The sequence below is a fragment of the Paenibacillus senegalimassiliensis genome, from assembly GCF_001486585.1.
Lineage (GTDB): Bacteria > Bacillota > Bacilli > Paenibacillales > Paenibacillaceae > Fontibacillus > Fontibacillus senegalimassiliensis.
Window position 1 is genome coordinate 115,343 of record NZ_LN909045.1, and the last position, 461,373, is coordinate 576,715.

Genomic DNA, 461,373 nt, shown 5'->3' on the forward strand with positions numbered 1-461,373 from the left:
AGCATGTCTAGCATGATGGGATTGGTGACCAACGAATGGTTGAAAATGTTCAAGAAGCGCAGCTTCTTCGTGGCTTATGCGCTGATTGCGGCCGCGATTGCTCTAATGCTGTACGTTTTGCACGCTTTTTCTTCGCCAGGACAGGGCATGTTCCTGCCTAATATTATGACGATGGTGTTGTCCAAGAACGGCATCGGCCAAATGGTGGTCGTGCTTGCGATTGTGGGCATCGCCGGAAGCGTAGCTAAGGAACATAGCCTTGGAACTATCAAGCTGCTGCTGATTCGTTCACAGACTCGCAGTAGCATTCTGACATCAAAGTACATCACGGTGCTGTTGTATACGCTGACGCTCTGCCTGTTTGCTTTTGTATGCGGCTGGATTGGCGGTGGCATGGTGTTTGGTTTTGACATTCAAGGCCATACCTTTGGCGGATTTCTGGAATCGATGCTCTATCTGTGGATTTATGCGGTGGTGTACGCTACGCTCAGCTTCCTGGTTGGTATTCTTACCCGTTCGACCGGGGCAACCATCGGAATTGGCATGTTCCTGTTAATGATGGAATCACTGATAGTCACTTTGTTATCCAGATACGATATTGTTAAATATCTGATCTTCACCAATGCGGATCTATCGGTGTACGTGAATGGCAATCCGCCATTTGAAGGCATGAGCTTGGCCTTTTCGTCCACAGTGATTGCTGCTTATCTGATTTTGTTTCTTGCGGCCGGATTTATTGTATTCCAGAAAAGAGATGTTGCGTAATGACAAATGAAGCTGCTCTTAACTGCGGGCATATGCCCGCTCGCAGTTATGCGGCATACGGCGGAAAGGAGCACACGGAATCATGAGCATTGAATTTGATAATAACTTGCCAATATATTTGCAAATCATGAATTATTTAAAGCGCGAAATTGTAACGGGCAAACTGAAGGCTGGAGACAAGATTCCTTCGGTACGTGAGCTTGCAGCAGACCTGCAAATTAATCCGAATACCGTGCAACGGACTTTTCAGGAATTGGAGCGTGAAGCTGTTGTGGAAACAAAACGTGGACTGGGCCGATATGTGACGAATGAAGAAGGGAAAATTATGAGTATCAAAAAGGAAATGGCGGGAGAGTTGCTGGACCGTTTTATCGGTGGCATGCAGGAGCTTGGCTTCTCCAGTCAGGATATCGCTACGATTGTTAGTGAAGCAGTGAAGACGGAAGAACCGCAGTAGAGAGGAGAACCGAACAATGAACCCATTATTGGAAGTGCATGAAGTCTCAAAGACTTACGGGGGTAAAATAGCGCTGCATCAGGTTTCATTTAACCTGAGCCCAGGCAAGATTATCGGACTGCTTGGTACGAACGGCAGCGGGAAAAGCACATTAATGAAGGCGACTGCTGGGCTAATCCACCCCACACAGGGGCAAATCAAGGTGACCGGAATACCGGTGGGCGTGGAGACGAGATCGCTAGTATCCTTCATGCCGGACCGCCCGCTTACGGAGTCGTGGATGAAGGTACGTGATGCCATCAGCTTTTATCGGGATTTCTACTCCGACTTTGACCAGCAGAAGGCCCGGATGATGCTCGATTTCATGGGACTCCGCGAGAGTGATCGAATCAGTGCCTTGTCCAAAGGGATGAATGAACGGTTGCAATTGACCCTGACGTTATCGAGAAATGCCAGATTGTATCTGCTTGATGAGCCGATTGGCGGCGTAGACCCTGTAGCCAGGGGGAAAATACTGGATGCAATTGTAGAATTCTATAATGAGGATGCAAGTCTTGTTATTTCTACACATTTGGTGCGGGACATTGAGCGGATCTTTGACGAAGTCATCTTTATTCGTGACGGAGAGATCGTGATGCAGGAGGAAGTGGAGAGCCTGCGGATCAAATATGGCAAGAGCGTTGACGACATGTTCAAAGAGGTGTTTGCAGAATGATGAAGCTATTGAAATACGAATGGAAACGGAATGCCAATACCCTGCTGAGTGTATTCTTCGTACTCATTGTTGCCCAGATTGCAGTTGCTACCGTAGGTCATTATCGGAACTGGATGGACGCTGCGATCGTAACGTTGGCCATCATGATTTATGTTGCGGCAGCGATGATTATGATTGTTACGGTCTCCAAGACATTTGGCTACAATATCAGGGCCTATCATCGGCGTTTGCTGCCGGTTCATCCGGTATGGGCGATACTTTCGCCCCTTCTGTTAAGTTGGCTCGTTCTCATCGTGCTTCTAGGGATTATTGCTATTCATGGCGGACTGTATATTCAGTTCTTAGGATATCCGCTTGGATTGGATCAACCGATGAGTTCGCTGGCTATAGGGGATTGGTTGTTGGTTGTCGGGCAAATTGCATGGTTATATACGCTATTAATTGTGATGGTGTTTGTCTCGATGCTTATCGGGGCCAGTGTAAGCATTCGGGGGAAATTGGGAACCTGGGTATCCATTCTTGCATTCTTCATCGTTCAGTACGTGATATCCTGGGTGGAAAATCTGTTCTTCAAAGACATAGATACTTCAGCCTTCATGTTCGGTGTCTTTGAAGCAGAATCCGGGTCAGTAACCGTTGAGACCGGAGGCTTCAACTTCCTGGCCTGGGGGCCATTCCTCTTCGAGCTTAGTGTCGTCTGTTTGTTTGTCTGGCTGATGAGCTATTTACTGAAGAGACGAGTGGAAATTTAAATAGAGGCGTAAAGCCCCGCAGGAGATGCGCTAGTAGGCGCAAGGATTCCAGCGGGGCTTAACCATTTGTAATAAGGTTATACACGGTGCCGGAGGCGAATGAAGAAGAATTGTCCCACCAGACCGACAGCAAAGATGATAAGACTGTCCCATGGCGATACGGTAAACGATGGCGTGACCTTGTTGAGTAGTGCCCCGATGAAAATGACGGCAACCGCAATCCCGATGTAGAGGCCAAAGGAGCGGAGATTGAAGCTGCGGGCAGAGGGATAGCGGGGCGTACTGGCTGTAGCTGTAGTTCCCACAACATCGGAGCCCCTTGACTGCTCTGTCCTGCCGGGATTAGCCAGGAACCGCGTAACCAATTCAATAAGCACGATGGACAGGCCGGCCATAATGAGTAGCGAAGAGCTGCTAATGACGGTGTATTCCATACCGCCATCAAACCATTTGCTGAAGAAGCCGGTGATCATATAAATAAAGAAGACCCAGGTCAAAGCGATCCAAGGGATCATCGTATAATATCTAATCTTGGCTCCTAGCGTACGGGGCTTCCCCCTTTGCATATCATCAGTTAATTGTTCGCAGTAGGCGATCGGGTCGTCTCCAAACAGATCTGCTGCGGATACTCCCTTACCTTGGCTATGAACCACTTGCCGAGCAAGATCAAGCAGTAGCGCCTCGCCTTTTACTGCGCTCAAGGGATTGGTTTCAGAGTGAATAAATTCGATCATGTTATTAAAATAAGCCTGATTATCCGGATTCATTTGCCGGTAAAGCGGCTTCCATTCACCGGTTAACTTCTGCGCATTCATGAATAAGGCGTCTCCTTCCGGTCTGATTATCCCTCGTAGTATACTGCAAGTTTTGCCTTGTCTGCAAGGAGCCAATTGACACCTGGCGGGCGGCAGTGATAAGATAAATCCATAAATCATATTAAACTTATCGGAATTAAGAGTATAAAGTTCCTGCCAAGGAACGGGACAGGGGGAAGCGCCGGTATGGAAAGACAAATTATTATCAAGCACGGAAGTGAGGAAATTGCGGCCAGTATCCACTATCCTGCTCAGAGCAAGCAGGAGGGACGCTGCCACCGTGCACCACTTACCATTATCTGCCACGGATTTGTAGGCAACCGTATCGGTGTAGACCGGTTATTTCTCAAGACGGCCCGGGAATTGGCTGCGGATGGATACCTTGTGCTGCGCTTTGATTATCTGGGCTGCGGAGAGAGCAGCGGTAACTATGGAGAGCACGGCGTAGAGTCGCTGATTGCCCAGACCAGGGCTGTACTCGATTATGGGTTGGGGGCGTTTGATATCGATCCTACCCAGGTGTCCCTGATTGGGCATAGTCTGGGGGGAGCCATTGCCTTGCTGACGGCAATTCGCGATCGTCGGGTTAAGAATCTGGTTCTGTGGGCATCTGTAGGGTATCCTTACAGTGATATTGTGAAGATCACGGGTCGAGAGGTCTATGACCGGGCAGTGAAGCAAGGCAGCGCTGATTATTTAGGCTATGGGCTGACCAAAGCTTATTTCAATTCTCTGGGAGAATTCCAGCCGTTTCAGGAGGCTTCCAAATTTACAGGAGATGTGCTTGTCGTTCATGGCACCTCGGATGATGACATCCCGGCAGATTATGCTTTCTTGTATCAGAAGGTATTCTGGTTGCGCCCGGAAGGCCGCTGCGACAAGGAAATCATCTTCCAGGCAAATCATACCTTCTCCACCGGAGAGCACCAGCAGCAATTAATCCGCAAGACCAAAGATTGGTTGGGTGGTCTGGAGGCGGCCCAAGCCGAATGGCAGAACTGGATGATTTAGAAGAATCCCCTACCTACATCATATGAAAGTGGTAAAAAACTTTCTGAAAGGATACAATGGAGGTGTAACCATACTGGTGTAGGGAGGTTTGAGAGTGATGTCTCAGCCTGCATTGTTTATCGCACATGGATCACCTACTTTAGCTATTGAACAAAACGCTTATACAGAATTTCTTCGCCAATTGGGGCAGGAGGCATTGACCACGCCCAGAGCCATCGTGGTGTTCACAGCTCATTGGGACTCACCGGTCCAATGGCTAACGTCGGACGCACAGCATACGACGATGCATGATTATTACGGATTTCCGGATGAAATGTATACGATTGATTATCCCGCACCGGGCAGCCCGGAGCTGAGCGAAGAAGTGGGAGCCATATTCCAGGCCCACAACTTGCCTTACAAGCGCTCGGAGGGAAGAGGACTTGATCACGGAGCCTGGGTGGTCTTGCGGCTGATGTTTCCGGAAGCGGACATTCCAGTCATCGCCTTATCGGTGGATTCCAAGCGAACGCCGGAGGAGCAATATGCTATCGGCAAAATGTTATCTGAATTACGTCACCGTAACATTCTGGTAATTGCTAGCGGCGGGCTGGTGCACAATTTGCGCATGCTTGACAGCACGGCAGAGCAGCCAGTTGATTGGGCGGTGGAATTTGACGATTGGGTTGGAGAGCAACTGCAAAGCTGGAACCTGCATCAACTGTTCGACTATGACCGGAAAGCCCCGCATGTGCGGATGGCGGTTCCCTCCTATGGGAAGGAACATTTTGTACCCTTACTCTACGCCATGGGCGCAGCGGATGATGAACGCCGGGCAGTCAAGCTGTTCCAGGATTATCAATTTGGCAGCTTAAGTTTGAATTGCTGGCGGTTTGGCGGCGAATAATCGCTTCACCAAGCTTGCTGAATAAGCGCAGAACCTGCATTAGCGGGCTCTGCGCTTTTGTATTTTTATTCCCTGATTTAGGTGATTCAACGTATAATAGAGGTTGTACTAATTAATAGAAAATTCAGAAATAACGGAGGAATTGTATTTTGAAATTTTCGAAGCTTATTTCCATATTACTGATGTCCAGCTTGATCTTGTTGTCTGCCTGCGGAGACGCAGGTCAAACGGCTTCCCCCGCAGAGGGAATTACGCCCCCTCCGGTGATTGAACCGGATGAATCTGAACAAATTGTGGAGCCCCCGGCTCCTGCCTATATTGCCCCACTGACAGGCATGCCCTCGGAGGAACCGATCACCCAGCGACCGCTGGCCATCATGATCAACAATGCTCCGGCGGCCCGTCCACAATCAGGCTTAATCGATGCTGACGTAGTGTACGAGGTGCTGGCTGAGGGCGGGGTGACCCGTCTGGTGTCCTTGTACCAAAGCAAAACCGACAACGCCAAGATCGGCCCCATTCGCAGCATTCGTCCTTATATGATCGACTTGGGCGAGAGCTATCATGCGGTGACGGTGCATGCCGGTGCAAGCAATGATGCCTATGCTATCCTGCAGGCCAAACGCAAGGATGATTTGGACGAGATTACGAATGCAGGCTCTTACTTCTGGCGGGACAAGTCCCGGAAGGCTCCGCATAACCTGTACTCTAATGTGGAAACCTTGCTGGAAGGGGCATCAAAACGTGGCTACGAGACCGAAGCGGAACGCACGTTAGGTTATGTTTTTTATCCGGAAAATGAAGGTCCCAACACAGTAGAGAAAGCGAGCACGGTGGAAATCAAGTTCCAATTGGACAGTTACCGGGTCGGTTATGAATTCGACGCGGTTACCGGCGTGTATAAACGGTCGATTAACGAGAAGCCGCATAACGATCTGGAAAGCGGAGAGCAGCTCACTGCCGCAAATGTAGTTGTGATGGGGGCGGATCATCGGGTGCTTGACGATATCGGGCGGTTACAGGTGGGCCTGACCTTGGGAGGCGAGGCAATACTGTTCCAACAAGGACATGTGGTTCGTGCCCGGTGGATTCGGGAGGACAATGACATCATCCGGTTCGTTAAGGATAATCAGGAAGTGCCGATGGTTCCGGGAAAAACCTATATTCATATTGTGCCGAATGCGCCTGATTTCGACAGCCGTGTAAAGGCAGAGTAAACGAAAAAACAAGGTAATTGAGATTTTATGGATATAAAAGGATAACCATGGAATCTTGAAAGGGTTTTCCCACAAATTTCGGTGAAATGTTTGCGACATTATTAACCATGTGTTAAAAGGTTGTGATAAGATAATCAGGGCTATGTAAAATTTCTTTCAGAAAATAGCCTATACCGAGAAAAGGGGGGGATCCTGATGCGTGTAAGAAAGAAAGATATTTTCTTCCAAACGTTAGAGAACATGGCGGATGCCATCGTGCATTCGGCTGACTATTTTGCGCAGCAGGTAGCGGAATTCAAGGATGTTGAAGCCTTCGCCAAGCGAATGAAGGAATTTGAATCCCAGTGCGATGAGTATACCCATACGATCATCGTAGAATTGAACAAAACTTTCATCACACCGATTGAGCGCGATGACATCATGCATTTGATTACAGCGCTGGATGATGTGATTGACGGGCTTGAGGCCACGACGTCGCGGTTTTTCATGTATCATTTGACGGAACCGGATGAATATATTGCCCGTTTTGCTGAAATTTTGCGTACATCGGCTTATGAAATTCAGAAGGCCGTTCATTTGCTGTCTCAGAAGAAGCTGCTGGCGATCCGCGAGTATACGATTCGTTTGAACGACTTGGAGAATCAGGGCGATGAATTGCTGCGTATTTGCATCAAGGAATTGTTTATGAAGGTTACCGATCCGATTGAGCTGATCAAGAAGAAAGAAATCTATGAGCGGCTTGAAACGACGACGGACGCATGCGAGAAAGTGGCTAACATGCTGGAATCCATCATCATGCGTAATTCTTAAGAACTTTCATTACATTCGATTCCCGGGAGGTTGGAATTGCGCGGATTCACATAGAGAGATAGCCATCTGTGCAAAAAAGCTATGGATACGAGTTTACTGATTATTTTAATCGTTATCTTTTTGGCGCTGGCGTTTGACTTCATCAACGGCTTTCATGATACGGCAAATGCCATAGCGACCTCAGTGTCGACGCGTGCATTGAAGCCGCGAACCGCAATTATGATGGCGGCTGTCATGAACTTCTTGGGCGCGATTATGTTCACCGGCGTTGCCAAGACGATTGGTGGAAGCGTAGCTGACCCCGCGAAGCTGGATAACGGTCTGGAGATACTTGTCGCTACGTTGCTGTCGGCGATTATATGGAATCTGATTACCTGGTGGTTCGGGATTCCTTCCTCTTCGTCGCATGCTTTGATTGGCTCTCTGGCGGGTGCGGTGTATGTCGGTGCCGGATCTGAGAAGCTGAACTGGAGCGGATTCAAAACGATTATTGAAGGATTGATTTTCTCCCCACTGCTGGCCTTTGGACTTGGCTTCATCGTGATGATGATCCTGAAGTGGATCTTCGCCCGTCGTAGTCCACATACGGTCAATAAGGGCTTCCGTTCGATGCAAATCCTGACGGCTGCCTTGCAGAGCTTCACGCATGGTACGAATGATGCGCAGAAGGCGATGGGGATTATCACGTTTGCTTTGGTTACGGCCGGATTCCAGGATCATATGGAGGTTCCGCTGTGGGTTAAGCTTTCGGCAGCTACGGCGATGGCGCTAGGAACGTCGATCGGCGGCTGGAAAATTATCAAGACAATGGGTACCAAGATATTCAAGATTGAACCGATTAATGGTTTTGCTTCGGATATCTCAGCGGCATCCGTTATCTTTGGAGCTACGCTGTTTCACTTGCCGGTCAGCACTACGCATGCGATTACATCGGCAATTCTGGGCGTCGGCTCTGCCAAACGCTTCTCCGCTGTACGTTGGTCAATGGCGGGGCGAATTGTCATTGCTTGGGTCATTACGATTCCGATTGTGTTCCTGATGGCCGGAGGAATTTATAAATTGTTGTTCTAGGGTAATGCAGCGTAGAAAGCCAATCTTTGGAGATTGGCTTTTTTGAATTGTCGGCAGACTTGTCTAAGGCCAAGCAGCAACGCCGCCGAATTAACGGCGGCGCTTGCCTGTTTTACTGGACTTGCCTGAGCCTGAGCTTCCCTTCTTGCCGGATGTACTGCGCTTGCGGCTGCCAGAGCCCGTCGAACCGGAAGTGCTCTTCTTACGCTTGCCAGACTTGCGGCGCCGGGGTCTGTACTCTTCCAGGCTACCGGCCGAGCCGCTCTTGCCACCAGGCAGGAAAGCGGTGAACAGCTTCGCCATAGGAGCAAATTGCTGCACGGTTTGCATAACCTTCTGAACCTGACCTACCTTGTCTAGAATCCCGTCGATTCCCCCCAGGCGGTCCACCATCCCTTTCAAATCACTCATGCTTGGCAGGGATAAGCCGCCACCGGATGCCGCCGGCTTGGGCGTGACGGGACTTACGGGTGTAGGTCCCTGTGACGGGGAAGAGAAGGGCATAAGCGATGAAGATTGGGCCTTGATCTCATAAGGGCCTAGCCCCGGGTAGTAATCGCTGTATGGATAAGACGGGGGCAGTTGGCTTTGCCGTGGATCGTAATGTTGTGGCATAATATCACTTTCCTTTTTTATAATTGGGCGATTCTATCACTATACTGTATGTGCCGGGCGGACTTGGCGTATGGACGAATGTCCCGGTTGTGGTAGGCGTTTGCGGATTTTGGGCGTTCTTTCTGTGATGCGTGAAACCGTTAATGCTTGAAAAGGTGTATGCCCCTCAGGTACAATGAGGATGGGGTTACAGTAATTGTAGGGGATGATTATGGAGTGCAACTGAAAAAATTAAACGACAAGTCGATCGATCAATTATTTGAGGCCATCTTAACGTTGAAAGACATCGAGGAATGCTATATCTTTTTTGACGATCTCTGCACGGTGAACGAAATTCAGTCTCTGTCCCAGCGTCTGGAGGTAGCGCGGATGCTTGGCAAGGGCAATACTTACAATCAGATTGAAGCGGAGACGGGAGCAAGTACGGCCACGATTTCGCGGGTGAAACGTTGCCTCAATTATGGCAACGATGGATACAAAATGGCACTGGACCGTCTGGGCCGTTAAGCGCGGTGACAGATATGGTGCCTGACAAGCCACATCTCAGGCCGGGAGAGGGAGATGTCTCTTCCGGCCTGGGTGTTCTTCGTAAGCCGGGTGTATTGGTGATTAGTCACGGCTCAGCAGACAAGCATTGGGTGGCCCTTGTGGATGAAGCGGTAGAGGCTGCCATGGGTTATTTGCCTGCGGACCTTCCCGTCTACAGTTCCTATCTGGAATTGGTACCGGGGCGGCTTATTCAGAATGGAATTAACTGGCTGGAGACGCAAGGGGTGACGGACATGATCGTCATACCTTTCTTCGTGTCCTCAGGCAGTACACATATTGATGAGATCGCCTATGCCCTTGGGGTGAAGGCGGCGCCGGAGAAGGACACCGAAATGAAGCGACTTCGGGTTTCGGCTCGGGTGCTTTTTGGCGATCCTATAGATGATGATCCTCTGGTTGCAGAGATGGTATGGGATAAGATCAAGACATTATCGGTCAAGGCTGAACGGGAAGTGCTGCTCCTGGTGGGCCATGGCAGCCGTTATACCGAATTTTTGCGGCGCTGGGAGCTGGGAATGACCTCTCTGGCTGAACGAACCGGACAGCTTAGTGGTCTTGCGGCTACCGATGTAGCGTTTCTGTCTCCCGACACGCTTGGCGAGAAGGTCCGTTACTGGACGGAAGAGCGGGCCATGGAAGTGCTGGTGGCACCGCTGTTCCTGAGCACGGGTTATTTTACGAAGAGAACGATTCCCGGAAGGCTGGAAGGGCTGCGGCACCGTTATGCCGGGGAGTCCTTGCTGCCGCATCCATTGCTTGCTCGCTGGATGTCGCAGCAAATATTGAATATAATGAAGTTGTTCACATTATGATAATCAGGTGGCGTTGACCTTATGAAGAGAGCTAGGCTGATCTATAATCCAACCTCGGGAAGAGAGGAAATTCGGCGTTTGCTGCCGGATGTGCTGGAGCGGCTGGACCGTCACGGCATCGAGACTTCGTGCCATGCGACGACCGGAGAGGGCGATGCGACTCGGGAAGCGGCTTGGGCCGTGGAGCGCGGCTATGACATCATCATCGCCGCCGGCGGAGACGGCACACTGAATGAGGTCGTCAACGGCATGGCGGGGCTTAACACCTTGCCTCCATTGGGCGTATTTCCCATGGGGACGACCAACGATTTTGCCCGCGCGATGGGGATACCCCGGCGTTGGGAGGATTATTGCGACCTGGTCATCGAGAATAAAACGAGACCCATTGACATCGGTAGGGTTAATGGCCGCCATTTCATTAATATTGCGGGCGGCGGTACGCTGACCGAATTGACGTACGAGGTGCCAAGCAAGCTGAAGACGTTGATTGGGCAGTTGGCTTATTATGTGAAGGGCGTCGAGAAGATGGTGAGTCTGTCACCAACGCAATTAATCATCGATGCGGAAGGCTACGATACCGTTGAGGGTGAGTTCATGCTGTTCCTGATCGCTAACAGCAATTCGGTAGGCGGCTTCGAGAAGCTGGCGCCTGACGCGCGTATCGATGATGGGCTGCTCGATGTCATTGCCGTGAAGAAATGCAATCTGGCGGAGTTCATCCGCTTGGTGTCGCTCGCGCTGCGTGGCGATCATCTGGATGATCCGCATGTGGCCTACTTCAAGACACCGCGGATGTCCGTGACCTCCCCTGGGCAAGTACAGCTCAACCTGGACGGCGAGCTCGGCGGCGAGCTTCCCGGCGTGTTCGAGGTGCTGCCACAGCATTTGCATATATTTGCTTAGATGGTACGAGAAGTATCTGCGCGTTAAGAGCCTTCCCATTGCTATGCTTGCACGGGAAGGCTCTATATGCGTGAGTAACCACTTAATTTAGATAAGTTGAACTAAAGAAAAGGCATAACAAGCAAGCGAGAAAAATGATTCTGAAGAAGCGGAGCGTTCGCCTTTGTGAATGAATTTCTACCTTTATAAGAATGTACTAAATAAAAGAAATTTGTGAGCAACAGCGATCGTAAGAACATTTTCTCGTCTGCTTCTTTGCGTTAAACATAAGTTCAACTTATATAGATAATAATGATTAACTAGAAGTTAAACTCGTTCTCCCAATTAAAGCTGGCAGACTGTTCAAGGCTTGTTGGCCAATGACTACACCACTTCGGAACAGTAGGAGTATCGACTTTGTCCAGACTTGGTGTGTATGGTTTGATATCAAGAATTGGCGTTCCGTCGTTGGCATCCATATAAGGAATTTGAATAACTCCTTTTTCATAGTCAATATTTATAATTTGTACTGCAGTCAGAGCAATTGGATTGGGGCGAACGGGCGATCTTGTAGCAAATATGCCCATCACGGCAGGAGCCTGTTTATACGGTTGAGGCACTTCAAGAGTATTCCTCATCTCTTCCGTGTCAAAATCGCTAAACCACCAAATAACGTTCAAATGGCTAAATCCCTCTAATGCTTGCAAGGCTGGAATGTACTTCAAATCTAACTTAATAAGTACACTTTCTTCATTGACAATGATTCTCCCAATCGGGGTAACTTGAAAATTTTGCATTGGCGTATCCTCCATCGCGTTTGTATTTTAGCTTCAAATGAAGCATAGCCCCTCACATCATGTGAGAGTCAACAGGATAGAGGAATACAACTATCTATGACCTAGTGGTATTTGAATTTCAATTAAATACTTGTCAGGGTCTTCCTCATTCCATGGTCCCCGGTGAACAATTTGCCTACTCTGCCCCAACATCTGATATTGATGATGCTCCTCCAACCACTTAGCAAAGGAAACATAGGCACTTGCAATATTCTCAAAAGACCCATAGACCATAGTACAGGCCATTATCGGGATAGGCTCAGTATGTCGGTAGACAAAACCATATATATTTTCCCCGGTCTGGGCTACAGGTGCACATATCTCCATATCAACATCTGTTTCTCTATAGTCCATATCGTGATATATGGTAAAAGTTTTATTCAAAATAGGAACCCTCTGTTGCTCCGCAAAGGCGGTCAATTCTCCCCACAGTTCCCCTTCCGCATAATAATTGGGGACTGTTCGTCTCAAGGAGAGCACATGATAACTGGGAACGGATTTGAGGGACACATTGTAGTTGATCTTAATTCTATTTAGTTCAATATCCTTTTTGGCTAATTCAATGTTAGCCAGCTTTGCTTGTTCTACCCTAATTGCATTTTCAATTTCCAGCTGTTTTTTTTCTAGTTGTTCTGCAATGAAACTATCATTCCATCGGCTGAGAGCAAGGGTAATTTCAGATACATTAAAACCCAGATTGCGTAAAAAGATAATTTGATTCAAAACTGGAATTTGTTCCGTGGAATAGAGCCTATATTTGGTAAACGGGTCCGTCTCTGCTGGCTTTAGCAGACCTGTCTCATCATAATATCTCAACATGCGGATGGATACTTGCGTGAGTTTGGAGAACTCGCCTATTTTGAACATGCTCATCACCTCTATATTAGGAGTATATTGTGGGTAGGGTTAAACTACAACTCATACCGCGATATCCCCCTCCGAGGCATTACGACCTCCGTACTGGTCTGACATATTTTAAATAACGCTCCGGATCATGATATAGGTAAAGTATTCTTCCAGCGGAAGTATCGAAGCAGTAGCCGGTATCTGTAAAATCAAAGGTGGCCATCGCCTTCTCCATGATCTCTTCCACACTGCGATTTTCCTGCTCATAATCGAAGGGCCCGTGTTCAAACACAATGTATTCGGCTTCGGGGACATCCATCATCAGCAAATGCGGGGGTATTTCACCTTTATAGTCAACAGGAAGACGTGCACCATAACACTCTGTGCGTGGAACACCCCAGTCACAAAGTCTGCCGTCCGGGTCGTTAATATAGGCCATAATCTGCCCGCCGCCACTATTGGACTCACTCCCCCCATCATCATCCAATTTGCCCTGGATGCTATCGAGCAAGCCGCTGATGGTCTCGCAGTCCTGCCCCGGAATAAGGCTTTGCTTTTGCCAAAAATCCCAATAACCGTTACTTTCATAGTTTTTGATATGCAAAAATTTGTGTGCAGGGATCGTCACAAAATAGATTTTAACATCCTCTGTAGACTTCATCATACCTATCTCTCCTAATCCGAAAAAGTAGCGGTCGAAAGAACGTATTTTTGTACGGAGGGCAATGGGCACAGGCTCTCTTCGATATTCACTTGGAGTTACACCATAGGCCCCCTTAAAGGCTCTGGTAAACGCCTCATGAGATGAAAATCCATAATCAAAAGCGATATCTAGCATGCTTTTTCCGCTGTCCCGAACCTCTTTTAGTGCAAAGGCTAATTGTCTGTACCGCAAATAATCTCTAAATGGCATACCTGATATTTCCTTGAATTTTCTCGTGGTATGGAATTCAGAATAACCCAATTTGCGAGAAAGGGAGCGCAGCGTTAGGGCCTCGCCGTTACGATTTTTGATACACTCGTCAATTTCATCAACGATAATTTGGATCTGCTTATGCCACTCGTACATTCGTTTGTTCACCTCGTTTCAACCACTTTAAAGTCATTATAGGGGAGGGAGGGGGGGCAGGCTTGATTTGACTTGCGAAAAAGAAAGGATATCGGTGTATCATTTATATATTAGAGTAAATAGTGAGGATAGGCTATAATGGTTAATGCCTCGTGTAGCCCATGGTTATACGGCTGAGTAATTTAATTTTAAACCAATTGATACAGGTTGAATATAAAAGGAGCAAGTTATGAGGAAGCAGCAGAAAAGTGGACTCTCTGGTAGTAAGAGTGGAGTTGGTTCGATGAAGAACGGAAGAGCAAGAGAAGGTGGAAGAACCGGTCGAAGGGATCGTCGTGCGACAAATGATGAGGTGATTGCTGGCTTGCCTGTCTCTAAGAATGATGAAGTGGTCGTAGAGATGATCGGGATGAACCACGATGGAGAAGGCGTGGGCCGAGCCGAGGGGTACACCTTGTTCGTGCCGGGGGCTTTGCCGGGGGAAGCGGCCAAAGTGAAGGTCCTAAAGACCAAAAAGCAATATGGCTACGCCAAGCTGTTGGAACTGCTTGAGCCAAGCGCGGACCGAGTGGACGCGCCCTGTGCGATTTATGATAAATGCGGGGGCTGCCAGTTGCAGCATTTAAGCTATGAAGCGCAGCTGACCTGGAAGCGGCAGCATGTGATTGATGCGCTGGAGCGGATCGGCAAGCTGCATGTAGCAGGTGGTAGTGGAGCGGCTGCTAGCTCGCAGGAAACAACGCCTGTTACGGTTCTGCCCACACTGGGGATGGCCGAGCCTTGGCGTTATCGCAATAAGGCACAGGTTCCTGTTGGGGAAGTGAACGGTGAATTCATCGGCGGCTTCTACGCTCGCGGCAGCCACCGCATCGTGGATATGGAGCAGTGCCTCATCCAGCACGAAAGCAATGATGAGATGGTGCGAACGGTGAAGGACATTGCGCGCCGATTGGGAATCAGCACTTATGATGAAGAAACGGGCCGGGGCCTGCTTCGTCATGTGGTGGTCCGAGTGGGCTTCCGTACGGACGAGATGATGATTGTTCTGGTGACCAACAGCAAGGATATTCCGCAGGAATCAGAATGGATCGCGTCGATTCGCCGGGAGTTGCCGCAAGTGGTGAGCATCTGTCAGAACATTAACACACGGCAGACGAATGTGATTTTCGGTGAGATTACCCGTGTATTATGGGGCCGGGAGGTCATCTATGATTACATTGGTGATGTGAAGTTTGCTATTTCCGCGCGATCTTTTTTTCAAGTGAATCCGGTTCAGACCGAAGTATTGTATGGGAAAACGGTAGAATACGCCGGGCTCACCGGTCAAGAAACCGTCATTGACGCGTACTGCGGCATCGGGACAATCTCCCTTTTTCTAGCGCAGCATGCTAAACGAGTGTACGGCGTGGAAATCGTCAAAGAAGCCATCGAGGACGCCCGCGTCAACGCCGAGTTAAACGGGATGAGCCACGTGACCTTTGAAGTGGGAGCTTCAGAGGATGTCATCCCGGCCTGGAAGGAGCAAGGCATCACCGCCGATGTCATCGTCGTCGATCCCCCGCGCAAGGGCTGCGACCCACGCCTGCTGGACACCATCCTGGAGATGAAGCCTGAGCGCGTCGTGTACGTGAGCTGCAACCCGGCCACCTTGGCCCGGGACTTGCGCGTGCTGGAGGACGGCGGGTATACCACCGTCGAGGTGACTCCGGTGGATATGTTTCCGCATACGACGCATGTGGAGTGCGTGGTAAAGCTATATCAAAAAGAGAAATAAGACTCCATATCAATAGTTGCAGTGAGCTAAATTAGAACTTGCAAGGAGTAGCATTAAGCTGCTCCTGTTTGCGTTGAAAGACTGAACATAGGAAAGGTCACTGTTTTGTGCGGCCATAATCCAATATTCCCACTTAATAGAGCATAATGAAAAACCAGAATTATAAAAATGTTCATAAGGAGGCCCGAAATGAATTTATTATCCGTGGTTAACAGCCAATTTGAAAACTTATATAAAGAAAGTGAAATGCAACGTATTAAGGTGATGCCGGAAGACATACAAAAAGTTGCTGAATTAGCCGAATATAATTATGCATTTAAATACACCTAATGCAAAGTAAGTCTTTCAACTCCTTGATATGATCTTTTTAGGAGGTGAGGTATTGGATTGGCAGAAGCGTATGAACCAGGCCATGGAATATATTGAACATCATCTTGCTGGCAACGTGGACTATGAGGTTGTAGCGCAATTTATGAATTGTTCTGAGTGGGAGTTTCGGCGGATTTTTTCTTTGCTGGCCCAGATTCCATTATCGGAATATATTCGTTATAGACGATTGACGGTGGCAATTGTTGATATCCAAAATGGAGAAAAGATAATCGACGTTGCCCAGCGCTATGGATACGAGTCGCAAGCCGCCTTTTCCAGAGCGTTTAAACAATTACATGGTTTATCACCAACCTTGGCACGAGATAAGGAGGTAACGCTTCATCCCTTTCCCCGGCTCACTTTCAAATTAGTGTTAATGGAGGGAATTGCATTGGAGAAGGATGCTAGCCACAGAACCAATATTATTGGTGCGGGTGAGGTGGGAGTGGCCATTTCGGTTGAACTGGACAAGGAAAAGGTTCATGCAACAAACGAGTCTTTCTGGGATACCCAAGGAAATGCGGTTATAGGAACAACAGCCCTTCCTTTCTATGGAGCCTTTATTTCAGAAGAAAAGTGTCAACTCTTTGGCAACTTAGCAGGGGCAAAGGTGTTGGAGATCGGTTGCGGTACCGGTCATTCTTTGCAGTATTTGGGGGAACGCCAAGCCTCAGAATTATGGGGGATGGATATCTCAGCAGAACAAATCGGAAAGGCTGAGCAGCACTTGGCAGCACATGACCTTTCAGCAAAATTGATTTGCTCTCCGATGGAAGAGGAATGTGGGATACCAGCGAATTATTTCGATTATGTTTATTCAGTCTATGGCATAGGCTGGACTACCGATTTGGAGGGGACTTTTTCTCGGATTGCCTCTTACCTGAAAAGGGATGGTGTATTTATTTTTAGTTGGTCTCATCCCATACATAAATGTGTCTCAGCAGAAAATGATTTGCTTCTTTTCAAGAAATGTTATTTTGATGAGTCATGGTACTCGGTATCTATCGGTGGCGGCGTATTATCCCTCTCAGACCGCAAACTATCCACTTATGTGAATGCGCTAGCAAAAGCAGGATTTGTCATCGAGCAAATGGTTGAAGAGTCTGATCAGGAAATGGTGGAATCAAATGATAGCGAATTTGCGCAAAAGGCTAGTATGCTTCCCGTAACTTTTGTCATCAAGGCAAGAAAGCGATAAGATCACTAATTAAGAGCACTCACGCTCAGGGCCAGTCCCCGGGAACATGTGAGTGCTTTTTGTGATGCCGTTAAATGGTTTCCCGGAATCGGCGCACGTCCCGAATCGGCGGTTGACCGAACAGACGGGCGTACTCACGGTTGAACTGTGTGGCGCTCTCGTAGCCGACCTGATAAGCGACGCTGGTCGCATCGTTCATGGTTGCGAGGAGGAGCTTCCGAGCTTCTGTCAGCCGTAGCCGTTTTTGGTACTGAAGGGGAGTCATGGCCGTCACTTCCTTGAAGCAGGCAAAAAAAGAAGATGTGCTCATCGCGGCTGCTTCCGCTAGCTGCTCCACCCGCATAGTTTCCGTATAGTGGCGATTCATCCATTCAATCACGTGGGCGATTCGCTGGGCGCGGCTGCCTAACAGAGCGAACTGCCGTATGGCGTTACCCTGTTCGGTTTGCAGCATCCGGTAAAGGATTTCGCGTACCGCATAAGGAGCCAGAACCGGCAGGTCGTCCGGAGTATCCAGCAAACGAATTAGTCGCAGGATCGCTTCATGCAGCGGATCGCTCATTCGACTGATGACCAGAGCACGCTGAGATTCCTGGCGAGTGGTTCCGCTCAAATCGGGTTGTTGAATCACATCCAGGATTTGTTCCATCTCGAATTGGAGTTGCAGGGACAAGTAAGGGGTATCAGGCGAGGCTTCAATCACTTGTCCTGTAATCGGCAGATGCACGGAAGCAGCCAGGTAGCTGCCGGGTTGATAAGTATAGCTTTCTGATCCTAGCAGCACTTGCTTGGTGCCTTGGGCAATCACGCATAGGGAAGGTTTATATACGACAGGAATCGGCTCAGATACTTCGGAAGAACGAACAAAGGAAAGAGCAGGATAGGCGGTAATATAAGTCCCGTCTTGTACGGCAATACGTTCGATTTGTCTGGATAATTCGCTCAAGTCCTTTCCTCCAATCTAACCGTTTTACAATTTACTTTATTGTATTTTGGAGAATTAGGCAATCCTATTGCAGCTTTTGGCTACCGCATGATTTGTAATTGCCGCCATAATGAACATGTAACAAGCGGCATAATTCTAACAAATGATGAAGGAGCGATGTGCATGTCTGGATTAAAAGGCAAAGTAGTGCTTATTACCGGTGCCAGCAGCGGCATCGGCGAAGCAACCGCCAGATGGCTCGCTGAACGGGGAGCGCAAGTGGTGCTCGGAGCGAGACGGACGGACAGATTGGAGAAGTTGGCGGAGGAGATTAGAAATGCAGGAGGAACCGTGGCATACCATTCGCTTGATGTAACGGATCTGGAACAGATGCAAGCGATTGTACAGTTCACCGTGAATCAATTCGGACGCCTTGATGCCCTCGTCAACAATGCAGGCGTGATGCCGTTATCATCACTTGATGCATTGAAGGTCGAGGAGTGGAACCGCATGATTGATGTCAATATTCGCGGCGTGTTGCACGGGATAGGGGCTGCTATTCCTGTGATGAAGGAACAGAATTTTGGTCATATCATCAATGTTTCTTCGGTGGGAGGCTATATTGTCTTCCCGAAATCAGCAGTGTATTGCGCCACCAAGTTTGCGGTACGGGCAATCACAGAGGGATTACGCCAGGAGATGGGTGCCATAATTCGTACGACGGTTATTTCACCGGGAGTTACCGAATCTGAACTGGCAGATACCATTACGGATGAATCGGCCCGCGAGATGATGGAATCTTTCCGTGATAATCCTCTGCCTGCTTCAGGCATAGCCCGGGCCATTGCGTATGCTCTTGAACAGCCTGCGGAAGTGGACGTAAATGAATTGATTGTGCGAGCGATGGGACATCCGGCTTAAACTACTAATGCGAGAATAAAAAAAATAAAGCACAACCCATGACACATCATGTCATGGGTTGTGCTATGTAGTGAATACTACGCATTATTAACGCCATTCCGTCGTGCGAGCAACCGAGAGGCGGTTCGATGGATGGCCAGCTTTGTCGGCTTTACCAATTGAGATCAGCATCACGGGCACGTGACGTTCCGGATCAAGTCCAAACGCTTCAGCGATTTGTTCTTTGTTGTACCCGCCTATCGGGTTAGTGTCGTAACCATGCGCCCGAGCCACCAGCATAAACTGCATGGATATCAGACCCGCATCAATCAAGACGGAGTCGCGTCTCTTCTCGACAGGCAGACTGTTTAATAGCGGCAGGTATGAAGCGAGACGTTGATCCTTAACTTCTTGCGACATGTAGCCTAGCTTAACGGCATCGCTAAAGATCTCTTCGGCGTAGTCAGGAAAATTCAAATCCCCGAATACGGCCAGTACGGCGGAAGAAGTCTCAACCTGATTGGTATTAAATTTGGCTAGCGGAAGTAGCTTGGCTTTGGCTTCCGGACTTTCAATAACGACGAACCGCCACGGCTGCAAATTAACTGAAGAAGGAGCTAATGAAGCTTCTTCCAGCATTTGTGTCATTTCCTCCCGGCTGATTTTAACGGAGGAATCATAGTAACGGACAGATCGCCGACTTTTAAGCACTTCCTGGAAATCTTGAATTTTTTGTACACTGCTCATAGGAGACAGCTCCTTTTCTTAGAAATTTGGTAATTACAATATCGTGACAATGGGCGAACAACTAGCGTATTAAAGAGTCTCGGCGTTGTGTTGCATCCGTTCCAGCATATTCGCCAAAACTTTGCGTTCCTCGGCATCAAAGCCTTCCAGTAGTCCCTCAACCAGGCGAGAGTTTTCCTCTACGAAACTCTGGATATGTTCTCTCCCCCGCTCATTGAGCCGGACAAGTGTAACCCGATTATCCTCGGGGCTGTTGCGGCGGTTGACGAAGTCCAATGCCTCAAGTTGCTTCAAATGACGAGTGATGGCAGCACCGTCAATTCCGAGCGACTTCTGCAGCGCGGTCTGGCTGATTTCTTCTGAAGCAAACAGTTCTCGCAGCAACCGGAAGCGGGAGGCACTAAGACCGGTACACCCGGAATAAGCTGCCCCAATTCGATTATTTAAAAGTTGCAGTTTCTCCATAATGGACGTTTCGGGTGTAACGGGACACATTTGTAATCCCCCTTTCTAACTATTGGTTGATGGATCAATGATTGATATGTCAATCAATATAACTAATTCGTTAAAATAAAGCAAGTAACTAAATAAAAAATCTTCAATGAAACTAGTTCTTTATTCCTATTGGAATTATTTTCATGTTACTATATCATCTGAATTGTAATAATATGTTTATCCTGCTAGAATTATAAATTTAATTAAAAAATATGTAAAAAATTAAGGAATTTTGGCGCGGCTTCACGTTGGAAGCAGGCTGCCGTGTCAGCATGTGTCGAACCTTGGATACTTGTTATCGTGCTTATTCATATGCCTTGAAATAGTACGGTTTCAACCTGTGATAGGCCTAATAGACTTGTCACAGATTCATAAAAAACAAGGAGGTTTGAAAATGAAAAGTAAGAAGTTTTCTTTTAAAGGCATTTCTCTTTTGGTCATTTTAGCGGTATTTCTATCTACGTTTGGGGCCGTTCTACCATCGGCCAGCGCGGCAGCTAGAGGAGCCTGGGCTCCAAATACGGCCTATGCCGTAAATGATACAGTAACTTACAACGGCAGCACGTATACTTGCTTGCAGTCCCATACTTCCCTGGTAGGTTGGGAGCCATCCAATGTTCCTGCTCTATGGCAACAGGGCGGTAGCGGTGGCGGAGGAACTACACCCCCACCTCCAGCTACAAATGGAGCGATATTCTATGCAGATATTAACTATGGCGGGAAAGCTGTAACCCTTGGCGTAGGCAATTATACGCTGGCTCAGTTGAATGCAAATGGGATTCCAAATGATTGGATGTCGTCTCTTAAAGTTCCAAGCGGCTGGACGGTAGAAGTTTATGAGAATGACAATTTTGGAGGAACCAAGTGGACCTTTACGGCAAACTCCTCCTGGGTTGGAACTGCGATCAATGACAAAATGTCCTCGGTTAAGATTTATACAGGTTCACCGTCTAATGTAACAAAGCCTGGTGAAGTTCCAAGTCACATCTGGACCTATGTCATGAATGCCGATAATGCTTATAGTAAAGGCGGAGATTTTGCGCTATTGCTGAGTGCGGTAATCAAGAAGGAGAGCAGCTTTGGAGCAGGCTTGCCGGGCAGCCCATCTGCTGGCGACGGATTAATGCAGGTAGAACCGAATACACGTAATGCCTATATGTCTCAATTCAGCTCCAAATTTGGCCGTGCGTATAATCATGGTAGTGAACAGGATCAGGTATATCTGGGCGCTTTGATTCTGAATGAAAAGATTGTGAGATTTGGGAATATCTACAACGGGTTATTGCACTACAACGGTGGCGACAACTGGTATCCGGGAGCTACAGACTCCTATGGCCGTCCTATCTTGGCTGATCAGTATGCCAATTCTGTGTATGCCACATACAAGAGTTATGGTGGTAGAAACTAACATAACAAATTGGATAAATAAGATAAGAGCCGCTTTCACCGTCGAGTGAAAGCGGTTTTTGATTTGAGAGGGTATGCTATCCTAGTTTATAATGACATCATTCTTACTACCGAGGAAGTGATCCCTATGAATCTGCAATCGGTGATGCAAGAGCTTGAAGCACTTGGCAAGGAACGGACTAAGAAAAGATATGTGTCCAATGGCGCGCAAGAACCGCTATTTGGTGTAGCGACAGGCGAGATGAAGCCCATGTCCAGGATCATTAAGCATAATCAAGCCTTGGCTGATGAGCTTTACGCCACAGGCAACTATGATGCTATGTACTTTGCTGGCATTATTGCAGATCCACAGGCCATGACGGAAGCGGATTTTGAGCGATGGATAAAGGGAGCTTATTTCTATATGCTATCCGATTTTGTAGTGGCCGTAACCTTGTCGGAAGCGGCGATTGCTCAGAAGGTGGCCGATCAGTGGATCGCCAGCGGGGAAGAACTAAGAATGTCAGCAGGATGGAGCTGTTATTGCTGGCTGCTGGGTAATCGCCCGGACAGTGAATTTGCGGGCAGTAAAATAGCTCATATGCTTGAAGTGGCTCAAACAACGATTCATGACGCACCCGAACGGACAAAACATGCGATAAGCAATTTCATATCGACGGTGGCCATTTCTTTTCAACCTCTACATGAACAGGCGGTTGAAACAGCAAAGGAAGTCGGTCTTGTAGAAATTCAGAAGGATAAGGGGAATAGCAAATTTCTCAATCCCTCGGAAGTCATTCAAAAGGCATTGGCTCGGGGGCAGCTTGGGTTTAAACGAAGATATGTCAGATGCTAAAAATATACATCAATGCTGAAAGTAGCAGGGAGGGGCGAATACATGGATGTTAATTTTCGCAAGATTGATTTGAAAGACGCAGTTCATCTCATACCACCCGGCAGCTTGTATTTGCTGTCAGAAGATAGCGTTGGGGGAGCAGAGTACGAAGGAGAGGCTTTGCTATATGAAGGTGATCTCAGGCTTGAGGAGCTCTCCCTTGATTATTTGGCTGATGAAGCAGAGGACGTGCTGTTATATATCATTACGGGAAGCCTGATTGTGAATCATAGTGTACACAGTGAAAGCACAGACGGGGCGATTTCTTTAGTTGTCCTTGGGAATATGCAGGCCAGAAATATGATTGTGGGCGGACAGGAAATTTATATTGGAGGCGATCTGATCGTAGAGGAGCTGCTCTGGGGAGATTATGATCATGGTCTGTTTACTGTAAAAGGTGCAGCGGCAGCTAGAGTTTGTCTTCAAATGGAGGATTATGAAATTACAGTACACGGACAATCCAGATGGCAGCATCATCTGCTGGAATGGGAAGAGGCCCTTCTAGAGGAGGATGCTGATGGTCGCACGCTGGCAACCTGGTTTGATTCCGATTGTCTGTATGAGTATGAAGGCCAGCAATTATTGGATCGTACTCAATTAATTGAGCGTTTGCGTGCTGGGAAGCCATGCTTCCTGCCACCGGAGGATCGGGGCGTGTTGGAGTTTGAAGGACTGGAGCAATTTGTGTTCCCTAGTGTAGCCATAGCACCCGAAATTCTGGATATGGCAACGGCCCCCTCGCTGATGCCGGCAAAGCCGGAAGAACCGGAGGAGAACGAGAGTCAGACGATGATCTTTCACCGTGAATGGTGGGACATCACTACTGATTTTTTCTATCGTTTAACCGTTGGACTGGTTCCGGAAACCCGTGCATTAGCGTATCAGGGAGTATACATCCAGCAGGATGAACATTTGGCTGTCATTATTGAGCTTCCTGCTCAAAGAAAGGGAGGTCAGGAAGGGACGCTGGGAATGCAGTGGCGCAGGATGGACGTGAGTGATGCACCGTGGCAAAATTATGACGCCAACAGGGATGCTGAACTGGCAGAACTTCTTCCCACGTATTGGCAGTCTTTGCTGCGTGAGTTGTCTTTATTATGGAATACCGGGCAGTATGTTTCGGCTGAGCGCATTCAGCAGTTGCTTGCCTTGCCACTGGTTGAGCCTTATGACGATTATGAGGATGATGACCGCTGTGGTTTATGGCTTGGCAACTGGTATTTCGGATTCCAGCAGGAGAATGGCGAAAGTGAAGGCGAGCCGCTGGAGGCGTTGCTTGAGATTGGACGCGAGTACGTGGATACATCGGCAGAAGATGAGGACACCCGGACAGAACGATTCTTCTATACGGTTCGAACTCGGCTGGATGGCAGACCGTATGTGGAAATACAATATGAACAGCATGAAGAAGCTGAGTTGGAGGACATTAGCTATACGAATGTGGCACTGGTTCGTCGTGCGTTGCGCGTGCTGAATTTGGCCGAGCAGGAACTGCTCAACGCCAACCAGAGGTTGCTGGCTGGCGAACCCGTTGGTGATGATAAATTTGCCTTTCGGTACTGGCGAAAGAAAGGGTATTTGCGTTAAAGTAGAATGGTAAGTTTTCAAAATGATCAATTGATCTCCGGTGAGTACTTGTTTATCACGTCTGATGATCAGTATTTTATTAAAATGGCCTGAACGGAAGACGTTACAGTAACAGTGCATTATTAGATCAGCCAGGTGAGGCTGGTCTTTCTTTTGCTATAATTCATGAAAGATGGAAGTGGATAAGTAACAAGAAACACGTTACTGAGGAACTGAAAAAAAGGAGTCTTCACATGAACCAATCACGGAAACCGAAAACCAAATGGATTAAATTCATATTATGGGCATGTTTGCTGCTTGCGGTTGTCATAGGTGGCATGTTCATTTATTTAGATGCGAAGACATATGAGCCTTCGGATGCAGCCAAGTTAGCGATGGAAAGTGATGCGCAAGTCCAAGTAACGCAGGTCAAGGACGGCTATAAATTTGAACCGGTGAGGGCGGATGTGCTTGAGCCGAACGTAATTTTTTACCCGGGAGGTTTGGTGGAGCCGGAGAGCTATGCGCCGTTTGCCAGGCAGCTTGCCGGGGTCGGGCATCGTGTATACTTGGCGAAAATGCCATTAAATCTGGCTATCTTCGGTCAGAACCGGGCGGAGGCTTTCTTGGCCGAGCATCAAGGGGAATCTTATATTATTGGCGGGCATTCCTTAGGCGGGGTATTTGCAGCGAGGTATGCTGCTGAGCATGGCGACAAGTTGGCCGGGGTGTTCTTCCTGGCTTCCTATGCGGATACCGCGGGCTCGCTAGAGGATCTGAACCTCTCTGCCTTACAAATTACAGCCAGTCAGGATGGGGTTCTAAATCAGGAAGCCTGGGCAGAGTCCAAAGTCAACCTACCGGAAGATACGCTGTACATCAGTATCGAGGGAGGCAATCATGGTCAATTTGGCTCCTATGGCAGGCAAAAGGGAGATCAGGTTCCCACGCTTAATGAGGAAGAGCAGTTAGAGCAGGTAATTCTCGCTATGGAGGATTGGATGCAGGGACTCCATCCATAAATTAAATAAAGGAGTACCTGTAGGAGCATCATTTACGCTCTACAGGTACTCCATTTTAATGGTCAGTTCAGTTATGCGGTTTTCGTACCCCGCAGGAACTTGTTCAGCAAGATCGCGGCCAGAGCAGCAGCTAGGATCGGCTTGAACAGTAGAAGATGACGAACCATCCACTTACGGCCAGGAAGACCCGGCGAGTTATTTTTTAGAGAAGATGAGAACAGAATCTGGAGTGCTTCAAATGTTTAAAAATGTTGCGATAATCCTTTAAATACTTCATTTTTTTAGGTCTTCAAATAAGCAGGACTGTGTTAAACTGTTTGCAGGGAAGGTGGTGAACGCAATTGCGTGAAGTAAAAATAATGTCGGTTTTACCGATTTATGCTATAGGTGGTACTTGGGTGATTTACGCCTTAATTTTTCCAATGTATCGTGGACTGGACTTTTTAATTGCAGCTATATTATCCAGCGTTGTGTATCTTGTTTTGTGGAGAACCATACCGCCTAAGATTGTGCTTGTTGGGGAAGAACCGGAGCCTATTCGGACAGGGAACGCGGTGCACGATACCCAACTTCAGCAATGGCAGGCATACAGGCACGAATTAGATGATTTGCGTAAGCACATTGCTAATATCACAATCGTTGAAAAGCTTGACTCCATCCTGCAAACCTCTGATCAAATGTTTGATTTACTAAAGGCGGACGCTAGTAAGTTTGGCCTTATTCGAACTTTTTCCACCTATTATTTTCCAACGACAATCTCCTTGACTAAACGGTATGAAGACTATGAAGATAACCCGAGTAAGGGACCTAATGTGAAGAATGCGATACATAAAATTCAAACGGCAATAACCACCATAGAGACAGCATTCAAAGATGCCTTAGATCGACTTTATCAGGATGAAACACTTGATACTGATGTAGAAATAGAAGTAATGGAGCAGATGTTGCGTAAGGATGGCTTGGGCGATGTGATGGGTCCGATTATAAAAAAATGATTAAGGGAGCGATGTAACAATGACAAAAGAAAATGAAAATATATTGCAAGTCCCAGAACTGACGCTTGAGCTTGAAGGCTCAACTTCTAATTTGACGGATGAAATTATCTCAACAAAGCTGTCGGACGTGGATGCATTATTAAACTCTGATGGTAATGGGCTAACTGAACCGGAGAAGGTCAAAGTTCGCGAATTTGTACAAAAGATTGATATAACAAACGCCACTCATGTGTTGCAATATGGATATGGAGCACAGCAAAAAGTCGCAGACTTTTCCGAAAATGCACTTTCAAATGTACGCACGAAAGATATGGGTGAGGTAGGGTCCATGATTTCCGGTTTGGTAGTGGAGCTTAAGGGCTTTTCTACAGCGGAAGAAAATAAAGGTTTTTTTGGGTTGTTTCGTCGCGCTGGGCGTAGAATCGAGGAACTGAGAGCCAGGTTTGCGGCGGTAGAGCGAAATGTCGATTCAATCACTGATGTATTGGAACAGCATAATATTACTCTGCTTAAAGACGTCGCTTTGCTAGATAGAATGTATGATTTGAATTTGTCTTATTTCAAGGAACTGACGATGTACATTTTGGCTGGGCGTATGAAGCTGAAGGAGTTGACCACGACGGAATTACCGCGTCTTCAGGAAATGGCCAGACAAAGCGGTAAGCCGGAGGATGCGCAAGCAGCCAACTCATTTGCGGACATCTGTAACCGATTTGACAAGAAATTACACGATTTGAGCTTAACGCGCACGATCAGCCTACAGATGGGTCCACAAATTAAGTTAATTCAAAATACAAATAGCATCATGGTAGAAAAAATTCAATCATCGCTCGTCAATACAATTCCGCTCTGGAAGAATCAGATGGTACTTGCGTTGGGGATGGCCCATTCTCAAAAGGCAATTGAAGCACAACGTGCTGTAACAGATATTACGAATGATTTGTTACGAAAAAATGCAGACATGCTCAAATCAAATACCGTAGATGCTGCGCGTGAAGCAGAACGAAGCATTGTGGATGTTGAGACGCTTAAGCACACCAATCAACAGTTAATTAAAACGCTAGACGAAGTGTTGGCTATTCAAAATGAAGGGTTCACCAAGCGTCGTCAAGCAGAAGGAGAGCTTGTTAAAATTGAAAACGAGTTGAAGAATAAATTGCTTGAAGTGCGTAATGCAGTTCAACGATAGGAGCAAACCATGCAACTGTTGAAGCAAAGTAAAGTGGCCTGGACAATTACATTAGCTCTCATCATCGTCTCTTCGTCGCTGGGTGCTTCTCTATCGCTTAATCATTTGCGTGAGGATGCTGCTGCAACATTCATTCATGGTATCTCCAAGAGCGAGCCTGGTGTCCAGTACGACCTGGATTGGTTGGTAGAGTTGAGTACCAACTTAATCGTCGTTGCAAGTCGATATATAGATGATGAAGATATGGAGTTGGTCGCAGTCAGAGAGGCCAAATCGAAGCTCGAAGCTGCCACCTCGCCAAAGACCAAATATGACGCGGCAGACCGACTTGTCTCCCAAAGTACAGCGCTTATTTATAGACTTGGACAGATGGAGCTAGAAACTCGAGACGCGCATTACAACAAAACAATTAAAGCAGATATTGAATCCCGCTGGTTGATACTTGGTAGAAATAATTATAATCAGGTAGCATCTGAATTTAATGATGTTCTAAAGCAGTTTCCAGCCAGTATGTTCAGTAAGCTCATGTCGGTAAAGCCGCTTGAACTTTTTACCCAATGAAAGAGGTGAGTTAGTGAAAGATTGGATTCTCAAGACATCTTTAATGATGTTTGCGTGGGTATTGTTATTACCCTTAACGGTTCATGCAGCGCCAGCGTTGCCTGAGCCAACAGGCGCTTTTTATGTAAATGACTTCGCCAATGTCATTGATCCGGCTGATGAATTGTTGATGGTTGAGAACGGAAAAATGCTAGAGAAATTAAATGGTGCACAGGTTGTTATTGTAACGGTTGATTTTGTTGGAACGCGTTCGATAAGTGACTATGCGGCTGAATTATTTAATCAATGGGGCGTGGGCGACGCCAAGAAAAATAATGGTTTACTAATTCTGTTGTCGATAGGCGATGACAATTATTGGGCAGTACAGGGACGTGGGTTGGAATCAACGTTAACGAGTGGCACTATCTCCAATATGTTATTTGATTATTTGGAGGAAGACTTTGCCAATAAGCAATACAGTGCTGGCTCCACAAAGGTTTATTCAGCTTTTGTTAACCAACTTGGAGGAACGTGGGCAAATAGCATTTCCATGAATGAACCCGTGAACCATAACGGACCGTCGGTCGGTAGCGGGGGGGCGGTCAATGCTTCAGATAGTGAGGATACTAATCCTGCTATGGGGATTTATTTATTAATTCATTTCATCGGTGCCTTTATAGTGTTAATATACCTTGCTATTAATAGAAAACCACGAAGGTTCCCTGGTAAATTTGGCCCTTACACATCGATGCCAGGGGGTCAGCCAGAACTGTATTCATCGCCTACTTACAGATTAAGGGATAATGTGGGAAACGGCTTCGCGCAGCAGGCTGGTTATTACAGTAAGACCACCCGTATTAATGTAACAGTAGGAGAGCAAAAGCTATGGACCTCGTCTACGTATGATTATAATCGAGACGCTAGCTTGGGCCGACGTGCTGATCGTAATCCGTATATTGATAAGCCTAATCCACCAATAAGCTCAAATATCTTTGAAGGACAAGACAGCAGTGTGGGCGATAATAGATGGTTTAAACGTAAACGTAACAGGAATTCTAACATTAGCTGGAGTAGTAGTGATTCTGATTCTGACAGTAGCTGGAGTAGTGATGACTCCGATTCCAGTAGTAGCTGGAGTAGTATTGATTTTGACTCCAGCAGCTCTTCTGGTGGTGGAGGCTCTACACGTGGTGGTGGAGCGGGACGGCAATAATAAAATAACAATTAACGTTACACGGCGATATCTCCCATTGTTCAAGGTGAGGTATCGCTGTTTTGCTTAAGCATCGTAGCTAATCCTAAAAAACAAAAATTTACAGTAAATTTACTGTTATTTATGTAATTTATTAGCATTATATGATATATTATGGACAGGGACGGATTCTACTAAAATTTAACAGAACTGCCCCTCTACTTTTAAATCCAGGAGGTGAGTAGAAGCTTTGGGTCAGAAACCTTTACTCAGAAAGGAGTAGTCAACTGTTATGGGTAAAAGATTCAAGAAAAGAAGCGTGTTGGTTCTCAGTATTTTGTTAGCGCTTACATCTATGAATTTTGGGACAAGTTCTACCTTGGCTTCTACTGCATCCCCTTCATCAGCTTCCGATTACAATTATGCGGAGGCTCTGCAAAAGTCTATTTATTTCTATGAGGCGCAGCGTTCAGGAGCATTGCCAGAGGATAACCGGGTGGAATGGCGGGGGGATTCGGGGCTTCAGGACGGTGCGGACGTAGGTGTTGATCTCACGGGCGGTTGGTACGATGCCGGGGATCATGTTAAATTCGGCTTCCCAATGGCCGCCACCGCCACCATGCTCGCCTGGTCGGTGTACGAGTATCGTGAGGGCTATGAAAAAGCGGGTCAGCTAGATGAAATTCTCGATAATATCCGCTGGGCTACGGACTATTTCATCAAAGCGCATACGGCCCCGAACGAGCTGTGGGGACAGGTAGGCAATGGCACGGCGGACCATAACTGGTGGGGACCGGCGGAGGTCATGTCAATGGCACGGCCAGCCTACAAGATCGATGCCGCCAATCCCGGCTCCGATCTGGCCGGGGAGACGGCTGCTGCACTTGCGGCATCCTCGATCATTTTCAAGGACAGCGATCCAAGCTATTCAGCCTTGCTGCTTCAGCATGCGAAGGAACTGTATCAGTTCGCAGACCAGTACCGGGGCAAATACTCGGATAGCATCACGGATGCCAGAGCCTTCTATCAATCCTGGAGCGGTTATGCCGATGAATTAAGCTGGGCGGCTGTGTGGCTCTATCTGGCTACGGATGATCCGGATTATCTGGATCAAGCCATTGATGCCAGCGATGAGTGGGGAACCAATCAGCAGGGCGATTGGGACTACAAATGGACCCATGCCTGGGATGACAAGCACTATGGTGCCCAACTGCTATTGGCACGGATCACCAACGACCCGCGCTTCGTCCAATCAACCGAGAAGAGTATGCAGTTCTGGACTACCGGAGTGAGCGGGACAGGTGAACGCGTTAACTATACGCCTGGCGGGCTGGCTCACCTGGATCAATGGGGTGCGCTGAGATATGCTGCCAATCAGGCTTTCCTGGCCTTTGTTTACTCCGATTGGGTCAGTGATCCTGCGAGCAAACAGACGGCCCGTTCATTTGCAGAACAGCAAATTCTATATATGCTGGGCGATAATCCGAGACAAAGCAGCTATGTGATCGGCTATGGCAATAATAGCCCACAGCATCCGCATCACCGGACCTCTCATGGCTCCTGGAGCGACAGCCAGAACGAGCCGGCCAATCATCGTCATATTCTGTACGGAGCATTGGTGGGAGGACCATCCGTTACGGATGCCTATACAGACTCCATTAGCGATTATGTCTCCAATGAGGTAGCTACCGATTACAATGGTGGATTTACCGGAGCGTTGGCCAAAATGATGCTTCTGCATGGCGAAGGCGATCAGCCGCTGGCTTCATTCCCGGCACCTGAGGTACGTGAAGACGAGATGTTTGTCGAGGCTTCGGTCAACGCCAGCGGGAATAATTTCATTGAGATTCGGGCTTTGCTCAATAACCGGTCAGCTTGGCCGGCACGGGCTAGTAGCGAAATGTCCTTCCGTTATTATCTTGACCTAGAGGAAGTAATCGCAGCCGGGTACGGTCCGCAAGATGTAACCGTAGCTGCCGGTGGCTACAATCAGGGAGCTACCGTATCGCAGTTGCTGCCTTTCGACGAGGATAACCATATCTATTACACCGAGGTTGATTTTACGGGGACCTCGATTTATCCCGGTGGACAGTCGGCATTCCGCAAGGAAGTGCAGTTCCGGATTGCCGCTCCGCTGAATACCACCTTCTGGGACAACAGCAATGATTTCTCTTATCAAGGTCTATCCACAATCGGTTCGTCGCCAGTCAAGACGGCTTACATTCCGGTGTTTGATGGAGGAGTTCAAGTGTTTGGCGAGCTTCCATCTGGTGGTGGCACGCCAGGCATCCCTTCCGTACCTGCGGCTCCCCGGGGAGTGACGGCAACGGCAGGAGACGGGCTTGTCCAATTGACATGGAATGCCGTAAGCCGTGCGGATGAGTATGTGGTCAAACGTTCACAAACGAGCGGCGGCCCCTACACCGCAGTTGAAGTGACTTCCAGTACATCATTTACGGACAGCGGTTTAACTAACGATGTAACTTACTATTATGTGGTTGCAGCGAGCAATGAGGTTGGGGAAGGCCCTCCTTCAAGCCAGGTCAGTGCCAAGCCACGGGAGGTTCCAGCTCCGGTGGAGGGCGACCTGGGGCTGGAGTACCGCACCACCGATACCCAGGCCGGGGATAATCAAATTCGGGCACAATTCCGCATTCAAAATCTTGGGGAAGAGGCTATCCCCCTCAATCAAGTGAAGCTGCGTTACTATTACACGATTGATGGAGAACAGGCCCAGCAATTCCATTGCGATTATGCGGCGGTTGGCAGCGGCAATGTGACAGGCACCTTTGTCAGCTTGCCTGATCCGGTGACGGGTGCTGATCACTACATTGAAGTTGGCTTCAGTACGGCTGCCGGCACGCTGGCACCGGGCGCAAGCACGGGCGATATCCAAATTCGCATCAACAAGAGCGATTGGACCAATTTCAATGAACTGGACGATTACTCCTACGATGGCAGCAAGCAAAGCTATGCTGCCTGGGACAAGGTAACCCTCTACCAGAACGGCTCTCTAGTGTGGGGAATTGAACCTTAATCTATTTGAGAGGATGATTACATTGGTACTTTCCAAGGTTATCAGGAAGCCAGTCTCATTCCTGTTGTCGACGGCATTGGCATTCTCGCTATTTACAGGAGGGATGTTCGGAGCAGCTACGCAGGCTCAGGCTGCTTCGCCTGAGGAGACTCGCTTCTTACAGTTGTATACCCAGTTGAAGGACCCGAGCAACGGTTATTTCTCTCAGGAAGGCATACCTTATCATTCTATTGAGACCTTGATTAGTGAAGCGCCGGATTATGGACATATGACAACCTCCGAAGCCTACAGCTATTGGTTGTGGCTGGAGGTGCTGTATGGACATTACACAGGGGATTGGGAGCCGCTTGAGGCGGCTTGGGACAACATGGAGAAATACATCATTCCGGTCAATGAAGGCGACGGCAAGGAAGAGCAGCCGACCATGAGCTACTATAACCCGAACAGCCCAGCCACCTATGCTGCGGAATATAGTCAGCCCGACCAATATCCGAGTCAGCTCAGCGGACAATATGCGGCAGGGAGAGACCCGCTGGACGCTGAACTCAAGGCCACATACGGGAACAACCAGACGTATCTGATGCATTGGCTTCTTGACGTGGATGACTGGTACGAGTACGGCAACCTGCTTAATCCGACTCATACGGCCGCCTATGTGAACACCTTCCAAAGAGGGGAGCAGGAATCCGTATGGGAGGCCATTCCGCATCCTTCGCAGGATGATAAGAGCTTTGGTAAGGCGGGCGAGGGCTTCATGACCCTGTTCACCAAGGAGGCAAATGCCCCTGCGGCTCAATGGCGCTATACCAACGCCACCGATGCTGATGCACGTGCGATTCAGGCGATCTATTGGGCCAAATCGCTTGGTTATGATAATGAGGTTTATTTTGAAAAAGCGAAAAAAATGGGCGATTATCTGCGCTACGGTATGTACGACAAATATTTTCAGGAAATTGGTAGCGCTGCGGACGGAAGTCCCTCCGCAGGCAATGGCAAGAATGCCAGCCATTATTTGATGGCCTGGTACACCGCTTGGGGCGGGGGCCTGGGCAATACAGGCAATTGGGCATGGCGTATTGGGGCCAGCCACGCGCATCAGGGCTATCAGAACGTGGTTGCTGCATATGCCCTCTCTGATCCTGACAGTGGCTTGATTCCGAATTCGCCAACAGCCGGTCAGGACTGGGCGACTTCACTCTCACGCCAGTTGGAATTCTATACGTGGTTGCAGTCTAACGAAGGAGCGATTGCCGGCGGCGCGACCAACAGCTATGATGGGGCCTACAAGGCGTATCCAGCCGGGACAAGCACCTTCTATGGCATGGCCTATGACGATGCCCCGGTATATCATGACCCTCCATCTAACAACTGGTTTGGGATGCAAGCTTGGGGTGTAGAGCGTATCGCCGAGCTGTACTACATCCTGGCATCCAGTGGAGATACTACCTCGGAGAACTTCCAGATGGCCAAGCAAATTACGGAGAATTGGGTAGACTGGTCGATGGATTACGTCTTTGCTGGCAGCCGTCCCGTAACCGATAGCGATGGCTACTATTTGGATCAGCAAGGCAACCGTGTACTGGGGGGAGACGATCCGCAAATCGCTACCGTCTCGGCTCCGGGCGAGTTCTGGATTCCTAGCAATCTGGAATGGTCAGGCAAGCCGGATACCTGGAATGGATTTAGCAATTACAGCGGTAACGCTGATCTTCGTGTGGTCACGAAAAATCCAGGTCAAGATACCGGCGTGCTTGGCAGTTATATCAAGGCGCTTACCTTCTACGCAGCAGCTACCAAGGCCGAAGAGGGCAACTTCACAGCACTCGGCTCGCAGGCGGAAGGTCTGGCCAAATCCTTGCTGGATACAGCATGGAACTATAATGATGGCATCGGCATTGTTACGACCGAAGAGCGTGGCGATTACAACCGTTATTTTACGAAGGAGATTTATTTCCCTAATGGTTGGACGGGGACATTTGGTCAAGGGAATACGATTCCAGGCAATGACACCATCCCATCCGATCCATCCAAAGGCGGCAACGGCGTCTATGCCAGCTACACCGACGTTCGGCCGAACATTGTCAATGATTCACAGTGGGCATATCTGCTGGACAAATATACGAACTCATGGAATCCGCAAACGCAAACCTGGGACGACGGAGCTCCTGAATTCGTCTACCACCGCTTCTGGTCTCAAGTGGATATGGCAACGGCTTATGCTGAGTATGCTCGCTTGATTCAGGGTGGAGGCGGAGGTCCCGTGGAGCCGGTGGCTCCGAAAGCTCCAGCCAATTTGAAGGCTGCCTCCGGGGATGCCCAGGTTGAGCTAAGTTGGAGTAAGTCTTCCGGTGCGGAAGAATATACAGTCAAGCGTGCCGAGGTGAGCGGCGGAGCCTACAGCCCGATCGCTACAGTAAGCACCAACGCCTACACGGACCTTGACGTAGTGAATGATACCACCTATTACTACGTGGTTAGCGCCTCTAATGCAGTGGGGACTAGCCCGGATTCGGCCGAGGTTAGCGCTACGCCGAATTCCAAACCGATTCCGACGGGCGAACTGAAGGTTCAATACCGCACGGACGATACGGGAGTAAATGATAACCAGATTCGGGCACAATTCAAGGTCGTGAATAACGGAACCGAGACCGTATCGCTCAGTGATGTGAAGGTACGCTATTACTATACGATTGATGGAGATACCTCTCAGCAGTTTAATGTGGATTACGCAGTCTTGGGTAGCAGCAATGTGAGTGGCAGCTTCGTCAAGCTGGAGCCCGCGTTACCGGGAGCAGACTACTATTTTGAAATAGCCTTTGCTCCAAATGCCGGCACTCTGGCACCGGGACAGGATTCCGGGGAAATCCAGATTCGCATCAATAAGTCGGATTGGTCCAATTATGCGGAAGCGGATGACTATTCCCGCGATGCGTCGAAGACCTCTTATGCAGATTGGGACAAGGTGACCGCTTATCTTGGCGGCAGCCTGGTGTGGGGCATAGAGCCCTAAATGTAGCTAGCAACGCTTGTTGCTAGGTACGGCAAGACAAAAGGCGGGTCCTGGCAGCATATGCGCCGGGAACCGCCTTTTTTATGTTGTATATGGACTGCAAAGTTTAAGCTACCTCTTTTAAACTCTGAGCAAGCCACGGAAGCCTCTAGCCCCGTAGTAAGAATCTGCGCCATTGTGGTAGAGGAAGACCTTGCCGTAGCGGTAGTCGCCGAAGACGGCTCCGCCGAGCTTGCGAATGTCGTCAGGGGTTCTTAACCAGCTTGATGTTTTGGCATCAAACGGTCCCACCTGTTGCAGTTCCCGGTACTGTTCCTCATTTAACAGCTCAATACCGATTTCGGCAGCCATCTGCATGGCACTGTTTTCAGGTTTATTCTGCTTTCTGGCATTTAGCGCTTCATGGTCGTAGCATACGCTGCGGCGCCCCTTTGGACTTTCTGCCGAGCAATCGCAGTAGATATATTCCCCGGAGGTCTCATCGTAACCAATCACATCGGGTTCTCCGCCGGTACTTTCCATTTCATAAATGATTCGCAATTTATCAGAGTTAGCCTCAAGCTTGGCTTGCACCTTTGACCATTCCAGCCTTGTGTGCCGTTTCATATTACTTTCAAACCGGGATTTTAGCAGGCCCAGTAGTTCCTCGGTTTGCTCTATAGATAATGCTTCTTTCTTATTGGCCAATGTGAGTCCTCCTTTTGTGCTTCAGGCGATGGGTTCTTTAACTACGCTTGATAGAAGTTTACCCAAAAAACGCAACCTGTACAATCTGTGCTTCTCCGTGCTCGCCTATTGACAGCCTGTAATGAGATGATTATATTATAGACAGACAGTCGGTCGGTAGATGACGAATAGCGTAGATACAGAGAAAAGGAGGAGATCCGATGAGGGTTTCCAAAGAAGCAGAGGTCCGCAAAAATGAAATTTTGGATGCGGCAGATCAGTTGTTTGGGCAAAAGGGCTTTGATGGCACGAGCACCAATGATATTTTGCAACAGGTGGGCATTGCACGGGGGACACTGTACTATCATTTCAAATCCAAGGAAGATATTATGGACGCCCTGATTGAGCGATATAGTGATCGGCTCTTTACCGTAGCCAGGGAAGTAGCCGCCGATCAGAGGGTTGCCGTGTATGAGCGTATTACCCGCGTTATCCTGGCACTGAATTTGAGCGGGCCCAGCGATAAGCAGATTATGGAGCATATTCACAAGCCGCAAAATGCACGGATGCATCAGAAGATTCAGAAGGCCATTCTTCAGGGCCTAACCCCCATTCTGGCTGACCTCATCCGTGAGGGGATTCAGCAAGGGCTGTTCCGTACTCCCTATCCTTATGAATGCATGGAGATGGTGGTGGCCTATGCCAATACCGTCTTTGACGAGGATATGGTGGAACTGAATGAGGAAGAACGAGCTACGCGCATTCAGGCGCTGGTGTTCAATCTGGAACGGCTGCTCGGTGCCGACAGCGGCAGCCTGGCCAGCTTTGTGATGCGGATGTTCGAGAACGGAAGCGAAGACGGCAAGTAAACCTTGGGTCAGACGACCAAGAAGCGAAGGAGGTGGCTCATGCTTTACCGAATAATTCAGAGCGATGTCATGAGGAGCAAGTTCATCACGTTGACCACCACGATCTTCGTCGCTGTTGCCGCTATGCTGGTGTCGCTTGCGGCGATTTTGGCCGTTCATCTCTCCGGTGCCATTGATACGCTGATGATTCAGGCGAAGACGCCGCATTTCATGCAGATGCACTCAGGAGCGTTGGATGCCAAGCGGATGACAGCGTTTGCGGAGCAGAACAGCCAGGTGGATGAATTTCAGGTGCTGGAATTTCTGAACATGGAGGGTGCGCGGATCGTTATAGATGGTCAGTCGCTTGCTGGCAGCGTTCAGGATAACGGCTTTGTCACGCAGAGCAGCCAATTTGACTATCTGCTTGATCTGGAGGGGAGAATCATTCAGGCTGCGGACGGTGAGGTCTACGTTCCGATTGCCTATATGAAGGATGGAACGGCTGCACTAGGCGACCCGGTAGAGGTGTCAGGGAAGCTCTTTACCGTTGCTGGCTTCCTCCGGGATTCGCAAATGAATGCAATGCTGGCTTCCTCCAAGAGGTTCCTCATCAGTGCTAATGATTATGCCGCCATACAGAGCGACGGAAGCGTGGAATACTTGATTGAATTCAGATTAAAAGATTTGTCAGAGCTTGGGGCATTTGAAGCAGCCTATGCCTCAGCCGGGCTGGAAGCCAATGGGCCGATGATTACTTATCCGCTATTTAGAATGCTGAACGCCATGTCTGATGGCCTGATGATTGGGGTTATTCTTCTAGTCAGCGCTTTGGTGACGGCCATTGCATTAATGTGTATCCGATTCACGTTGCTGGCCAAGATGGAGGAGGACGTACGTGAGATTGGCGTAATGAAGGCGATCGGCTTGCGCTTATCGGATATTAAGAATATGTATTTGGCTAAGTACGCCGCTATGACAATCGCAGGGAGTCTGCTCGGATACCTTCTCTCTCTGATGCTCCAAGGGGTACTGCTTGAGAATATTCGGCTTTATATGGGGGACGGCGGCAATGCAATGTGGGCAGTTCTGGTCGGGATCATCGGTATTGTATGCCTGATGCTCACTATCATTGCCTTTGTGAACGGGGTGCTGCGACGCTTCCGGGGCATATCTCCCGCAGCGGCCTTGCGCTTTGGTGCAGCAGGGGGAGCTTCCTCCGGGGCGAAGGCATTTCGCTTGAGTCGGAACAGACTGCTTGGCACTAATGCATTCCTCGGGATTCAGGACGTATTTTCCAGAAAGCGGCTCTATGCTACCATGCTGTGTGTCCTTATTCTCGCTGCCTTCATTATCCTTGTGCCGCAAAATCTGCACCATACGATCTCTTCGGAGGGGTTTGCCACGTATATGGGTATCGGAAACAGTGACCTGCGAATCGATATCCAGCAGAATGAGGATATTGCCGGACGAGCGGCGCAGATAATCAACACGTTGGACGAGGATAGTTCCATCGCCAAATACGTGGTGCTAACGACGCAAAGCTTTCAGGCCAGACGGGATGATGGCTCCACCGAAGTATTAAAAATTGAGCTTGGCGATCACTCGGTATTTCCTGTTCAGTATGCGGAGGGGAGGGCGCCTGCTTCCACGGATGAAATTGCGTTATCTGTTATCAACGGGAACGAGCTTGGGAAGCGGGTTGGTGATGGGCTTACTCTATTGATCCATGGACAGGAACGGCAACTGATGGTCTCCGGAATCTATTCCGATGTCACCAACGGTGGCAAGACGGCCAAGGCGATGTTCACCGCTCCGTCCACCGACATCATGTGGAGTGTCATCGGCGTGGAGTTGCGGGACCCATCGCTCGCGAGTGCTAAGGTGGCGGAACTGAAGCAGAGATTCAACGATGTGAAGGTATCAGGCCTGGCTGAATATATGAATCAGACCTTCGGTCGGACGGTCAGTTCCATTGGCACGGCTGCACGAATTGCCATAGGGGTGGCGATAGTTATCATGGTGCATGTCACCTTGCTATTTATGCGCATGCTTATCCTGAAGGATCGCTATGCTATCGCCGTCCTCAAGGCCATCGGCTTTACGAACTCGGATGTCGCCCGGCAATATGTCTGGCGTTCAGTGTGTGTCCTGGTGCTTGGGCTGGTGGTGGGAACGCTTCTGGCTAACACCGTGGGTGAGGGCCTGGCTGGGGCGGTACTCTCGACGTTGGGCGTCTCAACGTTCACCTTCGAGATTGATCCGCTATCGGCGTATCTGCTTTGTCCGCTGATGATGGGCGGCACCGTCCTTGCAGCGACGCTGATCGGCACGTCAGGAGCCGGGAAAATTCAAATATCGGATCATATAAAGGAGTAGACATGGACATGATTACAGGTCATGATATGGTCAAAGCCTTTGGCGTAGGCGAGGAACGACGCCGTGTTCTGGATGGCGTATCCGTAGAGATTGGCGAAGGGGAGTTCGTAGCGGTGATGGGACCTTCCGGCTCCGGCAAGTCTACTCTACTGTTTGCGCTTAGCGGCATGGATCATCTGGACAGCGGGACGGTATCCTTTGCGGGCAGAGATTTATCTGCTCTGGATAGCGAAGAGCTTGCCAGCCTGCGCAGAACACAGATGGGATTTGTATTTCAACAGGCTACCTTGCTTAAGAATCTGAATTTACTAGATAATATTATTTTGCCTGCCGTTCGTGAGAATCGGAAGAATGCTCAGGGTATAATCGCCAGAGCGAAAATGCTGATGAGCAAGACGGGCATTGCGGAACTGGAGAAGCGGGATATAACCCAGGTATCCGGGGGTCAGCTTCAACGGGCGGGTATCTGCCGCGCTCTGATGGGGAGCCCCAAGGTCATCTTTGGTGACGAGCCTACTGGAGCGCTGAATTCCCGGTCGGCTGAAGAGATCATGGACATCTTCACCGATATTCATACGGAAGGAACGACCGTTATGCTAGTTACGTACGATGCCCAGGTAGCGGCTCGAACGCAGCGTATCTTGTTCATGCGGGACGGCAGCATCGTCAGCGAGATGCGCCTATCTAAGTATGAAGGTCATAGTATGGACAATAGAATAGGAGCGGTTACGGCGAAGATGCGTGAAATCGGAATATGATAGGAGAAGGAAAGAAGCCTCATGCGAATGATTATTTCACCTGCCAAGAAGATGAATACCGATACGGATATTCTGGATTATCGTAAATTGCCGGGATGGCTGGCCGAGACAGAGCAATTGCTGCAGCAACTTCAAGGGATGTCTTATGATGAACTCAAGTCCCTCTGGAAATGTAATGACGCTATTGCGCAGTTAAACGAAGAACGCATTCGGCACATGCAGCTAACAGAACGCCTGACCCCGGCGATCTATTCCTACGAAGGTATTCAATATCAATATATGGCACCGGGCGTGTTCAGTAAGCAGGAGCTGGATTATCTGGAGCAGCATCTGCGTATTTTATCGGGATTTTACGGACTACTACGACCCTTTGATGGCGTGGTACCCTATCGGCTGGAGATGCAGGCCAAGCTCGCCGGGCCCGGCTTCCGCTCTCTCTATGAATTTTGGGGTCGAAGGCTGGCTGATGCATTGTTCTCCGAGACCAATTGCATCGTTAATCTGGCCTCTAAGGAATATAGCAAGTGCATTACGCCTTACCTGGAGGAATCCACTCGCTTCGTAACCTGTGTGTTCGGCCAACTGATTGGCGACAAGGTCGTAGAGAAGGGAACGCTAGTCAAGATGGCCCGGGGCGAGATGGTTCGCTATATGACGGAACATCAGGTTGCATCTCTGGAAGAGATCAAGCACTTCGACCGGATGGAGTTTAAGTATAACAAGACGCTGTCCGATGAGCATACTTATGTCTTTATTCAATAATATTCCGAAGGAGGACCACCGGAATGACGGAGAGATTAATCAAATTCAATAGAGGTCCGTTAGATCACAAGCGAGTGCTCAAGGAACTAGACTCTCTGGGGTATTCGGACAGAATGAAGCGCATTGCCCTGCTCAGTCGTGAATACCAGGGGGACGAGCAATACTCAAAGCTGCTGTTATCCTTGCTGGACGCGGGGAGTGCCTATGAGGCGCATCTGGCTTTGACGGGAGCCGCTGCGGCTCATGATACTCAGACGATTCTGCTTGCGTTGAAGCATCCGAAGGCCGGGGTTAAATGTCGGGCCGCAGGGTTGCTGCCTGAGGTAGTTGAGGCTGAGAAATTCGCTATTGAACAGGAGATTGTTCAGATGTCAGCAGATTGCCGCCGGAAGCTGCTGCACACTATCGTAGTCGCCTACCGTAAGGATTGGGCCGAGCGTCTGCTGCCCATCGTGCTGACTCGCTGGGGAGGGCATGAGGCGGCAATTCTTCTCTCCGCATGTGGGGAGGAGACGGTCCGCACCCGGCTTCCTGAGCTGGGCTATGCATTACATAACTGGGGGATGTTGACCCGGCGTTATCCTGACCTTGTGGCGACCTATGTGCAAGCAACCTTAAGTGATGCACCCCTGCGCGAGAAGGGGGCTGTGTGGTGGAGATTGTCCACTGCCATGGAGACGTTAAGCGAACTGAGGCCAAGCCGCGTGCTGGAGTTTGCCTTGAAGCTGGGTCCATTAGATGTGATTCATCCTGTGTTGAGAGGACAATTGGGTCTCTTGATGCAAGCAAACCCGGAAGGGGTATTCAAGTTGCTGGCGCGCGAGGAGTCCCGAAGTGATTTCCTGAATCAGGGCGTGCCTCAGGGGATTTTGAAAAGGAGAAGCTTGTTCTCCATCGAACAATGGACGCAACTCGTCATTTTGCTGGCGGATAAGCCCCTACATGTGGCAAAGGTGTTAGATACCCTGGCACCTGCTTGTCGCGGAGCGATCTTTGCTGCGGTCTATGATGGAGAGACTCGGCGGATGAGTATTTTTCCCGAGCCGTTATTGGACGCTCTGCCGCATCAGGTACGGGACAGGGAAGCGGCCCGTATGCTGGGACTTCGTGATGTTCAAAATCAACGACGTCAGCTCATTCATACGACTGCCCGTCGTTCAATTACTCATGCTAGAGAGCTATTGGAGCAAGCCAGCCGTGCCTCCAGTCCGGAGGACCGCGCGCTTGCTTATGCCGGTCTCATCAAGAGTACAGCACTCTCTCGCCGTGGAATGGAAGAGAGCTTACGCTTCTTGACCCGCATCAAGAATGACCAGGATCTCGTTCGCGGTGCAGTGTTGGAGGAACTGGCTAGCTGCCCGGTAACGATCTTCGAGCAGCAGCATATTGAAGCCCTGAACGTATTGGTGGATAGCGTAATCGAAGCGCGAGATACTTCATACACCACAAGAACGGCTGTGGAGAAGCTGGCTTTTGCTTTGCTACGACACCATGCTCTATCACCAGAGAACGGACTGTTCCAATTTGCCTTAAGGACGTTTGGAAGATTGTCGAAGCGGGATGGACAATTGATGTTGCCCAAGGTGAAGTGGGAGAGCTTGCCGGATCAGGCGGCCGAAATTTTATTTGATGAAATTTATGCTCAGGGCGTGGAAGCCAACAAGCGGGAGAACTACAATTTCGTATTGCGCATGGCCGCATCGTTCGGGAAGCATGGGCATCGCTTGCCCAAGCTCCAGCTTCTGCTGGAGCAGTTAGTCAAAGCGAAGTCCGTATCGTCGCAAGCAGTATATCACTGGCTCGCACCTTATGCTACAAGAGATCAGAGAGTCAGAGAACTGCTGGACAGAGATCCTTCGTTTATTGCGTTCTATGAAGTCTTCGCCCATCTGCATCGCAAGCGTCAGGAATGGCTGGACCCGTTCATCTCCGGAGCGGCCATTAAGGGCAAGCACTTATCGGGGAAAACGATCTATCTTATACCCGCCACAGAGGGCTTCTATCGCTGGCTGCCCCGTCAGCAGAAGGCGCTGGGCCTACTGCTTGAGCGAGTTGCGTCCGATGGTAAGCGTAGCTTCTATGAACGGGCCAATGCGATTCGCAGCCTGGCTGCCCTGCCGGACTTCTATTCAGAGAAGCTGGCTATGCTGTTGGAGGATGAGGAGGTCCATATCGTAGAGGCGGCGCTTCATGCCCATTCCCTGCTGGAGGAGCCCGCGAAGGCGTTGCCGATTCTGATGGATCATCTCGATGGGGACCGGGCTCGCGTGGCGATGTATTCCATTCCCAGATGTGTGCGCAGGCTGGAGCCCGTCTTGTTGACTGCTGTGTTATCAGACCTCTTGAACCGGGAGCGGTTGAAGATAACGGTTAGAAAAGAAGCCATTCGCCTGCTGGGCGCCTTCCGCAGCGACGAGAGTCTTCCGCTCCTCATTCGCGAGTATGAGAAGCCACAGGTGCATAAGGATGTTCTTATTGCCATCGGTCATGCGGCCAGACAATGTCTGGACGACGAACGTAGCTGGACGATGCTCAGTTCTATGGCAGCTTCTCCGCAGCCTGATGTTGTGCGAAGTCTGCTGGGTCAGGGGCCAAATGAGCTTCCGGCAGCCGTTCGCTCACGATACTTGCAATTTATTGTGGAGGTGGCGAATCATCCCGAAGCATCGGTAGGCAGAGATGCCTTCTATGCCATGATTCCCTGGGCTAACGGGAACGAAGCTATCCTTGCCACAGCGGCCGGGCAAGCGATATTAGATTTGCAGAGCCAGGATAGCTTCAGATGGAAGGCGGCGGTGGAGGCCTTGCTTGTAGCTTGCCAGGAAGGCAAGATCAATGAACAGGTCCTCGCCGTATACAAGGCCTTGCTGAATGCCGAGATGAAGGAGTCATGGAATGCTACGGCGGAGCGTGACCTTCCTCATCGCCAGCGGCTGCTCAAATTAACGGATAAGCTCACCATTTTGCCTCAACTGGTGCGTAAGGTGTTAAGTCCGTTGTACCTGGCCCTAATTGATGAGCTGAAGCCAAATGCAACGATGGACAGAACGCGGATTAAGTTGTATTTGGCCGTGATTGATTGGAGCCGGACAGAAGAAGCGGAGACTTATCTGCAACACATTGCTCAAGTGGTGAACGGGCAACCCCATTTGTTAGACGATGCCTATAGTAAAGTCGCTCAAAGCTTGACGGCTACAAGCGGGGAGTGGAAGTCCGAGGAACTGCTGGAGCTGGTAGATCGGATGAGCACCCGGCAATCTTTTGAATCCAGCTATCTTGGCCTGGCTGTACTGAAGGTTGTGGGCAAAGTCTTAAGTTGGAATTCCCAGGCAGCAGGTCGCCTGAGAGTATACCGTAATCATGAAGAAGCGGCAATCCGCTCATGTGCGCTGGATATCTGGACAGCAGACGAGTAACAACAAGGACGAATACCACGGAAGCGTAGTTATGATGAACGGAGTACGGACCTATTTGCCAGCCGCTGCATTGCACTTTGTTTCCATGCCTGAGAAGGAGAAGCCCATGCGAATCTTTGATGCTCATTTTCATATTATTGATTTTGATTTTCCAATCCAAGAGAACCAAGGATACATGCCTCCCAGCTATGTGGTGGAGGATTATCAGCATGAGACTGAGGCTTTGAACGTATTAGGCGGAGCCATCGTGTCAGGTTCGTTCCAGGGATTTGACCAAGCTTATTTATTGAAGGCGCTCCAGCAGATGGGCCCTACATTTTGCGGGGTTACCCAGTTGCCTTATACGACTACCGATGAAGAAATTATCAGGCTGGATCAAGCTGGGGTCAGAGCGTTGCGTTTCAATATCAAAAGGGGTGGGTCGGAGGATTTAAGCCATCTCGACCATTTGGCCAGAAGGGTCTACGATCTGGTGGGGTGGCATAGCGAGCTTTATATGGATGCCAGAGAATTATCCGAAGTAGCAGCAATCCTTGAACGCTTACCTGCGGTATCCATGGATCATTTGGGCTTATCAGAAGCTGGATTGCCTCATCTATTGAAGTTAGTGGATAAAGGCATGAGGGTGAAAGCGACGGGCTTTGGACGTGTGGAGTTAAATATTGAGCAAGCGTTATGCTCAATCTACGATGTCAATCCTGACGCGCTTATGTTCGGAACAGACTTGCCATCTACCCGGGCCAGAAGGCCTTTTGAAGTGGCAGATATTGCGTTAATTCAGCATTTATTCGATGATCAGGCAGTCGATAAAATTTTGTTCACCAATGCTATGAATTGGTATTTTAAATAAGCTTGTGTCTGAGTAATCAAGAGGGTACCCTACAGCAACGACAGAAAATCGTGCTTGGGGTACCCTTTCTGCATGCGTTCATTTCGAGGTATGATATATAACATCAATCCAGGCACCTTGCTGAAACTTCGGACTGTCGATTACGGAGATAAAAGTTAGAGAGGAGAACTCACATGAATAAGACACTGAAAGCTCTAGAAGAAGCTTACTATATGGCAATAAGCCTTAAAATAAATCGCGAAGACAGAAGAGACTTCCAGCAAAATTTCCAGAAACAATTGGTCCGGGAACTGAATTTTCACTTCATTGGAGAGGTGGAGATTTATAGTCACCGGTTCGCCGCAGAGAAGCATGGCGACTTCCAGAAATGGGACTACCTTGTGCTGATCCCCGTTCATCAGGTGGACCAGGCTGATTCGATGTTTGCTCAGTTAAGCAAGAGCGAGCTTCTCTCGCGGTATGAAACGATCCGAACGGAAATGCTCGTCACCACCCCTAACAGCACGTATCCAGTCCCAGGGGAAAAAGCGCAGAAAAGAAAAATTTCTCCTTTTTATGCGGTTGAATATGTAGATGTGCACCCGCCTTACCTGAACGAATTCCGCGATATCATGATCACCAATAATGGTCCGGCCATGCGCTATATTATGGAAAATGTAGGTTGGTGCCATTATTTTCTGGCTCTGGAGACGACCAAAGTATATGCTCATCATTCCGACTATCCAACGTGGAATCAAATTCATGTCATCGGTTTATATCCCGATGCCTTAGTCCGTTATAAGAAGGATTTCTCCAAGGGCTTGGCATTGGCCAAACAGATTACGTTTGATGACAACTTTGAACGTTTAAAGAAGATTAGGACGATGTTGTACAAATCCTTAGGCGGAAAAGTGTCTGATCGCGATAAATAAGTGTCCCCCGAAAATTTTTGTTGACAAAGTTCTACAAAGTTTTTATATTCAAAACATACTAAACCACTTGGATAAAATGATTTAACGCAGCTCAGAGACAAAAATTTTCAACATGTGAAGGGGACAGAAGGATATGGCAAAGAAATGGTTCAGTCTCGTCTTGGTAATTACCGTGGTTTCATTGCTTGCCGCTTGCGGAAATGGTGCGGGCAAGAATGGTACGACAAATAATACCGGGGGAAATACAGCGGCTAATACAAGCGCAGCAGATAGCTACCCGGAGAAAAATATTGAATTCATCGTTCCGTTCAGTGCAGGCGGGGTCTCGGATATTCTCACACGTAGCTTTGTAGAAGCCGCTACGGGCATTATTGATACAACTATTACTGTCAAGAACGTTAACGGTGGTTCCGGTACTGTCGGCAACTACGAGTTGGTTCGGGCGAAGCCGGATGGATACACATGGTTATGGGCGGCGACAGGTCACCTGTCCTCAGCGCTTCATATTACACCGGCTGAATACACCATGGAGGATTACACGATCGTTAATAAAATCGGGGATATGGTTGGGATCATCGTCGTTCCTAAGAATTCTCCGTTCCAGACCCTGGAAGATCTCATTAACCACGCCAAGGCTAATTCGGGTGAACTGACGATTGGTAACCCCGGTGAAGCTACCGTGGTAGCGATGCTGGCATATTTGCTGGAGGATCGTACCGAAGCGACATTCCAACACGTTCCATTCCAGGGTAGTGGCGAATTGCTCCCGGCCGTTCTCGGCGGTCACGTAGATGCAGGGATCATGAACGTGCCAGAGGTAGCTTCCCAAGTGGCAGCGGGAGAGCTTCGCGCATTGGCTGTGTTGAGTGAGAATCGTGTCGATCAACTCCCTGACGTACCCACTATTTCTGAAGCTGGTGTAGATGGAGTCAGCGGGGGTGCAGGTCACTTTATCGTCATTCCGAACAACGTAGATCCAGCCATCGTAGCGAAAATCGACGAGTTGACCAAGAAGGTATATGAATCGGATAAATTCAAGGAGCTTATGGCGCAGGCAGGCTACCAATTAGGCTACAAGAACGCAGAGGACTCACGTGCCGAGGTTGAAGCTTGGTATCAAGCCACTGGCGAAATCTATGAGAAGTTAGGAAAAACTAAATAATGAGCCGTCCTGTTTTCCTCGCCCGTATCCTGACTGCCTTCTTGATGCTGGGAGCAGGAATTGTTACACGAATACAAACAGCCGGCTTGCCCTTTGGGACTCTCAAACGAATAGGGTCGGGATTTTTCCCGACGCTATTCGGCAATTTAATGATCATATTAAGCTTATGCATGCTAGTTTCGTTATTCATGGCCTATCGCCGCGGGCAAGTCAATCAAGTGGAGACAGAAGATATCATTACTAGCCTCAAGGGGTTTGGCGTGTTTCTGGCCATCCTTATTGGTTTTATCCTGATCAATCATTTTGCTGGCTTTGTTATCGCTTCTCTGGTGGCTGTATTCGCGGCAGGCTTTGCGCTTGGGTTAAAGGGTTGGCGCTTGTGGGTGCTAACGGCAGCAACGACCCTGGTGATCTGGCTGGTGTTCGATCTTTGGCTGATGTTATCATTGCCATCCGGAATATGGTTCTCTTAACCTCACAGCAACTGCGATTGGAAGGAGCAGCAACATGTCAGAACAAATTATAGAAGGTATATTAGCCGCCTTCACCTTTAAGCACCTGCTTATCTGCTTGCTGGGTGTCGCTTTGGGAACGTTGGTTGGCGTACTGCCGGGACTCGGGCCCGTGGGTGCCATTTCGATGCTTTTACCAATTACTTTCTCCATGGAGCCCTTGGCAGCTCTGATTCTTATTGCGGGTATTTACTTCGGCGGGATGTACGGCGGATCGACCACCTCGATCCTGGTGAATGTCCCGGGAGAAGCAGCCTCGGTGGTCACGACCCTGGACGGGTATAAGATGACGCAGAAGGGCCGAGCGGGTGCCGCCTTGTCCATTGCAGCGATCGGATCGTTCGTGGCGGGTACAATTGGAGTAATTCTCTTAACCTTTATGGCCCCACCCTTGGCGCGAATGGCCTTGAAGTTCGGGCCCCCGGAATACTTCTCCATCGTCCTTGTCGGCTTGCTGGTCTTGTCCCGGATGACCGATAAATCGCTGATCCGCAGTTACTTGCTGATTGCTTGCGGTATCGTCATCTCGGTAATCGGTATTGATCCGGTCAGTGGTGGCCTACGATTGACGTTTGGCTTGCCATCTCTGTTCGATGGGCTGGATTTTATCCCTGTTATTATGGGGCTGTACGGCTTAAGCGAGGTTCTGTCCGCTTGGGAGAACAACGATACGAAGCCGGTTAAGGCAGATTTGTCATTTAGAAAATTGCTGCCCACCAAAAACGAATTCAAACGTAGCACAGGACCGATGGTTCGCGGAGGGCTGCTGGGCTTCATTATGGGCCTGATTCCTGGCCCGGCCAGTATTCTTAGTACCTATGCCTCCTATGGTCTGGAGAAGAGACTCTCCAAGCATCCTGAGGAGTTTGGTGAAGGCGCGATTGAGGGCGTAGCCGGACCCGAATCGGCCAATAACGGCGCGAGTACAGGGGCATTGGTTCCCTTGCTGTCGTTGGGTGTTCCATTCTCTCCGCTGCCAGCAATTCTGCTGAGTGCCTTTATGATTCAAGGGATTACGCCGGGGCCGATGATGATTCAGGATCATCCCACCATCTTCTGGGCGCTTATTGCCAGCATGTATATCGGGAATGTGATGCTGCTGATTCTTAATCTGCCTATGGTTGGTCTCTTCGCCAAGATTGCTCACCTGCGCTCTGCGGTGTTAATGCCTATCGTGCTGATCTTTTGTATCGTGGGTGCCTTCTCGGTCAGAAGCAGCATGGCCGACGTAGTCATCATGGTAATCTTTGGTGCTTTGGGTTATCTGCTTCGCAAGGCGAAGATGGAACCATCTCCGTTGGTGCTGGGTGTGATGCTCGGTCCAACGCTGGAAAATTCGTTCAACCAATCCACCCTGATCTTCAAAGGGGATCTGACGATGTTCCTGACACGTCCGATTTCCGGAACGTTGTTGATTTTGGGAATTCTGGTCACGGTATGGCCGCTAATTATGAAGCTGGTTCGCATGCTCACTTCAAAAAACAAGCACACAGCAGCTAAAGAATAGAGGGCTCGCGATATGAAAAAGGTAGAGACCGTATATGATGTCATTGTAATAGGCAGCGGGGGCGCCGGGCTGAAAGCAGCGTTGGCCTCCGCCGAGAAGGGGGCCAAGGTGCTCGTCTTGACCAAAGGCGAGCCGCAGCGTTCGGGCGGAACCTTGTCCGCACATTACTCCTTCTGTGCGGTCCCTCCTGTCTCCTCTGCCGGAGATACCCCGGAACAATTTGCAGAAGATATCATTCGTTCAAGCGAGGGCATCAGTGACCCGTCGCTTGTTCGTGTATTAACGGAGCAAGCGTATGATGCGATCGCCTATGCGGAAGAATTGGGCGTCAAGTTCGACCGTACCGAGGAGGGTGGCGAGCATCACCTGGGCTGGTTGGCCGGGCATACGCATGCCAGAGCGTTTCATGCAGGCAATGTGGTCGGCCGTGACTTGACCAGAGTGCTGATGCGGCGGCTCACCAAGCAACAGGTCGATATCCAGGCCTTTACCCAGGTGCTTCAGTTGCACGTGGACCAAGGCCTGTATAAAGGCCTGTTTGCGTATCACCTGCCAACAGACGAACTGCGCTACTACACTTCCAAATCAGTAATTATTGCCACCGGCGGCGGCTCGCAATTGTACGAATTAAATACGAATCCGGTGGAGGCTACCGGTGACGGGTATAGCCTGGCGCTGCAAGCAGGACTGGAGCTTGTGGACATGGAGTTCGTGCAGTTCTATCCTACCGTGTTGGTAGCTCCGAAGGGAACGCGGGGGTTGATGTTCAACTCGGGCATCGTTATTCCCCGCGGCGCGACGATCAAGAATGCGGGTGGCGAAGACGTGTGGGAGCGGAATGAGGCAGGCGATCTCAAGCAAGCTACTCGGGACACGATGTCCCGGGTGATGGCCGCCGAGATTGCAGCGGGCTACGGAACGGAGCAGGGTGGCCTGATCGTCGATGCCTCTGCCGTGGACGATAGTGATCTGCCGCAGTTGCAGCAGCAGCTCTTAACAGACCTGGGGGTAGACGGTGCCTCCAAGCGGTATGAGGTGGCCCCCGGGGCCCACTACTTCATGGGCGGCATCCGCATCGATCCCCGGGCAGGGACCTCCGTCTCCGGCATCTTCGCCGCTGGAGAATGCACGGGTGGCCTGCATGGCGCCAACCGGCTGGCCGGAAATGCGCTGTCGGAGAATCAAGTCTTCGGCGCTATCGCCGGATATGAATCGGCCGAATATGCGCTAAGCCAGCAGGGGACCGGGCCGCTGGGCTCCAATGCTGAAATAGCGGGTCAAGGTGACGGAAGTGATGTTGATCAGAGTGCTACAGCAGATCAGAATGAAGAAATCACTGTAGGTCAGAGCGAGGGAAATGTTGAAGAGCAGAATGGTGGAAGTTTGGCAGTAGCACTTAGTCAATTCCAGGCCCGTTGGGGGTTTGTATTTGACCAACGTCAGGCGGCAATTGGCAGTGAGGCCAGCAGCGCTGACGGCGAAGGTAACGAGGGCCGAAGCGATGATGATAGAGGCAGAAGCGAAAATTTCCAAGGCAATGAAGGCGTAGCTAATGCTGGCGACAAGCATGGTCACAAAGAGGGCCATATTGTGGCCTGGACGAAGCAACTCAAGAGCCTGATGCAGCGCGACGTAGGCGTCAATCGTTCGGAGGAGCGGCTGCGCCTGGCCCTTGAGGAATGCGAGGCGATCGAGGCGGCCCTGTGCAGCCACTTCGCACCGACGCATCCAAGCTTGCCTTATAATCGCGAGCGAATGAAGGCTATCGAGCTCCGGCATATGCTGCTGGTGGCCAAGGCGGTCATCTATGGCGCGCTGGAGCGGCGCGAGAGCCGGGGTGCCCACAACCGGGCCGATGCTCCCGGCAAGCAGCCAGAATACCAAGCGAGCATCGCGGTGAGCTACAACAGCGATTCCCCTCGTCCGTGGTCACACACATTGATTGCGCGGGAGACAGAGTGACTTTACAGGGAACGCGTAAGTACGGAGCAGGATAAGAAGAAGCACAACACTTAATTAAGTAACAAGAAAAGGTACCACGTACAACTCAACTTATAATCTACTCTACTCATACTCTACTGGCGGCTGTTACCTTAAGGTTTGCGAGTAAAGTTGGGCTTTGTGAAGGAATTAGCAGGAAAAACTCCTGCTAATTCGCGGGATATTGGCAAAATAACGCATTTATATGGAATTTCTCCCGCTAATTATGGCGATTTTGCTGTCTGGTAGCTGAAATGGACAAATTAGATGGAGGATTTCCCGTTAATTAGTTGAAAAGGGCTAGAATCGGGGAATTAGCGGGAGGTTTTCCCGCTAATCTATCTTATGAGAGTGGCGGACACAAGTCGAACTACTCGAACAGGAACAGGGGGTGAAGGCATGCCGGAAGTAAGGCCAACAACCAAACGACTGTATGTCGAGAGAAGAGAACATGCTGAGGCAGAGCCCTATACGGCCTGCTATGACATTCCCTATGAGGAAGGCATGACCCATATGGATGCCTTGCGTTTCATCGCGGATGAGGTGGACCCGAGCTTAGCCTTCTATGAGCATAGCTGCAAGCGAGGGTTCTGCGGGGCGTGCCTGATTCAGGTGGATGGCAAGAAGTTGTTAAGCTGCCGGTCGCTTCTGCCTTCTGATCTGGAAGAGCAGGTCATCAAGCCCGCGCTGAAAGTAGACAAGGATTATTACCCGAAAGTGGATAAATAGATACAAATAGATACAGAGGTATATCAAAGAAAGGAAGGATTCAACATGAGCAGAAGCGAGTGGTTGAAGCAAGAGGCGGCCAAGCACAGTGAAGCCTGGTCAGCCATGCGGCGCGAGCTGCATCAATATCCAGAACTCTCGAATGAGGAGTTCGAAACGACGAAGAAAATTCGGAACTGGCTGGAGCAGGCGGGGGTAACCTTGCTGCCTTTTCCGCTGCCGACAGGTGTGCTTGCCGAGATTAAGGGTGACAAGCCGGGGCCGGTTATTATGCTTCGCGCGGATATCGATGCTCTGCCTATTTTTGAGGAAGCGGATGTCGATTACAAATCCAAGGTGGACGGCAAAATGCATGCGTGTGGGCATGATTTTCACACCACATCGATGATTGGCGCAGCTACCCTGCTACAAGCCAGACGTGAGGATATTGCGGGCACGATACGCATTCTATTCCAGCCGGCGGAGGAAATCGCCGTGGGTGCCAAGGCGGTAATTGAGGCCAAAGCGCTGGATGGCGTGCAGGCGATCTTTGGTATGCATAACAAGCCGGAGCTGCCGGTAGGAACGATTGGCTTGAAGCCTGGACCGCTGATGGCTTCCGTGGACCGTTTCGAGATTGAAGTGTACGGAAAAGGCGGCCATGCCGGGATTCCGAATGCAACGGTGGACCCGATTGTGGTCAGCTCCGCCATTGTCTCGGCTTTGCAGACGGTGATTAGCCGCAACGCCAGTCCTCGTCATTCCGCTGTGGTCAGCGTGACCCGACTGGAGTCCGGTACGACCTGGAATGTGATTCCGGATACGGCTCAGATGGAAGGGACGGTTCGTACCTTCGAACCGGAAGCGAGAGCGGCGATCCCTGAGCAGATGCGCCGGGTGGTGGAGCAGGTAGCTGCCGGATTCGGAGCAACTGCGAAGCTGATTTGGCACGGTATGCTATCTGCAGTGCAGAATGATGCGGCAATGGTAGAGATTGTGGCCGAGGCGGCGGCCTTGCAGCAGCTAACTGTGGTTGAAGCCGAGCCAACGATGGGTGGCGAGGACTTTGCTTTGTACCAGGAGCTTATTCCCGGTAACTTCCTCTGGATGGGAACCAGCGGTACGGAGCAGTGGCATCATCCCAAGTTCACGCTGAATGAGGGAGCGATTGAGGTGAGTGCGGCTTTGTTTGCGGAGACGGCTCTGCTGGCGCTGGAAAAGCTGGCGTAAAGGCTAGCTGATGGAAAGAAGCAAAGTAGTCAAGGAAGCAAGCTAGCAAGCTGGTTAAGGGCGCAAAGTAATCAAAGGAAGCAAAGTAGCTATGGACAAATCAATTTGCTGGAACATGTGTAGTTAGACTATGGCAGGTCGCAAGCGGCGCGAGACTCAGCAGAAGGAGGCGGGAGAATGGCTCATCAAGCGGATGCGGAAGGATGGACACGGCAAGTCGCTGAATTTGCCGCTAACACTCCTATTTTATGGACAAGCGGGCTTAAGGATAAAATCTACGACGGGATTACGGACTGGTTAGCTTCGACTTTGGCTGCCAGACAGGACCCTATGGCAGAGCAGCTTTTGCGGTCATTAGGTTATACGGTTTCGGATGCGTCCCTCCAGCCATTCCCCTGCACGGTTGTCGGCCGCAGCGAACGGGTTTCGGCATTGGATGCGGTCTTTATCAACGGGTACTTGGCCCATGCGCTTGATTATGATGATGCACATGAGGATGTGAGGGGTCATCCCAGCGCGGTCCTGCTATCCGCCTTGATGGCGGAAGCCGAGCAGTGGGTCAGCCCCGGCCTGGCCCTCATGGAGGGCTACCTCATCGGCATGGAGACGATGTGCCAGCTTGGACGCTTGTTGGGCGCTGCCCATTATGAGCAGGGCTGGCACACCACCTCCACCGCGGGAGGGATCAGCGCCGCGGTCGCCGTCGGGCGTATGCGCGGGCTGACCACAAGGCAGCTACAGCACGCGATCGGGCTAGCCGCGACGCAGGCCGGCGGCCTGCGTGTTCACTTCGGCACCCCGGTTAAGCCGCTGCATGCGGGATTGGCTGCACGAGCCGGGGTGCTCGCAGCCAGAATGGCAGCGGAAGGTGTGGAAGGTGCAGAGGAAGTGCTGCAGGGGAAGCAAGGCTTCCTGCATATGTACCGCCACGGCCGGGAAGGCGAAGCGCTTGACACCGCTGACTGGGGCAAGCCTTGGCGGCTTGAGGCCCCGGGCCTGTGGTTCAAGAAGTACCCCTGCTGCTCGGCTTCATATCATGCCATTGATGCAGCGAATACCCTCTGGGAGCAGCATCGTTATGCTCCAGGCGATATTCAAAGCGTCAAGCTGATTTATCCGCCGGGCGGGGATGCCGCTTTAGTCATCCGCGAGCCCCGGAACGGGATGGAAGGCCGCTTTAGCGCTGAGTACATTGCCGCTCTGAAGCTGACGCGCCCGGAGCTGTCTCTGCAAGATTTTGAAGAACAGCCTATAGATGAAGCCATATTACAGTTAATCGGACGATCTCATCGGGAGTATCGTTCTGATATCCAGGTATCCCCCGAGGCCATGCCGAAGGGGAGGTTCACCATTGTTGAGGTGACGAAGCGGGACGGGACAACGGCTTCGGCTCGCTGCGACGTACCGAATGGCTCTCCAGGCAAGCCACTGACACCAGAGGAGATGGCCTACAAGTTTAGACTTGCAGCAGAGGGGACTTTTCAAGACACGAATGAAGCATTCCAGCGAGTACGGCAGCTTGATGAGCTTGAGCAAGTAGCTGATTTATGGGTTGGCGCACAACGACTACAATAGGGGAGGAACTACAATTATGCCATCACATGTCATTGATATGATCATGATGCAGAACAATTTTGGAACAGCAGAAATGCGCGAGGTGTGGAACGACGAGAGCCGCTTGCAGAAGCATCTGGACGTCGAAGCGGCTTTGGCTCTGGCCGAAGCGGAGTTTGGCCTGATTCCTGCCGAAGCAGCTCGTGCTATTGCCGATGCCGCTAAGGTGGAGAACATGGATATTCAGGCTATTGCGAATGAAGTGCTGAAGGTGAAGCATTCCCTCATTCCAACCATCAAGCGCCTGCAAGAGCTGGCAGGTCCAGAGCATGGCGAGTGGGTCCACTATGGGGCCACAACTCAGGATATCGTCGATACTGGCTTCATGCTGCAATTGAAGGAAGCCCATCATATTTTGGTGCGGGATACGAAGGCGGTAGCGGTAGAGTTGGCCAAATTAGCCGAAACCTACAAGAGCACCCCAATTGCCGGACGCTCGCATGGGATGCAAGGATTGCCTACCACTTTTGGTTTTAAAATGGCAGTTGTGCTGGATGAAATCATCCGTCATCTGGACCGGTTGAAGGAAGCCGAAGCCAGAGTGTTTACAGGTGTGCTTGGTGGTGGCGTGGGTACGCATGCTTCCTTCGGTGAGCAAGGACCGGAGATCGAGCGGAGAACGATGGATAAGCTTGGCCTTAACACGGCGAACATTTGCTGGCATTCGTCCCGTGACCGCTCGGCGGAATATGCTGGAACCGTTGGCATGATCTCTGCCACATTAGGCAAGCTGGCTAATGAGTTCTACAATTTGATGCGCACGGAAATCGATGAATTGGAAGAGCCGTTCACTTCCGGGAAAATTGGCTCGACCACCATGCCACATAAGCGGAATCCTGCTGCACTCGAAGGCGTAGCTAGCCTGGTGAAGCCGGTTCGCTACAATGTAGCTTTGGCACAGGAGTGTATGATCGTGGAGCACGAACGCGATGCCATGTCCTGGCGTGGTGAATGGGTGGCTATTCCGGAGAACTGTATTTACGTGTCAGCACAACTCGCTTCTATGAAAAACATATTAGCAGGCTTGATTGTGAAGCCGGACCATATGCTGCGCAACCTGAATGCGCTTGGCGGCTTGCTGCTGTCCGAACGTGTGATGTTCGTGCTGGCTGGCCCACTTGGCAAACAAACGGCTCATGAAGTGGTATATGAATTATGTATGGAGAGTGTAGAGAAGGACATTCCGTTCCGCGATGTACTGATGAGCGATGAGCGGGTCACCGCCGTATTTACAAGAGAGCAACTGGAAGAGGTCATGGATCCGTCCACCTATCTTGGCAGCGCCCCACAAACCGTCGACCGCGTACTCGCAGCAGCAAGACAAACAGGCTATCTAACGGAGGATGCGCAATGAAGACAAATATACAATGGGATCATTTAATCGCGGAGCCCGGCCAATCGGTTAGTGGCTATGTCAAGGTAGGAGAATTGTCCAATTGGGCTACGGTGGAAATGCCGGTCATGATCGTAAATGGTGTGGAGGAAGGTCCGGTGCTTTGGCTCAACGGCGCCATCCATGGCGATGAGTTGAACGGTCCTATGGCCATTCGGGAGGTCTTCCCTCAGCTTGATCCAGCCAAGCTCAAAGGAGCCGTCATTGCTACGCCGGTCTCCAACCCTTACGCCTGGCAAGCCCGGCGGAAGAACACGCCGCAGGATGAGCTCGATATGGACATGCAATTTCCCGGCAACCCGAAGGGAACCTTGTCTCAGCGCTTGCCGTACTATCTTTTCGAGAAAATCAAAACTTACGCGACACACCTGATTGATTTTCATTCCCTGGGGACTCCTTATGATGCCTTGCCTTATACCGTCTATAAAAAAGTACCAAACGATCAAGTCGGGGCTAGCGAGCAAGGGGAGCGGATGGCGCGTGCCTTTGGTGGCTCCGTACATTGCTGTGTGGATCTGAATGGCAACTTGAATGAGTTGCCGGGCAACGTAGCTGGTTTTCTGGATGTTCAGTGCCTGATGCATGGCATTCCGGCCTTTATGACGGAGCTTGGATCAGGTGGCCAGATTCAGCAGGATATGGTGGACTATGGCCAGCGGGGGATTTGGGCGGTGTTGCATGAGCTTGGTATGTGGGCGGAAGCGCCTGAGCCGCCGGTGCATACGCAGACCAAAACGTTGACGAAGCGCAAATTCATTTACGCGGATCGAGGCGGGTTGGTGGTTCAGCAAGCGCCAAGCGGCAGTATTGTACGAAAAGGTGAGCGGATCTGCTCTATCATTGACATGTTCTCGGTGGTGCAAGAGGTACTGGCCGAAGAAGACACCTATATTATCGCCAGTCGCAAGAATCCGCCGGTAGACGCCGGGGACCGGGTTGCCTTTGTTGGCGTGGAATGGAGAGAGGACCAGTAATATGACGACATTTCGAATCGCAACAGTAGAGGATGCACCGGAAATTCAAACGTTGTCGCATAAAGCGTACGCCTCCGTTCGCGACCTGGGTATCAACTTTGCAGCGGCAACGGCCGATTTGGCTACCGTGGAGAAGAATATCCGCAACAATATTTGCCTGGTGATGGAGGAAGACGGCAAAATTATCTCAACGATCTCCGTTCGTCTGCCTTGGGGGCAGCAGCCTGGGCCATTTGGATTGCCGCATGTCTGGTGGTTCGCGACGGACCCCGATGTGGGCCGCAAAGGAATTGGTCGTGAGATGATTACCTGGGCGGAGGAAAGCTTCGTCCGTGATACGTTAAGAGCTCCTGCCGTGTCTCTGGGCACAGCCGAGGAGCACCCGTGGTTAATTGAGATGTATGAGCGCCGCGGCTATGAGATCATGCATAAGAAAGCGCTGGGACGGGGACATATCACTGTGTTTATGAAAAAAGTGCTGAATCCTGCGTTTTTAGAAGGGGAGGATCATTAAATGAGTGGAGATCGTTACGACATCGACGGCATCACACCTCACGAGGGACTGCGTAATCCAGTCATTGATCAATTGGTTCGCCACAAATCGGTCCGCAGCTTCGAGCCGGGTCGCCCCTTGGAAGAAGGGGTCATCGAGACGATGCTGACCGCAGCGCAAAGTGCCCCGAATTCCTCGAATTTTCAATCCTGGAGCGTCATTGTTATTGAGGACCCGGAGCGTAAGGCGCAGTTGATGCAGCTATGTGACAATCAGGCCTTTATTGGGGAGTCCTCGGTGTTCCTGGTCTTTTGCGCGGATGCTTCCCGGCATAAATATGTAACGGATCGTCAGGGATATCCGTTCAACTCGGATTATCTGGAGCTGCTGCTGGTATCCAGCTTCGATAGCATGCTCGCCGTGCAAAATGCTTCAACTGCCGCGGAATCGCTGGGCCTTGGCTGCTGTATGGTAGGAGCTATTCGGAACAAGGCCCGTGAAGTGGCCAAGCTGCTGAAGTTGCCTCCATTGTGCTATGCAACCGTCGGGCTCGCAGTAGGTTATCCTGCGCGTGACACCAAGGTGAAGCCACGTTTGCCGCAACAGGTGATCGTTCACCGTGAAGAATATTCGACGGCTGCGCTGGAAGAGGGAATTCAGGCCTATGATGCGAAGATGGCGAATACGGGTATTTATGAGGGACGGCGTATTAACATCCCCGGTGTCACACCGGAAGTGGAGCCGGAGCATTACGGCTGGCTCGAGCATACGGCCAGACGCATGGCGCGGGGGAATGATTTCCGCCGTGATTTGGCCCCATTTTTGACGGAGCATGGATTTACCTTGAAGTAAAGAACCAGTCTGGACAAGCCCAAGTTTTATTTTTTTGAACTACCTCTAAGGGAGGGCTCAAGCATGAGTAAGCAAACATCAGAAGCATCGGTAAGACTGGGACGCGATCTCTTATTCGATATGCTGACGGCATATGACATTCCTTATGTATTCGGAAATCCAGGGACCTCGGAGTTGCCTTTCATCGACGGCGCTGAGCAGTACGGACATATTGAGTATATCTCCGCCTTGCATGAGGCGAATGCGGTATCTATGGCGATGGGTTATGCCCGCCAATCCCACAAGCCAGGGGTGGCTATTGTGCATGTGGCCCCCGGACTGGCGAATGCCATGGGGAATATCTATAATGCCTACCGGGCAGGTATCCCGCTGGTGATTATTGCCGGGCAGCATCATAGTGATTGGCTGCTCGGGGAGCCAATTCTGGCGGGGGATCATGTGAAGCAGGTTGAGAGCATGACGAAGTGGGCCCATGAAATTCGCAATATGGCGGAATATCCTGTGGCTATGCAGCGTGCTTTTAAGGTAGCGATGACGGAGCCGAAGGGCCCCGTATTCTTATCTGTTCCGTACAACCTTTCATTGACACCGACCGAGGCACGGATTGGTAAGCCTGAGTTGTTCGAGCAGGCCATCTCTGTATCGAGATCATCGGTAAAGCTGTTTTTGGATAAATTATTGAGTCATGAGCGAATCCTGTTGATTAGCGGGGACCAGGTCGGAGATCAGCAGGCGGTGGGTCTTTTGCAGGAATGGGCAGAATTGCTAGGAGCACCGGTTATGGCGGAAGGGATGCCAACGCGGCAAAATATTGACTCCGCCCATCCCCAATATTTAGGCACATTCCCTATGAATGCGGGCGTCATCAGGCAGGTATATGCGGAATGTGATGCCCTGGTGATGGTCGGTACAACGGTCCAATTGCCGGCAGCGTTGTCTGATGGGTTGGGACTTCTGGTCGAGGATCAGAAGCCGGTGTTCTATATCCAGCAGGACGCCTGGGAGATTGCCAAGAATCCAGGTCTTGCCTACGGATTGCAGGGCTCCGTTCGTGGATTGCTGGAGCAGCTTGTCGAGGCAACTTCCGGTCTGTTGACCGAAGCCCTGCAGCAAGTAGTGCAGGAAAGAAGGAGCAAAACAGAGGAAGCCGCCGCGCACAGGCGGGAAAGCTTACAGAAGCAGTTAGAACAAGACCGGGCGGAGGAGCGTATTACGGCTTCGGTGTTGGCTGCTGAACTGAATCGTCAACTGGAGCCATTGCCTGAAGGCAAGTTCACGCTCGTGAATGAGGCGGTCTCCAATTCGGTGGCCTTCGTGCAGCATATGCATCTGTGGGAACCCCATCAGTATACCGCGGGTAAGGGGGGAGGCCTTGGACATGGCGTAGGTCAGGCCCTTGGCATCAAGCTAGCCGACCCAGAGCGAACGGTGGTCTGTGCCGTGGGTGACGGCACCTTCTTGTATTATCCGCAGATTTTGTATAGCGCGGTGACTTATGACATTCCGGTACTGTTCCTCATCGTACAAAATGAAGCTTATCGTGTCTTGAAGCAAGGTCTTCAGGCGATGGGAGAGCCGCTGGGTCATAAGGACATTCCTTCTCTGGAGCTTGAGGGGGCCGCCCATATGTTGAAGCTGGCCGAAGCCTTCGGTGTTGAAGGGGAGACGGTACGAGACAAGGAAGCATTGGCTCCTGCGTTGGAGCGGGCGCTTTCGAGAAGTCAGAAGCAGCCATACATGTTGGAGGTTTATGTAAAATAAAGCTGATGGTTGGTTCTGACCAGGCTCGGGAGATTTGAAAATGCGAGTTCAAAAAGTCGGGTTTACAGGACCAAGAAGGCTGGATTCAAGATTCGATGCCGAATCTACTCCTCGAACTGCTTCGTTCTGGGAAGACGACTTTTTGAACAACCTCTAGAAGGAGCGAGAGTCCATGCAAAATCAAGCAGGTAAGCTATTTATAGGCGGTCAATGGCTGGAGACGGAGCAGCATATCGACGTCTTCAATCCGGCTACGCTGGAGAAAATCGCCGATGCTCCGCTAGCTAGTAGGGCACAGGTAACGGCTGCGGTGGATGCCGCAGCCGCAGCGCTGCCAGCTTGGAAAGCACGTACCGCGCAGGAGCGGGCGGTGCTGATGCTCAAATGGTATGCGCTGATTGAAGAGCATAAGGAGCGGATCGCTCGCACGATGACGGAGGAGCAAGGCAAGCCGTATCCGGAAGCGCTGGGCGAGGTTACTTACGCGAACAGCTTTGTACAATGGTTTGCAGAAGAGGGCAAGCGGGTCTACGGGGATACGGTGCCGGCTTCGCATCCCGACAAGCGGATTATCACCATCAAGCAGCCGGTAGGCGTGGTGGCGGCCATCACCCCTTGGAATTTCCCCGCGGCGATGATTACGCGCAAGATCAGCCCGGCGATTGCTGCTGGCTGTACGGTGGTTATCAAGCCTAGCGAGCTAACGCCGCTGACGGCTTATTTGTTAGCTGAGCTGGCGGAGCAAGCGGGCATTCCGGCAGGAGTCCTGAACGTGATCACGGGTGATCCTGAGCAAATCGGCAAGCTGTGGATGGATGATAAGCGGGTACGCAAGGTTTCTTTTACCGGCTCAACCCGGGTCGGCAAGCTGCTGATGGCCAGTGCTGCAGCCACGGTCAAAAATATATCGCTGGAGCTTGGCGGCCACGCGCCCTTTATTGTGACGCGGTCCGCTGATCTGGATTTGGCGGTACAGCATTTTATCGGCGTCAAGTTCAGAAATGCGGGACAGACCTGCGTGTGTCCGAACCGCGTTTATGTGCATAGCACCGTGAAGGAAGCGTTCATTAGCAAGCTAACGGCCGCGGTGGAAGGCCTCAAGGTAGGTAACGGCCTGGAGGAGGGCGTGACGATCGGAGCGCTGATTAATGAGCAGGGCAAGGAAAAAGTGGAGCGCCATATCGCAGACGCGGAGGCTCAAGGTGCCACGGTTATTCGCACCAAGCAAGCCTTACCACAGGAGGGGTATTTCGTAGCTCCAACGCTGTTAATCGACGTTCATGAGAACATGTTATGCATGAACGAAGAGACGTTTGGACCCGTTGCGCCTATCTTGGCCTATGACACGTTGGAGGAAGTCATTCAGAAGGCGAACGATACGCCTTACGGCTTGGCTGCCTACGTATTCAGCCAGCAGTTGGCGGAGGCCTTTCGCCTGAGCGAAGCCCTGGATTATGGCATCATCGGTCTGAACGACGGCTTCCCGGCGACAGCCCAAGCCCCGTTCGGCGGGATGAAGGAAAGTGGACTAGGCCGCGAAGGTGGATATTGGGGCCTGGACGAGTTCCTGGAAACCAAATATATCTCGATGAATTTAGGATAAGTTCATACTCCGCTATACTATAGTGTAGTGAGGATTGAGAAGTAAGGAACAAGGTGCGAACCCCAAGGGAACCTGATTTTCCTCGGTGGAGTCGCACCTTTCGTTTTGGTGTGGGATCGCGATACATCGCTTATTTAACGGGAAATCCTCCGGTTAATTTTTATATTTTCTGGGTGCCTACACAATTAGCTGGAATTCCTCCCTATATTTCTGCCCCTAGGGGCAGAAATGGCTCGAAAATACGGATTTATAGGGAGGATTTCCAGCTAAACACCGAAAATCGGCCAATTTGCGCAAATTAACGGGAGGATTTCCCACTAGTGTGGAGATAGCGCGCCAAGTTGCAAACAAAGACGCACAGTAGATTGAACCGTGCGTCTTTTTCCTAACCCGGTAATGGGCAATCATACTTTTATAAAGTAATAAAATACCGAATTTCCTCCTGATCCGCCGTAAAGCCCAGGGACTGATAAAGAGTCAAGGCAGAGTGGTTCGTGGTCAGCGCCATCAGGCTGGCGTAAGGCAGGTCACGGGCTTGGAGGTAACTCAGCGCTTGAGCGAGCAGGTACTTGGCGATACCGCGTTGTCTCCAAGGCTTGCGGACGAATACATTCTCAATCACGCCATAGCCAGCTTCTTGCCAGACCATCAGGCTAGCCACGATTTGGTCTTCCTCACGTACAACCAGGGAGATCCAATATGGCTTACTCTTATATTTAGCAAGGCGATCGTGCCCTAAAGGGGTATCGGGCCAAACCTCGGCTTCAATATTCAGATAGATGCTTTCTTCCTCAGGAGTGCCCATGCTCCAAGGCGAGTAGCTAAGCCCGTTGGGAATTGCTGCTGTCGGAATGGCTTCCTTCAGGCTACGGCTCATGCTAAACAAGCTATTCAAATAGTTAAATCCTCGTTGAACAAAAAATTCCTCGTTGGCCGTTTCTTCTTTCAAATTGCCCACGCATAACCGGGTTTCGTATGCCGCAGGTAACGTTGCTTGGAGTTGCCGGACTCTTTGCAGAAGCGCTTGGTAGACTTGATCCAGCAGATCATAGTCTGTTTCCCTCTGGGGCAAAGCCTTCAGATTAATATAGATTGAGTGATAATTCTCTGTCGGACGGCCAGGAGGCACCGTGTTAATGATGCTTACTTGTCCTTTGGCAACCATTTTCCCATTCTCAAACGCACAATAAACATTCTCCCAATGTTCTTTCTCTCCAATCCACCAGAAGATTGCGTTCCCCTGAGTGGTTATGGCCTGATACAGTTCGCCCAGCAAGGGCATATCCTCCTGCCGGAATGGACGAATACTTCTACTGGATGTTTGTTTCAATATTGAAACCTTCTTCGTGGAAGGAACTTCGCAGTTTACAGGGCAATGATGCGAGCTTTCCCTTCTAAATGTCCCTTAAATAACCGCCCGTTGTCCATCACAAGCGCCTCCCTTTTGCTAATTTTTCAGAGTAATGATCACTGTGTACGTTAGCATAATTGGGGTGACGCCTCCAAGTTACTTTATGGTTATAATTGTTCTTTCCTGACTAGGCCATCAGGCTGCCAAGTCCGCGGGTCACATAGGGAAGCGCCAATTCTATATATTGTTCGGCAGGTAGATTGCTGTTCTGGCGCCAATCCATGGATGCTCCGATCATACCCCAGCTAAGCATCACCGCTGCAACTCTCAATGATTCATCACTGGCCCCACCATGCTGGTTTATTAGCATTTGGCCGAAGGCCTGCTCCAATTCCTTCTGAATGATGGCTTCAATGGTAGTCTTGAATGTCTCAAAGCCGCTACGACAGCGTGCGTAGAGACTGGTTTGAAACCGGGTGACACACAGGAAAATGTCTGTAACCGTCGCTGCGTCCAGCAGGGTGTACCCGGCAATCTGATTGCATACGGTATCTGTGAATTCTTTTCGCAAAACCTTCTCCAATAGGTCATATTTATCGACAAAATGATAATAAAAAGTCGCCCGGTTCACGGTGGCTTCATGAGTGATGTCCTGGATGGTAATGTCCTTAAACTCCTTGCTGGTCAGCAGGTGGGCAAAGGCGTCCATAATCAGTTTCTGTGTTCGAATGATGCGCGGATCAACTTTGGTTGTTGTGTTCACGAGGGTCCCTCTTTTCATAAACTTTTTGGACAAATGAATCCATATGTTGTATATCCGACGTTGCTCTGGAATTGTCGGTTGATTGGTAAGCTGAACTATTTTATGATAACTATACAACAAATGTTGTATAAACTAAAAGCGTTGTAATATATAAAAAAAGAATGCAGAAGGAGGAGTTAGGGATGAAGGTAGAAGTGTGGTCTGATTTTGTGTGCCCCTTCTGTTATATCGGTAAGCGCCGGCTGGAGCAGGCATTGGAGCAATTTGAACATGGCAGCGAGGTGGAGGTATCCTATCGCAGCTTCCAATTACAGCCGGATGCGAAGAAGAATACCGGATTGACCATGCATCAGGTGCTGGCAGCTAAGTTAGGTGTGCCTTATGAGCAGGCGAAAGCGATGAATGCTCAGGTTGCTGAGCAGGCCAAGCAGGTGGGACTCGATTATCATATGGATACGATGATTCCAACCAATACGTTTGATGCCCATCGTCTGGCTTACTATGCCCAGGATCAGGGGAAAATGAAAGAGTTCATGGAGCGTGTCCTGAAGGCTTACTTTACCGATTCGTTAGATATTGGTGATCATGCGACATTAGCGCGGCTTGCCGAGGAAGTCGGACTGGATGCCAACGCAGCGCTGGACGTATTATCGTCAGAACAATATAGTCCGGCGATTGCCCTTGACCGGGCGGAGGCTAACGCCATAGGTATTAGGGGTGTGCCGTTCTTCGTGGTCGATGACAAATACGCGATTTCCGGGGCGCAGCCAGGCCAAGTGTTCCTGGAAACGCTGAGCCAGGCCTGGGCAGAGGCCCATCCCAAGTTCATCGAAGTTACGTCTAGTGAAAGCGGTGGAGATGGCGGCTACTGTGCGGACGGCGTTTGCGAGGTTCCGCTGGCGGGCGAGCAGCAAGATCGATGAATGTAACTCCTTGCTGGGCGCTGGCTAATTTAACGGGAAATCCTCCAGTTAATTTTCAGCTTTTTCGGAATTCCAGACAATTAGCTGGAATTTCTCCATATAATGTTGCTCCTACGGGCCAAAATGGACTGAAAGCACGGATTTATAGGGAGTTTTTCCAGCTAAACACGGAAAATTGGCCTATTTGAGTAAATTAGCGGGAGAATTTCCCACTAGTGGGCAAGGCCGAGCTTCTTCGCCAAGGTTATGGTCGTGTGGCACCTATTGAGTTATGACCTTATGGCGTCTATTGAGTTATGGCCGTATGGCGGCTAGTGAGCAGGTCCGGGGTTTCTTCTCTAAGGTTGTGGCTGTGTGACAACCAGCGCTGCAGGTCCGGGCTTCTGCTCTTTTCCCAAGGTTACTCCTGTATAGCCCCAGCCCCACATACTCCAAACCCAATACTAGTTTTCCAATCATCCCCCTCAACGCTTGACCTGAGGGGGATTTTTCCTGTGTCCAGCGCATCACATAGTGCGAGTCCGCCACCTTCCATTTTCCCACCATTTTCCCTTCACCAAGCAACCATCTCGATCTTCTTTCCCAATGTGGTCGTGCGGTTGCGCGCATGCTATTCTGTAATCACTCAACAGCTTAAACCATTAGTCCCAAGGGAGGAAGGTCATGATGGATCAGGATAGCAGCATGAGTCTGTTGCGGGAGTTCAAGGGTAATCGGAAGCTGCTCAACGCCATTGGTGACGAAACCAGGCAAGCGATTATTATAACTCTCATGCAAGGGACGTGGTCGCCGGGGATGAGGGTCGGGGAGATTACAGAACATACCAACTTGTCCCGCCCCGCGGTGTCGCATCAACTGAAAATATTGAAAGAGGCCAAGGTCATCAATGTCCGCAAGCAAGGGACGATGAACTTTTATTATCTGGACGCTATCAGCGAGCTAAAGGAGCTTAAAGCTTTGATTGAGCATTTTATTAGAGATTGCAAGCAACAAGAAGGAGGGGATCATTAAATGTACCAAGGGAAAACAGCGCTAATCACCGGAGCGTCCTCCGGCATTGGAGAATCCTTCGCGCACGAATTGGCTGGCAAAGGCATGAACTTGATTGTAGTCGCTCGCTCGGAAGCGAAGCTGAAGCAACTTGCCCAGACACTCATGGCTAAGCATAACGTACAAGTCGATGTTGTCGTAGCCGATCTGACTCAGGATCATGCAGCCCATAGCGTCTATGATCAGATCACCCAGTTACAACGCAAGGTGGATTTGCTCATCAACAATGCGGGCGTGGCTTCCTATGGCGTCTTTGATAAAATGCCTTTGGAGAAGCAAGAGAATGAGATTAAATTGAACGTGTTGACGGTGGTTAGCCTGACGCACCTCATTTTGCAAGACATGCTGAAACGCCGTCAGGGGGCTATTATCAACGTAGCTTCAGGCTCCGGGTTTCAACCCACGCCCTTCATGGCCGTATATGGCGCAACCAAAGCCTTCATCATCTCTTGGAGCGAATCATTATGGGCAGAAACCAGAAGCCAAGGAATTAGCGTCGTTACTTTATGCCCTGGCCGAACCGCTACCAATATACAGGAGGTTATGGGAGGGGATACAGGGGCTCCAGGCAAGGATGTACCGCCTGCTCAGGTCGTGCAAACGGGACTACGCGCGCTGGAGAAAGATAAGATGACGGTGATTGATGGTTTAGGCAACTATTGGGTAGCGCAGCTTGCTCGTTTATTCCCTCGTAAATTCGTTGTCAATCTTTCCTATCGTATCTTTGGCAAGAACGTCACTCATGGCGTTTAGCGGATAATCTAATTCAGGAGACTCCTGATTACTCATATAAGAAGAGAACGTGAACTCGGCGTTCTCTTTTTTTCTTTACAATGTTTTCATGGTTTTAACATATATGCTGTCTTGCTCTAATACTTAGCACCTAACATGGAATAGGCATGGTTAGATGATGCTAAAAAATACCTTTGCGAAGGAGACTCGGGATGATGAGTATGAAGAATGTAAAGACCAAAATAGCAGGTTTACTATTAGGTGCAATGCTGATTGCTCCAGTATCTGCCGGGAATGCCTTTGCGCAGGAAGTTGCAGCTAACAAGTGGGTTCTGGCCACCTCAACCTCTACGGTAAACAAGCCAGCAGTAGCTCCTCACGTCAAGAATAATGCGCCTAATCGCATCGTAGCTACCTTTAATGGGGATACACGGACGCAAATGGGCTTTAACTGGTATACCTCGGATCAATTTCAAGATGCTTATGTATGGGTAAGTGAATCAAATACGATGGCTGAACCTGTCGCTTTCAAAGCTACGGCTAAAGTCGTGGAGGCTCATTACATAGAGCGGGACAAGAACGGATTTCTGATCTTTGCCAAGGTAAAAACGGATGAAAATAAGAAGCAATCGATTGTGGGCTATTTTACGGATGAAGGTACGGTCGGAGAAAGCTTCAACCCGAGCAAGGAGCTTGGTGAAGATTCAGACCTTTCCTCCAAGGTGCAAGTGCAGAAGGTGAAGGAAGCCTCTTACAAAGCACTGGCAACAGGGTTAAAGCCAAATACCCAATACTACTATCAGGTCGGGTCGGACAAGGGGCAAAAAAGCGCAGTAGGGCAGTTCAAGACATCTGGCTCATCCGGGGATTCCTTCAAGTTCATCCATTATACGGATACACAAAATGCGTACTGGAACGAGCATGCGAGAAATGAAGCAGCCTATGGGGCAAGTACACTCGAAAAGGCGCTGGAAACAGCAGGAGATGCCAACTTTGTCGTTCATACTGGCGATGTTGTAGAAATTGCTGAGGTGGAGGACGAATGGGTTGATTTGTTCAGCCAATCCCAAAGTTCTTTGTTAATGGGGCCGTTAGCTCCTGCCTCTGGCAATCATGATGAGGCGGCGCTGACTAGTGGTGAGAAATTTCTGGATTCCTTCAACAATCATTTCAATGTACCAGCAGCGCAGGGGAAAATTGATGGTGGCTCTTATTATTCCTATGATTACAACGGCGTTCATTTCGTTGTCGCTAACACCAATGATAATAAAAATGAAGAGAAGAAGGCGCTTGGCAAGGAACAAATGGACTGGATTAGACAGGACGTAGAGCAAGCGAGGAAGAATGGTGCAAAATGGGTTGTGCTGCAATACCACAAGCCTCTGTTCTCCAAGTCATATCATTCCCTATCCGATGAAGACGTCCAAAATGTCAGAGACGATTTTATGAAGCTGATCGATGATCTGGACATTGATGTGGCCATGCAAGGACATGATCATGTGATGTCGGTAACGAAATCCTTAAAATATGCTCCTAAATCGGAGAGCTTTGCCAATGCCCAAATCGATTATGCGAACATGATAACGGGAGCAGATCAGGTCGAATATTATGAGAATCCGCAGGGGACGGTCTTTATTTTACCGAACACAGGCGGGACAAAGGCTTATGATGATATCTATGGCAAGTCCTTGGAGCATATCAAGCAAGTCAGACCTAAGCTGAGCTGGTTAACTCAAGAGAATCTGGATCATTACAACTCGTTGTTTGCCTTTGGCAACCAGCCACAGAAGAGTGAGAAGTTCACCAAGTCTCATTCTAATAACAGAGATTCGTCCCAACAGAACTTCGCCGTTTACGAATTTAATGATAATGAACTCACCGTTAAGGTGTATCAGGTATATGGCGATTTGTCCAAGTACGAGTCAAGACAAGTCAAGCTGGTCCATGAGTTTGGCATTCAGAAGAATTAATTTCAGCAGCTAGCACCTTTCCGAGGGAATTTTGTTATTCGCCCACCAAAATAGCTATAATAAACTTAACTATTGATGGAAAGGGCTGGATACCATTAAACTACGGGATAAAGTGATTGTCGTTACGGGTGCGGGCGGCGGAATTGGAAGACAATTGGTGCTGAACCTGCTGGGCAGAGGGGCACGTGTGGCCGCTGTCGATATTAGCAAGGAAGCTCTGGAGGGAACTGTTCAAGCGGCGGGCAGCCACAGCAGTAAGCTGTCCATCCATACGTTGAATTTAACGGAGCGGGAAGCGGTTGAGGCCCTGCCCGAACAGGTGATCGAGCGCCACGGGCAAGTGGATGGCATCCTGAATAATGCTGGGATTATCCACCCGTTCATCCATGTGAATGATCTTGATTACGACAAGATTAAGCAGGTCATGGATATTAATTTTTACGGGACGCTCTATATGGTGAAGACCTTTCTTCCGCATTTGCTGGCAAGACCGGCTGCGCATATCTGTAACGTGTCAAGCATGGGGGGATTCCTTCCGGTTCCCGGTCAGACGATTTACGGAGCATCCAAGGCTGCGGTGAAGCTGCTGACTGAAGGGTTACAGGCAGAGCTTAAGGATACGAATGTGAAGGTCACGGTCGTTTTCCCTGGTGGGGTAAGCACCAATATTATGAAGAACTCCGGCATCGACAATATGGACAACACAGAAGCTAGCCAGGAGCAGTTGGCCCAATTGCTAACCCCCGAACAAGCCGCCGAAATTATCGTGAGCGGGATGGAAAACGATAAAGTACGTATTTACGCAGGCAAAGACTCCCGAATCATGGACAAAATATATCGGCTCAGCCCGGCGAAAGCCACCAACCTGATTGCTGATAAAATGAAGGACCTCGTCTAAGAGGGGAATGCAGATGGTTAGCGTCTAACGCTAAGATAAACCGAACATTACGTATTACGTATAAGATGAAATGAAGAAAGAGAACGCCTGCTGGGGCGCTCTCTTTTTTTTGCTTTTTGGCTTTAGCATGTTGAGTACGTGAACCAAGTGAAACAAAAAACACCGCTATGTGGTTGAGGGAGTGAGGCTTGACCACTAAGACGAAGATAATGAGATAAAATATAACATACATAGTTAATTATAATAACAAAAAGAATCATATATGCACTAAATTTTATCTTTAATCGGAAAATTCAATTGACGACCCCTAAGTTGATGTGTATAATTTGACTCAATAACATTCTATCTAATCAACTTGATGAAAAATAAACTATTTAATGTTACTTATTATTACATCTATAGTTAACTACCTTTATTTCTTTGCACACACTCACCCTGATTTACTCCAGATCAATTATGTGTATAGGAAATAAAGTTTTTTTACACCATTTCATCTAGTGCATTAGATGAAATGGTGTGCTGATAGCAATGATGAGCCAGATAACGGGAGGGGAGAAGGAGATGGATAAGGAGAACAGTACGTTAAGTTTACAAAACATTTCCAAAACTTTTGGAGGAACCCAGGCTTTGAAATCTGTAAGTCTGACCATTGGCATGGGAGAGATTCATGGATTGCTTGGTCAAAATGGCTGCGGCAAATCTACGCTTATTAAAATTCTGGCAGGCTATCATGAACCCGATTCCGGGGGAGAGATGTGGATTAATGGTGTTAAGGTCAAACTACCGCTACAGCCGGGTGAGTTCGCCCAGTATGGCATCAGCTTTGTGCATCAGGATTTGGGCCTGATTCCTGAATTTACAGTCCTTGAGAACTTGATGGCCAGTAAGCTGGCTATGTCACAAAGGCTGTATATTCCCTGGCAAAGGGAAAGGCTACATGCCAGGCAAATTCTCCGGCAATACAAGGTGAGTATAGATATAGATGCCGAGGTTGCTTCGCTTGGTCCTGTAGAGAAGGCGATGCTGGCCATTGTCAGAGCTGTTGAGGATATCAAAAATAATCCAAAGGCAAAGGAATTACATACAGGCTTGCTGGTTCTGGATGAGCCTACCGTGTTTTTGCCTAAGGAAGAAGTGAATCTGTTATTCCGGCTTGTCCGCGAGGTAGTAGCTGATGGGTATAGTGTGCTGTTTGTCTCTCACGATATTGACGAGGTGCTGGAGTTGACCGATGCCTTCACCGTGTTCAGGGACGGACGAAACGTGGGAACGGCGAGCACAAGCGAGCACAGCAAGTCGACCATTGTTGAAATGATTCTGGGAGAAAAGCTGAATGTCTATGAGATGAACCACAGGAGCAAAGTCTCTGAGCAAGCGGAGGAACGGATTTATTTTCATCGCGTAAAAGGGCAATTGGTTCAGACGGAAAGCTTTGACGTAGCGAAGGGGGAGGTTCTTGGGATTACAGGACTGGTCGGATCAGGATTTGAGGAGATTCCCTACCTCCTGTTCGGTGTGCTGGATCGCCAGTCTGGGGAGATGATCCTTGGGCAACAGACGATAGATTTGTCCAAATTCAGTCCATCTCAGGCGGTGGCTCAGCGGATGGCCTTAATTCCTGCGGATCGCCCCAATGCTGGCGGGATTGGCGAACTGCTCACCGAGGACAATCTAATGATGCTGGTCATGGATGCTTATAACCCTCATTTCTTGCAGAAGAAAAAAATGCAGCAAGTCGCAAGCAGTCTGGTGAACGATTATCAGGTTCATCCACGTAATCCTAAAATCCATTTCTCCCAGTTATCTGGCGGAAATCAGCAGAAAATCATTTTAGCCAAATGGCTGCAAAATAGCCCCGAACTGCTGATCTTGCACGAGCCAACCCAGGGCGTGGATATTGGAGCCAGACAGCAGCTCTATCATCAAATTGACCAGGCTGCCAAGGCAGGAATGGCCGTGATATGCTGCTCCTCGGATTATGAGCAACTGGAGCAAATTTGCAGCCGTGTGCTGGTCTTCTCCAACGGGCGTATTACTCGTGAATTAACCGGAGCGGACATGAATAAGGAGCATATTCTGAAAAGCTGCTACGGTGCCTTCGACAATAGTATTTCTGTATAAGTTGCATATACAAAACAAGCTTTATGGATAAAGGAGGAGAGTGTTCAATGAAAAAATGGGTGATGGCGTGCATGATGATGTTGTTGGTGTTGTCAGGATGTTCGACGAGCAGTAATCAGACCAGTACAGGAACAGGAGAAGCAGACAACTTGGCTGTCTCCACCAATGACGGTTCTGTCCCTGCCGGGGGCGATGAAATTGATCTCACAGCGATTAAAGACAGGATGGAAAAGTTGGCCGACAAGCCTGAATTTCAGTTTGAGGCAGAATCCTTTGATGCCAGAGGCTTGCTGCAAGGGAAAAAGGTGCTATCCATTCCGACGAATAGCGCCATTCCCTACTCTCAGATTCTGAGCTCCGCCCAAGGGGATGTCGCGAAGGAAATTGGGCTTGAGGTGTTCACTTGGGAAAATCAAGGTAATATCGTTGAGTACACTCAAGGAATAGAGCAGGCCATCAATGCCCGATATGACTTGATTGACTTGTCCGGGGTTGACCCCAAGAGTCTGACGGCGCAAATCGCTATGGCCAAGGAAGCCGGAATCCCTACAATCACTACACATGTAACCGGAAATGGTGAAGTGCTTGATTCGGTGGATTATTCTGCTCCACAGGATTTTGCTATGGCTGCCAATCTGCTGGTGGACTGGACAATTCTCAAGGGAGGGCAGGATGTGAATGTGCTGGTGATTAAAGAGAGCGATCTGGGCTGTTCCATTACGATGACGGATGCGATGCAACAGGAATTCGCTACCTATGCTCCCAATGCCAAGGTGAAGTATCTCGATGTTCCAATCAGCGATTGGGCTACCAAAATGCAGTCTGAAGTGCAAAATGCCCTGATTGCTGATCCTGATATTGATTACGTTATAGCCATATATGATAGCATGCTGCAATATATCGTACCTGCTATTGATATTACCGGAAAGTCAGACAGCGTGAAGGCCATTGGCTTCAATGGTACACCGTTTGTACTGGATTATGTACGTGAAGGTAAGGTGGAGATGGTCGTGGGAGAGAGCATTGAATGGCTGGCTTATGGCTACCTGGATTATGCGATGCGCGTCATGGCAGGGCTTGAAGTACCTGCTGACGAGAACTTCCAATTCTATATCTGGACGAAGGATAACGTTGAAGAAGCTGGAGTTCCGGCAGAAGCCACCAAGGGTTATGGAGATAGCTATATTAAGGGCTACCGGGCACTATGGCAGCTTGACTAGGGGGGAGGACGCCAGATGAATACCCGTTATGAGCCGTTATTTACGAGATTAACATTCAAATGTGGTTTAGAGCTGGACAATCGGCTCATTATGGCGCCTATGACGCACTTCTCTTCTCTTGAGGATGGAACGGCATCGGAGGCGGAGCTGGCCTACTATGCAAGACGTTCTTGCGGGTTAGGTATGATCATTACGGCCTGTGCTTATGTTGCTCCGAGCGGAAAGGGATTTTACGGCGAGCCATCGGCAGCCGACGATGACATGATAGCTTCGTTGAGCAGCATAGCCACAACGCTCAAAAGGCACGGCTCGAAGGCTATTTTGCAAATTATTCACAGCGGAAGAAGAGCGGATCCAGCCATGGTTCCAGGCGGTGAGGTGGTTGCGCCAAGTCCGGTAGCTTATGACCGGAGGGATCGGGTAGACTCCCCTGTACCGAGGGAACTGAGCGGTGATGAGGTTCAGCAGTTGATTCAGGATTATGGCGAGGCAGTTAGAAGAGCGATAAAGGCAGGCTTTGATGGCGTAGAGCTTCATGGGGCGAACGGCTACCTGCTGCAGCAATTTTTCTCCCCCCATTCCAATCGGCGTACCGATGCCTGGGGCGGAGGCGTGCAAGAGAGAATGAGCTTCCCGCTGGCAGTGGTGAGTGAAGTCGTGCGAGTTCGTCAGCAGTATGCAGATCGCCCCTTTGTACTCGGGTACCGGTTCTCCCCCGAAGAACCGGATACACCGGGAATTACTATGGATGATACGTTAAGCTTCATTGACAGGCTGGCGGCTACGGAGCTTGATTATATCCATGCCTCTCTGGGGGACTTCTGGTCCAATCCCCGAAGAGGGGCGAAGGGATATCTTGAACGCTCACGTCTGGAAGTCATCAAGCAGCGGGTGGGGGAACGTATTCCCGTCATTGGGGTCGGATCCATATTTACGGCGGACGATGCTATGGATGCTTTGGCTACGGGAATCGATCTTGTGGCGCTGGGTAGAGTCCTGATTATGGAGCCGGACTGGATAGATAAGGTGAAGACGGGGAAGGAAGCAGAGCTGATAACGGAGATCGATCCGGCGCTGCAGCAGGACCTGGTTATTCCTGATGGGCTATGGCATGAAATAATGAATACGCCCAACTGGTTCCCTGTCAAGAAGTAAGGCGTACTCGAAGCCGCGGTATGACTAGATGAAGGAAAGGAGCAAGCAAAGATGAAAGACAGTACAGCCTTGGAGCTTGGTGCGGCGAGAGAGCGGGTCGGCAAGTTCTCTTTCTCCAGCCTGTTTCATAAGAATGCCATCATTTTTGTCTGGATCGGCATCATCATTTTGTTCTCTGTTCTAATCCCCGACATCTTTCTGACATGGGGTAACTTTTCCATTATGTTTGGTTCCAAAGCGGTGCTCGTGGTGCTGGCTTTAGCGATCATGGTCCCACTTATTGCGGGCGATTACGATATGTCGGCGGCCTCTGTGCTTGTACTGTCCAGCATGATTGTAGCTATTGCAAATGTGAAGCTGGGCCTGCCTATAGGGGTATCTGTTATTTTAGGAATTCTTGCGGGGACATTGATTGGATTTATCAATGGTCTGATTATATCCAGGCTGGCTATCAATCCATTTATAGTGACGATGGGAATTGGCACTCTGTTAAACGGCGTTACACTATGGATTTCCGGCTCTATGACGATAACAGGCATAGATGCTTCCTTGCAAAAACTGGTCATTAGCGGCAGGCTATTCGGCATTTCATATGTATTCTACTACGCGCTCATACTCTGTGTGACCTTGTTCTACTTCCTTGAGTTCACAGCGCTTGGCCGTAAGGTATTGATGGTGGGACGCGGTAGCAACGTGGCAAGACTGAGCGGCATACGTGTTGAACGCATTCGCTTGGGCTGCTTTACGGCTTCCGGCTGCCTCTCTGCTGTAGGCGGTGTGCTGTATGCAGGAACCTTGGGCAGCGCGGATCCAACGTCGGGCCTCAGCTTCTTGATGCTGGCGTTTGCGGCGGTATTCCTTGGCTCGACCTGTATCAAGCCGGGGAGATTCAACCCGCTCGGCTGCCTCATCGCTGTCTATTTCCTTGTTACAGGAACTACGGGGCTATCACTCATGGGAATATCCACATTTATTCAGGATATCTTCTACGGTTTGGCTCTGGTTGTGTCCGTCATGTCCTCTGTATTTGTGAAGAAATTTCAGGAGAGGCAGAAGAGCCGCAAGCCGGCCTGAGCATTTGGAGAAATTATACAAACTTATAGGGAGTGGCGAACTGTATGAAGCGTATTGGAGTCGATGTTGGCGGTACCTTTACCGATTTGATCTATGTAGATGGTGATACCTTTGCTGTATATAAAACATCAACAACCCCGCATGACCCGTCCGAGGGGGTGATGGAGGGAATTAATCAGCTATGCTCTATTGTGGGCGCAGAGCGGGAGCAGATTGATGAGGTCTTTCACGGCACCACCATCGCTACCAATATGGTGCTGGAGCGCAAGGGAGCGCGTGTCGGCCTATTGACTACTGAAGGCTTCCGTGACCTCCTGCATATTGCAAGACATAAGCGACCGTATAATTTCAGCATTATGCAGGACATTCCCTGGCAAAGCAATCCGGTGGTGCTGCGGCGGGATCGTCATGTTGTGAAGGAAAGGGTCACAGCGCCTAATGGCGAGGTGTTAACGCCGCTGGATAAAGAGGCTGCACGTCAAGCGGTACGCAAGATGAGGGCTGACGGAGTTGAAGCTATCGCTGTTTGCTTCCTGTTCTCCTTCCTGAATCCGACGCATGAGGAAGAGGTGCTGGACATCATCAAGGAGGAATTTCCAGAGGCTTATGTGTCCCTTCGTTCCGTAGTAAGTCCGCAATTTCGCGAGTATGAGTCGTTTACAACCACCAGTCTGAATTCGTATGTGGGACCCAAGACGGCAAGCTATATTGAAAATCTGGAAAAAATGCTAAAGAACTCGGGCTACAGCAGCGCTACGCTTCATCTGATGCAGTCGGGTGGCGGGGTAGCCACAGGGAAGGCGGCAGCCGCCAAGCCAGTTCATCTGTTGATGTCGGGTCCGGCTGCCGGAGTGCAGGGAGCCATCTGGGCCTCGAAGCTGACGGATCATAGCCATATCATCTCACTGGATATCGGGGGCACCTCTGCAGATATTGCCGTTATTCCCAACCTGAAGCCGGGCATGCGCCATTTGCTGGATACCCAGGTGGGCGGCTACTCCGCTATGGTTCCAATGATTGATATTGCGACGATTGGAGCGGGTGGAGGCTCCGTAGCCTACATGGATGATGGTGGATTTTTCCGGGTAGGTCCGCGTAGTGCGGGGGCTGTTCCCGGTCCGGCTTGCTATAACCGCGGCGGAATGGAGCCGACAGTGACGGATGCTAATATTGTTCTGGGTCGCCTTGGAACGGAACTGCTCGGCGGAAGAATGACGATTCGTCCTGATTTGTCCCGCCAAGTGATCGAAGACAAGCTGGCAGTCCGACTGGGACAAAGTGTAGAGGAAAGCTCGCTTGGCATTATTGAAATTATGAATACGAATATGATTCAGGCTATTGAGAAAGAGAGTATTCGCCGGGGCCTGGATCCAAGGGACTTCGCCCTGTTTGCTTGCGGTGGGGCGGGAGCGCTGCATGCTTGCAGTGTGGCCAGGGAATTAGGGATACGTCAGGTGATTGTACCCGCCAGCCCCGGGGCCCTTTGTGCGGTAGGGCTGGTAGCAACGGATCTGCTCTATGACTTCTCCAAGACCGAAATGCAATTATCGACGAAACCGGATATTGCAAGGCTGGCCAAGGATTTTGCGCTGTTGGAGCAGGAGGCGAAGACAAGACTGCAGGAGGACAAGGTGAAGGAGGAGCAAATGAGCCTGCAGCGTATAGCGGAATGCCGTTACCTGGGTCAAGGCTATGAGCTGCGTGTTCCTGTAGAGCAAGGCGAAATTACCGAGCAGACCTTCCAGGCCATCACGACTGTATTTCATCGTACGCATCTTGAGTTCTTTGGCAAGGACTATCAGGACACCCCTGTAGAGATCGTTAATATTCGGGTGGAGGGCATTGGGGAGATGCCCAAGCTAGAGGCGGCAACGATTCCGGCAGGCTCTGAGGACCCGTCAGAAGCCTATAAGTACTCACGTGATATTATCTTCAAGCTGGATGGGAAAATTGACACTTACAGCTCGAAGGTGTATGACCGCTCCAAGTTGAAGGCGGGCCATCAGATTCAAGGGCCTGCGATTATTGATCAGATGGATACGACCTTGCTTGTGGAGCCAAATTGTGTGGCAACTGTGAATCCCTATGGCATTATTCTCATTACTATTCAGTAGGAAGGGGCATGACCAGAGATGAGTGAAGCGATTGGATATATTCAAGGAACAGATATCAAGCGTGTGTCCGTGGATCCGGTAACGCTGCAAGTATTGGGCGGGGCCTTTAAAATGATTGCTCAGGAGATGGGGATCGTATTGTATCGCATGTCCTACTCCAGCATAATCCGCGAATCTGAGGACTTGGGCGCAGGGATATGCGATGCGAAGGGCAGACAGATATGTGAAAGTGAAAATTCACCCATGCATGCAGGCTCGGTTGGTGGTTATATCCAAGGAATTTTGCAAAAGCTGGAGGGCAATATTCATGATGGTGATGTCATTATCCATAATCATCCTTACTATGGCGCATCACATACTCCGGATGTACAGATTAACATCCCGATTTTTTATGAGGGAGCGCTTATCGGATATTCGGCCATTAATGCTCATCTGGTTGACGTTGGGAACGCCGGGGCGGGTGTGGCCATAGATGCCCGTGATATTTATGCGGAGGCACGCATTTATAATGCGCTCAAGCTCTATGAGCGGGGCAAGCTGAATGAGCAGCTCTGGGATATGATTCTCGATAATGTACGAACTCCCTCAATGAATGCTAATGATATCAATGCCCTGATCGCGGCCGCGGAGCATGGCAAGAAGCGTTTTCTGGAGCTGATTGAGAAGTTTGGCCTGGAGACGGTCTTCTCTGCCTCGGAGGAGTGGATGGATTATTCCGAGAGAATGCTGCGCCGGGAAATTGCAAAGGTTCCCGACGGGGTCTATCATGCGGAGAGCTATCTCGATGATGATGGGGTTAATCTGGGCAAGCCGCTACGTGTATCGACGACCATTACCATTCATGGCGACTCGTTAACCGTAGATTTGACCGGCTCCTCTGACGAGGTGATGACGGCCTTTAATGTACCCTTTGAGGGCAGCACACGTCCATCCATCAACACAGCGATTCATGACTTGTTCCTGGACGATGCTCTGCATTCCGAATATATTCCGCAAAATGAAGGATTGGAGCGCCCTGTCCATATCATTGCCCCGAAAGGAAGCATATTTAACCCTAACTTTCCGCGGGCTTCCTCCGCTCGCTTCAATCAGGTCAACCGCATGGCGGACTGTATTGTGAGAGCCCTTGCTCCGGTGATGCCAGAACGCGTGAGTGCCGGCAGCTCCGCTAATATTCACTATATTGTCTATAGCGGCTTTAACGAGGAGGTCGGCGAATACTGGGTGTATGGCGAGGTTACCGAAGGCAGCTACGGCGGACGTTATGGCAAGGACGGCATAGATACGATCGATTGCCTGATTGCCAATACACGCAATGTGCCCATTGAAGAAACGGAATGGCATTTGCCCCTTCGTGTTGAGCGCTATGAGATTGCCCCTGTCGAGGCGGCAAAGGGTAAATGGCGCGGAGGAATTGGTGTTGTTCGGCAAACGCGCTTTCTGGAGAACGGGATTGTGGGCTGTGAAGGCGATCGTCATTTTAATTCCCCTCCAGGGCTGTTTGGAGGAGGAGATGGTCAGCCTGCGTCTCTGGTCAAGAACCCCGGGACCGATCAGGAGGAAGCTATGCCTTCCAAGGTATCGGCTGATTATTTCAAGGCTGGCGATGTGGTGCAGGTTATCTCTCCCTCCTCCGGGGGATATGGCAATCCGTTAGAACGCGATCCACAGCTTGTACTGCATGATGTGTTGGATGACTTCTGTTATCTGGAAAATGCGGAGGCTGACTACGGGGTCGTAATTGATCCTGTGACGAAGCTTGTGGATGTGGAGGCTACGGCTCGGGTCAGAGCGGCAAGAATACAGGAATTTGCCAGCTAAGAAACATAAGTTCATCTGATATGCATCAGGAGGGAGAAGAATGCAGCCAAATTTGGAGCAATTCAGTATTACCGAGTTGCATCGGCATTTCACCCGGCGGGTGGTATCTCCACGAGAATATGGCGAGCATATGCTGGGCTTGCTGCGGCTGGAGCAGCTAAATGCCATTACGGCTATTGATGAAGAGGCGGCCCGTCTGAATGCTGAAGCCTCTGAACAACGCTATATGCGGGGCGAGCCCTTGGGGATGCTGGATGGAATCATGATTGGAATCAAGGATGTCATTGAGACGAGAGGTATTCCTACGCGGTTCGGCTGTGAGGCATATGATGCATTTATTCCTGAGCAGGATGCCTTTGTCGTGGAGCGTCTCAAGCAGGGAGGGGCCAATATTAGCGTGAAGACCAATACCTCGCAGTTTGCCATGGGGCCTATGGGAGATGTCTCCTACCATGGACCTGTACGCAATCCGCATGATCCACTAAGAATATCAGGAGGATCTTCCTCGGGAAGTGGTTCCTCGGTGGCGGGTTATTTATGTACTGCAGCGTTAGGTACGGATTCGGGCGGTTCGATCAGGCTCCCGGCAGCCTTATGTGGTGTAGTAGGCCTTAAACCTACCTTTTCTCTGGTTAGCAACGAGGGGGTCATGCCTGTTAATGCTTCCATCGATACGGTTGGTCCGATGACGCGGTCTGTAGAGGATAATGCCTTGGTGCTAAACAGCATTGCCGGGTACAATTCGCGCGATTGGAGAAGTGCTCCCTTGCCGGAGAGGAACTACCTGGCTGCCATCCATGATTCTATTGCTGGCTGCCGAATTGCCTTTGCCGCCGATACATTCGATGGTCCGCTGGCTCCAGCGGTAAGAGATGCGATAGCAAGTGCCCTTCAGGCCTTTGGCCAGCTTGGGGCACGGGTGCGATCTGAACCGCTGCCCGACCTGCAGCCGTGGCGGACGGCTCATCAGTTGCTGCTGATGGCTGGTGCATATCAAGCTCATCAGCATGATCTTGAGCAGCATTCCGAGCAGATTTATGAGCAGGTACGTACTCGTTTGCTGCAAGGTCGTATTCATTCCTGTCAGTATGTTGAATATGAGCGAAGTCGCAGTGCTATGATCAGGATGTTACTGGAATGGATGGGGGATTGTGATATTGTTCTGCTGCCGACGACTCCGGCTACGGCTGCGCTGATTGGGGCCGAAGCGGTTGAGATGAATGGTGAACTGCATTCACCGCTGACGCTATATCCCACGTATACATGGATCGCCAGCTTTAGTGGACTCCCTTGTCTGTCCCTGCCGATCGGCAAGGATGAACAGGGCTTGCCCATAGGCCTTTCACTCATGGCCCGGCCTTTCCATGAAGCTCAGCTATACAGATTTGCCAGTCAGCTTGAACGGTGTTTACAGTAATGCTCCAACTCTTGGATTCCAGCAACGGTTGAAGCACTAGGAGATATGTTTATGAATTCAAAATACTGGAGTTACCTGTGGCTTGCTATGGCTGTATTCAGCTTTAGCTCCTACGAGGTGATCAGCAAGTTTGTAGAAGGGGCTGTAGATGCGACTCAATTAACCTTTATCCGCTTTTTGGTCGGGGGACTCTTCCTGCTTCCCTTCGCGCAGTTGCATTTGAAGAAGCACTCCATACGTCTTACACGCAAAGACTGGCTAACCTTGCTTGGGCTTGGTTTTCTTAATGTGACGATCAGCATGAATTTGATACAGATTGGTCTGCAGTATACGCCGGCCAATCTGGCTGCTATCATTATTAGCTCCAATCCGGTATTCGTTGCCCTGCTGTCTTCCCTCCTGCTGAAGGAGGCGCTGACTGGCAGGAAGCTGCTCGGCCTGTTCATCGGAGTGTGCGGAGTTATCGTCGCACTTGGCAATCTGGGCGGGGGTCATCCGGGCAGTGGCTTTTACATTGGAGTAGCTATTCAAGTGGTCGGCATGCTGGCCTTTAGCTTATTTACCGTTATCGGGAAGAAAACGTCCTTGAGACTGGGCAGCATTGTGCTGAATGCTTACAGCTCTACGATAGGCAGCTTGACGATATTACCGCTGGTTCTAATGAAAGGGATCTCTCCGTTTCAACTGGACATTAGCTTGATTTGGTGGGAAATGGCCTACATTTGTATCGGAAATACGGGAATCGCCTTTTTCTTGTATTTCAAAGCTCTGGAGAAGCTGGATACCAGCTTTGCTTCAACGACGTTCTTCTTAAAACCTATTTTGGCAGGAATATTGGCCGCTCTAATCCTGAAGGAGCCGCTCCCGCCCCAAATGCTATTAGGCATTGTATTGGTATTAGTTGGCGTTTACTTCGTGAATCAGCCTGCCTGGTTACACAAGAAAGAGAGCAAATCTATCAAAACTCTAAAGTAAGGATGGGGAAGGCCGATGGATAAGCAGAGCATCTATCAGTTAGCGGGACTTGGAGGACGAGCAGGCTTCGGGAAGCGTGCGGCGATTGTCGTGATTGATTTTCAAAATGCCTTTGCCAGTGGAGCCTCTGCTTCAGGGACGGATATGTCGGCGGCTTGCAGGGAGACACGCAGGCTGACCGATGCGGCAAGGCCTTGGGATATCCCTGTTATTTATACACGTGTGGGCTACAAACCCGGTGGTATTGACCTCGGAGTATGGGGGACAAAGTGTCCAAGTCTGATTCCGATCAGCCAGGGCACTTGGGAATATGAGTGGAATGAACATCTGGATGTGAGGGAGGGGGATGTTGAACTGGAGAAGCATGGTCCCTCCGCATTTTTTGGCACACATTTGGCCCCCATGCTTATCAACAGGCAGATTGATACGGTTATATTATGTGGCTGTACGGTTGGCGGTTGCGTGTATGCGACAGCCATCGATAGTTGTTCTTACGGGTTCCGAACGATTATTGTCAAGGAAGGTGTTGCAGATCGCAGTCAGGAGGTCTTTGATTTGTTCTTGTGGAATCTGGATCAGAAATATGCGGACGTTATGGTACTTGAGGAAGTTCTTGGTCTTCTGCCGCAGAAGCAACGCGAATAGCCTGGGCAAGCCTGCGGGAGCAGGGAAAAACAAGAGCATGAATAGCGATGGATCCTTCACCGATGCATCCGCTAGTCATGTTTTTTTGTTGTATTTAGCGGGTTGCCTGCCGAATGTCGGGTGATGAGCGCTTTTTAAATTCACGAATGGCCTCTTCATTGGTAATGAGGAAGGAGTGGACCAGACGCTGCACGATATCTCTTGTCGTTTCAAACAAATTAAAGGAGTCCGGGTGGGTCGCCCAATGCTGGCATAGTCCCCGCGTAGAGCTGAAAATGGTCTTGGCGATATATTCCGCTGAACAGGAGTGAGTAATTTCGCCCCGGCTTTGACCATCGACTATCAGTTGTACGGCGGGATGAATGCGATCCTGATCCAGCATAAGCAGAGCCTTCTCGGATACAAACACCTTTCTCAGAAAATCAGCGGAGTTCTGATTGAACAATTCCATACTAAAATAGCTGAAATAGCTGACAATTCGTTCGCAGCTACTGGCCTCCCTGGCCTGCTTGGCCTCGGCACTGGCAAAATAGTCCTCTACCTTGGGCATTAGCTCAAACAACAAATCATCCTTGGATTTGAAGTAGTAATAGAAGGTGCCCACCGTAATATTGGCCGCTTTGGAGATCGTATCTACGGTAATATTATCAAACCCTTTGGACAGGATAAGTCTTTTGCCGCAAGTAATAATTTTCTTCTTCGTTGCAATAGCTTGCTTGGCCCGATTGGTTAGCTCCATGGTCATAGTAACTCCTTTGTTTTCTGCAAACTGGTACCATCCACACACCCTCTGTCTGTATAAAACTAGTCGTATTGTTAATTATACAATAAACTTCAGGCGCAAAGCGACATATCTGGTCTGGCCTGATCGTCACAAATCAGGCCTGGAACCGCTGATGTCATCCTTGAAGTCTGTCATAAAATACGTGGGTTTAGAATACGATCATAGGTGCGAGTTCGAAAAAAATAGCCGTCCTGTCGCGCGTATCGGAAGCGTAGCAGGACGGCTATTTTCTATAATATAGTGGGGAGCATTTTATGCCTGTGGCTTGAAGATACCGAATGGTCGTCCAACCGGAAGGAAGTTTCTCCCAAAGTGGACATTAAGCACGGACGCCCCTGCTCCATAGAGTGATAGAAGCCCGATACAGAGCTCTGCCCATGCCGCCAGCGCATGTGAAAGTTCAGGAAGGATGCCAAAGGCATCCAGACTCAGCCCCAGAAACAGGACATCAATCAGAGCAAAAATGAAGAAGAGCACTTTATGTGTCTCCATCGCACCGATGGTCATAAATAACGTAAAAATGAGGTAGCCAAGGAAGGCAAAGCCTAATTGTTTGCCGTCCACGCCGGAAGCAAGCTCAGCCCCGAATACCCCCAGCTTGATTAGCCAGCTTGTCCCCATTGCGAACCAGAAAAAGGCATAGGCTCCAAATGCGGTCATGCCAAAGGTGTTATTATGCTTGCCGTCCTGAATGCTGGCAAATAACTGCGCGAAGGCTCCAAGAAAGATGGCCCATGGAATGGCGTAGCTAAGACCCTCCGTCCATCCCAGCTTCTGCGAGGATGCCACCAGAGTGACAATCGCCAGCCCGAATAAGCCGATTCCGCTGGGATCGGCCGTAATGATTTTTACTTGTGTTGATGTTGCGTTGTGCATAGTGTAGGTTGAGCCTCCATAGTTCATTTCGCTGCCATTCCTCCGATACCGCAGAATGGACACATGGATGTATTGTAACTGACCAAGGGGAGTACGTATAGTGGTCATTTTGTTACAATTAAAATTGCGTTGACACTGATAATCGTTATCAATAAACTTCTATTTATAAGCACAGGGGGGAGTGAGGGTTTATGGCGGATGAGGTGTGTTTAACGAAGCGCTTTACCCCGGACATGATTGAAGATGCCATCTGGCTGTGGGCACGCTCGTCCATTACGCTGCTGGATGTTCGCTATTCGCTGCTCGATCCGGCCAATGCGATTGAAGACTATATTATGCCAGCAAGCACGATGCTGTATGTCTATGGAGGCAGCGGGGATGTAAGACTGAACCAGACGATGTACCCCTTGGAGCGCTACAACCTGTTCCATGGCGGCAAAGGGACGGAGCTGACGATTCATCCCACAAGCCCAAGGCTGGAGCTGTACATGGTATTCTATAAAGCCAAGTCTCCCTCTCATAATAGGCGAGAATTGCCTCGATTGAAGGAGCAGGCCAAGCCCTTTGACCAAGTGTACGGCTTCTCTCCGGGCAATCCTCTTTTCTTTGCCAAAAAATTTCATGATATGCATATTAGCTGGGGCACAGGTTCAGCGCTTGGTCATTTGCAGGCCAAGTCTTCCTTCTATCAGCTTGTTCATGAGCTGTATAAGGAGCTGGAGCGGGGAGATATCTCTTATATTGATCCCGATTATGCGGAATGGGTGAGGCAATATTTGGACAAGCATTTTACGGAGCCCATCTCCATCCAGCAGCTAGCAGAGATGCTGCCCATTAGCCGTAGTCTGCTCAGCAAGCTATTTCGCAAGCGCGAGCAGAAGAGCCTGCAGGAGTATCTGAATGAGAAAAGACTAGAGGCAGCTATGAAGGGCTTGCAGGACACGCAAGCAACGATTCAGGAGATCGCAGTGGGGTCCGGCTTCATGGATGAACTGAATCTGATTCGGATGTTTAAAAAACAAACCCGGATGACACCAAGCGAGTTCAGAAGAAAAATGATAACTGAAAGTACCAATAATGATATTGATAATCATTATCACCGTCTATACAATGGGAAAGGACTGGCTGGGCTGGTCAAATCTAAAGAAGATGGGGAGTTATCAATGTTTGGATTATCTGGTAATAAGACAGTTATTCTTGCGGCAGCTATGAGTCTGATGCTGCTTCTGTCCGCATGCGGCACTGCAGCTCCTGCGAATAATACAGGCTCAGCGAATTCGAATTCCACACAGACAGAGAGCAATTCGGAAGCCACAGCCGCTGAGCAATCGCCTACAACGAGAACCGTTCAAACCGTGAAGGGGGAAATAGAGGTGCCGATCAATCCTCAGCGTGTTGTCGTGAATTGGTATGCAGGGGATGTATATGCGCTGGACCTGAATATTGTGGGTTATTCAGGCTGGGCTCAGGAGACGATGCCCTTCTATGATAAACTGATGGATTCCATCAAAATCGAGAACTGGGAGCCTGAAGATGTTATGGCATTGGACCCGGATCTGATTGTTACTTATGATGAAGCTGACTTTGATAAGTTTAAGAGCATTGCACCTGTGCTTGTTGTTCCCGAGACTGACATCACTTCACTTGAAAGAGTGAAGATTATTGGTGAAGCAACTGGCAGGGAGGAGCTAGCGAATGAGGCAGTAGCCACCTTTGAAGCCAAGCTTGCTGAAGCCAAGGAGAAGTTCAAAGGAAGCGCCTTTGAGGGCAAGACGTTTAGCATACTGGAGGATTGGGGGCCTTCCGGCGACTGGAGCGGCATTGCTTATGAGACTGAATCCCGCGGTGGTACCTTGGTCTATCATCATTTGGGTCTGCAAATTCCCCAGAAGGTTCAGGAGCTGATTGACAGCGGCCAAGGTCGGGGAACGCTTAGCTATGAGGTAGCCCATGAATATTTCGGCGACTACATTCTTTGGTTCCGTCAAGAGGGTACAGATTCTGAATATCAAAAGACAGAAATCTGGAAGAGTCTTCCGGCCGTCACTGAGAATCGTCTGGTTGAAATTCCAGGCAACTACCAAGGCTTATTCTATTACTCAGATGTGCTAAGTCTGACGGCGCAGCTTGATTATATGGTGGATGCAATCAATTCACTAGCCCAATAATCTGGAAAGGAAACATTTAAGATGAATGCGCCCCTCGTCAAGCTTCGGGGTAAGGCACGATTTGCTATGTACATGCTTGGAGGGAGCATTTTACTGGTGCTTGTATCAGCGGCTTCAATTGCCTTCGGTGCCGCTGATATGGACTTATCCACCGCATGGGCAGCCCTTGTTCATTTTGATCCGTCTGTAACGGAGCATAATATTATTCGCTCCTTCCGGCTTCCAAGAACAGTGGCTGATATCATGATTGGCTGCAGCCTGGCCATCTGTGGAGCTGTTATGCAAGGTACAACCCGGAACCCCTTAGCGGATTCCGGGTTAATGGGCATTAGCTCCGGGGCCACCTTCTCCATCGCGTTGTGCATGGCTTTTTTGCCGGACCGTACTTATGTCACGACCATGATCTTCGCCTGTCTCGGCGCCGCTGTCGCTACAGGAATTACTTATTTTGTTGCTTCGCTCGGGAAGCGAGGAATGACACCTCAGCGGCTGGTGTTAGCCGGGATTTCGATCTCTATGCTGTTCGGTGCATTCTCTCAATATCTCGCTATTCGCTATCGTTTGGGGCAAGCCTTGGCTTTTTGGACAGCAGGGGCAACGGCCGGGGCAAAATGGGAAGAGCTCATGCTGGTTGCACCTGTATTTCTATTCGGGGTCCTTGTCGCACTTGTTCTGTCGCCTTCAGTGACCGTAATGAGTCTGGGTGAGGAGGTGGCCTCAGGGCTTGGACTGAAGACCCGGGTCGTCCAAGGCTTCTCTACGCTCGTAGTGCTGCTGTTGACGGGGATATCAGTCATCGTGGTCGGTCCTGTCGGCTTTGTGGGACTGGTGACTCCGCATATCGCAAGAAGTCTCATTGGCGTGGATTACCGCTACATTATTCCCGCATCCGGTATCTTCGGCGCTTTGCTTACCGTATCTGCTGATCTGGTGGGACGATTGATTAGCAAGCCCTTTGAGACACCGCTAGGTGTTGTCTTTGCTGTTATTGGCGTGCCTTACTTCCTCTATCTGGTCCGCAAGCAGAGGAGGGAATTTGGATGAAGGAGCAATATATCGTACTAAGACGCGGAATCATGATCATCCTCATTATGTTCGCTCTGGCACTGGTCATAGCGGTGATTGGCATGAATTCGGGGAAAATGAATATTTCTCCGGGGGAAGTACTGAACGTTATTCTCGGAAAAGGAACGGATAAGCAGAATTTAATCGTATATGAATTCCGGCTTCCCCGGATTGTGCTTGCCCTGCTTGTAGGGATAGGCATGGGGGCTGCCGGTTGTATTATGCAGACCTTGCTTCGCAACGATATGGCAAGTCCCGGTACGCTGGGGATTAGCTCTGGCTCCGGGCTGTTTGTGCTTGTATTTGTAGTGCTTTTTGCCGGAAAAGGAATTTCGTCAGCGATGGCGCTTCCGCTACTCTCCTTTGTGGGCGGTATGACTGCGGCAGTGGTTATTTTCCTGCTCTCTGTTCGGCGGGGAAGAGATTTATCGCCTACAGGCTTGATATTGAACGGGGTGGCGCTGTCCAGCGGCTACAGTGCATTTACAATTATGCTTACGCTAAGGCTCGATGATAAGCAGATGGATTTTATGATGAGATGGAGTGCCGGCGATTTATGGGGAGATGACTGGAAATATCTATCCATTCTGCTGCCCTGGACACTGATTCTTTGCGGCTATATTTTTTACAGGTCCAAAACGCTAAATCTGATGCAACTGGGAACTCAGACAGCAACGGGGCTGGGGGTTGCAGTAAAGCCTGAATTTATCGGGATTTCTATCGCTGCAGTAGCCTTGTCATCCGGGAGTGTGGCCCTGGGGGGGAATTTCTTCTTTGTCGGCTTGATTGCACCTCATGTGGCGCGAAGGCTGGTTGGACCTAATCATAAGCTGCTGCTGCCGACATCCTGTCTGTCAGGCTCGATTATTGTCCTGCTGGCAGACACGATTACCCGTACAGTCAGCTTCGGAATGGATATGCCTACAGGCATTATCATCACAATTCTTAGCACACCGTACTTCTTATACCTGTTATCGAAGGCATAGATCAAGAGAGGAAGTGATCTCATCAAGACGCTGGTTCGTTTTTTTTCCTACTATAGGCCTTATAAGTGGCTGTTTATGCTTGATTTCGGTAGCGCGATTATGGCTGCTTTGCTTGAGTTGGCTTTCCCGCTGGCCATTAACATGATTATTGATGATTTCCTGCCTGCGGGCGATTGGACATGGATATTCTGGGCAGGGTTAGTTCTACTTGGTGTCTATGTGCTCAGTTCGGTGTTCCATTTTGTCATTACGTACCACGGACATAAATTGGGGATCAACATCGAGACGGATATGCGGCGCAAGCTGTTTGAACGGGTACAGCGCCTGTCCTTCCGGTTCTTTGATAATAATAAGACAGGTCATCTGGTGTCCCGCATGACTAACGATGTCATGGATATGGGAGAGGTGGCCCACCATGCGCCCGAGGATTTGTTCATTGCTGTTATGACGCTGCTTGGAGCCTTGGGGATTATGCTTGGCATCAACTGGCAGCTTGCGGTACTGACCTTCGTCATCGTGCCATTCATGATCTGGATATCGCTGTACTTCTCCAGGAAGATGAATCGGGCGTTTGGCAAGATGTTTGAAGACATCGCCGACTACAATGCAAGGGTTGAGAATAACGTAAGCGGTATGCGCGTGGTTCAGGCGTTTGCCAATGAGCCTTATGAGATCGAGAAATTCAGAAAGAGTAATGAGCAGTTCCGGTTGACGAAATTGATGACCTATAAGGTGATGGCGTGGCATTCATCGATTAGCTTCATTATGCTGAAATTTGTATCTCTGTTCGTCATCGTATGCGGCTCCTGGTTTGTAATTGAGGGCAGCATGACCTATGGTGATTTTATGGCATTCATTCTGTTGTCTAACGTCTTTCTTGGGCCAATACGGACCATTAATTCAATGATTGAGACCATTCCGAAAGGACTGGCAGGCTTTAGAAGATTTGAAGAACTGCTCGATACGGAATCAGATGTCAAGGAGCAGGCGGAAGCTCATCAAGCGACTACACTGGCTGGGGAAATCAGCTATCGGAATGTCAGCTTCGGCTACGAATCGGGCAAACGGATCGTCGAGAAGCTGAATCTGAGCATCCGGGCCGGAGAATCCGTGGCTCTGGTGGGTCCGTCTGGCGGAGGGAAGACCACCATCTGCAGTCTGCTGCCACGGTTCTATGATGTGGAGGAAGGGCAGATTCTGATTGATGGAATCGATATTCGCGAGCTGACGCTGAGCAGCCTGCGGGGGCGGATCGGGATTGTGCAGCAGGATGTGTTCCTGTTTGACGGATCGATTCGTGAAAATATCGAGTATGGCAGGTTGGGTGCGAGTGAAGAGGAAATCTGGGAGGCCGCAGAACGAGCGCAGTTGGCTGACATGATTGCATCCATGCCGGAAGGGCTGGATACGATGATTGGGGAACGCGGCGTGAAGCTGTCAGGCGGTCAGAAGCAGCGCTTGTCGATTGCGCGAATCTTCCTGAAGAATCCGCCGATCCTCATTCTGGATGAAGCGACATCTGCACTGGATACCGAGACAGAAGCCTCCATCCAACTGGCGTTGTCGGAGTTGTCCAAAGGGCGCACAACGTTTATAATTGCGCATCGGCTTACAACGGTACGAAATGCAGATCGCATTCTGGTCGTTGCGGACAAAGGCATTGCCGAGGATGGCACACACGAGCAATTGATTCAGCGTAACGGAATTTACAGCAGGCTGCACGGAGAAGTGCTGTCGATGTAAAGAAGAAAAGATAGTTCTGTCCAAAAATTCGCTGGAAACTGACTGATGGACAAAACCTTTGTATAAGTTGAAAAAGACACAACAAAAAATCGTCCTTTCTTGTAGAGCGGGGTTACCACATAACCTTTCTGAAGAAAGGGCGGTTTTTGTGTAATCTACAACAACAGGCAAGCTCAGATGATCTTAGATTTGGAAAGGTTCATCCTTCAAATTAATTGTGAGTTTATTATTATTATTTTTCTAACTCTCATGCTAGACTTCACCCTGAAAGATATTTTTTTGTAAGCTTTACTACATGAATTTTCGTGTTAGCAAACTTTCGAAAATTTGATATTTTGCGTGAACATGGGAGGGAACATGCTTAGAGCAAAGGATTATACGACATGGGATTTTGTAATTGTGCATTTAAGATTAGTGCCGCTGCAAACGCTCTTCTCCATTTTAATAACGATATTAAATTCTCTTATACCTGCCTATCAAACCATTGTCATAGCCAACTTTATTAATACGGCACTGGAGGTTTTCAATGGCAGCGTCGAATATTCGGCTATTTATTTGCCAATTGTTTTGATAATGAGCTACGTCGTATTTACAAATCTTATTCCTTCTATTACACAAATAATGGATACTTCGGCTCAGAACACACTCAACCTTACTTTAAGAAAAGAAATTGTAATGAAGCAGGCTCGCTTGGAATATATGCACCTTGAGAATAACGATACGCAGGAGCTAATAAATAGAGTTTGCTCAGATCCGGTGGGTAATTTCACAGCCGGTTTAAAAAATATATATAGGGGAGCAACCTTACTAATTAGCTCTTTCTCACTTCTGATTATTGTCATGTCTTCTACTCCTGTAAGCGGTATTATTATCATTGTTATAAGTGTGCCGCTTTTTTATATTGCAATGAAGACGGGAAAAAAGAATTATGAAATGGGGATAGAATCAAAAAAAATCCAGAGAAAGTATAGTTATATAGCGAGTATTCTAACGGATAGGGAATACATAGAAGAGCGCAATTTATTTGCCTATAGTGAACCTATTAGCGAAAAATTTGATCAGCTTTATGAGCAGGCAAGTAAAATTGAAACTAAAAGAGAGATCAAAAGCTACCTCAGCATGAAGAGCGGCTCTCTGGTTACATTGTTACTTGTCATTTTTATTGTAGGTCTACTTTTACCCCCGCTCCATCGACAAGAAATTTCTTTGGGTATATTTATAGCCCTTGTCAATGCTGTTTACGGCTTAGTTCAAAGTATGTCATGGCAGTTGTCCAGTACTATGCATGACTATGCAAGGCAGAAAGAGTACTTGAATGATTTATCATCTTTCACCAAATTGAGCGAGAAGAAAGATGCTTGTGTATTACCAACTGCTGTAGAAACCTTTCAGTTTTGCTCTTTGGAATTCAGGCATGTAAGCTTCAAATACCCGGGAACAGAGACTTATATATTAAAGGACTGCTCATTTAAATTAAATCATAATAAAAATTACTGCTTTGTTGGGATGAATGGAGCGGGAAAAACGACAATAACAAAGTTAATAACAGGGATGTATGATCAATTTGAAGGTGAGATTTTACTAAATGGAAAAGATATAAGAAGCTACAGCTTTTCGGAGATAAAAGGACTAGTGTCTGTTGTTTATCAGGACTACAGTAAATTCTCATTGACCATCAAACAAAACATTCTTCTTGGAAATGTTCTAAACACGAATGAGGAATACTTAAACAAGGTTATCTCAGACATGGGTTTGGAGGAGGTTATAGAAGATTTAGAATTTGGAATAGATACCCCTCTTGGAAAAATCGTAGAAAACAGCAAGGATTTGTCCGGGGGGCAATGGCAGAGACTGGCCATATCTAGATTGTTATATTCAAATTCAAAAATAAATATCTTGGATGAACCCACGGCCGCTCTGGATCCCATAGCAGAAAATACGGTATATGAGCTGTTTAGAAAAGTTAACGAGGATCGTTTTTCTATTTATATCACTCATAGATTGGGAGCAGCCAGAATAGCGGATGAAGTCTTGGTTATCCATGATGGAGGTATTGTCGAACAAGGGTCTCACGAGCAGTTGATGACGTTGAAAAATGGCAATTATAGGAAAATGTTTGAAAACCAAAAGTCATGGTATGAGTCCACTGACTCAATAATGATCTGAAGGATGGCCTAGAGTATATGGGAAAAAGAAAATCAGGGATGTTTTTGACAAGTAGTCTTAAAGGAATAAGGGTTATGTATGAAGCCAACCCTGCAATGTTTTTGTTACATGTCTTCTTCACTGCTATTCATGGCTTGTCATGGGTTCTCCAAGTCGTATCGATGCAGAAGTTCTTTGATGCCGCGCAAAGATATGTTGCGAATGAAATAGATCTCTTCACTACGATCATCTATCTAGTAAGCATGGGGCTGGCTTATGCCTTATGCCAGCTTATGAACGGTGTAGATAATTGTCACGCACGTATCCTGAATATTCATGTTGGCAAAAGAACTAATAGACTCATTCACAAAAGGATGGGTGAAGTCAAAGCGATTGAACTTGAAGATACAAACTATCTTGACTTTGTAAATAAAGCTATAAAGGGCAGCGAAAATGTGGTGTGGGTATGTCTGACCCTTTTAGACCTGCTGTTTTTCTACACAATCTATTTTGGATTTATGAGTTGGTATTTATTTGATTTGGAGCCTATCTTGGGCGTTAGTATCTTGGCCGTCTTTATCCCTTGCATTCTTTCTAAGCTTGTACAGGCAGTACACTTTAAAAAGCTTGAAGAGCAATCAGCCCCTGTCAGAAGAGAAACAGAGTTTTATGAAAGATGCATGACAGATAAGGAATATTTTAAAGAAACTAGACTATTGGGAGCATCGGAATTTTTTAAGGGTCTTTACATCTCTTCACTCACGAAGTTAAATAGATTAGTCTTTAAAGCTCAACTAAAAAAGAATATCCTTAACCTGATTTTAGATGCGGTTACCGTGATTGGCTACGGTATAATCATTTATATGCTTTTCGTATTTGTCATGAATGGGAAAATCTCGATCGGGACTTTCGCAGCTGTATTAGCTTCTATTTATAGACTATACAGTTTTATGAATGAGCTGATTTCAGAAAGAATCGGATGGGCATCTGAAAATATAGGAACAGTTCAAAATTTCCTGGACTTCATCAAGAGAAGTGAAGGAGAACCAATTCGACAACAGGGATTAAGACCTCCGGAATTTGATATTAAATTACATAATGTAAGTTTCAATTATCCAATGACGGATAAGAAGGTTCTAGACAATATCAGTTTGACCATACAACATGGGGAAACTATAGCAATAGTAGGCGAAAATGGAAGCGGAAAGACAACATTATGCAGACTTATTATGGGATTGTACGAGGCAAATGAGGGCAAGGTCACTTATGGAGGCATACCTGTGGAGCATTTGCGTTATGATTTTACCTCTGCAGTATTTCAAAGATATTGCAAATACAATATGACTTTGCAGGAGAATATAACAATCAGTCAAATGAGCAAATCCATAGATGATGCCATGCTACTGGATATTTGCGATAAGTCGGGCGTGACACTAGAAGGAAAAGATTATCAAGAAGGATTAAATACCATGCTGGGGCGTGATTTTGATGGGCAAGAGGTCTCTGGTGGTCAATGGCAGCGTATAGCTATTGCTCGTGGATTATGTAGAGATAACGACCTGATGATTTTAGATGAGCCAACTGCATCTATTGATCCTATTGAGGAAACACGACTCTATAGAGACTTTGCAGAAATATGCTCTGACAAGACAGCAATAATTGTTACTCACAGACTGGGATCCGCTAAAATTGCCGATAGAATTATTGTGCTTAAAAACGGAAAAATAGTACAGGATGGGAAGCATAATCAACTTGTGAATAGAGAAGGGGAATATAAAAGAATGTATGAATCCCAGAGAAAGTGGTATGTCACTCAATGAAAGAGAGAACAACCTGATGGTGAACGGGAAAATCTGGGCTTTTTAGATAGTCCCATATTTGTTTATCGTTTAATAGTAATCGTCTTAAAAATCCTAAGATAAGTAACGTTTGGAGGCCCTCTTCTTGATTGCTGCTCAGCCCTTGACCGCACCTGCTGTCAAACCGCTGACGGTATACTTCTGACCGAACAAGTAGAGGATAACGCTCCAGAAAGGTAACCTCGTCTAATGCCTTTGGAAAATCGAAGCTCTCTTTATTCTTATTTATAGAGTATGAAAATGGCTGCTTAACGTATCTAATCTCTCAAGCATCAGATGCTTCAAGCTGGCAGGCTGAATAGAGGACAACGCTTCCCCGTAAGCCAGGAAATAGCTGGCGATAAACCGCTCTTCTCCCTGGTTGTAGAACCCTCTTATGATGTGCTTGCCATGCTCATGGTACAGCGCCATGGACGGATAATGCTCCTTATGGAACAGGTCCACTCCTTTCCCAGACACTTCAACCTCGAACCAGGTGGCATCCGGCTCGCGATACATCTCTCTGGCATCCCCAAGAAAGTCGGCCAGCGGCTTGGCCGCATATTGATCAGATGGCTCCACGGCATGGATCTTATCACAGCGGAACACTTGCGGCTTCTGCGTTTGGAAATTGTAAGCTGTCGCATACCACTGTCCATAGGCCGAGGTAATATCAAAGAACTGGGCGTAGTAACGTTTGAGACTGTCGCCTTTGGCATAACGTATCTCGCACACTTTTTCTTCAACGGCCATGTGGAGAATCTGGTCCAGGTATTTGCACTCATTGCTGCTCTGATAGCTGCTCAAGCTAAAGATCAATTCCATCTTCCGTAGCTTCTGCTTCCGTTCCTCGGAAATACATCCCTCGAACTTCTGCTTCAAGGTGGCGACGCTCAAGTGAAAGGGTGTGGATTGATAAGCACTTAACGTCTGCATGGAAAAATATAAGGCTTGCACCTCATCTACAGTGAACACAATGGGCGACAATAGGCGGTTGGGCAGTATGCCATAGTGTCCGTTGCGTCCGGGCTTGGAATAAATAGGCATGCCAATTTCTTCTAAGGACCCTATATCGCGAAGGGCGGTGCTTTTTGAAATAGCGTATCGCTCCATGATGTGCTTGAGCTGGAAGGACTTCTTATCATTGAGGTAGATCATCATATCGTTCAGACGTTCTGACTTTCTCATGCGGATTCCTCTTTCTGATTAAAAGGTTTCATTTATTGACACCATTTAATAATATACTACAACTCAGAACGACAATAAAAGGAGTGTAGGATATATGAATACAGAACAAGAATTTATCCGTATGATGGACATCCAGACTGAGCTTGCCTTGGCGACTTCGGTCCAGGATCAGCCCAATGTGAGAATTGTGAATTTTTATTATGACAAGGATGCCAAGGTGATTATGTTCACCAGCTTCGTTCAAAATCAAAAGGTTAAAGAAATGGAAGTAAACGCTAGCGTGGCCTTTACCACCGTTCCCCATGAGGGAACCCAGCATGTCAAGGCGAAAGGGAAGGTGCAGAGAAGCCGACGAACGGTGGCCGAGGTAGCGGAGCTATTTAACCAGAAAATCCCTGGCTACCATGAAGTGGTAGAACAGGGCGGGGATGCGTTGGTGCTCTATGAGATTACCTTTGATTCAGCCGTCGTCACGTTGGATTTTGAGCATATTGGAAAGTACAGCCTGGCGGATTGATGCTTTTAGCAAAGGAGGAGGGGCGCTGCGGGTTCGCGGCGCCTTTTGCTTTGCTGCATCACACTTCATAGAATGTGCAAGTCTTCAAATTCGACTCTGATCGAATCCCCTTCGTAATAGAAACGCAGAAGCAATGTCCAGTCGTTCAAATCTCCGCTTACGGTAAGAGCATATTCGCAAGCCATACCCGAACCGTCAGTAAAAGGGTAGAATCGCAACTGCTTATACTCGTAGTTGGGACGGAAGGTGCAAGGCACACCGTAGACATCAATTCCCCCGGTTTCCTCCACAATATGCTCTCTCATTTGCTGTAGCCATTCAGGCTTATAACTGCCCATATCATCCACAAGGGTGGGGATGCGATCCAAATCTCCTTGAGCAAGCGCATTAACAATGGCTTGAACCGTAGGCATCACATCCTGTTCCTCGTAGTCCTTCGTTCTTGGAATCATAGCTTGGCCTCCGGGTGTTCGTAGTAGGTAAGTTTTATTTTATGGCTCTAAGAAAAAGCTGCAATAGCGCATATGCATCTTTACGTTGCGTATCTGTACATTGATCAAGAGCATCAATGATTAGCTTGGATTCATCGTTATTATGGGACTTGTCCAACTGGCCTAGAAGAAGCTGATCAGGAGACAATTTTAGTAAGGAACAGACGGCAAGCATGGTTTCAATCGACATCCCCACTTTTCCACGCTCAATATCAGCGCAAAACTTAGGTACACGTCCTATCCGCTCTGCGAATTCTTCTTGAGAAAGACCTAACGCTTTTCTACGGGAACGAATGCGTTCACCGACAGCTATTTTATCATAATCGGTCATGTTAAATCCTTCCTGAATCATAGTTTTCAAGTACTATTATGTAGGAGTTTTAAATTGACTTTAATGAGTTATAAAGGTAATATTTATAGTAGTTTTAAGATTCTATATTCTTTCCTCTAAAGATTGAAGAAATACGTTGTTTGAAAAAGGAGAGGTAGAATGCCAGTTCCTATATGGTTCCTTAATGCCATTCGTCAAAGGCTGGACTTGATTATGCTGGACATTGAACGGCAGTCAGAATGGCGTAAGCTTCGGGCCGAAGAGCGTAGCGCCTTTGGAGAAATGTTTCCTGGTGAGGACAAAATGAAGGGGGCAGATTATTTGGAATGGGAGGACAAGCATCTATTCAGACGAGCTGTTGAACATGAATTACTTTATACCCAAGGTGTGAAGGATGGTATTCAACTGATGATTGGCATAATGGAAGAAGTGAATAGTAAATAAGGAGCAAATACGCAGGGGCAAAATTCCAAGCAGCATTGCTGGAAGAACGAGTGGAAAAATGGTATTGCATTTGGGTTGCAATTTTTAAATAATACAACAATAATTAGGGTAGCTGTATTGTGAAAATCATTTTGGTGCGAACCCCAAGCGAACATGATTTTCCTGGGAGATTCGCACCAAAATAATTTACTTTCATTTCTTTATATGTAAAAATATAGAATAATTTGAGCTGTTTTTAATGGTATAAGGGCTCAAAAAGGCTAATTAAGCTGGATAATACCCTTATTATGTTAAAAATCGGAGTCGCACCTTACGCAGGTGCGTGGATTGAAATACCTAAAATTCCTCCTTTGTTTTTACCTCTTGAGTCGCACCTTACGCAGGTGCGTGGATTGAAATCGGGTTGACCGGGAGCTGAAGGCGCTCGGCGTTGTTGTCGCACCTTACGCAGGTGCGTGGATTGAAATAAGAAGTCGTTGATTTTATTCACAAAAAGTTTGTCGTCGCACCTTACGCAGGTGCGTGGATTGAAATATGATATTAGGCTTGTTGTCGTCTGCCACGTTCCGTCGCACCTTACGCAGGTGCGTGGATTGAAATACACCAATGGCGAGACGGTCAACTTGCAGGTGTTTCGGTCGCACCTTACGCAGGTGCGTGGATTGAAATTTCGTGCGGTTCGCGTCAGCCAGCTTGATCAGGGCGTCGCACCTTACGCAGGTGCGTGGATTGAAATAATTTGATCAAGATCGGCATGAGCGAACCAATTACCGTCGCACCTTACGCAGGTGCGTGGATTGAAATGGGTGGCCGAGGATACTTGGGCTCGGGAAATTGAGTCGCACCTTACGCAGGTGCGTGGATTGAAATTAATTATGGCAAATGCAATCAATTACGCAGAAATTGTCGCACCTTACGCAGGTGCGTGGATTGAAATAATTTGATCAAGATCGGCATGAGCGAACCAATTACCGTCGCACCTTACATAGGTGCGTGGATTGAAATAGGAGCATATTGGGGATACGGTGGCACATATCACCGGTCGCACCTTACATAGGTGCGTGGATTGAAATGAGACAATCGGTACAGGCATGGAGCAAAGTCAGGATGGTCGCACCTTACATAGGTGCGTGGATTGAAATCCGGCTCCGCTAATCATTACAGATGGACACATCGTCGCACCTTACATAGGTGCCGATGATGGGTTATAATAGTGGTGAATATCCTTGATATAGCGGGGTTTTTAAGAGGTAGCTACCGTCCCGAAATACGTCTTGGGGACATAATGGGGACGGTTTCTATATATGTTTTTGGGCACGCTCTCCGAATCGATCAAATTCGGTAGCTGCCTGGTCTTCCATGCTCTTGGTCACGTGGCTATACGTGGTCTGGAGCATTTTTTCATTCGCGTGTCCTAATCGTTCAGCAACGGCCTTAGCCGGAATACCTCGCTCCAGCAGATAAGTAGCGGAGGTGTGCCGCAATCCGTGAAGCTTTATATACCTGAATCCGTTCTTTGCAAGAAACTCTCTCCACCAGCTATATGGTGTGTTTGGATGATAAGGGATCCCGTCGCCCTTGTGGAAGAGAAATTGTCTGTCTTCTGGAGCTTTCCACTTACCTGCAGCTTTCGCTTCCCACATCTGTTTTTTCCAAGTCCTATTCACATAGTCCTGCAGCTCCTGCATATACCATTCCGGCATCACGACCCAGCGCTCAGAGCTTTTATTTTTTGGCCCCTTGATCAAATGACGACCTTTAATTTTTGCAGGGCTGTTTTCGTCAATCTGTAGCCGGTTGTCCCCAAAGTCGCAATCGTCAATCTCAAGCGTGATAACCTCTCCGCGCCTAAACGCCCCCAAAAAGGTAGCTAGGATTAAGAGCCGCCAAATCGTTGGTTGCTGCTCTAGCGCAATCAAAATGTCTCCTATCTCACTCCCGTCATAAACCTTCACTGCTTCTTTTGTTGACTTCGGCCACTTCACACCTTTACATGGGTTGGCGTCTATCACCTGCCATTCCTTTGCCCGCTCAAGAACGTTTTTTAGTACCCGAAGCGCGTATATCTGCGTATCGGCATCTAGTGACCCGGGTCTCCCGTCTTTACGCGCTTCGGGTGACTTTAGGTACTCCTTGAAGTCTGTGATGTGCATGGTCGTGATGTCTTGAAGCTTTAGATGACCGAAATTCGGAAAAATGTGATTGCGCAAATGTTGGTCATAAATAACCGCTGAGTATTCAGACAAGTTGTCTGGGTCGCTGGCATACTTGGGCCGCCAATGATTATCCGTAAACTCTTTAAATGTCATATCACTTGACTTAATGTACTCCCCTGAGAGCACACGACGTTTAAAGTCCGAGAGTTGGTCATCCAGATAATCCTTAAGCTTTCGCCCTGCATCCTTGTACCCTTTACATTTTTCGGACATCTTCATTAACGATGGGTCATCAATTTCAATCGTTTCGCCAGGTCGGTTTCGTCGGCCATCGGCGTAATAGCCAAGATCGACACGCAGCCGCCAGGTAAACACGCCGCGCTTCTCAATACTACCTTTCAATTTCCATCACTCCAAACATATGTTCTATTCCGGGCTATATTTAAACGGCCTTACGGCCGGGAAGCACGAAGGTTAAAAGTTATGTATTATGCTAAATTGTCTCAATAACTCCAAGAGGATCGAAAGTGATTGTGTACTGCTCGTCCACCTTTAAATATAATCCGTATTTGCTAGTGTAACGATCTATAGCTACTTGCAAGAACTCTTCGGTTACGCCTAAATACTCAGATAACTCGTACCTGCCGGATATGCGCGATTTGTGTGCTTGGATAATACGATCAAAAGGTATCATACATTGATAGGCATATTGCCTCGCCAATAGCTCCTGCTTGCGGTTACGAATGGGGAACTGATCAAGGATGTCGCCACTTCCTGTAACGTAATGTGCAATTTCTTCTGCCAGCGCACAGGTCTTCTCCACCTCAGTTAAATCCTTATTAACTCCCACCATATTTCCTTTAAGGAGGGCTTTGGCGTTTGACTTAAATCGCGCCTCGTAAACATACAAGTTCAGCTTTTCCGCTACGATTAATAGGCTCTCGTACCCCATCAGCACACGCTCCTACTTATTGCGTTTCTTTTTGTGAAGTTGCTCTAACATATCCAAGTCCTCTCGCATCAGCTTTTGTTGCTCTTCGGAGTAGTCGTCGTTGTGTGCTGCGATAACTGTTAAATGTGGCTTGGTGCAACGCTCATATTGCGCTTCCAGAGTGGTATCCACGGTGTACTTTCCGATGTCGTCTAGGGCGTTGTACTTGCGAAGGATGTCTTCCTCATGCTGTGTAAGCTCAATACTTTCAGGGATAGCTTCATCTTCCCACCCCATCAAGTAGGCGGGTGTGGTTTTTAGGGCTTTTGCCAGTGGCTCAAGTATAGACAAGGGCATATTATCTATCTCGTCACCTTCATATCTGTAAACTGTAGCTCTATTTTTCCCTAATGAGGCTGACAGTTGGTCAACTGATAATCGTAGTTCTTTTCTTCGCTTTTTAATTCGGTCACCTATAGTCATTTTCTGACCTCCTTACGAAACTATATTATTACTAAATTCGCATATTTGCAACAAAAATTTTATCATCATTCAATATTAGTTGCGATCCATGCGAAAAAAGTATTGACTTAGTTTACCCAGTATTATAATATTTAATTAATCGCACCACATGCGACAAAATAAAGGGAGGTGATACTAGTGAACACTAACAAACTTCGGGGCAAAATCGTCGAGTGTGGATTGTCGGTTTCAGAGTTAGCCCTTAGAGTAGGACTGGATAGAGCCACGCTATATAGAAAAATAAAGAAACAAGAGTTTAGTGTAAGCGAAGCCGTTTTGATCAGTCGGGAACTTAATCTTTCAAAAGATGAGGTAATGGCTATTTTTTTTACTTCTTTTGTCGCATGATATGCGACATAAAGCCTGTTCAATGTCCGTAAATTAATAGAAAAGCGAGGTGAGAAAAGATGGAGAAGTCTGAGATATTCGCAAACTTGAAAGCTGCCTTTGAAGATGCGGTAGCCTTCGCCATGCAAAACGAGGTCGATCTTACTAAAAGCGAGATGCGGCGTTCCAATTTAATCGACCTCGTCTTTCAAGAAGCCGCTAGAAGAGAGGAATTAGCCTGAATATTTCTGAACATATTCGTCTAGTACAGTCTTTAAAGCCGGCAGGCCTTTAATTGCCCCGGAGCGTTCAATGATCTGTGCGCCTATACCGTCACCGTTCTGGATATTCCAGACATAAACGTGAAAGGGCTTGGTCTTACGGTTACACCCTGATATCTCAATATCATATTTATCATTCAACCTTCGATAAGCACAATCTTCAAGATCAATAACTTTGACCGTATAGGGCTCCCCGAGATATTCAAGAACTGCCCGAAGATTTTTACTGGTCGCCAATTTAATCACTATCCCTTCTGCTAATTTGGTTAGTCTCGACAACTTCCATTTTATCAAAGAGGGGGCAGAAAGGATATGACGTCTCATGACCGCCCTTGAAAAAGCTATTGCCGATATCGTAACTCTGCACGTTTCAGAAGCAGAGAAACGCATCCTTGAACGGCTGTCAGCAGCATCCGATAAGACGCTGACTTTCTCCGAGGCTTGCGACTATCTGAAAATGTCTGATTACACGCTTCGCAATCTGTGCAAAGCAAAGCGGATCCCACACCGGACAGTTGGGGCAGAGGGGAGCAAGAGCCCACGGTATTTGTTCAGTACAGCCAGCCTTGATAAGTGGAAAAGGGAGGAAGAGGCGAAGAACTACCGCCGAGAGGAACAATCCTCATGACCATTCCACTTAACCCCATCCACCGTCGATTAGCCGAACTGACGGAGCGCGGCATAGCCAATCTTAACCCCATGGAACAAATGGACCTGCTGCATTGCCTGGACGCTAATCTACGCCAGGTGCGTCAACTCCACCAGCTTAACGGCCTGATCACAGCGGCGCAGGTGGCCGGTGACTACTACTGGGCATCAGAGCTTGTGCAGCGGGCAGATCGAGTATTGAGAGGAGGGTGAAGCGTGAAAATATCTACCTTAATCGCCAGATTGACAGATCAAATAGAAACACATGGTGACCTACCCGTCGTCTTTGCAAAGTATGAGAACTACGGCGGGTCGCTGGAAGAGTTTGAACTTGTGGACGGGTATCTGTCTCATGAGTACACTCCTGCAGGAGCCCACGTGGTAGTCCTTTGGGATAAATAGGAGAGGAGAATAGTGCTTTGGAAAAGGAAGTCATTGACTACTGCGCTAACGAGTATTGCGGTAAGGAGATTCACTTCGGCCAGCCTGTATTCCGAATCGGCCATGAGTTGGTCTGTAACGGCCAATGCCTAGTGGAGAAGTTGGGGGCTAAAGCCACTATAGCAGGGAGGGATAAGGATGAAACCTAGTATCGGACGTATCGTGCATTACAACAGCAATCTAGGCACGGCGGCAGCCATCGTAACTCATGTTCATACCAACGGTGAAACGGTGAACTTGCAGGTATTTCGGCCAGACGGTGAGATTAGGCACTTGACAGCCGTTGAGCCGGGTAAGCACTTAGGCGGGTGGAATTGGCCGCCAAGGGAGTAGGTGTAGTAAATGAACGTCTATGAAGCTATCTACGGGATGGGCGGTATAGCAACGGGTGGGTATTTTAAATCGCTTGTTTCGGCCTACAGTAAGGCAAATGTCGCGGGTCTGTTGTGTGAGGAACACGACGAGGAGGTCTTAATTTCAAGTGTGATTGAGACTGACCAAGTTCCTGCCGACGCTTATGAGCGGGTTTATACAACTGATAGGCTCTAGTGCGCAGTAGACCCAAAGAGCGAAGGAGGATTTTAAATGTCCGTAATAGATGTAAGGTATATTGGTGAGTCATCTGAGGGTTTTACCCATGGAAAAGTATACGAGAGCGCATTGAATGTTTCTGACGGTAGTTTGCTGGTAACTGATGATGTTGGCAAGTCAGTAAGATTTGAGCCGGGATGGTTTATGACATTTGACAACTTGGGAGTGCACGGAAGCACAAGGCGCAGGGAATCTGCTTGGCTGGATGGGGTAGCAAAAAAATTTTGTGGAGTTATTAAGCGCGAAGATGCGGTGAAGTACCTCAACGACAAAGAAAAATACGATTTTCACTGTCTTTGCAACAAGATTGAGATGGGCAGAAAAAGGGATGGGAAACATCCTGTGAATGCCTACTTGGTTATCAATGTCGATGAACCATATGCGAAAGAAGTTGCCGATATTTTGAAGCGTCATGGACATTGGGGATAATGCACATTCCGCGGCAACGCCGCAATGACCATTTAATGAAGGAGTGAATGAAGGTGAAGACAGAAATGCAGATTCAAAAAGAAAATGTTGCAAAGTTACTAAAATTGATAGCGGAAAATCCGGATTTGAGAGTATTGCCAATGGTAGACTCCGAAATTGTAGCCGATGATGGATATAATCGTTGGACGGCTGTATTCGGGTCGGCGCAGGTCGATGAAGTTGTGTCAATGGGAGAGCGCATTTATATCCGCTCAGATGATGAAGAACAATTGATTAATGAAGCTTACGACAAGTTGTATGACGACAAGTTGACGGACAAAGAAGCGGAAAAGAAAGCCGAAAGCATTGTCGGTAGTTACGAGTGGGAAAAGGTTATTTTAGTAAACATTAACGAGTCGTAAGTGATAATTGACACATTTAATGAAGGAAGTGTTTAAATGGCAAATCAGAAGAATAAAGAATTATTCTCATTGCTCGATGATCTACATGAAAATTATGTACAGATAGAGCATTACGCCGTTGGCCGAACAAAGGCCGGCAATCGTCCCTCTGGAAGGCTGCGACATATTGAAACTCATGCAAGCAATATTGAGCAGATTGCGGCGAAAATTCAGCAACAAGTTCAAGCCATGATGAAGTGAAAACGTCACAGTTCGAAAATGTAGCGCAATAGCCTTGAGAGGAGGTGAACACGAAAAATGAACGAGGCTCAGCTTCGCAAGTTCGATTTGATGCGGAGACGTTGGCAGCTTTTGAACGGCCGGGCTACCTGTGATCCAGAGTTACTGCCTGCAGCATTGAGTTGGCTCGATGGTGAGATAGCGGCCTTAAACGTAGAAAAGACCTCCAGCGAGGTAGGAGTCGCTTAGAGGCCACAAGTAAAGCAATCTAAGGTCAGTGTAACACTGGCGAGAGGAGAAAATCAATGAAAACAACTGGAATCGTACGTCGTATCGATGATCTTGGCCGTGTCGTTATCCCGAAGGAGCTGCGCCAGACGCTTGGCATGGAGACAGGGGACGGGTTTGAAATCTTTGTGGATGGTGACAAGATCATCTTGCGCAAGTATCAACCGGGTTGCTATCTGTGCGATAGCGTGGAGGGCGAGATGCACCCGCATTATGGGCATCGGATCTGTACTAAATGCATTAAGGACGTTAGCAAGTACGCTGATCAAATTAAGGGGGCTATGCAATGTTAATTACTCGCGATTATGTTAAGCAACTCGGGGCTTGTTCCGAGGGGTTCCGTTACTTTCTCGAAAACTTCCCTGAGGGAGCTACCTATCAAGATGTGCTGAACAAATGCTATGAAGACGGCCACGCCGATTGGGCTAACTGGCTGATGGATAGTGTCAGTGATGCTGAGATGTCCGCAGCCAATTCGACTCAAACCAAAGTCGGTGTAGTCTTCGGCATCCCTGGTTTTGTCAAGGCAACGATTGATTTCTTGTGGAATCGTACTTGGTTTGATCCTACTACCGTCGAGCCGTCGGAAGGCGATTCCCAGGGTAACCATGCCCAGCTCGCCAGCAGCGGCGACGGTGCCCGGCTCGCCAGCAGCGGCTACGGTGCCCAGCTCGCCAGCAGCGGGTGCCCAGCTCGCCAGCAGCGGCTACGGTGCCCAGCTCGCCAGCAGCGGTGACGGTGCCCAGCTCGCGTTGGAAGGAGATCACTCTGTAGGTGCAGCGATTGGTCGAGGCGAGAACCGTATCCGAGGTAAAGTAGGCTGCTGGATCACCTTGGCTGAGTGGGTTTGGGTCGAAGATATATTAACCCCGCTCTGTGTCAAAACGGTTCAAATCGATGGTGAAGCTATCAAGGCTGACACCTGGTACACCTTGCAGGATGGTCAGTTTGTAGAAGTGTCATGAGTAAAGTTTTAATCCTACTGCATCCACCTGAATGCGAGATTTGCGGAGAGGCGGTAGAGCCGAAGTTCCTGAGACCATGGAATGATAAAGAAGTTTGCACTTATTGCATCAATCAATTAGAGGAGGAATTTAACCATGCCAGTAACAATCACGATCAACGGAGAATCAGCAACACAAGCTATTGAGGAGTTTGCGACACTGTCCGCAGCCTTTACGGGGGAGAACTCCATTCCGCCATTAACTACGCCAAACCTGACGGGTGGTCAGTCCGTTGCCCCGGCTGTCTCTGTTACTCCCATTGCACCGCCAACCACACCTGTTGCCTTGTCTTCTCCGGCCCCAATAGCACCGCCGGCTCAGGTCCCTACAGCAGCGTCCCCAGCCTATGATCTTAATCAGCTTGGAGTTGCGGCACAGCCGCTGGTGGACGCCGGGAGAGGGCCGGAGCTTATCGGCTGGTTGCATCAACATAGCGCTCAGGCCCTTACTGATCTTAACCCGAGCCTCTATGGTGAGTTCGCTACTTACCTGCGTAGCTTGGGGGCTAGGATATGACGGAGATTGCACACGCAGAGCGGGCACACGCCTTGCTGTCGGCCAGCGGGGCACACCGCTGGCTGCACTGCACACCTTCTGCGCAGCTTGAGGCTACGCTGCCAGACACGGAGAGCGAGGCCGCCAAGCGCGGCACACTGGCCCATGAGATCGCAGAGCTTAAGCTGCAGAAAGTCTTCTCGGGGCTTCCGACTCGCAGCTTCAACGCCGCGCTGAAGAAGTTCAAAGCTCATGAGCTGTATGAGCCAATCATGGACGATCACACTAACGCTTATGTGGAATACATCCAGTCTATCGTTCATGCTTATCCTTCTACGCCGTTTGTGGCGATTGAACGTCGTGTGGATCTGACTGACTTTGTTCCAGAGAGTTTCGGAACCTCAGACTGTATCATCATCGGCGGCGGTAAGCTGCATGTGATTGACTACAAAAACGGTCAGGGTGTTCCGGTGCCGGCAGAGGATAATCCTCAAATGAAGCTCTACGCGCTGGGTGCGCTTAAAGCCTTCTCGCTTTTATTCCCAATTGAAGCGGTACACTTGGCAATTGTGCAGCCGAAGGTGTGGGACACGCCGTCAGAGTGGTCAATCTCAGCGACTGACCTGCTAGCCTGGGGCGAGTCAATTAAGCCGATTGCACAGGCCGCCTTTAATGGCGAGGGAGATTACGTAGTTGGTGAACATTGTGGATTCTGTCGGGCAAAGGCTACTTGCCGAGCTCGTACAGAGCACATGCTTGCGGCGGGAAGCAAGGCCCCGCTTAAACCGCCTTTGCTCTCTTGGGACGAAGTAGGTGAGGTACTCCGTCAGGCTGATGGAATTGTGAAGTGGTATGAAGCCTTAAAGAAAGGCGCTCTGGCCGAAGTGCTTAAGGGTGGTCAGGTTGAAGGGTGGAAGGCTGTCGAGGGCAGAGGGAGCCGGGATTATACCGACTTGGACAAAGCCTTTGCTCACTTGAAGGAAAAAGGTATCGATGAGGCAGTTCTTTATGACCGCAAGCCTTTGTCCCCGCCACAGCTTGAAGAAGCGCTAACGAAGAAGGTCTATAAGGATCTGCTTGAGGATGCAGGGCTTGTCGTAAAGCGTCCGGGTGCGCCAACGCTGGCGAAAGCCGGTGATAAGCGACCAACATTTAATGACCAGGTTAAACCGGAAGATGCATTCAGTGCCCCGCTTGAGGCCTGATATGGGTGATATTGCAGATTATTACGTTGATCAAATGACTTCAGGCCGCTGGTCAAGCGGCCCATATAATCTAGGAGGAAAACGACAAATGACAAATGAAGCGACGAACGTAACGACTGGACAGGTAAGACTGAGCTTTGTACATCTTTTTCAGCCACATGCGAATCAGCCAGGGCAGGAACCGAAGTATAGCACGACCATTCTGATTCCTAAATCAGATGTAGCCACTATGCAGCGCATCAACGCTGCCATTGAAGCCGCAGCTCAAAAAGGCGTTGCTGGAATCTGGAACGGAGCACGTCCACCACAACTTAAAACGCCGATTTGGGATGGCGACGGTGTCCGTCAAAACGGGGAGCCGTTTGGTCCTGAGTGCAAGGGGCATTGGGTCCTGACCGCAAGTAGCAAGCAACAACAAGCCGTTGTGGATGTCAACATGAATCCTATTATCAACCAAACCGAAGTGTTCAGCGGGATCTATGCGCGAGTGAATATTAATTTCTTCCCATTTAGCAACAGCGGTAATCGCGGAATCGGTGCAGGCCTTGGCCCCGTGCAAAAGGTGGCGGACGGTGAGCCGCTCGGAGGCCGAATCAGTGCAGAGCAAGCTTTCGGGGGTATTGGCGGCGGCGCGGGCTTTGCCCCTGCTCCGGCTCCTCAAGGTTGGGAGCAGACACCTCCGCAGCAATATGGTCAGCAGCCGCCAGCACAAGCTCCATATCCACCACAGCCGGGCTATGGTCCAGCACCACAGGGACATGGTCAGGGTCAGCCAGGGTATGTCGCGCCTCAACCACCTGCCCAGCCACCGCAGCAGCAAATTGACCCTATCACTGGGAAACCGCTGAACGGCGGGGTATGGGGCATCTAAGTTTAGTCACAGGGGTTCTTTTTAGAACCCCTTTCTTTTTCTAAGGAAGGAGGAAGTCATGGGCCATCTCTCCATTGATATAGAGACTTATAGCAGTGTTGATATTAAGAAAGCCGGTCTTTATAAGTACGTTCAGTCTCCAGATTTTGAAATTCTACTATTTGCTTATTCTTGGGATGGCAACCCGGTTCAGGTTCTTGATCTGAAACAAGGGGACCTCATTCCTCAAGCGGTTATAAACGCGATGTTTGATAGCTGGACCATCAAACATGCATATAACGCCGCTTTTGAGTGGTACTGCTTGAGCAAATATTTCGGATTGTTAGGTGACATCTCAAAAGCTCTCTCGTGGCTTAACCAATGGAGATGTACTCAAATACACGGCCTTTATCTTGGTTATCCTGCGGGGCTTGGGAAAGTAGGCGACGCCTTGGGCCTGCCCCAAGACAAAAAGAAAATGGGCGTTGGTAGTTCGCTGATTCGCACGTTTTGTGTACCTTGCAAGCCCTCAAAAGCCAACGGTCAGCGGACCAGGACGCTACCACACCACGAGCCTGCGAAATGGGAGCTTTTCAAGGATTACTGTAAAGGTGACGTCGTGGCCGAAATGGAGATTCTTCGTCGTTTGTCTGTATTCCCGGTTCCTACTCAAGAATGGAAGCTATGGCAACTGGATCAAAAAATCAATGTGCGCGGGATTGCTTGTGATCTGGAGCTGGTTCAGGGAGCGCTAACGGTTAATGAGCAAGTTACATCGGAATTGATGGCCGAAGCTGTGCAGCTCTCTGGTCTAGATAATCCCAAGTCAGTTCAACAGCTTAAGAAGTGGCTGACGGAAGAGATCGGGGAAGAAGTTGAGAATTTACGGAAGGATACTGTCGCTGGCCTGATCAAATCCGTTGACGACGGTAAGGCCAAACGTGTGCTTGAGATTCGCCGGGAGCTTAGCAAGACAAGCGTTAAGAAATACCTATCCATGCAGACTGTTGCCTGTGAGGATGGGCGAGTACGTGGGCTGCTCCAGTTCTACGGGGCGAATCGGACGGGCCGCTGGGCTGGCCGATTAGTTCAGGTCCACAATCTAACCAAGAACAAGATGCCTCTGGAGTTACTGAATTATGCTCGGCAACTTGTTCGAGAACGCAGAACCGATATGCTAAAGCTGGTCTTTGGAAACGTGCCGGATACGCTTTCCCAGTTAATTCGCACGGCGTTTATAGCCCCGGACGGTAGGCTGTTGCTCGTGGCCGACTTTAACGCCATAGAGGCCCGGGTAATTGCCTGGCTAGCCGGTGAGCAATGGCGGCTTGATGTATTCGCCTCGCACGGCAAGATATATGAAGCTTCGGCTTCTCAAATGTTTGGTGTACCTATTGAGTCTATTGGCAAGGATAGCGATCTGCGGCAAAGGGGGAAAGTATCAGAGCTGGCCCTAGGCTACCAGGGTGCTGCTGGCGCGTTAATCAGCATGGGTGCAATTGATATGGGCCTTAAGGAAGAAGAACTGCCGGAGATTGTCACGCGCTGGCGGAATGCAAATAGGAGAATCGTTGATCTATGGTATAGCTTTGAACGCGCAGCGATTGAAGTCATGGAGACGGGGCAGCCTGTCGGGGTAAGGGGTATCATTTTTGCCCGGGAGAGTCACTATGGTAGCGGGCTCGATTTCTTTACGATTCAACTACCTAGCGGCCGGAAGCTGTACTACGTCCAACCGACCCTCGCACAAAATGACTTTGGGAAGCAGGCACTTCATTATATGGGACCAGATCAGAAGACAGGCAAGTGGACGAAGATCGGTACCTATGGAGGGAAGCTCGTCGAAAATGTGGTTCAGGCTATTGCTCGTGACTGTCTGGCCGTCTCGTTGGTCAGAGCCGATCAGGCAGGCTATGACTCAGTGCTTCACGTGCACGATGAAATCGGGATAGAGTCCAACCAGCCTGAAGAGCTGGACGATGTGCTGGGATTTATGGCCCAGCCGATTGACTGGGCGCCGGGACTACCGCTTAAGGCCGCGGGGTTTACGACAAGCTTTTACATGAAGGACTGAATTCCAGGTATATATTCGATATTATTTAAATTTAGGATTTTTTCTATTATTATATATATTTCCAATTGAGGATCCTTAAATCCAGCGCCACGTAATTGCTTGCTTATCAATTCTACAAGTTCAGAGATATCTACTGGCTCAGACAATTCATTACGGGCCCTAAGTCCGGATAGGTGTAGAAGTAGTAAGTCAGTTGTTGCCTCTTCTAGCCTAGACGTTTTAGCCACAAATGTTCTTACCTTAGAAATTGGGCTCCCTACTGTCGAGCTAATAGCCCCTTTGACCGTAGTTAGTTCACTCTGAATATCTTTCAACGTTTCCACTATGAATTGTTCTGATGAAACTTCACTCTCCTTTATTGAAGCAACTTTAAATGTACCGAAACTCTTTAAAAACGGAGAATGGCTGGGGTCTTTCAACGAGTCTTCATAGGTGGCTTTTACTTTTGCAGCAAGTTGCTCCTTAAACTCAACAATGTCTTTATACCTGAGGTCTCTAGGATACTGGAGGTGTTCTATAACACCTGTATCAAAGGAGTAGTCAGTTTGGTCATCTTTAATGATTACTGTGGGCTTATCGAAAGCGAGTCGCATACCAAGCTCAAACATGACATTAGGGTTTTTGCAGCTAACATCGCAAACTATGATGTCTGATGTATAAAGTCCTTCCACAATTCTTTTATGTATTAGCCCGACACTATTACCTTCGCTAACGATTTTAGGATCACAAGTGTACTCAGGAAGGGCAGAGAGTGACTCATGAATAATGCGTTTCACGTCGATCCAATGTTCAGCACTGCATCCGTCTATAGGGGCTATAGGCATCACAAGGCCAACATTTAACTCTTTTTTCTTTTCAGTCATATTAACCTCCTAAATACTTACTAGGAACATTATACCAATTAACTAAGAGGTTAGTAGCAATAATGTACTATATTTTGTTTTTCATCTAATGAAAGGAAGGCAGCCGCCATGCAATACGATAGACAACTAACCATATCCTCCGCCGGCAGTAGGCATTCCACGCAATGGCAACCGCAGGTGATCTATTGGTCCGAGCTGGTAGAGCGCCTGCGGACCGCAGCCCGGGGCACGGAGACGCTGGCGCAGTATCTGGCGATGCCGAAAAGCCAGCAGGACGACCTGAAGGACGTTGGGGGCTTCGTTGCCGGCGCCCTCGCTGGTGGTCGCCGGAAAGCAGGCGCTGTAACCGGGCGTGACGTGATCACGCTTGACTTGGATAACATCCCTGCAGGTGGTACGGCGGACGTACTGCGCCGGTTAGATGGTTTGGGATGTGCCTATGCCGTGTACTCTACGCGCAAGCATGAGGAGGCAAAGCCACGGCTACGGGTGCTGACTCCGCTGGATCGGACGGTCACGGCTGACGAATACGAGCCGCTGGCCCGTAAGCTCGCTCAAATCATCGGCATAGAGTTCTGTGACCCGACGACCTTCCAGGCTACGCGCCTGATGTACTGGCCGAGTTGCAGCGCTGACAGCCAGTACGTCTTCACCTTCGGTGATAAGCCCTTCTTATCTGCTAATGGCCTGCTGGGGATGTACTCAGACTGGCGCAACTGGCAGGAGTGGCCGCAGGTTCCAGGTACGCAGCAGGCGCATGTCCGCCTTGCCGCAAAGCAAGGTGACCCGACCTCAAAGCCCGGCATCGTTGGTGCGTTCTGCCGAATCTATGATGTGCCGGCAGCCATTGAAGCGTTTCTGCCGGGTATCTACGAGACAACCGATGATGGGCGCTTGACCTATGTCGGCGGCTCCACTACGGGCGGCGCGATTGTATACGACGATGGGCAGTTCCTTTACAGTCATCACGCTACCGATCCGACGAGCGGACGTCTGGTCAACGCTTTTGACCTGGTTCGCCTACATCTATATGGCGACCAGGACGACGAGGCGAAGCTAGGAACCCCGACGAATAAGCTGCCGAGCTATACGGCTATGTCCGCTTTCGCCATGCAGCAGGAGCCTGTAGTGGGTCTGTTGATGCAAGAACGATATGACAAGGCCGTGGAGAGCTTCGGCGGTGAATCTGCATCAAACCTTAGCCCTGACCCGGCAGATATGGACTGGATGAAACGTCTTGAGATCAACAGCAACGGCATTTATATGAAGACCGTAGATAACGTGCTGATTGTGCTGGAGCATGATCCAGTGCTTAAAGGGAAAATTGCTTTCGACGAGTTTGCTAACCGTGGGCTTGTTCTGGGTGCGTTGCCGTGGGATCCGCGCTCTGATCGGCGGCCCTGGGCAACCTCAGATGACGCAGGCATCTATCATTACGTTGAAAAAGTCTACGGCATTGCTGTAGAAGCTAAGATCAATAACGCTTTAACGCTGATATCACATAAGTACCGCTTTAACGACGTACGGCAATACCTTGAGGGCCTGTCCTGGGACGGTGTTCCCCGCCTGGACACACTGCTAACAGACTACCTAGGCGCAGAGGATAGCGTTTATACACGGGCTGTGTCCCGTAAGTCCTTCACGGCTGCTGTAGCTCGGGCGATGGTTCCAGGAGTTAAGTGGGACTACATGCCGATCTTAGCTGGACCGCAGGGGTTAGGGAAATCTACCTTCCTGAGGCTTATGGGCAAGAACTGGTACAGTGACAGCTTGACGACCTTCGAGGGGAAAGAGGCCTGCGAGATGATTCAGGGCGTTTGGGTCAATGAGGTCGGAGAGCTGACTGGCATGAGCAAGTCCGAGAGCAACGCCGTCAAGCAGTTCCTGAGCCGGACGGAGGATATCTACCGAGAGGCCTACGGGAAGCGTACCATGCCGTACCCGCGGCGTTGTGTGTTCTTCGGGACTACGAATGATAGTGAGTTCCTGCGGGATCGGACGGGGAACCGGCGGTTCTGGCCGGTGGACGTTGGTCTAGTGCAGCCTGTGAAAAGTGTTTTTCGGGATTTAGAGCCTGAGGTCGATCAGATTTATGCGGAGGCCTTTGTCCGCTGGCAATTGGGAGAGCAACTGTACTTGACCGGAGAAGCTGAGGAGTTGAGCAAGTCGCAGCAGGAGGTGCATAGGGAGAGTAGCGCAAAGGAAGGTATCATAAGGGCTTTTATTGATCGGCCTGTGCCCGAGGACTGGCAGAAGCGCGATATCCCAACGAGGCAGTTGTACTGGGGTGGCGAGTTTGGGAAGCCCCATGAAGGGGCGGCGGGGCCCCGAGACCGGATATGCGCCGCAGAGATTTGGTGCGAGTGCTTCCGATCGGATATTAAATTCATCCGCCAGTCAGACACCCGAGAGATTAACGGTATTTTAGCGTCATTGCCCGGGTGGGAAGAGTATCGCGGAAGATTCGGGCCCTACGAAATACAAAGAGGATTCCGCCGTAAAAGCCGTTGACACTTAGGTTGTTGACAGTCAACGGAGTGTCAACAACGGAGCTGTGACAGATTTTTAAGTGTCAACAGGAGTGTCAACTAAAGTGTCAACAGTAAAAAGCCTTATAGAATCTATATTTACATTACTTAGTTGACACTGTTGACACTTAATCTAATTGATATAAAAAATAAAGAAATTATAGGGATTAGAGAATATACGTAACGCCTAATACACCTGATTAGTAAAAAGTTACGCGACGCGTAGCGCACACGCAAATACCACAAGGTAGGGAGGATTGTCAAGATGCGAGAGCGAGATATAGAAAAATATTTACGGGAGCGAGTTCAGACCGTAGGTGGCTGGGCCCCGAAGTGGACCAGTCCTGGGAGCAATGGCGTGCCAGACCGAATTGTATTTCTACCGGGTGGGCATATAGTATTTGTGGAACTGAAGGCGACCGGAGAAAAGCCGAGACCCTTGCAACTCGCCCAACATAAACGGATTAAGTCTTATTCCCAAGAGGTGCGAGTGATCGACAGCAAGGAGCAAGTGGATGCACTAATTCGGGATTGGCAGGAGTGGACTGATGTATGAGTGCGAAGAAGTTTATCCCACACGACTATCAAAGGTACTGTATCAATCGGCTTCTGTCGGACGAAGAGCTAGGACTATTTTTGGATATGGGACTTGGTAAGACCGTAATTACGCTTACGGCTGTCAATGACCTAAAGTATAACCGGTTCGCCATTCGCAGGACACTTGTGATTGCCCCGAAAAAGGTAGCTGAGGCGACGTGGACCAACGAGGCAGCCAAGTGGCAGCACCTGCAGCATTTGCGGATTATTCCGGTGCTGGGGAAACAACAGAAGCGGATCCGAGCCCTGAACACGCCCGGGGATATTTGGGTGATCAATCGGGATAATGTGAAATGGCTAGTGGATCATTACCGGAATGCCTGGCCGTTTGACATGGTGATCTTAGATGAGCTATCAAGCTTTAAAAATCACCAGGCGCAGAGATTCAAGGTCCTGACATGGGTACGCCCACACATCAAGCGAATTGTAGGGCTGACAGGAACACCGGCCCCAAATGGACTTTTGGACTTATGGGCCCAAGTCAATCTACTGGATCAAGGGGTCCGACTGGAGAAGCATATCACGCACTATCGGACGAAGTATTTCGAGAAGAATTACAACGGACATGGATATATGGCGAAGCCTGGGGCTGATGATGTTATTCAGCGTAAAATCGCTGATCTTTGCATCAGCATGAAGGCAGAGGACTATCTGGACCTGCCAGACTGCATCACCAATGTCATCCCGGTTGCCTTGGACGACAAGGCCGCCAAGCAATATAAGCAGATGGAGCGCGAGCTGCTGCTAGAGATTGACGAGGATACCGAGATCACAGCAACAAGCGCCGCCGTATTAACGGGCAAGCTACTGCAGCTTTGCAACGGGGCCTTATATGACGGGTCTCGGCAAGTTCACCAGATCCATGATTGCAAGATCGAGGCCTTTCTGGAATTGATAGAGCAGCTTAACGGCAAGCCGGCTCTAGTGTTCTACAGCTATCAGCATGACAGGGACCGGATCCTTCAGGCGTTGAGCAAGTCCGGGTTGAAGGTAAGAGAGCTGAAGACGCCGCAGGATCAGCTAGACTGGAACGCCGGGAAAGTCGATATCCTTCTGGCGCATCCGGCCAGCGCAGCCTATGGACTTAATCTCCAGGACGGCGGTAATCATGTTGTGTGGTTCGGTCTGACCTGGTCACTGGAACTATATGAGCAGGCGAATGGCCGGCTACACCGCCAAGGGCAAAAGCAGAAGGTCATTCTGCATCACCTGGTTGTACAGGGTGGAGCTGACGAGGACGTGATGGCGGCGCTGGAAGCCAAGGCGACGACACAAGATAAATTACTTGAGGCACTTAAGGTCCGTGCAGATCGGATCAAGAAGGGAGCGTAATAGCATGAGCTTAAGAAAAGGCGATAAAGTCAAATGGGCCAGTAATGGGCGATTAAAGCACGGAATCGTGCAGGCGGTTGTGCCGGCGAAGGATAACCCGCGCTTGCACCTGCGGAAGGATCTAAGTTTAAGACAAATCAAATTCAGCGGAAGCAACGCTAACTATACGCGGTATATCGTGGCCGTTCCGCGCGGCGGACAGTCGGAGCTGGCTGATTACTATTGCCCCAAGCCAGGAGCGCTAGAGGTGGATTCGGACGAAGAGAGCGTGATGACATGACTCAATACGCCTTAGAGCATCCGTATATAACGGCATTGTTGGTAATCTCAGTCTTAATCGTGATTGACAATACGATTAAATCTATTGAAGCGGTACGCATCGCTAGGCACAACAGCAGAGGAGGGGTAAAGGATGAACACCAAAATCTGTGATAAGCATAAGGAGCATCCAGCGAAAATATATAGCAAGTGCATTGGCTGTGAGATTGATATGCTGCAGCAGCGGATCAAGGAGCAGGAAGAGCTGTTGAAATGGCATCGGAGTAAAGGGAAACCAGATAAAGAGCGGGCGGACGCTTTATACAAAACGCTTGAGAGGGTTAGGGATTATCTGGACCGAGATATCTATAGCCTGGCATATCACGAGTTGGAGCAGGCGTTATACGGGGGAGGTACACAGGATGCAGCAAACAAAGATTAAACGGGGAACCTTTCAGCACGTGGAGTCTGAAATTTATGCTTACCACGAGACCCGCAAAGAGATATTACGGCTCAAAAACGAGATTCTTCACGGAGGGAAGTCCGGTGAGGATGAAAACGTAGGAGGTGGGCGGAGCAATCTTCCGGGCGATCCCACGGGACGGACAGCGGTACTTCTGACCAGTCACAAAAAGTTGGAGCAGTTGCAGACAATTGCAGATGCGGTTGAGGCGGTGTACAGAGAATTGACGCCAGAGAAGCAGCGGTTGATTAGGCTGAGATACTGGACACGGCCACAGACTCTTACATGGGACGGTATAGCTAAAGAGGTCCCGGCGCACCGTGCAACCGTAATTCGATGGAGGAATGAAATCGTTAAAGAAGTCGCCATAAAAATTGGTTGGAGATGACGTGCAACTCTAATGCGACTTTTGGGGTGCAAATCCGTGATATTATGATATCGTGGACGAAGCATAGGAAGGTCGCCAGCTAGGGCTATCATACCGTCAGGCGGCGACCTCCCTCCCCCTTTCGAGACAGGAGTTTTACCTGAACAGTGTTTCTCCTGTCTCTTACTAACCGGATGTAGTGTAGCCAGGTAGCACACTTGCCTTGGGAGCAAGTAGTCGCAGGTTCAAATCCTGCCGTTCGGATTATTTTCCTCCTTCTAGCCGCTGCCTTCGGGTGGCGGTGTTTGTTTGCAGGAAATATCTCCCTTTGTGTCGAATGTTGACACAGGAGGGAGGTGAAATTATTGCCTAGCGAAATGAGCTTTGGGTACTTGACATCTGTAGTTATGGACGGTGCCTACAGTGATATGAGAAAGCATAGACTCATCGTGAAGACAATGCTGGAATTTGTCGAAGCTGACCAAGTAAAAGGTTTCTATCCCAAAAATCTATTTTCAGACAATCAATCCTTGGAGTGTTTTGTATTTACTGATAACAAGCTTTTAATTTTCAAGGAATTTGAAAGGCATATCAGTATTAATGTTCTGAAGCTAAATCAAATCACGGCTGCGATTCTCGAACGAGAAAAGGATGATTTTCCTGATGAAACTGTAAAGCTTAGTTTTTCTACAGGGGAGGAGATCGCATTTGTTCCAAAATCTGATTCCAACTCGCATTGGTATGAAAGGTTTAAAGAAAACGCAAATGAAATATTTAAATTGATCTGCAAAGCACCCTAACCGGTGCTTTTTCTATTTCCTGAGAGGAGTTGATTGCTGTGAACAACGCTATTTGCAGGCTTTGTCCTAAATCCAAAGATTGCGATGCGCCTTGTGCGGCAATCGAAACCTTGTATCAGATCTATGACAAGCAGGACGAAAAGGACAAAACGGCCCGGATCCGAAACTTGAAAAAGCAACTTGGCATTCAGGACGCGGAGCCAAGTAGGGCTTTGAAGCGGCTGGCCGATAAGATAATCAAACAGTTCCCCGAGTTCGGCATTATCCGGGAGTTTAATATCAAGATTGGTTATGTCGTCAGCCAGGAGCGTAAGCGCGGCGAAAAGATTACATATGCGGATTGTCGAAAAGTGCAGGAGGTCTTCAGGGCCTACCTGCCTTTTGATTTTATCATCACGTTTTATGAGCGAAACACCAGTATGTTATCCGAGAATCAGCAAAAGATTCTTATGCTGCACGAGCTGCGGCACATCACGATAGGTGACAAGGGGCTGAAAATACGACCCCATGACATAGAAGATTTCACGGACATTCTGGAGACTTATGGGCTTGATTGGAATGAGCCTGGCAAGGAACTACCGGATATTTTAGGAGGTGAGTAGAGTGCGGCAAACTGCAACGGAATCGGTGGAAGAGCAAAATTTGACGAGATCAGAGCAGGCGCTACTCGAAGCCCTGCTAAATCCTGAAAATAGAATCAAGAGTGTAACAGACATTTGTAAGATTGCTAAAGTGGATCGGGCAACATATTACCGAGCGTTTGCGAAGCCCCATTTTGCAGAGTTGTACAACAGGCGTTCGGTTGATCTGGTCAAGCAGTCGGTTGCTTCTGTGCTTAATACGTTTGTCCGTGAGGCCCAGCGCGGCAGCTTCCAGCACGGTAAAGTTGTACTGGAGATGGCTGGAGTCTATACAGAAAAGTCTGACGTAAGGCATAGCGGGCATGTATCAACGGATGTTGAAATTGTTATTGGTGTTGATGAATATGAAACTTAAGATAGATCCTGCAGTGTTCAATGAAGTCTACCTTAAGCATCAGTTAAAGAATCAAAACCGATATCAGATATACTATGGCGGCTCATCTTCCGGTAAATCATATTCCTTGGCCCAGAGAACGGTTTTGGACGTGATGAAAGGACGAAACTATCTCATTGTTCGTAACACGCAAAATACGTTAAAGAGATCCGTTTTCAATGAGCTCACCAAAGCTATCAGCAGTTTCAAGTTGAGTGAATTCTTCACGGTCAACAAGACCGATTTCGTAATAACTTGTACCTTGAACGATAAACAGATATTGCTTGCTGGTTTAGATGATCCCGAAAAGATTAAGTCTATCACGCCGATTGACGGGGTTATAACTGACGTTTGGGTCGAGGAAGCTACGGAGTGTGATTACAAAGCGGTCAAGCAACTAGATAAACGGCTACGCGGTCGCTCCAAATTCAAGAAGCGTCTTACTCTAAGTTTTAACCCGATCTTACAGGATCACTGGCTGTATACGGAGTATTTTGGGATATGGGACGACGGGCTTCAGTTCGTGGCTAAAGATGATGTTTCCATACTGAAGACGACTTACAAGGATAACCGGTTCCTTACTCCAGACGATATTGCCGCTCTGGAGAATGAGACCGATCCGTATTACTACGAAGTCTACACCTTGGGTAATTGGGGCGTCCTTGGAGCTGTCATCTTTAAAAATTGGCGCGTTGAGGATTTACGAGAACAAAGAAAATCTTTTGATAAAATCAGACACGGCTTGGACTTCGGCTTTGGAAATGACCCGAATGCCCTGGTTGACCTTCACTATGATAAGTCGCGAAAGCGGATTTTTGTTTTTGGTGAAGAATATGCGTCTGATCTGACCAATGACGAAATCGCGGAGATTGTTAAACCCCATGTTGGGTCTCGTGTTGTTACTTGTGATAGTTCAGAGCCCAAGACCATCAAGGAGCTGAGGTTACGTAGAATCAATGCAATTGGGGCTAAGAAGGGTCCCGGAAGTGTTGAAGCGGGCATACGGTTTCTGCAAGGTTTGGAGATCATCATATGTACGAGCTGCCAGAACACCAAGACAGAGTTCAGTAAGTACAAGTGGAAAGAGGATAAGAACGGCAATGTGCTTCCTGTTCCAGTTGACAAGGATAATCACTTGATCGACGCTATTCGTTATGCCGTCGAGGATGAAATTGGGACAGCTAAGCTCAAAATCGGTAGCAAGTCCAGACTGGGGGTGAAGTGATGCAGGTATTTGTCTGCACCGATCATAAAGGGCATTACCCTGTTGGAACGGCTTCAGTAGTCATTGCTGAAAATGAACGGCAAGCTTATAGGCTATTGGAAGCGCGGTTACAGCAAGTTGGCCTTGCGGATGAAGCGTTCACTCTTAGGCAGTTAGACATCACAACTCCCAAAGCGATTGTGTTGTGTGATGGGAACTATTAAATACGGCAGCAGTGAAAGAAGGTGAAATAGATTGGCAATTATTCGAGATAGAGTATTCATGGCTGAGGATGGATCGGTGCCTGTCGAGTTACTTGCTTCCTGCATCAGAGAGCATCAGCAGGAGCTTTCAAGGTTGAACAAGCTGGATGAATACTACCGAGGTGAGCACTTGATCTTACAGCGGCCTGAGAGCGGGACGGGGCTGCCTAACAACAAGTTGGTAGCAAACCATGCGAAATACATTACGGATATAGCCGTTGGTTATGTCCTGGGCAACCCGGTCAAGTATGACAACGTGGATCAGATCGTCGAGCTTTACAAAACGCTGGATATTTCATCGCACGATAGCGAGATTGGGAAAGACTTGTCCATCTTCGGTATTGGTCGTGAACTTTACTATCTCAGCTCCGACGAGGTTCCAATCCCTAAGGTGACCTGCATCGATCCGCGCCAGCTATTTCTTGTCGTTGACGACACAGTAGAGTATAAGTCGATGTTTGGAGTTCACTACTATGAACGCCTGGACATTGACGGAGAGCCCGACGGGTATAAAGTATTCGTCTATACGGATTCAACAGTCACAGAATACTCCACAGACAGCCTTGAGTCCGGCTATGAACTTGTGGATAGTCAGGACCATTACTGGGATGCGGTGCCGGTGGTAGAGTTCTGGAACAACGAGGAGCAACTTGGAGACTTTGAAGGTGTTATGACGCTGATCGATGCCTATAATGCGTTGGCCAGTGACCGGCTTAATGATAAAGATCAATTCGTGGATGCGATTCTTAAGATATGGGGCGTGTCACTGGGAGATGACGAAGCAGAAGCTTCTCAAACCATACAACTGCTTAAGCGGCTGAAGGTGCTGGAGCTTCCTGGTGCAGATGCCGGCGCCGATTGGTTGACGAAGCAGCTCAACGAGGCTGAGGTCGAGGTTCTGCGCAATGCGTTAAAGTCTGATATCCATGAGTTTTCCATGGTGCCGGATCTCACCGACGAAAATTTTGCGGCCAATGCTTCTGGGATAGCGATGAAGTACAAGCTTTTTGGCTTGGAGCAGTTGGCCGTAACGAAGGAGCGTTACTATAAGCAGGGACTTAGGGAACGGCTGAATATGTTTAGCCAGATGCTACGAGTCAAGGGGCAGGCGGTTAATACCGACAAGGTGAAAATCACTATGACGCGGAACCTTCCTGTAAATGACTTGGAGATTGCGCAGCTCATATCCTTGTTAATCGATCACGTTAGCGATGAAACCCTGATTAGCCTATTATCGTTCGTAGATGATCCAGCGGCGGAGATAGCGAAAGTACGGGCTCAGCGCGAGGAGGCTGCCAAGCGACAACAGGCAGCATTCGGTATGCCGTTTGATCCGACAGATCGAGTGACTGAGGATGAGGACGATGACGACGAGGAGTAACGCCTATTGGGATCGTCGGGCGAATCAGCGTATGGCCGAGTATCATCGTGATGCAGAGGAGACAATCCATATTGTTAATCGTGCTTACGACAAGAGCCTCTTAGACATTGAGGGCGCTATCGACCGTATTCTTGGTAAGTACGTGAGAGAGAGTGGCCTGCCTCAATCCGAAGCTCTCTCGCTGCTCAATAGTCCCATTACTCGAGTCGAATGGGAAGCAATTAAAGCGCAGTACATGAAAGTCCATGATCCAACACTTCGGCGGCAATTGCTGAACAAACTGAATGCTCCTGCTTATGCTGCAAGAATTAGCGGCATGGAAGCCTTAAAGGCAGACATCTATATCCAGTCAAAAGTTATTGCTGATGTAGAGATTGCCCAATCTACAAACAGCTACATTAAGACGATTGACCAGGCTTATTATCGGTCTATCTTTGATATGCAGCAGGGCCTTGGTTTAGCTTTTGAGTTTGCGACGATTCCGACAAAAGTAGTCGAAGAGATCCTACGCAATCCTTGGTCAGGAGAACACTTTTCACAGCGAGTCTGGAAGAACACAGATCACTTGGCTGAACAGGTCATTGATGTGATCGCGGGCGGTTTTGAGTCAGGTATCAGCTATAAGCAGATGACTGATCAACTGGCCGAACGTATGGAAGTGGGGAAGTTTGCAGCTTCACGGCTTATCCGTACCGAGTCCACGTACATGGCGAATGCTGCCGAGATCGAAGCTTATAAAGAGGCCGAGATTGAGAAGTACATGTTCGTAGCCACCTTGGATTTACGCACATCTCACACTTGCCAAGAGTTGGACGGGAAGATATTCCTTGTATCCGAGGCTAAAGCGGGTGTTAACCTGCCGGCTATGCATCCATTCTGCCGATCAACAACCAGAGCTGTTCTTGATGCTGATATTGCGAATAGGCTGCAACGTCGAGCCCGAAATCCGATTACAGGCGAAGTTGAAACTTTGCCGCCGGGAATGACGTACAAGGAGTGGAGGGCCAGTCTTGCTAAACAGCACGGCGCGGACCGCGTCGCAGCAATGGAGAAGATGGCAAGAAACCGCTCTGCTGATAAAATGCAGTATAATAAATTCAAAGAGCTTATAGGTAAAGACGCAGGGTCGAGCTTTGCCGCATTCCAGGACACGAAGTATATTACGCCTGACAAATGGGCGGCCTTGAAACGTCAGGTCAGCACCTTCCGGAAAATTGAGGCGGGCAGTTCTTCTGACGCTTACAAGGATCGACTTCGAGATACCTACCGATATTTCAAACAGGAAGGTCACGAATTTACTATCCACGCTCTGAACCGTGTTGAAGGACCGAAGACAGGTAAAGGTAAAATGAGCTTTACTCGTGATGATGTAGGTAACTTGCTTAAGCAGCCGGCTAATTACAGGCAGCCAGACGGTAAGCAGGTTTATTACCGTGACGGATTGTCTGCGGTTCAGGCAACCGATACAGGGGAGATTGTCAGCATAGTAACAAGGGCCAAGGCCCGTACAGATTGGGAGGTGCTATAAGTGTCCGTTGTGGAAGAGGTATTGAATAAAATAAAGCTTTTTGTTGACGGCGTTACTGATGCGGAAGAGTTCTCTTTCGATTTCCCCGACGACTTGGCAGATGCCTATGAAGGTCTGGAACGTGAGAATAAACCGTTGGCCGTGCTACTTAATGACGAGATTCCTGATATATGCGCCGCCTTTCAGCCGGATGAGGCAGCAAGACGAGGAGAGCCCGAACTGCTCAATGAAGATCAGTTTAGGCAGAAGGTAACTAAGGTTTACGAAAAAGCGAATAAGTTAGTCTAATAGGCACTCTCAATTCATGGGGGTGCTTTTGTTATGTCCAGAACGTGCGGCAAGACGTAAAACTGCTGTCATGGATCAAGCCGAAGGGCGTTAAACTGGAGGTTTACTTATGAAAGAGTTTATTGCAAAGAAATACCGCCTTCCTCTCAATCTGCAGTTGTTCGGTGATGACGATGACGATGACGATGACAAGAAGGAAGAGGATGAGGATAAGGACGACGACCCAGAAGACAAGAAAAAAGATGGCGAGATTACCTTCACGCCAGAACAACAGGCCCGTATTGATGCTCTGATCGCGAAGACCATTGCTAAGGAACGATCTAAGGCCGAGGCTGATGTCGAGAAGGCAAAGACCGAAGCCGAGAAGCTGGCCAAAATGAACGCAGACCAGAAGGCCGAGTATGAGCGTCAGCAGCGTGAAGCCAAGCTCACAGAGCGTGAAGCTGAAATTACGAAGCGTGAGCTTCGGGCGTCAGCGCTTGAGACGTTGGCCGAAAAGGGACTTCCAAAGGGTCTGGCCGACATTCTGAATTACACCGATGCTGATAGCACGAAGGAAAGCCTTGATGCTGTAGAGACGGCCTTCCGCGCTGCAGTAGAAGCAGGAGTGAATGAACGCCTGAAAGGTAACCCGCCAGGCGGCGGCGGAGGCAGTAAAGGCGGCGGTCAAGTGAATCCTTGGAAGCAAGAGACCTTCAACTTGACCGAGCAAGGTCGCATCCTGCGGGAGAACCCGGAACTGGCGAAGCAGCTAATTGCTGCAGCTAAATAAGACAAGAGGAGCTGATTTGATTGACTACACGTATTCAAGATGTAATTCAACCCGAAGTATTTACCCAATACTCGATTCAACGCACAATGGCGTTGTCGGCCTTGATCCAATCCGGCATCGCGCAGAACACGCCGGAGTTTGATGCTCTCGCAAGCGGACCTAATACACTGATTAACATGCCGTACTGGGACGATCTGACGGGAGATCCTGAGGTTATGAAAGACAACGGGGACACCACACCAGGTAAGATCACGGCGAATAAGGATGTAGCCCGTAAAATGGCATGGGTAAAGTCCTACGGAGCTAACGCGCTATCGGCGCTGTTGTCTGGAGATGATCCAATGAAGGCTATTGCGGATCTGTTCTCTGCTTACTGGACGCGCCAATATCAAGAGATGTTGTTGTCCATCCTGGATGGCGTATTCGCTGCTTCCAACATGACAGATAAGGTTCATGACATCTCTACACTGACTGGCGGCAATGAATTTATCAACGGCCGTACCTTCATCGATGCCGCCCAAAAGATGGGAGATGCCAAGGATTTGCTGACTGGGGTCATGATGCACTCTGCCGTCGAGGCTGATTTGGCCAAAAATGACCTGATCGAGTACGTTCAAGATTCTAAAGGCTCTATCCGCATTCCTTACTTTATGAATAAGCGGGTTATTGTTGATGATGCCATGGCCTTTGACACGGCAACCGGAGCTGGTTTAGCTTACTTGTTCGGTGAGGGGGCTATTGCTTGGGGTAATGGATCGCATCCAGACATTCAACAAGCTGAGGTTGTGCGTAAAGGGTTATCGCTTGCTGGTGAGGATGTGCTTGTGAATCGCCGCTTGCCGCTGCTGCATCCACGGGGAGTTAAGTGGACAGAAACTACTGTAGACGACACGTTCCCTACGTTCACGGAGCTTGAGGACGGAGACAACTGGAGCCGGGTGTATGAACCTAAGGCGATCCGGATTGTGAAGTTCCAATTTAAAGTTAACGCATAAGAGGGGCCAATAGCCTCTCTTTTATACTATTTTGGAGGTGTATATATCCATGTCTAGCGGATTTGATAGAAGAGTTAGCCGGTTACGTGAATCAGTATTGGCAAGCACTCAAGAGGAGCTTAATGACCCGGGTCATCAAGGCGACAATGGCTCCGGGGGTTCGGATCAAGATTCAACTGAATTGAGCTTCAATGAGCTTCGGGCCAAGGCCAAGGAACTTGCTGTTGAGGGATACGGAAAGATGAACGCAGAACAGTTGCAAGAGGCGATTACAGCAGCACTGGAGGTCTGATACCCATGCTGGAAAAGCTCAAGCTTCAACTAGGCATTAAACTCGACGATGATGCGGAGGATTCTCTCCTCACTCTGATGCTGGAGGACGCCGAGCAGGATGTGCTCACCTGGACAAACCGGACAGAAGTTCCCACGTCACTTGAGTCTGTAGTCAGGCAGGTAGTTGTCATCAGGTATAACAAGCAGGGCGCGGAGGGGCAGACCAGTCATTCAGAGGGCGGTATTAGCCGGTCATTCGAGGATTTACCGAAGGGGCTGCAGCAGAGTATCCTGCAGAAGCGCCTGGTTAGGCTGGTGACCTATCAATGAGACTCCTACGAAGAGATATGAAGCCTGTTATCTTTAGGGAGCGGGTCTCTAAGAAGGAGCCAGACGGCACTCCTTATGAAGAATGGGCTCCTGATGGGATGAAGATTGAGGGAAATGTGCAGCCGGCTGGCGGTAAGGTGATGGCGGCGCAGTACGGAGAGCGCTTGGGCTATATCATGGTCATGTACTGTGAGTACACAGCAGAGTCCCGTGAGCTGCTTGAGAGCTTCAATAGTCAGCAGAAGAGTTACGGGGCTTGCGTATTTGTTCCAGAGGATGCCGAATCACCAGACTACAAAGTGGTTGCCGTTAGGCCTTGGCGGCACATCGTCATTGAGCTGGAGAAGGTGAACTAATGGCTAGTGGATTCAAGAATATGACCCGGCTCATGCGCAAGATCGACCGTCTTGGCGGTGACGCGAAGAAGGAGCTGCGGACAGGTGTAGGGCAGGCGACAAAGCTCGTACAGGGTGATGCGAAGGACAATGCTGCGGTTGGTGAAGGTCAGCTTCGTAATCAGATTTATGGAGAGGTAAAGGACCCGGATCCCGACACCATTCAAGGGCGAGTGTATACCAATACACAGCACGCGCCTTACGTAGAGTTTGGGACGGGTCCGGTAGGTCAGGAGAACAATGCCGATTTACCGCCAGAGCTACGCGCCAAGATATCCTATCGCCAAGATGGCTGGTGGATTCATGAGTCGCAAATTGATGCGGCTACGGCTGAGAAGTATCACTTCTTCAAGCTCGAAACTGACGAAGGTGATTTTTACTTTACACGAGGCATGAAGCCCCAGCCCTTTATGTATCCTGCTATCCAGGGTCGTAAAGAGGACGTTCCCAAGGTCATTGCCGCGCACCTGAACAAAGCAATACAGCGGCTAGGGGGTGGCAACTGATGTACGATGTGAAACCCGAAGTGCTCTCGTTGCTGGAGACCATCCCAGAGGTGAACGTCGTCGGTGAATACCCAAAGGAATTCGCCCAGCTCCCGCTCATTAGCTTTTATGAGCTAACAAATAAGGAGTCTGAGCCCAAGCTGCCCGGCGTGCTCACAGAGGTTTCCTTGCAAATTGATGTATGGAGCAAACGGAGTACAGGAAGCTTGGCCCAGCAGGTCAACACGTTGCTGAACAGCATTGGATTTCGTCGGCAGACGGCAAGAGACATATCTGACCCTTCAGGTGTAAACCGTAAAACGATGCGTTACCGAGGTATTATAGATGCTCGCACCAAGCGGGTAACCCAATAAAGGAGAGTGAAGCCAGATGGCACAAGGCTTGTTAACCAAAGATACCGAGCTACAGTACAACAACGGCACTGATTTTGTGCGAATCGACTTTCTGATGTCCGTCCCGGAGCTTGGCGGGGATCCGGAGCAAGTGGAAGTGACAACATTACAAGATGGTGTTCGTAAATACATTCCCGGAATTAAAGACCCTGGGGACTTGGAATTTCAATTCCTCTATGACAACGAGTCAACGACGAGTAATTTCCGAATTATGCGCGGGCTGCAAGAGACCGGAGCTGCAACCCCTTTTAAGGTGGTCTTCCCGGATGGGACAGAGTGGGCCTTCACCGCAATCGTAAACGTAAAGATTGACTCGGGAGAAGTGAACGCCGCGTTGACGTTTACGGCCAGTATGATGCTGCAAAGTGAATTTGAAGTAACGAATCCATAATCAGGCGCTCCTGGAGGGGCGCTTTTTAATTTAACTTGAAGGAGCGATTCTATTGAGACATGTAACTTGGCGGGTTGATGGACAGGAGTATAAGTTGCGCCTAGGCGTATCTGATGTGATGAACTTGGAGAAACGAATCGGGCGCAACCCAATGGATTTGCTCATGGGGATTCAGCAAGGGAAACTACCGACCCTGACCGCGTCCTTAGCTGTAATTCAAGCCGCTATGACGAAGTTCCATCACGGTGTAGCTGCGCAGGACGTGATCCGCATCTATGAGCGTTATGTAGACGCGGGTAATTCATATACCGATCTGTTGCCCGTAATCACAGAGATTTTTGAGGTGTCGGGTTTTTTCAAGAGCGATCCAGTGATCGAGGAGGACACTCAGACGCTGGATCTGACGGAGCTGGAAGACGGGGCGACGCCGTAAGCTTAACTGCCCACTTCGAGGAGCTTTTTCCGCTAGCCATAGAACTTGGGATTAGCCGAGAGGATTATTGGGACATGACGCCTTGGGAACTGGAGCGGATGATTGCGGCTAAACAGCGTCAGCATAAAGCACAGTTGCGAACTCAGGCCGTGATTGCCTACCAGCAGGCCGGGGTAACAGCGGCCCTTATGTCAAGAGTGTGGGGGAATAAGCAAAAGGCTCCTGACTTGAAGACAGCGTTCCCTGGGATATTTGAGGAGGAAGTTCCTGCACCGTCTGAACCGGGGAATAAGCCTTACAAGCAACAGGATTACCGAATTATGAAAGCCCGTCTAGAGCAGTATGCTGCTGCCCGAAAGAAATGGGGTGAGAAGAAACGTGGCAACCACCATCGAGGAGCTTCAGATTCTGATAACAGCCAAAACGGCAGGGTTACAGAAGGTCCTGGGTTCCGTTAAAGATAAGCTAACAGGAGCGGAGCAGGCGGCAAAGAGTGCGACTACAGCCGTGGATGCTCATGGTCAGCATGCAGCGGTTGTAGGTAAGAAAATGTCAGGTCTTACGGCATCTTTAGATAACACCACTCAGCAGATCGATCTTCAAAAACAGAAAATCGCTGAGCTTAAAGCCGTGCAAGATGGCCTGACTACCAAAGCACAGCAACAGATGCAAGCGTTGGAGGCTGAAAGCTTTGGTCTTGAAGAGCAGATTCGTAGTACAACAGATCGCTTGACTGCTATGAAATCCCAGCAGGGCACAGCTATGAGCCCGCTTCATGCGGATATGATTGCGGCAGAAATTAAAGAGGTTGAATCCACACTGAACGGGCTGATCGCTAAGGCTGATGAGGTCGGTAATAAGATGGCCGATCTGTATGATGCTGGGGACAGCACGAACATGAAGCAGAAGATTGCCCGGGCCGAAGGGACCCTCTTATCACTGCAGCAACGAGCGGACAGAACCAGAGAATCCATTGATAAGATGATGTCTGGTCCTGTTCCCGCAGCTAAGAAGACGGAGAAGGCCGTTGAATCCGTGAACAAGTCAGTTGAGAAAACGGGAAGTACCGCCAAGCGTTCTAGCAATTCGTTTGTTCAGGGATTCAAGCGAATTGCCAAACAGGTGCTTGTGTTTGCTGTTATCTACAAGGCGATTCGAGGACTGAGCAGCTATATAGGCGGCTCCCTTAAAACAAATGAGCAGTTCATGGCTAGTCTTAACGCCATAAGGACAAACCTAGCAGTAGCCTTCCAACCGATATATAGCGCCATTCTTCCAGCACTCAATGCCTTGATGAGCTTCTTAGCCAAAGTCACGGCATATATCGCGGCCTTCGTATCGGCTCTGTTTGGTAAGACCTATCAACAGTCCTACCAAGCCGCCAAGGGCATAGAGAGCGCGAAAAAGGCTATGGCCGGTTACGGCAAGTCCGCTAAAAAGTCCGGGAAAGAAGCTAAGCTTGCCATGGCGGGATTTGATGAGCTGAATACGTTGGACTTTGCCAAGGATACAGACGACGAGGCTGGGGGCGGGGCGGCCGACGGATTCACTATGCAGATGCCTGATATGGATATTGACGGCATTCAGTCTAAGATGGATAAGCTTGCTGCTGGTGTCAGATCAACATTTGACAAAGCCTGGTCAGGCATTCAATCTGGCTGGGCTTGGACAGTATCAACCTTTGGGCCTTCCTTTGCAACAGCTTGGGGTGAGGTATCCCCGGTGTTGCAAAACTGGAAACAACAATTCAGCAAAATGTTTAGTGATGTCCTGACGTTGGGTGAGCCGCTGAAAAACTGGTTTATGACTGGATTTGTCCCCGCCTGGCAGCGTGGAATTGAATTAGCTGGGCATGTCGTGGCGGGACTGCTTGATGTATATAGACAAGTGATATCAAGCCTGTGGGATGCTCTGTTCCCGATTATCTATAAGTTTGTAACGGATGGCCTGCCGGTGCTCTCCAATTTTGTAATAGGCGCACAAGACATCTTGCGGGGCCTATTTGATCTGGCTAGGCAGATATTCGGGGACTTGTGGTCCGGGGTCGTGGATCCGGCGATGCAATTAGTATCCAAAATAATTGTTGATGCGCTGGACATTACCTTTAAAGCCTGGGCTGACTGGGGAGATAAAATCCTATCGGGCCTGAGTAAGTCAATCGATGGAGTACAGGAGATCTGGAACAACCTTTGGACTTACTTGCAGCCTTTTATTACAAACATGCTCGGCATGATATCTGAGCTTTGGGATAAGCACCTAAAGGGGCTTATGCAAGAGATTGGTAACTTCGTAGGCATCGTAATAAAGGCGGCTATGGATATCTATAATGACTTTATCCTGCCCCTTATTAATTTTCTCGTAAAGTTGCTAGGACCGGCATTTACGGAAGCTTTTACTTTCATCGGTCAAACTCTAATGACAGCATTAGGCGCTATTTCGGATGTTGCCAAAGGGATTATTAAGGCCTTGGGCGGCATCATTGAGTTCTTAGCTGGCCTATTTACGAATGACTGGGCACGTGCCTGGGAAGGGATCAAGACCATATTCGGCGGTGTGTGGGATGGTATAGTTGGCCTGCTCAAAGGGGCGGTTAATATTATCATCGATACAATCAACTTCATGATCAAGCAGTTGAATAAGGTAAAGGTTGATATCCCTGATTGGGTGCCGGGGGACTTAGGAGGCAAGGAGTTTGGCCTTAAGATACCAACGATCCCTAAGCTGGATGTAGGGACCAACTATGTCGCCGGTGATGGGCTAGCTTATCTGCACGAAGGGGAAGCGGTTGTGCCTAAGAAGTATAACCCATCTGCAGATGGTGGGGCTCCTGACAATAAGGAGACAAACGCATTGCTCAGACAGCTCATTCAGGCTGTACGAGATGGCGGGACGGTAGTTATTGGACGTGACTCCATCGGTAAAGCTGCAGTCGGGTATATGAATGACTATCAAAAGCAGACCGGGCAGCCGGCAATAACGCTGTGAGGTGACGTGAATGGAGCTAAAGATAAATGGGGAAGAGATAGCAGCCTACCCGGCACCTGAGGGGCTTACCATTACTACTCTTGACTTAGACGATGGGGAAGCATCAGGGCGCACTACGGACGGTACTATGTCTCGTAGCCGAATTGCTGTTAAGCGACAAATCCAAATGCAATTTTCCGCGCTTCCCTGGGCTACGGCATCTGCCTTGCTTAGGCAAGTGGAGGATGAATTCGTGAATGCCACTTACCCCGATCCGGTCACCGGCAAGTATGAAACAAAGAGCTTTTACGTAGGAGACCGTCCCGCGCTCGTGGCGCTGGAAGACCTGGACGGTAGTCTATGGTGGTCAGGGATACAGTTCACGCTAACAGAGCAGTAAGGAGGTGAATGAGATGTGGACCATACCAGCCTCCTATGAAGGATTTATGCGCCGCAGGAATCTGACATGGGATATGAAGGTTAATGTCAACGGTGTGGATTATGGCCGTGATGTGGTTATGGATTTCAGCATAGACCGCCGGTTGGTTTCGAGCGATGAGTTTATGATCGGAACCGCGAATATGGGGAAGCTTGAAATCAAGCTAAGACTCCAGCACGAGCTGCCGGCTAATGCGAAGATCGTTCCCTTTTTAGGCCTTAGCGTCGGCAATCTAAGCTGGCAAGACGCGCATATTCCTTGGGCAGAAGCTCACTTCCCCTGGAGTGGCGGGAATCTCGGGTGGATCCCCATGGGAGAGTTCTATATCGATAGCCGGGAGCGCCTGAAGAACATCTGGGTATACACTTGCTTCGATAAGCTCTATCTGGCCGATGGGGCGTTTCTATCGAACTTAACGTATCCTGCCACAATGCAAGCCGTGTGGGACGAGATATGTAGCCGGCTCGGGTACATGTATGACAGCAGTGTGGTGATTAACCCGAATTACAAGATTCCTGCGGGGCCCGCGGGGTTTACGATGCGCCAAACGATGGGCTTTATCGCTTCCGCCAATGGGGCAAGCGTGTTCGTCGGACGCGACGGCACGATTAAATTTAAGAGGTTCGCCGCTTCCGCAGCGACGGATTTTGATATGAATGAGTCGGATTATCATAGGCTTGCCTTGACCAATCCTGAAAAGTCTTATAGCCGAATTGTCATAGGCTACGATGGCGAAGAGGGAGTAAGGTTTGAAGCCGGCACAGGTAGCGAGAATGAAACACTTTACATCGATAACCCTTATGCTACGCAGGCGATGGCTAACGCTCTGTTGGTGCAACTGAATGGGTTTAGCTACGTACCCATTGACATGAACGCCCGGGGCTATCCGCACCTGGAGCCGGGGGACGTAATAGAGTTTGAACGTAAGGAATCCATGTCCTGGCAGGACGCTAATCTATCTTGGCAGGATGCTCACTTCCCCTGGGACGGGGTGTATAGGCAGCAATCTATTATCCTGATCCAGTCCTTTACCTATCGGGGTGGACTTGTCATGTCTCTTGAGAGTCCGTCCAGCAGTGAGCAACAATCTGAATTCCCTACTCCAGGGCCAATCACGCAGGAGATCAACAGACTGAATCGGGATGCTGTTAAGCTTGGCCGTAAGTATTACGGGGTTGGATTTACCCGCGAAAATGGCTTCCAACTTAATCGGGAAGACGGACTTAGCGAGGTAATCTGGAACTCGGACGTAATGGATTGGAAGGTTGACGACGAGCGGGTTCTCTACTTGGATGTGCTGGAAAGAAAGCTCAAGTTCAATGGCCATCTTGAAGCTGCTACCGGAACTTTTAGCGGTGATCTTAACGCCGCAGGCGGGACGTTCCGGGGGGATTTATCCGCAGCCGGGGGAACCTTCACCGGGACACTTCAAGGCGTAGATGGCACCTTTAGTGGCAACTTGTCAGCCGCTGGCGGGACGTTTCGCGGAAACCTATCTGCTGCGGGCGGCACGTTTACGGGGACACTCGTCGGCGTAGATGGTACTTTCAGCGGGACACTTAATGCGGCGACCTTTAATGGAGGACGAATCATAGGGGCCGAGATTATGACATCCGCAAGCAGCTATCCGCGCGCCGAAATGAGCAGCTCTAATCGAATGTTCAGTGTTTGGGCAAGTTCTGGACGGGGGATAGAAATGGGAGCGTTCGGCGGTTCAGGAGGGTCTTATATGGATTTTCGCGACGGGGGATCTAGTGCCAGTATCTACTATGGTGGATCGTCAGGGCTATATATACAAAGTGGTCCCGGTAGAGACATTGACTTGAGAGCCGCCGATATAAACCTGTTTGCAAGTGGCTATGTATACGTAAATGACTGGAATGATTTTAGATCTAGAAATGGCGGGGATACCCTGCAATATGCCCTTAACGAGAAGGCAGATATATCCTTTGCAGGATACAATCTGGCGTTTGATAGCGCGACGCGTAATCTCAAGATGTTTAGCCGCGATGGTAATTTACTTGCCCAAGTAAACATTCCTTGAAACTTTTATCTCTGATAGACGATAATAGTAATAAGAAAATTTTACCTAAGGAGTGTTTTAACTTGAAAAAGTGGGGATATCTATTAAGCGGAATTTTAATTGGTGCTATCGTTGCTACGTCGGGTAGTGCGGCGGCTGCTCAGCTAAAAAGTCTAGTTGGACAAAAGGTGACCGGAGAACTGACAGTGGTAGTTAACGGTAAGGAGCTGCCAAGTAAGGGCGCTGTAATCAATGGTACAACAAATGCACCCGTTCGGGCGCTTGTTGATGCTGTAGGGGGTGATTTACAGTTGGAAGGCAAGACGATTAATATAACTACTATCACCCCGAGCAATGACGTGACTATTATTGATAAGGCTGATCAATTAGTATCCTTAAACATAGAACGCGAAAAAGTCTTAAAAAAGATAAGTAACCATGAAGAATCAGTGGAGCTATACGAATCAAAATGGATACCTTCAGCCGAACTGGCTATTAAGGCCGCGAATGGTGCACCTGAAAGTGTGAAGGGATACACCGAACGTCTTGAAGAAACCAAACAAGAGTATGAAGAGGTTAAATCCAATCTTGCAGAACTAAAAGCTCAACTTGAAGCAATTGATGATAAGCTCGCAGAATTGGGAAAATAAACCTTAACCTATACCGCGAGTCGTGGTACTATATTCCTTAATTAGTAGGAATATAGTGGGGTGTAATGGTATGGAAGAACAAAAGAGGAAAAAGGCATGGTATAAGAAGTGGTGGGTTTGGTTAATTATCGTTTTCATTGTCGGGGGAATAGGGTCTAATCTTGAAGTTAAAGAGCCATCTTCTGAAATTGATGCTCCATCATCCGCTCCTGTAACGGCAAATGAAAAACCGAATGAGCCGGAGAAAGTGAAAGAAGAAACGGCTAAGGAACAAGATGAGGATGCAGGCCGCGAAATAAAAGAAGTTGGAGAAAGTGTAACGACGAAAAATTTCAAAGTAACTGTTGAAAAACTCAATAAGCCCAAAGGCAATGATTTTAATAAGCCTGGGGATGGCAAAGAGTTTGTAAGTGCTACACTCCTAATAGAAAACATATCCGACAAAGACTATTCAGTCAGTTCAATTATGATGTTTGATGCCTACCAAGATGGCTTTTCGGTTAATGAATCTATTAGCGCTCAAATAGCTAATGAAGATGTAGATTCAATGGATGGAAGTTTAGCAGCCGGGAAGAAAATAAGAGGAGAATTGGCTTATGAGCTCCCGGTAGAATGGAAAGAACTTGAGATCGATATTGATCTAACTGCTCTAAGTTTTAGCAGTGATGGAGAGATTAAGGTTATTTTGCAAAACAAATAAAATATATCGCCAGCAATCAGGTCTCGCCATCGGCGGGGCCTTTTTGGTTGGCTGGAAGGGTGAAGGAATATGAAAAAGGTAGCTTTGGAGTTGTCAGAAGAAGCTCGGAAGGAAGGCGGGGTATATGATGCCAATGGAACATTTCGCGGAACACTTACCACGCCGGATAAAATGACTTGGGAAGAGGCAGAGGCGCGGGGTTTGACGTGGGGTGATGCTAAAAAACTGCCGCCAGTTGCAATCGAACAAATTCGCCAGATCGTAAGAGAGGAAATAGCCGCCGCTTATTCAGGAACGTCGGCGGCTATCCTGAATTCACTTAGGGGAACTACTGGGAGTTCTTCTGCAATTCATCAACCACGTTCTGCAGAAGAGAAACAATAAACACTTCCATGTTTGTTTTAAGAGCCACGGCAGTTTGAGCGATTGCATCTTGATCAGAAATATTTCCTAATGCTACCTGCTCAATGAGTTTGGTAACCTCGCTTTCGAGTAGTTTGTTGGTATTATTTTGAATAGATGCTGCTAAATCAGCGACGTCTATACGGCTATTCATTCTATAACCTCCCTTCTGTCGATAGTAATCCACCATTTCGACATTATGGGAGTTTTTTCCTTGCAAACATATATTCGGGAGGTGAACACCTTGGCACAGATCAATAATGTAATTCGAGTAGAACTTGATCCATCCGAACCCGTGCCGGAATCCTGCCAAGTCATTCGGGCGTTAATCGGCATGTACCCACCGCCTGAACGCCTGGTAATTTTGGAGGCGATCCAGGAAGAGCTTAGCGTAGCCGTAAATCAGTTGAAAGGAGTTGGACCGCGTGAGCAAGTACGGACAAATAACGGGCAGCAAAAACATAAGCGAGGATTGGGCCAACATAAACCTCGCCCTGGACAACGTTGAGTCTGATGTGGACGCTAAAGCAGCCGTAGTCAATAATCACCTAACCTCAAACGCCGCCCATACGTCGGAGCAAATCACACACGGATCGGGTAGTGTAAAGCAGGCCTTGGATAATGCCGACACTGGCATAGAGGATGTTAACGAGCGCATAGATAACCTCATCATAGAGAGCGGAGACAGCAGCCCGGAGGTGGCGGACGCGCGCGGTGGCTATCCGGTTCTGGGTGCAAGACTCAACGCCAGTGATGCGCAGTTGGCGGATGTGACGAACCGATTGACGGATAAAGCGGATCAAGCCACGGTGCAAGCCAGTTTGACTAATCTGCAAAATACCAAAGCGGACAAGACGAGTCTGGACAGTACAAACATCACTGTAGCAGCCAAAGCGGATAAGAGTTATGTGGATACAAAAGTAGCAACCATAGTCAGCGGATCGCCAAAAGGTACGTACTTGACTCTTGCGGCGCTCCAGGCGGCGTATCCAACGGGCACAACCGGGATTTATTGCGTTACCGCCGATGGCAACTGGTATTACTGGTCTGGATCAGCTTGGACGGCTGGCGGGGTGTACCAAAGCATGGGTTTACCCGCGATAAACATTAATGATGTATCCGGCGTATATACAACAGGCAAAAACTTGGTTGACACATCTATAGTAACTCTCGGACATCTTGAGGCAACCGGAGTAATTACTAATAATTCCAGCTACCGCACGACTGATTTTATCAAGGTCAGCGCTGGAAATTCATATATAATTTCTCCGCGATTTAGAAAGATGCTACCGTATACTAACAGCAAATCACCAATATCTGCAAGCTTTGTGGATGCGGACTCAATTAATTACATCTACACACCAACCGCTGATGGATACATCCGGTTTAGCTATCATGTGCAATATGAGGCTACGATAATGATGGAGGTAGGAGTCTCTGTTACGGCATACGAGCCCTATTACAAAGTGTTTTTAGACAGGATAAGGCTTAATGATTACCAAATGTCGTTTATTGATGATGGAGATAGTAGCCTGGTCGGTAAAAGTATTCTGAATTTAGGAGATAGTATTGCCTACGGAAACGGTAATAGTAGTGTCGGGTACGCCGATATCATTGCCAGCAAATACGGAATGACCAACTATGAGTATAGCGCTGGGGGTACAACTTTTTCGACCGCTACCGCATCCACATCCATACTTACTTTTATCGATAATGCGATTTCCGCGGTTACCACAGCCCCGGATTATATACTGCTAGAGGGCGGCACTAACGATATTATCCAAATTGCAAACAATACCATCAGTGCCGGCGTGGTAGGTAACACATACGTAGAGGCTGATTTTGACGACACGACCACAATCGGGGCGATGGAAAAGGCTATATGTAAACTTAAGGCAGCGTATCCAACGAGTAAAATCATTTTTGTTGCAGTACACAACATGGGATCACGAGATTACGCTGTGCAAAAAACACTTGCCGATTTGATTAAGACGGCATGTGAAAAGTGGTCAGTGCCCATTGCGGATATCTATCGCGTAGGAAATCTTAATACCAATATTGCAAGCATGGTAGACCTGTATACTCATGATAGTTACGGCACGGGGCACGGGGATAAGACTCATCCTAACGGCTTGGGGTACGAGACTTTTTACGTTCCCGTAATAGTTGATTTATTGCGGAGATTAGCTTCATAATTGGATCATTTAACGCAACAATCATACAACGCCTATTCGGCGTTTTTATTTTGCCCCCGGAACCAATCCAGGGGCTTATTAATGTAATCGGGGGTGTCAGATGGAGATATCCGTAGTCATTGCTATTATCACAGGTCTAAGCGGCCTAATCCTGGGATGGACCGGGAGGACGAGACAAGCACGCCAGGACTTAGCCCAAGAGTCGACGGTGGCGGCTCTGCAACGGGCCGATGTCGAATATATCAAGCGTGGCGTAGATGATATGAAGGTTGAACAGAAGTTACAAGGTCAGCGGTTTGAGGTGTTCTCTGAACGGCTCACGCGGGTGGAGGAATCCACGAAGCAAGCGCACAAGCGAATTGATCAATTGAAAGAATAATATAAAGGGAAAGGATTGATAGAATATGACAATCAAATGGTTGAAAGCAGCAGGTATCCGCGCAATTAAGACAGCAGCACAGACGGCTATCGGGGTAATTGGGGCGACTACGGTATTTGGATCGGTAGATTGGCCTATCGTGGGCGGCACGGTGCTGCTGGCGACAGTGACGAGCCTGTTGACGAGTCTGGCCGGGTTGCCAGAGGTAAATGAGTAATGATAACCAAAGGCAATTTTATCTTAATGGAGGTTGGTGAGTTTAGGTCGTGGCTCGCCAGCCAAAAGGTTACTCGCACAATTACAAAACTACAAGTGCATCATACTTGGAGGCCCAACTATTCCACGCGCGGGGGGCAAGATCATTTTGCTTGTCTGGAGGGTATGCGCCGCTCGCACCTTGCTAATGATTGGAGTGGCACGGGCCAAAATATTACGGTCTTTGAAGACGGCAGAATAGCAATTAGTTTGGACCGTAACATTAACAGTACCCCTGCCGGTATTAAAGGAGCCAACACAGGAGCGCTGTGCATGGAGATCATCGGCAACTTTGATAAAGGCGGGGATTCAATGACTGGCGCTCAGAAACAATCTGTAACACACGTATATGCCTGCCTAGCAGACAAACTTAATATACCAGTTGATACTAGCCACATTGTTTATCACGCTTGGTATACAGCGTCAGGGTTGTTTTTGGGCGATTATGTCCCGGGGAAGTCCAGCAAGACATGTCCCGGAACTAATTTTTGGGGTAATGGCAATACGCGAGCAGCAGCTAACAAGGGATTTATTCCGGCAATACAGCAGGAAATGAGTCGCTTAAACGGAGAGGGTGAGGACGAGGTAATGAAGGAACAACTGAACAAGCTCGCAAAGCGGGTAGCAGAACTGGAGGAAGCGAGTAAACGCGTCCCGGCTCCCAAGTGGTTTGTATCGGAGTTTGGCAGCTCGGATTTAGGAGGTAAGATAAGTGAACCGGAGTTTACCCAAGAGGGCTGGCGTGTGCTGGCGGTGGGGTTGCGGGTTTCCAAATAATAGGTTATAATTCACTTATCAAATCCTAAAGCATAGGTAATAGAGCCCTGTCGGCATTGCGCTGGTGGGGCTCTATTTTTGTTAATGCCCCAGCCTATCAAAATCATCGTTGCCAATCGGTACCGCTGGGTTAATATACTGCGATGTATCTAAGCCTAAATATTTATCCATCAATATACGAGACTCTGCCTTGATCAGAGGCCATAGCATCCCAAACTCATGATGATATCCTCTACATAGATACCTGGATTGTAAGCCATCCTCCGTGCGTCTCTCTTCATATATCTTTATCCCCAGCGCCCTAAGTTTGCGGCGCACCTCCCGGGCATCCATTTCGGCCGTGCGAATCGCCTTGTCAATCAACGCGAGGTAGGGGTCAGGCGTTTTAAACGCCTTGGCCGCTATCTGCTTGTCCCGCTCAAACACAGTTATGACCATTGGCAAAAGTATATAAAGCTTAACGTTTATTTGATCTTCATCTGTTAGTCTAGGTGGCATTTCGATCATCTCCAAATTTAGAACGTTTGTTCCCATTTTAAAGAGAGAAGTAACAAATATCAAGATCAGGCATATTGTCAGTTGCTGGGGACGGATTGGGGGCGAACGGTGCATATTTCCCCTATAATTCACTAAGATTCACAAGGATTGCGGAAAGAAAAACCCCGCTATATCAAGTCATTTAAGTATTCACTCGGATGTAATCACCCTACCCTATTACCTTACATAGGTGCGTGTATTGAAATATGTAAAAATGCTTACAATCCTCACATTTATCAACGTCGCACCTTACACAGGTGCGTGGTGTTGACAATCCAGAACGCGCCTTTAGGGCGTGTTTTTCTTTTTGACTCATTTGACCTCATGTAAGTTTGAATTGAGAGTAAATTATTTGTGTTCTCTTTTCAGCAGCCTTTTTACCTAAACAAGCAAGTTAGCTTTATTATGGGTTTACATATGTAAATTAAGGTAGTAACTATACGGGCTTCCTAAAACATAGGAGCTAGATAGTGTCTTAAAACATACATATGAGGTGAACGGTTTGCTTAAAAAGCGGATAACAATTTTTCTGAATTTAGTGGCGTTTATTTTGCTGGTTGCTATTGGAGCCACAGCATTTGCAGCAGAGGAACCAGGCAGTAGCCGGGAGACTGCTATTGTGTTTGACCCTGGCCAATCCATTCAGGGGGTTATGGGAAGCAGCGAAGAGATCTGGTATCAAGCTTATTTGAATGGCGGTCAGGTGTATAGCTTTGAGAAAGATACAAGGGGTTCCTTACTCATCTATGAAGAAGACAAGGCAACTTATACTAAGAGTTATTATGCCGGCCATGAGGGAATAGATTTTACAGCGGAAGCAAGCGGAACCTATTATTTTAAGGTCAATGGAGACGCTGGGAAAGCATGGTTCATGCAACCGGCCAAGCCAGGGATGACGAGAAATCTCGCTTTGCCTCTAGACGTAAGCCAGCCATTCACCGATACGACATCAGATGTGGAATACAACTGGTACAAGACGGAACTAAACGGTGGTCAAGTATACAGTTTTGAGAAAGATACAAGGGGCACGCTACTCATCTACCAAGGAGACAAGACTACCTCGTCTAAAAGCTATTCGTCCGGTCATGAGGGAATAGATTTTACAGCGGGGGCAAGTGGAACCTATTATTTTAAGGTCAATGGAGACGCTGGGAAAGCCTGGTTTATGCAACCGGCCAAGCCAGGAATGACGAGAAACCTCGCTTTGCCTCTAGACGTGAGCCAGCCATTCACCGATACGACATCAGATGTGGAATACAATTGGTACAAGACAGAATTAAACGGCGGTCAAGTATACAGTTTTGAGAAAGATACAAGGGGCACGCTACTCATCTACCAAGGAGACAAGACTACCTTGTCTAAAAGTTATTCGTCTGGCCATGAGGGAATAGATTTTACAGCGGAGGCAAGTGGAACCTATTATTTTAAGGTCAATGGAGACGTTGGGAAAGCCTGGTTTATGCAACCGGCCAAGCCAGGAATGACGAGAAACCTCGCTTTGCCTCTAGACGTGAGCCAGCCATTCACCGATACGACATCAGATGTGGAATACAATTGGTACAAGACAGAATTAAACGGCGGTCAAGTATACAGTTTTGAGAAAGATACAAGGGGCACGCTACTCATCTACCAAGGAGACAAGACTACCTCGTCTAAAAGCTATTCGTCTGGCCATGAGGGAATAGATTTTACAGCGGAGGCAAGTGAAACTTATTATTTTAAGGTCAATGGAGACGCTGGGAAAGCCTGGTTTATGCAACCGGCCAAGCCAGGAATGACGAGAAACCTCGCTTTGCCTCTAGACGTGAGCCAGCCATTCACCGATACGACATCAGATGTGGAATACAACTGGTACAAAACGGAACTAAACGGCGGTCAAGTATACAGTTTTGAGAAAGATACAAGGGGTACGCTATTTATATATCAAGGAGAACAGAATTCCTATAAAAGCTACTATGCTGGTCATGACGAAATAGATTTTATGGCACAAACAAGCGGAACTTATTATTTCAAAGTCAATGGGGATGCAGGCAAAGAATGGTGGATGCGCCTTGTGTCCTACAAGCAAGCGGTTGCTGAGCTTGATCCGGGACAGTTTGAGGACGGCTCGTTGGTATCCGACCCTATTCATGCGGGAACAGGTGCTCAGATTATAAATCAGCCCGTGCTTAAAGTAGAGGGCATAATCCCGATACAATTTACGCTTCATTATAACTCTATGCTGCTAGAGAAAGGGCTAATGGGAACGGGTTGGGAGCATTCTTTTGAAACATGGCTGGAGTCCGTTACTCAGGATAAGTTAGTGATTCACTGGTCTTCCAATCGTGCCACTTCATTTATCATGATAGACAGTGGCAGTTATATATCACAGGATCAGGACTACAAATATGACCAATTGGTTCGTGATGCGGTTGGCGGTTATGTTTTGCAGCGCAATGACCAGTCCAAGCTCTACTTCAATGAACAAGGTCAATTGATTCGTACCAACAATTCATATGGTCAATCGGTCGAATTAAAATACAACCATACCGGACTGCTGTCTCAGATTGTTGAGCCGATAACGGGTGTATCTATTGAACTTACTTATACGACAGAACAAGTCATTAAAGCCGTCACAGATTCAGCCAATCGAACAGCCACATTTGAATACGATCCTCAAGGCAGAATGATTCGCTTTACAGATGTTGGTGGCTACATCACGACGTATACGTACAATGCCAAAAATCAAATTGTAAAAGCGATTGATGGAGACGGGGCCATTCTGTTTAATAACCAATTCGACGTTCATGACCGGGTGATGGCTCAACAGGATGCTTTTGGCTATACAACCAGCTTTCAATATGGAAATAATCGAGTTACTACCATTACGAATCGGGAAGAACAGATACGTACCATTGCTCATAACAGCAAGCTCCAATTAATTAGTGAAACGACAGCAGCGGGCGATTCTGTTGAATATGAGTATGACGCACAAGGCCGTCGTATTCAAGAACAGCACGCGACAGGGCAAAGGTATACCTACACCTATGATCGTCGTGGCAACGTATTGACACAGACGGATATAGCCGGTCACCAAATCTCATATACGTATGACCAGCGTAATAATCGTTTGAGCATGACTGAAGGGGATTTGGGTACAACCAAATTTAGTTATGATGATCACAATCGATTAATCGAGATAAAGGACTCTCTGGGTGCAATCACAAGATATCGCTATAACGAAGTGGGGCAATTAATAGAGGAAGAAGCTCCAGAAGGCGGTATGACTAGGTATACCTATCAAGTCGGGCGTCTTATTGCCAAGCAGGATGCGGAAGGTCATGTTACTTCCTATACTCATGATGCTTTGGGAAGAGTGATCCAAGTGGAGGATCCGGAAGGCAATACATCCCGTTATGTCCACGATGCTGCTGGGCAGATTATCCAGGAGACGGACCCACTTGGAAATATGACAAGGTTTGCCTACAACGGGCATGGCGATCTGATAAGCAGGACAGATGCTGCCGGGCATGTGACAAGCTATCAATATAATGCCAATGGACAGTTGATTCAGGAGACTAATTCGCTGGGCCACCACACGGTATATACGTATAACAAAGAAGACCAGCTTATCCGAACGACGGACCCCATGGGGCGCGTAACGGACTTGTTACTAGATGGTGACGGGCGTCCTGTGAAGCGGACAAATCCATTGGGAAATGTCGTAAGCTACACTTATGATAGCAAAGGAAGACCTCTATCCGAAACTTCGGCAATGGGTAGGGTAAGCCTATATAGTTATGATATGTCGGGCAATCTTACCCGGTATATCGATCCTGCGGGACAGCAGACAACTTATATCTATTCCGCCAAGGATGAATTGATTGGCAGCACGGATGAATTAGGCCATTCTACTGCCGTTGCTTACGATGCGATGGGCAGAGTCGTATCCAGAACGGATAGCCTAGGAAATAGAACACATTACAGTTATGACAAGAACGGTAATTTGATTCAAGAGAGAAATGCAGAGGGACATATAACAGCGTACCAATATGACTTAAATAATCGGCTGATTGCCGTAACCGACCCTCTGCAACAGACAACCACCTATCTTTACGACAAAAATGGTCGTGTAGTTCGTACCACGGATCATAACGGAGTGATGGAAGAGCGAACTTACGACGCCAAAGGGCGAGTAGTCACGATTACCGATGGTGTAGGTAACACTATTACGTATACCTATGACCCGCTGGACCATATCACAAGTGAATCGGATGCTGAAGGCAACGTTACTCAATATGTTTATGATGCGGCAGGTCAGCTTGCCGAGCAGGTGAGTCCAAGAGGATACCGTATCCAGTACATGTATAATGCCAATGGGCAGTTAACAGGTACATTGGATTCTTATGGACGCGAGGTTCTGTATACTTACGATGCATCGGGTCAAATGATTACAAAAACAGATGCGAGACAGCAGACGGCTCACTATCGTTACGATGCAGATGGGATGCTGATTGCAGAGACAGATGCGTTGGGTAATGAAATTCATTACACGTATGATGCTAACCGCTTAGAGAGTAGGGAGGACCCGCTAGGGAACCTTACTCGTTATGAGTATGATGCGACGGGCCGCCTGACTAGTATTATTGATCCTCTGGGCCATCGGGAAGAGCTGAAATATGATGCGATGGGCCGACTCCTTTCTCGAACGGATCGTTTGGGGCAGGTCGTGGAGAGCCTGGTTTACAATGCTGTTCATGTTCCCGTTCTTGTGACCGATGCGCTAGGTCGAGATACAAGGTATAGTCCAGATGCCTTGGGAAGAACGGCGACTGTCATAGATCCGATGCAGCGTGTAACGAGTTATACGTATGACTCATTGGATCGGATTACGGAGGTGAATGTACCGATTGGAGGTACGGTGAACCAGCAGTTCGATACAGCAGGTCGCCTGACGGAACGAACTGACCTGAACGGACAGATGACAACCTACGCATATAATGGGAACGGACTGCCTGTTTGGGAGCAAAATGCTGCAGGAGATAAAACGCAATTCATTTATGATGTTGATGGACAAGTGAAAACTTACTTGAATGGCAGAAACCAGGTATTTGATTATAGGTACGATTTGGCAGGTCGTTTGACCTCGTGGCAGCAGGGTGAGGAGGATGTGCAATATCGTTATGATGATAACGATAATTTGACACGTATAGAAGATTCAAATGGGGCAATCGAGCGAGAATATGATGCACTCAATCGGGTTATTCATTATAAGGATACTGCGGGTAACAACCTCGGTTATCGTTATGATGCCGCAGGAAGACTCATCGAACTGACCTATCCAGACGGCAAAACGGTGGTATATACGTATGATGCTGCAGGTCGCATGCAGACGGTAACGGACTGGCGTAGCCGAATTACCTCCTATGAATATGATGCGAATGGCAGGTTAACGGCTACGGACAAACCGGATGGATCAAGGGAAACCCGAGACTATGACTTGGCGGGACAATTGTCCAAACTGGTGAATCGGGCAGCGTCAGGAACTATCATTTCTGAGGATGCCTATACCTACGATGCTGTCGGAAACGTATTGACGGAAGGAAACTGGATGTACACGTATGATGTGGCGGATCGCTTAACTGCTGCGAATGCGTATCGCTATGTTTATGATTTGGGCGGGAACTTAACGGAAGCAACGATAGCCAGATCAGGTCAGGCTCAGGAGGCTCCGTTCACTGCAACTCAGAGCACTTATGAATTGACTCAGGCACTGCCGAGTGCAACTCAAGTAACCTATAACTTTGATGATGCTGTATATCTCTACGATGGGCAAACGATGACCTACTCTGTGGATAATCGGCTAGCTACTGTAGATGGGCAACCTGTTGTTTACGATGCCGATGGTAACCTAATCGAGGGATCATTTCAGGGGGGAGCGAATCATTTTGTTTACGATGCGCGTAATCGACTGCGTGAGGCAGGAGAATTAACCTATAACTATGACGCAGAGAACTATCGAACAGGGGTCATCAATACCGTGACCGGAGCCACATATCAGTATGTCATTAATCCTGAGGCTCGGTACAGTCAGGTATTAATGGAAACCAGTGAAGATACCACCAGGTACTATATTTATGGACTGGGTCTCATAGCTCACGAAGAAGCCGATGGAGAAGCGTTCATCTACCATTATGATCGCCGGGGCAGCACGATTGCCTTAACGGATGAAACGGGGGAGATTCGTGGTCAGGTAGCTTATGATCCATATGGGGGCTTATTGAATCAAAGGGGTCAGACGGATACGCCTTTCCTGTATAACGGACAATATGGGGTAATGACTGACTCCAATGGCTTGTACCATATGCGGGCAAGGTATTACCATCCGGAAATTAAGCGTTTTATGAATCGGGATGTACTGGAAGGGAACATTGAAGCTCCACAGACCCTTAACCGGTACGCCTATGTAAACGGGAATCCGATATCTTATATCGATCCATTTGGACTAAGCCGAGAGCGAGTGGAGATCGTAGATCCGCTATTGGATGAATTGAGTGTAGGCTTGGACTTTTTCCCAGTTATCGGAAGCTTGAAATCAGGCCTTGAGGCTGTAATAGGGAAGGATATACTGACCGGAGACCAACTGACAGCGGGGAATCGTCTGATTACGACCGCAGGCATTTTGCTACCGGCGGTAAAGGCGGTCAAGCGAATCGACCAGGCGAATGATCTGCTTCAGGATGCCCGTAAGGTGCAAAAGGGAATCCGGAATGAAGTGAAGCTGGAGAAAAAGGCAGCAAGCAAACCAGCCGCAGGCTGCAACTGCTTCACGGCGGGGACTAAGGTATTGACCGATGCAGGGGAGAAGAACATTGAAGACATTGAGGTCGGGGATAGGATTCTCTCGAAGGATGAAACGACTGGCGAGGTAGCGTACAAAGAGGTTACGGCTACGTTTAACCATGAGACGGATGAGATTTACAAGATTCATGTGGGCGACCAAGTGATAGAATCGACCTTTAACCATCCATTTTATGTGGAAGGCAAGGGTTGGACGTTTGTCAAAGACCTCAAGGCTGGAGACTTGCTTGTTCAGAGTGACGGGAATACACTCAAGATAGACAGCATTGAACTGCTGAATAAGCACGTCACTGTTTACAACATGACGGTTGATGAGTTCCATACCTACTTTGTGAGTGGCCTTGGAATTTGGGTTCATAATACTGGACCATGTGATTTAAAACCAACTGTTACCAATACAAAGCTTAACAATCTAGTGGAAAGTTTGTATAAGGGACAAAAAATGCCTGAAATTGTTGGTAATGGTACAACAATGGATTCAATTCGACATGAATTAAGGACAGGAGAACCTGTCGGAGGTAAGTTTCACAGCCAAAAAGGGCAAGAGTTCAGTAATGCATTAAGAAAATTGCTGAACAGTGGAGACCTAAACGAACAAGATACAAAAACAGCGCAAATGTTATATGATGATTTACAAAATGCATTGGCAGGAAAATGAAAGAGGTGATTACAATTGGATTATGACAACTTAATTACGAGTTTATTAATTGATGTACCACTTATAAAACCGCTTTACGAAGAGGAAATAAAATGGCTGGAGGAGGATTTACCGCATGTTATTTTTAGTTTGGTGGTTACTCCTTTCATAATTAAGTCAATTAAAGAGCAAGAAGAATCAAGTAATATCTATGGATTTCTTGAAAAGATGGCATTAGGTGATGAAAAGGTTCAGGAAGTATTGGTCACATCTGTTCTTGAATCATTAATAATTGAAAGAGATATTATTGATTTCGCCAAATCTCATATGGGTGAGCTAACAAAAATACTATGTGAGACTACAGAAAAAGCATATGGATTTTAATGTTAAAGACCTTGAGGATGGTAGTTTACCCCATTTACAAATTCATGATGAGGTGGGGCAAATAATTAGGATTTTCTTTCAACCTTAAATCTGAAATGGGTGATTATGTATGAATCAACTGAGCTTTAAGCAAAAAAACACTTTGATGCAAGGTAGAGGATTGGCAACTGAAATTATGGCTAGCTCTGAAGATTATCGTGCTTTATTAAAGTAAAAGCTATCAATTCACCAGGCTTTATTAATTCTTCTGATGAAAATATTAAGTTTTGGTTTAGAAAATATGAGATAAAGAAAGAAGTTATTGAAAATGATTGGGATGTATCAGACGATGAATTAGTCAATTCTATTTATATAAATGACATTATTGGGATACGGCAATTAGAAAAAGAAATTTCTAGATATTTGCATGATTTTTCTTATTTAGATGTAGAATGGAAATGCGATAATCCATTATAATTTATTTTCGACCTTGAGATGGCCATCAAGGTCTTTTTTACCCCACTTTGGGTGCATAATACTGGGCCTTGTGATTTGAAGCCAACTGTTACTAATACCAAACTTAACAACCTGGTGGAAAGCTTATATAAAGGGCAAAAAATGCCTAAAGTCGTTGAATGGTACGACAATGGATTCAATTCGACATGAATTAAAGACGGGAGAACCTGTAGGGGGAAATTTCATAGCCAAAAGGGGCAAGAGTTTAGTAATGCATTATAATTGGAATATGACAACTTAATTGCGTGTTTGTTAATTGATGTGTCACTTATAAAATCGTTTTACGACGAGGAAATAAAATAGCTTGAAGATAATTTACCACATGTTATTTTTAGTTTGGTGGTTCCTCCTTTTGTAATTAGGTTCAGTGGAAAAAAGGAAGAACGCGATAGTATTTGTGTTTTTCTTGAAAAAAATGGCATTAAATGACGAAAAAGTCCAGGAAGTTTTAATTGTATCTGTTCTTGAATTACTAATAACTGAAAGGGATGTTATTGAACGGGCCAAGTTTCATGTGGGTGAACTAACAAAAAGATTGTGTGAAAATGTAGAAAAGGCATACGGATTTTAATGTTAGAGACCCTGAGGGTGATAATCCCCAAGATCTTTTTAATTAATGAGACAATGGGCACAAAAAGCGGCTATGGAAGGGAACTTGCAGTTTATAGGCATTGATGCGAGCATCCCCTTTTTAAATGTCCCATGAGTAAATTTTGCTGAAATGCACGGAGGTAGCCATTAAAGGGTGCACCAAGCATTGTATTTCCCAGATACAGGTATTTGATAATGTAATCAATGTGCTCGACTAAAGAGACTTGGGATAGACATAATTAGATAGACAGCAGCATTGCTGAAAGAACGAGTGGGAAAATGGTATTACACTTGGGTTGTAATTTTTAAATAATACAACAATAATTAGGGTAACTGTATTGTGAAAATCATTTTGGTGCGAACCTCAAGCGAACATGATTTTCCTGGGAGATTCGCACCAAAATAAGTTACTTTCATTTCTTTATATGTAAAAGTATGGAATAATTTGAGCTGTTTTTAATTAAAGTAAGGCTATGAATGGCTAAATAGGCAGCATAATACCCTTATTATGTTAAAAATCGGAGTCGCACCTTACGCAGGTGCGTGGATTGAAATCCGCCCGTTTCAAGCCAATTTTGAGCCAAACGAAGTCGCACCTTACGCAGGTGCGTGGATTGAAATTTTTACTACTATTATTATTGAAAAAGACAATCTAAGTCGCACCTTACGCAGGTGCGTGGATTGAAATTGGCGGGCTTTTTTATTGCATTAATATGCATAAGTCGCACCTTACGCAGGTGCGTGGATTGAAATCACGGTTATGGTGATATTCGTAATTTGTGGACTGTGTCGCACCTTACGCAGGTGCGTGGATTGAAATAAGCCCATCGGCTGATGTATCTGCCGAGTTGCAGTGTCGCACCTTACGCAGGTGCGTGGATTGAAATCGCTATCCGGTGTTTTGATATAGCAGGCAAGTTGCAGGTCGCACCTTACGCAGGTGCGTGGATTGAAATCACGTGGAACAGGTTTCATTTCCAACGTGGAACTGTCGCACCTTACGCAGGTGCGTGGATTGAAATACTTACGCTCACCCTTTCCGTAGTATTCGAGAATAGTCGCACCTTACGCAGGTGCGTGGATTGAAATAGGCAAAGGAATATTGTACATATTGGCTAATGTAAGTCGCACCTTACGCAGGTGCGTGGATTGAAATTCATTAGACTTATTGAGAGCCTCATCAGCTGCATCGTCGCACCTTACGCAGGTGTGTGGATTGAAATAAGGACTTCCGGGCTGTTTATTCCCTTATCTTGGGTCGCACTTTACACTGTTGTATGGAGCGAACGGCTTATGTACTTGCTGCCCCTATTAACTTACACTTCCAGTAATCTGTAGAATTGGAGAAAAGTATGCATCAACAAAACACTATTTTTTCTTTGGAGTACCTGCCATTGCTTATTAGATTAAACTGTCAGGAGGCTGCTAGATTGCCAGCTTTTCTTGGTTCGACCCTGCACGGGGTTGTCGGGTGGGCGTTGCAGAATGATCGGGAGGCCTATACTTACTTGTTTGAGAACCGTCGTTTGGGAGGAGCGAAGCAAGATATAGTTAATCCATACATGATTGAGCCGCCGAGACCTCGCAGTGTTTATCATTCAGGAGATGAGCTTTCCTTCAAGCTTGTGCTGTTTGGAAATGCTATAAGCTATGCTGAGAGAGTGGTGACTTCACTAGCAAAAGCCGATATCTTTAAGCTAGGGGCTGAACGGAAAAGCTTTAAATTATTGGACATTCTACATGCTGAACGATTTTCTCCCATATGGCAAAGAGGTCATGTTCATATGAATTCTATAACTCCTGTCAATATTAATTCTGTTGCAACAAGAGAGTTTGCTAACTGGTGTTCTATTCATCTGTTGACACCTGTTCGTATTCGACGTGGTGGGGAACTGGTGCATCATATTGATTTCTCAACTATTATACGAGGCGGGGTTCGAAGAATAGAGACGTTAACCGAGCGCTATGGTGGGTTGATTAATAGAGATATGGCTACAGATACTATTACTTTGGCAGGGGAGGCACAGCAAATTTCTTCCGGTTTATATTTGAATGAAATGCATAGGTATTCCAATCGCAAGAGTGAATCTGTAGATTGGAGTGGAATGCTGGGGGCTATGACTTTTGAAGGCGAATTGAGTATTTTTACCCCTTGGTTAAATGCGGTGCGTATCTTGCATATTGGACGGAACACAACTTTTGGCTGTGGGCAGCTAGATGTTGTTTATCGATAGAAGAAAGATTAAAAGTTGCCTAGGTGTGCATTCTGACTCTGTCAGTAGCATGCCTTTTTAGTATTTTAGGCCTATTCGTTTTCATTGAAATGTAGATATACTATCTATAATTTTGGGTTTTTTGTCGAAATTTTAGAGGGGATTTGGGAAAATGTGCTACAATAATGGTGAAAATGACCATTTTATCCTATTGAACCGAGGTGTCTCTGCATATGTCCAAAGAACTATCTGTTGAAGAGAAGAAGAATAAGCTTATAAACAACGTCAGAGAAAATTACCGCCAGGTTGAGAAGTCTATTGTGAGTCAATTGTTTATGAAGCATGATTTGCACGGAACAACGATAGGTTCGGAACGTGAAATGATTTGGGCGCAACTCTTTGAAATGATCATTCCGCGAAAATTTGTTATTGAGTCATTACTTTAATCGCCAATTATTATGTACAAGTTCACCTGTTTTGAGCAGATGGTAGTTTAATTGATTAAGAGAGGGGATCTTTCCTGGATGAATAGCAATCCATTAAAGCTAATCTACGATAACTATAACGAACTTAGTCAGATGATGGTAAAAGAAATAGAATTGGCCACGGCTCATCCGGGTTTAACGGGTAGTTACCGAGAGGAGATGTGGGTGAAATTTTTCCGTGACATCATTCCTCAGAAATTTTCTTTTGTCCATGGTGCAATGATCATTGATTCGAAAGGCGGAATCTCGAATGAAGTGGATATCGCTGTTATAGATGAACAGTATACACCTTACATCTTCCAGTACCATACCTTGAAATTAATTCCTATTGAGGCCGTTTCCATGGTTATTGAATGTAAAAGCACAGATCTGCCCTCGAAACAATTAAAAGCGTGGGCGGATAAGATTGATAACCTTGATGCCAAAAATACGGGAATCGCTAGGATGGCGACGGGATATGCTACCGGAGTAACCAACGCTACACAAACGAAAAGTCGACCGATTAAAGTACTGGTCAGCATCAAAAATTCAGTTCAAGACAGTACAATAACAAATATGACAAATGATTTAGGACAACATTTTGATTTTATAATTCAAGAACAAACGGATAAAGATTCAAGTGAATCAAGGTTTGAAGTGCAGGTTAAAAACGAGGATAAAACACTGGGTTGGTGGGGGAGACGTCTTAATCAGCATGTTACAGATGAACAAGAGAATCCTGATCTGGAAATCGTGTTAAATCCAGGTAAACAATTGCTTACAGATGATCAGTTGAAGAGTCTCGAAGATGGTGGCGTTAATTTAATGCTTCCACAACAATCTATCACAAACACATTAGAAAATTTAAAAATTCCACAAAATCCGTTACTCACCTTAAATTTGCAGCTCAATCAATTATTGATGCTAGTCAACAATCCGATGCTGTTCCCGCATTTTGCGTATGCTAAGGCGTTTAAAGACATGTTGAAGAAACAAGGGACTGAATTTTCTGCTTCTGAATCGAAATAGAGATTAGGTATGACAGGAGTACCAATAATCGCAAAACAAATCGTCTAGTTCTGTTGAGACTCGCCTTATGCTATTTAGCGGAGGGCGAGTTTGTGTATTTTGTAAAGTATTGTTGAATATTATCTAAATAGAAGGAAACATACTCCATCATAGAGAAATAATAACACTTAAATCGTGATTATAAGTCTTAGGACCTGATTCAATAGATCTATCTAATGAGACTTGCATCTGGTTCTATGAAATGAATGAAATCGCAGCATTAATTAGATGAGGGAGGCAAAGAGCGATTGTGAAGGCATATGTTTTTATCGACGTGTCACGAAAGCAAGAGTACATTTACCGAAATAGGAGTCTGCGAGACAATTTGATTAACTCATACGTGATCAAGGCTATTACAGAAATACCTGAAGATATGGATGCAGACTCTAAATTGGGTGCCAATTCTCAAGTTATGCTAGTAACTTTTCTAGAACGATATTTTTCTAAGGAGTATCTTGTAATTTACTCTGGTGGGGGCAACAGCATGCTTCAATTTCATGATGAGGAGCAGGCAAAGAAATTTAGCAGAAACTATTCGTTAGAAGTGCTTCGTTATTATCCAAATATTGAACTATATATTAGTAAAATTTCAGAGCAAGAAATTCCAGGAGAAGCAGAGCCAGATATGAAAGTAATCCGTCAACTGCTCAACCAGCGTTCCGATCTATTAAAGGATAAACGACGAGCCATGTTTCGACGTTGGAGCTACGGAGTTGAGAAGATCGGCGAGGATGGCAAACCGGTACTGAAGCTTAGTGAACTTGCTGAAGAGACTGAGACTGAATCTGGAGCAAACACTGAAATGGACGATGAGGTTCTGGATAAAGCTCGCCGTTTTTTGTTTGGTCGTTTGGAGAAACGATTAAAGGAAATGGATGATGGTCAAAATCTTGTACAGATTACAACGAAGCTACTGAACTATAAGGGGAAAAATGAACGGAAAAGCTTTATTGGCATCATCGCACTGGATGGTAATCGGATGGGCGAGATGTTTCACAGGTTGAACACTATTGATGAAATGAAGGAATTTAGCAGTGAAATTGAGCGAATCTACGCTGATGCAGTTGCTGGTGCGCTCTATCATTATGCTGTTCGTCATAATAAAAAACTACAGGTCACACCTGTACTAATGTCTGGTGATGATATCTGTCTGGTTACACAAGCGGAAGATGCGCTAGACATTGCCGCAGATATTCTCCAGCAGATTCAAACGTTGTCACTGAAGAAAACAGGCAGTGTGCTGAGAAAAGCATTGCAGGTTGATTCAGCTAAACAGTCTGTTCAACATCCTTACCTTACCGCATGTGCAGGCGTTGTCATAGTCAAAGTTACCTATCCTTTTTTTGATGCTATTAAACTGGCAGAAAAGCTTTGTCATCATGCAAAAGAAGCTCTATATCATTCTACAGAAAATGAGTCAGCCTCCGGGTCATTTATTGACTGGGATATTGTGCAGGGTCAAGTGAGTGTCCAGACTGCTTATGAGAAGCGGCTAGATAAAGCTAGAAAACATGATCATTATCGTATCAGGCCGCTACGGATAGATCAAGAGGTAGGCATAGACAATGGTGTGTATAGCTACAATGCATTCCGTAATTTGGTTGGTGAGCTACGCGGGATGCTTAATAGGCAAAATTCTAGTAAACAGGACATCAGCAGTTCTTTTATAGAAAAAATCAAAAATCAGGTATATAACGGCTGGGAGAGCTACAGCTTGTTATTCGAACTAGATCAGACTAGATCTGGCGCTACCCTGTCTCAATTGGTGGAAAAGCATTTTATGCAAGATTATTCTCCTATTGAAATAGATTCAAATAGAGGCTGGATCAGACCCCAATATGGGGCAATCATTGAGCGTAATGCCCTGGATAATCACAATGAATACAGGTATGTATTGAATGATGTGTTGGAGACGATATCATTTATTCACGGTGAGGAGGAGTTCGCTCATGGAAAGCAATGACAAATATGTTCTTGAACTTCGACTACTGAGCGAGACGATCTTTGCCAGTGGAGAAAAGGAACGTAATCTTGTTCAATCCCGGGCTTTGAGCGATGAGTATGGTTTTATCTATTTCCATGCCAAGTCTTTAAAGGGGCAACTTAAGCGTCAAGCACTTTGGTTGCTACGGCAATATATCTCAATGGGTTACCTGGACAATTACGCTCATGCATATGATTTCCTTCATTCCATGGATGTTTTGTTTGGGGTTAATACGTGGGAATTAGAAAATGCATGGGATTTACGGGAGTTCATGAGGAATTATTTGCAACATATGCAAGCAGAGAAGGGCTTTCGAGGTCAGGGGATAATGAGACTTACTCATCTAGAATTGCCTCAAGAGGTGAAAAATGCATTTCGTGATTTAATTGATTCCAAAGTGTTCTCGTCACATGATTTGATTTCTGCCCAGACTTATATCCGGACGGAAATACAACTCGACGATGGGGTTGTTAAAGACAAAATGTTGAACACCTATCAAGCAGTCAAGAAAGGGCTTGTTTTTCAGGCACATCTTTTCTTCAATGAAGATCCAACCCAGGTTCTGCCCGACTTGCTTCGAATCATTTGCTCGCTAGATCGAATTGGTGCTGGCGTCCATCGGGGGCGAGGGGAGATCGAAGCTAAGTTGTTAATTAACGGGAACGATGCTCGGCAGGAGCTATGTTTGGAAGGGAGAGGGTCAGCATGAAATGGTATCAGGTTATTGAAATCTGTAATTTGGAGCCATTAAAAATTGGAGCCGGTGGCAATAAAGCGCACTGGGATGAACCTTGCAAGGATTATATTCCAGGTTCAACTTTACGTGGTGGGGCAATCGCTCGTATGCAACGTCTAGGTTTGTTTGAGGACCCCAAGTCCATTTTACAACAAATGGAGTGCTCCAATGCTTATTTGTTTAGAGAAGGACAATTGTATCTACCCTCTCCTCAACACTTACGAATGGACAAGCACGAGTACAGAAGACAGAAAATTTGGACCAATCAAGGGTATTCTGATGGAATGGTATCGCTGACTAATCTGTATGCAACTACTGTTCCTGATAAAATGTATGGCCTTAGCCAAATGACACCCAAAAACCAGCTCCCCCAGCCTTACGTAGCGATAAAAGATGGATATCTAGAGGGGATTCAATCAAGTAAAAATTATCGTCTTCATCATAGTTCTCTGCTTAATAAGAATTTGCGGGAACGAGCTAATCTGTTTAGTTATCAGGCGCTGGAGCCTGGACATATTTTTCGTTCAATAATCACCTATACGGAGCAAATTAAGCCACAAATTGAGTCGATGTGGAACGGGCAGGATATTTGGTATTTTGGGGGTTCGAAAGGATCAGGTTACGGACGTTGTCAAGTAAGGCTTATAGGCCAACCACAAACGGATTATGCAGAGGTCCATCATGGGCTTGGAATCACCACCCCAAGAAGTGAAGCGAATGCTTCCGAGGAACTAAACGTGTTGACATTAACCTGTCTGTCTGATGTTATTGTGCGTGGTCGATATGGTGAACCCTTGCCTTATTTGCCAGAAGAAGTTCTTGAGGAATGCGGTAATATCCAAATTAAACGCTTGGCAGAGGGGCAATGTCATTTCGTGCAGACGGGTCTGACAGAGGGATACAATGCAACTTGGAAAGCACGATATCCAAAGGAAACAACAATTAGAGCGGGTTCTGTTATGCGCTATTACTTGGAAAACCCATTGGACGAACAATCAAGGGAAAGAGTAATTGCTGTACTTGAGCAACGTCGTTATGGTTTGCGAACACAGGAGGGGTATGGCTGGATTGCCGTCAATCTTCCGTATCCTTCGCAATTACGAGTACAACCCATTCCGGCAATTTCTCTAGAGAGACGTGGACAATCTATCAGTACGAAATTAGATTCCGCCTCTGCTCCTCATATTGTTGAATCAATTAGATTGATTAGCAAAGGACTAGGTGATAATCGTAAGCACTGGTTGCGGTTGCTAATCAAGAAAATGGAGGATGCCTCAACAACAGATCGTTTTGAATCACTGAAAATACACAATCTTAAGCCATATCATTGTAGGGTAATGATCGAATTGTTGAAACAGTGGCTTACTGATCAAAGTACATCTAAGAAGGGTGTCAGCCTAATAGCCAAGAAGAGCGACAAACAGGCCTATCGTCAAAATAATGAATTTTTTTCGCTAGCAGGCGTTCATTTTAATGGAGTGATAACGTTTCTGGAGAATGAGCATATTGAACCGAAATATGAAGGATTGTCCCAATTTGCCTCTGACAAAGTAAATAGCATCCACGGAAGAATTTATTATATGCCTACACAGCCTAATTCTGAAAAGGGAATAGAAGAGATCGTGGGGCAGAAGCGCTTTATTGCTGAGTTGCTTTGCGAAGCACTATATATATATCAAATGTCTGATGCAAGCCAGGGGGCGATTCGGAGTGAATTCTAGAGAACGATTTACCTTTACACTCAAGGCGGAAACACCTGTGCATTTTGGTGGTGATTCACCGGGAGCGTTGTTATTGGATGGTGATGACAAGCCATTTGTCAGCGGTAACAGCATTGGCGGAGCTCTGCGAAACTGGCTGAATACCAGAAGTACGGTGTCGCCCGTTACTGTCTTGCACTATCTAGGTGGCCCTGATGATAGAGAAGAGTTTATAGAGAGCCAGGTTTATATTAGTGACGGCTACTTATACATGCCACAGGGACCCTTCATAATGGAAGGAACAGCAGTTGATCCAAAGACTGGGTCAGCACGAAACAATCATAAGTACAAGCGCTATGATCTTCCCAAAGGAACGAAATTGGTCTTTACGGTTGAATGTGATACTGAGGTAACGTTAACAGCTGAAGCACCTGAACGGCTTTCTTTTGAGCAACTCATATATACTTGTGCAGCAGCGATTGATCGAGGGGAATTGCGGTTTGGTGGGCAAAAGAGTAACGGACACGGTTGTTTCGCATTGCAACATTTAACATGCCAAAAATTTTCTTTTGACAGTTTCGTAGCGCTGGATCAATTTGTTTTTAACCGTCATAGCCAAAAAAGTAACGAGGAGGACCGTACTGAGAGTGCAAAAAAGTACAAGCAATACATTTCAGATCATCCGGCAACTGTGCTCAGTTTGAAAGGGCATTTTCCATATGGAGTCTATCAGTCATATATAGATCGGAGTCGAGATGACAAACAGGCCTCCCAGGTCACGGGGCTTCAGCGCAGTACGGATGGCAAATACTATTTGCCTGGCTCCAGCATTAAAGGGCTACTGCGTCATGAAATGAGACGACTTTTATTTCGAATGCTTCAAGATCAGCAGGAACTAGCTGAACTTGAAGCACGGGTAGAAACAATTGTGCAGGAGTGGTTCGGAAGCCAGGAAAAGATGGGATCGGTTGTGGTAACCGATGTTGTAATAGATAAAGCGCGTGAGATGAAGAGCAAACGAATAGAAGATTCAGACTCCAATCCAGTATACAACCGAATCGACCGGATTACTGGTGGTGTCATCGACGGAGCGCTCAAATCACAGAATGAGGTTCGGGGAGATGCAGAAATTCGTTTAGAACTGAGGGCGGGTGCAGATGATGAAGGGAAATTGTTCCCCCTGATCTATTTGCTGCGACGTATCGGTTCCGGGTTGGTTCCGCTTGGAGGAAGAACGGTTATTGGCCTTGGAGAGTTTGAAGCCAAGGAAACGGAAGTTAGTTATAACGGAGAAATGATAAGAATTAGCAATTTAGATCCATTAGATGACAAAAGCCAATCCAAGCTACAAGGTTACTATGACCGCTTTATGACATTATTAGATTCAGAGGGAGGGGCTTGAAATGAAGGCTGCTGAATTTGACAACAAGCTATTGCCAGATCAACCGTATTCATTCATTGTGCATTTGTTTGACCGGTTGTTGTTGGGCACGACCCATGATGAGAGAGAGTATAGCGAGCTGCTACGGGCATTGGATGAGGATAGAGTGCTGGAGGGACATTTTTTTGATGGAACACAGGAAATATACATTGCACGGCAGGATGGTCAATTGATAGCTTATGAGCCGATTGTTGTTGACAAGACTGAAGATGCTGAGCACGCTGTTATTCAGCGCAGCTATGAATTGGAGCAAGCCCCTTACAATACAGTCGGAGCTGGCAAAGCCAGATATACCGGATTGACTGTCCGTGAACGAATCGCTTACGAGGATGATTTAGCTTATGTGGAGCGCACAATGCTGTGCTGCTTGGAGAAAGGGGAAGCACAATGAAAGGGCGGAGTAATAATCAAAAGTTAATAGAAGTTACTTTGCCTTACGATTTTATTTCCTTACCGGGAGAACGAGGTAAACCAAACTACTATTATCCATATCATAGCCAGAACGAGGCCAAAAGGCCACCCCGCCATGATCTGCACGAAGCCGATCATTTGTCCGGCTACATTTCTTATCGAATCAATCCGTGTTCACCATTGGTTCTCGAATTGCGGGAAACGTCTGAAACAGGAGCCCCTGCAGAGTATTGGTTAAGTGGTAGCCAGATTCGTGGCAAACTTCGCTCAAATGTGGAAGTATTAAGCGCCAGCTATCCAGATTTTGTAGATGACAGCGAAATGTTATATCGGAGGATTGCCGGAGGGGCCAAAGGGGAGCGATACAAACAGAAACTGGGAATCACTGATGGTAACGGATTGGAACAAGTGATAGAGGCAGGGTACTTATACCAGGACCATGATGGTAGTTACTATATAATCCCTGCTGTGATGATTGGAGATAAGCATTTTGTATCTGTAAAGGAATTAGATATTGTTAATATGAACAGTAATGTATTACCGGAAGCAAATAGATTGTTTAAGTGGAGCGAGCGTGTCAAAAGTAAAGGTACCAATGGCACTATGCTAGACGTTATGAATAATCTGAACAGCCAAGTAAAAAAATTTGATGATGAGATTCGCAATTTGAGGAAGAGTCTTGAGATAGATCCTGATCATCCAATATCCGAGAAGATAAAGAAGGTATTTACCAATGATTTTAATTTTACCAAAGTAGGAAGTCGAAATAAGCAAGAGAAAGTTAATATTGAAAAGTTAAAAAAGGAACTACTATCTGAGCTTAGAAATAAACTAAAACAATACAATATAGAACAACAACTGGAAGAACTATTCGCTAAGCTCATAGAAAGATGGGCGTTAAAGGCTGAGATGTATTGCATTTATGAACACCGGTCAGTTAAAAAAAATAGTACTCCTTACGAGAAAAGGGTTAAGTATGTCCCTGCGGGGAAGGGTGTTTCATGTATTGAGCACGCTTCTTCTACTATAGCAGGAGGAATAGATGGAGTACTTATTAATTCTACAAATGTTGGTTCAAAGCGTGCGCACTATTTAATTGGTAAAGAACGAGAGGACGCGGTCAGAATCGACATTTCAGATAGCTTGATCATTAGCTATAATAAGGCATTTAAAAGAATACATTTGAAGACGGGCGATAAGGATAAGCAATACTATAATCTTTTCATTAAAGAAGGAACTCCCAATACGGAACCTCAAGTAATTTTTTATCAGTTAAAGAAGGAAGATGACTCGCCAAATGTCCTGACTGCTGTTGGCCGAACTCCTTACTTCAAAATACCATATGATTATCAGCTAGACGAGTTGCTAGGGGAAGAGAATGAAGACGGCGTTGATTTTGCCAATGCGCTATTTGGTTACATCCCCCGAAATAACGGAAAGGCGGTTAATGAAGAGAAATCTGCCTATAAATCGCGGTTACGGTTTAGCCCCCTTCGTGTATACGGAGATATTCATGGTGAGGAAAAAGAGTTCCTATTAGCAAAGCCACAGGCTTCTGCTGGGGCGATGTACTTGAAATCTGATGGAAAGAAAATGCCAACTTATGAAAAGCCAGTAGACAGCGAGAATGGAAAATCAAATAACAACTTACGAGATCCATTGCGGGGAGTAAAATATTATCATGTGTTACCTAAGACCATTCAAACCATCCCGCAAGGCACAAAAGGATCGGAAATTAATAGTATACGTCAAGTGTATGACCCATTGCACAGCGCATTTCATTTGGAAGGGAAAATATATTTTAAAAACTTGACGGATGCTGAGTTAGGGTTGCTGTTGCTTGCTATGGATGTTAGTCTTTTATCCGATGTTGAAAAATACAATAGTAAAGGGAAACCACACTATGAGCTTATTGGTGGAGCTAAGGCCTACGGTTACGGCAAGGTGCAGTTTGAATTAATAGAGATCATGTTGGAACAGAGTGGAAATACTTTTGAGTCACTGGTCATTACACCGTTCAGAGCAGTGGAAGCGGAGCTGTCCGTCTTTGTAGATACCTTTATTAATATGATGAAATCTGAATTTGGATTGGAGCAAATCGATATTAAAGGCTACGTTCAGAGCAAACTGGAAAGAGAGTTTGATTCTGCTGAAAACTATGTAAACTGGAGTAACATGAGTGAAAAGAGAAAGAAACCGGGTTCAAATAATAAGGGGGGTGGATATCCAACAAATTGGATTTTAAAGTCGGAAGAGGATTAAAAGCAATGATAGGGAGAAAGAGTAAACGAAAAGGCAGAGCTTATTTTAAGGACAGGGCAGCTCTAATACTAGTTTAGCCGGTTTCATATGGTTTAGTCTTAAAGGCGAAGTATTGCTTCTCGTGATAGTGAATATGTGGAACTGTTAAAATCACCAAAGACTAAAGATAGATAAATAAAGGGAAATTCGCATCTCAAAATTAATAATATGGTTGAAAATATAGATAAGCTCATAGATGAAATGAAAAAAATTCGTTCATATTGCATTTAGGCGGATTTAAGGGTTTGGCTTTGTCCTACGTGGACCATGTTGAAGGCACCTACTTGCCACATGTTCTGGTCCGCATTATCATTGAAGATGCGTAACAAGGATTAAAAGAAACTGGTGCGAACCTCAAGCGAACATGATTTTCCCGGGAGATTCGCACCAAAATAAGTTACTTTCATTTACTTATATGTAAAAATATTAAATTATTTTAGCCATTTTTTAATTAATTAGGGCTATAAATGGCTAATTAAGCAGTGTAATACCCTTTTTATGTTAAAAATCGGAGTCGCACCTTACGCAGGTGCGTGGATTGAAATCATCTACATTATTCGCGGCAAACAGAAATTTGAACGTCGCACCTTACGCAGGTGCGTGGATTGAAATAAATCATGTGTTACCTGCCCTGGTCGCGTGGACCTGGTCGCACCTTACGCAGGTGCGTGGATTGAAATTGGCATGATGATCTGATCCAGCACATTAGATGCGTGTCGCACCTTACGCAGGTGCGTGGATTGAAATAGAGTGGTACATATACGAATTGCGCCCGGCACTTAGTCGCACCTTACGCAGGTGCGTGGATTGAAATTTTTGCCGCTCTCTTGACGATCCGTATGACCCCAGTCGCACCTTACGCAGGTGCGTGGATTGAAATTTGATGGGCATAGTTATTGTGTAATTTTGCCATTGTCGCACCTTACGCAGGTGCGTGGATTGAAATTGTAGGAGAATTTTTAGAGTTTGCGGTAAGGATCGTCGCACCTTACGCAGGTGCGTGGATTGAAATCCGTAAGCACTCAGGGTGGCAGCAGGGGTGTGTATAGTCGCACCTTACGCAGGTGCGTGGATTGAAATGCACCGGAATCCTGCATCATACAGTGCTTTGTTCAGTCGCACCTTACGCAGGTGCGTGGATTGAAATTGAGAGGTGCTTAACTCGCCCACAGACGTCACAACGGTCGCACCTTACGCAGGTGCGTGGATTGAAATTTGTATATAGATCAGCTCCCTTTACAGCACTAGGGCGTCGCACCTTACGCAGGTGCGTGGATTGAAATAAAAATAAATCAAAGTGAGGTTTTGCAAATAGTTAGTCGCACCTTACGCAGGTGCGTGGATTGAAATCCATCTTTGGCTTTGGCAGGCTTAATGTTTTGGATGTCGCACCTTACGCAGGTGCGTGGATTGAAATCATGGCTCGAATGATGGTCGAACATCGAAGTGGACCGTCGCACCTTACGCAGGTGCGTGGTCTAAAGTTGATAAGTTCACCACTGAGCTGACCCTTGTCTGCCACACCACCAGCCAAGCCCCTCTGTACATGCCCTGCATGTTTTCACTTGACATCTGGCCCGGGGTGCTATAAGATTTCAGTTAATATTTCAATACGTTGAAGAGGAATAGTAAGACCTTCTGAACGACCAGAGAGCTGCTGGGTGGTGCGAAGCAGCCGTGACGAGAGTCTGAACTCACCTTGGAGTGGCTTGCTGAACATACCAAGTAGGTGGAGCCGGTAACCTGACCGTTATATCGGGAGGGCATGAGAGCTGATTCATCAGACGCTCATGTCTATTGAGAGCATGCCAACTGGCATGAATGTGGAGTGGTACCGCGTAGGACGTCAAAGTCCTTCGTCTCTGTTGTTAGCAGAGATGAAGGGCTTTTTTTGCATGCTGTCGACATTTGTCAATTAGGATTGGAACCATGAAGGAGAGGAAGGATACTTATGCGAAATGCCGAAAAATACACTCGAGGTTATTTCATGCCACCGGAGACCAGCTTAAACTGGACGCGCAAGGAATATATCACAGAGCCGCCAATCTGGTGTAGCGTGGATCTTCGTGACGGGAATCAGGCACTGGTGGTGCCGATGAACCTGGAGGAGAAGCTGGAATATTTTCAAATGCTGGTGAAGCTCGGCTTCAAGGAGATTGAGGTTGGATTTCCCGCAGCTTCGGAGACGGAATTCGCGTTCTTGCGCACATTGATTGAGCGGGACCTGATTCCAGACGATGTGACCATTCAGGTACTCACCCAGTCGAGAGAGCATATTATCCGGAAAACCTTCGAATCGTTGAAGGGGGCCAAAAAAGCCGTAGTCCATCTCTACAACTCCACCTCGGTGGCGCAGCGGGAGCAGGTATTCCGCAAGTCGAAAGAAGAGATCATCAACATTGCCGTGACCGGAGCTAAATTGCTTAAGGAGTGCGCTGAAAGTACGGAGGGGAATTTCCAGTTCCAATATTCGCCGGAAAGCTTTACGGGTACGGAAATTGAGTTCGCCTTGGAGATTTGTAATCGCGTGCTGGAGGAATGGCAGCCGACGGCGGGTCATCCGGTCATTATCAACCTGCCAGCCACGGTATCGATGTCGATGCCTCATGTTTACGCCAGCCAAATTGAGTACATGAGTGAGCACCTGAGCTTCCGGGAGCACGTCATCTTATCGCTTCATCCCCATAATGACCGGGGAACGGGCGTAGCCGATGCGGAATTGGGCATGTTAGCCGGCGCTCAAAGGGTAGAAGGAACCTTGTTCGGGAACGGGGAAAGAACCGGGAACGTGGACATTGTCACGCTGGCTTTGAACATGTACTCCCATGGGGTTGATCCCAAGTTGTCTCTTGAGCATCTTCCTGAAATCATTGCCGTCTACGAGCGGTTGACGAAGATGAACGTAAGCGAGAGACACCCGTATGGCGGGGAGTTGGTATTTACCGCATTTTCCGGTTCGCATCAGGATGCGATTGCCAAGGGAATGCAATGGCGCGAGGACAAGAAGACGTCCCATTGGTCCGTGCCGTATCTGCCGATCGATCCCAAAGATATTGGCCGCCAATACGAGGGCGATATTATCCGCATTAACAGCCAGTCGGGCAAAGGCGGCATCGGTTATGTGCTGCAACAGAAATACGGGCTCGATCTTCCAGCGAAAATGCGTGAGCATTTCGGTTACTTCGTGAAGAACGTATCCGACCAACAGCAGAAGGAACTGCTGCCGGATGATATTTACGACCTGTTTATCAGCGAATACGTCAACATCAAGACGCCGATTGAATTCATCAAATACCGCTCCAAGGACGATGAGAATTTCGAGACCATTGTGACGATTGGGAGCCAAAAAGAGGGCGTCAGGGAGATTACGGGCAGTGGAAACGGTAGACTTGACTCGATCAGTAATGCTTTGCAAACGTATCTTGGCATAACCTATACCGACCTGATATACACCGAACATGCGTTGGAAACGGGCTCCAAATCCCAAGCTGTCTCCTATATCGGAGTGACTGCGGCGGATGGGCAAATCCATTGGGGCTGCGGTATCGACGTCGATATCATGACTTCCTCGGTAAAAGCACTTTTCAGTGCCATTAACCAAATGATTGCCAAGTAGCAGTAATAAACCGGTTGGATTAAGGCGATAGTTTGATGGCTATTGCGTAAAAAAAGCAGCGGTGCGAACCCCAAGCTCACATGAAATCCCTGGGAGATTCGCACCGCGCGCCCCACAAGGGCTCCCGGGTTTTTGGTCATTTTCCGCTCGAATTTTAGAGCCTCATTTTCGAGGTTCGCACTTTAGGTCCTCTGAACCCTTGCTACGCCTGGGCTCATTTGTGCCGCTGTCGCACCTTATGCAGGTGCGTGGATTGAAATATTTTCGCGCTGGGCGCTGGATTCTTACGCACCAGTCGCACCTTATGCAGGTGCGTGGATTGAAATTGCTGGAAGGCATCAGGATCGTCTTTGTCAGTCGTCGCACCTTATGCAGGTGCGTGGATTGAAATATTTTATTGCTGACGCTATCCAGCGATTTAGATGTCGCACCTTATGCAGGTGCGTGGATTGAAATATGGGTTAACTGATCCTCCGTGTTATAGGTAACGAGTCGCACCTTATGCAGGTGCGTGGATTGAAATAAGGCTTTCGCTATCGTAACGGCTGTACCCAGCCCGTCGCACCTTATGCAGGTGCGTGGATTGAAATCGACATATCCGTGTAGCTGCCATTGATTCCAAAGCGTCGCACCTTATGCAGGTGCGTGGATTGAAATCAGATATCTGATTGAGCTGGCCGGTCGCACCTCCCACAAGTGAAAAAAACTTAAAGACATACCCCCATATTAAGAATCTAGCCCCCATCTAACTCCGATGGGGGCTATTTGTCATTCACGCCCAATCCATAGCAAAACCATCAAATTTGCAATAATAATATGTTATTGTTATATTGATAATGTATTAACAAATAAACAAGAGGTGATTAACGATGGCTCAACAGGCTTTTCTTAATTTAGATAAGGAAAAACAGGATGAACTGATGAATAAGGCCATGCGTCTTTTTGTAGATCATAAGTACGAAGACATCACGATCAAGCAGCTTCTTGAAGCATTGTCGCTGTATCCGGCAACCTTTTACCGGTATTTCAAAGATAAGGATGATCTTTATCATCACTTGTTAGTGAGCTTGGCGGAGAAAAGAAAGGCGTTTTTAGAAAAAGATGGTCAAGAGTACGTATTTGAGCTTACGGGTTATGACAAAACGGCTGAGCCTTTAAGTGAATTGGAGCTTAAGTTTGCAAAGACCGTAATGCATTTGCCTATGGATGTCCTGCTGCACTTATACCTGGATCTGTTCAAGGACGAGTCCATTGCCGTATTCAAGAACAGTTTGCGCAATTTAAGGTACGACGGCAAGCTCCGGCCCGACATTGACGACGACTTGATCTCCTATATTTACGCCACGGTGCAGTTCAATCTGATCTTATTTTACAGGGAGGCTGGCATTGAGGACGAAGATCTGCAAGTCAAGATTCGCAAGTATTTTGATAAATTCTTCCTTCATGGGTTAATTAAAGATTCTGAATTTGAAGAAGAGTGAGCCAAGTCAACAAGATTGAATAACATCAATGGAGGGAAATTATGAATAAAACACTAACAGCGATTTTGGCAGCGATTCTCACACTGACGATGCTTTCCGCTTGCGGCCCAACTAGCAATCATTCGGCAAAGGAAGACCTGCCTAAGCCGGAAAACAATAGCGGCAATTCCACGATTACCGAGCCACCACCGACAGAAGATAGCAAGACTTCTACAACGGCATATAAGGAATTTCCTAAACCGATTGGCAATTATACCGTCGGGCGTACACAGATGGACTTCAAGTACACCGCATCTGATCATTCCGAAAGAGAACTGACGGCATTATTTTTCTATCCATCGGATAGTGATGAAGGCAAGCCCACGGCAGAGTATGCATTTCCAGAGTTTCATTCCCTGAGAAATGAGCTTCTGGCTAAATTAGGGGCACCGACGGGGGAGCCGCTTTTTGACTCCGACTTCAAGACATGGACCTATGAAGATCTCACTCTGTCCAAGAAGGAACAGCAATATCCGGTGTTATTCTTTGTCCACGGCGCGGGTGCTTATCCGCAGCAAGGTACTTTATTTGCTCAAGACCTGGCCAGCTCCGGCTATATTGTGGTGTCCATCGGACATGCGGAAAGTGGTGTGTACAAGCTTAAGGATGGACGAACTATGGCAATGACGGAACAATTCATGACCGAATTAACGAAATACGGCATGGAGGCAGCCACTCTGACTCCACCTGAGATTGTGACCAACAAGCTTGGGGAAGAAGCAGCCATGGAGATTTCCCGCAAATTAACTTCGGCCCCTGAAGCGACCAAGTTCTCCAAGTATGCCGTATTACAGAGCGAGGATGTCAGTTATGTAGCAGATCATTTGTATAAAATGAATGCCGGTGAACTAGACTCTGAGTTTGAGGGCAGATTGCAGCTTGACATCGGTATGGGGGTGTTTGGACATTCCTTTGGAGGAACTACAGCAGCCATTGTTAGCCGTGATGATGAACGATTCGTCGGTGCTGTGAATCTGGACGGCAATATGGTGGGTGCTCTGGATAGCGACCTTAAGAAACCGTACATGCAGCTTGGCACCGTGCTTGCTCATAATACGAATGCTTTCTTGCTGGAAACGAATAGCGACGATACTTACTTTGCCATTATTGATGATGTCATTCATGGGGATTTCTCCGACTCTATGTTCACTACTACCAATCAAGCCACGCGAGGAACCCGGGACGCTATGGAGCAGCGCGACATTATTACCTCATATACCAAGGCATTTTTTGATCGATACCTGTTGAAGCAGGAAGCGGACATTGAAAGTCTTACTTTTGACGGTGTAGAAATGATTAAGAAGCCTTAGTTGAGTAACAACTCATAACCGTGCTACTATGGGTCTTAACTCAAGGTTATGGGGGATTCAAATGTCAAAGACAATCTTGATTGTGGAAGACCAGCAGGTGTTAAGGGAAATCACCAAGGAATATTTAGTGGATGAAGGCTATCAGGTGCTGGAGGCCGGCGACGGCAAAGAGGCGTTAGCTTTGTTCCAGGAACATGAAGTCGCCTTGATTATCCTTGATATTATGCTGCCAGAATTGGATGGGTGGTCAGTATGCCGCCGGATTCGCAAGACGTCCAATGTTCCGATTCTGATGTTAACCTCCCGATCGGATGAAGATGATACCCTACTAGGTTTTGAATTGGGGGCCGATGATTATGTGGTCAAGCCCTGTAGTCCGCCGATTTTGTTGGCACGGGCGAAGCGTCTACTGGAGGGTCCACAACGCCATCATTCGCGGGAAACGTTGTATGGAGGCGCAATAGCGCTACATCTGCCTTCAAGAAGTGTCACGGTGAACGGTTCACCTTGTAATCTCACGCATACTGAGTTTGAAATTTTGGCTTGCTTGTTGGGCAGCAAGGGGACAATTTTCACCAGGGAACAGCTCATCACCAGGATTTGGGGTTATGACTACATTGGTGACGATCGGACGCTCAGCAGCCATATTCGTAATCTTCGTTCCAAGCTCGGAGCGCATGCCGATCAGATTGTGACGGTCATCCGTTCAGGTTATAAATTTGAGGAACACGCATGAGGAAAAGTATTGTTATTAAATTGTTTTTGCTCATCGTCAGTTTGTCCGTCTTTCTTCTTGCCAGTTTGTTTGTGGGTCAGGTTTTGTTCTTTGAACGATTTTATATTCATCAGAAAGTCTCCAGCGTTCAATCGGCACTAAACGCCGTATCTACTGAATCATGGGAAGCGACCGGGGATGATTATGCAGCCGAACAACAGTTTTATCAAAATCATAATACGTGGGTCGCTCGCTTGGACGCTTCGGGGTATCTTTCCGATACTCGTAACTTTGCAGCCGAGGTGAAGCTGGAGGATGTAGCGGAAGTGCCCACTCTTTCGGGGAAAACGCTGACGATTCCGCTGTACACTGTGATGGATGTCGAACAATTCAGGGAGGACCATCCCCTGCGGGAAGAGGTTTTTGTTCAGCCTGGGGAGGACATTGCTATAGAAGGACTCCTGATCAATAATCAGTTCGTTCCGCAGCGAATGGCGCGTAAGGCCTCTAGCCTGAGGGATGAGAATCATCTGGAGAATACTCCCTTCGTGCAGAAGGAATATGAAGTCGTTCCCCGCTTTGCAAATACCATGGAATATCGCGAGCGTTATCCGAGTATTCTTGTGTACGGAACAGTAACCAAGCTGCGAACACCTCAGGGAGTAGAGGAATCCCGCTACACCAATCATTTGTTTTTGGAGCAAATGAAGACATTTCAAGCCAATCTGCTCTATGGGGACAAGCCTGAGAAGGACCAAGCCGTCATCGATTATGTGGGGAACAACGTTCCTTATAAAATTTTTGTGAATCGACAGACCGACAGCACCGGAACTCCATACTACTTGTTTGCCATGACCTCCCTACAGCCTGTAGATGAGGCCGAGGGCGTCATGCGTCAGTATTTCCTTTATATTGCATTAGGTGCATTGTTGCTGGTAGCCTTGGTCTCCTTCTTCTATGCCAAGCGCATTGCCCGTCCATTGCTTCAAGTCAATGAAGTTACCCGGCAAATGGCGAGTCTCAATTTTGCTACTCAGATTCCGGTGACAACGGAGGATGAGATCGGTCAGCTATCACAGAATATCAATGAGCTATCGCGTATGCTGGACGATCACATTCACCGACTGGAGCAGGATATTGAACAGGAAAGGCAATTGGAGCAGACCAGAAAAGCATTCATTGCGGATGTTTCTCATGAGTTAAAAACACCACTCAGCATTATGGAGAGCTGCCTGTACATTATTCAAGACAAGCCGGATAGCGGGAAGCGGGAGCATTACTTCTCTGCCATGAAGGAAGAGGTTCACAAGATGAGCCTGCTGGTGAACGATATGCTGGAGCTGGCCAAATACGAATCGGGCGCCTATCGCATGGAGACAACCGTCTTTCGTCTGGATGATCTGCTGGAACGAGTTTGTGCCAAGCAGGCCTTCGACATCAACAGCAAGCAACTGAATTTGCATATGGATTTTGCTCCCATCGAGGTTGTTGCTAACGCTCAGCGTATTGAACAAGTGCTGGTCAACCTTCTCACCAATGCGGTGCGATACACGCCCGAGGGTGAAAGCATCTATATCAGGATGAAGGAGAATCCGCAAACAGTCCTTGTCACGGTCGAAAACCAGGGTACCCATATCCCTGAGGAGCAACTGGACAAAATCTGGGATCGCTTCTATCGAGTCGAGCAGTCTCGTCACCGCTCAACCGGCGGCACCGGACTGGGCCTGGCAATCTGTCAGCAAATCCTCAAGCTGCATGGTGCACCTTACGGAGTGACCAATACCGAGCAGGGCGTACAGTTTTATTTTGAGCTAGAGCGAGCGTAGAACTTATGGTTCTGCGCTTTTTTTATTTCATCTGCAACTGATCTGCACATGAACTGCATATCCCTCCTGTACTATTCCTCTTGTAGAGGTTGTTCAAAAAGTCGTCTTCCCAGGACGAAGCTGTTCGAGAAATAGATTCGACATCGAATCTTGAATTCACCCGGGCCTTCCGGTGCTCACGTACCCACTACGTACGCTCCGCTCCTCAGTCCCTAGCTTCATTCAACCTTCTCGGTCCTGAAAACCCGACTTTTTGAACACACATTAAAAAGATCAACGAAAGGGGATAGAAGAGATGAAGAGATTAGGAATACTGCTGATTGCCATGGCTTTAGTGATGGGGGCTTGTGGAAGACAGGACAACGGAGGACCAGCCAACACGGGGCAAGCAGAGCTTCCCTTGGACTACAAAGCACAGTATGGGACAAGCGTGTTCCTGGGCGATTCCATCACGGAAGGGCTGAGCTATCATGATGTATTGAACGAGGAAAATGTACTGGCCGGTGCGGGAAAAACAGCAGAATTCACCATGATGGAGGACGATGTTGACCAGTTGATTGCCCGCAAGCCCGAGCATGTCTATATTCATCTAGGCTCCACAGATATTCTCTGGCCTACCGATGATCCGATAGCCCATTCAATGACCCATTATGGGCGCTTGATTGATGCTATTCAAGACGGGCTGCCGGAAGCAAGCATTTCTCTACTATCGGTGCTGCCGGTCACGGTCGAAGCGGAGGAGCAAGAGCCGCGTTATGCCACGATCGGAGAGTATAATGAAGGGCTTCAGGCACTTGCCGAGAAGCAGCAGGTTCAATATGTCGATTTGACCCCGCTGGTTGCGGAACACACCGATTTGTATGACACGGATGGCATTCATTTTCAGGCTGCGTTTTATCCGCTTCTGCTTGACTATTTGAGCGCTCCTTCCCAATGAAGCCCAGATCATAGGAGGGGAGAACGATGGTTTTCAGCAGCTTGATTTTTCTGTTTCAATTTTTGCCGATGGTTCTGCTGGTCTACTACATTTCGCCCAAGCGGCTGAGAAATGCAGTGCTGCTGGCAGCCAGTCTTGTTTTCTATGCGTGGGGAGAGCCGCTTTATATCTTGCTCATGGTGTTCTCTACGGTGTTCGATTATGCCAACGGACTGCTGATTGAGCGGTTCAGACCTCGACGGCGGGTAGCCAAGACGGTCCTATTGATTTCCTTAGCCGGAAATTTGGGGATTCTCGGTTTTTATAAATACGCCGGATTTGTCATTGATAACCTGAACGGATTATTCCAGCTACATCTGCAAGCCGCCGATCTCCCGCTACCTATTGGCCTGTCGTTCTACACGTTCCAAACGATGTCCTATGTTATTGATGTCTACCGGGGCAAGGTGCAGCCACAGCGAAATTTGATCGCCTTCGGTACCTATGTAACAATGTTCCCTCAACTGGTAGCAGGTCCTATTGTCAAGTATGGCGATATTGCACGGCAACTGGTCTCGCGTAACCTCACGCTGAAGCGCTTTGGTAAAGGTGCGGAATTGTTTATTCGCGGCTTAGCCAAAAAGATGCTGCTAGCCAACAACCTGGGCCTGTTATGGACTAGCGTGAAGACGACGCCCGCGGAAGAGATGAGTATGCTGGGGGCCTGGTTGGGAATCGCTGCGTTCACTTTGCAAATTTATTTTGATTTCAGTGGCTACTCAGACATGGCGCGAGGCTTGGCTAAAATGCTGGGGTTTAATATGAAAATTAATTTTAATTACCCTTATATTTCTCGCAGTGTGACCGAATTTTGGCGACGTTGGCATATCTCGCTAGGCTCCTGGTTCCGCGAATACGTCTATATTCCCCTCGGCGGGAACAGGACCGGAATCGGCAAGCAGCTTCGGAACTTACTCATCGTCTGGTTCATGACGGGCTTATGGCATGGGGCCAGTTGGAATTTTATAGCGTGGGGGCTGTTTTTCGGAGGTCTGGTCACGCTGGAGAAGCTCTTTTTGCTAAAGTGGCTAAAATATGTCCCGCGTCTGGGACAACACATATATTTACTTTTGGCTGTTGCCATCGGTTGGGTGTTATTTGAATTCGAGCAGATGGATATGGCCTGGATATTTGTAAAAAGTATGTTTGGCGGGGCTGCGAACGGGTGGGCGAACTTTCAGGCGCTTTATGATTTATCAGCGTATGCCCTGATACTGGCGTTGTCTGCACTGTGTGCTACACCACTCCCACGTCTATGGCTACTGCGCTGGACCTTCAGACGACGTCTGGTCTCTGTGACGGTCCTGCCGCTGCTGTATCTGGTGGCGCTAATCCTGTCTACGGCTTATCTCGTCGCCCAAACCTACAACCCATTTTTATATTTCCGATTCTAAGGGGGAAGCTCGATGAGACGCAGGGTTAACTCAACCTACCTGATTGGCCTGTTGTTACTGCTTTATATTGGCGGGGTGGCCTTGGCGACGATGCTGACACCTGAAAAGACTTTTTCGGAGACCGAGAACCGAGTGCTGGAGGGACGGCCAAGCTTCTCGCTGCGCGTGCTGCTATCGGGGCAGTTTACGGCCGATTACGAGCGTTACATGTCGGACCAGGTGGCTTTTCGCAATCTCTGGGTGGGCATGAAGACCGACTTAGACCGTGCCTTGGGCAAGCAGGAGAGTCAGGGTGTTTTTCTTGGCAAGGATGGATACTTGCTAGAGCAGTACATCTCTCCCTCTGCTACACAACTGGCAGAGCGGGGGCAGGCGATGGTGGCTTTGGACCAAGCTACGCCGGATTTGCATAAAGTGCTAATGCTTGTGCCAACTGCCGCTGCGCTGTACCCCGACAAGCTTCCCGCACATGCTCCAGTGGGCGACCAACTTGCGGATGTGGAGCAGTTGAAGACGTTACTGCCTGATGGCATCCAGTTTGCCGATGCTTATTCGGCCTTGTATCCGAACCGAAGCCAGCCTATCTACTATAAGACGGACCATCATTGGACCACGAAGGGGGCCTATTACGCTTACCGCGAGCTGGCTGGACACCTGGGAATCGTTCCTCAGGAGGAGGATTCGTTCCGTATTCACTTGGCGACGAAGGAATTTTATGGCTCCCTTTATTCCAAAAGTGGGTATCGCCACCTCTCGCCAGACTCAATCGGGCTTTATCTTCCCCGGGAGCAAGAGTCCATCAAGGTATCGTATGAAGAGGAACGCCGGGTTACGGACTCGCTGTATGCAGAGAACAGGCTGGATGAAAAAGATAAATACGCTGTTTTTCTAGATGGCAATCATGTCTTGATTCGAATAGTGACAGGGGGGCCACCTGAGAAAAAGCTATTAGTCGTAAAGGACTCTTACGCCAATAGTTTGATTCCCTTCCTCACTGAGCATTATGGAGAAATCGACGTGGTGGACCTTCGTTACTTTACGGACTCGCTGCTAGATTTGATACGTGAGCGTGGGTTCCAGGACATGGTGATCCTTTACAATATCAAGACTTTCGTTGAAGACCCATCGATTCTGAACGTAGTGGAGGAAATATTGTGATGCCTGGTAAGATGATTCTCTACATGGAATGGAGGAAGTATTATGGTGTCCAAAAAGTGGGTACTGATTGGATTTATAATGATGATTGGACTCTTGAGTGCCTGTTCAAGTAATTCTGCCGGGCAAGCATTGACTGTTGCCGAGATTCAGAATCACATGGAGCAAAAGGTTGATTTCAGTGGAGTGCAGCTACGAGATGAGGGGGAGTTGCGAAAATGGTACGGGATCGAGCCGGAAATACTTGAGGGCTTCGTCCTGTACACAGCGACCTCCAACGTCAAGGCAGATGAACTAGCTATCCTGAAGGTCAAGGATATCCGTGACATTGCTGGGGTGATGGAACAAATCGAACAAAGAATTCAGGCGCAAACCGTGAAATTCAAGGACTACCGCCCTGAGGAATATTATCTTATAGAAAAACATGTGCTCAAATCGAAGGGCCAATTTGTTTTCTTCGCAGTTTCTAAAGAGGCAGATGGTATGGAAGCAGCTTACGATGCGGCATATTCCTATTAGCTGTTAAAAAAGTCACTATAAACTTCTCGAATTCACACATTTTCCTCAAAATAATGTCTTTTTGATGAACTGAGGTGCTTTGAATTTTTAGTGTGTCATCGAGCTGGGTATAATAAATAATTAAATTATAAAAAATAGAATGGATAGGGACATTGGGAGGAGAGATTATTCAAGATGATTGATACGCTACTGTGGAGCAGGTGGCTAACGGGTTTAACCTTAACCTTTCATGTCATATTTGCCACGGTTGGAGTTGGAATTCCCTTAATGATTGCAATCGCGGAATTTGTGGGAATAAGGAAAAAAGACGAACACTATATATTAATGGCCAAAAGGTGGACAAGAGGATTCATCATTTCTGTAGCTGTCGGAGTCGTTACAGGGACGGCGATTGCTTTGCAATTAGCCTTAGTCTGGCCTAATTTTATGAAGCTTGCCGGAAACGTAATTGCCCTTCCTTTATTTATGGAGGTGTTTGCGTTTTTCTTTGAAGCCATTTTTCTTGGCATCTATTTGTATACCTGGGATCGGTTCCGAAATCGCTACATTCATTGGCTGCTTACGCTGCCTATTGTTGCGGGGGCGAGCATGTCAGCGTTTTTCATTACAACCGTAAATGGTTTCATGAATCAACCGGAAGGGTTCGTGATGGAAGCGGGTCATTTTATTGCGGTTCAGCCGCTGGAGGCCATGTTTAATACAGCTACCGCTTCTAAGGTATTCCATGTGTTGACATCGGCTTACGCCACAGGAGCCGCTTTGCTCGCGGGGGTCGCTGCTTTTTCTATTCTGAAAAAGGGAGCCAGCCTATATGCCAAGAAGGCTTTGCGGCTTATGATGTCTGTCTTGCTGATTTTCAGTGTGCTCACTACCCTGGCTGGAGACATGTCAGCTAAATTTCTGGCAGCACATCAACCGGAGAAGCTGGCAGCCGCGGAGTGGCATTTTGAAACGGAGCGAGGGGCAGACCTCATATTGCTGGGCTGGCTGAATAGTGAACGGGAAATTATGGGGGCTTTGCATATTCCCAAGGCGCTCAGCTTTTTGGCCTTTGGGGATTTTAATGCCGAGGTGACCGGACTTAATGAGTTTCCAGCAGATGAGCAGCCGCCGCTAATTGTGCATTACTTGTTTGATTTAATGGTTGGAGCAGGCGCAGCGCTGGTTGCTATTCCGGCTGTGTATTTCCTATTCGTAATATGGAAGAAGCGCAATGAATTGAATCGATGGCTTCTCTGGGCAATTGTTGGCTGTATTCCTTTCGCTTTTCTGGGGGTTGAGCTGGGATGGTTCTATGCCGAGATCGGTCGCCAGCCCTGGATTATTCGCGGTTACATGAGAGTGGAAGAAGCGGCTACAACCTCGCCCAGCGTAAGAATTCTCTTCTTCTTGTTCTTGCTGCTCTATATCGTGCTTGGGACGATCTGCGTCTTTGTGCTGCGAAGATTATTTCGTAACAATCCGGCTGAGCTAGAGATGGAGAAGTCGGCGGGAGCTAACCACCTTAAGTCGAAGGAAGCGGGGGATGTCAGAAGATGAGCTATGAATTAGTCGGCATTTCCGTATTGTGGGTGTTTCTTTATGGTTATCTTATTGTAGCTTCTATTGACTATGGAGCCGGATTCTTTGCCTTTTATGCACGGCATACCAAGCAGGATCATCTCCTTAATCGTTTGATTTCGCGCTATTTGTCCCCGGTGTGGGAGATAACCAACGTTTTCTTTGTCTTTTTCTTCGTGGGGATTATAGGCTTCTTCCCGGATACGGCTTATTATTATGGCTCTGCGCTGATTGTGCCGGGGAGCATTGCGATTATACTTTTGGCGATACGTGGCTCCTTCTACGCCTTTGAGAACTATGGCTCCAAGGAGAGCAAGCTCTACTTATTTCTTTATGGAGCGACCGGACTGTTCATTCCGGCTGCCCTTTCAGTGGCGCTTACACTTTCCGAGGGCGGCTTTATCGTGGCAGCGGACAACTCGGTATCTCTGGATTATATGAAGCTTCTGACCAGTCCGCTGTCCTGGAGCATCGTTGGATTGGCAATAGTATCTGTTTTGTTCATCAGCAGCTCCTTTCTCACCTTCTATGCATCGCGAGCCGGGGATCTTCCGGCCTTGAAGCTGATGAGGAACTATACGCTGTTATGGGGGACGCCAACGATTATTGCTGCGCTTACCTCCTTTATTTCGCTAAGTCAGCATAATGAGAGGCATTTTCAGAACATGATAGATTTATGGTGGCTGCTCGGCCTGTCAATTATATGTTTTATGCTTGCGCAGTGGCTTTTCTACAAAGGAACTCATTACGGGCTGGCATTTATAAGTGTGATGCTGCAGTTTTTCTTTGCCTTCTTCGCCTATGGCATCGGGCAGTACCCATACATTCTTGATCCGTATATCACCATTCACAACGGCGCTACATCGCCTGCGATGGGTACTGCATTAGTGGCTGCTTTTATCGGAGGGCTGCTGCTGCTCATTCCTTCTCTGATTCTTGTATTAAGGCTGTTCCTGTTTGACGCAGATTATGTGAAGGGGAAGCGTTAAGGAGACGTTTGAAAATAGATAGGGGAGTAGGAGGGCTTGGAGTGAGAAGGAAGGCAAGTTTACTGTCCGCACTGATGGCTGCACAAAGAAAGCGGCTTGTCATTTTGGCAATTTTGTCCTTGGGGCTGGGCGCGGCCTTGATCACTCAAGCTGTGCTATTGGCCGAAGTGGTGCAGCGCGTCTTTGTGGAAGGAGATACGCTGGGGGGAGTTGCTGCCGCGCTTGGCTATCTGCTGCTGGTAATGGCAATTCGGGTGCTGCTGATCTATGCCAGTGGAAGAACGGGGCTCAGCATGGCGGCGACAGCCAAGCAGATCATGAGATCTCGTCTGCTTGCCAGGCTGACAGGCAGCTCGTTAGCTGGTGCACTGGCAGGACAGGCAGGGGGGAAGATCAGTGTCGCACTGGATGCTGTTGACGAGTCGGACAGCTATTTCAGTCAATATATGCCCAAGATGATAGAGGCTCTGTTTATCCCCGTGCTTCTACTGATTTCTTTATTTATTCTGCATCCAAATTCAGGTCTTATTGTACTTTTTACGGCGCCGTTCATTCCTCTATTTATGGTGTTGGTAGGCTTGAGCACCAAGCGGAAATCGGAGGAGAAGTACGAGCAGTTAGCTCAGTTTTCAGGCATATTTCTTGATTCCTTGCAAGGTCTGGTTTCGCTTAAATTGTTTGGATGGACTAAACGTCAGGAGGAGCGGATTGAGCGTAGCAGTCTTAACTATCGTGATGCAACTATGGGGATTTTGAGGATCGCTTTTACGAATACGTTTATGCTTGAGGCTATCGTGATGATGGGGATTGGAGTGGTGGCCCTGGAGCTGGCCCTGCAATTGGTCGTATTCAAGACACTCACCTTTCACACCGCCTTGCTGGTTTTGTTGCTAGCGCCAGAGTTCTATAATTTATTGAAAAATACAGGGACGGCTTTTCACAGCGGGCGGACAAGCATGGGAGCGATCCGAAAGGTCGAAGAGATGCTTGAGACGGTGGAGGATGATCCGCAGCATGAGACTTCTGACGCCATGGATGCTTTAGCACGGAAGCAACTGGAGCAGCAGCTCGCGGAAGGGCCTCCTCTTATTGAATTGCAGGATGTCTGCTTTGAATATGAGCATTTCAAGCTGGATACCGGAAGGTTAACCATTCATCCTGGCGAGCAGGTTGCCGTGGTTGGACGAAGCGGATCGGGAAAGACTACACTGCTGCACCTGTTGTCCGGCTTGCTTACTCCTGCATCCGGGGAGGTGGTTATTCAGCACCAGCCCCTTGCGCTGCTTGGGGAAGAGTTATGGTTTCGTCATATAGGCTATATTACACAGCACCCTTACATTTTCGCAGGCACCTTTGCTGACAATATCGCTCTGGGGGCAGGGCGGGCTGTATCTCGTGAGGAGATTGTTGCTGCAACTGATGCGGCGGGCTTGACGGAGCTGGTCTCCGAGCTTGAGCATGGCTACGATACGGAGATTGGTGATGGAGGAAGAGGGCTATCGGGAGGCGAGCGGCAGCGGCTGGCCTTGGCCCGGGCTTTTTTGAAGCAGCCCTCCGTGCTGCTGTTCGATGAACCGACCGTAGGGCTGGACGTGCAGACGGAGAAGATATTGCAGCGTTCTATCTCGGAGCTTGCCCGGAAAGCGACTGTCATTACTGTGGCGCATCGCTTGTATACGATTCGTCATGCCGACCGGATTCTTTATATGGAGAAGGGGCAGGTGGCAGATAGTGGAACGCATGAAGAGCTGCTTGCGCGTCTTCCGCAATATGCCGAGCTGGTCACTGCCCAGCGAGAGGGGGGATTATCATCAAGGAGCTAACGATATTCACCAAATTGATGCTTCAAGAGCGAAGAGACATTTTAATGTCCATTTTAGGAGGGTTTATAGCTGGTATTGCAGGTGTTGTTCTGTTTGCCACAAGCGGGTATCTTATTTCGCAAACGGTATTTGCTCCGCCTCTCTACACGCTGATTGTGCTAACATCGCTGGTGAAGGTGCTTGGTTTTGTCCGCGCGGCAAGCCGGTATGGAGAACGCTTGTATTCTCACCGGGCAACCTTCTCGCTGCTCAGCCGCTTGCGGGTAACTTATTTTTCCAAGCTGGTTCCCTTAGTGCCCGGCCTGTTAAATCGTACACGTAGCGGAGAACTGCTCGCGCGGATTGTAGGGGATATTGAAAGCCTTCAATTTTACTTTTTGCGCGTGGCCTATCCTCCGATCATGGTGGTGATGGTATTTCTGGCTACGGTTATTTTCACCTCTGCCTTTTCGATATGGATTGCACTGCTCCTGGTGCTTGGAATGCTATTAACGGCCTTTGTGGTTCCCGGTATTGTTCTGGCCGGACGAAGTAAAATTCATGAGCGAGTGCGTTCTCAAAGAGCAGCTTTTTCTGCCGAGGCGGCTGAGCTGCTTTATGGCTTCCGCGATTTGAAGCTGTATAATCAATTGACGAAACGGGGAGACAGGCTCCGCCAAATGTCTGAAGAGCTGACAGACAGTCAGAGACAGGAAGCAAGTGGCTTGCTTCGCGGGCAGTCGCTTCACGTGTTTGTCACCTTTTTAATTTATTGGGGTGTGTTGGTGCTGGGAAGCTATTTAATTATGCAGGGCTCCTTGGCTGGCGTATTTCTTGCCATGCTTGTGATGGCGACTAATACTGTCTTTGAGGAGGCAGCTCCAATGGCAATCTTGCCTGCATATAAGCAGGATAGTGAATATGCTGCCAGACGCCTTCAGCAGAGCATCCCCCCAGGTCAGAATTTGAGTTCGAGTGAAGAGGTCTTGGGGAAAATGACGCCAGATGCTCCCTCTATTAAACTTGCCGGGGTGAGCTATCAGTACAAGGACGAATGGAGACCTGTACTGTCTGATATTTCTCTGGAGCTACCAGCAGGCTCGAAGACAGCCATTGTAGGACCCAGCGGATCGGGAAAGACAACAATTCTGGAGCTATTGCTCAAGCTTCATATCCCAACGGCAGGCAGTATCAGCTTGAACAACATCTCTGTCAAGGCGGTGGATGAAGCGGATATTTGGCGCCATACGAATGTGGTGCTTCAGCAAGGTCACTTTTTTCGTGGAACAGTTCGTGCGAACATGTTGGCGGGGCAAGAGCACTGTGATGATTCAGCATTGTCAGTAGCTCTGCAGAGAGCGCAGCTCCAAGGGCTGGAGCTTGATGCTCCGGTGCTGGAGAAGGGCGAAAATCTGTCAGATGGAGAGAAGCAGCGACTTGCACTGGCAAGAGTGATGTTGCGATCCGGGAAGCTGTGGCTGCTGGATGAGCCTACCTCCTCATTGGATTACGTGACGGAGCGACTTGTGTTGAAGCAGATATTTGAACAGGCCGCCGCAGATACATTAATTATGATTAGCCATCGGCTCGCGGGCCTTGAAGTGATGGACAAGATTGTGGTCATGGATCGAGGCCGAGTGGTTGAGCAGGGAACTTACGATGAATTGATGAATGGTAAGGGATATTTTTATGAAATGAAGCAGATTGAATTACAGTTGCTTGCGGAGATAGAAGCATCCTAGTTCACGCCTTAGCCAAGGGGCTAGGGCACAGGTCAGCCCATGTAAACCGATCTCCCGCTCAAATTACCGATGAAGCCTTGGAGATTATGGAGGGGAAAGCGGACTCTTCGGTTCCCACCTCCATTCTATCCAGCAGATGAAGATTAACAGGAAATCCTCCCGCTAATCAGCGGATTATTGCCGGAAAACGCCTGTTATATGGAATTCCTCCCTATAAAGTCACCGATATACCCGTTTTGGCGGTAATATGGCTAAATTAACTGGAGGAATTCCATATAATTAGCTGCAATATGCGAAAAGTGAACAAATTAGCGGGAGAAATTCCATATAAGTGCGTGTTCAAAAAGTCGAGTTTACAGGACCAAGAAGGTTGGATGAAGCCAGGGACTGAGTAGCGGAGCGTACGTAGTGGGTACGTGAGCAACGGAAGGCCCGGGTGAATTCAAGATTCGATGTCGAGTTCACTCCTTGAACTACTTCGTTCTGGGAAGGTGACTTTTTGAACAACCTCTATAAGCTCGGGAGTGGCTTCTCCCAGCTAATTAACTAGTTGTATCTTCCTAACTCACTATACAGTACATTCACATTCACTAAACAGTACCTCACTATATCATACCTCACTTCATCCCATCCAGATTTCATCCAGACCCATTTACTGCATCCTTCACCTTTATCCGCTCTTACCCGTCACCACTATCGGTGCTGCCAGCACTACCTCCACCACTACCTCCAGCACTACCACTACCGCTGCCGACGGAACTCACGCCGCAGCAGGTAGAGGAAGTAAGGAGCGCCGATCAAAGCCGTGATCAGTCCGGCGGGGAACTCAATGGGCGGGGCTACGGAGCGGCCGAGGGTGTCGGCTAACAGCAGCATGATGGAGCCCACCAGAGCGGCGACCGGGATGTAGATGCGATGGCCTCCCCGGACCATGCGCCGGGCCATATGGGGGCTGCCCAGGCCAACGAAGCCGATCATGCCCACTACAGCGATGGAGCTGCTGGTTAGCAGCACGGCGAGAAAGAGATAGAAGAAGCGCACCAGTTCCACCCGCATGCCCAGCCCTTTGGACGAAATGTCACCCAAATGGAGAATGTCGAGATGAGTACCCAGCACCCAGGCCACCGGGATAAGCAGCAGCACGATGGGGCCAAGCTGCGATACCTGCGCCCACGTCTGGCCCCATAATGAACCATTCAGCCAGAGTAACACCGTGTTGGTGTTCATGGACGAATGGATCACCAGCAACTGTACCAAGGTGCTTCCACAAGCGCTGACCGCAACCCCTACCAGTCCAAGTCGCACGGGATTGAGCCCGTTACGATAGGCAAGGGCGTATACCAGCATCGCCCCGAGAGAGCCCCCGGCGAAGGCTGCGATGGAAGACAGGCCATAGCTTTGCCACTCCGGCTGCAAGCTGACCATCAGAAGCACGGCACCGATCGCCGCCCCGGAAGAGATGCCCAGCGTATCGGGAGCTGCCAGCGGATTCAGCAGAATTGTCTGGGCAATCAGCCCGGATACAGCCAAGGCGCTGCCCACCAGCAGGGCCAGCAGAATGCGCGGCATCCGGTAATGGATGATGATATGCGACAGGTCGGGGTCACCTTGACCCGTGAAGGCGTGCCATATATCGGCTATAGACATGGGCACGGCGCCAATGCCTATATTAACTACGGCTAACACGGCGGCAACCATCGCAAGCAGCAATATAACAGAGGTATTTCGCACCCGAATCGGAACCGCAACAGCTATTCTTTTCATGCGGACCTCCTGCTCCGGCGGCGTGCCAGATAAACGAAGTAGGGCGCCCCGACCAGCGCGGTCACAATGCCGACTGGCGTCTCGGCAGGGAAATTCACAAACCGTGAGCCGATATCGGCCGCGGTTAATAGAATGCCGCCCGCAATGGCAGAGAAGGGGATTAGCACCCGATAATTATTGCCCAGTAAATAACGGCTGATATGAGGGACGATCAGTCCCACGAACCCGATGGGACCTGCTACCGCTACAGAAATGCCCGCCAGCATAATGACGATGGCGCTGCCGCCGATCCGTAGAAGCCATACCTTTTGCCCCAGCCCCTTTGCGATTTCATCTCCCAGGTTCATCAAGGATAGCGAGCGGCTAATCAGCACCGCGCCTAGCAAGCCGCCCAGACTGAATAGGGCTAGCAGTGTGACCTGCTCCCACTTGATTCCAGCCGCCGATCCAGCCAGCCAGAACAGGATGCGGGAGGAAGATTCCTCATTGAAAATGAGCAGTCCTTGCGTAAAGGAAGACAATACGGCTTGAATCACGATGCCGACGAGCGCCATCCGCAGCTCCATCTGGCCACCGCGGGTGGCTGCGCTCATCGACAGAACGAGCAGCACAGCGAGAAGCCCTCCGGCAAAGCTGGCCCCGGCCAGCAGCAAGCCGCCCACACCGGGGAAGATGACCATACTGAGCACCACCGCAAAGGAAGCCCCGGCATTCAGCCCGAACAAGCTGGGGGAAGCCAGCGGATTACGAGTTAATGCCTGCATGATGCAGCCTGCTACCGCCAAGTTAGCCCCGATCAGTATAATGGCAACGGCACGTGGCAAGCGCAGCAGGTGGAGAATTAAATGATCTTTATTTGTCTCGGAGTAATCCAATACATATTCACGAAGAAGAGAAAGGCCGTACCCCGTAGGGCCGACCAGTAGTGACACAATAAAGAGCAGCAACAACACGATAAGACCAAGCAGGCTATACCCCAGGAACTTGGAGCGGCCTGATAAAGTGTTTTTGAACAAAGATACCATGTCTAGAAGTGATCAGGCGCTTCGGCAATGACCTTGTCGAGGGCAGGAATACTGCGTTGTCTGGACCAAGTCGCCAATTCTACCTCATGGGCCCGTCCGTTCTGGACAGAACTAAGCTGGTTCCATAGCGGGTTGTTCGCTTGTGCTGGCAAGATGGATTCATCGTCTTCGTTGATCAGAATCAGCAGAACATCCGGATCAATCGTGAGCAGTTGTTCAATGGTCATGAGTTCGTTGTGTTCCTTATCGTTGCTCAGTGCGTAGTTCAGACCCACGTTCTTGAGAAAAGAACCATGGAACGAGGAATCCGTCCGTACCTGAAAAGTGTTGCCGTCATCCTCTTGGGGAGCAACGATCAGCACACTTTGATCCAAATTGATCGCTTGTGCCAAGGCTTCGACTTTCTCCTTATGACTAGCAAGCAAAGCGGCAGCTTCTTCGGATTTGTCCAAGGCATCGCCGATGGCCTGAGTTGCGAGAATAGCCTGCTCATAGTTGCCACCGTCATTCTTGTAAGCGATGGTAGGCGCAATCTCGCTTAGTTGTCTGTAAACCTCTGTGTGACGGCCCGTATCAGCGATAATAAGGTCTGGCTTCAAGGTACGAATGACCTCAAGATTGGGCTCGGAGCGGGTACCTACCGAAGTATAACCCTCGATATAGGCCAGCGTGTCCTGCGGGAAACGCTCAGGCTTATTATCATCCGCTACCCCCACCGGCTTGACCTCCAGCGAAGCGAGAACCTGGGTGAACCCTTGCTCCAGCGTAACGATACGCTGCGGAATTCCTTCGATACGCGTCTCTCCCAAATCATGAGTAATCGTGCGAGCCTCGCTGGTTGCTTGTGTATCTTCCGGCCCAGCCGCTTCATTGGCAGCAGGCGAAGGTGCAGCATTGTTGACGCTATTCGTCGGTGCGGTGCAGGCGCTGAGCAGCAAAAAAGTGCTAACCAGCAGCATCATGACTTTATAGCGTGTGAGCATGTAGTGATTCATGTTGGACTTACCCCCTAATTGGTATTGATTATTATTATCAATATAATCATGGAGTTGTCCGGCAACAATGGAATATTCGGAACCGGAAGATGGCACTTTCGGACTTGTTGCATCAATATAGTGCTGATTACGGTAAGCCAAGGGGGAGAGTCCACTGTATTTTTTAAACATTCGGCTAAAGGAATAGCTGTCCAAATACCCCACTCCGACAGCAATATCCTGCAAATTCAGCTTCGTATTACGCAGCAATTTGGCAGCTTCATTCATCCGGACATGCATCAAATAATCAGAGGGGGTTAGTCCGATGCCACTTTGACGGAAAATCCGTGAAAGATGACGGGTTGAGCAATGCAGGTCAGCCGCCATCGACTCGATAGTGATCGGCTCGGCATAACGTTCATGAATGTAACGGAGAGCCTGAGAAGCCAGATCGGTGGCAGGCTCGCTCATACCCTGAACATGAAGTTGTCCCAGCAGCTCATGAACCAGGTGCAGGAACAGAGCTTGTACGCGAATTTTCTGTAAAGGACTGCCGTCTGCCCAGGCCCCCCGAATTTGCTCCAGCCATTGATGAATCAACACGGGATGCTCCGTAACTGCTATATAATGCTGTTGAAGCGGGTTGCGTCGTTCCAGCAGACGCTTGATGCCCTTGGGGTCAGCCAGGGTATAGACCGGCTTGTACAGCATGAATTGGTACTCCAACGTAGCTTCCAGCGGGGCAATGCTCACGCTCATTCCTTTGCAAGCATGAATGATGTGAAAGGGGCCTATTCTATGCTCCTGCTCGTCAATACGTACTCGTGCTTCCCCTTGAAGGATGGCGATGAAGGCATTGGCCGGCATGCGGTACACCTTGGGCTGCTCATGGCTGCCGCTCGTCACATGGCGGATATCCAGCATGCGAAATGCGGATTGCTGCCACATGCGAATATGCTCCTCAATATTCATGGTTTCCTCCCAAATCTCTCTATTCTATCGCCCTATCGCGAGTGCTTAATTTAAATTTAAGTATATACTAATGAAAATTATTCTCAATTACAAGGTGAATGATAGCTATACGTGGATAGAATGTCGAAGGAAATGCAGGAACCTTTGTCGAAATATGGATAGACATCATAATTTGGAAGGATGACGAAATCCATGGCAAGAACTTATAAGTCGGAAGGCAAACAACTGGCTTACGTGTTAAAAGGTTTGTTCCTGATTGCAGGGCTGGCGGCGTATTTCCTGTTTCCGCGCTTGAACTGGGGATATTCTATCGCCATCATCCTGGGGTCGTTTATAGTGGCGGATGTTATTGGGACCCTCTGGACAGCCAAGAGACGCCGCAAAAAGAAGAAACCTAGTAAAAATAATGCCCGTGCCGGGTCCAGACGCTCCAGTAATGAGGTGAGGTCTGATGAAACTATATTGAGCAGCCGTTTGGAGGATCTATCGGGAGCTGAGTTTGAACGCTTGCTAGCTCTCTATTTTCGCGATCAAGGTTACACGGTCAAGGAAGTAGGGGTAGGCGGCAGAGACGGTGGGGTTGATCTGGTCATTACAGACCGGAGGGGGGAGAAGACCGCTGTTCAGGCCAAATGTTATGCTGATCATAATATGGTTCAAGTCATGACTGTTCGTGAACTGGTGGGAGCAAAGCGCAATCATGATTGTATTTTGTCCTTGCTTATAACTACCTCTGACTTAACTGCTCCGGCCAAGAAGGAAGCCGAGCAGTTCAAGGTGGACTACTGGCATGGTGGATTATTGGAGCAGAAGCTTAACGCTTGGGGCAAGTGGAAGCCTGTGAAGAAGCGGCGCCCTACTGCCAGTAAAGAGACGGCTCTTTCCGAAATCACCAAGGCCAAGCGGGAGGTCGCAGCAACCAAACCTACAACAACGAAAGCAACAACAAACACAGCAACGACAACATGTAAATGTGGAGCCCCGATGGTGCTTCGGAAAAACAAGCAAGGCGGTGAATTCTGGGGTTGCAGCACTTATCCTAAATGTAGACATACTCAAAATGCGTAGTATTAAATAAATGCATAAATAACCCGCTGATTCGTGCAACCGAATCAGCGGGTTATTTGTATAATCTTCAACCCTACAGCCGAATCACCGGAACCGGGAAGAGGGGAGGTTCGGGGCTCTCGAACGGAGCCAGTGCTTCTATTCGACAGGTATGATTGAATACCTGAAGCTGTCCTCTGCCCGCCTGATAGGAGGGCCATTCGGGTAAAGCGGCTGCCGGAGCGCCGTGATGAATGAAGGAGGTCCAGGCCTGATGAAGCGTGCGGGCCAGTTCTTCTTCGCCAGCGGGAACATGCTGGTTGTTCCAGACGAAGTCGAACTCCTCCGCGTGGGATGCCTTGCCGAGTGGGCCTTGCCGATCGAAGCGGTAGAGCCACACGGGAGCGCCTGCCTGACTCCAGGCATCTGCTGTGCGCACCGCCCCGAGTCGATACATATGGTCCGTGAGCACGTCTTCCCAGCTTGCCGCATCCACAGGCTCCGCAAGGGAACGGCCTGAGCGCCGGATATATGCGGCCTCAACCGCGGGGGCGTTCAGCCCGAACATGCGGTGAAGCAGCTCCGGTGTAGGCTGGCGCATGTGCGCGTCGTTAGCGATGAAGCCAGCCGCCTCGTGCTGGTTGGTGCCGATGAGCAGAGGGGGCAGCGTTGCCCGCTGCTTCAGCCCGCCCAGCGGCGACTCCACGATGGTCCGGCCGTCGATGACCGGACCAAACAGGTGGATGCCGCTAGTATCGCGCACCCAGGCATGTTGCGCCTGGATCAGCGCTGCGGCGGGCAACTCGGCGAGGTGGCGGAGTTCCTGCTCCGGCAAGGCCAGGGTATCCAGGTAGGACTGGGCCAGCTTGGTGGCGGTCGCCTGGTCGCGAATCGCCTGCACCGATCCGCTGATAGCAATCGCCTGCTGGAACAGTCCTTCCGCCGCCGGGGCATAGAGCAGCCCGCCCACCGCTTTGGCTCCGGCCGATTGGCCCATAATGGTCACGCGGTGCGGGTCGCCTCCGAAGCAGGCGATGTTCGCCTGCACCCACCGCAAGGCCTGGATGAGATCGAGCAGGCCATTGTTGCCGGACGAGCGATAAGCTTCGCCCAGCCATGGGGATACATCCAGAAACCCGAACACGCCTAGACGGTAATTGGCGGTGACCACAACGATATCCCCGTCCCGGGCAAAGGAACTGCCCGCATAGATGTCATCGCCCCCTGTACCGCCCGTGAAGCCGCCCCCATGGATATAGAAAAGAACCGGGCGCAGCGGGTGTTCGAGACCGGGCGTCCAGATGTTTAGCGTCAGGCAGTCCTCCGATTCGGAAGACGACGCGGCAGGATCAGCCGACTGCACGGCCATAGGGCCATAGCGGTCGGCGAGGCGAATTCCGCTCCATGGCTCTGGCGGAGCGGGAGGGAGGAAGCGTTGCGGCAGCTTGGCATAGGGCAGTCCACGAAACGCTAACAATCCCTGCTCATGTTGACCTTGTACCCGTCCATCCGGGGTTTGCACAACCGGGGGATGTTCATTATTGTTCATTTCGCAATCTCTCCTTTAGGTTGGGTGAACGTAAGCGGGTTCCCTCTTACAACACAAGCACACAGGCTGCGACTACGGGCATGACAATCACACCTGTCTTCAGTAGCCGGGCCGGGGCATATTTGGTAAAGCGTGCGCCGATATAGGAGCCGACCATGGTTCCAGCCAGCACCTTCAGTAGTAGCAGGGCATCAAAGCCGCCCCCCTGGTAATAGCCCAGCCAGCCGGCAGCGGCAATGGGCAGTATCACGAGCATCGAGGTGCCTGCTGCCTTGCGCAGGTCCAGACCAAGCAACAGAATCAAGCCAAGCTGGATGAAGGGCGTGCACCCGATACCGAAGGCCCCGGTGAGGAAGCCTACCGCAAGGCCCAGGCCGACGGCCCGCAGAATGTATCCGGTGCTGCCGCGTTGCACCGACAGCGGCTTTGCCTGCTTCACCAGCGTCAGGCGAAGCCACATCAGCAGGGAAGACAGGACCAGCATGGATGCGGTGAACCATGTCATTTGCTCCGGGGCAATCAGGAAGGCCGCCTTGGAGCCGAAGATGGAGCCGACGGCCCCGGTGAGGCCAACCCATAGCCCGGCGGCAGTCTCCGTATTACGCTGCCGCTGTTGGCTGATCATGCCGGAGAGCGAAGTGAAGAGCATCGCCGCCAAAGCGACGCCCATCGCTGTATGTACCGGGTAGCCGAACCCCGTGGTCAGGATGGCGATAATAAAGCCGGACCCTCCTGCCCCAATAAAGCCGAGCAGCAGTCCGACCAGCAGCATGACGAATATGAGTGTTAGTGTGGTCATGTGAACCTTCCTCTGTCTACAATTTGAAAGCTCTTCCAATTGTAGCGAGCTTTTTGCGGATCGTCTAATGTATAATTCTAATTAATATAATGCACAAAAGGTATGAATAGGGGGACGTAAAATGGAATGGCAGCAGTTGGAGTATTTTCAGACGGTGGCTCGGCTGGAGCATTTCACGCAAGCTGCTGCCGAATTGAACATCTCGCAGCCTGCATTAAGCCGGGCGATGGCCGGGCTGGAAGCGGAACTCGGAGTAGCCTTGTTTGACCGACAAGGCCGAGGTGTTCGCTTGAACCGTTATGGCAAGCAGTTCTTTGAGCGGGTAGAGCGGGCGCTGCTGGAGATACATGAGGGCAAGGAAGAACTAAGGCACGGGCTTAACCCGGAATATGGCACAGTATCCTTCTGCTTTTTGAAATCACTGGGTCTGGCCGCAGTTCCCCGGCTGCTGGGTGAGTTCATTCCCAAGTATCCGCATATCGGCTTCAAGCTGAATCAATTATCCACCCAGGATATGCTGGATTTGCTGGTAGCGGGGGAGACGGACTTCGCCCTGTCGTCCATGACGGAGACCCGGCCGGGAGTGGAGTGGTGCGAGCTGTGGCAGGAGCAGTTGTATGCCTACGTTCCTTGCGGACACCGACTGGCTGGAGCGGGCCACGTCAGCTTGGCGGAACTGGCTACTGAGCCCTACATTGCCTTGAAGCCAGGTTATGGACTACGTACGATCAGCGAGGAGTTGTTCGGCTTAACCGGAACGCGGCCAGCCATTCTGCTGGAGGGTGAGGAGATTATGACGGTGATCGGGTTTGTATCCGCAGGACTTGGAGTCTCCCTGCTACCGGATATTCCCCACCTATCCCCTACAGCAGCGGTACGCCTTGAGGTCGACGATGAGCGCTGCCGCCGTACTATTGGTCTGGCCTGGCGGCAAGGTGGTGTCCTGTCTCCTGCGGCCGAACGCTTCCGTTCCTATCTGCTGTCCCGGTAGTCTGAAGTGGGGAGCAAGATATTTTGCAGCGTATGCAGCATACATTAAATCATGAATCGTAGGTGATTTCTCATGAAGCAACGGATAAAGAAATGGATGGTATTCATCCTTGTATTTTGGGGTTTGGTTCAAATTTTCCACGCTATTCTAAACTACTTAAGCATACCTGACCCGTATTCGCTCGTTGGGTTGTTATTAATGATCCTGTTATCTTTGGTCCTTACCTCACTTCTGGTTAACGAGCGAAACAACGATGATTGATGAGGTCCAAATGCCTCTAATCTTCCATCGCTCTCCCGGAGCCAGTCCTCAGTCTCTGTACAGTTAGTCAGTAGTCAGTTTGCGGCCGAATCGCTATAGCTTCTGCCGCTGCTTCTTCCACTTTCTGATCTTGGCCCGGAACGTCTTGAATGGCGCCGCCGAGTTGATGTGAATCCAGCGGGCGATGGGCCAGTTATCCTTGCTGCCCGTCCACTTGCGGTGGCCTTGGGTGAACAACTCTTCTTCACTGAACGTGTTAATCCACTGCTGCCAACGTTGCTCCAATTGCTGGAACTGGTCGCGCAGTTCGGGCAATGACGAGGTAGCGTATTGATCATAGAACGACTGATACATTCCACCAAGCTGATTCCACTTGTAACCGGGAGCGGGCATGCTGACCTCCTTGCCCTTCCGCTCATCCTCATCCCAGCCCATCACCAGATGCATCCAGCCTAGCTGGTAGGCGATAATCTCCGCCGGAGTTCGGTCCACCTCAGCAATTCGCACATCCTTATCCCCGGGATTTACATCATCAAATTCCCTATCCAATAGCAAGTACAAAGCATGAATCGTCTCCATGAGCTCCTGCTTCGATTGATATTCAAAGATTGCCATATCCGTTCACTCCTTCTTTTTGCTCCTAGTTATACCATAGGACTGTGACAACAGGATGTCCAGTTTAGCGAGCTGTTCAAAAGTGAAAACAATAAATGTTACTGTATAAATAAAAAACCTTACATTTATATTTACAATTAAATTCATTGCTTTAAAATGAGGAGTAACTAAATAGGAGGGATCACATGAGCGAGAACATGTTGAAGGGTCTGGAGGAAACGATTCAGACGGCCATGGCCGAGATGAACGTACCGGGGGCCCAGGTAGCGATTGTCCAGCATGGCGAGGTTATTTATTCGAAGGCGTTTGGCTATGCGAATTTGGAGAGAGAGATTCCGTTAACCCCAGGGCATATACTGCCCATCGGTTCCTCCAGCAAATCATTTACGGCAACGGCGATCGCCATGCTGGTCCATGACGGGAAGCTGGATTTGGATACCCCTATCCGCACCTACATGTCAGAATTTGAGCTAGCCGATCCTGTGGCGACACTGCAAGCGACGCCAAGAGATTTATTATGTCACCGCACGGGGCTTCCGCGCCACGACATGATGTGGTTCAACCGGAATGACCTGGATCGCAAGGACCTGGCGGAGCACCTGATTCGCCATCTACCAGCTAATGCTCCCTTTCGCAGCCGTTGGCAATACCAGAATCCCATGTACGCGGTGCTGGGACATCTGATCGAGAGGGTGAGTGGACTTCCTTGGGAGAGATTCATCGAAGAGCGAATTTTTGCTCCCCTGGGCATTCAGGAATACAGCTTTCGGATTCCCTATCCTGATGAGAGCGGCAAATACGCCAGCTTGTATACCCCGGATGGGGAGGGCGTTAACCAGGAGAATGTTCCTCTGATCATTGATGCCATGGGTCCTGCGGGCTCCATCAATCTGCCTGCTGACGAGCTGGCTAAATGGGTGGCCTTCAACCTGAACGGCGGACAAGCTGGCGGTAAGGCCTTGCTGGATGCGGCTTTGTTCAAGGAGCTTCACACGCCGAACATTCCGTATCAGCTTCTGCCCTTCGAGCTTCCCGAGCGGGTTAACGCGGGGTACGCCCTGGGCTGGATGGTTGATTATTTCCGCGGACATAAAGTCGTTGATCATGGAGGGAACGTGAACGGAGGCTCGGCTTTCGTCTCTTTGCTCCCGGATCAGGGGATTGGCTGCGCCATTTTGACTAATGCCAACAGCAATCTGTTTGGGACGGCGTTATCCATGGAGATCTATGACCGCTGTCTGGGCGTGGATAACGGGAAGAACTGGTTCCGTCTTTGTCAGGAAGGCATGGATTCCCTGTTGACGGCGATGAAGGGGATGCTGACGGCTATTTACGATACCAAGCTTGAGAACAAGCCATATAGCCATGCACTTGAAGAATATGTGGGCGAATACAGTCACCCGGCTTATGGCACAATTCAAATCACCCTGCAAGACGATCATCTGCATATGCAGTTCAACAACAACCGGATGGAAGTGAAGCATCTGCATTACGATATTTTCACCTTCGAGCTATTTGGGGGACCGCACCCGGCATCCTTCGCCACCGCAGTGGACGGACGCATCGCCTCGGTGAGCATTCCGTTTGAGCCGACCGTAGAGCCACTGGTATTTGTCAAAAAATAAATTAATCCGCATGAAGGGATGGTAGAGTATGGACGAGAGAGTGAAGAAGCTGGCTGCTAATTTGGTGAACTACTCCTGCGGAGTTAAGGAGAATGACAAGGTGCTGGTACACCATATGGGGGAGAGTACGGAAGAACTGGCCCGTGCCGTGATCAAGGAGGTGTACCGCGTCAAGGCGATCCCGATTAGCCATCACACCAGCCCCCGAATTCAGCGCGAGCTGTTGATGCACGCCACAGAGGAACAAATCCAGCTCATGGCCAAGATCGATTCCCTGGAAATGTCGAGTGTGGATTGCTACATTGCCATTCGCGGCTCCGAAAATTTCTATGAAATGGCTGATGTTCCTTTGGAGAAGCTTAGCATGTATGAGACCCATTATATTGCCCCGGTGCATTTGGGTATCCGCGTACCGAATACGCGTTGGGTGGCCTTACGATATCCAAATGGTTATATGGCTCAATTGGCAACCACCAGCACCGAGGCTTTCGAGGATTTCTTCTACGATGTATGTTGTCTGGACTACTCGAAGATGAGAGAAGCGATGAAGCCGCTGGTTGAACTGATGGAACGTACGGATCGTGTACGACTCACGGGACCAGGTACCGACTTAAGCTTTTCGATTAAGGATATTCCGGTCATCCCATGCTCGGGGGAGATGAATATTCCTGATGGAGAAGTGTTCACGGCTCCGGTCAGGGATTCAGTGAACGGGAAGATCACTTATAATACGCCTTCCTTGTATCAAGGCTTCACTTACGAGAATGTCTGCCTGGAATTTAAGGATGGCAAGATTATTTCCGCCACAGCCAATGATACAAAGAAGATCAATCAAGTGTTCAATACGGACGAAGGCGCCAGATATGTGGGTGAGTTTGCCATTGGCGTCAATCCATATATTTTGGAGCCGATGCGTGATACGCTGTTTGACGAGAAGATTGCAGGCTCGTTCCACTTTACACCGGGTAAATGCTATGACGGAGCTCCGAACGGCAACCAGTCGGCCATCCACTGGGACCTGGTTAATATCCAGCGCAAGGAATACGGCGGCGGGGAGATTTATTTCGATGACGTATTGATCCGCAAGGACGGAATATTTGTCGTGCCCGAGCTGGAAGGTCTGAACCCGGACAATCTTAAATAAACGGTAAAGGACAAGGATATGCTGGGAGATATTTTACGAGAAGCAAGGAAAACCAAGCGATTCACCCTGGCGGAGCTGGCGCAGCGCATTGGAGTGACCACGGGTTATCTGTCCAATCTGGAAAATAACCGGCAGGAGCCGTCGCTCCCGGTACTGCGGGAGCTGGCTGAGAAGCTGGAGCTTCCGGCGACCCTCCTGTTTGCGGAAGAACCTGACGAAGAAGTGACGGTGCTCCGCAAGTCTGAGCACGCTAAGCTTAAGTTCCAGAACCTGGCCGGGACCTGCGAAGTGCTGACCCCGCTGGCCTGGCGAAGCCCACATCCACCGGAGATTGAGGTGCTGCGGCTGGAGGTACCTCCGCAGGAACGAATATCCTCCGAGGATTTGTCCACGGATTCCGATGAAGGCATCTATGTCGTGGAAGGGCAACTTGAATATCGATTTGGCAACGATAGCGTGCTGATTCCCCAGGGAGGCAGTATTTTTATCCCGCGCAAGACCGGGCATTACTTGCTCAATCCCGGTGACCGTCCGGCAACAATTCTGTGGATTGTCAAATCCACGATAGGAGGTTGAGGGATATGGGACAAGAGAGCTCATTTAAGCTGAACGGGGAGAAGATCCGGGAGTTAAGACGGGAGCGGGCATGGTCCTCAACGGCTCTGGCCGAATACATCGACGTAACGCCCGCTTACATTTCGCAGATTGAACGCAACCTGGTGGAACCATCGTTGTCCGTCCTCCGCAAGCTGGCCAAGGCCCTGAACGTAGAACTGCTAGCCTTGATGGAGTATGGCGCTCCCGAAGGCGTATTTATTAGCACGGGGGAACAGGAGGAGCGAACCTTCCCTCAAGCGCATGCCAAATATCAGCTAAGAACACCCGCAGTGCTGAAGAGTGGGGAGAAGCCGGATATCTCGTTCATGGTCGTCAAGATTGAGTCGGGCCAGACGGACTACGATGAGATGGTATGTCATGATTTCGTGGAGTTCTGCTATGTGCTGGAAGGCTGCATCGAATACCGCACTCCTAAGCGGACCTACCGACTGGAAGAAGGGGATAGCATTTATATTCAGAAGAATGTCTCACATCTGCTGTATAATCCGGGCCCGGAGGTAGCCACGCTAGTTGGTGTATTGGGCAGTCTTCACCCTCACTGGCAGCAGGAGGACGGCGAAGGGACGGTAAGGCGAGATGATCATTAAAGACATTGCCGCCAAGAAGCTGAGCCTGGAACTGCGCGAGCCGGTACGGATTGCTATCGGCTCCCTGCATGTTTGCGAGACGGTTATCGTCAAGGTTGAGACCGATGAGGGAATTGTCGGATACGGTGAAGGCTCGGGGGCGACCTTTGTCACCGGAGAATCGGCGGATACGATTCTCCATGCTGTACAATTGCTCAAGGAGAAGCTTGTTGGCAGTGACCCGTTCGCCATTGATTCCATCCACAAAATGATGGACCAGACGCTGATTCATAACGGAGCGGCCAAGGCAGCTATCGATATTGCGCTATACGATATTATGAGCCAATATGCCAGGCTGCCGTTATACCGGTTCCTGGGCGGGGTCGTCAATCGGATGGAGACGGATAAGACTATTGGCATTGCAGATCCGTCTCAGATGGCCCGGGAGGCCGTGGCTTTGGCGGAGCAAGGCTTCCGCCAGATCAAAGTTAAGGCTGGACTGAATCCTGAAGATGATATGGCGGCCATCAAGCAAATCCGGGAAGCGGTAGGCGAGAACATTCGTTTGAAGGTGGATGCCAATCAGGGCTGGTCCGTAGGTGATGCCATTCGTGTGATTCGGTATTATGCCGAATATGGGGTGGAAGCGGTGGAGCAGCCTGTGCCCCATTGGGACATCGATGGTCTGGGTTATGTGCGTTCCAAATCCCCACTCAAGATTATGGCCGATGAGAGCTGCTTTACGCCGCAGGATGCGATGAATCTGATCAAGAAGGATGCGGTGGACTTTATCAACATTAAGTTGATGAAATGCGGTGGCTTGTACAGAGCGCTGCAGATCAATTCTATCGCCGAAGCTGCTGGCCTTTCTTGTATGCTTGGTTGCATGGTTGAGAGCAGGCTGGGGATTTCCGCAGGCGCGGCGCTGGTCATGTCCCGGCAGAACTTCAAGTACGGCGATCTGGACAGCTTCATGTACTTCGCCGAGCATGAAGCAATCCGGGGCGGAATCTCCTTCCAGGCCCGTTTATGACCTTGCCCGAGCAGCCGGGCTTGGGCGTTGATGTGAGCTTCTAATGCTAAATTTGAACCCCCGCGAGGTTAGGGAATCAGCCCCCTGTGCTCGCGGGGTTCTTTGTCGTCAGAATCATTTTTTCTTTGTATCTTAAAATAAATTCCGATATTATAGGCATATCTATTTTATTGAAAGCGTTTTTCTACTAACGGAGGAATAGCTATGGCGAGGAAGAAACGGCGGCTGTTCAACAAGCAGTTGATGAAATTCTCTACCAAACTCATTATTTGGTTATCGGTGGCCAATCTCTTAATCTCTTCAATTACGGCGTTAGTTACGTACCGCATTCATCTGTCCTTGTTCAATGAAGAGGTAAGCCGGCAATATTACATGACTACAGAGCAGGTGCTAGCCCGCCTGGACTCCCGAGTCAACGACATGTACCGCATTACGGATTACATTACCCTGAATCCCTCGGTGAAGCTGGCTATTTCCGAACAAGCTGAGCAGGCTGACTCGTACGAGCGCATGAAGATTGAGCAGGTACTCGATGATCAAATCTATCAGGTACGCCTGGATGCGCCTGAAATGGTCGGACTACGAATTTACGACCTGAAGGAGAATCAGATTAGCCTGGGCTCCTTCGCCGGTTCCTTTTACAGCTTGGACCCGCAATATCTGGATCAAATGGTACGAAGGCTGGATGGGACCGGAGGGGAATATGTATGGAGTCGGCCAGGGCGTGACGATTATCAGCAGGAGGGAAGTGCGAATTGGATTCTGGCCGGGCGACTGATGAGATCCATTGATTTGGATACTTACGGAATGATGCTCATTTTATTTAATACTTCCTTGTTCGAGGCACATCTAAAGAATCTCCGATCACAGCAACAAGAGAATGTATTCCTGTTTGACCATGACGGCAACTTCTTATACTCATTGAACGAATTGGCAGATGAAGTACATCCGGTTCTTGCCGATATGCCCAACATGGGCAGCACCGTTCGCGAGGAGCAAGGGGTGTCTTACATGTACACCAGACAGGTGTCGGAGAAGGTTGGCTTTACGCTGGTCAGCAAGGTGTCACTCTCACAAATCCAGAGTAAAAGCCAAATTATACTCAAGGTAGCAGTCTTGTCTGCCCTGGCCAGCCTCGTCTGCATGGGACTCATTATCGCCGGTATCAGCCGGATGCTGCTGCGCCCGCTGGGTAGTCTTGTTCGCGGGATGAAACGGATCAGAGAAGGAAAGTTCGACACTCGCGTACAGATCAGGACCAAGGATGAGCTCGGGTACATCGGGGACAGCTTCAACAACATGACGGCGTATATTGAGACACTAATCTATGAAGTGTACGAGCGGAAGATCAATGAGAAGGAAGCGGAGTTAAAAGCGATACAAGCCCAGTTGAATCCTCACTTTCTATACAACACGCTGGGCATGTTCTTCTGGAAGTTCTATATGCTTGGCGACGAGAAGTCGGCCCGGCTGGTGACGAACCTGTCGGAGATGCTGCAGTATACACTGGAGCCCGTGCAGGACATGACGACCCTAAGGGATGAAATCAAGCAAATTCGCAATTATCTGGAAATTCAGAAGGCCAGATATCCGGAAGCACTGACCATGGACATTGAGGTTCCGGAGGAACTGCTGGACTGCCAGGTCATTCGCCTGCTGATTCAGCCCCTTGTCGAGAATACGTTCATTCATGCTTTTCGCAATAAGAAGACGGATCGGTATTTGAAGATTCACGCCTTTACAGGTCCGGTTGAAGAGGGGGAGAGCCCCGACTTCCTGATCATCGAGATTGGGGATAATGGCGAGGGCATGTCGGAGGAGACGTTAAGCAGTGTCTTGCAAGCGTCGGGTGTATTGCATGAGAAGCGGAAATCCATCGGAACGGCCAGCGTGATACGACGGATTGAGCTGCTCTATGGGGCACCATATGGAGTGGAGATAGAATCGACCCTCGGCGAAGGGACGTTGGTACGACTCAAATTGCCTTACCGGCTGCAACTGGAGAGTGAGAACCCATGATTGGAAACTTGTTGGTTGTCGATGATGAGATTTGGTTTCGCGAAGGGCTGGTTCAGCTTATTAGCAGCAATCAGTTAGGGTGGGAGGTTGCAGGGGAAGCCTCTGACGGGGAGGAGGCGTTGCGGGCGGTGGAGCTGTACAAGCCGGATTTGATCATCACGGACATTAATATGCCGCTGATGGACGGCTTGGCCTTGGCCGAGCGATTATCCCGGGAGCATCCGGCTATCCAGGTCATTATCTTGACCGGCTATCGCGACTTTGAATATGCCCGCCGTGCGCTGCGTTATGGGGCGGTAGAGTTCCTGCTCAAGCCGTTCTCCCTGGACGAAGTGTATCGGGTATTGCGCAAGGCCTATGAACAGTTCCGCTTGAACAGCATGGCCGTCCGGGTCAGGGAGCGTCAATGGCAGACGGAGGTCTTCCGCGCAGCCGCATTTGCTCTTCCCTGCGACCATGCATTGCAAGAGCAATGGGAGCAGAGATGGTCTGGCTCATGGCTATGCTTGCTGCATATTCAAGACTATAACCAGGCCGGGAAGAACTATACGGCCAAGGATATCGGCCTACTGTATTACGCGGCGACGAATATTGTGGAGGAATTGCAGCAGCAGACACGAATGCTTTATTTTCCCTTGAGCCGGGAGCGCTTTGCCTTCTTGATCGAGCCGGGCGATCCGGGGAAGAGGTATCGGGACGAGGTGCAACAGGCCTTGAAGAACTTCATCGGCGTAGAGACAAGCTGGGTGACGGAGCGGACGATGGTTCGGTTCGATGATCTGGCAGGGTGGAGCATTCAAGGGCAGCAGGAGCTTCACGATGTTCAATTCACGGAGAGCGTAACTGCTGCGGATACACGTCAGCTTAAGGAAGAACTGATGGCTCTGCTGGTCACCAGCGAGTTCCCGGCCCTTCAAGAGCGGTTGGCAGCCTATTTGGAGGAAGCTTCTTCGCTCGAGCTGCAACCGTGCAAGACGAAGGTCTACAGATTGATGTCCGCTTTCTCGGGCATCTTGTTGTCTGACTTCAAGCACTTGCAGGCAGCCGCTGCCAACGAGGCCTTGAACCCCAAGCAGATCATTGAATTTCAAACGGTTCCCGAGCTATTATCATGGGCCAGAGGGACATGCCTGGAATTCGTTAACCTGTTCGTACGCTGGCTGGAGGAGCGGCAGGACAATGTTGTCCTCAAGGCTCGGCAGTATATCGATGGACATTATCAATATGGCTGCTCCTTGCAGACGGTTGCCGAGCATGTGCATGTCACACCCAATTATCTGAGCAACCTGTTCAAGAAGGAGACGGGCATCAGCTTCACCCATTATGTGAGCCAGCTTCGTATCGAGAAGGCCAAGCTGCTGCTAAGAAGCACGAGCTACAGAATGACGGAAATTGCCGGACAGGTGGGGTTCGACAACTCCAGTTACTTCACCGTTGTTTTCAAGCAAATGACCGGGCAATCCCCAAGAGAGTTCCGCAAGCAGCAGTCGGGGGAGCGAAGCGAATAGAAGATACAGGCCGGCTGGCTGCCGGTCTTTTTTGTGTAGAAATTCAAAAAATCATCGTTGAATATTAAATGTTCTTGGTCAGGTCAACCGCTAGAATGGGGTTACAGACGTTAGAGAGACACAGTTCAGAAAGGAGCAAGACGCATGGAAACTTCGGATGTAGCGGTAGCCAAGTCGCCCCGCGTGGGGGGACAGGAGCCGAAGGAGTGGAGAAGGCATCCGGCATGGCGGAGATTCAAGACGAACATTCCGCTGCTGCTTATGTTTTTGCCGGTGCTGCTATTTTACCTGATCTTCCGCTATGCTCCCATCGGGGGCTTGATCATTGCTTTTAAAGATTACAATTTCTACGATGGTGTGATGAACAGTCCCTGGGTAGGCACGTATTATTTCGAGATGCTGTTCCAGGACCCTCGCACTTTGCAAATTATCCGAAATACGTTGATGCTTAGTCTGCTAAATATTGTCCTAGGCTTCCCGATCCCGATTCTGCTGGCTATTATGCTGAACGAGGTTCGGATCATGTCCTTTAAGAAAACGGTCCAGACAATCGTGTATATGCCCCACTTCTTGTCCTGGGTCATCATCGGGATGCTGGTCACGACGATCTTCTCTATGGAGAACGGCATGGTGAACCGCCTGGTAACCTCCTTGACGGGAGAGGCGTATCCGTTCATGTACGAGAAGGCCTCCTGGGTAGCCATCTTCATAAGCTCCGGCATTTGGAAGGACATGGGCTTCAACGCCATCATCTACCTGGCGGCTTTAACCTCCATTAACCCGAGCCTGTATGAAGCAGCAGGTATGGACGGCGCCAGCAAGCTGCGGCAAATCTGGCATATTACACTGCCTGGTATTCGTTCAACCATCATCTTGCTGATGATCTTGTCCATGGGAAGGGTGATGGAGGTGGGGTTTGATCAGGTATTTATGCTCCAGAACTCGAATGTCAACGAAATTGCCGATGTAATCAGCACGTACATTTACCGGATTGGCTTGCAGGGGGCACAATTCAGCCTGACTACAGCCATGGGATTATTTGAATCATTGGTGGCATTCATTCTAGTGTTCACCGCGAACTATATTGCTCGCAAATTTAATGAAGGACTATGGTAAGGGGGAGAAAGAATGCGGGCTAGCCGAGGAGAGAAGTTATTTTACTTCTTCAACTACGTAGTGCTGACACTGATTGCCTTAAGCTGCATTCTGCCGCTTCTGAATGTGGTTGCCCTGTCGCTCAGCGGTGCCAGCGCAGTGGCTAGCGGAAGGGTGACGATTTGGCCGGTAGATTTCAGCTTCTACTCGTTCAAGAGCTTGTTCTCTGGAACGCCTATTGTACGGTCATTCTGGAATAGTGTGCAAATTACGCTGATTGGTACGGGACTGAGTATGGCTGTAACCATCATGGCCGCCTATCCCCTGTCTAGAAGACAATTTTACAGTCGGCGATTCTTCACGATGGCGATGGTGTTTACGATGATTTTCAATGGGGGGCTGATTCCTACTTATCTGGTGGTGCAAAATCTGGGACTGGTGAACAGCTATGCCGCCTTATGGTTACCGGGGCTGGTGAGCACGTACAACATGCTACTGATGCGCTCGTCCTTCGAGCAGTTGCCAGGTGAAGTGGATGAGGCAGCGAAAATTGATGGCTGTGGTGAGCTGGGTATTCTGCTAAAAATTGTCCTGCCACTCTCCAAGCCGATGCTGGCTACGCTGTCGCTATTCTACGGCGTAGGATACTGGAACGCATTTATGAGTGTCATGATTTATATCAATGATACAGCCAAATACAATATGACCGTGCTGGTCCAGAACATGATCAAATCGACCTCAGTGGTCCAGGATTTCACAGATCCCACGATGGTTGCGAATATGACGCCGGAGGGGATTCGGTCGGCAGCGGTGATCGTGATGATTATTCCGATTTTGGCAGTTTATCCTTTATTGCAAAAATATTTTGTAAAGGGTGTTATGCTTGGTTCTATTAAAGGCTGAGCTTGCTCCATATATATCTAATCAGAAAAGAAAGAGGGGTAGTTCATCGTGGCAAACATAATCAAGAAATGGGCAACAACCATGATGCTGATCAGCTTGGGAGGCAGTCTGCTGGCGGGTTGTTCGGGCAACTCGAATGCCGGACAGCAGGGAAATGGAGCCGCTGGTGGCAATGGCGAAGCACGCAGCAGCATTACGTCAACAATTTATGATCGGGGTTCAGTCCCTAACGGTATGGGAACCATCGAGGACAATATGTGGACGAAGTGGATTAATGATAACGGCCCGGCCAATGTGAAATTCGTAGCCATACCGCGCTGGGAATCACAGTCCAAGCTGAATGTGCTGTTTGCTTCGGGCAGTGCGCCCGACTTGATCTTTGAATTTGGGACTTCGATTCGCAACCAATTTTTTGATCAGAAGCAATTGCTCCCTCTGGATGATCTGATTGAGCAGCATAGTGTGGAGTACAAGGCCTTGATGGAGAAATACCCGCAGCTTAAGCAAGCTGGCACGAAAACCGATGGCAAATTGTATGAGGTAGGGCGTATTAACGAGGTGTATCCGCTCGTCAGCTTATTCATCCGTGAAGACTGGCTTGAGAAGCTAAATTTGGAAGCGCCTACAACGGAAGAGGAAATGATTGCAGTCGCCAAGGCCTTTACGGAGCAGGACCCTGATGGCAACGGCGTGGCTGATACCTATGGACTGAGCGGCCTCAAGTTTGGTGATTCCTCCGGACTTTATAAATTCATGTATAACGCCAACTGGGTGAATCTCGAGGAGAATGGCGAAATTGCCGTGGGACTCAACAACATGAAGGAAGCAACGGCATTCAAGCGCAACCTGTACGAGGCGGGCGTCGTGGATAAGGATTTTCTCACCGATAAGGATGGCTCCAAGGCCAAGCAGGATTTCCTGAATGGCAAGATTGGCATGTATGCCTTCATGACGGCTGATTATACCAGCTTCGCCTCCAGAGAGCTGGATACCCTGATGAAGAATGTACCGGAAGCCAAGCTGAAGGTCATTCCGCTACCGAAGACCTCTGTGGGCCAATTCAACCCGGTATGGAACAATCCGGTGCAAATGACGGCGGTGGTGAACGCGCGGGCCAAAGACCCTGAGGCGGTCATGAAGCACATCGATTTTCTGACAAAGGTGGAGACGGGGCGTACCTTCAAGAATGGGATTGAAGGCGTTCATTATCAGCTTGAAGCGGATGGGAAGCCGGTCATTACCGATCTTGATAAATTTAAAAATGAAGTCAGTTGGGCCTCTGATTACGATTTGATATACACGCGGCTGGAGGAAGGGAAATACGGTTACGCGGAGACGCAATTCGATGAGAGCATTCCTTATCAGAAGGAAGCACTGCGCTTGTTCCGCGAATCAATGGCAACGTATATGAACGATTTGCCCGTGGGGGAAGGCTTAACCCACTCCGAGCATATGCCTCAATTGCCTAAGGAGCTGCAGGTGAAATTCAGTAATGTGACCTCGGCCATCGACGATATCTTCACAAGAGCTATCATTAGCGGCAGCAATTATCCGCTGGAGCAAGCAAATGCAGAGGCCATCAAGCAATGGGAAACGGGCGGCGGACCGGAAATTGAAAGCTGGTACAAGGAATGGTGGGGCAAGGAAAAGGACAATGTCCTGGTCTGGAGCGATTTCTATGAAATTTATGAACAGCAGCAGGTAGCCTTTAAGTCAGAATAATCTTTCATTATATTGCGGAGCGGTCTCCCCATTTGGCGGAGGCCTGCTCTGCGCTTGAAGAGAAGCATGGTGAACAACTAGTCGGAGAGCCGGTATGGAGCTAGAACAAGGAGAGGATGGGTAGCAATGGGAGAAGCGCGGACTTGGAGAGATGAGGCTTGGAAGCAAGCTTTGAGCAAGACGTTAAGGAATACCACCCGCATTGGGGCGGGGTTCCCTCATGCCAGTCAGGGTGGTGTGTACGAGTTGGCATCCCCTGAGTGGTGGACGGCCGGCTTTTGGCCAGGGATGCTCTGGCAACTGTACGGGGATAGCCAGCGGCCTGAGCTGAAAGAGATTGCCGAGCAATGCGAAGCTGCACTGGATGCCGTGATGGACGCTTACCTTCGGCTGGATCACGATATCGGCTTCATGTGGACGTTGACCAGTGTAGCCAATTACAAGCTGACGGGCAATGAAACGTCGCGGATTCGCGCGCTCAAGGCGGCGAATTTCCTGGCCGCCCGCTTTAATATAAGAGGCCGTTACATTCGGGCGTGGAATCCTTGGAGGGAAGGAGAACGCAATGAAGGCATTGCCATCATCGACTGCTGCATGAATATGCCACTCTTGTTCTGGGCCTCCCGTACAAGTGGTGATCCTCGCTATGCTCATGTCGCGGAGGAGCATTTGAATACGGTGCTGGCACATTTTATCAGACCGGATGGCTCTGTGTACCATATGGTGGAGTTTGATCCCCATACGGGAGAACGGATCAAGCCATGGGCTGGCCAGGGACATGCGGCTGAGTCGGCCTGGTCTCGGGGCTCTGCCTGGGCAATTTACGGCCTGGCTTTGGGCTATCATCATACAGGCCGCGATGAATATCTGAGGGCGGCCCAGCAGACGGCGGCCTTCTTCCTGAGCAGACTGCCGGAGGATCAGGTGCCGGCCTGGGATTTCCGTGCTCCCGAGGAATTACAAGGCCTGCGGGATAGCTCGGCAGGAGCCTGTGCCGCCAGCGGCCTTTTGCTGCTGGCCCAGCAGACGGAAGGAGCAGACGCTATATTTTACCGGGAGCGGGGAGAGAAAATCTTGAAGTCCCTGTATGAGCGTTATGGTGCCTGGGATGATGCCGCTGAGGAAGGACTGCTTCTCCATGGGACCAGCAACTATCCGCAGGGAAGCAATATTGATGTTCCGCTGATTTATGGTGATTTCTATTTTGTAGAGGGGCTGGCCCGCTTGAAGGGCTGCGGTCCCTTTTACTGGGAATAAGAAGGGGTGAATGGTATGAGCAGCAGGGTGCCTCATCAAACAATCGGCTCCAATCCATTAGTCACGAAGAAGGATTTGCAGCACGCTTTATTGCAGTTAACCGATCCCCTACGGGATTTCTATAGTGAGGGTAGGGCACGCTTGCAGCTCAGCGGAGCAGGGGCAGGGCATTCGGATGAGGTTGCTGGCCTGGAAGGCTTCTCGCGAGTGCTCTGGGGCCTTGTCCCCATGCTGGCTGGGGGAGCGGATAATGAGGAGTTATGGTCCATTTGCATGGAGGGAATCATCCACGGAACAACCCCCACGCATCCCGAATATTGGGGTGATGTGGCGGATTACGATCAGCGCCTTGTGGAAATGGCCGCATTAGGATTGGCGTTATGTCTCATTCCAGAGCGAATCTGGGAGCCGCTGGGGGAGCAGGAGCAGCGCCATCTATACAAATGGCTAAATCAGATTAACGAGCACCCGTGTCATGATTGTAATTGGTTGTTCTTTCAGGTGATGGTCAATTTGGGCTTTCGCCAAATCGGTGAGCCGTATGATTCGATGCAAATGGAGCACAACCTGCTGCGTATTGAGGAGTTCTATCTGGATAACGGTTGGTATAGTGACGGGATTGGGGGACATAGCGATTACTATATTCCTTTTGCGATGCATTACTATGCCTTGATTTATGCCAAGCTGATGAATAAGGAGGACCCTGAGCGCTGTGACAGATTCAAAGGCCGGGCGCTCCAGTTCGCCGATCAATTCCTGCATTGGTTCGCCGCGGATGGTTCCGCATTGCCCTACGGGCGTAGCTTGACCTATCGATTCGCTCAGTCTGCTTTCTGGAGTGCGTTTGCTTTTGCCGGGTTGGGAACGGATCGCTGGACTCCCGGCGTCATTAAGGGGATGCTGTTAAGGAATTTGCGCTGGTGGTTCAAGCAGCCTATCCTGGATGCGACGGCCCTCCTGACGGTAGGGTATGCCTATCCTAATCTGATTATGGCGGAGAACTACAACGCCCCCGGATCACCATATTGGGCGTTGAAGGCTTTCCTCGTACTGGCGCTGCCGGATGATGATGCTTTTTGGAGGGAGCCCGAGCAGGAGATGCCGGAGATGGCCTCGATTTCTGTACAGGCGGACCCGCATCTGGTGTTGTGCCGCGATGAGTCCGGTCATGTTGCCGCCTTTAACAGCGGGCACCTTGCTACAAATGGACATACTCATACATCGGCCAAATACGAGAAGTTCGTGTACTCGACGCAGTTCGGATTCAGTGTGCCCCGGGCGGAATGGGGACTTGGCCAAAGTGCGGCCGACTCCATGCTCGCCTTAAGCGAGAAGGACGACTACTTATACCGTGTCAGACGCCGGAACGAGCAGGCCTGGATTAAGGATAATGTGCTGCATGCAGTCTGGAGACCTTGGCAGGATGTAGAAGTGCGTACCTGGATTGTAGCCGGTTTACCTTGGCATATTCGTATTCACCGAGTAGATACCCGGCGGTCGCTGGATGCTGCGGAGGGGGGATTTGCGCTGGGTCTGGGACCAGAGCATGTGGAGCGGAAATCGCCAGAGCAGGCTGTAGCTATGGGAACCCACGGCGCTAGCGCGGTGCGAAGCCTACAGGGGTATGAGCGTTGCGATATCATTCGTGCTGATGCCAATACGAATGTGCTCTTTCCACGAACGGTGCTGCCCATGCTGCACGTATCTCTTGAGCCGGGAACTCACTGGCTTGCGTCGGCTATTTACGGCGGCACTGGCAACCCGGGCATGGACCTAACGGATGTGCTGGAGAAGTGGTCACCTGAATCGTTGAAGGTTACTTTTGACCGGGAAACGACTAGAATTACAACTTGTGCTGGTGAGGAGATATGTATAGATATACGGGGGAGGTCGTGATACCGATGAATCTTTATCGTCAGGTGCACAAGCAAACTCTATTGCCGCTTCAATTGCCCTATTATGCCAGGGGCGCGGCGGGAGCAGCCTTCTGGAAGTCTTTAAGGCACCAGTGCCAGGCTTCGGGTGACCTTGGGGAGCTTCAAGCGGAGGGGGAGCGGCTAGTGGCTTCTCCACCCGTGGAGCTTACCTATTCGCTATTCGCGTTGTTTCGTACGCGTGGCTCCAGACTGGAGTATGAGCGCGTATACTTTGCCAAGCGGCGCAGGCTTAACACTTTTGCCTTGCTGTCCTTGCTTGATTCGGATTCAGAAGCAGCAGACGTATACTTTGCAGCCTTGCTGGATGTGTTGTGGTCCATTTGTAGTGAGTTCACCTGGTGTCTACCCGCTCATGTGGGAGAGGAACGGCCTGTCTCGGAGACAATCGATTTGTTCGCGGCAGAAACGGGCTTTGCACTCGCAGAAATTTCGCTGCTGCTAGGTGAGCGTTTGCCCCGGATGCTGCGAGAGCGCATGGCTGAACAGGTTGAGGCACGGCTGTTCAAGCCTTTTCTGGAGCAAGGACCCTACGAGTGGGAGGAAGCGAGGCATAATTGGGCAGCAGTTTGCGGTGGCTCGATAGGCGCAGCGGCCTTGCTGCTCCTCCAGGAGGCGAAGGACGCTCCTCGGCTGGCAAGTATTCTGGAGAGGACCGAGCGGGCCATGTCCTTTTATTTGCAGGGCTTTGGAGAAGACGGAGCTTGTCTGGAGGGGTTGGATTACTGGAATTACGGATTTGGCTATTTCGTCTATTATGCGGATCTGTTGTATCATCGCAGCGGCGGGGAAATGAATTGGTTTGCTCTGGATCAGGTGAAGCGAATTGCTACATTCCAGCAGAAGTGCTTCCTGGGCGGGTTTTCCGTTGCCAATTTCTCCGATGCGCTACCTGAGGCTCGTGTTCAGCTTGGTCTATCTCATTACTTGGCTGAGAAGTATAAGGGAGAGGTCGCGGTTCCACCTGAGAGACTGCGGGCGGAGTACAGCAGGGACCATTGCAGCCGTTGGGCCCCGGCCTTGCGTAATTTGATTTGGAGAGATTATGAAACAATTCATACGGAATGGGCGGCTGATGATTTCTATCTGGAGCAAGCAGAGTGGTTGATCTCACGGTATGAATGGGCAGGAGACATGTATGGTTTCGCCGCCAAGGGCGGACATAATGGAGAGCCGCACAATCATAATGATCTGGGTCATTTTCTGCTTGTGGGGCATGGGCAATCCTTCTTATCCGATTTAGGTTGTGGCGAATACACGCGGGATTATTTTGGTGCAGACCGGTATCATTATGATGCCAATGGATCGCAAGGGCATTCGGTGCCACAGATCGATGGTATTATGCAGAACCCAGGCGCAGAGCGGAAGGCGGTGGTGTTGGAACAAGCTACAAGCACCGAGGAATGCCGTCTCGTTCTGGAATTGTCGGCAGCCTACCCCTGTGAGGGTTTACAGAGCTTCCGAAGATCTTGGGTATGGCAGAAAACAGGTCTGCCCAGCTTGTTGCTACAGGATGATTTTCAATTTGCCAAAGTGCCGGGAAGCCTGATCGAACGCTTTGTAACTTTGATTAAGCCTGATCTTTCGCTGAAAGGAACATTCGTGTTGCGATGCGGAGAACTGGCGGTTGAGATACATTATGATGCTCATCAGTTGAACCTTGAGGTATATGAACAGAGCTTTCGCGATCACTTCGGGAATGATGTACGATGGTATGCGCTGGACTTCTCCCTGCTTAAGCAGGAGATGGCTTGCCGGATTGACTTCCGGTTTGCATTTGTACAGCTTGAAGGGGAGCGTAGGGGCAGGGAGTGAGATTACATATCACCGAGTGATAACGAAGCAAAAGCAGCAGATGCTTTAAGGGGTTGACCCTTACCTATAGCATCTGCTGCTTTTACATGAGGTAGAATATATACTTCCTGAACAAGATTACCCCTTCTCAATCAACTCAAGCTTCTCCAAAATTCTCACCGTTGTAATGGCAGACAAACGGACGGCCAGTTCCACGCTGGCCTTAGAAATGCCTTCGCTTTCCAGCGCATCGCGGTTGATCAGGTGCAACTCTTCCATAACCTCATCCACGAGCTTATGTACAATCGCTTTTTCCATAATTACACCCCCATTCTTCTTGTTGTAATGGCTCTTCTATAAATATCGACCAAGTTATGCATTTTTCTTTGGCCGTTCAACGAATCTACCCAAAATTTATACAGGTCCCGGCAGGAGAGAGGCAATTATGGGGGAGGGACGATGATATAGAAGGAAGTGGAAGGGGAGAAAACTAGTTTGAAGTGCCACGAGCGCAAGAGTTGGGTGGTGAGGTAGGTTCGCTAAGCGAGGGCAAGTGGTTGGAGTTGCAGACAGATATGATGATGTGTTAAGAGTGCCAGAGTGGGATGTAAGGCGGGTTCGTTAGTCTAGGGGCACGTGGTTGGAGTTATAGACAGATATAAAGTGTTAAAAGTGCGAGAGTGGAGTAGCGGTAGGCTCGTTAGTCTAGGGGCAAGTGGTTGGAGTTATAGATAGATATAAAGTGTTAATGGTGCTTTTGGGGCGCCTGCTCAAAACTTATAGGGAATTTCTCCCTCTAAATTAAACCAATGACCTGATATTTCATGATTATATGGAAATCCTCCATATAATTTAATTGATTAGTGGCTAGAATGCCGAATTCGTCGTTTTTATAGGGAGGAATTCCAGCTAATTGATCATTTTCTTCGAATTGAGGCCAATTAGCAGGAGGATTTCCATATAAGTGCGTGTTCAAAAAGTCGGGTTTTCAGGACCAAAGCTTATGCTTTCGATGTGCGTTTTTTCAAAACGCTTGAGTTGGATGAAGCTAGGGACTGAGTAGCGGAGCGTACGTAGTGGGTACGTGAGGAACTGAAATGTTTCTGAAGGAAACATACTACGGAAGCATATGCTAGGCCCGGGTGAATTCAAGATTCGATGTCGAACCTGCTTCTCGAACTGCTTCGCTCTGGAAAGATGACTTTTTGAACAACCTCTATAACCGAGTTTGTGAGGGGGAATCAAGCTTATGCTACCAGGGCTAGGGTGGGGGATCATAAACCACCCTGACAAATCCAGCTTGGAGAGGCATTCGAGTCTAAATCATCCCCCTTACACAAAAGAAAACCATCAATTTCACTTGTTCTAGTGAATTGATGGTTTCTAGTGTTCTACTCTAACTCCCCTTACACCACTTCCATCTTCTGCGCGGTGTACAAGCGATGGTACAGGCCACGCTTGGCGATCAGTTCGTCATGGGAGCCGGATTCGGCGATTCCCTTATCGGAGACGTACATGATGCGGTCACAGTTCTTGACCGTAGACAAGCGGTGGGCAATGATGAACGAGGTTCTGCCCTTGAGCAGTTCGTTCAAGCCTTGCTGGAGCAAGCGTTCCGTCTTGGCATCAATGGAGGACGTTGCTTCGTCCAGAATCAGGATGCGCGGATCGGCCAGCAAGGTGCGGGCGAACGAGATCAACTGGCGTTGCCCTTGCGACAGCTTGGAGCCGCGCTCGTTTACCTCAGTGAGATAACCTTGCTCAAATTCACGGATGAACTCGTCAGCACATACTGTTTTGGCGGCAGCAATCACTTCTTCTTCGGTAGCATCCAGACGTCCATACCGGATGTTATCCATAATGGTGCCGGAGAAGATGAAGCTGTCTTGCAGCATGATCCCCATCTGGCTACGCAGCGAATTCAGCGTGACCTGAGAAATATCATGGTCATCGATTAGAATCTGTCCGCCCGTCAGGTTATAGAACCGTGAGATCAGGTTCACCACCGTAGTTTTGCCTGCTCCTGTCGGTCCGACGAGAGCGATGCTCTCCCCAGCCTTCACGTCAAAGCTCAGATTCTCCAGAATGTTCATACCCGGATCGTAAGCAAACGTTACATTATTGAACTTGACGTTACCTTGAACCGCAGGCAATGGCTTGGCGTTTGGTACATCGCTGACCGTGACCGGCTCATCCAGCGTTTCGAAGATCCGTTCCAGATAAGCCACGGCATTGATGAAGCTGTTGTACAAGTTCGACAGGTTCAGAATCGGTTGCCAGAAGCGGGCTGCATAGCTGCTCATCGCCAGAATGACCCCGAAGGTAACCTCACCTGGACTGAGTGCCAGCAAGCCAATCATGTAGATCAACGCTGTTACAATCGTTGCCAGATTGTCGACGGAGAAGGGAATCAGAGCATTATAGCGCAAGGCCCGCATCCACTCTGTACGGAAGTTGGCGGCAAGACGCTTGAAGATACCTGCATTATGCTGCTCCCGTGTGAAGATTTGCGTTACACCAATTCCGCTGATGCTCTCCTGCAAATAGGCATTCAGGTTGGAGCTCTTGTTGGATACCGCTTGCCAGGCTCGCCGCTGCCGGGTCTTGATCATCAGCATAATGCCGAGGAATACCGGCAAGCCAGCTAGCGTAATCAAGGACAGCCTTACATCTACGGCGAACATGAATGCGGCGATGAAGATTAGGTTAATAATTTCTAGAATAAAGTTGATGATACCGTTGGATAGAACATCCGATACCGAGTTGACATAGTTGACGACACGAATCAGGATTTTGCCCTGTGGTCGGTCATCATAATATTTGAAGGGAAGCTCCTGCAAATGCTTGAACAAATCGGTACGTATTTCAAAAATGATATCCTGGCCCACGCGTGTCATGATACGAGAGCGGATCGTAGCAAATATCACGCTGACCACAATCGTCAGCAAGGTCAGCAGCGACCAACCGATGAGAGCAGTAAAATCCTTCTCCGGTATGGTTACATCCACCACATGCTGCAAGATCAATGGCGCTGACAGGGCAATGGCAGCCGAGAGAGCACTTAGGACGAAGGCGATAATCATCGGCTTCTTCTGCTTGCGGATGTAAACCATCGCCCGCCGGAAATGTCGAATATCGAAGGGAGACTCCAGGTTCTCGTCGACGTCAAATCTATTTCTGGCCATGAGCGCTCACCTGCCTTCCAATGCCTTCGTTCTGAAGCATAAATACATCATAATAATAACCTCGTTTGGCCAGCAATTCGGCATGAGTGCCTTCCTCAATCAACCGACCGTTGTCGAGAATGAGAATGCGGTCGGCTTCGGCGGTCGTGGATACCCGCTGCGCGATAATGATCTTCGTGCAGTCAAAGTGAAGCTCGCGCAAGCTCTTTTGAATATGCTCTTCCGTCTCCAGATCGACAGCCGATGTGGTGTCGTCCAGGATCAGAATCGGGCGCTGTACAGCCAAGGCCCGGGCAAGCGCAATCCGCTGCTTCTGTCCACCGGACAAGCCGACACCGCGTTCACCAACAATGGTGTCATAGCCTTCCGGCATCTTGGTAATGAAGCTGTGAGCTGCGGCAAGCTGTGCATATTCGATAGTTTGCTCCTCAGGTAGCTCGGGATCACCGAAGGCGATATTGCCATCAATTGTATCGGAGAACAGCAGCACGTCCTGAGTAGCTACCCCGATGTTGCCACGTAGTTCGTCAAGCTCCAGCTTGCGAACATCGACCCCGTCCACGAGCACCTGACCTGAGGCGACATCATAGAACCGGGAAATCAAGTTAACAAGCGATGTTTTACCGGAGCCTGTTGAGCCCATGATTGCGATGGTTTCGCCGGGCTCAATGGTAAAGCTGATGTCGTGAAGCACCTCTTTACCATCATATTTAAAGCTGACGTTGTCGAACTCAATGCGGCCTTCGTAGCGGCGCATCTTTGTTGCATTGTGCTCGTTGGCAATGTTAGGCTTGGCATAATAGATTTCAACGATCTTGCTTAAGCTGGCGAAGAACCGCTGAATATCATTGATGATAATACCGATGTTACGCACCGGGTTGGACACGGCCCAGATCAGCGCCGAGAAGGCGGAGAATTCCCCGAAGGTAATTCGGCCGTTCATGACGAAGTAGCCACCGGCCAGCATCAGAATGACGTTAAAAGCTTGGGCTGCTGTTTCCAAGTAAGGAAAGTAGTCCAGCCATACCAGAGCCGCCTTCTTGTTTGCCTGAGAGTAATTTACATTCTTGTCCGTGAATTTCTCGATTTCAAACTCCTCGCGAGCGAAGGCCTTGACCACGCGATTCCCTGAAATATTCTCTTGTGTGGTCGTGTTGAGCTGCGACAATCGTTCCCGCAAATCAATATACATCGGGCGTACACGTTTGGCAAAGATGTTAGCCACTATAAAGATGGGTGGAGACAAGACCAGTAGCCACAGCGTCAGTACCGCATCAATGGTGAAAAAGTAGATAACAGCAGCTACAAAAATGGTTAACGACTCGATAATCGTCTTAATGATCCAGGACATGGAGTGTCTTACCATATCGAGGTCCCCCGTCATCTTGGTCATAAGGTCCCCGGTACGGTTATGGTCGTAATATTCCATATCCTGTCCTTGAATCTTGTTGTACAGGTACACACGAACGTCATATAGCATGTTCTGTGAGGCACGCTCGTATTGCATGGTTGTGAAATAAGCCAGTCCTGTACGCAGCAGAGAGAAGCCGATCATGCCAAGGCAGAGCATAATAAGCAGTCCGCGCTCCTGCGTTAAATTCTGTACCGCATCGTCGCTTGCTATAAATGTGTCGACAATGCGCTGGCCAATGTACGGATTAATAATCATGAGCGAGCTGCCCACGACCGAAAGGACCATAGCCACAATGTAGCGTGTCCGGTTCCCCTCCAAATTCTGCCATAGCCATTTGAGTTCGAACATTTCATCACCTAGTTTCTGTTTGTTCTCGCGTTCGAGCTGCAAAAAAGGGTTTCCATTTCGCAAATCATGGTGATTATACCATAACCGTCAGCAGGTAAAACCCGTGTATTCCAGCCTATAATGACGTAGTTTTTCATTTTCTCGAAGGGATCGGTCCTTTACTTTCATTTCGTTATAATATTTAGGATATGGGGCGCATATCACCTATTTTTATCGCCCTGATCAAAAAAACAATAGGTGTTTGCCCACTAACCCGGCCCGTGGTATAGTGAAATGATGCATTAATAAATCAAAGCAAGGAGCACATATGCTATTTAAAGAATTAAATCTGATTCCACCTATCCTTAAGGCGCTGGAGCGCGAGCAGTATACCAGCCCGACTCCGATACAGGAGCAAGCCATCCCGCCTATTCTAAGCGGTCGGGACCTGCTGGGCTGTGCGCAGACTGGTACAGGGAAAACGGCTGCATTTGCCATCCCTACCTTACAACTATTAAATGAAGCGCGAGTTCCGGGACCTTCCCGTCGTAAAATTCGAGCGCTTGTAGTAACGCCTACCCGAGAATTAGCCTTACAAATATTTGAAAATTTCAATAGCTATGGCAAATTTCTGGAGCTGCGGTCCGCAGTTATTTTTGGCGGGGTGTCCCAACGGCCACAGGAGGTTGCCCTGCACAAAGGTGTCGATATCTTGGTCGCTACGCCAGGTCGTCTGAACGATCTTATTCAGCAAAAGCTGGTGGATTTGAAGGACTTGAAGATACTCGTATTGGACGAGGCTGACCGTATGCTTGATATGGGCTTCATTCACGATGTCAAGAAGATCATTGCCAAGACCCCGCCCAAGAAGCAAACGCTGTTCTTCTCTGCGACGATGCCCGAGGCCATCGCCAAGCTGGCCAATTCGCTATTGATCAACCCGGTAAAGGTAGCCATTACCCCGGTATCTTCTACAGTAGAGACGATCCAGCAATATTTATATTTTGTAGATAAGACCAACAAGCGGGACCTGTTGCTTCATATATTAAAGGATACTTCTATTTCGTCATCCATCGTATTTACCCGAACCAAGCATGGTGCGGACCGGTTAGTACGTTATCTGAACAGGGCTAATATTAGCGCTCAGGCCATTCACGGTGATAAGTCCCAGAATGCCCGTCAGCAAGCGTTGGCTAATTTCAAAAATAGAACCCTGCGAATTCTCGTAGCCACTGATATCGCCGCTCGCGGAATTGATATTGATGAGCTGACCCATGTTATTAACTACGAGTTGCCTAATATTCCCGAGACCTATGTTCACCGAATCGGTAGAACGGGGCGCGCCGGTCACAGCGGAGTAGCTATTTCACTCTGTGATTATGAGGAGCAGGAATACTTCAAGTCAATTGAGAAGCTGATTGGCAAGCGGATTCAGATCGTCAAGGATCACCCGTACCCGATGGAGCAGACGGCCCCAGCACCCAAAGTGGTAGAACAGCCACGCAACAAGCCTTCCAACAGAAAACCGGGGTCTCCGTCAACTTCTCGAACGTCAAGAAGGGACCCGGGCAAGGAACGGGCAAGCGCCTACAAGGGCAACAAGCGTTAACTCATCCAAACACAGATGAATTCAAGAATGATGATGTCAGAGCGATCTCTGCATTGTCATTCTTTTTTTTGCATAGGCATAACCATAAATTAGGAGGTAACCAAGCTTTCTTTACATAGCGTTAACAGTGTGAAGAACACGTCGTTATATTACAAGTAATGTTAACATTTTATATTTTGCAAGCGCTTCAATGATTGATTTATAAGCGAATAGATACCTTTATTTTCAACAAAAATTTAAACTAAAAAATGGGTATTAATGACATGAATAAGGAGTAATGGAATGTTCAAGTGGGTTGTTATAGAGTGTGAAGCTAATAATGTAGATGAAACAGGGCAAATGCTTTACAGAAAGTTAACCTCCCTTTTACGAAGCATGAATTGAATGAAACGGGGAGGGAGCTTATCATTCATAGGTCATCACAGTTTACTAGAGGAGGGAATAGGGAGTGAAAAGAAGGATCACATTGGTAAGTCGCGTACTTGCCATAGTCGTGCTGGTAACCTCGTTGTTGTCTGCGGGGTATGTCCCTGCTCCGCCAGTTCAGGCGGGGAATGGAGAGATGAATGTATTTGCCGGTACGGGCGTAACAGCTACGTCGATCGGGGAATTGCCGGGCTATGGCCCAGAGCAGGCTATTGACGGCACCCTGGACAGCAAGTGGAGCTATGAGGGTGGCGAACAGTTACCTGACAGCCAAAGTCCCTATTGGTTAAAAATCGATGTTGGAAATGAGGCCACCGTACATAAATTCGTACTGGCGCATGCAAGTGCGGGAGGAGAGACGCAGGAGGCCGACACCCGGGCTTTCTCTATCGAGACGAGCACCGACGATGTGCACTGGACGCCAGTCGTTACCGTGACTGACAGCACCTATGGTGTATCTGGTGGCAAATCTACCCATGAATTGAATGCACCGGTAACGGCACGTTATTTCAAATTGAATATTACCGATCCTGGAGACAAGGACGGAAACGGGAATTATATCGCAAACATTTATGAATTTGCGGCTTACGGTACGAATGTCACGAATGAATCTTCGGATGCTCCTGTAAAGGGTATTACGCTAAATAAGCCAAGCCTGCAACTGGAGATTGGACAATCGGAACGGTTGGTAGCGGAGATTACTCCCGTAACGGCTACAAACGCAACCTATGTCTGGAGTTCCGACAATTCTGCAATTGCTTCTGTAGATCAGGAAGGGCTAGTTACCGCACTCCGTGAAGGAACGACAGGAATTACGGTAACGTCGGTGGACGGAGGATACAAGGACTCGGCACTCATCACTGTCGTGAATCCAAATGCAGCCGTTGCTGATGTATCCACGTTAATTGCCAAGAATAGCGAATGGTCCTATCTGGACGATGGTTCTAATCAAGGAACGGTTTGGAGAGCCAGCAGCTTCGATGATAGCGGCTGGAAGAAGGCTGAGGCATCTCTAGGGTATGCCAACAGCAGCAAGCCACAGCCGAATACGGTCATCAGCTATGGCTCTGACAGCAACAACAAATATATCACGACTTATTTCCGCAAGGGCTTCGAGGTGGCCGATGCCGCTGCGATCAAGCAATTACATGGCAGCATTATTCGCGATGACGGTGCAGTGGTGTATCTGAACGGGACAGAAGTATTCCGTACAGAGAACATGCCAGCAGGGGAAATCGCCTATAACACAACGGCTACCAATGCCATTGGTGATGAGCGGGATGAAGTCCCGTTCACTATAAATCCATCATTACTGGTCAACGGTACAAACGTCATTGCTGTTGAAGTGCATCAAGACCGGGGATCAAGCTCTGACGTATTCTTCGAGATGGAGCTACGTGGAGATACTAGCGAGCCACCGGTCATTACGGCCGAACAAGGGCTGATAGGACAATACTACCTGGGGATCAAAGATAATAATTTTGCATTTGGTGCCCTCAAGTCAACGGTAGTAGATCAGCAAATTAACTTTAGCAATCTGGACCCGATTTTACAGAGTAGAACAGGCGTACAAGACAACGCCAATATTCGCTGGACCGGACAGTTAATGGCGCCGGAAACGGCTGATTATACATTCTATATGATGGGGGACAACGGATTTAAGCTCTGGATTGACGATAAGACGGTTATCGACCATTGGGTCAATGACTGGGATAAAGAGCAAACAAGTGCACCGGTGAGGCTTGAAGCAGGCAAGAAATACAGCTTCCAGGTGGATTATTTTGAAGATTACGGGGGCTCTAACCTGTACCTTCGCTGGTCCTCGAACAATCTGTCCAAGGAGATCGTTCCAGCTTCCGCTTTCTATTTGCCGGAAGGATATAACGGTGCCCTTGGTGGCGAGGTCAGCATTAATGGGATTGATGTGACTTTGGATCTGATGTCCGAACTGGGCGGCTTGCCAGCAGGTTTAAATTCACATTTCAGCATTCAGGCGGATGAGCAGCAGATTGCTATTCAGAGCGTAGAATTAGGTGATAATCCTAATCAGCTAAAGCTTAAATTAGCCGAAGCCGTCAAGGAGAATGCATTTGTAAATGTAACGTACGATGGCCAAGGTGGTATGAAATATATCTCGGGGGCAAGCATTGCTAGGTTCACGATTAGCCCTACAAACAAGGCTGCCAACTATGGGCCTATTGCCATCGCTATGTCCTTCTATAAGGACCCGAAGACCAAGCGTTCCTTTGCTTGGTACACCAAATACGATAATCCGGAATATGCTCCGGACAATGCCAAGGATAGCATTGTGGAGGTTGTACCCGCAGGCGGTCAATTTGATAGCTCTGACGTTACGCGTTATGTGGGTGAACCGGAAGATACAAAGGTATTGGATCTGAGAGTAACTAGTTCCACAAGAGGGATGTTCATCAGCCATAAAGTGCTGTTGGAGGGGTTAACCCCGGGTGCCTCCTATCAATATCGTGTGGGCAGTGAGGGGAACTGGAGCGATATTGGAACGTTTACGATGGAGAGAGAAGAGGAATTGGAGTATGAATTCCTCTATCTGACGGACTCCCAAGGTGGGAATAGTCATGATTATGAGGTTTGGGCGGATACGTTGAAGCAAGCCAAAGGCGATTACCCCAATGCCAAATTCATGATTATGACCGGTGATCAGGTGGATGCCGGTTCGCTGGAGAGCCAATGGCTGGATTACTTCGGCAAGCCACAGGATACGTTGATGCACCTGCCGATTATGGCCGCTGTCGGGAACCATGAAGGTCCTTACAACGACAACTACTATCACCATTTTTATTATCCTAACGATTCCATTGATGACCCGCTTCCTCCGGGTAGTGTGTATTCATTTGATTACGGTGAAGCTCACTTCATGGTGCTTAACACGATGGATATGGGCTGGGATCAGCGGCAGCGTGACTCGTTCAAGCAGCAGATTGAATGGTTAAGACGAGAAGTCGCGCAAACGGATAAGAAGTGGAAAGTCGTTGCTTTTCATAAAGCGATTTACTCTGTAGGTGGACACTCCGATGAAGCAGAAATTTACGAGTTGAGAGATATGCTTTATCCCGTATTCGATGAGCTAGGCATCGACGTCGTGCTGCAAGGGCATGACCATACGTACATGAGATCACATCAAATGTATGGCGATAAGCCAATTACGGATTTGAATCTGGATGAGAACGGAAATCCGGTGAATCCTGGCGGAACGATGTATATCGTCAACAATGCATCCGGGACCAAATATTACGATGTTAATCAAGGGATTGACAAATCGTATGCAGCTTATTTTGAGCAACGTAAATTACCGGTGTATTCGGGGATCAAGATGACCAAGGACAGCTTTACCATTGATTCTTACCGTGGTGGAGAAGAACGACCTTTCGATAGTTATACGATTGTTCGTACGGATGAGAAGCCAAACCCGGTAAGGTATCTGAACGCCGGGAAAACTGGGAATGGAAAATGGGCACTAACATGGATGCAGCCGAAGCTGAAAGATGCGGAGGATGCGATCAGAGGTTACCGCATTCATGAGGTTAACGGCAAGCTAGGTATGAACTGGAGTCTGTACATTCCGGCGGAAGCCAATAAGAGTGTATACCAGTACATTTTCGAAAATATCAATTCAGATGAGGTCTATGAATTTGCTGTTACGGCTGTTGATCAGCGAGACAATTCAGAGCCGATGCTAGTGAAGACTGAAGGCAATGCGGCAGCGTCTCCAATCAATCCGGTAGTTGATGATGCCTTGAATACCTTTGGTTGGGGAAATGCCCCTGGTTTCAATCAGCTTACCGATTATGAATACACCATAGATGGTGGAGCGACCTGGCAGCCAGCGTCAGCTAATCCGCTGATGATTGGCGAAGGCGAATATCCGGCAGGACGTATAGGAGTACGTGTTAAAGCGGGGGCGCTGCCGGGTTTGGGGGCCAGTGCGGCACTACTCTCTGATCAGCCGTTCACTAATGACGTTTATCGTCTTGAGGGCAAACTGAGTGCGGGAGATCAGCTCAAGGCCAGTGTAACGGTGGATAAATTCCTGGAATACAGCGGAGATGCCATCGTAGTGTTCCAGTTGATGAAGGGGAATACGCCTGAACTGATCAACGCAATCCCGATTAAGCCGAATCAACTCGAAGTCTCCCAATACTTCAATGTCCGTGGAGAAGACTATAAAGTGAAGGTATTTGTATTTGACCGGTTTGACGGGGATTTGAACGTGCCTGACAAATTGGCTACGCCTTTGGTGCTTGAGTAATGGATGGAAAGAGAGGACATAACTCCGTGAAAAAATATATCGCAGCCTTGTTGGTGTTGTTGTTCGCACTTTCGCCGATTTCTGTGTTCGCCGCCGATGCGTTTACGCTGACGCTTAATGCTAAGGAAGTACGCCGGGGTGGAACCCTTGCGTTATCCGGAACGGTGCCTGAACAATCCGGTGGCAATGTCATCGTGAAGATTATCAGTCCGCTGGAGACGGTTCTGTATGTCGATGTACTTCCAGCCGTGGATGGCACGTACTCTGCCAAGGTGGGCATTCCCGCCAATCAGGACCTGGCTCCACTAGGAAGCTATACGGTGGTAGCGGGCTACGGTGAAGAGAATCAAACGGCCAGCTTCTCTATTGTGAGTGGAAGCACACCTGGCAATGGCTCCTCGCCAGGTTCAGGCTCGGGAGGAGATTCGGGAACAACCCCGAATCCTCCTGAAGCTACAAACCCCGATGGCACAGGCATTCCACCCCAAGCGGGCGAAGCCAGCGGTTCAACAGCACGCCCTGAACTTGCGGCAGACGGGAGATATCTGGTTGGCCGTGATACCCTCGCTACAGCGGCTGAACAAGCGCAAGGCGGTGCGGTGACGATTGCTCTGCCTGGTGAGGCAGCAGAAGCAGGCACGGCCTTGGAGCTCCCTGCAACTTCTGTTAGCGAGCTGAACAAACAAAACATCGGCTTGGTCATTACGACAGGCAGTCGGACAGTCAGCTTTCCGGCCGGTGCCTTCGCCATTTCCGGGGATGCATCCTCGCGGATTCGCATTGTCCTGAATGCGGCTTGGTCGACGGAGGCTCAAGAGACAGTCAATCAGTCGCTCAAGTCTGTTACGGATTATAAGGCTACGGGCGTGGTGTTGTCCGTCATCGTACAAGTAATCACAGGAGATCAGGTACAAGAAATTCATCAACTTGACCGTCCTGCCAAAGTCTCCATTCAATTAACGCCGGAGCAGGAGCAACGAATCTCTGCAAGATTGGCAGGAATCTATTATGTAGACGGCCAAAGTGCAAAATATGTGCCGGGTAAGCTTGAGAACGGTATTTATACCTTTACCGCCGGACATTTCTCGTATTATACAATTTTGGAATATGACAAATCCTTTGCTGATTTGCGCGGACATTGGGCCGAACAAGCGGTGAAAGGTCTGGCCGCCAAGCACATTGTTACCGGTGTTGACGATCGGCATTATGTTCCTAATCGCAGCATCACCCGTGCGGAGTTCGTTACGCTAATCGTGCGCGCCGTCACTGTTCAGCAGGGAGCTGAGGGCAAAGAGACGATCTCCGAAGCGACCAAGGCAAGTCCGTTCAAGGATGTTTCATCTGATCGTTATTATGCTCAGTCTGTGGCCCAAGCGGCGGAACTGGGCATCGTGACTGGCTATAACGGAGCTTTCCGCCCTAATGATTCCATTACCCGCGAGGAGGCCGTAGTGGCCTTGGTTCGCGCAGCAGAAGTGATGGAAGCAGCAGCTAGTGCACAAGGTGGGCAGGTCACGTCCTTTACTGACGCAAGCCAGATTTCAACATGGGCAACTCAGGCAGTGGATCGTGCCTTTACCCAAGGCTGGATTGAAGGCGATGGTCGTAAGTTCAACCCGAAAAATGCGGTAACCCGTGCAGAGATAGCGGTGATGGTAGAACGACTCTTGTAAACAGCGTATGGCGTAGGGACAACAATGAAAGCGAGGGGAACAAAACGCAATGGGGAAGAAGATAATCTCGGTACTCATGACGATCATGCTGTTATATGGATTAACCGAATCGTTGTTCACTAGCGGTATCGCGTCGGCTGCCGACCTACGGGTCGCGGCCGCCGCTGCCGGGGGAGGGACAGCTACGCAGAACGTGGCGTTGAACGCTAAGGTAACGGCTTCGGGACAATGTAATAATAACGAGAGCGCCAGATTTGCCATCGATGGCAAGAATGATACGAAATGGTGCGACAATACCGATGCGGAAATCAAATGGATGAAGCTCGATCTGGGCCAGTCCTATACGATTAACGAATGGGTGGTTGTCAATGCTGGAATCAATGAGGGGAACAGCCCCTTTTGGAACACCAAGAATTTCCGTTTGCAAAAAAGTATCGACGGAGTAACCTGGACCGATGTGGATGTGGTGCAAAATAACGCTCAAACGATTGTAGACCGTTACTTGCCAGAGCCGTTCACGGCTCAATATGTACGGTTATACATCAGCAAAGGGGCATATGACTCCGATATCGTGCGCTTATATGAGTTGGAGTTGTATGGCGTAGAGGCCGGCCAAACCCCGGCATATCCGCCAGTGAATTTGGACCCGGTCGATTACGTCGACCCGTTCATCAACACGCTTGGGGACAATGGGCAAACGAATCCCGGTCCGTCGACTCCATTTGGCCTGGTATCCTTAGGTCCGGATGGCGATGGGGGAGCCTTTAGCGGCTATTATTATCAGGACAAGAATCTGAAAGGCTTCTCTCATCTGCGCTTCAGTGGCGCCGGATGTAGCGGGGCAGGCGGCAATATTCTCATGATGCCGCAGACCGGTGATTTCACGAATGACAGTGCAAAGTACAAGCAGCCTTACGACAAGAAAAGCGAGCAGGCCACCACTGGCTACTATGCGGTCAATCTGGCGTCGGGCGTTGGAGTGGAACTGACGGCTTCCGATAATGTTGGCTTTCATCGCTATACTTTCCCGGATGACGCAGCTTCCAGGTCTGTGCTTGTCGATTTGTCCAACTCCTACGCGGGCATGCTGGATGCCAACCTGAACGTAGAGAATAACCGGGAAATCTCCGGTATGGTCAAGTCTCAAAATGTGTGTGGGCATGGCTATTATACGATGTACTATTCCATTGAATTCGATCAGGATTTCCAGTCCTATACTTCATGGAAGGATGGAGAGCAAGGACAAGTAGCATCACGCTCAGGCAGCAAAACCGGGGTCTGGGTAAACTTTGACCCGGCGTCTTCCGGCAAAGTGGTGCAAGCCAAGGTAGGTTTGTCCCCGATTAGTGTCGAGCAGGCCAAATATGAGCGGGACCATGACATTGCTGACTGGGATTTTGCCGGGCAACATGCGAAGATTCGCGCGGCTTGGAGTGACATACTGAATAAGGTTGAAGTCACGGATGCAGATGAGGAGAACAAGCGAATCTTCTATACGCAGTTATATCATACCTATCTTCATCCTAAGAACGTAACCAGTTCGCAAGGCACGTTCCGGGCAGCCCGGGACGAGAATAAAATTCGTCAAGCTTCTGAACTTGGGGATGATTTCGATTATTACAATGGCTGGGCAACCTGGGATGATTTCCGTAAATATGCCCTGTTCTCTGTCCTGAACCCGCAGGAATACGAGAATATGGTCAAGTCACTGGTTGATGTGTATAAGACCCGTGGCGAATACTCACAATGGGGCAGCGGCTACTGGCCTAGTCCTACCGTGCGGAATGAGTTTAACGGGGCGGTTGTATTGGATGCATACGCTAAGGGCTTTACAGATTTTGATGTTTACACCGCGCTTAAAGGAATGGGTGTAGACGCTGACAACTTCGGCGATCAGGACAAAGTATCCGGTCAATTGGAGAAAGCAAGAAGCGGCTATTTCCCAATGAAGCTGGCCGAGATGGTTGGCGATAAGACCAACTACGAGAAGTACAAACGGATAGCTCAGTCCTATCAGGATTTGTGGAATCCGGAGCAAGTGGATGAGAACGGCCAGAAATTAGGCTTCTTCACCCCTAATGGCATAACGGTTGAGGGCAAAGAAGTTACCTCCGTAGGCAAATATGCTTACCAAGGCAATCTGTGGCAATATCGTTGGTCTGCGATGCAGGATATGCAGGGCCTTGCTGATCTGATGGGCGGCAAGACAGAGATGGCCAAGCAGCTTCTGGATTTCTTTGAACGTGACGAGTACATGGCCATTAACGAGACGGATCTGGACGCCCCTTACTTGTTCAACTACCTGGGTTATCCTTATCTGACCCAACATTATGCACGACAGTTCACTACAGAAGTGGTAACCCAGAAGTATCATAACCACGGGGCTTACAATTATCCACTGAAGTCTCGGGTATACCGGGCGGACCCGGAAGGCTACCTGCAGTCCATGGATGATGATGCAGGTGCGATGGGCTCATGGTTTGTCTACAGCGCCATGGGACTGTTCCCGGCTAATCCGGGGGATGCTGCCTTCCTGATTGGCTCGCCGATCTTCTCGGAAGTGAAGCTAGATGTAGGGAATGGTAAAACGTTTACGATTCGGGCGAACGGAGTGTCCAGCCAGAATCGGTTTATTCAATCGGCTCAATTGAACGGCAAGGAATTTGACCAAGCCTGGATCAGCTATGAGGATATTATGGCTGGTGGAACCTTGAATTTCGAGATGGCTTCCGAACCCAATATGGCTTGGGGCGCCTTGAGCAAGTCTGCTCCGCCGATGACCGACTATGGCAATGCGGTAGATGATACGCTGGCTCGGCAAGAGCTGTTGGCACTTGGCTCGGAATGGAAATATTACGACAAAGGGCAACTGCCAGCGACGAACTGGAATGCTGTAAGTTACGACGACAGCGCCTGGGCTTCCGGGCAAGCTCCACTGGGGTACGATAATACCGGCTATGCCAAAACAAAGGTAGAGTACGGCCCGGATGGAGGTAACAAATATCCAACAACATATTTCCGCCAGAGCTTTGAGATTTCTGATACCCAGAATGTCAACGACGTGCTGGAACTGAATGGAGCGCTCGTTCGCGATGACGGTGGCGTGGTATATCTGAATGGGCAAGAAGTGTTCCGTACCAATATGCCTAGCGGAACGATAAGTTATTCAACCTATGCCAATGTGACAGTGAACAATGAGCGCGATCGTGTAGCTTTCCGCGTTGACCCTTCGCTGCTGGTGAAGGGGACTAACGTCATTGCCGTTGAAATCCACCAATCCGCTGGCAGCAGCTCGGATATTGCCTTTGATTTGGGATTGGAAACGCTGAAGCAACTGGTAAGCTCTCCGGCACCTACACATCCCGTAGTGGATGACACGGCTAACACCTTTGGCTGGACGGCAGTACCGGGGTTTGAGGCTGCTACGGACTACGAGTTTACGACCGATGGTGGCAAGAATTGGACGGCAGCTTCTGCGAATCCACAAATTGTAGGTCCGGGAGCTTATGAAGCCGGACAGGTGCAAGTCCGAGTCAGAGGTGACGTGAATGCAGGTCGTGGCCCTGGCGAACGGCTGGTGTCCGATCAGAAATATACCTCCGACATCGTGTGGGATGTATTTGATTTGACAGCAGAGGTGAACCGGAAGGGCAATATGACCGTGGATGTTGCGGGCAGCCTGAAAGGCGCTTACGTGGACGAAGCTGTAGCGGTCATTCAATTGATGCGCAACGGTGAGATGATTGTGTCCAGTGCCGTTCCGGTAGAGACGGGAGTCTTTGATTTAACGCAAGCATTCAACGTGAGTTCCAGCAGATATCAAGTGAATGTATACCTGGTTGATGCTTATAATGGCAACATTTATGATTCGGTGTGGTTGGCAGAGCCGATCGTTTCACAACCGGAGGACAATCCAAATCCTAATCCGAACCCAGGACCTGAAGAACCGGGCGAGGAAGGGTTGCCGGAGCCGATTCCGGTGCCAATTCCGGAAGTAGAACTTCCAGAGGAAGCGGTGGAACCACCCGCACCTGTAGAAGATCCAAGAATCATTCAGTTTGAAAATTATAGCTCGGCTAGTACGGACAAAAATACGTTCAATAATGATGGGCTTGGTACAGAACCGGCGAATACTGGGGATGTAGTTAAGAATACTTTCAACGGTGCTTGGCTGTCTTACAGCAACATTGATTTCGGGAATGAGGGAGCCAACCGAATTAAGGTGGAATATGCGGCTCCGTCCAACCGGGTTCCGGCGGATGCCATGCTTGAATTCCGTGTAGGCAGCGTAGGTGGCGAAATCGTGGGAACGGTAAATCTCCCGCATACCAGTAGCTGGACGCAATACTCGACGGTTACCGCCACCTTGACCAAGGTGATCACCGGTACTCAAGAGTTGTTCATTGTGATGAAGGGGAGTACAACGAGCACGCATCCATTCATCGGAAATTTTGACCGTTTTACCTGGGGTTACCAGAAGATCAGAAATGACTATGCCCAGTTAGAGCTGGAGAATTACGACGAATGGTCTACTGATGTCAATCCTCACAACAATGGGCCTTTGAAGACGGAAAATGATGCAGGTGGATACTCCAGCGAGCAGGTTGGCAATACGTTTGATGGTGCCTGGATGGCCTATAAGGGGATGGATTTCGGAACAGAAGGGGTGAATCTCTTCTCCGTCCGTTATGTGGGCAATACAGGCAATACGGCAGCCGACTCCCGTGTTGAGATTCGACTGGGTGGAATAAATGGAACCGTTGTGGGTACTGTAGCTACCCCGCCTACCGGCAGCGGTTGGGCGAATTACGCAACGGTGAATGCGGAGCTGACACAGACCTTGGTTGGAGTTCAAGATGTGTATCTGGTGCTGAAGGGGTCAACTAGCGGTACTTATAGATACATTGGGAATTTTGAGAGCGCGAGCTTCTCTTTCAAGACACCAGCGCCTAAAACCATTGTAGAGTTTGAAGATCGCAGCAGTTGGTCCATGGAAGAAAGTACCTTCGGTAAGGGAGGCTTAAAAACCGAACCCAATAACGGAGGGAATGTGGTGAACAACACCTTCAACGGGGCGTGGCTTGTCTATGAGAAGGTTGATTTTGGAACCGAGGGCGTCAATCATATCGGAATTGAATATGATGCCCCTACGAATCGGGCTCCTGCCGATGTAGTAGCAGAGGTTCGTCTCAATGATAAGGATGGAGCGCTGATTGGAGAAGTTGCCATGCCAAACACAGGGGGAAGCTGGGGGAATTATAAAATAGCTGAAGCCTCGCTCAAGCAGTTGCTGACCGGCGAACAGACGATTTGTATTGTGCTAAAGGGCTCTACCACTAGTAGCTTAAATTACGTAGGGAACCTGGACCGAATGATCTTTACCACTAAATAAAATATTATTTAACACAAAAACAAGCAGAGCGATGAGCGCTCTGCTTGTTTTATTTTCATTTGCCGAGATTCAGGCTCTACTCTTCCCCCGATAACAGGCGCAGCAGATTTTGCGGAATATTCAGCTTCTGATTGTCGATCAGTAACTGAAACTCGCTGCCGTTGTCAGGCTGGTTCGCCAGCTTGATCTCTTCCATTTCACGTTGAAGCTGTTCCATCTTCATATCCAGCTCATAGGCGGTGTCGGCAGCCGTCTTCAAATCCTCAAGCAACCGTTCAGGAACCGATTCTTTATACTTATAGAAGATTTTATGCTCCAGGCTGGCCCAGAAATCCATAGCAATGGTGCGAATCTGAATTTCTACGCAGACCATCTCTTCCCGGTCAGACATGAACACGGGAACCTCCACCAGCATATGCAGGCTCTTGTAGCCATTGGGCTTGGGATTTTTAATGTAATCCTTGATCGAGATAATTTTCAAGTCCTTTTGCGCTTGCAGCATTCGGCTAATACGATAAATATCGGACACGAACGAACAGGTAATTCGCAGCCCCGCAATATCATGGACGTGGTTCTTGATGTCCTCCAGGGAGGTGGCGCCGCCTTTGCGATAAATTTTCCGCATAATACTCTCTGGGGATTTGATCCGCGACTTCGTATGCTCAATAGGGTTATAGTCATGCAACAACTGAAATTCTTCCTGCAAAATTTCAATCTTGGTCTCTATTTCCTGCAAGGCGAACTTGTACATCATAATGAACCGGGTCAACGATTTCTGTAGTGCTTTCATTTGTTCCAAGGCATTGGAACCTGTTGGGTTAATCATATTTGTTCTTCCGTCCTTCATGCTTAGGATGTCAAAATAAGTAGCTAAGACAATTATAACTTAAGAACGGGGGGAGATTCCAGAAAGTCACCTCAATGCTTGAATTTAATCATGCTATTCACTGAAGCCAGAACGATTTCTTCATTTGTTGCAATCGGCTTCCAGCCCAACGTTTTCCTGGCGTTGGCATTGCTCACGTTGCGGCTAATCCTTAATAATAAAGCTGCCTCTTTAGCTTGCTTATTAAATAAGGCTGCGAGATAAATGACCCAATTGGGTACGGTTCGGGTCGACACTTTGCTCGCAACATCAGGATACTTATTTTTTAGCAAGGCTCCAATTTCGGGCATCGATATTTGACCATCTGCCGACGCAATAAAACGTTGTCCATTAGCTTTAGGATTTGTCATTGCCCGAATATGCAAATCAGCTACATCTCGAACGTCGACAATATTTAAAGGAATATTAGGAACAGCTTTCATGGAGCCATCTAATAAATGTTGCAGAAGACCAAAGCTACCTGAGATGTGGGCACTTAAAGCAGACCCTAATATGGCAACAGGATTAATTGTAGTAAACTCCAGATTGCCGCCCTCTTTCTTAATGAATTCCCAGGCGGCGCGCTCTGCTAACGATTTGGATTTTTCGTAAACGGATAAACCTTTTTCATTTGGATCTGTCCAATGATCTTCTGTCGTTATCGTCTTCGGATTCTTATTGCTAAATCCAACAGCGCCAAAATTGGAAGTCATGACAACACGTTTTACACCTGCGTCTCGAGCCGCTTTCAGAACGCGAATAATGCCCTCTACAGCAGGGCGTATCGCTTCTTGTTCATCCTTGGGAATCGTAAAAAAGACGGGAGACGCTACGCTCAATACATAATCACAGCCTGCCATCGCTTCGTCCCAATGATCATCTTTGGATAGATCAGCTTCGATAAATACAAGGGCGTCAAAGTTCGTGATTCCGTTGGATTTAAGTGTATCTATTACTTTGTTTTTCCCGCTAAGGGAGCGAAGTGTAGTTTTCACGTTGTAGCCTTTTTGCAACAGTTGAAGAATGATCTGCCCACCAACAAAACCTGTACCGCCTGTTACTAACACTGTTTTTGTCATCATAAAGCCCTCCTTAAATTTCTGACTAGTCACTCTTTAATTAGTGAAAAAAATTATACGATCATTCGCCAGAAGGCTTCAAATCCAGCCATACTATGTTTATCTACATTGGCCGGGTCTTGCATCATATAATCGATTGTCGCTTCTGCTAAACCGTTCATCAAGGCAACTCGTAAACCTAATGGCTCTTCGCGTAAGGGACCATTTTCAGTAATTCGACTTATAAAATCTCGGACCCCGCTCATGACCTGTCTCGCTGTCTGGTGGCTCTCCAATGTGATATCGTCCGAAACATTCAGCAGTGCCAGCGTTCGGCGTTTCTCTGGAAAGGACGTTGCCCAGTTCATCCATTGGGACCACATATAGAGTGCTTGTTCCCGGGGGGCACGTTCAGTCGGGATTCCGTCTATAACCGAGGCCATCTCTGTCTTGAGCTCGATATAAAGTTGATTCAACAAATCTGCCTTTGTATCAAAGTAGGTGAACAGTGATCCATTAGAAACACCTGACTCTTTGGCGATGGTTGCTGTCGCTGCCCCCAATCCCTGAGAGGCAATCACCCGAGTCGCACCCGCAATGATCGCACTTTGTTTATCATCGCTTCTGGGTCTGGCCATGCTTCTCCTCCTTATGTTTTGCTGCCATTATCATATAACAGAGTGACTAGTCAGTCAATAGAGGATAAGTGGTTGTTATAGTTATGTAAAATAGGAAAGAAGCTTCCTGATCACCATTTAGGCATCCAAGAAGCTTCTTTCCCTTTGCTTGGTCCGCTTATTGACCGCTCAATTGCGATCTGACCATTTGGATTTCCTGACTATCCGCCATTTCAGCCGGCATATAATAGCCTTTGGAATGAGCCAGGTTATACAACTCAAATTGAGACTTCTCGCAATTGTCCCTAATTTGCTGAATGGTGGATCTTAATTGCGTATTGGAGCATTCTGTAATTACGCTGCTGTACGTGGTAAGGCTGCTCTTGACCATATCTAATGCGTCATTAACCATGTCTTTGTCCTGCATCATGTCGATGGGTTCCTCCCTAGTTTAGAAATGACATAAGCTGTTGTTTGGTGTTCATAGCGTCTTGGGCCGATTTTTGAAAATAAGCCTTGACCTCAGGATCATTGGATTGCTGGGCATAGGTTAGCATCTTTTGGTTAGCGGTCTCATGGGCGCCAATCAAGTGACGCAAGCTTTGCAGTTCTTGCTGGTTCAGTTGAGTCATGTCTCTTGCTCCTTTCGCTGTGGAATTCACTGGTTATTGTTTGCGGATTACGGACAATTATGCGGAAATTTTCCGTGTTGCCTATACCTCATGGATTTTATGTGAAATGAATGTTAACAACTGAAAAGTAGCTATAAAAATTGTCACTGTCTTTTTGCCGAAGATTGTTAAAATCAGGAAGTAGCTTTATACAAAAATATACAAATTTTGGCATAAACTCTTAACAATATGTAAAACCATTCAAAGGTGGAATTTGTTCATGTCTAATCGAAATCAGTTGCGTTCCTTCAAGCTGTTCAGGTTCAAATCATTGACCGCCAAACTACTTGCGATGATTGTGCTGCTGATGGCGGTATGTGCTGTTTCGTTTACACTGGTGTCCTACTACGAAGTGCAGCGGTCCATGACCAGTCAGATGAAGAGTGACGGGACAACCTTGGTCACTAACATCAAACGGGAGATTGCCGGCAATGAAATCTCCGGCTTGGAGGGGCTGCAACAGATCTTCCAGGCCATTCAGACAGACAGTGCCGGAAACATCGTCTATGTCTCACTTTCCGATGCCAGTGGACAACTTATCGTATCCAATGATAGCCGAGTGGAGCAGGGAACAGGGGAGCAGACAGATGCATCCGCTTCGGCTTCAGCTACCAGTACGGAAGCTGATTTATCCGCAGTCATTACGGGACAAGAAATTCAGGGCAGTATTCTCGAGACGGCTGGCGGAGAGAAGGTCTACAACATCTCCACGGATTTTGCTTACAGCGAGGAGCTATCTGGGGCCTTAAATGTAGGTATTTCTCTGGAAAGCATGTATGCGGAAATTCGGGAAGCGCTGCTGGAAACGGTAATCATCTCTTTGATCATTCTGATATTTGCCATTGGTCTGGGATTATTGATGGCCCGTAAGATGGTTCGCCCACTCTTCATGATGTCAGCGCGCATCAAAGACTACTCGACAGGAGATTTCTCCACGGAGTTCGTGCATGACAGTCACGATGAGATTGGCAAAATAGCCAAAGATTTAGCTCATATGCGGACAACCTTAGGCGGCATAGTCGAAAACATTCAGGTGAGCGCGGGGCAGGTATCCTCGGGTTCAGGGCAGCTTGCAACGATGATTGAAGAGAGTGCGGCTGCTGCCAGGGAGATATCCTCGGCCACGGATGCCCTAGCTGCCGGCTCAGGGGATTTGGCCACGAATTCGCAGGAGGGCCTTGAACGATTGAATCGCCTGGCTGCGGAAATTCATGTGTTGACGGAGCGTGCGGATCAGATGAAGGCACGTATGGAGGAGACACTTGAAGCCAATAAGATCAGTATGAGTAGTATGAAGGAGCTGCAGCAGGCCATTCGTGACAATGCTGACGTAACATTGGGGATTGAAGGGCAAGTCAATGATCTGAGCGCCAAATCAGAAGCGATTACCGAAGTAACCACAGTCATTAAGGGGATCGCGGAGCAGACTAATCTGCTGGCCTTGAATGCCATGATTGAGAGTGCACGGGCAGGGGAGCAGGGTAGAGGATTTGCTGTGGTTGCGGAGCAAATTCGCAAACTGGCCGATCAGACGACAGGCTCGGTGCATGGAATTGAAGAGATGGTGCATGAGGTGGCCGAAGCCGTTGCCAAGACAAGGGACTTGATGCTTCAGGGGGCAGAGGTCATCTCGCGTACCAGTGAAGTCTCAAGGGAAACAGGCCATGCCTTCAAGAAAATTGATCTTACTGTTCACCAAATGATTGAAGAAATCGAAGGCGTAACCGAGGGGATTACTCAGGTGGATGGCAACAAAAATGAAGTTGTCGGCACGATCGAGAACATTTCGGCCATTGCCGAGGAATCGACAGCCGCGACCCAGGAAATATCTGCCTCTACGGAGCAGCAATTGGCCGGAATGACTCAGGTGACCCATTCAGCCGCAGGAATGAAGGCAGTGGCGGATGATCTGAATCGGCTGGTAGGCCAATTTAAGTTTTAACGCGAGACCCGGTTAAGCAATACAAAAAAACGTTCCTCCAAAGCAACCCGTAACGGGTAGTTCTGGAGGAACGTTTGTATCTGTTTACGGCAAGATATTACCGGCTGCCCGGTAAATTTCGTACCATTCTTCACGGGTCAGGTGAATGTCGCCAGCTTTGATGCAGTCCTTCAAGCGTTCAATATTCATCGTTCCGATAATAGGTTGCATTTGGGCTGGATGACGCAGCAACCAGGCGACGGCAATCGTCGTATTTGATACTCCATACTTGGCTGCAATGCCGTCAATGGCTTGATTCAATTCAGGGAATTTGTCACTGCCCAGGAACACACCTTCAAAGAATCCGTATTGGAACGGGGACCACGGCTGAATCGTGATATCGTTCAAGCGGCAGAAGTCCAGTACGCTACCGTCACGGTTCACGGACGAATGATTCTCCATATTTACGTTGATTCCTGCGGAGATCATGTTGGCGTTAGTAATGCTGAGTTGCAATTGATTAGCTACGAGCGGCTGCTTGACGTACTTTTGAAGCAGTTGGATTTGCATCGGGTTTTGGTTGGATACTCCGAAATGACGTACTTTGCCCGAGCTATGCAATTGATCAAAGGCCTCGGCCACCTCTTCCGGTTCAACCAAAGCATCCGGGCGGTGCAGCAGCAACACATCGAGGTATTCCGTCTTCAGGCGTTGCAGGATGTTATCTACCGAATTTAGAATATGCTCTTTGGAGAAGTCGAAGGAGCCTTGACGAATCCCGCATTTGGATTGCAGGATGATGTTCTCGCGAATGCTAGCGTTCATATGGATAGCCTCGGCAAATATTTCCTCACATGCCCCTGCTCCATAGATGTCGGCATGATCAAAGAAGTTGGCGCCTTCCTCTAGTGCAGTTTGCACGAAACGCTCAGCCTCGGCCGGGTTCAGTGAATTGATTCGCATACAGCCGACAGCAACAACCGGCACCTCAAGCGAAGTGGATCCAAGTTTCATAGTTTTCATTCTATTGTCCTCCTGGGATAGTAGAGTTGTACGTATTGTTAAGCCATAAATATGTAAGTAATCTCGACCCCCTCATTGTGACACAGAAGACCGATGAGTTTCAAGTTGGATAGAGTGCAAAATGATTCCTTGCGCTTGTGTATCCCCGATCAGCGTATATAGCGTGTATAATATAGGTATTGATGTTTTAAACGACTTCCAGAATGAAGATGAAAAGGACTGCATAGAAGAAATGAAGCCTATCGAGAAGAAGCAAGTAGAGAAGATGTTAAGCCAGTTTGTGGGGGCGAAAGTTTATGTACATAGTGAAGCCACCTCTTATATGTTTGCACGGAATTTCAGAATTGATCTGACGGAGGCCTTTATTGCCGGAGACGGGCCTTACCGCGTAGCACTGCGCTATGATGGTCATGGGTGGTTACGGATTGAAGGGCTTACTCATGCCGAATTGGACGATCAGGAACGCCTTCTGCTGGAGGGCTTCGACGATCAGGGCCGCATGGACGTGGCGCTGCATCTGGGAAAGGAGCCGTTCCCGGAATGATTAATGATAAAATGGAACATAGACCCCAACGTTTGCTTGCTGTATTTGCTCATCCTGATGATGAGACATTTATTTGTGGCGGGACGTTAGCCAAATATGCCGCTGAAGGTGTGGAAATTACCCTGGTTAGCGCGACCCGTGGAGAGATGGGGCGCCGGATGGGGAATCCCCCTTATTTAAATCGTGAGACGATTGCGGCAGCAAGAGAGATTGAACTGCGTCAGGCATGCGATCATCTAGGCGTAAATGAACTGCAATTTCTTGATATTCGCGACAAGACCGTTGAATTCATGGATGAGGAGTGGCTTGTTGGCCAAATTGAGCATCTGATTACAGAGCTCAGACCGGATGTAATATTGACGTTTCACGAGACTTTGGGCGGTCATCCGGATCATTGTGCCATTGGCAAGGCCACGACGGAAGCGTTCCGCCGTGCAGGGCAAGGAGAGCTATATTTTATCTCCTTCGGGGATCGGATGCTGCAACCGGAAAGGTATGGCTATACCGCTCAGGATATTGTCGCGGTGGATGTGCAGGATCATCTGGCAGCCAAATTGGCGGCATTCCGTGCGCATCGCTGTCAGTCGGAGATTGATGCGTGGGTGTGGCAGCGGGATGACAAGGCACTTCGGCATTTTGGCCGCTATGAGTATTTCATTCGCGGCAGCCAGCCGCAGGTCAGCTAAAGTATGGTATTCCTGAACAAATAGATCATTTGGGGGACCAGGCGATGAAGGTCAGTATCTTTGATGTAGCCCAAAAATCGGGCCTATCCGTAGTTACCGTTTCCAGAGTGTTGAACAATTCCCCTTCTGTTCGCCAAAAAAATAAGGAAAAGGTGCTGCAGGCGATGAAGGAGCTTGATTATCATCCGAATGCGGCGGCCAGAAGCCTGGCAGGGGGAAAGACCGGAATCATTGGACTGACCCTTACAACCCTGGATGATTCCTTCTTTGATGCGGTTGTGAATGAGATGAATGAACGGCTGATGGAACGTGGTTATTATTTAGCTCTTTCGGTGTCCAGAAGCCATGCAGATAGAATTCATCGTCCTTTGTTCGCAGAGGATCGGGTGGATGGAGTTATCCTGCTGTCTTTGTCCCCTACGGATGAGGAAGCGTATATTCAGGATTTGGTGAAAAAGAATATTCCCTTCGTTATGATCGACAACTCAAATCATAATCACCCTGTGAACTCCATCATCGTCGATAACTTCAAGGGAGGATACGAGGCAACCCGACATCTGATCGATCTAGGGCATACGGAGATTGCTCACATTGCAGGTCCTGAACATTTCCTGAGCAGTCGCGAGCGGGAACGAGGTTATCTGGCTGCACTTGCCGAATGCGGATTAGAGCCGTACCGGGTGGAGCGGGGGGCTTTCGAAATTCCTTCCGGATATCGGATCGCTATGAAGTGGATCAAGGAAGGGAAGCTTCCTTCCGCCATCTTCGCTGCGGATGATTATATCGCCATCGGAGTGATGGATGCTTGCTTGAACCAAGGCATCTCCATCCCGGGCGATATATCCATCGTCGGGTTCGACGATCAGGTGCTTGCCTCGGAATTTCGTCCGATGCTGACGACCATTCGACAGCCGGCAGACAGAATTGGGACGGTTGGCGTGGATTTGTTGCTTGCCGCAATGAAAGACCCCGGGAAGGAACGAGTGACGATACAGATCGATCCGCAGCTAATTATCCGTGAGACAACTACACGTAGATAAACGGGGAGATATGTTAAAGCGCTTTAGTTTTCGTTGACAGAACCTTTGGTGAGCTACTACAATTATAGTGATTATAGGAAATTATTGGTTACTTACAACTAGATTTACTTCATAGAGCAAATGGTAGTTTTACGCAGGAAGGAGGGAAGTATTTTTTTGGTTTTAAAGTTAAAGCGCTTAAACATTTGAAGATAGGCTTTATAATCTAATAAGAGAGGCAGTGATGATCATTATGGGATTCCGTCAAGGGAAGAGACGTCATATTGGTGTAACGGTGGTCGTGCTAGCGACGTTGTTGGTCGGCTTGTTTCCCGGATCTATCGGCATCGGTTCAGCGGATTCGATTACGAGCACCGAGTTACGCCCCTTTCCGCAGCACGTGACGTATACGGCTGGTGCGATTAAGCCCAATCATGTTACGCAGGCGCAAATGGACGCTGAGGTCAGGCTACTCTATAACGAATATAAGTTGAAATATATCAAACAAAATCCGTATAACAGCAACCAATATTATGTATGGTACAACGATGGGGGCTGGAACGGAGATGCAATTACCGTATCCGAAGCCCACGGCTACGGGATGATGATTACGGCTCTCATGGCAGGGCATGACTCACAAGCCAAGACGTTGTTTGACGGGATGTATCATTATTTTCGGGCTCATCCGAGCTCACAGGACCCTAATCTGATGGCTTGGCAGCAGGCCAACCGCAATGGCAGTATTATAGATATTAATGGATCGAATTCCGCTATTGACGGCGATATGGATATTGCCTACTCGCTTCTGTTAGCCGACAAGCAATGGGGAAGCAGCGGAACGATTAACTACCGTGCGGAAGCCATTAAAGTGATCAACGCCATTATGAATAAAGAGGTTCACCCGGTGTATTATCATTTACAGCTTGGCGACTGGGTGCAAATCTCGGGAACGAATCCGGATTACCGCAACGCGACACGACCTTCGGACTTCATGCTCCAGCATATGAAGGAATTCTATCAGGCTACAGGTGATGCACGTTGGTTGCAGGTCATCAACACGACCTACGATATTATTGAGGACGTATATACAAGCTACAGTCCATCGACCGGACTACTGCCGGATTTCGTATATCGAGACTCAAATGGGGAATATAAGCCAGTCTCCGAGTTTACCTGGAACACCCCTGACGGATATTTTCTGGAGTCCGAATTTGACGGAGATTATAATTACAATTCCTGCCGTACGCCTTGGCGGATTGGGACCGACTATTTGGTAACCGGCAACAATAGCGCGAAGCAGCAGTTAACTGTATTGAATCAATTTATTACCGCCAAGCATAACGAGCCTTGGGAGATTTGGTCAGGATATTCGCTGGATGGACAGACCAAGCTGAGTCCCTGGGATGGAGGAATGGACTTTACTGCCCCATTGATGGTGAGTGCGATGATTTCCAGCAACAATCAGCAATGGCTGAACGACCTGTGGGATTATCATACGAATGCTTCCAACCCAACGGCCTTGGAGTGGAATTATTATTACGGCAATTCTATTCGTCTGCTTAGCATGATTGTGGCATCGGGCAACTGGTGGACGCCGACTGGAGCTAACTAGAAGTCAACGCTCAAGTTAAGTCCACTAACGTTGCGGCATCATAGGGAACGCATGAAATAGTGCGTTCTCTTTTTTGTGCGCCCGGGATAGACCGGCTACTGAGCTAATCATTACTTGCTGCTAAATTCGGAAATTGAGAATATATTGCAACCCTCGTCAATAGGTATAAAGTTATCAGCTTGTATATACCTCTAGGAAACTATGTAAAGCGAGGGAGATGAGAATTTGAGTAGGAGAGTTGTAGCTAGTATTCTTAGCTTCCTGCTGACATTTACTCTGCTGCTGCCTATGGCGGGCGCAGAGGGGAATGGCTTGACGGAAGCAAGCGGGGGCAAGCAGGCCAAGTTTGGGCTCGACCCGCATGCAGTGACGCAAGAGGCATTGAAGAGCAACCTGGGTACACCGTTGCAGTCTAAACAACAGCAAGGTGCCTCGAAGAGAGGTTCGTTCTCGCCAGCTTCTGCAAGTGGGCTAGTGCTTGAGCGGCAGGATGAAGGCACGGAAGCTGTAGGGCCACAAAGTTTTGTGCCTTTCTCTGACGGAGACGAGCAGACGACGGTAATTGTCGAGTTGCGTGAAGCGCCGGTGAAGGTATTTGAGGCGACGCGCAGCCACATGCGCGCAAGCAAGTCGGTGACAACACATAAGCAGGCGGTAGACCTGCAGCAGCAGACCTTTAAGACGCAGGCCGCTGGCAAGCTGCAAGCCAGAATCAAACGGGAATACTCCAACGTATTCAACGGCTTCTCGTTGACGCTTCCCGCTAATCAGGTGGAGGCGCTGCTTCAGCTTCCGGGAGTGAAGGCGGTATATCCCAACCTGACGGTGAATGCCACTGAAGAGGAAGCGACTACAGCGAATCCTCTGGATAGCGTGTCCTTCATCGGCAGCGGAGAATTCTGGGACGAGGGTGTGAAGGGCCAAGGAATCAAGGTGGGTGTAATTGACACCGGGATAGCCAAGGATCATCCTGACCTGGCTGATGCTATTCCTGATGGCTATTGGGGGTATGACTTTGTTAATGACGATGAATCCCCCTATGAAACAACCCTCCAGGATTATTTGGATGCCAAGGAACTAAATCCAAGTCTGCCCGAGTTCAATGAGAACGGCAGACCTTATTATACCTCACATGGCAGCCACGTATCGGGGATAGTGGCGGGACGTGATGTTGGTGTCTCCGAATCTGCAGGCGTGAAGGGGGTAGCGCCGGAGGCAGACGTGTACGCCTACAAGGTGCTGGGTCCTTACGGCAGTGGCACTACGGAAAATGTAATCGCAGGGATTGAGCAGGCCGTGGTGGATGGCATGGACGTTATCAACCTCTCACTGGGATCGTCCAGTAATAATCAGCAATCCGCGGACTCTATCGCGTTGAACAATGCGATGAAGGCAGGAGTTATTGCCGTTGTATCTGCGGGCAATTCAGGCCCTGGCGACGCCACGGTAACTGATCCGGGCAGCTCGGAGTTGGCCATCACGGTGGGGGCATCCAAGCCGCCGTTAACGACGCCGATCATGCAGGTTTCTGGTATTGTGGGTCAGGATTTCTTCCTGGATAACTTCGATAGATCGGCTGGCATTGAAGATTTAGCAGACTCCTATGTCTTGGTGGACGTAGGCCTAGGTAAACCGGAGAATTATGATGGCAAGAATCTGGCCGGGAAAATTGCCTTTATTAAGCGTGGGGAGATTTCCTTTGCGGACAAGGCGCTCAATGCCCAAGCTTCTGGAGCTGTGGCTGCCATCATCTTTAATAATGCACCAGAGGCTTTGGAGAGCGGTACGCTGGGGGACATCGATATTTCCATTCCGGTGTATGCTCTGTCCGGAGCCTACGGCGAGCAGATTTTGACAGCATTGCAACAGCAAGAACAGGCGGCTCAATTCACAACGACGCTGGAAGCGGATATCTTGGCCGGGTTCAGCTCAAGAGGCCCTGCCAAGCCGGCGTATGATATCAAGCCAGACATTTCGGCCCCGGGAATTGGCATTCGTTCCAGTGTTCCGGAATATGAGGACTGGTATGCGGCTCAGAATGGTACCAGCATGGCTGCACCGCACATTGCGGGTGCTGCCGCTCTACTGGCTCAGCAATTCCCTGCGCTTACGACCTATGAGATCAAAGCGCTGCTTATGAATAACGCAGTCAAGCTGACGGATCGTAATGGCAATCGTTATACACATATGGATCAGGGAGCCGGGCGCGTTGCCCTGGATCAGGTGCTTGAGGCCAAGGCCATTGCCTTGGTAGAGGATACAACTCCATTTGTGGGTGGAAATGAGCCGGAAACGTTCTACAACGGCAGCTTATCATTTGGTTACGTAGGTTATGGACAGACGGCATCACAGCCGGTCATTGTGAAGGATATCGCGGGAGGTGCCTCGCAATATTCGGTAGCTTCTCAGTGGTATGGTCAGTCACCCCTTGAACTGACATTGTCCGCGAATCTGGTTCAGGTTCCGGCTGGTGGTGAGAGCTCCTTAAGTATTACGGTGAGTGTACCGGCAGATGTGGTTAGCCAGCGGTACGAAGGCGAAGTGACTCTGACGGAAGCATCTACAGGTCATACCATCAATCTGCCGCTATCGGTGTACGTAGGCGAAGCGCCTCAGGTTGATATCGTCACGAACGTAGCTTTGTCTAATAATCCGTTCTCACCTAACGGAGACGGGGTTCTTGATACGGCAGATATTACGTTCACGATTCAGGAATATACTGATTATTTCTCACTCGATGTACATGGTCTTGATGGAGAATGGTTGGGAACTGTACTGGAGACCGACGAGGGCATTGAGCCGGGGAACTATATTATCCGGGGATGGGATGGCTCGGCTTTTGATGGCTTAAGTGAAGCTGTCTTGTCTGATGATGCTTATCTGCTGGTTCCTTACGTCGGCCCCTCTTTCTTTGATTCCTTGCCTATAGAGGATCAGGCGTATGTATTCTTCCTGGATACAGAGGCTCCGCAGGCACATCTGAACGATCCAGCCTTTATCTTGAATGAGTCTGGTCTGACGGGCACGATATCCGGAGAGGTGACGCAGGATCTGTTGATCGACTATCTCGTCACCCTCGCAGGCCTGTCGATTGGCGATGTCATTGGAGTAGCTGCCCTGTATTCTGACGGAAATGGGGAATTACAGCAAAGTGATGGCGTAATCGATAATAGCGGACAATTCCAGATTGAGGTTCCAGTGGCGCCAGGCCGCAATGTATACGAGGTATATGTCTATGACCTTGCTGGCAACGGATTACTTGTCCCGCTGGATATCGTAGAACATGTCTTGAACGGAGTTGTATCTCCAGTGCTTCAGGCTTCGGAAATTGAGGCGAATACACCGTTCTCGCTGGATGTGCGCTTCTCGGTCACCGAGGCTGTATATGCTGCTGAGCTAAATCTGCTCTACAGCAGCGAGCTTGGCGAAGCTAATCTATTGCCTGGCACGGAACTGGTTGAACACCAGGAATATCATAATCCTGGGGTCCCGCTTACCGTGACGGAGGGTGTATATGAGTATGATGCTTCGGTAACGCGACATGAGCTGGCAGTAAGCCTGAACGGCGTAGAAGGTTATTTGGGAACGGGCACCTTGGCAAGCTTCCAATTTGCCGGAGCGCCTGTGGGGCAATATGATTTTACCTTGACTGATGTGAAGCTCTATAATCAGGACGGTCAAGAGGTGCAAGTTACACTGAACCGTGGGGCCTCCCTAACCGTAACTGAGGGGCCTGCCCAGCCGAATGATGAGCTGCTCATATCTCCATCCTCGTTATCCTTGAAGAAGGGGGAGAGTGGTTCGTTAAGTGTCACTTATAAGTCAAGTGGCTCCGATGAGACGGGCGTGGATGTAACAGCAGAGGCGGAGTATACCGTACAGAATCCACAGATTGTTACTGTATCCGAAGGCCGTGTGACGGCGCTGAAGGCAGGAACTACAGTAATTGATGTGACTTACAGAGAATTAAGTGAGCAAGTGAATGTTACGGTAACTAATGTCACGACACCGCCCGGCAATGGTGGTGGCTCTAGCGGTGGGGGATCAAAGAGCAGCGGCGGTAGCAGCACCACACCCCCTCCCAAGACAGACAGCAATACGGTTAAGTCTCCTATTTTAGCAGGAGAAGCAACGACGTTGAAGCTTCCCGGCGGCTTTACGCTGACAATTCCGGCCGATGCAGTGGATGTGCCTGGAGCGGCATTCGCCTCCGCGAAGGCAGCCACTGATACAGAAACGAAGGAATTACTGAGCGAGTTGGGACTTGATGGCGATAAAATAACACCCTATGGTGTTTATTATGATTTCGCCATTCTCGATAAAAATGAGAAGCCGTTGTTGAGTGTTACCTTCCGCGAACCAGCGGAGACGGTTATTCCCCTCTCTGCCTTGAAGGCAAGCGAGCTTGAAGGGGAGAAGATCGGGCTGTTCAAGCTTGGTGAGGAAGGCAAGCTGACTCCGCATACGGGGCGGATTAAAGACGGCAACGTTGTGGCTAAGCTTCAAGGATTCAGCCAGTATATCTACCTTGCCAAGCAGGTTTCGTTCGCCGATGTGACAGCGGCAAGCTATCCTTGGGCGGTCAATGAAATCGAAATTCTGGCGTCCAAAGACATCGTTACTGGTACAGCAGCGGGTCTGTACAATCCATCCGGTCAGGTTACGCGCGCCGAATTTGTTGCTTTGCTTGTGCGGGCGCTGGAACTGAAGGAAGATGAGAAGTCAGCAGTTGGTGGACAGTTCAGTGATGTCGGGCATGGTATCTGGTATGAGGAAGCAGTAAATATAGCCGTTGCCAAGGGAATCATCAGCGGCTATGATGGGGGAATATTTGCCCCGGATCGCTCGATAACTCGGGCTGAAATTGCCGTTATTCTGTCCAAGGCGTTAGCTGCGTTGGGACAGAGCTCAGCAATTACGCCGATATCACTTGAATTTGCAGACCGGGAGCAGATCCCGGCCTGGGCTACAGAAGCCATATCGGAGGTCACGCAGGCTGGTCTGATGAAGGGCAAAACCGGTCAACGCTTTGAGGCAGGGTTGCCTACGACTCGCGCTGAGGCAGCAGTAGTCATTTATCGTTTGTTCAAAGGGTTCACGCATTAATAATTGTTACTAAACATTCAAGCAGCCGCCGAGCGCATCATCCCGGCGGCTGCTTCATATATATCGTCTAGAAGGAGGGCGATATACATGGAGCAGAAAGTGCAAAGGTACCATGAACTGAAGCAGTTGATGAAGGACATGGAGCTGGTGTTGTCCGAATTGCGCGGTGACATCCTGAACTATTGTCAGGAAGAGGGCGTTACCGAACTGGATGTGGGTAAATACAAAATCAAGGCCATTCAGCAGCAGAGAAAGGAATACGATGATCGCAAGCTGTATGAGGTGCTTCCCGATCCAGAGGTTTGGCGGCTCATCTCCAAGGTGGATGCACAGAAGGTAGCAGGACTGGTTAAATTGAACGTAATTCCTGAAGCGAAGCTGGAGGACACCTATTCCGTCAAACACATTACTCTGCTACAGGTGGATAAGAAATAAAGCAAAGGCTGAAGACTATGGCGGTTCCGAGAAGGTTCCGATAGGCTTCAGCTTTTTTCAAGTTTTTGTAACGACAGGAAGAAGGGTTTAGGGGAGGAAATATGGAATAAACAGGATATACATAAACGGGCGAGAACTTTTTCTGCCCCTGAAGGGTGACTGGCATGTTTTATCTGAAGGAATTAATCTTGCAACTGTTCTTTGCCCATATGCCGTTTGTGATGTTTCATGTGTTTTATCGTGATCAACCACGGAATTACACACCCAAATTCATTACAGTCACGAGTATGGTTTGTCTGTTCCTGTCCATGACGTTTGGCACGAGTGTGGTGGATGGTTATTTCTACGATACTCGTTATATTATTATGTTCTTTGGCCTGATCTTTGGCGGGCTGCAAACCGGGCTTGTGCTGCTCGCGGAATTTATACTATATCGGTTGTATCTTGGGGGCTCAGGGGCCTTGTTGGCTTTGCTTACGATGTTGATTACTTTCCCCGTCTCCTATCTTCTGTCCCGATGGTATGTGCGTGTGGAGCGCAGGCGGGTGATTACCTCCAGTGCGGGCTTGTTTTTTGCGGTCGTTCCCATCGTTCTGTTATATTTGGAGAATCCGTCCCTAGTTCACCAGCATCTGCTCTTTCATCTGGTGGCGGTTCCTTTGCAAAATGTGCTGGGCTGTTGCCTGCTGATCAGCTTGTTCCGCAAAGCTGTAGCAGACAAGGAACTATTTATTAATTACGCGCAAAATGAGCGAGTTCGAGCAGTAAGCCATATGGCAGCTTCATTGGTGCATGAGGTGCGCAATCCACTTACCGCCGTCAAAGGCTTCCTGACCTTGATTCGAGAGGGGGCCACCGACCGGGGAAGAACGGAACGGTATATTGAAATATGCATGAGTGAGATCGCGCGGACGGAGTACATTTTATCCGAATATCTGGCGATTTCCAAACCGATAGGGGACAAGCTGCTTCCCACGGATTTGGGGGATTTGCTTAGCATTACGAAGGACGTGATGAGTCCCTATGCCAACATGCATAATGTATTGCTGGAGATTGAGCATCCGCAGGAACAGGTCTGGATATTGGCTAACCCCGACAAGATGAAGCAGGTGCTCGTCAATTTTATCAAGAATGCTGTGGAGGCCTGTGCCGAGGTGCCGCAAGGTCAAGGCAAGGTGTCTCTCGACCTGCAAATGGCGGCTCGCAAGGTGACGTTGACCATTAGGGATAACGGGGTCGGCATGTCGGAGGAACAGGCAAAGCGGCTGGGTTCCATCTATTTCTCTACCAAAGCAAGCGGTACCGGGCTTGGAATGACCTTCTCCTACCAGCTTATATTGTCGCTTGGAGGCAGTGTATCGGTGAAGAGTGCGCCCGGAGCTGGTACGGAGTTTAAAATCAGCTTGCCGATTTATGCCCGCAAAGATGAGAACATCAAGGAGGAATTGGAAGCATGAATAAATCTTACGGAGCGCTGGTTGTCAAAATAATCATAGCAATTCTCCTTGGCATGACAATTCTGGCCTTTGGTCTGGTGGGGGCCATCTTTGTTTCTTTATATGGAGGGGCGTTGTTCTATGCGCCACTGATGTTTGTCGTGACCGGAGTCGCTTTGGTGTTCACCTGGTTATATTTGTTTGTTCCCTCTCGTCATTATCGGAAATTGCATATATCGTTAATTGCTGTGGTGGTGCTGATGGGACTGACGTCGGCAGGCTATGAAATTCGTCTGGCCTATCATAACAGTATCCCTGTCATAAGCGACCAGGAGGTGGATATGGAGCAGTACCGTCCATTCATGGATCATGGCAATCTTGCGGAGTTATCGGAACCGGCCACCTTGAAAATAACCTCTGACTTGCCGCGGATGGATGGGGCGACTGCCTTGTATCCGCTCTATGCTGCCATTGCCCAAGAGGTATATCCTAACCGGGATTATCCTCTGTATGATAGCGAGGTGTCGCTTACTCAAACTCAGGAAGCCTACAAGCGTCTGATTAATGGTGAAGTGGATATTATTTTTGCAGCTCCACCATCCGAGGGGCAGAAGTCGGTGGCTCGCAGGAATGGCCGAGAGCTCCAGTTAACGCCAATCGGCCGTGAAGCGTTCGTGTTCTTCGTCAACGGAGAGAATCCGGTAGAGGCCCTCACGACGGAGCAGATACGGGACATATACTCCGGAGAGATTACCCGGTGGAACCAGGTGGGCGGAGAGAGCAAGTCCATCCGTGCCTTCCAGCGTCCAGAGGACAGTGGTAGTCAGACCATGCTTGAGCAGGTCATGGACGGTCGGCAATTGGCTGATCCACCCCGTGAGAACAGAGTATCCGGCATGGGTGGAATCATCAAGCGAACGGCGGATTATCGCAATTACAAAAATGCCCTGGGCTTTTCATTTCTGTTCTACGCCACAGAGATGGTGCGGGACGGAGACATCCGGCTCTTGGCCATCGATGGAGTGGTGCCTGAACGGACTACTATAGCTAATGGAGAGTATCCGCTGGCGACCGAGTTTTATGCGGTGACGGCGGGAAGCGACAATCCCAATATTGATCCGTTAATTGAATGGATTTTGTCGCCCCAAGGGCAGAAGCTGGTAGAGTTAACCGGTTATACACCGTTAAATCCATAGCGTAAGTATTGACACGTTGAGAGCGTATCGATAAACTTGAAATTGGGAATTAGCACTCTTGTTAATAGAGTGCTAACATAGGGATTATAGATTATGATCTGTGGAAGGAGATTAGCTTAATGGCCAAGAAGCAATTTAAAGCCGAATCCAAGAGATTACTGGAAATGATGATTAACTCTATTTATACCCAGCGTGAGATTTTCCTGCGGGAGCTGGTGTCTAATGCCAGTGACGCCATTGACAAGATCTATTATCGGGCGCTGACTGACGACAACCTGGTATTTAATAAGGACGACTATTTCATTAAAATTGCGGTGGACAAGGCAGCGCGTACACTGACGATTTCCGATACGGGTATCGGTATGACCAAGGATGATTTGGAGAACAACTTGGGGATTATTGCGAACAGCGGCTCCTTCGCCTTCAAGAATGAAACGGAGTTGAAGGACGGCCACAATATCATTGGCCAATTCGGCGTAGGTTTCTATTCGGCTTTTATGGTAGCTGATGTCGTTACCGTTATCAGCCGCGCGCTGGGTAGCGAGGAAGCGTATAAGTGGCAGTCGAAGGGTGCGGACGGTTACACCATTGAAGCGTGTGACAAGGACAGCGTAGGCACGGACATTATTTTGCAGATCAAAGACAATACCGAAGATGATCAGTATGATGAATACCTGGAAGAGTACCGGTTAAAATCGATTATCAAGAAATATTCAGACTTTATTCGCTATCCAATCAAGATGGATGTGACCAGCAGCCGTGCCAAGGAAGATGCTGAAGGCGAATATGAGGAGTATACGGAAGAACAAACGGTCAACAGCATGGTGCCGATCTGGCGCAAGAACAAATCCGAGCTGACGGACGAGGATTATGAGAACTTTTACATGGAGAAGCGTTACGGATTTGATAAGCCGGTATCCCACATCCATATCAAGGCTGACGGTGCGGTGGTCTATAATGCCATTCTGTACATTCCGGAGAATACGCCTTTCGACTACTATACCAAGGAGTATGAAAAGGGGCTGGAGCTGTACTCCAATGGCGTGCTGATTATGGATAAATGCGCTGACCTGCTGCCAGACTATTTCAGCTTCGTTAAAGGGATGGTAGATTCAGAGGATTTGTCGCTGAACATCTCACGCGAATTGCTCCAGCACGACCGCCAGCTTAAAGCGATTGCGAAGAACATCCAAAGTAAAATCAAAAGCCAATTGCAAAGCCTGCTGAAGGATGACCGGGAGAAATATGAGAAGTTCTATGCTTCGTTTGGCCGTCAACTGAAGTTCGGCGTCTACAATGACTACGGCATGAACAAGGAAGTGCTGCAAGATCTGCTTCTGTTCACCTCCTCCAAGGAGAAGAAGCTGGTATCGCTGGACGAATACGTATCTCATATGCCAGAAGATCAGAAATATATTTATTATGCAGCGGGTGAGTCGGTAGAGCGTCTCGAGAAGTTGCCGCAAACCGAACTGGTGGCGGATAAAGGCTATGAAATTTTGTACCTGACTGATGATATCGACGAATTTGCTATCAAGGTGATTCTGAACTATAAGGACAAGGAATTCAAGTCCGTATCCAGTGGGGATTTGGGTATCGAGGCCGATTCGGCTGAAGAGAAGGCAGATACGGAGGAAAATCAGGAATTGTTCACCGCTATGAAGGATTTGCTGGGCGATAAGGTGAAGGAAGTCAAAGCTTCCAAACGCCTGAAATCACATCCGGTGTGCCTGTCTACGGAAGGTGAACTGACCATTGAGATGGAGAAAGTGCTGAATGCCATGCCAAGTGCAGGCGGACAAGCGGTGAAGGCGGACAAAGTGTTGGAGATCAACGTCAACCATGACGTATTCCAGTCCCTCAAGAACGCTCATGAGACCGATAAGGAGAAGTTGAGCCTCTATACCAGCTTGTTATACAATCAGGCTTTGCTGATTGAGGGCTTGCCGGTGGGCGATCCGGTCGAATTTACGAATGACATTTGCAAAGTGATGGTATAATCTTTAATAGTGTTCCGCAAACGATGCGAACCACTCTCTGCTCGAAAAAGCAGCAGGGTGGTTCTTTTATTTATAGCTGCGGGTATGTCATCATGAGGGTGGGGGCGATTTCATTTATGTTTAACGAATTCAAGCTTGCGGCCGGGACGCCGGTGTACCTGCAGGTGAAAAATTATATCCTGTGGCTCATCACCAAAGGGGCTTTGCAAGAAGGAGAGCGATTGCCCTCCACCCGAGAGCTGGCTGGTCTGCTGGGCGTGAGCCGCGGTAGTGTAATTACGGCCTATGAGTCGTTGCAGGACGAAGGGTTTGTTCATGCCGTCACCGGTAGAGGTAACTTTGTCGCCGGTATTTCGGGAACTGGAGGAGCCGCCCTGGAGCCTTGGCACATGGATTGGTCCGAACGGATGAACCATCAAGCCCGTATTGCGGTGGAATTGGATCATATGAAGCGGAAGCAGCCGGTTCTTAGTGCTGAACGGGAGATCATTTCCTTTACGAGTATTGCCCCCGATGAACAGTTGTTTGATCTCGATAATGTCAAGCGTGCCTTCCTGGACCGTATGGCGGTGGAAGGCCGCGTATTGCTTAACTATGGCTACGCCAGAGGTTATAAACCGCTAATCAATTATTTGATGAAATATATGGAGCGCAAGGGCGTAAATTTGGCAGGGAAAGAAATGCTGATTACCAGCGGATTTACGGAAGGCCTGGATATCTTGCTGTCGTCCTTACGTGGGGTGGAGGGGGCGGAGAGTGTCGCCGGTTCAATTAGGGTACTGTGCGAGAATCCAACACATCACACCGCCATCAAGAACCTGCGCAGGCATGGATTTGCCATCACCGGTATACCTATGCAGGCCGATGGGCTTGACCTGGAGGCTCTGGAGCAGGCCTTACAGGAGCAAACGTATGATTGCGCCTATCTGGTTCCTTCTTATCATAATCCCACGGGTATTGTGACTTCTGCCGAGAAGAGGCTGGCTCTGTTGCAATTGCTCGGGCGCTACCATGTACCTGTAATCGAAGATGGATTTAATGAAGAATTGCGCTATTCCGGCGCTCATGTGGCTCCGCTGATAGCGATGGCCGGGCATGGGAATGGCGTGGTGTACCTGGGGAGCTTCTCCAAGGTCCTGTTCCCGGGTATTCGCATCGGCTGGGTGCTGGCAGACCGGGAATTAATTGATGTGCTTGAGAGCGTCAAGCGGGCCCGTAGCATCCACACTTCAACACTGGATCAATCGCTGTTATATCAATATTTACACAATGGTCATCTGGAGAAGTATGTGAAGAAAGCACGGACCGAATATAAGCGGAAATACGAGCTGGCCCGGGCATGCTGTGAGGAATTTGTTCCTGATGCCCGCCTGGCAGGCAACGGCGGTTTACATCTGTTCCTGGAGTTCAGGGACGACTTCGATACATGGGAGCTATTGGAGGCATGTGCTGCGCAGGGAGTTATTTTTACACCGGGGGATATGTTCTTCATTGATGGGGGCGGGCGCCATACGTTGCGCCTTGGAATATCCCGGGTCAAGGATGAAGACATTACCAAGGGTATCCGCCTGATCGGTAAAACGGCGGCCAAGTTGCTGGCCAATAAGCCGTCAGGCGGAACGCCCATGTATTAATCTTACAGCTTCAAGGCCTGTTCTACGGGGGTGTATTCTAGATGAAGGTCCTGGGCAACGGAGGCGTAGGTAATGGAGCCAGCGGCTACATTAACGCCTTTTCTCAGCGCATCGGACTCGCTTAACGCCAGGTGGACGCCTTTGGAGGCAATATCAAGTGCGTAGGGCATGGTGGCATTAACGAGAGCCAGCGTGGAGGTGCGGGGAACAGCACCAGGCATGTTGGCTACGGCATAATGAATGACACCATGCTTCAGATAGGTAGGCTCGGAATGAGTCGTGATGTGGTCTACTGTCTCAAATATGCCGCCCTGATCAATCGCTACGTCAACAATGACGGACCCGGCAGACATAGACCGGACCATGTCCTCGGTCACAAGCTTGGGCGCCTTGGCTCCGGTAATCAGCACCGCGCCGATCACAAGATCAGATTCCTTCACTGCCTCGGCAATATGCTGGGGACTGGACATTAAGGTTTGCACGCCTTTGTCAAAGGTATCCTCCAACTCGCGCAAGCGCTCGGCGCTCAAATCGATAATGGTTACATCCGCGCCCAGACCCATGGCCATTCGTGCGGCATTCGTCCCCACCACGCCGCCGCCGATGATCGTGACCTTGCCCCGCTTTACGCCGGGAACACCACCGAGGAGGATCCCCTTGCCACCATGAGGCTTCTCCAGAAATTGGGCACCGATCTGTACAGACATTCGCCCCGCGACCTCGCTCATGGGTGTAAGCAGCGGCAGGGTCTTGTTCACCTCGACCGTCTCATAAGCGATGGCGGTCACGCCGCTATCCTTCAAGGCAAGGGTCAATTCCAGTTCAGAGGCCAGGTGAAGATAAGTAAACAAGATAAGCCCCTGGCGAAAATAACGGTATTCCTCCGGTTGTGGCTCCTTGACCTTCATGACCATGTCTGTGGACCAGGCCTCGGCGGCTGTAGCGACCAATTTGGCCCCTGCCGCTGCATATTCAGCGTCCGAGAAGCCACTTCCTGCTCCAGCATCCCTCTCCATCCACACTTCATGACCTGTGCTGACGAGCAGGTGGGCGGTTGCGGGGGTCATTGCCACCCGGTTCTCATTGTTTTTAATTTCCCGGGGTACGCCTACGATCATATTACTTCCTCCTGTCATGTTATATAACATATAAATCTGGATTCGTTTCTATTTTATCCTCTCATCGGCAGAGTTTGTCAATTAATCTAACGTAAAATGGGCGGGGAATTAAAGGTTTTTCAGAAAAAATCACGAAAACTTCTAAAAATGCACAAGAATACTGACATAATTTAAATTTAACATTTCTACTGATGTGAGTTCAAAAAGTCGAGGAGGCCATGTTATGAACGCTATAGCAGCTCAGTTCACTTCCCCCACGGGAAGCCGGGATACGTGGGCGGAAGTTATGCTTCCGGCAATTGCTCACAACATGAGGCTGTTCAGCAGGCAAAAGGCGAAAGCTTGCCGCCTGATGGCGGTTGTTAAAGCTAATGCCTACGGTCATGGGGCTGTTGAGGTGGCTCGTACGGCTTTAAGCGCAGGCGCGGAGTATCTGGGCGTAGCGCTTGTCGATGAAGGATTGCAGCTTAGAGAATCCGGTATAACACAACCTATTCTTGTGCTTGGTTACACGCCACCCCATGCGGTGGAAGCGGCTCTGGTACAGAACATTACCCTGACGGTGTTCACCGAAGAGGTGCTGGAGGAGATCATCGTCTGTGCACGGCGGCATAAGATCAAGGCACGAATTCATTTAAAATACGATACGGGTATGAGTCGCATTGGCCTTGCTTCCATTCCTGCTGTCACCCGGTTGATGGAGCAAGCTTCAGCGGCGGCTTCCGATGTAATAGTGGAGGGAATGTTCACCCATTTTGCTGATGCCGATGGTGCTGATCCGGGTTTTGCTCAAGAACAGTTTGCCCGGTTTACCGCATGTATTAAGGCTTTGGAGAGCAAGGGCTTCCATATTCCTATCAAGCATTGCTGTAACAGTGCGGCAGCGATGCGGTTCCCGGAAATGCATCTGGATATGATTAGGGTTGGCATTGCTCTGTACGGATTATACCCCTCAGAACAATTGCGCTTGCCTGAATATCCGCTCCAGCAGGCCATGTCACTGAAGACCAGGATTGCAGCGCTGCATCCTGCCCTGCCTGGCCAAACCGTGGGCTACGGACGCACTTATCGTGCTGCGGATGACACTCTCATCGCCACCATACCTATCGGCTATGCCGATGGTTTATCTAGGAGCTTATCGAACTGCGGCTACGCTCTGGTGCGAGGACAGCGGGTTCCCGTCATCGGCCGAATCTGTATGGACCAGGCGATGCTGGACGTCAGCGGCGTTCAGGGAATATCTACGGGTGACGAGGTGGTCATGTTTGGCAGCACAGGGCGTCCAGGTGAGGAGATTGCCCTTGGTGAGATGGCAGCCTGGATGAACACCATTCATTACGAAGTCATTTGTGCGATCAGCCAAAGAGTTCCACGCCTCTACAGGCAGTGAAGGAATAAAAAATGGACAGTGTGCGGCTTGGTATGCCGCTCCTGTCCATTCTTTTTGTTGGAGGTTATTTTGATACTGTGCCAAGTTCTGCTTTGTAACCCGCAGGGATGTAGGTAACAGCATTAACTTCAGTCAGCACTTGAGGGTAGACCATATCAGGGTCTGGTGGCAGCACGCGGTAGTTGACCACGGCGGTACCTTCGTTATATTCAACGCTGGCAATCTCCAGGGCGTAGCCTGGGTGTGGAGCTGTACCGGAAATAGTTACTTTCGTAATTTCTTTGGAGACAGCGTCCGTGTTTAGACTTGGGTCATACAAGTTAACTGGTTCTGGTTCGACGACCTGCGTGTTTTCAATGAATTCCAACGTCCGATATACCATACCTACCGCTTCGCTGCGGGTGATAGATTGAGTTGGATTAAACTTCTGATCCTTGTCCAGGGAGATGATTTTGCCGTTCAGCAATGTTTGAATGCTGTTAGCATAGCTAGGGTTGATTTGGTCGTTGTCGGCAATTTCTGTATATTGCAGTGTCCACGCAAATTCACCCTTGGTGTTCAGCGCCTTGAACAGCCAGTGAGTGAACTGCTCTTTGGTTACTGGACTGGAAGGTTTGATATCCTTGGGAATATCGAGCTGGTTAACTCCGGCAATGACGAAGGCCTGGGAATACCAGACGTTATCCTTGACATTGCTAAAGTAGTCACTGGCTTTGGGTTCTTTGATAAAAGCGAAGTCATTCAGGTTAAGGTCGAGTGCATTTACAATCAAGGTAACAGCCGCTGCACCGTTCACCTTCTCGAACGGATGGAATCGTCCGCTCAAGTCCCCTTTAATGAACCCCCGCTGCTCCAGACGTTCAATGGCCTGCTGTTCCTTGTCCCCTTTGATGTCGTTAAAGGCGGAGGCGCTGGAGCCAAATACCATCGTAAATACAATGACCATCAGCAAGGTTAGTTTTGGTGCTTTGACTAGACGTTTCTTCTTGTTCATTCCTATCTCTCCTATCATCATGAATATTATTTAATCTCCTGACGCAGAAGGACGGGCATATGTTTCAGTTTTTGAACATTTTTTTTAAAATTTAAAATGGCTAGGTGAGCAATCCCGCATGGCGTAAGCCTTGGCGAATGCCCCCTTCGTCTACAGAAGAAGTAACGTAATCCGCAAATGCCAGCAGATCCGGATGAGAATTGCCCATGGCAATGCCAAGCCCTGCGGCTTGCAACATCTCTTTATCGTTCAGGCCATCGCCGAAGGCTACGGCTGCACTTAGCGGGATTCCAAGCCGCTCTAGCATCGCGGCGATGCCAACGGCCTTGGAGCCTCCCTTCAACGTGACATCCATCGCGCTCGGATGCCAGCGAATCAGGCGGAGTTGGTCGAATTGCTCCAAATAGAGATGCTCGTCCTTCTCTTCACAATGGAGGAAAGCCTGATATATCGGCGCTTTACTCCAATATTCCGGGTCGAATCCAGGCTGGATGACTTTAAGGGTAGCTACGGATTCGACAATATAGGGGTGGGCATCTGTATTGGCATAGTATTGCTCGTTACCTTGGAATACCAGCGGATGACCGTGGCTTGCGCTTAAGCTAACCAGCTTCTCCAGACTTTGCAGGGGAAGGGTCTGACTGTACAAGGTCTCGCCCTGATATACCACGTAAGCCCCGTTAAGGCTAACGAAGGAGTTAATATGAAGCAATTCGGCAATAGGCTGGAAGAAGTAAGGGGAGCGGCCGGTTGCGATAACGGGCTCGATACCTTTGCTTTTCAGTTCGGCAATAGCATCAATAGTGTCCTGTGGCACTTCTTTGGCATCGTTGACTAACGTGCCGTCAATATCAAAAAACACAATTTGATAGTTCATCATTAAGGTCTCCTATCTGCTTGTTATTAAGTCAAGCGAGAAAATGTTCTTACGATCGCTGTAGCGGGGATACAGACCCTAGCCGGAGGGAGGGAACCAGAGATGGCGTAAATCGACCCATCCCTGGCTATTGAAGCTCATCCCGCGAATGGAGGGGAGAAAGGCGGTTTGCAACGGCTTTTCCGATAGAATAAATAATTCATCGGCAGCGGTTAAGCGCCGCTCCATGTCCAGCAGCAGCTCGGCACGAGTCTCCGGCTTAGGTTCGCCGGCAACCTGGCTTAACGACCGAAGCATGTCTCGCTGATGGTTCGGCTCAACATGCTCGGCCATGGTCTTGTACAGGTCGTAGAAGCGCAACTGCTCATCCTGGTCCCGAAGCAGTGAGAACATAATTAAATCTGCATGCAAGCGAATATCTCCCTTAAATTCCTCAACCGTTGAAGATAGGACCTGACAGGTGAAGCCGTATTGCGTCAATCGCTGGGCAACGCGATCTGCATCGTCCTGATAGGGCGTAATGGTAGCGATGTGCAGCGGCCGTAGATCTGCCAGGCTATCTGGGTCCAGAAGATCTTGGATGGTGGAGGTCTCCGGTTGCTCTCTGAGCGCAGCCATAATGGCTGCACGGATGTGTGGATTCCGCAGCGGTCCGTCCTTGCGAGTATTACAGGTAACAAATTTGCGTACGCGTACCTCGGAATGGAGCTGAGTCCAGGGACTTTCACTGGTAGCCGGTTGGCCTGGAATGACATGAAACAGAGACAACGTATCGTTCGCATCGTCCTTCTTCCCGTTTAGTCGCCAAGGCACATGCACAATTTCAACGCGGTCAAGATGAGCTTGACCGTGATAATAATGTGGGAATGATTCCAGCACACATACATGCTTCTGCATCCCGGTTAACTTGAAGGGGCCCGTCCCGATGGGCCGAAGTCCAAATTCCACGTCACTGCGTTCACCCAGGTTGCGGGGAACGATGGAGGCCCGAGTGGTACTGAGAGAAGGCAGGAATAACTCACAGGGCTCCTTAAGCACCATGCGGATGGTGACGGGATTCACGATTTGGACATCTTGAATGAGCCGAAAAAAAGCGCTATACAGCGATCTTCCAGAGCTATTTGCCAGCCGCTCGAAGGTGTACACCACGTCCTCCGGGGTGAGAAGACGACCATTATGGAACACCACGCCTTTGCGCAGGTGGAAGGTCCACTCTGTACCAGACTCATTACGTTCCCAAGCGTGAGCGATGGCGGGAATAATATCGCCGCTCTCACTGTCCCGGCCAACAAGTCCATCAAAGACATGGCTGGCGATAAACGATTCGGCCAGCAAATTCATGTTTAGCGGGTCGATGGTATGTAGCGGCTGACGGATGGGCAGGCGGAGCGTATCAATCTTCCGATTGCTGCGTATTTCAGCGCGATGACCGAAATACGACAGCAGCCACCCCTGCAATTGGTCTTGCAGTGACGGGGTGTCCGCGTGCTTACGTATGTCCTGGATCGCTTGTTGGACGTCCTTGCGCCGGATCGCATCCATCATGAATTGGGCGGCTATGTCTTCCGGTGAAACCCTGAAGCGCAGCTTGGAACGCGCCCCGCGACCTCTTCGGGAAACCCAGTCAATCCATGCGAGTTCTTCCATTTTATGAATCACCGTTAACGCTGTCCGGTGTGTACAGTCCAGTATGGAAGCCAGATCATCCAGCGTGACCTCTGTAGCCTCTTGGGGTTCATTTGTTCCGAACTGTGCGTGCAATTGCAAGAATTGGTGATGCAATTTCACCGTGCCGAACCTCCCAAATGAAAAATACGAAATTTCACATTTCGATTCTTCTCTTTATCTTCTTATTTTATCATTTAAAATGAAGCCTAGGAAAGCCTTTGTGTATGACTTGTCAAAAAGAATGGAGGAATCAAGCGTTATGGAACGGCCCTACCCTTCAATTACGCCTCGCAGGACGGTTGCGGTACTAGCTGCTGGCCTACTGCTCGCTGCTGTCCACCAGTATTTTTTTTACACTCAGGAATATGGGATCTCAGTCTTGCTATTCGTCTGCCTGTTTTATATGTACGCCAGATTATGTGCACCTGAACGGTTACGGCGTCCGATAACCTGGTTTGGCTGGCTTGCGTTGGCTCTGATTCTGTTATTGTCACTCAGTCTTGCATTGTTTGCCAACCCGATATTCGCGGGGTTAAATCTTCTATTGCTACCCTGTTTGATTGTGGCTCATATTACTTATTTGTTCGCTCCTCAGAAGCGAGACTGGGGTGATATACGGCTGGTGTGGGATACTCTGGACCACTTGATTCCGCAAACGTTTCGCCATCTGGCTACGGCGTTCAAGTTACCTGGGACCTTGGGTTATTTCAAGATGAAGGACCAAAGGAAGCAAGTGATAGGTAAGGTGCTATTGGGCTTGCTGGTCTCGCTTCCGCTGCTCATTATAGTTATAGCACTCTTAACATCGGCAGACAGCGGCTTTAATCAACTGCTCATGGCATGGCAGAACAGTCTATATAGAGGCCTCTTAATTGGCGACGGACCGTTCCGGCTGATCTATATTGTTGTGCTTGGTTTGCTAATGTTCGGCTACATATGGGGATTTGTCAACCCGCGTCCAGATCATCCGGCTCCAAATATCCCGGACTATCCCGCATCCGTTCCTGCTGAGGTTGCTGACTTTAAATTTGAACCTAAGCTGGACCCCATCATTGCGGCTACAGTGCTGCTTGTGGTGAATATCGTTTATGTCCTGTTTGTGGCGCTGCAGTTCACCTATCTGTTCAGTGCGTGGCAGGGCGTACTGCCCGCAGGAAGCTCATATGCCGAATATGCGCGTAATGGCTTCTTCGAGCTTATTGTGGTAACGATGATCAATTTTGTCTTGTTGGCAATCGTATTGACCTTTACCGGAGATTCCGGGAAAGGGTTACGGCAATTCAATCAAATCCTGCTCTATGTAGTGGTAGGCTGCTCGGCTGTAATGCTTATCTCCGCATTCACCCGGCTCATGCTGTATGAGGAAGCTTACGGCTATACCTATATTCGCTTCGTCTCTCATGCCTTTATGATCTATCTGGCGGTGCTGTTGGTTTGTGCCGGATTACGTATTCGTTTTGCCTCGCTCCCTCTTACGAAGTGTATGATCGTGGTGAGCCTAGCCGCTTATTTGGCTGTCAATTACGTAAGTATGGACCGAATTATTTTACAGCAAAATATAGAGCGTTACCGGGTAAGTGGGAATATCGATGTTGAATACTTGGCAGGACTCTCGCTTGATGCGGTGCCCTCGCTGTTGAAGTTCAGCCGTGAGCAAGGGAATGAGAACCTGGGTCGGGAACTTCATGAGCGCTGGGACTTGCTGAGTCGCCAGGATACATCCTGGCAAAGCTACAATGCGGCTAAGGCGAAGGCCTTTCATGCGCTTAAGCAGGATGTCATCCGGCAAAGTCAAAATTAACTTCTTGTAGAGGTTGTTCAAAAAGTCGCCTTCCCAGAACGAAGTTGTTCAAGAAGTGGACTCGACATCGAATCTTGAATTCACCCGGGCCAAGCGTAGGCTTACGTAGTATGTTTCTTGCAGAAACATTTGAGTTGCTCACGTACCCGTATGCTTCCGAAGTCGTTTTCTCCGAAAACGTGTAGCTCCGCTCCTGACGTCCCTAGCTTCATTCAACCTAAAGCGTTTTGAAAAAACGCACATCGGAAGCATAAGCTTTGGTTCTGAAAACTCGACTTTTTGAACACGCACTTGTAGAGATAAGTCATGCTCGGTATACTGATGGGGATGAACAGAAGGAGGTGTGTTCCCTTGTCACTAGAAATTGAACGAAAGTTTTTGCTGCCGGCTTACCCGGAGGCTTTAATCAAGGAGGGGCAAATACAAATTCTCTCGGAGCATGCCATCGACCAGACCTATCTGGCTTTTCACGAGGATCAGGAGTTTCGCGTTCGCAGAATTGAAGATTTACGTACCAAGGAAATCCATTATACGCATACGTTCAAGCGAGGTTTTGGTCTGGCGCGGGAAGAGGTCGAAGTGTCTATCTCGGAAGGTTTGTATGACCAGATTACGGAGACCCACGGGGCGATTGCATTGAAAAAGCGGCGAGTGACTGCGACATGGAACGGGGTAGTTGTGGAGATTGATCGCTACGATCAGATCGACTTTATCGTACTGGAGGTTGAATTTGAGTCCGAGGAACAGGCGCTGGCCTTTGAGGCCCCGGTATGGTTCGGGCCGGATATCAGCACGGATAAGCAATATAGCAACAAAAAGGTATGGGCAGACCTGCAGCGGCTTGGATAGCCGGCTCATCAGCACATACACAAATATGGCGTGGGAGCGGTAGCCGAAGCTAACGCTGTTCCCACGCCATTTATTCTATAACCAGATTACCTTCGCTATTATCCCGCAAGAGCTGCCGATAATTGTTGCGAATGAATTCCAGCACCTTATCACAGATAATACGATGTCCGTCCTCATTGGGGTGGATACCATCGGAGCAAAGGAAACGGGTATAATCAGGATGCTCCAGAAATGCGCCGCGCACGTCGATAAATCTGGTCTTGGTCATCTCGGAGACCTTAAGAATCGTTGAATTGTAACGCTCCTGCCACCAGTAGATCTTCGTAACGCTACCCAGCCACTTCATGATATTCTTCTCTGCCTCAGGATCATTTTTGCTGACCCATTTAAAATACTTGTCGGCATTCAACGGCGGGAGGCTCATCAGTACGGGAACAATATGTTGGCTCTTCACAAATTCAATCGCTTCTGTCAGCTTCTTCTCGAAGATGGCAAAATCCGTCTTGGGATTATGCTCTGCATCCGGATTAAGGGCAATTTCATTCCAGTTAAAGTCGCAATCATTGCCGCCGTATTCGATCAGTACAATGTTGGGCTTATCCTTCTCCACATCTCTCTTGAGGTTGGTTAATCCTTTAACGAGAGTGTTGCCGAATCGGGCGGTGTTGTGAACCGCTCCCTTTAGCTTCTGTTGCAGCAAGGATACATAATTATTCTCCAGCACGACGTATCTGCTCCGATTCTCGTCATAGATGACACCCTTCGAAATGGAATCTCCGCTGACAATATACTTTAACTCATGATTTAACCAAGCATGATTGTTCTCACTCATGAATCTCACCCCTATTCACTTTCTAATCGAACAACTCCGTCCTGGGAAGACGGCTTTTTGAACATCCTCTTCTATTGTAATGGAGTTGTCTTAGCTGGTGCAAGTAAGTTGCACATGAATAAACAGGTTTTACAAAAGGAGAAGTAGACAAGGCTGACGGGGAATGAGAGAATACGGATAGCTGATTCATATACGAAAAAGGGGATGACATCACTTTGATACGTTTCGCCATCATTGGGACGAATTGGATCACAGAACGTTTTATCCAATCCGCTCTGGAAACAGAGCAATTTGTGCTGACTGCCGTTTACTCTCGGTCTGAGGAGAAGGGGAAGGACTTTGCCGCCAAGTTCGGAGACCCGCGGGTATTTACTGATCTGGCTGAGATGGCCTCCAGTCCGGAGATTGATGCCGTATATATCGCCAGTCCGAACTCCTTGCACGCGGAGCAGGCTATTTTGATGATGGACCATGGCAAGCATGTACTTTGCGAGAAGCCGATGGCTTCCAATGCGGCGGAGGTCCGGCGGATGATTGAGGCCGCGGGACGTAACGATGTGCTGCTCATGGAAGCGCTGAAGTCGACATTGATGCCCAACTTCCGGGCAATTCATGATAATTTGTACAAGATCGGTCGGGTGCGTCGCTACTTCTCAAGCTATTGCCAGTATTCTTCACGGTACGATGCGTTCAAGCAAGGCAAGGTACTCAATGCATTTAATCCTGACTTCTCGAACGGAGCGCTCATGGATTTGGGCATTTATTGCATCTACCCGATGGTCACGTTATTTGGCAAGCCGGAAGAAGTGCAGGCGTCGGCGATCATGTTATCCTCCGGAGTGGATGGGGAGGGCAGTGTCATGGTTCGTTATCCCGACATGGACGGAGTCATTATGTATTCGAAGATCACGGATTCCTATTTGCCAACCGAAATTCAAGGGGAGAATGGAACCATCGTCGTCGATCGAATTAACCAGCCTTATGAGGTGAAGATTATGTATCGTGACGGGACAACGGAGGAAATAACTCGCTCCCAGCCCCAGGAATCCATGTATTATGAGGCGTTGGAATTCATTGAATTAATCAAGAACGGATGCCGGGAAAGTGACATCAATACACATGCCCGGTCCCTTGCAGTGGCAGAGTTGATGGAGGAAGCAAGACACCAGTTCGGTCTGCGGTACGCTTCCGACGAAGCCTGAACAGATCCAAGGTTCATTCGCAATATATAACTAACGGCACTTCTGCCAGGAACGTCTGAACGTTCCTAAGCGGAAGTGCCGTTGGTCATTTGGTGCATAAATTTTGCTCGCTGTTAAGGATAGGTCACCAACAAGGCATTGCTGATTTTGCGCCCTGGGGAAGTGAGATACTTGCCGTTATAATACAGTCCGCTGGAAGCTCCCCCATCCAGGTTCATAGCCTGATAGGCTCCGGCTTGCTTCATAATCTCGGCCAGTTGCGGGATGGTTGCTCCACCAGAAGTCAGTAGAATCAGCTTGTGGTCACGCGTAATTCCCAGTGCGCTACGGGCGCCACCACCGGTGAGGATTTTCGGGTCTCTGAAGCCCTCGGTTTTTACATCGATGGCTACCTTGCCGTCCACCACCAGACGTGGTCCGGCCTGCAAGGCACCCTCCATATTCCCTTCAGCAAATGCATCAGTGAATTCTGTACCGGGGATCAACTGTGTTAGCAGGTTGGAATCGTAGGCGAAGATGGTACGTTTGTCGCCGCCGGCTCTCATTTTCAACTCGCCATTGCTCACGATATAGCCGTAAGGGGCTTTGTAAGCTTCGGAGGTATAGGCGTTGAAGAAGGTACCGTTAATGGCTACAGCGGCCTTGTGTCGTTTGGCCAGGCTGCTGAGATCCTCAACCTTGCCAATCTCATCTCCGGCCAAAGCCACCTTAAGCTGAACCTTAGGGTCCATTAAGGAGATTGTCACCATCTGTACGTTGAAGGACCGGCTGCCGACCTTAAAGGTCTTGCGTTCGCTGACGATGGCCTTTCCCTGGCTGGCCGCTGTACTCCGGGTGATGTAGGGCAGAGTCAATTGCTTATCTTCTTGACCGAAGCTGACGGAGGAAGTCTGTTTGTTCCATTGAATCGGAATTTGCAGAATATCCTTAATCACTTGCAGTGGAATGTAGGCCGTACCTGCATCGGTGAATGGCGCGCTTGTTAAGGCACGGGTCTCCTCGTTCACGTAAGCAACGGTGTTACCCGCCTGCAGGGTGACTCGTAATTCCCCTCTAACAATATGCAGCTTCTTATCCGAGGGATTCCACTGTACGCTGGTCTCCTCAAATTCGTTCAATACCCGGCCGGGAATATAAGCAAGGTTGGTTTTGGCATCCAGCAATACCACATTTTTGACCTTAGCTGGCGCTGCTGCGGAAGTGCTGAGTGCCGCCGGGAAGAGGCAGATGAAGGCCAGTGCCAGCATCAGCAGCTTGTGCAGAGTGTGTTTGTTCATCATGATGAGTAATTCTCCTTCTTTGTAATATAGGCATTAATGTCTATATATTATCGGAAGGAGAGAAGGAATAATGAACTATATTCGAAAGGTTTATTAGTTCAATAGGTACGGTTTGTGTCTATTTGCGCAACGGTTGATAAAGCTGCTCGTAATAATCTAGAAGCATCCGCTTAGTAGAGAAGGCTTCGCGGGTTGTTTCAATGCTTCTGCGCATCATTTGCACCCAGCGGGGCTGATTATGGTAATAGGTCGGCACAACCCGATGAAGTATCGTGTCGTAAAGAGCGGCGCTATCGTGACGATCCAACTCGGCAACATCGTCCGTTTCGAACCCGTCTCCGATCTGCCAGCCGTTCTCCCCGTCCAGGCATGCCTCGGGCCACCAGCCGTCGAGAATAGAGCAGTTGAGCACACCGTTGACGGCAGCCTTCATGCCAGAGGTTCCGCTCGCTTCCAGCGGCCTTCGGGGGTTGTTCAGCCATACATCTGCACCCCGGGTGAGCTTGGCGCCAATCGTCATATCATAGTTTTCCAGAAACACGACGCTGCCGGGGTACTTCTTCATCATGGTGACCAGACGGCTGACGATCTGCTTGCCGGTCTCGTCATTGGGATGAGCTTTGCCGGAGAAGACGATTTGAATTTGTCCGCTCTCCAGGTAAGGGGTAATTAATTCGGGTTGCGAGAAGATCAGGTCGCTGCGTTTGTAGGGAGCGGCCCGCCTTGAGAAGCCGATTAGTAAACGATCAGGGTTCAGCGCGATTCCGGTATGCCCGCGTATCCAGTCGATTAGCTCACCCTTGAGCTCGGTATGGACCGCCCAGAGATCGCCACCATTTTCATAGGCCTGAGTCATACGTGGGTCGGCCCAGGTGGGCAAATGGATAGCATTGGTGATGCCGATGATCTCTGATCTGCTAGACACGTCCTTCCACATCTGGTTGGCCGTTCTGGCATGGAGTGCTGCCACGGCATTGGAGCGGCGGGAGAGCCTTAGGCCGGCAACGGTCATATTGAACGGGTTGCCGCCAATTTGCTCCATCTGTTCACGGGTTAGGCCGTTATAAGCAGACATCGTTCCCAACAAATCCAGAGTATGAGCTTCATTACCTTCTTTGACTGGCGTATGGGTAGTGAATACGACTTCCTCACGAGTTTTGCGCCAAGCGGATTCGAAGGAGAGGCCGCCAGCCATCTTCTCCCGGATTAACTCTGTAGCGGCCAGGGCTGCATGGCCCTCATTGAAATGGTAGACGTCGGCTTCAAGGCTGAGTGCCCGAATGGCCTTCACTCCGCAAATACCGAGAATAATTTCTTGGGCGATGCGTTCTTCGCTAGAGCCTCCATATAGCCGTGAGGTCATCCAGCTATGGGAGCTTCCATCGAGGTCAGCATCAAGCAAGTAAAGTGGATTATTGCCAAAGTGCTCGGTTTTCCATACTTTACAGGGGACTTCGGCCTCCTTGACTGTCACGGTAAGTCTGACCCCGGTATCTTCCAGGAAGTCGTATTCCTGATCAGCAAACGTATCATACGGTTTGCCTTCGTGGTCGATGCGTTGCTCGGTATAGCCTTGCTTCCATCTGATTCCGATGCCGATCAGCGGGACGCCGAGGTCCTTGGCTCCTTTGATGAAGTCGCCTGCGAGGATACCGAGCCCGCCTGCGTATATCTTGAAGTCGTTATGCAATCCGTATTCCATGCTGAAATAAGCCACCGTCGGAAGGTGCTGATTGTTCACGAGAATACCTCCTTAGGATCTGAGCAATAGCTGCGGAATTAATCTTGATATCGTATGCAGCGGGCCCGGCCGTTGTCTCCCTGCTTTCGGCAAGGTGGGGCTGAGGTCCCTTTTCAATAGGAGGAAGTTTGTGCTATTTTCAGGGAAACTGAAGAGCTTGATTAGGCTATATAAGCTATAGAATAATAGGTATATTGATAGCAAGGAAGGAGATTAACATGAGTGTAGAAGAAAACTATCGTTTTCAGGTAAATTTAAGTGGGATGATCAACATCCTGTCAAATCATTTGTACAGTAACCCGAAAGTGTATCTGCGCGAGCTCTTGCAAAATGGAATTGATGCCGTAACGGCCCGAAATGGATTACAAGAGTCCGGCTATACGGGACGTATTGTCGTTGAGGTTGCCGGAAGCGACAATAACATTACGTTGACCGTTGAAGATAACGGGGTGGGTCTGACCGAAGCCGAGGTGCATGAATTTCTGGCGATGATCGGGCAGTCCTCCAAGCGTGGTGAGGATTTCCTGGCTAAGGAGGAATCCTTCATCGGTCGCTTTGGCATTGGCTTGCTATCTTGCTTCATGGTCAGTGATGAGATTGTGATGATTACAAGGTCTGCCAAGGGTGGCCCGGCACTCGAGTGGCGCGGCAAGCCTGACGGAACCTATAGCATTCGCACGCTTGAGGGAGAGTTGTCCCCGGGAACCAAGGTCTATTTGCGCTGCAAGCCGGGCTGCGAGATTTATTTCGAAGAAGCTAGTCTGGCGCAGTGGCTGCACTATTACGGGGCTCTGCTGCCTTATCCAATCATTCTGCAATCCGGTCAGGGCGAGCGCGTCATTAATGATGATATTCCTGTATGGATTCAAGACCCGGGGTTGGCGCGCAGTCATCGGCAAGAGGTGCTCAAGCTTGGTGAGCGGCTATTAGGGGAGAAATTCCGTGACTTTATTCCCCTGATGACCAGTGAAGGGCGTACGGGTGGGATTGCTTACGTGCTTCCGCAAGCCGTCAACCTTAATGCAAAGAAGAGTCACCGCGTATATCTCAAGCATATGCTTGTGTCGGAGAAAGCGGAGAATATTTTACCGGACTGGGCATTCTTCGTGAAGTGCGTAGTGTGGACGGATGAGCTCCAGCCGACGGCATCCCGGGAAAGCTTCTACGAGAACGACAAGTTGGAAGAGGTGCGCGAGCAATTAGGCGAATCGATTCGCAGTGAACTGATGAGAATGGCGGAATATGATCCGGATCGGCTTCAGCATATTATTAATCTGCATGCCTTATCCATGAAGGCCCTGGCGGTGGAGGACGACAAATTCTTCTCGATTATTTACCGCTGGCTACCTTTCGAGACGACTTATGGGAACCGTGAGCTTGATGAATTGCTTAAGGAGCACCAACATTTCTACTATACCCTGAGTCTGGATGAATATCGCCAGATTACGCATGTAGCCTCAGCGCAAACAATGCTGGTGGTGAACGGCGGGTACATATATGATGCCGAGTTGTTGTCCAGATTGCCGTTGGTGGATGAACGTATTACTGTGGAGCGGCTGCTGCCGGAGGATGTGTCCTTCTCCTTCACGGATATTACGCCAGAAGAACGGTTGCAGTATTATGAGGCTGTTAAGCTGGCTGATGCAACGTTGCAGCCTTTCCGCTGCCGTGTCCAGATCAGACGCTTCAAGCCGGCTGATCTACCTGCACTCTATACGTTGTCGAAGGAATCGTCAGACCTGCGGACTTTAGAGACAGCCAAGGAGGCTAGCACGGAGCTGCTATCCTCGGTGCTGGGAAATCTGGGAGCGAACTATCAGGCTACGGCATACGCGACAATATACTTGAATCTGGATAACCCCGTGGTATCTCGTATATTCACGTCAGGTCATTTGGGAATGCTGCCAACTGCGGTAGAAATGCTGTATTGTAATGCCTTGTTGATGGGTCATTATCCGATGAATCGTAAGGAGATTGCCCTTCTGAATCAAGGAATTATTCGCTTCATTGACTGGGGCATGGATGTTAATCATAATGGAGGTGCTTCGCATGAGTAACATGAATTTTGATGGTGATTTCGATGATTTGATGGAGCAGGCGTTCAGCCTGCCGGACGGGCGTGCCAAGGTTGAGGTCTTGGAGCAAGCCATTCAGTTGGCTGATGCCGCAGGGGACATCGATCAGGGGTATGAAGCTCGGGCAGAACTGGTGGAATGTGGCGTCTTTAACGGTTATCCGATGAAAGCTCTCGTTGCCTTCTCCTGGCAGCTTGGACAGTTTGACAAAGAGCCTGAGCGCTTTGATGAATTCAGCTTGTTTTGGTCCTATAAGTGGATTCTGGACCAAGCGCCGAGCTTCCCGGATATTACTCGCCCACAAATAGACCAGCTCCTGGAAGATATGAAGCAAAGATTTGGGCAATATGGCTATAGCGACCGTACCTATTACTTCTATAAGATGGTAACCGCGAATGAAATGGGTGAGGTTGAAACTGCGGCAGAATACATGAAGCGGATTCAAACAATGGAACGCGATGATATGAGCGATTGTCTGGCTTGTGAGCAGAATCGGGTAGTGGAGTGTGCCGTCAAGCAAGGGGATGATGAAGCGATCATTGAGGCGGCCAAGCCGATTATTGAAGGCGGAATGAGCTGTGGCGAGGTGCCTCACGTTACGATCACCAAGGTTCTGTTCCCGCTGCTTCGCCTGGGTCGTCAGAAAGAAGCCGATAAGCTTCAGCGTCGAGGCTACCGCCTGGTGAAGGGGAATCGTGATTTCCTGCTATACCACGGGGAGCATATCGGATACCTGACCCTCACGGACCCAATTAAAGCGCTAGAGGTCTTTGAAGAGCATATTACTATGGCTCTGGATCACGAAAATCCGTTCCATGTGATGATATTTAACGCCTATGCGGCTAAGATGTTCCAGCGGCTGGCTGAAGAGAATTTGTCTTATCAGGTTAAGTTGCCTGCCGAGTTTCCACATCGGGAAGAATCGGGCAACGTGGTCTGGCTTGGTAAGTATTTCAAGGAGCAGGCGCTGGTGGCTGCTGCAAGATTTGATTCCCGTAACGGAAATAACTATTACACTGACTTTATTGAAAATTTATAAGATTGTGCAACCAACAAGGGACCTGGGACTCCGCTGTAAGCGGGGTGTCAGGTCCCTTGCTCCTCATAGTCTCTGGCTTGTTCTTCATCTGCCAGGGACTGAATTTCCTCAGAACTAATATTGATATAGCCATAGCCATCTTCAGTCTGCTTCTTCAAAGCTCGCATCTTCATATATTTCGGACTGGCTTCTCCGGCATCCTCATCATAAACGAGCAGGATCCCATCCGTCTTGCGAAACAGCAACTCATCCCGCGCCTTGAATTGCCACGGACCCTCATAAGCCTCCTTGCTAGTAGAAGCATAATGATCAACTTGACGCAGAATTCGGGTGTAATATTCCCGTTTCTCTTCGCTCCATTTCTCTTCCTGATGGCTATATGCCGTAATGATAGAGCATTTTAGCTGAGGATATTGCTGCTTAAGGGCAAATACGGCTTCACAGGCCCATAGGTCCACCCCATATTGTCCTGGCGTAATCACCCACTCCAAACCTTCTTCAACGAGCGGAATCAAGCGGTTGGCAATGGCCTGACGAATATAGGGGATGCCCTGATGTTTATGGTTGTATATGCCCAGCTCATGTGCACGATAGCCGGTGACAAGGATATTTTTCAAAGTAAGGCTCCTTCGGATTTTGATTGACGCAAAGAGCAACGGAGAACATACTCTCACGATTGCTAATGCTCAAACTCATTATACGCTATCCGAAGAATTGTCAATGGCATTTGTTAGCGGTTACAAAAGTACAGAGATTACTGGCCATGGATAGCGAAAAGGGTGAATATGGTGTAGAACAGCGCGTAAAATGTGCCTAACGCAATAATCCACAGAAATGCGTTACCATTCATTTTGTTGCCAGGTTTCCACATAGAGATCGCTCCTTTCCATTTCGCTAGCCTGCAAAAGGTTTGTTCAAAAAGTCGTCTTTCTAGGACGAAGCTGTTCGAGATTTGAACTCTTACTCAATTGTGAACAATTTGTGTCTTATCTAATTATTGAGCATTTTGTGTCTAAATTCAACCTTTTTTTGTATGTTGGGCTAAAAATTTAGAAAATAGGGGTTGACATTATAGAGAAAACAAGGGACTGGCCGCTAATAAAGCGGGTCCAGTCCCTTGTTGTTTATTCTGAATTTGCGAGGGGTTACGCCAACTTCTCTTTTGAAAATACTACAGAACTGTGCGTCGTTGACAAAGCCGGAGACGGCGGATACCTCTGAGATAGGCAATTGTGTATGTCGCAGTAATGACTTGGCATAGTCTAGCCTTTTTAGCAAAAGATAACGGAGTGGAGAGTATTGGTAGCGCTCTTTGAACAGGTGTCTGAAGCGATCATAGCTATAACCAGACAATTCGGACAGGCTGGAAATGGTCAATCTTTGCAAATAATGCTCGTCCATGTAATTGAGGACATACTGCATACGATCTTCCGCAGGCAGAGTAGATAAGCCGTCATCCACATTTCTTAGCAAGTGAACGATAATCTCACTAAGCTGAAGGTTCATCAGTTCGGAGAAGCCTTCGCGTTTTCGTTGAAATTCCAGCTTGATTCGCAGCAAAGTTTGCAGTACCGTGTGCTCTTTATCATCATCATACACTCCGGCCAGAGTGGACAGACGGGAATTATCACATAGAAAACCGATGAATAGCACTTCGGGTTCTCCCTCCGGAATATGCTTTTCATCGTGTTTATATCCTGGGGGGATAATTGCAAAGGATGAGGGACGGTAGTGAAAATTTTTCGTTCCTATATTGGAGGAACCCGCGGCATTAATGTAATAAACAAGTTCGTAGCATTCATGCTGATGCGACGGGATTTGCGTATTAGCTTCATGAACAGTATTTACAATATAAAGCACACGATCCATAAAGCACCTCCTGTAAAAAATGATTAGCCGAATCATATAAAAACATGACCGAAAGCTTATAATTATTTGTGCTTATTTTTGTTATGATCTTACCAATTAGACGGAAGTTTTACAACCGGACTAGCTATCATGTTCGGAAATAAGCCGCAATGGTCTAAAAAAACACCGTGTTACACACACTTTTTTCGGAAATAGGAGCGATGAGAAGAAAATGAAAAAGAACATTCTGTTTTTGCTGTTAGCTGTAGTAATGGTATTGGTAACTGCGTGTGGAAGCAATAGTGCAAATCAGGGTTCAACCGGAGACAACAACTCTGATGCAGCAGGCCAAAGTGACAAGTTAAAGGTCATCCTGCTCATTCCGGGAACATTAGGCGATAAATCCTTCTTTGATGCTGCGAACAATGGTTTGAACAAAGTCAAGGAAGAGCTTGGTGCAGTAACAAAAGTGGTGGAGATGGGAACGGACAAGACCAAGTGGGAGCCGACTTATAATGACATCGCTGCTGAGGATTGGGATGTAATCATCTCCGGTGGATCTGAAATTACCGAGATGTTCAATGCAATTGCCGAAGCAAATCCTGATAAAAAGTTTATCAACTACGATACGGATATCGAGGAAGCCCCGGCTAATGTATACAGCATGACATATGCGACTAATGAGGTTTCCTTCCTCGCCGGAGCTGCCGCTGCTTATGCAACACAATCGGAAATGGAAAATGCGAATGAAGATAATGTGATTGGCTTTGTGGGCGGCATGGATATCCCAGGCATTAACGCTTTCCTGGTTGGTTACATTCAAGGGGCACAATATGTTGACCCTGATGTCAAAGTCGCAGTATCTTATGCGGGTGATTTCGTAAACCCGGCGAAGGGCAAGGAATTGTCCCTGATTCAATATAACTCGGGTGTAGATATTATTTTCAACGTTGCTGGTGGTACGGGACTTGGTATTTTTGATGCCGCTAAGGAAAAAAAGAAATACGCGATAGGCGTGGACTCTGATCAAGCCATGCTGCTGAAAGATACAGACCCTGAGAAGGCTGATCTGATTGTCACTTCAGCGATCAAAAAAATTGATTCAGCCATTTTGGGCGCGGTCAAGAAGCTGAGTGAAGGTACGCTCGAAATGGGTAAGCGTGATCGTCTCAGCTTTGAAGAAGATGGCGTGGGTATTGCGGAAAATGACATTTACACATCGACTTTCCCGGAAGAAATTCAGGCGAAGGTGGAAGAAGTGAAGCAAAAGCTGATTAATAATGAAATTGAAGTGGATAACGCTATGGGGATGGAGACCGCTGAGGTTGAAGCGATCCGGAATGCAGTTAAGCCTTAAGCAAACGAACAGCAGGTAGTCTTATCGCAGCAAGGAGCCCTTCGAAATGAGGGGCTTCAAGCTGCGTGTTTTTTAAAATGAGCTTGCTAGCCAAACTTCAAGTCGGGAGGGTGTAAATCTACAATGGAGACTCCTTTGCTGGAAATGCGCGGAATTACAAAGGTATATCCTAATGGAGTGGTTGCCAACCGTGATGTGAATTTTTCATTGCGTGCAGGAGAAATCCATGCGCTTGCAGGTGAGAACGGGGCAGGGAAATCCACCTTGATGAAAATGATTTTCGGTATGGAGGAGCCAAGCGAAGGCGAAATTTATATCCGAGGGGAAAAGACAAGATTATTATCGCCTCAGGATGCGATTGATCGGGGAATTGGCATGGTGCATCAGCACTTTATGCTGGTGCCCTCCTTTACAGTGGCAGAGAATATGGTGCTGGGGATGGAGCCGCGCAAAGGCTTGGGCATACATTATGCCGAGGCTGTTCGTATGACCGAGGACACCGCGCGAAAGTACAATTTGGCGGTTGATCCAAAGGCGAAGGTTGAAGATTTGTCGGTGGGGATGAAGCAAAAGGTGGAGATATTAAAAGCGTTGCTTCGGGGCGCTCAAATATTGATCCTGGATGAACCAACAGCCGTATTGACTCCGCAGGAGACAGAGGAATTGTTTCGTGAGCTGCAGCAATTGAAGGAGCATGGTCATACCATCGTATTTATCTCGCACAAGTTGAAAGAGGTCAAAGCGATCTGTGATCGTATCACGATCTTGCGCGGAGGACGAAGCGAGGGAGTATTCCAGACTTCGGAAGTGACAGAGCAGGAAATTTCCAGACTTATGGTAGGGCGCGATGTTGTATTGAAATACGATAAGTCAAAGTTGAACATGCAAGCGCCTGTGCTAACGGTGGAGAATTTGAGTGTGAACGATTCACAGGGCAGGGCACTATTGAATAATATAAGCTTCTCAGTGCATAGTGGACAAATTGTCGGGATAGCAGGCGTTGAAGGTAACGGACAACGAGAGCTGATGGATGTCTTGACGGGAGGACTGAGGAGTGGAGCAAGTAGGGGGACAGTTCGGGTTCAGGACACGGAAATTCGGGAAGCTAACATTTTGACGATTCGGAACCTGGGTGTCTCATATATACCAGAGGACCGGATGTCACAAGGATCAGCAGGGGAAGCCAGTATATCCGATAACCTGATCTCAACGCATTATCGCTCCAAAACTTTAAACAATGGCGTGTTTCTTCGTGCTTCAAAAATAGCAAGTATGGCAGCCGAACTTATTGAAGCTTTTAAAATACGTTGTTCAGGTCCAAAGCAGCCGATTGGCATGCTGTCGGGTGGCAATATGCAGAAGGTTGTTGTTGCCAGGGAATGCTCGGCCAATCCGAAGTTGCTGATTGCAGAACAGCCTACACGCGGTGTAGACGTTGGAGCGGCGCAACTCATTCATGAGAAGCTGCTGGAACTTAGAGAGAACCAGGGAGCGATCGTCCTGGTATCCGCTGATTTGAACGAGGTGCTGGAAATTAGCGATCGTCTGCTGGTGATGTACGAAGGAGAAATTGTTGCGGATATGGAGGACCCCTCCAGCCTAAGTGAAGAGGAGTTAGGGCTTTACATGCTAGGGATTAAGCGGCAGGAGCCACAGCACATCAGGAGGACTATGAACGATGTTGAAGTCTAAATACTTTGAAGTGATCAGAACTACAGCAGTCATTCTGATTGCGCTTGCCATTGCCTTTCTTATTATTGCACTGGTTAGTGAGAACCCGGTAAAAACAATCGCTATCTTCCTATTCGAGCCGCTTAATTCCGTGGGACACATCGGAAATGTGATTGAAATGGCGATCCCGCTGATGTTTACTGGACTTGCCGTTTCATTACTATTTCGTGCTAATATGTTTAACTTGGGCGCAGAGGGTATTTTCTACTTCTCGGGTGTAGTGGCGTCGGCTATTGCTATTCACTGGTCGCTTGGCGGTCTTATACATCCTGTTGTTGCCATTCTTGCAGGCTCGATTGTAGGTGCTATCCTGTCTGCGATCCCAGGTATATTAAAGGCGAAATGGAACGCAAATGAACTTGTTACCTCCTTGATGTTCAACAATATTTTGTTCGGAATCGGGTTGTACTTGTTGAATTATCAATTGCGTGATGCCAAGGCATTTGCTAATGTGTCCTTCAAATTTGAGAAGACGGCATTGCTGGACAAGCTGATTCCAGGCACACGAATTCACACAGGCCTCATCATTGTACTGGGGCTTATCGTGCTTGCTCACTTCTTCCTGTACAAAACGAAATGGGGCTATGAGCTACGTATGACGGGGGCAAACCGCAGTTTTGCTCGTTACTCCGGAATGAAGACAGCCAAGGTCATTGTGCTCGTCCATCTCATTGCAGGCTTTATTGCCGGTATGGGTGGCTCTATTGAGGTCCTCGGTATGTACACCCGCTTCCAGTGGACCGCATTGCCTGGTTATGGGTTAGATGGTGCTCTTGTAGCGATGCTGGCCAAGAACAATCCCTTGTCTGTCATAGCTTCGGCCTTGTTCCTGGCATATATCCGAATCGGTGCAGATCTCATGGCTCGATTATCCGATGTACCTGCTGAAATGATTTCTATTATTCAAGCTGTCATTATTTTGTTGATCTCGGCAGAGCAATTCCTGAAGTTCTGGAAGAACCGGATGCTACTGAAGGAGGCGCGTGAAGCATGAACGGCTTGGATAGCTTGCTAAATGTCATTTTAACGACGGATTTTGCCTTTTCCGTATTACGGGTCACTACGCCTATTTTATTCGCAGCGCTGGGGGCCTTGATCTCTAATCGTGCAGGGATCATCAATATCGGGATGGAAGGGATTATGCTCGTATCTGCTCTGGCAGGGGTCATCATTAGCTCCTATACCCAAAGCGCCTGGGTGGGACTGCTAGGGGCTGTGCTAGCCGGAACGCTCATTGCGGGCCTGCTCGCCTTCTTTACCTTGAAATTCAAGACACACGTTATTCTTGGGGGTATCGCCATTAATATGTTTGCTTCGGGCGGTACTGTATTTTTGCTCTATTTGCTAAGCGGCGATAAGGGCTCGTCCACATCCTTGGCCAGCAAAGTGTTGCCCAGTGTGGACATTCCTTTGTTGAAAGACATTCCTGTACTAGGGCCTATTTTATCTGGACACCACATTCTGACCTATGTATCCATTGCTGCGGTGTTTGCGGTTTATTATTTGCTCAAGCGTACTTCATTAGGCTTGCGCATCCGCTCCGTTGGTGAGAACCCGCATGCAGCACAATCCGTAGGGGTCAGCGTTGTGAGAATTCAATATATGGCCTTGTTGCTTAGCGGATTTTTTGCCGGATTAGGCGGAGCCTATATGTCGATGGGTTATCTGTCGTTATTTACAAGAGATATGATTGCAGGGCGGGGCTGGATTGCGATTGCGGCTGAATCGATGGGACGGAGTACCACGGTAGGTACAGCACTGACATCACTGCTATTTGGTGCGGCGGATGCGCTTGCCAATGCGTTCCAGGTGCTGAAAATTCCTGCGGAGCTGATTGCTACCCTGCCTTATGCAGCAACCGTAATTGGGCTTATCCTGTATGCTGTGTCGGAAACACGGAAGAAGAATCGGAAAGTAAAAAGCCCACTTGCTAAATGAACAAACAAAGCTTATCAACAGGAAGAGAAATAGCGAGGAGCGTGAACATACATGGCAACACCCTTAATTATTGATTGTGATCCAGGACATGATGATGCTATAGCGATCCTGCTTGCTTATGCGCATCGGGATGTGCTCGACATACGCGGCATCACTACGGTAGGCGGCAATCAAATTCTAGACAAAATTACGGACAATGCGCTGCGGATTCTTAGCTTCATTCAAGCAGATATCCCCGTAGCCAAAGGTGCAGCAGGACCGTTATTTGGCAAACTGGTCACTGGTGAAGAGGCCCATGGCGAATCAGGCATGGATGGCCCGGCCCTCCCCCCGGCTCGGTTTCGCCCTGTAGAACAGGGAGCCGTAGAGTTTATGCTCGATATCATCCGAGCCTCCGAGGAGAAGGTCACGCTCGTTCCGCTTGCTCCATTGACCAATATTGCCTTGTTAATTACCGCATACCCAGAGGTCAAGGACAAGATTGAGCGTATATCCTTGATGGGAGGCGGACTTTGCTACGGCAATGTAACTTCAACGGCAGAGTTCAACATTTATGTCGATCCGGAAGCGGCTAAAATTGTATATGAATCAGGAATTCCCATCACAATGAGTGGGCTGGATGTAACCGATAAAGCGGCCATTTTTGAAGACGAAATTGAGCAATTGAAGCAGCGTGGTCCTGTTTCTAAGCTGGTAGGAGAACTGCTTGATTTCTACTCGATTTATGGCAAGAAGATGGGTTATGTCGGCAATGCACTACATGATCCGTGCGCGGTGGCTTGGCTGCTTAGCCCCGAGTTGTTTCAGTCGCGGCACCTGCACGTTACCATAGAGACCGAAGGTAAGTTAACGAGAGGTATGACCGTAGCTGATCAGCGGACAAAGCCGGATGGTGAGTGTAATGTTGAAGTCCTGGTTGACGTAGACCGCTCGGCATTTTTGAAGCTATTATTTGATGCACTGGCACGATTGGATCAACAATACCTTGCTACTGCAAAAGGGGTGTGACCATGGCAGGCTGGGAAAGACTACAGGAAATGATGGCGTTTGAACTGATGCAGCGAAAAGAAGAAGGCTGCAATGTAGCAGGATTTCAGGAGAAGCTTGATCTGGCGGGCGAGGATGAAGGCAGGCTGATGCAATTCTATTTTGAACTGATGCAGCTTCCGGTGGAGCCGGATTTTCCATTTCAGGAGCCCTCAACACTGGATGAAATCAGAAGTCTACGTCCGGAAGGGCGATCTTACAGATTGGAAGCAAGCTGGAGCGAGGCACAGTGGCGGAACAAGTTCTACGGCGCCTGGCTTGGACGATCTGTAGGATGTGCGCTGGGGAAGCCGCTTGAATATTGGGATTACTTGTATGGCAAGGATGGTCGTCCGGGCTGGGAAAATATAGAGCTATGGTTCCGCGGAGCGGATGCCTGGCCTATTCAGGGCTATACGCCGGGACATTCCCGGGCCGCCAAGCAATATGGGTTGGCCCTTAGTGATTGGTCCTATGTAAGCACATCGGACAAAATCAAGTACATGGAAAGTGATGATGACCTCCGTTACACCATCCTTGGCTTATTATTGCTGGAGGAGAAGGGGCTGAACTTCGATTCATGGGATGTGGGCAAGCTGTGGCACAACCGCTTGACCTATAGTCAGGTATGTACGGCAGAGACGCAAGCTTATCTCAACTTTGCACAGGAAACCTCTCATTTGCATGGGGACAAGCCGGCAGATTGGGATATGCGGCAAGAGCGTGTTCGGATGTACCTGAATCCTTATCGGGAATGGATTGGAGCTGCCATTCGTGTAGATGGCCTTGCTTATGGAGTGGCGGGGCGTCCGGAGCTGGCGGCAGAGCTGGCTTATCGGGATGCTTCTTTTTCCCACGTTAAGAACGGCATTTATGCGGCCATGCTTAATGCAGCAATGATTTCCGCAGCTTTTGTGGAGCAGGATAATGAGAAATTGCTTGAAATCGGGCTGAGCCAAATTCCGCAAACAAGTCGTCTTGCAGCAGATGTCATTAAAGGAATTGAAATTGCACATAGCGCAAAAAGCGAACGCGAGCTGGTGAGCAAGATTTGGGAGGAATTCAGTCACTATGATGCCGTTCACAGTAATAATAACGCGGCCCTGGTGGCAGCCTCTCTCGTCTATGGGGGCAATGATTTCGAGAAGGCTGTTGTCACCTCTGTGTATGGAGGTATGGACACCGATTGCAACGGAGCAACCGTTGGCTCTATCATGGGGGCGAAGCTAGGTGCAGATCAATTGCCGACAAGCTGGACCGCGCCGTTAAATGATACCCTTTATGCTGATTTGATTGGCTTTGATCCTATTCCGATCTCTGTCTGTGCAGAGCGCAGCTATCAGGTGTTCCGCAAGCTACAGCAAGAGGGTTAGAAGACCTCCTGAAGAATCGCTTAACTCATATGGCACATTGCATTAAGGTATTGTTAACCCGACAGTGATGGTTTCGCTGCCGGGTTACAATACCTTTTTATGCTTGATGACCATTCTTGTTGTTAGCCCTTGCGAGAGGTGAAGCCTTCTTCGTTCAAATATTCCCCCGCTTCTTCGCGAGTCTCAAAGGCCATTTCCAGGCTTAACCCGGAGTAGATATACCATAAATCATCTTCATACTTGAGTGTCAGGGTTTCGCCCTTATCATTGACCCATAGGCCTCCAGTTCCCACCGGAGCTATATGGGAGGAAGCTAGCGGAGCAGAAGGGGCGGCTTGGGCATTCTCGGGTGCATCCTCCCGCTCCAGCAGGGAAAGCATCGATGCCTTGACCAAGTCAAGCAATTCGGCTTCTTCAAAATCACGAATGTTAACGAGCCCTTTATCATCCGCATCGGGATGTTGTAGAAGGCCGGCATATACAAACCCGTTACCGTTAGGATGTAAGTGGTAGACCACGGTTTTTTTATCATAGGCGCTGTCTTCAAAATGGAAATTTACGCGTCCTAGCGAAACGTTACGGCGCTCCAAGTTCGGAATAGATTCCAGAATTTTTAGTTTTTGCTCAAACGTCAGCATATCTTCAACCTCTCAACCTCAAAATTGGCGTGCACAAGCAAATGCACTCATCGATTATAACATAAAAGACCAGATCAACTGGACGGGATTTCCACACTGGACCGGAACGGTTATACTATAAGAGGTTGAACACGAACTATTAAGATGAGCGATCAAAAAGACGACTCAGAAGGAGGCAATCATGGCAGACACGAAAATCAAATGGGGTATTATGGCTGCAGGAGGAATCGCCGGACAATTTGTGGCGGATTTGGCCTATGCCAACAATGCAGAGGCTTTTGCTGTGGGCTCACGGAGCCTGGATAAGGCTCAGGCGTTTGCTGACAAATTCGGGATTTCCCGTGCATACGGCAGCTATGAGGAATTGCTTAATGATCCAGAAGTAGATGTTGTGTACGTAGCTACACCCCATCCTTATCATAAAGAGAATGTCTTGAGCGTACTGCGGGCGGGCAAGCCTGTGTTGTGCGAGAAGCCTTTTACAATTAATGCTTCCGAATTAGAAGAAATAATCGGGTATGCTCGTGCGAACAAGCTGTTCCTGATGGAAGCGATGTGGACAAGATTTCTGCCACCGATTCGTAAAGTTCGCGAGTGGTTGGCAGAAGGCCGCATTGGGGAAGTTCGTTTGGTCAAAGCTGACTTTGGCTTCCGTGTAGGTTGGGACCCGGAAGGAAGACTGCTCAATCTCAAATTAGGGGGCGGGGCATTGCTTGATGCCGGCATCTATCCGATCTCCTTCGCTTCCATGGTGCTGGGGGCCAATCCCAAGCAGGTACAGAGTACGGCTCATCTCGGAGAGACGGGGGTCGACGAACATTTCTCGGTGCTCTTAACCTATGAAAATGGTGTTACCGCTTCCCTGAACGGAGCGGTCCGCTTGGCCATCGGGAATGATGCTTACATTCACGGGACTAATGGTAAGATTCGTGTTCCTAACTTCCTGAGCGCCAAAACTGCCACCCTCTATGTGGATGGCCAGGAAGCAGAGACATTTACGGATGATCGCGAAGCTAAAGGCTATGCCTTTGAAGCGGAAGCGGTAGGCGAGGCGCTCCGTGCCGGATTGAAGGAGTGCGAGGAGATATCGCTGGACGAGTCGTTAGCTATTATGCGTATCCTTGATCAGATTCGCGGACAGTGGGGACTCCGTTATCCTTCGGAAGCATAATTTTATATAGTTGCAAAGCAAGGAACCTTCAGTCCACGTTATAGGTGGACTGAAGGTTCTTTTTCTTCGGTCAGGATATCGGTTCCCCCGGGTTCTCCGCCATGAGAGGAGTATCGGTTAAGGCCGAAGTCTCCTGAGCGGCGGCTTGCAGTTGCTGCTTGCGGTATTGACCGGGGGTAAGCCCGGTCTCTTTCTTGAATTTACGAATGAAGTTAGGGGTATCCAGATAGCCGACACGCTGAATAATGTCCTTCAAGGGATCGTTGGTGGAAGTTAGCTCATGCATGACGGCCAGCATTCTTTTTTGCCAGATGTATTGGACAAAATTGATGCCCATCTGCTCCTTGAAGGAACGGCTGAAATAAGAGATCGAGATTGAATATTTGCAAGAGATTGTCTCCAGACTTAGCGCGTAATCCATGTAATTGGTATCGATATAGGCGACGATCCGGTCCATAAGGGTATGCTCTTCCTTCTTCTCCTTCTGCATGGCCAGATTGCAAATTCGTGAGGCCAACTCCAGGAAATGGCGCTGGAGCTCCTCCAGCGAGTCAAAACCATCATAGCCGGGAACCTCTGGCGTCAGATCACGAATCCCCATATCCATACCCGTTCGCAGCAACGTATTAAGGATGTCGAAGCTGATACACCGCTTCAGCCCGACGGAGAGATCCGGATCATGCAGACAAGCCATTGCTTCGCAGGTGGTCTGTGCAGCTACCTGGTAACTGCCTTGCTTCAAGCTTTGAGACAGCTTCAGTAGCTCGTTCTGAGGGACCCAGGAAGTTGCATCAGGGGTATGAGACAGTTCCTCGAAGAAGGTAATATTCCCATGCCCGGCGAAGAATCGCGATTCATAGGCAGAACAAGCCTCAATGAACGATTGGTTTAATCGGTCGGGATGATCGTAATAAATGCCTACCCCAATCATGGGGTTCACATGGAATTTCTCCGTAATATGGTCATGCAGTTGGTGAACCAGGCGATAGAATTGATCCTTGGGGGAGAGAAGCTCCACCTGGTCAAAGCCAACAATTAGGGCGAGCTGTCCGGGCTTGGGCAGCTCGACACTGTACAGGCAGGCGTGAAGTTCGGGAATCTGCGCTTCGGAAAGACGCTGAAGCAAGGCCTGCCAGTCGTGATTATCAATCCGGCTCTTCGATATCTCTCTTCGCCCGATAACCATCACGAAATGATATTGGGTAGCAAGCCGGATATCCAGCGATTGAAGCAGCTCGGGCGCAAGACTGCGGATATTGCCGTACTTCAGCAGCATGAGCAAGAGATGATTACGGGCATAGGGCTCCTGCAGGTCTGCGCGCAGGCTGTATTCTTGCAAGGCCGAACGGATACGATCCAGCTCGTTGCCGGCTTTGGCCGAAGGGGCTTCGGGTTCGCGCCTGGAATTGGAATTGGCGAACTCCACCAGATCGAGAATCGGGTGAAATTGTCTTCTCGCCAGAATGAGCGCCGCAATGGCCCCGACCACAGCCAGCACCGTTAACAGCATAATCATCAGGCTGCGCAGATGCAGGACGCTGCCGAGGAACTGGGAACTGGGCATCAGCGTGACATATTCCCAGCCATTTTGCTCCGATTTTACCGAGACTACCGAATGGGCTTCTCCGCCCAGCGAAATGCTGTGAATGCCTGTTGAGAGGCTGAATAAGGCCTGCAAGTCCCCGCTCTCCAAGGGTTGCTCCCGATTACTCTTGGAGGCCAGCACCCTTCCGTGGTTATCAAATATGTAAGATGACCCTTCATAATTACCAAGTATGGTATCAATCAGACCGGTAATCTCCGACTTCTGGATGAGAAACATCAATGTTGCGTGTGGATTTGGATTATTGGGCGTAATAGGGAGCAGGTAAGCCAGCACCGACTGTTGCTTGATTGAGTTTCGGCTAACCATCTCCGTAGGCAATATCACTGGATACCGGGTTTGATTGAGATCTTTAATCAGTCGCTCATGCTTCCAATCAAGAAAATGATACCTTTCACCAAATACATCCAGGTTGCTCATGCCAATCGTTGAGTAAATTTTCTGGTCTCCGTGAAAATACAAGAACATCTCGCTAATCATTGGGCTGGCGGCCTTATAATCGGTAAGGGTATTGATGGCCTCAAGGCTATAGTAGGGATCATGCACCCGGTATCTTGCCAGTTGTTCGTCGTAAGCTACGCGGGAAGCAATATCGTCAAGCTGCTTCATATAGGTATCTACTATGGTTCTGGCCTGGGTTAATTGATTGAGGTGGGATTGCTCGGTTTCGGAGCGAAGGTTGCGGACCGCACTGTTATAGATGAAGACGGACAATAAAATGAGCGGAATCAGCAGCATAAACAAGTAAGACACGATGTACTTTTGAAAAAGCCTGGACTTGAAATAATTCAGCTTCACGATGTCTTTGCCCCCTGTCCCTGCTATTTTAACTAAAATGTAAAGTAGTTCTGCGGATAAAGCAAGGGAAGAAAGTAGCGTATTGGAGGAAGGAACATGTCATTTTTGCTCACCTGCCTGTACAAAACCTCCTTTGATACCGCTTTAATAGGAGATTGGTGGTAAAAAAGTACACATCCAAACCTGATATTAAAATAATTACGCGTCATGTTTTATTACATATAAATCGAGAAGTTTGTAAAAATCACCTTTTTTATATGTTAACGTAAAGCAAAATGACATATTTACGATGAGGATGCCCCTCCGCTACACTTCGGGTAAACAAGGAGGAGTGAACCCGATGCAGAAAAGCACATTAACCTATGATCAAAGCCATCTTGTCCTAAAGCCTGCGGCCAGAAGAAGAACCGGCAAGAAAATCCTCCGAAATTGGCAGTTATACATACTGCTTGCGCCTGCCTTCTTAAGTATTTTCATATTCAGTTATATTCCGATGTACGGAGTGCAGATTGCTTTCAAAAATTTTATTCCGGTGGACGGAATATCAGGTAGCGCGTGGGTAGGCTTCGCGCACTTTGAAAGATTCTTCAACTCTTATTACTTCTGGGATTTACTATGGAACACCTTGAGCATTAGCTTGTATGGGCTGGCGATTGGCTTCCCGCTGCCAATCATTCTGGCCCTGGCCTTCAATGAGGTGAAGGACGGCATGTTCAAGCGCACGGTACAGACCGTCACGTATGCTCCTCACTTTATCTCCATGGTCGTAATGGCCGGGATGATTATTACTTTCCTCTCTCCTTCCTCGGGGATGATTGTCCATCTGATCGAAGCGTTAGGCTTCCATGCTCCCGATTTTCTGACCGATCCTCGCTGGTTCAAGACGGTATATGTCTTGTCTGACGTCTGGCAAGGTACCGGCTGGGGGACCATCATTTATCTGGCGGCTTTGACGGGGGTGGACCCGGGGCTGCATGAGGCTGCCATTCTGGATGGTGCTTCCCGCCTGCAACGAATTCGCTATATTAACATTCCGGCGATTTTGCCGACCATAACCATTCTGCTGATTCTGAATATGGGCAGCTTGCTGGGGGTGGGCTTCGAGAAGATTTTACTGCTGCAAAACCCGCTTAATATGGAATCCTCAGACGTCATCTCCACCTTCGTCTATCGCTCCGGTCTACTTGATGCACAGTATAGCTTCTCGACAGCGGTCGGCTTGTTCAATTCTGTCGTGAATGCCTTATTGCTTGTCATGGTCAATCAGATCGTACGTCGTACCAGTGAGAACAGCTTGTGGTGAGGAAGGGAGAGCTTATGTCATGATAACCGCGATTCGAGAGACCCGGCGGGACCGCATTTTTCTAGCGTTTAACTACCTGTTTCTTGCGCTTGCGCTATTGATTGTAGCCTATCCGGTAATTTACATGATCAGCGCTTCAGTCAGCAGCCCGAAATTCGTAGCTTCCGGGGAAATGTGGCTATGGCCGAAGGGTATTACCTTGGAGGGGTATGAGCGAGTATTTCGTGATCCAAGAATCTGGTCCGGGTATGGGAACACAATCTTGTATACAGTGGTCGGTACAATGGTGAACTTGGCGGTGACGCTTCCGGCAGCCTATGCGCTGAGCCGCAGGGACCTTAGTGGACGGAATTTGTTTATGGCCTTCTTTATGGTCACGATGTTCTTTAGCGGTGGGCTGGTGCCCACGTATTTGCTAGTCAAAGGGCTGGGGCTTGTTAACAGCATGTGGGCCTTAATCTTGCCCGGAGCCACGTCGATCTGGAATCTGATCGTCTGCCGGACGTATTTTCAGACGGCGATTCCCAAGGAGCTGCAAGAGGCGGCGGAGATGGACGGGTGCAGCGATTTCAGACTGTTCTTCTATATTATTCTGCCGCTGTCGACCTCTATTATTGCTGTTATGGCCTTGTTTTATGGAGTAGGACATTGGAACAACTATTTCTCCGCGATGATCTATCTCAGCAATGATGCTAAATATCCGCTACAACTTATACTTCGTCAGATCCTTGTCTTGCAGGAGATGTCGTCCCAGACGGGCGCCTTCGATTCCTCTACGGCATCAGCGCTAAATAGCCGCGCCGAGGTAGCGGCCTTGGTCAAATATGCGGTGATTATCGTCTCGACGCTGCCGGTTATTGCCGTTTACCCGTTTCTGCAAAGGTATTTTGTTCAAGGTGTCATGATCGGTTCCGTCAAGGGATGATCTTGCCATATAACGAATTCATTATTTACATTCACAGGGAGGGTTCTTATTATGCAAAAGCGAAGAAAGCTTGGGTTGATCATCTTGTGCTCCATCCTCGTACTCACGATGCTGGCAGCCTGCGGGTCGTCAGGCAATTCCGGAGGAGCGTCGGAAGGAACCGGTAATACGGGTCAAGAGGCTTCGAGTAATCCCGGAGTGAAGAAGGAGGGCTTCCCGATTGTAGAGGAGCCCCTAACCTTGACGATGCTTGCGCCGGATGCGGGGATGGCCGATTGGAAGCAAATGCCGGTGGTGCAGGAGATGGAGAAGCTGTCGGGCATCAAGGTCGACTTCCTCACGTCGCCGATTGATAGCTTTAGTACAAAGAAGAACCTCGTATTTGCCAGTGGGGACCTGCCGGACATGCTTTATGCGGCTGACATCACACCGGCGGAGCAGGTTACCTATGGCAGTCAGGGCGTGTTGATTCCTTTGGAGGATTTGATTGATAACTACGCCCCTAATTTGAAAAAAATTCTGGATGAGCACCCGGATGTGCGGAAGAACATTACCACGACGGATGGCCACATTTACGCCTTACCATTTATTGATACGGCAGCCGTATGGTATCGCAGTCCCATGTGGTATAACGGCAACTTTCTGAAGGCCTTGAACATCACCGAGTTGCCCAAGACGACCGAAGAGCTGTACACCTATCTGAAGCGGGTGAAGGAAGAAGATCCTAACGGAAACGGGCAGGCTGATGAAATTCCGCTGACCTCGGTCAAGCTGGATGATCTGCGAATGTATTTCTTTGGCTTCTGGGGCATGTATGACACGGTGATTTATGCCGACCAGGAAGGCAAAGCCCACTATGCTCCCCAAGAAGAGGGCTACCTTGAATACCTGACCTTCATGAACCGACTGTGGAAGGAAGAACTGTTGGACCATGAGACGTTCTCGCAAACGGATGATCAGAAGAGTGCCAAGGGCAAAAACAATCAAGTGGCTTTATTTAATAATTACTTCCCTTATTTCACGATGGGCGGTGAACCAAGCGCTGATCATCCGATGATGACGCTGGTGAGCAGCAATATTCCGGGCACGCCTGTCTATGGCAAGCATCCGGGGATGTCGGCCAACGGGACATTTGCGATTACAAAGAATAATCCGAACCCCGAGGCAACGATGCGCTGGATTGACTTCCAGTACAGTTACGAAGGGGCTACATTGTGGACCCAGGGACCGGAAGGGCTGCTATGGCAATATAAGGATGAGGCCAACCAAGTAAAGGAATGGTTGCCAGTGCCGGGTGGCAAGGAGCGTGAGGAGTACCGCGGTACAATTACCCCGAACTATGGCATCCTGACACCAGGTGTCAACCTGAAGGAGTTGACGAATGGGCTGAGAACGGAGTTTGATGATTGGATCGACAAGGAGAATCAGGAGAAGCTGGTACCCTTCGGCAAGGTGCCTTTCCCTAATGCCTTCCTGACCAATCAGGAGCAATCGGAGGTGTCTTCTCTATTATCAGACCTGGATACCTATGTCACTCAGATGGAAGCCAAGTTCGTAACGGGGCAAGAGCCTCTTACCAATTGGGATAAATACGCTTCGCAATTGCAGAAGATGGGAAGCGAGCGAATTGTCGAGGTTTATCAGGCAGCCTATGATCGCTGGAATCAGGATAGTGGACAATAATCAGATAAGATGAAGCATGATGAAGGGAGAGGCACCTATGAGCCAGAAGAAGTTGGTATCACAGGAGCCGCCGATGGATTTGCTGTCCGGGGAGCCGTCACTGGCTTCCCCGGTGGCAGATCCGGTGGTTGAGGAAGGCGTCCACCATTATAGCCGCGAGCAGGATTGGTTGAGGCCAGAGGACCCGCTGCTACAAGAGCGGCTGGAGTGGTTCCAGGATCAGAAGCTGGGGTTAATGATGCATTGGGGTCCCTATTCCCAGCTCGGATTGGTGGAATCCTGGGCGCTAAGCGACGAGGATGGAGATTGGTCCAGGGATGATATCGACTGGACACAGGATATGGAGCAGTTCAAGCGCGAATACGTGGACTTGAACCGCACCTTCAACCCTTTGCGTTTCCAGCCGCAGCAATGGGCGAAGGCAGCGGCAGATGGGGGCTTCAACTATTTAACCTTTACGACGAAGCACCATGACGGGTTTTGCATGTGGGATACGCATACGACGGACTACCGAATTACCGGACAGGACTGTCCCTTCCACACACATCGTTATGCTGATATTTGCCGGGAACTGTTCGATGCCTTCCGTGCGGAAGGACTGGCGATTTCCGCTTATTTCTCCAAGGCTGACTGGCATACGCCTTATTATTGGGCACCGGGGATGGAGCGGGGGCACCTGATGTGGCGGGGACCTTCTTATGATCCCCAGCAATATCCCTGGCTGTGGGAGCAATTCGTCCAGTTCACCCATGAGCAGATTATGGAATTGATTACTCGCTATGGCCGCATCGATATGCTGTGGATGGATGCCGGTTGGGTGAATGCTGAGCAGAAGCAAGACATTCGTCTGGGCGAGGTCATTGAGCGGGCACGGCAGATTCAGCCTTGGCTGTTGTCTGCCGACCGTACGGTAGGGGGAGCTTACGAGAATTTGATCACCCCGGAGCAGACCATCCCCGCTCAGCCGTTGTCCGTGCCATGGGAGAGCTGCATTACGATGGGGCACTCCTTCTCCTTCAGCTATGGGGATTCCTACAAGTCGGTTCGCGAACTGGTCCATCTGCTGGTCGAGATCGTAGCCAAGGGGGGCAATCTGGCCCTAAACGTTGCTCCTCAGCCGGATGGACGTTTGCCGCAAGCCGCGCTAGAACGAATGAGGGGGCTTGGGGCGTGGCTGGACGAATATGGAGAAGCGATATACGGAACGCGAATCTGTGCGCCGTATGCGGCCCAAAATATTTATTTTACCTGCAAGTCTGACGTGCGTTACGCCATTTGCCTTTTGTCGGAGGAAGCGGGGGCGGTTACTACCCAAGTGATACTTCCGTTATCTGTATCCGGTATTCAGCGCATTGATCTCATTAGCATCGCCGATCAACTGCCATTTGAGGAAGGCGAAGAGGGCATCCAGGTTTTTCTTCCCGAGGCGGCTATGCGGCAGGACGCTCCTATAGCCTGGGTGCTGCGGCTTCGCTGATAGAGCAGGTCATGTTGAATGGCGAACGAAAGTTTAAGCAGCACAAGCCAAGGAGGGGACAAGTTGAGATACAGCGAGGTACCGGAGCCGCAGCTTCCGTTCGCCCCAAAATCTTATATCTGTCGGCGCGCAGCGGGCGAACTGGAGCTTGACGGACGCATTGAGAAGCCCTTTTGGGCTACGGCGGCGTGGACGGAGGACTTTGTGGACATTGAAGGGCATTTGCGTCCACATCCGGCCAAGCGGACCCGGGTGAAGATGCTTTGGGATGACGATTATTTCTATATCGCGGCCGAAATGGAAGAGGATGAAATATGGGCGACGCTGCAAGAACGCGATACTGTCATTTTTCATGATAATGACTTTGAGATCTTCATTGATCCTGACGGCGACACCCACTTATATTACGAGTTGGAGGTCAATGCACTGAATACAGTGTGGGACCTGCTGCTCCCCAAGCCTTACCGTGATGGAGGGCCGCCGGTGAATGGCTGGGACATTCAAGGTCTGCGCAGCGCGGTGTTCATTGACGGCGAACTGAATCATCCCCAGGCGGACAATCGTAGGTGGAGCGTAGAGGTAGCTCTGCCATGGAAGGCCTTGAAGGAATGTGCCCCTGAAGGGCGAATGCCGAAGGTCGGTGAGTACTGGCGGGTCAACTTCTCCCGGGTCGAATGGCAGGTGGAGGTTAAGGACGGCCAATATGTGAAGCTTATTAATCCAGATACAGGCAACCCGTACCCGGAAGCGAATTGGGTCTGGTCGCCTCAGGGTGTGATTAATATGCACTATCCTGAAATGTGGGGGTTCATTGTATTTACTGAAGCGGATGCTTCCGAATCCATCAACTTCACGCTCCCCAGGGATGAGATTATCAAGTGGGAACTGCGCCGTTTGTATTATCGGCAACGTCATCATTATGCCAGTCATGGCCATTTTGCCGACGACTTGACCCGGTTGAAGGTTGAACCTTCGGGTGAGGAGTTCTATCCGGCTCTGGAGGCGGCGGGCCGTATATTCCTGATCTCCTCCCCATCTGCTGATGGGCGGCATAAGTGGTATATCCGGGAGGATGGTCAACTGTGGAAGGAGCCGATCTGAATGGGTAAGGATACGCGGGTTCTGTCGTTGGACGAGCGGGAGCTTAAGCAGATTGCGCATCGATTCGAGCAGAAACGAAAGCTGGGCCAAGGGCGGGACAACGAGCTGTTTGGCGTATTTGAAGAGGAGGCATTAACCGAGGAAGAAGGCTGGGCGCTGAAATTCCTCTACGCCTATATGCCTGCCTGTGATATGGCGGAATACGATGGCGCGTTATTCCTGTCCCATGTACGGCAGGCCTTAACTGTTCGCAAGCAGGTTCCTTGGGGAGAGCGAGTACCGGACTCTCTGTTCCTGCATTTTGTATTGCCCTACCGGGTGAATACGGAGAATATCGAGGATTTCCGCCAGACGATGTATAGGGAATTGGCTCCTCGTATGGCAGGCTTGTCGATGGAGGAAGCGATTCTGGAGGTTAACTACTGGTGCCACGAGCAGGCAACCTACATCGGGAGTGACTTGCGTACACTGTCGCCGCTCAGCATGATCCGCAGCGCCCGCGGCCGCTGCGGTGAAGAATCCACGCTGGCCGTGGCCGCATTGCGCAGCATAGGCATCCCGGCCCGTCAGTGCTATACCCCGCGTTGGGCGCACTGTGACGACAACCATGCCTGGGTTGAAGCCTGGGCAGACGGACACTGGCACTATATCGGTGCCTGTGAGCCGGAGGCCAGGCTGGATCAAGGGTGGTTCACCGGTCCGGCCCGGCGGGCGATGCTGGTTCACTCCCGGGTGGCATCTACCTACCCTGGCCCCGAGGAAGTTACCGTACAGGGTGAATCCCATGCCGAATTGAACCTGATGGGGAATTATGCCCCAACCCGTACGGTAAAGGTGCAGGTTGTTGACTTGGCGGGGGCTCCTGCCCCCGATATCCCGGTGATGTTCCAGTTATACAATTACGCAGAGCTATCCACGATTGCGAGCATAGACACGAACTCGCAGGGCGAGGTGCGATTCACGACGGGATACGGTGATCTGTGGATACGGGCTGTAGGAAGTGAAGGCTTCGGACAAATCCAGGCCAAGGTATCCGAGGGGGACTACTTTCAGGTAGTGTTGAATCAAGGACACATCTGCCAACCGGACGGGACAGAGGACTTTGAAATGGTTCCCCCTCCTGAGACCGAGCCGTCAGTGGGGGAGGTGGCACCTCAGGTGATTCGGCAGCATGAGGAGCGGGTGGCTGCCGGGGCCGCGCAACGTCTGGCCTACGAGGGGACCTTCCCCGATGAGCGTGCCGCAGGGCAGCTTGCTGCTGAACTGGGGCTGGATAGTTCGAGAGTATGGAGGCTGCTGCAAGCGGCCAGGGGAAATCATCAGGAGATTACTGCATTCCTGAAGGACAGGGTTCCTCAGCATGGGGAGTGGCCTTTGCTGTTACTGGAGAGTCTGCGGGACAAAGATATGATAGATACGCGGTGCGAAACGCTGGAGGATCATTTACAGGCATCCCTGTTGTGGAGTCAAGTCTATGAGAAGTCGTTGTTCGTGACCTACATTTTATGCCCACGGGTACTGTTCGAGATGATCGGACCTTACAAAGAGCAGTTCCAATCTGCTTTTACGGCCGAGGAGCAAGACCTGTACCGGGCGGACCCTGCACAGCTTGCGAATTTGCTGAGCCGAGAATGGCAAATTCTTGAGGAACTGCCCCATCTACGGGGAAAGGCGGGGCCGCTCGGCATATTCAAGCTGCGGGCAGGAGACCGCACTTCGCTGGAAATTCTGTTTGTAGCCTTATGCCGTAGTCTGGGCATTCCGGCGAGACTGCATCCAAGCGAGCAGAAGCCGCAGTATTATACAGGTGAAGCGTGGCGAACGGTCCGAATTGGAGAAGCGGGCGGCGAGGAACAAGCCAGCCCTATACAATCCGGCAAGCTATGGCTGCACCTTGAGGAGAATGAGCAGAGCGATGAACTTGCAGCGGCCTCTTATGGAGAGAACTTTACGCTGGCTCGCCTGGAGCAGGGAATATACAAGACCCTGTTGTACCCCCATGGCAAGCAGGACGTTTATGATGTACCGTTCGAGTTGGAACCGGGAGCTTACCGATTAACCTCAGGGGTCAGGTTGAAGGATGGCACGGTATTTGGCCGCTGGACCTATTTTCAAATCATTACCGGAGCAGAGACGAACGTGACATTAACCTTCCCGGTGCCGCCACAGCCGATTCCGATGTATGGGCAAGCCGATCTGGCTAGCCCTCTTCGGCTGGCGAACGGAAGTCCGACCACCGTGGAGGAGATGTACAGCCATAAACAAGCCCTGTTAATCGCTTGGCTGGAGCCGGATCGTGAGCCCTCCCGGCATTTGCTACGCGAGACATTCGCTCTAACGGAGCAAATCATCGAGAGGGGCGTTCCCGTCGTATTTGCGGTGGCCGAGGCCGAAGAAGGGACGATGGGAGCTTCTCCGTTTCAGGAATCAGATTTACCTCAAGGGACTACGCTCGTATATGATCGTGAGCAGCAGACACTAAGCCAGCTTATGACAGCAAGCGGTTCCTCCAGCCCTGGAAAATTTCCGCATGTGTTCGTATTGGATGGAGCGGGCCAGATCCGCTACAGGGAGTCCGGTTATAAGCCGGGCAGCGGCAAGGAAGCCTTGCAGGTGTTGTCCAAACTGGAGGACCAAAGAGAATGAAGGAGGATGGGGCGTGAAGGGGAACTACGTAGTGGCGGGCTATGTCAGCGACAAGCATCTGACCGATTTGACGCAGGAGGAGCTGGCAAGGCTAACCCATTTGAATATTGCCTTTGGCCATGTTCGGATGGATCGGATTGTGACAGGGCATATGAGTAATCTGGAGCTGATACCGGAGCTTAAGCGCAAGCAGCCTGGGCTAACGGTGCTTTTATCCGTGGGAGGCTGGAGTGCAGGGGGATTCTCGGAAGCGGCTTCGACAGAAGCGGGCCGACAAGCGATGGCCGAATCCGCGGTTCAAGCCATCTCAAACCATGGGTTTGATGGTATTGATCTGGATTGGGAATATCCTTGCTATGCCGAAGCAGGAATCGCCGCCAGTCCCCAAGATAAGCGGAACTTTACGCTATTATTACGCACCATTCGGAAGGCGCTGGACCTGCAGGGTGAGCGGGAGGGGCGCAGATATCTTCTGACCATTGCGGCCGGTGCGGACCAATATTATATGGATGGGACAGAAATGGATCAGGTGCAGGAATATCTTGATTTTGTCCAGTTAATGACTTATGACATGCGAGGTGGCTTCCAAATCCTGACCGGGCATCATACCAACCTGTATACGGGGACAGGAGATTTGTTCCGTATCAGCGTGGATGCCTCCGTTCAACTGTTCGTCCAGGCTGGCGTGCCAAGACATAAAATTGTGGTTGGGGCGGCCTTCTACTCAAGGTTGTGGAGGGAGGTGCCGGATGTTCATCGGGGGCTGTATCAGATGGCTGGAAGTGCCGGAGGTTATGGTCCGGATTATACTGAATTGATGGCGGCATATGTTAACCTTAACGGGTATGTAAGATATTGGGATGATGAAGCGAAGGCTCCCTACTTGTTCAATGGCGATACGTTCATCTCATACGATGACGAGGAATCCATTACTCACAAATGTGCTTATATAAAGGAGCAGGGATTAGCGGGGCTGATGTTCTGGGAGTATGGCTGTGACCGCACAGGCCGACTATTAACGACCATTCATCAGCAATTGTCACCCTCGTAAGGACCCTATGGGGATTATAAAAGGGGATCAACCCACTTTCGGGTGATCCCCTTCTTGCCGGGCTGAGGTGTTCTAATGGGCAAGCAACCCGAATAAGTATAATTACGGAGCCATTTTGGCCGTGCATTCGGTACAACCTTCCGGGCTGTTTTTCACAGTTTCCTAGATTTGCTTGCCAGAGCTGGAGGGTGGGGAGGATGGCCCTGGTCGATCTTCGCCGATGATGTTGTCAAGGCGCTGAATTTCTTCAGAAAGAGTTTGCAATGAAGCGTCAATTTTGCCCAATTTATCACCGACGGTTTGCAGCACGTATTTGATCAAGATGAAGCAAAGCGTAACCGGGAACCCTACATTGGTAACCAACGACACAATATCCGCTACCTGCATGCTTATGACCTCCTTGGATTGTATTGGGCCCTTCACTATATAGGGAAATGGAAGACAAGAAGTAACAACCATTTATTTGGAAAAATGTTATAATAATTACAAAAACAAGGTTGTTAAAGGCTCGTTTGATTTTCCCTATATATAGAAGATGAATTTGAAAGGGGGAGGTTGTTTTGAAAGAACATCATACCGTGTACGAGCAATATCAGAAGGAAGTGTACCGAATCGCCTGGAGAGTTCAATACAGAGCAAGGGCCGTAAGAAACCGGGAATGTTCATTCAATGGAATCGAGCCGTCCGTCACCTGCTTCACCTCATCTTCTGATAATAAAATCGTTGTAAGACAGATGATCAGTGCGCTTCCTTCCACGACGGGGCAAACCATCATATCTAAAATATACCTTCAGGATAAAACCGAGGGGGAAGTCGCCCGCGAGTTGAATATGAGTCAGCAAGGGGTGAACAAATGGAAACGAAAAATGATCAAAGAACTGTCCCGAATGATGAAGAGTTCCTGAGCCTGCTATCGAAGGTCAAGGAGAATGATCCCGATTCCATACTAGAGCTTATCGATTTGTTCAAAGGGGACATTGCACATGTCAGCCAGTTTATCCATTCGTCGCGAGAGGATGCGGTTGCCGACATTATCCTGGAGTTTTTGGAGATGATTCGTGAAGAAGACCGTTAATTTAGAATATGAAAATAATGATATTTGCAAAGCTTTGAGGAACGCCCTATGTGGCGTTCCTTTTAATATATGTTCAAATACATAAAGATGGTTGGCATTGGATAAGATAGGGTTTGCTGGATGAACTAACCTGAATCTCGGAGAAGGGCGGTATCGCTATGAGGACACGGACCGGAGGTAAGGGGGCAACTAAGCAAGCTCTGACAGGAAAGCTGTCAACGGATGCGGCGATACTAGGCTCTGTATTCGAAGACTGCTCGGATATTATGTTTCATACATTTCAAACGATGTGGGGAACTTCCTTCCTATGCGTGTGTTGTCGTGGGTTATGTGACACGGAACGGTTGGAGCGACAGGTATTGGCTCCCTTGGAATCGGATGAGGCGGGAGTTCTTAACTTTCCGGCAGAGCGTTCTTCCAGATACCTAAGGAATCATCAGCTACAAGAAGCTCCCGTGGCATCACTGGAGGTAATCCAATCGGTTGAGCAGGCGATTCAGGGAATTTTGGATGGACAGGCACTCGTGATCAAGGAGGGAGTACCAGCCGGAGTACTGTACTCGCTTCATAAGCCGGTTGGGCGTTCTCCGGAAGAACCGGCGGCGGAATCAACCGTTCGTGGTGCACGAGATGGTTTTACCGAGTCGCTGCAGACGAATTCCTCGTTGCTGCGCATGCGTTTGAAGACACCGGCATTCAAGCAGCGCACGCTCACGATTGGTAGTTACACTAATACCAAGGTGCTGCTGGTATATATAGATGGTGTGATTGAGTCTTCTCTGCTTGAGAAGGTCCAGGAGCGTCTTCAGCGGTTAGATATATCTAAAGTGCTGGAAAGTCAAAACATCGAGGAAGGCATCGTTGACCAACGCTTCTCGCCTTTTCCCCAAATGCTGGCTACCGAGCGTCCGGATGTCGTCGTATCCAATCTGCTGGAGGGTAGATTCGCCATTTTAATTGATGGGACTCCCTTTAGCCTGATTGCACCTGTCACCCTGTTCACGATGCTCCAATCCCCTGAGGATTACTATCAAAATATGTATATGAGTGTCTTTGTACGATGGCTCAGATACCTGTTCTTTATGTTGTCCTTATTGCTTCCTTCCGCTTATGTAGCGGTAACGACATTTCATCAAGAGATGATCCCGACCGTATTACTGCTAAGCATCGCCAGGGCTAGAGAGGAAATTCCGTTCCCAGCCTTGATTGAGGCTCTGATCATGGAGATTTCTTTTGAAGCGCTTCGCGAGGCTGGCGTCAGGCTGCCACGCCAGGTTGGTTCTGCTGTGAGCATCGTGGGTGCATTGATTATCGGTCAGGCGGCTACCTCTGCGGGGATCGTATCCGCCCCGATGATTATTATTGTGGCTATCACAGGGATCGCTTCATTTATGATTCCCCGTTATGCCATGAGCACCTCTACACGTTTGCTGCGATTTCCCATTATGCTGCTCGCTGGAACGATGGGATTAACGGGGGTCATGTTAGGCCTGATCCTGATCGTTATCCACTTAAGCAGCCTTCGTTCATTTGGTACACCTTATCTTGCCCCGGTGACACCTACCTCTGCTGAAGGTATGAAGGACGTGTGGTGGCGTTCTCCTCCCTGGCGCAGAGCACGCTGATAGCAAGATGTAATATACCCTGGAAGGAGTGACCCCGATTATGCTAACTGATCAAGGGAAAATATCGTCCGTTCAGCTTGCCTATATGATGATTCCCGCTATTCTGGCTACATCGATCCTGTCTATTCCGAGCCTGTCTGTTCAATATGCAGGACACGATATGTGGATGACTCCTCTACTTGGCTCGCTTGCTGGATTAATGAGTATTGGTGTAGCGATGGGATTGCAGCGCTTGTATCCTGGACACACACTGATTCAAGTCTGCAACGCCATTTTTGGAAGATACATAGGCAGCGTACTCGGGTTTGTATTTCTGTTCTATTTGCCCCACTTGACCGGGCTGGTCATCCAAGTATACGGAAATTTTATCATTAGCAATGCCTTGCCGAACACGCCGCTAATTGTCATTATGGGCTCGATGGTGCTGGTCTGTGCTATTAACGTACGGCTTGGCATTGAAGTTGTGGGCCGCACGTCTCAGGTGTTCGTTACCGTATTTTTCGTATTGCTGGGGTTGACCTTTGTTCTGTTAATTCGAGAGCTCGACCCTGCTGAATTGCTTCCGTTTATGGAAAAGGGATTTCCCTCCATTGCCAAGGGGAGCTTGGCTCCTGCGGCCTGGTTCAGCGAATACATCATGCTGGCTTTTCTTCTTCCTTTCATTAATGATCATAGCCATACAGCGAAGACCTTGCTGGGTTCATGGCTACTTGTGGTCATCGCGATGATCATTACGAATTTATTCTGCCTGCTGCTTATGGGAGATTTGACGGACAGTTTTACATTTCCCGTGATGATAGCTGCTCGTTATATCACCATCGCCGATTTTATGCAGCATATTGAGGCTGTCATTATTGCGATATGGATATTTGGCATCTTTGTAAAAATCTCGGTTTTCCTTTATGTCTTCGTGTCCTCCACCGCCGAATGGATCGGATTGAAGGATTACCGTCCGCTCGTATTTCCAGCTTCAGCACTTTGCATGGGTTACGCCTATTGGGTCACGACGGGCAGGCAAGGGGCGGATAGCCTGATTCGCGCCTCTTCGAATATCTATACACTCATGTTCTTGCTAGTGATTCCTGCTGCGTTATACGGAATTGCCGGGCTTAAGCGTATGTGGGGCAACATCAGGAAAGGGGCGAAAGGAGGTTCGGCATGATGACAGGACGCCTTCTTGCCCGAATCGTACTGCTCCCGCTTCTAAGCTGTACCTTGCTGCTTGGCGGTTGCTGGGATCGCAATGAAATTAATGATTTAGCCATCGTATTGGCAACAGGAGTGGATTGGACCGATGGGGAGGTTGAGCTGGCTGCTCAAATTTTCGTGCCCCGTGGAGGGGCGGGCGAGGGGGGAGCCCCGGCAGAAAGTGCAAGCGGAGTTACTCTGATTCGGACAGCGCAGGGAACGACCATTGCTGAAGCACTCAATCGTTTGCAGCGGCAAGTGTCGCGGGAAATGTTCTGGGGGCATTGTGAAGTCATCGTGATTAGTGAAGAAGCAGGGCAACAAGGATTACGGGAATATATTGATTTTTTTCTGCGATATCCTCAATTCCGTGAGCATGCTTATGTATTCTCCAGTAAAGGGAAAGCCAAAGAACTGTTAGCATTGCTTGATCCACTGGAACGAAATTCTGCCGAATCCTTAAGAGAGATGGCGATTCTGGGCTTGGGAGCACGTGTGACCGTGCTGGATTTGGCGAAAGGAATTAAGGGGCCAAGTGAAACGGTCATCTTATCCCGGCTATTAGTCTCTCCTTCAACACATACCGAGCAAAGCTCCATCGTCAATTCGCCGACGGTTAACGGTCTGAGTCTGTATAACCGGGGTTACTATGTCAAAACCGTGAAAGAGCCCTTAAGTCTTGGTGTTCTGATGCTGGCAAATGAGCTGAACAATATTATTCTTCAGGTAGAGGTTGCGGGGATTCCGGGAATCTTCTCGGTTCGTCCTCACAAGATTGAAGCCAGATTAAAGCCCGCTATCAGAGAAGACAAGTGGAGTATGACCATCAACATAGAGACGAAGGGAGAGGTGGTGTTGAACACCACTAATGCTTCGCTCGCTAAGCAGCAGGTGATGGCGGCAGTGGAGCAGGCATGGGAAGAGGAGATGAAGCTTCTGGCAGAGCAAGCCATACAATTGGCTCAAGATGAATTGCATGCCGATCTGTTTCAGTTTGCGGTGAAGTTCCGCCGGCATTATCCAAGGCAATGGAAGGCGCAGGAGGCACAGTGGGATGATATATTCTCCAAGCTGGAGGTGCAAGTGACGGCCCATGCCAAAATTACGGGTAGTGGTAAATCAACAACTCCTCAAGGAATACCCGGCAGTGAGAACAAGTAACCGAGGTGTGATATGAAGATTGCATATGCTATAGGCATTGTATTGATGTCTGCGGGAATCGGTTATGGGGAATGGCGTGCCAGCAAGGAGAAGAGGGCTCAAATCGCCGCAGTCGGGATGATATCATTGGCTGCAATCCTGGCTATGGCGCTAATCTTTTTCCCCGATTTGCCTGGGCCAACACAACTGGTCTTGTTATTATTCGGCTGGTTGGACAAGTATTTGTAGCCACAGGCTTCAGGAACAGGAATGGCGGTGTAGAAATACTCCGCCATTCCTTTGTTAGCGTTAACAATAAGGGGTATCAGTATTTCGTATTGCCGGACTGGCTGGTATTACCGGATGCAAAGCCTTTGAATAGAGTCGGTACATCATGATATCGGGTGTTTGTGATTTTAGCTGTGCTTGATTTGCTGTCTGTTCTGAAAATGGAGTCCTTCACATCGGAAATATCCGAATTGTCGAGCGTGAAGTTGACCTTGTAGGAGGTGCCGCCATTTTGCCGGGCCAGCTTGCCGATGTCCTTGGCCTTGAAGTTCTTGATGTTAATGGTGCCTGCCGCATTCGCCTGGAACACCTTATCATAGGCTTTGTAGGCTCCACCGCCGCTTATATTCACCGTGCCGGAGGATTTGAGTGTCAGCGCGTCTTCGCCGACATCAAGCCAGGTGACATTCGTAATCGTACCATTGCCGTAGACATGCACGCCGTCAGCCCCGGGAGCCCCGATATTCACATTCTTCAAGGTTGCGTTGTTCTCCAGCTTGAAGATCGGCTTTTGACCTTCAGCCTGACTGCCATCGCCCAATGCTTTTGGATCGGCAACATAGGTTTGACCTTTACCGTCGAACGTCTCTCCCGCTTTCACTACAATCGTTTTGTTAACGACAATAGGGGAGGCCGCATCCACTTGCGTAACTCCTGACAGCGCTACCAGCAAAACACCGGATAAAATAATGCCCAATACCTTTTTCAAAACATACCGTCCCTTCATCAATCATATTTGGGGTGCACCCAAATCAAACATATTCGTTATTTTTAACAATATAACTATGAAATGTAATATTATGTATTTATTTAATCTGTAAGCGCTTAAAAAAGTCATTGAATTTCCATCTTCTGCTTGTTATAATCACATTGAAAAGCTTTTCAAACAAAGGAATGGACTATGACAAAGACAAAACCTACCATTAGGGACGTGGCCAGAAGAGCAGGGGTCTCCATCAGCACCGTATCGCGTGTAATGAACGCTCCGGATACTGTGGTGGAGAGCAAGCGGGAACGGGTGCTGGAAGCGATTCGCGAGTTGAATTACCAGCCTAACGCCTTTGCCCGTGGCCTGATCTACAAGAAGTCGTATACTCTGGGACTGCTTATTCCCGATATTGAGAACATGTATTATGCGGGAATGATCCGCGGAATGCAGGAGGCTTGCAATAAGCTGGGGTACAGCCTGATGATCTGCAATACCGACCGCGACAAAGATCGTCTGCTATCCTACATCGATACGTTCCATGAGAAGCAGGTGGACGGCATTGTGTTCGCCAGCGACAAGATGTATCCGGAATATTATGAGAAGCTGCTGGGCTGCCGTATCCCGTTTGTGATGGTATCCTCCCATTCCGACGAATATGATATTCCTTACGTGGAGGTGGATGATGAAGCCGCGGCTTACGATGCCGCTGCATATCTGATTGAGCTGGGACACCGGCAAATCGGCATGATTGGCTTCAACCACGATAATTCCATCGCCGGACCACCTCGTTATGCCGGCTTTGTCCGTGCCATGAACGAGTATGGACTGACAGATAATATCGCTAATACGAAGTATGCCAGTCATTACTTTGAGCATGCCTATGAGGCGGCACATGAACTGTTCAGCGAACGTCCTGACCTAACTGCGATATTCTGCGTAGCTGACGAATTTGCGATGGGTACGATTTCTTATCTTAAGGACCGAAATGTGTTGGTACCCGGGCAAGTGTCCGTCATCGGTTTCGATAATCACAGAATGGCAGGGATGTATATTCCCAAACTCACCACGATCTCACAACCTATCTACGATCTGGGCTTTCGTGCAGCAGAGAAGCTGCATGAATTGCTGACGACCGGCGAAGTACAAACACCCCGAGAAATTCTTCAGCATAAGCTTGTCGTCCGTGAATCTACGCGGGAGAGAGCCACTACCAATTAGCATCTGCATTACTATGTCTATCGCAGCACTTGATAATATCAAGCTTATTCTGAAAAGCTTTTCAGAGTATTTGAAACATTTGGCTGCGAGGGGGCATATTTTTATTTCTCCTCAAAATGTAACCGCATACAAATAAGTCCTCAACGTATTGTAAACCTGTTAAGGGGGTGATCTGTCCGTATTTTTACTGTTCAGTCCAACCTTTCAATCATTTACTATTTATAAAATCGAAGGGGATGTAGAGGTCTATGAAAAAAAGATCCAAGTTTGTTTCACTGCTGCTGGTCAGCGGGTTGTCGTTTACAATGCTGCTTAGTGCATGTGGTGGAGGCAATAATGCTGTCAATGACCCGGCGCCACCGGCTAATAATACAGCGGAGCAGGGCGAGAATAACGGCGAGGCTGCGGCAACGGGGTCCGCGCTGGACCTGGCGCTTCAAGGTGAGTATAAGGGTACTACCGTGACCATGTTCGGTCCGTTCGTGGACGCTGACCAAGTTAAATTCGAGACCAGCATCAAGGAGTTCGAAGAGAAGACTGGAATCGATATTCAATATGAAGGCTCCAAGGAATTTGAAGCGACGATTAACGTGCGTGTCGACGGAGGCAATGCTCCGGATATTGCCGACTTCCCGCAGCCCGGGCTGCTCGCTGCTGTCGCCAAGACAGGGAAGGTTATCGACCTGAATGGCATTCTGGATCAGGAGAAGCTGAAGGCCAACTACAACCAAAGCTGGCTGGACATGGGGACGATGGAAGGTAAGGACGGAGAGATCATGGCTGGCATTTGGAACCGTAGTAATGTGAAGAGCCTGGTGTGGTATCCGAAGAAGCAGTTTGAGGAAGCGGGCTACACCATTCCACAGACTTGGGATGAAATGATGGAACTGACAGACCAAATTGCCAAGGATGGAGATGCAGCCTGGGCTATCGGCATCGAGAGTGGGGCGGCTACGGGCTGGCCAGCGACGGACTGGGTAGAGGACATTATGCTGCGTACGACTTCACCGGAGAATTACGATAAATGGGTAGCTGGCGAGCTTCCGTTCAACTCCCCTGAAGTCAAGCATGCGATTGAAGTGATGTCTGAAATCTGGATGAACCCGGATTATGTGTATGGTGGAACGAAATCGATTGTAACCACGGCATTCGGGGATTCACCGACGCCGATGTTCGACAATCCTCCGAAGGTGTGGCTGCATCGGCAAGCTAACTTCATTACCAGCTTCTTCCCGGAAACCGCGAAGGTTGACGAGGATTACGCCTGGTTCTACTTGCCGCCGATTGATGAGCAATATGGCGAGCCTGTGCTTGTAGCCGGGGATATTTATGCCATGTTCAACGATCGTCCCGAAGTTCGGGCGGTTATGGAATTCTTCACGACTGGTGAATCCATTAAGACCTGGGTACAATCCGGCGGGGTGATTGCACCGATGAATGATGCTTCGCTTGACTGGTATGCTTCCGAATCGGACCGCCGCATGGCTGAGCTTGTGCAGAATGCGTCTACACTTCGCTTCGACGGTTCTGACCTGATGCCAGGTAAAGTAGGCGCGGGCACGTTCTGGAAAGGAATTACCGACTACGTCAGCGGAACAGCGACGTTGGACGAAGCGCTTGACCAAATTCAGGCAGGCTGGAGCAACTAGCTCTCTTCGTTGAATAGCTGCAAGTTAAGTCATGCTGGGGCGCGTGGGCCGATCTTGTTCATCCGGCGACTCGCGCCCTCTTTATTTGCAAGATTTCTTTATTCTGAAAGTACGCTTGAGGAGGGGTCATGATGAGTGCAGAGGCCAAGCAAACCGTAAGTTTCCGGGCCGTCCTCTTATCCCTGGCCGTGCTGCTGGCGAATGTCGCCGGGCATGGACTAATCTTTCGCTTTTTTCGCGATTCTACGTTAAATCCATTATTAACGGCTATATGCGCTGTATTGTGGGGTGTGGTCGGTGTTTATTTGCTGTATTACAGCTTCACCTGGGCGGTGGAGCAATACCCGCAGCAGGTGCGCCGGAGAGTGCTTCCGTATATTTTCATAGGACCGGCCGTCATTCTGTTAGGCTGGTTGCTCGTGTTGCCGGCGGTCCGCACGTTGTATCTAAGCTTCTTCAACGCCTCCTCGGAGCAGTTTGTCGGGCTGGCCAACTATGCGGCGGTCTTCACCGACAAGTTGATGGCCACGGCGCTGCGCAACAATTTGCTCTGGGTGTTTGTAGGCACATTAGCCTGCGTTGCACTAGGTCTGCTGATTGCCATTTTGGCGGATCGCAGCAGCTATGAGCGAGTCGCCAAGTCAATCATTTTCATGCCCATGGCGATATCCTTCGTTGCGGCGGGCGTCATCTGGAAGTTCGTCTATTATTACCAGCCGGGCGATCAGCAGATCGGGTTGCTTAATGCCATCGTGACCGCCTTTGGCGGGGAGGCTCAGGCCTGGACCAGTATGTTGCAGCCCTGGAACAACTTTTTCCTGATTCTGATATTGATCTGGATGCAGACCGGGTTCGCTATGGTTATTTTCTCGGCGGCGATCAAGGGGGTGCCGGAGGATATTCTGGAGGCGGCGCGGGTAGACGGAGCGGGGGAGATTCGTATTTTCTTCCGCATCATCATCCCGTTCATCTCCACGACCATTTTGACGGTGACGACGACGATCATTGTTTTTACGCTCAAGATCTTCGATGTTGTCATGGTTATGACCGGTGGGCAATACGGTACCGAGGTAGTAGCTACGCAGTTCTATCGGCAATTCTTCATGTACCGCAATTTCGGTTACGGCTCGACGTTGGCTATTGTCTTGCTTATTGCCGTATTGCCGGTCATCATCATTAATCTGCGGCAGTTCCGCAAGCAGGGGGGATTCTAATGGCTGCATCCAATCCGGCCAAGAAGGTCAGATCACGCAAGCGTGGCAAGCTGATCGTCAATTTGGCTTTGGGGTTCATTTGCTTCCTCTGGCTCATTCCGACGGTGGGACTGTTTGTGTCCTCCTTCCGTCCGGCTGCGGATATTTTACAGACCGGTTGGTGGAATGCCTTCCCTCACCGGGAGTGGACGAATGCCGAGACGCTTCAGCTCTCCAAGGAAATTGATCTGCGTGAGCCGATTGAGGCCCGCGGTCAAACCTATAGTGATGAGCAATTGCGAGCTGGCGTAGTTGTGGATGGGGAACGGCTGATTTGGGAGAATCGCCGCGCCCGGACCCTGAATGTGCAGGATCGGGGCTGGGAGATTGTCCCTGACCTGACGCTGGATAATTACAAGAACGTGCTGTCGGGGAAGGAATATAAGCTCAAGCTGGCGGATGGCAGCGAGTCGGTGCAGAAGGGCAGCGGCTTGTCCCAGGCCTTCTGGAATACAATGACGATCGCCGTACCGGCCACAGTAATACCGGTGCTGATCGCTTCTTTTGCCGCCTATGCGTTTGCCTGGCTGCGGTTCCCTGGACGGCGGACCTTGTTTGTCATCATCATCGCTATGCTCGTCATTCCTTTGCAGGTGGCGTTAATCCCGGTGCTTAAGGATTTTACGGCCCTCGGACTAAGCGGCAGCTACTTGGGGATATGGCTTGCCCATAGCGCGTTTGGATTGCCGCTCGTCACTTATTTCATGTATAACTTTATCAGCCAGTTGCCCAAGGATCTGTTCGAATCGGCATTTATTGATGGGGCCAGCCATTTTACCATTTTCTCCAGGCTTATTCTTCCCTTGTCGGTGCCGGCACTCGCTTCCATCGGCATCTTCCAATTCCTGTGGGTATGGAATGATTATCTGGTATCGTTGATCTTTATCGGGAATCAGCCGAGTGTACAGGTCATGTCGATGAAGATTGCCGATTTGGTTGGTTCTCGCGGCAATGACTGGCATTTGTTGACGTCTGCTGCCTTCATCTCGATGCTGATGCCGCTGGCGATCTTCTTCCTGCTGCAAAAGTATTTTGTCAGAGGGTTGATGGGAGGTTCAGTCAAGGGATGAACAGGAAGAACATGCAGGTGCAAGAGCCTCAGACCAGGCTTCACTCCCCGCGGGAATGGAGCCTGGTGGAGGATGCTCCTAGTGATGTGGACAATCAACGCAGTGAAAGCTTGTTCTCGCTGGGGAATGGCTACATCGGGATACGGGGGCAATACGAGGAAGGATATGCTGGCCCGGAGGGGGCCACGGTTCGGGGCTGCTATCTGAACGGATTCTATGATTCTTCGCCAATTCATTATCCGGAAGGAGCCTATGGCTATCCGAGCGAGGGCCACGCCATGCTGAATGTGACCGACGCGAGCATCGTGGAGCTTATGGTAGAAGGGGAGCCGTTCCAGCTTCATCATGGGAAGATCCACTTCTACAAGAGGGTGCTGCATATGCAGAGCGGTCTGCTGCACCGCCTGGTGGAATGGGAATCCCCTGCCGGGCACCGGATATTGATTCATATCCGGCGTCTGGTGTCGCTGCCGCACAAGCATCTGGCAGCGATAGATTACGAGATCACGCCGCTGAACTTCGATGGCGTGATCGAGCTCCGCTCGGCGATGAACGGGGAGATCGCCGAAGCGGCCGGGCCAGCGCCGCTCACGGCGATGAGCCATCGGCTCACGCTGCCGCCGTCCCGGCAGTGCAGCCCGTCGGAGTCCCGCGACGGGCAAGTGTTGTCGGTGCAGTACCGCCTGCGGCTGCACCGGGGAGAGACCGCTTCGCTCAGCAAATACATCAGTTACCATACTTCCCGTGATTACCGGGAAGAGGAGCTGCTGGAGCGAAGCCGGGAGACGCTGCACCTGGCCGAGGAGCTTGGCTTCGAGGGTCTGGCGGCGCAGCAGCATACCTGGATGGACGCGTTCTGGGAGCGCGCCGACGTGGAGATCAAGGGCGACCCTGCGCTCCAGCAGGGTCTGCGCTTCAACGCGTTTGGCCTGCTGCAATCGGCCGGACGCGATGGTCATACCAGCATGGCGGCCAAGGGGCTAACCGGCGAAGGGTATGAAGGGCACTATTTTTGGGATACAGAAATGTATGTGTTGCCCTTCTTCACCTTCACCCAGCCGGACATCGCCCGGGCGCTGCTGGAATTTCGCTGCCGCACGCTGGACCAGGCCCGGCAGCGGGCGGCGGAGATGTCGCAGCGGGGAGCGCTGTACCCGTGGCGGACCATCAACGGGGAAGAGAATTCCGCCTTCTTCCCGGCAGGCACCGCCCAGGCCCACATTAACGCCGACATTGCCTACGGGCTGCGGCAATATGTACAGGCCACGGGGGATGAGGAATTCCTGGTGCATCACGCCGCAGAGATGCTGTTCGAGACGGCGCGGTTCTGGGCCGACCTCGGCCACTACAATCCAGCCAAGGGCGGAGCCTTCTGTATCGATGCGGTGACCGGCCCTGACGAGTACACGGCGATTGTGAACAATAATGCCTATACGAACCTGATGGCTCGGGGGCATTTGCATTACGCCTATACAACGGCGGCTTTGCTGCGTGAGCAATACCCGCAGGAATATGCCCGATTGGGACGGGAGATTGGACTTGCGCAGGAGGAAGAGGAGGCCTGGCGCAAGGCAGCGGAACGGATGTACATTCCAAGGGATGAGCATTTGGGGATTATCGCCCAGGATGATACATTTTTGTCCAAGAAGCCTTGGGACTTCACGGGTACACCGCCTGAGAAATATCCGCTCTTGCTTCATTACCACCCGCTTGTAATCTATCGTCATCAGGTGCTTAAGCAAGCAGATGTAGTGATGGCCTTGTTCTTGATGAGTGAGCAGTTCTCCCTGGAGGAGAAAATACGGAATTATCGCTATTATGATCCGTTGACGACCCATGATTCCTCGTTGTCCCCCTGCATTCATAGCATCGTAGCTGCGGAGATCGGAGATTTGGCAGCGGCCTACGATTATTTTGGCCGCACGGTGAGAATGGATCTGGATGATGTGAACGGCAACGCGAAGGACGGGCTGCATACGGCAGCCATGGCCGGTTCGTGGATGGCGGTGGTGAACGGGTTTGCGGGCATGCGCCTGGAGGGCGGCTTGCCAGGCTTCCGCCCGTCGTTGCCTCCGGAGTGGGAGAGCTGTCGTTTCAGGATCATGAATCATGGACAGTTACTGGAAGTGTTTTTTGATCAGGAGCAAGCTGTGTATACGCTGATACAAGGGGACGAGCTTGAGCTGAAGCATGAGGGCCAGCCGTTGGTAGTACGGGCGGGCGTATCTGTACGACAGCCGCTCACCCGCAAACTTACCAAGGCTAGTGAAGTATAATCCAAGGAACTAGAGTAAGAGGAGACCGCTCCTTGCTACCGGGATACCCGTGTACGCGAGGAGCGGTATATTTGTTCAATTAACTGCATGGTCTTGAAGCCTTCGGTACCATCCAGGGGGAAAGGGCTTCCGCTACGGATATGCTTATAGAAGTCGGCAATCAGCTTGCGGTGGCTGGAGCCCCAATAGGACTTGCCTCTAACCGGAGTGGGTTCCCTTGGACCCGTGGGAGGCTCGGCAAGCTGAATTTCCTGACCATCCCGATACAAGAACAGACAGTCCCGGCGCTGATAAAGGGTGCCATTCTCAAAGACCAACTCTAGCTCTACCGGCGAATTGGTCAGGTACCCATTCGTTGCGTAGAACAACCCGCGTACTCCGCTGGCAAACTGGATACTCGCATGGGCCGTATCCTCCACCTCGATCGTCTCTTCAAGAACATCCGCCGTTGCACTGCCCCGGACGGAGACAACCTCGCCGCCGAACCAACGCAGCAGATCCAGCGTATGGATCGCCTGATTGATCAGCACACCTCCACCTTCGGTGGCCCATCTCCCTCGCCATGGACTATCCGTATAATAGGATGCATCCCGATGCCAGGTCACGACCCCCTTCAAGCAGACTAATCGGCCAAGCGTGCCATTGTCGATGATTTCGCGAATTTGACAAGACGGGAGATTATAGCGGTTCTGAAAGCATACACCAAGTTGTGCGGAGCTTTGCTGCGCTGTTGTCAGCAGCGTCTCCGCCGCTTCCAGGCTGTGTGCCATCGGCTTCTCGGTCAGTACATGCTTGCCGGCCCGGAGGAACCGGGCGGCTATGTCAGCATGCAGATGATGAGGGGTGCAGAGATGAACCGCCTGAATGTCCTCGCGCTCCAGCAGCGATTGGTAATCGTCGCCAGCCTCACAGTCGTATGCCGTGGCCATCTGTCTGGCTTTGGACAAATCGCTATCGACGACAGCTCTCAATTGAATAGGTTGCAGCTTCTGCACTTCCTGAATGGCATCAGCATGCACCGGAGCAATTCCTCCACAGCCGACAATGGCAATCCCGATATGTTCTTCCATACTATTTACCGGGCGCTGTCACATGAATGGCTTGCTGCTGGGCTTTCAGACAAAGCTCTGCCGCCTTGAATACATGCTCCTGCGTCATGGCATTCTCTGTCCGGTGCAAGCAATCCAGAATCAGTTCGCCGAAATACGGATAGCCGATTTGTCCGCGAACGGAGAAATGCTGCTCCCCGTCCTTGTTGACCAGATACACCTGATCCCCGGCAGCATCGCGGGCAATATCCGTGTATTTGCGCAATTCGATATAGCCTTCTGTGCCCAAAATAAACGTCCGCCCATCTCCCCACGTTCCCAGACCATCCGGTGTGAACCAATCGACGCGGAAATATTGGGTGGCTCCATTATCCCCTACCAGCGTTGCATCACCGTAGTCTTCCAGCTCCGGATATTCAGGGTTCCCGTAATTGGCTACCTTGCTATGCACAACCTCGGCGTCCTTGCAGCCAGCATAGAACAGGAATTGCTCAATTTGGTGGCTGCCGATATCACAAAGGATGCCGCCATATTTGTCCTTCTCAAAGAACCAGTCCGGCCGGGAGGGAGCACTTAACCGGTGAGGACCAAAGCCGGTCACTTGCAGCACTCGACCAATCGCTCCCTGCTGGACAAGTTGTCCCGCGTATACCGCCGATTCAACGTGCAGGCGTTCGCTGAAGTAAACAGCGTATTTGCGGCTGGTTTCCCTTACCTTTTGGCGGGCGGCTTCAAGCTGATCGAGACTGGTAAATGGCGTTTTATCGGTAAAATAGTCCTTCCCGGCATCCATGACCTTAAGGCCAAGCGGACCACGTTCAGAGGGCACGGCTGCTGCGGCAACCAGTCGCACCTCCGGATCGGCTAGCACTTGTTCCAGGCTGTCCGCTTGTTGTACGTTCGGGTATTTGCCCGCAAAGGCCGCCATTTTGGCCGGATCGGGGTCGTAGACCCATTTCAGAGTAGCTCCAGCTTCGATGAGCCCGCCAGTCATACCATAGATATGTCCATGGTCCAGAGCGACGGCAGCAAAGATGAACTCGCCGGGCTTGACGACCTCATTGGGCCGCCCCTTTGGGGCATAGTTCATTCCGTCGCTCGTTTGGAACGATTTATTTGATGAGGGAGTTGACATGATTGCATCTACAACCTTTCTTGAACAAATTCGGCAAAATGATGAAGCATTTCCTTCGATGTGTATTGTCCGCTAAAATCCTCAATGCCTAAATATCCGCCGTAGCGGACGGACTTCAGATCGCCCACCAGCTTGCGGAAATCAATAACGCCGTCCCGCAGCGGAGCCCAGTCGCAGCGCCATTCAGCCGTCCCGTCTTCGCTTGTTCCAGTGCGCGTCCAGGCCGCATTCTTGATATGCACATGGGCTAGATAAGGTCCAAGCAACTCCAGGCCCAATCTGAAATGCTCATAACCTTCATAGACCATATTGCCGGGATCGTACAGGACGCCAATATGGTCGGAATCACAGTGACTGACGAGTCGGTGGACCAGGCTGGCGCTGGGAGCAATGGTCTGATGGTGCGTTTCCACAACCCCTTTGACACCGTATTGCTTAGCCAGACGCTCCGCCTCTTTCAAATAACGCACCGTGTTGTCGTACAACTCGGGATAGGGAGTAGTAGCAGCATACCCGGCTGCACCGACGCGCATCATCTTGGCTCCAAGCAGACGAGCGGCATGGAACGCCTGCTCCGTCTGCTCCAGATCCAGTGAGTTCAAATAGGGCGCAAGACTGGTTACTTCCAGACCCGCAGCTTCGGTTATATGCTTGAACCGTAGAATCTGCTCATCGGATAACGCGGGGTCAATAGAACAGAGATTATTACGCCAGAACGACGGAGCTTCTCCAGCTACCTCGGCGGGAACCTCTTTGAACCGCCATTCCACACCATGCAATCCAGCTTCGCGCGCTGCTTGCACCAGCTCTTCCGGCGTTAAATCCGGCGTTGATACGGTAAACACAGATAGCTTCAACATACATCGCTCCTTTTTATCGCGCTCAGCTTCCTCAGTAGGTTCCCTTCACGTCCAGCACGCCCCCTGCTCCGTTCTCTTTACGGAATACAGAGGTGTTGATCTTCTCTTGCAGCTTCTCGTAGAACAAATCCTCGTTCAGCGGGAGGTCAACCCAATCTTCAGTCCAGGCGGACAAATGCATGGCATTGGAGAGCGTCAGCCCGTGAATGCCTTCTTCCCCAGGTGCTAGAAGCGGTTCACCATGCAGCAGCGCATTGGTGAAGTTCTGCAAAATGCCCTGATGCTGCGTGCCGGAGCCTCCGCTAACCGGAATATCACATTTCCAGCATTCCGGCTGACCGAAGCCCCCGGTATATTCGGCATTGAACTGTGATTCCGGTACGCGCAGCCGCCAGAAGGTCAGCTTGCCGTCTTCCACGACAATTTTGCCATTATCGCCTGTCAGCTCGAAGCGGTTCGTGCCCGGAGCTTCGCCGGTCGTGGTCACAAATAACCCGGTGGCGCCATTCTCATATTCCACATAAGCGGTTACATCATCTTCAACCTCAATGTTGCGATATTTTCCGAAATGGCAAAAAGCACGTACGCGTGTTGGCATCATTCCGATCGTCCATTGCCAGAGGTCAAGCTGGTGGGGGTCCTGATTAAGCAGTACGCCGCCGCCTTCTCCAGCCCAGGTGGCACGCCATCCACCTGAATTGTAGTAGCTTTGCGAGCGATACCAGTCCGTGATAATCCAGTTCGTTCTGCGAATGGTCCCGAGTTCACCGGACAACACCAGGTCGCGCAGCTTGGCGTAAAGCGGGTTAGTCCGCTGGTTATACATGATCCCGAACTGCTTGCCTGCCTTCACAGCAGCTTCGTTCATTGCCCGAACGGCCTTGGTGTACACGCCCGCCGGCTTCTCGATCAGCACATGGTAACCGCTCTCAAAAGCTTGCACGGCAAGTGTTGGATGATCGTAATGAGGGGTTGCGATCATTACGGCGTCCATAGCTTGCGAAGCGAACAGACTTTCCGTGTTGTCAAATAGCTGAACGGTATCCGGCAGATGCTCCTTTGCCCATTTCAGACGCTCCGGGTTATGGTCGCAGACCGCCGTCAATTCCGCGCCCTTGATGTCCTGGACCAGGTCCCGCGCATGCGAAGTCCCCATGTTACCGATGCCGATGATGCCAAACCGTACTTTGTTCATGTTACTCCCTGCCTTTCTTATGTAACTTAACGCTCTTAGCTTAGCTTGAATTGGGGGGAAAGAGAATGGCAAGGATTAAGAAGGTTTTGCACAATATTAAGGTGAATTCGATAAATGGAGATGTTACAATAGAACCAGGATTTCTAAAAATGAAAATGCTTACTTAAAAATAGAGGGGGAAGAGAATGAACGAGATCGACCATCTCACTGGACGTTTGCCTGAGAGCTTGACCGTAACCGTCACGCATGCCCAGTTAAAAAGCGGTTTTCTCGGGTGGAACCGGATGGAGCAGGCCCCTCGTTTTAACCGGCTGTATTTCATTCCCCAAGGCGAGGGTTCGGTGATTATTAATGGTGTCACCTACTACCCGCAGCCTAACCAGTTGATGATTATGCCAGCGGGGACAAGCCAAACGACCTTTACGTCGCCGGAGAACCCGTATACCCGTTATTTTTGTCATTTTGACGCTCAGGTGGGGGAGTGGCCGCTGTTCCATGCCGGGAGCAAGCTGTACATTAGCCATGCCAAGAACCCCGAACACGTGAAGGTGATCTTTGACGATTTAATTCACTTGTTCCAAGTTGGCGGACCGTTTGCGGGGTTAAGGATGCAAGCCTGCTTGTTAAATTTGCTGGCCTGCTGCCTGGAAGAGGGCGGCTACAGCGATTATCTGAAGGATTATATGCAATTTACGGAACGCAACAAGCTTGGGGACGTGTTGCGGTACGTTCAGGAGCATATCGGTGAGCCGATTGAAATAGAAACGTTAGCTGACATTGTGCATCTACATCCGAATTACTTCATTCCCTATTTCAAAAAAATTATGGGCATTACACCGATGCATTACGTACAGCGCAAGCGCATGGAGGAGGCCAAGCGGCTGCTGACCTATACGGACGATAGCATCGCCACCGTGGCTGAGAGCCTGGGCATGCAACTGGCCCATTTCTCCCGCCAATTCAAGAGCCATGCCGGAATCTCGCCAACCGCCTACCGAAGCTGTACTCGTTAGGGTTGTCCTTCGGCGCTTCCTATAGTACTATCTGCTAATAGACGTTAGCAGATAGTACTATAGGAAGAGGGAGAACCATGGATAACGACAATCAACAAATCGGAGTGTTATTTGTATGCCTGGGGAACATTTGCCGTTCACCCATGGCGGAAGCCGTCTTTCGGCACTTGGTGAATGAAGCGGGCTTAAGCGAACGGGTGTTGATCGATTCCGCGGGAACCGGGAATTGGCACACCGGGAAGCCGCCCCATGAAGGGACCCGCCGTATTCTGGATCAATATGCCATCTCCTACGAGGGCCTTGCCGCCAGACAAGTAGCGGTAGATGACTTCTCGCGTTTTAATTATATTGTAGCTATGGATAATCAGAATGAGCAGGATTTGCATGCCTTGGCCCGGAAGGCCGATGCCAAAATTGTCAAGCTGCTTGATCTGGTCCCGGAATCCAAGCTCAAGGAGGTCCCGGACCCGTACTTTACCGGGAACTTTGAAGAAGTATATGAGATGGTACAGCAGGGATGCCGCGCGCTTCTGGAACTGATTCGGCAGGAAGCGCCTCAGGTTTAGAACCTGGTTCAGCCAGTGGCAATGTCCCTGGCTCTGTATGATAAGTAGAGGATACCCGGTGCGTCTGCATGACGGCGCAATCGGGTATCCTCTTTCATTTTGCAGCACACAAATTTTTACAATCCAGGTTTGCTGCGCTATAATAGACATACGGACAACGTGACATCTTAATCAATTAGGAGGATATAATGGGGAATTTTACGTCTTATGAACTGGAAAAAAACAGTCCGATTCCTTTATATTTTCAACTTAAAGAGGACATGATCCACAAAATTATGAATGAGGAACACAAGGTTGGGGAGAGCTTACCATCGGAGACTCAGTTGATGTCCATGTATGGGGTGAGCCGGACAACGGTCAGACAAGCTATCGATTTGCTGGTTAGCGAGGGTTATCTGGAGAAGCGCAGGGGCGTGGGAACCTTCGTGACCAAACCACGGCTGAACCAATGGGATCTGGCCGAGCTTCGCAGCTTTAATGAAGAAGCCAGTCGCCAAGGTCTGACGGCCCGTACACAGTTGCTGAGTATGCGTCAGGTTAAGACCAACGATATACTCAAGGGCGTTTTTGGCGAAGGGCCAACCATTTATCATCAACTGGAGAGGTTGCGCTTTATCGAACATGAGCCTTCCGTGCTGGTGACGACGTATGTGCCGGCCGATCTGGCCCCTGATCTGGAACGGTTTAATTTTTCGGAGGTATCGCTGTTCGCTATTTTAAGAGAGCATTACAACCTGAAAATCATTTATGCCAGCAAGACCTTCCGGGCGGTGAATGCCAGTCCTGAGGATGCATTGGCCCTGAAGGTGCCGCCGAATTTTGCCATCCAGTTGGTGGACACGATCACTTACGATGATAAGGATCAGCCGGTGGAATACTCCGTATCCAGGGACCGGGGGGACCTGAATCGCTTCAAGGTGCTGCTTCGCCACAAGGAATAATAAATTCAAAGAAAACCTGTTGCGTCACTTTTCTGCGTCTAAACGGAGAAATGAAGGCAACGGGTATTTTTTTATCTTTTTTTAAATGAAAGCGCTTGACAAAAGATAGGAAGCAATGTCATTATAACGTTAAGACATAACGACGTCATGATGTCTCTAACAAATAGCAGAGGGGCGGGACAGAGGATGAATAGCGATTGGTTGAACTTGGGCAAGAAGGTCATCATCGTCACTGGCGGCAGCTCAGGAATTGGCGCACATATTGTGCAGAGCCTGAGCGAGAGCGGTGCCCAGGTCGTGGTTGCCGACCTTACCGGCAGCAGCGAAGGTAATATTGATTTTATACCCTGCAATATTACGGATAAACAACAGGTAGAAGAGATGATTCGTAACGTGGTCGACAAATATGGCCACATTGACGGTTTGGTGAATAACGCTGGGGTCAATCGCCCCAAACTGCTCGTAGATTATTACCACGGAGACAAGGGCCATGAATTTAATGAACAGGATTTTGATTTTATCTTCAATGTGAACGTGAAGGGTGCTTTTTTCTGTACGCAGGAGGCGGCCAGAGTCATGATCGGGCAACAATCGGGAGTCATTGTCAATGTAAGCTCTGAAGCTGGTATGGAGGGCTCGACGGGCCAAAGCATCTATTCAGCCACGAAGGGGGCGCTAAATTCCTTTACATTATCTTGGGCGAAGGAACTGGGCCGATTCAACATTCGGGTAGTGGGGATTGCACCGGGAATTAATGAGCCGACCCCGATGGGGAACCCTGAGCATGTGAAGGCACTGGCCTATACTCGCGGAGTAGAATCCGACCATGTTGCCGTCGATTATATGAAGGTAATCCCGCTAGGCCGACGAGGAAGAATAGAAGAGATAGCTGATTTGGTTACTTATTTGCTGTCAGACCGCGCTACGTATATATCCGGGACCACGGTGAACATTACGGGCGGCAAGTCTCGTGGTTAATGGGGAAGGTGCGCAATGCACAGGGATTTTAGAAAGCGCTTTAATTGTAGATTGAGCAAGGTTTGAACTTCAGGCATATGAACGGGACAGGAGGCTGAAATATGAGCACAACACCATGGATTATTCTCATTACGCATGGCACCTTTGGCGAGGAGCTTAAGAAGAGTGCCGAACTCATTATTGGAGAAATGCAGGACGTATACTGCTTCTCTCTATTAGCCGGAATGGAGTCCAAGGCATTAATTGAAACGATTGAACGACATATGGCTGAAGCTCCCCGGGCTTCTATTTTTCTGACGGACCTGTATGGAGGAACCCCCTCTAACATCGGGGCTTACTTCGCCAAGAAGGAAGGATATTCAGTGGTATGTGGTCTGAACCTGCCGATGCTGATTGAGGCGGAGAACCGCAGGTCTTTGGGAGAATGGGAAGGGATCGAGGAGAAGATCATTGCGTTCGGGACGGAAGGCATTCGTGATATTTCAAAAATCATCAAGGAAAGGAAGGGATTACTGTGCTAGAGGGGATCAAGTTGGTACGAGTCGATTTCAGATTGATTCATGGTCAGGTTGTTACCAAGTGGAGCAATACGGTAACGGCGAAAACAATCGTTGTCGTCAACGACGAGTTGTCGGAAGACGAGTTCATGGCAGATATCTACGTAATGGCAGCGCCTCCCGGTATCCAGGTCGAGGTGCAATCGATCACTTCCTTTGTTGAATCAGCGCAGGGAGGGAGCTATGACCAAGGCAGCGTTCTGGTGTTGTTCAAGAACATTGAGGATGTGCGCAGGGTAGCGGAGCAAGGCGTTAAGTTCGCAGCGGTGCAAATTGGGGGTCTTGGCGCGGCAGGTAACAAGACCTCGGTGGTCAAGGGAATTTCCATTGACCGGGATGATGCGGATCATCTGCTGTATCTGAAAGAACAAGGCGCCGAAGTTTCGTTCCAGGTCACCCCGGAGGAAGCCCGCCTTCCGCTGGACAAAGCTTTAAAAAAATTGGGGGTATAAGCCATGGAAATGTTGGCAGTAAGCATTTTTGCCGGTTTATGGTATTGGATTTGTAAGACGGATATCGGTTATGCCATTACCCATGCCATTCGCCAGCCTTTGTTCGCCGCACTTCCCATCGGACTGATGATGGGTGATGTCAAGCAAGCGATGATTATCGGGGCCGCGGTGCAAATTCTGTATATCGGTCTGGTTGCCGCCGGTTCGAATCTACCAGCCGATGATTGTCTGGCTGGCCTGATCGCTATCCCGATTGCCATCGGTTCTGGCCTGACTCCAGCGCTGGCTATTGCCATCGCGGTACCGGTTGGGGTGATGGGGGTGTTCGTTGACCAATTACGCAAGACGGTAAACGTCATGTTCGTGCATATGGCCGACCGTTACGCCGAAGAGGGCAATACTCGCAAAATTGTGCTTGCTTCGGTTGTTTATCCTACCGCACTAAGTTTTTTCTTCCGCTTTCCTATTCCATTCTTTGCGATTCTCTACGGTGCCGATGCGGTCAATAACTTCATGAACAGTGTGCCGGAATGGCTCATCCACGGCTTTAGCGTTGCGGGAGGCTTGCTGCCAGCCCTCGGGTTCGCCTTGACGATGTTCGTCATCGGGAAGAAGGAGTTGTTCCCGTGGTTTATCCTGGGCTACTTCCTGGTGCAGTTCAGTGGTATCCCGGTAATCGGGGCAGCGATCTTTGGCTTGTGCGCGGTTCTCTTGATTAACTATTACAACAATCGGAAGAACGTGGAGGGGTGAGGTCGATGACGGAAATACAACAAACGCCGGATGCCGCCGCCGAGAACGGACGGCTGATTACCGAAAAGGATATTCGCCGCAACTGGTTGACTTACTATATCGTTGCCGAGATGGGAATCTCCTACGAGCGGCTGCAGGCACTGGGTTTTACGACGGCTATGATTCCTATATTAAAGAAGCTGTATCCCGATCCGGAGGATTTGAAGGAAGCGCTGAAGCGTCATCTTATCTTCTATAATACCGAGGCTGTGTTTGGCTCTCCGGTCAACGGCATCGTCATTGCCATGGAGGAACAGAAGGCCAAGGGCGAGCCTATCACGGACAAATCAATTACCGGGATGAAGACCGGGCTGATGGGACCCATGGCCGGGATTGGCGATTCTATTGACTGGGCTACGCTTAAGCCGATTATATTTGCACTGGCAGCTACCTTGTCGGCATCCGGGAGCATCATTGGCCCCTTCGTATTGCTCTTATTGCCGCTGATTCAAATTCTGATTGGACTTCGGTTATCGGTCTACGGGTATCGGGCAGGCAAGGCATCGATTCGGGAGTTGCTGCATTCCGGACGAATTAAGGAGCTCATCCTGGGGGCGAGTACACTTGGTCTATTCATGATGGGAGCACTCTCCTCAACCTACGTGAAGCTCAGCACCCCGCTGCAATTCAACTTCGGGGGCGGGAACGAGCCTTTCGTCTTACAGAATATTCTGGACGGGATTATCCCCGGCTTGCTACCACTGATGGCCGTGCTTGGCCTGTACTGGTGGCTGAATAAGAAGAATCAGAATTTCACCGTCATCATGCTGGTTATTATTGCAGTCAGCGTCATTGGCGCGGTAACCGGAATTCTCTAAAAGGAAGCTTGAATATATGAATCGATAGTCAGCAAAAGAGGTGCTTGCATGTGAAAGCCGTTCATTTCGGAGCCGGAAGCATCGGCAGAGGATTTATTGGTGATTTGCTGCATCAATCGGGATATGAGATTACGTTCGTTGATATCGATCCCGGCCTGATTGCTCAGCTTAACCGGGACCAAGCCTATGATTTGTATGTGATTGAAGAAGGGTATGCCAAGAGAACCATCGATCGGGTAAGGGCCGTCTCCTCGATGAGCGACAAGGCGGCGGCGGTGGAGGCCTTGGCGGAAGCGGATTTGATTACGACTTCCGTCTGGGCGGATAACTTGTCGCGAATTGCTCCGGTTCTGCTGGAGGGGCTTCAAGCCAGACAGAGGCTCGGGCGAAGCCGTATCAATATTTTGGCCTGCGAGAATGCCATGTTCAACTCGGAGTTGCTGCGAAGCAGCATTCTGGAGGTAGCAGGGGAGGCATTCAGTAAGGAGTTGGACGAACTGGCCGCTTTCCCCAACACCGCGGTAGACCGACTTGTGCTGGAGGATCGAAGGGACGACAGGGCCGTCATTCATATCGGACGCGACCATGAATTGGTTATTGAGCAGAGCAAGCTGGCAGTTCCGGGAAGTCAGCCCATTCAAGGGGCCGTGTACACGGACAATTTGCAGAAATATCTGGAACGCAAGCTATACATTATTAACTGTGGCCATGCCTGGGCCGGTTATGTCGGGCACGTTCATGGCTATGACATCATTCAGGACGTATTTCATGATGAGATTCTACTGGATCAAGTGCTGGAGGCCATGTTGGAATCCGCGCGATTGCTGGAAGTTAAATATGGTTTTCAGCTTGAAGAATTGGCGGAGTATATCGAGTTTGCCGTGAACCGCTTCAAGACACCAGGAGTGACAGATACAATTAACCGGGTCTGTCGCTCACCGATTCGCAAGCTGGGTACAGACGACCGACTGGTAGGTCCTTGCCTGGGCTGCGAGGCCTCCGGGCTGGAGAACCGTCGGTTGTTACAAGGAATTGCGGCTGCGTTCCTCTTCCATAACCCGGAGGATCAGCAGGCGGAGGAACTCCAAAGCGATGTAGCCCGGTTAGGCATCGGCCCGGCGGTGGAGCACTACACCGGAATTCAGACAGGGAGCCGGCTGCATGGTGAAATAACGGCATATTATGAGGAGCTTTTCCTAATCAGAAGCCAACAGAGGGAAGGGAGGGGCTGAATCCACATGAGATTCACAAATAAGCAAGGGATTGCCGTCGTCAGGGCGATCATTGAGGCGGTGTGTGCCCAGCGGGAGCTGCTTAGCCAGGTAGATGCTGCGGTAGGAGATGGAGATCATGGTGTCAATATGAGCCGCGGCTTCTCTCTGGCGGGCGAAGCACTGGATCAGCGGGAGGCCGACATGAGTGAAGGTTTTCTTACCATTGCCAAAGTATTGATCGGCAAGATTGGAGGCTCCATGGGGCCGCTCTACGGCAGCTTCTTCCGGGGGCTGGCGGAGGCATCCAAAGAGAAGGACGTGATTGATGCTGCGGTCATCGGAGAGATGGTAAGGAAGGGGTACGAAAGGCTTGCCCTGCTAACTGAGGCCAAGCCGGGGGATAAGACATTGATTGACGTGCTCGATCCAGCGGTAAGGGCCTACGAAGAGACTGCATTTGAGGGAGGAAATCTGGAGGTTTGTTTAACCCGGATGGTTAAAGCGGCAGAGACGGGGCTGGAGGCGACAAAGGGAATGGCCGCGCGTCTGGGCCGGGGCAGTCGTCTGGGAGACCGGGCCATCGGTCATCAGGATGCGGGCGCAACCTCATGTTATATCATCTTGAAGGCACTGGCTGACAAGGCGCTCTTACTGGCCAAAACGGATTAAGGAGGGGAAGCTCTTGCAACGATTTGTCAACAATCCTGACTTGATTGTAGACGACATGTTAAGAGGGTATGTCGATGCACATGGAGATACGGTGAAGCTGTCCTCCCGTAATGAGCGTGTCATTCAGCGGGTGGATGCACCAGTGGCAGGTAAGGTGGGGATTGTCACCGGGGGAGGAAGCGGTCATGAGCCGGCATTTCTCGGTTATGTCGGTCAAGGACTGGTGGATGCAGCCGCAGTTGGGGAGGTGTTCGCCTCGCCGCCGGCGCAGTCATTTCTGGATGCCATGCTCGAGGTGGATTCCGGTCAAGGGGTAGCCTGCCTGTTCGGTAATTACGCCGGTGACAATATGAATGTCAAGATGGCGGCTGAACTTGCAGAGGATGAAGGAATTACGGTCAAATACGTGACCGCAACTGATGATATTGCCTCGTCACCTCCAGAGACTCGCGAGAAGCGGCACGGCATTGCGGGCGGCTTGTTCATGTGGAAGGCGGGCGGAGCACGCGCGGCCATGGGCGGCTCCTTGGATGAGGTCATCGCTTCGGCACAGAAGGCTGTGGATAATACCCGAAGCATTTGTGTGGGACTTGGTTCATGTACCATCCCGGCGGTGGGCTCCCCGAATTTTACGATTGAAGAGGGACAGATGGAATTTGGCATCGGGCATCATGGGGAGCCTGGCATTCGCGTGGTGCAACTGGGAACCGCAGATCAGATTGCCACGGAAATGACGGAGGCGATCCTGCGAGACTTTAACTTCGATGGGCCCCAGGAAGTGGCTGTTATGTTATCCGGGCTGGGGGCAACCCCGCCGATGGAGCTGTACGTGCTCTACGGGAAGGTAGCAGACATCTTAAAGGGACAGGGTCACCAGATCCATCGGACCTTTGTGGGCAATTACGTGACCTCCCTGGATATGAATGGCGTCTCGCTAACGATTGTACGACTCGACCAAGAATTGAAGGAACTGTTGAACCATCCGGGGGAATGCCCTGCACTTACTTATTAACTGATCACACCACGGAGAGGAGAACGGAAGATGAAGCTGCAACTGGCATTGGATGAATTGAACCTGGAGGATGCGCTGGCATTTGCCGAGAAGCTGGAAAGTTATGTGGACATCATTGAGATCGGAACTCCGTTTGTCATTGCCGAGGGAATGAATGCGGTCAAGACGTTCAAGGAGCGCTTCCCGGACAAAGAGATTTTATCCGACGAGAAAATTATGGATGGCGGGTTCTTCGAGTCCAAGCTGGCATTTGACGCCGGGGCGGAATATGTTACGGCGCTGGGTGTGACGGATGCGCTGACAATTAAGGCTTGTCTTAAGGCAGCCGATGAATTCAACAAGCAGTTAGTTGTCGATATGATCTGTGTGGACAATTTACCGGAGAAGATTCGCGAATTGGAGGAACTGGGCGTTCATGTACTGGCCGTCCATACTGGGGCTGACCAGCAAGCGGCTGGCCGACAGCCGATCGATGATTTGAAGGTGATGAAGGAACATGCCAAATCGGCTAAAATTGCCGTGGCTGGTGGAATTAACAGCAGCACTATCGACAAGTATGTGGCACTTGCGCCGGACATCATTATTGTCGGGACGGGCTTGACCCATGCGGAGGACCCGGTGAAGGAAGCGCGTTTGATCAAGGAAGCAATGGCGCGGAAAGCCTAAGGGGGGAAAGGGTATGAAACCTTGCAATAATTTGTTGGCCATATTAACTGAGCTTTCAGAAGATGCAATGTTGGTGGATGGTGAGCAGGTGGAGGCCGTCAAGAAGCTGATTATCGGAGCCCGGCGAGTATTTGTGGCCGGAGCGGGACGATCCGGCTTTGCCGCGCGGGGCTTTGCTAACCGGCTTATGCATTTGGGGTATAGCTCGTACTTTGTGGGCGAGCCTACCACGCCATCCATTGGAAAGGGTGATTTACTAGTTATCGGCTCAGGTTCGGGAGAGACAGCCAGCCTGAAGGCTATGGCGCAGAAGGCGCTGGAACAAGGGGCTACGCTAGCCACCTTGACCATCTTTCCCGGCAACACCATCGGCTCGTTGGCCTCGGCTTGCATTCGTATCCCCGGGGTTACCTCCAAGGTAGAGAAGGAAGGCGGAAAAGCGGCATCAATTCAGACGAAGGGTTCTTCCTTCGAGCAGCTAAGCTGGTTAATTTACGATAGCATCATTATTGATCTCAAGCGGGAGACGGGGCAGTCGGACGAGGACATGTTCGCCCGTCACGCTAATTTGGAATAAGCAATGTGATTGAATTTGAAAACAGCAAGCGTTCGGGGAGCCCGCCCGTATTGATGGGCCAGCCCCTAAGCGCTTGCTGTTTATTGTTGTGACTCAGTTCTCTCGCAAATTAGCGAATTACAATTCTATGCGTGGTGCTGCTCTCCGCACCAGCGTCATCCGTGACGGTTAAGGCTACGGTATAAGCTCCTGTGGTGGCAAAGCGGTGGGTCACCTTGGGTCCGAGCTTCTGCTCGCCATCGCTGAAGGTCCAGCTATAGCGAACGATTCGGCCATCAGGGTCCGAGGAACCGCTGCCGTCGAACTCAACCACTTGGTTCCTGGCTGCTCGGTCCGCCGCGCCGATAATGGCGGATGGCGTTACGTTGTCACCGGGTCCTGGCGGCTCGCCGGGACCTTCTCCCGGACCTTCGTCAGGAGCGCTGACGAAGAGACGTCCCGGGGTTTGGAAATCGCCCTGATTGCCAGCGGCGTCGCGCACGCTAATGACGATCAGTCCCCCTTCAAGTATCAGTGAAGCGGGCGTGGTGTAAGTTCCTTCATAGTGTCCTGGCGTAGTCTCGGTAAGCGGGATACCCCGTCCGCTTCCGCTAAGTGACAGCGGCAGTTCAATGCGGAAGGAGGCATCCAGCCCCGGTACGCTGTCGAAGGAGACGGCCAGCGCTTCTCCGGCGGTCAGATGCACATCTTCTGCAGGGGATAAGTTCGTAATCTCCGGCAGAGCCACATCTACATAAACCGACCGGGTTACCGTCGTCGTGTTGCCTGCTTCGTCTGTCGCGGTAATCGTAATGATATTCTCTCCGGCATCAATCAGCAGCCGGTAGGCGAAGGAACCGCTGCCTTCAACCGGAACCTCTTGGCCGTTAACCGTCAAGCCGCTGAGGAAGTCATCTAATGCGGAGCCGGTTACATTCAGTACCTCCGAGTTGGTCCGGAAGCCATCGGTTGGAGAGATGACATCCAGTTCCGGTGCGGCGGTATCCAATGTGACGGTAATCGGTAGCGAGCGGTCAGTGGTCTTTCCGTTCACTACGATCTCGGCAGATAGCTCGTTAGCCCCGTCGTGCAATTGGATCGGAACGCTGAATTCACCATTCTCAACGATTGCCTCTCCAGCTAATTCAGTACCATTGTAGAGCTTGACATCTGCTCCGGCTGCCGGTGAAGTTCCAGTTACCGTAACGGAAGCTTGATTGGTGAATGAATCGGCCTCCGGTGAGGTAATGACAGGGGCATTGACCGGATAGCGGACGATGGCCCGGATCATGTAGTTACCACTATCTTCTTCGGCCAGGCTCCAGGTGCCGCTGACGCGTTGCCAACTGCGAAGAGCATTAGGTCCGGTCTCGTCAGCAGCCAGTCCCGGTGCACTTGTTCCAGCCAAGGTCTGAATATAGACGATGTAGAAGTCGCCCTCTACCGTGACTGGCTCCGGCAGTTCCAACACGGTCCATTGGTCGTTCCGCAATGCTGTGGCATCGAACGGTCCGGCCAGTTGCCGTCCCGGGGAGCCTTGCGGACCCGAAGCATCAAATACAGCATATTGGAAGGCCGTTCCGCCCGGGATAGGCCATTCCGTATTCCAGAAGCGGATGGATGCACCCGTTACTTGGGCTGTATCATATTCCGGGGTCATGCGCACGGCCCAGGCATTGCCTGCTGCGTTGAAGGCCCAGGCATTCTCCGCCGTACCGTCATCATAGGCGATCTCGCCCGGGAAGCCGATAAATGGCTTCAGGGTTAACGAGCCATCCACTGTCTCATGCGGAGGTACGGTTAATGACAGGGTGTCGCCATAATAGTCAGCAGCGGTCACCGACAATGTATAGGTGCCTTCCAGCACTTCCAGTGAGAAGCTGCCATCTTGTCCTGTGGTTTGCGGCGGAATTGCAGCATCCTCAAGGACTAGCACGGTAGCGCCGGAGATCGGCTCACCACTACGCTCGTCGGTGATCGTCCCGATAATTTGTCCCTTCGGAATAGCCTCTAGGTTAAAGTTGACTCTTGCATTCACCTGATCGGCAATCGTCACCGTATGGGTCTGTGGATAATAGCCATAGGCTTCTGCCTTCAGTGAGAAGTCGCCAGCCACGTGATTCAGGCTGTAGCGTCCGGTAGCGGAATCGGTCTTGACCGAACGTCCTGTCTCCAGCACGGTTACCGTTGCACTGGCTGGAAGGCTGCTCAGCCCAGACTCGCGGGCTTGCTCTGCTTGCTTCACGGCTTGCTCGTATTCACTCTTGTCAGTCCGTGTCAGCTTGTAGGCTGGACTGCCCTTCTCGGCCTTATCTTTCTTCCCGGCCTCAAGCGGCTCGGCAAGAATATCCTGGGTGATGCGGCTTGCCGGTGTAATTGCGCTCAGCACCTGGAAGTTATCAATATACCAGCCCGCCTTGACTACACTGCCGTCCGTCTTCAGACGGAAGCGGAGTTTGACGGTATCACCGATATAATCGTCCAGACTGTAATAAGCAGGGGCCCAGGCTTTGCCCGTTGTGCTGTGGGAGAAGCGGCCCAACTCATTCCAGGACTGCCCATCATCGCTAGTAATCTCGACATAGCCAAAATCGTAATTGCTTTCAATTTCGAACCAATGGTCAAACAATAAGGTCACATGCTCTTCAGCACCAAGATCAATAGCTGGAGAGACCAGCGAGTAATCGGCACTGTTCTCGTAGGTGCTATCGAGGTCAGTAGCCCATACGTTAGGAGGGGAGACGGCGCTGGTTGGACCGGGCGCGACAGGAACACCACGTTCCCATTCATCACGGGTTCCCGCGTGTGTCCAGCCATTATCATCGCTGCCATCAAACGGATCGCTGAATATAATTGCGGGCCGCTCAATGGTTAACTCGACCTCGCCTGATTTCTCACTTTCATTGCCACTGTAGTCCGTGGCGGTGACCGCATAATAATAAGTCGCGTCCGTCTCGGTAGTCGTATCGGTATACGTAGTGCTCTCCGTCGATCCGACCACCTCATATCCGGAGCCGGATGTTACGGAGCGGTATACCGTATACAGCTTCACATCTTCATCTTCGGAAGGAGACCAGGACAACTCCGCGCTGCCGCTGAAGTTCACGGAACCGCTCAATTCGGAAGGAGCCGCAGGAGCAACCTCATCCGGGGCTTGCACCGTTAGATCATCCAGATACCAGCCTGCTCTCTGGACGGAAGTATCGCTGGTAAAGCCAAATTGAAGATAGACTTGCTCGCCTGCGTATTCGCGAAGGTCGACGAATTGCGTCTTCCAACCGCCGCTTGTTCCTGTGTATTCAGCTAACGGAACAAAAGCATAGTCCGATTGGAAGGAAGCGATATACAAGGTGCCGAAGTCGCGTCCCTGCTCCAGATCATACCAGTGCTTGAAGGATAGCAGGGCACCTTCCGGGCTATCGGTCAAATCGATCGGCGGTGCGAGCAGGTAGGAATTCGCCCCGGCCGTGTAGGTGCCACTCAGGTTGGTGGCATATACCTTCTCTCCCGAATAGGCGCTTCCCGGACCGCTGACCGGCGGGCCCCAAGCCCATGTATTTCCGGTGCCTCCACTGGTAAAGCCCAGCACATCTGCTTCAAAATCCTGGACATACCCTGGGGTGATACCCGCCGATACGGTGACGGTGTAAGCTTCACTATCAAAGCCATTATTGCCGTAATCGTTCACGCGGATGTAATATTCCAGACCACTGCTGCCCAGCAGGAAGGACGGCACGGTGGCTTTATATTGTCCATCCTTCTCGTTGCCCGAGACCCGAACGGCCGGAATATATAAATAATGGCTGGTCCCTGCTTCTCTGGCGTAAAATTCTACCGATGTCACGGCAACGTTATCGCTGACGCGTGCTGACAACGGAACATCGAAGCCTTCGTAGACCAGTGTCGGCGGAGTATGTTCCAGCACAGGCTCCTCCAGATCATCGCCACCGACAACCACGCGGCCCGATACCGTTCCGACGCCTTGCAGCACGGAGCCGACCGCATCGAGGGCATTAACGATGCCGTGTCCGTAGCCGTTGTTCGGAATTTGTGTGTATTGGCTGTCCGTACGCGGCACTGCCGTACTGGTGATGATGTCCTCCAACTGATCCACGGTCAGGGAGTGGTTGGCTTGCAGCAATAAGGCAGCAATGGCGGTGGTATGTGGTCCCGCCATGGAAGTACCGTTCCAGCCGCCTTCGTAACCACCGCCGGGAATGGAGGAACGGATGTTAACGCCGGGAGCGGCTACCTCAGGCTTTACTTCTCCGTAAGGGGAAGGCCCCAGCAGGGAGAAGCTGGCCAAGTTGCCATTGATGTCCGTTGCCCCTGTAGCGAAGGCTTCGGGATAGTTGGCGGGGTTGGCTACTGAGCCAGGACCACCGGGATTGTTGAGGTTGACATTGCCCGCCGAGAATTCGGGGAAGATTTGCGCATCGCGCCATGCCTGGACAATAGGGCGATACCATTCGTCAACGCCGGGACCGCCGCCCCAGGAGTTGTTGACGACGTCGGGAGCTAACTCGGGATGCAGATTGCCTTCAGCATCGACCGGAGCCAGCAGCCATTGTCCACCGTCAAGAATGATGGCGTCCGTGGTGCTTGGATTGAAGATACGCACGGCAATCCATTTTGCTCCGGGGGCAACTCCGATCTGATTGGAGCCATCGGCTTCTGCTCCGACCATGGTCCCCATCGTATGCGTGCCGTGGCCATCCGTATCCGCGGGCAAGGACGCGCCGCTATGCGGATCGTACCAGTTCAGCTCGGGATCGACGATGTTGCCGGAAGCGTCGAAGCCACGCCACTTGCTTTGCAACGCCGGATGGGTGTATTCCACCCCGGTATCCAGATTGGCTACGACAATACCGGTTCCGTCGATGCCCATATCCCATACCTGAGGGGCTCCGACCTGATCGATATTCCATTCGATACTGGCCGGGCTCTGCACTGCCGGAGTGGCATTGGCCGCTTCCTTCACCTTGGAGGCAACAGCGTCCGGTGCAGATTTATCAATTTCTACCTTCTGTAGGTAGCGTTCTTCATTGGGTAAGACCTTCTCCACTTCCGGGAAGAGGGCGATTTGCTCCAGCACCTCTTTGGTGCTTGTCACAGCGATTGCATTTACGATAAAGTAGCTTTTGTACTCCTTCACCTCGCCAGCTTGCTGGGCTTTTTGCAGATAGCTCTCGATCCCCTGTTGGGTACGGGAAGCGGTGGCCCGCAGTGCGCTGACAACGGAGCTTCTGGCGGACAGCTTGGCTGCCGAAGGCGTGGCCTTCTCCAACTGTGCCTTCTGCAACGCCTGCTTGGCGACGGTGGTCGTATCGGTTTGTTCCTTGAATTTTACGAGATAAGTCACATAATCATCTTGCTTGAACAGGGTTTGCAGTTTGTTATCAATTTTGGCTTCGGCAATTTCAGGAGCATTTGCTTTCAGGTTGATTTGGCCCGCAGCGCCGGTGCTTTCGGCATAAGTCGAGGGAAGAAAGGTAAGCACAAGAAGGACCGACATACCGAGTGAGAAAGATTTGCGGAATTTTCTGAATTTAAACAACTTTTCCACTTCCTTTACTTGGTTTTGTGCTTGGACATGTTCTGACGGTCCATCAAGTTGCGGACTTGTTTGGACTTTACTTGGTGTGGGCTAACGACGTGAGGGGCAGTGAAGCAGACAGTATGGTTTTCTTCTTTTCGATCACCTCCTTAAATCTAGAGTAAGTGATTCGATTTGCCATAGTCTGGGTGTGAAGGGAGTCTGACATGAAATGAACTTGAAATTACCTGTTTTTATAAAATGAGGTAGAAATCGAGGTGTTAGAGCTAGTATATATCTGTAAAATCAAGGTTACAAGTAGTAATTTATGAAAAATATACATTTTTTCTCATATAAATAGGAATATTTTACTAGGTTTTCGTGAATTTCCGTAAATGTGTGTTAGCTATCTTGACATTTGTTGTTTTACACTTTAGATTTGGTTATAACAGGATATTGCGGATGAGGATCTTGGGAGAGTCTGCCCGAATATGTGGCGGCACCGAAGGAGCAAGGAGACGGCGATGCAACCCGTCACCCGAATCTCTCAGGTACAAGGACCAGGATCGGACGCCACTCTGGAGAGAGCGTTAAGCCACCCAAGAGGTACATGCCATTGCAACGAGAGTCTCGTCAGTGGCGTTAAACTTTCAGGTAACGGGGACAGGGAGAAGGGCAGCAGCCTTTTTTTCTTGTCCCTTTTTAATTTGGAGACTGCCCGTGGGTAGTCTTGACATACGGGAGAGATCAACGATGCGTTTCAAAAATGTGTTCTCTATTATTGGACCTGCAATGATCGGGCCATCCAGCTCGCATACGGCGGGGGCGGTGCGAATTGGCAGGTTTGCGCGGCAGGTATTCGGCAGCCAGCCGGACACGGCAGATATTTGCTTCTACGGCTCCTTTGCCGAGACTTATAAAGGGCATGGCACAGACCTGGCTGTAGTGGGAGGAATTCTTGACTATCGTACAGACGACGAAGGAATCCGCGAATCGCTACAGGCGGCAGAGGATCAGGGGATTGAGGTACGCTTCTCCACCGGGGTCTTATCTGAGGCCCACCCCAATACGGTCAAAATAACGCTGTCGAACAAGGAAGGTCGGCAATCGGAGGTAATTGGTGCCTCTATCGGTGGAGGAACTATCGTTATCCGCAGCATCGATGGCTTTGAGGTCAAGAGCTCGGGTGAGCTGCCCACTCTGATTGTGGCTCATGCTGACCGGCAAGGGGTACTGGCGGGCATCACATCTTTATTTAGCGAAGCTGATGTCAATATTGGTTACATCACGACAGATCGGAAGGGAAGGACGACCGAAGCATTAACGGTCGTCGAAGCCGACTCCGGTATACCTGCGGAACTTGTGAAGGACGTCCAGCAACTTACGCATGTCAGCCGTGTATCCTATATACATTTAGACTAAACCCAGACTTGATGGATGCACTATCTTAAGTTGAGGTGAAAAATGCGCATATTAAGCAAGCGAGAAAAATGATTCTGAAGAAGCGAAGCGTTCGCATTTGGGAATGGATTTCTACCGCATACAAATTTATAAAGTAAGAGAAATCCATGAGCAACAGCGATCGTAAGAACATTTTCTCGTCTGCTTCTTTGCGTAAATTATTTGTTCAACTTATTCATCAAGTGTAGCAAAGAAAGGATGGGACCGATGCGGTTTCGGAACTTACGAGAACTAGTAGATTTATGTGCAAAGGAAGCGAGGACCATCTCAGCCATCATGATCGAGGATCAAGCGGCAGAAAGCGGCCAGACCGAAGCAGAAGTGCTTGCCGCGATGAGTGAATATTATCAAATCATGAAGTCGGCTGTGCATAAAGGCTTAACAGAGGACATCACTTCGACAAGCGGACTTACCGGAGGGGATGCCAAGAGGGTCGATCAGTATCGCAAGACCCAGCAGGCCTCCGTAGGAGACAGCGCCAGCCAGGCGATGGCCTATGCCTTGGCGGTGTCCGAGGTCAATGCTTCCATGGGCCGCATTGTGGCTACACCGACGGCAGGCTCCTGCGGGATTATACCGGGGGCCTTCGTTAGTGCGCAGGAGCGCTTCGGTTGGGAGGATGAACATTTGGTCCGTGGTTTATTTAGTGCCGGGGCCATCGGGTATGTGATCGCCAACAACTCCTTTATCTCCGGAGCAGAGGGCGGCTGTCAGGCCGAGGTTGGCTCCGCCATTGGAATGGCAGCGGGCGCCATGGTTGAACTGCGCGGAGGAACTCCTGAGCAAGCGATGCATGCCGTAGGGCTTGCACTCAAAAATACGCTGGGGCTCATCTGTGATCCTGTCGGAGGCTTGGTGGAAATCCCTTGCATTGTACGTAATGGCTTTGGTGCGGTGAACGCTTTGGCTGCCGCAGATATGGCCTTGGCCGGGGTTCGCAGCGCCATTCCGTCCGATGAAGTCATTGACGTGATGCTGGAGGTCGGCTCAGCGATGCCAAGCCGGCACCGGGAGACCGCTCAGGGTGGGCTTGCTCAGACACCAACCGGCCGTAAAATTATGAAGGAATTACGCAACTCCAAAAAATAAGGGGAGAGCCTTTAGCAGCTCACCTATTCAGGACCGCGACTTCACATGAAGAGCGGTCCTTTTTGTGCATGGTCTGGAGCGGTGCAGCGACATATCTGTTATTCTTTTGCCATCATGATTGTGTATAATGTTTGCGAATTAGCAATTGCGTTACATGGAAGGGATGAATTAGCCATGACGAATATTCTGATCGTGGAAGACGACATGAGCTTGAATAAGGGCATTGCACTTACGCTGGCCCGTGACGGGGTTGTCGCGGAGCAGGCCTATACTTTAGCTCAGGCGAAGGAGCGGCTTGCACGAGGAGGTATTGACCTGATCGTTCTTGACGTGCGCTTGCCCGACGGGAGCGGCTTTGATTTTTGCGCGGAGGTACGAGCATCATCGCAAGTGCCGATTATTTTTCTGACCGCAGGTGACCTGGAGCCTGATATTGTGACCGGTTTTGAGTTGGGCGGCGATGATTATGTAACCAAGCCATTCAGCTTGATGGTATTGCGCTCTCGGGTGATGGCAGTGCTGCGCCGATGCGACCCGGGGCGAGAAGATAAGCTGTTGGTTGGGGAATTGTCACTCGATTTCGGGAGAATGGAGTTCCGTAAGGGAGGGACAAGCCTTTCGCTTAGTGTGACGGAACAGAAGCTGCTGAAGACGCTTATCCTTCATCGCGGGCAAATTTTGACGCGCGAGCAGTTAATTGACACTGTTTGGGGACAGGATTCCGCATATGTGGATGAGAATGCGCTAACGGTTACAGTCAAGCGACTGCGGGCCAAACTGGAAGAGGAGCCTGCTGCCCCGAAATGGATTAAGACCGTCTATGGCCTGGGCTATATGTGGTCGGAGGAGGGAGCCTGATCATGAAGCGAATGGTCGCCCGGTTGAGCTTCGGGCAAATTTATGCCTTGGTGTTTGTGCTGCTGGCTGTACTGTCTGCAAGTTACGCGGGAGCAGGCGAAATGCTTGCAGGGGCAGGAAGTTCGTTCGTCCGGTTGGCCCTCTCCTTTGGCGTGGCGGCGTTGCTGCTGTCTGCCTTGTTCGTGTGGGCGCTGAAGACGAAGGTCAGCGCTCTACTTGATACGGTGGATGCCATGGTTGATGCCGCGATGAGCGGGCAGGAGCGTCAAACCGGTTATGAGGAGACGAAGCTGTCAGCGCTGGAGCATAAGCTATATCGGTACATGGAAATCATGCAGGAGCGGGAGCGGCAAATACAAGCTGAGCGGGGACATATCCAAACGCTGGTATCCGATATTTCGCATCAGACGAAGACGCCGCTGGCAGGCATCCGGCTATACAGTGAGCTGATGGGAGAGCTTCCGCAGCTAGGGGAACAGGCGCGAATGTATGCTACTGAAATACATATGGGAGCGGTCAAGCTGGACTGGCTGATTCGGTGCTTGTTCAAGATGTCCCGTCTGGAAACGGGGCTGATTACCATTCAGCCTCAATCGTCTTCGCTTACAGAGACCATTGAGGCTGCCTTATCTTCGGTTCAGGCTGCTGCTGCCAAGAAAGATATCGCTATTCAAATGTCCTACCCTGAGGATATTCTTGCCACCCATGACTCCAAGTGGACCGGGGAAGCATTGTTTAATTTGCTGGAGAACGCCGTAAAATACACCTCTAGTGGCGGGCACATTCTCGTCACCGTGCAAGCAGGGGAAATGTTTGTCCGTATTGATATTGCCGATACCGGGCCGGGTATTGCGGAAAGCGAATGGCCCCTTATTTTCCAGCGCTTCTACCGAAGTCCAAAGGTTGCCGAAGTAGAGGGCATTGGCATTGGACTCTATCTGGCCCGGGAGATTGTGATGGCCCAGGGCGGGTACATGAAGGTCGTATCCGAAGAGCAGCAAGGCTCCGTCTTCTCCGTCTATCTTCCAATCTCCTGATCTGATGGGGAATGTGACAAAGGCGTTATTTTTGAGACACGGTACAGTTAGATTGTTTTGCTAGAGTGGGTTTGTACCCGCAAGGGACAGACATTGTTAAGCATGGGAGGTAACAGGCATGCCTATTGTGCAAGCCATAAGGTTGAAGAAGCACTACGGTCAGGGGAGCCACGTGGTTAAGGCGCTGGACGGTATTGACCTCAGCATTGAACGTGGACAATTTGTGGCTATCGTCGGTACTAGCGGGAGTGGCAAGAGTACGCTGTTGCATATGCTCGGCGGGCTGGATCGGGCGACAGAGGGCCAGGTGCTGATTGATGACCATGATTTGTTCGCCATGAATGATGAGGAACTAACGATTTTCCGGCGCCGGTCGGTTGGTTTTATCTTTCAGAGCTATAATCTGATTCCAATTCTGAACGTGTATGAGAACGTGGTGCTGCCGATTGAGCTAGACGGAGCGACGGTAGACCAGGCTTATGTGGACGGAGTTCTCTCGGCACTGGGGCTTGCGGGGAAGAAGTATAGTCTTCCATCCAGTCTGTCTGGTGGACAACAGCAACGGGTAGCAATCGCCCGCGCCCTGGCAACCAAGCCAGCGATCGTGCTGGCGGACGAGCCGACCGGCAACCTGGACAGTAAGACCAGCCAGGAAGTGCTCATTCTGATGAAGCATTTAAGCGAGCGGTTTGGACAGACGATTGTGATGATTACCCATAATGAAGAAATTGCCCTTACAGCGGATCGAATCATTCGAATTGAAGACGGCTTGATTCGAAGCCGCTCTGTTGCTGCTGCGGAGGGGCGGGAATGATTGCCACGAATAACCGTCAGGCGATTCTACGGCTTGCCGGCAAGAGCTTAAGGGCCAATGCCCCCCGAAATTTCATCACGATCTGTGCCATTGTATTGACGACCCTGCTACTCACGTCGGTGTTCATGATGTCCTTCAGTCTGAACGAATCCATGCAGCGAACGCAGATGAGGACGGCGGGCAGCGATTTTCACGGCAGCTTCAAATATCTAACCCGCGAGGAGGCCGGGTTGCTCGTAGAGCATCCTCTAATCAAGGAGTATGGCACGGCGCTTATGGTGGGCCGGGCCGCCGGAGAGAGCTTCCGGGATCACCCGCTGGAGATTGATTATATTGACCAGAATGAGGCCAGGCACAGCTTCATTCAGTTTACGGCCGGAGGCTTGCCTGAGCAGGAGCAGGAAATTGCCATCAGCGATTGGGTACTCCAGATGCTTGGTGTGACTCCCAAGCTAGGGGCCACGGTCGAGCTGGACCTTGATATCGATGGGGAAATCGTAAGCAAGGAATTTGTAGTCTCCGGCATCTACCCTTCGGATAAGAATCTGTCCATGGCGGCATTGGCCTTTGTCTCGGAGTCGTTTGCGGAGCGGAATCTGGCCCATATTGACCCCAAGCAATCACGGCTGCAAGGCAGCTATGATAATACGATCCGGCTGGATGTCATGTTCAGCAGCTCATTTGGAATCGAGAAGAAGTTACAACAGATTGTGGCGGATACCGGGGTGGAGGCTGCCTATGGGGTCAACTGGGCATACAGCAGTGTAGGTTTGCAGGAGGACCCGCAAAATATGCTGCCGTTCATCGTCCTCATTCTCGTCATTATGCTCAGCGGATACCTGCTGATCTATAATATTTTCCATATATCTGTAGTACGGGACATCCGGTTTTACGGGTTGTTGAAGACGATAGGCACTACGCCACGTCAATTGCGACGTTTGATTACGATTCAGGCTAACTGGCTGTATCTTCTGGCGCTTCCCTTTGGCCTTGCTCTGGGCTATGGGCTAGGAGCCTGGCTTATGCCCTTACTGATGCAGGTCTCTGCGGAGCAGATGGATATGAGCTTGTCGGCGAATCCGCTGATCTTCGTTGGAGCGGCATTATTCGCGTATGCGACGGTACGCGTCGCTGCCGGCAAGCCGGGGCGGTTGGCTGGTCGAATCGCACCGGTCGAAGCGGTGAAATTTGCCGGAATCGGCAGTCGTGTAAAGGGCAGAAGCAAACGGTCCACGCATGGAGCCAAGCTCTACCGCATGGCGTTCAGTAACCTGTTGCGGCAGAAGAAGAAGCTGGGGCTGATGCTGGCCTCCTTGTCGCTTAGCCTTATTTTGTTCAGTATTATATTCACGGTTATCTCCTCGTTTAGTATCAATCAATATTTGAGCAGCTTCATCGCAGGTGATTTGGTGGTCAAGGAGAATGTCACTGGCCCAAGTGGCATTCCCGGCTCGGCTTATGTACCGGGTGGAACAAAGGCATCGTTAACGGAAGAACTGTGCCAACGACTGAGCGAGGTTGAGGGGATTGTCAGTGTGGATAAAGTGTACTACGGCTCTGATGTTCTGAAGCTGAATCCGGTAATTCGCCAAATGCTGGAGCCGTTGGCCGCCAGAGAGGACCCTGGAATCCCCATGTTCTCTTCCGTTCTTGACAGCGGGGAGGTCCCGTTGCAGCTTCATGGCCTTGATCCGGTATGGTACAACGTGATTGGGCCACGGGATATTGTGGCCGGGAGCTTCGATGCCCAGCGTTTTGCATCAGGGGATTATGTCGTGATGACAGAAGCACTGCTTGATTCAGATCAATATGCCCGCTATTATCAGCCGGGAGACAGGTTTACGCTTGATGCTGGAGGGAAGAGCTACGAGGTGATGGCCGTGTTGCAATCGGATGCATTGTATGCAGCGGGAACGCAATTTTACGGGCTGGGTGGGTTCAATGTTTATTGGCCAGCTCAGGAGTTTGTCAAAGTGGTCAAGGACCCGGTTATCTTGTCGGCAACCCTTCATGTAGAAGCGGATATGAAAGGCCAGGTGGAAGCGGAGGTTCGCTCCATGGTGGCTTCCAGTTCAAACTTGACAGTTAAATCGCGGGAGGACTACAAGGGAGAAATGCAAAGCTTTATCCGTATCTTCCAGACAGTCGGATATGGGCTAAGCCTGATCATCGCCTTAATTGGCATTCTGAACTTCATCAATACGGTTATCACCGGGATGCTCTCCCGCAGAAACGAATTCGCCATTTTGGAAAGCATCGGCATGACACGCAAGCAGTTGAAGAGGATGCTCATGTTCGAAGGTCTTTATAGCGTGGCGATGACAGGTCTTGTTACCGGAACAGCGGGGCTGGCCCTGACTTATGCGGTGGCTAAAGGCATATCCTCCAATTTGGCTTTTATGGAATTTCGGATGAATCAATTGCCGATGCTTGGCGTATTGCCGATGCTGGCAGCGTTGGCGCTGATCGTCACTTTAGCGGCTTACCGAAATATGTCCAGGTCAACAATGGTGGAGAGGTTGCGGGAAACCGAATAATATGGCATGGCGAGGAAGAACTCGCCTTGTAGAGGGGATTGGGACTAAGGTTCCGATCCCTTTCCCTTTTGCCTGCAACTATGTCTTGAGACGGGCTGTCGTTCGGCCTATTCACAGGCGCCCGGAATTATGGTTTTCTGAATAATGGCAGCGTTTTTGTGCTTATCGTACCTGCTCTCGTGTCAGAGGGCACGGTTCAATATTTGTTTGGGAGGCTAGTCATGAGTATTAGAAACTGGGAAGAAGCCGTGAAATGGAGACGGTGGGCATTGCCGATGGTTTGCTTGCTAATCGGCTTGTTTGTGTTTGCCGGATTACCGGGGCTGGGACATATGAACGGCGGGTTGGTGGCTCAAGCGGCGGGAAATGCGCAAGAGAAGACTGTGTTCAAGGATATTCAGGGACATTGGGCGCAGCAAGAGATTGAAACGATGGTTAAGCAAGGCATTCTGGACGGTTACCCTGATGGCACGTTTCGGCCCAATGAGCCGGTGAAGGTGGATCAATTCGTTAAAATGCTGATTCTCTCTTATAGTGAGCAGCATCCGAATCTGGAGCGCACTTGGAAGGGAGGTTTTCTTGAGGTATTAAGTGAGGAGAACCGCACGATCCTCAAGCAGGATTACCGTTACTTTAACTTTAAACCGGCGATGACGGGCTATTGGGCCAAGCCATATATCGATGTAGCCAGTGATCTGAACTTTCTGAACAAAAGTCGATACAGCGATTTTCAGGCAGCGATGACCCGGGAAAATGTAGCTGAGGTCATTTACTATACACTTCAGGAGACGGAGTTCCTGGAGGATGCAGAGTTCAGTCGTACGGTGGCGGCGTCCTATGGCGATTTAACCAGCGCGACGGACCGGCAGCAGAAATTTATTGCCGAAGCCCTGATCAAGGGCATCATGGAGGGATACCCTGACGGCAACTTTGGTGTAGGCAAGACGGTATCGCGTGCCGAGTCTTTGGTGCTGCTGAGCCGCTTGACGGATAAGGCGGAGCGCTTGCCAATTCAGGCGCAGGCCGACAAGTTGCAACGGCAGGTGCCGACGGTAGGGGGAGGACAGCGAATTGTGGCTTTCCCTGACCAGCAGATGTGGGATGCGTACAACACTTTGCAGAAGGCGGGCAAGCTGCGCGGTACGAATTATGATCTCTTCGATACCACGCTGCGGTTATACCGTGATGAGAAGGAGAAGAAGGCGGTACAGCAAGCGACGAATGTAGGGGCAACCGGCGGTGCAACGGAAGAAGCTGCCATCTGGCTGGACCCGACCTATAATACGTATGGAATAACGGTCCGTTTACGGGAAGGCGCGCTGGCACGGAACAAGGAGTCGATTGAATTGTTCGCGAATGAGCTGTTTACCTATGATGCCATCGCGTTTCATCGCTGGTTCCAGTCCATTTGCACCGAGGTGGAGGCCGGAAGGCCGCTGGCTGACAAGCAGGCTATCGTAGGGGATTACACCGTCAATGTGCTGGTGGATAATGACGCTCAAACGGTGGTATTCTCGATCGCTGTCACGCAGCCCTGAATAATGTGGTGATGCTATACTTTTTCCTTGGCACGATGGTCTACGGCATTATAAACTGAAGACAGTTGATAATGTGGACATGAGAAAAGGAGGCACCTCCATGCTTACAATCGATTTGTCGGGGAAAATAGCTCTGATTACCGGGGCAACGGGCCAGTTAGGACGAGTAATGACCCGCACGTTGGCCGCTTGCGGAGCGAAGGTCGTCATTCATTTTATGAGTAATGAAGCCAAGGCTCAGGAATTGCTACAGGAAGTGGAACAGTCCGGAGGAACAGGTATGATTGTCCGGGGCGACATCACCAAGGAAGCAGATATTGCGGCGATTCAGCAGCAGGTTCAGGCCAGATTAGGTAATCCTGATATTGTAGTAGCTAATGCGGTCATTCAATATGGCTGGACTTCCGTTCTGGAACAGCCCGCTGAGGATTATGTGAGTCAATTCGAGTCCTGCGTGCTGCAAAGTGTCTTTCTGGCGAAGGCCTTTGTGCCGGGAATGATCGCCAAGAAGCATGGCCGATTCATCGGCATTAACACGGAATGTGCCATGCAGAATTTCCCGACCCAGTCCGCCTATGTAGCAGGCAAGCGTGGTATGGACGGGGTATACCGCGTGCTGGCCAAGGAGGTTGGCGAACATGCGGTGACAGTCAACCAGGTGGCGCCGGGCTGGACAATTGGCGAGCGGGATCGTAGCTTGTCAGAGCGTAATGACGCAGACTATATAGCAGGCGTACCGCTTAAGCGGCGTGGTGAGGATCAGGAGATTGCCAATATGGTGGCCTACCTGGCATCGGATTTGGCCGCATTTATTACCGGCGCTTACATTCCGGTCAACGGTGGTCATGTGATGCCCGCTATTTAATAAGTTATTATATGGATACATGGAAGCATCTAGCGCAAGGATAAGGTGGAAGCCTTAGGCCTTACGCTAGATGCTTTTTGCTGTTGTGCGCTCAATAGAAATGTTAAATATATATTAAAAATTGGTGACACAGATCAAATGATAAGCTATAATTTACAGGTGTATAACATATGTAACAGTGATTTAAAATAAGTAATACAGAATAATGGTTCCTGAGGAAGGAGAAGATGCATATCATCACTTTGGAGCATGTTAGCAAAACCTATAACCTGAAGGATGGTGTGCTGGAGGCGGTACAGGATGTGTCTTTGCATATTCCGAAGGGAACCATACACGGCATTATCGGAGTAAGTGGTGCAGGCAAGTCAACGCTGCTGCGAATGATGAATGGGCTGGAAACTCCCGATCAAGGCCAGGTAACCGTGATGGGACAGACGCTGTCCGGTTTGGATCAGAGTAAGCTACGACAGATGCAACGGTCCGTGGGGATGATTTTTCAGCAATTTCACCTGCTTGGCAATCGCACCGTGGGTGGTAATGTGGCAATGCCCCTTGAGCTGTCAGGCGTTCCCAAACGGCAAAGAGCCGTGCGGGTACAAGAATGCCTGCGGTTTGTAGGTCTTGAGGACAAGGCTGCCCAGTATCCGGCAGGACTGAGTGGAGGCCAGAAGCAGCGGGTAGCGATTGCTCGCGCATTAGTCAGTAGCCCTCAGCTCCTGCTATGCGATGAACCCACTTCCTCGTTGGACCCGAAGACTACCGCCGAGATTCTGGAGGTGCTGCTCCATATTCATCGTTCGTTGGGAGTGACTATTGTAATCGTTACCCACGAGATGGACGTAGTACGGAGCATTTGCCGGGAGGTATCGGTCATGGAGAAGGGGCGGCTAACCGATGCCTTTGCCTTGAAGCCAGCGGAGCTTGAGCCGGGCGAGCAGCTTCCATTCACCGCTTCTTACCGGGAGCAATTGCTTGGGAGAACGGAGGGGCGCGATGTTTGACTTAGCCTTAATGTGGGAGAGCTTCGTGCAATATCGGTTTCAGATCGGCGAAGCGATCGGCGAGACGTTCATTATGGTCGGAATTGCGATGTTGGCTGCGGTGCTGCTGGGACTTCCAACGGGGACATTGCTGTTTCTGACCGGGAAGGGGCAGCTCTATGAGAATAAGCTGTGGTCGAATCTGTTAAACGGGTGTGTGAACGTAATTCGCTCGTTCCCGTTTCTGTTGCTGGTGGTGTTCATGATTCCGCTTACCCGGCTGATTGTTGGTACAGCGATTGGAACTCTGGCCGCCTCCGTTCCCCTGGCGGTTGTGGCGATAGCCATTTACGCCCGGTTTGTCGAGCAATCGCTGCTGGATGTGCCACGTGGCGTCATCGAATCGGCCCGCTCCATGGGAGCCTCGCCGCTGCAAATTGTATTAAAATTTCTATATGTGGAAGCTCGCTCCGGCCTGGTGCTGGGACTCACCTCTTCGACGATCAGCTTCATCTCCTATTCAACGGTGATGGGGGTGGTTGGGGGCGGGGGAGTAGGCGACTTCGCCATCCGTTATGGCTATCAACGCTTTGAGACGGAACTGATGACCGCGGTCATTCTCATTATGATTATTCTGGTGCAAGGCATTCAACTTACCGGCAATACGCTGTCCCGATGGCTGGACAAACGTTAATCCAAACCACAATTTTGAAGGGAGACAAACAACATGAGAACAGGAAAATGGCTGATCCCGCTACTGGCGATCTTATTGGTGCTTAGCGCTTGCGGAAATACGAACGGGGGCGCTGAATCAAATGCCAACGTGACTAATAACAACCCGGCCGGAGGGAACACCGGTGTAACTGGTGCAGATGCTGCTGAGCCAGCCGAGAGCTTGACGACTCTGAAGGTCGCTTCTCTGATCCCCCCGATGACAGACATGCTTGAACTGATCAAGCCGCAGCTTGAGGAAGATGGAGTGGAACTGGAGGTTCTTGTCTTGTCCGACAACGTTCAACCTAACGACGCGCTCGCGAATAACGAAGTGGACGCGAACTTCTTCCAGCATGTCCCTTACATGGAGCAATACAATGACAGTAAAAATACGGAGCTAGTGGCTATTCAACCGGTGTATCATGCGGTGTATGGTGCTTACTCCAAGCGTTATCAATCGATGGAAGATATTCCGGATGGAGCTACAGTAGCGATTGCCAGCGACCCGTCCAACTTGGCTCGTTCCCTGATCATGCTGGATCGGGCAGGGATCATCAAGCTGAAGGACAATAACAATTTACAAGCTACACAAGCCGATATCGTGGAGAATAATAAGAATTTCAAGTTTGAAGAAGTGGACTTGCTGATGCTGGCCCGGATGCTGGATGATGCCGATCTCGTACTGATGACTCCGGCCTATGCCAGTCCGGTGGGACTTACTCCCAAGAAGGATGCGCTGTTGACAGAAACGACAGAATCCGCCTTTGCTATCACGTTGGTAGCCCGCGAGGACAACAAGGATTCTGAGCCGATTCAGAAGCTGGCGAAGGCTCTTTCCAGTCCGGAAATCAAGCAATTCCTGGAGGATAATTACGGAGAAATTGCTCTTCCTGCGTTTGAATAAAGGGACTGACTGATTTCCTGTAAATTCATACTTGCCGGAAACGTGCAGCAGGAATATAATTAGTTTGTGATTTTTGTAACAGAGTCAATTTAATTCATGAGGTATGATAATAACAACTTAAGTAATCACAATTTAAATGAATATGGTCTTCGGGGCAGGGTGAAATTCCTGACCGGCGGTGAGGCTGCTTGTGCATGAATGACGCAAGGAGCTCAAGCCCGCGACTCGTAATCATCTCTTTGGGATGACTGCGACTGACTTGGTGCGAATCCAAGGCCGACGGTATAGTCCGGATGAGAGGAGATCAAACAAGCAAAGTTTGAACAGGGAGCCGTGTGCTCCTGACAGGCTTATTTGGTCAGCCCCCGCAAGCCCAGCAATGGTGCTACGGGGGTTTTCTGCGTAGACCCCATATTCAAGAAGGGGATAGTATTATGAAAAAGGCAAATATTAGTGGCATCGGTCAGGCTAGTACAGCAAATGTTGGCTTGCAGGCCAGTGGGAGTACGGCGGCTCTGCCTGGTGCGGTCGGTGCAGGCCAACGTACCTCGCTACAAGCGACTACCGAGCGCAAATCACGGAGTGGATTCTGGTTGGTGGTGCTGGGTGCAGCCCTATGGGGTGTTGATCCGTTGTTCCGCATCATCCTGCTCAAATCGCTTACCTCGGCCCAGATTGTTCTGATTGAGCATATTATTATCGCTTTGATCGCTCTCCCGGTAGTTTGGAGAAATCGCTCGGATTTGAAGGGAGTAGGCTGGCGGCAAGGCGGCGCGTTGCTGTTCCTCTCCTGGGGCGGCTCAGGGATTGCCACTATTCTGTTCACCACAGCACTTGCTAGCGGCGATCTCAACGCTGTATTGCTACTACAGAAGATGCAACCGTTATTCGCCATTATGCTTGCCAGCTTGTTGCTTAAAGAGAAGTTGCCGCAGCATTTCTTCGGGTTTCTGGTTATTGCGCTGGCTGGCACGTATCTACTCACCTTCGGCTTTACAATGCCGATCGGTCACCTGAGTGACTTTGTGCAGGTCGGTAGCTTGTTGTCGCTGGGTGCCGCAGCCTTGTGGGGCGGCTCTACGGTCATGGGTAGACTTATGGTAGGCCATATGAAATATGAAACAGTGACCTCACTACGCTTTGTTCTGGCGTTGCCCCTGCTACTGGCGATTACCTGGAACGAAGGAGCCGCATGGAATTTGCCGCAGGGCACCTCACAAATGGCCGCGTTGTCGCTCAATATGCTGGGGCAGGCGCTGTTACCTGGCTTGCTGAGCTTGCTTGTCTACTATAAAGGTCTGACTACGACCAAGGCCTCGGTTGCTACGCTTGCTGAGCTGAGCTTCCCGATGGTCGGCGTATTGGTTAACTGGGTGGCCTTCCAGCAGATGATTACGGTCGCTCAGGCTATCGGCTTCGTGTTGATCTGGGGAACGTTGTTCCTGATCTCGCGTCAGAGTAGTCCGGCGGAGCTAACGGCAGAGCGTTGAACGGAAGAACTCGCTACTTTGAGATAAAATTAGAAGGCCTATCAGGTTTGCCAGATGGCAAGCACTGATAGGCCTTTTGTTATGACATATGATCAAGCCTTAACTTATTGCATAATTTGTGCAGATTTTTAAGGTAGTTTTAATCGCCAAGCGAGGATTATGATAGGAGTAAGATTGTTACTCGTTCTAGCTGGAAAAAGTCCAGGCTATACATAACGAAAGGTGATGAAGTAATTGGAACCAACAGATGTAAACGCTGACTACTTAACAATTCCACAGCAGGGGCGGATGGTGTTCCTAGGCGATAGCATTACGGAGAACGGGACCTATATCCGTGATCTGGAGGCCTTCTTTCTGAAATATATGCTGGAGTATCGACTCGAATGGATCAATTTGGGAGTCAGCGGTGAAACGGCGGCGGGAACGAGCGAGGCGGATCATCCTTACCCGCGGCCATGCGTGCATGAGCGGCTGGAACGGGCTTTGGCGGAGGCGCGGCCTGACTGTCTGTTCATTGCCTATGGTATGAATGACGGCATTTATCATCCGCTGACGAAAGAGCGCTTCTGTGCCTACCAGGAAGGGGTGCGGAAGGTGGTGGAACAGTCGCGTGCTGCCGGCACCCGTGTCATTCTAATGACGCCAACCCCATTTGACGTACTTTCCGCCATCGGGACACCTCGGCCGAAGGGAATGGACAATTATTCGTTCGATCTGCCTTATGAGGGTTATGACCTTGTGCTTACCCAATATGGGGAGTGGCTCCAGACTTTTGGACGTACTGAGGGGCTAACCGTAGTAGATGTGCACCAGCCGTTGAATGAGTTCATTCGTTCCAAGCGGGAGCAAGACGCCTCCTACCGATATGGAGATGGAGTCCATCCCGAAGAGGACGGGCATTGGGTAATTGCACGGACGATCCTGAGTAAGGTGTTCCATCTGCAACTGGAACGAGTACCGACATGGGCAACGCAGGGAGCAGGCAAATTTATCAGCCTGATGAATCAGCGGAGGTCGGCACTGAACGCGGCGTGGAGAGAACATGTGGGTCATACCAACCCTTACAAATTTGAAACTCCACCCTTGGCCGAAGTATTGCAGCACACCATACAGGCCTTGCCAGAAGTGGAGCGGGCGGCAAGGCTTGAGGGAGGACCGGAGGAAGCGAGTAGCAGTTTGTGGCATGGGTTCTCCCGTATTGACTGGTATTGGGAGGGGCGTGAATGCACGCTGGTTGCCCCGCATGAGGCCGCACCGGGCAAGCCTTGGGTGTGGAGGACAGAATTCTTCGGCGGGTTTGCGGACGCAGATATCGAGCTTGTGAAGCAGGGCTGGCATGTAGCGTATTGTCGCCTGAGTGATCTCTACGGTTGCCCCTATGCTGTTCGGCAGATGGAAGCGTTCCGCGCCGGACTGACAGACCAATGGAGGCTGTCTTCCAAGCCGGTATTGTTCGGGTTTAGCCGTGGGGGCTTGTATGCATTGCAGTATGTGGCGGCGTATCCGGAGCGAGTCTCCGCGGTTTACCTGGATGCGCCTGTGGTGGATATTTGCAGTTGGCCTGGCGGATCAGGTACAGGTACGGGTGCGCCGGCCGAATGGCGTGAATGCCTGGAGGTATATGGAATTATCGGGCCGGAAGTGGGAGAGCAGGACCTCCGTCAACCGGACATCCTCCAGCGGGCTGGCGAGGTGACGGAGCGATTGCTAACATTGTTGGCGGCTCCTGCCCAAGCGGGTGTGCCTATCCTGATCGTATCCGGCGATGCGGATCGGGCGGTGCCCTTTGCCGAGAACGGCGCTATTTTGCAGCACGTTTATTCGTCTCTTGGGGGCAAAGTGAGCACGATCCTGAAGCCGGGTGGAGACCACCATCCCCATAGTTTGCCTGATGTTGGGCCTATCGTGGAGTTTGTTCTCCAGGAAAAGATTTAAATTTTACACAAATCAGCATAAAAAATAGACCTTGCGATAACATTCGCCTGTTAAAATTCCCAGGAATGATCTTTGAACATTTGGGGAGGAATCAGGTTGAAGAAGAGTCGCAAGGTATTTTCTTTATGGATGGCTGCATCGATTGCTGTATCGATGATCGGGCCAGTCGGGGGAGCCGCTGCCGCAGGAACGTCGGAGTTGGCACAGGATGCTGCTGCGGACAAGCTGTCAGCCACTTGGCAGACCCCTGCATCAGATGCGCTTGGCATCCGTAAAATCGCTTCCTACTCGGTAGGGACCTCCAGCGAGGACGGCGGCGTAGCGGAGATTGTCCGTTACAATGAGGATAACGGGAAGTTTTATTTGATTAATGGTTCATCTGAGCCGGCTAGCATCGACATCGTTCCGCTCAAGGCATCGGGAGAGCTTACTAAAGAGTCAACAATCAACGTCCAGGCTTTGGCTGAACAAGCTTCAGGGTTCACATTTGGCGACTTGACGAGCATTGATATTAACACGGTGACCCAGCAAATCGCGGTTGCGGTGCAGGAAGCCGATGCGAATAAGACGGGTAAAATCCTGCTTCTGGATTATGCTGGTAAGCTGGTGAAGGAATATCCGACTGGCGTTCAGCCCGATATGGTTAAGTTCACGTCGGATGGTCGCTATATCCTGACTGCTGACGAGGGTGAACCACGTGTGGAGGGCATTGACCCTGAGGGTAGTGTTACCGTAGTGGATACCAAGGAAAACCAGGTTAAGCATGTGAAATTTGATAACCCTGCCGTGATCGACGACAAAGTGCATATTCGTGGAACGGCTAATGGGGACGGCATCATTACGGGGAGCGGCTCGAAGGCTGACGCCGTGACTGATCTGGAGCCAGAGTATATTGCCCTGTCGGGTGACGAGAAGACAGCTTACGTGTCTCTGCAGGAGAACAATGCCATTGCCGCTATCGACATTGCTGCGGGCAAAGTCATTTCGGTGAAGGGACTGGGCTTCAAAGATTTGAGCGATCCAAGGAACTCTCTGGACTTAGTGGAGGACGGGGAGATTCGTTTGGAGAATGTGCCGTTTCTCGGCATGTACATGCCGGATGGCATTGATGCTTATACGATAGACGGGAAGACGTATCTCTTTACTGCTAATGAAGGGGATGCCACGGAATGGGATGGCCGTGTTGGGGTAACGAAGCTTAAAGACTTGGCAGGGCTTAACCCTGAATCCAAGGCAGGCCAGTTCCTGAAGGACAGTGGGGATACCTATGATGATGTAGAGGTAGCTACAGATATGGGTCCGGATGGCGTTTACATGTACGGCGCCCGTTCCTTCTCCATCTGGAATGCCGATGACATGAAGCAGGTCTATGACAGTGGCAATGAGTTCGAGAAGATTACATCCGAACGTCTGCCAGATGTCTTCAATTCCAATCATAGCAAGGTAAATAAGGACAAACGGAGCCCTAAGAAGGGACCTGAACCTGAATATATTACGGTAGGCGAGGTAGATGGCAAGCTTTATGCCTTCACGGGCCTGGAGCGCATTGGGGGCGTAATGGCCTATGATGTGACTAATCCGGAGAAGCCTCAATTTGCTGCCTACCTGAATCCACGGGACTTTACGAAGAAGCTGGATACCGACACAGGACCGGAAGGTCTGGAGTTCATTCCTGCTGAGGCAAGCCCGACGAACCGTCCATTGCTGCTTGTAGCCAACGAGGTAAGCGGTACGGTAGCGGTATTGGAGTTAGGTGCTCCCAAGGCGCAACAGCCCGCTTCCGGAGAGACCTGGAAGCTTACAGTTATGCACACCAATGATACCCATGCCCATTTGGCAGAGGTAGCGAGAAGAGCCACGCTGGTGAAGCAGATTCGTGCAGAGGAAAAGGATAGCTTGCTGCTGGATGCCGGGGACGTGTTCTCGGGAGACTTGTATTTTACCAAATGGTTTGGCTTGGCCGACCTGTCCTTCATGAACATGATGGGTTATGACGCAATGACCTTCGGGAATCACGAATTTGATCAAGGCACTGGCGCACTGGCTGAGTTTGTCAAGAACGCCCAGTTCCCGCTGGTAAGTTCAAATATTGATTTCAGTACGAATCAGGATATGCTGCCATTGCTGAAATCGCCAACCACCCTGGATGCCACCGCATCGAAGACAACGGCACAAGCGGGTGTCTATCCATACGTGGTACTTGACGTGAACGGTCATCAAGTAGGCGTATTTGGCTTAACTACGGAAGACACGGCTGAGACATCTGGTGGTGGCAAGGCCGTAAAATTCAATGATGCCACGGCATCGGCTGCTGCAACGGTTGCTGCGATGGAGAAGGAAGGGCTGAACATCATTATCGCTCTGTCCCATCTCGGCTATGCTCGGGATCAGAAGCTGGCCCTGGACGTTGAGGGCATTGATCTGATCGTAGGCGGTCACACTCATACCAAGCTGGATGCTCCGGAGATTGTGGTGGATGATGTGCATGGTACGCCGACGGCGATCGTGCAAGCCAATGAGTGGGGTAAATTCCTGGGTCGTGTAGATGTCGTATTCGATAGTGAAGGGGTCGTATTGACAGGACCTGGGCAAACGACAGGACATCTGATTGCTGTAGATCCGGAGCAAGTCGCTGAAGATGCCAAGGCCAAGGAAGTGCTCGCTCCTTACAACGAAGAACTGGAAGAGATGAAGAAGCAGCCGGTAGGCCAAGCTGCTGTCGTGCTGGATGGCGTGCGTGAAAACGTACGTTCTAAGGAGACGAATCTGGGTAACCTGATTGCCGATGGGATGCTGGAGAAGGCCCGTCAATTGAAGGAAGCGGATGTAGCGCTCATGAACGGAGGCGGTATTCGTGCCGCCATCGATGAGGGCGAGATTACGATGGGTGAATTACGTACGGTGATGCCTTTTGGTAACACATTGTTCGTGCTTGACGTGACTGGCCAACAGCTTAAGAATGGGCTGGAAAATGGGATCAGTGGCGCCAAGTCGGATGATTTGCCAGGGAAATTCCCGCAAATCGCGGGTATGACCTTCAAGTGGGACCCGGCACAACCGGAAGGTGGGCGCGTATTCGATGTGCAAATCAAGCAAGGGGATGCGTATGTCCCACTGAATCTCTCGTCTACGTATCGCTTGGCAACCAATAGCTTCGTGGCCACAGGCGGTGATGGCTATGCTTCCTTTGCTGAAGCGATTGAACAAGGAGCGTATCACGAGGACCTGGGATATCCCGATTATGAAATATTTATGGAGCATGTCGAGCGGCTGGGCGGTACGGTTAATCCGTCTGTAGAGGGCCGAATTACCGAGCAAGCGAAGCCTGCCGGGGAAAGCAATGAGTCACCGTATGATTATCTGGAAGGCCATTGGGCCAAAGCTGCCGTGGAGGCATTGAATTCCCGTATTCCGGGACTGGCTGGCAGCCGGACCTTTGTGCCAGATCAGGCTGTTCAGAGAGGTGAATTTGTCTCTTGGCTGACAGCAGGCCTTGAACTGGAACCAGACGCGTCGGCTAATTCTTACACCGATGTAAGTGGCGAATTGGCTGGATCTGTCGGGGCAGCAGTCAAGGCTGGCATCCTTACGGATGACAAAGCACTGTTCGCACCCGAAGATAAGCTTGGCCGTGCGGAGATGAGTGTCATGACTGCACGTGCTCTGCGTTATATCCAAGGGTCCACTGATGAATCGGCACAACCGGATGCGGCTGCCTTGAGCCGTTACAAGGACAAGGCGTCCATCCCGGGTGATACGGCTGCCGATATCGCTTGGCTGACGGAGCAAAATATTCTTCAGGGTAATCAGCATCAGCTCTTTGGGGCGAACGAGTCAGCCACCCGCGCTCAAGCTGCCGTTATTCTCATGCGCTTGCTGCAAGCGCTGGACCTCATTCAATAAGACGACTATAACAACTATTTAACACAGGAACCTGACAGGCTACGGTCTGCCAGGTTCCTGTGTTTTTTGCTGTAAGAAGATTAAGGTTGGGCAGAAAATGTCGGGAATGTTCGGCGAACTGTCACAGATCACAGGGAGAAGCTGACAGGCAACGGCAAATCTATCGACGACTTTATATTAGTATGTTATCATGAGAGTCTGATAACGTATTAACGAACTAAAGCGTCGGCCGTTAAGTATGGGCGATGGCTGTATGGGGGAGAGAACATGATGAAGGGTAAAAAAATCGTAGTATTAAGCGTGATTTTGGGACTTATGCTAACCGTATTGGCGGGATGTGGCGGCTCTGCCAAGGATGACAATAAGCTGGTCATCGGTATAGATGATAAATTTGCGCCGATGGGCTTTCGTGATGAGAAGAACGAAATTGTAGGCTTTGACATTGATTACGCCAAGGCAGCAGGCGAGAAGATGGGAATGGAAGTAACATTTCAACCTATCGACTGGAAGGCCAAGGAATCCGAATTGAACAGCGGACGGATCGATCTGATCTGGAACGGCTATACGATTACAGAGGAACGTAAGGGGAAGGTTCTGTTCACTAAGCCTTACTTGAAGAACAGTCAGGTGGTTGTCACGCTGGCTGATTCGGATATCAAGGTGTTGGCTGATCTGGCTGGCAAGGAAATTGGGCTGCAATCCTTATCCTCCGCTGCGGATGCTTTGGATGCGGCACCGGTCAAGGACGAGGTTAACTCGGTGTCGGAGTTCCCGGACAATGTGCTTGCTCTTAGCGACTTAAAGACGAAGCGGCTTGATGCGGTCGTTATTGATGAAGTGGTGGCAAGATACTATATGTCCAAGGAAGAAGGCACCTTCAAGCTATTAGAGGAATCGCTGGCTCCCGAGGAATACGGTATCGGGGTGAAGAAGGGCAATGAGGAACTGCTGAACCGGTTGCAGCAAGCGCTGGATGAATTGAACGCGGACGGTACGGCAGCTCAGATCTCACAGCAATGGTTCGGCGAAGATAAAGTGCTGAAATAGGAGAACGAAGATGATCCTGGATTATATGATTAGCATTGCAGGACCGATGCTGGAGGGAGCGGGGACGACGGTTTTGCTGTTCGCCCTGGCGATCGTCACCTCAATTCCGCTTGGCTTTGCCTTTACCTTTATGGTTCGCAGCCGGATCAAGCCTGTGTCCTGGTTTGCGAGCGGATATATTTATGTGATGCGCGGAACGCCGCTGCTGCTGCAAATGCTGTTTGTTTGCTTCGGCCTGCCCGTGCTGCCGGTTATCGGGGAGTACCTGGTCATGGACCGTTTTGCGGCCGCCTGTCTTGCCTTTACTTTGAATTATGCAGCCTATTTCGCCGAGATCTTCCGCGGAGGATTGCTTGGCATTGATAAGGGGCAGCATGAAGCCGCCAAGGTGCTGGGGCTTACCCGCTGGCAAACGACGACCCGGATCGTGCTTCCACAGATGTTGCGGATTGCCTTGCCTGCCATCTCCAACGAGTCTATTACTCTGGTGAAGGACACGGCACTGCTGTATGCAGTGGCGGTACCGGAACTGCTGCATTTTGCCCAAACTGCAGTCAATCGCGACTTTACAGTCATGCCGCTGGTCTTGGCCGGAGTGATCTATTTGCTAATGACGCTGGTGCTGACCGTATTGTTTAAGGCGCTGGAACGAAAGTATAAATTTGAGTAAAGGTTAGAGGACTGGAATGGTGAACATGGGGATTGTGGAGCTTGCCAATGTCAAAAAGAAGTTCGGTACCCTGGAGGTGCTGCACGACGTATCTTTCAACGTTGATACCAGTGAGGTTATCGCCGTAATTGGCCCTTCAGGCTCGGGTAAAAGCACGATGCTGCGTAGTCTTGCCCACCTGGAAGAAGTGGACGGCGGTAGCATTCGCATTGGGGATCAGTACCTCGTCAAGGATGGACAGTATGCGCGTCCGGCTGCAATCAAGCAGATGACGGCGCGGATGGGGATGGTGTTCCAGCACTTCAATCTGTTCCCGCATCTGACGGTACGGGGTAACCTGGAGCTGGCTCCCAAGCTTGTGAAGGGATTGCCTCCCGCCGATATTCGCGGCAAGGCGTCGGAATTGCTGGAGAAGGTGGGTTTGCTGGACAAGGCGGATGCTTATCCGTCCCTTTTGTCTGGAGGACAAAAGCAGCGGGTAGCCATTGCAAGGGCGCTGATGATGAACCCGGAAATTCTGCTATTCGACGAGCCGACGTCGGCGCTGGACCCGGAGCTTACGGGTGAGGTGCTGCAGGTCATGAAGCGACTGGCCGAGGAGCGCATGACGATGATTGTGGTGACGCATGAGATGGGCTTTGCTCGGGAAGTGGCAGACCGTGTTCTGTTCATGGCGGATGGAGCGTTCATTGAGTCTGGTAAGCCGGAGGAATTGTTCGGGCATCCCCGGCATGAGCGGACGCGCACCTTCCTGCAACGGGTATTGTAGCAGTAGAGTCAGGCGCTGGTTGGAGGAAGAACGGCAATGCCTGGACGGTATCCTCCAGACATTCAGAAGGAATAAGGAAACGGCGGCAAGGCCAGGGACCGTAAGACGCGGTCCCGGCGCTTGCCGCCGTTTTGTCATGTCTGCATTATTTAACTGAATAGACGCCTTCCTGATACATCAATGAATAGACGAGACCGGCTTCACTCAGTACGGCTTGCCCGATCGTATCCTTCACGATATGCTGCGAGCTGCCATCTGCTCCAAGCTTGTAAATGCCAGGGGCATAGCCATCAGCGATATAGTAGATGCCAGTCTTCCCGATGTAAAGTCTGAGATCAGAATCGCTTATTCCTGGCAACCCGGCCAATTTGGTCGCTTGTCCGTTGGCTGGATTATAGCGATACAGCTCTGTGCCTTGATTACCCTCTACAGTGTAATAGAAGAGGTTGTCGTATATCTTCAATACGTTAGCTTGATCTGGTGTGATACGTTCCAGGTTGCTTCCGTCCAAGCCAGCACGCATCAGCGCTCCAGTATCTCCGTCCAGATAATAAATCTGCTCCTGAACCACCCAGAAACGCTGAGTATTCGCAACGATCTGCTCATGCTTGCGTTCGGTAGAACTGATGCGATATAAAGCGGTGACATCCTCGGGATCGCTGTCCTTGAACCCTAGGGCGTATAGTGAACCATCTCTCAAGGTTAACGAGTCATCCCCTGTGTAGCCGACCCCTCCGTTTACCATTGAATGACGTATAATGCCGTATACATAGCCGGGTTCACCAAGCTCCACCTGTTCCCCCGTGAGGGTATCAACCCGAGATATATTATCAGTTGGACCGCTCATAAACCGAAAATCAGTATAGTATAGATTCGCCTGGTCTTTGACAAGTCCGAGCACGCTCTTAGCCGTTGTTATCTGTTGCAGCGCGCCGTTCTTCACAAGATAGAGGGTGTCGTGCCCCATAGTTAAGTCACCGCTATGGAGATTGATGTACAGTTCGCCATCCAGCTTCTGCACATCGGTCAGCCAGCCCCAGCCTGGGGATAAATCCTGGATTCCCAACGAAGCGATCTTGCGCGGCTTCAGGGTGGCGAAGCTGTAGGCGTACAGGGAGACTTCGTCGTTCACCTTCGATACATAATACAAGTCTTCTCCGATAACCTTGGCCGAATTAAATACGGGTTGTCCGGGAACCTCAACCTGAACGTTCTTCTTGTCGGGCGTCTGACGGAATAGTTGCTCGTCAAGGGTGCTTCCATTGTTGCGGTAAAAGGTCCTCGTGTAGTAGTTAGCATTGTTATACCGAGTTAGCGGAGTTATTACCTTGTCATCCACAATCGGCTTGCGGGAATCCGTTAATTGCTTCATGATCGCAGTTTGGACGGCTTGCGTTTGTGGGTGCTTCACATCAATCGTTCCATCGCCAATGAGAATCAGCCCGTTCAGCCAAGTGATCTGCTTGCCAAGCGCAACTCCGGCGTCACGAAGTGGCAGCATGACTCTGCCATTGATCATTTGGGCAGGGACGTCCAGAGCAACCTGCTTCTCATTTACCAGCATGGTCTTGCTGTTGAGCTTGAACTTGACGCTCTTCTTCTGCGTGACATTGCGCAGGGTGATGTCTTCCGGCTTCTTCGCCTCCCAGATAACCTCCCACATCCCCTGGTTAGGGCCGGTGCTTTGCTCGGCCAGATAGCCCATCAGACGTATGGGAACGAGCACGCGCCCATTTCTTTGCACGACTTGATAATCCCCGCCGAGTTCTCTTTTTTGCCCCTGAATAAAAGCCTTGCCCGCATAGTTATACGGAATGATGGACAACTCGTTAAAGGCTTGTTCCAGCGATTTGTTGCTGCTTCCGGCTACGTTCTGCTGTTCAGCGGCATAAGCCCCCGCAGTTCCCAGACTCAAGCAAGCTGCCAAACAAAGCGACATCCATTTGCTTCTCATACAAATCTCCCTTCAAGCAATGTGATACAACCTTATACCCTCTAAACGCAAACGATCTCACAAAAGTTTCTGTCCCTTTTGGACAAGGATGATGTAAAATCGAAAATGCAGGGTAGTTATAGTGCGTGTTCAAGAAGTCGAATTTTCAGGACCGAAGCTTATGCTTTCGATGTGCGTTTTTTCAAAACGCTTGAGTTAGATGAAGCTAGGGACTGAGTAGCGGAGCGTAGACAAATCTGTGGGAAGATGACTTTTTGAACAACCTCTTATAGATGGCAGGATGGGGGAGTATTGGATGATGAAGGACTATGCTTCAGCCACCGTCGTATCGACGGCGTGCAATTATGTAATGGTACGTGAGGAGGGCTTCACGCATACGTATCGGACCTACTTGAAATTGCGGGAGAACGGGCCGCTTGAGCTACGGTTCTGGCATAGCAATGCGGTCGATTCAACCTGGGATACAGGAACGGTGGCAACAGGCGGTCTGCTTGGCGGCAACTGGCAGATTGAGGCGGCTTATGTTGCTGACGGCGGCGTTGTGGCGGATGGCTCGGTTGTGAACGGATCGCAGGTTCAGATTGCCTTTGCCGGAAGCGCTGTCAAGAAGGTGGAGCCAGGCGAGCAATTCTGGAGTGACCCCGTAGCGATTGATTTGCCGAAAGGACATCTGCTGGCCTTTACCTGGACGATCACGGCGCCGAAAGGGACAAGCGTGCCTTACAACACAGAGCAAATGCTGGTCAGCGCTTATGATGCTCCCGGCAATTATGCTGGCGTGGAGCGCGCGGACGAGTTCAAGGCTTCCGCCAACCTGCTGGTGCTGCCAGCCTTTATCGGTTATGTGAATCCGGTCCGGAAGCGGTTGGTTTTCCTTGGCGATTCGATCACTCAGGGAGTCAGAACACGTCAGGATGCTTACGAGTATTGGGTGGCCCGGATTGCTGAGGGGCTAGGCGCCGAATATGGAGTGTGGAACCTTGGCTCCGGTTGGGCGCGGGCCTATGATGCCGCCGCCGATGCTGCTTGGCTGAGCAAGGTGAAGCTGGGACTGGTCCCGGGCGCGGGAACTCAGGTTATACTTGCTTTAGGGGTCAATGACATCGATATCGGCGCAAGGACGTCTGACGAATTGCTTGCCGACTTGACGACAATCATTTCGGTATTGCGGAATCATGATTCTTCCGTGGAAATCATTCTATTTACCGTGACACCATTTAACTTCAAGGATGAACGGGAGCAGTATTGGCGTGAAGTTAACGAGACGCTTCGTATTTCCGCGTTACCGGGAGTAGACCATGTGTTTGACATGGCCGCTTTGCTATCCAGACCAGAGCCGGAGGCCCACCGGGAACGGCAGGAATTCATGAGCTCGACGGATGATCCGCATCCGAACGGACATGCAGGCCAGGTCGTTAGTGATGCGTTCCTCGCTTGGTATAAGAAGAAGGGCTGAAGCCTCAATAAAAAACAGGCAAGCCATCCACGGACTTTCTCCTTTGGGGCTTGCCTGTTTTTCCCTATATTATGCTGATCAGGTTAAGCATACACGCATCTAAATTCGGTGAACTCAGCTATAGCACCTTCTCCATGGGCATACAGGCCAATGACTACTCCTGTAAATCCTCCTGCCACCTCAGAGGATAGGTACCTGGTCTGGGCCGTCCCCAGTAAGATGCCTTTTCCATTGATATGAGTATAGAAGCTGTATTGCTTGCGATCCGCCCGAATGATTAACGTAACCTGATTGCTGGCAGCCAGATCGACTTTATGCTCCACGGATTTGATGTCGCCAATGTTGAGTCGTTCTATGACTTGGTAGGTCGTTCCTTCGTTGCGTAAGGCCAAATCATAATGATGGTTCTCATCCATATAAAGCGTAATCCCGGCCTCTCCGTGGTTAAGTTGTACCTCGCAAGAGATTTCCACGTCAAAGTCTCTTTGCCGAATCCCGATGAAGGTGGGGTTCTTCGGCAGGTCCAGAGAGATGTCCGTTCCTTTAAGTGTAGCTTTGTTCTCTTCAAGCACATAGTGACTTAACTCCGGATGGCGAAGATAACACCAGTCCAGCTTCCAATCGGTATTCTCGAAGGTGAAGTTCTTCTGCACTTGCTGGATAATATCGCTTGGTATCCGGTCTGTCTCAAAGCTTGAGAGTGTGGTTCCCTGATGCCCTGCTGTAAACCAGCCATCTTCTCCAAAAGTAACGGGTGTGAGAAATACTTCACGGCCCAGATGATGGTAAGTAAGATATTGCCCGATTTGCCGGAAGCCGAGATGGAGCATCCACCAATTCCCTTCATGATCTTGAATGAGATCGCCGTGTCCCACTCCCTGGAGCTCATAACGGCCAAGGTTGCGATTGGTCAACACAGGATTGTTCGGATAAGCTTCAAATGGCCCGGAGATTTCATCCCCGCGAGCATACACAACCATATGCCCATATTCGGTTCCGCCCTCGGCAGCCATTAAATAATAATGGCCATTCATGCGATACATATGGGGACTTTCCAAATATCGTCCGCCAGTCCCTTTCCAGATTGAACGGCTTGGCGAGAGCTTACGTCCTGTCTCCATATCAAGTTCACATTGAACAACGCCTCCCACGCCCTCATCATCGACCCCATTGCTCATGAAGAAAGCTCTGCCGTCCTCAAAATACAAATCCGGATCAATCCCGCCCTGATCGACGAAGATGGGATCAGACCACTCCCCATAAATATCGTCGGTCCATACATAGAAATTTTGACGTGTGGTATCGTTGGTAGTGGTCATATAGAAGCGCCCGCCGTGGTGGCGAATGGTGGGGGCAAAGACGCCTCCCGAGCTGCCAACAGAACCGAGTTGGACCTGGCTCTCACGGGTCAGGCAATGTCCAATTTGCTTCCAGTTGATTAGGTCCTTGCTCTCGAACAAGGGAACGCCGGGGAAATATTGAAAGGAACTGCACACCAGGTAATAGGTGTCTTCCACCTTGCACACACTAGGGTCCGGATAAAAGCCCTTGATAACGGGATTATTGTATTTCATCATAAGCACCTCTTTAGTCATTCGATTGTCATTCATAAATATATAAATTTAATCAAAGTTGGTTCGAACCTAAGCACATTAAACCTCATTGATTGGTGCTATGCAATATATAAGGCTTGAAGGTTGAAGGCAATTTGTTTTAAATTAATATATATATGATTTCAACTGAAGGTGTGAGCAACTTAACCATGATTAAAGCCAATGGAGAAGCAAAATATTTATCGTTATATGAAGCGTTAGCGAGTGAAGTGCGATGGAAGATCATGAAGCTGGTGGCAGACAAGGAGATGAATGTCAAGGATATCGCGGCCAGCCTTGCGCTGAGTCCCTCCATCATCACCATGCATATTCGCAAGCTGGAGCAGGCCGGACTTATTACTACGCATCGAGTGAGGGCTGGAGGTGGCACCCATAAGATGTGTTCTCTCAAACACCACAGCATTGAGATTGAATTGCCGTCTGCAAATCGGCAAGAGCAAGTAAGAGAGCAACATATATCGGTTGGACATTACACAGCCTTTGAGGTTTATCCTACCTGCGGGCTTGGTACGAAGGAGAAAGAGATAGGAGTATGGGATGATCCACGCTATTTCCTTGATCCTGAACGGGTCCATGCGTCCATACTTTGGTTCGGGCGGGGATATGTTGAATACAAAATGCCGAACTTCCTGCTGGAGGATGAGCTGCCGGAGGCGCTGGAAATTTCCATGGAAATAGCCTCGGAGGCTCCTGGCCTGAGAGATGAATGGCCCTCGGATATCGGGTTTACCTTCAACGGAACCTTTCTCGGAACCTGGACCAGTCCGGCTGACTTCGGGAGGGCGGCCCGCGGCAAGCTCACCCCGGCATGGTGGCATCGCAATGTCAATCAATATGGGTTGCTTAAGACGATTCGTATCGAGCCCACGGGTACCTATATGGACGGGGAGCGCATGTCGGAGGTGACGCTGGCGGATATCGGGCTGCATGAACCGTTCTGGACCCTTCGCTTTGCCGTCGACGAGCAGGCCGTTCATGTAGGGGGATTAACCTTGTACGGGTCGGGGTTTGGCAACCATGATCAGGATATTGTGGTACGGGCGTATATGGAAAGAGCGCAGCTTATAAAATAAGCGGCGCTCTTTGGCTTCTAGTCGAATCGGTAGATACGTACGCCATGTGGCGGCAAGTCGGCATGTAGCGTTTCGCCCTTCAGCTTTGCCAATTGTCCGCTCCATAACTCGATTCCTGCTTCCTTGTTGGCAAGGCCAATTTTCCAAAGTGGTAAAGCCAGAGGAAGCGTAGCTTCTCCGGTATTAAATACTGCGGCGTAGTGGAAGCCTTCAGGATGTTCGGCTGTCCAGACGATAAGCTCGCCTTCCCGTAGCGCTTCCTTGGCGCCCTGGCTTTCCCGGTGCATACGAAGGACCTCGCGATTGGTAAGGAGCGAGAGCGTCCAGTCATCGCAATCTCGCAATTCACCGCCGAAGATGAGTGGCGAACGAAAGATGCTCCACAGCGACATCATGGTAAGTTGTTCGTCTCGGGTAAAGCGGGTCCAACGATCGGAGCCGCCGCCATCGACGGAGTGGATGCCGATATGACCGAGCGGTAGCATGTCGCAGTCCGGCCAGCAGCCTGCTTCTGGCACGCCTTGCCAGGTCCGGCAGCGGTCGAACATATCCAGCAGGAGGGGCCACAGATCCCAGAAATCGTCCGTGACACGCCACATGTTAGCATGTTCAGTGAAGAACCCCGAGTATTCCACTGGAGCGGGTCCCGGAGACAGACTTAACACCATGGGACGACCGCATCGTTCAATCGCTTGAGAGATCAGGGTAATCTCCGCTGAATGAGTATCATAAAGCCTCGACGCAGCGATATCGTCTACCTTTACCAAATCCACGCCCCACTGTGCATATAGCTCAAATAGTGAATCGTAGTAAGCCTGGGCTCCTTCTTTGGAGGCATCCACGCCATACATATCGGTGTTCCACGGGCAAATAGAGTTCGGGTGAGCTATGTCCCGGGCGGTTGCGAGCGTACCGAGAATGGGGGTAGCGGCGTGAACGGCCTGCCGGGGAATACCGCGCATGATATGGATGCCAAATTGCAGTCCAAGGCTGTGCACGTAATCGGCCAATGGCTTGAACCCTCGACCGCCTGCGGCAGAGGGGAAGCGGTTATCGGCAGGCATCAGCCGGGAGTATTCATCCATGACCAGTGGAACGAAGGGCCGATATTGCGAAGAGTTGGCCCCAGGCTCATACCACTGAATATCCACGGTGATATAGCTCCAGCCATAGTCCTTCAGATGCTGTGACATGTACTCTGTATTGCCCCGAATTTCTTCCTCTGTTACGGCAGCGCCGTAGCAATCCCAACTGTTCCAGCCCAAGGGGGGAACGGATGCAACACGTTTGTTATGATCCATGATCAAGCTCCTTTGCTAATGCATTATTGCTCTTCTCATGTTCATCATAATCAAGGGATTCAGCGATATCTACGATAAGGTTATAAGTGAAATAGCAAAATATTGCGGTTCATTAAGAAAGCTAATTAAAAAATAATTTGCGATAAATAAGGCTTTCGCCACCACTGCGGAATTCGCCTGGAGTCAGTCCGGTCAGGCTGCGGAATGCCTTGATAAAGTAACTGCCACTGGAGTAGCCAATCTGTTCTGCAATTTGCTCAACGCTGAGCCGGGTGCCCCGTAACAGTTCCATCGCATTTTCGGTTCGTATGCGGGTCAGGTAGGCACCAGGCGTTAATCCCGTGCTGGCCGAGAAGCTGCGGATGAAGTGATATTTGGATAAGCCCACCTGTTCTGATAGCTGATCCATGCTGATCATCTGCGAATAGTTCAACTCGATATATGTGGCGGCGAGTTGAATGTTCGTCGGCCAAGCCTCTCTATTCCGAAGAATACTAGACTGCATTCGGGCCAGCTCCGTGACGAACTGATAGACGCAGGAGGAGGCGATTAGGGGATCAGAGATCCGACCCGCTTCCGCATCAACTACGATCATCCGGGCTAATCGGACCGCCGCACAGTCTGAGGGGAGCTTGGGAACCTCTCCGGCTTCACGCAGGAATCTGCGCCAATGGGGCAAGATGAGCCTGGGCCTGAACAGCAAGAAGAGGAATTCCCAAGGTTCTTCGGCCCCGGCGGGATAATAGTAGCGGTGCGGGCCGGGAATCTCCGCCAGGAAGGCTTGACCGGCCGTCACGCGGTGTATCCGGTTATTCGATTCGTACACCCCTTCCCCAGCAATCGTATACTGGAATAGTAGAAGGGGGCCGTCGGTTCGCTCCAGTCCATCCCAAGCATAAGAGGAATCGGTGATGCAGTCATAACCGGCAGCGTATAGCACGCAAAGCTGGAGCTCCTCATCTTCAGTAAAACGAAATCCATAGGTACCACGAGAAATGTCCATGAGCGTTCTCCTTCAGTTTTTTTTCAATACCCACAACAAACGATTCATTGCCAACAGCATAATAACAAACAGGAGTACCAAATAGTAAGGGAAAGTATTCATGCTTGTCATTTGCGCCAACAAACCAAACAGAGGGGGCATGAGCATAATCCCTAAATAAGAAACAGCCATCTGTGACCCCATCATGGACTGGGACAGTTCTTGTCCGAAGTTTTTTGGCGTCAGATGCAGCAGGTTGGGAAATATAGGTGCATTACCCAAACCCACCAGAAATAGAGCAACCGTGGAGACGGCTGTTGGCAGTGGTAGCATGAGCATTACAATTCCCATGAACAGAATACCTTGTCCAAGGTGAATTAATCTCCAGCTTGTCACCCGATCCGCTAATAAACCGGAGAGCAGTCGGCCGGTGGCAATTCCAACATAATACAACGTAACGGATTGGGCTGCAGCTTCCAGAGACACCCCTTTGGTATTCACTAGAAAACTGCTTCCCCATATCCCTGCGGTATACTCGATGGCGCAAGAACCTATAAATATAAGCCAGACCGCTCTGGCGGAAGGTAATTTGAAAAGCGACAGGATGCTGACCGACTTAAATACAATCTCTTTATTCGCTGACTTGCCTTGGTGAACTTTTCTCCATAGGGGCAATGAGAACAGGGCAATCATCGCAATAGAAGCCTGTACCATAAAGACAGCATAATAGCCACTCCGCCAGTGATTTGACTCTGAAAGTGATAACGACATTAGATAGGGGCTCATGGAAACTCCGATCCCATAAAAACAGTGCAGGAGATTCATATGACTTGCCTTATAGTGTAGTGCTACGTAATTGTTCAGAGCCGCGTCTATGGCACCAGCGCCCAGGCCTAACGGGATTGCAAACAGGCATAGCCATAACATATTTTGTGAAAAAGAAAAGCCAAGGAGTGCAACAGCCGTCAAGCTGACACTTGCCGCCGTTATAGCAGCCGTTCCATATTTCTGGATTAATTTTGCACTACTCAAGCTTGAGATGGTTGTAAAGCCTGAGATGGTGAAGGTGACATATCCTGCTGCTGAGACTGGAACGCCAAACTCTGTATTGATGGCGGGCCAGGCCGTTCCAAATATGGAATCGGGTATCCCCAAGCTTATAAATATGATATAAATGATGATTAAAAGTAATGTAGCCATAGTTGCCTCCTGAAATTTGTTGGTAAATGAGTCAGAGCATGAATTGAAATATATCACAAATAAAAGCCTTTTTCTTGCAGTATTTCACTTTTTTACAGTACAATATCACAAAAAGGAGGTCCTGATATGAAGAAGACAGTGAGCACAGATGAACAACTGCGAGAACTGGCTACACATGGATCTCCACAGTTCCCAATACAATATTATCTTGACGATACGGATGAGTTCCCTCACTACAGTATCAATCGACATTGGCATGAAGAATTGGAATTTGCGATCGTTCAGGAAGGGAAGGTCAAGTATCTGGTTGGCGAGGATACTGTACATTTAGCTCAGGGGGAAGGTATTTTTGTAAATTCACGAGTTATTCATGGATATGAGGCAGGAGGTAGGGCGCTTGTTCCTAATGTGGTATGCTCTCCTGAAATTATTTCCGGCAGCCATCAATCTGTGTATCAGAAATTTGTGTATCCTATCATTTATTCTCATATCTCTTGCTTGCGTCTGAGCAATCAGATCGATTGGCAAAATGAGATTCTGCAATCTCTCTACCATGTGTTTCATTTGTTGAATGCTCGGGAAGAGACAAAGGAACTTGATGTACAAATTGAGCTTGCTTCGATCTGGCGCACATTGTATCTACATCAGGACGATTGTATGAGATCTCCGCAGACTTCAGGTTTTCAGACGACGCAAGCACGGCTAAGAATGATGCTGGAATTTATTTATGAGAACTACATGGAACGGATTAGACTCTCTGATATTGCATCAGCCGCCAAAGTGAGCAAGAGTGAGGCGTTACGGTGCTTCAAGGAAGGACTTCATGCCTCCCCGGTAGATTATCTGATCGGGTTTAGATTAAATAAAGCTAGAGAATTGCTGCAAACTACAGAAATCACGGTTACGGAGATTGCGTCCAAAGTAGGTTTTGAAGAGGTAGGGTATTTTGCTCGAATGTTTAAGAAGACCTATGGTGTAACACCAAAACATGTAAGAAGATATTAGGATTGAGGATATATGGGGGTTGACGCACCTTGCGTAATGTCGCATAATAACATGCAGTGTTCAAATTCGTATAACTCCGCCAGAAATGGGGCGGGGGTCTCTACAGGAAGCCTAACTTCCTTGCTACGAATATCAGATCGCAGTTCATGTAACTGAACGGTCTATATTCCGGGCAAGGGAGTTTTTTTGCGTTTGGCTGCTTGCGATGGACACGACAACTTATATACAGAAGGAGATTATCATACGCGATGAGACATAAATGGCTTGTATTTCTAGGTGCTGTCAGTTATGGAGTGTTGTCTACTATTGTGACCAAAGCCTATGGGCAGGGATATTCGCTCGGTCAGGTGGTTGGCAGTCAACTGCTGACAGGATTTGTGTTGATCTGGCTGCTAGCTCTTATAGTGAAGCTGGGTGAGAGACGCAAGGAGAAGAAAGGTGAAGCCTCGGTTACTCCCGGCTCTGGTATCATGAAGCTGACCTGGAAGCAACGCCTGCTTCTGCTCGCTGCGGGTGCACCCACGGCGATTACGGGGCTGCTCTATTATCAATCCTTACATTACATTCAGAACTCATTGGCAATCGTGCTGTTGTTCCAGTTCACCTGGATGGGAGTGCTACTTCAAACGATCGTGCAGAAGAAACGCCCCCACAAGGTTGTTCTGTTCACTTTAGTTATCCTGTTTGTAGGCACCTTGCTGGCTGCTGGCGTATTTGAACGGGGCAGCGGTGGCTACGACTGGCGAGGCATCGTATTTGGCCTGCTGGCTGCGGTCAGCTATACCTTGTTCGTGCTGTTGAGTGGGAAAGCGATTCCTTCTGCTCATCCGGTATATCGCAGTAGCTGGATGATTACGGGCGGCATGTTGCTAGTGTTCCTGTTATTCCCGCCAACCTTCCTGTTCGATGGAACACTACTTCAAGGCTTGTTGCCCTACGGATTTTTCCTTGGCCTGCTTGGGGCCTTCCTTCCGCCGTTGCTATTTGCCATTGGTGTACCGTCGACAGGCGAAGGGATGGCAGCGATTCTCGGCGCTTCCGAGCTTCCAGTAGCGGTGCTGCTGTCCAGTGTCGTGCTTCATGAGCATGTCAGTGGCATCCAGTGGTTTGGCGTGTTGCTGGTCTTGCTGGGTGTTGCGCTTCCCGAACTGCATAAGCGGTGGCGGGGAGGCCAGCGGCCAGCCAAAGCCCCGGTATCTGTCGGCGGTTCTGCCAACAGCCCGGATGTCAAAGTGTTACGTTAATCTGGTGATTCACTTGGCGGCACGGGCGAGGTTATCTCCCGCGGAAGTCCCGTGGCGACTCGCCCGTCAGCTTCTTGAACACTTTGCTGAAATATTTCACATCACGGAAACCGACCATCTCGCCGATTTCGTGCAGCTTCAGATTTGGGTTGGCCATGAGTAGCTTGGCCTTGTCGATCCGATATTGGCTTAAATAGTCGGAGAAATTAATACCGAATTCCTGTTTGAACTTCCGGGATACGTATTCCCGGCTTACATAGAACTGCGCAGCGATTTCCTGCAAGGATAAGTCTGCTTGATAATGCTGTTCCACATACTGCACGATATCAGCCATCGTATGCTTCTCCTTGGCGGGCTGCCGGGAGAGCAGCTTGGCTGTTTGTTCAATGACCTGCAACGACCAGTCCCGCCACACATAGCGGGAGAAGGTGTAGCTATCAGGATTGGGCAGGACATTGGCTAGACCTGCTGGTGCAGGAGTGTCTGATTCATCAAGGGAACCCCCCTTAAGCATGGCCTCGGCCTGCTCGCCGAAGGCTTCCCGCACGAGCCGCGTCTGAAACGACAAAATGTCGTTCCTCCAAATGGCCAGCAGTTCGGGAGTCACCTTGCCGCTGCGGCAAAGCTCATCGATCCAGCGCTCTGCGGCAGCGGTCATTTGTGCGGGATCGGAGCTCATGACGGCGAGCTTCCAATCCTCCTGCACCTTGGCAAAGCTTAAGGATAGCTTGCCGGATGCGGTAGCGGGTGCTTCTGGAACTTCTGTGTGAATGAAGCGGTCAGGTTCAAGCAAATTGCGGCGGCGTAGCACGGCCAGCGCTTCGCTATACTGCCGGTGAAGGCTGGCGGGCAGTGATCCTGTCTGGCCTAGTCCGAAATGCAGCCGCCGTTGCAAGGTGTGATGCAATCCCCGATTGATCTGCTCTACTTGCTCGAAGGCTTGCTCTGGCCGCTCCCACAGGAGCAGCAAAATTTCCAGCGGTGCGCCCCAATGCCTGAACGCGATGCCCATTCGTCCAGGCAGCAGAAATTCATTGCAGATATTGATCAGCGCGAAATGCAGTAGCTCGCTATTATACCCGAACCGTTGCTGGAGGATGGCATCTCCGGCATCTATCTGGCAGAGCAGCAGGCGTGCAGATGTGATATCGGCAGGAATAACCCCTTCCTCCCGCAAGCGGCGCAACGAAGCTTCGGCGGAGCCGGGATCATCAATCAGGGAGGAGAGCAGCTTCTCCCCGTATACGGGCTTGAACTCATTGAGCCGGATGCTCTTGTGCTGCATATCCAGACGCCCCTGCTCCTCCTCTCGCCACTGGCTCACCGCTTTGGCTACTGCGGCATTGATGGCTTCGGGATCGATAGGCTTGAGGATATAGTCGATTCCTCCATGCCTCACGGTGCTGCGAACAAATTCGAAATCGTCATGTCCGCTGACCACAATGAATTTCACATTTCCGGCGTGCTCGCGTACCCAGGTCATCAGTTCAAGACCATGACCCGATTCCATCATCATGTCCATAATGATAAGTTGCGGCGGGGTGGCTTTGATGAAGTCAATGGCTTCATTGCCCCCACCGGCTTCTTCAATATCCCGTATTCCGTGGCTTTCCCAATCAACCAGTAAGCGCACGGCCTTGCGAACCCGTACTTCATCATCGACAATTAACGCTCTCATACTCGTTCACTCTCCATCTCTATCGTACGGTGCGGCTTCTACCGCAGGTATTCTCAGTATGATTTGCACGCCGCCTTCCTCGGGAGGATGGACTGTTAAGGAGGCCTCTTGTCCATAGACCAGACGCAAGCGGGTAAGCACATTGACCAGACCGATGGAGGATGGTGCCCCGGTCTTCAAGGTCTGCGAATCGGTGGCAGCCTCCTCATCGGGGTGCTCGGCTGCCTCGGCCAACTTATGTTGTAGCAGCGCAAGCTTCTCGGGCGGGATCGGGGCTCCGTTGTTGTACGCAATAATTGTAACGTAGCCTTCCTCGCCCTCGAACGCCTGCAAGCCAACAAGCCCATCCTCCTGGGAACGATTAATGCCGTGCTTGAAGTAGTTCTCCATAATCGGCTGGAGAATCAGCTTGGGCATTCGCAGGGGCAGCAGCTCTTGAGGAATATCCGCTGTGAAGGAGAAACGTCCCTCGAAGCGTTCCTTCTGCAACTCCATGTACGCTTTGACATGCTCAAGCTCGTCCCTCAGGGTCACAAATCGGTCGCCATTATGCATGCTGTAGTGCATCATTTTCGCCAGTGCCGAGATCAAGGTGTAGATTTGCGGAACCTTAAGCTCTAGAGCAAGCGTACCGATGATCTGCAGAGTATTATTCAGAAAATGCGGATTAATCTGCGCCTGCAAGGCCCGGAGTTGATTGTTCTTGCTGGACAATTCCAGCTTGTACTCCTTCAGGATAAAATTGTTGATCGTGTCCAGCATCGTCCGGAAGCGCTTGGTGAGCAGACCGATCTCATCTTTACCGGCAGGCAATACATCCACATTCAGGTTGCCTGTCTGTTGTACCTCGTTCATATGGCTGGATAGCCGTTTGATCGGGGCGGTGATTCTTAGAGAAATGATAATCGTGGCCAGAATGATGAAAATGAGTGACACGGCCAGCAGTAACAGGTTAATACCCGCCGTCTTGTTGGCGGTCTGGGTCAGGTAGGCCACCGGGACTTGCTTCACCAAGGTCCAGTTAGCTCCCACGCCTGAAATTTGGTGATAGACGAATACACTTCCCTCCGTCTCAAAGTTCCCACTTGGTGTATTGACCCCAGCAATTTGCTGGGTGTACCATTTCTCTTCGAGTTTGTTGCCGATCTTGCTCTGCTCGTCGCTATAGATGATATATCCGTTGTCATCCAGAATATAAATTTTCTCGCGGCTTTGCTCGTAAAGTTGATCGACAATGTCGCTCAGAGCAGATAATTTAACATCGATCGATAAGTAGCCAATAATGCTGCTGGAAGGCACTTTTTCAATTTTGCGATGCACGGTAAATACCGGCTCGGAAGGGTAGCGCCAGGATAAGGAGACCAGCCCGTAAGTATGGCTCATATGGCTGGGCTGAACCCATACGCTCTTTTGCCCCTCGCCAATTACATCGGCATAAGGTTCAACGTTGAAGTTACGTTGAGGTGTATTTTGCGATACAATAGTAGCTTTCCGGCTACTATTCTCGTAAAGGTAGATTTGGAAGATGTCTGGCACGGAAGTAGAGATATTGGATAGGACAGCATATACCCGTGAATTGCTTTGGACATCTTCGTAGCCTCCTTGCACCAGATTCGAAATATTATAAATATTTGATGAGGTACGGTTGATATCGTCAAGCAAATTGGTCAGATTACGCCCCCCTTGGTACAGGAGATTGACGTCTTCTGCCGCAACGCGGGCTTTCAATGAATGTGCGGTGTAGTAATAAGTGACGACCATCGTTGCAACAATAGGGATGGTTGTAGCAAGAAGCATGAAGACAATCAGTTTGGTCCGGATGCTGTTCCATTTCATAAGTATTCCGATTCTCCCGATCAATAATTTCCACCTGAGTGTTCACATTTGTAGGTGTGTTTAGTTGCTGCCCCAAGTCATAATAACAATACAACAGTTATTCGTTAGAAAGAAAGGGGGGCTGCGCCATGAATAACAAAAGAGCGTCTGAACTGGGACTTCAGTTATTTTTTGTAGGACCCGTGCTCTTGTTCTTTATCATCATCATGGTAGTTCCATTCTTACTTGGTATGTATTATGCAATGACCGACTGGAATGGCGTGGCGAGCACAGTAAATTGGGTAGGGTGGGACAATTTCAAAATTATATTTACAAACGATCCTGATTTCTGGTCTTCCTTCTGGTTTACGACCAAATTTACCGTAGTGGGCATTGTGCTTACGAATGTGGTTGGCTTCTTCCTTGCTTATTTTTTGACCAAAGGGTTGAAGCTGCGGAACATTATGCGTACGATATTCTTTATGCCTAATGTCATTGGTGGCCTGTTGCTAGGATTCATTTGGCAGTTTATTTTTATCAAAGGTTTTAACACGGTGTATGAGTTGACCGGGTGGTCCTTCTTTGGTCTTCCTTGGCTGGGGGATGCCACAACCGGGTTCTGGGGAATTATGATTGTGTTTGTCTGGCATACGGCCGGATATTTGATGGTCATTTACATTTCCTCCTTAACCAATGTTCCTTCCGAGGTCATGGAGGCTGCTGAGATTGACGGTGCAAGTCGCTGGCAAATACTGCGCAGCATCATTATACCGTTGATTATGCCTGCGGTTACGATCTGCTTGTTCCTGGCTATCTCTTGGGCCTTTAAGATGTTCGACCTCAACCTTTCATTGACAAAGGGCGGACCGTTCAAATCTACGGAGTCTGTAGCGATGAACATTTATAATGAAGCTTTCCAAAATAACCGTTATGGGTTGGGAACGGCCAAGGCGATTCTGTTCTTCGTCATTGTGGCAGTCATTACCATGTTCCAGGTTCGTCTGACGAAGAGCAAGGAGGTCGAAGCGTGATGAAGAAATATACTGGCAGACTCTTAACGACAGAGATTATTATGGGCATCGTTGCTTTGGTCTTCCTTTCTCCTTTCTATTTCTTATTTGTCAATTCGGTCAAGCCTTTCGGGGAGATCATGTCGGATTCAGCGAGTTGGCCTAAGGTAATTCAGTGGGAGAACTATGCAAAAGCCTGGGAGCTCACCCGATTTCCCCAAGCTTTTACTAACTCTCTGATTATTACAGTGATCAGTGTAGGCGTGTTAGCATTAATCAGCGCTATGGGCGCCTACCGCATGGTGCGTTCCAACACTTTGTTTAACCGCATTTTGTTCATGCTGTTTATTGCATCCATGGTTATTCCTTTCCAGACGATCATGATGCCGTTATTGCGAGTCGTGAATGAACTGGGAGTCAATAATTCGCATTTTGGACTCATTATGACTTACCTTGGTTTAGGAGCACCCATGGCCGTCTTCCTCTTCCATGGATTCGTTAAATCCATTCCGCGGGAGATTGAGGAAGCAGCTACCGTTGACGGTTGTACAGGAATCAGTGTATTCTTCCGCATTGTGCTCCCCATGTTGAAGCCGATGCTGATGACAACTATTGTGTTGAATTGCTTGTGGGTATGGAATGACTATCTATTGCCTTCATTAATCTTGCAACGTCCGGAAATGCGGACGATACCGCTCGCTACCTTTTCATTCTTCGGGCAATACAGCAAGCAATGGGACATTGCGCTCCCGGCTCTGGTATTAGGGATTACGCCAGTTGTTATCTTCTTCTTGTTCTTACAGCGTTACATTGTTGAGGGAATCGCAGCGGGATCGGTCAAGGGTTGATCCCGGCCCGCTGTTCCAATATATTAAAAACAGATTTAGGGGGAATTAGATGATGAAGAAGCCTAAGAATCTTATGATGGTATCTGTTTTATTAATAATGTCATTACTTGTTGCCGCTTGTGGCAACGGAAATTCTGCAAACGGTACCAATACGGGTGGAGAAAGTCAAGGCAGTGGTAAGCAGGAACAGAAGACGGTCACGATCTTCCAATTTAAAACCGAGATTGTGGAAGGCCTTAATGAATTGAAGGTAGAGTTTGAGAAGGAATACCCTAACATCAAGCTGGACATCCAGACGGTGGGCGGGGGTGCGGATTACGATGCAGCCTTGAAAACAAAGTTTGCTTCCGGCGATGCTCCTGATATTTTCTCCAACAACGGATATGCCAAATTAGATATGTGGGAAGAGAAGTTGGAAGACTTGTCTGACCAACCTTGGGTAGGCGACCTCGTGCCGCTGGCGGCTGAAGCGATTACCAAAGGGGACAAGGTCTATGGCTTGCCACTTGATCTTGAGGGATTTGGCTTTGTCTACAATAAAGATTTGTTTGCACAAGCAGGGATTACTGACCCGCCACAAACCTATTCGGAACTGGAAGAGGCAGCAAAGAAACTGCAAGCCGCAGGTATTATGCCTTTCGCCAATGCTTATCAAGAATGGTGGCTGGTAGGTAGCCAGGGGATCAGTGTTGCTTTTGCTAACCAGGATGATGTTGATGGCTTTATTAAAGGCTTGAATGAAGGAACCTCTTCCATCGTTGGCAACCAGCATTTTGCCGATTGGGCCAAGTTGATGAAGTTAACCTTGGATTATGGTAACAAAAACCCACTTACCACCGACTATAATACGCAGGTAACTATGTTCGCTAATGGAGAAGTGGCCATGATGCAACAAGGGAACTGGGCGCAAACGATGATCGATGGTATTACACCGGGCATGAATATTGGTGTACTCCCTATGGCTATTAGTGATGATGCCGAGAAGACGAGCAGAGTCACCATCGGCGTTCCGGTGAACCTGGTCGTGAACAAGGACTCGGATGCCAAAGAAGAAGCAAAAACCTTCTTGAACTGGCTGGTTACTTCCGATGCGGGCAAGGAATACATCGTAAAGAAATTCAAATTCATCCCGGCGATGACGACCATTGAAGCTACTCCTGAGGACATGGGAGCTATCGCTACGGACTTGGTGAACTACGTAGAGGAAGGCAAAATCTATGCTCACCAAGCCGGGAAATATCCGGATGGAGTTGCTCAAGAATTCGGCAGTGCCATTCAGCAATACCTGGCAGGTAAGAGTGATGTGGAAAATTGGCAGAAAAATATGCAAGCAGCTTGGGACAAGTTAAAATAGGATAATAGTGATATGAGGTAAGCCACCTCTCTGGGAAGAAGGGAGAGGTGGTTCTTCCTATTTAAGGGGGATCAATAATGAAGCCAACAACCAAGCTGGATCAAGTTCAAATCGGAGTTGTCTATTACCCGGAGCACTGGGAGCCGGAGCTTTGGGAAGAGGATATTCGATTGATGGAGATTACGGGGGTGAAGGTGGTTCGGCTGGCGGAATTCGCTTGGAGCCGTCTGGAGCCGTCGGAGGGACAATTTGCGTTTGAATGGCTGGACCAGGCTATAGATCTGTTTGCCGCGCATCAGATTCAGGTCGTTCTGGGCACACCTACGAATACACCACCACGCTGGCTGACGGAATTGGCCCCGGATATTCTGCCGGTGGATGCGAGCGGGCACATCAACCATCCCGGGGTTCGGGGGCATCGGTGTTATAACAGCGAATCGCTGCGCCAACATGGCTCTCGCATCGTGGAGGCGATGGCCTGCCGTTACGCAGATCATCCTGCTGTCATCGGCTGGCAGACGGACAATGAATTCTGGGTGATTGATTGTCATTGCGATACGTGTAATCTTCGTTTTCGCGAGTGGGTGGAACGCAAGTATGGCACGCTGGAGAACGTCAATCGGGAATGGGGTACGGTGGTCTGGAGCGGGGAGTACAATGCCTGGAGTCAGGTAGGGGTTCCCTATGGGGGCTCCCGACATCAGAATCCTTCCTATCTGCTTGACTTCACTCGCTTCCAGTGGGATGCCATTACGGAATTCCAAAGCGAGCAGATCAAAATTTTGCGTAAATATTGTCCGGGCCATTTTGTTACGCATAATCTGCATTCTTATCCGCAGCGCCTGGATTTGTACCGAATTGGTGCGGAGCTGGATGTGGCCTCCTTCGATTACTATCCGAACACGAATCCGGCCAAGCAGGCTACGGCCCCCTACAGCGGAGCATTGTCTTTGGATGTGACACGCGGGGTCAAACGCCGCAACTTTTGGATTATGGAGCAGCTTAGCGGACCGCCGGGGGCCTGGTTCCCGACATGGCGCGCTCCTTACCCTGGCCTGATTCGGGCCTACGCCTGGCAAGCGATTGCCAAGGGCGCGGATACCGTTGTTCACTTTCGCTGGCGCTCTGCTCTAATAGGGGCGGAACAGTTCTGGCACGGAATCATTGATCACAGCAATGTGCTAGGACGTAGGTTTACCGAGTTCTCGGAACTGTGCAGCGAGGTCAATGCCCTATCTGATACGTTGGAGGGAACAGCACCGCAGCATGAGGTAGCCATTTTGTTGTCCCATGAGCAATTGGAGGCGCTACGTATTCAGCCGCAGGCAGAAGGGCTGGATTACTACGAGAATATTAAGGATTTTCACCGGGCCTTGACGAAGCTGGGCATTGGCTGTGATGCGCTGGAATGGACCGAGGATTTGCAGGGATACAAGTTGGTGATCGCACCGGGTTTGTATCTGATGAATCCGGAGATGGCTGCCAAGCTGGAAGCCTTTGCGCAGTCAGGAGGCACACTGATCTTGACGACGCGTACCGGGGCTAAGTATATGAATAATCAGCATGTAATGATGCCACTGCCAGGGCTGCTTGCTACCGCAGCGGGGGTGACTGTGGACGAGTATGATCCCATCGGGCAAGACGCTCATCGCATTGTGGATGCGGAAGGGCATACTTACTCGGGGACGCAATGGTGCGATTTATTGCACCTGAAGGGTGCGGAGCCCCTAGCGTTCTATGATGAGGATTATTATCGCGGGCTTCCTGCTGTAACGGTAAATAGCTATGGGCAAGGACAGGTGTACTATCTGGGCATTCACCCGGAGGAAGCTTATCTGAAGCGGCTATTAGGTCAGATTACCGAGATGCGCGGGATCGGCAGCCCGGCTACGGATTTGCCGGATGGCGTACAAGTGGCGGCTAGAAGCGGGGAAGCCGGAAGCTTCCTGTTCGTGTTGAATCTGTGTCGTGAGGCACGTCAGGTGACGCTGAATGCGGATTACCACAGCGTGCTCTATGGGCTGGATCGGGACAGGACCTTGCAACTTGAGCCGTACGGCGTGGATATTTTGCAATTGCGATGAACTACGGGGAGCGTTGGCATGATGCCGATGCTCCCCGTGTTTTTTTATAACTCTAAATATAACGCCTTACTTTGCTCATATAGTGTTTGTACTGTTGTCCAAATTGTTGCAGACACCATCGCTCTTCGGCCAGGATGATCCAATGTGCTGATATTTGAAAGACCATTACGACTACAAATAGTAGTAAGGACTGTGTAAGCAACGCACAACCCAAAAAATAAATAAAGTAAGCTATATACATCGGGTTGCGGGAGAGTCGATACAATCCTTCAAGATTCATGCCATTTGCCGCCGGGCTGGCAAAATTAAATACGGATACAAGGCACAGCAATATACCTAATCCGTAGGTGGCCAATCCAGCATACAACCAAGCTTTCTCAGTCGTAACCTTCAGGAAGAACGGGTAGATCAAGATTAGAAGGTTCGAAATCTGATAACACCAGTAGGCAGTCCGCTCTCCTCCAATCAGCGGAGCGAAGAATGCGGCACGTTTTAGCCCATCCTTGTCTAGCAGGCTTAAAAGTCCAAATCTGATGAGTAGAAATGGAATTAATAAAAGGAATCCGTTCATAACAATCTCCTTATTAAATACGGATGTATACCTTAACTTTCCAATGATATCCATAATTTTATCATGGCAAATTAAAGGAATCTACTGTCGTATATGTCGATCAATGGCTTTTTGAGTTAAGTTTAGTTCAAATTAACCAAAGAAACAGGACCTTAATAGGGAGGAAATTGGACTTTGTCCCCTGTAATCAGCCAAGTCCGTTGTTTAATATGATCAATAATGAATATTTTCAATATTCAAATTAGACTTTTCAGCATGTAGATTGGATGTCATGGAGTGCTGAATTCGTTCCTAAGGAGGACAACGAAAGTGAGAAGATGGACTGCAGGACTATTGGGAATCATACTGGCAATAGGGCTGACTGCTTGCGGGCAGGATACAGAGCCGACAGCATCGGGTCAAGCGGAAGCGGTTCAAGGTGGAACGAACTCGGCTAACCAGAAGCAGGAAGAGCAAGTCGAGGTGAAGAAGGATGACATTACGCTGGAGGAACTGATCCAAAAAACATTGGAGGCCAGCGCGGGTGTGAAAAGCTTTACCATGGAGGCAGATGTGCAGCAAGATATGGTGCTGACGTATGGGACCGAGCAAACCAATGAGAAAGTGGGCATCACCGTGAAGGTTGACTCTACCCGAGAACCACTGGGAGTCTATCAGGTCATTAACATGTCCAGCAGCACTGGGGAACGTGAGATCAAGCAATATATTACCGATGAAGGTATTTATTCAAGTATAGCTGGAGCATGGGTGAAGTATCCCGACGAGTTGAGGGATGAGTTGGTTGCCGGGGTAGAGGAAACAGTGGCTCCTGAGAACCAGCTTGAGCAGTTCAAATCAATTACCGACAAGGTTAACATTGCTGATGAAGGAACAGAATATGTGCTTACGGCTGAAGTATTGGGTGAGGGCGTCAAGGAATTGGCTAAATCGTTGATGAGTCAGTCTGGTGGAGGAAATGACGAACTTGGGGAAATGATAAATCAGATGGAAATTCAAGAGATTAGTATGAAATATGCTGTTAACAAAGATAACTTCTATCCCGTTCAGTCAGATGTGGTCATCAAGGCGAATATGGATATGGACGGACGGAAGATAGAAATGGATATGGTAATGGTGAACAAGTTCTCCAACTATAATGAAGTTGCTGAAATCAAGATCCCTCAAGAGGTTAAAGACAGCGCATCCTGAGGTAATTAACCAAGGGGAAAAAGGGTGGGAAAACCGCTGAACCGGAAGATATAGTCACCGGCTCAGCGGTTTATTTTATTCTCCCAATAGTAGCCGGGAGAGCTCAGTATAGCTTGCGGCGGGCTCATGTGGACGCGCCTGGGATTCAGGCTGGACTCCGCGATGGTTGAACCAGAGCATACGCCATCCGGCCTCGGCAGCGCCTACCACATCATTGCGCCAGGAATCGCCAATATAACAGCATTGCCCGGCGGTTAGCTTGAGCTTGGCTGCAACATGCTCGAATAATCGGGGATCAGGCTTGGTGAGACCCACGGCCCCGGAAATAAATATCAGGTCTGCCGGGATGAGGCGATCAATTCCAAGAATGCGGATTTTCTTCCATTGATGCTCGGCCGGACCATTGGTAATCAGACCGACGGTCGCTCCCAGCATCTGCAGCTTGCGAATGAGTTGCTCCGCTCCCTCAAACGGGCGAATGCGAAATTGGCAATCTATATAGGCCGCTTGGATAGCAGCAGCTTGCTCCTTGGTTAAGGTCATATCAAATTCGGCCAGGGTTCGGACGAAGCGCTCTATCCGCATCTCCTCGATTACCTTGCTTTCCGTAGGTGTCCCTCCCGCTTCAGTGGACAGCAAGTCGCTGTAATAACGCATTCGCTGATAAGCGGTCTCGAACGGGAAGTCCTGCCCGTGAAGTAACACCTTATCCATAGCTGTGCGAAAAGGCTCCAGATGATCATACAACGTATCATCTACATCAAAAAAAATTCCATGATTGCTTAAGCTTGTCTTATGGTCTGGCACATTCCTGCTCCTTCCCTGTGTCTCAAAGCACAGTATACCCCAAGATGGTTGTGTTGTGGTAGCGATTAGGGGAGTCCTGTAGGAGAGCGGATGGTTAATGAATCATATATTAGGTAATATAAGGAAATTAACTTTATCGCAGTAAAGGTATGCTGAGGATGAGGCAGTATTTTAGAGGATATGTATGTAAGGCAGGTGATGAATTTATGTGCTGCCGAAAATTTGGATCATCTCGGGATAGAGCGTTTTTAATTGGTTTTCCCATAAATCCCTTGGACTTTTATACTTAAGGTACGTGTTCAAAAAGTCGAATTTCTAGGACCAAGAAGGTTGGATGAAGCTAGGGACTGAGGAGTGGAGCGTACGTAGTGGGTACGTGAGCACCGGAAGGCCCGGGTGAATTCAAGATTCGATGTCGAACCCACTTCTCGAACAACTTCGTTCTGGGAAGACGACTTTTTGAACAACCTCTTAAAGTACGTGTTCTGAAAGTCGGGTGTACAGTTTGGGATGACTTTCTGGAACTACCTCTTATACAGAAGAGAGAACCCAAAGGGAGTGGAAGCTATTGAGTCAAGGGGAAGCGTTAGAACGCCGTAGTGAATTGCTGAAGAAACGGATTGGCCAGATGATCACCAAGGAAAATCAGCACGGGTTGGGCCATCAGGATAGCCATTTGCTGCAACGATTTATTCGCGAACTGCATCAAATGGAGTATGAGCGTAAGTAGCAAATCATGTACCTGAGAAAATGTTAACAACGAACCCCTCCGCCACCAGCGGAGGGGTTCGTTGCAGGATGAGCTTGGCTTAACCTACATATTGGGATAAAGAGATGAGTACGGTCACAGTAATCAGATTAAGAATGGTTGAAATCAGGACAGTCTGCGAGGCGAAGTCCGGTTCATTATCGTATTCTTCGGCCAGAATGGTACTGTTGACACCGCTCGGCATACCTGAGGCGATAAGCAAAGCTTGAGCGGGAATTCCCTTCAAACCTAACAGGACAATGAGGAGATAACCTATTGCTGGTCCAATCAACAGTCGCAAAGCAACGCTGATGTAGACGTCCAGTCTGTCCAGCCTGAGCGGGTACTTGATGATTTGCGCTCCCAGGGTGAGCAGGGCTATGGCGACCATGGAATCGGCAATATAGGCCAGCGGCTTGGACATGAAGTAAGGCAGGGGCCAATCCAGAACATGCAGCAGCATGCCAAGTACAAGCGCATAGGGAACGGGCATCTTGAGGAAGCCAATCAGGGCGGCTCTCAGTGTGCCGCCGGATTTGGCCCGCTGGACGCTCATCACACCATACGTAAATGTGACCAGGCTCTGGAAGGTCATGACGAGTGCCTGAACGGAGGCGGCAAGAGGATCGCCCCTGAAGGCCAGTTGGTTAATCGGCATTCCGTAATTGCCGGAGTTATCAAGGATCAGGCTGTTGGCGAAGGCCGCACGCATGCCCTTACCGAATTTGAAGCGTCGGCTAACGAGATGGCTGATGCCCAGCAGCAGCAGTACATACAGGATATAGAAGCCGGTTACGCTCCCCAGTAGCTCCGGCGACATTTCCGATTCATACATACTCAGGAATACTACGGCCGGGGTCACGTAATAGAAATTAATTTTGGCGAGGGTGTACAGGTCCATTCTGAATGCTCTTTGCATGAGAGAACCAAGGCCAATCAGGACAAAGATAGGTAAAACAACTTCCAAGATGATATCGCCGATCATTTCTTGCTGTTCACTTCTTTCTATTTGTGTAAGTTCAAAAAGTCGGGTTTACAGGACCAAGAAGGTTGGATGAAGCTAGGGACTGAGTAGCGGAGCGTACGTAGTGGGTACGTGAGCAACGGAAGTCCCGGCTGAATTCAAGATTCGATGTCGAACCTGCTTCTCGAACTGCTTCGTTCTGGAAAGATGACTTTTTGAACAACCTCTATTTGTGTAAGTTCCCCGCTCCACACTGTTATTGTTGCTGGCGATTTACCTGAATACGCAGAGGCTTGCGCCGAATGAGGAGTTGTCCCAGCACTTCTGATAGAACCAGTCCGATGGCAATCGAACCTGAGAGGAGGAAGGCCTGGGCGGCCAACTGAACGGCCAGATTATATTCATTCTCTACAAATCGCCGCATCGCATCGTAGGCAAGTCCGCCGGGAACCAACGGGATAATACCAGCTACGCTAAAGATGATCACGGGTTCCTTGTACCATCTGGCAAAGAACTGTCCCGCTACACCGACCAGGAAGGTGGCCGCTACGGTCGAGAAGACGGCCTCCATACCCATGCTGAGCAGCAGCAGGTATATCATCCAGCCAATTACGCCGGATACCCCGCATTGCAGCAGCGTGCGCTTGGGGGCGTTGAACAGAATCGCGAAGGCGGCAGAGGCTATGAAGCTGGCGATAAGATGGATGATCCAATACATAAGGTAAGTTCTACTCCTTCCGGCAACCTTTAATTCCAACGATCATGGCGTGGAGCCAGGTTTGTCAAAGTAAAGTGAATACGACGGCCACACCGGCGCCGATCGCAAAGGCGGTCAGGAAGGCTTCAGCTCCCCTGGACAAGCCGGATACAAGATGTCCGGCCATCAAATCTCGAACGGCATTGGTAATGAGCAAGCCGGGCACAAGGGGCATGACGGAGCCGATGATCACCTTGTCGAGCATGCGTCCGATGTGAAGCTCCACTAGTAATACGGCAAGCAGGCCGATGAGCAGCGATGCTATAAATTCGGCAAAAAACTTAACCTTCACAAGACGATGCAACAGCAAAAAAGCGGCAAAGCCCAGACCGCCACAAACGATGCCGGGCAGGAAATCGGCCAATGAGCCGCGGAACATCAAGGTAAAGCAGCCGCTGGATATAGCGGCTGCTGCAATTTGCATAGACATGGGATAAGCAGGCTTAACCCGTTCAATCTCCAGAAGTTCAGCATAGGCTTCTTCGGAGGTCATCTCTCCGTTGCCAAGCTTGCGAGAGACATTGTTCACGGCGGATACCTTCTGCAAGTCGGTGGTACGGGCTACAATTCGAATCAGCTTGGCCGAGTCCGCTTCGCCAGACTGAAACAAAATTCCGGTTGGCGTCACAAAGCTATCAGCTCCGTGAAGCCCGAGCGCATCGGCCATGCGTGTCATTGTATCTTCCACACGGTAAGTCTCCGCACCACTTTGCAGCATGATTTTCCCAGCCAGCAGGCATACTTGTACAGGCTCTTGCACCTGAAGCGCAGCCTCGTCGTTCATTCCCGTTCACCCTTTCATCTATGCGCATTATAACATGGAAGACGGCATTATAGTATGAGCGGAATTTATAATTAACGGTGCATTATGGTATGCTAACATCACTGTAAATTGACATCAGAGAGGTAATTCAGATGCTGCAGGACTTATTCAACAATTTCATGTTGCTGACGACATTTATTTACCTGGGTCATATTGTGAGAAGCAAGGTGCTTAGCCGCTCGGAGAATACAGCCTATACCCGCCTGCTGCTTGGCGTCGTACTCGGGGTGCTTGGCGTGTTGCTTATGAACTATACCTTTCCACTATCCTCGCGCGCAGTCGCAGACTTCCGGCAATTGCCCATCCTAATCTCCATCTCATTGGGAGGAGGTGTGTCCGGGGTCATTACTACAGCTATTATCGGCCTCTACCGACTGAATTATCTACAAGGGGTGGCTGGCTCTTCCCTGATTGGAGCTCTCCACGCGCCTATAACTTTATTGTGCGGACTGATCATCTTACGGGGAAAAACCATCACGTTCAAGCGTTGGCTGGTGGCCTTAGTATTGTCTGCGTTGAACACGGGGATTTTGCTAAGTATTCTGCTTGAGCCCGGTTCCTGGAAGGATATCGCGGTGTACATGCTGCTGCTTCTGATTGCGGGGATCTTCATCTATCTTATGATAAGTCACTTGCGCAAAGCCGAGGATTCGGTGCAGATGATGGAAGAAGCCGCCAACCGTGACTTCTTAACGAGCTTGTTCAATTCCAGAGCGTTTGAAGTCATCATCGAGCAGAAGATAGCAGTGGCTAAGCGTGATCATATTCCCTTCACCTTACTCATCGTGGATATTGATTATTTCAAGCATGTCAATGATACGTATGGTCATCCGGCAGGGGACGCCGTGCTGAGGCAATTCGCCGACGTTCTGAGGGAGACATTCCGTCCGGGAGATCAAATATCCCGCAAGGGAGGGGAAGAATTCTTCATTCTGGTGGATCGTTGCAGTGCCCTGCAGATCACGGCGATTGCCGAGCGTCTGCGCAGCACGGTAGAACAGCACCGCTTCATTTTGGATGATGGAGAAGAGCTGCAACTGACGATTTCAGCAGGGAGTGCGACCTATCCCGACATCCCGGGCGAACAACTGGTGACGAAGGCGGATCAAGCTCTCTATCAAGCGAAGGAGGCGGGACGAAACAGGGTATACCGGGCCGAATAAGGCCCTTTTTTACATTCTGCCTTAGATTGTTCATTTTTTAGAAAAATAACGTCATATTTCGACATTGATCTACAAAAACAAATTGATTTATGTTGGTTGTAAATGCATATGCAACGTGCAAGTCATCTAAGGGGGATTTACCATGAATAAAAAAATGTCATTATCTATACGACGAAAGCTGATACTTACCTTTGCAATTGTTCTGCTCGTACCCAGCCTGATTATTGGAGGGGTTACCTATTGGACGGCAAGCAACCGTATTGAAGCAGCACTGATGCATAGCGCGGAGGAAAGTGTAAATACGGCGGATTCCATTCTTACTCAAAATATCGGTGCCAGAGTGACCGATCTGGATTATTTTGCAAGCGTCTTGAACACACAAGGTGTGGATGAGGAGGTTACAGAAGGCGCGGGTCCGGTCAGAGAGCGCTTTAAGGAATATCTGGCCATACATAAGGACGTGCTCAATCTCTACGTGGGAACGGAGAGCGGTGCAACCTTGCTGGGGCTTGATCAGGAGTTGCCCGCAGACTTTGATCCTAGAACCCGGGGGTGGTATGCCTTGGCTACGAATAGCTCGGATGCTGTTATTTCACCGGTATATATGTCCGTGGACGGAAGTCCGGTCGTCTCCATCTCGAAGCTAATGGAAGACGGTCAAGGGGTAATTGCGCTGGATCTTGATTTAACGGGGATATCAGAAACGATTAGCATGAAGGTGGGGGAGGAAGGGTACATCCTTCTGCTAGACGACGCCAAGCAGGTGCTCGTGCATCCGGAGGGGGGCGTTGGCCAGGTATCTCAGGAGGGCTACGTTGCTTCGATGTTTGCGCAGAACCAAGGAATCACTGACTACATGGTGGGAGAGCAGAAATATAAGATGGCTTTCCACAAAAATGAGTTGACCGGGTGGAGAATCGGGGGAACGATGAGTGAAGGTGAGGTTACTGAGGAGACATCAGCTATTCGCGATACCGCTGCTCTCGTCTTGTTGCTCTCATTGCTTGGCGGAGCCGTGCTCACCTTCTTCAATATCCGCTCTATTGTATCTCCGCTGCACCGTTTGAAGAAGGCGACGGCGGTGCTGGGACAAGGCGATTTAACGGAAGAGCTGGATGGCTTCAAGCAGGATGAAATCGGTGAGCTAGCTGCGAACTTCCAAGTGATGGTGGACAATCTGCGTCAGATGATTACGGGAGTCCGGGAGATGACGGACAATGTATCCGCTTCGTCGGAGCAATTGTCTGCGGGAACGGAGCAAACGACCAAGGCCATCGAGCATGTCACCATAGCGATACAGGATGTTGCGGCCGGTAGCGAGCAGCAGCTTCAAAGTGTGGAAAGTGGGGCAAGCAGCGTAGATACGATGTCTCAGCAGTTGGACTATATTTCTGGCAACGTGAATTTAATTACCCGGGTAATGTCAGGGACGGCAGCCTCAGCGAAGCAAGGAACGCAGCTTGTGGAGACGACGGAGCAGCAGATTCGCAGCATTGATGTAACGGTAGACGAGTTAGCTGAGGTGGTGAACTCACTGAATATACGGGCCGCTGAAATTGGTGATATTGCCGTATTGATGGCGGGAATCGCTCAGCAGACCAATCTGCTGGCACTGAATGCGTCTATTGAGGCCGCACGAGCCGGTGAGCAGGGCCGCGGGTTTGCGGTTGTTGCTGGAGAGGTACGGAAGCTTGCAGAAGGATCGGCACATTCGGCGGATCAAATTCGGGAGCTGATTGTACAAATTGGCGATGAAATGAAGCGGACGGTAGCTACGATGGCGGATGTTAAGGGCAAGGTGACGGAGGGGATCGAGGCAGTTAGCCTGTCTGGCGAATCGTTTGGCACGATTAGCAAGTCGGTGGTCGAAGCCGCCGATGTTATGCAGAATGCGGCTAATGCGATGCAGCAGGTTGCGGAGGAAGCGGGAACCACGCGGGTGGCGATGGAGCAAATTCGCCATCTGTCGGAAGAAGCGGCAGGGAATACGCAAACGATCTCCGCTGCCGCCCAGGAACAATTGGCTTCGCTGGAAGAGATGGCTTCTTCCTCGGCTGACCTCAGCCTGTTGGCTGAACAATTGCAGGAATTGGTCAGCAAGTTCAAGATTTACAAGGGCGATCGGTGATTGTAGTTAATCCTTACGCTGCTGCTCGCTTGGAGAGTCCTCAGCTTCGCTCAGCAGAGACTCGCTGATTCCTTGAACCACTTGGGTATCATGGGGTAGGAGATCGTCGTTCGGGATATCGTTCTCGGGACGATACTCCTTCAACAGCTTGTAGCGTTCGTATTCAAAATCTGCGGCGGTCTTATCCTCGTATTGACTCAAGGTGATTTGCTCCTTTTTTCATCGAATTTACATGGAGTGTTCCCTATCTTTGGGGGTTTCACTCGTGGGAGCGATCCTTTGGTGAGGATATATATGATTGGAGTGCTTGGCTCTTTGGTAGATGGTGCGCATTAGTGGGTGTGTGCATTTCCTAGGTGCTGCGGTCCTTGGTAGGTGTTCACTCTCTAGGTGCTAGAGCACAATTAGTTGGTTAGTTGGTGCTTTGTTGGCTCTCCGGGTGCTCGTGGCACATTAGTGGGAAATCCTCCTGCTAATTTCGGGAAATAGGTTGGTTTTTCATATTTAACTGGAAAAGCTCCCTATAAATCCGTGTTATGGGCCTATATTTGGCGATTTCTGCGAATTTATATGGAGGAATTCCAGCTAATAGTTAATTATGGAGCGAAGAGGGAGTTTTAGTGGGAGGATTTCCTGTTAAATGACTTGACGGGTAGATCTCAACCCTATTCAATCTAACTCAATCTCACTCAACCTCATTCAAGCATTCAACTTCATATCCAGAAGCGGTTCCTCCGGTTTTGTGAACACAGTGTTTGAGTCCAAATGGTTGACTTCTCGCAAGCTCGCGGCTACAATTGCCAATGATTAGCTAGAGAGGATGGGCTTATAACTTGGTGAACATGGTGTCCAAGGTGTCCAAGTTGAACAAGCCCCGGGAGGTAAGAGCATTGATTACCATATATGATATTGCGCAGGCAACGGGTTTTTCGGCGGCTACGGTGTCCAAGGTGTTCAATGGCTACTCCGATGTCAGTGAGAAGACGCGTCGCAAAATTTTGGATACAGCCGCCGAGCTTGGATACATTCCTAATGGACATGCCCGCTCATTAACGACCAAGCGCTCATGGACTATCGGCGTGTTATATATTGAGCCTTCTGGTGCGGGGATTCTGCATCCCTTCTTCGGGGGCGTTATTGAAGGCTTCAAGCAAGTAGCCACCGCCAAAGGATATGATCTCATGTTCTTGTCCAAAGATATTGGAGGTAGGGAGCACGGTTATCTGGAGCATTGCAAGATACGCGGGATTGATGGAGTTGTGGTGATCCTGCCGGATGCGACCGATCCTTACTATGAAGAACTGTTGAACGCTACTCTGCCATGTGTGCTGCTTGATCAGCAATCCACGGTCAAGAGTAAAGTGTGCTCTGACAATGTGGAGGGCAGCCGGCAGGCGGTGAAGTACCTGTATGGCTTGGGCCACCGGCATATTGCTCACCTGGGCGGAGGGCCAACTTTTGCCGGAGGGCAGCGACTAACTGGATACTTGGAAGCGATGCAGGAGCTCGGTTTGCCTATACGACCGGAGCATATTGTACAAGCCAGCTATGATTATACGGTGGAGAGTGGGGAAGCGGCGATGGAAGAACTGCTGCGGGCCAAGTCTCGGCCTACCGCTGTATTTGCTGCGGGCGATAATTTGGCCGTAGGAGCCATGAACGCGATCAAGCGCCACGGGCTTAGTGTGCCTGAAGACATCTCGTTGGTCGGCTTCGATGACATTCAGATGTCCCGGTATTTGACGCCGGCGCTAACCACGATCAGGCAAAATACATATGCACTTGGCAGCAAGGCCGCCGACATGTTAATCTATTCCATAGAAGGCGGGGAGAATGTCCAGAGTGACATCATCCCGGTGGAGCTGGTGGTGCGCGAGTCATGCTGTGCCAGATAGCCAGCTTGACCGCTTTTTTTTCAACATTTTCGAAACCGGTTTCGATTAGCCTGGTAATTGGATTCTTGGGGTATGTTGTTGGTATTGGGGTGCATACTTCGAACGAAGTGGTAAGCGATTTCATAACGGGGAAATGAAAACGAAGGAGGGCTTGTTAGATGGCAAAATGGACGAAGGTGCTTACGGCACAGGATTCGGATGACCGTTTGAGTCTTCAGGGGGAGCTAGAGGCGCAGGCGGCTGATACTGGTGCTAGGGGGAAGGCACGCATTCAGGTGGATGCGGAAAAAACTTATCAGACTATTCTCGGTTTTGGCGGTGCCTTTACCGAAGCGGCGGCTTATACCCTGTCGCGAATCAGACCGCAACAACGGGAAGAGGTGCTGCGTCGTTATTTTGATCCGGTGGAAGGGCTGGGTTATACGTTAGGCCGAGTGCATATCCATAGCTGCGATTTTGCGTTGGAGAACTATACTTATGTGGCGGACGGTGACGACGAGCTCAAGAGCTTCGATATTGCTCGTGATCATAAGTGGGTCATTCCACTGATTCAGGATGCAACCCGCACTGCTGGTCAAAGCATAACTATGCTGGCTTCGCCGTGGAGCCCGCCAGCCTGGATGAAGACGAATGGGGATATGAACCATGGCGGACAGTTGAAGCCGGAATACCGCGAGGCGTGGGCTCTTTATTACACCAAGTTTATCAAGGCTTATCGCGAAGCGGGCGTGCCGATCTGGGGCATCTCGGTCCAGAATGAGCCGGCGGCGGTACAAACCTGGGACTCCTGTATTTACAGCGGGGAGGAAGAACGGGATTTCGTCCGTGATTATCTAGGTCCGGTCATGCACCGTGAAGGACTGGCGGATGTTGGAATCCTGGTATGGGATCATAACCGCGATCTGATGGTGGAGCGAGCCTCCGCCGTGTTGTCTGATCCCGAAGCGGCCAAATATGTGTGGGGTACGGGCTTCCACTGGTACGTTAGCGAAGACTTCAGCAATGTCGGCCGGGTCCATGACTTGTTCCCTGACAAGCATTTGCTGTTTACGGAGGGCTGTCAAGAGGGCGGCGTCAAACTGGGCGCCTGGTTTACCGGTGAACGTTATGGGCGGAATATCATCGGTGATCTTAATCACTGGAACGAGGGATTCCTTGATTGGAATCTGGTTCTGGATGAGACAGGTGGGCCGAACCATGTTGGCAATCTTTGCGATGCACCTGTCATTGCGGATACTGTAGTCGGTGCGGTTCATTATAACAGTTCTTACTATTACATTGGACACTTCAGCAAGTATATTCGTCCTGGGGCAGTACGCTTGGGGATGGACATGAATGCACCCGCATTGCTCAGCACAGCCTTCCGTAACACGGATGGGAGTGTAGCTGTTGTTGTACAAAATGAAAGCGAAGAAGCTCAGGCGTTCTCCCTGGAATGGGGGAGTGAGGGCGTTCAGGAGACTTTGCCCGCTCACTCGATTGCTACTTATATCATTCAAGCTTAATTTACTATAGAACGGAGGAACAAACGAATGTCTAGTTATAGCTTCGACCAGAATGCATTTATCATCGATCAGTACGACCGGGCCAAGCCTTTCTCCAGCTTCCTGCCAGGGCTTGCCGGATTAAAGGGAATTCCCATGTGGACGTTCTACGTCAATCGTGGACAAGGAATTTGCAGCTTTGGAGTCCGGGATAAAAATAGTCCAATCATGGAGTTCTCACCTGCCAGCATTACGTACCAGTCCGTTGCGATGAAGGGCTTCAGAACTTTTATCAAGGTGGCTGGGGGTGGGGGGATTTATGAGCCCTTCCAGAGTGCTTTTCCCGATTATGCGGCTGTCCGCAGCATGCGTATTCTACCCAATGAGCTAGTGATATCTGAGGTGAACAAGGCACAGGGGCTGGAGCTGAAAATCACTTATTTTCAAGTGCCTAACGATGACTATGCGGCATTGGTTCGCCAGGTTGAAATTACGAACATTTCCGACACGCCGATCCGGCTGGAAATGCTGGACGGCTTGCCAGAAATCCTTCCTTATGGCGTAGAGAACGCAGGGTATAAGGAAGTCGGGAATTTGCTACGGAGCTGGATGGAAGTGGGGAATATGGACAAAGGCATTCCTTATTATCGCGTCCGTTCCAGTACCCATGATGAGGCTGAGGTCAGCGAAGTGCAAAGTGGGCACTTCTACCTGTCCTTTGGCGATGATGGCCAGTTAGTACCGACGATAGCCGACTTCTCTGTGATCTTCGGGGAGAATACGTCACTGGCTTACCCGGAACAGTTTGCTTCTAAGGGACTGACGACACTTATTGCAGAGGCTCAATACTGCACGAATAAGGTGCCATGTGGATTTTCCGCTTTGCAGGCGGAGCTTGCTCCGGGAGAGAGTCGGCACTTGTATACGCTAATCGGTCATATCGACAGTGTGGAGCGGTTGAATGACAAGGCAGCATCGCTTACAGATCCCACTTATATTGCCGCAAAATATGCCGAGGCAGGAAAGCTGACGGAAGAGCTAACGGCTGACATTGCTACAAAGACAGCTTTGCCGTTGTTTGATGCCTACTGTAAGCAAAGTTATCTGGACAATTTCCTGCGGGGAGGATATCCGTTTATCTTCGAGAACGGGCGGGAGGGGTTTGTGATCCATCTCTATTCCCGTAAGCATGGTGATCTGGAGCGGGATTACAACTTCTTCTCAATAGCCCCGGAATATTACTCTCAGGGGAACGGGAACTTTCGTGATGCGAACCAGAATCGCCGTAATGATATTTATTTTAATCCTCGGGTTGGGACGTTCAATATTCGCACTTTCTTTAGTCTGATTCAGGCGGATGGCTACAATCCACTCTCGGTAGAAGGGACCAGCTTCCGTGTACCAGAGGAACGCAGCGGAGAACTGGAGGCGTTCCTGAACAAGGCGGTGACCTCACGGCACAAGGAACTGGCAGAAATCTGCCGAAATGCGTTCAGACCAGGCAACATTATCTCCTATGTCATCTCCAGTGGCACAGAGCTTAACGTTGAGCAAGAAGAGCTATTAAGCGGAATATTGTCCCTGGCCGAGCAGCATATTGAAGCTTCCTTCGGAGAAGGGTATTGGTCCGATCATTGGACGTACAATATGGACCTCATTGAGACTTATCTTGATGTCTTCCCGGATCGTAAGGAAGGGTTGTTATTTGAGGAACAGGACTATACGTTCTTCGATAGCCCGGCCCGGGTGCTGCCACGGAGCGAGAAATATGTGCTTAGCGGAGGCCATGTTCGCCAGTTCGGTTCCTTAGTGCATGATGAAGAGAAGCTGAGCCGATTGGGACTGACCATGCAGGATACGAATTGGCTGAGAACAAGCCAGGGTAAAGGTGACATCTACCGTACGAACCTGATTGCCAAGCTGGTCGCGCTGGGACTGATTAAGTTCGCCACCCTTGATCCTTATGGCATGGGGATTGAAATGGAAGGCAATAAACCGGGCTGGAATGATGCCATGAACGGCTTGCCAGGCTTGTTCGGTTCGGGGATGAGCGAGACCTTCGAGCTACAGCGGCTATTGCGGTTCGTGCATCAGGTATGCCTGGAGCAACGTGAACGCGAAGTTGCATTGCCAGAGGAACTGGCCGAACTGTTGAAGAATGTAAGCTTGCTGCTGCAAGACCATCTAGGTGGAGTATCGGATGCTTTTACCTATTGGGATCAAGTTGCTGGAGCGCGTGAGCGGTATAGGGAGGCTATTCGCTTTGGTATTCGCGGAACAGAGCAAAGCTTTGAATTAAGCGCGCTTGCCGATCTGACGGGCCAAATGCTAGAGAAACTTGACCTAGGCATTCAGCAGGCGGTTGAACTCGGTAAGGGGCTGACGCCAACGTATTTTGCCTTTGAAGCAACTGAATTTGAGGCGGTTGTGAATGAACAAGGAGAGCCGGTCATGAGCGGTTATGGCTTGCCCAAGGCTATAGTGAAGGCCTTTGAAGCTCGTCCGTTGCCACACTTTCTGGAAGGCCCTGCACGCTGGATGAAGGGGGTTAAGGACCCAGTGGAGGCGAAGCGGGCATACGAGCTAATTCACAGCAGTGATTTGTTCGACAAGAAGCTGGGGATGTACAAAACATCGGTCAGCCTGGACGAGGAAGGACATGAAATCGGGCGAATTCGCGCCTTTACTGCGGGCTGGCTAGAGCGGGAATCGGTGTTCATGCATATGAGCTATAAATATCTGCTGGCGCTGCTCAAGAGTGGTCTGACGGATGAATTCTTTGCTGAAGTCAAGACTTCGTTGGTCCCCTTCCTAGATCCGGCAGTCTATGGGCGGAGCACGTTGGAGAACTCCTCCTTCATCGCTACCAGCGTCAACCCGGACCCGGCTACGCACGGGCGTGGCTACGTGGCCCGGCTGAGCGGCTCTACGGCTGAGTTCCTTAGCATGTGGGTTACGATGATGGCCGGGCAACAAATCTTCCGCGTTCAGGACGGAGAATTGCAGCTACAATTAAGTCCATTACTACCTGGCTGGATGTTCGACGAAGCAGGTAAGGTATCCTTCCGCTTCCTCGGTGGAACCGAGGTGACGTACCATAATCCAGCAAAGAGAAACACGTACGGGGATGAGGCAGTAACCGTTCAGCGGCAGACCCTGTACCAAGCTGATGGACAACAGGTGGTGCTTGATGGCCCAGCCATTCAAGGGCCATTGGCTGAGGCTGTGCGTAACGGGCAGATTACCCGTATTGAGGTGGAATTGGGTTAATGGGTTAATGGAGTAAGGATATAGTTATAGCTATTCTTATTTAAATTAGGAAACTCTGAGTTTCTAGCTGGTGGTGGCTAGGGGACTCAGAGTTTTTTTATGGTTGTTATTAGTCCTGAGTGACGGTCTAAACTTACAAATAAGTATACCTGTTAATTATTTCCAATATGTTACATCAAAGGGGTTAAACTACTGAATTTATTAAAAAAATAAATAGAACCTAAATATTAACACTTGGATAATGATTCATAGATAAAATCTACTATGATGGATTTTTTCTAATCCTTCACCATCAAGATTATTTTATTCAAAGGAGTTGATATTAAAAAACTACGATATTTCTTTGTAAGAAAGTAATGATTAAAACTATCAGATGAGGAGCCAAAAATTTTGAGGAAAATAGAATATTCAAGAATTTTATGCATTATCATTTCTGTCAGTTTTTTATTTACTTCCTACACTTCAATTAGTGCCAATAACCAAGAAGGGACAGATACAGAATTCGAAATTCAAAATGAAATAATGAATGTTAATGAGTTTGAAACTTTTCAATCTGATGAATTACTGCAAGTGAAAAAGGAACAGCAAATCTCCAGGTTGAAAAACATGAATGTTGAACTTGTTGAGCTAGCACTAGAGGTAAGCCAACTGGGGGATGTTAAATTACATAAAGAGATCGAAAATGTCAAAAACGAACTTATTATAGAAACAAACTTGATTTTTCCTCAGGATGAACCCGAAAAACTGGACTTATCTGAAATGGGAAGTTTCCAGGAAAATCAGTTGGAACGAGGTTTAATCCTTGAAAAGAAATATGTCGAAGTAATTGCAAACTATGAGAAGAAAATTAATTCTTTGACAACAAGTTCGATTCGTTCCACTTCATTTGGCAAGACCGGTGACAAACAAACCATACAGGCAGGGGCGAAGGCTCTTGTTACATTAAGAACTATTGACACGAGAACTGGAGTGGAAGTCGAGGTGGTTAACTTAAATGGCAAGGTTATAGAATCACAACTTCTTACTGAACCAAGTGATACGCCAACTTTTGTTTGGTCAACACCTCCGAATATATCACCAGGTACATATGCAATCTTGTTTAAATATCCGGGTACCAACTATACAGAAGATAAATTTGAAATATACATAGCCTCACCCCCTCCGCTTCTAGATATACAAATGGATACTGAGGTTGATGTACAACTCTCTGGTGGAGAATATCAGCTTTATCGGTTCACTCCTCCTAAATCGAATATTTATTCGTTCTCGTCCGAGTCCTATGACCGGTTAAATTTGTATGAGGATGCAGAGCTTAACATACTAGTGCAAAGTCAAGAAGATATTAATAGAGGTTCTACTCAAATTGTAGCTTATCTTGAAGCAAATGAATCTTATTTTATCCAAATTGAGAGTGCCACTAATGATGGATTGAAATCAAGTATAGAGGTAGCCAAGTATGTTAAACCTACACGTCTGGAAATAGGTCAAAGTATGGATATAGATATTCCAGCTTCAGGGTATCAAGAATTTGAAATTTGTCCAGTTAGTGCTGGAACCTACAGGATTTACACAGATTATGCGGGGAACAGAGACACAGGTGAAGAAAGTGATACAGTGTTATCTCTTTATAATCAGCCCTATGGCAGTGTACTGCTTGATTGGAATAATGATTACTATCGTCTGGATGGAGAACGGACAGTTTTTTCACAAATTGAGTGGAATATGATAAATGATAACTGGTGTTACTACGCTAGCGTTGCAGGTTATAATAATCAGGCTGTTCAAGCCAGTATCAAGGTGGAGAAATTACAAAATGTATTTGAAACGGCTACTTTAAATAACCCTCAGGATATATCCCTAAAGATACATGAGGCAGCATTTTACGTATTTACGCCCTCTGAATCGGGGGAATATACACTATTTACTAGCCCATATGGAGCAGGAAGTGAGATGAATGATACTTTTATGCAAATCTATGGGTACTCAGACTTGCATGGTTTACTCGTTGAAAATGATGATTTCTATGATAAAGAAAATGGGGTTCATACTAATTTTTCAAGCATAACTATGGAGATGAGGGAAGGACAAAATTACTATATTGTTCTTAGGCCCTATGAACGGTATTATGCATTCCACGCAAGATTCACCATTACCTTGAAGCAAGGTTACGACAAATATGAGCCTAATGATACTCCGAGTTCAGCTTATCCTCTTTATTTGGACACAGATACTGAATATAAGGCTCTTATTACAAGTTCATCGGATATTGATTACTTTAAATTTTCACTTAAGGAAGCTGGTTCATATTCTATTAATCTCAGCTATCCCTCTCATTTAAACTATAATCTGACTCTTTACAAAATTAACAATGGAATTCTGAGTGAGATCAATAGAGGCGTTGAGATTAGCAAGGGGAGAAGAATAGATTTTCTTGCTGAGAAAGACAGAGTATATGTTATTAAGGTTAATAGTTTAGATGGTAGTAGCAGTAAAGTGGATTACTATGGTTTCCAAATTTCTTCGAATAAATGGAAAGTCCAATATACCTATAATGAAGCAGGGCAGATTGTAAGGGCAATTTTCTCTAGTGAATTAAACAACTACATAATTACATATATTTACGATGTTAATGGAAATCTCATCAAGCAGAATTTAATTAGAACAAGCGGAATTAATTAGTTGAAGGAGAATCTAATGAAAAAATATATATGCGGTATACTAGCCTTCATATTACTGTTCATTACTCTGGTAAGCCCGAATAGTTCGCCTTCTGTATCTGCTGATAATTCGATAGCTCCCAATATAGGTGCAGATAGAGATACCGTTACCTCAACGGTGTATCCTGAAGCTGATGTCTCCCAGCAACCTGATGTTGACATTAATCCTGATGAATATATAACGATTTCTACCGTAACTGAACGTTTTCAGGTAGAACGTGAATGGGTGCTTCAAGAGTTGTTAAAAGGTTATTTTCTGCATGAAATCTATCAAGGGCTACTTCGTCAAGAATCTGGTAGCTCTTACGAAGAGTTTATGCAGCTCCATTATCCTGAACGGAGAGTAGATCCGCTATTCGCGGCTTCCATTACTGATGATGTTTATGGGGGCGAGCATACAGTCACAGAAGATGTATATATAACTCCTCCAAGTATTACGGATAGTGTATATCTGATGGCTTTAGATTATGACAGCATTGCATTGGAACGTCAGGATATTAAAATGAGTAATGCTCCATACACGGTGGGAGCGGACGATGACCAAATATCAACCCTGGACGGCTCGCTTCGCATAGAGACAACAGACTTATATCTTCAAGGTATAAATGGCATGGACTTCGCATTAACTCGCATTTACGATAGTGCTCTCAGTAAAGATCGTATGACGGTTGATACAAATCGTTGGAGAAATGAAACAAGAGAAACGAAGGAAGAGCGTCGTTTTAATATAGGAAAAGGTTGGATTTGGGATGTTCCCTATTTAAAAACGGAAGAGGGAGTTGAATATATTTATCTCCCCGATTTAGGGACATTTGTTATCGATGATGGCAACGAATTAGTAGGGTATCCATGGGATAATCTTGATTTTGGAGAAGTTAGTGAATCAAGACTTGAGGAATTGGATGATAACTTTGATGTAGATGATGCAGATTATGTCTTATTTGACTATGTAGCGGGGATAAATACCTACTTCACAAGTAATGGCGATGTGGTGCTTATCACCAACCAATATGGTAATCACATCAAGTTTAGCTGGGGAAGCAGTGGGTTAAGTGGAGTTTTTGTATATGCGGGCAAAGGCGAGCTAGTTAGTTATTTATGGACGAGCTTTAGTAACCAACGCATTGAGATCAAAGCCTACGATATGGCGACAGCCGAAACACAAATAGTTACCTATCGCAAAATAACTATGGAAGGAGAAAATCGGGATCAAGAAGTTCTTACCGAGGTAATTGACCCCGTTGGAAGATCTACTAAATATGGGTATTACATTCAAGAAAATTTGTTTAACTTAATCCATGGCTATGAGTATTACACCGGAACGAACCGAATGATCTATTGGGGGAGAAATGATTGGGCTATCCTAACCTCAATTGAGTATCCAACTAAAGCCATGGTCCAATACGGTTATGCTGGTAGCCCAGAGCGTCATATTGGAGAAATAGCAGTCGAACAACAACCAGCCTATAAGGTCAGGGATTTATTCTATAGTACAACTCAGGATACGGAATATAGCAGTATTAACATTGAAATGGAAGGCGATATCGGGAAGGTATATGGGCAAAGTGATACCTTCTCTGCCACTGTGGATAACGGCTTAACCCGTACGGTTTATGCTTATGAGAAGAATTTTACGGGAAATCGTAGGCCTGTTGTTGTGTATCTTGCTAAGACAACTGTTGAATCACTGGATAAGCAGATGCGCCAGGAAACGAACTATACTTATGATAGAGCAAAGTATCGCTCCGTACCTATTCAAGTTCAAAGTCGATCTTATACAGATTCCAGGCCATCTTCCACCATAACAACGAAGAAGACTTATGATGATTGGGGTTATATAACGTCTGAAACCAATCCCATGGGAATAACGACCACTTATGAATATGATTATTATGTAAATTATAATGTACGAAAATGGTCCCCCACCAAGATTAAAGTACCCGTTAGTGCGAGTAACAGCTTAACTACCAGTTATATTTATAACAATGCTACGGCTACCCTAAGTCAGGGGAAAGTACAAGATAACTCCTCACAGATACTGGGACAAGTTGATTATCAATATGATGCATTTGGCAGTCCTATACAAATCCAGATTAAGGGAGACACCGTAGACACGATGGTGAACCAAGTCTTTGCATATGGGCCATCCAAGGTTCAGCAGAGTGTCCAGGTTACTCCTAGTAATGGAGGAGCTAGCACTACCATCTTGAAGCAAGCAAGCTACGATAGTAGAGGAAATGTACTGAGCTATACTGATGGGAACACAAATAGTACAACAACCAAGTATGATGCTATAGGTCGTCCAATAGCACAAACTTATTCAGACGGTTCTCAGATCAGTTCTGTATACCATGATGCAACGAACACAACCGTTATAACGGAGCCAAATGGAATGAAAATCACTTACGAATATGATCCTTTCGGAAGGCTCATTAGAGAAACAAATGCTCGCGGGAGCATGAACTATCAGTACGATGAGTTTAATAGATTACTGAAAACAACGGATGCCGAAGGATATGTTACTCGTTATACTTACGATGCCTATGGTCGTATATTGTCCGAGAATGATGGGGTCAGTACAACTACCTATGTGTATAATGATGCATTGAGGACTAAAACGGTTACTGATGGTGAAGGGAATCAGGTCCGGGAGACGTATGATATTTTAGACAGATTAATAAAAACAGAGGAAATACAACCAAGCGGTACTCTTGTTCTAACTAGTTATGTCTATGATAAATATGGTCCTCTTCTTTCTTCTACAGATGCTAACGGTAATACAACCATATATACGTATGATGTGTTGTCTCGTTTAGTTTCAGTCACCGATGCTGAGGGGAAGACAACCAGTTACAGCTATAATATGGCTGGAGACATGATAAAGTTGACCTATGCTGACGGTGAAAAATTGACGAAAAGCTATGATGAAATTGGTCGGATGCTGAAGCAGACTGACCCGCTGGGTCAGACCGAAACATATAGCTATGATCATAATGGGAACGTAATTCAGTATATTGATCGGAAAGGTCAAACCCATACGTATCAATATAGTACCCGGAATTTATTAACTCAGGACAGTACCCAAGACGAAATTATTGCCTACACTTATGATAATATGGGTAATCGATTGAGCATGAAGGATATGACCGGCACAACAAGCTATGCATATGCACCTACGGGTGAACTAACACGCCTGTCTTACCCGGATGATGCTGTGCTCACAATGGATTATGACAAACGCGGAGTGCGATTAAGTCAAACCTTCACTTCTGGAAACTACAAATTAACTACAGGAACAACGTATCAGGGAGCTGCGGCACTTCCTCAAAGGCTTCAAGTGCAGAATAGCACGGGTAGTGAAATTGCCAGTTTGTCTTATAAATACAAACTCAATAATAGCCTGGGGCAAACAACGACTGGGACGGGGCTAGATAAAGTCTATAACTATACTGGGTTTAACTTGACTGGACTTGGTATTCGTAGTAATGGAAGCACCATTAAACAATATATGTACGGCTACGATAACAATCGTAATATCACGAGCCAAAATGATAGTGGTGCAAGTTACACCTATGCCTATGATGTGTTAAACCGTATTAAGACCTCTTCTGAATTTAATGAAACTTACAGCTATGATAAACGGGACAATCGTAAGAGTCTCACTAGTGACCTTGCTCCTAAGATTCCAACTGCGGCATCGTATGGATATGATATGAGAAACCGGCTAACCACTGCAACGGTGGGTGGTACAAGCATTAACTATGCATATAACGGCGATGGATTGATGGTAAGTCGTATGAAGAATAATCTGCTCACTAGGTATTACTATGATGACCGTCAACTTCTTGTAGCAGAGGGAACCGTTAATGCTGGAACGGTTGCTATTAATTACGGTTATGTATTTGATGCAATGGGAGAATTAGTGGGGCGACAAGTCCAAAATGAAAATAAATTGCAATATTATATCCTGAACGGACATGGAGATGTCGTTGAACTTCGAGATGCTTCAGGAAATATCCTAAATAGCTACAGCTATGATATCTGGGGTAACCCATTGGTGGTACAGGAAACCCAGCCTAATGCGCTTCGTTATTCAGGTGAATATTGGGACGAGGACACCGGCCTTCAGTATTTGCGCGCACGTTGGTATGATCCGGCAACCGCAAGGTTTATGGGTGAGGATACGTATCAGGGGGAACTTACAAATCCGTTAAGTTTGAATTTGTATACGTATGTGCTTAGTAATCCGCTCATTTATACGGATCCGAGTGGGCAGAAAGTTTGGTTAATACATGGGACCTTTTCAAACAATGATACTTGGACTTCTGATTTTGTAGAATATGTGGAGGAACTGTTTGGGGAATCTAGTGGAACTCTTGAGTGGACCGGAAAAAATAGTAAGGGGGCTCGTTCAGCCGCTGCTGAGGATTTCGTTGATACAGTATATAACTGGCATAGCCAAAATCCAAATGAACCTATTAGGCTAGTTGGACATAGTCATGGAGGAAATGTTGCTATTATATTGTCGAATCTTCTGGAGAATAAAGGAATGAAGGTAGAAACATTAATTACCGTCGCAACTCCTGTAAGAGAATATAAGCTGGAAACTGAGGTTGGGCAGCATATTCATATGTATAATAATAGAGATATTGTCCAAGAAGATATGGGAGGTAGTTGGTGGTGGGCAGGTTCGACTTTTACAAGGAAATTTAAAGGTGCGGATAACGTGCGTGCTAAAGATGGAGAAACTGGTACAAGAATTCAGTCCCACTCTACCATGCATAGTAATGTTCCAATCTGGAAGAAATATATTGAACCGATATTGAAACTCGATGATTACTCACACTCAGATGGTTCATTTTAATTTAGAATATGATCTGAATTAAACTAGACATTAAGGGGGAGCCTATGAATATAGTGTTACGGATTTTAAGCATTACATTAAGTATTGTCGGTTTTTCATCTTTTACATGGTTTTTGCTGGGATCAACTGCATATTTCCAGCGGGGTATGGATATCATTGGGACTACATATCTATGGGGTGGGGGCGTCCCGATTTTATTATTGAGTATTCTATTTCTAGTTTTTTTCATTAAGAAATGGATTCCGACGAGTACAACAGATAATGTTGGATTTTATGCCCTAGCAGTATTATCAGTACTTCTTTCTGTTGCATTAATTCAAAGTGTTGCTACTCAGGGGTGGTCCGACGAGAAAGTTCGGAGCGACACATTAAAAATGACCACTGATAGAGCTTATGAATATCAAATTAATTTAATTAATTTGTTTCAACGGAATAGCCGTGCAGAGTTATATCTCAAGAAGTTAAGTACTGGAGAGGAGCAAGTAATTCCAATTGCTATTCAGACACAAGAAATGAATACCCTCTCGATGGGCAAGGTTAACAATTGGGCAAGGCTTGAGCCAACGGAAGATAAAAAGCTGTATGTACTGCGTATGACTGAAGAACTTGGCATACCTGAGGAAAATTTCATTGTTCATGTTGAGGAAGGGAAGGCTAGCAGGTTGGAATAATTGACTATAGCCGCCTCTAAGGGCTTTATGCCTTTTTAGGCGGCTTCTTTTTTTAAGCAGAGGAATGGTGAAACCGACCAGCGGAGTGCAATACTACCAGTTGAATGGTCATGGGGATGTCGTGGGGTTGACCGATAGCCAAGGCAACCAACTCAATACGTACACCTACGACATTTGGGGTAACCCGGAAACGGAGGAAGAGACCGTGCCAAACATCTTCCGTTATTCCGGCGAATACTGGGACAACACCACTGACTTGCAATACCTTCGCGCCCGCTGGTACGACCCGAATACTGGTAGATTTGTGTCTAAAGACCATATGAGGTACACATCAAATCATAAAAGCTTTGAAAGAGCGGCTTCCAAAGGAAATCGAGCTTACACATCTGCTATGGCTGATGTTGTTTTTAGATGGAACATTTTGATGATATTATATTTGCGCTTACTTTATTGCAAGGTGTTAATAGTATTAAAGTAAAGGGAGGAACTATAAAGTCAAAGGAATGTAATTGTTTTATCGCAGGAACCAAAGTCCAAACAGACGAGGGTGATAAACCTATCGAAGAAATCGAGGTAGGGGATAAGATCTTGCTAAGTCTGACGAGACTGGAGAAGTAGCATACAAGGAAGTTGTTGGGCTGTTCCAAAAGCGGGCTGTTGAAATCTACTATGTTCACATTGGAAATGAAGTAATTCAGACGACAGCAGAGCATCCATCCTGGGTCTATGGCAAGGGATGGATAGAAGTTAAAGACCTGATAATTGGCGAATTACTTGTTTCCAGTGATGGTACTACACTACACTGGCTATAGACAAGATTGAAAAAGAGTCGCAAGATGCAACCGTTTATAACTTTGAGGTTAAGGACTTTCACTTTTACTTTGTTTCCAATCTTGGAATATGGGTACAAATTGTGCCACTAAGAATAAAGGCAACGAGTTTAGAGGGGGAAGTAGACGGATTGTAAAATGAAGTGCGACACCTACTGGAAATAAAAAAACAAAAGGCCCATGGCCGGATTCGTGTAGAATGAAGGCTCCTAGACCACGCATTCACACAAGGAGAATCCACCATGAGCTACAGACATCTTAGCGTAGTCGAACGCAGCAAGCTAGAAATCCTCCACCAGCAAGGAAAAAGTACCCGAGTGATTGCCAAGGAACTGGGCAGACATCATGCCACCATTGGCCGTGAACTCCGTCGAAACGTAGGGCTGGAGCCATACCGTGCCGAACGTTCTCAGGAGGACTACACCCAAAGGCGCAAGCGTTGCACCCCTGCTGGGAAATGGACACCGGAGCAAGCGGCGATCATTGAAGAGAAGCTACAGGCAACGTGGTCTCCTGAACAAATCGTGCAGCGACTTCGTCAAGAAGGGCTGCCTATGGTATGCTTCAAAACCATCTATCGCTGGCTGTATACAGGCCGTCTGGTGAAAGGCGCGCTTACCGTCCTCAGACACAAAGGGAAGCGGCAGAGGCCAGCAGAGACACGTGGTAAATTCACGGTGGTAAGACGATCTCTCAGCGTCCAAAAGAGGTTCGTTCCCGGGAAAGCTTCGCCCATTGGGAGTTGGATCGCGGTAAAAGCAAGGGCTACGTAGCCACGTTCATTGAACGAAAGACTCGCTGGTACACGGCCATTCGTATGCCTGACCGTACCGCTTTGTCCATGGAAATAGCCATTGGTGTAGCGGCCTCTCAGTACCCTGCTCGTGCCTTTCATACGGCTACCGTTTGCCTATTATGCCACCCTCGAAGCCACTCATGACGTTCAGGTGTATTTTGCAGATCCGTATTCCTCCTGGCAACGCGGCTCCAATGAGAACGCCAATGGTCTCTTGCGGGAGTTTTTCCCCAAGGGCACCGGTCTCGCCCAAATTACCGATGAAGCCTTGAGGACGCCCTGCGATTGATTAACCACAGACCACGAAAATGCTTGGGTTGACAATCCGTCTATTATAAAGAGAAAGATCATTCTACTATTGGTGTTATTGTTACTGAAGATGGAAAAGTGAAAAGTTGGAGCGGATGGAAATGAATTTTCGAAGGAGTGAATTGGGGTTATGGAATGGTTTGTACTATTATCAATTGGTTTGTGCCTACTTTTATTCCCAGGGTTTTTCTCGAAAATCGGATGGTTTAATTTTGATAACTTAAATGGAAATGAAGCCACATGGGAGAAGGACTATAAAAAACACACTATTACAAGAAAGGCTTTGTACGTATATAGGATGATTGGTATACTTTTGGTTGTTATAGGTGTGATAAAGATATTCTTTATGTACTTCAAGCTTTAGTAGTTGCTTTATTAAAATATAAACGAATTTCTCTATAGCCACATGCGAGTGTAACAAATCCATGTGGTTTTTTCTTTTTCTTGTAGCCCCACCCAGTGCCAAATGAATCGGGGGCCTTGTCCAATCAAACTTAACCCTCATCATACCCGTATGATATTCCCTAAATATAATTGTACGCACGTAAATGCTTTAATTCTCTAACCTAATTAACAATCGGCTTTGCATTTAACAGGTTCATTATGGTCAGATACTACTATGATTGGGAAGGTTGGAGTGGGCCAGTAGCAAGCGTTATAAATTTCTTGATTCTAGATGATATAAACACGCTACGTGATCCCAATTCATCTGATTTAGCCAAGGGTCTGTCGATTGCTGGATTTATTCCTGTGGGTAAAGTAATAAAAGTTGGAAAATTAGTTTTAACATTGGCGAATAGTACCGGAAAAACAGTTAAGAAAGAATTTAAGCTAGTTGATAAAGCTTTAGACTTTTCAAAGAAGTGTAACTGTTTCACCGCAGGAACTAAGGTGTTAACAGACGAAGGGGAGAAAAATATCGAAGACATTCAGGTCGAAGATATGGTTCTTGCCAAGGATGAAGAGACTGGGGACCAGGCTTACAAGGAAGTCACGCATTTATATCGAAATGATAAGGAAATTATTTATGAACTGGCAGTAGGCGACCAAATCATCGAGACGACCGACAATCATCCGTTTTGGGTGGAAGGTAAGGGTTGGGTACTAGCGGCTGATTTGCAGGTGGGAGATGAACTACAGCAGAACAACGGAAATACCTTGACGATTGACAACATCAATATTGTTAAGCATGATGAAATGGTTAAGGTGTATAACTTTACTGTTGCTGATTTCCACACGTACTATGTTAGCAGTTTGGGGATTTGGGTTCATAATATTAATTGTGGTGATAAGACTCCAGGAGGAAGAATATTTACCAAACATGGGGCTGAGAGAGCAGATGAACGGGGATTTACCTCAGAAACCATTGATAATATTATAAACAATAATAAAAAGAACAGAGTCAAGGAAATTGGAGATGATGGTAAGGCTCAATGGAGATACCAAGACAGTCGTGGCAATACCGTAATTACGGATGAGTGGGGAGAAAATGTAGTTACCGTTTATTCATATCCTCAAGGTAAAAATCATGGGAATTATATCCCGAAACCTAAGAAATAGGAGGTCGTTTATGAAAGATTCTTTTATAAAATTAGTTAACGAAGTAGATTATGATATTATCCCAGGGCTGTCATCTGAAATTCGCGATTGTTTAGACTATAATGACAAGGTTTTAGACTGCCAAATTGATATTTCCAAAGACAAAGTATATTGTGTAAACGTTAGGTTGCATGAATACACGTTGCCGAATATTAAAAGTGTATTTTCTTCTTTGGTGCAATTTATTCAATATACTTCCACGTTTTATATTAGAAATGATACCGAGCATAACACCGAGTACTTATTATTATCACAAAGCAAGAGAGATCTAACTTTTTATTGCGAAATTGTATTTAGACCACAGTAATGGTCAATGCATAGACCTTGGGGGCGGCAAAACTCAAGGTCTTTCTCTTACCCCCACCCCGTGGCGAATAAATCAGGCGGACATGTACAAAAAATTAACCTATCCAAACGTAAAATATAAGATTACTAACTAGACAAAAAAGTAGGTGTTCTTTTTGAGAGAATTTGGTAACAGTCAAGTTTTTTCAATAAAATATGAGTTTACTAACAACCCCTATGATGAAATAGGAATTATCGGTAACTCATGGGGAGTATTTGAACTTTGGGTAAATGGGAAAGAACTTTGTAGATTCTTAAGAAATAATCAAGAATGTAATTATGAATGGAACTTAATTTATTTAGTAGATTGGATAAGTAAGAACCTAAATAATATTTTATATGATGAAGAATTCCCTCTACCTGTCAATGGTAAAACTACGTTAGAATTATTGATAAATAGTAGCGAATTTAATTCTGATAATGATGATGAGTTTGATGAGTGGTTTAGCGCAAAGCAAGATTGGGAGTTTAAGCATTCATGGATTTCTAGTAGGGGAGGGTCTTACTTACCTGGGATTTACTTTAGGAGGAGTGGCGAGCAGATTGAAATTTCCTGGGATAACGAAGGGATATATAATGATGAGGTTTCATTTCCCTACATGACTGGCGTAGAATATGTTCCAATTGAAGTTTTTGAAGCAGTTGTGAAAGAATTTATTGGTGATTTTTTAAATTATGAAGCACAATATAACAGATAGGATTAGTTTTGATAAACTAATCAGTAAATTAATTCGGGGCTTAATAAATTATATATAAGAATTAGTACTGTTTTAACCTTGATTGGCTTTATGCTTCTCAAGGTTTCTTTTTTTGCGGGGGCACATAAGCCTTGTAAATTGAATCAAACTACGGGGATATTACTGATTAAGGTGAAGAGGCGAAAGGAATCCCAACAGGGATATATTAAAGATTAAAAAAGGAGAAGCATGAAGCTATGTTAGATGTTACGAACATAAAAGTTGATTTTGTCATAGTAGGTGAGGATTTCACAGGAGACAGCATGGTCTGTTAGTACGGGATATGAACCTTCACTTGATATTAATAAACAATTGTCAAAATTAGATTCTAACACCAGTGAAATGATTTAAAAGGAGCAATGTATATGGAAAATCTTAAAATAATTTTTATTGACAATACCGATTTAGCTGAATTTGAAGCTAGTAACAAGGGATATAGAAACGACATTTATGTGAAAATTTCTAACAAGGTCTATAATCTTAGGGCTTATGATCTTGTTAGGCTACAGCAGGATTTTAAAAGTGAGCTTGAAGAGTATGGGTATTACTCCATCGAGCCTAATCTAGTATTAGTTAAAGAGGTTAGTAGAGAGTGTATATACCTAACTATTGAAAAACTTTATGAGCAAAAGTTTTTTGAGGATTTAAAGCCGATTGATGATTACAGAGTTATTGATTTTTTTGATTAGAAATATAACACATATAGATTATTACGAAATGTAGAATGTTACACAGTTAAAGGGAACCCTAAAATTTAAATTTTAGGGCTCCCTTTTTTTTAGAGCTTGTCCGTATTGAGCAAAGAAGGTGGATTTTTTTATTTGTTCATAATCCCTATTTATCAACTATTTTGAATATCCGATAAAGGGGGTGTAAGCAAAATACGGAATATGGAAATGGAGGAAAAGTGTATGAGGATCAAGAAAGCGCTGCTAACTTGCCTGGCATTAGTTCTGGGGCTTGGCAGCTTGGGTGTGGCGCCACAGTTAGCGGTGGGGGCGCCCAAGTTAGCAGCAATTCCGTCGGCGGCGGTGTATCGGTCTGTGGCGGACGTTGTAGCTGGCAGATCGTTCTTAGCGGCCCAGCCAACGGTGACGGATAGTGTTTATTTGATGGCCGACAAAATCGAGCTGGTGATCTCTTTTGTTATTTCGTTAGGTCCATAATAATTGAAATTGGCAAGGGTTAAATAGAAAAAGTCTGCTAATCCAGAGTCCGCTAAAGCATCTTCAGTTAGATAAATTGAATCTCCATGCCAATGTGTATCCATTAAAGGTCCGCGCATAAATTCAAAAACATCGTGACTGGTCAGATCTTCTTTTTTAAGAATTTTCATTGGCTCCCCCAATAAAAAAATAGATATGTTATCAAGAGACAATTCCCCCAATACCACCTCCTAATATACACCAAAATAAAATATTTTTGTAATTAAGGAGATTTCATATGTCATCAACTATTTGGATTGCTTATACCATGTTGATGTTATCAGGTTTTATTGTAATCAGATCCATTCTATTGATTATTAATCGCTCAAAAACAAACAAAGACGTGCGCTTTTCAACCGCTAAGAAGCTTCTTCTTACAGTTGCTGTAGCCGTTGTATATATTGCTGTGTAGCCTACTTTCTAGTAAGTAGGTAGGGTGGATAATAGCTACTAAGTATCGCTCTAATTATCACTTTTGCTTAACGCTCTCACTCCAACGTCCGCTCTAAACCCGCCCCAATGCCTAAGCACGGGGGCTTGTTTCATCTTCCCTAATTTATGTTTCATCCCCAGTCTGCAAGCTGCGTTTAGCGCTACTCAAACTCATGTTCCTCTGATATTTTCCCCTCAGAAGTCTTGATTTTCATATCATTAGCGGCTATACTAACCGACAGAGCGCTCTATTGAAAATGATTATCATTACCAATTAGAGTTGGGAGGGTAAAAATCGACCAACTAGGCAGTACGCGATGCGCCCGATCGGCGGATTGGCGAGTAGAGAAAACTTATATTCTGGGGAGGATATGTAATATGAAGAGGTCTTTTTCTGTAAAGTTGATTATGATGATGGCTCTGCTGGTGTTAGTGCTGGCAGCTTGCTCGAATTCAAATAAAGAAGCTAATCAAGCGTCACAGCCTGCTAATACTAATACTAATGCTAGTGCTAATACTAGCGATACTGGAAGTGAACCGGTAACTACACCTGCTACGGTGGACATTACCGATGCACATGGTACGGTTACGGTTCCTGTTAATCCTAAAAATGTCGTTGCCCTGGATAGTAGAACTTTTGAGACTTTGGCTAGCTGGGATGTGAAATTAGCGGCTGTTCCAAAGGATGTTATGCCTGCTGACTCACCGTATGTCACGGATGAATCTGTGCAAAATATCGGTAATCATCGTGAACCCAATCTGGAGTTAATCGCAGCAGCAGATCCGGAGTTGGTCATTATTGGTCAACGATTTGGCGGTTTCTATGAAGATGTGAAGAAGCTTGTGCCGAACGCAGCCGTGATTGACTTGAATTTTGATGTTTCGGAGAAGGCTGCTACACCGGGTGAGAACTTGGTCAAAGGATTTAAGGACTCTACGATCAACTTAGGGAAAATTTTTGATAAGAATGAAGAAGCCGAGCAACTGGTAGCTGCTTTTGATCAAGCCTTGGGAGATGCGAAATCTGCCTATAACGGAACCGATAAGGTGATGAGTGTAGTCGTTTCTGGTGGAAACATCGGGTTCTCCGCACCTCACTCCGGACGCGTTTGGGGACCGTTGTATGACATTTTCGGCTGGGCTCCAGCATTAGAGGTGGAAGGCGCTACAGCGGATCACCAGGGGGATGAGGTATCGGTGGAAGCCATCGCCCAAAGCAACCCTGATTGGTTGTTCGTACTTGATCGTGATGCTTCCATCTCTTCCGAAACGGAGGCGGTGCCGGCCCAGGATGTAATTGATAACGCTCCTGCCCTTAAGAACACCACTGCGGTTGCAGAAGGACGGATTGTGTATGCACCTAAAGACACCTACACGAATGAATCGATTGAGACTTTTATAGAGTTGTTTGAGAACCTTGCAGATGCCTTGGCTAAGTAAAGGAGTATAACAAAAGTGTCGAACAATTCTACACAGCATATGACCGGGGTTGAGAATTCTCAACCCCCACGTCATAAGCATAACCAGATATGGACAACACCTTTTATAGTAGCGATTCTAGCTGTTATCTTGATGGGCCTCTTATCCCTCTTTACCGGAGTATATGATATCCGGGGACAAGCGGATGGCATGGAAATGTTCTTCATTACTCGTGTACCAAGAACCATTGCACTTATGCTTACGGGGGCGGCCATGTCGATGGCTGGACTTGTTATGCAGTTGATTACTCAGAACCGTCTAGTTGAGCCAACCACCACGGGAACGATTGAATGGTCGGGGTTGGGGCTGCTTGCGGTTTATTTATTATTTCCGGCTCCCTCTTTAGTCTTGAGAATGACGGGTGCCATCCTTTTTTCGTTTGTGGGAACGATGATTTTCTTTGCATTTTTAAGAAGAGTTAAACTTCGTTCATCATTAATTGTGCCCATTATTGGGCTGATGCTTGGTGCGGTCATTTCCGCCTTCTCTACTTTCGTCGGGCTCGTCTTCCAGGCAAGTCAAAGTATTGAGAACTGGTTTGTCGGGTCCTTTGCGCCGATCCAGGCAGGAAGGTATGAGTATCTGTGGCTCATTGTTATCGTGACGGTGCTTGTCTTCTTTTATGCCAATAAATTGACCTTAGCTGGACTTGGGGAGGATGTAGCTACCAGCCTTGGGGTGAATTACAATCGGATCGTTCTCTTTGGCACATGTCTGATCTCTCTAGCGGTAGGTATTGTGGCTGCGGTGATCGGGAATTTGCCGTTCCTGGGGTTAATCGTTCCCAATATCGTATCCATGTTCAGAGGCGATGATCTGCGAAGCAATCTGCCCTGGGTGTGCTTGATCGGGATGGGTACCATTACAATTTGTGATATCATTTCCCGAACCATTATTATGCCTTTTGAATTGCCGGTCTCTTTGATCCTTGGAACCGTGGGGGCAGTCGTCTTCATTGCTATCTTGCTGAGACAACGCAGGTCAAGGGGGAGATTTAGATGAGCGAATTAGTAGTTAGTAACAATGACCAGAGATCAGCCAGAGCCTTTCGTACGAGAAAAGAAGAACGGCATTATTGGCTGCTACTGGCGGCATTAATTGCCCTGGGCGCGTTAGCTTCATATGGACTTCTGGTGTATAACAATCCGGTTCCTGTAACTTCTCCATCATTTATCCCCGTTGTGACAAGACGGGTGGAAGCTCTTGTCGCCATGTTAGTTGCTGTAGTGTGCCAGGGCTTGTCAACGGTTGCTTTCCAATCGATTACGAACAACCGAATCATTACTCCATCGCTATTAGGCTTTGAAGCAATTTACTCAACCATTCATACCAGCACAATCTTTTTCTTCGGTACCGCTGCCCTTGTGAATTTTAGCGGAATAGAGTCCTTTGCCATTCAGGTTGCAGCTATGGTCTTGATGTGCTTGATCCTATATGGTTGGCTACTGTCCGGGAAATATGGGAACTTGCAGCTCATGCTGTTGGTTGGCGTCATTCTTGGGACCGGACTAAGGTCGGTATCGTCCTTTATGAGAAGATTGCTGGCACCGTCTGAATTTGATATTTTACAGGCCAGATTGTTTGCTTCCGTCAATCACGCCGATGCGGCTTATTTTCCGTTTGTAATCCCGGCAGTTATTATAGTGGCTATCCTGCTGTTTGCGAATTCAAAAAGGTTAAATGTATTATCACTAGGCCAGGATGTGTCGACTACGCTGGGGGGCAACCCTAGAAGGAATGTCATTTATACGCTTATTCTGGTTTCGGTGTTGATGGCCATTTCAACCGCATTGGTTGGACCACTTACCTTTTTTGGATTTTTGGTCGCTACCTTGAGCTATCAAGCGGTTCCGACCTACGATCATCGATACCTATTTCCAATGTCTCTTGCCATAGGATTTCTAATCTTAACTGGCGCTTACTTTATGATGTATCATGTCTTCAACGCTCAAGGCGTAGTTTCAATTATTATTGAAATGTTTGGCGGAATCACCTTTTTAATTGTCATACTAAGGAAGGGTGCCTTATGATACAGATCAATCATGTGAGGAAGAAATATGCGGATGGTGTGGAGATAGGACCTCTGAATATAGAAATCCCCAAGGCGGGTTTGACCTCGTTGATCGGTCCCAATGGGGCAGGCAAGTCTACTACCTTGTTAATGATCGGAAGATTATTAAATCTCGATGAAGGTCAAATTCAGGTGGCCCATATGGACGTCTCAACATCCAAATCTCGCGACTTAGCTAAAATTCTAACGATCCTACGGCAAGAGAATCATTTTGTCACGAGGCTTACGGTTAGACAGCTTGCCGGTTTCGGACGGTTTCCCTACTCCCAAGGCAGACTGACCCAAGAAGATGAAGCTATCATTTCTAAATACATTGATTTCTTACAATTAACTGATCTCGAGAATCGATACCTGGATGAACTGTCCGGGGGGCAAAGGCAAAGAGCATACGTAGCCATGGTATTATGCCAGGAGACCGAATATGTACTGCTGGACGAGCCTCTGAACAATCTCGATGTGGCTCGTTCCGTTCTGATGATGGAGCATTTAAGGCGTGCTGCGAGTGAATTCGGCAGAACCATTGTGGCTGTGATGCATGACATCAATTTTGCGGCCAAGTATTCTGATCGAATCTGCGCTATGAAAAAGGGACGTATTGCCGCTTTCGGAGCCGTGGAAGAGGTCATGCAGCCTGAAATCCTGACCGATATTTTTGAGACGAAAATAGAAATTTTCGAGGGTCCTTATGGGCCCATAGCAATTTATTAGTAGTTGCTTAACCTTGATTGGCTCCAAGCCTTTCAAGGTTTTTTTAAGTGGACACTTCTTAGGAGTATAGGGAGTTATAGGTTTTCTTCTAGTTGGATTAAGCATTTTTTCCAAAAGATTCATAGATAAATCATGTTAGAAACGGTAAAATAGCTTTGTTGCTAAAAAGCTAAAATATTATCGTATTTACCATATAATTGAAGGTTTTTGCGAAGTTATATCGAATGGTATGTGTTGGCAGTTCTTTGTATGCTCAATAGCTGCTGCCCGTTCACCACGATACGGCTTCCTGAAGGGAAAATTGTAGGTGGTTTTCTCATCTTAATTACAGAGGTGCTGTATGAAGGTTTTGACTAAGGGGATTATTACTGCTTTTGTATTGTTATTAGTTGTTCTTTGCGTATTTCTTTTTAAAGGCTCGAGTGATCCCGGAGCAAATGCTGTTGAAATAGATAAATGGCAAATAGCTTGGGTGGACCAATTTGATCCTCACACGAGCAAGGAACAGCTTGATAAAATAGATAGCTGGATTGATGTAGATGCAGATGGTCAAATTCCTATGAGACCAAGTGTCGGCATATCCCAATGGATTAAAATACAGTTGCCCGAGTTAACTGAAAATTCTCAGGTTATTTTAATTGATAAAATATATGCTACGCATATAGCGGTGAATGTTGATGGGATTGAAGTTTACGAGTCGAAACGACACTTTAATTATAGTATTAATAATATTATGGTTCCATTAACTGCTGAGAACTCGAAGGAAACTATATACATTGGGGTATCAGCAGAGACAGATAGAATAGGACTTTTCGCTCCAATTAAAATAGGTGAACATCAGGGCTTGGTTAAAGACTTTGTCAGAAATAACATGACAGATTTGATTTTAGGAAGTACCCTGATTTTTATTGCTGCCATCATGCTGTTCTGTTCCGTTTTTCTTAAATATGTAAACATGCCAATGTGGTTTTCACTTTGTGCTGTGATTTTTTCAAGTGGGTTACTAGTGTTAACGTATTCTTCCTTTGTATTCTGGTTATTTGACTATACTATTGCAGGCAGGGTGTTAGTGGTGCTATTTGATATAGCACTATTCACCTTGCTTCCTTCGCTAACATATTTTTTTGAGAAAATATTCGGGCCTGGGAAATATGCCCTGATCCGTCGATTAAGAAAATTTTTGGTCACCTATTCATCTCTCTGCTTCCTTATTCTCATTATTAATGAGTTATCCGGAAATCAATTTTATAAAGTATATTCTCTAATTACCATTCAAATTATAGGTTTCATTATGGTTGCTCAATTCTTAATTCTGGCTTGTATCTTAATGACTAATGTAATTCGTGGCAATAAAGAAGCACTATTGTTTTTTGCTGGGTTCTTATTCTTCGCTTTACTTTGCGTAGGTGATTTGCTGTGGTACTACTACAGTTCAGGTTACTATAAGTTGTTTTTATGGAAAGTGGGTCTAATTTGTTTTCTGACATCTTTAATTATTATATTAGGCAGAAGATTTGCTGAAAATCATGAACAGGTAGTGGAATATTCTAAACAGCTAGAGTTATTTAATAATGAGTTGCAACGCTCTGAGAAAATGGAAATTATAAGTGAGTTGGCAGCCTCTGTTGCACATGAGGTTCGTAATCCATTGCAAGTAACGCGCGGGTTTCTGCAGTTACTTGTCGAGAAGCAACAAAGCTCAGATAAAGTGTTTCTTAATATGGCTCTAGAGGAGTTGGATCGTGCCTCCGCTATCATTACGGATTTCTTGACCTTTGCCAAGCCAGAGGGAGGGAAAGTGACCGAGCTAAACGTGTTGGCTGAATTTGTGCACATCGAAGGGATACTCATTCCACTTGCTAATTTGCAGGGAGGGAAAATTGCTGTACAAATTCCTAACAATCTCTATGTGCGAGGAAATTCTTCTAAATTTAAGCAAGCATTTATCAATATTATAAAAAATAGTATAGAAGCTCTGAGTGGGCAAGGCGAGATTCAAATTTGGAGTTATGAAGAAAATGGACAGGTATTCATCCACATCAAGGATAATGGCGAGGGAATGGACGAGCAAGTGTTGGCCAGATTAGGTGAGCCTTATTTCTCCAACAAAACAAAGGGAACGGGTTTAGGACTGATGGTTACCTTCCGTATTATTGAGGTAATGGGAGGGAGAATTAGCTTTACCAGCAAAAAAGGGGCAGGGACGGAAGCCATTATCCGCTTTCCCTCTGTAAATCAGGAGGCATAACTAGCGCGGATATGATTTAACCGATTCCCTGCCCATCTTGAAGATAAACATTGCTGTTAAAAAGTTGATGAGTACTAAAGCCACATTCCTGCGGGCTTTACTTCACTCTTGACTACTTTCTCCGGATTCGGTGGGAGCACGACATAGAATTCGTCTGCGCTTTCCTCTACCGTTTTAACTTTGATATGATCCGGGAGAGTTACACCTAATGCTTCTTGGATTGCAGCCTTCGGGTTGGCAAGCAACTTTGCTTTGAAGCTAGGATCTTGCCATGCTTTTTCAACAACTTGTGATTGAAAGAGAGCTCCTGATGTCATAAGATCACCCTTTCTACTAAAAATAGTTATAATTTCCCTGTTATCATACCACGAAATTCGACAAAGTGCTAGGAATGAGTCCTATTTTTCGTCAACCAATACGCTAATCCGCCTTGAGTCAACAAATTTCGCTCTTTTTGCAGACTTTTGGCCCCGTCCTTAAGACTTTGCTTCAGGTGGTCATGGAAGGCCTGTAAATGGGGGGCCCCCTCTGCTGTTTGGGCTAAGATCGCCGTATTATGATCCGTCTGAATGGCGTATGTAAGCAAGATGTCCCGGACGTATAGCGCGTGCTTAATCTCCTCCGGCGTGGGTCTGCGTTCCGGGGGAATTTGCAGTTCCCGCTGCACGGCTGAGATTAGTGCGTTATAGCTACCTTCTTGTAAATCCTTCTCCCAATCTTCCCAATCGTCTAGCATTTGCAACGTCATCAGTACGGTGTCGACCGCCGTCTCGAAGTCGGCAATCCGTTCCTCCCGCCCGGTTAACAGTAACGCTCCCACCACGGTCAATTTAACCGGTGCGGCCTTGTGCGCAATACGTACGGGGTTTTCTTGAAAGAAATCGCTTTCATTCTCGAAAGCAACGACTTCAGCCCACTCGGACATATACTTGCGGTAATAACTCCAGAATGGCGAAGAAGGAGGATAATCTGTCGCGTAAATTCGCCAAAATTCGAGCTGTATCAAGTTGGCAAGCGGTAATTTGCGTTTATTATCCTTCGTTTCGGGCTCGTCCATAACTTCATCAATAAGATGGTAATACATCATCACAAAGATCATGGCCACCGTGAGACGCCTGCTGTCTTCCGTTCTAGTGCCTGCGGCTTCCTGGAGCCAGAAAGGCAGAAGATAGCAGATGTAATTCTGTGATCCGGGCCGTTTGAGGGCATGAAATCTGTCAAGGTAGTTAAGTGCCTGGCTGCGGAATTCTTCGGGTATTGCGGACAAGATGTCCTCGGCATGATTAAATGCCAGTTCCAAATCTTTTTCATAATTTGTGAACCATTTCACTAAAAAGACCTCCCTTGATAAGTCTCTTACTTATTATAGCAGGACTCCTTTCCTTGGGAAAGGAGTCCTAATTTTCAAGATATTCTATAACATTTGACGGATACCGATGAAGATGAGCAACAATCCCGAAATCACCGTTGCCCGGTTGCCCAGCTTCTCTGCGGCAAATTTCTGTCCGAATCCTGCGCATAGGGCAAGTAAGAGGAAGCTGAATATTCCAACGGCCAAGGAGGTGTATCCGATGCTGAGCCGGGTGATTCCTGCATTGAAGCCTCCAGCCAGTGCATTCATAGCTAACGCAATTCCTAAAATGATGGACTCACCGAGATTCAGTGTCTTGGAGCTGTCTTTATCGGCTTCTTCCGGGTTGCGCAACAGCCGGGTAAGCGGGTTTGCCTCGTTCTCTGCGGGAACTGCCTTCTTCTCCAGAAAGGGTTGGAGAAGAACCCATATCCCTACACCTACAATCACGATGGTACCCAGCAGCCGGCCTACCCAGGGATGAATCCACCAAGAAATCCAACTGCCGAAGATTCCCGACATCAGAGTGGCCAAGAAAGAAATAATGGCAATGGCCAAATTGGAGTACCATGGAATGTGGATTTTTCGCACCCCATAAGCAAGACCGACACCCGCATTATCCAGGTTGGACGCAAGTCCAATGGCAATGATAGCCCATAGGCTGTAAGCGCTCATGATGTTCGCTCCTTTACGATTACGTGATGACACAGCATATGCCGGGGCGCCCACTTTGGTTTCTAGAGCAAACAGGTAGTATGGGAAGAGCGAGAGAGAAGGGGGAGAAAATAAGAAAGGGTTTCCATTAAATGAAGAATAGTAGTATAATGACCACAAAGATATGCCCGAGGAGTGATAAATGTGATTGAAAATTTGTTGCGCCCGTCCCATTTGTTACTGGTAGTGATCGCAGCATTGCTACTGTTTGGCCCCAGTAAGCTCCCCGAACTTGGACGCAGCTTAGGCACGATGATGAAGGAATTTAAGAAAGGCATGCGTGGAGAGACAACCGATGAGGAGAAGCCGAAGGAGATTCAGGCGGCTGTGGACACCAACAAACCATCATAATGAAATACAGAGGTGAGTAACAACCCCCTTGCATATAGCTGTATGCCAAGGGGGTTGTAATTTTTATAGAGGGTGCTGTGTTATCTCCAGAATGTAATTTGCTCACTGTTCAAGCGTACCGTCTCATATCCTTCTACCTCAGCCTTACCTATGGACAGGACCATGACAGGAACATAACGTTCATCATCCAAGTCAAATGCTTTTACGATTTGATCCTGTTCGAACCCGGCCATAGGATTGGTATCGTATCCGTGAGCACGAGCCACCAGCATAAGCTGCATGGAGAATAGGCTTGCATCAATTTTTACTACTTCCGTTTTGATCTCTTTAGGTAGTTCAGGGTACATGCTCATAATTTGAGGAACCTGCTTGTCCCGTACATCCTGAGGCATTTTCCCCTGCTGCACGGCGGCATCATAGATTTCTTCCACATTCAAATAGCTTTGCGTATCGCCCAAAATTATCAGCATCGCCGAGGAAGTATCATTTTGCAGCGTGTTGAACCGCATCAATGGACGAAGTTTATTTTTACCCTCCGGGGTGTTAACCACGATCACGCGCCATGGCTGCATATTGGCGGAGGAGGGGGCCAAGCTTGCCTCAGCTATGATTTCATTCAACTCTTCTTTGGAAATTTTGATGCTCTCATCATATTGGCGCACAGAGCGGCGTCCTTTGATGATATCGGAAAAATCGTTATTTTGAATTCGTTCTAGCATGATATCTCTCCTTTGAATTATCCGGATCTTTTTGACATTCTCTATGTCGCCGGATATCATAATCGTATTATGAACTATGAACTTAGGTTTATAGCAAGCGGCTATTTTATAACTTAGGGAAGGGAACCATTATGAGAGCTAATCAAGTATCTAAATTAACGGGATTGCCTATCTCCACCTTGCGATTTTATGAGCGTAAGAAGTTGATACCCCATCAGTTAGTAACGAGGGACGACAATAATTACCGGGAATATCATGATGAGATCGTGGGTTTCCTTGATGATTTGAAGACTCTGCTATCAGTGGGATTTACGGTTCAGGAATTGAGCTTGCTTGTGAATGAAAACGAAGCTGCCTATGAGGAGAAATACGGTATCGTATCGGATAAAATTCAGCATATACAAGAGCTTCAAGTGAAGCTGGAAGCGTCCAAGTCATTTCTGGTGGATGTGTTGGAGGGAAAAGCGGGCTTTCAAACGAAATGTGGGCCATTACATGAGTAAGGGAGCAGAAATAAAAGAGCCCACAATGTATGCCTTGTGGGCCGTTGCTACCAATAAATTATACCTGCAATAAGAGCAATATGATCGAGGACAGTCCGAGGCAGGTACTGATCAGATACAGGAACATTACAACCTGTTTCTGATTCAACCCAGCTCGCAGCAAGCGATAATGAACCTGGCTGGCATCGGCCACGTAAGGCGATTTGCCCTGCAGCATGCGCTTGATGACGACAAAGATATTGTCGAAGATCGGTACGCCCAGGGCCAGTACCGGAATAAAGAGTGACAGCATCGTCGCTTGCTTGAAAGCCCCATCCAGGGCAATCACCGCGAGCATAAAGCCCAGGAAGGTAGCCCCGGCGTCACCCATGAACACCTTGGCTGGCGCCTTGTTATACCGTAAGTAAGCCAAGGTAACCCCAATCAGTGCGATAGACAACATAGCCGAATTGGATTGCCCTTTGGTAACAGCGACGACGAAAAGAGTCACCGCAGAGATGGCCGATAGACCTCCTGCCAAGCCGTCTAGTCCGTCAGAGAAATTAATAACGGTAGTCACGCCGAAAATCCAAAGGATTGTCAAAACGAACTGGAGCCAGGCCGGAAGCAAGACGTAATCGCCGCTTAACGGATTGACGAATCCACTAAAGGTAATTCCCGAAGCATAGACGAGAACGGCCGCTGACACCTGTACAACCAGCTTGGGCAGCGCGGGAAAATCCTTCCCCTTGGTCTTGTACCAGTCATCCACTGTACCGATAGCCAGAAGCAGGACACCACCAGCAAACAGGGCCCCTGTCTCCCAAGAGAAATTACGCGTGAACAAGAGATAGGATACGAAGAAGCCGATAAAAATGGCATAGCTTGCTGTCAGCGGAATAGGCTGGCGATGCAGCTTGCGTTCTACATCCTCACGGGGCTTGTCTACAAAATCAAGCCGGAAAGCCAAGCGCCCCAGCGGGGGAATCAGGAAATAAACAATCAGAAACGCTACCAGAAAAGTTAATACGTATAAAATTTCGCTCACCACCAAATGTTAGACTCAACTAAAGCATATTATAAAAAGAAATTCGCACATTGTCGAATGCTTGCTTCACACTACGTTCCGAATAGGTGAATTCGAGGTCACAAATGTGTTACATTATAAAGGATTAAACGATGAGCAAGTACGGAGGGATTGGAATGCAAGATGAGTATACACGCAAATTGGAGGACCAAAAAAGCCTGTTTCGCCAGCTAGGAGTCAAGCTGGATGCGCTCTCGATCCATGAGAAGGATTTCGATGCGAAGATGAGAGGTTATGATAAGGAAGAAGTTGACCGGTTCCTGGATGACATTATTGTCGATTATGAGCGCTTTTACGATATTATTACCGATTTACTGGATAAATATAAAGAGATACAGCGCCGCCAAGCCTACTGGGAAGAAGAGAAGAAGACACTTGCCGCCGCTCGCAAGCCGCAACTGGATACGGAGCATGCGGTAGACCGTCGTATGGTGGAAGAAGGCATCCGTCAAATGGAGCGCAGTCTGGAGCAATTCAAGCTGCATTTGCGTAGTGAGCAACGCTAATGGCAACAGTCCAAGCCGGAGAATAACGGTTTGGACTTTTTTTATAAGCTCACCAATTCTTCACGGGATGTTCATGGTTGAAAGCTTGCAACCTTTATAGACAGATGGTATGATGATATCAAGATTTAGATTTAGTCTAAATTTAATAAATAATCAGCACAACAGATAGACTAACTATCTATTTTAATTTATTTATTGAAACGGAGGAATTACAAATGGCACATCAAACAGCAACTCAAGCGGATCAAGTATTGCAGCAACAACTCAATTTGCAAATTGCGAACTGGACAGTGTTATACACCAAGCTGCACAATTTTCATTGGTTCGTCAAAGGGCCTAGCTTCTTCACTCTGCATGAGAAATTTGAAGCATTCTATGATGAAGCGGCAACCTACATCGATGATATCGCTGAACGCCTGCTGACAATTGGGGGTACTCCGGTAGCTACGTTGCGTGAATCCCTGGCCCTGTCCAGTATTGAGGAAGCCAGCGGCAAGGAGTCTGCAGAAGAAATGGTAGCTGCAGTGATTAGCGACTTCGAGAAGCTGGAGCAAGAATTGAAGGATGGTATGGAAGCAGCAGCTAATGCGGAGGATGAAGCAACAGGCGACTTATTGCTGGGCGTCATCTCTTCTCTGGAGAAGCATCGCTGGATGCTGAACGCCTATCTTGGCAGATAATAATCGGACTAGCGGTCCTCGATTGTAAGAAAGATAATAAGACCTTGCCTGCAGGCGGAATCTCAGAATTCCGCGCTTCGGGTGGGGTCTTTTTTTCATTTAATAGACTACAAAATATTAATTTGACTAGTCTTATAGGAATATATATAATTAACCACATTGAACAGATGTATGATGTATTTATAAAGGTCTTCAACAGGGGGAAATAAGATGAAGAGAAAATTATTATTTACGATGATTTCGTTGCTGATGGTCGGCTTGCTTGCCACGGCTTGCTCCAATTCGGGTGCCGCCGGGCCAGACGGGAAGAAAGTGCTGAGAGTAGGCGCAACAGGGCAGTCTTATCCTAATAGTTATAAAGATGGGGACAAACTGGTTGGCTTCGATGTAGAGGTTATTGAGAAGATTGCGGAGAACCTGGGTTACACCGTCGAGTGGACCAACTCGGACTTCAGCGGCTTAACTGGACAACTGGAAACCGGTAAAATTGATACAATTGCTAACGTGGTAGCGGTGACGGAGGAACGGAAAGCCAAATATGACTTTACAACACCGTATTCCTACGCCGGGGTGACGATCGTTACGCATCAAGATAATACGGATATCAACACATTGGACGATCTCAAGGGCAAGACGGTAGCGGGCGTCTTCGGCTCGCAAAATGTGAAGAATCTCGAGAAGTTTGATACAAATGGCGAGATTAAGGTCCGGACTTATGAAAATCGCGATGGGGCGCAAAATGATGTGCTGAACAAGCGGGTCGAGGGCTACGTAAACTCCAAGTCCTCGTTGCTGGCGGAAATTCAGAAGCAAAGTTTGCCGCTCAAATTCGTTGGCGATCCGTTCCATTATGAGGATGTGGCTTTTCCGTTCATGAAGAAGGAAGAGAATACTGCATTAATTGAACAAATTAACGGAGAGCTCCAGAAATTACGCGATGACGGTACGCTTAAGCAAATTTCCGAGAAATATTTCGGTGAAGACATTACGGTAAAACCGGAGTAATAGCCCGGTGAAGGGGAAGCAGGCGATTTTGATATGAATTTTGATCCTTCTTATATCCTTGTAGCTATGGCGGGTGCCATGAAATACATTCCCATAGCGTTATTCATGGCCGTTCTGGCTATGCTGATCTCTGTGGTGATTGGACTTGTGTTGGCGTTCATGCGGAACAGTTCCAGCCGGGGGCTGCGGTCGACGGCCAGCATATACATTTCATTCTTCCGCTCCATTCCGATGCTGGTGCAATTATTTTTGCTCTATTATGGTCTACCGCAGTTATTTCCTTTCTTTACGAAAATGGATGCGGTCACCGCAGCAATTATCGGCCTGGGTATTAAGCAAGCGGCCTTCCTGGCAGAAATCTTCCGCGCCGCTTTGTTGTCAGTCGATAAAGGGCAGATGGAAGCTTGCTTGACTGGAGGTATGACGAAGGTACAGGCGTATCGGCGTATTATCCTGCCTCAGGCGGCGCGTAACGCTCTGCCGGGCACGGGCAACACCTTTATCTCGTTGCTGAAAGAAACCTCGCTGGCGTTCACGCTGGGCGTCGTAGAGATCTTTGCCGAAGCGAAGATGCAGGCCGCCGAATCGGCCCGTTTCTTTGAAGCTTACTTGGCGGTGGCTCTGATCTACTGGGCAATGATTATCGTCTATAGTTATTTGCAACAATTGCTGGAAAAATATTTGGATCGCCCATACCGGACGTAAAGGTTGGATGGTAAATGATAAGAGTTAAGAACTTGACCAAGAGCTTTAACGGGCTGGAGGTCCTGAAGGGCATTGACCTGGAGATTAAGGATGGTGAGGTACTCTCGATTATTGGCCCTTCGGGGTCAGGCAAATCGACACTGATCCGTTGTTTGAATTTCCTGGAGAGACCCGATAGCGGGATTATAGAGGTTGGCAAGGCCAAGCTGGATGTGGAAAGCTGTAGTCGCAAAGAGATTCAGACCCTGCGTTCACAAACGGCGATGGTCTTCCAGAATTATAATTTGTACAAGAACAAAACAGCACTGCAAAACGTGACCGAATCCTTGATCGTTGTCAAACAAATGGTGAAAAAGGAAGCGGACGAGCTCGGGATGGAGTTGCTTAGACAGGTAGGGCTGGAGAGCAAGAAGGATAACTATCCTGCTACCCTGTCAGGTGGGCAGCAGCAGCGTGTTAGCATTGCCCGGGCGCTGGCCCTTCGCCCTCATGCTATTCTGTTCGATGAGCCGACATCGTCGCTGGACCCAGAACTGGTAGCCGAGGTGCTTCAGGTCATCAAGTCTATCGCCGAGATGGACACCACGATGATCATCGTTACGCATGAGATGGGCTTTGCCCGTGAGGTGTCCGATCAGATTGTGTTCGTCGAAGGCGGACACATTGTCGAGCAGGGGCCTCCGGACTTGTTCTTCAATCATCCGCAGAAGGAACGTACCAAGCAGTTTATCAAGAACTTTCAGAAATAACAAAAGGTGTGCCCATGGCACACCTTTTTTACATACGATCAATCTCTTACGTTGAATCAAACCACCTTGAATCGCTCAATCAATTCATGCAGCTTCTCGGCCAAGCTGGACAGCAAGTTCGCCGAGGCATCCACCTCCTGGATGGAGGCGAGCTGTTCTTGGGAAGAAGCAGACATGTTCTGTGCGCTGCTAACTGTCTCGTTGGCAAAGCGCACGATTTCATCAATGGAGGCGACGAGCTTGTCCGAGCCCTCCGCCAGCAGATTTACGCTTTCGCTTACATCCGTAATCGCTTGGGCCGTGGACTGCGCGGCTTCCTCGATTTGCCCGAAGGAATCTCCCGCCCGTTGTACCAGTTCAGAGCCACGCTTCACTTCGTGGACCGTCTCGTCCATCGCTACGCCAGCAAGTTCCATGCGCTGAACAATTAGTGCGACCAGCTCGGCAATTTGCTGGGCCGAGGCGGTAGAGCGTTCCGCCAGCTTGCGTACAGAGGAGGCGACGACGGCAAAGCCGCTTCCGTATTCCCCGGCACGAGCCGCTTCAATCGAAGCATTCAGGGCCAGCAAATTGGTCTCGGCAGCAATCTCGGTCATGATATCGAGGATGCTTTGCACCTCTTTGGAGTGGCTGCTTAGCTCTTCAATCGTGCTGGACAGATCTACGATCTTGGATTCCATTGTAGCCATTTGCTGCATGCTAGAGCGAATCGCCAACGCGCCTTGATCCGAAGCAGAGGAGGCTTGCTGCGCTGATCCGGAGACATTCACCGCGTGCTGGGCAATGTGACCGATGCGGCTCGACATCTCATGCAGGGCCATCGACCCGGACTCCAGATTTTGCAATTGCAGTTCGGCGCCCTGGGCCAACGCTTGCGAGATGTTTACACTATGCTCGCTGGCGGTTCCCGTCTGCTCGGCACTGGCGGAGAGCTGCTCCGAGGACGAGGCGACTTGCATTGAAGTATCGTTCACCTCAGTAATCAACTCACGCAGGCTGGAGATCATCTCTGCGAAGCTGCGGGTCAGACGCCCAACCTCATCCTCGCTCTTGATCAGAAGCGGCTGTACAGTCAGGTCTCCCTGAGCGACCCGTTCCACTTGCTTGGACAATTTCTCCAGTGGGCGAATCATCCGGTGGATGAAGAAGTACACAAACAGAACGGCCAATACGAATACGATGGCTCCGATCATAAATGGCAGCAGGAGAATGTCCCGCGTTCTGTCGCTAATAATAGAAGCATCAAAATTGATGACCATCAAGCCAACGATCTCTTGCTTCGGATCGTGATTCTTGTAGATCGGTCCATAGCCGCTAAGCAGCTTGGCTCCGTCATACTCATACACCTTCGTATATACGGAGTGCTTCATTGAAGCAATCATCTCACGGTCCTTATCGCTGAAATAAAAAGTATCGCCGGCTTGGTAGCCCCGGGCTTTCACATTCTCATCGGCGGCCAGAATCGTACCATCCAGCGACATTAGAAAGGACTCCTTGAACAGCGGCTTGTGTGCCACCGTCCAGTTCAACCGGGTCTCCAGTTCCGCAAGTCCGGAGGTATCTCCTTGAACGAGACGCTCAATATCGCCAGAATCAAATAATCCAGTCGTGATGTTGGCGCATCCTACCGTTTCAACCCCTGCGGATTCTTCTACCTGACGGTAGGTAATCTGATAACTGAACAAACCGATCAATGAACCGACCAGGACCAGCAGTCCAATCAGCGCATAGGCAATTTTTTGTGCAAAGCTCATGTTACCTCTCCCATCTTGACCTCAAGGATAATCACTGTCTATGTAATAAGGCCTAAGACAAATTATATCTAGAAGAGGTGGGGAAAGGGTGTAACTTACCGCACTGGCAGAGCCTTTAAATGATAAATGGGTGAGAAAAAGAACCATGTGCTTAGCATAAAACGCGGAGAGTAGGGGACGGCGTGCTTGCAGCTAATGGGTGTAGTAATCCAGCGACCGTATCGGCGCAGGAATCAGGGCGATAGCCCGCGCGCATCGTCGTCACCTTCTTGCTCCGCAAAGCTCCAGTCCGTTCAAGAAGCGCCCCGAACCACTCATCCAGAATGGAAGGAGAGGTTAATTCTGCCCCAAAGCCATGCTTCAGGAAGAACTCGCGATTCTTCTCCTCCTGTCCGGGGATCGATTCGAAGAAGAGCATCGGGATGCCCTTGGCCATACCTTCGGTGCAGGTCATTCCGCCCGGCTTGGTGATCAGCACGTTGGAAGCATCCATCCACTTGCTGATCTCTCGGGTAAATCCGATCACTTTAACATTCGGGTGCTGGAACCTGGGATCGGAACGTAGCTTGGCCGCAAGCTTCTCATTACTCCCGACGCAGCACACAATTTGCACCTTGTCGCTCCAGGCCGTCAGCCTGCCAAGTAAGTCATCCTCAACCGGTAGTCCCCAGCCCCCTCCCATAACAAGAACGGTGGGCATGTCTTTAAGCCCCAGCTCGGTCCGGGCAGTGGCCTTGCTCTGTCTTCTCCAGAAGTCGGGATGCACGGGAATACCCGTGCTGCGAATCTTGGCGGGTTCCACACCACGTTCAATAAGCAAGCATCTGACCTCGGGGGCGGAGACCAGGAAATAATCGGTTCCGGAACTGATCCAGGAGCCATGTGCATCGTAATCCGTAATTAGCGTACAGAGCGGCACGTTCAATCGCTTCGTAGCTTTCAGATGGGCCACAATAGCGTTGGGAATCGGGTGGGTGCACACAATCAGATCGGGATTAAGCTGCTGGATGACCTGTAACGTATGTTGATAGAACACCTTATGTAAGGCCAGCCGGGTTAGCCCGCCCATGGGCTTTTCATACTTTTTATAGTAGAACTTGCCCACCAGCGCCGGACTGGTATTCACTGTCATGCGATAGGCTGCGAGAATTAAAGGAGCGACCTTGGGATTCAGAAAGGATCCCAGCTCCAGCACCTTTGTGCGAATTTGCGGGTTCTTCCGTTTAAGTCCCGCTGCCAGAGCATATCCGGCTTGCGTATGCCCACTGCCAAATCCCTCGGATAAGATCAGCACTCTTCTCTTCCGCATGTTAATCGCCCGCCCCCATAATGTTCCGTATTTGTTCTCTGTTATTAAGTGTATTGCGTTTCTAGGCCAATATACAGAGTCTTTGGACTGGTTGCCTGCTGGACTTAGGTCGGGGAGCTCAAGCTGGACAAGGGATTGAAAAATTTTCGTGAAAATTATTGAAAATAACTTGATATTAGGTTGCGGAGAGAGTAAAGTAATGAATGACCAAATGACCAAAAATGAATTTTAGTCATTTTTATGGCCTGAACCAAAATCTATCCAAACAAGGAGGTGTCTGAGATGGCAACGGTAGATCGCCGGCAACTTGTAGTTGAAGCGGCGGAGAAATCATTTGCGCTGTTCGGCTATAAGGCAACGACGATGGACCATGTGGCCAAGATTGCGAACGTGGCCAAGGGAACGATTTATACCTTCTTTACCAATAAGGAGGAACTGTTCGATGAGATTCTTCGTTCCGTCATCATGGACATGAGGCAAGTGATCGAGCAGGAATTCGATTCAAGCAAGCCATTTGCTGAGAATTTGCATCATAGTATGGACGTGCTGCTTAGCTTTCGCAGCGAGCATGAGCTGTTAATTAAGCTGTCGCAGGAGGTTCGCGATTTCGGGACTCCGAAGGCACGTGAAGGTCTCCAGCAAATTGAACTTGCCATTTTGGAATACCTGGAGCGAAAGATTGCTAAATTTATAGAGCTTGGAGAAATTCGCCCTTTCGATCCCAAGCTGCTTGCCTATGTCGTATTTAAGCTGTATATCGGGTTGGCCTCAGATTGGAATCAGATTCATGAGCCGCTTAGCGAGACGCAAATCAAGGAGTTTACCCGCGACTTCCTGGAGGGTGGCTTGTCTCCGGCGGCACAACATTAAATATTGACTCAAAATAGAAAGAAGAGCCATCAAGGAGAGAGAAAGCATGAAATCATTAGCGGTATTTCTCAAGGATATGGGAGCCACATTGCGAAGACCGAAGGTCTTTATTCCCATTCTTGTCGTGTTGTTTATTCCCGTACTGTATAGTGGCCTGTTCCTGACGGCCTTCTGGGACCCGTACGGCAAAATGAATGAATTGCCTGTTGCGGTTGTCAATGAGGACCGGGGATCAGCCTATGAAGACAAGGAATTGAAGGTAGGAGCAGACCTTGTTGAAGAGCTTAGGAAAAGTGATGATTTTGCCTGGAACTTTGTGACGCGTGAACAAGCGGAGCAAGGGATGAAGAACAACGATTACTATATGACCATTGTCATTCCCGATAACTTCTCGGCCCAGGCAACAACGCTGATGGATGAAAATCCCGCACCGGCACAACTGATATTCGAGCCCAACGAGGGTTATAACTTCCTCGCAGCTCAAATCGGAGGTACGGCGGTCAAGGAGATCAAGACCAAGGTCTCGGCTAAAGTCACCGAGGCTTACACGGAGACATTGTTTGATCAAGTGGAGAACATCTCAGGAGGATTGAGTGATGCCGGGGGTGGTGCAAGCGCTCTGAACGAAGGGGCCGTCAAACTGGATGATGGCGCAGACCAGTTGAAGGCCAATTTGGCGAAGCTGGTTGACGGGACAACAAAGCTTCAAAATGGCGTGACCCCTTTGGCCCAAGGGAGCGAATCGTTATATGGCGGCATCAATGAAGTCAGGGGCGGTGCTGCTACCCTGGCCGGAGGACTGAGCCAGCTTGATGCGGCAAGCCAGCAGCTTCGCAGCGGAGCGCAGGATGCCCAGCAAGGCAGCCAGCAACTGCAAGCGGGATTGCAAGCTTCACTGGAAGGTGCGAAGAAGCTCCAGGCGGGTCTTGAAGCCTCGGAGCAAGGCAGCAGCAGCCTGAAGACAGGCCTGGCCTCATCCGTACAAGGCAGCGCCAAGGTGGTGGAAGGTGCGAACGCGGTGGCCCAAGGGCTGGAGCAGCTAGCTCAAGCGAATCCGGAGCTGGCTAGCAACGCTTCGGTGCAGCAATTGTTAGCGGCCAGCAAGGCAGTAGCCCAAGGGGCAGATGCCTTGCATCAAGGCAATCAGCAATTGCTGCAAGGCAGCGACAGCTTGCATAGCGCGCAGCAGCAACTGGTGCAAGGCGGCGGCGAGCTTGCCGCAGCACAGGAGCAACTGCTGCAAGGAGCAACCGCGCTTGAGGCCGGGCAAGCGAAGCTCTCCGGCGGGCTGGAGCAGTTCGGCTCCAAGCTGTCAGAAGCGGCGGCTGGCGGCCAGAAGCTCGCTTCGGGTACCGGGCAGCTTAGTGCAGGTGCAGAGCAATTGCTCGGCGGCGTCAAGCAATTGTCCAGCGGCGTAGGCACCTTGACCGATGGCTCCAAGCAGTTGAACGCCGGAGCTGACGAGTTGAAGGACGGCATGGACCAATTGACTGAGGGAACCGGGGAACTAGCTGGTAAGCTGACGGATGCGGCGGAGCAGACATCCAGTGTCCAGAAGACAGACGCTCTGGTGAGCATGTATGCCGAGCCTGTCAGCATTGATGAGCATAAGCTGAATGAAGTGCCTAACTATGGCACAGGCTTTGCTCCTTATTTCCTCTCGCTTGGCCTGTTCGTCGGCGCGTTGATCTCTACGCTGGTCGTCCCCGTTCGCGGTTCATCGGTAGCGGAAGCAAGCGGCTGGAACCGTTTTGTCAGCCGTACACTGGCCTTCACGGGGATGAGCCTGTTTCAGTCGTTACTTGCTGTTATTATGGTGTTGTACGGCTTGGGACTGGAAGTGCAGAGTGTTCCGCTATTCTATCTATTTAGCTTTGTCACCAGCTTGAGCTACATGTTCATTATTCAGGCATTGGTGACCTGGCTGGAGAATCCTGGCCGCTTCCTGGCCATTCTGATTCTGATCTTCCAGCTCACCACCAGTGCAGGAACGTTCCCACTGGAACTGATTCCTAACTGGATGAAGGTGTTCAACCCTTTGTTGCCAATGACCTACAGCGTCAAAGGCTACAAAGCCGTAGTGTCCACTGGGGAAACAATCGTTATCTGGGACAATATCGGCATTTTGCTTGGATTCGGAGTTGTTTTCCTGGCGCTGACGCTAGTCTACTTTATACGCCATGAAAGCAGCAGGGATGTAAGTCCCGAAGCAAGCCTGAGCGTACAAGCGCATTAAGTATCGTAGAGGGCACTGAATAGCAAACAGTACATCAGTAATCCATATAAATTTTGATATCAGTATAATGAAGAACCTTCTCGCTCGATTTACCAGCGGCCTGTCCCCTTGGTGAGCGAGAAGGTTCTTTGCTTGTATTTTAAGAGGTTGTTCAAAAAGTCGTCTTCCCAGGACGGAGTTAATCAAGGAGTAGAATCGACATCGAATCTTGAATTCAGCCGGGCCTTCCGTTGCTCACGTAGATCTGTCTACGCTCCGCTACTCAGTCCCTGACTTCATCCAACCTTCTCGGTCCTGCTAACCCGACTTTTTGAACACGCACTTTCAGCTAACTCATTTGGCCTACATTTGCTTTAGCTTGTTTTTAGCTTGTTCCTGACTAGTCCTTAGCTCGTTGTAACTCCACCATTACCTCGATTTGCGCTTCATTTGTTCATTATAGGTAGATTATAGGGAATTTCTCATGCTAATTTTCAAAATTGGCCTCAAAAACGTAAATTAGATGGAAAACCTCCATATAAAATCACTAATATCACTGAATTCACGATGAAACGACACTATTATAGGGAGAATTTCCCTATAATGCTGAAAAACTTGATTATATCCTCAATTTAGTTGGAGGATTTCCCTATAATTCCTCTTAATCGTTCTTTTTTCTCTTGAAAAAGCACTTGTCCGCCACTAACTACTCCAACACCAACTACTCCGCCACTAACTGTGCTATCATCACTGGTTCCATCTACACCCTCAGCATTAACAGCCTCTTCGCAGCCCATTATTATCAATCAACTTTAGAATCGCACTCCCTGGTCATCCTAATGCTTTTTTCTTATGTCAAAAAGTACAAGCTGGCAAGTTAGATTATCCATGCAAAACCCTTTGGATGATTTTCACTATGGATGAACATGCTGCTAGGTGCGGGAGGCTAATTTGGACGAGCTGGACTCATTTGTCTGAAATTTCTAATCAATAGTGCAAAATAAAGAGAACATAGTGCAAAAACACAACTGACATTTTCCGTTAGAATAAAAGGAAAGATGGGTCCGGGCTTATCCGGCTGAAGAAAGGGTTGCGTCAGATGATGAAACATACCGATACACCGATCAAGCAGGGATTGTATGATCCCGCTTTTGAAAAAGACGCTTGCGGTATGGGCTTCGTCGCTCATATCAAGGGAAATGCCTCACACGATATTGTCAGTCAGGCCTTGACGATGCTGGCCAATATGGAGCACCGGGGCGGGCAAGGCAGTGAGCCCAATTCGGGAGATGGGGCAGGTATTTTACTGCAAATTCCGCATCGCTTCTTTGCGGAGGAAGCACAGAAGCTTGACTTCGTTCTTCCGGAAGCCGGCCAGTACGGGGTAGGTATGTTGTTCCTGCCACATGACGAGGTGGTTCGTGCCGGTCAAGAAGCGGAACTCGTAAACATAGTTGAAGCAGAAGGACAACGAGTGCTAGGATTCCGGACAGTGCCAACCTCGGATGATATGCTGGGCAAGTCGGCCAAAGCTGCCAAGCCGTTTGTTCGTCAAGTCTTTATCGGACGCTCGGCGGAGCTGACGGATGATTTGGATTTTGAGCGCAAGCTCTATGTTATCCGTCGCCGGGCCGAATTGGCCATTCGTTACAGCGGCGCAGAAGAGGGCGACGCCTTCTACGTATCCAGTCTGTCATGCCGGAAGATTGTATATAAGGGGATGCTGACCACTGAGCAGGTGGGGCAATTTTATCTGGATCTGAAACAGGAATCGCTGGAGTCAGCAATTGCCCTGGTGCACTCCCGCTTCAGTACCAATACGTTCCCAAGCTGGGAGCGGGCGCATCCGTACCGCTTCATGATCCACAACGGAGAGATCAATACGCTGCGCGGTAACGTGAACTGGATGCGCGCACGGCAATCCATGTTCAAGAGCGAAGCGTTTGGTGCTGATCTGGAGAAGGTGAAGCCGATCATTAACCCGGACGGCTCCGATACAGCGATGTTTGATAATACCTTTGAATTCTTGTATCTGAGCGGACGTTCGTTGCCGCATGTCGCCATGATGATGGTACCTGAGCCTTGGGGCGGTCAGAAGGATATGGACCAAGACAAGAAGGCGTTCTATGAATACCACAGCACGATGATGGAACCGTGGGACGGCCCTGCGGCCATGGGCTTTACCGATGGTATCCAGATTGGAGCGATTCTGGACCGCAACGGCTTGCGCCCATCGCGTTATTATGTGACCAAGAACGACCTGATTGTGTTGTCCTCTGAAGTAGGGGTGCTGGACATTCCAGCGGAGGATGTACTTTATAAGGATCGTCTCCGTCCGGGACGGATGCTGCTGGTCGATACCCGGGAGGGACGAATCATTTCCGATGAGGAAGTGAAGGCTTCAATTGCCGCTGAGCATCCTTATCGCGAATGGCTGGATGAGCACTTGGTCGAACTGGAGGACTTGCCGGAAGCGAAGGAGCTGCCGCCGGAAAGTCATGAAAATATTTCGCAGCGGCAAATGGCCTTTGGTTATACGTATGAGGATTTGCGCAAGGTGCTGGAGCCGATGGCGATGACGGGGCAGGAGAACCTGGTCTCCATGGGTTACGATGCGCCGATTGCCGTATTGTCGGAACAGCCGCAGCGCCTCTACAACTACTTCAAGCAAATGTTCGCTCAGGTCACCAATCCGCCAATTGATGCGATTCGTGAGGAATTGGTGACCTCTACGGTGACCACAATTGGACCCGAGCGTGACCTGCTTAATCCTGAGCCGGAGAGCTGCCGCCAGATCCGTCTGGATTCGCCGATTCTGTCCAATGAGGACTTTGCCAAGGTTCGTCATGTACGTCGTCCTGGCTTCAAATCGATTACCATTCCGATTCTGTTCCCGGCGGCCGAAGGGGCGGAAGGGCTTCGTCAAGCATTGGATACCCTGTGCGAAGCTGCTGACCGGGTCATTGCCAAGGGGCACAACATCATTATCCTGTCGGACCGGGGTGTAGACGCGGACAATGCTGCTATTCCGGCGTTGCTGGCAGTATCCACCTTACAGCATCATCTGATTCGCCAGGAAACGCGGACCAAGGTCAGCTTGCTGCTCGAATCCGGGGAACCACGCGAAGTGCATCATTTCGCCCTGTTGCTGGGCTATGGAGTCAGCGCAGTGAACCCGTATCTGGCCTTCGAATCCTTGAAGGATATGATTGCGCAGCGCATGCTGCAAGGCATCACTCATGAGAAGGCTGTCTATAACTTTATTAAAGCGGCAACGAAGGGCGTTCTCAAAACGTTGTCCAAAATGGGAATCTCCACGATTCAATCTTACCGTGGCGCACAGATCTTCGAGGCTGTGGGGCTGGAGCCGTCATTTATAGACCGTTACTTCACCTGGACGCCTTCCCGCATTGGCGGAATCGGCTTGCCAGAGGTGGCTAGCGAGGCGCTGGCACATCATTTCCGGGCCTTCACTGATAAGGACGGCAATGACAAAGTGCTGGATTCCATCGGTGAATATCAATGGCGGAGCGGAGGGGAAGAGCATCTCTTCAATCCGCAGACCGTGCATTTGCTGCAACAGGCGGTTCGGACCGGGGATTATGCCCTGTACAAGAAATTTGCCGAGCTGGTGCAAGGCGAGAATGAGAAGCACTTCACACTGCGTTCCCTGCTGGAACTGAAGGCAGTCGGACCAAAGGTACCGCTGGAGGAAGTGGAATCGGCGGCATCCATCATGCGCCGCTTCAAGACAGGGGCCATGTCCTACGGGTCCATTAGTAAGGAAGCACATGAGACGATTGCCATCGCGATGAATCGCATCGGTGGCAAGAGTAATACCGGGGAAGGCGGCGAAGATCCGGCACGCTTCGTGCCCGATGCGAACGGCGATTTGCGCCGAAGCGCCATCAAGCAGGTAGCCTCCGGACGGTTTGGCGTGACATCGAATTATCTGGTCAATGCGGATGAAATTCAGATCAAGATGGCTCAAGGGGCGAAGCCTGGTGAAGGTGGGCAGCTTCCGGGCAAGAAGGTTTATCCGTGGGTTGCTGAGGTTCGCGGCTCAACGCCAGGCGTAGGACTGATCTCACCACCGCCGCATCATGACATTTACTCCATTGAGGATTTGGCCGAATTGATCTTCGATCTCAAGAATGCCAATCCGCGGGCTCGCATCAATGTGAAGCTGGTATCCGAGGCAGGCGTAGGCACGATTGCTGCCGGGGTAGCGAAGGGCCGGGCAGATGTGATTCTGGTGAGCGGCTACGACGGAGGAACGGGTGCATCGCCGCAAAGCTCCATCCGTCATGCCGGCTTGCCGTGGGAATTGGGTCTTGCCGAAACGCATCAGACCTTGATGCTGAATAATCTGCGGGATCGCGTTGTGCTGGAGACGGACGGGAAGATGTTGAACGGGCGGGATATTGCTGTTGCCGCTTTGTTAGGAGCCGAAGAATATGGCTTCTCCACCGCACCACTTGTGGCGGTTGGCTGCATCATGATGCGTGTGTGCCAGCTTGATACTTGCCCGGTTGGCGTGGCTACGCAAAATCCGGAGCTGCGCAAGAACTTCGCCGGAGACCCGCAGCATGTTGTGAACTTCATGACCTTTGTGGCAGAGGATCTACGGGAGTGGATGTCAGAGCTGGGCTTCCGCAGTCTGGAGGAAATGATCGGCCGGACCGATTGTCTGGATGCGGTCAAGGTAGAGGGTCATTGGAAGAAGCAAGGCGTTGACCTTCGCTCGCTGCTTCATATGCCGGAGCTTCCGGAAGGCAGCAGCCGCTATTGCACGAAGCAGCAGAACCACGGGCTGGAAGAAACACTGGATATGTCGCGGATGCTGGAGCTTGCTGCTCCTGCGTTAGAACGCGGGGAGGCAGTCAGTGCCAGCTTGCCACTCTGCAATGTCAACCGGGCCACGGGTACGATTGTAGGCAGCGAGGTGACACGGCGACATGGACTTCAAGGACTGCCCGAGGATACGATTACCTTCCACTTCGAAGGTTCGGCGGGCTTAAGCTTCGGTGCCTTTGTGCCGAAGGGGATGACGCTCAGTGTCGAAGGGGATGCCAACGACTACACCGGCAAAGGCTTGTCGGGAGGCAAGATCATCGTGAAGCCATCGCCGCGCGCTACGTTCATTGCTGAGGAGAACATCATTCTTGGTAATACTTCCTTCTATGGTGCGACCAGCGGTGAGGCTTACATCCGCGGTATTGCTGGCGAGCGCTTTGCCGTCCGGAACTCCGGGGCAAATGTTGTTGTCGAGGGCGTGGGTGATCATGGCTGCGAGTATATGACTGGAGGCCGGGTAGTTGTACTGGGCGGTACAGGCCGCAACTTTGCGGCAGGCATGTCCGGCGGGATCGCTTACGTACTGGATGAAGAGGGAGACCTCGTGAACCGCTGCAACCTGGAAATGGTGCTTCTGGAATCGGTGCAGGACCCTGCCGAAGCTGACCAGCTTCGCACCTTGATCAGCCGTCACGTTCTGTATACCGATAGTCCGGTGGGACGCCGCGTGCTTGACGAGTGGGAGCAGTCCTTGCCTAAATTCGTTCGCGTCATTCCGAAGGATTACAAGCGGATGATGGAGCAAATTCGTAAGGTGGAGAATGAGGGGCTGCGTGGCGATGCCGCATTGCTTGCCGCTTTCGAAGCCAGCACACGCGAGTTGGCTACAACCAACTAAGGATTAAACAAAGTTCAGCGAATAAAAAAAGTTCCCATTGCCTTATGCGGCGTGGGAACTTTTTTGGCGTTTGGAGCGATAGGTATGCTTCACATTCTTAGGCACAACTCGTATTAGCCTTTAGCCTGCTTCCGCTTGAGGTTGCTTTTTGCCTTTTTCCTTATTTGCTACGGGGGCCACGGCATGTGCCGGCTTCTCCATTCTACTTGTACCGTTTAGTGCGCCGCCTTCAATGATGACGAGCTTGGCAACATGGACATTGCCAACAACCCGTCCGCTGTCTGCGATCGTTAACCGGCCAGGGGTAGAGATGTCACCGATGACTGTGCCGGCCACAATGACATCAGCGCCCCTGATACTCGACTGAACTTCACCAGTCTTACCGATGACCACTTGCCCGAGACAATCGATTTCTCCGTGAACTTGACCTTCTATACGCAGGTTGGATTTGCATTCCAGCTTGCCCTCAAACAAGCTGCCTTGACCAATCAACGTATCCGTTGCGGATTTCTTCGCGTCCTTGAACATGAGTAGGATCTCCCTTCGGCTTCACTCAAGAAAATGTTGGTTTCATTTCAAATAAGGCAGGGGATCAATCGCTTTGCCGCCCTTGACGATCTCGAAATGAAGGTGGGGGCCTGTGCTTCGTCCGGTACTGCCCAGCTTGCCAATACGTTGTCCCTTGCGGACCGAGTCGCCTTCATTAACATCAATACCGCTCAAGTGCAAATACCAGGTCTGCAAGCCTCCTGGGTGCTCGACCACGATATACTTGCCGTGCGAGCCGTCGCGATCAGCGGTAACGACCTTACCCGCAGCGGCCGCATAGATGGGGTCGCCCAGCTTCCCGGCAATATCGATGCCTGCATGGAAGGCGGCCCGGCCCGAGAACGGGTCGGTGCGATAACCGAAATTGGAGGTCAAGCGGGTGGACAGGGTTGGCCACTCGGAAGGAGTGCCGGAAATGGAATGCTGGGTCTGCCGCGCTTTTTTCAAAGTAACGGGGATATTCTTCTCCATTTCATCCAACATTTCGTTCATCGCGATAAAGTCATTTTTGGTGTGCTGGGCCAGATCAGCGATTTCGTTGTCATGCACAGCGATAAATTCACCGCCTACCCCGCTCACGCGCACATATTGCGGAGCATCCGCATTTCCATCCGTCCAATCGTCCGCAGGTAAGGAGGACAGCCTGCCAAGCTCCTTGGCATCGCCGATGCCGTATTTACTGATGAATTGCTGAAGTTCTGCCTCTAGCTCCGCCACCCGCTCCATCCGCCCCATCATATTCTCGGACTGGCTGGACAGGGCAATGACCTCGTTCTGTAGCCGTGATATGGCTTCATCCTTGTCGGTGACCACGGCTTCAAAAGAAAGGCCCTGCGTCGCAAGTTTACTTTCCAGTGCGCTGATCGTCTGCTCCGACTGTACATGCAGGCTGACGATGAGTCCAGAGATGGACAGTATCGCCAGCAGGGGAACGGCAACGACCAGCGGCTTGGACACTTGGATTTGTTTGACGGGACGAGCCGCATCCCGCAGAACAAGCAGTGTCATCCGGTTGGGATTAGGCAGGGTAACAGTCCTCATGGCATCTCCTCCCTACTCTTGTGGGTTCTATTAATTATCTATTCCTATGATTCTTAAATCATGTCAAAAAAACGGCCCTGTCTAATATAAAGGCCGCTTTCCCTTGAGGTGCTGGAGGATCAAATCCAGGGGCTGTGGCGGGATGGCTTCCAGCAGGTCACCACGTTCCTTCAGGCGCTGCCCGATGTTCAGGAGGTTATAATCTGCAGGGCGCGGCCCTTGGCGAACCTCCTCCCAAGTTAGTGGAGTAGAGACGCTGGCAGCGACGCGAGCCCTTGGTGTGTAAGGCGCGGCGAGCGTCTTTCCATTATAATGCTGCAAGTAATCCACGTAGATTTTGTCGCCGCGGTCCTTTTTCAACCGTTCAATCGTAAAGAGGCCAGGATACTTCTCCGTAACAAATCTTGCGACAAAGAGACCGATGGTACGCAAGTCGTCGAAGGTGATGCCATAATGAATGGGCACGATGATTTGCAGGCCTGTCGCGCCTGAGGTCTTGGGGATAGAGTCTATGCCGAGAGAGGCAAGGGCTTCACCAACGATGTCGGCAGCTTCCATAATACGTGGCTCCTCCTCCACCGAGGGGTCCAAATCCATCATCCATTCGCAAGGTAGTGATTCACCCACATAATGCAAAGAAGGGTGAAATTCAATGCAGGCGAGATTACCCAGCCATAATAAGGTGGCCAGCTGGTCCAGAACGATATAGTTAATCTCTTCATGGATGACGGTGCGGACGAAGGAAGGCAAGGGCTGGGGGGCATTTTTTTGATAAAAGTGCTTGCCATGAACCCCACCGGGATAACGGATGGTTGTTAAGAGCCGATTGCGGCAGGCCTTGAGCAGATAAGGAGAGAGCTCCGCCAGCTTTTCCAGATACAAGCTCTTGGTAATTCCGAGTTCCGGCCACAGCAGCTTATCGGGGTTCGATACCCGAATCTCTTCCCCTTCCACGTAGATGCTTCCCTGCCGGGCTGTTGCCATGCACAATCCCTCCCATACTTATTTGAGTATAGGCTTACCTTTGGCGCGCAAAACTATGAGGGAGAAAGGAGGCTTTACGGATGAACTTGGAATCGATTGTTCCCTTTGAGCCGATTCGTAGTAAGGTAATTCCTCAAGGTAAAGAATGGATTGCCCAGGTTAAATGGGACGGGGTGCGGATGCTCGTCTATTACACGGACGGAGAAGCACGACTCATTAACCGTCAGGGACGTGATCGTACCCTCCAGTATCCCGAGTTCACAGAGGTTCCGGCGTATTGCAAGGCAGACTCGGTTATTCTGGACGGAGAGATGATCGCTCTGGCAGATGGCAAGCCTTCCTTCCACGAGATCATGCGCCGAGACAGCCTCCGGCAGGAACGGGAGATTCGCTTTGCATCCGGACGTATTGCCGCCATATACATGGTGTTCGATGTTGTTTATTACAATGGCGTATGGATGAACAATCGGACCTTGGCTGAGCGTCAGCAGTTGCTGGGGCAAATCATCATTCCTTCCGAACGGGTACAAGGGGTTCCCAGTCTGCCTGAGGGAGAGCCGCTACTGGCTGTGATGAAAGAACGGAGCTGGGAAGGCATTGTCTGTAAAAGGCTGGACAGCACATATGCGATAGGTGGCAAAGATGCGCGTTGGCAAAAGATTAAGCTGACCCATGACCTCTATGCCGCAGTGGGTGGTGTGACTTACCGTGATGGAATGGTCAATGCCGTACTGCTAGGTTTATATGACGAGGACGGCAAGTTTCTCTATATTGGACATGCTGGAAGCGGTAAATGGAAGGTACAGGATTGGCGCGATTTAACCGAGCATATTCGTCCATTGATCATTCCCGTGCGTCCTTTCCACAATGTTCCGGAACGGGTAAAAGGGGCCGTCTGGATTCAGCCGGCCCTGGTACTTAAAGTGCAATTTCTCGAGTGGACCCCCGGCGGAACGATGCGACAGCCTATCATTCAGGGCTGGGTCAATGTTCCGCTAGAAGCCTGCCATGTTGGACAAAGCTAGTAGGTTGCGCTTATTTGACTCCCGGCTTGGTGGTTGTTCGCCGTTTGGGCTTAGGCTTCACGACGACTGAGGGAGCCGTAGCGGAAGTCTCGACAACCGTCTCCGGTTCGGCCTTGCTCTTCTTGGCCGCAGGCTTGCGTGTTCGCTTGGCCGGAGCTGGCTTTGAAGCTGTTCCGGGATCGGTTGCCAGCGGCTTGACGGCCTCTATGCTGGCCTGAAGCGCGGCCATCAAATCGATGACATTCGTCTCCGGCTTGGCTGGAGCGAGACTGATCTCTTCCCCGGCCACCTTCTGTCCAATCAGCCGGAGCAGACTTTCGCGGTAATCATCCGTATATTTCTCTGGCTCGAACGGGGTGGATAGCTGCTCGATCAGCAGGCGAGCCATCGTAAGCTCCTTGTCGTTGACCTGAATCTGCTCGGGCAGATTGGGGACCTGGGAGATGGGGCGAATTTCATCGGGATAAAAAATCGTTTCAATAGCCAGGCAGCCCTCCATGACGCGAATAGCCGCCAGACTGCTCTTGGATCGAATGGCAATCTTGGCAATTCCGATCTTGCCCGATTGTCGCATGGCTTCGAGCAAGAGCTGATAGGCATTGGCTCCAGCCTGATCCGGGGATAAATAGTAGGTCTTCTGGAAGTAGATCGGATCGATTTCCTGCAAATCGACGAAATCCATAATATGAATCGTCTTCTCCGTTTGCGCGGACAATTGATCCAGCTCTTCCTTTTCAAACAATACATATTTCCCCTTCTCGTATTCGTACCCCCGGGAGATCTCCTCCCAGTTCACGTCAACTTCACAGGCGGGACAACGCCTCACGTAAGAGAGCGGACTGCCGCAAACCTTATGGATATATTTCATGGAAATATCTTTGTCTTCGGTAGCAGAGAACATTTTGACCGGCACGTGAACCAGCCCAAAGCTGATTGCGCCTTTCCAGACCGTATGCATGGGCGTTTGCTCCTTCCTTTGCCTTGGTGTGGCGAATGCAGTTCGCCGGGCGAGCAGATGTGTACTTAGTTGTAGTATGGGTGAAAAATGATTTTCTATGTCTGCTGGAGCGGTTGCGGGTGGGGAAACGTACCGATATAATGAGTACATACGTTTTTGGTACCGGATGTGGGACAAGTCAATCAGAGTGAGTGTTCAAAAAGTCGGGTTAGCAGGACCAAAGCTTATGCTTTCGATGTGCGTTTTTTCAAAATTTTGAACAACCTCTCAAAGGTGGTTACGAGCAGTGAATTCAGAGATGGACAATGCCTTGGCTGATTGGGTCTATGAGGCGGAGAGTCTTACGGCTACCGAGCGGCTGGCCGCTTGTTTGGCGGCTTGGTCGCAGCCGGGGACAGTTCTGGCCCTGGACGGAGATCTCGGGGCGGGCAAAACAGCCTTCTCACAATTATTAGCCCGGCATTTGGGCGTGCTTGAGACGGTGAACAGTCCGACCTTCACCTTGATCAAGGAATATGAAGGCAGGCTTCCCTTTTATCATATGGACGTCTATCGGCTGTCGCTGGACGAAGCCGACGACTTAGGACTGGACGAGTATTTCTACGGGGCTGGTGTGACCGTGGTGGAATGGGCCAGCATCATCAAGGAGTTGCTTCCGCCGGAGGTGCTCCATATTTATGTGGAGACCGTGTCCGAGACGGGGCGGCGCATGCATATCAAGGGACAGGGTGAGCCTTACGTATCCTGGCTATCTGCCCTGAAGAAGAATGGAGTACAAGGTTATGAATCAATCTAAAGAAGACCAGCAGCCTCGGCGGTTGTTGGCGTTTGACACGTCTACGTCCTCCCTGGCTGTTGCCGTGCTTGAGGGAGGCCGCTTGCTCGCCGAGCGTAATATTTATGCCGAGCGCAACCATTCGGCATTTTTGGTAACGGCGATTAGCGATTGTTTGGCCGAGGCCGGCTTGGGCAAGGGTGAACTGAGCGGCATCGCCGTGGGTGTGGGGCCAGGCTCCTACACAGGTACACGGATAGCGGTGACCACGGCCAAGACCTTGGCCTGGTCCCTCAAGCTGCCCGTGTACGGCGTCTCCAGCCTGGCTGCGCTGGCGCTGGGCGGCTGGGCGACCGCCAGCGGGCAGGACGCCGCGGCGCTATGCCTGCTGGCCGCGCGCCAAGGCGTGGAGCCGGCCGGCGCAGCACGGCCGGCAGAAGGGCTGATGGACGATTGGGCCGGAGAGCTGGCCCGGCGGCTGCATGAGCTGCCGCCGCAGGAACGTCCGGCCCACGTCTGGTGTGTGGGCGAGACCTCGAAGCATGAAGCGGTGCTGGGGTCCTTGGCTTCGGGCTTCGGCGAACTGGTCAAGGTCGTTCCTTACGAAATGGAAGGCGTATGGTTGGGCCTTACCGCAGTGGAACGTTCCGGGTATCCCCCGGAAGATGTACATGCGCTGGAGCCGAATTATACGCAATTGACCGAAGCCGAAGTTAAGCGGCAACAGAAGGCGTAGGAAAGGGGGCGGCCTAGCTGGAACAGGAAGAGATTACATTTCGCAATATGACACTGGGGGACCTCCCCGATATCATGGTCATTGAACATGAATCATTTACGCTGCCGTGGAGCGAGGATGCGTTCCGCAACGAGCTTACACATAACCATTTTGCCAGGTATCTGATGCTGGATTACCATGGCGAGCCGATCGGCTATGCCGGTATGTGGACGATCCTTGACGAGGCTCACGTGACGAACATTGCGGTTCGTACCGCCTATCGGGGCCATCACTTCGGTGAGCGGTTGCTTCGCAAGATGATGGATTGGGCCGCGGAGCTAGGCATGATTCGGATGACGCTGGAGGTGCGCGTGTCCAATCAGGCGGCTCGCTCGTTATATGATAAGATGGGATTTACTCCGGCAGGAGTGAGAAAAGGCTATTATTCGGATAATCATGAAGATGCTTTGATTATGTGGTGCGATCTGCCGGTATCGCAGATAGAAGCCGGGGAAGGAAGCGAAAGTCATTGGTAAGCAAGCAACAGGACTGTTACATACTGGCGGTAGAGACAAGCTGCGATGAAACTTCGGCGGCTGTGATCAGAAATGGTACAGAGGTCTTATCCAACCTGATCGCCAGTCAAATTGAGACGCATCGGGCCTTTGGCGGCGTTGTACCGGAGGTCGCTTCCCGCAAGCACGTGGAGAGCATTACGCGGATGCTGGAGGAGGCTGTGCAGGAATCCGGCATAGCCATGGAAGACTTGTCGGCCATTGCGGTTACAGAGGGACCGGGATTAGTGGGCGCCTTACTGGTTGGCGTGATGGCGGCGAAAAGCCTGGCTTTCGCTCTTGACAAGCCGCTGATTGGCGTTCATCATATCGCTGGACATATTTATGCGAACCGCTTGGTGGAGGAAATCCTATATCCGTCCATGGCCCTGGTCGTATCGGGTGGGCACACGGAACTGGTACTGATGGAACGGGCGGGTAGCTTCAAGTTGCTGGGGCGGACCAGAGACGATGCAGTAGGCGAGGCCTATGATAAGGTCGCTCGTGCGCTGGGCTTCCCTTATCCCGGAGGTCCTTACGTCGATAAGCTCGCTGGCGAAGCGACCGAGGTCGTAGAGTTGCCGCGCGCCTGGCTGGAGCCTGATTCTTATGATTTCAGCCTTAGCGGACTGAAATCTGCGGTTCTGAATGCAGTGAATCAACACCGGATGCGCGGGGAAGAGGGCTTCGAGCCAGCGATCGCCCGTGGATTTCAGGAATCGGTTATAGAGGTGCTGGTTGAGAAGGCAATTCGTGCTGTTCGGGCCACCGACTCTCGCCAGTTGCTGCTTTGCGGCGGCGTGGCGGCAAATCAGGGCTTGCGAGCAGCATTAACGCAGCGCTGCGAGCGCGAAGGCATAGCGCTACTGATCCCGCCTCTCAAATACTGCACAGATAATGCAGCAATGATTGGAGCTGCTGCCTATTTGAAATGGTGTAACTCGGAGTTCTCCAGTCTGGAGATCAAGGGTGAACCTTCGTTTTCGCTGGAGGCCTGGTCGGTTCAATCCTGATTCTTAATTTGCATTAATAACATAAAGCTCCCGAAGCTATGGTTCAGTTTGAACCGCTTCGGGAGCTCTTATTATTTATCTTGTTCTACCATGTTTTGTAGACGGCTTCGCTGTCGGATGAGGCATTATTTTTGCCGGAGGTTGCGGCTTGAGCTTGACCTTGGGGCTGGGCTTCCTTAGTTGCTGCCGCTTCGTTATCTGCTGTGCCCCCCATTTTACTGGTTCCCTCGAAGATGCTTCCTTCCTCAATGGATAGAGAGGTGGCTACCATATTGCCGTACAGCTTGCCCTTGGACGTAATAGATAACTTGTTCTTGGTATGCACATTGCCGTGGACGGTACCAGCAATGATGACGTTGCGAGCGTGGATATTGGAATGCACGACACCTTTCTCGCCAACGGTAACATCACCTTCACAATCGATATCACCGGTAATTTGCCCCTCAATACGCACGCCTGCATCCGAACGGATATTTCCTTCAAAGACGCTGCCTTCTCCAATTAATGTATCTGTGGTGTTCGGGTCGAGCTTGACTACCTTGTTCTGATTCCTGAATTTCACGATTCATCTTCCTTTCCGGGTTTTCTCAAATAATCTGCGGGGTCTACCGTGCTTCCGTTCTTCACTACTTCAATATGTAGGTGTGGTCCGGTACTGCGGCCCGTAGAGCCGAGCTTGCCTATGGTATCTCCTTGCTTGACGGTGTCCCCCGTCTTGATCAAAATTTCACTTAAATGCATATAGTTTGTCTTCAGCCCCGACGGATGGGAGATCGTGATGTAGTTGCCCCGTGCGCTGGTATATCCGGATTCAACGACTTTGCCATCGGCTGCCGCATACACCGGATCGCCCACCTTACCACCAATATCCATGCCAGCATGCATATTGGCTCGTCCGGTGAAGGGGTCCCGTCGCTTGCCATAATCCGAAGTTACCCGTACCGATTCGGTAGGCCACAGGGTAGGCAGGATGGTCATCATCCGTTTGTATTCTTCAATAGAGAGCTTCGTCTGCTTCAGCCTGCTTTGCAGGTCAGGCATTTCTTCCAATGAAGTGGAGATACTTTGCTTGGTCTCCTGGACGAGGTTAGTCACATCTTCCTCAGTTAAAGGAATGGCTTCACCACCTACACCTTCGGATTGCAGTGAGGTTGCATCCACTTCCTTCAGCGCAGCGGCTGTAGTACCTTGAGATGACTTGGAGTTACCATCTGTGATCGACTTGAGCTCAGCCTCCAATTGCTCTAACTCGCTCATCTTGGTTTCAATCGTTTTGGATTTCTCGGAGAGGTCCATTAGTTCCTTCAGCAGCCGATCAATCTCCTGCTCCTTGTTCACGACCGTAGTTCTGAATTGATCAGACGAGTCGGTGAGTTCGGCTTCCAGATGGCCAATACGGCTGGTCTGGTTGCGATTAGCAATAAACAGGACCGTGAGCGAACTGACTAACACGGCGGCACTGAGCATAATCGCCAGCAAATAGGAGAAGCGAAATTGAAAGCGGAATACGGGATTCGTGCCCTCCGGTACGATCAGTAGTGTATACCGCCGATTTATATTCTTTTTAAATCTAAGCCTCATGTCTTCCTCCTGATATCTTAAGTTGATTTTAGTGCGAGTTCAAAAAGTCGAGTTTTCAGGACCAAGAAGGTTGGATGAAGCCAGGGACTGAGTAGCGGAGCGTAGACAGATCTACGTGAGCAACGGAAGGCCCGGCTGAATTCAAGATTCGATGTCGAACTCACTTCTTGAATCAACTCCGTCCTGGGAAGACGAATTTTTGAACAACCTTTTGTTAGTAGGACTAAGGTCATTGATTGCAACTTGCCAATACAACTATTTCGGCAAAATACTCAAAATTCCTCTTGAATTAAAAAAAATTGTTCGTTTTTTCACTTTTAAAGCAGGAATTTGTCGAAGGGAAGCGAAATGAAAAGGAAGTTGGAGAGTGTTTTCTTTCCTATCGTAAGGAGGTTATTATGATCAGAATTGCCGGTATTGACGTTGGTAACGACAGCGTTAAGGTAGTCGTCGACGGTTCACAACGACCGATCATTATTCCGAGTATCGTTTCTCCCGGATATGATAGACATGTGCTGCAAGAAGAGGATTCCCCACTGAAAGCATTGGATGTGAGGGTCTATAGTCCCAAGCTCAAGAAGAACAATCAGCGGTATTTCGTAGGTATGCTCGCGATGGAGGATCAGGACAATTCCGAACTCGAAGAGACAGACAACAAGGCCACTAGCGATCAATCGCTTGTCGTGGCTTTGACGGCGTTAGCTTATGCGGCCCTTTCCGGACAAGCATATCAGCCGGCGGGAACCGGGGTGGAAGAGGTAGAGTACATCATCGGTACAGGATTGCCGGTACGTACCTATGTAGCTTTTCACCAAGCTTTTGAAGAACGTTTGACCGGAGAGCATGAGGTGACGTTCCTGTCTACGCCGGAGCTGCGGGGACGGACGGTGCGTATTGCCATTCGCCGTACTATCGTGTCGGTGGAAGGAGCGGCTGCGTTGTTCCATCTGGCTACCAATGATACGCTGCAGGTTCGAAATGAAGAATTACATAACGGCTGCATCGGCATTTGTGAGATTGGTGCATTAACCACAGACTTTCCAGTGGTGAAACGAATGAATATCGACAATCAGTTCAGCACGGGCGAGCAATTTGGCCTTGCCACCTATTTGGACTCAATTATCCGTGATGTGGAGGACCAGTTCGGCTACCGCTTTCCAAGTCGGACGAAGCTGATTGGCAGAATTCGCAACCGTGAGTTCGTGATTCAGCGGGTAGGTGAGGGACAAGCTGATATTCGTCCAATCGTGGACATGTATTTTGGCCGGGCTGCACAGAAGCTGGTTGATTTGATTCGTAAGCGGTGGAAGAAGTATCCCGACATTGAGTGCTTCTATGTGCTTGGGGGCGGGGCATCTGCCTTGAAGACCTATTTGATCGAGGCTTCCGGACAAATGCGGTTGCGCTTTGAAGAGAACAGCGAGGTTCTGAACGTGTACGGCTATCTTAAGCTGGCCAAGAATAAAGCCGGTCAATCATCCAATCCGGCATAAGATGAATGAATTGAATTTATCCGGCAGTGGGTTCACTGCCGGGTTTTTGTACCATCACAGCGAGAAGCCTGATTCACTCGGGTGAGGAACCGGAGATGATTTCTCCATCCCAATTCAGCATGCCGCCAAGATAGTTGTGAACATTTGGAAAGCCGAGAGCCTGGAGATAACGTGCGACCTCAAAGCTGCGGGCACCACTACGACATACAAACACATACTCTTGGTTCTTGTCGAACTCATCGATCCGGTCCGGAATCTCGCCCATCGGAATCAACGGGACGCCGGGAATATGGGCAACTTGATACTCATGGGGCTCACGAACGTCAATGACCACCGTGGCATTTGGGCTTTGCAGCAGGTTATGCAATTCGGTAGTGTCAATATGGGAGATGCCTTCGATCATTTGGGGCATAATAATTCCTCATTTCTTTAAATATCTCATTTTAGAGGTTCTTCAAAAAGGCATCTTTTGATCACGAAGCGGCTCAGGGAGCAAATTCGACATCGAATCTTGAATTCACCCGGACCTTGCGATGCTCACGTACCCACTACGTACGCTCCGCTTCTCAGTTCCTAGCTTCATCCAACCTTCTTGGTGCTGAAAATCTGGCTTTTTGAATATCTCATTTTTAATCTATTTTAGCTGACATCAAATCCTTCTTTCAACTTAATATAAATAGTAAGCGGGATTTTTTTTGGAAATACTGGTGAAAAAAATCACAATTAATGGAGAGTGGGACGATGACAAAGGGTACTTCAAAGATGCCGTTTGCGATTAAACTGTTGGTTGCTTTACAGGCTTTGTTGGGTGTGGGAGCTGTATTTGGAGGAGGCGCTCTGATGGTGGACCCCACGGGCGCGAGCATTGGGATGCCATCGGATATAATGAAGATTCCGCTGTTTTCCAGTTACTTTATTCCAGGAATGATTCTCTTATTGGTCTTTGGTGTTGTTCCTTTGCTCGTAACCTCTGCCCTGATCAAGAAATGGGAATGGAGCTGGGGAAATAAGCTGAATGTTTTCAAGGAGCTTCATTGGTCGTGGGCATTTTCCTTATACATTGGCTTTGCTCTCATTATATGGATCTCGGTGCAAATTTATATCTTGAGCAGCTCATCGCCGGTACATTTGCTTTATACCGCTTGGGGCCTGGCCATTCAAGTGCTGACAATTCTGCCTTCGGTTAGTCGCTACTACACGAAGCCATAGTGGTGTAGTCCGATTTGTCAAGTTGTGGACAAAATTATCCACAACTTGTTGACTATCTTTATGAAAGCAGTGTGAAAGCTTACGTACCAACCTATTGAGCAACACCTGAAAAAAACAAGCTTTTTTTGCTGAAAACTGTGGATAATGTGTATAACTTGGTGGATAAGGTTACATTTTGACGAAAAACGACGTTATTCCTAAGAAAAACCGGCCTGAGAGGCCGGTTTTTGCTTGCTAGTTATCTGAAGAATGTGGATAAGCTTGTGTATAATACGGGAAATTGTTTGGGCAATGTAAAAAATATTTTTTGTGAATATTTAACCTTCGGCGAGCGTTTCCCATTCTTCATAAGCCGTTGACAATTCTGTTTTATGGCGATCAATGACTGTTTGACGCTCCTGTATGGCCGCGTAATCCTGATATACCTCTGGAAGCGTCAGTTCATGCTCCAAGGCTGTAATGCTATCCTCCAGTTCGGCAATCAAGGTTTCCAGTTGCTCCACACGGCGTTGTCGGTTCCGTTCCTCTCGCTTGGCTTGTTTGTCGGCTTCATAGGAGGCGGCTCCCGTCTTGTCATTCGTGGTAATAGTGGACTCGATATGGCTTGCCCGGCCCGTTCCTCCGACTAGCTTCATCGCCGCCTGTTCGGCAGCTAATTCGGCAAGTTCCTGCTTTTTCGCTAAATAATCGTCATAATTACCCAGGAAATGTTCTGCACCGTCAGGATGCAACTCTACAATTCGTTCCGACATCTTGTTCAGGAAATAACGGTCATGGGAAATGAACAGTAGTGTTCCATCGTATTCCATCAAGGCGGATTCCAGCATTTCCTTGCTGAACAGGTCCAAATGGTTGGTAGGCTCGTCAAGGATCAGGACATTGGCCTTTTGAAGCATGAGCTTGGCCAGAGCAACACGGGCTTTCTCCCCGCCACTTAAGGCGGTTACCTTCTTCAGAACGTCATCTCCGCTAAAGAGGAAATTGCCCAGAACGCTGCGAATTCTCGCTTCTTCCATGTGAGGAAATGCACCCCATACCTCCTCCAATACCGTGTTGGCCAAATTCAGATGAGTTTGCTCCTGATCATAATAGCCGATCTTTACTTTGGCCCCCCAATGGATGGTTCCATGGGTTGGCTGCAAGTCGCCGGTTAGCATCTTAAGCAACGTTGATTTGCCAATCCCGTTAGGACCGATCAAGGCTACAGTCTCGCCACGCCGGAGTTCAAAGCCGACATGCTGGAACAAAGGATTTGGTTTATCAGCAAAGTTGTAGGCAAGTTCGCTTACCTGTAAGACTTCCTTGCCACTCATTACTTCGGCTTCAAAGGTGAAGTTAGCCCGTTTCAAATCGCCAGGCGGACGGTCCATCACATCCATTTTCTCTAGAGCTTTGCGGCGGCTTTGCGCACGTTTGGTCGTTGAAGCCCGTACGATATTTTTCTGAATAAAAGCTTCCATCCGGGCAATTTCATCCTGCTGCTTCTCGAATTGCTTCATCTGACTTTCGTACTCTGCAGCTTTGAGATCTACGAAGCGGCTGTAGTTGCCTGTGTAACGACGGGACTGATGCCGTTCAATCTCCACGATAGCCGTCACGAGACGGTCGAGAAAATAACGGTCATGGGATACGACCAGGAGCGCGCCGGAATAATTGCGCAAATAATCCTCTAGCCAGGTCAGAGTTTCGATGTCCAGATGGTTCGTCGGTTCATCGAGCATAAGCAAATCGGGAGCTTGCAGCAAAATGCGGGCCAGAGCCAGCCGGGTTTTTTGCCCACCGCTCAGAGTAGATACAATGGTGTCAGGCGGGAACTGGCCAAATCCCATACCATGTAGCACCATTCGGATACGGGTCTCAACCTCGTAGCCACCATGATCCTTGAACCAGTCGGATTTCACGGCATAGCGATCAAGCAGGTCCTGGTGAGCCTTCTCGTCCTGAGCCAGCACCGGGTCAGCGATCTGTTCCTCCATTCGGCGCAGTTCACGTTCCGTCTCGATCAGCGGAGCAAAGACATGAAGCATTTCCTCCCAGATGGTGCGATCGGATTGCAGGCCACTATTTTGTGCGAGATATCCAATGGTTGTTTCCTTAGATTTGAAAATTTGTCCGCTATCATATGAAATCTCTCCCGCCAAAATTTGCAGAAAAGTAGATTTGCCCGCGCCATTCACGCCGACTAATCCGATGCGGTCCCGTTCCAGCACCTGCATATCAATCCCCTGTAGCACAGGGGTGATGCCATATAGTTTGGTAATATTCGAAGCTTGAAGCAACATAACGGATTCGATCCTCCAAAATAATTTGCAGTATTTGTATTCAGTGTACATGAAACCAACGTGAAATGCACCGTTCATTCCTTGAGTGACGGCGCTTTGCAAAGCAATCATGTTAGTTTTCATTTTTACATAACAATGATACACTAGGAGAAGATCAGCCGGATATAGAAGGATGGAAGGGATAGAAGACGGATGGAACTTGCCGATGCCAAAAAAGAGCTGCGTCAGCGGATGCTGAAGCTTCGTGCCCAAATTCCTGATGATGTCCGAAGAGAGCAGTCGGCCGAGGCTGCCCGTCATGCCGAGCAGGCATTGCTGGAGCCATTACGACAGCGTCGGGGCGGCTCACTGAAGGTAAGTTGCTATGTCTCGTTTGGGGACGAGCCCCATACAAGACCGCTGATTGAGAGTTGCTTAAGCCGGGGAGATCAGGTGCTTGTGCCCAAAATCGGTGCGGAGCGCCACCTTTCATTGCATGAACTATCCGCAGAGGCAGATCTTGTTCCAGGAACGTGGGGAATTATGGAGCCTGCAAAGCATACTGCCATTTGGCCGGAATCCCGTTATAAGGAAATCGATGTCATGATTATTCCTGGCCTTGCCTTTGACTTGAACGGGGGACGCATTGGATTCGGTGGAGGGTATTACGATCGTCTGATTGATCGGATGATGTCCGGGCATGACGGGAACACGCATGTTATTCTGGGTGCCCTGGCGCTTAAGGACTTGATTATACCGGAGGAGATTCCTATGGAGGCCCATGACTTCAGGCTGGCCGTATTGTTTGGCCCTGATGGTCCTATATATATGAACTGAGATTTACGGCGTTAGCCATTATTTTGTTACATAGATGATTCAGGTTTTTAAGATAGGCCAGCAACATCCTGGTATTACCGTTTGACTGCAATTGGAGTTCCTAATTGGATGAGGAGGGTGACTTCATGGTTTGGAAAACAGCGATCCTGACAGCTAGCGATAAAGGGGCCAGGGGAGAACGCGAGGATACAAGTGCCCAGGTAATTCGCGAGCTGGTCGAGGAAGAGTTGGGCGGGGAGATTGTGGAATATCGCATTGTTCCTGACGAGCCTGATGAGATTATTGCCGCACTAATTGAAATGACGGATTATTTCCATGCGGATCTGGTGCTAACCACCGGAGGGACGGAACTGGCGATTCGAGATGTTACGCCGGAGGCCACCCGCCGGGTAATTGAGCGTGAGGTACCGGGAATGGCGGAAGCGATGCGCTACAGTGCCATGCAGAAGAATCCGGCGGCCATGCTGTTCCGTGGAATTGTAGGTATACGCGGGCGTACGCTGATCGTCAATTTGCCAGGAACACCTAAGGGTGTGCACGAGAATTTGGCTGCAATCATGGGGCAACTTCCGGAAGCGCTACTGATGGTAACCGGACAATTCCGTTTGTGATTGAACAATTTGGTTTTATTCTGTAACTGTGACATTTGTTATGGTATGATGTGGGCGATGATAGAAATGAGAATGGAATCGCCCATAGAAATACAAGCATAACGAAAGGGGAATAAACCATGGGTGCAGGCGGATTTTTGCTTATCGTTATCGCAGCGTTGTTATTGTTTGGCCCTAATAAGCTGCCGGAACTTGGGCGAGCTGTAGGCCGGACCTTCCGGGAGTTCAAGGAAGCGACCCGGGATATCATTGAGGATGAACCGGAGGCAAAGCAGGCAACCGTGGTGCCTCGATCGGAGAGCCCAAAGACAGAGGAACGTCTGCCAGAGTAGCGTGGTGGATATTTAATATGCCAGATATGAATCCCTTCCAGATGGAGGGATTTTGTTTAGGTGCGTACATTCCAAGGGAAGAGGGGACCCAAGCATGACCGGGAAAAGAGAGACGGAAAACCTGGTAGGCCATTTGTCGGAGCTGCGTCGCAGGCTGGTGCTGGTGTGTGCTGTATTCCTTACGGTGCTGGTATGTGCATTTTTTGTCGTCGATCCGATCTATCACTATTTAACCAAGAATATGATTTCCGGTGTAACGATAAATTTGAATGCCTTTTCATTTTGGGATGGCGTTAGCGTCTATATGAAGATTGCCATGCTGGTGGCTGTGGGAGTGACCTTGCCGGTTACGCTGCACCAGATCTGGGCATTTGTCAGCCCGGGGCTCAAGCCGCAGGAGCGCAAAGCGACGGTGAAATACATTCCGTTCGTGTTCATATGCTTCGTGGCTGGACTGGCCTTTGGCTACTTTGTGGTCTTTCCGTTAGCGATGACGTTTACGGGCTCACTTAATAAGGAATTGGGACTGGTCGAAACCTACGGGATGGCGGACTATTTCAAGTTCTTGTCCAATATCGTCTTGCCGATTTCCGTGCTGTTCGAGTTGCCTCTCGTTATCCTGTTCCTGACCCAACTGCGTATTCTGACACCACTTCGGCTGCGCAAGATGCGCCGTGTCGCTTATTTTATCCTGGTTATTATTTCGGTGATGATTACGCCTGCGGATTTGTTCTCGGCCTTTCTGGTGCTGATCCCGCTAATTCTTCTCTATGAGCTGAGCGTGTTGTTATCGCGGCGGGTGTATGCCAAACAGCAAGCTGCGGATGCGCAAAGGGCGAAGGAATAGGGGGCTGTCAGGCCAGCAAAAAAAAATGTACGAAGGAACTTGAAATCTAACCGTAAGTTGAGTAATATAAAAGTGGTTGTTAGCACTTGATGAGATCGAGTGCTAACGCATAACAACATATTTCCTATAACACAACATATTTAAAGGAGGCTGTTTTTTTCATGATCAAACCATTAGGTGAACGCGTCTTGGTACAACCGATCGAACAAGAGGAAACGACGGCATTTGGAATCGTACTTCCGGATACGGCTAAGGAAAAGCCGCAGGAAGGTAAAGTTATCGCTGTAGGTAGCGGAGCTTTGAAAGACGGAGTTCGTGTTCCGCTTGAAGTGAAAGAAGGCGACCGCGTGCTGTTCTCTAAATATGCCGGTACTGAAGTGAAATACGAAGGCACAGAATATTTGATTATGAAAGAAAGCGACATCCACGCTATCGTCGGCTAAGATCAGGGCAGCCGCAAAAATACTTAATGATGAACCTAATTTATGGGAGGTAATTGAACAATGGCAAAAGAGATTCGTTTCAGTGAAGATGCGCGTCAAGCAATGCTTCGCGGTGTTGACGCTTTGGCTAATGCAGTAAAAGTAACACTCGGTCCTAAAGGCCGCAACGTTGTGCTTGAGAAGAAATACGGAAGCCCGCTCATCACGAATGACGGTGTTACCATCGCTAAAGAAATCGAGCTGGAAAACGCCTTTGAAAACATGGGTGCTCAACTCGTTAAAGAAGTTGCTACCAAGACTAATGATGTAGCTGGTGACGGTACAACAACAGCAACCGTGCTGGCTCAAGCGTTGATTCGCGAAGGTCTTAAGAACGTAACTGCAGGTGCTAGCCCAATTGGTTTGCGTAAAGGGATCGACAAGGCGGTTCGCGCGGCTGTAGTTGAACTGAAGAACATCTCCAAAACGATTGAAGGTCAGCAATCCATCGCTCAAGTAGCTGCGATCTCCGCTGCTGACGAAGAAGTAGGCGAATTGATCGCTGAAGCTATGGAGAAAGTGGGCAAGGACGGCGTTATCACGGTTGAAGAATCCCGTGGGTTCGCAACTGAATTGGAAGTTGTGGAAGGGATGCAATTTGACCGCGGTTATATCTCCCCTTACATGATTACTGACACAGATAAAATGGAAGCTGTACTTGAAAATCCATATATCCTGATCACTGACAAGAAGATCAGCAGCACGCAAGAAATCTTGCCATTGCTGGAGAAGATCGTTCAACAATCCAGACCGCTTCTGATCATCGCTGAGGACATCGAAGGCGAAGCTCAAGCCATGCTGATCGTGAACAAACTGCGTGGTACATTCAACGCCGTAGCTGTGAAGGCTCCAGGCTTTGGTGATCGTCGCGAGGCTATGCTGCAAGATATCGCAGCCTTGACTGGTGGTCAAGTGATTACAGAGAAGCTTGGTCTTGACCTGAAGAGCACTTCCGTTGAGCAATTGGGTAATGCTCGCCAAGTTATCGTTACTAAAGAGAACACTACAATTGTAGACGGCAGTGGCGACAAAGGCGACATCAATGCTCGCGTAAGCCAAATTCGTACACAACTGGAAGAAACAACTTCCGAGTTCGATAAAGAAAAACTGCAAGAGCGTCTTGCTAAACTTGCTGGTGGCGTAGCTGTCATCAAGGTTGGCGCAGCGACTGAAACTGAGCTGAAAGAACGCAAGCTGCGTATTGAAGATGCTCTGAACGCAACGCGTGCCGCTGTTGAAGAAGGTATCGTATCCGGTGGTGGCGTAGCACTGGTGAACGTATACGGCGCTGTAGCTGCTGTTGAAGCGACTGGCGACGAGAAGACAGGCGTTAACATTGTGCTTCGTGCCTTGGAAGAACCAGTTCGCACGATTGCAGCTAACGCAGGCGAAGAAGGTTCCGTTATCGTGGACCGCCTGAAGAAAGAAAAAGTTGGTATTGGTTACAACGCAGCAACTGGTGAATGGGTTGATATGATTGAAGCAGGTATCGTTGACCCTGCGAAAGTAACTCGTTCCGCACTGCAATATGCGGCATCCGTAGCAGGTCTGTTCCTGACTACAGAAGCTGTCGTAGCCGACAAGCCAGAACCAGAAAAGCCAGCGGCTCCTGATATGGGCGGCATGGGTGGAATGGGCGGCATGATGTAATTAAGGTTCAAAACCTTGTAATACTGCATAACGAAGAGGCTCCCGAGAGGGAGCCTTTTCTAATTAAATCACGGAAAAAGTCACGTTTCTTGTATTGCACAAACCAGCAGTCTTACAAAGTGTCTTACGTGTATTGGATTATTATGCTATGATAACAATAGAAAAAGGAGCTGGTCGCCACCAGCTCCCTGTACAACACTTGGGTGGGAAACCCCCAGAACAAGCTGAAAATAACCCGTTCCCGTGGCGCTAACCTGGGCGGGTTATTTTCGTTTACTCAGATAAGTGAGGAGTGCAAGGACAAACATTCCCAGCATCATAACTTCTGAAAACGAAAATTGCATAAGCATCACCTCCGTCTGGAGGCGCTATTTCCCACCCAAGTTCAGTTGTACAAGCCAAATTATACCACGAGTCTGCTATTCCTGCAGACTCTTTTATTTTGAGTAAAAAGAGGTGTAATCAAGGAAAAAAGCTCCCATAAGGGAGCCTTTCCTACGCCTTAATAACAACTAAATACTTATATCCAGATTCTTGCCGACATTAGGATTCAGACTTTGTTCCATGAGCTTCACGAGATTCTGACCTTGCAATTCGGCTTGATTCTTAGCCATATTCAGTACGCGAATGCTAACGGCCTGGGCTAAAGCACCCTGGCTCATGGCGGTTGATGCTGCAGCTATATCCATGATCTCACCTCCTATCCGTTGTATCGGCAAATCATTACAATTTGATAAATGAGTTTGTGATTTAATCTGATTTTCAGGTTGGCGTAAGGTTTCTTTAAGGAAGGGGTGCTATTCTTTAGATACTCCCTCTTCTTAATTTATAGATATGAAGAAGCCGCCCGAGCAGGGGCGGCTTCTTCTCTTGTGCGTATGATTATTTCAAATCTTCGATCGAGTTAATATCCATGTATGCCGGAACGACCAGGCCGGTTTTTACGCCAGTCATGTTAGGGCCAAGGTCTTCAACCTGGTCACTGTATTTATCCCAGTAATCGGCATGAGTCAGTGGTAACCAAGCCGCTGCAATGGCATCCACGTCTCCGCTGGCAACACCGGTCCACATCGGGCCAGCCTCTACTTGCAGCGATTCTACGTTATACCCCAGCTTGCTCTCAAGCACATATTCCAGCAGATGTGTACTGGCAATTTCTGAATCCCAGGCTACATAACTCAGCTTGAGCTTGTCGCCGCTCACAGCGGACAGCCCTTCGGTCCAAGTATCAACACGATCGCTGTTCTCATCAGCCCAGGCTTTGGCTGCTTCAGCCGGGTCCTGGCCTTCCTGGATAGCAGTCATGATTGCGCCCATTTCGTCAGAGGTCCATTCGAAGCGGTCAAGGAACTCATAGGCTGTCGGATGGTCTTCCTTAAGTCCCAGACGCGCCAGTGTGTGGATTTCCTCTGCTTCGCCAAACACTTTCTGCGGGTCCTCCAAATACTTCAAATCATATTTGGCAAACATCCAGTGGGGGGTCCAGCCCGTAATGATGATGGGCTTCTCTGCCTTAATGGCTTTATCCAGCATGGCTGTCATGGCCGCGCCAGAGCCTTCAATCAGCGTCCAATCCTCCAGCTCGTAACTCTCAATCACTTGGCTGGTAGCTTTCATAATCCCGGCTCCGGGGTCGATGCCGATGATTTCATAGTTGACTTGCTTGCCTACGGCACTAGCGGTTGCTTCATTCCCGGTATCTCCGGTGCCTCCGGAGGAGGTATTTCCGCTATTATTCGCTTGTCCGCAAGCGGATAACGCCAGAACACCTGCCAAGCCTGCCAGTACCATCAGTTTTCTCATTTTCTTCATCTTAATCTCCCCTTTGTTTGGATTTAAATAAGTTTTGGGTGAAGCGGTCCAGCACAATTGCCAGTACGACGACGGCTAATCCCGCCTCGAACCCTTGACCAATCTTTAACTGGGTTACGGAGCGGTAGACAGTAGCCCCGATGCCTTGTGCCCCGATCATTGAGGCGATAACTACCATGGACAAGGACAGCATAATCGTCTGGTTGACCCCAGCCATCAAGGTTGGCATCGCCAGAGGCAATTCTACCTTGAAGAGCTTCTGCCAGGCTGTGGAGCCGAAGGCATTAGCGGCTTCCGTCAATTCGCCAGATACTTGCTTAATGCCCAGATAGGTCAGTCGAATGGTTGGCGGAATCGCGAAGATTACGGAAGCAATGACACCCGGCACAACACCAAGACTGAAGAAGGTGACAGCAGGCAATAGATAAACGAATGCCGGCATCGTCTGCATAAAGTCCAAGAGTGGCGATACGATACGATGGGTAAGCTTGCTGTAGGCGCTCCAAATTCCAATAGGAATGCCCAGCAGGATGGAAATCAGCCCTGAGGTGATGACCAGTCCCAGCGTATTCATCGTTTCCTGCCAGTAGCCCAGGTTATCAATCAGCAGGAATCCGATTACTGTAAATAGCGTAAGCTGCCATTTACCTAATAAATAAGCGATAACCGCCAGAATAGCGATGAATAGCAAGGGATGCGGCAGCAGAAAGGCACTGGAGAAGAAATGAACAATCGCTTCAATGCCATCAGCCAATCCGTCAAAAAAGCCACCCAGATACTTTTCCATTCCGTCTACCAGCGATTCCACCCAATCAGCGATCGGAAGTTTCGGTATTGATCTCACCAGGGGTCACCTCCTTGGATTCATGGGTTGAAGCCTCTCCGGCGAGCGCGCCCAATACCGCACCGCGCACGATGACGCCAAGCAAACGTTCCTCGTCGTCGACTACGGCAAGAGGAACCTTGGATGAACTGGTCACTTCGAACAGGTCACTAAGCACAGTGTCTGGAGATACCCGTGGTCCATCCTGAATCAGAATGTCATTCAGACCAGCGCCAGTCTTGGCCGCTATGGAAGCATCTTCAGCCGTAATGACGCCAAGCAGGCGCTTGCCGCGGTCAATGACGAACAGGTTGGAAATTCCACGTTCCCGCATTAACTCCAGGGCAACCCGCGGTCCCCGATCCAGAGTAACTGTCTCAGGACGCAGCATTACGCGGGCAGCGGTGAGGACTTTGGATAAGTCGACGTCCTCAATGAACCGTTCAACATAACGATTGGCCGGATTCATAAGCATTTCCTCCGGCGTACCAATCTGCACGAGGGCGCCGTCTTTCATTAAGGCAATCCGGTCGCCAATCCGCAAAGCCTCGTCAAGGTCATGGGTAATGAAGACAATGGTCTTCTGCATTTTCTCTTGAAGTGCCAGCAATTCATCCTGCATATCGCGACGAATTAACGGGTCAAGCGCACTGAACGCCTCATCCATCAGGAGAATCTCAGGATCGTTGGCAAGGGCTCTAGCCAAGCCTACACGCTGCTGCATACCGCCGCTAAGCTGACCCGGAAGCTGTTGCTCCCAGCCCTTCAAGCCGACAAGCTCCAGCGATCGCATCGCCTTCTCTTGACGCTCTTTTCTCTCTACCTTCTGGATTTCCAGTCCGTATTCGACGTTTTGCAGTACGGTACGGTGAGGGAAGAGGGCGAATTTCTGAAATACCATGCTAATGGATTTACGGCGAATTTGCCGTAAGCTTGCTTTGTTCATCTTCCGCAGGTCTTGACCATGCAGCAAGATTTCACCGGAGGTCGGCTCAATCAAGCGATTTAGCATTCGGACAAGCGTGGATTTGCCACTACCGGACAGGCCCATAATGACAAAAATTTCGCCTTCCCGGATATCCAGACTGACTTGGCCGACGCCAACCGTAATCCCTTTTTCCTTAAGCAGCCGTTCCTTGGTGTAGCCTTGCTTCAATAAAGTAATGCCTTGCTCGGCGTGAGGGCCGAACAACTTGCTGACTTCACGAACACTTAATATTTCCTTCTTCATAGATTCACTCCTTAAACTTTGGCGATTTTAACGAATCCCCTTCGATACCTGTCGCTGGTGCCTGAAAAAGAGCACAGCAAATCGATATCGCATTTAACCCATGCAATAAGCTTAACAGAGCAAGCATTTTTTAATCAATGGTCAAATCCGTACGTAAGGAACGTACAGAAAAAACAGAACGCAAAGAATTAACCGATAACTCCCGATTACTCCAAAATGCTACCTAAGCTACTTCTTTACTTTTAGGATTGCATTTCTTAATATATAATAAGCATTGGACTGCCTATAAAATGTATGCTTGGCATACAGGGCGGTTCTTAGCGTTACAGCCAGAGATGGTTTGCAAAACGATAGGAGGTTGCAAGCATGAGCTTGGACCAGCTTACATCAGAGCAGCAGGCATTATTAATGAAGGTACGTAAACGAGTGATTGAAACCATTGGCAAGAATATGGACTTATACGGCGTAGCTTTATCAACCGGGCATTTGTATGGGTTGCTCTTCTTTGCCGACAAGCCTATGACGCTTGATGAGATGGGTATGGAAATGAAAATGAGCAAAACCAGCATGAGTACGGGCGTACGCACCTTGTTGGATCTTAAAATGGTAAACAAAGTGTGGGAGAAGGGCTCCCGCAAGGACTTATATGAAGTCGAATACGACTGGTATCAGACCTTTACCGATTACTTCGCGATTAAATGGAGAAAAGCGGTGGAGAGCAATATTCTGATTCTTCGACGTTCGGCGGAGGAAATGAAGAAAGCGCTGGCGGACGAGCCGGAAGGCCCACTTCGTCACGTGATGGAAGAAGATATTGCGAAGATGAAGGAAGCTGTAAGATATTACGAGTGGATGGACCGGCTGATTGATGCCATGGAAAGTGGAGAAATCTACAAGCTTGTCCCTAAGGAAACGGATTAATACTGGATTGTGCAAAATAAAACGCTTGTTCCTTCCGTGCCATTGGCGCGTCCAGGAGCAAGCGTTTTGTTTGTTGTCGTTAACTAGTATACGCCGATATCATCCAGCATGATCTTACCGCTGCTTCCGTTAAGGTGAAAGGTTAGCTTGCGGATGCCGCTGGAGACATCAAACTTGGGCACGACGGAGGCAAAGGCCTTTAGTGATAAGCGGTAGGTCTGGAATACGGCCTCCGTTGAATGCTTGTATTTGCCGGAGGAGAGATGCTGCTCCAGCCAGGAGTGAACCGTAAATTGGGTGACCGGTAACGGTAAGCTATCCTTAAAGGTGCTTAGCGGCAGGCGTGCAGCGGTACCGTTGCCGTCCACTAACTCGACGTCGAGCTTAAGTGAGCCGGATGCAAGGGCTGCATCTGGAGCATCCTTTGTCTCCATTTCGAAGCTGCGGTCGGTTAACGAGAAGGCAAGCCATTGCGGCAGCTTAGTGGTTGGAGCGCCTTGTGGCCAACTCATTGTGTAGGATGATGATGTGCCAGGGCTTGCGTGACGCTCCAGCACAACCCCGCGGCTGGGCTTGCTGTTCTTCTTCCGGTTCTTGGCATCCTCTTCTCTCCAGTTCAGCCCGCTGGCTTCGGCTTGACCTCCATTTGGGAGCGTGGTTCGTTCCCGATCCTCTTCATAGCGAGCCCAGGCGGTGAATTCCCCGCTTTCGTACCGGCTATAGTATTCCGTATTCGGTAGCCAGGAGCCTCCCGAACGGTAATCCTGGAACAAGGGCAGGTATGAGGAATCAGAGGCTGTAGCGGATAAGCGGCTTAACGAGCCAAGCGTTTCCTCCATAAAAGCGGTAATGTAGACTTCGGCTATGAGCCGCTGCTCGGCGGGGGCCAGCAGACTGTCGTGTCGAAGCAGGATGCCCTTCGGATAACTAACGTCCCGGCTGCCCCAACTGGTGTTGAACTGGCTGTGATTGGCATCCGCAACATACAGGGAGGCTTTGAACTGCTTGGCTCCGGTGGAATAGCTGGTTCGCATGTACTGCCGGTCCCCGTCAAAATCGGTAACATCCCCGTCGCTAGCCCCTTGCAGGGTCAAATAATTGATATCCCGTAGCCGGGTATATTTATCATCTACCTTCTTATCGGTTGGGGCAATGGCGGCCAAGGATACAATATCGTATGAGGCCAGATCGGAGACAAGCTCGTTGTCATCGGCGAACCAATTGTCATAATCCGCAGCCATCGCTATGGCCTGCCCGCCCCGGGAATGCCCAACCAGCCCGATGTGCGAAAAGTCTATGGCTTGATAGAACGGAGTGCCTGGTTCTGCGGCAAACTGACCGATCTGTTGTAAATGCTTCAGCAACAGCCAGGCCCGAGCTTTCATATCGTTGTCCGGAATTCCTGTCCATACGGAATAGTTCAAGAAGTTCTCATCCACAGACACCGCTACAAATCCCCGACTGGCCAGCAGTTCTCCCAAATAAGCATAACCCTCGTCGGAGTAGTCCTCCATGAGATGATTCCCATGCACAATGAGTACCAATGGATACGAATTTGCACTTGAAGCTGTGGCTTCTTCGCCCACCTTAGGCATCCACACTCTTCCGTTCAGTGGCAAGCTGTGTTGATCAAATCCCCAGTAGGCACTACGCAGTTCGGGCCATTTCTGAATGAGGGAGGAAGCATCTACGGTGGAAGAGAGAAGGGCTGCCTCTGTGCCAAATTCGGGGCGGCGCAAGTCTTCGCCACTGCCATAAGTGAAGGCAGCTATTTCATAGACTCCGGGATCTGAAGGGTTTACGGTCAGGCTGCTCAGATCTGGAATGTAGCTATTCATCTGCTCCAAATGGCTATCCTTCTTCTGCAAAGAGTCGGCTTGCTCCAATGGGGTAGTCAAATCTCCAGATTGTGCGGCAGTCGTAAGCGTAAGAATGACGATGAGCACCACAAGCACGGCCTTATAGCGCAGGCGAATTCGCCCGCTAGCCAGAGTACCTGCTGCTAGGCCGACCACAAGTCCTGCACCGGTAACGATGGCGGCGATAACGGCGGCGGCCACCCAAGACAATCCATTGTGTTCGAACATGATAAAGACAACGACTGCATCAAAGATAACCATGCCTGTGAACAAGCGGGGGATGGGCAAGCCGATCAGAGCCAGCAGGAGGGCCGCAAGATGAGCGGTCAGGAACATGCCCAGAGTTCCTGCAAGCATAAAAATCAGCATATCGGCGGCTGTGCCAAATCCGGTGGGCATGCCCCACGCCAGAAGGATAAACGCGAACATGCCGGCCCCCCAAGGGCCGGCAGCGGCGGATCGCCAGAAGGCGGTATCATATTGGTAAGCTTGCCGGATACGTGAGGTCATCCGGTTGCGTAACGTAGGTTTGTTCAGCAGTAGTTCGGTTATTGCCTGAAGTTCCATGGTATCCCCCAAGTTTTCACCAAATGTGTAGTCTCTCCTGTACATATTGTAACATGGGCTGGCAAGAGGGAGGAACAGGAGAATACAGGTGAATTGGCAGGGAATTCCTTAGCTTCAGCGGCCCCCGGCGGGGCGAAAGCGAACCATGGACCACACGGTCAGCAGAACTAGAACGCCCAGACATACACCAATGCTGATTCGGTTCTGCGTGTCGAATAAGAAAAGCAAGGCAACAACGGATAGGGCACATACTGTGATTGTGGTGATATAAGGATATCCCCATACCTTGAAGCTGGGCTCCACAGGGTAGTTCTTACGCAGCTTGAGTTGGGACAAGCAGATGGTAATCCAGACGAGCAGCACGACGAAGCCTGGCACAGCCATGAGCAGCCTGAATAATCCAGCCTGGTTCAGATAAGCGAGCAGAGAGCCCAAGATCAAGACCGTGCCGCTCAGCTTCAAGCTATTAACGGGTACCCCCTTGGAAGATATCTTCGCCAGTGCAGCAGGAGCTTCTCCTCCGGTAGCCATGGAGTACAACATGCGCGTGGCTCCGTAAATGCCGGAATTGGCAGCGGACAGCACGGCCGTAATCAGAATAAAGTTCATTAAGTGGGCTGCTCCCTGAAGTCCGGCTGATGTCAATACTTGTACAAATGGACTGGTCTCTTCCCCAAGGCTGTTCCATGGAACCAGACCACAAATAATCAGGATTGGTAGGGTGTAGAACAATACGACCCGCAGGATGAAGCTCTTCACCACTCGCGGCAGCACCTTCTCCGCATCCTGTGCCTCTGACAAGGTAAGTCCGATTAATTCGGAGCCACCGTAGGAGAACATGACCACCAGCAGCGCTGAGAAGATGGCTGTCCAGCCGTTCGGGAAGAATCCCCCGTAATCAATATAGTTATGCGGGAAAGGTGTTTGGGCCCCGGGAATAAGCCCGAATAACATAGCTGCGCCCAGACCGATGAACACAACAATCATCGCTATCTTGATGCCGGCGAGCCAGAACTCAAACTCACCGTAGCCTGCGACGCTCATCATGTTCACGGCAAGAATAAAGCCCGCGCTGGCAAGACTGAGTATCCATAGCGGAACATCCGGCAGCCAAAATTGCAGAAAGCTGCCCGCCGCGATAACCTCAATAACGCAAACAGCCAGCCACATGAAGCAATACAGCCAACCGAGGATAAAAGAGATGCGTTCGCCAAAGGCTTCGCGAATGAAGTCTTTCATATTTCGTCCGGGATACACGGTAGCCATTTCGGCGATAGCACCCATAACGACAAGCAGCAGCAATCCGGCAAAGGCATAGGAGAAGATGACGCCCGGTCCGGCGAGCCCTACAGTCTCGGCGCTCCCTTTAAAAATGCCGGTTCCGATGACGCCACCCATAGCCATGAAGCTGATATGGCGGGGCAGCAATTTTTTTTGCAAGGTAGATGGATTGGATTTCACTGTGATAAAGCCCCCTGAATATAAAATCAATGCTCAACAATACTGATCTATATTACACCAATTCCCATTCGGGGGAAATGAAATCACTCCGCAGGGTACTTTTTCCGATATTGACAAACATCTGTTCGGTCCGGTAGATTAGGAAGACAGTTTGCAATTATTCGTGAAAAGAAGGCGAAGCTATGAACGCGCATCTCAGGAACATTCACCCACTATCATGGACGATTATCATTGGCACTATTTTTGGCCGGATGGCCTCGTCGATGAGTATTCCATTCTTATCCATCTATTTGATTAAATCGCTGGGCGCTTCGCCATCCGAGACCGGGATCGTAGTTGCGGTCAGCTCGTTGATCGGCGTATTTGCCAGCTTTTACGGAGGATATATCTCGGATGTTATCGGACGCAAGACCGTCTTATACATATCCATTTTCGGCTGGGCGCTGGTGTTTGTTGGCTTCGGACTCGCGAACCAAATCTGGATATTTTTTGTGATGAATGCCCTAAACGGGTTATGCCGAGCCTTGTTTGAGCCAACTTCGAGGGCGCTTCTGGCTGATATTACGCCACAGGAGAGCAAGATGCTCGTATTTAACCTGCGGTATGCGGCTATCAACCTCGGCGTAGTCGTAGGACCGCTGCTCGGATTGCAGATGGGGGTATCAGAATCCGGGTTGGCTTTTTATTTTGCCGGGGGAGTGTATCTCATCTATGGCTTTGTGCTGCTGATTCAATTCATGGGGCATAAGGACGTTGGCATCGTTAAAGCCGGTGCGAGTGAGCATCTGACCTTAAAGGGAGCGATGCAGGTCACCGGGCGTGACCGTACGTTCATCTACGTGTTGGTGGGCATGGTCTTCTGCGTGCTGGGCTACGGACATTTCAGTTCGACACTGGCTCAATATCTGGAAATGACGCCAAGCCTGGCTAACGGGGCTGAATTGTTCGGGTATATGCTGTCGCTGAATGCTGTTGTGGTCTTAATTGTTCAGTTCCCACTGGTCAAGCTGGCCAGCCGCTTCTCGCCAATCGTGCCTTTGGTTGTGGGGAATGCCTGCGTGGCAGCAAGCTTACTATGGTTCGGTATCGCTGAATCTGTATGGGCCTTTCTAGTCGGAGTGGTCATATTTACCGTCGGGGAAGTCTTGATGTTTACCATGACAGATGTGTTGGTAGATCGAATTGCGCCTACGGCTTTGCGTGGCACCTACTTTGGTATGTTCGGCTTCAACAATTTGGGGAATGTGCTGGCTCCGTTGCTTGGAGGATTTCTTCTGGATGCGCTTGGCGTATCTTCCGGTTTACTAATCTTCACCGTTATTGCGCTGACAACGGCCTTTGGGGTACCTTTCCTGCTGTTGGGCCATCGTCATCTGAAGGTGAGACACAAGGTTAGCACGCAGGAAGCGTTGACAGAAGTTTCATGAATAAATAGAAGAGAAAGGCAGTACCCGTTACCAGGTCTGGAATTATTCCCGGCCTGGTTTGTTTTTGTCCTGTTTAGGCCAGAGGAAAGCTGAAATCATGATAGCAAAATCAATGACCAGTACAACGGACCAAAAACGTAAAATACTGTCCAGAGCCTCCGTTCTTGCGGGATCATTAATCCAATAGACCATTCCAGCGAGCAGCCCGGCTCCAATCAGGAAGGAGAGCAGGTGACGCAGGAAGCCCTTTAGTTCATGCCGTGCATACTCCAGGCCATACCGCTTCTGCGGTTTGGCTTCTTCCTGCTTGGTCAACAGGTAGCGAAACCGACGATCTGCCCAAGCGATCATGGATTTGCCGAAGGCGATGGACACGCCGATGTACACGGCAGCAAGTGCATGGGCCATGGTGGCGACAGCTCCGTTATAAAGATCGACTCCGGTAATGACGAGCAAGAGCAAGTCGATGACGGGAGTTAAAGCCAATAGGAAGAGTCCAAGTTTAGGCAGCTTTAGCACGTAACGGACGATTAATCCAGCCGCAATTACTACCCAAAAGGCGATTTCACAAGCAATAATCATCCAGGCGACAAAATTCATGGAACACCTCCAGCCTTTTTTATAAGAGTTGAAGGTAATTGTAGCATCTCGATTTAAATAATACAACTGTATTAAAATAATTGTGTTCTATAGAAATGACTGGTACACTGGAGTTATGCCAAAAATAGTAGATCATAACCTAAGAAAACAGAGAATCGCAGAAGCGACCTGGCGAGTAATCCTGGAGCAAGGCATGGAAGGGGCTACCGTGCGCAATATTGCCAAAGAGGCTGGGTTGTCTCCCGGCGCGCTGCGACATGATTTCTCCACCCAGGAGGAACTGCTGCGTTATGCGATGGAATTGGTGAAGGAGAAGGCAACGGTACGCATTAGGGACCTCTTCGCCCAAGACCTGAAGCCGAGGGACAAAGTGCTGCGCATCCTGCTGGAAATTGTGCCAACCAGCGAGGAGACCCGGGCAGAGATGGAGGTTTGGATGGCCTTTACGGCTTATTTCCGGCATAAGCAGGACAACTTTGATCCCCATCAGGACGGGATTTATATGCTGGTAGGTAAGCTGATTGCCTATATGGAGGGGAACGGGTTGCTCCGGCAAGGAGTTGACCAGGCCATGGAAGCTGAACGGCTCTACGCTTTGATCGATGGTATTGCCCTGCACGCGCTGATGGCCCCGGATCGTCTGGACAAGCAGCAGATTAGCCGCCTTCTGGTATATCATATGGATTCTATTCTGAACACAGCTGGGTAGATAGATTAACTGGAAAACCTCCATATAAATCATGACTTTTTCTATAAAGTAGATAATTAACTGGAATTCCTCCATATAATTTACTGGATAACTGGGTTTTCTGCTCTGAACGGCCGAATTAGAGGGAGTTTTTCCATATAAATTGAGTTTGAAAGCAGAAGTGGGCGAATTAGCAGGAGAAAATCTCGTTAATAGTTAGTTTGGAATCAGCTGCGTCCATGATGTATCCATTCATACGTATTCCATCCTGAACGCGGCTGAATTATAGAAGCCATGTTGTGTTTATTTACTTTTGCGTGACAAGTTGAGCATGGATAAGCCAAAGAATAGCAGGGTGGTGCCGATCAGGATGGTAATGCTGAGCCAGCTTTGCACCGTGTAATCCCCGAGTTGGTAGACGACGCCCATGTTCTGCTCGAATTGTTCCAGAGCCTCTGCAGGCGCCCCGGCAAAAGAAACCTCCATCGGGCGCTCCAGCATTACACTGCGAATTAACACACCGGCATGGGATATCGGAAATAGCTTGATCACCCACTGCACCGTATCCGGCAAGCTGCCCACCGGTACATAAATGCCGGTCAGGAAGCCGATTAAGGTGCCGATGACCGTACTGGCCGCCGAGAAGGCATTGGAGCTGCGCATAAAGGTTGTGATGAAGAAGACAATCGAGCTACTGGCTAGCACAGCGAGGACAATAAGCCCAAGCACCTCAAGCAAGCTTGCCCAGGGTAGAAGCTCCCCGTCAAACAATAAGAGATACCCTTCACCTAGCAAAAGGGCCACAATGCTCATAATGATACCAACCGAACAAGCGCTAAGAATGTATCCGCCGGTCAGCTTTGCCTTCTGAAGTGGGGATGTCGTGAAATCTTTCAGGATTTTCCTGGATCGATCCTCCACCATGATACCGAAGGCTCCCATCGTGGAGGTTACCGAGGTCACTGCGAGGATTCCCGCTAGTATCCAGCTATTGATAAGAAAGTCGACTCCCGGAATCTCGGGCAGGCCAGCTACGATATTATCCGCAAGAAAGATGACATACAACCCCAAAATGATAAAGACAGCAAGCAAGGAAAACAACACAGCCGCCCGGTCGCGGAAGAAAATCCGCAAGTTCCTTTGTGCAATAGCAATCATCCGTTTCTTACCTCCGTTCCTGTGAGCCGAATAAACACATCGTCGAGCGTTCCATTAATGATTTCCACGTTATCAATATTGTCACGACTTAAATCCAGCAACGGCAGAGCATCCAAGGTTTTCTCCAAGGGAATGCAGTAAATACCTGCCGTATCCCGCTCGTACCCGCTTGTACCCACTTGCTCCTCCAGCAAGGCTACGAGTTCTTCATCATGCTTGGGCTTGATTTTCAACACATCCGAGGTGTAACGTGTCTTCAACTCAAGCGGAGTACCGTGGGCCAGAACCTCCCCGTGATCAATGATCGTAATATAATCCGCCTGTGCCGCTTCTTCCATATAATGCGTAGTCAGGAACACCGTCATGCCTTGTTCTCGTTGAAGCTTTAATACCATTTCCCACACAGACTTGCGTGTCTGCGGATCAAGACCGGTAGTCGGTTCATCCAGAAACAGAATTTTGGGCGTATGGATCAACGCGCGGGCAATGTCGGCTCGCCGGCGTTGTCCTCCTGACAGCTTGCCATAGGGACGCTTCAGAAATTCAGTGACATTGGCGGTCACGGAAGCCGAAGTGATAGCGGCATCCAGCTCTGCCCGGGACATGCCATAGAAGCTGCCACGTGTCCGTAAGTTCTCCTCAACGGTCAGCAGAGGGTCCAGCAGGCTGTCCTGAAAGACGATCCCAATAGATGAGCGGATATGATCATCCTCTTGTCCAAGCTCATAGCCATTGATGATGATTCGGCCGCCATCCGGCTTCAACTGGGTGGAAATCATATCAATTGTGGTAGATTTTCCGGCCCCGTTAGGTCCAAGAAAGGCAAACAGACTACCTTCCTCTACGTAAAAGTCGATTTTCTTTACCGCTTCAAGTGGTCCAAAGGACTTTTTCAAATCACTCACTTCTATAATCTTGCTCATCGTTTCTCTCCCGTCCTCTTGGCTTTATTTTGTTGCAGCCATTGCAACTGCTGATTAATGCGGCTCGCATCCACCTGATCCTTGATCATCAGCACCCCATATACTGCGAAATAAACAAAGATGCACATCCCGGCCACAATTGCCAGATTTAACAGGTTTAAAATGAACACCTGCATGAGCATGCCCGTGACAAACACACCGAGCAGTACATCGATTAAATCGACAGCGATAGAGAGCCACCGGCTCTTCCAGGCGATTTGGTCCGTGAACGCCATTAACACCGTGGCGGCTGTCGACATGGCGAACAATTGGAATGCCAGGATCGTGGTGAGCGGCGGCATGATATCAACGGAAGCTAAAATTGAGTAAATGAGCACCACGAAGGTATACGAGATGCAGTCGCTTGTCAGGTATTTTTTGATATAAAGCATCCTTCACGCCTCCTAGAAATCGAACTTTTTTTTGAAATCCTGGACGTAATGCCGGTTAATAATCAGCTTCTCTCCATTATGTAGCAGGGCTTCAAACCGCCCGTTGAGCAGCGCACGTACACTGGATAGCTTCATGATGTTAAGAATGCAGCTTTTGCTGATTCGCACAAAGTCGGCTTTGGAAAATTGCTCCTCCAATTCATAGAGTTTGAGACTGCATTCATAGACATCCTTCTCGCAGTAAGCAAAGCTCTTATCGTCAATGGACTCGAAATAATAGATATCCTCCAGGCGCAGCGGATAGGTAGCGCCGTCCTTTTTACCTGTGATGGAGAAACCGTACAAGCGAATTTGGGCGATGAGCTTCTCCAACTCGGCGTCGACCAGCTTGCATTTAATCGTAATTTCAATATCCTCATGGTCGAGGGATTGATCAATAATCAGCTTCAAAGGATTCACTCCTCGGGTGTTGATGGTTTGAACTTCAGGTTGTACCTGACGGTGTGTTAAACATATCATGGGCATTTTTGCGGGTGCAATAGCGTTCCCGGTAAACTGCACCTGAGGCAGGGTGAAATACATCTGCAACTTACCCTAGTACGAGGGAGGGCCAGTCTGCATAATTGGCCAAGTTCCCACATAGACATGTATCAGTTTAGAAATCAAACTGCAGAGGGGATGATCTCATGCGCCGCTTCACGTGGATGCTGACCATCGTGATAATTACGAGCCTGGTGTTGGCTGCATGCGGGAAAAAGGACGCCAATGGCGTCGTCAAGGATTTGGACAAAACGGTTGCCCAGTTGGAAAGCTATCAAGGCTCAGGTACGATGACGCTTTATACGGGTGACAAGCCTCAGGAGTACAAGGTGGAAGTATGGTATCAGAATCCTTCATTTTATCGGATTGCCTTGACCAATGCACAGAAGGACATTACACAGATCGTACTCCGGAATGACCAAGGTGTGTATGTGCTGACGCCAAGCCTCAACAAGAGCTTCCGCTTCCAAAGCGATTGGCCGGAGAACCAAGGTCAGGTCTATCTGTACCAGACGCTTGCTCGCAGCATTCTCAGCGACAGCTCACGTCAATTTGAGAGCGACAAGGATAGCTACATTTTCGAGGTGGCTGCCAACTACAACACCCATGCTCTGGTGCGGCAGAAGATCTGGCTGGCCAAGGACAATTATGCGCCGAAGCAGGTTCAAGTGTCGGATGCCGAAGCGAAGGTTGTTGTTGAAGTGAAGTTCGACAGCTTTGACTTTGATGCCAAATTCGATGACAAGTCCTTCGATATGCAGCACAACCTGGATGCTGCCGCCGAGCAGTCTCAAGGAACATTGCTGGAGGTAGACGAGAACGGCATGCTGGTGGAAAAAACTCCGGCAGATGATGCAGCAGCATCGGGTGACGGAAGCGAACCGACAACAGGAGAGCTGGCAACGCCGGGAGACAAGGCTGATTCAGCTTCAATCGAGCCGTTTGGAGTCATTGTTCCGACCTACCTGCCGGACGGAGTGCTATATGAAGATGATACCGTTCTGGAAAACGACGAGCGTAGCACGGTGTTGCTGCGGTATGGCGGTACATACCAGTTCACCTTAACGGAATCTCATTCGCCGGACCGCACCGCCTCATTGGTACCGGGAGAGGTTATCGATATGGGCTTTACGGTTGGCCTTCTGACGGGAGACGCCCTGCAAACCCTGACCTGGACGGTGGATGGTCTGGAATTCAGAATCACCAGTGAGGACTTGCCGGTGACTGAAATGATCAAAATTGCCGCTTCTATGCAGGATCAAACGGGTAAATAATGAAGAATGGGCGGATTGCGGCTGTTCGGGCAAGGGGATTACCTTGCCGGACCCGTCTATTCGCCCCTTTTTCTTCCTTCTCCTTATAGGCCAATCGTCATGCAGAATTGACAGTGGCAGCGCGGACTATTACCATAAATGTATTACACAGAATATTTCGACTCTCAATCTTTGGAGAAGGTGACCTAGAAGTGCAAGTGAAGTATCGACCTACCCATGCGGAAATTGATTTGGACCTGCTTCGGGGAAATTTTGAAGAGCTTCGCAGAAGACAACCGGCGAACATGAAAATGCTGGCTTGTGTGAAAGCTAATGCTTATGGACATGGAGCGGTGCCGGTAGCGCTGGAAATGGAGCGCGCTGGCGCAGACTATCTCAGCGTAGCCTTTCTGGACGAGGCGCTGGAGCTCCGGAAGGCCGGGATCAGGTTGCCTATTTTGGTGCTGGGTTACACGCCCCCTCACGGTGTACGCGTAGCCTGGGAGCAGGACATCACGCTGAACGTATTCAGCGAGGATGTGCTTGGGGCCCTGATGGAACTGGACCCTGCCGAATTCGTGCATAAGTTGAAGGTCCATATCAAGATTGACTCCGGGATGGGCCGCGTCGGACTGTTGCCTGGTCAAGAGGCAGTCGCTTTCGTACGCAAGGTCATGCAGGTGCCGCAGGTGGAAGTGGAAGGCATGTTTACCCACTTTGCTACTGCGGACGAGGAAGACAAGGGCTATACATTGGAACAGTTTCACCGGTTTCAGGGCGTGGTGGACGCGCTTCGGGAGCATGAAATTCATATCCCGATCATACATACGGGTAACAGCGCGATTGCCATTGATTTGCCGGAATTGTCGCAACAGATGGTCCGTATCGGCATCGCGTTATATGGCTTATATCCGTCCGAAGAAGTTCGCCGGGATCAGGTTCACCTGACACCGGTGCTCTCGCTGAAGACCGAGGCCGTCCGGGTCAAGACACTGCCGCCTCATTCGGCAATCAGCTATGGCGCGCGGTATATCACTCGCGGGGAGGAACGCATCGCTACACTCCCGATTGGGTATGCCGACGGTTATTCGCGAATGCTAAGCGGCAAGGCGCAAGTTCTGATACGCGGCTGCCGCGTCCCTGTAGTCGGAACCATTTGTATGGACCAATGTATGGTTTCGCTTCAAGCTTTGGCTGATGAAGCCGAAGTAATTCAAGCCGGCGAGGAGGTTGTGCTCATCGGCCAGCAAGCCGGAGAAGAGATCACTGCCGGGGAGCTGGCCTCCGCACTGGGAACGATCCATTACGAGCTGATCTGTATGTTGGCCCATCGGGTCCCTCGGGTTTACAAGCGAAAGGGCGAACCGGACGTGATGCAAAACCCGCTGTTCTGACGGCAACAAGCCAAGGGGAACCTTGCCACAAAACTTTTATCCCGGATGAAGGAATTCTTGCTAAGTCTATCGAATACAAGAGATGGAAATGATCAGGTATGTACGGCATTGACGTTTACGTTTATAATAAAATGCAGCATACTTGATATACTTCAGGCATATATTTCTTTTGTATATATTTCCTTGAATAATGCTATACTGGATATCAGGGAATAGGGCGACAAGGTTTCGGGGGTGGAAGTCAAGATGGCCAATATGCACAATACCAAAAGAATTATGATCAGTTTGCCGGATCATCTTTTGCAAGAAGTGGATGGCATCGTTGCGATGGAGAATTCCAATCGTAGCGAGTTGATCAGGCAGGCCATGAAGCTGTATCTGAACGAACGCAAGAAGCGGTTTATTCGGGAATCGATGCAGCGGGGATATATGGAGATGGCAAAAATTAATCTGTCCATGGCCTCTGAAGCGTTCCACGCGGAGGAAGATGCAGACATCACTCTGGACCGCCTAGTAAGCGGGGTGTAAACATTGATCGTAAAGCGCGGCGACGTATTTTTTGCAGACCTCTCCCCTGTAGTAGGCTCCGAGCAGGGCGGGGTTAGACCGGTGCTCATCATCCAGAATGATATCGGCAATCGATTTAGCCCAACGGCTATTGTTGCTGCTATTACGGCGCAAATCCAGAAGGCAAAATTGCCGACCCATGTTGAGATTGATGCGGCTACGCATGGTTTTGACAGGGATTCTGTCATTTTGCTGGAGCAAATACGCACGATCGACAAACAAAGACTAACGGATAAAATTACCCATTTGGACGATGAGACGATGAAGAAGGTAAATGAAGCCCTCTTGATTAGTCTTGGTTTAATTGATTTTTAGCTGTTATGTGCTTTTTATGCTATCAGCAAAGAGCACCCCGGAATGGTCCGGGGTGCTCTTTTTTTTGAGGATGGCCTGGCTTCCAGGCTCAAAGGTAAAGTCAGGCTGGATTTGTGTGAACCAAGGCGGAAATTAATCTGTCCGTAAGGCGTATATCGGTCGCAGCTTGGCTGCCTTGCGGGCTGGAATCATACCGAAGATGACGCCAATGAACAAGGAGAAGCCAAAAGCGATAGCGACGATGGAGATGGAGACGGTGGTGGACAGGGCGGAGTAATGGCCGATTAAGCCACTAGCACCATAACCCAGCCCAATGCCTACCAGTCCGCCAAATCCACTGAGCGCGGTGGACTCGACCATAAACTGCATCAGAATGTCCCGCTGCTTAGCACCGATGGCCTTGCGAATGCCAATTTCCCTTGTCCGCTCGCTGACCGAGACCAACATGATGTTCATAATACCGATCCCGCCAACGAGCAAGGAGATGCCAGCGATACCTCCAAGGGCCAGAGATAACATCTGCGTGGTGGAGTTCAGGGTATCCAGCATCTCCTGAGAGTTGAAGATGCTATACGAGTTGTCTGCATTAAGGAACTTCTTGTCCAGGGTTGCTTCCAGCGAGGCCTTGACCGCATCCATCTGGGAAGTATCCTGTGCTTGGACGGTAACAGACCGCACTCCGGGACTACGCAGGAAGCGTTCTGCCGTACTGATTGGAATGAGTAGCTTGTTATCGTTGGAGCCCGTTAAGCTGGAGCCTTTGGATTCCAGTAGCCCTACAATTTTGAAGCTGCTGCCGTTTAATTGAATCGTCTGTCCAACCGGTTGGTCCGTCCCGAAGAAGGTTGTGGCCGCCTCCGTCCCGATTAAGGCGACCTTCATGCGGAATTCGTTGTCAAGGTCGACGATATAGCGCCCTTCCTGGACATGAAAGTCCTGCACCTCTTCATAAGAAGGAGCAATGCCCTCGATGGAAAGGGTGTCGTTGGTGGTGCCTTTCTTGGCGGTAACGGAGCCGCTGATAACAGGAGACACGGCCTTAACGCCCTCCAGGGTCGAGAGATTCATCGCTTCCTCAAAGGATAGGGAAGTGGTATTACCCCGGCCCATAATAGTAACGGTGAGCAGGTCCGTTCCCAGCCCTTCGAGCTGTGCAGTAATCTGTGAAGTGGTGCCCTGGCCCACAGATACGAGCGTAATTACGGAGGAGACGCCGATGATAATGCCTAACATTGTCAGCAAAGACCGCACCTTGGCGCCTGCGATGCTCTTCCAGGCCATCTTCATACTCTGTAGCATATTCATGCCAGATTCCTCCGATCTTCCACAAGCTCACCGTCTTGAATGCGAATGATTCGCTTGGCCTGCTCGGCGATGGACAAATCATGAGTAATGATAATAATGGTATGTCCCAGCGCATTCAGCTCTTTCATTTTATCCATCACTTCAATGCCGGTCTTGGTATCAAGGGCTCCGGTAGGCTCATCGGCTAACAGCATCGGAGGTGCGCCGGCTATAGCTCTGGCAATGGCTACACGCTGTTGCTGCCCCCCCGATAATTCCGAGGGGCGGTGGTGCATACGTTCCTCCAGACCGACCAGACGCAGGGAGTCTTCCACCGCTTGTTTGCGCTCCTTATGAGGGAGGTTACGGTAAATGAGAGGTAACTCGACATTCTCGTAAGCAGACAGTTTGGGTAGCAGGTTGAATTGCTGAAAAATAAATCCGATTTTCTCATTCCGAATCGTTGCCAGCTTGTTATCGGACAGCTTCCTCACGTCTTGTCCATCCAGCAGATAGGTCCCTTCATTGGCGATATCGAGGCATCCGAGCATATTCATTAGGGTGGATTTACCAGAGCCGGAGGGGCCGATGATGGCGACGAACTCACCATGATGGATCTGGAAGCTGATCTCGTGCAGCACTGTCATGAGCTCTCCGGCCATCATATAGCCGTGGCCTAACTCCCGTACTTCAATCAAGGGGGGCTGTGCCGTCATTATCTCCCACCCCCGCCGCTGAATCCGCCTCTTCCGCCAGAAGGGGCTGTTCCACCGCCGAAGCCGCCGGTTCCTCCTCCAAATCCTCCGCCTTCGCCGCCGCCCATGCCACCGCCGAAGCCGCCTTGTAACATCATGTCTTGTTGCTCATTTGTACTATTGGAGGAACCCATAACCGTTGGAATGACAACTTCATCGCCCTCGGCTAGCCCGCTAACAATCTCGATCAGGCTTTCATTATGTACGCCGACCTCGACTTCCTTAAATGGGCTTGATTCACCTTGATCTCCACTAGCTCTTGTACCCCCGGTTCCGCGGTTCCCGCCTTCTCTTGGAGTGCTATCCTCGGAGGATGAGGAAGGAGGCGAGTCTGGGTTTGCCGTACCTTGTTCCTGTTCTACGGCGTCAGCACCGTCAGCCGCTCTTTCTGGCATGGTTCCCAATTCCCGGTTATCTTCCGTTCCTGCACCCGCAGTATCTTCACTTCCTGCTAGAATGACCACGTAACGTTCTCCACGTTGCTGCACCGCTTCAATCGGTAGTGTTAATACATCCTGCTTCTCGCTGATAATCACGGTGGCTTCGGCGGACATACCTACCCGAACACCTTCAGAGGAACTCAGGGCAATGGTAACATCGAACAGGGACACGCCATTGGAAGGAGTTCCTTCATTAGCGATTTCCGTCACCTGACCTTCAAACTCCTGATCGGGCAGAGCATCAATCTGAACGGTAGAATTCATGCCAACTTCAACTTGAGGAATATCCAACTCATCTACCTGAATTTTGACGCTAAGCTGCTGGTAATCGTTAATAACGAACAATTCCGCTCCATCCTTGGCTTGCTCGCCAGCCGTAATATTTACGCTGGTGAGTGTCCCGTCAATAGGGGAGGTTAACGGATCGGGCGGAATCATCTCCTCCTGGAGGGTGGCAATTTTGGCTTCTGTATTGCTGATGTTCAGTTCTTGCTTAGTAATTGACTTCTTCGTGGAGTTCAGGGATTGTTCATCTGCACCTTCCTGAACCTGTCGCTTGTACTGCTCTTGCAAATCCTTCAGATCCAACTGCTGAGATGTCAGTGAGCTTTGCTGTTCATCCAGGGCATCGGTGTTATCTGTGCCTTCAAAGGTCAACAGTGCTTGCCCGGTCTTAACAACCTCACCTGCCTTCACCAGCACCTCGCTGACTTTCCCTTCATCCTTGGTGCGAACCGATTCGCTTTCTGTAGATACGATTGAGCCGGAGCCGGATACGCTAACCGAAATACTGTTCTTACTCACACGGGTCGTATTCTGGACGGGCCCGGCACTCTTGTTATCTTGCTTCGGAAGGGTAAAGCTTACAATCACAGCGATGGCGCATAAAGCCGCAACTCCGATACCGATCCATAACCATCGTTTTCTCATCGATCACTCCAACTTTCTTGTCCATTTTTAACAGTTGGCCTTTATTGTAATGGATGAGTATGAACCCAACCTGAAGCGTAGCTGAAAGTTTTCTGAATGTATCGAACCCATGCTGGATGAGGTAGGTCAAAATAGTCATAGCATCCTTCGTCATGATCAAGTACAATAAATGTAACATTAGGAAAATAGAAAAAATGCTGTAAGTATTGCATTGTTGGGGAGGACCTTTTTTATGGATCAACGTCCATCGGACACACCTTATTCTTACTCAAGCTTTGATCAATACCCACCGTCAATGCCGCCTGCTCCGGCTAGAACGAACGGGAAGTCGATTGCTTCGCTGGTGCTTGGTATTCTGGCGGTTGTCGTTCCTTATATCGGCTTTATTATGGGTATCGTCGCCATCGTGTTATCGTCACTTTCGCTTAAGGAAATCAAACGGACGAATGAACAAGGCAAAGGCCTTAGCATCGCGGGGCTTGTCTGCGGCATCATCGGAACCGTGCTATACGGAATGATTATATTACTTGTCGTTATTTTTGCGGTGGCCTATTCATCGACTGAAATGTATAGCAACTTCTAGAAGTAAGCATTGGTGTGAACAAGGAACAAGCATCGTCGCCTGAGGCGCGGTGCTTGTTCCTTTTTTAGCTAGGGGCCGGGGCAATACTGGCAAATCGCGCTAAAGTTTGTGATAATAAAAGGCATGGGAACTTCTGAATGAAAGAGGGATTGCATTGACAAATTCGGAGACGAGCGGAGTAACAGAGAAGAGTAAGGCCAATCAGGCCAATGAGGGCGGACAGGAACGGCTGATTGCTCAGATTGCCAAGGAGTTAGGCTTAGCGCTCAAGCAGGTGCGGACGACGGTGGGATTGCTGGATGAAGGTAATACCATCCCGTTTATTGCCCGGTACCGTAAGGAAATGACCGGTGAACTGGACGAGAATCAACTACGTGATATTGAAGAGCGGACCCAGTATCTAA

Annotated in this window: 397 protein-coding genes, 1 tRNA gene, 3 pseudogenes, 4 CRISPR repeat arrays, 3 riboswitches and 1 other annotated feature (2 of these 409 only partly in view); of the genes and pseudogenes, 303 read left to right on the forward strand and 98 right to left on the reverse strand. The window is 49.3% G+C overall.

What is annotated here, in order from left to right:
- The 5 genes from BN3279_RS10530 to BN3279_RS10550 form a co-directional block, all read left to right on the forward strand.
- Window positions 1-11, forward strand: the final stretch of a protein-coding gene (locus BN3279_RS10530) for an ABC transporter ATP-binding protein (protein ID WP_059050632.1). 976 nt of this gene lie to the left of the window's left edge; 11 of the gene's 987 nt are visible here — the last part of the coding sequence; its start codon lies beyond the left edge, outside the window; it ends in the stop codon at window positions 9-11.
- Window positions 4-765, forward strand: coding sequence for an ABC transporter permease (locus BN3279_RS10535; protein WP_059050635.1), 762 nt, complete (start codon window positions 4-6; stop codon window positions 763-765). The genes BN3279_RS10530 and BN3279_RS10535 overlap by 8 nt, the downstream gene beginning before the upstream one ends.
- An 82-nt stretch (window positions 766-847) precedes the next feature.
- Window positions 848-1,222: a GntR family transcriptional regulator gene (locus BN3279_RS10540; protein WP_059050637.1), complete on the forward strand. Its 375-nt coding sequence runs from the start codon at window positions 848-850 to the stop codon at window positions 1,220-1,222.
- 16 nt (window positions 1,223-1,238) lie between these two features.
- On the forward strand, window positions 1,239-1,937 hold the full coding sequence (locus BN3279_RS10545; RefSeq protein WP_059050639.1) for an ABC transporter ATP-binding protein: 699 nt from the start codon (window positions 1,239-1,241) through the stop codon (window positions 1,935-1,937).
- Window positions 1,934-2,689, forward strand: coding sequence for a hypothetical protein (locus BN3279_RS10550; protein ID WP_059050641.1), 756 nt, complete (start codon window positions 1,934-1,936; stop codon window positions 2,687-2,689). The genes BN3279_RS10545 and BN3279_RS10550 overlap by 4 nt, the downstream gene beginning before the upstream one ends.
- Before the next feature lie 77 nt (window positions 2,690-2,766).
- Here BN3279_RS10550 and BN3279_RS10555 read toward each other — a convergent pair whose 3' ends face one another.
- A complete protein-coding gene (locus tag BN3279_RS10555; RefSeq protein ID WP_059050643.1) occupies window positions 2,767-3,504 on the reverse strand; it encodes a hypothetical protein in 738 nt (245 codons plus the stop codon).
- A gap of 186 nt (window positions 3,505-3,690) precedes the next feature.
- Between BN3279_RS10555 and BN3279_RS10560 the strand changes: the two genes are divergently transcribed.
- The 5 genes from BN3279_RS10560 (at window position 3,691) to BN3279_RS10580 (ending at window position 8,499) form a co-directional block, all read left to right on the forward strand.
- On the forward strand, window positions 3,691-4,515 hold the full coding sequence (locus BN3279_RS10560) for an alpha/beta hydrolase family protein (RefSeq protein WP_059050645.1): 825 nt from the start codon (window positions 3,691-3,693) through the stop codon (window positions 4,513-4,515).
- A 97-nt stretch (window positions 4,516-4,612) separates the two neighbouring features.
- The gene (locus BN3279_RS10565; RefSeq protein WP_059050647.1) at window positions 4,613-5,401 is read left to right on the forward strand and encodes a DODA-type extradiol aromatic ring-opening family dioxygenase; all 789 of its coding nucleotides are present in this window, start codon (window positions 4,613-4,615) and stop codon (window positions 5,399-5,401) included.
- A gap of 149 nt (window positions 5,402-5,550) precedes the next feature.
- A complete protein-coding gene (locus BN3279_RS10570) occupies window positions 5,551-6,618 on the forward strand; it encodes a DUF3048 domain-containing protein (protein ID WP_082673026.1) in 1,068 nt (355 codons plus the stop codon).
- Window positions 6,619-6,813: 195 nt separating this feature from the next.
- On the forward strand, window positions 6,814-7,428 hold the full coding sequence (locus BN3279_RS10575; RefSeq protein WP_059050649.1) for a DUF47 domain-containing protein: 615 nt from the start codon (window positions 6,814-6,816) through the stop codon (window positions 7,426-7,428).
- Window positions 7,429-7,509: 81 nt separating this feature from the next.
- Window positions 7,510-8,499: an inorganic phosphate transporter gene (locus tag BN3279_RS10580; RefSeq protein ID WP_059050651.1), complete on the forward strand. Its 990-nt coding sequence runs from the start codon at window positions 7,510-7,512 to the stop codon at window positions 8,497-8,499.
- Between the two features lie 90 nt (window positions 8,500-8,589).
- Here the strand turns inward: BN3279_RS10580 and BN3279_RS10585 are convergent, their stop codons facing one another.
- Window positions 8,590-9,114: a hypothetical protein gene (locus BN3279_RS10585; protein ID WP_059050652.1), complete on the reverse strand. Its 525-nt coding sequence runs from the start codon at window positions 9,112-9,114 to the stop codon at window positions 8,590-8,592.
- Between the two features lie 216 nt (window positions 9,115-9,330).
- Here BN3279_RS10585 and BN3279_RS10590 point away from each other — a divergent pair, with 216 nt between their 5' ends.
- The 3 genes from BN3279_RS10590 to BN3279_RS10600 are packed head-to-tail and all read left to right on the forward strand — an operon-like array spanning window position 9,331 to window position 11,378.
- Window positions 9,331-9,621 carry a YerC/YecD family TrpR-related protein gene (locus tag BN3279_RS10590; RefSeq protein ID WP_059051787.1) on the forward strand — a complete coding sequence of 97 codons (291 nt, stop codon included), beginning with the start codon at window positions 9,331-9,333 and terminating at the stop codon, window positions 9,619-9,621.
- A gap of 14 nt (window positions 9,622-9,635) precedes the next feature.
- Window positions 9,636-10,475 carry a sirohydrochlorin chelatase gene (locus BN3279_RS10595; RefSeq protein WP_082673027.1) on the forward strand — a complete coding sequence of 280 codons (840 nt, stop codon included), beginning with the start codon at window positions 9,636-9,638 and terminating at the stop codon, window positions 10,473-10,475.
- Window positions 10,476-10,496: 21 nt separating this feature from the next.
- The gene (locus BN3279_RS10600; protein WP_059050654.1) at window positions 10,497-11,378 is read left to right on the forward strand and encodes a diacylglycerol kinase; all 882 of its coding nucleotides are present in this window, start codon (window positions 10,497-10,499) and stop codon (window positions 11,376-11,378) included.
- Between the two features lie 299 nt (window positions 11,379-11,677).
- On the opposite strand, the gene BN3279_RS10605 is transcribed toward BN3279_RS10600, so the two are convergent.
- From BN3279_RS10605 to BN3279_RS10615, 3 genes are all read right to left on the reverse strand, one after another.
- The gene (locus BN3279_RS10605) at window positions 11,678-12,154 is read right to left on the reverse strand and encodes an SAM-dependent methyltransferase (protein WP_059050656.1); all 477 of its coding nucleotides are present in this window, start codon (window positions 12,152-12,154) and stop codon (window positions 11,678-11,680) included.
- Between the two features lie 90 nt (window positions 12,155-12,244).
- Window positions 12,245-13,060: a MerR family transcriptional regulator gene (locus tag BN3279_RS10610; RefSeq protein ID WP_059050659.1), complete on the reverse strand. Its 816-nt coding sequence runs from the start codon at window positions 13,058-13,060 to the stop codon at window positions 12,245-12,247.
- Window positions 13,061-13,139: 79 nt separating this feature from the next.
- Window positions 13,140-14,108, reverse strand: a complete 969-nt coding sequence (locus BN3279_RS10615; protein WP_059050661.1) for a helix-turn-helix transcriptional regulator — start codon at window positions 14,106-14,108, stop codon at window positions 13,140-13,142.
- A 229-nt stretch (window positions 14,109-14,337) separates the two neighbouring features.
- On the opposite strand from BN3279_RS10615, the gene rlmD reads away from it, so the two are divergent.
- From rlmD to BN3279_RS10625, 4 genes and pseudogenes are all read left to right on the forward strand, one after another.
- Entirely contained in the window at window positions 14,338-15,882 is a 1,545-nt protein-coding gene (gene rlmD / locus BN3279_RS10620) for a 23S rRNA (uracil(1939)-C(5))-methyltransferase RlmD (RefSeq protein ID WP_232436822.1), read from the forward strand.
- 189 nt (window positions 15,883-16,071) lie between these two features.
- On the forward strand, window positions 16,072-16,212 hold the full coding sequence (locus BN3279_RS23750; RefSeq protein ID WP_157686449.1) for a hypothetical protein: 141 nt from the start codon (window positions 16,072-16,074) through the stop codon (window positions 16,210-16,212).
- Window positions 16,213-16,354: 142 nt separating this feature from the next.
- Window positions 16,355-16,561, forward strand: a pseudogene (locus BN3279_RS24230) (helix-turn-helix transcriptional regulator); the annotation flags it as partial.
- Between the two features lie 66 nt (window positions 16,562-16,627).
- A complete protein-coding gene (locus BN3279_RS10625) occupies window positions 16,628-17,449 on the forward strand; it encodes a class I SAM-dependent methyltransferase (protein WP_392396868.1) in 822 nt (273 codons plus the stop codon).
- 70 nt (window positions 17,450-17,519) lie between these two features.
- On the opposite strand, the gene BN3279_RS10630 is transcribed toward BN3279_RS10625, so the two are convergent.
- A complete protein-coding gene (locus BN3279_RS10630; RefSeq protein WP_232436823.1) occupies window positions 17,520-18,395 on the reverse strand; it encodes an AraC family transcriptional regulator in 876 nt (291 codons plus the stop codon).
- 162 nt (window positions 18,396-18,557) lie between these two features.
- Between BN3279_RS10630 and BN3279_RS10635 the strand changes: the two genes are divergently transcribed.
- Entirely contained in the window at window positions 18,558-19,295 is a 738-nt protein-coding gene (locus BN3279_RS10635; protein WP_059050669.1) for an SDR family oxidoreductase, read from the forward strand.
- Window positions 19,296-19,382: 87 nt separating this feature from the next.
- On the opposite strand, the gene BN3279_RS10640 is transcribed toward BN3279_RS10635, so the two are convergent.
- Both BN3279_RS10640 and BN3279_RS10645 read right to left on the reverse strand, forming a co-directional pair.
- A complete protein-coding gene (locus BN3279_RS10640) occupies window positions 19,383-20,021 on the reverse strand; it encodes a nitroreductase family protein (RefSeq protein ID WP_059050671.1) in 639 nt (212 codons plus the stop codon).
- 69 nt (window positions 20,022-20,090) lie between these two features.
- A complete protein-coding gene (locus BN3279_RS10645) occupies window positions 20,091-20,516 on the reverse strand; it encodes a MarR family winged helix-turn-helix transcriptional regulator (protein WP_059050673.1) in 426 nt (141 codons plus the stop codon).
- Window positions 20,517-20,910: 394 nt separating this feature from the next.
- On the opposite strand from BN3279_RS10645, the gene BN3279_RS10650 reads away from it, so the two are divergent.
- From BN3279_RS10650 to BN3279_RS10695, 10 genes are all read left to right on the forward strand, one after another.
- Window positions 20,911-21,924, forward strand: a complete 1,014-nt coding sequence (locus BN3279_RS10650; RefSeq protein ID WP_059050675.1) for a carbohydrate-binding protein — start codon at window positions 20,911-20,913, stop codon at window positions 21,922-21,924.
- 126 nt (window positions 21,925-22,050) lie between these two features.
- Window positions 22,051-22,758 (forward strand): DNA alkylation repair protein, encoded by a 708-nt coding sequence (locus BN3279_RS10655; protein WP_059050677.1) that lies wholly within the window; start codon window positions 22,051-22,053, stop codon window positions 22,756-22,758.
- 42 nt (window positions 22,759-22,800) lie between these two features.
- On the forward strand, window positions 22,801-24,384 hold the full coding sequence (locus BN3279_RS10660) for a hypothetical protein (protein ID WP_059050679.1): 1,584 nt from the start codon (window positions 22,801-22,803) through the stop codon (window positions 24,382-24,384).
- Window positions 24,385-24,617: 233 nt separating this feature from the next.
- Window positions 24,618-25,385: an alpha/beta fold hydrolase gene (locus BN3279_RS10665; protein WP_059050682.1), complete on the forward strand. Its 768-nt coding sequence runs from the start codon at window positions 24,618-24,620 to the stop codon at window positions 25,383-25,385.
- Window positions 25,386-25,726: 341 nt separating this feature from the next.
- The gene (locus tag BN3279_RS10670) at window positions 25,727-26,380 is read left to right on the forward strand and encodes a 5-bromo-4-chloroindolyl phosphate hydrolysis family protein (protein ID WP_059050684.1); all 654 of its coding nucleotides are present in this window, start codon (window positions 25,727-25,729) and stop codon (window positions 26,378-26,380) included.
- Window positions 26,381-26,399: 19 nt separating this feature from the next.
- Entirely contained in the window at window positions 26,400-27,569 is a 1,170-nt protein-coding gene (locus BN3279_RS10675; protein WP_059050686.1) for a toxic anion resistance protein, read from the forward strand.
- 9 nt (window positions 27,570-27,578) lie between these two features.
- On the forward strand, window positions 27,579-28,130 hold the full coding sequence (locus BN3279_RS10680) for a LemA family protein (protein ID WP_059050688.1): 552 nt from the start codon (window positions 27,579-27,581) through the stop codon (window positions 28,128-28,130).
- A gap of 13 nt (window positions 28,131-28,143) precedes the next feature.
- On the forward strand, window positions 28,144-29,322 hold the full coding sequence (locus tag BN3279_RS10685; protein WP_059050690.1) for a TPM domain-containing protein: 1,179 nt from the start codon (window positions 28,144-28,146) through the stop codon (window positions 29,320-29,322).
- Between the two features lie 271 nt (window positions 29,323-29,593).
- Window positions 29,594-32,338, forward strand: a complete 2,745-nt coding sequence (locus BN3279_RS10690; RefSeq protein WP_059050691.1) for a glycoside hydrolase family 9 protein — start codon at window positions 29,594-29,596, stop codon at window positions 32,336-32,338.
- Between the two features lie 13 nt (window positions 32,339-32,351).
- Window positions 32,352-35,348, forward strand: a complete 2,997-nt coding sequence (locus BN3279_RS10695) for a glycoside hydrolase family 48 protein (protein WP_187377777.1) — start codon at window positions 32,352-32,354, stop codon at window positions 35,346-35,348.
- 120 nt (window positions 35,349-35,468) lie between these two features.
- On the opposite strand, the gene BN3279_RS10700 is transcribed toward BN3279_RS10695, so the two are convergent.
- The gene (locus tag BN3279_RS10700; RefSeq protein ID WP_059050693.1) at window positions 35,469-36,035 is read right to left on the reverse strand and encodes a DUF4256 domain-containing protein; all 567 of its coding nucleotides are present in this window, start codon (window positions 36,033-36,035) and stop codon (window positions 35,469-35,471) included.
- 200 nt (window positions 36,036-36,235) lie between these two features.
- On the opposite strand from BN3279_RS10700, the gene BN3279_RS10705 reads away from it, so the two are divergent.
- From BN3279_RS10705 to BN3279_RS10800, 20 genes are all read left to right on the forward strand, one after another.
- Window positions 36,236-36,883, forward strand: a complete 648-nt coding sequence (locus BN3279_RS10705) for a TetR/AcrR family transcriptional regulator (protein WP_059050695.1) — start codon at window positions 36,236-36,238, stop codon at window positions 36,881-36,883.
- A gap of 39 nt (window positions 36,884-36,922) precedes the next feature.
- Complete coding sequence (locus BN3279_RS10710; protein WP_059050697.1) at window positions 36,923-39,241, forward strand: FtsX-like permease family protein; 2,319 nt, start codon at window positions 36,923-36,925, stop codon at window positions 39,239-39,241.
- Window positions 39,242-39,243: 2 nt separating this feature from the next.
- The gene (locus BN3279_RS10715) at window positions 39,244-39,999 is read left to right on the forward strand and encodes an ABC transporter ATP-binding protein (protein WP_059050699.1); all 756 of its coding nucleotides are present in this window, start codon (window positions 39,244-39,246) and stop codon (window positions 39,997-39,999) included.
- Window positions 40,000-40,020: 21 nt separating this feature from the next.
- On the forward strand, window positions 40,021-40,761 hold the full coding sequence (gene yaaA, locus BN3279_RS10720) for a peroxide stress protein YaaA (RefSeq protein ID WP_059050701.1): 741 nt from the start codon (window positions 40,021-40,023) through the stop codon (window positions 40,759-40,761).
- A 23-nt stretch (window positions 40,762-40,784) separates the two neighbouring features.
- Window positions 40,785-44,177 carry a HEAT repeat domain-containing protein gene (locus tag BN3279_RS10725; RefSeq protein WP_082673028.1) on the forward strand — a complete coding sequence of 1,131 codons (3,393 nt, stop codon included), beginning with the start codon at window positions 40,785-40,787 and terminating at the stop codon, window positions 44,175-44,177.
- 106 nt (window positions 44,178-44,283) lie between these two features.
- Window positions 44,284-45,027 carry an amidohydrolase family protein gene (locus BN3279_RS10730; RefSeq protein ID WP_059051791.1) on the forward strand — a complete coding sequence of 248 codons (744 nt, stop codon included), beginning with the start codon at window positions 44,284-44,286 and terminating at the stop codon, window positions 45,025-45,027.
- A 173-nt stretch (window positions 45,028-45,200) separates the two neighbouring features.
- Window positions 45,201-45,938 carry a hypothetical protein gene (locus tag BN3279_RS10735; protein WP_059050703.1) on the forward strand — a complete coding sequence of 246 codons (738 nt, stop codon included), beginning with the start codon at window positions 45,201-45,203 and terminating at the stop codon, window positions 45,936-45,938.
- 133 nt (window positions 45,939-46,071) lie between these two features.
- Window positions 46,072-47,100, forward strand: coding sequence for a tripartite tricarboxylate transporter substrate binding protein (locus tag BN3279_RS10740; RefSeq protein ID WP_059050704.1), 1,029 nt, complete (start codon window positions 46,072-46,074; stop codon window positions 47,098-47,100).
- Window positions 47,101-47,144: 44 nt separating this feature from the next.
- On the forward strand, window positions 47,145-47,573 hold the full coding sequence (locus BN3279_RS10745) for a tripartite tricarboxylate transporter TctB family protein (RefSeq protein WP_232436851.1): 429 nt from the start codon (window positions 47,145-47,147) through the stop codon (window positions 47,571-47,573).
- A 34-nt stretch (window positions 47,574-47,607) separates the two neighbouring features.
- Complete coding sequence (locus BN3279_RS10750; protein WP_059050707.1) at window positions 47,608-49,119, forward strand: tripartite tricarboxylate transporter permease; 1,512 nt, start codon at window positions 47,608-47,610, stop codon at window positions 49,117-49,119.
- 12 nt (window positions 49,120-49,131) lie between these two features.
- Window positions 49,132-51,081, forward strand: coding sequence for an FAD-dependent oxidoreductase (locus BN3279_RS10755; protein WP_059050710.1), 1,950 nt, complete (start codon window positions 49,132-49,134; stop codon window positions 51,079-51,081).
- Window positions 51,082-51,498: 417 nt separating this feature from the next.
- Window positions 51,499-51,828, forward strand: a complete 330-nt coding sequence (locus BN3279_RS10760) for a 2Fe-2S iron-sulfur cluster-binding protein (RefSeq protein WP_059050712.1) — start codon at window positions 51,499-51,501, stop codon at window positions 51,826-51,828.
- Window positions 51,829-51,873: 45 nt separating this feature from the next.
- A complete protein-coding gene (locus BN3279_RS10765) occupies window positions 51,874-53,037 on the forward strand; it encodes an amidohydrolase (protein ID WP_059050714.1) in 1,164 nt (387 codons plus the stop codon).
- 177 nt (window positions 53,038-53,214) lie between these two features.
- The gene (locus BN3279_RS10770) at window positions 53,215-54,612 is read left to right on the forward strand and encodes an MmgE/PrpD family protein (protein WP_082673029.1); all 1,398 of its coding nucleotides are present in this window, start codon (window positions 53,215-53,217) and stop codon (window positions 54,610-54,612) included.
- A gap of 16 nt (window positions 54,613-54,628) precedes the next feature.
- Window positions 54,629-56,005, forward strand: a complete 1,377-nt coding sequence (gene purB, locus BN3279_RS10775; protein WP_059050716.1) for an adenylosuccinate lyase — start codon at window positions 54,629-54,631, stop codon at window positions 56,003-56,005.
- Window positions 56,002-57,018 carry a M14 family metallopeptidase gene (locus tag BN3279_RS10780; protein ID WP_059050718.1) on the forward strand — a complete coding sequence of 339 codons (1,017 nt, stop codon included), beginning with the start codon at window positions 56,002-56,004 and terminating at the stop codon, window positions 57,016-57,018. Before purB ends, BN3279_RS10780 begins: the two co-directional genes overlap by 4 nt.
- A gap of 1 nt (window position 57,019) precedes the next feature.
- Window positions 57,020-57,532 carry a GNAT family N-acetyltransferase gene (locus tag BN3279_RS10785; protein ID WP_059050719.1) on the forward strand — a complete coding sequence of 171 codons (513 nt, stop codon included), beginning with the start codon at window positions 57,020-57,022 and terminating at the stop codon, window positions 57,530-57,532.
- Window positions 57,533-58,363, forward strand: a complete 831-nt coding sequence (locus BN3279_RS10790; RefSeq protein WP_059050721.1) for an NADPH-dependent oxidoreductase — start codon at window positions 57,533-57,535, stop codon at window positions 58,361-58,363.
- 63 nt (window positions 58,364-58,426) lie between these two features.
- Window positions 58,427-60,124 carry a thiamine pyrophosphate-binding protein gene (locus BN3279_RS10795; RefSeq protein ID WP_059050722.1) on the forward strand — a complete coding sequence of 566 codons (1,698 nt, stop codon included), beginning with the start codon at window positions 58,427-58,429 and terminating at the stop codon, window positions 60,122-60,124.
- Between the two features lie 172 nt (window positions 60,125-60,296).
- A complete protein-coding gene (locus tag BN3279_RS10800) occupies window positions 60,297-61,727 on the forward strand; it encodes an NAD-dependent succinate-semialdehyde dehydrogenase (protein WP_059050724.1) in 1,431 nt (476 codons plus the stop codon).
- 412 nt (window positions 61,728-62,139) lie between these two features.
- Here the strand turns inward: BN3279_RS10800 and BN3279_RS10805 are convergent, their stop codons facing one another.
- Both BN3279_RS10805 and BN3279_RS10810 read right to left on the reverse strand, forming a co-directional pair.
- Window positions 62,140-63,057 (reverse strand): GNAT family N-acetyltransferase, encoded by a 918-nt coding sequence (locus BN3279_RS10805; protein ID WP_316245754.1) that lies wholly within the window; start codon window positions 63,055-63,057, stop codon window positions 62,140-62,142.
- 208 nt (window positions 63,058-63,265) lie between these two features.
- On the reverse strand, window positions 63,266-63,841 hold the full coding sequence (locus tag BN3279_RS10810) for a TetR family transcriptional regulator (RefSeq protein ID WP_232436825.1): 576 nt from the start codon (window positions 63,839-63,841) through the stop codon (window positions 63,266-63,268).
- A 182-nt stretch (window positions 63,842-64,023) separates the two neighbouring features.
- Between BN3279_RS10810 and BN3279_RS10815 the strand changes: the two genes are divergently transcribed.
- The 14 genes from BN3279_RS10815 to BN3279_RS10885 all read left to right on the forward strand — a co-directional run bounded on the left by BN3279_RS10815 (window position 64,024) and on the right by BN3279_RS10885 (window position 81,956).
- Window positions 64,024-64,764, forward strand: coding sequence for a DsbA family oxidoreductase (locus BN3279_RS10815; protein WP_059050729.1), 741 nt, complete (start codon window positions 64,024-64,026; stop codon window positions 64,762-64,764).
- A gap of 663 nt (window positions 64,765-65,427) precedes the next feature.
- The gene (locus BN3279_RS10825) at window positions 65,428-65,775 is read left to right on the forward strand and encodes an ArsR/SmtB family transcription factor (protein WP_059050734.1); all 348 of its coding nucleotides are present in this window, start codon (window positions 65,428-65,430) and stop codon (window positions 65,773-65,775) included.
- Window positions 65,776-66,567, forward strand: a complete 792-nt coding sequence (locus BN3279_RS10830; protein WP_059050736.1) for an SDR family NAD(P)-dependent oxidoreductase — start codon at window positions 65,776-65,778, stop codon at window positions 66,565-66,567.
- Between the two features lie 194 nt (window positions 66,568-66,761).
- Window positions 66,762-68,516, forward strand: coding sequence for a purple acid phosphatase family protein (locus tag BN3279_RS10835; protein WP_059050738.1), 1,755 nt, complete (start codon window positions 66,762-66,764; stop codon window positions 68,514-68,516).
- Between the two features lie 112 nt (window positions 68,517-68,628).
- Window positions 68,629-69,414 carry an SDR family NAD(P)-dependent oxidoreductase gene (locus BN3279_RS10840; protein ID WP_198343577.1) on the forward strand — a complete coding sequence of 262 codons (786 nt, stop codon included), beginning with the start codon at window positions 68,629-68,631 and terminating at the stop codon, window positions 69,412-69,414.
- Window positions 69,415-69,945: 531 nt separating this feature from the next.
- Complete coding sequence (locus BN3279_RS10845; RefSeq protein WP_187377778.1) at window positions 69,946-71,535, forward strand: sugar ABC transporter ATP-binding protein; 1,590 nt, start codon at window positions 69,946-69,948, stop codon at window positions 71,533-71,535.
- A 47-nt stretch (window positions 71,536-71,582) separates the two neighbouring features.
- The gene (locus BN3279_RS10850; protein WP_059050743.1) at window positions 71,583-72,755 is read left to right on the forward strand and encodes a sugar ABC transporter substrate-binding protein; all 1,173 of its coding nucleotides are present in this window, start codon (window positions 71,583-71,585) and stop codon (window positions 72,753-72,755) included.
- A gap of 15 nt (window positions 72,756-72,770) precedes the next feature.
- On the forward strand, window positions 72,771-73,910 hold the full coding sequence (locus tag BN3279_RS10855) for an NADH-dependent flavin oxidoreductase (protein ID WP_059050745.1): 1,140 nt from the start codon (window positions 72,771-72,773) through the stop codon (window positions 73,908-73,910).
- Between the two features lie 51 nt (window positions 73,911-73,961).
- The gene (locus tag BN3279_RS10860; RefSeq protein ID WP_082673032.1) at window positions 73,962-74,984 is read left to right on the forward strand and encodes an ABC transporter permease; all 1,023 of its coding nucleotides are present in this window, start codon (window positions 73,962-73,964) and stop codon (window positions 74,982-74,984) included.
- A 44-nt stretch (window positions 74,985-75,028) separates the two neighbouring features.
- Window positions 75,029-77,098 (forward strand): hydantoinase/oxoprolinase family protein, encoded by a 2,070-nt coding sequence (locus BN3279_RS10865; protein WP_059050747.1) that lies wholly within the window; start codon window positions 75,029-75,031, stop codon window positions 77,096-77,098.
- Between the two features lie 18 nt (window positions 77,099-77,116).
- Window positions 77,117-78,919: a hydantoinase B/oxoprolinase family protein gene (locus BN3279_RS10870; RefSeq protein ID WP_059050749.1), complete on the forward strand. Its 1,803-nt coding sequence runs from the start codon at window positions 77,117-77,119 to the stop codon at window positions 78,917-78,919.
- 40 nt (window positions 78,920-78,959) lie between these two features.
- Window positions 78,960-80,336 carry an amidase gene (locus BN3279_RS10875; protein ID WP_059050751.1) on the forward strand — a complete coding sequence of 459 codons (1,377 nt, stop codon included), beginning with the start codon at window positions 78,960-78,962 and terminating at the stop codon, window positions 80,334-80,336.
- Between the two features lie 51 nt (window positions 80,337-80,387).
- Entirely contained in the window at window positions 80,388-81,311 is a 924-nt protein-coding gene (locus BN3279_RS10880) for a DMT family transporter (RefSeq protein WP_059050753.1), read from the forward strand.
- 15 nt (window positions 81,312-81,326) lie between these two features.
- Window positions 81,327-81,956 carry an isochorismatase family protein gene (locus BN3279_RS10885; protein WP_059050755.1) on the forward strand — a complete coding sequence of 210 codons (630 nt, stop codon included), beginning with the start codon at window positions 81,327-81,329 and terminating at the stop codon, window positions 81,954-81,956.
- A 94-nt stretch (window positions 81,957-82,050) separates the two neighbouring features.
- On the opposite strand, the gene BN3279_RS10890 is transcribed toward BN3279_RS10885, so the two are convergent.
- A complete protein-coding gene (locus BN3279_RS10890) occupies window positions 82,051-82,695 on the reverse strand; it encodes a TetR/AcrR family transcriptional regulator (protein WP_059050757.1) in 645 nt (214 codons plus the stop codon).
- 297 nt (window positions 82,696-82,992) lie between these two features.
- Complete coding sequence (locus BN3279_RS10895) at window positions 82,993-83,616, reverse strand: acetate uptake transporter (protein ID WP_059050759.1); 624 nt, start codon at window positions 83,614-83,616, stop codon at window positions 82,993-82,995.
- A 191-nt stretch (window positions 83,617-83,807) separates the two neighbouring features.
- Between BN3279_RS10895 and BN3279_RS23400 the strand changes: the two genes are divergently transcribed.
- The 6 genes from BN3279_RS23400 to BN3279_RS10925 all read left to right on the forward strand — a co-directional run bounded on the left by BN3279_RS23400 (window position 83,808) and on the right by BN3279_RS10925 (window position 93,543).
- Window positions 83,808-85,784 (forward strand): helix-turn-helix domain-containing protein, encoded by a 1,977-nt coding sequence (locus tag BN3279_RS23400; RefSeq protein ID WP_082673035.1) that lies wholly within the window; start codon window positions 83,808-83,810, stop codon window positions 85,782-85,784.
- A 21-nt stretch (window positions 85,785-85,805) separates the two neighbouring features.
- Window positions 85,806-86,828 carry a FecCD family ABC transporter permease gene (locus tag BN3279_RS10905; RefSeq protein ID WP_059050761.1) on the forward strand — a complete coding sequence of 341 codons (1,023 nt, stop codon included), beginning with the start codon at window positions 85,806-85,808 and terminating at the stop codon, window positions 86,826-86,828.
- Entirely contained in the window at window positions 86,825-87,835 is a 1,011-nt protein-coding gene (locus BN3279_RS10910) for a FecCD family ABC transporter permease (RefSeq protein ID WP_059050763.1), read from the forward strand. The genes BN3279_RS10905 and BN3279_RS10910 overlap by 4 nt, the downstream gene beginning before the upstream one ends.
- 21 nt (window positions 87,836-87,856) lie before the next feature.
- On the forward strand, window positions 87,857-89,578 hold the full coding sequence (locus BN3279_RS10915) for an ABC transporter ATP-binding protein (protein WP_262362536.1): 1,722 nt from the start codon (window positions 87,857-87,859) through the stop codon (window positions 89,576-89,578).
- 357 nt (window positions 89,579-89,935) lie between these two features.
- Entirely contained in the window at window positions 89,936-91,744 is a 1,809-nt protein-coding gene (locus BN3279_RS10920; protein WP_059050767.1) for an ABC transporter ATP-binding protein, read from the forward strand.
- Between the two features lie 17 nt (window positions 91,745-91,761).
- Window positions 91,762-93,543, forward strand: a complete 1,782-nt coding sequence (locus BN3279_RS10925; RefSeq protein WP_059050769.1) for an ABC transporter ATP-binding protein — start codon at window positions 91,762-91,764, stop codon at window positions 93,541-93,543.
- A 264-nt stretch (window positions 93,544-93,807) separates the two neighbouring features.
- Here the strand turns inward: BN3279_RS10925 and BN3279_RS10930 are convergent, their stop codons facing one another.
- Window positions 93,808-94,749, reverse strand: a complete 942-nt coding sequence (locus BN3279_RS10930; protein WP_059050771.1) for a helix-turn-helix transcriptional regulator — start codon at window positions 94,747-94,749, stop codon at window positions 93,808-93,810.
- A 94-nt stretch (window positions 94,750-94,843) separates the two neighbouring features.
- Here BN3279_RS10930 and BN3279_RS10935 point away from each other — a divergent pair, with 94 nt between their 5' ends.
- Window positions 94,844-95,266: a pyridoxamine 5'-phosphate oxidase family protein gene (locus BN3279_RS10935; protein WP_059050773.1), complete on the forward strand. Its 423-nt coding sequence runs from the start codon at window positions 94,844-94,846 to the stop codon at window positions 95,264-95,266.
- 65 nt (window positions 95,267-95,331) lie between these two features.
- Here BN3279_RS10935 and BN3279_RS10940 read toward each other — a convergent pair whose 3' ends face one another.
- Window positions 95,332-95,718: a DUF7668 domain-containing protein gene (locus BN3279_RS10940; RefSeq protein WP_059050775.1), complete on the reverse strand. Its 387-nt coding sequence runs from the start codon at window positions 95,716-95,718 to the stop codon at window positions 95,332-95,334.
- A 34-nt stretch (window positions 95,719-95,752) separates the two neighbouring features.
- Window positions 95,753-96,088: a helix-turn-helix domain-containing protein gene (locus BN3279_RS10945; protein ID WP_059050777.1), complete on the reverse strand. Its 336-nt coding sequence runs from the start codon at window positions 96,086-96,088 to the stop codon at window positions 95,753-95,755.
- 159 nt (window positions 96,089-96,247) lie between these two features.
- On the opposite strand from BN3279_RS10945, the gene BN3279_RS10950 reads away from it, so the two are divergent.
- Window positions 96,248-96,532, forward strand: a complete 285-nt coding sequence (locus tag BN3279_RS10950) for a hypothetical protein (RefSeq protein ID WP_059050778.1) — start codon at window positions 96,248-96,250, stop codon at window positions 96,530-96,532.
- A 302-nt stretch (window positions 96,533-96,834) separates the two neighbouring features.
- Window positions 96,835-97,674: a CRISPR direct-repeat array (repeat unit 32 nt; unit sequence GTCGCACCTTACGCAGGTGCGTGGATTGAAAT).
- A gap of 156 nt (window positions 97,675-97,830) precedes the next feature.
- On the opposite strand, the gene BN3279_RS10955 is transcribed toward BN3279_RS10950, so the two are convergent.
- From BN3279_RS10955 to BN3279_RS10965, 3 genes are all read right to left on the reverse strand, one after another.
- The gene (locus BN3279_RS10955; RefSeq protein ID WP_059050780.1) at window positions 97,831-99,090 is read right to left on the reverse strand and encodes a tyrosine-type recombinase/integrase; all 1,260 of its coding nucleotides are present in this window, start codon (window positions 99,088-99,090) and stop codon (window positions 97,831-97,833) included.
- A 91-nt stretch (window positions 99,091-99,181) separates the two neighbouring features.
- Window positions 99,182-99,640, reverse strand: a complete 459-nt coding sequence (locus BN3279_RS10960; RefSeq protein ID WP_059050782.1) for an ImmA/IrrE family metallo-endopeptidase — start codon at window positions 99,638-99,640, stop codon at window positions 99,182-99,184.
- A gap of 12 nt (window positions 99,641-99,652) precedes the next feature.
- Entirely contained in the window at window positions 99,653-100,102 is a 450-nt protein-coding gene (locus BN3279_RS10965; protein ID WP_059050784.1) for a helix-turn-helix domain-containing protein, read from the reverse strand.
- A 177-nt stretch (window positions 100,103-100,279) separates the two neighbouring features.
- Here BN3279_RS10965 and BN3279_RS10970 point away from each other — a divergent pair, with 177 nt between their 5' ends.
- Together BN3279_RS10970 and BN3279_RS23755 are read left to right on the forward strand one after the other, a co-directional pair.
- Complete coding sequence (locus BN3279_RS10970) at window positions 100,280-100,489, forward strand: helix-turn-helix domain-containing protein (RefSeq protein WP_082673037.1); 210 nt, start codon at window positions 100,280-100,282, stop codon at window positions 100,487-100,489.
- Between the two features lie 59 nt (window positions 100,490-100,548).
- Window positions 100,549-100,710: a hypothetical protein gene (locus BN3279_RS23755; protein ID WP_157686450.1), complete on the forward strand. Its 162-nt coding sequence runs from the start codon at window positions 100,549-100,551 to the stop codon at window positions 100,708-100,710.
- On the opposite strand, the gene BN3279_RS10975 is transcribed toward BN3279_RS23755, so the two are convergent.
- Entirely contained in the window at window positions 100,702-100,986 is a 285-nt protein-coding gene (locus BN3279_RS10975; RefSeq protein ID WP_187377779.1) for a hypothetical protein, read from the reverse strand. The genes BN3279_RS23755 and BN3279_RS10975 overlap by 9 nt on opposite strands.
- Before the next feature lie 85 nt (window positions 100,987-101,071).
- Here BN3279_RS10975 and BN3279_RS10980 point away from each other — a divergent pair, with 85 nt between their 5' ends.
- The 17 genes from BN3279_RS10980 (at window position 101,072) to BN3279_RS11050 (ending at window position 109,394) form a co-directional block, all read left to right on the forward strand.
- The gene (locus BN3279_RS10980) at window positions 101,072-101,377 is read left to right on the forward strand and encodes a helix-turn-helix domain-containing protein (protein WP_059050788.1); all 306 of its coding nucleotides are present in this window, start codon (window positions 101,072-101,074) and stop codon (window positions 101,375-101,377) included.
- Complete coding sequence (locus BN3279_RS23985) at window positions 101,374-101,610, forward strand: DUF7667 family protein (protein WP_059050790.1); 237 nt, start codon at window positions 101,374-101,376, stop codon at window positions 101,608-101,610. Before BN3279_RS10980 ends, BN3279_RS23985 begins: the two co-directional genes overlap by 4 nt.
- A 3-nt stretch (window positions 101,611-101,613) precedes the next feature.
- Window positions 101,614-101,799: a hypothetical protein gene (locus BN3279_RS10990; RefSeq protein WP_059050792.1), complete on the forward strand. Its 186-nt coding sequence runs from the start codon at window positions 101,614-101,616 to the stop codon at window positions 101,797-101,799.
- A 17-nt stretch (window positions 101,800-101,816) separates the two neighbouring features.
- The gene (locus BN3279_RS10995) at window positions 101,817-101,987 is read left to right on the forward strand and encodes a hypothetical protein (RefSeq protein ID WP_232436826.1); all 171 of its coding nucleotides are present in this window, start codon (window positions 101,817-101,819) and stop codon (window positions 101,985-101,987) included.
- Window positions 101,977-102,171, forward strand: a complete 195-nt coding sequence (locus tag BN3279_RS11000) for a hypothetical protein (RefSeq protein ID WP_059050796.1) — start codon at window positions 101,977-101,979, stop codon at window positions 102,169-102,171. The genes BN3279_RS10995 and BN3279_RS11000 overlap by 11 nt, the downstream gene beginning before the upstream one ends.
- Window positions 102,172-102,180: 9 nt before the next feature.
- Window positions 102,181-102,387 carry a hypothetical protein gene (locus BN3279_RS23990; protein WP_059050798.1) on the forward strand — a complete coding sequence of 69 codons (207 nt, stop codon included), beginning with the start codon at window positions 102,181-102,183 and terminating at the stop codon, window positions 102,385-102,387.
- A gap of 36 nt (window positions 102,388-102,423) precedes the next feature.
- Window positions 102,424-102,858, forward strand: coding sequence for a hypothetical protein (locus BN3279_RS11010; protein WP_059048703.1), 435 nt, complete (start codon window positions 102,424-102,426; stop codon window positions 102,856-102,858).
- A gap of 53 nt (window positions 102,859-102,911) precedes the next feature.
- On the forward strand, window positions 102,912-103,259 hold the full coding sequence (locus BN3279_RS11015; protein ID WP_148466784.1) for a hypothetical protein: 348 nt from the start codon (window positions 102,912-102,914) through the stop codon (window positions 103,257-103,259).
- Window positions 103,260-103,295: 36 nt separating this feature from the next.
- Entirely contained in the window at window positions 103,296-103,499 is a 204-nt protein-coding gene (locus tag BN3279_RS11020; protein ID WP_059048701.1) for a hypothetical protein, read from the forward strand.
- A 57-nt stretch (window positions 103,500-103,556) separates the two neighbouring features.
- Window positions 103,557-103,727 carry a hypothetical protein gene (locus tag BN3279_RS23760; protein WP_157686451.1) on the forward strand — a complete coding sequence of 57 codons (171 nt, stop codon included), beginning with the start codon at window positions 103,557-103,559 and terminating at the stop codon, window positions 103,725-103,727.
- A gap of 56 nt (window positions 103,728-103,783) precedes the next feature.
- Window positions 103,784-104,059, forward strand: a complete 276-nt coding sequence (locus BN3279_RS11025; RefSeq protein WP_059050800.1) for an AbrB/MazE/SpoVT family DNA-binding domain-containing protein — start codon at window positions 103,784-103,786, stop codon at window positions 104,057-104,059.
- Window positions 104,053-104,502 carry a YdhT family protein gene (locus tag BN3279_RS11030; RefSeq protein ID WP_059050802.1) on the forward strand — a complete coding sequence of 150 codons (450 nt, stop codon included), beginning with the start codon at window positions 104,053-104,055 and terminating at the stop codon, window positions 104,500-104,502. The genes BN3279_RS11025 and BN3279_RS11030 overlap by 7 nt, the downstream gene beginning before the upstream one ends.
- 16 nt (window positions 104,503-104,518) lie before the next feature.
- Window positions 104,519-104,731: a hypothetical protein gene (locus tag BN3279_RS23765; RefSeq protein ID WP_187377780.1), complete on the forward strand. Its 213-nt coding sequence runs from the start codon at window positions 104,519-104,521 to the stop codon at window positions 104,729-104,731.
- Between the two features lie 135 nt (window positions 104,732-104,866).
- Window positions 104,867-105,286, forward strand: coding sequence for a hypothetical protein (locus BN3279_RS11035; RefSeq protein WP_059050804.1), 420 nt, complete (start codon window positions 104,867-104,869; stop codon window positions 105,284-105,286).
- A complete protein-coding gene (locus BN3279_RS11040) occupies window positions 105,283-106,470 on the forward strand; it encodes a DUF2800 domain-containing protein (protein ID WP_059050805.1) in 1,188 nt (395 codons plus the stop codon). Before BN3279_RS11035 ends, BN3279_RS11040 begins: the two co-directional genes overlap by 4 nt.
- Before the next feature lie 88 nt (window positions 106,471-106,558).
- On the forward strand, window positions 106,559-107,341 hold the full coding sequence (locus BN3279_RS11045) for a DUF2815 family protein (RefSeq protein WP_059050807.1): 783 nt from the start codon (window positions 106,559-106,561) through the stop codon (window positions 107,339-107,341).
- A gap of 58 nt (window positions 107,342-107,399) precedes the next feature.
- Window positions 107,400-109,394 (forward strand): DNA polymerase, encoded by a 1,995-nt coding sequence (locus BN3279_RS11050; RefSeq protein ID WP_059050809.1) that lies wholly within the window; start codon window positions 107,400-107,402, stop codon window positions 109,392-109,394.
- Here BN3279_RS11050 and BN3279_RS11055 read toward each other — a convergent pair.
- Window positions 109,379-110,257: a hypothetical protein gene (locus BN3279_RS11055; RefSeq protein WP_059050811.1), complete on the reverse strand. Its 879-nt coding sequence runs from the start codon at window positions 110,255-110,257 to the stop codon at window positions 109,379-109,381. The two genes, BN3279_RS11050 and BN3279_RS11055, sit on opposite strands and share 16 nt — an antisense overlap.
- 108 nt (window positions 110,258-110,365) lie before the next feature.
- Here BN3279_RS11055 and BN3279_RS11060 point away from each other — a divergent pair, with 108 nt between their 5' ends.
- The 31 genes from BN3279_RS11060 (at window position 110,366) to BN3279_RS23770 (ending at window position 133,927) form a co-directional block, all read left to right on the forward strand.
- Complete coding sequence (locus BN3279_RS11060; protein WP_059050812.1) at window positions 110,366-112,768, forward strand: virulence-associated E family protein; 2,403 nt, start codon at window positions 110,366-110,368, stop codon at window positions 112,766-112,768.
- A 282-nt stretch (window positions 112,769-113,050) separates the two neighbouring features.
- Window positions 113,051-113,341, forward strand: coding sequence for a PDDEXK family nuclease (locus BN3279_RS11065; protein ID WP_059050815.1), 291 nt, complete (start codon window positions 113,051-113,053; stop codon window positions 113,339-113,341).
- On the forward strand, window positions 113,338-114,714 hold the full coding sequence (locus BN3279_RS11070; RefSeq protein ID WP_059050817.1) for a DEAD/DEAH box helicase: 1,377 nt from the start codon (window positions 113,338-113,340) through the stop codon (window positions 114,712-114,714). The genes BN3279_RS11065 and BN3279_RS11070 overlap by 4 nt, the downstream gene beginning before the upstream one ends.
- 4 nt (window positions 114,715-114,718) lie before the next feature.
- Window positions 114,719-114,994, forward strand: a complete 276-nt coding sequence (locus BN3279_RS11075) for a hypothetical protein (protein ID WP_059050819.1) — start codon at window positions 114,719-114,721, stop codon at window positions 114,992-114,994.
- 132 nt (window positions 114,995-115,126) lie between these two features.
- Entirely contained in the window at window positions 115,127-115,414 is a 288-nt protein-coding gene (locus BN3279_RS11080) for a hypothetical protein (RefSeq protein WP_059050821.1), read from the forward strand.
- On the forward strand, window positions 115,395-115,823 hold the full coding sequence (locus BN3279_RS11085; RefSeq protein ID WP_059050823.1) for a transcriptional regulator: 429 nt from the start codon (window positions 115,395-115,397) through the stop codon (window positions 115,821-115,823). Before BN3279_RS11080 ends, BN3279_RS11085 begins: the two co-directional genes overlap by 20 nt.
- A 169-nt stretch (window positions 115,824-115,992) precedes the next feature.
- Window positions 115,993-116,066 (forward strand) — tRNA-Pro (locus BN3279_RS11090).
- A gap of 101 nt (window positions 116,067-116,167) precedes the next feature.
- Window positions 116,168-116,602: a DUF3908 family protein gene (locus BN3279_RS11095; protein WP_059050825.1), complete on the forward strand. Its 435-nt coding sequence runs from the start codon at window positions 116,168-116,170 to the stop codon at window positions 116,600-116,602.
- A 38-nt stretch (window positions 116,603-116,640) separates the two neighbouring features.
- Window positions 116,641-117,204 carry a putative metallopeptidase gene (locus tag BN3279_RS11100; protein ID WP_059050827.1) on the forward strand — a complete coding sequence of 188 codons (564 nt, stop codon included), beginning with the start codon at window positions 116,641-116,643 and terminating at the stop codon, window positions 117,202-117,204.
- 1 nt (window position 117,205) lies between these two features.
- Window positions 117,206-117,598 (forward strand): phBC6A51 family helix-turn-helix protein, encoded by a 393-nt coding sequence (locus tag BN3279_RS11105; RefSeq protein WP_059050830.1) that lies wholly within the window; start codon window positions 117,206-117,208, stop codon window positions 117,596-117,598.
- Window positions 117,558-118,841, forward strand: a complete 1,284-nt coding sequence (locus tag BN3279_RS11110) for a PBSX family phage terminase large subunit (protein ID WP_198343578.1) — start codon at window positions 117,558-117,560, stop codon at window positions 118,839-118,841. Before BN3279_RS11105 ends, BN3279_RS11110 begins: the two co-directional genes overlap by 41 nt.
- Window positions 118,841-119,044 carry a hypothetical protein gene (locus tag BN3279_RS11115; protein ID WP_059050833.1) on the forward strand — a complete coding sequence of 68 codons (204 nt, stop codon included), beginning with the start codon at window positions 118,841-118,843 and terminating at the stop codon, window positions 119,042-119,044. The genes BN3279_RS11110 and BN3279_RS11115 overlap by 1 nt, the downstream gene beginning before the upstream one ends.
- Window positions 119,045-119,075: 31 nt before the next feature.
- Window positions 119,076-120,464: a phage portal protein gene (locus tag BN3279_RS11120; RefSeq protein WP_059050835.1), complete on the forward strand. Its 1,389-nt coding sequence runs from the start codon at window positions 119,076-119,078 to the stop codon at window positions 120,462-120,464.
- On the forward strand, window positions 120,448-121,992 hold the full coding sequence (locus BN3279_RS11125; RefSeq protein ID WP_059050837.1) for a minor capsid protein: 1,545 nt from the start codon (window positions 120,448-120,450) through the stop codon (window positions 121,990-121,992). The genes BN3279_RS11120 and BN3279_RS11125 overlap by 17 nt, the downstream gene beginning before the upstream one ends.
- Window positions 121,993-122,280 carry a hypothetical protein gene (locus BN3279_RS11130; RefSeq protein ID WP_059050840.1) on the forward strand — a complete coding sequence of 96 codons (288 nt, stop codon included), beginning with the start codon at window positions 121,993-121,995 and terminating at the stop codon, window positions 122,278-122,280.
- Between the two features lie 109 nt (window positions 122,281-122,389).
- Entirely contained in the window at window positions 122,390-123,052 is a 663-nt protein-coding gene (locus BN3279_RS11135) for a DUF4355 domain-containing protein (protein ID WP_059050841.1), read from the forward strand.
- Between the two features lie 20 nt (window positions 123,053-123,072).
- Entirely contained in the window at window positions 123,073-124,047 is a 975-nt protein-coding gene (locus BN3279_RS11140) for a major capsid protein (protein WP_059050844.1), read from the forward strand.
- 49 nt (window positions 124,048-124,096) lie between these two features.
- A complete protein-coding gene (locus tag BN3279_RS11145; RefSeq protein ID WP_059050846.1) occupies window positions 124,097-124,339 on the forward strand; it encodes a Rho termination factor N-terminal domain-containing protein in 243 nt (80 codons plus the stop codon).
- Between the two features lie 5 nt (window positions 124,340-124,344).
- On the forward strand, window positions 124,345-124,650 hold the full coding sequence (locus BN3279_RS11150; RefSeq protein ID WP_082673041.1) for a head-tail connector protein: 306 nt from the start codon (window positions 124,345-124,347) through the stop codon (window positions 124,648-124,650).
- Window positions 124,647-125,006 carry an MBL fold metallo-hydrolase gene (locus BN3279_RS11155; RefSeq protein ID WP_187377781.1) on the forward strand — a complete coding sequence of 120 codons (360 nt, stop codon included), beginning with the start codon at window positions 124,647-124,649 and terminating at the stop codon, window positions 125,004-125,006. Before BN3279_RS11150 ends, BN3279_RS11155 begins: the two co-directional genes overlap by 4 nt.
- Window positions 125,006-125,551, forward strand: coding sequence for an HK97-gp10 family putative phage morphogenesis protein (locus BN3279_RS11160; RefSeq protein ID WP_059050849.1), 546 nt, complete (start codon window positions 125,006-125,008; stop codon window positions 125,549-125,551). Before BN3279_RS11155 ends, BN3279_RS11160 begins: the two co-directional genes overlap by 1 nt.
- Window positions 125,551-125,904 carry a hypothetical protein gene (locus BN3279_RS11165; protein ID WP_059050851.1) on the forward strand — a complete coding sequence of 118 codons (354 nt, stop codon included), beginning with the start codon at window positions 125,551-125,553 and terminating at the stop codon, window positions 125,902-125,904. The genes BN3279_RS11160 and BN3279_RS11165 overlap by 1 nt, the downstream gene beginning before the upstream one ends.
- A 16-nt stretch (window positions 125,905-125,920) precedes the next feature.
- A complete protein-coding gene (locus BN3279_RS11170; protein ID WP_059050852.1) occupies window positions 125,921-126,334 on the forward strand; it encodes a phage tail tube protein in 414 nt (137 codons plus the stop codon).
- A gap of 52 nt (window positions 126,335-126,386) precedes the next feature.
- Window positions 126,387-126,767, forward strand: a complete 381-nt coding sequence (locus BN3279_RS11175) for a DUF6096 family protein (RefSeq protein WP_059050854.1) — start codon at window positions 126,387-126,389, stop codon at window positions 126,765-126,767.
- Between the two features lie 74 nt (window positions 126,768-126,841).
- Entirely contained in the window at window positions 126,842-127,225 is a 384-nt protein-coding gene (locus BN3279_RS11180; RefSeq protein ID WP_059050856.1) for a hypothetical protein, read from the forward strand.
- On the forward strand, window positions 127,146-129,752 hold the full coding sequence (locus tag BN3279_RS11185) for a hypothetical protein (RefSeq protein WP_148466832.1): 2,607 nt from the start codon (window positions 127,146-127,148) through the stop codon (window positions 129,750-129,752). Before BN3279_RS11180 ends, BN3279_RS11185 begins: the two co-directional genes overlap by 80 nt.
- Window positions 129,753-129,762: 10 nt before the next feature.
- Window positions 129,763-130,131: a DUF6711 family protein gene (locus tag BN3279_RS11190; protein ID WP_059050860.1), complete on the forward strand. Its 369-nt coding sequence runs from the start codon at window positions 129,763-129,765 to the stop codon at window positions 130,129-130,131.
- A gap of 13 nt (window positions 130,132-130,144) precedes the next feature.
- Window positions 130,145-132,214 carry a hypothetical protein gene (locus tag BN3279_RS11195; protein ID WP_059050861.1) on the forward strand — a complete coding sequence of 690 codons (2,070 nt, stop codon included), beginning with the start codon at window positions 130,145-130,147 and terminating at the stop codon, window positions 132,212-132,214.
- Window positions 132,215-132,276: 62 nt separating this feature from the next.
- A complete protein-coding gene (locus BN3279_RS11200; RefSeq protein ID WP_059050863.1) occupies window positions 132,277-132,843 on the forward strand; it encodes a PspA/IM30 family protein in 567 nt (188 codons plus the stop codon).
- A gap of 70 nt (window positions 132,844-132,913) precedes the next feature.
- The gene (locus BN3279_RS11205) at window positions 132,914-133,543 is read left to right on the forward strand and encodes a DUF4352 domain-containing protein (RefSeq protein ID WP_059050865.1); all 630 of its coding nucleotides are present in this window, start codon (window positions 132,914-132,916) and stop codon (window positions 133,541-133,543) included.
- Window positions 133,544-133,612: 69 nt separating this feature from the next.
- Window positions 133,613-133,927, forward strand: coding sequence for a hypothetical protein (locus BN3279_RS23770; protein WP_148466833.1), 315 nt, complete (start codon window positions 133,613-133,615; stop codon window positions 133,925-133,927).
- On the opposite strand, the gene BN3279_RS11210 is transcribed toward BN3279_RS23770, so the two are convergent.
- Window positions 133,872-134,099 (reverse strand): hypothetical protein, encoded by a 228-nt coding sequence (locus tag BN3279_RS11210; RefSeq protein ID WP_059050867.1) that lies wholly within the window; start codon window positions 134,097-134,099, stop codon window positions 133,872-133,874. The genes BN3279_RS23770 and BN3279_RS11210 overlap by 56 nt on opposite strands.
- Window positions 134,100-134,189: 90 nt before the next feature.
- Between BN3279_RS11210 and BN3279_RS23775 the strand changes: the two genes are divergently transcribed.
- The 5 genes from BN3279_RS23775 to BN3279_RS11230 all read left to right on the forward strand — a co-directional run bounded on the left by BN3279_RS23775 (window position 134,190) and on the right by BN3279_RS11230 (window position 137,551).
- Entirely contained in the window at window positions 134,190-134,453 is a 264-nt protein-coding gene (locus BN3279_RS23775; protein ID WP_148466834.1) for a hypothetical protein, read from the forward strand.
- A 7-nt stretch (window positions 134,454-134,460) separates the two neighbouring features.
- Complete coding sequence (locus BN3279_RS11215) at window positions 134,461-136,140, forward strand: GDSL-type esterase/lipase family protein (protein ID WP_222860886.1); 1,680 nt, start codon at window positions 134,461-134,463, stop codon at window positions 136,138-136,140.
- 100 nt (window positions 136,141-136,240) lie between these two features.
- Complete coding sequence (locus BN3279_RS11220; RefSeq protein ID WP_059050871.1) at window positions 136,241-136,519, forward strand: hypothetical protein; 279 nt, start codon at window positions 136,241-136,243, stop codon at window positions 136,517-136,519.
- Window positions 136,520-136,544: 25 nt separating this feature from the next.
- A complete protein-coding gene (locus BN3279_RS11225) occupies window positions 136,545-136,736 on the forward strand; it encodes a holin (protein ID WP_059050874.1) in 192 nt (63 codons plus the stop codon).
- Complete coding sequence (locus BN3279_RS11230) at window positions 136,736-137,551, forward strand: peptidoglycan recognition protein family protein (RefSeq protein WP_059050876.1); 816 nt, start codon at window positions 136,736-136,738, stop codon at window positions 137,549-137,551. Before BN3279_RS11225 ends, BN3279_RS11230 begins: the two co-directional genes overlap by 1 nt.
- A gap of 81 nt (window positions 137,552-137,632) precedes the next feature.
- On the opposite strand, the gene BN3279_RS11235 is transcribed toward BN3279_RS11230, so the two are convergent.
- Window positions 137,633-137,989 (reverse strand): YhjD family protein, encoded by a 357-nt coding sequence (locus BN3279_RS11235; RefSeq protein WP_148466835.1) that lies wholly within the window; start codon window positions 137,987-137,989, stop codon window positions 137,633-137,635.
- A gap of 637 nt (window positions 137,990-138,626) precedes the next feature.
- Here BN3279_RS11235 and BN3279_RS11240 point away from each other — a divergent pair.
- The 25 genes from BN3279_RS11240 to cydC all read left to right on the forward strand — a co-directional run bounded on the left by BN3279_RS11240 (window position 138,627) and on the right by cydC (window position 178,477).
- Complete coding sequence (locus BN3279_RS11240) at window positions 138,627-145,586, forward strand: polymorphic toxin-type HINT domain-containing protein (RefSeq protein ID WP_148466836.1); 6,960 nt, start codon at window positions 138,627-138,629, stop codon at window positions 145,584-145,586.
- A 15-nt stretch (window positions 145,587-145,601) separates the two neighbouring features.
- Window positions 145,602-145,949, forward strand: coding sequence for a DUF7674 family protein (locus BN3279_RS11245; protein ID WP_059050881.1), 348 nt, complete (start codon window positions 145,602-145,604; stop codon window positions 145,947-145,949).
- A gap of 901 nt (window positions 145,950-146,850) precedes the next feature.
- Entirely contained in the window at window positions 146,851-147,015 is a 165-nt protein-coding gene (locus BN3279_RS11250) for a hypothetical protein (RefSeq protein WP_187377782.1), read from the forward strand.
- Between the two features lie 543 nt (window positions 147,016-147,558).
- Window positions 147,559-148,258: a CRISPR direct-repeat array (repeat unit 32 nt; unit sequence GTCGCACCTTACGCAGGTGCGTGGATTGAAAT).
- A 207-nt stretch (window positions 148,259-148,465) separates the two neighbouring features.
- Entirely contained in the window at window positions 148,466-149,269 is an 804-nt protein-coding gene (gene cas6, locus BN3279_RS11255) for a CRISPR system precrRNA processing endoribonuclease RAMP protein Cas6 (protein WP_232436827.1), read from the forward strand.
- A 212-nt stretch (window positions 149,270-149,481) separates the two neighbouring features.
- A complete protein-coding gene (locus BN3279_RS11260; RefSeq protein WP_059050886.1) occupies window positions 149,482-149,694 on the forward strand; it encodes a hypothetical protein in 213 nt (70 codons plus the stop codon).
- Window positions 149,695-149,772: 78 nt separating this feature from the next.
- Window positions 149,773-150,741: a DUF6602 domain-containing protein gene (locus BN3279_RS11265; RefSeq protein WP_059050888.1), complete on the forward strand. Its 969-nt coding sequence runs from the start codon at window positions 149,773-149,775 to the stop codon at window positions 150,739-150,741.
- 379 nt (window positions 150,742-151,120) lie between these two features.
- Window positions 151,121-152,743 (forward strand): Cas10/Cmr2 second palm domain-containing protein, encoded by a 1,623-nt coding sequence (locus BN3279_RS11270; protein WP_148466837.1) that lies wholly within the window; start codon window positions 151,121-151,123, stop codon window positions 152,741-152,743.
- Window positions 152,730-153,473 carry a hypothetical protein gene (locus BN3279_RS11275; protein ID WP_059050892.1) on the forward strand — a complete coding sequence of 248 codons (744 nt, stop codon included), beginning with the start codon at window positions 152,730-152,732 and terminating at the stop codon, window positions 153,471-153,473. Before BN3279_RS11270 ends, BN3279_RS11275 begins: the two co-directional genes overlap by 14 nt.
- Window positions 153,470-155,221, forward strand: a complete 1,752-nt coding sequence (locus BN3279_RS11280) for a hypothetical protein (protein ID WP_059050893.1) — start codon at window positions 153,470-153,472, stop codon at window positions 155,219-155,221. The genes BN3279_RS11275 and BN3279_RS11280 overlap by 4 nt, the downstream gene beginning before the upstream one ends.
- Window positions 155,211-156,602 carry an RAMP superfamily CRISPR-associated protein gene (locus BN3279_RS11285; protein ID WP_059050896.1) on the forward strand — a complete coding sequence of 464 codons (1,392 nt, stop codon included), beginning with the start codon at window positions 155,211-155,213 and terminating at the stop codon, window positions 156,600-156,602. The genes BN3279_RS11280 and BN3279_RS11285 overlap by 11 nt, the downstream gene beginning before the upstream one ends.
- Before the next feature lies 1 nt (window position 156,603).
- On the forward strand, window positions 156,604-157,032 hold the full coding sequence (locus BN3279_RS11290; protein ID WP_059050898.1) for a hypothetical protein: 429 nt from the start codon (window positions 156,604-156,606) through the stop codon (window positions 157,030-157,032).
- Entirely contained in the window at window positions 157,029-159,314 is a 2,286-nt protein-coding gene (locus tag BN3279_RS11295) for a TIGR03986 family type III CRISPR-associated RAMP protein (protein ID WP_059050900.1), read from the forward strand. Before BN3279_RS11290 ends, BN3279_RS11295 begins: the two co-directional genes overlap by 4 nt.
- A 552-nt stretch (window positions 159,315-159,866) precedes the next feature.
- Window positions 159,867-160,838: direct repeats of the CRISPR family, unit length 32 nt; unit sequence GTCGCACCTTACGCAGGTGCGTGGATTGAAAT.
- A gap of 121 nt (window positions 160,839-160,959) precedes the next feature.
- Window positions 160,960-161,220: a binding site (T-box leader), on the forward strand.
- An 84-nt stretch (window positions 161,221-161,304) separates the two neighbouring features.
- Window positions 161,305-162,969, forward strand: coding sequence for a 2-isopropylmalate synthase (locus tag BN3279_RS11300; RefSeq protein ID WP_059050902.1), 1,665 nt, complete (start codon window positions 161,305-161,307; stop codon window positions 162,967-162,969).
- Between the two features lie 228 nt (window positions 162,970-163,197).
- A CRISPR array of direct repeats spans window positions 163,198-163,626; the repeat unit is 32 nt; unit sequence GTCGCACCTTATGCAGGTGCGTGGATTGAAAT.
- Window positions 163,627-163,838: 212 nt separating this feature from the next.
- The gene (locus BN3279_RS11305; protein WP_082673043.1) at window positions 163,839-164,450 is read left to right on the forward strand and encodes a TetR/AcrR family transcriptional regulator; all 612 of its coding nucleotides are present in this window, start codon (window positions 163,839-163,841) and stop codon (window positions 164,448-164,450) included.
- A 41-nt stretch (window positions 164,451-164,491) separates the two neighbouring features.
- Window positions 164,492-165,799 (forward strand): alpha/beta hydrolase, encoded by a 1,308-nt coding sequence (locus BN3279_RS11310; RefSeq protein WP_232436828.1) that lies wholly within the window; start codon window positions 164,492-164,494, stop codon window positions 165,797-165,799.
- A gap of 61 nt (window positions 165,800-165,860) precedes the next feature.
- Window positions 165,861-166,535, forward strand: coding sequence for a response regulator transcription factor (locus BN3279_RS11315; RefSeq protein ID WP_059050904.1), 675 nt, complete (start codon window positions 165,861-165,863; stop codon window positions 166,533-166,535).
- Window positions 166,532-168,340, forward strand: coding sequence for a sensor histidine kinase (locus BN3279_RS11320; RefSeq protein WP_059050905.1), 1,809 nt, complete (start codon window positions 166,532-166,534; stop codon window positions 168,338-168,340). Before BN3279_RS11315 ends, BN3279_RS11320 begins: the two co-directional genes overlap by 4 nt.
- Before the next feature lie 295 nt (window positions 168,341-168,635).
- Window positions 168,636-169,277: a GDSL-type esterase/lipase family protein gene (locus tag BN3279_RS11325; protein WP_187377783.1), complete on the forward strand. Its 642-nt coding sequence runs from the start codon at window positions 168,636-168,638 to the stop codon at window positions 169,275-169,277.
- A gap of 26 nt (window positions 169,278-169,303) precedes the next feature.
- Window positions 169,304-170,710 (forward strand): MBOAT family O-acyltransferase, encoded by a 1,407-nt coding sequence (locus BN3279_RS11330; protein WP_059050909.1) that lies wholly within the window; start codon window positions 169,304-169,306, stop codon window positions 170,708-170,710.
- A 12-nt stretch (window positions 170,711-170,722) separates the two neighbouring features.
- Window positions 170,723-171,868: a DHHW family protein gene (locus tag BN3279_RS11335; RefSeq protein WP_059050911.1), complete on the forward strand. Its 1,146-nt coding sequence runs from the start codon at window positions 170,723-170,725 to the stop codon at window positions 171,866-171,868.
- A 42-nt stretch (window positions 171,869-171,910) separates the two neighbouring features.
- A complete protein-coding gene (locus tag BN3279_RS11340) occupies window positions 171,911-172,384 on the forward strand; it encodes a DUF4358 domain-containing protein (RefSeq protein WP_059050913.1) in 474 nt (157 codons plus the stop codon).
- A 174-nt stretch (window positions 172,385-172,558) separates the two neighbouring features.
- Window positions 172,559-173,923 (forward strand): cytochrome ubiquinol oxidase subunit I, encoded by a 1,365-nt coding sequence (locus tag BN3279_RS11345; RefSeq protein WP_059050915.1) that lies wholly within the window; start codon window positions 172,559-172,561, stop codon window positions 173,921-173,923.
- The gene (locus tag BN3279_RS11350) at window positions 173,920-174,933 is read left to right on the forward strand and encodes a cytochrome d ubiquinol oxidase subunit II (protein WP_059050917.1); all 1,014 of its coding nucleotides are present in this window, start codon (window positions 173,920-173,922) and stop codon (window positions 174,931-174,933) included. The genes BN3279_RS11345 and BN3279_RS11350 overlap by 4 nt, the downstream gene beginning before the upstream one ends.
- A 41-nt stretch (window positions 174,934-174,974) precedes the next feature.
- Window positions 174,975-176,756 (forward strand): thiol reductant ABC exporter subunit CydD, encoded by a 1,782-nt coding sequence (cydD, locus tag BN3279_RS11355; protein ID WP_059050919.1) that lies wholly within the window; start codon window positions 174,975-174,977, stop codon window positions 176,754-176,756.
- The gene (gene cydC / locus BN3279_RS11360; RefSeq protein ID WP_059050921.1) at window positions 176,744-178,477 is read left to right on the forward strand and encodes a thiol reductant ABC exporter subunit CydC; all 1,734 of its coding nucleotides are present in this window, start codon (window positions 176,744-176,746) and stop codon (window positions 178,475-178,477) included. Before cydD ends, cydC begins: the two co-directional genes overlap by 13 nt.
- A 741-nt stretch (window positions 178,478-179,218) precedes the next feature.
- On the opposite strand, the gene BN3279_RS11365 is transcribed toward cydC, so the two are convergent.
- From BN3279_RS11365 to BN3279_RS11375, 3 genes are read right to left on the reverse strand one after another with little or no spacing between them, the layout of a single operon-like run.
- A complete protein-coding gene (locus tag BN3279_RS11365; RefSeq protein ID WP_059050923.1) occupies window positions 179,219-180,241 on the reverse strand; it encodes a FecCD family ABC transporter permease in 1,023 nt (340 codons plus the stop codon).
- Window positions 180,238-181,266 (reverse strand): FecCD family ABC transporter permease, encoded by a 1,029-nt coding sequence (locus BN3279_RS11370; protein WP_059050925.1) that lies wholly within the window; start codon window positions 181,264-181,266, stop codon window positions 180,238-180,240. Before BN3279_RS11370 ends, BN3279_RS11365 begins: the two co-directional genes overlap by 4 nt.
- A 2-nt stretch (window positions 181,267-181,268) precedes the next feature.
- A complete protein-coding gene (locus tag BN3279_RS11375) occupies window positions 181,269-183,212 on the reverse strand; it encodes an ABC transporter substrate-binding protein (RefSeq protein WP_059050927.1) in 1,944 nt (647 codons plus the stop codon).
- A gap of 192 nt (window positions 183,213-183,404) precedes the next feature.
- Here BN3279_RS11375 and BN3279_RS11380 point away from each other — a divergent pair, with 192 nt between their 5' ends.
- A complete protein-coding gene (locus BN3279_RS11380) occupies window positions 183,405-184,280 on the forward strand; it encodes a restriction endonuclease (protein WP_059050929.1) in 876 nt (291 codons plus the stop codon).
- 73 nt (window positions 184,281-184,353) lie between these two features.
- Here BN3279_RS11380 and BN3279_RS11385 read toward each other — a convergent pair whose 3' ends face one another.
- Together BN3279_RS11385 and BN3279_RS11390 are read right to left on the reverse strand one after the other, a co-directional pair.
- Complete coding sequence (locus BN3279_RS11385; protein WP_059050931.1) at window positions 184,354-185,808, reverse strand: carboxylesterase/lipase family protein; 1,455 nt, start codon at window positions 185,806-185,808, stop codon at window positions 184,354-184,356.
- 46 nt (window positions 185,809-185,854) lie between these two features.
- Window positions 185,855-186,607 carry a sulfite exporter TauE/SafE family protein gene (locus BN3279_RS11390; protein WP_232436829.1) on the reverse strand — a complete coding sequence of 251 codons (753 nt, stop codon included), beginning with the start codon at window positions 186,605-186,607 and terminating at the stop codon, window positions 185,855-185,857.
- A 121-nt stretch (window positions 186,608-186,728) separates the two neighbouring features.
- On the opposite strand from BN3279_RS11390, the gene BN3279_RS11395 reads away from it, so the two are divergent.
- A complete protein-coding gene (locus BN3279_RS11395; RefSeq protein ID WP_059050932.1) occupies window positions 186,729-187,598 on the forward strand; it encodes a LysR family transcriptional regulator in 870 nt (289 codons plus the stop codon).
- A 354-nt stretch (window positions 187,599-187,952) separates the two neighbouring features.
- Here BN3279_RS11395 and BN3279_RS11405 read toward each other — a convergent pair whose 3' ends face one another.
- Window positions 187,953-188,474, reverse strand: coding sequence for a ClbS/DfsB family four-helix bundle protein (locus BN3279_RS11405; protein WP_059050936.1), 522 nt, complete (start codon window positions 188,472-188,474; stop codon window positions 187,953-187,955).
- A gap of 185 nt (window positions 188,475-188,659) precedes the next feature.
- Here BN3279_RS11405 and BN3279_RS11410 point away from each other — a divergent pair, with 185 nt between their 5' ends.
- The 13 genes from BN3279_RS11410 (at window position 188,660) to BN3279_RS11470 (ending at window position 205,713) form a co-directional block, all read left to right on the forward strand.
- Window positions 188,660-190,099 carry a serine hydrolase gene (locus BN3279_RS11410; RefSeq protein WP_059050938.1) on the forward strand — a complete coding sequence of 480 codons (1,440 nt, stop codon included), beginning with the start codon at window positions 188,660-188,662 and terminating at the stop codon, window positions 190,097-190,099.
- 28 nt (window positions 190,100-190,127) lie between these two features.
- The gene (locus BN3279_RS11415) at window positions 190,128-191,243 is read left to right on the forward strand and encodes an aminopeptidase (protein WP_059050941.1); all 1,116 of its coding nucleotides are present in this window, start codon (window positions 190,128-190,130) and stop codon (window positions 191,241-191,243) included.
- 18 nt (window positions 191,244-191,261) lie between these two features.
- A complete protein-coding gene (locus tag BN3279_RS11420) occupies window positions 191,262-191,819 on the forward strand; it encodes a helix-turn-helix domain-containing protein (protein WP_059050943.1) in 558 nt (185 codons plus the stop codon).
- A 5-nt stretch (window positions 191,820-191,824) separates the two neighbouring features.
- Window positions 191,825-192,448 (forward strand): helix-turn-helix domain-containing protein, encoded by a 624-nt coding sequence (locus tag BN3279_RS11425; RefSeq protein ID WP_059050945.1) that lies wholly within the window; start codon window positions 191,825-191,827, stop codon window positions 192,446-192,448.
- Entirely contained in the window at window positions 192,438-193,460 is a 1,023-nt protein-coding gene (locus BN3279_RS11430) for a dipeptide epimerase (RefSeq protein WP_198343579.1), read from the forward strand. The genes BN3279_RS11425 and BN3279_RS11430 overlap by 11 nt, the downstream gene beginning before the upstream one ends.
- A gap of 204 nt (window positions 193,461-193,664) precedes the next feature.
- Complete coding sequence (locus BN3279_RS11435; RefSeq protein WP_059050947.1) at window positions 193,665-195,479, forward strand: sensor histidine kinase; 1,815 nt, start codon at window positions 193,665-193,667, stop codon at window positions 195,477-195,479.
- Window positions 195,476-196,987: a response regulator transcription factor gene (locus tag BN3279_RS11440; protein WP_059050949.1), complete on the forward strand. Its 1,512-nt coding sequence runs from the start codon at window positions 195,476-195,478 to the stop codon at window positions 196,985-196,987. The genes BN3279_RS11435 and BN3279_RS11440 overlap by 4 nt, the downstream gene beginning before the upstream one ends.
- Window positions 196,988-197,248: 261 nt before the next feature.
- Entirely contained in the window at window positions 197,249-198,103 is an 855-nt protein-coding gene (locus tag BN3279_RS11445; protein ID WP_232436852.1) for an ABC transporter permease, read from the forward strand.
- A gap of 12 nt (window positions 198,104-198,115) precedes the next feature.
- Window positions 198,116-198,985: a carbohydrate ABC transporter permease gene (locus BN3279_RS11450; RefSeq protein WP_059050953.1), complete on the forward strand. Its 870-nt coding sequence runs from the start codon at window positions 198,116-198,118 to the stop codon at window positions 198,983-198,985.
- 48 nt (window positions 198,986-199,033) lie between these two features.
- Window positions 199,034-200,707 carry a type 2 periplasmic-binding domain-containing protein gene (locus BN3279_RS11455; RefSeq protein ID WP_059050954.1) on the forward strand — a complete coding sequence of 558 codons (1,674 nt, stop codon included), beginning with the start codon at window positions 199,034-199,036 and terminating at the stop codon, window positions 200,705-200,707.
- A gap of 126 nt (window positions 200,708-200,833) precedes the next feature.
- On the forward strand, window positions 200,834-201,964 hold the full coding sequence (locus tag BN3279_RS11460; protein ID WP_059050955.1) for a glycoside hydrolase family 88 protein: 1,131 nt from the start codon (window positions 200,834-200,836) through the stop codon (window positions 201,962-201,964).
- Between the two features lie 15 nt (window positions 201,965-201,979).
- Window positions 201,980-203,860, forward strand: a complete 1,881-nt coding sequence (locus BN3279_RS11465) for a DUF2264 domain-containing protein (RefSeq protein WP_059050957.1) — start codon at window positions 201,980-201,982, stop codon at window positions 203,858-203,860.
- A gap of 5 nt (window positions 203,861-203,865) precedes the next feature.
- Window positions 203,866-205,713 carry a heparinase II/III family protein gene (locus BN3279_RS11470; RefSeq protein ID WP_059050959.1) on the forward strand — a complete coding sequence of 616 codons (1,848 nt, stop codon included), beginning with the start codon at window positions 203,866-203,868 and terminating at the stop codon, window positions 205,711-205,713.
- A gap of 117 nt (window positions 205,714-205,830) precedes the next feature.
- On the opposite strand, the gene BN3279_RS11475 is transcribed toward BN3279_RS11470, so the two are convergent.
- From BN3279_RS11475 to BN3279_RS11485, 3 genes are all read right to left on the reverse strand, one after another.
- Window positions 205,831-206,010, reverse strand: a complete 180-nt coding sequence (locus BN3279_RS11475) for a hypothetical protein (protein ID WP_059050961.1) — start codon at window positions 206,008-206,010, stop codon at window positions 205,831-205,833.
- Window positions 206,011-207,098: 1,088 nt separating this feature from the next.
- Entirely contained in the window at window positions 207,099-208,877 is a 1,779-nt protein-coding gene (locus BN3279_RS11480; RefSeq protein ID WP_059050963.1) for an ABC transporter ATP-binding protein, read from the reverse strand.
- Window positions 208,864-210,639 (reverse strand): ABC transporter ATP-binding protein, encoded by a 1,776-nt coding sequence (locus BN3279_RS11485; RefSeq protein ID WP_059051799.1) that lies wholly within the window; start codon window positions 210,637-210,639, stop codon window positions 208,864-208,866. Before BN3279_RS11485 ends, BN3279_RS11480 begins: the two co-directional genes overlap by 14 nt.
- 307 nt (window positions 210,640-210,946) lie before the next feature.
- Here BN3279_RS11485 and BN3279_RS11490 point away from each other — a divergent pair, with 307 nt between their 5' ends.
- The 4 genes from BN3279_RS11490 to BN3279_RS11505 all read left to right on the forward strand — a co-directional run bounded on the left by BN3279_RS11490 (window position 210,947) and on the right by BN3279_RS11505 (window position 224,003).
- A complete protein-coding gene (locus tag BN3279_RS11490; protein ID WP_059050964.1) occupies window positions 210,947-212,227 on the forward strand; it encodes a DEAD/DEAH box helicase in 1,281 nt (426 codons plus the stop codon).
- A 448-nt stretch (window positions 212,228-212,675) separates the two neighbouring features.
- Window positions 212,676-216,938, forward strand: a complete 4,263-nt coding sequence (locus BN3279_RS11495) for a PA14 domain-containing protein (protein WP_059050966.1) — start codon at window positions 212,676-212,678, stop codon at window positions 216,936-216,938.
- Between the two features lie 26 nt (window positions 216,939-216,964).
- Window positions 216,965-218,611, forward strand: a complete 1,647-nt coding sequence (locus BN3279_RS11500; protein ID WP_187377784.1) for an S-layer homology domain-containing protein — start codon at window positions 216,965-216,967, stop codon at window positions 218,609-218,611.
- Window positions 218,612-218,660: 49 nt separating this feature from the next.
- A complete protein-coding gene (locus tag BN3279_RS11505) occupies window positions 218,661-224,003 on the forward strand; it encodes a GH92 family glycosyl hydrolase (RefSeq protein WP_059050970.1) in 5,343 nt (1,780 codons plus the stop codon).
- Between the two features lie 76 nt (window positions 224,004-224,079).
- On the opposite strand, the gene BN3279_RS11510 is transcribed toward BN3279_RS11505, so the two are convergent.
- The 5 genes from BN3279_RS11510 to BN3279_RS11530 form a co-directional block, all read right to left on the reverse strand.
- Complete coding sequence (locus BN3279_RS11510; protein WP_059050972.1) at window positions 224,080-224,829, reverse strand: GTP pyrophosphokinase; 750 nt, start codon at window positions 224,827-224,829, stop codon at window positions 224,080-224,082.
- A gap of 92 nt (window positions 224,830-224,921) precedes the next feature.
- Entirely contained in the window at window positions 224,922-225,947 is a 1,026-nt protein-coding gene (locus BN3279_RS11515; protein ID WP_059050974.1) for an SDR family oxidoreductase, read from the reverse strand.
- A gap of 53 nt (window positions 225,948-226,000) precedes the next feature.
- Window positions 226,001-226,564: a TetR/AcrR family transcriptional regulator gene (locus tag BN3279_RS11520; protein WP_059050976.1), complete on the reverse strand. Its 564-nt coding sequence runs from the start codon at window positions 226,562-226,564 to the stop codon at window positions 226,001-226,003.
- 157 nt (window positions 226,565-226,721) lie between these two features.
- Window positions 226,722-226,973: a spore coat protein gene (locus tag BN3279_RS11525; RefSeq protein WP_059050978.1), complete on the reverse strand. Its 252-nt coding sequence runs from the start codon at window positions 226,971-226,973 to the stop codon at window positions 226,722-226,724.
- A gap of 16 nt (window positions 226,974-226,989) precedes the next feature.
- Window positions 226,990-227,175 (reverse strand): hypothetical protein, encoded by a 186-nt coding sequence (locus BN3279_RS11530; protein ID WP_059050980.1) that lies wholly within the window; start codon window positions 227,173-227,175, stop codon window positions 226,990-226,992.
- 259 nt (window positions 227,176-227,434) lie between these two features.
- Here BN3279_RS11530 and BN3279_RS11535 point away from each other — a divergent pair, with 259 nt between their 5' ends.
- Window positions 227,435-229,156 (forward strand): methyl-accepting chemotaxis protein, encoded by a 1,722-nt coding sequence (locus tag BN3279_RS11535; RefSeq protein WP_059050981.1) that lies wholly within the window; start codon window positions 227,435-227,437, stop codon window positions 229,154-229,156.
- 84 nt (window positions 229,157-229,240) lie between these two features.
- Here the strand turns inward: BN3279_RS11535 and BN3279_RS11540 are convergent, their stop codons facing one another.
- Window positions 229,241-230,158, reverse strand: a complete 918-nt coding sequence (locus tag BN3279_RS11540; protein WP_059050983.1) for an aldo/keto reductase — start codon at window positions 230,156-230,158, stop codon at window positions 229,241-229,243.
- A 232-nt stretch (window positions 230,159-230,390) separates the two neighbouring features.
- On the opposite strand from BN3279_RS11540, the gene BN3279_RS11545 reads away from it, so the two are divergent.
- The 10 genes from BN3279_RS11545 to BN3279_RS11590 all read left to right on the forward strand — a co-directional run bounded on the left by BN3279_RS11545 (window position 230,391) and on the right by BN3279_RS11590 (window position 245,826).
- The gene (locus tag BN3279_RS11545; protein ID WP_059051800.1) at window positions 230,391-230,702 is read left to right on the forward strand and encodes a DUF1806 family protein; all 312 of its coding nucleotides are present in this window, start codon (window positions 230,391-230,393) and stop codon (window positions 230,700-230,702) included.
- Entirely contained in the window at window positions 230,699-231,388 is a 690-nt protein-coding gene (locus BN3279_RS11550) for a PIG-L family deacetylase (RefSeq protein WP_059050985.1), read from the forward strand. The genes BN3279_RS11545 and BN3279_RS11550 overlap by 4 nt, the downstream gene beginning before the upstream one ends.
- A gap of 44 nt (window positions 231,389-231,432) precedes the next feature.
- Complete coding sequence (locus BN3279_RS11555; protein ID WP_059050987.1) at window positions 231,433-232,428, forward strand: LacI family DNA-binding transcriptional regulator; 996 nt, start codon at window positions 231,433-231,435, stop codon at window positions 232,426-232,428.
- Window positions 232,429-232,651: 223 nt separating this feature from the next.
- Window positions 232,652-234,019, forward strand: coding sequence for a family 8 glycosyl hydrolase (locus BN3279_RS11560; RefSeq protein ID WP_232436830.1), 1,368 nt, complete (start codon window positions 232,652-232,654; stop codon window positions 234,017-234,019).
- 225 nt (window positions 234,020-234,244) lie between these two features.
- Window positions 234,245-239,125 (forward strand): S8 family serine peptidase, encoded by a 4,881-nt coding sequence (locus tag BN3279_RS11565; protein WP_059050988.1) that lies wholly within the window; start codon window positions 234,245-234,247, stop codon window positions 239,123-239,125.
- A gap of 87 nt (window positions 239,126-239,212) precedes the next feature.
- The gene (locus BN3279_RS11570) at window positions 239,213-239,560 is read left to right on the forward strand and encodes a hypothetical protein (protein ID WP_059050990.1); all 348 of its coding nucleotides are present in this window, start codon (window positions 239,213-239,215) and stop codon (window positions 239,558-239,560) included.
- A gap of 164 nt (window positions 239,561-239,724) precedes the next feature.
- Window positions 239,725-241,017 carry a sensor histidine kinase gene (locus BN3279_RS11575; protein WP_059050992.1) on the forward strand — a complete coding sequence of 431 codons (1,293 nt, stop codon included), beginning with the start codon at window positions 239,725-239,727 and terminating at the stop codon, window positions 241,015-241,017.
- A complete protein-coding gene (locus BN3279_RS11580; RefSeq protein ID WP_059050994.1) occupies window positions 241,014-242,192 on the forward strand; it encodes a substrate-binding domain-containing protein in 1,179 nt (392 codons plus the stop codon). The genes BN3279_RS11575 and BN3279_RS11580 overlap by 4 nt, the downstream gene beginning before the upstream one ends.
- 119 nt (window positions 242,193-242,311) lie before the next feature.
- On the forward strand, window positions 242,312-244,192 hold the full coding sequence (htpG, locus tag BN3279_RS11585; RefSeq protein WP_059050996.1) for a molecular chaperone HtpG: 1,881 nt from the start codon (window positions 242,312-242,314) through the stop codon (window positions 244,190-244,192).
- 116 nt (window positions 244,193-244,308) lie between these two features.
- Window positions 244,309-245,826 carry an aminotransferase-like domain-containing protein gene (locus BN3279_RS11590; protein WP_059050998.1) on the forward strand — a complete coding sequence of 506 codons (1,518 nt, stop codon included), beginning with the start codon at window positions 244,309-244,311 and terminating at the stop codon, window positions 245,824-245,826.
- A 2-nt stretch (window positions 245,827-245,828) separates the two neighbouring features.
- Here the strand turns inward: BN3279_RS11590 and ald are convergent, their stop codons facing one another.
- A complete protein-coding gene (gene ald, locus BN3279_RS11595) occupies window positions 245,829-246,944 on the reverse strand; it encodes an alanine dehydrogenase (RefSeq protein WP_059051000.1) in 1,116 nt (371 codons plus the stop codon).
- A gap of 223 nt (window positions 246,945-247,167) precedes the next feature.
- On the opposite strand from ald, the gene alr (BN3279_RS11600) reads away from it, so the two are divergent.
- A complete protein-coding gene (gene alr, locus BN3279_RS11600) occupies window positions 247,168-248,334 on the forward strand; it encodes an alanine racemase (protein WP_059051001.1) in 1,167 nt (388 codons plus the stop codon).
- Between the two features lie 64 nt (window positions 248,335-248,398).
- Here alr (BN3279_RS11600) and BN3279_RS11605 read toward each other — a convergent pair whose 3' ends face one another.
- From BN3279_RS11605 to BN3279_RS11615, 3 genes are all read right to left on the reverse strand, one after another.
- Window positions 248,399-249,328 carry an S-layer homology domain-containing protein gene (locus tag BN3279_RS11605; RefSeq protein ID WP_059051003.1) on the reverse strand — a complete coding sequence of 310 codons (930 nt, stop codon included), beginning with the start codon at window positions 249,326-249,328 and terminating at the stop codon, window positions 248,399-248,401.
- 100 nt (window positions 249,329-249,428) lie between these two features.
- Window positions 249,429-250,205: a Cof-type HAD-IIB family hydrolase gene (locus tag BN3279_RS11610; protein WP_059051004.1), complete on the reverse strand. Its 777-nt coding sequence runs from the start codon at window positions 250,203-250,205 to the stop codon at window positions 249,429-249,431.
- A 78-nt stretch (window positions 250,206-250,283) separates the two neighbouring features.
- Window positions 250,284-251,993 (reverse strand): ABC transporter substrate-binding protein, encoded by a 1,710-nt coding sequence (locus BN3279_RS11615; protein WP_059051006.1) that lies wholly within the window; start codon window positions 251,991-251,993, stop codon window positions 250,284-250,286.
- A gap of 139 nt (window positions 251,994-252,132) precedes the next feature.
- On the opposite strand from BN3279_RS11615, the gene BN3279_RS11620 reads away from it, so the two are divergent.
- Both BN3279_RS11620 and BN3279_RS11625 read left to right on the forward strand, forming a co-directional pair.
- The gene (locus BN3279_RS11620) at window positions 252,133-253,674 is read left to right on the forward strand and encodes a DUF4153 domain-containing protein (protein ID WP_059051008.1); all 1,542 of its coding nucleotides are present in this window, start codon (window positions 252,133-252,135) and stop codon (window positions 253,672-253,674) included.
- Window positions 253,675-254,025: 351 nt separating this feature from the next.
- A complete protein-coding gene (locus BN3279_RS11625) occupies window positions 254,026-254,523 on the forward strand; it encodes a CYTH domain-containing protein (protein ID WP_059051010.1) in 498 nt (165 codons plus the stop codon).
- A 70-nt stretch (window positions 254,524-254,593) separates the two neighbouring features.
- Here BN3279_RS11625 and BN3279_RS11630 read toward each other — a convergent pair whose 3' ends face one another.
- Window positions 254,594-255,355, reverse strand: a complete 762-nt coding sequence (locus tag BN3279_RS11630) for an SGNH/GDSL hydrolase family protein (RefSeq protein WP_059051011.1) — start codon at window positions 255,353-255,355, stop codon at window positions 254,594-254,596.
- Between the two features lie 218 nt (window positions 255,356-255,573).
- On the opposite strand from BN3279_RS11630, the gene BN3279_RS11635 reads away from it, so the two are divergent.
- The gene (locus tag BN3279_RS11635; RefSeq protein WP_059051802.1) at window positions 255,574-256,557 is read left to right on the forward strand and encodes a Gfo/Idh/MocA family protein; all 984 of its coding nucleotides are present in this window, start codon (window positions 255,574-255,576) and stop codon (window positions 256,555-256,557) included.
- A 113-nt stretch (window positions 256,558-256,670) separates the two neighbouring features.
- On the opposite strand, the gene BN3279_RS11640 is transcribed toward BN3279_RS11635, so the two are convergent.
- Together BN3279_RS11640 and glgP are read right to left on the reverse strand one after the other, a co-directional pair.
- The gene (locus BN3279_RS11640) at window positions 256,671-257,837 is read right to left on the reverse strand and encodes a phosphodiester glycosidase family protein (protein ID WP_392396864.1); all 1,167 of its coding nucleotides are present in this window, start codon (window positions 257,835-257,837) and stop codon (window positions 256,671-256,673) included.
- Between the two features lie 118 nt (window positions 257,838-257,955).
- Window positions 257,956-259,578, reverse strand: coding sequence for an alpha-glucan family phosphorylase (gene glgP, locus BN3279_RS11645; RefSeq protein WP_059051013.1), 1,623 nt, complete (start codon window positions 259,576-259,578; stop codon window positions 257,956-257,958).
- A 218-nt stretch (window positions 259,579-259,796) separates the two neighbouring features.
- Here glgP and BN3279_RS11650 point away from each other — a divergent pair, with 218 nt between their 5' ends.
- Together BN3279_RS11650 and BN3279_RS11655 are read left to right on the forward strand one after the other, a co-directional pair.
- Entirely contained in the window at window positions 259,797-261,635 is a 1,839-nt protein-coding gene (locus BN3279_RS11650; RefSeq protein ID WP_059051015.1) for an HSP90 family protein, read from the forward strand.
- Window positions 261,628-262,692 (forward strand): hypothetical protein, encoded by a 1,065-nt coding sequence (locus BN3279_RS11655; protein ID WP_082673045.1) that lies wholly within the window; start codon window positions 261,628-261,630, stop codon window positions 262,690-262,692. Before BN3279_RS11650 ends, BN3279_RS11655 begins: the two co-directional genes overlap by 8 nt.
- Window positions 262,693-262,739: 47 nt before the next feature.
- On the opposite strand, the gene BN3279_RS11660 is transcribed toward BN3279_RS11655, so the two are convergent.
- Window positions 262,740-263,309, reverse strand: a complete 570-nt coding sequence (locus BN3279_RS11660; RefSeq protein ID WP_059051017.1) for an SLOG family protein — start codon at window positions 263,307-263,309, stop codon at window positions 262,740-262,742.
- A 478-nt stretch (window positions 263,310-263,787) separates the two neighbouring features.
- Window positions 263,788-264,561 carry a helix-turn-helix domain-containing protein gene (locus BN3279_RS11665; RefSeq protein WP_059051019.1) on the reverse strand — a complete coding sequence of 258 codons (774 nt, stop codon included), beginning with the start codon at window positions 264,559-264,561 and terminating at the stop codon, window positions 263,788-263,790.
- Window positions 264,562-264,772: 211 nt separating this feature from the next.
- Between BN3279_RS11665 and BN3279_RS11670 the strand changes: the two genes are divergently transcribed.
- The 6 genes from BN3279_RS11670 to BN3279_RS11695 all read left to right on the forward strand — a co-directional run bounded on the left by BN3279_RS11670 (window position 264,773) and on the right by BN3279_RS11695 (window position 271,965).
- Window positions 264,773-265,897, forward strand: a complete 1,125-nt coding sequence (locus BN3279_RS11670) for a BMP family ABC transporter substrate-binding protein (protein WP_059051021.1) — start codon at window positions 264,773-264,775, stop codon at window positions 265,895-265,897.
- A 123-nt stretch (window positions 265,898-266,020) separates the two neighbouring features.
- Window positions 266,021-267,589, forward strand: coding sequence for an ABC transporter ATP-binding protein (locus BN3279_RS11675; RefSeq protein WP_059051023.1), 1,569 nt, complete (start codon window positions 266,021-266,023; stop codon window positions 267,587-267,589).
- A complete protein-coding gene (locus tag BN3279_RS11680; RefSeq protein WP_059051024.1) occupies window positions 267,576-268,622 on the forward strand; it encodes an ABC transporter permease in 1,047 nt (348 codons plus the stop codon). The genes BN3279_RS11675 and BN3279_RS11680 overlap by 14 nt, the downstream gene beginning before the upstream one ends.
- The gene (locus BN3279_RS11685; RefSeq protein WP_059051026.1) at window positions 268,619-269,566 is read left to right on the forward strand and encodes an ABC transporter permease; all 948 of its coding nucleotides are present in this window, start codon (window positions 268,619-268,621) and stop codon (window positions 269,564-269,566) included. The genes BN3279_RS11680 and BN3279_RS11685 overlap by 4 nt, the downstream gene beginning before the upstream one ends.
- A 51-nt stretch (window positions 269,567-269,617) precedes the next feature.
- On the forward strand, window positions 269,618-270,574 hold the full coding sequence (locus BN3279_RS11690; protein WP_059051027.1) for a nucleoside hydrolase: 957 nt from the start codon (window positions 269,618-269,620) through the stop codon (window positions 270,572-270,574).
- 2 nt (window positions 270,575-270,576) lie between these two features.
- On the forward strand, window positions 270,577-271,965 hold the full coding sequence (locus BN3279_RS11695; protein WP_059051030.1) for an ADP-ribosylglycohydrolase family protein: 1,389 nt from the start codon (window positions 270,577-270,579) through the stop codon (window positions 271,963-271,965).
- Window positions 271,966-272,087: 122 nt separating this feature from the next.
- Here the strand turns inward: BN3279_RS11695 and BN3279_RS11700 are convergent, their stop codons facing one another.
- Window positions 272,088-272,603 (reverse strand): hypothetical protein, encoded by a 516-nt coding sequence (locus BN3279_RS11700; protein WP_059051032.1) that lies wholly within the window; start codon window positions 272,601-272,603, stop codon window positions 272,088-272,090.
- A gap of 181 nt (window positions 272,604-272,784) precedes the next feature.
- Between BN3279_RS11700 and BN3279_RS11705 the strand changes: the two genes are divergently transcribed.
- Window positions 272,785-273,774 carry a Gfo/Idh/MocA family protein gene (locus tag BN3279_RS11705; protein WP_059051035.1) on the forward strand — a complete coding sequence of 330 codons (990 nt, stop codon included), beginning with the start codon at window positions 272,785-272,787 and terminating at the stop codon, window positions 273,772-273,774.
- Window positions 273,775-273,844: 70 nt separating this feature from the next.
- Here the strand turns inward: BN3279_RS11705 and BN3279_RS11710 are convergent, their stop codons facing one another.
- Entirely contained in the window at window positions 273,845-276,175 is a 2,331-nt protein-coding gene (locus BN3279_RS11710; protein WP_082673046.1) for a helix-turn-helix domain-containing protein, read from the reverse strand.
- A gap of 331 nt (window positions 276,176-276,506) precedes the next feature.
- On the opposite strand from BN3279_RS11710, the gene BN3279_RS11715 reads away from it, so the two are divergent.
- From BN3279_RS11715 to BN3279_RS11745, 7 genes are all read left to right on the forward strand, one after another.
- A complete protein-coding gene (locus BN3279_RS11715; RefSeq protein WP_392396869.1) occupies window positions 276,507-277,478 on the forward strand; it encodes an ABC transporter permease in 972 nt (323 codons plus the stop codon).
- Window positions 277,479-277,497: 19 nt separating this feature from the next.
- Window positions 277,498-278,403: a carbohydrate ABC transporter permease gene (locus BN3279_RS11720; protein WP_059051039.1), complete on the forward strand. Its 906-nt coding sequence runs from the start codon at window positions 277,498-277,500 to the stop codon at window positions 278,401-278,403.
- Between the two features lie 51 nt (window positions 278,404-278,454).
- Complete coding sequence (locus BN3279_RS11725) at window positions 278,455-280,086, forward strand: extracellular solute-binding protein (protein ID WP_059051041.1); 1,632 nt, start codon at window positions 278,455-278,457, stop codon at window positions 280,084-280,086.
- Window positions 280,087-280,123: 37 nt separating this feature from the next.
- Window positions 280,124-281,563, forward strand: a complete 1,440-nt coding sequence (locus BN3279_RS11730) for an alpha-L-fucosidase (RefSeq protein WP_082673047.1) — start codon at window positions 280,124-280,126, stop codon at window positions 281,561-281,563.
- A gap of 63 nt (window positions 281,564-281,626) precedes the next feature.
- Window positions 281,627-282,664 (forward strand): carbohydrate-binding family 9-like protein, encoded by a 1,038-nt coding sequence (locus BN3279_RS11735; RefSeq protein ID WP_089153463.1) that lies wholly within the window; start codon window positions 281,627-281,629, stop codon window positions 282,662-282,664.
- Entirely contained in the window at window positions 282,665-285,310 is a 2,646-nt protein-coding gene (locus tag BN3279_RS11740) for a transglutaminase domain-containing protein (RefSeq protein WP_059051045.1), read from the forward strand.
- A 13-nt stretch (window positions 285,311-285,323) separates the two neighbouring features.
- Window positions 285,324-286,361 carry a glycoside hydrolase family 18 protein gene (locus BN3279_RS11745; protein WP_059051047.1) on the forward strand — a complete coding sequence of 346 codons (1,038 nt, stop codon included), beginning with the start codon at window positions 285,324-285,326 and terminating at the stop codon, window positions 286,359-286,361.
- Between the two features lie 162 nt (window positions 286,362-286,523).
- Here the strand turns inward: BN3279_RS11745 and BN3279_RS11750 are convergent, their stop codons facing one another.
- On the reverse strand, window positions 286,524-286,748 hold the full coding sequence (locus BN3279_RS11750) for a hypothetical protein (RefSeq protein ID WP_059051049.1): 225 nt from the start codon (window positions 286,746-286,748) through the stop codon (window positions 286,524-286,526).
- 173 nt (window positions 286,749-286,921) lie between these two features.
- On the opposite strand from BN3279_RS11750, the gene BN3279_RS23405 reads away from it, so the two are divergent.
- The 6 genes from BN3279_RS23405 to BN3279_RS11775 all read left to right on the forward strand — a co-directional run bounded on the left by BN3279_RS23405 (window position 286,922) and on the right by BN3279_RS11775 (window position 291,638).
- Window positions 286,922-287,266, forward strand: coding sequence for a hypothetical protein (locus BN3279_RS23405; RefSeq protein ID WP_082673049.1), 345 nt, complete (start codon window positions 286,922-286,924; stop codon window positions 287,264-287,266).
- The gene (locus BN3279_RS11755) at window positions 287,215-287,436 is read left to right on the forward strand and encodes a hypothetical protein (protein WP_059051052.1); all 222 of its coding nucleotides are present in this window, start codon (window positions 287,215-287,217) and stop codon (window positions 287,434-287,436) included. Before BN3279_RS23405 ends, BN3279_RS11755 begins: the two co-directional genes overlap by 52 nt.
- Before the next feature lie 158 nt (window positions 287,437-287,594).
- A complete protein-coding gene (locus BN3279_RS11760) occupies window positions 287,595-289,061 on the forward strand; it encodes a spore germination protein (protein WP_059051054.1) in 1,467 nt (488 codons plus the stop codon).
- Window positions 289,062-289,101: 40 nt separating this feature from the next.
- Window positions 289,102-290,223, forward strand: coding sequence for a GerAB/ArcD/ProY family transporter (locus BN3279_RS11765; RefSeq protein ID WP_059051056.1), 1,122 nt, complete (start codon window positions 289,102-289,104; stop codon window positions 290,221-290,223).
- On the forward strand, window positions 290,220-291,410 hold the full coding sequence (locus tag BN3279_RS11770; protein WP_082673050.1) for a Ger(x)C family spore germination protein: 1,191 nt from the start codon (window positions 290,220-290,222) through the stop codon (window positions 291,408-291,410). The genes BN3279_RS11765 and BN3279_RS11770 overlap by 4 nt, the downstream gene beginning before the upstream one ends.
- Window positions 291,411-291,422: 12 nt before the next feature.
- Window positions 291,423-291,638, forward strand: coding sequence for a hypothetical protein (locus BN3279_RS11775; RefSeq protein ID WP_059051059.1), 216 nt, complete (start codon window positions 291,423-291,425; stop codon window positions 291,636-291,638).
- A 76-nt stretch (window positions 291,639-291,714) separates the two neighbouring features.
- Here BN3279_RS11775 and BN3279_RS11780 read toward each other — a convergent pair whose 3' ends face one another.
- Window positions 291,715-292,404: a pectate lyase gene (locus BN3279_RS11780; RefSeq protein WP_059051061.1), complete on the reverse strand. Its 690-nt coding sequence runs from the start codon at window positions 292,402-292,404 to the stop codon at window positions 291,715-291,717.
- 174 nt (window positions 292,405-292,578) lie between these two features.
- Here BN3279_RS11780 and BN3279_RS11785 point away from each other — a divergent pair, with 174 nt between their 5' ends.
- From BN3279_RS11785 to BN3279_RS11805, 5 genes are all read left to right on the forward strand, one after another.
- Window positions 292,579-293,604, forward strand: a complete 1,026-nt coding sequence (locus BN3279_RS11785) for a LacI family DNA-binding transcriptional regulator (protein ID WP_059051063.1) — start codon at window positions 292,579-292,581, stop codon at window positions 293,602-293,604.
- Window positions 293,605-293,852: 248 nt separating this feature from the next.
- The gene (locus BN3279_RS11790; protein WP_059051065.1) at window positions 293,853-295,253 is read left to right on the forward strand and encodes an ABC transporter substrate-binding protein; all 1,401 of its coding nucleotides are present in this window, start codon (window positions 293,853-293,855) and stop codon (window positions 295,251-295,253) included.
- 131 nt (window positions 295,254-295,384) lie between these two features.
- A complete protein-coding gene (locus BN3279_RS11795; RefSeq protein WP_059051067.1) occupies window positions 295,385-296,467 on the forward strand; it encodes a carbohydrate ABC transporter permease in 1,083 nt (360 codons plus the stop codon).
- Window positions 296,467-297,576, forward strand: a complete 1,110-nt coding sequence (locus tag BN3279_RS11800) for a carbohydrate ABC transporter permease (protein ID WP_059051069.1) — start codon at window positions 296,467-296,469, stop codon at window positions 297,574-297,576. Before BN3279_RS11795 ends, BN3279_RS11800 begins: the two co-directional genes overlap by 1 nt.
- Window positions 297,573-299,852 (forward strand): glycoside hydrolase family 65 protein, encoded by a 2,280-nt coding sequence (locus BN3279_RS11805; RefSeq protein WP_059051071.1) that lies wholly within the window; start codon window positions 297,573-297,575, stop codon window positions 299,850-299,852. Before BN3279_RS11800 ends, BN3279_RS11805 begins: the two co-directional genes overlap by 4 nt.
- 35 nt (window positions 299,853-299,887) lie before the next feature.
- Here BN3279_RS11805 and BN3279_RS11810 read toward each other — a convergent pair whose 3' ends face one another.
- Genes BN3279_RS11810 through BN3279_RS11825 form a run of 4 tightly spaced genes read right to left on the reverse strand, consistent with a single transcriptional unit; the run spans window position 299,888 to window position 304,091 of the window.
- Window positions 299,888-300,922 (reverse strand): Gfo/Idh/MocA family protein, encoded by a 1,035-nt coding sequence (locus BN3279_RS11810; protein WP_059051073.1) that lies wholly within the window; start codon window positions 300,920-300,922, stop codon window positions 299,888-299,890.
- 1 nt (window position 300,923) lies between these two features.
- Window positions 300,924-302,036, reverse strand: coding sequence for a Gfo/Idh/MocA family protein (locus tag BN3279_RS11815; protein ID WP_059051076.1), 1,113 nt, complete (start codon window positions 302,034-302,036; stop codon window positions 300,924-300,926).
- An 8-nt stretch (window positions 302,037-302,044) separates the two neighbouring features.
- Window positions 302,045-302,893: a sugar phosphate isomerase/epimerase family protein gene (locus tag BN3279_RS11820; RefSeq protein ID WP_059051806.1), complete on the reverse strand. Its 849-nt coding sequence runs from the start codon at window positions 302,891-302,893 to the stop codon at window positions 302,045-302,047.
- A gap of 34 nt (window positions 302,894-302,927) precedes the next feature.
- A complete protein-coding gene (locus BN3279_RS11825) occupies window positions 302,928-304,091 on the reverse strand; it encodes a Gfo/Idh/MocA family protein (RefSeq protein ID WP_059051078.1) in 1,164 nt (387 codons plus the stop codon).
- 185 nt (window positions 304,092-304,276) lie between these two features.
- Here BN3279_RS11825 and BN3279_RS11830 point away from each other — a divergent pair, with 185 nt between their 5' ends.
- The 13 genes from BN3279_RS11830 (at window position 304,277) to hxlB (ending at window position 314,346) form a co-directional block, all read left to right on the forward strand.
- The gene (locus BN3279_RS11830; protein WP_059051079.1) at window positions 304,277-305,104 is read left to right on the forward strand and encodes a helix-turn-helix domain-containing protein; all 828 of its coding nucleotides are present in this window, start codon (window positions 304,277-304,279) and stop codon (window positions 305,102-305,104) included.
- Window positions 305,105-305,181: 77 nt separating this feature from the next.
- Entirely contained in the window at window positions 305,182-305,670 is a 489-nt protein-coding gene (locus BN3279_RS11835; protein ID WP_059051081.1) for a low molecular weight protein-tyrosine-phosphatase, read from the forward strand.
- Between the two features lie 188 nt (window positions 305,671-305,858).
- The gene (locus BN3279_RS11840; protein WP_059051083.1) at window positions 305,859-306,611 is read left to right on the forward strand and encodes a GntR family transcriptional regulator; all 753 of its coding nucleotides are present in this window, start codon (window positions 305,859-305,861) and stop codon (window positions 306,609-306,611) included.
- Between the two features lie 186 nt (window positions 306,612-306,797).
- Entirely contained in the window at window positions 306,798-307,589 is a 792-nt protein-coding gene (locus tag BN3279_RS11845) for an SDR family oxidoreductase (protein ID WP_059051086.1), read from the forward strand.
- 101 nt (window positions 307,590-307,690) lie between these two features.
- Window positions 307,691-308,110 (forward strand): PTS sugar transporter subunit IIA, encoded by a 420-nt coding sequence (locus BN3279_RS11850; RefSeq protein WP_059051087.1) that lies wholly within the window; start codon window positions 307,691-307,693, stop codon window positions 308,108-308,110.
- Entirely contained in the window at window positions 308,104-308,598 is a 495-nt protein-coding gene (locus tag BN3279_RS11855) for a PTS sugar transporter subunit IIB (RefSeq protein ID WP_059051089.1), read from the forward strand. Before BN3279_RS11850 ends, BN3279_RS11855 begins: the two co-directional genes overlap by 7 nt.
- A 3-nt stretch (window positions 308,599-308,601) precedes the next feature.
- The gene (locus BN3279_RS11860) at window positions 308,602-309,351 is read left to right on the forward strand and encodes a PTS mannose/fructose/sorbose/N-acetylgalactosamine transporter subunit IIC (RefSeq protein WP_198343580.1); all 750 of its coding nucleotides are present in this window, start codon (window positions 308,602-308,604) and stop codon (window positions 309,349-309,351) included.
- A 5-nt stretch (window positions 309,352-309,356) separates the two neighbouring features.
- A complete protein-coding gene (locus tag BN3279_RS11865; RefSeq protein ID WP_059051091.1) occupies window positions 309,357-310,208 on the forward strand; it encodes a PTS system mannose/fructose/sorbose family transporter subunit IID in 852 nt (283 codons plus the stop codon).
- A 50-nt stretch (window positions 310,209-310,258) separates the two neighbouring features.
- Entirely contained in the window at window positions 310,259-311,440 is a 1,182-nt protein-coding gene (locus BN3279_RS11870) for a mannitol dehydrogenase family protein (RefSeq protein ID WP_059051093.1), read from the forward strand.
- A gap of 6 nt (window positions 311,441-311,446) precedes the next feature.
- On the forward strand, window positions 311,447-312,091 hold the full coding sequence (gene dhaL / locus BN3279_RS11875) for a dihydroxyacetone kinase subunit DhaL (protein ID WP_059051095.1): 645 nt from the start codon (window positions 311,447-311,449) through the stop codon (window positions 312,089-312,091).
- A gap of 13 nt (window positions 312,092-312,104) precedes the next feature.
- Entirely contained in the window at window positions 312,105-313,103 is a 999-nt protein-coding gene (locus tag BN3279_RS11880; protein ID WP_059051097.1) for a dihydroxyacetone kinase subunit DhaK, read from the forward strand.
- Window positions 313,104-313,133: 30 nt separating this feature from the next.
- Complete coding sequence (hxlA, locus tag BN3279_RS11885) at window positions 313,134-313,769, forward strand: 3-hexulose-6-phosphate synthase (protein ID WP_059051099.1); 636 nt, start codon at window positions 313,134-313,136, stop codon at window positions 313,767-313,769.
- 13 nt (window positions 313,770-313,782) lie between these two features.
- Window positions 313,783-314,346 carry a 6-phospho-3-hexuloisomerase gene (gene hxlB, locus BN3279_RS11890; RefSeq protein WP_059051101.1) on the forward strand — a complete coding sequence of 188 codons (564 nt, stop codon included), beginning with the start codon at window positions 313,783-313,785 and terminating at the stop codon, window positions 314,344-314,346.
- A gap of 109 nt (window positions 314,347-314,455) precedes the next feature.
- Here the strand turns inward: hxlB and BN3279_RS11895 are convergent, their stop codons facing one another.
- Window positions 314,456-319,882 carry a S8 family serine peptidase gene (locus BN3279_RS11895; protein WP_059051103.1) on the reverse strand — a complete coding sequence of 1,809 codons (5,427 nt, stop codon included), beginning with the start codon at window positions 319,880-319,882 and terminating at the stop codon, window positions 314,456-314,458.
- Between the two features lie 441 nt (window positions 319,883-320,323).
- Window positions 320,324-320,434, forward strand: a riboswitch (glycine riboswitch).
- A 180-nt stretch (window positions 320,435-320,614) separates the two neighbouring features.
- On the opposite strand from BN3279_RS11895, the gene sdaAB reads away from it, so the two are divergent.
- From sdaAB to BN3279_RS11980, 17 genes are all read left to right on the forward strand, one after another.
- Complete coding sequence (sdaAB, locus tag BN3279_RS11900; RefSeq protein ID WP_059051105.1) at window positions 320,615-321,283, forward strand: L-serine ammonia-lyase, iron-sulfur-dependent subunit beta; 669 nt, start codon at window positions 320,615-320,617, stop codon at window positions 321,281-321,283.
- A gap of 246 nt (window positions 321,284-321,529) precedes the next feature.
- Window positions 321,530-322,411 carry an L-serine ammonia-lyase, iron-sulfur-dependent, subunit alpha gene (gene sdaAA, locus BN3279_RS11905; RefSeq protein WP_059051107.1) on the forward strand — a complete coding sequence of 294 codons (882 nt, stop codon included), beginning with the start codon at window positions 321,530-321,532 and terminating at the stop codon, window positions 322,409-322,411.
- A 174-nt stretch (window positions 322,412-322,585) separates the two neighbouring features.
- Complete coding sequence (locus BN3279_RS11910; RefSeq protein WP_059051109.1) at window positions 322,586-323,269, forward strand: response regulator transcription factor; 684 nt, start codon at window positions 322,586-322,588, stop codon at window positions 323,267-323,269.
- A gap of 2 nt (window positions 323,270-323,271) precedes the next feature.
- On the forward strand, window positions 323,272-324,306 hold the full coding sequence (locus tag BN3279_RS11915; RefSeq protein WP_059051111.1) for a sensor histidine kinase: 1,035 nt from the start codon (window positions 323,272-323,274) through the stop codon (window positions 324,304-324,306).
- Window positions 324,307-324,424: 118 nt separating this feature from the next.
- A complete protein-coding gene (locus BN3279_RS11920; RefSeq protein ID WP_059051113.1) occupies window positions 324,425-325,120 on the forward strand; it encodes an ABC transporter ATP-binding protein in 696 nt (231 codons plus the stop codon).
- On the forward strand, window positions 325,117-327,657 hold the full coding sequence (locus tag BN3279_RS11925) for an ABC transporter permease (protein WP_059051114.1): 2,541 nt from the start codon (window positions 325,117-325,119) through the stop codon (window positions 327,655-327,657). Before BN3279_RS11920 ends, BN3279_RS11925 begins: the two co-directional genes overlap by 4 nt.
- A gap of 221 nt (window positions 327,658-327,878) precedes the next feature.
- Window positions 327,879-329,195: an S-layer homology domain-containing protein gene (locus BN3279_RS11930; protein ID WP_059051116.1), complete on the forward strand. Its 1,317-nt coding sequence runs from the start codon at window positions 327,879-327,881 to the stop codon at window positions 329,193-329,195.
- Window positions 329,196-329,295: 100 nt separating this feature from the next.
- Window positions 329,296-330,060 carry an SDR family NAD(P)-dependent oxidoreductase gene (locus tag BN3279_RS11935; protein ID WP_059051118.1) on the forward strand — a complete coding sequence of 255 codons (765 nt, stop codon included), beginning with the start codon at window positions 329,296-329,298 and terminating at the stop codon, window positions 330,058-330,060.
- 233 nt (window positions 330,061-330,293) lie between these two features.
- Window positions 330,294-331,061, forward strand: coding sequence for a methionine ABC transporter ATP-binding protein (locus BN3279_RS11940; protein ID WP_392396870.1), 768 nt, complete (start codon window positions 330,294-330,296; stop codon window positions 331,059-331,061).
- Complete coding sequence (locus BN3279_RS11945; RefSeq protein WP_059051122.1) at window positions 331,054-331,734, forward strand: methionine ABC transporter permease; 681 nt, start codon at window positions 331,054-331,056, stop codon at window positions 331,732-331,734. Before BN3279_RS11940 ends, BN3279_RS11945 begins: the two co-directional genes overlap by 8 nt.
- A gap of 33 nt (window positions 331,735-331,767) precedes the next feature.
- Window positions 331,768-332,658 carry a MetQ/NlpA family ABC transporter substrate-binding protein gene (locus tag BN3279_RS11950; RefSeq protein ID WP_059051124.1) on the forward strand — a complete coding sequence of 297 codons (891 nt, stop codon included), beginning with the start codon at window positions 331,768-331,770 and terminating at the stop codon, window positions 332,656-332,658.
- 141 nt (window positions 332,659-332,799) lie between these two features.
- A riboswitch (FMN riboswitch) is annotated at window positions 332,800-332,967 on the forward strand.
- A gap of 125 nt (window positions 332,968-333,092) precedes the next feature.
- A complete protein-coding gene (locus tag BN3279_RS11955) occupies window positions 333,093-334,148 on the forward strand; it encodes a DMT family transporter (protein ID WP_089153465.1) in 1,056 nt (351 codons plus the stop codon).
- 234 nt (window positions 334,149-334,382) lie between these two features.
- The gene (locus BN3279_RS11960; protein WP_059051126.1) at window positions 334,383-336,083 is read left to right on the forward strand and encodes a GDSL-type esterase/lipase family protein; all 1,701 of its coding nucleotides are present in this window, start codon (window positions 334,383-334,385) and stop codon (window positions 336,081-336,083) included.
- A gap of 129 nt (window positions 336,084-336,212) precedes the next feature.
- Window positions 336,213-339,986: a choice-of-anchor I family protein gene (locus BN3279_RS11965; RefSeq protein WP_082673079.1), complete on the forward strand. Its 3,774-nt coding sequence runs from the start codon at window positions 336,213-336,215 to the stop codon at window positions 339,984-339,986.
- A gap of 270 nt (window positions 339,987-340,256) precedes the next feature.
- Complete coding sequence (locus BN3279_RS11970) at window positions 340,257-341,033, forward strand: amino acid ABC transporter substrate-binding protein (protein ID WP_059051130.1); 777 nt, start codon at window positions 340,257-340,259, stop codon at window positions 341,031-341,033.
- A gap of 10 nt (window positions 341,034-341,043) precedes the next feature.
- A complete protein-coding gene (locus BN3279_RS11975) occupies window positions 341,044-341,703 on the forward strand; it encodes an amino acid ABC transporter permease (RefSeq protein WP_059051132.1) in 660 nt (219 codons plus the stop codon).
- A gap of 25 nt (window positions 341,704-341,728) precedes the next feature.
- Window positions 341,729-342,472: an amino acid ABC transporter ATP-binding protein gene (locus tag BN3279_RS11980; protein ID WP_059051809.1), complete on the forward strand. Its 744-nt coding sequence runs from the start codon at window positions 341,729-341,731 to the stop codon at window positions 342,470-342,472.
- Between the two features lie 145 nt (window positions 342,473-342,617).
- On the opposite strand, the gene BN3279_RS11985 is transcribed toward BN3279_RS11980, so the two are convergent.
- Complete coding sequence (locus BN3279_RS11985) at window positions 342,618-344,426, reverse strand: DUF5050 domain-containing protein (RefSeq protein ID WP_059051134.1); 1,809 nt, start codon at window positions 344,424-344,426, stop codon at window positions 342,618-342,620.
- 295 nt (window positions 344,427-344,721) lie between these two features.
- Between BN3279_RS11985 and BN3279_RS11990 the strand changes: the two genes are divergently transcribed.
- On the forward strand, window positions 344,722-345,882 hold the full coding sequence (locus BN3279_RS11990; RefSeq protein WP_059051135.1) for an SGNH/GDSL hydrolase family protein: 1,161 nt from the start codon (window positions 344,722-344,724) through the stop codon (window positions 345,880-345,882).
- Window positions 345,883-345,965: 83 nt separating this feature from the next.
- Here the strand turns inward: BN3279_RS11990 and BN3279_RS11995 are convergent, their stop codons facing one another.
- A complete protein-coding gene (locus BN3279_RS11995) occupies window positions 345,966-347,456 on the reverse strand; it encodes a glycoside hydrolase family 43 protein (protein WP_059051138.1) in 1,491 nt (496 codons plus the stop codon).
- A 188-nt stretch (window positions 347,457-347,644) separates the two neighbouring features.
- Here BN3279_RS11995 and BN3279_RS12000 point away from each other — a divergent pair, with 188 nt between their 5' ends.
- Window positions 347,645-348,568 carry an ArsR/SmtB family transcription factor gene (locus BN3279_RS12000; RefSeq protein WP_059051810.1) on the forward strand — a complete coding sequence of 308 codons (924 nt, stop codon included), beginning with the start codon at window positions 347,645-347,647 and terminating at the stop codon, window positions 348,566-348,568.
- 17 nt (window positions 348,569-348,585) lie between these two features.
- Here the strand turns inward: BN3279_RS12000 and BN3279_RS12005 are convergent, their stop codons facing one another.
- The 3 genes from BN3279_RS12005 to BN3279_RS12015 form a co-directional block, all read right to left on the reverse strand.
- Window positions 348,586-349,869, reverse strand: a complete 1,284-nt coding sequence (locus BN3279_RS12005) for a glycoside hydrolase family 27 protein (protein ID WP_059051140.1) — start codon at window positions 349,867-349,869, stop codon at window positions 348,586-348,588.
- Window positions 349,870-349,990: 121 nt separating this feature from the next.
- Window positions 349,991-350,872, reverse strand: a complete 882-nt coding sequence (locus BN3279_RS12010; RefSeq protein WP_059051142.1) for a helix-turn-helix domain-containing protein — start codon at window positions 350,870-350,872, stop codon at window positions 349,991-349,993.
- A gap of 12 nt (window positions 350,873-350,884) precedes the next feature.
- The gene (locus BN3279_RS12015) at window positions 350,885-352,051 is read right to left on the reverse strand and encodes an MFS transporter (protein ID WP_059051144.1); all 1,167 of its coding nucleotides are present in this window, start codon (window positions 352,049-352,051) and stop codon (window positions 350,885-350,887) included.
- Window positions 352,052-352,177: 126 nt separating this feature from the next.
- On the opposite strand from BN3279_RS12015, the gene BN3279_RS12020 reads away from it, so the two are divergent.
- A complete protein-coding gene (locus BN3279_RS12020) occupies window positions 352,178-353,056 on the forward strand; it encodes a helix-turn-helix transcriptional regulator (protein ID WP_059051145.1) in 879 nt (292 codons plus the stop codon).
- Between the two features lie 46 nt (window positions 353,057-353,102).
- Window positions 353,103-353,202, forward strand: a riboswitch (purine riboswitch).
- 102 nt (window positions 353,203-353,304) lie between these two features.
- A complete protein-coding gene (locus BN3279_RS12025; RefSeq protein WP_059051147.1) occupies window positions 353,305-354,300 on the forward strand; it encodes an EamA family transporter in 996 nt (331 codons plus the stop codon).
- A 31-nt stretch (window positions 354,301-354,331) separates the two neighbouring features.
- Here BN3279_RS12025 and BN3279_RS12030 read toward each other — a convergent pair whose 3' ends face one another.
- Together BN3279_RS12030 and BN3279_RS12035 are read right to left on the reverse strand one after the other, a co-directional pair.
- Complete coding sequence (locus BN3279_RS12030; RefSeq protein ID WP_059051149.1) at window positions 354,332-355,978, reverse strand: response regulator transcription factor; 1,647 nt, start codon at window positions 355,976-355,978, stop codon at window positions 354,332-354,334.
- Between the two features lie 6 nt (window positions 355,979-355,984).
- Window positions 355,985-357,814 carry a cache domain-containing sensor histidine kinase gene (locus BN3279_RS12035; protein ID WP_059051151.1) on the reverse strand — a complete coding sequence of 610 codons (1,830 nt, stop codon included), beginning with the start codon at window positions 357,812-357,814 and terminating at the stop codon, window positions 355,985-355,987.
- A 128-nt stretch (window positions 357,815-357,942) separates the two neighbouring features.
- Between BN3279_RS12035 and BN3279_RS12040 the strand changes: the two genes are divergently transcribed.
- From BN3279_RS12040 to BN3279_RS12055, 4 genes are all read left to right on the forward strand, one after another.
- Window positions 357,943-358,824: a carbohydrate ABC transporter permease gene (locus BN3279_RS12040; protein WP_059051153.1), complete on the forward strand. Its 882-nt coding sequence runs from the start codon at window positions 357,943-357,945 to the stop codon at window positions 358,822-358,824.
- Window positions 358,824-359,651, forward strand: a complete 828-nt coding sequence (locus BN3279_RS12045) for a carbohydrate ABC transporter permease (protein ID WP_059051155.1) — start codon at window positions 358,824-358,826, stop codon at window positions 359,649-359,651. The genes BN3279_RS12040 and BN3279_RS12045 overlap by 1 nt, the downstream gene beginning before the upstream one ends.
- Before the next feature lie 52 nt (window positions 359,652-359,703).
- Window positions 359,704-361,005, forward strand: a complete 1,302-nt coding sequence (locus BN3279_RS12050; protein WP_059051811.1) for an ABC transporter substrate-binding protein — start codon at window positions 359,704-359,706, stop codon at window positions 361,003-361,005.
- A gap of 77 nt (window positions 361,006-361,082) precedes the next feature.
- A complete protein-coding gene (locus BN3279_RS12055; protein WP_059051157.1) occupies window positions 361,083-363,089 on the forward strand; it encodes a beta-galactosidase in 2,007 nt (668 codons plus the stop codon).
- A gap of 52 nt (window positions 363,090-363,141) precedes the next feature.
- Here BN3279_RS12055 and BN3279_RS12060 read toward each other — a convergent pair whose 3' ends face one another.
- On the reverse strand, window positions 363,142-363,660 hold the full coding sequence (locus BN3279_RS12060; RefSeq protein ID WP_059051159.1) for a methyltransferase family protein: 519 nt from the start codon (window positions 363,658-363,660) through the stop codon (window positions 363,142-363,144).
- 309 nt (window positions 363,661-363,969) lie between these two features.
- Here BN3279_RS12060 and BN3279_RS12065 point away from each other — a divergent pair, with 309 nt between their 5' ends.
- Window positions 363,970-364,848: a DUF6612 family protein gene (locus BN3279_RS12065; protein WP_059051161.1), complete on the forward strand. Its 879-nt coding sequence runs from the start codon at window positions 363,970-363,972 to the stop codon at window positions 364,846-364,848.
- 75 nt (window positions 364,849-364,923) lie between these two features.
- Here BN3279_RS12065 and BN3279_RS12070 read toward each other — a convergent pair whose 3' ends face one another.
- Complete coding sequence (locus tag BN3279_RS12070) at window positions 364,924-365,655, reverse strand: HAD family hydrolase (protein ID WP_059051163.1); 732 nt, start codon at window positions 365,653-365,655, stop codon at window positions 364,924-364,926.
- A gap of 568 nt (window positions 365,656-366,223) precedes the next feature.
- On the opposite strand from BN3279_RS12070, the gene BN3279_RS23995 reads away from it, so the two are divergent.
- Complete coding sequence (locus BN3279_RS23995; RefSeq protein ID WP_187377786.1) at window positions 366,224-366,385, forward strand: hypothetical protein; 162 nt, start codon at window positions 366,224-366,226, stop codon at window positions 366,383-366,385.
- Window positions 366,386-366,464: 79 nt separating this feature from the next.
- Here BN3279_RS23995 and BN3279_RS12075 read toward each other — a convergent pair whose 3' ends face one another.
- The 3 genes from BN3279_RS12075 to BN3279_RS12085 all read right to left on the reverse strand — a co-directional run bounded on the left by BN3279_RS12075 (window position 366,465) and on the right by BN3279_RS12085 (window position 368,908).
- On the reverse strand, window positions 366,465-367,388 hold the full coding sequence (locus BN3279_RS12075) for an AEC family transporter (protein ID WP_059051165.1): 924 nt from the start codon (window positions 367,386-367,388) through the stop codon (window positions 366,465-366,467).
- 235 nt (window positions 367,389-367,623) lie between these two features.
- Window positions 367,624-368,085 (reverse strand): threonine/serine exporter family protein, encoded by a 462-nt coding sequence (locus BN3279_RS12080; protein WP_059051166.1) that lies wholly within the window; start codon window positions 368,083-368,085, stop codon window positions 367,624-367,626.
- Window positions 368,086-368,149: 64 nt separating this feature from the next.
- A complete protein-coding gene (locus BN3279_RS12085) occupies window positions 368,150-368,908 on the reverse strand; it encodes a threonine/serine exporter family protein (RefSeq protein WP_059051167.1) in 759 nt (252 codons plus the stop codon).
- A 131-nt stretch (window positions 368,909-369,039) separates the two neighbouring features.
- On the opposite strand from BN3279_RS12085, the gene BN3279_RS12090 reads away from it, so the two are divergent.
- On the forward strand, window positions 369,040-370,110 hold the full coding sequence (locus BN3279_RS12090) for a GGDEF domain-containing protein (RefSeq protein ID WP_059051170.1): 1,071 nt from the start codon (window positions 369,040-369,042) through the stop codon (window positions 370,108-370,110).
- A 142-nt stretch (window positions 370,111-370,252) separates the two neighbouring features.
- Window positions 370,253-372,238, forward strand: a complete 1,986-nt coding sequence (locus BN3279_RS12095) for a methyl-accepting chemotaxis protein (RefSeq protein ID WP_059051172.1) — start codon at window positions 370,253-370,255, stop codon at window positions 372,236-372,238.
- A gap of 6 nt (window positions 372,239-372,244) precedes the next feature.
- Here BN3279_RS12095 and BN3279_RS12100 read toward each other — a convergent pair whose 3' ends face one another.
- Window positions 372,245-372,439 (reverse strand): hypothetical protein, encoded by a 195-nt coding sequence (locus BN3279_RS12100; protein WP_059051174.1) that lies wholly within the window; start codon window positions 372,437-372,439, stop codon window positions 372,245-372,247.
- A gap of 689 nt (window positions 372,440-373,128) precedes the next feature.
- Here BN3279_RS12100 and BN3279_RS12105 point away from each other — a divergent pair.
- The 18 genes and pseudogenes from BN3279_RS12105 to BN3279_RS12195 all read left to right on the forward strand — a co-directional run bounded on the left by BN3279_RS12105 (window position 373,129) and on the right by BN3279_RS12195 (window position 399,898).
- Window positions 373,129-374,133 (forward strand): LacI family DNA-binding transcriptional regulator, encoded by a 1,005-nt coding sequence (locus tag BN3279_RS12105; protein WP_059051812.1) that lies wholly within the window; start codon window positions 373,129-373,131, stop codon window positions 374,131-374,133.
- Between the two features lie 158 nt (window positions 374,134-374,291).
- The gene (locus tag BN3279_RS12110; protein ID WP_059051176.1) at window positions 374,292-375,638 is read left to right on the forward strand and encodes a glycoside hydrolase family 30 protein; all 1,347 of its coding nucleotides are present in this window, start codon (window positions 374,292-374,294) and stop codon (window positions 375,636-375,638) included.
- A gap of 27 nt (window positions 375,639-375,665) precedes the next feature.
- Complete coding sequence (locus BN3279_RS12115; RefSeq protein WP_059051178.1) at window positions 375,666-378,887, forward strand: hypothetical protein; 3,222 nt, start codon at window positions 375,666-375,668, stop codon at window positions 378,885-378,887.
- 390 nt (window positions 378,888-379,277) lie between these two features.
- Window positions 379,278-381,566: a hypothetical protein gene (locus tag BN3279_RS12120; RefSeq protein ID WP_059051180.1), complete on the forward strand. Its 2,289-nt coding sequence runs from the start codon at window positions 379,278-379,280 to the stop codon at window positions 381,564-381,566.
- A 15-nt stretch (window positions 381,567-381,581) separates the two neighbouring features.
- Window positions 381,582-386,468 carry an RHS repeat-associated core domain-containing protein gene (locus tag BN3279_RS12125; RefSeq protein WP_059051182.1) on the forward strand — a complete coding sequence of 1,629 codons (4,887 nt, stop codon included), beginning with the start codon at window positions 381,582-381,584 and terminating at the stop codon, window positions 386,466-386,468.
- A gap of 44 nt (window positions 386,469-386,512) precedes the next feature.
- Window positions 386,513-387,139, forward strand: coding sequence for a hypothetical protein (locus BN3279_RS12130; RefSeq protein ID WP_059051184.1), 627 nt, complete (start codon window positions 386,513-386,515; stop codon window positions 387,137-387,139).
- A gap of 76 nt (window positions 387,140-387,215) precedes the next feature.
- A pseudogene (locus BN3279_RS24470) lies at window positions 387,216-388,043 on the forward strand (polymorphic toxin-type HINT domain-containing protein); the annotation flags it as partial.
- 168 nt (window positions 388,044-388,211) lie between these two features.
- Window positions 388,212-389,086 (forward strand): annotated as a pseudogene (locus tag BN3279_RS24475) (IS30 family transposase).
- A gap of 654 nt (window positions 389,087-389,740) precedes the next feature.
- Window positions 389,741-390,634 (forward strand): polymorphic toxin-type HINT domain-containing protein, encoded by an 894-nt coding sequence (locus BN3279_RS12150; RefSeq protein WP_232436834.1) that lies wholly within the window; start codon window positions 389,741-389,743, stop codon window positions 390,632-390,634.
- A gap of 10 nt (window positions 390,635-390,644) precedes the next feature.
- The gene (locus BN3279_RS12155; RefSeq protein ID WP_059051192.1) at window positions 390,645-390,980 is read left to right on the forward strand and encodes a hypothetical protein; all 336 of its coding nucleotides are present in this window, start codon (window positions 390,645-390,647) and stop codon (window positions 390,978-390,980) included.
- Between the two features lie 154 nt (window positions 390,981-391,134).
- Window positions 391,135-391,716, forward strand: coding sequence for a hypothetical protein (locus tag BN3279_RS12160; RefSeq protein ID WP_059051194.1), 582 nt, complete (start codon window positions 391,135-391,137; stop codon window positions 391,714-391,716).
- Between the two features lie 404 nt (window positions 391,717-392,120).
- On the forward strand, window positions 392,121-392,444 hold the full coding sequence (locus BN3279_RS12165) for a hypothetical protein (protein WP_059051195.1): 324 nt from the start codon (window positions 392,121-392,123) through the stop codon (window positions 392,442-392,444).
- Between the two features lie 222 nt (window positions 392,445-392,666).
- A complete protein-coding gene (locus tag BN3279_RS12170; RefSeq protein ID WP_059051197.1) occupies window positions 392,667-392,921 on the forward strand; it encodes a hypothetical protein in 255 nt (84 codons plus the stop codon).
- Window positions 392,922-393,770: 849 nt separating this feature from the next.
- Window positions 393,771-394,832, forward strand: coding sequence for a siderophore ABC transporter substrate-binding protein (locus BN3279_RS12175; protein WP_059051199.1), 1,062 nt, complete (start codon window positions 393,771-393,773; stop codon window positions 394,830-394,832).
- 39 nt (window positions 394,833-394,871) lie between these two features.
- Window positions 394,872-395,873 carry an ABC transporter permease gene (locus BN3279_RS12180; protein ID WP_059051813.1) on the forward strand — a complete coding sequence of 334 codons (1,002 nt, stop codon included), beginning with the start codon at window positions 394,872-394,874 and terminating at the stop codon, window positions 395,871-395,873.
- Window positions 395,870-396,901, forward strand: coding sequence for an iron chelate uptake ABC transporter family permease subunit (locus BN3279_RS12185; RefSeq protein WP_059051201.1), 1,032 nt, complete (start codon window positions 395,870-395,872; stop codon window positions 396,899-396,901). The genes BN3279_RS12180 and BN3279_RS12185 overlap by 4 nt, the downstream gene beginning before the upstream one ends.
- Window positions 396,898-397,650 (forward strand): iron ABC transporter ATP-binding protein, encoded by a 753-nt coding sequence (locus BN3279_RS12190; protein WP_059051203.1) that lies wholly within the window; start codon window positions 396,898-396,900, stop codon window positions 397,648-397,650. Before BN3279_RS12185 ends, BN3279_RS12190 begins: the two co-directional genes overlap by 4 nt.
- A gap of 340 nt (window positions 397,651-397,990) precedes the next feature.
- Window positions 397,991-399,898: a sensor histidine kinase gene (locus tag BN3279_RS12195; RefSeq protein ID WP_059051204.1), complete on the forward strand. Its 1,908-nt coding sequence runs from the start codon at window positions 397,991-397,993 to the stop codon at window positions 399,896-399,898.
- A 74-nt stretch (window positions 399,899-399,972) separates the two neighbouring features.
- Here BN3279_RS12195 and BN3279_RS12200 read toward each other — a convergent pair whose 3' ends face one another.
- The 3 genes from BN3279_RS12200 to ytaF form a co-directional block, all read right to left on the reverse strand.
- The gene (locus BN3279_RS12200; RefSeq protein ID WP_059051205.1) at window positions 399,973-400,215 is read right to left on the reverse strand and encodes an NHLP leader peptide family RiPP precursor; all 243 of its coding nucleotides are present in this window, start codon (window positions 400,213-400,215) and stop codon (window positions 399,973-399,975) included.
- 68 nt (window positions 400,216-400,283) lie between these two features.
- Entirely contained in the window at window positions 400,284-401,228 is a 945-nt protein-coding gene (locus tag BN3279_RS12205; protein ID WP_059051206.1) for a hypothetical protein, read from the reverse strand.
- A gap of 84 nt (window positions 401,229-401,312) precedes the next feature.
- Window positions 401,313-401,924, reverse strand: coding sequence for a sporulation membrane protein YtaF (gene ytaF / locus BN3279_RS12210; protein WP_059051207.1), 612 nt, complete (start codon window positions 401,922-401,924; stop codon window positions 401,313-401,315).
- Window positions 401,925-402,107: 183 nt separating this feature from the next.
- Between ytaF and BN3279_RS12215 the strand changes: the two genes are divergently transcribed.
- On the forward strand, window positions 402,108-402,314 hold the full coding sequence (locus BN3279_RS12215; protein ID WP_018751012.1) for a twin-arginine translocase TatA/TatE family subunit: 207 nt from the start codon (window positions 402,108-402,110) through the stop codon (window positions 402,312-402,314).
- A gap of 80 nt (window positions 402,315-402,394) precedes the next feature.
- Here the strand turns inward: BN3279_RS12215 and BN3279_RS12220 are convergent, their stop codons facing one another.
- Window positions 402,395-403,033: a nitroreductase family protein gene (locus tag BN3279_RS12220; protein ID WP_059051209.1), complete on the reverse strand. Its 639-nt coding sequence runs from the start codon at window positions 403,031-403,033 to the stop codon at window positions 402,395-402,397.
- 131 nt (window positions 403,034-403,164) lie between these two features.
- On the opposite strand from BN3279_RS12220, the gene BN3279_RS12225 reads away from it, so the two are divergent.
- A complete protein-coding gene (locus BN3279_RS12225; RefSeq protein WP_059051211.1) occupies window positions 403,165-403,536 on the forward strand; it encodes a MerR family transcriptional regulator in 372 nt (123 codons plus the stop codon).
- Between the two features lie 58 nt (window positions 403,537-403,594).
- Here the strand turns inward: BN3279_RS12225 and BN3279_RS12230 are convergent, their stop codons facing one another.
- Window positions 403,595-404,569: an MraY family glycosyltransferase gene (locus BN3279_RS12230; RefSeq protein ID WP_392396867.1), complete on the reverse strand. Its 975-nt coding sequence runs from the start codon at window positions 404,567-404,569 to the stop codon at window positions 403,595-403,597.
- 149 nt (window positions 404,570-404,718) lie between these two features.
- On the opposite strand from BN3279_RS12230, the gene BN3279_RS12235 reads away from it, so the two are divergent.
- The 5 genes from BN3279_RS12235 (at window position 404,719) to BN3279_RS12255 (ending at window position 408,247) form a co-directional block, all read left to right on the forward strand.
- The gene (locus tag BN3279_RS12235) at window positions 404,719-405,108 is read left to right on the forward strand and encodes a DivIVA domain-containing protein (RefSeq protein ID WP_059051212.1); all 390 of its coding nucleotides are present in this window, start codon (window positions 404,719-404,721) and stop codon (window positions 405,106-405,108) included.
- Window positions 405,109-405,323: 215 nt separating this feature from the next.
- Complete coding sequence (locus BN3279_RS12240; protein WP_059051214.1) at window positions 405,324-405,788, forward strand: Dps family protein; 465 nt, start codon at window positions 405,324-405,326, stop codon at window positions 405,786-405,788.
- 210 nt (window positions 405,789-405,998) lie between these two features.
- Window positions 405,999-406,793, forward strand: coding sequence for an amino acid ABC transporter substrate-binding protein (locus tag BN3279_RS12245; protein ID WP_059051217.1), 795 nt, complete (start codon window positions 405,999-406,001; stop codon window positions 406,791-406,793).
- Window positions 406,794-406,826: 33 nt separating this feature from the next.
- Window positions 406,827-407,498, forward strand: a complete 672-nt coding sequence (locus tag BN3279_RS12250) for an amino acid ABC transporter permease (RefSeq protein ID WP_059051218.1) — start codon at window positions 406,827-406,829, stop codon at window positions 407,496-407,498.
- Between the two features lie 14 nt (window positions 407,499-407,512).
- On the forward strand, window positions 407,513-408,247 hold the full coding sequence (locus BN3279_RS12255) for an amino acid ABC transporter ATP-binding protein (protein WP_059051220.1): 735 nt from the start codon (window positions 407,513-407,515) through the stop codon (window positions 408,245-408,247).
- A gap of 56 nt (window positions 408,248-408,303) precedes the next feature.
- On the opposite strand, the gene BN3279_RS12260 is transcribed toward BN3279_RS12255, so the two are convergent.
- Together BN3279_RS12260 and BN3279_RS12265 are read right to left on the reverse strand one after the other, a co-directional pair.
- Window positions 408,304-410,001, reverse strand: a complete 1,698-nt coding sequence (locus BN3279_RS12260; RefSeq protein ID WP_059051222.1) for a methyl-accepting chemotaxis protein — start codon at window positions 409,999-410,001, stop codon at window positions 408,304-408,306.
- A 151-nt stretch (window positions 410,002-410,152) separates the two neighbouring features.
- Window positions 410,153-411,310: an MGDG synthase family glycosyltransferase gene (locus tag BN3279_RS12265; protein WP_059051224.1), complete on the reverse strand. Its 1,158-nt coding sequence runs from the start codon at window positions 411,308-411,310 to the stop codon at window positions 410,153-410,155.
- A gap of 282 nt (window positions 411,311-411,592) precedes the next feature.
- On the opposite strand from BN3279_RS12265, the gene BN3279_RS12270 reads away from it, so the two are divergent.
- From BN3279_RS12270 to gltB, 3 genes are all read left to right on the forward strand, one after another.
- Window positions 411,593-412,180 carry a TetR/AcrR family transcriptional regulator gene (locus tag BN3279_RS12270; RefSeq protein ID WP_059051225.1) on the forward strand — a complete coding sequence of 196 codons (588 nt, stop codon included), beginning with the start codon at window positions 411,593-411,595 and terminating at the stop codon, window positions 412,178-412,180.
- Between the two features lie 46 nt (window positions 412,181-412,226).
- The gene (locus BN3279_RS12275) at window positions 412,227-414,416 is read left to right on the forward strand and encodes a YhgE/Pip domain-containing protein (protein WP_059051228.1); all 2,190 of its coding nucleotides are present in this window, start codon (window positions 412,227-412,229) and stop codon (window positions 414,414-414,416) included.
- Between the two features lie 1,081 nt (window positions 414,417-415,497).
- Window positions 415,498-420,090, forward strand: a complete 4,593-nt coding sequence (gene gltB, locus BN3279_RS12280) for a glutamate synthase large subunit (protein WP_059051815.1) — start codon at window positions 415,498-415,500, stop codon at window positions 420,088-420,090.
- 120 nt (window positions 420,091-420,210) lie between these two features.
- On the opposite strand, the gene BN3279_RS12285 is transcribed toward gltB, so the two are convergent.
- The 3 genes from BN3279_RS12285 to ligD form a co-directional block, all read right to left on the reverse strand.
- Window positions 420,211-420,618, reverse strand: a complete 408-nt coding sequence (locus BN3279_RS12285) for a bactofilin family protein (protein ID WP_059051230.1) — start codon at window positions 420,616-420,618, stop codon at window positions 420,211-420,213.
- A 42-nt stretch (window positions 420,619-420,660) separates the two neighbouring features.
- Window positions 420,661-421,680, reverse strand: coding sequence for a M23 family metallopeptidase (locus tag BN3279_RS12290; protein ID WP_059051232.1), 1,020 nt, complete (start codon window positions 421,678-421,680; stop codon window positions 420,661-420,663).
- Between the two features lie 81 nt (window positions 421,681-421,761).
- Window positions 421,762-422,664, reverse strand: coding sequence for a non-homologous end-joining DNA ligase (ligD, locus tag BN3279_RS12295; RefSeq protein ID WP_059051234.1), 903 nt, complete (start codon window positions 422,662-422,664; stop codon window positions 421,762-421,764).
- A gap of 80 nt (window positions 422,665-422,744) precedes the next feature.
- On the opposite strand from ligD, the gene BN3279_RS12300 reads away from it, so the two are divergent.
- Window positions 422,745-423,689 (forward strand): ATP-dependent DNA ligase, encoded by a 945-nt coding sequence (locus BN3279_RS12300; protein ID WP_059051235.1) that lies wholly within the window; start codon window positions 422,745-422,747, stop codon window positions 423,687-423,689.
- Between the two features lie 10 nt (window positions 423,690-423,699).
- Here the strand turns inward: BN3279_RS12300 and ku are convergent, their stop codons facing one another.
- Window positions 423,700-424,647, reverse strand: coding sequence for a non-homologous end joining protein Ku (gene ku / locus BN3279_RS12305; protein WP_059051237.1), 948 nt, complete (start codon window positions 424,645-424,647; stop codon window positions 423,700-423,702).
- A gap of 298 nt (window positions 424,648-424,945) precedes the next feature.
- Between ku and tsaE the strand changes: the two genes are divergently transcribed.
- Genes tsaE through tsaD form a run of 4 tightly spaced genes read left to right on the forward strand, consistent with a single transcriptional unit; the run spans window position 424,946 to window position 427,704 of the window.
- Window positions 424,946-425,443: a tRNA (adenosine(37)-N6)-threonylcarbamoyltransferase complex ATPase subunit type 1 TsaE gene (tsaE, locus tag BN3279_RS12310; RefSeq protein WP_059051816.1), complete on the forward strand. Its 498-nt coding sequence runs from the start codon at window positions 424,946-424,948 to the stop codon at window positions 425,441-425,443.
- Window positions 425,430-426,158, forward strand: coding sequence for a tRNA (adenosine(37)-N6)-threonylcarbamoyltransferase complex dimerization subunit type 1 TsaB (gene tsaB, locus BN3279_RS12315; protein ID WP_059051238.1), 729 nt, complete (start codon window positions 425,430-425,432; stop codon window positions 426,156-426,158). The genes tsaE and tsaB overlap by 14 nt, the downstream gene beginning before the upstream one ends.
- Window positions 426,159-426,175: 17 nt before the next feature.
- The gene (rimI, locus tag BN3279_RS12320; protein WP_332310111.1) at window positions 426,176-426,673 is read left to right on the forward strand and encodes a ribosomal protein S18-alanine N-acetyltransferase; all 498 of its coding nucleotides are present in this window, start codon (window positions 426,176-426,178) and stop codon (window positions 426,671-426,673) included.
- Complete coding sequence (gene tsaD / locus BN3279_RS12325; RefSeq protein ID WP_059051242.1) at window positions 426,667-427,704, forward strand: tRNA (adenosine(37)-N6)-threonylcarbamoyltransferase complex transferase subunit TsaD; 1,038 nt, start codon at window positions 426,667-426,669, stop codon at window positions 427,702-427,704. The genes rimI and tsaD overlap by 7 nt, the downstream gene beginning before the upstream one ends.
- Before the next feature lie 85 nt (window positions 427,705-427,789).
- On the opposite strand, the gene BN3279_RS12330 is transcribed toward tsaD, so the two are convergent.
- Window positions 427,790-428,266 (reverse strand): bactofilin family protein, encoded by a 477-nt coding sequence (locus tag BN3279_RS12330; protein WP_059051243.1) that lies wholly within the window; start codon window positions 428,264-428,266, stop codon window positions 427,790-427,792.
- Window positions 428,263-429,285 carry a M23 family metallopeptidase gene (locus BN3279_RS12335; protein WP_059051245.1) on the reverse strand — a complete coding sequence of 341 codons (1,023 nt, stop codon included), beginning with the start codon at window positions 429,283-429,285 and terminating at the stop codon, window positions 428,263-428,265. The genes BN3279_RS12330 and BN3279_RS12335 overlap by 4 nt, the downstream gene beginning before the upstream one ends.
- A 398-nt stretch (window positions 429,286-429,683) precedes the next feature.
- Between BN3279_RS12335 and BN3279_RS12340 the strand changes: the two genes are divergently transcribed.
- Window positions 429,684-430,778 (forward strand): ParM/StbA family protein, encoded by a 1,095-nt coding sequence (locus BN3279_RS12340; protein ID WP_059051247.1) that lies wholly within the window; start codon window positions 429,684-429,686, stop codon window positions 430,776-430,778.
- A gap of 73 nt (window positions 430,779-430,851) precedes the next feature.
- On the opposite strand, the gene BN3279_RS12345 is transcribed toward BN3279_RS12340, so the two are convergent.
- Window positions 430,852-431,190, reverse strand: coding sequence for a rhodanese-like domain-containing protein (locus tag BN3279_RS12345; RefSeq protein WP_059051249.1), 339 nt, complete (start codon window positions 431,188-431,190; stop codon window positions 430,852-430,854).
- A gap of 329 nt (window positions 431,191-431,519) precedes the next feature.
- Here BN3279_RS12345 and BN3279_RS12350 point away from each other — a divergent pair, with 329 nt between their 5' ends.
- The gene (locus BN3279_RS12350) at window positions 431,520-431,987 is read left to right on the forward strand and encodes a hypothetical protein (RefSeq protein WP_232436835.1); all 468 of its coding nucleotides are present in this window, start codon (window positions 431,520-431,522) and stop codon (window positions 431,985-431,987) included.
- A gap of 317 nt (window positions 431,988-432,304) precedes the next feature.
- On the opposite strand, the gene BN3279_RS12355 is transcribed toward BN3279_RS12350, so the two are convergent.
- Window positions 432,305-434,269 carry an ABC-F family ATP-binding cassette domain-containing protein gene (locus BN3279_RS12355; protein ID WP_059051251.1) on the reverse strand — a complete coding sequence of 655 codons (1,965 nt, stop codon included), beginning with the start codon at window positions 434,267-434,269 and terminating at the stop codon, window positions 432,305-432,307.
- 192 nt (window positions 434,270-434,461) lie between these two features.
- Between BN3279_RS12355 and BN3279_RS12360 the strand changes: the two genes are divergently transcribed.
- From BN3279_RS12360 to groL, 6 genes are all read left to right on the forward strand, one after another.
- On the forward strand, window positions 434,462-435,085 hold the full coding sequence (locus tag BN3279_RS12360; RefSeq protein WP_059051253.1) for a 5-formyltetrahydrofolate cyclo-ligase: 624 nt from the start codon (window positions 434,462-434,464) through the stop codon (window positions 435,083-435,085).
- 125 nt (window positions 435,086-435,210) lie between these two features.
- A complete protein-coding gene (locus BN3279_RS12365) occupies window positions 435,211-435,696 on the forward strand; it encodes a MogA/MoaB family molybdenum cofactor biosynthesis protein (RefSeq protein WP_018750987.1) in 486 nt (161 codons plus the stop codon).
- Window positions 435,697-435,815: 119 nt separating this feature from the next.
- Window positions 435,816-436,028, forward strand: a complete 213-nt coding sequence (locus tag BN3279_RS12370; protein ID WP_059051255.1) for a twin-arginine translocase TatA/TatE family subunit — start codon at window positions 435,816-435,818, stop codon at window positions 436,026-436,028.
- 94 nt (window positions 436,029-436,122) lie between these two features.
- Window positions 436,123-436,875, forward strand: coding sequence for a twin-arginine translocase subunit TatC (tatC, locus tag BN3279_RS12375; protein ID WP_059051257.1), 753 nt, complete (start codon window positions 436,123-436,125; stop codon window positions 436,873-436,875).
- A 161-nt stretch (window positions 436,876-437,036) separates the two neighbouring features.
- Window positions 437,037-437,318: a co-chaperone GroES gene (groES, locus tag BN3279_RS12380; RefSeq protein WP_018750984.1), complete on the forward strand. Its 282-nt coding sequence runs from the start codon at window positions 437,037-437,039 to the stop codon at window positions 437,316-437,318.
- Window positions 437,319-437,378: 60 nt separating this feature from the next.
- Window positions 437,379-439,007: a chaperonin GroEL gene (gene groL / locus BN3279_RS12385; protein ID WP_059051259.1), complete on the forward strand. Its 1,629-nt coding sequence runs from the start codon at window positions 437,379-437,381 to the stop codon at window positions 439,005-439,007.
- Between the two features lie 512 nt (window positions 439,008-439,519).
- Here groL and BN3279_RS23420 read toward each other — a convergent pair.
- The 4 genes from BN3279_RS23420 to BN3279_RS12400 form a co-directional block, all read right to left on the reverse strand.
- Complete coding sequence (locus BN3279_RS23420) at window positions 439,520-439,696, reverse strand: YjfB family protein (protein ID WP_082673052.1); 177 nt, start codon at window positions 439,694-439,696, stop codon at window positions 439,520-439,522.
- A 193-nt stretch (window positions 439,697-439,889) separates the two neighbouring features.
- Complete coding sequence (locus BN3279_RS12390) at window positions 439,890-440,819, reverse strand: glycine betaine ABC transporter substrate-binding protein (RefSeq protein ID WP_059051261.1); 930 nt, start codon at window positions 440,817-440,819, stop codon at window positions 439,890-439,892.
- Window position 440,820: 1 nt separating this feature from the next.
- A complete protein-coding gene (locus tag BN3279_RS12395; RefSeq protein ID WP_059051818.1) occupies window positions 440,821-441,654 on the reverse strand; it encodes an ABC transporter permease in 834 nt (277 codons plus the stop codon).
- Window positions 441,632-442,873: a quaternary amine ABC transporter ATP-binding protein gene (locus BN3279_RS12400; RefSeq protein ID WP_059051263.1), complete on the reverse strand. Its 1,242-nt coding sequence runs from the start codon at window positions 442,871-442,873 to the stop codon at window positions 441,632-441,634. Before BN3279_RS12400 ends, BN3279_RS12395 begins: the two co-directional genes overlap by 23 nt.
- Window positions 442,874-443,239: 366 nt before the next feature.
- Between BN3279_RS12400 and BN3279_RS12405 the strand changes: the two genes are divergently transcribed.
- Window positions 443,240-443,794, forward strand: a complete 555-nt coding sequence (locus BN3279_RS12405) for a GbsR/MarR family transcriptional regulator (protein WP_059051264.1) — start codon at window positions 443,240-443,242, stop codon at window positions 443,792-443,794.
- A gap of 83 nt (window positions 443,795-443,877) precedes the next feature.
- Here BN3279_RS12405 and BN3279_RS12410 read toward each other — a convergent pair whose 3' ends face one another.
- The gene (locus BN3279_RS12410; protein WP_059051266.1) at window positions 443,878-446,220 is read right to left on the reverse strand and encodes an alpha/beta hydrolase; all 2,343 of its coding nucleotides are present in this window, start codon (window positions 446,218-446,220) and stop codon (window positions 443,878-443,880) included.
- Between the two features lie 114 nt (window positions 446,221-446,334).
- On the reverse strand, window positions 446,335-447,681 hold the full coding sequence (locus tag BN3279_RS12415) for an amino acid permease (protein WP_059051267.1): 1,347 nt from the start codon (window positions 447,679-447,681) through the stop codon (window positions 446,335-446,337).
- Window positions 447,682-447,863: 182 nt separating this feature from the next.
- On the opposite strand from BN3279_RS12415, the gene BN3279_RS12420 reads away from it, so the two are divergent.
- Window positions 447,864-449,108: an MDR family MFS transporter gene (locus tag BN3279_RS12420; RefSeq protein WP_059051270.1), complete on the forward strand. Its 1,245-nt coding sequence runs from the start codon at window positions 447,864-447,866 to the stop codon at window positions 449,106-449,108.
- Between the two features lie 42 nt (window positions 449,109-449,150).
- Here the strand turns inward: BN3279_RS12420 and BN3279_RS12425 are convergent, their stop codons facing one another.
- Window positions 449,151-449,708: a hypothetical protein gene (locus BN3279_RS12425; RefSeq protein ID WP_059051273.1), complete on the reverse strand. Its 558-nt coding sequence runs from the start codon at window positions 449,706-449,708 to the stop codon at window positions 449,151-449,153.
- Window positions 449,709-449,823: 115 nt separating this feature from the next.
- On the opposite strand from BN3279_RS12425, the gene BN3279_RS12430 reads away from it, so the two are divergent.
- Window positions 449,824-450,417, forward strand: coding sequence for a TetR/AcrR family transcriptional regulator (locus BN3279_RS12430; protein WP_059051275.1), 594 nt, complete (start codon window positions 449,824-449,826; stop codon window positions 450,415-450,417).
- Window positions 450,418-450,699: 282 nt separating this feature from the next.
- Here BN3279_RS12430 and BN3279_RS12435 read toward each other — a convergent pair whose 3' ends face one another.
- From BN3279_RS12435 to BN3279_RS12450, 4 genes are read right to left on the reverse strand one after another with little or no spacing between them, the layout of a single operon-like run.
- The gene (locus tag BN3279_RS12435) at window positions 450,700-451,554 is read right to left on the reverse strand and encodes an ABC transporter permease (RefSeq protein WP_059051276.1); all 855 of its coding nucleotides are present in this window, start codon (window positions 451,552-451,554) and stop codon (window positions 450,700-450,702) included.
- Window positions 451,551-452,477, reverse strand: coding sequence for an ABC transporter ATP-binding protein (locus BN3279_RS12440; RefSeq protein WP_059051278.1), 927 nt, complete (start codon window positions 452,475-452,477; stop codon window positions 451,551-451,553). The genes BN3279_RS12435 and BN3279_RS12440 overlap by 4 nt, the downstream gene beginning before the upstream one ends.
- On the reverse strand, window positions 452,474-452,908 hold the full coding sequence (locus BN3279_RS12445) for a DUF3021 family protein (protein WP_059051280.1): 435 nt from the start codon (window positions 452,906-452,908) through the stop codon (window positions 452,474-452,476). Before BN3279_RS12445 ends, BN3279_RS12440 begins: the two co-directional genes overlap by 4 nt.
- A 12-nt stretch (window positions 452,909-452,920) precedes the next feature.
- Window positions 452,921-453,358 carry a LytTR family DNA-binding domain-containing protein gene (locus BN3279_RS12450; protein WP_059051282.1) on the reverse strand — a complete coding sequence of 146 codons (438 nt, stop codon included), beginning with the start codon at window positions 453,356-453,358 and terminating at the stop codon, window positions 452,921-452,923.
- Between the two features lie 236 nt (window positions 453,359-453,594).
- On the opposite strand from BN3279_RS12450, the gene BN3279_RS12455 reads away from it, so the two are divergent.
- From BN3279_RS12455 to BN3279_RS12470, 4 genes are all read left to right on the forward strand, one after another.
- Entirely contained in the window at window positions 453,595-454,722 is a 1,128-nt protein-coding gene (locus tag BN3279_RS12455) for an outer membrane lipoprotein-sorting protein (protein ID WP_059051284.1), read from the forward strand.
- A gap of 191 nt (window positions 454,723-454,913) precedes the next feature.
- Window positions 454,914-456,095 carry an alanine racemase gene (gene alr / locus BN3279_RS12460; protein WP_059051287.1) on the forward strand — a complete coding sequence of 394 codons (1,182 nt, stop codon included), beginning with the start codon at window positions 454,914-454,916 and terminating at the stop codon, window positions 456,093-456,095.
- Window positions 456,096-456,341: 246 nt separating this feature from the next.
- A complete protein-coding gene (locus tag BN3279_RS12465) occupies window positions 456,342-456,623 on the forward strand; it encodes a CopG family ribbon-helix-helix protein (protein WP_018750966.1) in 282 nt (93 codons plus the stop codon).
- 3 nt (window positions 456,624-456,626) lie between these two features.
- Window positions 456,627-456,977 carry a type II toxin-antitoxin system PemK/MazF family toxin gene (locus BN3279_RS12470; protein ID WP_059051288.1) on the forward strand — a complete coding sequence of 117 codons (351 nt, stop codon included), beginning with the start codon at window positions 456,627-456,629 and terminating at the stop codon, window positions 456,975-456,977.
- 132 nt (window positions 456,978-457,109) lie between these two features.
- On the opposite strand, the gene BN3279_RS12475 is transcribed toward BN3279_RS12470, so the two are convergent.
- The 3 genes from BN3279_RS12475 to BN3279_RS12485 are packed head-to-tail and all read right to left on the reverse strand — an operon-like array spanning window position 457,110 to window position 460,386.
- Window positions 457,110-458,282, reverse strand: a complete 1,173-nt coding sequence (locus BN3279_RS12475) for an ABC transporter permease (protein WP_059051290.1) — start codon at window positions 458,280-458,282, stop codon at window positions 457,110-457,112.
- Window positions 458,279-458,977 carry an ABC transporter ATP-binding protein gene (locus BN3279_RS12480; protein WP_059051292.1) on the reverse strand — a complete coding sequence of 233 codons (699 nt, stop codon included), beginning with the start codon at window positions 458,975-458,977 and terminating at the stop codon, window positions 458,279-458,281. Before BN3279_RS12480 ends, BN3279_RS12475 begins: the two co-directional genes overlap by 4 nt.
- Window positions 458,977-460,386: an efflux RND transporter periplasmic adaptor subunit gene (locus BN3279_RS12485; RefSeq protein ID WP_059051293.1), complete on the reverse strand. Its 1,410-nt coding sequence runs from the start codon at window positions 460,384-460,386 to the stop codon at window positions 458,977-458,979. Before BN3279_RS12485 ends, BN3279_RS12480 begins: the two co-directional genes overlap by 1 nt.
- 232 nt (window positions 460,387-460,618) lie before the next feature.
- Here BN3279_RS12485 and BN3279_RS12490 point away from each other — a divergent pair, with 232 nt between their 5' ends.
- Window positions 460,619-460,969 (forward strand): DUF4190 domain-containing protein, encoded by a 351-nt coding sequence (locus tag BN3279_RS12490; protein WP_059051295.1) that lies wholly within the window; start codon window positions 460,619-460,621, stop codon window positions 460,967-460,969.
- A 154-nt stretch (window positions 460,970-461,123) separates the two neighbouring features.
- Window positions 461,124-461,373 carry the 5' end (the start) of a Tex family protein gene (locus BN3279_RS12495; RefSeq protein ID WP_059051296.1) on the forward strand. The gene runs 1,979 nt beyond the window's last position, so 250 of the gene's 2,229 nt are visible here — the first part of the coding sequence; the start codon lies at window positions 461,124-461,126; its stop codon lies off the right edge, out of view.

Coding starts and splice junctions, on each gene's coding strand:
- BN3279_RS10965 (WP_059050784.1), bottom strand. CDS start 100,102: ATGACTATAGGTGACCGAATTAAAAAGCGAAGAAAAGAACTACGATTA.
- BN3279_RS12410 (WP_059051266.1), bottom strand. CDS start 446,220: ATGGAACTTCAGGCAATAACCGAACTACTGCTGAACAAACCTACGTTA.
- BN3279_RS10580 (WP_059050651.1), top strand. CDS start 7,510: ATGGATACGAGTTTACTGATTATTTTAATCGTTATCTTTTTGGCGCTG.
- BN3279_RS11990 (WP_059051135.1), top strand. CDS start 344,722: ATGATGAAGGACTATGCTTCAGCCACCGTCGTATCGACGGCGTGCAAT.
- alr (WP_059051001.1), top strand. CDS start 247,168: ATGAACGCTATAGCAGCTCAGTTCACTTCCCCCACGGGAAGCCGGGAT.
- BN3279_RS11750 (WP_059051049.1), bottom strand. CDS start 286,748: ATGCAGGTAGCGGATATTGTGTCGTTGGTTACCAATGTAGGGTTCCCG.
- BN3279_RS11530 (WP_059050980.1), bottom strand. CDS start 227,175: ATGACTCAACTGAACCAGCAAGAACTGCAAAGCTTGCGTCACTTGATT.
- BN3279_RS10650 (WP_059050675.1), top strand. CDS start 20,911: ATGAAAAGTAAGAAGTTTTCTTTTAAAGGCATTTCTCTTTTGGTCATT.
- BN3279_RS11260 (WP_059050886.1), top strand. CDS start 149,482: ATGTCCAAAGAACTATCTGTTGAAGAGAAGAAGAATAAGCTTATAAAC.
- BN3279_RS11795 (WP_059051067.1), top strand. CDS start 295,385: ATGAGTGCAGAGGCCAAGCAAACCGTAAGTTTCCGGGCCGTCCTCTTA.
- BN3279_RS10920 (WP_059050767.1), top strand. CDS start 89,936: ATGCTTAGAGCAAAGGATTATACGACATGGGATTTTGTAATTGTGCAT.
- BN3279_RS11560 (WP_232436830.1), top strand. CDS start 232,652: ATGATCATTATGGGATTCCGTCAAGGGAAGAGACGTCATATTGGTGTA.
- BN3279_RS11810 (WP_059051073.1), bottom strand. CDS start 300,922: ATGGAAGAACATATCGGGATTGCCATTGTCGGCTGTGGAGGAATTGCT.
- BN3279_RS12350 (WP_232436835.1), top strand. CDS start 431,520: ATGACAAAGGGTACTTCAAAGATGCCGTTTGCGATTAAACTGTTGGTT.
- BN3279_RS10730 (WP_059051791.1), top strand. CDS start 44,284: ATGCGAATCTTTGATGCTCATTTTCATATTATTGATTTTGATTTTCCA.
- BN3279_RS11230 (WP_059050876.1), top strand. CDS start 136,736: ATGATAACCAAAGGCAATTTTATCTTAATGGAGGTTGGTGAGTTTAGG.
- BN3279_RS11480 (WP_059050963.1), bottom strand. CDS start 208,877: ATGGCCAGAAATAGATTTGACGTCGACGAGAACCTGGAGTCTCCCTTC.
- BN3279_RS11265 (WP_059050888.1), top strand. CDS start 149,773: ATGAATAGCAATCCATTAAAGCTAATCTACGATAACTATAACGAACTT.
- BN3279_RS12365 (WP_018750987.1), top strand. CDS start 435,211: ATGGTTTGGAAAACAGCGATCCTGACAGCTAGCGATAAAGGGGCCAGG.
- BN3279_RS23760 (WP_157686451.1), top strand. CDS start 103,557: ATGAACGAGGCTCAGCTTCGCAAGTTCGATTTGATGCGGAGACGTTGG.
- BN3279_RS12180 (WP_059051813.1), top strand. CDS start 394,872: ATGACCGGGGTTGAGAATTCTCAACCCCCACGTCATAAGCATAACCAG.
- BN3279_RS11845 (WP_059051086.1), top strand. CDS start 306,798: ATGAATAGCGATTGGTTGAACTTGGGCAAGAAGGTCATCATCGTCACT.
- BN3279_RS10870 (WP_059050749.1), top strand. CDS start 77,117: ATGAGTGAAGCGATTGGATATATTCAAGGAACAGATATCAAGCGTGTG.
- BN3279_RS11325 (WP_187377783.1), top strand. CDS start 168,636: ATGAAGAGATTAGGAATACTGCTGATTGCCATGGCTTTAGTGATGGGG.
- BN3279_RS11805 (WP_059051071.1), top strand. CDS start 297,573: ATGAACAGGAAGAACATGCAGGTGCAAGAGCCTCAGACCAGGCTTCAC.
- BN3279_RS11840 (WP_059051083.1), top strand. CDS start 305,859: ATGGGGAATTTTACGTCTTATGAACTGGAAAAAAACAGTCCGATTCCT.
- BN3279_RS11040 (WP_059050805.1), top strand. CDS start 105,283: ATGACGGAGATTGCACACGCAGAGCGGGCACACGCCTTGCTGTCGGCC.
- BN3279_RS11570 (WP_059050990.1), top strand. CDS start 239,213: ATGGAGCAGAAAGTGCAAAGGTACCATGAACTGAAGCAGTTGATGAAG.
- BN3279_RS10540 (WP_059050637.1), top strand. CDS start 848: ATGAGCATTGAATTTGATAATAACTTGCCAATATATTTGCAAATCATG.
- BN3279_RS10595 (WP_082673027.1), top strand. CDS start 9,636: ATGGTGCCTGACAAGCCACATCTCAGGCCGGGAGAGGGAGATGTCTCT.
- BN3279_RS10675 (WP_059050686.1), top strand. CDS start 26,400: ATGACAAAAGAAAATGAAAATATATTGCAAGTCCCAGAACTGACGCTT.
- BN3279_RS11610 (WP_059051004.1), bottom strand. CDS start 250,205: ATGAACTATCAAATTGTGTTTTTTGATATTGACGGCACGTTAGTCAAC.
- tatC (WP_059051257.1), top strand. CDS start 436,123: ATGACCGGGAAAAGAGAGACGGAAAACCTGGTAGGCCATTTGTCGGAG.
- BN3279_RS12425 (WP_059051273.1), bottom strand. CDS start 449,708: ATGAATTTTGTCGCCTGGATGATTATTGCTTGTGAAATCGCCTTTTGG.
- BN3279_RS12235 (WP_059051212.1), top strand. CDS start 404,719: ATGCAAGATGAGTATACACGCAAATTGGAGGACCAAAAAAGCCTGTTT.
- BN3279_RS10825 (WP_059050734.1), top strand. CDS start 65,428: ATGATGGATCAGGATAGCAGCATGAGTCTGTTGCGGGAGTTCAAGGGT.
- BN3279_RS12440 (WP_059051278.1), bottom strand. CDS start 452,477: ATGAGCAAGATTATAGAAGTGAGTGATTTGAAAAAGTCCTTTGGACCA.
- BN3279_RS10625 (WP_392396868.1), top strand. CDS start 16,628: ATGGAGGGAATTGCATTGGAGAAGGATGCTAGCCACAGAACCAATATT.
- BN3279_RS11035 (WP_059050804.1), top strand. CDS start 104,867: ATGCCAGTAACAATCACGATCAACGGAGAATCAGCAACACAAGCTATT.
- BN3279_RS11575 (WP_059050992.1), top strand. CDS start 239,725: ATGTTTTATCTGAAGGAATTAATCTTGCAACTGTTCTTTGCCCATATG.
- BN3279_RS11860 (WP_198343580.1), top strand. CDS start 308,602: ATGGAAATGTTGGCAGTAAGCATTTTTGCCGGTTTATGGTATTGGATT.
- BN3279_RS12095 (WP_059051172.1), top strand. CDS start 370,253: ATGAATAAAAAAATGTCATTATCTATACGACGAAAGCTGATACTTACC.
- BN3279_RS11165 (WP_059050851.1), top strand. CDS start 125,551: ATGTACGATGTGAAACCCGAAGTGCTCTCGTTGCTGGAGACCATCCCA.
- BN3279_RS11050 (WP_059050809.1), top strand. CDS start 107,400: ATGGGCCATCTCTCCATTGATATAGAGACTTATAGCAGTGTTGATATT.
- BN3279_RS10640 (WP_059050671.1), bottom strand. CDS start 20,021: ATGAGCAGTGTACAAAAAATTCAAGATTTCCAGGAAGTGCTTAAAAGT.
- BN3279_RS12055 (WP_059051157.1), top strand. CDS start 361,083: ATGAAGCCAACAACCAAGCTGGATCAAGTTCAAATCGGAGTTGTCTAT.
- BN3279_RS11740 (WP_059051045.1), top strand. CDS start 282,665: ATGGGTAAGGATACGCGGGTTCTGTCGTTGGACGAGCGGGAGCTTAAG.
- BN3279_RS10890 (WP_059050757.1), bottom strand. CDS start 82,695: ATGGAGCTAACCAATCGGGCCAAGCAAGCTATTGCAACGAAGAAGAAA.
- BN3279_RS10725 (WP_082673028.1), top strand. CDS start 40,785: ATGACGGAGAGATTAATCAAATTCAATAGAGGTCCGTTAGATCACAAG.
- BN3279_RS12285 (WP_059051230.1), bottom strand. CDS start 420,618: ATGTTCAAGGACGCGAAGAAATCCGCAACGGATACGTTGATTGGTCAA.
- htpG (WP_059050996.1), top strand. CDS start 242,312: ATGGCCAAGAAGCAATTTAAAGCCGAATCCAAGAGATTACTGGAAATG.
- BN3279_RS11025 (WP_059050800.1), top strand. CDS start 103,784: ATGAAAACAACTGGAATCGTACGTCGTATCGATGATCTTGGCCGTGTC.
- BN3279_RS11930 (WP_059051116.1), top strand. CDS start 327,879: ATGAGTATTAGAAACTGGGAAGAAGCCGTGAAATGGAGACGGTGGGCA.
- BN3279_RS10565 (WP_059050647.1), top strand. CDS start 4,613: ATGTCTCAGCCTGCATTGTTTATCGCACATGGATCACCTACTTTAGCT.
- BN3279_RS11210 (WP_059050867.1), bottom strand. CDS start 134,099: ATGAATAGCCGTATAGACGTCGCTGATTTAGCAGCATCTATTCAAAAT.
- BN3279_RS11460 (WP_059050955.1), top strand. CDS start 200,834: ATGGGAGAAGCGCGGACTTGGAGAGATGAGGCTTGGAAGCAAGCTTTG.
- BN3279_RS12220 (WP_059051209.1), bottom strand. CDS start 403,033: ATGCTAGAACGAATTCAAAATAACGATTTTTCCGATATCATCAAAGGA.
- BN3279_RS10615 (WP_059050661.1), bottom strand. CDS start 14,108: ATGTACGAGTGGCATAAGCAGATCCAAATTATCGTTGATGAAATTGAC.
- BN3279_RS23985 (WP_059050790.1), top strand. CDS start 101,374: ATGACCATTCCACTTAACCCCATCCACCGTCGATTAGCCGAACTGACG.
- BN3279_RS10770 (WP_082673029.1), top strand. CDS start 53,215: ATGGCTCATCAAGCGGATGCGGAAGGATGGACACGGCAAGTCGCTGAA.
- BN3279_RS11310 (WP_232436828.1), top strand. CDS start 164,492: ATGAATAAAACACTAACAGCGATTTTGGCAGCGATTCTCACACTGACG.
- BN3279_RS11430 (WP_198343579.1), top strand. CDS start 192,438: ATGATCATTAAAGACATTGCCGCCAAGAAGCTGAGCCTGGAACTGCGC.
- BN3279_RS10690 (WP_059050691.1), top strand. CDS start 29,594: ATGGGTAAAAGATTCAAGAAAAGAAGCGTGTTGGTTCTCAGTATTTTG.
- BN3279_RS10945 (WP_059050777.1), bottom strand. CDS start 96,088: ATGACCGATTATGATAAAATAGCTGTCGGTGAACGCATTCGTTCCCGT.
- BN3279_RS11925 (WP_059051114.1), top strand. CDS start 325,117: ATGATTGCCACGAATAACCGTCAGGCGATTCTACGGCTTGCCGGCAAG.
- BN3279_RS10735 (WP_059050703.1), top strand. CDS start 45,201: ATGAATAAGACACTGAAAGCTCTAGAAGAAGCTTACTATATGGCAATA.
- BN3279_RS11420 (WP_059050943.1), top strand. CDS start 191,262: ATGCTGGGAGATATTTTACGAGAAGCAAGGAAAACCAAGCGATTCACC.
- BN3279_RS11780 (WP_059051061.1), bottom strand. CDS start 292,404: ATGAAGGGACGGTATGTTTTGAAAAAGGTATTGGGCATTATTTTATCC.
- BN3279_RS12015 (WP_059051144.1), bottom strand. CDS start 352,051: ATGGCTACATTACTTTTAATCATCATTTATATCATATTTATAAGCTTG.
- BN3279_RS11965 (WP_082673079.1), top strand. CDS start 336,213: ATGGCTGCATCGATTGCTGTATCGATGATCGGGCCAGTCGGGGGAGCC.
- BN3279_RS12165 (WP_059051195.1), top strand. CDS start 392,121: ATGGAAAATCTTAAAATAATTTTTATTGACAATACCGATTTAGCTGAA.
- BN3279_RS12335 (WP_059051245.1), bottom strand. CDS start 429,285: ATGAGGCTTAGATTTAAAAAGAATATAAATCGGCGGTATACACTACTG.
- BN3279_RS10705 (WP_059050695.1), top strand. CDS start 36,236: ATGAGGGTTTCCAAAGAAGCAGAGGTCCGCAAAAATGAAATTTTGGAT.
- BN3279_RS10680 (WP_059050688.1), top strand. CDS start 27,579: ATGCAACTGTTGAAGCAAAGTAAAGTGGCCTGGACAATTACATTAGCT.
- BN3279_RS11505 (WP_059050970.1), top strand. CDS start 218,661: ATGGGGAAGAAGATAATCTCGGTACTCATGACGATCATGCTGTTATAT.
- BN3279_RS10755 (WP_059050710.1), top strand. CDS start 49,132: ATGAAAAAGGTAGAGACCGTATATGATGTCATTGTAATAGGCAGCGGG.
- BN3279_RS12130 (WP_059051184.1), top strand. CDS start 386,513: ATGAATATAGTGTTACGGATTTTAAGCATTACATTAAGTATTGTCGGT.
- BN3279_RS11450 (WP_059050953.1), top strand. CDS start 198,116: ATGCGGGCTAGCCGAGGAGAGAAGTTATTTTACTTCTTCAACTACGTA.
- BN3279_RS11775 (WP_059051059.1), top strand. CDS start 291,423: ATGAAGATTGCATATGCTATAGGCATTGTATTGATGTCTGCGGGAATC.
- BN3279_RS11515 (WP_059050974.1), bottom strand. CDS start 225,947: ATGACAAAAACAGTGTTAGTAACAGGCGGTACAGGTTTTGTTGGTGGG.
- BN3279_RS12080 (WP_059051166.1), bottom strand. CDS start 368,085: ATGTATTGGATCATCCATCTTATCGCCAGCTTCATAGCCTCTGCCGCC.
- BN3279_RS11350 (WP_059050917.1), top strand. CDS start 173,920: ATGAGCTATGAATTAGTCGGCATTTCCGTATTGTGGGTGTTTCTTTAT.
- BN3279_RS12060 (WP_059051159.1), bottom strand. CDS start 363,660: ATGAACGGATTCCTTTTATTAATTCCATTTCTACTCATCAGATTTGGA.
- BN3279_RS12195 (WP_059051204.1), top strand. CDS start 397,991: ATGAAGGTTTTGACTAAGGGGATTATTACTGCTTTTGTATTGTTATTA.
- BN3279_RS11680 (WP_059051024.1), top strand. CDS start 267,576: ATGTTGAAGTCTAAATACTTTGAAGTGATCAGAACTACAGCAGTCATT.
- BN3279_RS11705 (WP_059051035.1), top strand. CDS start 272,785: ATGGCAGACACGAAAATCAAATGGGGTATTATGGCTGCAGGAGGAATC.
- BN3279_RS11330 (WP_059050909.1), top strand. CDS start 169,304: ATGGTTTTCAGCAGCTTGATTTTTCTGTTTCAATTTTTGCCGATGGTT.
- BN3279_RS11415 (WP_059050941.1), top strand. CDS start 190,128: ATGGACGAGAGAGTGAAGAAGCTGGCTGCTAATTTGGTGAACTACTCC.
- BN3279_RS12045 (WP_059051155.1), top strand. CDS start 358,824: ATGAAGAAATATACTGGCAGACTCTTAACGACAGAGATTATTATGGGC.
- BN3279_RS11640 (WP_392396864.1), bottom strand. CDS start 257,837: ATGATGAACAAACACACTCTGCACAAGCTGCTGATGCTGGCACTGGCC.
- BN3279_RS11655 (WP_082673045.1), top strand. CDS start 261,628: ATGAGTAACATGAATTTTGATGGTGATTTCGATGATTTGATGGAGCAG.
- BN3279_RS11580 (WP_059050994.1), top strand. CDS start 241,014: ATGAATAAATCTTACGGAGCGCTGGTTGTCAAAATAATCATAGCAATT.
- BN3279_RS10950 (WP_059050778.1), top strand. CDS start 96,248: ATGCCAGTTCCTATATGGTTCCTTAATGCCATTCGTCAAAGGCTGGAC.
- BN3279_RS11985 (WP_059051134.1), bottom strand. CDS start 344,426: ATGAGAAGCAAATGGATGTCGCTTTGTTTGGCAGCTTGCTTGAGTCTG.
- BN3279_RS11970 (WP_059051130.1), top strand. CDS start 340,257: ATGAAGGGTAAAAAAATCGTAGTATTAAGCGTGATTTTGGGACTTATG.
- BN3279_RS10660 (WP_059050679.1), top strand. CDS start 22,801: ATGGATGTTAATTTTCGCAAGATTGATTTGAAAGACGCAGTTCATCTC.
- BN3279_RS11675 (WP_059051023.1), top strand. CDS start 266,021: ATGGAGACTCCTTTGCTGGAAATGCGCGGAATTACAAAGGTATATCCT.
- hxlA (WP_059051099.1), top strand. CDS start 313,134: ATGAAGCTGCAACTGGCATTGGATGAATTGAACCTGGAGGATGCGCTG.
- BN3279_RS10560 (WP_059050645.1), top strand. CDS start 3,691: ATGGAAAGACAAATTATTATCAAGCACGGAAGTGAGGAAATTGCGGCC.
- BN3279_RS10905 (WP_059050761.1), top strand. CDS start 85,806: ATGAATGCGCCCCTCGTCAAGCTTCGGGGTAAGGCACGATTTGCTATG.
- BN3279_RS11545 (WP_059051800.1), top strand. CDS start 230,391: ATGAAGCCTATCGAGAAGAAGCAAGTAGAGAAGATGTTAAGCCAGTTT.
- BN3279_RS12170 (WP_059051197.1), top strand. CDS start 392,667: ATGAGGATCAAGAAAGCGCTGCTAACTTGCCTGGCATTAGTTCTGGGG.
- BN3279_RS11405 (WP_059050936.1), bottom strand. CDS start 188,474: ATGGCAATCTTTGAATATCAATCGAAGCAGGAGCTCATGGAGACGATT.
- BN3279_RS10710 (WP_059050697.1), top strand. CDS start 36,923: ATGCTTTACCGAATAATTCAGAGCGATGTCATGAGGAGCAAGTTCATC.
- BN3279_RS11830 (WP_059051079.1), top strand. CDS start 304,277: ATGAACGAGATCGACCATCTCACTGGACGTTTGCCTGAGAGCTTGACC.
- BN3279_RS11020 (WP_059048701.1), top strand. CDS start 103,296: ATGGCAAATCAGAAGAATAAAGAATTATTCTCATTGCTCGATGATCTA.
- BN3279_RS10600 (WP_059050654.1), top strand. CDS start 10,497: ATGAAGAGAGCTAGGCTGATCTATAATCCAACCTCGGGAAGAGAGGAA.
- BN3279_RS10875 (WP_059050751.1), top strand. CDS start 78,960: ATGCAGCCAAATTTGGAGCAATTCAGTATTACCGAGTTGCATCGGCAT.
- BN3279_RS11835 (WP_059051081.1), top strand. CDS start 305,182: ATGGATAACGACAATCAACAAATCGGAGTGTTATTTGTATGCCTGGGG.
- BN3279_RS11555 (WP_059050987.1), top strand. CDS start 231,433: ATGAAGGTCAGTATCTTTGATGTAGCCCAAAAATCGGGCCTATCCGTA.
- BN3279_RS12020 (WP_059051145.1), top strand. CDS start 352,178: ATGAAGAAGACAGTGAGCACAGATGAACAACTGCGAGAACTGGCTACA.
- BN3279_RS12405 (WP_059051264.1), top strand. CDS start 443,240: ATGAGCTTGGACCAGCTTACATCAGAGCAGCAGGCATTATTAATGAAG.
- BN3279_RS12225 (WP_059051211.1), top strand. CDS start 403,165: ATGAGAGCTAATCAAGTATCTAAATTAACGGGATTGCCTATCTCCACC.
- BN3279_RS11770 (WP_082673050.1), top strand. CDS start 290,220: ATGATGACAGGACGCCTTCTTGCCCGAATCGTACTGCTCCCGCTTCTA.
- BN3279_RS10665 (WP_059050682.1), top strand. CDS start 24,618: ATGAACCAATCACGGAAACCGAAAACCAAATGGATTAAATTCATATTA.
- BN3279_RS10535 (WP_059050635.1), top strand. CDS start 4: ATGTCTAGCATGATGGGATTGGTGACCAACGAATGGTTGAAAATGTTC.
- BN3279_RS10655 (WP_059050677.1), top strand. CDS start 22,051: ATGAATCTGCAATCGGTGATGCAAGAGCTTGAAGCACTTGGCAAGGAA.
- BN3279_RS11520 (WP_059050976.1), bottom strand. CDS start 226,564: ATGGCCAGACCCAGAAGCGATGATAAACAAAGTGCGATCATTGCGGGT.
- BN3279_RS11160 (WP_059050849.1), top strand. CDS start 125,006: ATGGCTAGTGGATTCAAGAATATGACCCGGCTCATGCGCAAGATCGAC.
- BN3279_RS11060 (WP_059050812.1), top strand. CDS start 110,366: ATGCAATACGATAGACAACTAACCATATCCTCCGCCGGCAGTAGGCAT.
- BN3279_RS11470 (WP_059050959.1), top strand. CDS start 203,866: ATGAATCTTTATCGTCAGGTGCACAAGCAAACTCTATTGCCGCTTCAA.
- BN3279_RS11385 (WP_059050931.1), bottom strand. CDS start 185,808: ATGAACAATAATGAACATCCCCCGGTTGTGCAAACCCCGGATGGACGG.
- BN3279_RS10785 (WP_059050719.1), top strand. CDS start 57,020: ATGACGACATTTCGAATCGCAACAGTAGAGGATGCACCGGAAATTCAA.
- BN3279_RS10765 (WP_059050714.1), top strand. CDS start 51,874: ATGAGCAGAAGCGAGTGGTTGAAGCAAGAGGCGGCCAAGCACAGTGAA.
- BN3279_RS12075 (WP_059051165.1), bottom strand. CDS start 367,388: ATGATCGGCGATATCATCTTGGAAGTTGTTTTACCTATCTTTGTCCTG.
- BN3279_RS10865 (WP_059050747.1), top strand. CDS start 75,029: ATGAAGCGTATTGGAGTCGATGTTGGCGGTACCTTTACCGATTTGATC.
- BN3279_RS11280 (WP_059050893.1), top strand. CDS start 153,470: ATGAAATGGTATCAGGTTATTGAAATCTGTAATTTGGAGCCATTAAAA.
- BN3279_RS11065 (WP_059050815.1), top strand. CDS start 113,051: ATGCGAGAGCGAGATATAGAAAAATATTTACGGGAGCGAGTTCAGACC.
- BN3279_RS11700 (WP_059051032.1), bottom strand. CDS start 272,603: ATGCTGACGTTTGAGCAAAAACTAAAAATTCTGGAATCTATTCCGAAC.
- BN3279_RS11445 (WP_232436852.1), top strand. CDS start 197,249: ATGTTTTTGCCGGTGCTGCTATTTTACCTGATCTTCCGCTATGCTCCC.
- gltB (WP_059051815.1), top strand. CDS start 415,498: ATGAAACATACCGATACACCGATCAAGCAGGGATTGTATGATCCCGCT.
- BN3279_RS10780 (WP_059050718.1), top strand. CDS start 56,002: ATGAAGACAAATATACAATGGGATCATTTAATCGCGGAGCCCGGCCAA.
- BN3279_RS12265 (WP_059051224.1), bottom strand. CDS start 411,310: ATGCGGAAGAGAAGAGTGCTGATCTTATCCGAGGGATTTGGCAGTGGG.
- BN3279_RS12190 (WP_059051203.1), top strand. CDS start 396,898: ATGATACAGATCAATCATGTGAGGAAGAAATATGCGGATGGTGTGGAG.
- BN3279_RS11440 (WP_059050949.1), top strand. CDS start 195,476: ATGATTGGAAACTTGTTGGTTGTCGATGATGAGATTTGGTTTCGCGAA.
- BN3279_RS11225 (WP_059050874.1), top strand. CDS start 136,545: ATGACAATCAAATGGTTGAAAGCAGCAGGTATCCGCGCAATTAAGACA.
- BN3279_RS10940 (WP_059050775.1), bottom strand. CDS start 95,718: ATGATTCCAAGAACGAAGGACTACGAGGAACAGGATGTGATGCCTACG.
- BN3279_RS12000 (WP_059051810.1), top strand. CDS start 347,645: ATGATTAAAGCCAATGGAGAAGCAAAATATTTATCGTTATATGAAGCG.
- BN3279_RS23770 (WP_148466833.1), top strand. CDS start 133,613: ATGAAAAAGGTAGCTTTGGAGTTGTCAGAAGAAGCTCGGAAGGAAGGC.
- BN3279_RS11190 (WP_059050860.1), top strand. CDS start 129,763: ATGGAGCTAAAGATAAATGGGGAAGAGATAGCAGCCTACCCGGCACCT.
- BN3279_RS10845 (WP_187377778.1), top strand. CDS start 69,946: ATGAGCCAGATAACGGGAGGGGAGAAGGAGATGGATAAGGAGAACAGT.
- dhaL (WP_059051095.1), top strand. CDS start 311,447: ATGAGATTCACAAATAAGCAAGGGATTGCCGTCGTCAGGGCGATCATT.
- BN3279_RS11365 (WP_059050923.1), bottom strand. CDS start 180,241: ATGAAAAGAATAGCTGTTGCGGTTCCGATTCGGGTGCGAAATACCTCT.
- BN3279_RS11435 (WP_059050947.1), top strand. CDS start 193,665: ATGGCGAGGAAGAAACGGCGGCTGTTCAACAAGCAGTTGATGAAATTC.
- BN3279_RS11115 (WP_059050833.1), top strand. CDS start 118,841: ATGCAGGTATTTGTCTGCACCGATCATAAAGGGCATTACCCTGTTGGA.
- BN3279_RS12250 (WP_059051218.1), top strand. CDS start 406,827: ATGAATTTTGATCCTTCTTATATCCTTGTAGCTATGGCGGGTGCCATG.
- BN3279_RS11910 (WP_059051109.1), top strand. CDS start 322,586: ATGACGAATATTCTGATCGTGGAAGACGACATGAGCTTGAATAAGGGC.
- BN3279_RS12290 (WP_059051232.1), bottom strand. CDS start 421,680: ATGAGGACTGTTACCCTGCCTAATCCCAACCGGATGACACTGCTTGTT.
- BN3279_RS11010 (WP_059048703.1), top strand. CDS start 102,424: ATGTCCGTAATAGATGTAAGGTATATTGGTGAGTCATCTGAGGGTTTT.
- BN3279_RS10575 (WP_059050649.1), top strand. CDS start 6,814: ATGCGTGTAAGAAAGAAAGATATTTTCTTCCAAACGTTAGAGAACATG.
- BN3279_RS12010 (WP_059051142.1), bottom strand. CDS start 350,872: ATGGACATTTCTCGTGGTACCTATGGATTTCGTTTTACTGAAGATGAG.
- BN3279_RS12340 (WP_059051247.1), top strand. CDS start 429,684: ATGATCAGAATTGCCGGTATTGACGTTGGTAACGACAGCGTTAAGGTA.
- BN3279_RS11205 (WP_059050865.1), top strand. CDS start 132,914: ATGGAAGAACAAAAGAGGAAAAAGGCATGGTATAAGAAGTGGTGGGTT.
- sdaAB (WP_059051105.1), top strand. CDS start 320,615: ATGCGTTTCAAAAATGTGTTCTCTATTATTGGACCTGCAATGATCGGG.
- BN3279_RS11490 (WP_059050964.1), top strand. CDS start 210,947: ATGCTATTTAAAGAATTAAATCTGATTCCACCTATCCTTAAGGCGCTG.
- BN3279_RS11145 (WP_059050846.1), top strand. CDS start 124,097: ATGTCTAGCGGATTTGATAGAAGAGTTAGCCGGTTACGTGAATCAGTA.
- BN3279_RS11920 (WP_059051113.1), top strand. CDS start 324,425: ATGCCTATTGTGCAAGCCATAAGGTTGAAGAAGCACTACGGTCAGGGG.
- BN3279_RS10830 (WP_059050736.1), top strand. CDS start 65,776: ATGTACCAAGGGAAAACAGCGCTAATCACCGGAGCGTCCTCCGGCATT.
- BN3279_RS10585 (WP_059050652.1), bottom strand. CDS start 9,114: ATGCCACAACATTACGATCCACGGCAAAGCCAACTGCCCCCGTCTTAT.
- BN3279_RS23420 (WP_082673052.1), bottom strand. CDS start 439,696: ATGGATATAGCTGCAGCATCAACCGCCATGAGCCAGGGTGCTTTAGCC.
- BN3279_RS10760 (WP_059050712.1), top strand. CDS start 51,499: ATGCCGGAAGTAAGGCCAACAACCAAACGACTGTATGTCGAGAGAAGA.
- BN3279_RS11425 (WP_059050945.1), top strand. CDS start 191,825: ATGGGACAAGAGAGCTCATTTAAGCTGAACGGGGAGAAGATCCGGGAG.
- tsaE (WP_059051816.1), top strand. CDS start 424,946: ATGGACAATGCCTTGGCTGATTGGGTCTATGAGGCGGAGAGTCTTACG.
- BN3279_RS11975 (WP_059051132.1), top strand. CDS start 341,044: ATGATCCTGGATTATATGATTAGCATTGCAGGACCGATGCTGGAGGGA.
- BN3279_RS12030 (WP_059051149.1), bottom strand. CDS start 355,978: ATGAGAGCGTTAATTGTCGATGATGAAGTACGGGTTCGCAAGGCCGTG.
- BN3279_RS11955 (WP_089153465.1), top strand. CDS start 333,093: ATGAAAAAGGCAAATATTAGTGGCATCGGTCAGGCTAGTACAGCAAAT.
- BN3279_RS12040 (WP_059051153.1), top strand. CDS start 357,943: ATGAATAACAAAAGAGCGTCTGAACTGGGACTTCAGTTATTTTTTGTA.
- BN3279_RS10715 (WP_059050699.1), top strand. CDS start 39,244: ATGGACATGATTACAGGTCATGATATGGTCAAAGCCTTTGGCGTAGGC.
- BN3279_RS11135 (WP_059050841.1), top strand. CDS start 122,390: ATGAAAGAGTTTATTGCAAAGAAATACCGCCTTCCTCTCAATCTGCAG.
- BN3279_RS11155 (WP_187377781.1), top strand. CDS start 124,647: ATGAGACTCCTACGAAGAGATATGAAGCCTGTTATCTTTAGGGAGCGG.
- BN3279_RS11765 (WP_059051056.1), top strand. CDS start 289,102: ATGCTAACTGATCAAGGGAAAATATCGTCCGTTCAGCTTGCCTATATG.
- BN3279_RS12155 (WP_059051192.1), top strand. CDS start 390,645: ATGAAAGATTCTTTTATAAAATTAGTTAACGAAGTAGATTATGATATT.
- BN3279_RS11790 (WP_059051065.1), top strand. CDS start 293,853: ATGAAAAAAAGATCCAAGTTTGTTTCACTGCTGCTGGTCAGCGGGTTG.
- BN3279_RS11000 (WP_059050796.1), top strand. CDS start 101,977: ATGAAACCTAGTATCGGACGTATCGTGCATTACAACAGCAATCTAGGC.
- BN3279_RS10545 (WP_059050639.1), top strand. CDS start 1,239: ATGAACCCATTATTGGAAGTGCATGAAGTCTCAAAGACTTACGGGGGT.
- BN3279_RS12050 (WP_059051811.1), top strand. CDS start 359,704: ATGAAGAAGCCTAAGAATCTTATGATGGTATCTGTTTTATTAATAATG.
- rlmD (WP_232436822.1), top strand. CDS start 14,338: ATGAGGAAGCAGCAGAAAAGTGGACTCTCTGGTAGTAAGAGTGGAGTT.
- BN3279_RS11935 (WP_059051118.1), top strand. CDS start 329,296: ATGCTTACAATCGATTTGTCGGGGAAAATAGCTCTGATTACCGGGGCA.
- BN3279_RS10740 (WP_059050704.1), top strand. CDS start 46,072: ATGGCAAAGAAATGGTTCAGTCTCGTCTTGGTAATTACCGTGGTTTCA.
- BN3279_RS12085 (WP_059051167.1), bottom strand. CDS start 368,908: ATGAACGACGAGGCTGCGCTTCAGGTGCAAGAGCCTGTACAAGTATGC.
- BN3279_RS12025 (WP_059051147.1), top strand. CDS start 353,305: ATGAGACATAAATGGCTTGTATTTCTAGGTGCTGTCAGTTATGGAGTG.
- BN3279_RS11375 (WP_059050927.1), bottom strand. CDS start 183,212: ATGAATATTGAGGAGCATATTCGCATGTGGCAGCAATCCGCATTTCGC.
- BN3279_RS11695 (WP_059051030.1), top strand. CDS start 270,577: ATGGCAGGCTGGGAAAGACTACAGGAAATGATGGCGTTTGAACTGATG.
- BN3279_RS11070 (WP_059050817.1), top strand. CDS start 113,338: ATGAGTGCGAAGAAGTTTATCCCACACGACTATCAAAGGTACTGTATC.
- BN3279_RS11085 (WP_059050823.1), top strand. CDS start 115,395: ATGCAGCAAACAAAGATTAAACGGGGAACCTTTCAGCACGTGGAGTCT.
- BN3279_RS11825 (WP_059051078.1), bottom strand. CDS start 304,091: ATGAACAAAGTACGGTTTGGCATCATCGGCATCGGTAACATGGGGACT.
- BN3279_RS11690 (WP_059051027.1), top strand. CDS start 269,618: ATGGCAACACCCTTAATTATTGATTGTGATCCAGGACATGATGATGCT.
- BN3279_RS11295 (WP_059050900.1), top strand. CDS start 157,029: ATGAAAGGGCGGAGTAATAATCAAAAGTTAATAGAAGTTACTTTGCCT.
- BN3279_RS11540 (WP_059050983.1), bottom strand. CDS start 230,158: ATGAAAACTATGAAACTTGGATCCACTTCGCTTGAGGTGCCGGTTGTT.
- BN3279_RS11730 (WP_082673047.1), top strand. CDS start 280,124: ATGAGCCAGAAGAAGTTGGTATCACAGGAGCCGCCGATGGATTTGCTG.
- BN3279_RS11380 (WP_059050929.1), top strand. CDS start 183,405: ATGGCAAGAACTTATAAGTCGGAAGGCAAACAACTGGCTTACGTGTTA.
- BN3279_RS10795 (WP_059050722.1), top strand. CDS start 58,427: ATGAGTAAGCAAACATCAGAAGCATCGGTAAGACTGGGACGCGATCTC.
- BN3279_RS10930 (WP_059050771.1), bottom strand. CDS start 94,749: ATGAGAAAGTCAGAACGTCTGAACGATATGATGATCTACCTCAATGAT.
- BN3279_RS11180 (WP_059050856.1), top strand. CDS start 126,842: ATGACGCCTTGGGAACTGGAGCGGATGATTGCGGCTAAACAGCGTCAG.
- BN3279_RS11370 (WP_059050925.1), bottom strand. CDS start 181,266: ATGGTATCTTTGTTCAAAAACACTTTATCAGGCCGCTCCAAGTTCCTG.
- BN3279_RS11055 (WP_059050811.1), bottom strand. CDS start 110,257: ATGACTGAAAAGAAAAAAGAGTTAAATGTTGGCCTTGTGATGCCTATA.
- BN3279_RS11170 (WP_059050852.1), top strand. CDS start 125,921: ATGGCACAAGGCTTGTTAACCAAAGATACCGAGCTACAGTACAACAAC.
- BN3279_RS10610 (WP_059050659.1), bottom strand. CDS start 13,060: ATGTTCAAAATAGGCGAGTTCTCCAAACTCACGCAAGTATCCATCCGC.
- BN3279_RS11475 (WP_059050961.1), bottom strand. CDS start 206,010: ATGGAAAAAGCGATTGTACATAAGCTCGTGGATGAGGTTATGGAAGAG.
- BN3279_RS11510 (WP_059050972.1), bottom strand. CDS start 224,829: ATGATTAACCCAACAGGTTCCAATGCCTTGGAACAAATGAAAGCACTA.
- BN3279_RS12370 (WP_059051255.1), top strand. CDS start 435,816: ATGGGTGCAGGCGGATTTTTGCTTATCGTTATCGCAGCGTTGTTATTG.
- ligD (WP_059051234.1), bottom strand. CDS start 422,664: ATGGCAACAGCCCGGCAGGGAAGCATCTACGTGGAAGGGGAAGAGATT.
- groES (WP_018750984.1), top strand. CDS start 437,037: ATGATCAAACCATTAGGTGAACGCGTCTTGGTACAACCGATCGAACAA.
- BN3279_RS11785 (WP_059051063.1), top strand. CDS start 292,579: ATGACAAAGACAAAACCTACCATTAGGGACGTGGCCAGAAGAGCAGGG.
- BN3279_RS11410 (WP_059050938.1), top strand. CDS start 188,660: ATGAGCGAGAACATGTTGAAGGGTCTGGAGGAAACGATTCAGACGGCC.
- BN3279_RS12465 (WP_018750966.1), top strand. CDS start 456,342: ATGGCCAATATGCACAATACCAAAAGAATTATGATCAGTTTGCCGGAT.
- BN3279_RS11525 (WP_059050978.1), bottom strand. CDS start 226,973: ATGATGCAGGACAAAGACATGGTTAATGACGCATTAGATATGGTCAAG.
- BN3279_RS11275 (WP_059050892.1), top strand. CDS start 152,730: ATGGAAAGCAATGACAAATATGTTCTTGAACTTCGACTACTGAGCGAG.
- BN3279_RS11815 (WP_059051076.1), bottom strand. CDS start 302,036: ATGTCAACTCCCTCATCAAATAAATCGTTCCAAACGAGCGACGGAATG.
- BN3279_RS11080 (WP_059050821.1), top strand. CDS start 115,127: ATGAACACCAAAATCTGTGATAAGCATAAGGAGCATCCAGCGAAAATA.
- BN3279_RS10550 (WP_059050641.1), top strand. CDS start 1,934: ATGATGAAGCTATTGAAATACGAATGGAAACGGAATGCCAATACCCTG.
- BN3279_RS10855 (WP_059050745.1), top strand. CDS start 72,771: ATGAATACCCGTTATGAGCCGTTATTTACGAGATTAACATTCAAATGT.
- BN3279_RS10750 (WP_059050707.1), top strand. CDS start 47,608: ATGTCAGAACAAATTATAGAAGGTATATTAGCCGCCTTCACCTTTAAG.
- BN3279_RS12480 (WP_059051292.1), bottom strand. CDS start 458,977: ATGACGGCACAGCCCCCCTTGATTGAAGTACGGGAGTTAGGCCACGGC.
- BN3279_RS12455 (WP_059051284.1), top strand. CDS start 453,595: ATGCGCCGCTTCACGTGGATGCTGACCATCGTGATAATTACGAGCCTG.
- groL (WP_059051259.1), top strand. CDS start 437,379: ATGGCAAAAGAGATTCGTTTCAGTGAAGATGCGCGTCAAGCAATGCTT.
- BN3279_RS11345 (WP_059050915.1), top strand. CDS start 172,559: ATGATTGATACGCTACTGTGGAGCAGGTGGCTAACGGGTTTAACCTTA.
- BN3279_RS12090 (WP_059051170.1), top strand. CDS start 369,040: ATGCTGCAGGACTTATTCAACAATTTCATGTTGCTGACGACATTTATT.
- BN3279_RS11800 (WP_059051069.1), top strand. CDS start 296,467: ATGGCTGCATCCAATCCGGCCAAGAAGGTCAGATCACGCAAGCGTGGC.
- BN3279_RS11605 (WP_059051003.1), bottom strand. CDS start 249,328: ATGAACAAGAAGAAACGTCTAGTCAAAGCACCAAAACTAACCTTGCTG.
- BN3279_RS12005 (WP_059051140.1), bottom strand. CDS start 349,869: ATGGATCATAACAAACGTGTTGCATCCGTTCCCCCCTTGGGCTGGAAC.
- BN3279_RS11685 (WP_059051026.1), top strand. CDS start 268,619: ATGAACGGCTTGGATAGCTTGCTAAATGTCATTTTAACGACGGATTTT.
- purB (WP_059050716.1), top strand. CDS start 54,629: ATGCCATCACATGTCATTGATATGATCATGATGCAGAACAATTTTGGA.
- BN3279_RS11535 (WP_059050981.1), top strand. CDS start 227,435: ATGTCTAATCGAAATCAGTTGCGTTCCTTCAAGCTGTTCAGGTTCAAA.
- hxlB (WP_059051101.1), top strand. CDS start 313,783: ATGAAACCTTGCAATAATTTGTTGGCCATATTAACTGAGCTTTCAGAA.
- BN3279_RS12175 (WP_059051199.1), top strand. CDS start 393,771: ATGAAGAGGTCTTTTTCTGTAAAGTTGATTATGATGATGGCTCTGCTG.
- BN3279_RS10910 (WP_059050763.1), top strand. CDS start 86,825: ATGAAGGAGCAATATATCGTACTAAGACGCGGAATCATGATCATCCTC.
- BN3279_RS11045 (WP_059050807.1), top strand. CDS start 106,559: ATGACAAATGAAGCGACGAACGTAACGACTGGACAGGTAAGACTGAGC.
- BN3279_RS11235 (WP_148466835.1), bottom strand. CDS start 137,989: ATGGTCATAACTGTGTTTGAGCGGGACAAGCAGATAGCGGCCAAGGCG.
- BN3279_RS10925 (WP_059050769.1), top strand. CDS start 91,762: ATGGGAAAAAGAAAATCAGGGATGTTTTTGACAAGTAGTCTTAAAGGA.
- BN3279_RS11390 (WP_232436829.1), bottom strand. CDS start 186,607: ATGACCACACTAACACTCATATTCGTCATGCTGCTGGTCGGACTGCTG.
- BN3279_RS11650 (WP_059051015.1), top strand. CDS start 259,797: ATGAGTGTAGAAGAAAACTATCGTTTTCAGGTAAATTTAAGTGGGATG.
- BN3279_RS11485 (WP_059051799.1), bottom strand. CDS start 210,639: ATGTTCGAACTCAAATGGCTATGGCAGAATTTGGAGGGGAACCGGACA.
- BN3279_RS12245 (WP_059051217.1), top strand. CDS start 405,999: ATGAAGAGAAAATTATTATTTACGATGATTTCGTTGCTGATGGTCGGC.
- BN3279_RS10745 (WP_232436851.1), top strand. CDS start 47,145: ATGCTGGGAGCAGGAATTGTTACACGAATACAAACAGCCGGCTTGCCC.
- BN3279_RS10850 (WP_059050743.1), top strand. CDS start 71,583: ATGAAAAAATGGGTGATGGCGTGCATGATGATGTTGTTGGTGTTGTCA.
- BN3279_RS11980 (WP_059051809.1), top strand. CDS start 341,729: ATGGGGATTGTGGAGCTTGCCAATGTCAAAAAGAAGTTCGGTACCCTG.
- BN3279_RS12125 (WP_059051182.1), top strand. CDS start 381,582: ATGAAAAAATATATATGCGGTATACTAGCCTTCATATTACTGTTCATT.
- BN3279_RS12300 (WP_059051235.1), top strand. CDS start 422,745: ATGAACTTGGAATCGATTGTTCCCTTTGAGCCGATTCGTAGTAAGGTA.
- BN3279_RS12420 (WP_059051270.1), top strand. CDS start 447,864: ATGAACGCGCATCTCAGGAACATTCACCCACTATCATGGACGATTATC.
- BN3279_RS11995 (WP_059051138.1), bottom strand. CDS start 347,456: ATGAAATACAATAATCCCGTTATCAAGGGCTTTTATCCGGACCCTAGT.
- BN3279_RS11550 (WP_059050985.1), top strand. CDS start 230,699: ATGATTAATGATAAAATGGAACATAGACCCCAACGTTTGCTTGCTGTA.
- BN3279_RS23750 (WP_157686449.1), top strand. CDS start 16,072: ATGAATTTATTATCCGTGGTTAACAGCCAATTTGAAAACTTATATAAA.
- BN3279_RS11150 (WP_082673041.1), top strand. CDS start 124,345: ATGCTGGAAAAGCTCAAGCTTCAACTAGGCATTAAACTCGACGATGAT.
- BN3279_RS11720 (WP_059051039.1), top strand. CDS start 277,498: ATGATAACCGCGATTCGAGAGACCCGGCGGGACCGCATTTTTCTAGCG.
- BN3279_RS11340 (WP_059050913.1), top strand. CDS start 171,911: ATGGTGTCCAAAAAGTGGGTACTGATTGGATTTATAATGATGATTGGA.
- BN3279_RS11465 (WP_059050957.1), top strand. CDS start 201,980: ATGAGCAGCAGGGTGCCTCATCAAACAATCGGCTCCAATCCATTAGTC.
- BN3279_RS10605 (WP_059050656.1), bottom strand. CDS start 12,154: ATGCAAAATTTTCAAGTTACCCCGATTGGGAGAATCATTGTCAATGAA.
- BN3279_RS12490 (WP_059051295.1), top strand. CDS start 460,619: ATGGATCAACGTCCATCGGACACACCTTATTCTTACTCAAGCTTTGAT.
- BN3279_RS23990 (WP_059050798.1), top strand. CDS start 102,181: ATGAACGTCTATGAAGCTATCTACGGGATGGGCGGTATAGCAACGGGT.
- BN3279_RS10895 (WP_059050759.1), bottom strand. CDS start 83,616: ATGCACAACGCAACATCAACACAAGTAAAAATCATTACGGCCGATCCC.
- BN3279_RS12475 (WP_059051290.1), bottom strand. CDS start 458,282: ATGAATATGCTACAGAGTATGAAGATGGCCTGGAAGAGCATCGCAGGC.
- BN3279_RS11075 (WP_059050819.1), top strand. CDS start 114,719: ATGAGCTTAAGAAAAGGCGATAAAGTCAAATGGGCCAGTAATGGGCGA.
- BN3279_RS12435 (WP_059051276.1), bottom strand. CDS start 451,554: ATGATTGCTATTGCACAAAGGAACTTGCGGATTTTCTTCCGCGACCGG.
- BN3279_RS10800 (WP_059050724.1), top strand. CDS start 60,297: ATGCAAAATCAAGCAGGTAAGCTATTTATAGGCGGTCAATGGCTGGAG.
- BN3279_RS12485 (WP_059051293.1), bottom strand. CDS start 460,386: ATGAGAAAACGATGGTTATGGATCGGTATCGGAGTTGCGGCTTTATGC.
- BN3279_RS10885 (WP_059050755.1), top strand. CDS start 81,327: ATGGATAAGCAGAGCATCTATCAGTTAGCGGGACTTGGAGGACGAGCA.
- BN3279_RS11335 (WP_059050911.1), top strand. CDS start 170,723: ATGAGACGCAGGGTTAACTCAACCTACCTGATTGGCCTGTTGTTACTG.
- BN3279_RS12430 (WP_059051275.1), top strand. CDS start 449,824: ATGCCAAAAATAGTAGATCATAACCTAAGAAAACAGAGAATCGCAGAA.
- BN3279_RS12110 (WP_059051176.1), top strand. CDS start 374,292: ATGGCAAAATGGACGAAGGTGCTTACGGCACAGGATTCGGATGACCGT.
- BN3279_RS12200 (WP_059051205.1), bottom strand. CDS start 400,215: ATGACATCAGGAGCTCTCTTTCAATCACAAGTTGTTGAAAAAGCATGG.
- BN3279_RS11305 (WP_082673043.1), top strand. CDS start 163,839: ATGGCTCAACAGGCTTTTCTTAATTTAGATAAGGAAAAACAGGATGAA.
- BN3279_RS12185 (WP_059051201.1), top strand. CDS start 395,870: ATGAGCGAATTAGTAGTTAGTAACAATGACCAGAGATCAGCCAGAGCC.
- BN3279_RS11300 (WP_059050902.1), top strand. CDS start 161,305: ATGCGAAATGCCGAAAAATACACTCGAGGTTATTTCATGCCACCGGAG.
- BN3279_RS12345 (WP_059051249.1), bottom strand. CDS start 431,190: ATGCCCCAAATGATCGAAGGCATCTCCCATATTGACACTACCGAATTG.
- BN3279_RS11195 (WP_059050861.1), top strand. CDS start 130,145: ATGTGGACCATACCAGCCTCCTATGAAGGATTTATGCGCCGCAGGAAT.
- BN3279_RS12390 (WP_059051261.1), bottom strand. CDS start 440,819: ATGAAGAAAATGAGAAAACTGATGGTACTGGCAGGCTTGGCAGGTGTT.
- BN3279_RS11670 (WP_059051021.1), top strand. CDS start 264,773: ATGAAAAAGAACATTCTGTTTTTGCTGTTAGCTGTAGTAATGGTATTG.
- BN3279_RS12445 (WP_059051280.1), bottom strand. CDS start 452,908: ATGCTTTATATCAAAAAATACCTGACAAGCGACTGCATCTCGTATACC.
- BN3279_RS10835 (WP_059050738.1), top strand. CDS start 66,762: ATGAGTATGAAGAATGTAAAGACCAAAATAGCAGGTTTACTATTAGGT.
- BN3279_RS12115 (WP_059051178.1), top strand. CDS start 375,666: ATGTCTAGTTATAGCTTCGACCAGAATGCATTTATCATCGATCAGTAC.
- BN3279_RS12355 (WP_059051251.1), bottom strand. CDS start 434,269: ATGTTGCTTCAAGCTTCGAATATTACCAAACTATATGGCATCACCCCT.
- BN3279_RS10880 (WP_059050753.1), top strand. CDS start 80,388: ATGAATTCAAAATACTGGAGTTACCTGTGGCTTGCTATGGCTGTATTC.
- BN3279_RS11220 (WP_059050871.1), top strand. CDS start 136,241: ATGGAGATATCCGTAGTCATTGCTATTATCACAGGTCTAAGCGGCCTA.
- BN3279_RS12255 (WP_059051220.1), top strand. CDS start 407,513: ATGATAAGAGTTAAGAACTTGACCAAGAGCTTTAACGGGCTGGAGGTC.
- BN3279_RS11125 (WP_059050837.1), top strand. CDS start 120,448: ATGACGACGAGGAGTAACGCCTATTGGGATCGTCGGGCGAATCAGCGT.
- BN3279_RS23400 (WP_082673035.1), top strand. CDS start 83,808: ATGGCGGATGAGGTGTGTTTAACGAAGCGCTTTACCCCGGACATGATT.
- BN3279_RS10555 (WP_059050643.1), bottom strand. CDS start 3,504: ATGAATGCGCAGAAGTTAACCGGTGAATGGAAGCCGCTTTACCGGCAA.
- ku (WP_059051237.1), bottom strand. CDS start 424,647: ATGCATACGGTCTGGAAAGGCGCAATCAGCTTTGGGCTGGTTCACGTG.
- BN3279_RS10790 (WP_059050721.1), top strand. CDS start 57,533: ATGAGTGGAGATCGTTACGACATCGACGGCATCACACCTCACGAGGGA.
- BN3279_RS12360 (WP_059051253.1), top strand. CDS start 434,462: ATGGAACTTGCCGATGCCAAAAAAGAGCTGCGTCAGCGGATGCTGAAG.
- yaaA (WP_059050701.1), top strand. CDS start 40,021: ATGCGAATGATTATTTCACCTGCCAAGAAGATGAATACCGATACGGAT.
- BN3279_RS11760 (WP_059051054.1), top strand. CDS start 287,595: ATGAGGACACGGACCGGAGGTAAGGGGGCAACTAAGCAAGCTCTGACA.
- BN3279_RS11755 (WP_059051052.1), top strand. CDS start 287,215: ATGGAAACGAAAAATGATCAAAGAACTGTCCCGAATGATGAAGAGTTC.
- tsaB (WP_059051238.1), top strand. CDS start 425,430: ATGAATCAATCTAAAGAAGACCAGCAGCCTCGGCGGTTGTTGGCGTTT.
- ald (WP_059051000.1), bottom strand. CDS start 246,944: ATGATCGTAGGCGTACCCCGGGAAATTAAAAACAATGAGAACCGGGTG.
- BN3279_RS12275 (WP_059051228.1), top strand. CDS start 412,227: ATGAAATCATTAGCGGTATTTCTCAAGGATATGGGAGCCACATTGCGA.
- BN3279_RS12240 (WP_059051214.1), top strand. CDS start 405,324: ATGGCACATCAAACAGCAACTCAAGCGGATCAAGTATTGCAGCAACAA.
- BN3279_RS12260 (WP_059051222.1), bottom strand. CDS start 410,001: ATGAGCTTTGCACAAAAAATTGCCTATGCGCTGATTGGACTGCTGGTC.
- BN3279_RS11850 (WP_059051087.1), top strand. CDS start 307,691: ATGAGCACAACACCATGGATTATTCTCATTACGCATGGCACCTTTGGC.
- BN3279_RS12035 (WP_059051151.1), bottom strand. CDS start 357,814: ATGAAATGGAACAGCATCCGGACCAAACTGATTGTCTTCATGCTTCTT.
- BN3279_RS10960 (WP_059050782.1), bottom strand. CDS start 99,640: ATGGGGTACGAGAGCCTATTAATCGTAGCGGAAAAGCTGAACTTGTAT.
- BN3279_RS11620 (WP_059051008.1), top strand. CDS start 252,133: ATGGAACGGCCCTACCCTTCAATTACGCCTCGCAGGACGGTTGCGGTA.
- BN3279_RS12400 (WP_059051263.1), bottom strand. CDS start 442,873: ATGAAGAAGGAAATATTAAGTGTTCGTGAAGTCAGCAAGTTGTTCGGC.
- BN3279_RS11950 (WP_059051124.1), top strand. CDS start 331,768: ATGAGAACAGGAAAATGGCTGATCCCGCTACTGGCGATCTTATTGGTG.
- sdaAA (WP_059051107.1), top strand. CDS start 321,530: ATGCGGTTTCGGAACTTACGAGAACTAGTAGATTTATGTGCAAAGGAA.
- BN3279_RS11320 (WP_059050905.1), top strand. CDS start 166,532: ATGAGGAAAAGTATTGTTATTAAATTGTTTTTGCTCATCGTCAGTTTG.
- BN3279_RS11725 (WP_059051041.1), top strand. CDS start 278,455: ATGCAAAAGCGAAGAAAGCTTGGGTTGATCATCTTGTGCTCCATCCTC.
- BN3279_RS10635 (WP_059050669.1), top strand. CDS start 18,558: ATGTCTGGATTAAAAGGCAAAGTAGTGCTTATTACCGGTGCCAGCAGC.
- BN3279_RS23755 (WP_157686450.1), top strand. CDS start 100,549: ATGGAGAAGTCTGAGATATTCGCAAACTTGAAAGCTGCCTTTGAAGAT.
- BN3279_RS11915 (WP_059051111.1), top strand. CDS start 323,272: ATGAAGCGAATGGTCGCCCGGTTGAGCTTCGGGCAAATTTATGCCTTG.
- BN3279_RS11030 (WP_059050802.1), top strand. CDS start 104,053: ATGTTAATTACTCGCGATTATGTTAAGCAACTCGGGGCTTGTTCCGAG.
- BN3279_RS12270 (WP_059051225.1), top strand. CDS start 411,593: ATGGCAACGGTAGATCGCCGGCAACTTGTAGTTGAAGCGGCGGAGAAA.
- BN3279_RS10815 (WP_059050729.1), top strand. CDS start 64,024: ATGAAGGTAGAAGTGTGGTCTGATTTTGTGTGCCCCTTCTGTTATATC.
- BN3279_RS10645 (WP_059050673.1), bottom strand. CDS start 20,516: ATGTGTCCCGTTACACCCGAAACGTCCATTATGGAGAAACTGCAACTT.
- BN3279_RS10980 (WP_059050788.1), top strand. CDS start 101,072: ATGACCGCCCTTGAAAAAGCTATTGCCGATATCGTAACTCTGCACGTT.
- BN3279_RS10860 (WP_082673032.1), top strand. CDS start 73,962: ATGAAAGACAGTACAGCCTTGGAGCTTGGTGCGGCGAGAGAGCGGGTC.
- ytaF (WP_059051207.1), bottom strand. CDS start 401,924: ATGAGCGCTTACAGCCTATGGGCTATCATTGCCATTGGACTTGCGTCC.
- BN3279_RS11315 (WP_059050904.1), top strand. CDS start 165,861: ATGTCAAAGACAATCTTGATTGTGGAAGACCAGCAGGTGTTAAGGGAA.
- BN3279_RS11110 (WP_198343578.1), top strand. CDS start 117,558: ATGTTGAAATTGTTATTGGTGTTGATGAATATGAAACTTAAGATAGAT.
- BN3279_RS11395 (WP_059050932.1), top strand. CDS start 186,729: ATGGAATGGCAGCAGTTGGAGTATTTTCAGACGGTGGCTCGGCTGGAG.
- BN3279_RS10695 (WP_187377777.1), top strand. CDS start 32,352: ATGATTACATTGGTACTTTCCAAGGTTATCAGGAAGCCAGTCTCATTC.
- BN3279_RS11290 (WP_059050898.1), top strand. CDS start 156,604: ATGAAGGCTGCTGAATTTGACAACAAGCTATTGCCAGATCAACCGTAT.
- BN3279_RS11590 (WP_059050998.1), top strand. CDS start 244,309: ATGTTTAACGAATTCAAGCTTGCGGCCGGGACGCCGGTGTACCTGCAG.
- BN3279_RS11630 (WP_059051011.1), bottom strand. CDS start 255,355: ATGAGTGAGAACAATCATGCTTGGTTAAATCATGAGTTAAAGTATATT.
- BN3279_RS10935 (WP_059050773.1), top strand. CDS start 94,844: ATGAATACAGAACAAGAATTTATCCGTATGATGGACATCCAGACTGAG.
- BN3279_RS11865 (WP_059051091.1), top strand. CDS start 309,357: ATGACGGAAATACAACAAACGCCGGATGCCGCCGCCGAGAACGGACGG.
- BN3279_RS11945 (WP_059051122.1), top strand. CDS start 331,054: ATGTTTGACTTAGCCTTAATGTGGGAGAGCTTCGTGCAATATCGGTTT.
- BN3279_RS11665 (WP_059051019.1), bottom strand. CDS start 264,561: ATGGATCGTGTGCTTTATATTGTAAATACTGTTCATGAAGCTAATACG.